The organism is Citrobacter sedlakii (assembly GCF_018128425.1).
Classification (GTDB): Bacteria; Pseudomonadota; Gammaproteobacteria; order Enterobacterales; family Enterobacteriaceae; genus Citrobacter_A; species Citrobacter_A sedlakii.
Map to the genome: position 1 here is coordinate 2,126,847 of NZ_CP071070.1, position 456,153 is coordinate 2,582,999.

438 protein-coding genes, 2 tRNA genes, 1 other RNA gene, 7 pseudogenes and 2 other annotated features (1 of these 450 cut by a window edge) are annotated in these 456,153 nt (G+C 54.5%); of the genes and pseudogenes, 225 read left to right on the top strand and 223 right to left on the bottom strand.

Annotated elements, in window-relative coordinates:
- Positions 1–223: 223 nt before the first annotated feature.
- The gene (gene tdk, locus JY391_RS10175) at positions 224–841 is read left to right on the top strand and encodes a thymidine kinase (protein ID WP_205612093.1); all 618 of its coding nucleotides are present in this window, start codon (positions 224–226) and stop codon (positions 839–841) included.
- A 129-nt stretch (positions 842–970) separates the two neighbouring features.
- Here the strand turns inward: tdk and adhE are convergent, their stop codons facing one another.
- Positions 971–3,646 (bottom strand): bifunctional acetaldehyde-CoA/alcohol dehydrogenase, encoded by a 2,676-nt coding sequence (gene adhE, locus JY391_RS10180; protein WP_211935676.1) that lies wholly within the window; start codon positions 3,644–3,646, stop codon positions 971–973.
- A 476-nt stretch (positions 3,647–4,122) separates the two neighbouring features.
- Between adhE and JY391_RS10185 the strand changes: the two genes are divergently transcribed.
- The 7 genes from JY391_RS10185 to JY391_RS10215 all read left to right on the top strand — a co-directional run bounded on the left by JY391_RS10185 (position 4,123) and on the right by JY391_RS10215 (position 12,024).
- Positions 4,123–4,770 (top strand): YchE family NAAT transporter, encoded by a 648-nt coding sequence (locus JY391_RS10185; protein ID WP_042283539.1) that lies wholly within the window; start codon positions 4,123–4,125, stop codon positions 4,768–4,770.
- A 750-nt stretch (positions 4,771–5,520) separates the two neighbouring features.
- Positions 5,521–7,149: an oligopeptide ABC transporter substrate-binding protein OppA gene (gene oppA / locus JY391_RS10190; RefSeq protein WP_200033375.1), complete on the top strand. Its 1,629-nt coding sequence runs from the start codon at positions 5,521–5,523 to the stop codon at positions 7,147–7,149.
- 119 nt (positions 7,150–7,268) lie between these two features.
- Positions 7,269–8,189, top strand: a complete 921-nt coding sequence (gene oppB, locus JY391_RS10195) for an oligopeptide ABC transporter permease OppB (RefSeq protein WP_042283529.1) — start codon at positions 7,269–7,271, stop codon at positions 8,187–8,189.
- Between the two features lie 14 nt (positions 8,190–8,203).
- Entirely contained in the window at positions 8,204–9,112 is a 909-nt protein-coding gene (gene oppC / locus JY391_RS10200) for an oligopeptide ABC transporter permease OppC (protein WP_060571308.1), read from the top strand.
- 11 nt (positions 9,113–9,123) lie between these two features.
- The gene (locus tag JY391_RS10205) at positions 9,124–10,137 is read left to right on the top strand and encodes an ABC transporter ATP-binding protein (protein ID WP_060571307.1); all 1,014 of its coding nucleotides are present in this window, start codon (positions 9,124–9,126) and stop codon (positions 10,135–10,137) included.
- On the top strand, positions 10,134–11,138 hold the full coding sequence (gene oppF / locus JY391_RS10210) for a murein tripeptide/oligopeptide ABC transporter ATP-binding protein OppF (RefSeq protein ID WP_042283516.1): 1,005 nt from the start codon (positions 10,134–10,136) through the stop codon (positions 11,136–11,138). Before JY391_RS10205 ends, oppF begins: the two co-directional genes overlap by 4 nt.
- Positions 11,139–11,187: 49 nt before the next feature.
- On the top strand, positions 11,188–12,024 hold the full coding sequence (locus tag JY391_RS10215) for an ion transporter (protein WP_211935677.1): 837 nt from the start codon (positions 11,188–11,190) through the stop codon (positions 12,022–12,024).
- A gap of 45 nt (positions 12,025–12,069) precedes the next feature.
- Here the strand turns inward: JY391_RS10215 and JY391_RS10220 are convergent, their stop codons facing one another.
- Together JY391_RS10220 and cls are read right to left on the bottom strand one after the other, a co-directional pair.
- Positions 12,070–12,399 (bottom strand): HI1450 family dsDNA-mimic protein, encoded by a 330-nt coding sequence (locus JY391_RS10220; protein WP_042283511.1) that lies wholly within the window; start codon positions 12,397–12,399, stop codon positions 12,070–12,072.
- A gap of 34 nt (positions 12,400–12,433) precedes the next feature.
- Entirely contained in the window at positions 12,434–13,894 is a 1,461-nt protein-coding gene (gene cls / locus JY391_RS10225) for a cardiolipin synthase (protein ID WP_042283506.1), read from the bottom strand.
- Between the two features lie 141 nt (positions 13,895–14,035).
- On the opposite strand from cls, the gene JY391_RS10230 reads away from it, so the two are divergent.
- Positions 14,036–14,209, top strand: coding sequence for a YciY family protein (locus JY391_RS10230; protein WP_131729057.1), 174 nt, complete (start codon positions 14,036–14,038; stop codon positions 14,207–14,209).
- A 40-nt stretch (positions 14,210–14,249) separates the two neighbouring features.
- On the opposite strand, the gene JY391_RS10235 is transcribed toward JY391_RS10230, so the two are convergent.
- Positions 14,250–14,546 (bottom strand): YciI family protein, encoded by a 297-nt coding sequence (locus JY391_RS10235; protein WP_211935678.1) that lies wholly within the window; start codon positions 14,544–14,546, stop codon positions 14,250–14,252.
- 250 nt (positions 14,547–14,796) lie between these two features.
- Here JY391_RS10235 and tonB point away from each other — a divergent pair, with 250 nt between their 5' ends.
- Positions 14,797–15,531, top strand: a complete 735-nt coding sequence (gene tonB, locus JY391_RS10240) for a TonB system transport protein TonB (RefSeq protein WP_181823258.1) — start codon at positions 14,797–14,799, stop codon at positions 15,529–15,531.
- A gap of 70 nt (positions 15,532–15,601) precedes the next feature.
- On the opposite strand, the gene yciA is transcribed toward tonB, so the two are convergent.
- The 5 genes and pseudogenes from yciA to JY391_RS10265 form a co-directional block, all read right to left on the bottom strand.
- Positions 15,602–16,003 carry an acyl-CoA thioester hydrolase YciA gene (gene yciA / locus JY391_RS10245; protein WP_042283498.1) on the bottom strand — a complete coding sequence of 134 codons (402 nt, stop codon included), beginning with the start codon at positions 16,001–16,003 and terminating at the stop codon, positions 15,602–15,604.
- A gap of 100 nt (positions 16,004–16,103) precedes the next feature.
- Positions 16,104–18,290, bottom strand: coding sequence for a TonB-dependent siderophore receptor (locus tag JY391_RS10250; protein ID WP_211935679.1), 2,187 nt, complete (start codon positions 18,288–18,290; stop codon positions 16,104–16,106).
- Positions 18,291–18,490: 200 nt separating this feature from the next.
- Positions 18,491–19,030, bottom strand: a complete 540-nt coding sequence (locus JY391_RS10255) for a septation protein A (RefSeq protein WP_042283489.1) — start codon at positions 19,028–19,030, stop codon at positions 18,491–18,493.
- A gap of 55 nt (positions 19,031–19,085) precedes the next feature.
- The gene (locus JY391_RS10260; protein WP_042283485.1) at positions 19,086–19,829 is read right to left on the bottom strand and encodes a YciC family protein; all 744 of its coding nucleotides are present in this window, start codon (positions 19,827–19,829) and stop codon (positions 19,086–19,088) included.
- Between the two features lie 28 nt (positions 19,830–19,857).
- A pseudogene (locus JY391_RS10265) lies at positions 19,858–19,935 on the bottom strand (YkgJ family cysteine cluster protein); the annotation flags it as partial.
- Between the two features lie 234 nt (positions 19,936–20,169).
- Between JY391_RS10265 and ompW the strand changes: the two are divergent.
- Entirely contained in the window at positions 20,170–20,808 is a 639-nt protein-coding gene (gene ompW / locus JY391_RS10270) for an outer membrane protein OmpW (protein ID WP_181823091.1), read from the top strand.
- 72 nt (positions 20,809–20,880) lie between these two features.
- On the opposite strand, the gene JY391_RS10275 is transcribed toward ompW, so the two are convergent.
- From JY391_RS10275 to trpL, 10 genes are all read right to left on the bottom strand, one after another.
- A complete protein-coding gene (locus JY391_RS10275; RefSeq protein WP_042283479.1) occupies positions 20,881–21,759 on the bottom strand; it encodes a manganese catalase family protein in 879 nt (292 codons plus the stop codon).
- A 19-nt stretch (positions 21,760–21,778) separates the two neighbouring features.
- The gene (locus JY391_RS10280) at positions 21,779–22,285 is read right to left on the bottom strand and encodes a ferritin-like domain-containing protein (protein WP_205612090.1); all 507 of its coding nucleotides are present in this window, start codon (positions 22,283–22,285) and stop codon (positions 21,779–21,781) included.
- Between the two features lie 60 nt (positions 22,286–22,345).
- A complete protein-coding gene (locus tag JY391_RS10285; RefSeq protein ID WP_211935680.1) occupies positions 22,346–22,846 on the bottom strand; it encodes a YciE/YciF ferroxidase family protein in 501 nt (166 codons plus the stop codon).
- Positions 22,847–22,929: 83 nt separating this feature from the next.
- Complete coding sequence (locus tag JY391_RS10290) at positions 22,930–23,112, bottom strand: con-10 family general stress protein (RefSeq protein WP_042283472.1); 183 nt, start codon at positions 23,110–23,112, stop codon at positions 22,930–22,932.
- Between the two features lie 568 nt (positions 23,113–23,680).
- Positions 23,681–24,487, bottom strand: coding sequence for a tryptophan synthase subunit alpha (trpA, locus tag JY391_RS10295; RefSeq protein ID WP_211935681.1), 807 nt, complete (start codon positions 24,485–24,487; stop codon positions 23,681–23,683).
- The gene (gene trpB / locus JY391_RS10300; protein WP_211935682.1) at positions 24,487–25,680 is read right to left on the bottom strand and encodes a tryptophan synthase subunit beta; all 1,194 of its coding nucleotides are present in this window, start codon (positions 25,678–25,680) and stop codon (positions 24,487–24,489) included. Before trpB ends, trpA begins: the two co-directional genes overlap by 1 nt.
- Before the next feature lie 10 nt (positions 25,681–25,690).
- The gene (gene trpCF, locus JY391_RS10305; RefSeq protein WP_211935791.1) at positions 25,691–27,049 is read right to left on the bottom strand and encodes a bifunctional indole-3-glycerol-phosphate synthase TrpC/phosphoribosylanthranilate isomerase TrpF; all 1,359 of its coding nucleotides are present in this window, start codon (positions 27,047–27,049) and stop codon (positions 25,691–25,693) included.
- 3 nt (positions 27,050–27,052) lie between these two features.
- Positions 27,053–28,648, bottom strand: coding sequence for a bifunctional anthranilate synthase glutamate amidotransferase component TrpG/anthranilate phosphoribosyltransferase TrpD (gene trpD / locus JY391_RS10310; RefSeq protein WP_042283463.1), 1,596 nt, complete (start codon positions 28,646–28,648; stop codon positions 27,053–27,055).
- Positions 28,648–30,210, bottom strand: a complete 1,563-nt coding sequence (trpE, locus tag JY391_RS10315; RefSeq protein WP_211935683.1) for an anthranilate synthase component I — start codon at positions 30,208–30,210, stop codon at positions 28,648–28,650. The genes trpD and trpE overlap by 1 nt, the downstream gene beginning before the upstream one ends.
- Positions 30,211–30,233: 23 nt before the next feature.
- Positions 30,234–30,328: a sequence feature (Trp leader region), on the bottom strand.
- On the bottom strand, positions 30,305–30,349 hold the full coding sequence (gene trpL, locus JY391_RS23985) for a trp operon leader peptide (protein ID WP_120714939.1): 45 nt from the start codon (positions 30,347–30,349) through the stop codon (positions 30,305–30,307). It overlaps the preceding feature by 24 nt.
- Before the next feature lie 138 nt (positions 30,350–30,487).
- Between trpL and rnm the strand changes: the two genes are divergently transcribed.
- From rnm to rluB, 3 genes are all read left to right on the top strand, one after another.
- Positions 30,488–31,369 (top strand): RNase RNM, encoded by an 882-nt coding sequence (gene rnm, locus JY391_RS10325; protein ID WP_211935684.1) that lies wholly within the window; start codon positions 30,488–30,490, stop codon positions 31,367–31,369.
- Positions 31,366–31,986, top strand: a complete 621-nt coding sequence (locus tag JY391_RS10330) for an L-threonylcarbamoyladenylate synthase (protein ID WP_042283457.1) — start codon at positions 31,366–31,368, stop codon at positions 31,984–31,986. Before rnm ends, JY391_RS10330 begins: the two co-directional genes overlap by 4 nt.
- A 100-nt stretch (positions 31,987–32,086) precedes the next feature.
- Positions 32,087–32,962, top strand: a complete 876-nt coding sequence (gene rluB / locus JY391_RS10335; RefSeq protein WP_042283455.1) for a 23S rRNA pseudouridine(2605) synthase RluB — start codon at positions 32,087–32,089, stop codon at positions 32,960–32,962.
- 51 nt (positions 32,963–33,013) lie between these two features.
- Here the strand turns inward: rluB and cobO are convergent, their stop codons facing one another.
- Entirely contained in the window at positions 33,014–33,604 is a 591-nt protein-coding gene (gene cobO, locus JY391_RS10340) for a cob(I)yrinic acid a,c-diamide adenosyltransferase (RefSeq protein ID WP_211935685.1), read from the bottom strand.
- Entirely contained in the window at positions 33,601–34,362 is a 762-nt protein-coding gene (locus JY391_RS10345; RefSeq protein WP_060571297.1) for a YciK family oxidoreductase, read from the bottom strand. The genes cobO and JY391_RS10345 overlap by 4 nt, the downstream gene beginning before the upstream one ends.
- Before the next feature lie 214 nt (positions 34,363–34,576).
- Between JY391_RS10345 and sohB the strand changes: the two genes are divergently transcribed.
- Positions 34,577–35,623, top strand: coding sequence for a protease SohB (sohB, locus tag JY391_RS10350; protein ID WP_211935686.1), 1,047 nt, complete (start codon positions 34,577–34,579; stop codon positions 35,621–35,623).
- A gap of 76 nt (positions 35,624–35,699) precedes the next feature.
- On the opposite strand, the gene JY391_RS10355 is transcribed toward sohB, so the two are convergent.
- A complete protein-coding gene (locus JY391_RS10355; RefSeq protein WP_042283446.1) occupies positions 35,700–35,951 on the bottom strand; it encodes a YciN family protein in 252 nt (83 codons plus the stop codon).
- A gap of 395 nt (positions 35,952–36,346) precedes the next feature.
- On the opposite strand from JY391_RS10355, the gene topA reads away from it, so the two are divergent.
- From topA to acnA, 6 genes are all read left to right on the top strand, one after another.
- The gene (gene topA, locus JY391_RS10360; RefSeq protein WP_181823096.1) at positions 36,347–38,944 is read left to right on the top strand and encodes a type I DNA topoisomerase; all 2,598 of its coding nucleotides are present in this window, start codon (positions 36,347–36,349) and stop codon (positions 38,942–38,944) included.
- A 300-nt stretch (positions 38,945–39,244) separates the two neighbouring features.
- Positions 39,245–40,219: an HTH-type transcriptional regulator CysB gene (cysB, locus tag JY391_RS10365; protein ID WP_042283442.1), complete on the top strand. Its 975-nt coding sequence runs from the start codon at positions 39,245–39,247 to the stop codon at positions 40,217–40,219.
- Positions 40,220–40,543: 324 nt separating this feature from the next.
- A complete protein-coding gene (locus JY391_RS10370) occupies positions 40,544–40,684 on the top strand; it encodes a YmiA family putative membrane protein (protein ID WP_217997760.1) in 141 nt (46 codons plus the stop codon).
- Between the two features lie 2 nt (positions 40,685–40,686).
- Positions 40,687–40,857 (top strand): YciX family protein, encoded by a 171-nt coding sequence (locus tag JY391_RS24090; RefSeq protein ID WP_491536922.1) that lies wholly within the window; start codon positions 40,687–40,689, stop codon positions 40,855–40,857.
- A gap of 133 nt (positions 40,858–40,990) precedes the next feature.
- Positions 40,991–41,086 (top strand): small membrane protein YmiC, encoded by a 96-nt coding sequence (gene ymiC, locus JY391_RS10375; RefSeq protein WP_131729056.1) that lies wholly within the window; start codon positions 40,991–40,993, stop codon positions 41,084–41,086.
- Positions 41,087–41,311: 225 nt separating this feature from the next.
- A complete protein-coding gene (acnA, locus tag JY391_RS10380) occupies positions 41,312–43,987 on the top strand; it encodes an aconitate hydratase AcnA (RefSeq protein WP_211935687.1) in 2,676 nt (891 codons plus the stop codon).
- A gap of 85 nt (positions 43,988–44,072) precedes the next feature.
- Here acnA and ribA read toward each other — a convergent pair whose 3' ends face one another.
- Positions 44,073–44,663, bottom strand: coding sequence for a GTP cyclohydrolase II (gene ribA, locus JY391_RS10385; RefSeq protein ID WP_060571293.1), 591 nt, complete (start codon positions 44,661–44,663; stop codon positions 44,073–44,075).
- 196 nt (positions 44,664–44,859) lie between these two features.
- Here ribA and pgpB point away from each other — a divergent pair, with 196 nt between their 5' ends.
- The 5 genes from pgpB (at position 44,860) to yciH (ending at position 48,498) form a co-directional block, all read left to right on the top strand.
- A complete protein-coding gene (gene pgpB, locus JY391_RS10390; RefSeq protein WP_211935688.1) occupies positions 44,860–45,624 on the top strand; it encodes a phosphatidylglycerophosphatase B in 765 nt (254 codons plus the stop codon).
- 150 nt (positions 45,625–45,774) lie between these two features.
- Complete coding sequence (locus tag JY391_RS10395; protein WP_205612083.1) at positions 45,775–46,083, top strand: LapA family protein; 309 nt, start codon at positions 45,775–45,777, stop codon at positions 46,081–46,083.
- Positions 46,084–46,089: 6 nt separating this feature from the next.
- A complete protein-coding gene (lapB, locus tag JY391_RS10400) occupies positions 46,090–47,259 on the top strand; it encodes a lipopolysaccharide assembly protein LapB (RefSeq protein WP_042283429.1) in 1,170 nt (389 codons plus the stop codon).
- A 174-nt stretch (positions 47,260–47,433) separates the two neighbouring features.
- Positions 47,434–48,171 carry an orotidine-5'-phosphate decarboxylase gene (pyrF, locus tag JY391_RS10405; RefSeq protein WP_199957688.1) on the top strand — a complete coding sequence of 246 codons (738 nt, stop codon included), beginning with the start codon at positions 47,434–47,436 and terminating at the stop codon, positions 48,169–48,171.
- On the top strand, positions 48,172–48,498 hold the full coding sequence (gene yciH, locus JY391_RS10410) for a stress response translation initiation inhibitor YciH (protein ID WP_199957689.1): 327 nt from the start codon (positions 48,172–48,174) through the stop codon (positions 48,496–48,498).
- A gap of 120 nt (positions 48,499–48,618) precedes the next feature.
- Here the strand turns inward: yciH and osmB are convergent, their stop codons facing one another.
- The 17 genes and pseudogenes from osmB to pspF form a co-directional block, all read right to left on the bottom strand.
- A complete protein-coding gene (osmB, locus tag JY391_RS10415; protein ID WP_042283417.1) occupies positions 48,619–48,837 on the bottom strand; it encodes an osmotically-inducible lipoprotein OsmB in 219 nt (72 codons plus the stop codon).
- 259 nt (positions 48,838–49,096) lie between these two features.
- Complete coding sequence (gene yciT, locus JY391_RS10420; protein WP_042283414.1) at positions 49,097–49,843, bottom strand: DNA-binding transcriptional regulator YciT; 747 nt, start codon at positions 49,841–49,843, stop codon at positions 49,097–49,099.
- 95 nt (positions 49,844–49,938) lie between these two features.
- Entirely contained in the window at positions 49,939–50,121 is a 183-nt protein-coding gene (locus tag JY391_RS10425) for a YciZ family protein (protein WP_200033356.1), read from the bottom strand.
- Positions 50,122–50,265: 144 nt separating this feature from the next.
- Positions 50,266–52,257, bottom strand: a complete 1,992-nt coding sequence (pdeR, locus tag JY391_RS10430; protein WP_211935689.1) for a cyclic di-GMP phosphodiesterase — start codon at positions 52,255–52,257, stop codon at positions 50,266–50,268.
- Between the two features lie 257 nt (positions 52,258–52,514).
- On the bottom strand, positions 52,515–54,449 hold the full coding sequence (locus JY391_RS10435; protein ID WP_211935690.1) for an exoribonuclease II: 1,935 nt from the start codon (positions 54,447–54,449) through the stop codon (positions 52,515–52,517).
- Between the two features lie 89 nt (positions 54,450–54,538).
- Positions 54,539–55,690 carry a carboxymuconolactone decarboxylase family protein gene (locus tag JY391_RS10440; RefSeq protein WP_211935691.1) on the bottom strand — a complete coding sequence of 384 codons (1,152 nt, stop codon included), beginning with the start codon at positions 55,688–55,690 and terminating at the stop codon, positions 54,539–54,541.
- A gap of 197 nt (positions 55,691–55,887) precedes the next feature.
- Positions 55,888–56,676 (bottom strand): enoyl-ACP reductase FabI, encoded by a 789-nt coding sequence (fabI, locus tag JY391_RS10445; protein WP_042283398.1) that lies wholly within the window; start codon positions 56,674–56,676, stop codon positions 55,888–55,890.
- A 123-nt stretch (positions 56,677–56,799) separates the two neighbouring features.
- Positions 56,800–57,606, bottom strand: coding sequence for a peptide ABC transporter ATP-binding protein SapF (gene sapF, locus JY391_RS10450; RefSeq protein ID WP_042283394.1), 807 nt, complete (start codon positions 57,604–57,606; stop codon positions 56,800–56,802).
- A gap of 1 nt (position 57,607) precedes the next feature.
- Positions 57,608–58,600 carry a peptide ABC transporter ATP-binding protein SapD gene (sapD, locus tag JY391_RS10455; RefSeq protein ID WP_060571283.1) on the bottom strand — a complete coding sequence of 331 codons (993 nt, stop codon included), beginning with the start codon at positions 58,598–58,600 and terminating at the stop codon, positions 57,608–57,610.
- A complete protein-coding gene (gene sapC, locus JY391_RS10460; RefSeq protein ID WP_042283387.1) occupies positions 58,600–59,490 on the bottom strand; it encodes a peptide ABC transporter permease SapC in 891 nt (296 codons plus the stop codon). Before sapC ends, sapD begins: the two co-directional genes overlap by 1 nt.
- Positions 59,477–60,442, bottom strand: coding sequence for a peptide ABC transporter permease SapB (gene sapB / locus JY391_RS10465; RefSeq protein WP_042283384.1), 966 nt, complete (start codon positions 60,440–60,442; stop codon positions 59,477–59,479). Before sapB ends, sapC begins: the two co-directional genes overlap by 14 nt.
- On the bottom strand, positions 60,439–62,082 hold the full coding sequence (sapA, locus tag JY391_RS10470) for an ABC transporter substrate-binding protein SapA (protein ID WP_042283382.1): 1,644 nt from the start codon (positions 62,080–62,082) through the stop codon (positions 60,439–60,441). Before sapA ends, sapB begins: the two co-directional genes overlap by 4 nt.
- A 59-nt stretch (positions 62,083–62,141) precedes the next feature.
- Positions 62,142–62,381 (bottom strand): annotated as a pseudogene (locus JY391_RS23900) (site-specific integrase); the annotation flags it as partial.
- A 229-nt stretch (positions 62,382–62,610) separates the two neighbouring features.
- Positions 62,611–63,048 (bottom strand): hypothetical protein, encoded by a 438-nt coding sequence (locus JY391_RS10475; RefSeq protein ID WP_211935692.1) that lies wholly within the window; start codon positions 63,046–63,048, stop codon positions 62,611–62,613.
- Positions 63,045–63,401, bottom strand: a complete 357-nt coding sequence (locus JY391_RS10480; protein WP_211935693.1) for a tlde1 domain-containing protein — start codon at positions 63,399–63,401, stop codon at positions 63,045–63,047. The genes JY391_RS10475 and JY391_RS10480 overlap by 4 nt, the downstream gene beginning before the upstream one ends.
- 10 nt (positions 63,402–63,411) lie before the next feature.
- Positions 63,412–63,903, bottom strand: a complete 492-nt coding sequence (gene tssD / locus JY391_RS10485) for a type VI secretion system tube protein TssD (RefSeq protein WP_211935694.1) — start codon at positions 63,901–63,903, stop codon at positions 63,412–63,414.
- Between the two features lie 420 nt (positions 63,904–64,323).
- Positions 64,324–65,301, bottom strand: a complete 978-nt coding sequence (gene pspF, locus JY391_RS10490; protein ID WP_211935695.1) for a phage shock protein operon transcriptional activator — start codon at positions 65,299–65,301, stop codon at positions 64,324–64,326.
- A gap of 167 nt (positions 65,302–65,468) precedes the next feature.
- On the opposite strand from pspF, the gene pspA reads away from it, so the two are divergent.
- The 15 genes from pspA to JY391_RS10565 all read left to right on the top strand — a co-directional run bounded on the left by pspA (position 65,469) and on the right by JY391_RS10565 (position 79,895).
- Positions 65,469–66,137, top strand: a complete 669-nt coding sequence (gene pspA, locus JY391_RS10495) for a phage shock protein PspA (RefSeq protein WP_211935696.1) — start codon at positions 65,469–65,471, stop codon at positions 66,135–66,137.
- A gap of 54 nt (positions 66,138–66,191) precedes the next feature.
- On the top strand, positions 66,192–66,416 hold the full coding sequence (gene pspB, locus JY391_RS10500) for an envelope stress response membrane protein PspB (protein WP_042283359.1): 225 nt from the start codon (positions 66,192–66,194) through the stop codon (positions 66,414–66,416).
- Positions 66,416–66,775: an envelope stress response membrane protein PspC gene (pspC, locus tag JY391_RS10505; protein WP_060571274.1), complete on the top strand. Its 360-nt coding sequence runs from the start codon at positions 66,416–66,418 to the stop codon at positions 66,773–66,775. Before pspB ends, pspC begins: the two co-directional genes overlap by 1 nt.
- 20 nt (positions 66,776–66,795) lie before the next feature.
- On the top strand, positions 66,796–67,020 hold the full coding sequence (gene pspD / locus JY391_RS10510; protein WP_042283355.1) for a phage shock protein PspD: 225 nt from the start codon (positions 66,796–66,798) through the stop codon (positions 67,018–67,020).
- A 197-nt stretch (positions 67,021–67,217) separates the two neighbouring features.
- Positions 67,218–68,900 carry a sugar phosphorylase gene (locus JY391_RS10515; RefSeq protein ID WP_211935697.1) on the top strand — a complete coding sequence of 561 codons (1,683 nt, stop codon included), beginning with the start codon at positions 67,218–67,220 and terminating at the stop codon, positions 68,898–68,900.
- A 12-nt stretch (positions 68,901–68,912) separates the two neighbouring features.
- Positions 68,913–70,205: an ABC transporter substrate-binding protein gene (locus JY391_RS10520; RefSeq protein ID WP_042283349.1), complete on the top strand. Its 1,293-nt coding sequence runs from the start codon at positions 68,913–68,915 to the stop codon at positions 70,203–70,205.
- Between the two features lie 20 nt (positions 70,206–70,225).
- Positions 70,226–71,107, top strand: a complete 882-nt coding sequence (locus tag JY391_RS10525; protein ID WP_042283345.1) for a carbohydrate ABC transporter permease — start codon at positions 70,226–70,228, stop codon at positions 71,105–71,107.
- Positions 71,094–71,936 carry a carbohydrate ABC transporter permease gene (locus JY391_RS10530; RefSeq protein ID WP_211935698.1) on the top strand — a complete coding sequence of 281 codons (843 nt, stop codon included), beginning with the start codon at positions 71,094–71,096 and terminating at the stop codon, positions 71,934–71,936. Before JY391_RS10525 ends, JY391_RS10530 begins: the two co-directional genes overlap by 14 nt.
- A 30-nt stretch (positions 71,937–71,966) precedes the next feature.
- Entirely contained in the window at positions 71,967–73,019 is a 1,053-nt protein-coding gene (gene ycjQ / locus JY391_RS10535; protein ID WP_211935699.1) for a D-guloside 3-dehydrogenase, read from the top strand.
- Between the two features lie 17 nt (positions 73,020–73,036).
- Positions 73,037–73,825, top strand: coding sequence for a 3-dehydro-D-guloside 4-epimerase (ycjR, locus tag JY391_RS10540; protein ID WP_211935700.1), 789 nt, complete (start codon positions 73,037–73,039; stop codon positions 73,823–73,825).
- Positions 73,826–73,834: 9 nt separating this feature from the next.
- Entirely contained in the window at positions 73,835–74,890 is a 1,056-nt protein-coding gene (gene ycjS, locus JY391_RS10545) for a D-glucoside 3-dehydrogenase (RefSeq protein WP_211935701.1), read from the top strand.
- A complete protein-coding gene (locus JY391_RS10550) occupies positions 74,887–77,163 on the top strand; it encodes a glycoside hydrolase family 65 protein (RefSeq protein WP_211935702.1) in 2,277 nt (758 codons plus the stop codon). The genes ycjS and JY391_RS10550 overlap by 4 nt, the downstream gene beginning before the upstream one ends.
- On the top strand, positions 77,160–77,822 hold the full coding sequence (gene pgmB / locus JY391_RS10555) for a beta-phosphoglucomutase (RefSeq protein WP_042283331.1): 663 nt from the start codon (positions 77,160–77,162) through the stop codon (positions 77,820–77,822). Before JY391_RS10550 ends, pgmB begins: the two co-directional genes overlap by 4 nt.
- Positions 77,823–77,832: 10 nt before the next feature.
- Positions 77,833–78,912 carry an ABC transporter ATP-binding protein gene (locus JY391_RS10560; protein WP_181823116.1) on the top strand — a complete coding sequence of 360 codons (1,080 nt, stop codon included), beginning with the start codon at positions 77,833–77,835 and terminating at the stop codon, positions 78,910–78,912.
- 77 nt (positions 78,913–78,989) lie between these two features.
- A complete protein-coding gene (locus JY391_RS10565) occupies positions 78,990–79,895 on the top strand; it encodes an OmpG family monomeric porin (protein ID WP_211935703.1) in 906 nt (301 codons plus the stop codon).
- Between the two features lie 86 nt (positions 79,896–79,981).
- Here the strand turns inward: JY391_RS10565 and JY391_RS10570 are convergent, their stop codons facing one another.
- From JY391_RS10570 to JY391_RS10580, 3 genes are all read right to left on the bottom strand, one after another.
- Positions 79,982–80,992, bottom strand: a complete 1,011-nt coding sequence (locus tag JY391_RS10570) for a LacI family DNA-binding transcriptional regulator (protein ID WP_205612067.1) — start codon at positions 80,990–80,992, stop codon at positions 79,982–79,984.
- 110 nt (positions 80,993–81,102) lie between these two features.
- A complete protein-coding gene (locus JY391_RS10575; protein ID WP_200033452.1) occupies positions 81,103–81,336 on the bottom strand; it encodes a DUF1272 domain-containing protein in 234 nt (77 codons plus the stop codon).
- A 244-nt stretch (positions 81,337–81,580) separates the two neighbouring features.
- The gene (locus JY391_RS10580) at positions 81,581–82,297 is read right to left on the bottom strand and encodes a YebC/PmpR family DNA-binding transcriptional regulator (protein WP_042283320.1); all 717 of its coding nucleotides are present in this window, start codon (positions 82,295–82,297) and stop codon (positions 81,581–81,583) included.
- A 355-nt stretch (positions 82,298–82,652) separates the two neighbouring features.
- Between JY391_RS10580 and JY391_RS10585 the strand changes: the two genes are divergently transcribed.
- From JY391_RS10585 to tyrR, 3 genes are all read left to right on the top strand, one after another.
- Positions 82,653–84,050 (top strand): YcjX family GTP-binding protein, encoded by a 1,398-nt coding sequence (locus JY391_RS10585; protein ID WP_042284697.1) that lies wholly within the window; start codon positions 82,653–82,655, stop codon positions 84,048–84,050.
- The gene (locus JY391_RS10590) at positions 84,047–85,111 is read left to right on the top strand and encodes a YcjF family protein (RefSeq protein ID WP_181823119.1); all 1,065 of its coding nucleotides are present in this window, start codon (positions 84,047–84,049) and stop codon (positions 85,109–85,111) included. Before JY391_RS10585 ends, JY391_RS10590 begins: the two co-directional genes overlap by 4 nt.
- Before the next feature lie 147 nt (positions 85,112–85,258).
- Positions 85,259–86,800: a transcriptional regulator TyrR gene (gene tyrR / locus JY391_RS10595; RefSeq protein ID WP_060571265.1), complete on the top strand. Its 1,542-nt coding sequence runs from the start codon at positions 85,259–85,261 to the stop codon at positions 86,798–86,800.
- A 112-nt stretch (positions 86,801–86,912) separates the two neighbouring features.
- On the opposite strand, the gene tpx is transcribed toward tyrR, so the two are convergent.
- A complete protein-coding gene (gene tpx / locus JY391_RS10600) occupies positions 86,913–87,419 on the bottom strand; it encodes a thiol peroxidase (RefSeq protein ID WP_042283311.1) in 507 nt (168 codons plus the stop codon).
- Positions 87,420–87,540: 121 nt separating this feature from the next.
- Between tpx and ycjG the strand changes: the two genes are divergently transcribed.
- Positions 87,541–88,506, top strand: coding sequence for an L-Ala-D/L-Glu epimerase (gene ycjG / locus JY391_RS10605; RefSeq protein WP_042283308.1), 966 nt, complete (start codon positions 87,541–87,543; stop codon positions 88,504–88,506).
- Here ycjG and mpaA read toward each other — a convergent pair.
- On the bottom strand, positions 88,481–89,209 hold the full coding sequence (gene mpaA, locus JY391_RS10610) for a murein tripeptide amidase MpaA (RefSeq protein ID WP_211935704.1): 729 nt from the start codon (positions 89,207–89,209) through the stop codon (positions 88,481–88,483). The genes ycjG and mpaA overlap by 26 nt on opposite strands.
- Before the next feature lie 183 nt (positions 89,210–89,392).
- On the opposite strand from mpaA, the gene JY391_RS10615 reads away from it, so the two are divergent.
- Positions 89,393–91,006 carry a peptide ABC transporter substrate-binding protein gene (locus tag JY391_RS10615; RefSeq protein WP_181823122.1) on the top strand — a complete coding sequence of 538 codons (1,614 nt, stop codon included), beginning with the start codon at positions 89,393–89,395 and terminating at the stop codon, positions 91,004–91,006.
- A gap of 425 nt (positions 91,007–91,431) precedes the next feature.
- On the opposite strand, the gene JY391_RS10620 is transcribed toward JY391_RS10615, so the two are convergent.
- Positions 91,432–91,989, bottom strand: coding sequence for a LuxR C-terminal-related transcriptional regulator (locus tag JY391_RS10620; RefSeq protein WP_181823123.1), 558 nt, complete (start codon positions 91,987–91,989; stop codon positions 91,432–91,434).
- Positions 91,990–92,252: 263 nt separating this feature from the next.
- On the opposite strand from JY391_RS10620, the gene JY391_RS10625 reads away from it, so the two are divergent.
- Positions 92,253–92,513 carry a DUF2534 family protein gene (locus tag JY391_RS10625; RefSeq protein ID WP_042283301.1) on the top strand — a complete coding sequence of 87 codons (261 nt, stop codon included), beginning with the start codon at positions 92,253–92,255 and terminating at the stop codon, positions 92,511–92,513.
- A gap of 45 nt (positions 92,514–92,558) precedes the next feature.
- Here the strand turns inward: JY391_RS10625 and uspE are convergent, their stop codons facing one another.
- The 3 genes from uspE to ogt form a co-directional block, all read right to left on the bottom strand.
- A complete protein-coding gene (gene uspE, locus JY391_RS10630) occupies positions 92,559–93,509 on the bottom strand; it encodes a universal stress protein UspE (RefSeq protein ID WP_042283298.1) in 951 nt (316 codons plus the stop codon).
- 151 nt (positions 93,510–93,660) lie between these two features.
- Positions 93,661–94,413 (bottom strand): fumarate/nitrate reduction transcriptional regulator Fnr, encoded by a 753-nt coding sequence (gene fnr, locus JY391_RS10635; protein WP_060571260.1) that lies wholly within the window; start codon positions 94,411–94,413, stop codon positions 93,661–93,663.
- Positions 94,414–94,606: 193 nt separating this feature from the next.
- Complete coding sequence (gene ogt, locus JY391_RS10640; RefSeq protein WP_042283293.1) at positions 94,607–95,122, bottom strand: methylated-DNA--[protein]-cysteine S-methyltransferase; 516 nt, start codon at positions 95,120–95,122, stop codon at positions 94,607–94,609.
- Positions 95,123–95,543: 421 nt separating this feature from the next.
- On the opposite strand from ogt, the gene smrA reads away from it, so the two are divergent.
- Positions 95,544–96,107, top strand: a complete 564-nt coding sequence (gene smrA / locus JY391_RS10645) for a DNA endonuclease SmrA (protein ID WP_042283291.1) — start codon at positions 95,544–95,546, stop codon at positions 96,105–96,107.
- On the opposite strand, the gene JY391_RS10650 is transcribed toward smrA, so the two are convergent.
- On the bottom strand, positions 96,104–96,910 hold the full coding sequence (locus JY391_RS10650) for an IclR family transcriptional regulator domain-containing protein (protein WP_211935792.1): 807 nt from the start codon (positions 96,908–96,910) through the stop codon (positions 96,104–96,106). The genes smrA and JY391_RS10650 overlap by 4 nt on opposite strands.
- A 170-nt stretch (positions 96,911–97,080) precedes the next feature.
- On the opposite strand from JY391_RS10650, the gene JY391_RS10655 reads away from it, so the two are divergent.
- Genes JY391_RS10655 through pcaC form a run of 6 tightly spaced genes read left to right on the top strand, consistent with a single transcriptional unit; the run spans position 97,081 to position 102,143 of the window.
- Complete coding sequence (locus JY391_RS10655; RefSeq protein WP_042283288.1) at positions 97,081–97,770, top strand: 3-oxoacid CoA-transferase subunit A; 690 nt, start codon at positions 97,081–97,083, stop codon at positions 97,768–97,770.
- 9 nt (positions 97,771–97,779) lie between these two features.
- The gene (locus tag JY391_RS10660) at positions 97,780–98,436 is read left to right on the top strand and encodes a 3-oxoacid CoA-transferase subunit B (protein ID WP_042283286.1); all 657 of its coding nucleotides are present in this window, start codon (positions 97,780–97,782) and stop codon (positions 98,434–98,436) included.
- A gap of 9 nt (positions 98,437–98,445) precedes the next feature.
- Positions 98,446–99,648, top strand: a complete 1,203-nt coding sequence (pcaF, locus tag JY391_RS10665; protein WP_211935705.1) for a 3-oxoadipyl-CoA thiolase — start codon at positions 98,446–98,448, stop codon at positions 99,646–99,648.
- Positions 99,649–99,657: 9 nt separating this feature from the next.
- Positions 99,658–101,022 (top strand): 3-carboxy-cis,cis-muconate cycloisomerase, encoded by a 1,365-nt coding sequence (locus JY391_RS10670; RefSeq protein WP_211935706.1) that lies wholly within the window; start codon positions 99,658–99,660, stop codon positions 101,020–101,022.
- The gene (pcaD, locus tag JY391_RS10675) at positions 101,000–101,764 is read left to right on the top strand and encodes a 3-oxoadipate enol-lactonase (RefSeq protein WP_211935707.1); all 765 of its coding nucleotides are present in this window, start codon (positions 101,000–101,002) and stop codon (positions 101,762–101,764) included. Before JY391_RS10670 ends, pcaD begins: the two co-directional genes overlap by 23 nt.
- The gene (gene pcaC / locus JY391_RS10680) at positions 101,754–102,143 is read left to right on the top strand and encodes a 4-carboxymuconolactone decarboxylase (protein WP_060571255.1); all 390 of its coding nucleotides are present in this window, start codon (positions 101,754–101,756) and stop codon (positions 102,141–102,143) included. The genes pcaD and pcaC overlap by 11 nt, the downstream gene beginning before the upstream one ends.
- A gap of 43 nt (positions 102,144–102,186) precedes the next feature.
- Here the strand turns inward: pcaC and JY391_RS10685 are convergent, their stop codons facing one another.
- Positions 102,187–103,416, bottom strand: coding sequence for a sensor domain-containing diguanylate cyclase (locus JY391_RS10685; RefSeq protein ID WP_060571254.1), 1,230 nt, complete (start codon positions 103,414–103,416; stop codon positions 102,187–102,189).
- 959 nt (positions 103,417–104,375) lie between these two features.
- On the opposite strand from JY391_RS10685, the gene JY391_RS24060 reads away from it, so the two are divergent.
- The 4 genes from JY391_RS24060 (at position 104,376) to dbpA (ending at position 107,976) form a co-directional block, all read left to right on the top strand.
- Positions 104,376–105,044 carry a methyl-accepting chemotaxis protein gene (locus JY391_RS24060; RefSeq protein WP_445222984.1) on the top strand — a complete coding sequence of 223 codons (669 nt, stop codon included), beginning with the start codon at positions 104,376–104,378 and terminating at the stop codon, positions 105,042–105,044.
- Between the two features lie 89 nt (positions 105,045–105,133).
- A complete protein-coding gene (zntB, locus tag JY391_RS10695; protein ID WP_042283273.1) occupies positions 105,134–106,117 on the top strand; it encodes a zinc transporter ZntB in 984 nt (327 codons plus the stop codon).
- Between the two features lie 286 nt (positions 106,118–106,403).
- Positions 106,404–106,574 (top strand): proline-rich small protein YnaL, encoded by a 171-nt coding sequence (gene ynaL / locus JY391_RS23905; protein ID WP_373322593.1) that lies wholly within the window; start codon positions 106,404–106,406, stop codon positions 106,572–106,574.
- Between the two features lie 28 nt (positions 106,575–106,602).
- Positions 106,603–107,976, top strand: coding sequence for an ATP-dependent RNA helicase DbpA (dbpA, locus tag JY391_RS10700; RefSeq protein WP_211935709.1), 1,374 nt, complete (start codon positions 106,603–106,605; stop codon positions 107,974–107,976).
- Between the two features lie 67 nt (positions 107,977–108,043).
- Here dbpA and ttcA read toward each other — a convergent pair whose 3' ends face one another.
- From ttcA to nifJ, 4 genes are all read right to left on the bottom strand, one after another.
- Positions 108,044–108,979 carry a tRNA 2-thiocytidine(32) synthetase TtcA gene (gene ttcA, locus JY391_RS10705; RefSeq protein WP_042283261.1) on the bottom strand — a complete coding sequence of 312 codons (936 nt, stop codon included), beginning with the start codon at positions 108,977–108,979 and terminating at the stop codon, positions 108,044–108,046.
- A gap of 196 nt (positions 108,980–109,175) precedes the next feature.
- On the bottom strand, positions 109,176–109,610 hold the full coding sequence (uspF, locus tag JY391_RS10710; protein ID WP_042283257.1) for a universal stress protein UspF: 435 nt from the start codon (positions 109,608–109,610) through the stop codon (positions 109,176–109,178).
- A gap of 203 nt (positions 109,611–109,813) precedes the next feature.
- Positions 109,814–110,929, bottom strand: a complete 1,116-nt coding sequence (gene ompC / locus JY391_RS10715) for a porin OmpC (protein WP_042283255.1) — start codon at positions 110,927–110,929, stop codon at positions 109,814–109,816.
- Positions 110,930–111,291: 362 nt separating this feature from the next.
- Positions 111,292–114,816, bottom strand: a complete 3,525-nt coding sequence (gene nifJ / locus JY391_RS10720; RefSeq protein WP_211935710.1) for a pyruvate:ferredoxin (flavodoxin) oxidoreductase — start codon at positions 114,814–114,816, stop codon at positions 111,292–111,294.
- A gap of 602 nt (positions 114,817–115,418) precedes the next feature.
- Between nifJ and JY391_RS10725 the strand changes: the two genes are divergently transcribed.
- Positions 115,419–115,946, top strand: a complete 528-nt coding sequence (locus tag JY391_RS10725) for a C40 family peptidase (RefSeq protein ID WP_211935711.1) — start codon at positions 115,419–115,421, stop codon at positions 115,944–115,946.
- Between the two features lie 154 nt (positions 115,947–116,100).
- Entirely contained in the window at positions 116,101–116,373 is a 273-nt protein-coding gene (locus JY391_RS10730) for a putative hemolysin (protein WP_042283247.1), read from the top strand.
- A gap of 2 nt (positions 116,374–116,375) precedes the next feature.
- On the opposite strand, the gene hslJ is transcribed toward JY391_RS10730, so the two are convergent.
- The gene (hslJ, locus tag JY391_RS10735) at positions 116,376–116,798 is read right to left on the bottom strand and encodes a heat shock protein HslJ (RefSeq protein ID WP_042283246.1); all 423 of its coding nucleotides are present in this window, start codon (positions 116,796–116,798) and stop codon (positions 116,376–116,378) included.
- A 104-nt stretch (positions 116,799–116,902) separates the two neighbouring features.
- On the bottom strand, positions 116,903–117,892 hold the full coding sequence (locus tag JY391_RS10740) for a 2-hydroxyacid dehydrogenase (protein WP_042283245.1): 990 nt from the start codon (positions 117,890–117,892) through the stop codon (positions 116,903–116,905).
- A gap of 197 nt (positions 117,893–118,089) precedes the next feature.
- Here JY391_RS10740 and JY391_RS10745 point away from each other — a divergent pair, with 197 nt between their 5' ends.
- The 7 genes and pseudogenes from JY391_RS10745 to JY391_RS10775 all read left to right on the top strand — a co-directional run bounded on the left by JY391_RS10745 (position 118,090) and on the right by JY391_RS10775 (position 124,007).
- Positions 118,090–120,729, top strand: a complete 2,640-nt coding sequence (locus JY391_RS10745; protein WP_211935712.1) for a YdbH family protein — start codon at positions 118,090–118,092, stop codon at positions 120,727–120,729.
- Entirely contained in the window at positions 120,726–120,917 is a 192-nt protein-coding gene (locus tag JY391_RS10750) for a YnbE family lipoprotein (RefSeq protein ID WP_042283238.1), read from the top strand. Before JY391_RS10745 ends, JY391_RS10750 begins: the two co-directional genes overlap by 4 nt.
- A 7-nt stretch (positions 120,918–120,924) precedes the next feature.
- On the top strand, positions 120,925–121,248 hold the full coding sequence (locus tag JY391_RS10755; protein ID WP_042283235.1) for a YdbL family probable chaperone protein: 324 nt from the start codon (positions 120,925–120,927) through the stop codon (positions 121,246–121,248).
- A 101-nt stretch (positions 121,249–121,349) separates the two neighbouring features.
- Positions 121,350–121,955, top strand: coding sequence for a CDP-alcohol phosphatidyltransferase family protein (locus JY391_RS10760; RefSeq protein ID WP_181823136.1), 606 nt, complete (start codon positions 121,350–121,352; stop codon positions 121,953–121,955).
- Complete coding sequence (locus JY391_RS10765; protein WP_211935713.1) at positions 121,955–122,869, top strand: phosphatidate cytidylyltransferase; 915 nt, start codon at positions 121,955–121,957, stop codon at positions 122,867–122,869. The genes JY391_RS10760 and JY391_RS10765 overlap by 1 nt, the downstream gene beginning before the upstream one ends.
- A gap of 5 nt (positions 122,870–122,874) precedes the next feature.
- Entirely contained in the window at positions 122,875–123,486 is a 612-nt protein-coding gene (locus tag JY391_RS10770) for a lysophospholipid acyltransferase family protein (RefSeq protein ID WP_060571244.1), read from the top strand.
- Positions 123,487–123,594: 108 nt separating this feature from the next.
- Positions 123,595–124,007 (top strand): annotated as a pseudogene (locus tag JY391_RS10775) (GFA family protein).
- 30 nt (positions 124,008–124,037) lie between these two features.
- Here JY391_RS10775 and azoR read toward each other — a convergent pair.
- Positions 124,038–124,643, bottom strand: coding sequence for an FMN-dependent NADH-azoreductase (azoR, locus tag JY391_RS10780; protein WP_211935714.1), 606 nt, complete (start codon positions 124,641–124,643; stop codon positions 124,038–124,040).
- Between the two features lie 201 nt (positions 124,644–124,844).
- Between azoR and hrpA the strand changes: the two genes are divergently transcribed.
- Positions 124,845–128,747, top strand: a complete 3,903-nt coding sequence (gene hrpA / locus JY391_RS10785; RefSeq protein WP_211935715.1) for an ATP-dependent RNA helicase HrpA — start codon at positions 124,845–124,847, stop codon at positions 128,745–128,747.
- Between the two features lie 64 nt (positions 128,748–128,811).
- On the opposite strand, the gene JY391_RS10790 is transcribed toward hrpA, so the two are convergent.
- Positions 128,812–130,131, bottom strand: coding sequence for an MFS transporter (locus tag JY391_RS10790; protein WP_181823139.1), 1,320 nt, complete (start codon positions 130,129–130,131; stop codon positions 128,812–128,814).
- Between the two features lie 392 nt (positions 130,132–130,523).
- On the opposite strand from JY391_RS10790, the gene JY391_RS10795 reads away from it, so the two are divergent.
- Positions 130,524–131,318 carry a YdcF family protein gene (locus tag JY391_RS10795; protein ID WP_200033301.1) on the top strand — a complete coding sequence of 265 codons (795 nt, stop codon included), beginning with the start codon at positions 130,524–130,526 and terminating at the stop codon, positions 131,316–131,318.
- A 197-nt stretch (positions 131,319–131,515) separates the two neighbouring features.
- Positions 131,516–132,955 carry an aldehyde dehydrogenase gene (gene aldA / locus JY391_RS10800; protein ID WP_181823141.1) on the top strand — a complete coding sequence of 480 codons (1,440 nt, stop codon included), beginning with the start codon at positions 131,516–131,518 and terminating at the stop codon, positions 132,953–132,955.
- Positions 132,956–133,027: 72 nt separating this feature from the next.
- On the opposite strand, the gene gap is transcribed toward aldA, so the two are convergent.
- On the bottom strand, positions 133,028–134,029 hold the full coding sequence (gene gap, locus JY391_RS10805) for a type I glyceraldehyde-3-phosphate dehydrogenase (RefSeq protein ID WP_042283212.1): 1,002 nt from the start codon (positions 134,027–134,029) through the stop codon (positions 133,028–133,030).
- 189 nt (positions 134,030–134,218) lie between these two features.
- Between gap and cybB the strand changes: the two genes are divergently transcribed.
- From cybB to JY391_RS10825, 4 genes are all read left to right on the top strand, one after another.
- Positions 134,219–134,749: a cytochrome b561 gene (cybB, locus tag JY391_RS10810; RefSeq protein WP_060571241.1), complete on the top strand. Its 531-nt coding sequence runs from the start codon at positions 134,219–134,221 to the stop codon at positions 134,747–134,749.
- 194 nt (positions 134,750–134,943) lie between these two features.
- Positions 134,944–135,219, top strand: coding sequence for a metal/formaldehyde-sensitive transcriptional repressor (locus tag JY391_RS10815; RefSeq protein WP_003833178.1), 276 nt, complete (start codon positions 134,944–134,946; stop codon positions 135,217–135,219).
- Between the two features lie 33 nt (positions 135,220–135,252).
- Positions 135,253–136,371, top strand: a complete 1,119-nt coding sequence (locus tag JY391_RS10820) for an S-(hydroxymethyl)glutathione dehydrogenase/class III alcohol dehydrogenase (protein ID WP_060571240.1) — start codon at positions 135,253–135,255, stop codon at positions 136,369–136,371.
- A gap of 166 nt (positions 136,372–136,537) precedes the next feature.
- Positions 136,538–138,226: a methyl-accepting chemotaxis protein gene (locus JY391_RS10825; protein ID WP_229264101.1), complete on the top strand. Its 1,689-nt coding sequence runs from the start codon at positions 136,538–136,540 to the stop codon at positions 138,224–138,226.
- A gap of 62 nt (positions 138,227–138,288) precedes the next feature.
- Here the strand turns inward: JY391_RS10825 and JY391_RS10830 are convergent, their stop codons facing one another.
- Positions 138,289–139,212, bottom strand: coding sequence for a LysR substrate-binding domain-containing protein (locus tag JY391_RS10830; RefSeq protein WP_211935716.1), 924 nt, complete (start codon positions 139,210–139,212; stop codon positions 138,289–138,291).
- 125 nt (positions 139,213–139,337) lie between these two features.
- On the opposite strand from JY391_RS10830, the gene JY391_RS10835 reads away from it, so the two are divergent.
- Positions 139,338–140,231, top strand: a complete 894-nt coding sequence (locus JY391_RS10835; RefSeq protein ID WP_211935717.1) for a manganese-dependent inorganic pyrophosphatase — start codon at positions 139,338–139,340, stop codon at positions 140,229–140,231.
- Between the two features lie 42 nt (positions 140,232–140,273).
- On the opposite strand, the gene pcaG is transcribed toward JY391_RS10835, so the two are convergent.
- Complete coding sequence (gene pcaG / locus JY391_RS10840; RefSeq protein ID WP_060571236.1) at positions 140,274–140,894, bottom strand: protocatechuate 3,4-dioxygenase subunit alpha; 621 nt, start codon at positions 140,892–140,894, stop codon at positions 140,274–140,276.
- A complete protein-coding gene (pcaH, locus tag JY391_RS10845; protein WP_211935718.1) occupies positions 140,891–141,631 on the bottom strand; it encodes a protocatechuate 3,4-dioxygenase subunit beta in 741 nt (246 codons plus the stop codon). Before pcaH ends, pcaG begins: the two co-directional genes overlap by 4 nt.
- 237 nt (positions 141,632–141,868) lie before the next feature.
- Between pcaH and hglS the strand changes: the two genes are divergently transcribed.
- From hglS to rimL, 5 genes are all read left to right on the top strand, one after another.
- The gene (gene hglS, locus JY391_RS10850; protein ID WP_211935719.1) at positions 141,869–143,212 is read left to right on the top strand and encodes a 2-oxoadipate dioxygenase/decarboxylase HglS; all 1,344 of its coding nucleotides are present in this window, start codon (positions 141,869–141,871) and stop codon (positions 143,210–143,212) included.
- Between the two features lie 45 nt (positions 143,213–143,257).
- Positions 143,258–144,766 carry a carboxylesterase/lipase family protein gene (locus JY391_RS10855; RefSeq protein WP_211935793.1) on the top strand — a complete coding sequence of 503 codons (1,509 nt, stop codon included), beginning with the start codon at positions 143,258–143,260 and terminating at the stop codon, positions 144,764–144,766.
- A 220-nt stretch (positions 144,767–144,986) separates the two neighbouring features.
- Entirely contained in the window at positions 144,987–146,642 is a 1,656-nt protein-coding gene (locus JY391_RS10860) for a glucan biosynthesis protein D (RefSeq protein WP_060571234.1), read from the top strand.
- Between the two features lie 161 nt (positions 146,643–146,803).
- On the top strand, positions 146,804–147,034 hold the full coding sequence (locus JY391_RS10865) for an HP1242/YdcH family protein (protein ID WP_042283183.1): 231 nt from the start codon (positions 146,804–146,806) through the stop codon (positions 147,032–147,034).
- 132 nt (positions 147,035–147,166) lie between these two features.
- A complete protein-coding gene (gene rimL, locus JY391_RS10870) occupies positions 147,167–147,712 on the top strand; it encodes a 50S ribosomal protein L7/L12-serine acetyltransferase (RefSeq protein ID WP_211935720.1) in 546 nt (181 codons plus the stop codon).
- Here rimL and ydcK read toward each other — a convergent pair.
- Positions 147,704–148,683 (bottom strand): annotated as a pseudogene (gene ydcK / locus JY391_RS10875) (YdcK family protein). The gene rimL and the pseudogene ydcK overlap by 9 nt on opposite strands.
- Positions 148,684–148,795: 112 nt before the next feature.
- Between ydcK and tehA the strand changes: the two are divergent.
- The 3 genes from tehA (at position 148,796) to JY391_RS10890 (ending at position 151,206) form a co-directional block, all read left to right on the top strand.
- Positions 148,796–149,800: a dicarboxylate transporter/tellurite-resistance protein TehA gene (tehA, locus tag JY391_RS10880; RefSeq protein WP_060571231.1), complete on the top strand. Its 1,005-nt coding sequence runs from the start codon at positions 148,796–148,798 to the stop codon at positions 149,798–149,800.
- Positions 149,797–150,393, top strand: coding sequence for a tellurite resistance methyltransferase TehB (gene tehB / locus JY391_RS10885; RefSeq protein ID WP_211935721.1), 597 nt, complete (start codon positions 149,797–149,799; stop codon positions 150,391–150,393). Before tehA ends, tehB begins: the two co-directional genes overlap by 4 nt.
- A 144-nt stretch (positions 150,394–150,537) precedes the next feature.
- Entirely contained in the window at positions 150,538–151,206 is a 669-nt protein-coding gene (locus tag JY391_RS10890; protein ID WP_042283170.1) for a DUF3313 domain-containing protein, read from the top strand.
- Between the two features lie 38 nt (positions 151,207–151,244).
- Here JY391_RS10890 and JY391_RS10895 read toward each other — a convergent pair whose 3' ends face one another.
- Positions 151,245–152,138, bottom strand: a complete 894-nt coding sequence (locus tag JY391_RS10895) for a DMT family transporter (RefSeq protein ID WP_042283167.1) — start codon at positions 152,136–152,138, stop codon at positions 151,245–151,247.
- A gap of 171 nt (positions 152,139–152,309) precedes the next feature.
- On the opposite strand from JY391_RS10895, the gene JY391_RS10900 reads away from it, so the two are divergent.
- Positions 152,310–153,185, top strand: a complete 876-nt coding sequence (locus tag JY391_RS10900) for an AraC family transcriptional regulator (RefSeq protein WP_211935722.1) — start codon at positions 152,310–152,312, stop codon at positions 153,183–153,185.
- On the opposite strand, the gene JY391_RS10905 is transcribed toward JY391_RS10900, so the two are convergent.
- Positions 153,162–154,328: a benzoate/H(+) symporter BenE family transporter gene (locus tag JY391_RS10905; RefSeq protein WP_211935723.1), complete on the bottom strand. Its 1,167-nt coding sequence runs from the start codon at positions 154,326–154,328 to the stop codon at positions 153,162–153,164. The two genes, JY391_RS10900 and JY391_RS10905, sit on opposite strands and share 24 nt — an antisense overlap.
- A 93-nt stretch (positions 154,329–154,421) precedes the next feature.
- On the opposite strand from JY391_RS10905, the gene JY391_RS10910 reads away from it, so the two are divergent.
- Both JY391_RS10910 and JY391_RS10915 read left to right on the top strand, forming a co-directional pair.
- On the top strand, positions 154,422–154,958 hold the full coding sequence (locus JY391_RS10910) for a helix-turn-helix domain-containing protein (protein WP_042283159.1): 537 nt from the start codon (positions 154,422–154,424) through the stop codon (positions 154,956–154,958).
- A gap of 78 nt (positions 154,959–155,036) precedes the next feature.
- Complete coding sequence (locus JY391_RS10915) at positions 155,037–156,998, top strand: peptidase U32 family protein (RefSeq protein WP_211935724.1); 1,962 nt, start codon at positions 155,037–155,039, stop codon at positions 156,996–156,998.
- A gap of 104 nt (positions 156,999–157,102) precedes the next feature.
- Here JY391_RS10915 and JY391_RS10920 read toward each other — a convergent pair whose 3' ends face one another.
- Genes JY391_RS10920 through JY391_RS10930 form a run of 3 tightly spaced genes read right to left on the bottom strand, consistent with a single transcriptional unit; the run spans position 157,103 to position 159,641 of the window.
- On the bottom strand, positions 157,103–157,231 hold the full coding sequence (locus JY391_RS10920) for a DUF2474 domain-containing protein (protein ID WP_001164804.1): 129 nt from the start codon (positions 157,229–157,231) through the stop codon (positions 157,103–157,105).
- Positions 157,231–158,241 carry a cytochrome d ubiquinol oxidase subunit II gene (gene cydB, locus JY391_RS10925; RefSeq protein WP_042283154.1) on the bottom strand — a complete coding sequence of 337 codons (1,011 nt, stop codon included), beginning with the start codon at positions 158,239–158,241 and terminating at the stop codon, positions 157,231–157,233. The genes JY391_RS10920 and cydB overlap by 1 nt, the downstream gene beginning before the upstream one ends.
- Positions 158,241–159,641: a cytochrome ubiquinol oxidase subunit I gene (locus JY391_RS10930; protein WP_211935725.1), complete on the bottom strand. Its 1,401-nt coding sequence runs from the start codon at positions 159,639–159,641 to the stop codon at positions 158,241–158,243. Before JY391_RS10930 ends, cydB begins: the two co-directional genes overlap by 1 nt.
- A gap of 168 nt (positions 159,642–159,809) precedes the next feature.
- On the opposite strand from JY391_RS10930, the gene JY391_RS10935 reads away from it, so the two are divergent.
- Together JY391_RS10935 and patD are read left to right on the top strand one after the other, a co-directional pair.
- Positions 159,810–161,219 carry an aminotransferase-like domain-containing protein gene (locus tag JY391_RS10935; RefSeq protein WP_181823152.1) on the top strand — a complete coding sequence of 470 codons (1,410 nt, stop codon included), beginning with the start codon at positions 159,810–159,812 and terminating at the stop codon, positions 161,217–161,219.
- A 309-nt stretch (positions 161,220–161,528) separates the two neighbouring features.
- Positions 161,529–162,956 carry an aminobutyraldehyde dehydrogenase gene (patD, locus tag JY391_RS10940; protein WP_042283146.1) on the top strand — a complete coding sequence of 476 codons (1,428 nt, stop codon included), beginning with the start codon at positions 161,529–161,531 and terminating at the stop codon, positions 162,954–162,956.
- A gap of 101 nt (positions 162,957–163,057) precedes the next feature.
- Here the strand turns inward: patD and yncL are convergent, their stop codons facing one another.
- A complete protein-coding gene (yncL, locus tag JY391_RS10945; RefSeq protein WP_072014929.1) occupies positions 163,058–163,153 on the bottom strand; it encodes a stress response membrane protein YncL in 96 nt (31 codons plus the stop codon).
- Between the two features lie 191 nt (positions 163,154–163,344).
- On the opposite strand from yncL, the pseudogene ortT reads away from it, so the two are divergent.
- Positions 163,345–163,519: pseudogene (gene ortT, locus JY391_RS10950) on the top strand (orphan toxin OrtT).
- A gap of 39 nt (positions 163,520–163,558) precedes the next feature.
- On the opposite strand, the gene JY391_RS10955 reads toward ortT, so the two are convergent.
- From JY391_RS10955 to JY391_RS10965, 3 genes are read right to left on the bottom strand one after another with little or no spacing between them, the layout of a single operon-like run.
- Complete coding sequence (locus tag JY391_RS10955; protein WP_211935726.1) at positions 163,559–165,712, bottom strand: virulence factor SrfC family protein; 2,154 nt, start codon at positions 165,710–165,712, stop codon at positions 163,559–163,561.
- Positions 165,709–168,690: a virulence factor SrfB gene (locus JY391_RS10960; RefSeq protein ID WP_211935727.1), complete on the bottom strand. Its 2,982-nt coding sequence runs from the start codon at positions 168,688–168,690 to the stop codon at positions 165,709–165,711. Before JY391_RS10960 ends, JY391_RS10955 begins: the two co-directional genes overlap by 4 nt.
- A gap of 4 nt (positions 168,691–168,694) precedes the next feature.
- Positions 168,695–169,993, bottom strand: a complete 1,299-nt coding sequence (locus tag JY391_RS10965; RefSeq protein ID WP_211935728.1) for an SrfA family protein — start codon at positions 169,991–169,993, stop codon at positions 168,695–168,697.
- Between the two features lie 225 nt (positions 169,994–170,218).
- Between JY391_RS10965 and JY391_RS10970 the strand changes: the two genes are divergently transcribed.
- Positions 170,219–170,452 (top strand): YdcY family protein, encoded by a 234-nt coding sequence (locus JY391_RS10970; RefSeq protein WP_060571221.1) that lies wholly within the window; start codon positions 170,219–170,221, stop codon positions 170,450–170,452.
- Positions 170,453–170,478: 26 nt separating this feature from the next.
- Here JY391_RS10970 and JY391_RS10975 read toward each other — a convergent pair whose 3' ends face one another.
- The gene (locus JY391_RS10975; RefSeq protein ID WP_211935729.1) at positions 170,479–170,928 is read right to left on the bottom strand and encodes a DMT family transporter; all 450 of its coding nucleotides are present in this window, start codon (positions 170,926–170,928) and stop codon (positions 170,479–170,481) included.
- The gene (locus JY391_RS10980; RefSeq protein ID WP_060571220.1) at positions 170,925–171,443 is read right to left on the bottom strand and encodes a GNAT family N-acetyltransferase; all 519 of its coding nucleotides are present in this window, start codon (positions 171,441–171,443) and stop codon (positions 170,925–170,927) included. Before JY391_RS10980 ends, JY391_RS10975 begins: the two co-directional genes overlap by 4 nt.
- A gap of 37 nt (positions 171,444–171,480) precedes the next feature.
- Between JY391_RS10980 and JY391_RS10985 the strand changes: the two genes are divergently transcribed.
- The 3 genes from JY391_RS10985 (at position 171,481) to JY391_RS10995 (ending at position 174,039) form a co-directional block, all read left to right on the top strand.
- Complete coding sequence (locus tag JY391_RS10985; RefSeq protein WP_211935730.1) at positions 171,481–172,056, top strand: helix-turn-helix domain-containing protein; 576 nt, start codon at positions 171,481–171,483, stop codon at positions 172,054–172,056.
- A gap of 57 nt (positions 172,057–172,113) precedes the next feature.
- Positions 172,114–173,151, top strand: a complete 1,038-nt coding sequence (gene curA, locus JY391_RS10990) for an NADPH-dependent curcumin/dihydrocurcumin reductase (RefSeq protein WP_060571219.1) — start codon at positions 172,114–172,116, stop codon at positions 173,149–173,151.
- Positions 173,152–173,373: 222 nt separating this feature from the next.
- Positions 173,374–174,039: a GntR family transcriptional regulator gene (locus JY391_RS10995; protein ID WP_042283124.1), complete on the top strand. Its 666-nt coding sequence runs from the start codon at positions 173,374–173,376 to the stop codon at positions 174,037–174,039.
- 56 nt (positions 174,040–174,095) lie between these two features.
- On the opposite strand, the gene pqqU is transcribed toward JY391_RS10995, so the two are convergent.
- Positions 174,096–176,216, bottom strand: a complete 2,121-nt coding sequence (gene pqqU, locus JY391_RS11000; RefSeq protein ID WP_211935731.1) for a TonB-dependent receptor PqqU — start codon at positions 176,214–176,216, stop codon at positions 174,096–174,098.
- Between the two features lie 264 nt (positions 176,217–176,480).
- Between pqqU and yncE the strand changes: the two genes are divergently transcribed.
- Together yncE and JY391_RS11010 are read left to right on the top strand one after the other, a co-directional pair.
- A complete protein-coding gene (yncE, locus tag JY391_RS11005; RefSeq protein WP_211935732.1) occupies positions 176,481–177,542 on the top strand; it encodes a 7-bladed beta-propeller protein YncE in 1,062 nt (353 codons plus the stop codon).
- A gap of 136 nt (positions 177,543–177,678) precedes the next feature.
- Positions 177,679–177,900, top strand: coding sequence for a YgdI/YgdR family lipoprotein (locus tag JY391_RS11010; RefSeq protein ID WP_042283117.1), 222 nt, complete (start codon positions 177,679–177,681; stop codon positions 177,898–177,900).
- Positions 177,901–177,957: 57 nt separating this feature from the next.
- Here the strand turns inward: JY391_RS11010 and ansP are convergent, their stop codons facing one another.
- Positions 177,958–179,400, bottom strand: coding sequence for an L-asparagine permease (gene ansP / locus JY391_RS11015; RefSeq protein WP_042283115.1), 1,443 nt, complete (start codon positions 179,398–179,400; stop codon positions 177,958–177,960).
- Positions 179,401–179,666: 266 nt separating this feature from the next.
- On the opposite strand from ansP, the gene JY391_RS11020 reads away from it, so the two are divergent.
- Positions 179,667–180,284: a glutathione S-transferase family protein gene (locus JY391_RS11020; protein WP_042283110.1), complete on the top strand. Its 618-nt coding sequence runs from the start codon at positions 179,667–179,669 to the stop codon at positions 180,282–180,284.
- A gap of 50 nt (positions 180,285–180,334) precedes the next feature.
- Here JY391_RS11020 and JY391_RS11025 read toward each other — a convergent pair whose 3' ends face one another.
- From JY391_RS11025 to JY391_RS11035, 3 genes and pseudogenes are all read right to left on the bottom strand, one after another.
- On the bottom strand, positions 180,335–182,311 hold the full coding sequence (locus tag JY391_RS11025; RefSeq protein WP_211935733.1) for an alkyl/aryl-sulfatase: 1,977 nt from the start codon (positions 182,309–182,311) through the stop codon (positions 180,335–180,337).
- A gap of 166 nt (positions 182,312–182,477) precedes the next feature.
- Positions 182,478–182,702 (bottom strand): annotated as a pseudogene (locus JY391_RS11030) (NUDIX hydrolase); the annotation flags it as partial.
- 105 nt (positions 182,703–182,807) lie between these two features.
- Positions 182,808–183,377 (bottom strand): flavin reductase family protein, encoded by a 570-nt coding sequence (locus JY391_RS11035; protein ID WP_042283101.1) that lies wholly within the window; start codon positions 183,375–183,377, stop codon positions 182,808–182,810.
- Between the two features lie 135 nt (positions 183,378–183,512).
- On the opposite strand from JY391_RS11035, the gene nhoA reads away from it, so the two are divergent.
- Positions 183,513–184,358 (top strand): N-hydroxyarylamine O-acetyltransferase, encoded by an 846-nt coding sequence (nhoA, locus tag JY391_RS11040; RefSeq protein WP_211935734.1) that lies wholly within the window; start codon positions 183,513–183,515, stop codon positions 184,356–184,358.
- Positions 184,359–184,398: 40 nt separating this feature from the next.
- On the opposite strand, the gene JY391_RS11045 is transcribed toward nhoA, so the two are convergent.
- From JY391_RS11045 to JY391_RS11080, 8 genes are all read right to left on the bottom strand, one after another.
- Positions 184,399–187,347: an autotransporter outer membrane beta-barrel domain-containing protein gene (locus JY391_RS11045; RefSeq protein WP_211935735.1), complete on the bottom strand. Its 2,949-nt coding sequence runs from the start codon at positions 187,345–187,347 to the stop codon at positions 184,399–184,401.
- Positions 187,348–187,685: 338 nt separating this feature from the next.
- On the bottom strand, positions 187,686–188,366 hold the full coding sequence (gene narI, locus JY391_RS11050) for a respiratory nitrate reductase subunit gamma (protein WP_042283097.1): 681 nt from the start codon (positions 188,364–188,366) through the stop codon (positions 187,686–187,688).
- On the bottom strand, positions 188,363–189,058 hold the full coding sequence (narW, locus tag JY391_RS11055; protein ID WP_211935736.1) for a nitrate reductase molybdenum cofactor assembly chaperone: 696 nt from the start codon (positions 189,056–189,058) through the stop codon (positions 188,363–188,365). Before narW ends, narI begins: the two co-directional genes overlap by 4 nt.
- The gene (gene narH, locus JY391_RS11060; protein WP_211935737.1) at positions 189,058–190,602 is read right to left on the bottom strand and encodes a nitrate reductase subunit beta; all 1,545 of its coding nucleotides are present in this window, start codon (positions 190,600–190,602) and stop codon (positions 189,058–189,060) included. The genes narW and narH overlap by 1 nt, the downstream gene beginning before the upstream one ends.
- On the bottom strand, positions 190,599–194,339 hold the full coding sequence (locus tag JY391_RS11065) for a nitrate reductase subunit alpha (RefSeq protein ID WP_211935738.1): 3,741 nt from the start codon (positions 194,337–194,339) through the stop codon (positions 190,599–190,601). The genes narH and JY391_RS11065 overlap by 4 nt, the downstream gene beginning before the upstream one ends.
- A 96-nt stretch (positions 194,340–194,435) precedes the next feature.
- Positions 194,436–195,824: a NarK family nitrate/nitrite MFS transporter gene (locus JY391_RS11070; protein ID WP_042283087.1), complete on the bottom strand. Its 1,389-nt coding sequence runs from the start codon at positions 195,822–195,824 to the stop codon at positions 194,436–194,438.
- Between the two features lie 226 nt (positions 195,825–196,050).
- Entirely contained in the window at positions 196,051–196,629 is a 579-nt protein-coding gene (locus JY391_RS11075) for a TetR family transcriptional regulator (protein WP_042283084.1), read from the bottom strand.
- 68 nt (positions 196,630–196,697) lie between these two features.
- Complete coding sequence (locus tag JY391_RS11080; RefSeq protein ID WP_042283082.1) at positions 196,698–197,495, bottom strand: IclR family transcriptional regulator domain-containing protein; 798 nt, start codon at positions 197,493–197,495, stop codon at positions 196,698–196,700.
- Between the two features lie 211 nt (positions 197,496–197,706).
- Here JY391_RS11080 and JY391_RS11085 point away from each other — a divergent pair, with 211 nt between their 5' ends.
- From JY391_RS11085 to JY391_RS11120, 8 genes are all read left to right on the top strand, one after another.
- Positions 197,707–198,879, top strand: a complete 1,173-nt coding sequence (locus tag JY391_RS11085; protein WP_167333849.1) for a muconate cycloisomerase family protein — start codon at positions 197,707–197,709, stop codon at positions 198,877–198,879.
- Positions 198,880–198,891: 12 nt separating this feature from the next.
- Positions 198,892–199,182 (top strand): muconolactone Delta-isomerase, encoded by a 291-nt coding sequence (gene catC / locus JY391_RS11090; RefSeq protein WP_042283075.1) that lies wholly within the window; start codon positions 198,892–198,894, stop codon positions 199,180–199,182.
- Positions 199,183–199,248: 66 nt separating this feature from the next.
- Complete coding sequence (gene catA, locus JY391_RS11095; protein WP_211935739.1) at positions 199,249–200,175, top strand: catechol 1,2-dioxygenase; 927 nt, start codon at positions 199,249–199,251, stop codon at positions 200,173–200,175.
- Positions 200,176–200,237: 62 nt separating this feature from the next.
- Positions 200,238–201,620, top strand: a complete 1,383-nt coding sequence (locus JY391_RS11100) for a Rieske 2Fe-2S domain-containing protein (protein WP_211935740.1) — start codon at positions 200,238–200,240, stop codon at positions 201,618–201,620.
- A complete protein-coding gene (benB, locus tag JY391_RS11105; RefSeq protein WP_211935741.1) occupies positions 201,620–202,105 on the top strand; it encodes a benzoate 1,2-dioxygenase small subunit in 486 nt (161 codons plus the stop codon). Before JY391_RS11100 ends, benB begins: the two co-directional genes overlap by 1 nt.
- Before the next feature lie 9 nt (positions 202,106–202,114).
- Positions 202,115–203,131, top strand: coding sequence for a benzoate 1,2-dioxygenase electron transfer component BenC (gene benC / locus JY391_RS11110; RefSeq protein WP_211935742.1), 1,017 nt, complete (start codon positions 202,115–202,117; stop codon positions 203,129–203,131).
- Between the two features lie 10 nt (positions 203,132–203,141).
- Entirely contained in the window at positions 203,142–203,915 is a 774-nt protein-coding gene (gene benD / locus JY391_RS11115) for a benzoate diol dehydrogenase BenD (protein WP_200033256.1), read from the top strand.
- 175 nt (positions 203,916–204,090) lie between these two features.
- Complete coding sequence (locus tag JY391_RS11120) at positions 204,091–205,578, top strand: MFS transporter (RefSeq protein WP_211935743.1); 1,488 nt, start codon at positions 204,091–204,093, stop codon at positions 205,576–205,578.
- Between the two features lies 1 nt (position 205,579).
- Here the strand turns inward: JY391_RS11120 and JY391_RS11125 are convergent, their stop codons facing one another.
- From JY391_RS11125 to yddG, 3 genes are all read right to left on the bottom strand, one after another.
- Positions 205,580–205,966 carry a GFA family protein gene (locus JY391_RS11125; protein WP_256380021.1) on the bottom strand — a complete coding sequence of 129 codons (387 nt, stop codon included), beginning with the start codon at positions 205,964–205,966 and terminating at the stop codon, positions 205,580–205,582.
- A 141-nt stretch (positions 205,967–206,107) separates the two neighbouring features.
- The gene (gene ompC, locus JY391_RS11130; RefSeq protein ID WP_211935744.1) at positions 206,108–207,208 is read right to left on the bottom strand and encodes a porin OmpC; all 1,101 of its coding nucleotides are present in this window, start codon (positions 207,206–207,208) and stop codon (positions 206,108–206,110) included.
- A 451-nt stretch (positions 207,209–207,659) separates the two neighbouring features.
- A complete protein-coding gene (gene yddG / locus JY391_RS11135) occupies positions 207,660–208,541 on the bottom strand; it encodes an aromatic amino acid efflux DMT transporter YddG (RefSeq protein WP_211935745.1) in 882 nt (293 codons plus the stop codon).
- A gap of 288 nt (positions 208,542–208,829) precedes the next feature.
- On the opposite strand from yddG, the gene fdnG reads away from it, so the two are divergent.
- The 3 genes from fdnG to fdnI are packed head-to-tail and all read left to right on the top strand — an operon-like array spanning position 208,830 to position 213,423.
- A complete protein-coding gene (fdnG, locus tag JY391_RS11140) occupies positions 208,830–211,877 on the top strand; it encodes a formate dehydrogenase-N subunit alpha (RefSeq protein WP_181823167.1) in 3,048 nt (1,015 codons plus the stop codon).
- Positions 211,878–211,889: 12 nt separating this feature from the next.
- Positions 211,890–212,774, top strand: a complete 885-nt coding sequence (fdxH, locus tag JY391_RS11145; protein WP_042283047.1) for a formate dehydrogenase subunit beta — start codon at positions 211,890–211,892, stop codon at positions 212,772–212,774.
- On the top strand, positions 212,767–213,423 hold the full coding sequence (fdnI, locus tag JY391_RS11150) for a formate dehydrogenase-N subunit gamma (RefSeq protein WP_060569780.1): 657 nt from the start codon (positions 212,767–212,769) through the stop codon (positions 213,421–213,423). Before fdxH ends, fdnI begins: the two co-directional genes overlap by 8 nt.
- A 111-nt stretch (positions 213,424–213,534) precedes the next feature.
- On the opposite strand, the gene maeA is transcribed toward fdnI, so the two are convergent.
- The 3 genes from maeA to bdm all read right to left on the bottom strand — a co-directional run bounded on the left by maeA (position 213,535) and on the right by bdm (position 215,843).
- Positions 213,535–215,232 (bottom strand): malate dehydrogenase, encoded by a 1,698-nt coding sequence (gene maeA / locus JY391_RS11155; protein WP_042283043.1) that lies wholly within the window; start codon positions 215,230–215,232, stop codon positions 213,535–213,537.
- A gap of 159 nt (positions 215,233–215,391) precedes the next feature.
- On the bottom strand, positions 215,392–215,535 hold the full coding sequence (sra, locus tag JY391_RS11160) for a stationary-phase-induced ribosome-associated protein (protein WP_042283041.1): 144 nt from the start codon (positions 215,533–215,535) through the stop codon (positions 215,392–215,394).
- A 92-nt stretch (positions 215,536–215,627) separates the two neighbouring features.
- Positions 215,628–215,843, bottom strand: coding sequence for a biofilm-dependent modulation protein (gene bdm, locus JY391_RS11165; protein ID WP_042283038.1), 216 nt, complete (start codon positions 215,841–215,843; stop codon positions 215,628–215,630).
- Between the two features lie 331 nt (positions 215,844–216,174).
- On the opposite strand from bdm, the gene osmC reads away from it, so the two are divergent.
- Positions 216,175–216,606: a peroxiredoxin OsmC gene (gene osmC, locus JY391_RS11170; protein ID WP_060569779.1), complete on the top strand. Its 432-nt coding sequence runs from the start codon at positions 216,175–216,177 to the stop codon at positions 216,604–216,606.
- 69 nt (positions 216,607–216,675) lie between these two features.
- On the opposite strand, the gene JY391_RS11175 is transcribed toward osmC, so the two are convergent.
- The 6 genes from JY391_RS11175 to JY391_RS11200 are packed head-to-tail and all read right to left on the bottom strand — an operon-like array spanning position 216,676 to position 222,381.
- Positions 216,676–217,437 (bottom strand): 3-hydroxybutyrate dehydrogenase, encoded by a 762-nt coding sequence (locus JY391_RS11175; protein ID WP_211935746.1) that lies wholly within the window; start codon positions 217,435–217,437, stop codon positions 216,676–216,678.
- Positions 217,438–217,447: 10 nt separating this feature from the next.
- On the bottom strand, positions 217,448–218,842 hold the full coding sequence (locus JY391_RS11180; RefSeq protein ID WP_211935747.1) for a GntP family permease: 1,395 nt from the start codon (positions 218,840–218,842) through the stop codon (positions 217,448–217,450).
- Positions 218,843–218,885: 43 nt separating this feature from the next.
- A complete protein-coding gene (locus JY391_RS11185; RefSeq protein ID WP_200033244.1) occupies positions 218,886–219,809 on the bottom strand; it encodes a 3-hydroxyacyl-CoA dehydrogenase family protein in 924 nt (307 codons plus the stop codon).
- Positions 219,799–221,004: an acetyl-CoA C-acetyltransferase gene (locus tag JY391_RS11190; protein WP_211935748.1), complete on the bottom strand. Its 1,206-nt coding sequence runs from the start codon at positions 221,002–221,004 to the stop codon at positions 219,799–219,801. Before JY391_RS11190 ends, JY391_RS11185 begins: the two co-directional genes overlap by 11 nt.
- Before the next feature lie 10 nt (positions 221,005–221,014).
- Positions 221,015–221,671, bottom strand: a complete 657-nt coding sequence (locus JY391_RS11195; RefSeq protein ID WP_042283025.1) for a CoA transferase subunit B — start codon at positions 221,669–221,671, stop codon at positions 221,015–221,017.
- A gap of 11 nt (positions 221,672–221,682) precedes the next feature.
- Positions 221,683–222,381 (bottom strand): CoA transferase subunit A, encoded by a 699-nt coding sequence (locus JY391_RS11200; RefSeq protein WP_060569776.1) that lies wholly within the window; start codon positions 222,379–222,381, stop codon positions 221,683–221,685.
- 142 nt (positions 222,382–222,523) lie between these two features.
- On the opposite strand from JY391_RS11200, the gene JY391_RS11205 reads away from it, so the two are divergent.
- The 3 genes from JY391_RS11205 to JY391_RS11215 all read left to right on the top strand — a co-directional run bounded on the left by JY391_RS11205 (position 222,524) and on the right by JY391_RS11215 (position 226,042).
- Entirely contained in the window at positions 222,524–223,411 is an 888-nt protein-coding gene (locus JY391_RS11205; RefSeq protein WP_042283020.1) for a LysR family transcriptional regulator, read from the top strand.
- A gap of 213 nt (positions 223,412–223,624) precedes the next feature.
- Positions 223,625–223,954, top strand: coding sequence for an acid-activated periplasmic chaperone HdeB (gene hdeB, locus JY391_RS11210; protein ID WP_042283018.1), 330 nt, complete (start codon positions 223,625–223,627; stop codon positions 223,952–223,954).
- A gap of 156 nt (positions 223,955–224,110) precedes the next feature.
- On the top strand, positions 224,111–226,042 hold the full coding sequence (locus JY391_RS11215) for a methyl-accepting chemotaxis protein (RefSeq protein ID WP_211935749.1): 1,932 nt from the start codon (positions 224,111–224,113) through the stop codon (positions 226,040–226,042).
- A 49-nt stretch (positions 226,043–226,091) separates the two neighbouring features.
- Here JY391_RS11215 and dosP read toward each other — a convergent pair whose 3' ends face one another.
- Together dosP and JY391_RS11225 are read right to left on the bottom strand one after the other, a co-directional pair.
- Positions 226,092–228,497, bottom strand: a complete 2,406-nt coding sequence (gene dosP, locus JY391_RS11220; RefSeq protein ID WP_211935750.1) for an oxygen-sensing cyclic-di-GMP phosphodiesterase DosP — start codon at positions 228,495–228,497, stop codon at positions 226,092–226,094.
- Between the two features lie 26 nt (positions 228,498–228,523).
- Entirely contained in the window at positions 228,524–229,906 is a 1,383-nt protein-coding gene (locus tag JY391_RS11225) for a diguanylate cyclase (protein ID WP_211935751.1), read from the bottom strand.
- Positions 229,907–230,485: 579 nt separating this feature from the next.
- On the opposite strand from JY391_RS11225, the gene treZ reads away from it, so the two are divergent.
- From treZ to JY391_RS11245, 4 genes are read left to right on the top strand one after another with little or no spacing between them, the layout of a single operon-like run.
- A complete protein-coding gene (gene treZ / locus JY391_RS11230) occupies positions 230,486–232,276 on the top strand; it encodes a malto-oligosyltrehalose trehalohydrolase (protein ID WP_211935752.1) in 1,791 nt (596 codons plus the stop codon).
- A complete protein-coding gene (treY, locus tag JY391_RS11235) occupies positions 232,273–234,843 on the top strand; it encodes a malto-oligosyltrehalose synthase (RefSeq protein ID WP_211935753.1) in 2,571 nt (856 codons plus the stop codon). The genes treZ and treY overlap by 4 nt, the downstream gene beginning before the upstream one ends.
- Positions 234,843–236,924: a glycogen debranching protein GlgX gene (glgX, locus tag JY391_RS11240; RefSeq protein ID WP_181823178.1), complete on the top strand. Its 2,082-nt coding sequence runs from the start codon at positions 234,843–234,845 to the stop codon at positions 236,922–236,924. The genes treY and glgX overlap by 1 nt, the downstream gene beginning before the upstream one ends.
- On the top strand, positions 236,925–237,716 hold the full coding sequence (locus JY391_RS11245) for an OBAP family protein (RefSeq protein ID WP_042282999.1): 792 nt from the start codon (positions 236,925–236,927) through the stop codon (positions 237,714–237,716). It begins immediately after the preceding gene.
- Positions 237,717–237,781: 65 nt separating this feature from the next.
- On the opposite strand, the gene JY391_RS11250 is transcribed toward JY391_RS11245, so the two are convergent.
- Genes JY391_RS11250 through ycgZ form a run of 3 tightly spaced genes read right to left on the bottom strand, consistent with a single transcriptional unit; the run spans position 237,782 to position 238,691 of the window.
- Entirely contained in the window at positions 237,782–238,048 is a 267-nt protein-coding gene (locus JY391_RS11250; protein ID WP_060569769.1) for a biofilm development regulator YmgB/AriR family protein, read from the bottom strand.
- Between the two features lie 46 nt (positions 238,049–238,094).
- Positions 238,095–238,400, bottom strand: a complete 306-nt coding sequence (locus tag JY391_RS11255; protein WP_042282994.1) for a hypothetical protein — start codon at positions 238,398–238,400, stop codon at positions 238,095–238,097.
- A 51-nt stretch (positions 238,401–238,451) separates the two neighbouring features.
- Positions 238,452–238,691: a regulatory protein YcgZ gene (gene ycgZ / locus JY391_RS11260; protein ID WP_042282993.1), complete on the bottom strand. Its 240-nt coding sequence runs from the start codon at positions 238,689–238,691 to the stop codon at positions 238,452–238,454.
- Positions 238,692–239,035: 344 nt separating this feature from the next.
- Here ycgZ and JY391_RS11265 point away from each other — a divergent pair, with 344 nt between their 5' ends.
- Both JY391_RS11265 and JY391_RS11270 read left to right on the top strand, forming a co-directional pair.
- A complete protein-coding gene (locus JY391_RS11265) occupies positions 239,036–240,253 on the top strand; it encodes a diguanylate phosphodiesterase (RefSeq protein ID WP_211935754.1) in 1,218 nt (405 codons plus the stop codon).
- A gap of 149 nt (positions 240,254–240,402) precedes the next feature.
- Positions 240,403–241,140: a MerR family transcriptional regulator gene (locus tag JY391_RS11270; protein ID WP_042282988.1), complete on the top strand. Its 738-nt coding sequence runs from the start codon at positions 240,403–240,405 to the stop codon at positions 241,138–241,140.
- Between the two features lie 4 nt (positions 241,141–241,144).
- Here JY391_RS11270 and JY391_RS11275 read toward each other — a convergent pair whose 3' ends face one another.
- Entirely contained in the window at positions 241,145–242,506 is a 1,362-nt protein-coding gene (locus JY391_RS11275) for a glycoside hydrolase family 10-like protein (RefSeq protein ID WP_211935755.1), read from the bottom strand.
- A gap of 261 nt (positions 242,507–242,767) precedes the next feature.
- Here JY391_RS11275 and JY391_RS11280 point away from each other — a divergent pair, with 261 nt between their 5' ends.
- Positions 242,768–243,100, top strand: coding sequence for a type II toxin-antitoxin system RelE/ParE family toxin (locus tag JY391_RS11280; RefSeq protein ID WP_058331501.1), 333 nt, complete (start codon positions 242,768–242,770; stop codon positions 243,098–243,100).
- The gene (locus tag JY391_RS11285; RefSeq protein ID WP_042282983.1) at positions 243,087–243,401 is read left to right on the top strand and encodes a hypothetical protein; all 315 of its coding nucleotides are present in this window, start codon (positions 243,087–243,089) and stop codon (positions 243,399–243,401) included. The genes JY391_RS11280 and JY391_RS11285 overlap by 14 nt, the downstream gene beginning before the upstream one ends.
- 452 nt (positions 243,402–243,853) lie before the next feature.
- On the opposite strand, the gene JY391_RS11290 is transcribed toward JY391_RS11285, so the two are convergent.
- On the bottom strand, positions 243,854–244,072 hold the full coding sequence (locus JY391_RS11290; RefSeq protein WP_211935756.1) for a hypothetical protein: 219 nt from the start codon (positions 244,070–244,072) through the stop codon (positions 243,854–243,856).
- Between the two features lie 114 nt (positions 244,073–244,186).
- Here JY391_RS11290 and tam point away from each other — a divergent pair, with 114 nt between their 5' ends.
- Complete coding sequence (gene tam / locus JY391_RS11295) at positions 244,187–244,945, top strand: trans-aconitate 2-methyltransferase (protein WP_181823184.1); 759 nt, start codon at positions 244,187–244,189, stop codon at positions 244,943–244,945.
- A gap of 43 nt (positions 244,946–244,988) precedes the next feature.
- Here the strand turns inward: tam and JY391_RS11300 are convergent, their stop codons facing one another.
- The 8 genes from JY391_RS11300 to sad form a co-directional block, all read right to left on the bottom strand.
- Positions 244,989–245,903, bottom strand: coding sequence for a bestrophin family protein (locus JY391_RS11300; protein WP_211935757.1), 915 nt, complete (start codon positions 245,901–245,903; stop codon positions 244,989–244,991).
- A gap of 211 nt (positions 245,904–246,114) precedes the next feature.
- On the bottom strand, positions 246,115–247,566 hold the full coding sequence (locus tag JY391_RS11305; RefSeq protein ID WP_211935758.1) for a tagaturonate reductase: 1,452 nt from the start codon (positions 247,564–247,566) through the stop codon (positions 246,115–246,117).
- 106 nt (positions 247,567–247,672) lie between these two features.
- Positions 247,673–248,200: a GNAT family N-acetyltransferase gene (locus tag JY391_RS11310; RefSeq protein ID WP_042282968.1), complete on the bottom strand. Its 528-nt coding sequence runs from the start codon at positions 248,198–248,200 to the stop codon at positions 247,673–247,675.
- Positions 248,201–248,285: 85 nt separating this feature from the next.
- The gene (locus tag JY391_RS11315) at positions 248,286–249,722 is read right to left on the bottom strand and encodes a GGDEF domain-containing protein (RefSeq protein ID WP_211935759.1); all 1,437 of its coding nucleotides are present in this window, start codon (positions 249,720–249,722) and stop codon (positions 248,286–248,288) included.
- A gap of 179 nt (positions 249,723–249,901) precedes the next feature.
- Positions 249,902–250,261, bottom strand: coding sequence for a DUF4186 domain-containing protein (locus JY391_RS11320; protein WP_042282964.1), 360 nt, complete (start codon positions 250,259–250,261; stop codon positions 249,902–249,904).
- Positions 250,261–251,187, bottom strand: a complete 927-nt coding sequence (glsB, locus tag JY391_RS11325; protein WP_042282961.1) for a glutaminase B — start codon at positions 251,185–251,187, stop codon at positions 250,261–250,263. The genes JY391_RS11320 and glsB overlap by 1 nt, the downstream gene beginning before the upstream one ends.
- Positions 251,188–251,250: 63 nt before the next feature.
- Positions 251,251–252,828: a methyl-accepting chemotaxis protein gene (locus JY391_RS11330; protein ID WP_211935760.1), complete on the bottom strand. Its 1,578-nt coding sequence runs from the start codon at positions 252,826–252,828 to the stop codon at positions 251,251–251,253.
- 148 nt (positions 252,829–252,976) lie between these two features.
- Complete coding sequence (gene sad / locus JY391_RS11335) at positions 252,977–254,365, bottom strand: succinate-semialdehyde dehydrogenase (protein WP_211934318.1); 1,389 nt, start codon at positions 254,363–254,365, stop codon at positions 252,977–252,979.
- A gap of 99 nt (positions 254,366–254,464) precedes the next feature.
- On the opposite strand from sad, the gene ptrR reads away from it, so the two are divergent.
- Complete coding sequence (gene ptrR / locus JY391_RS11340) at positions 254,465–255,334, top strand: putrescine utilization regulator PtrR (RefSeq protein ID WP_211934319.1); 870 nt, start codon at positions 254,465–254,467, stop codon at positions 255,332–255,334.
- On the opposite strand, the gene JY391_RS11345 is transcribed toward ptrR, so the two are convergent.
- Positions 255,331–256,119, bottom strand: coding sequence for a PhzF family phenazine biosynthesis protein (locus JY391_RS11345; RefSeq protein ID WP_211934320.1), 789 nt, complete (start codon positions 256,117–256,119; stop codon positions 255,331–255,333). The genes ptrR and JY391_RS11345 overlap by 4 nt on opposite strands.
- Before the next feature lie 194 nt (positions 256,120–256,313).
- Between JY391_RS11345 and JY391_RS11350 the strand changes: the two genes are divergently transcribed.
- Positions 256,314–257,510 (top strand): sugar transporter, encoded by a 1,197-nt coding sequence (locus tag JY391_RS11350; RefSeq protein ID WP_060569751.1) that lies wholly within the window; start codon positions 256,314–256,316, stop codon positions 257,508–257,510.
- A 56-nt stretch (positions 257,511–257,566) separates the two neighbouring features.
- Here the strand turns inward: JY391_RS11350 and JY391_RS11355 are convergent, their stop codons facing one another.
- Positions 257,567–258,232 carry a MarC family NAAT transporter gene (locus JY391_RS11355; protein WP_042282942.1) on the bottom strand — a complete coding sequence of 222 codons (666 nt, stop codon included), beginning with the start codon at positions 258,230–258,232 and terminating at the stop codon, positions 257,567–257,569.
- 257 nt (positions 258,233–258,489) lie between these two features.
- On the opposite strand from JY391_RS11355, the gene marR reads away from it, so the two are divergent.
- The 3 genes from marR to marB are packed head-to-tail and all read left to right on the top strand — an operon-like array spanning position 258,490 to position 259,576.
- Complete coding sequence (marR, locus tag JY391_RS11360; RefSeq protein ID WP_042282939.1) at positions 258,490–258,924, top strand: multiple antibiotic resistance transcriptional regulator MarR; 435 nt, start codon at positions 258,490–258,492, stop codon at positions 258,922–258,924.
- A 20-nt stretch (positions 258,925–258,944) separates the two neighbouring features.
- Entirely contained in the window at positions 258,945–259,325 is a 381-nt protein-coding gene (gene marA / locus JY391_RS11365; protein WP_148365360.1) for an MDR efflux pump AcrAB transcriptional activator MarA, read from the top strand.
- A 32-nt stretch (positions 259,326–259,357) separates the two neighbouring features.
- Positions 259,358–259,576: a multiple antibiotic resistance protein MarB gene (gene marB, locus JY391_RS11370; protein ID WP_042282936.1), complete on the top strand. Its 219-nt coding sequence runs from the start codon at positions 259,358–259,360 to the stop codon at positions 259,574–259,576.
- Positions 259,577–259,606: 30 nt separating this feature from the next.
- On the opposite strand, the gene JY391_RS11375 is transcribed toward marB, so the two are convergent.
- The gene (locus JY391_RS11375) at positions 259,607–260,218 is read right to left on the bottom strand and encodes a LuxR C-terminal-related transcriptional regulator (RefSeq protein WP_042282935.1); all 612 of its coding nucleotides are present in this window, start codon (positions 260,216–260,218) and stop codon (positions 259,607–259,609) included.
- A 328-nt stretch (positions 260,219–260,546) separates the two neighbouring features.
- On the opposite strand from JY391_RS11375, the gene JY391_RS11380 reads away from it, so the two are divergent.
- A complete protein-coding gene (locus JY391_RS11380; protein ID WP_211934321.1) occupies positions 260,547–264,674 on the top strand; it encodes an autotransporter outer membrane beta-barrel domain-containing protein in 4,128 nt (1,375 codons plus the stop codon).
- Between the two features lie 40 nt (positions 264,675–264,714).
- On the opposite strand, the gene eamA is transcribed toward JY391_RS11380, so the two are convergent.
- Entirely contained in the window at positions 264,715–265,614 is a 900-nt protein-coding gene (gene eamA / locus JY391_RS11385) for an O-acetylserine/cysteine exporter (protein ID WP_211934322.1), read from the bottom strand.
- Between the two features lie 205 nt (positions 265,615–265,819).
- Here eamA and ydeE point away from each other — a divergent pair, with 205 nt between their 5' ends.
- Positions 265,820–267,007 (top strand): efflux MFS transporter YdeE, encoded by a 1,188-nt coding sequence (gene ydeE / locus JY391_RS11390; RefSeq protein ID WP_211934323.1) that lies wholly within the window; start codon positions 265,820–265,822, stop codon positions 267,005–267,007.
- A 16-nt stretch (positions 267,008–267,023) separates the two neighbouring features.
- Here the strand turns inward: ydeE and urtE are convergent, their stop codons facing one another.
- The 6 genes from urtE to JY391_RS11420 all read right to left on the bottom strand — a co-directional run bounded on the left by urtE (position 267,024) and on the right by JY391_RS11420 (position 273,804).
- Positions 267,024–267,722, bottom strand: a complete 699-nt coding sequence (gene urtE / locus JY391_RS11395) for an urea ABC transporter ATP-binding subunit UrtE (RefSeq protein ID WP_211934324.1) — start codon at positions 267,720–267,722, stop codon at positions 267,024–267,026.
- Positions 267,723–267,731: 9 nt separating this feature from the next.
- Positions 267,732–268,529 carry an urea ABC transporter ATP-binding protein UrtD gene (gene urtD / locus JY391_RS11400; protein WP_042282931.1) on the bottom strand — a complete coding sequence of 266 codons (798 nt, stop codon included), beginning with the start codon at positions 268,527–268,529 and terminating at the stop codon, positions 267,732–267,734.
- Complete coding sequence (urtC, locus tag JY391_RS11405) at positions 268,529–269,602, bottom strand: urea ABC transporter permease subunit UrtC (RefSeq protein WP_211934325.1); 1,074 nt, start codon at positions 269,600–269,602, stop codon at positions 268,529–268,531. The genes urtD and urtC overlap by 1 nt, the downstream gene beginning before the upstream one ends.
- On the bottom strand, positions 269,602–271,176 hold the full coding sequence (gene urtB / locus JY391_RS11410; protein WP_211934326.1) for an urea ABC transporter permease subunit UrtB: 1,575 nt from the start codon (positions 271,174–271,176) through the stop codon (positions 269,602–269,604). The genes urtC and urtB overlap by 1 nt, the downstream gene beginning before the upstream one ends.
- A 45-nt stretch (positions 271,177–271,221) precedes the next feature.
- A complete protein-coding gene (gene urtA / locus JY391_RS11415; RefSeq protein WP_042282927.1) occupies positions 271,222–272,493 on the bottom strand; it encodes an urea ABC transporter substrate-binding protein in 1,272 nt (423 codons plus the stop codon).
- A gap of 207 nt (positions 272,494–272,700) precedes the next feature.
- Positions 272,701–273,804, bottom strand: coding sequence for a cobalamin-independent methionine synthase II family protein (locus tag JY391_RS11420; protein ID WP_042282925.1), 1,104 nt, complete (start codon positions 273,802–273,804; stop codon positions 272,701–272,703).
- 440 nt (positions 273,805–274,244) lie between these two features.
- Here JY391_RS11420 and mgtS point away from each other — a divergent pair, with 440 nt between their 5' ends.
- Together mgtS and JY391_RS24065 are read left to right on the top strand one after the other, a co-directional pair.
- Entirely contained in the window at positions 274,245–274,340 is a 96-nt protein-coding gene (mgtS, locus tag JY391_RS11425; protein ID WP_000901367.1) for a protein MgtS, read from the top strand.
- On the top strand, positions 274,340–274,450 hold the full coding sequence (locus JY391_RS24065; RefSeq protein ID WP_229264045.1) for a hypothetical protein: 111 nt from the start codon (positions 274,340–274,342) through the stop codon (positions 274,448–274,450). Before mgtS ends, JY391_RS24065 begins: the two co-directional genes overlap by 1 nt.
- Before the next feature lie 116 nt (positions 274,451–274,566).
- On the opposite strand, the gene JY391_RS11430 is transcribed toward JY391_RS24065, so the two are convergent.
- Both JY391_RS11430 and JY391_RS11435 read right to left on the bottom strand, forming a co-directional pair.
- Positions 274,567–275,664: a serine hydrolase domain-containing protein gene (locus JY391_RS11430; RefSeq protein ID WP_374197230.1), complete on the bottom strand. Its 1,098-nt coding sequence runs from the start codon at positions 275,662–275,664 to the stop codon at positions 274,567–274,569.
- A gap of 272 nt (positions 275,665–275,936) precedes the next feature.
- Positions 275,937–276,329, bottom strand: a complete 393-nt coding sequence (locus tag JY391_RS11435) for a YdeI family stress tolerance OB fold protein (protein ID WP_042282922.1) — start codon at positions 276,327–276,329, stop codon at positions 275,937–275,939.
- A 139-nt stretch (positions 276,330–276,468) separates the two neighbouring features.
- Here JY391_RS11435 and JY391_RS11440 point away from each other — a divergent pair, with 139 nt between their 5' ends.
- Genes JY391_RS11440 through JY391_RS11450 form a run of 3 tightly spaced genes read left to right on the top strand, consistent with a single transcriptional unit; the run spans position 276,469 to position 277,961 of the window.
- Positions 276,469–276,978, top strand: coding sequence for a hypothetical protein (locus JY391_RS11440; RefSeq protein WP_211934327.1), 510 nt, complete (start codon positions 276,469–276,471; stop codon positions 276,976–276,978).
- Between the two features lie 9 nt (positions 276,979–276,987).
- Entirely contained in the window at positions 276,988–277,440 is a 453-nt protein-coding gene (locus JY391_RS11445; protein WP_042282918.1) for a DUF421 domain-containing protein, read from the top strand.
- Positions 277,440–277,961, top strand: a complete 522-nt coding sequence (locus JY391_RS11450) for a 2-oxo-tetronate isomerase (RefSeq protein WP_042282916.1) — start codon at positions 277,440–277,442, stop codon at positions 277,959–277,961. The genes JY391_RS11445 and JY391_RS11450 overlap by 1 nt, the downstream gene beginning before the upstream one ends.
- 37 nt (positions 277,962–277,998) lie before the next feature.
- On the opposite strand, the gene dcp is transcribed toward JY391_RS11450, so the two are convergent.
- On the bottom strand, positions 277,999–280,041 hold the full coding sequence (dcp, locus tag JY391_RS11455) for a peptidyl-dipeptidase Dcp (RefSeq protein ID WP_211934328.1): 2,043 nt from the start codon (positions 280,039–280,041) through the stop codon (positions 277,999–278,001).
- 137 nt (positions 280,042–280,178) lie between these two features.
- On the opposite strand from dcp, the gene ydfG reads away from it, so the two are divergent.
- From ydfG to ydfZ, 3 genes are all read left to right on the top strand, one after another.
- Positions 280,179–280,925 carry a bifunctional NADP-dependent 3-hydroxy acid dehydrogenase/3-hydroxypropionate dehydrogenase YdfG gene (gene ydfG / locus JY391_RS11460; RefSeq protein ID WP_211934329.1) on the top strand — a complete coding sequence of 249 codons (747 nt, stop codon included), beginning with the start codon at positions 280,179–280,181 and terminating at the stop codon, positions 280,923–280,925.
- Between the two features lie 87 nt (positions 280,926–281,012).
- The gene (locus JY391_RS11465) at positions 281,013–281,699 is read left to right on the top strand and encodes a GntR family transcriptional regulator (RefSeq protein WP_181823206.1); all 687 of its coding nucleotides are present in this window, start codon (positions 281,013–281,015) and stop codon (positions 281,697–281,699) included.
- A 184-nt stretch (positions 281,700–281,883) separates the two neighbouring features.
- Complete coding sequence (ydfZ, locus tag JY391_RS11470; RefSeq protein ID WP_042282907.1) at positions 281,884–282,087, top strand: putative selenium delivery protein YdfZ; 204 nt, start codon at positions 281,884–281,886, stop codon at positions 282,085–282,087.
- A gap of 103 nt (positions 282,088–282,190) precedes the next feature.
- Here the strand turns inward: ydfZ and JY391_RS11475 are convergent, their stop codons facing one another.
- From JY391_RS11475 to JY391_RS11500, 6 genes are all read right to left on the bottom strand, one after another.
- Positions 282,191–283,657 (bottom strand): mannitol dehydrogenase family protein, encoded by a 1,467-nt coding sequence (locus JY391_RS11475; protein ID WP_211934330.1) that lies wholly within the window; start codon positions 283,655–283,657, stop codon positions 282,191–282,193.
- A gap of 187 nt (positions 283,658–283,844) precedes the next feature.
- Positions 283,845–285,182 carry an MFS transporter gene (locus tag JY391_RS11480; protein ID WP_042282902.1) on the bottom strand — a complete coding sequence of 446 codons (1,338 nt, stop codon included), beginning with the start codon at positions 285,180–285,182 and terminating at the stop codon, positions 283,845–283,847.
- A 57-nt stretch (positions 285,183–285,239) separates the two neighbouring features.
- Positions 285,240–286,454, bottom strand: a complete 1,215-nt coding sequence (rspA, locus tag JY391_RS11485) for a starvation-sensing protein RspA (protein WP_042282900.1) — start codon at positions 286,452–286,454, stop codon at positions 285,240–285,242.
- A gap of 180 nt (positions 286,455–286,634) precedes the next feature.
- Positions 286,635–288,008, bottom strand: coding sequence for an MFS transporter (locus JY391_RS11490; protein WP_042282898.1), 1,374 nt, complete (start codon positions 288,006–288,008; stop codon positions 286,635–286,637).
- Between the two features lie 75 nt (positions 288,009–288,083).
- Positions 288,084–289,103: a Zn-dependent oxidoreductase gene (locus JY391_RS11495; protein ID WP_211934331.1), complete on the bottom strand. Its 1,020-nt coding sequence runs from the start codon at positions 289,101–289,103 to the stop codon at positions 288,084–288,086.
- Positions 289,104–289,208: 105 nt separating this feature from the next.
- On the bottom strand, positions 289,209–289,535 hold the full coding sequence (locus JY391_RS11500) for a YnfA family protein (protein ID WP_205611989.1): 327 nt from the start codon (positions 289,533–289,535) through the stop codon (positions 289,209–289,211).
- A gap of 153 nt (positions 289,536–289,688) precedes the next feature.
- Between JY391_RS11500 and JY391_RS11505 the strand changes: the two genes are divergently transcribed.
- Together JY391_RS11505 and speG are read left to right on the top strand one after the other, a co-directional pair.
- Complete coding sequence (locus JY391_RS11505) at positions 289,689–290,030, top strand: DUF1283 family protein (protein WP_181823213.1); 342 nt, start codon at positions 289,689–289,691, stop codon at positions 290,028–290,030.
- Positions 290,031–290,063: 33 nt separating this feature from the next.
- Positions 290,064–290,624, top strand: coding sequence for a spermidine N1-acetyltransferase (gene speG, locus JY391_RS11510; RefSeq protein ID WP_042282890.1), 561 nt, complete (start codon positions 290,064–290,066; stop codon positions 290,622–290,624).
- A gap of 16 nt (positions 290,625–290,640) precedes the next feature.
- On the opposite strand, the gene JY391_RS11515 is transcribed toward speG, so the two are convergent.
- Complete coding sequence (locus tag JY391_RS11515) at positions 290,641–291,351, bottom strand: YnfC family lipoprotein (protein WP_374197220.1); 711 nt, start codon at positions 291,349–291,351, stop codon at positions 290,641–290,643.
- 106 nt (positions 291,352–291,457) lie between these two features.
- Here JY391_RS11515 and JY391_RS11520 point away from each other — a divergent pair, with 106 nt between their 5' ends.
- The 7 genes from JY391_RS11520 to clcB all read left to right on the top strand — a co-directional run bounded on the left by JY391_RS11520 (position 291,458) and on the right by clcB (position 297,671).
- A complete protein-coding gene (locus JY391_RS11520) occupies positions 291,458–291,763 on the top strand; it encodes a DUF1161 domain-containing protein (RefSeq protein ID WP_374197231.1) in 306 nt (101 codons plus the stop codon).
- Between the two features lie 138 nt (positions 291,764–291,901).
- On the top strand, positions 291,902–292,516 hold the full coding sequence (dmsD, locus tag JY391_RS11525; RefSeq protein ID WP_211934334.1) for a Tat proofreading chaperone DmsD: 615 nt from the start codon (positions 291,902–291,904) through the stop codon (positions 292,514–292,516).
- 303 nt (positions 292,517–292,819) lie between these two features.
- The gene (gene osmY / locus JY391_RS11530; protein ID WP_042282882.1) at positions 292,820–293,530 is read left to right on the top strand and encodes an osmoprotectant ABC transporter permease OsmY; all 711 of its coding nucleotides are present in this window, start codon (positions 292,820–292,822) and stop codon (positions 293,528–293,530) included.
- 28 nt (positions 293,531–293,558) lie between these two features.
- Positions 293,559–294,461 (top strand): osmoprotectant ABC transporter substrate-binding protein OsmX, encoded by a 903-nt coding sequence (osmX, locus tag JY391_RS11535; RefSeq protein WP_211934335.1) that lies wholly within the window; start codon positions 293,559–293,561, stop codon positions 294,459–294,461.
- Positions 294,462–294,470: 9 nt separating this feature from the next.
- Complete coding sequence (gene osmW, locus JY391_RS11540; protein ID WP_042282879.1) at positions 294,471–295,118, top strand: osmoprotectant ABC transporter permease OsmW; 648 nt, start codon at positions 294,471–294,473, stop codon at positions 295,116–295,118.
- Complete coding sequence (gene osmV / locus JY391_RS11545; protein WP_042282877.1) at positions 295,118–296,266, top strand: osmoprotectant ABC transporter ATP-binding protein OsmV; 1,149 nt, start codon at positions 295,118–295,120, stop codon at positions 296,264–296,266. Before osmW ends, osmV begins: the two co-directional genes overlap by 1 nt.
- A gap of 115 nt (positions 296,267–296,381) precedes the next feature.
- Complete coding sequence (gene clcB, locus JY391_RS11550; RefSeq protein WP_211934336.1) at positions 296,382–297,671, top strand: voltage-gated ClC-type chloride channel ClcB; 1,290 nt, start codon at positions 296,382–296,384, stop codon at positions 297,669–297,671.
- On the opposite strand, the gene bioD is transcribed toward clcB, so the two are convergent.
- The 3 genes from bioD to ynfL form a co-directional block, all read right to left on the bottom strand.
- Positions 297,627–298,322 (bottom strand): dethiobiotin synthase, encoded by a 696-nt coding sequence (gene bioD / locus JY391_RS11555; RefSeq protein ID WP_042282874.1) that lies wholly within the window; start codon positions 298,320–298,322, stop codon positions 297,627–297,629. The genes clcB and bioD overlap by 45 nt on opposite strands.
- A gap of 125 nt (positions 298,323–298,447) precedes the next feature.
- On the bottom strand, positions 298,448–299,668 hold the full coding sequence (gene mlc, locus JY391_RS11560; protein ID WP_042282872.1) for a sugar metabolism global transcriptional regulator Mlc: 1,221 nt from the start codon (positions 299,666–299,668) through the stop codon (positions 298,448–298,450).
- A gap of 128 nt (positions 299,669–299,796) precedes the next feature.
- A complete protein-coding gene (ynfL, locus tag JY391_RS11565) occupies positions 299,797–300,696 on the bottom strand; it encodes a multidrug efflux transcriptional activator YnfL/SxtR(Kp) (protein ID WP_060569727.1) in 900 nt (299 codons plus the stop codon).
- A gap of 121 nt (positions 300,697–300,817) precedes the next feature.
- On the opposite strand from ynfL, the gene ynfM reads away from it, so the two are divergent.
- From ynfM to JY391_RS11580, 4 genes are all read left to right on the top strand, one after another.
- Entirely contained in the window at positions 300,818–302,071 is a 1,254-nt protein-coding gene (gene ynfM, locus JY391_RS11570; RefSeq protein ID WP_211934337.1) for a multidrug efflux MFS transporter YnfM/SxtP(Kp), read from the top strand.
- Between the two features lie 145 nt (positions 302,072–302,216).
- A complete protein-coding gene (gene asr / locus JY391_RS11575; protein WP_148365357.1) occupies positions 302,217–302,465 on the top strand; it encodes an acid resistance repetitive basic protein Asr in 249 nt (82 codons plus the stop codon).
- An 89-nt stretch (positions 302,466–302,554) separates the two neighbouring features.
- Positions 302,555–302,635 (top strand): small membrane protein YdgU, encoded by an 81-nt coding sequence (gene ydgU / locus JY391_RS24095; RefSeq protein WP_455550473.1) that lies wholly within the window; start codon positions 302,555–302,557, stop codon positions 302,633–302,635.
- 100 nt (positions 302,636–302,735) lie between these two features.
- Entirely contained in the window at positions 302,736–303,557 is an 822-nt protein-coding gene (locus JY391_RS11580; protein ID WP_211934338.1) for a trypsin-like serine peptidase, read from the top strand.
- 35 nt (positions 303,558–303,592) lie between these two features.
- On the opposite strand, the gene mdtI is transcribed toward JY391_RS11580, so the two are convergent.
- From mdtI to JY391_RS24070, 3 genes are all read right to left on the bottom strand, one after another.
- Positions 303,593–303,922, bottom strand: coding sequence for a multidrug/spermidine efflux SMR transporter subunit MdtI (gene mdtI, locus JY391_RS11585; protein ID WP_042282862.1), 330 nt, complete (start codon positions 303,920–303,922; stop codon positions 303,593–303,595).
- Positions 303,909–304,274, bottom strand: coding sequence for a multidrug/spermidine efflux SMR transporter subunit MdtJ (gene mdtJ, locus JY391_RS11590; protein ID WP_120714877.1), 366 nt, complete (start codon positions 304,272–304,274; stop codon positions 303,909–303,911). The genes mdtI and mdtJ overlap by 14 nt, the downstream gene beginning before the upstream one ends.
- 108 nt (positions 304,275–304,382) lie before the next feature.
- Complete coding sequence (locus JY391_RS24070) at positions 304,383–304,553, bottom strand: protein YdgV (protein WP_080949895.1); 171 nt, start codon at positions 304,551–304,553, stop codon at positions 304,383–304,385.
- A 136-nt stretch (positions 304,554–304,689) separates the two neighbouring features.
- Here JY391_RS24070 and JY391_RS11595 point away from each other — a divergent pair, with 136 nt between their 5' ends.
- Complete coding sequence (locus tag JY391_RS11595; protein ID WP_181823221.1) at positions 304,690–305,724, top strand: AI-2E family transporter; 1,035 nt, start codon at positions 304,690–304,692, stop codon at positions 305,722–305,724.
- Positions 305,725–305,808: 84 nt separating this feature from the next.
- Here the strand turns inward: JY391_RS11595 and pntB are convergent, their stop codons facing one another.
- On the bottom strand, positions 305,809–307,197 hold the full coding sequence (gene pntB, locus JY391_RS11600) for a Re/Si-specific NAD(P)(+) transhydrogenase subunit beta (RefSeq protein ID WP_042282855.1): 1,389 nt from the start codon (positions 307,195–307,197) through the stop codon (positions 305,809–305,811).
- 10 nt (positions 307,198–307,207) lie between these two features.
- A complete protein-coding gene (gene pntA / locus JY391_RS11605) occupies positions 307,208–308,737 on the bottom strand; it encodes a Re/Si-specific NAD(P)(+) transhydrogenase subunit alpha (protein ID WP_211934339.1) in 1,530 nt (509 codons plus the stop codon).
- Between the two features lie 527 nt (positions 308,738–309,264).
- Here pntA and ydgH point away from each other — a divergent pair.
- The 3 genes from ydgH to folM all read left to right on the top strand — a co-directional run bounded on the left by ydgH (position 309,265) and on the right by folM (position 312,584).
- Complete coding sequence (gene ydgH / locus JY391_RS11610; protein ID WP_042282850.1) at positions 309,265–310,209, top strand: DUF1471 family protein YdgH; 945 nt, start codon at positions 309,265–309,267, stop codon at positions 310,207–310,209.
- A gap of 211 nt (positions 310,210–310,420) precedes the next feature.
- Positions 310,421–311,803 carry an amino acid permease gene (locus JY391_RS11615; protein ID WP_042282848.1) on the top strand — a complete coding sequence of 461 codons (1,383 nt, stop codon included), beginning with the start codon at positions 310,421–310,423 and terminating at the stop codon, positions 311,801–311,803.
- A 58-nt stretch (positions 311,804–311,861) separates the two neighbouring features.
- Positions 311,862–312,584, top strand: a complete 723-nt coding sequence (gene folM / locus JY391_RS11620; RefSeq protein ID WP_211934340.1) for a dihydromonapterin reductase — start codon at positions 311,862–311,864, stop codon at positions 312,582–312,584.
- Here the strand turns inward: folM and JY391_RS11625 are convergent.
- Positions 312,581–312,916, bottom strand: a complete 336-nt coding sequence (locus JY391_RS11625) for a GlpM family protein (protein ID WP_060569721.1) — start codon at positions 312,914–312,916, stop codon at positions 312,581–312,583. The genes folM and JY391_RS11625 overlap by 4 nt on opposite strands.
- A gap of 126 nt (positions 312,917–313,042) precedes the next feature.
- Here JY391_RS11625 and rstA point away from each other — a divergent pair, with 126 nt between their 5' ends.
- From rstA to tus, 3 genes are all read left to right on the top strand, one after another.
- Positions 313,043–313,777, top strand: coding sequence for a two-component system response regulator RstA (rstA, locus tag JY391_RS11630; RefSeq protein ID WP_211934341.1), 735 nt, complete (start codon positions 313,043–313,045; stop codon positions 313,775–313,777).
- Between the two features lie 12 nt (positions 313,778–313,789).
- The gene (gene rstB, locus JY391_RS11635; protein WP_211934342.1) at positions 313,790–315,091 is read left to right on the top strand and encodes a two-component system sensor histidine kinase RstB; all 1,302 of its coding nucleotides are present in this window, start codon (positions 313,790–313,792) and stop codon (positions 315,089–315,091) included.
- Between the two features lie 73 nt (positions 315,092–315,164).
- A complete protein-coding gene (gene tus, locus JY391_RS11640) occupies positions 315,165–316,094 on the top strand; it encodes a DNA replication terminus site-binding protein (RefSeq protein WP_199957305.1) in 930 nt (309 codons plus the stop codon).
- Here tus and fumC read toward each other — a convergent pair.
- The gene (gene fumC / locus JY391_RS11645; protein ID WP_200033164.1) at positions 316,091–317,494 is read right to left on the bottom strand and encodes a class II fumarate hydratase; all 1,404 of its coding nucleotides are present in this window, start codon (positions 317,492–317,494) and stop codon (positions 316,091–316,093) included. The genes tus and fumC overlap by 4 nt on opposite strands.
- Before the next feature lie 139 nt (positions 317,495–317,633).
- Entirely contained in the window at positions 317,634–319,280 is a 1,647-nt protein-coding gene (gene fumB / locus JY391_RS11650) for a class I fumarate hydratase (RefSeq protein ID WP_181821375.1), read from the bottom strand.
- 216 nt (positions 319,281–319,496) lie between these two features.
- On the opposite strand from fumB, the gene manA reads away from it, so the two are divergent.
- A complete protein-coding gene (gene manA, locus JY391_RS11655; RefSeq protein ID WP_211934343.1) occupies positions 319,497–320,672 on the top strand; it encodes a mannose-6-phosphate isomerase in 1,176 nt (391 codons plus the stop codon).
- Positions 320,673–320,773: 101 nt separating this feature from the next.
- Positions 320,774–322,282, top strand: a complete 1,509-nt coding sequence (locus JY391_RS11660) for a YdgA family protein (RefSeq protein WP_211934344.1) — start codon at positions 320,774–320,776, stop codon at positions 322,280–322,282.
- Between the two features lie 30 nt (positions 322,283–322,312).
- Here the strand turns inward: JY391_RS11660 and JY391_RS11665 are convergent, their stop codons facing one another.
- Positions 322,313–323,341 (bottom strand): Mal regulon transcriptional regulator MalI, encoded by a 1,029-nt coding sequence (locus tag JY391_RS11665; protein ID WP_181821378.1) that lies wholly within the window; start codon positions 323,339–323,341, stop codon positions 322,313–322,315.
- 177 nt (positions 323,342–323,518) lie between these two features.
- Here JY391_RS11665 and malX point away from each other — a divergent pair, with 177 nt between their 5' ends.
- The 3 genes from malX (at position 323,519) to add (ending at position 327,399) form a co-directional block, all read left to right on the top strand.
- The gene (malX, locus tag JY391_RS11670; RefSeq protein ID WP_042282825.1) at positions 323,519–325,111 is read left to right on the top strand and encodes a PTS maltose transporter subunit IICB; all 1,593 of its coding nucleotides are present in this window, start codon (positions 323,519–323,521) and stop codon (positions 325,109–325,111) included.
- Between the two features lie 10 nt (positions 325,112–325,121).
- On the top strand, positions 325,122–326,294 hold the full coding sequence (locus tag JY391_RS11675; RefSeq protein ID WP_211934345.1) for a MalY/PatB family protein: 1,173 nt from the start codon (positions 325,122–325,124) through the stop codon (positions 326,292–326,294).
- A gap of 103 nt (positions 326,295–326,397) precedes the next feature.
- Positions 326,398–327,399 carry an adenosine deaminase gene (gene add, locus JY391_RS11680; protein ID WP_199957312.1) on the top strand — a complete coding sequence of 334 codons (1,002 nt, stop codon included), beginning with the start codon at positions 326,398–326,400 and terminating at the stop codon, positions 327,397–327,399.
- An 87-nt stretch (positions 327,400–327,486) separates the two neighbouring features.
- On the opposite strand, the gene JY391_RS11685 is transcribed toward add, so the two are convergent.
- The gene (locus tag JY391_RS11685; RefSeq protein ID WP_042282820.1) at positions 327,487–328,527 is read right to left on the bottom strand and encodes an oxidoreductase; all 1,041 of its coding nucleotides are present in this window, start codon (positions 328,525–328,527) and stop codon (positions 327,487–327,489) included.
- Between the two features lie 241 nt (positions 328,528–328,768).
- Between JY391_RS11685 and blr the strand changes: the two genes are divergently transcribed.
- The 12 genes from blr (at position 328,769) to gstA (ending at position 339,132) form a co-directional block, all read left to right on the top strand.
- The gene (gene blr / locus JY391_RS11690; protein ID WP_042284684.1) at positions 328,769–328,894 is read left to right on the top strand and encodes a division septum protein Blr; all 126 of its coding nucleotides are present in this window, start codon (positions 328,769–328,771) and stop codon (positions 328,892–328,894) included.
- Positions 328,895–329,190: 296 nt separating this feature from the next.
- Positions 329,191–329,406 carry a transcription modulator YdgT gene (ydgT, locus tag JY391_RS11695; protein ID WP_042282818.1) on the top strand — a complete coding sequence of 72 codons (216 nt, stop codon included), beginning with the start codon at positions 329,191–329,193 and terminating at the stop codon, positions 329,404–329,406.
- Between the two features lie 78 nt (positions 329,407–329,484).
- Positions 329,485–329,925, top strand: a complete 441-nt coding sequence (locus JY391_RS11700) for a DUF2569 domain-containing protein (protein WP_042282816.1) — start codon at positions 329,485–329,487, stop codon at positions 329,923–329,925.
- A gap of 76 nt (positions 329,926–330,001) precedes the next feature.
- The gene (gene rsxA / locus JY391_RS11705) at positions 330,002–330,583 is read left to right on the top strand and encodes an electron transport complex subunit RsxA (RefSeq protein ID WP_042282814.1); all 582 of its coding nucleotides are present in this window, start codon (positions 330,002–330,004) and stop codon (positions 330,581–330,583) included.
- Complete coding sequence (gene rsxB / locus JY391_RS11710) at positions 330,583–331,161, top strand: electron transport complex subunit RsxB (protein ID WP_042282812.1); 579 nt, start codon at positions 330,583–330,585, stop codon at positions 331,159–331,161. The genes rsxA and rsxB overlap by 1 nt, the downstream gene beginning before the upstream one ends.
- Positions 331,154–333,292: an electron transport complex subunit RsxC gene (rsxC, locus tag JY391_RS11715; protein WP_211934346.1), complete on the top strand. Its 2,139-nt coding sequence runs from the start codon at positions 331,154–331,156 to the stop codon at positions 333,290–333,292. The genes rsxB and rsxC overlap by 8 nt, the downstream gene beginning before the upstream one ends.
- The gene (gene rsxD / locus JY391_RS11720) at positions 333,293–334,351 is read left to right on the top strand and encodes an electron transport complex subunit RsxD (RefSeq protein ID WP_060569708.1); all 1,059 of its coding nucleotides are present in this window, start codon (positions 333,293–333,295) and stop codon (positions 334,349–334,351) included.
- Positions 334,352–334,354: 3 nt separating this feature from the next.
- Positions 334,355–334,975, top strand: coding sequence for an electron transport complex subunit RsxG (rsxG, locus tag JY391_RS11725; protein ID WP_042282807.1), 621 nt, complete (start codon positions 334,355–334,357; stop codon positions 334,973–334,975).
- A 3-nt stretch (positions 334,976–334,978) separates the two neighbouring features.
- Complete coding sequence (locus tag JY391_RS11730) at positions 334,979–335,677, top strand: electron transport complex subunit E (RefSeq protein ID WP_042282805.1); 699 nt, start codon at positions 334,979–334,981, stop codon at positions 335,675–335,677.
- Positions 335,674–336,309 carry an endonuclease III gene (nth, locus tag JY391_RS11735; protein WP_211934347.1) on the top strand — a complete coding sequence of 212 codons (636 nt, stop codon included), beginning with the start codon at positions 335,674–335,676 and terminating at the stop codon, positions 336,307–336,309. The genes JY391_RS11730 and nth overlap by 4 nt, the downstream gene beginning before the upstream one ends.
- Positions 336,310–336,915: 606 nt before the next feature.
- Positions 336,916–338,421 (top strand): dipeptide/tripeptide permease DtpA, encoded by a 1,506-nt coding sequence (gene dtpA / locus JY391_RS11740; protein WP_042282802.1) that lies wholly within the window; start codon positions 336,916–336,918, stop codon positions 338,419–338,421.
- A gap of 105 nt (positions 338,422–338,526) precedes the next feature.
- Positions 338,527–339,132, top strand: coding sequence for a glutathione transferase GstA (gene gstA, locus JY391_RS11745; protein WP_200033149.1), 606 nt, complete (start codon positions 338,527–338,529; stop codon positions 339,130–339,132).
- A gap of 61 nt (positions 339,133–339,193) precedes the next feature.
- Here gstA and pdxY read toward each other — a convergent pair whose 3' ends face one another.
- The 5 genes from pdxY to anmK form a co-directional block, all read right to left on the bottom strand.
- On the bottom strand, positions 339,194–340,054 hold the full coding sequence (gene pdxY, locus JY391_RS11750) for a pyridoxal kinase PdxY (protein WP_211934348.1): 861 nt from the start codon (positions 340,052–340,054) through the stop codon (positions 339,194–339,196).
- Between the two features lie 66 nt (positions 340,055–340,120).
- Positions 340,121–341,395: a tyrosine--tRNA ligase gene (gene tyrS / locus JY391_RS11755; protein WP_042282796.1), complete on the bottom strand. Its 1,275-nt coding sequence runs from the start codon at positions 341,393–341,395 to the stop codon at positions 340,121–340,123.
- 125 nt (positions 341,396–341,520) lie between these two features.
- Entirely contained in the window at positions 341,521–342,177 is a 657-nt protein-coding gene (gene pdxH, locus JY391_RS11760; RefSeq protein ID WP_042282794.1) for a pyridoxamine 5'-phosphate oxidase, read from the bottom strand.
- A 58-nt stretch (positions 342,178–342,235) separates the two neighbouring features.
- A complete protein-coding gene (gene mliC / locus JY391_RS11765; protein WP_042282791.1) occupies positions 342,236–342,559 on the bottom strand; it encodes a C-type lysozyme inhibitor in 324 nt (107 codons plus the stop codon).
- 93 nt (positions 342,560–342,652) lie between these two features.
- Complete coding sequence (gene anmK, locus JY391_RS11770; protein ID WP_211934349.1) at positions 342,653–343,774, bottom strand: anhydro-N-acetylmuramic acid kinase; 1,122 nt, start codon at positions 343,772–343,774, stop codon at positions 342,653–342,655.
- A 269-nt stretch (positions 343,775–344,043) separates the two neighbouring features.
- Here anmK and slyB point away from each other — a divergent pair, with 269 nt between their 5' ends.
- Positions 344,044–344,511 (top strand): outer membrane lipoprotein SlyB, encoded by a 468-nt coding sequence (gene slyB, locus JY391_RS11775; RefSeq protein WP_042282788.1) that lies wholly within the window; start codon positions 344,044–344,046, stop codon positions 344,509–344,511.
- A 42-nt stretch (positions 344,512–344,553) separates the two neighbouring features.
- On the opposite strand, the gene slyA is transcribed toward slyB, so the two are convergent.
- The gene (gene slyA / locus JY391_RS11780) at positions 344,554–344,994 is read right to left on the bottom strand and encodes a transcriptional regulator SlyA (protein ID WP_082636795.1); all 441 of its coding nucleotides are present in this window, start codon (positions 344,992–344,994) and stop codon (positions 344,554–344,556) included.
- 194 nt (positions 344,995–345,188) lie between these two features.
- On the opposite strand from slyA, the gene JY391_RS11785 reads away from it, so the two are divergent.
- The 3 genes and pseudogenes from JY391_RS11785 to JY391_RS11795 all read left to right on the top strand — a co-directional run bounded on the left by JY391_RS11785 (position 345,189) and on the right by JY391_RS11795 (position 348,359).
- Entirely contained in the window at positions 345,189–345,425 is a 237-nt protein-coding gene (locus tag JY391_RS11785) for a DUF1656 domain-containing protein (RefSeq protein ID WP_120714876.1), read from the top strand.
- 2 nt (positions 345,426–345,427) lie between these two features.
- Positions 345,428–346,285, top strand: coding sequence for an efflux RND transporter periplasmic adaptor subunit (locus tag JY391_RS11790; protein WP_042282784.1), 858 nt, complete (start codon positions 345,428–345,430; stop codon positions 346,283–346,285).
- A pseudogene (locus JY391_RS11795) lies at positions 346,286–348,359 on the top strand (FUSC family protein). It abuts the gene before it with no gap.
- Here JY391_RS11795 and sodC read toward each other — a convergent pair.
- From sodC to JY391_RS11810, 3 genes are all read right to left on the bottom strand, one after another.
- A complete protein-coding gene (gene sodC, locus JY391_RS11800) occupies positions 348,302–348,823 on the bottom strand; it encodes a superoxide dismutase [Cu-Zn] SodC (RefSeq protein ID WP_211934351.1) in 522 nt (173 codons plus the stop codon). The pseudogene JY391_RS11795 and the gene sodC overlap by 58 nt on opposite strands.
- A gap of 79 nt (positions 348,824–348,902) precedes the next feature.
- A complete protein-coding gene (locus JY391_RS11805; protein WP_211934352.1) occupies positions 348,903–349,799 on the bottom strand; it encodes an aldo/keto reductase in 897 nt (298 codons plus the stop codon).
- A gap of 49 nt (positions 349,800–349,848) precedes the next feature.
- On the bottom strand, positions 349,849–350,088 hold the full coding sequence (locus JY391_RS11810; protein ID WP_042282778.1) for a DUF1289 domain-containing protein: 240 nt from the start codon (positions 350,086–350,088) through the stop codon (positions 349,849–349,851).
- Positions 350,089–350,190: 102 nt separating this feature from the next.
- Between JY391_RS11810 and JY391_RS11815 the strand changes: the two genes are divergently transcribed.
- The 4 genes from JY391_RS11815 (at position 350,191) to rnt (ending at position 353,198) form a co-directional block, all read left to right on the top strand.
- Positions 350,191–350,790: a TetR/AcrR family transcriptional regulator gene (locus JY391_RS11815; RefSeq protein WP_211934353.1), complete on the top strand. Its 600-nt coding sequence runs from the start codon at positions 350,191–350,193 to the stop codon at positions 350,788–350,790.
- A gap of 58 nt (positions 350,791–350,848) precedes the next feature.
- The gene (locus JY391_RS11820) at positions 350,849–351,946 is read left to right on the top strand and encodes an alkene reductase (protein ID WP_042282773.1); all 1,098 of its coding nucleotides are present in this window, start codon (positions 350,849–350,851) and stop codon (positions 351,944–351,946) included.
- A gap of 97 nt (positions 351,947–352,043) precedes the next feature.
- Positions 352,044–352,451: a lactoylglutathione lyase gene (gene gloA / locus JY391_RS11825; RefSeq protein WP_042282771.1), complete on the top strand. Its 408-nt coding sequence runs from the start codon at positions 352,044–352,046 to the stop codon at positions 352,449–352,451.
- A gap of 102 nt (positions 352,452–352,553) precedes the next feature.
- Positions 352,554–353,198, top strand: a complete 645-nt coding sequence (rnt, locus tag JY391_RS11830; RefSeq protein WP_042282769.1) for a ribonuclease T — start codon at positions 352,554–352,556, stop codon at positions 353,196–353,198.
- A gap of 106 nt (positions 353,199–353,304) precedes the next feature.
- Here rnt and grxD read toward each other — a convergent pair whose 3' ends face one another.
- Complete coding sequence (gene grxD, locus JY391_RS11835) at positions 353,305–353,652, bottom strand: monothiol glutaredoxin 4 (RefSeq protein WP_042282768.1); 348 nt, start codon at positions 353,650–353,652, stop codon at positions 353,305–353,307.
- Positions 353,653–353,986: 334 nt separating this feature from the next.
- Between grxD and JY391_RS11840 the strand changes: the two genes are divergently transcribed.
- Together JY391_RS11840 and sodB are read left to right on the top strand one after the other, a co-directional pair.
- Complete coding sequence (locus JY391_RS11840; RefSeq protein ID WP_060569698.1) at positions 353,987–354,817, top strand: C40 family peptidase; 831 nt, start codon at positions 353,987–353,989, stop codon at positions 354,815–354,817.
- A 125-nt stretch (positions 354,818–354,942) separates the two neighbouring features.
- On the top strand, positions 354,943–355,524 hold the full coding sequence (gene sodB / locus JY391_RS11845; protein ID WP_211934354.1) for a superoxide dismutase [Fe]: 582 nt from the start codon (positions 354,943–354,945) through the stop codon (positions 355,522–355,524).
- Between the two features lie 54 nt (positions 355,525–355,578).
- On the opposite strand, the gene JY391_RS11850 is transcribed toward sodB, so the two are convergent.
- Both JY391_RS11850 and cydH read right to left on the bottom strand, forming a co-directional pair.
- A complete protein-coding gene (locus tag JY391_RS11850) occupies positions 355,579–356,745 on the bottom strand; it encodes an MFS transporter (RefSeq protein ID WP_211934355.1) in 1,167 nt (388 codons plus the stop codon).
- A gap of 168 nt (positions 356,746–356,913) precedes the next feature.
- On the bottom strand, positions 356,914–357,003 hold the full coding sequence (cydH, locus tag JY391_RS11855; protein WP_086512609.1) for a cytochrome bd-I oxidase subunit CydH: 90 nt from the start codon (positions 357,001–357,003) through the stop codon (positions 356,914–356,916).
- Between the two features lie 294 nt (positions 357,004–357,297).
- Here cydH and purR point away from each other — a divergent pair, with 294 nt between their 5' ends.
- Entirely contained in the window at positions 357,298–358,323 is a 1,026-nt protein-coding gene (purR, locus tag JY391_RS11860; RefSeq protein ID WP_042282761.1) for an HTH-type transcriptional repressor PurR, read from the top strand.
- Here purR and punR read toward each other — a convergent pair.
- Positions 358,320–359,252: a DNA-binding transcriptional activator PunR gene (gene punR / locus JY391_RS11865; RefSeq protein WP_042282759.1), complete on the bottom strand. Its 933-nt coding sequence runs from the start codon at positions 359,250–359,252 to the stop codon at positions 358,320–358,322. The two genes, purR and punR, sit on opposite strands and share 4 nt — an antisense overlap.
- Before the next feature lie 123 nt (positions 359,253–359,375).
- Here punR and punC point away from each other — a divergent pair, with 123 nt between their 5' ends.
- Both punC and cfa read left to right on the top strand, forming a co-directional pair.
- On the top strand, positions 359,376–360,581 hold the full coding sequence (gene punC / locus JY391_RS11870) for a purine nucleoside transporter PunC (protein ID WP_211935795.1): 1,206 nt from the start codon (positions 359,376–359,378) through the stop codon (positions 360,579–360,581).
- 290 nt (positions 360,582–360,871) lie between these two features.
- Complete coding sequence (cfa, locus tag JY391_RS11875; protein ID WP_060569696.1) at positions 360,872–362,020, top strand: cyclopropane fatty acyl phospholipid synthase; 1,149 nt, start codon at positions 360,872–360,874, stop codon at positions 362,018–362,020.
- A gap of 37 nt (positions 362,021–362,057) precedes the next feature.
- Here cfa and JY391_RS11880 read toward each other — a convergent pair whose 3' ends face one another.
- The gene (locus JY391_RS11880) at positions 362,058–362,699 is read right to left on the bottom strand and encodes a riboflavin synthase subunit alpha (RefSeq protein WP_211934356.1); all 642 of its coding nucleotides are present in this window, start codon (positions 362,697–362,699) and stop codon (positions 362,058–362,060) included.
- A 216-nt stretch (positions 362,700–362,915) separates the two neighbouring features.
- Here JY391_RS11880 and mdtK point away from each other — a divergent pair, with 216 nt between their 5' ends.
- From mdtK to JY391_RS11895, 3 genes are all read left to right on the top strand, one after another.
- The gene (gene mdtK, locus JY391_RS11885) at positions 362,916–364,289 is read left to right on the top strand and encodes an MdtK family multidrug efflux MATE transporter (protein WP_042282755.1); all 1,374 of its coding nucleotides are present in this window, start codon (positions 362,916–362,918) and stop codon (positions 364,287–364,289) included.
- Between the two features lie 151 nt (positions 364,290–364,440).
- Positions 364,441–364,517: transfer RNA gene (locus JY391_RS11890), tRNA-Val, on the top strand.
- A gap of 14 nt (positions 364,518–364,531) precedes the next feature.
- Positions 364,532–364,608 (top strand) — tRNA-Val (locus JY391_RS11895).
- Positions 364,609–364,765: 157 nt separating this feature from the next.
- Here JY391_RS11895 and JY391_RS11900 read toward each other — a convergent pair.
- Both JY391_RS11900 and JY391_RS11905 read right to left on the bottom strand, forming a co-directional pair.
- Entirely contained in the window at positions 364,766–365,236 is a 471-nt protein-coding gene (locus tag JY391_RS11900; RefSeq protein WP_084588962.1) for an Hsp20 family protein, read from the bottom strand.
- A 228-nt stretch (positions 365,237–365,464) separates the two neighbouring features.
- Entirely contained in the window at positions 365,465–366,208 is a 744-nt protein-coding gene (locus JY391_RS11905) for a sulfite exporter TauE/SafE family protein (protein WP_211934357.1), read from the bottom strand.
- A 107-nt stretch (positions 366,209–366,315) separates the two neighbouring features.
- On the opposite strand from JY391_RS11905, the gene JY391_RS11910 reads away from it, so the two are divergent.
- The 4 genes from JY391_RS11910 (at position 366,316) to JY391_RS11925 (ending at position 369,974) form a co-directional block, all read left to right on the top strand.
- Positions 366,316–367,200, top strand: coding sequence for a LysR substrate-binding domain-containing protein (locus tag JY391_RS11910; RefSeq protein WP_211934358.1), 885 nt, complete (start codon positions 366,316–366,318; stop codon positions 367,198–367,200).
- Positions 367,201–367,367: 167 nt separating this feature from the next.
- Positions 367,368–368,486, top strand: a complete 1,119-nt coding sequence (locus JY391_RS11915; RefSeq protein WP_042282750.1) for a mechanosensitive ion channel family protein — start codon at positions 367,368–367,370, stop codon at positions 368,484–368,486.
- A 32-nt stretch (positions 368,487–368,518) separates the two neighbouring features.
- Positions 368,519–368,824 (top strand): monooxygenase, encoded by a 306-nt coding sequence (locus JY391_RS11920; protein ID WP_211934359.1) that lies wholly within the window; start codon positions 368,519–368,521, stop codon positions 368,822–368,824.
- 160 nt (positions 368,825–368,984) lie between these two features.
- On the top strand, positions 368,985–369,974 hold the full coding sequence (locus JY391_RS11925; RefSeq protein ID WP_211934360.1) for an SDR family oxidoreductase: 990 nt from the start codon (positions 368,985–368,987) through the stop codon (positions 369,972–369,974).
- Here the strand turns inward: JY391_RS11925 and JY391_RS11930 are convergent.
- Together JY391_RS11930 and JY391_RS11935 are read right to left on the bottom strand one after the other, a co-directional pair.
- On the bottom strand, positions 369,971–371,599 hold the full coding sequence (locus tag JY391_RS11930; protein WP_211934361.1) for an alpha-amylase family protein: 1,629 nt from the start codon (positions 371,597–371,599) through the stop codon (positions 369,971–369,973). The genes JY391_RS11925 and JY391_RS11930 overlap by 4 nt on opposite strands.
- A 47-nt stretch (positions 371,600–371,646) precedes the next feature.
- Complete coding sequence (locus tag JY391_RS11935; protein WP_042282742.1) at positions 371,647–372,438, bottom strand: MBL fold metallo-hydrolase; 792 nt, start codon at positions 372,436–372,438, stop codon at positions 371,647–371,649.
- A 44-nt stretch (positions 372,439–372,482) separates the two neighbouring features.
- Between JY391_RS11935 and JY391_RS11940 the strand changes: the two genes are divergently transcribed.
- On the top strand, positions 372,483–372,638 hold the full coding sequence (locus tag JY391_RS11940) for a hypothetical protein (RefSeq protein WP_211934362.1): 156 nt from the start codon (positions 372,483–372,485) through the stop codon (positions 372,636–372,638).
- 83 nt (positions 372,639–372,721) lie between these two features.
- On the top strand, positions 372,722–372,862 hold the full coding sequence (locus JY391_RS11945; protein ID WP_120714875.1) for a hypothetical protein: 141 nt from the start codon (positions 372,722–372,724) through the stop codon (positions 372,860–372,862).
- A 126-nt stretch (positions 372,863–372,988) separates the two neighbouring features.
- Here the strand turns inward: JY391_RS11945 and ydhT are convergent, their stop codons facing one another.
- From ydhT to JY391_RS11985, 8 genes are all read right to left on the bottom strand, one after another.
- Entirely contained in the window at positions 372,989–373,798 is an 810-nt protein-coding gene (gene ydhT / locus JY391_RS11950; RefSeq protein WP_042282740.1) for a protein YdhT, read from the bottom strand.
- A 3-nt stretch (positions 373,799–373,801) separates the two neighbouring features.
- A complete protein-coding gene (gene phsC / locus JY391_RS11955) occupies positions 373,802–374,587 on the bottom strand; it encodes a thiosulfate reductase cytochrome B subunit (RefSeq protein ID WP_042282738.1) in 786 nt (261 codons plus the stop codon).
- Positions 374,584–375,252, bottom strand: a complete 669-nt coding sequence (locus JY391_RS11960; RefSeq protein ID WP_072014927.1) for a 4Fe-4S dicluster domain-containing protein — start codon at positions 375,250–375,252, stop codon at positions 374,584–374,586. The genes phsC and JY391_RS11960 overlap by 4 nt, the downstream gene beginning before the upstream one ends.
- A 49-nt stretch (positions 375,253–375,301) precedes the next feature.
- Positions 375,302–375,949, bottom strand: a complete 648-nt coding sequence (locus JY391_RS11965) for a YdhW family putative oxidoreductase system protein (protein WP_211934363.1) — start codon at positions 375,947–375,949, stop codon at positions 375,302–375,304.
- A gap of 10 nt (positions 375,950–375,959) precedes the next feature.
- Positions 375,960–378,062 (bottom strand): aldehyde ferredoxin oxidoreductase, encoded by a 2,103-nt coding sequence (locus JY391_RS11970; protein ID WP_211934364.1) that lies wholly within the window; start codon positions 378,060–378,062, stop codon positions 375,960–375,962.
- A 20-nt stretch (positions 378,063–378,082) separates the two neighbouring features.
- On the bottom strand, positions 378,083–378,709 hold the full coding sequence (locus JY391_RS11975; RefSeq protein ID WP_060569687.1) for a ferredoxin-like protein: 627 nt from the start codon (positions 378,707–378,709) through the stop codon (positions 378,083–378,085).
- Between the two features lie 464 nt (positions 378,710–379,173).
- Positions 379,174–379,383, bottom strand: a complete 210-nt coding sequence (gene fumD / locus JY391_RS11980) for a fumarate hydratase FumD (RefSeq protein ID WP_042282732.1) — start codon at positions 379,381–379,383, stop codon at positions 379,174–379,176.
- 210 nt (positions 379,384–379,593) lie between these two features.
- Positions 379,594–379,794 (bottom strand): hypothetical protein, encoded by a 201-nt coding sequence (locus JY391_RS11985; RefSeq protein ID WP_211934365.1) that lies wholly within the window; start codon positions 379,792–379,794, stop codon positions 379,594–379,596.
- On the opposite strand from JY391_RS11985, the gene ynhH reads away from it, so the two are divergent.
- The 3 genes from ynhH (at position 379,768) to lpp (ending at position 381,928) form a co-directional block, all read left to right on the top strand.
- Complete coding sequence (gene ynhH, locus JY391_RS23885; protein ID WP_248316086.1) at positions 379,768–379,962, top strand: protein YnhH; 195 nt, start codon at positions 379,768–379,770, stop codon at positions 379,960–379,962. The two genes, JY391_RS11985 and ynhH, sit on opposite strands and share 27 nt — an antisense overlap.
- 7 nt (positions 379,963–379,969) lie before the next feature.
- Positions 379,970–381,382 carry a pyruvate kinase PykF gene (gene pykF / locus JY391_RS11990; RefSeq protein WP_042282731.1) on the top strand — a complete coding sequence of 471 codons (1,413 nt, stop codon included), beginning with the start codon at positions 379,970–379,972 and terminating at the stop codon, positions 381,380–381,382.
- Between the two features lie 309 nt (positions 381,383–381,691).
- Complete coding sequence (lpp, locus tag JY391_RS11995) at positions 381,692–381,928, top strand: murein lipoprotein Lpp (protein ID WP_001082307.1); 237 nt, start codon at positions 381,692–381,694, stop codon at positions 381,926–381,928.
- A gap of 68 nt (positions 381,929–381,996) precedes the next feature.
- On the opposite strand, the gene ldtE is transcribed toward lpp, so the two are convergent.
- The 8 genes from ldtE to JY391_RS12035 form a co-directional block, all read right to left on the bottom strand.
- Entirely contained in the window at positions 381,997–382,992 is a 996-nt protein-coding gene (gene ldtE / locus JY391_RS12000; RefSeq protein WP_211934366.1) for a L,D-transpeptidase LdtE, read from the bottom strand.
- 131 nt (positions 382,993–383,123) lie between these two features.
- Complete coding sequence (gene sufE, locus JY391_RS12005) at positions 383,124–383,540, bottom strand: cysteine desulfuration protein SufE (RefSeq protein ID WP_200033109.1); 417 nt, start codon at positions 383,538–383,540, stop codon at positions 383,124–383,126.
- A gap of 12 nt (positions 383,541–383,552) precedes the next feature.
- A complete protein-coding gene (sufS, locus tag JY391_RS12010) occupies positions 383,553–384,773 on the bottom strand; it encodes a cysteine desulfurase SufS (protein WP_211934367.1) in 1,221 nt (406 codons plus the stop codon).
- Positions 384,770–386,041, bottom strand: coding sequence for a Fe-S cluster assembly protein SufD (gene sufD / locus JY391_RS12015; protein WP_211934368.1), 1,272 nt, complete (start codon positions 386,039–386,041; stop codon positions 384,770–384,772). Before sufD ends, sufS begins: the two co-directional genes overlap by 4 nt.
- Positions 386,016–386,762, bottom strand: a complete 747-nt coding sequence (sufC, locus tag JY391_RS12020; protein ID WP_060569680.1) for a Fe-S cluster assembly ATPase SufC — start codon at positions 386,760–386,762, stop codon at positions 386,016–386,018. The genes sufD and sufC overlap by 26 nt, the downstream gene beginning before the upstream one ends.
- 9 nt (positions 386,763–386,771) lie before the next feature.
- Positions 386,772–388,259: a Fe-S cluster assembly protein SufB gene (sufB, locus tag JY391_RS12025; RefSeq protein WP_211934369.1), complete on the bottom strand. Its 1,488-nt coding sequence runs from the start codon at positions 388,257–388,259 to the stop codon at positions 386,772–386,774.
- 8 nt (positions 388,260–388,267) lie between these two features.
- Positions 388,268–388,636, bottom strand: a complete 369-nt coding sequence (gene sufA, locus JY391_RS12030) for a Fe-S cluster assembly scaffold SufA (protein ID WP_042282717.1) — start codon at positions 388,634–388,636, stop codon at positions 388,268–388,270.
- A 463-nt stretch (positions 388,637–389,099) separates the two neighbouring features.
- Positions 389,100–389,981, bottom strand: coding sequence for a LysR family transcriptional regulator (locus tag JY391_RS12035; RefSeq protein ID WP_229264046.1), 882 nt, complete (start codon positions 389,979–389,981; stop codon positions 389,100–389,102).
- Between the two features lie 122 nt (positions 389,982–390,103).
- Here JY391_RS12035 and JY391_RS12040 point away from each other — a divergent pair, with 122 nt between their 5' ends.
- Positions 390,104–390,952 (top strand): Vmh family MBL fold metallo-hydrolase, encoded by an 849-nt coding sequence (locus tag JY391_RS12040; RefSeq protein ID WP_211934370.1) that lies wholly within the window; start codon positions 390,104–390,106, stop codon positions 390,950–390,952.
- A 72-nt stretch (positions 390,953–391,024) separates the two neighbouring features.
- Here the strand turns inward: JY391_RS12040 and JY391_RS12045 are convergent, their stop codons facing one another.
- The 3 genes from JY391_RS12045 to ydiJ form a co-directional block, all read right to left on the bottom strand.
- On the bottom strand, positions 391,025–391,213 hold the full coding sequence (locus tag JY391_RS12045; protein ID WP_042282711.1) for a YdiH family protein: 189 nt from the start codon (positions 391,211–391,213) through the stop codon (positions 391,025–391,027).
- 99 nt (positions 391,214–391,312) lie between these two features.
- Positions 391,313–391,723, bottom strand: coding sequence for a 1,4-dihydroxy-2-naphthoyl-CoA hydrolase (gene menI / locus JY391_RS12050; RefSeq protein WP_060569676.1), 411 nt, complete (start codon positions 391,721–391,723; stop codon positions 391,313–391,315).
- A complete protein-coding gene (gene ydiJ, locus JY391_RS12055; RefSeq protein WP_211934371.1) occupies positions 391,720–394,776 on the bottom strand; it encodes a D-2-hydroxyglutarate dehydrogenase YdiJ in 3,057 nt (1,018 codons plus the stop codon). Before ydiJ ends, menI begins: the two co-directional genes overlap by 4 nt.
- A 213-nt stretch (positions 394,777–394,989) precedes the next feature.
- On the opposite strand from ydiJ, the gene ydiK reads away from it, so the two are divergent.
- Both ydiK and rprA read left to right on the top strand, forming a co-directional pair.
- Positions 394,990–396,102, top strand: a complete 1,113-nt coding sequence (ydiK, locus tag JY391_RS12060; RefSeq protein WP_205611953.1) for an AI-2E family transporter YdiK — start codon at positions 394,990–394,992, stop codon at positions 396,100–396,102.
- Between the two features lie 186 nt (positions 396,103–396,288).
- An RNA gene (rprA, locus tag JY391_RS12065) (antisense sRNA RprA) lies at positions 396,289–396,396 on the top strand.
- Here the strand turns inward: rprA and JY391_RS12070 are convergent.
- Entirely contained in the window at positions 396,393–398,762 is a 2,370-nt protein-coding gene (locus JY391_RS12070) for a glycoside hydrolase family 3 N-terminal domain-containing protein (protein WP_211934372.1), read from the bottom strand. The genes rprA and JY391_RS12070 overlap by 4 nt on opposite strands.
- A 6-nt stretch (positions 398,763–398,768) precedes the next feature.
- On the bottom strand, positions 398,769–398,987 hold the full coding sequence (locus JY391_RS12075) for a hypothetical protein (protein WP_211935840.1): 219 nt from the start codon (positions 398,985–398,987) through the stop codon (positions 398,769–398,771).
- Positions 398,988–399,278: 291 nt separating this feature from the next.
- Between JY391_RS12075 and aroD the strand changes: the two genes are divergently transcribed.
- Positions 399,279–400,037, top strand: a complete 759-nt coding sequence (aroD, locus tag JY391_RS12080; protein WP_211934373.1) for a type I 3-dehydroquinate dehydratase — start codon at positions 399,279–399,281, stop codon at positions 400,035–400,037.
- Positions 400,038–400,088: 51 nt separating this feature from the next.
- On the opposite strand, the gene ppsA is transcribed toward aroD, so the two are convergent.
- Positions 400,089–402,467: a phosphoenolpyruvate synthase gene (ppsA, locus tag JY391_RS12085; RefSeq protein ID WP_042287426.1), complete on the bottom strand. Its 2,379-nt coding sequence runs from the start codon at positions 402,465–402,467 to the stop codon at positions 400,089–400,091.
- A 335-nt stretch (positions 402,468–402,802) separates the two neighbouring features.
- Between ppsA and ppsR the strand changes: the two genes are divergently transcribed.
- From ppsR to hemP, 3 genes are all read left to right on the top strand, one after another.
- Positions 402,803–403,636, top strand: coding sequence for a posphoenolpyruvate synthetase regulatory kinase/phosphorylase PpsR (gene ppsR, locus JY391_RS12090; protein ID WP_060569670.1), 834 nt, complete (start codon positions 402,803–402,805; stop codon positions 403,634–403,636).
- Between the two features lie 155 nt (positions 403,637–403,791).
- Entirely contained in the window at positions 403,792–404,838 is a 1,047-nt protein-coding gene (aroH, locus tag JY391_RS12095; RefSeq protein ID WP_042287430.1) for a 3-deoxy-7-phosphoheptulonate synthase AroH, read from the top strand.
- A gap of 138 nt (positions 404,839–404,976) precedes the next feature.
- The gene (hemP, locus tag JY391_RS12100) at positions 404,977–405,168 is read left to right on the top strand and encodes a hemin uptake protein HemP (protein WP_199957342.1); all 192 of its coding nucleotides are present in this window, start codon (positions 404,977–404,979) and stop codon (positions 405,166–405,168) included.
- Between the two features lie 44 nt (positions 405,169–405,212).
- Here the strand turns inward: hemP and selO are convergent, their stop codons facing one another.
- From selO to thrS, 14 genes are all read right to left on the bottom strand, one after another.
- Positions 405,213–406,655 (bottom strand): protein adenylyltransferase SelO, encoded by a 1,443-nt coding sequence (selO, locus tag JY391_RS12105; protein ID WP_211934374.1) that lies wholly within the window; start codon positions 406,653–406,655, stop codon positions 405,213–405,215.
- A 61-nt stretch (positions 406,656–406,716) separates the two neighbouring features.
- Complete coding sequence (locus tag JY391_RS12110; RefSeq protein WP_211934375.1) at positions 406,717–407,430, bottom strand: EAL domain-containing protein; 714 nt, start codon at positions 407,428–407,430, stop codon at positions 406,717–406,719.
- A gap of 223 nt (positions 407,431–407,653) precedes the next feature.
- Positions 407,654–408,118, bottom strand: coding sequence for a C40 family peptidase (locus JY391_RS12115; protein WP_042287438.1), 465 nt, complete (start codon positions 408,116–408,118; stop codon positions 407,654–407,656).
- Positions 408,119–408,196: 78 nt separating this feature from the next.
- Complete coding sequence (btuD, locus tag JY391_RS12120) at positions 408,197–408,946, bottom strand: vitamin B12 ABC transporter ATP-binding protein BtuD (RefSeq protein ID WP_211934376.1); 750 nt, start codon at positions 408,944–408,946, stop codon at positions 408,197–408,199.
- The gene (locus JY391_RS12125; RefSeq protein WP_042287441.1) at positions 408,946–409,497 is read right to left on the bottom strand and encodes a glutathione peroxidase; all 552 of its coding nucleotides are present in this window, start codon (positions 409,495–409,497) and stop codon (positions 408,946–408,948) included. The genes btuD and JY391_RS12125 overlap by 1 nt, the downstream gene beginning before the upstream one ends.
- Positions 409,498–409,559: 62 nt before the next feature.
- The gene (gene btuC / locus JY391_RS12130; protein ID WP_211934377.1) at positions 409,560–410,540 is read right to left on the bottom strand and encodes a vitamin B12 ABC transporter permease BtuC; all 981 of its coding nucleotides are present in this window, start codon (positions 410,538–410,540) and stop codon (positions 409,560–409,562) included.
- A gap of 108 nt (positions 410,541–410,648) precedes the next feature.
- A complete protein-coding gene (gene ihfA, locus JY391_RS12135; RefSeq protein ID WP_001229265.1) occupies positions 410,649–410,948 on the bottom strand; it encodes an integration host factor subunit alpha in 300 nt (99 codons plus the stop codon).
- Positions 410,949–410,952: 4 nt separating this feature from the next.
- The gene (pheT, locus tag JY391_RS12140; protein ID WP_211934378.1) at positions 410,953–413,340 is read right to left on the bottom strand and encodes a phenylalanine--tRNA ligase subunit beta; all 2,388 of its coding nucleotides are present in this window, start codon (positions 413,338–413,340) and stop codon (positions 410,953–410,955) included.
- A 15-nt stretch (positions 413,341–413,355) separates the two neighbouring features.
- Positions 413,356–414,339: a phenylalanine--tRNA ligase subunit alpha gene (gene pheS, locus JY391_RS12145; protein WP_211934379.1), complete on the bottom strand. Its 984-nt coding sequence runs from the start codon at positions 414,337–414,339 to the stop codon at positions 413,356–413,358.
- 230 nt (positions 414,340–414,569) lie between these two features.
- Positions 414,570–414,693, bottom strand: a sequence feature (Phe leader region).
- A complete protein-coding gene (gene pheM / locus JY391_RS12150) occupies positions 414,644–414,688 on the bottom strand; it encodes a pheST operon leader peptide PheM (RefSeq protein ID WP_001386830.1) in 45 nt (14 codons plus the stop codon). Its footprint overlaps the feature before it by 45 nt.
- Positions 414,694–414,813: 120 nt before the next feature.
- Positions 414,814–415,170: a 50S ribosomal protein L20 gene (gene rplT, locus JY391_RS12155; RefSeq protein ID WP_000124849.1), complete on the bottom strand. Its 357-nt coding sequence runs from the start codon at positions 415,168–415,170 to the stop codon at positions 414,814–414,816.
- 117 nt (positions 415,171–415,287) lie between these two features.
- Positions 415,288–415,485, bottom strand: coding sequence for a 50S ribosomal protein L35 (gene rpmI / locus JY391_RS12160; protein WP_001124225.1), 198 nt, complete (start codon positions 415,483–415,485; stop codon positions 415,288–415,290).
- Positions 415,486–415,583: 98 nt separating this feature from the next.
- A complete protein-coding gene (gene infC / locus JY391_RS12165; RefSeq protein ID WP_042287453.1) occupies positions 415,584–416,126 on the bottom strand; it encodes a translation initiation factor IF-3 in 543 nt (180 codons plus the stop codon).
- Positions 416,127–416,129: 3 nt separating this feature from the next.
- A complete protein-coding gene (gene thrS / locus JY391_RS12170; RefSeq protein WP_042287456.1) occupies positions 416,130–418,058 on the bottom strand; it encodes a threonine--tRNA ligase in 1,929 nt (642 codons plus the stop codon).
- A gap of 302 nt (positions 418,059–418,360) precedes the next feature.
- Between thrS and yniD the strand changes: the two genes are divergently transcribed.
- Positions 418,361–418,471: a small membrane protein YniD gene (yniD, locus tag JY391_RS12175; protein ID WP_120714873.1), complete on the top strand. Its 111-nt coding sequence runs from the start codon at positions 418,361–418,363 to the stop codon at positions 418,469–418,471.
- Positions 418,472–418,615: 144 nt separating this feature from the next.
- Here yniD and JY391_RS12180 read toward each other — a convergent pair whose 3' ends face one another.
- Together JY391_RS12180 and JY391_RS12185 are read right to left on the bottom strand one after the other, a co-directional pair.
- Positions 418,616–418,849 (bottom strand): YdgH/BhsA/McbA family protein, encoded by a 234-nt coding sequence (locus JY391_RS12180; RefSeq protein ID WP_042287459.1) that lies wholly within the window; start codon positions 418,847–418,849, stop codon positions 418,616–418,618.
- A 264-nt stretch (positions 418,850–419,113) separates the two neighbouring features.
- Positions 419,114–419,872 carry a DUF481 domain-containing protein gene (locus JY391_RS12185; protein WP_042287461.1) on the bottom strand — a complete coding sequence of 253 codons (759 nt, stop codon included), beginning with the start codon at positions 419,870–419,872 and terminating at the stop codon, positions 419,114–419,116.
- Between the two features lie 287 nt (positions 419,873–420,159).
- On the opposite strand from JY391_RS12185, the gene pfkB reads away from it, so the two are divergent.
- The 3 genes from pfkB to JY391_RS12200 all read left to right on the top strand — a co-directional run bounded on the left by pfkB (position 420,160) and on the right by JY391_RS12200 (position 422,447).
- A complete protein-coding gene (gene pfkB / locus JY391_RS12190) occupies positions 420,160–421,092 on the top strand; it encodes a 6-phosphofructokinase II (RefSeq protein WP_042287463.1) in 933 nt (310 codons plus the stop codon).
- A 97-nt stretch (positions 421,093–421,189) separates the two neighbouring features.
- A complete protein-coding gene (gene ghoS, locus JY391_RS12195; RefSeq protein ID WP_211934380.1) occupies positions 421,190–421,498 on the top strand; it encodes a type V toxin-antitoxin system endoribonuclease antitoxin GhoS in 309 nt (102 codons plus the stop codon).
- An 88-nt stretch (positions 421,499–421,586) separates the two neighbouring features.
- The gene (locus tag JY391_RS12200) at positions 421,587–422,447 is read left to right on the top strand and encodes a fructosamine kinase family protein (RefSeq protein WP_060569663.1); all 861 of its coding nucleotides are present in this window, start codon (positions 421,587–421,589) and stop codon (positions 422,445–422,447) included.
- A 67-nt stretch (positions 422,448–422,514) separates the two neighbouring features.
- On the opposite strand, the gene JY391_RS12205 is transcribed toward JY391_RS12200, so the two are convergent.
- Complete coding sequence (locus tag JY391_RS12205; protein ID WP_060569662.1) at positions 422,515–423,051, bottom strand: YniB family protein; 537 nt, start codon at positions 423,049–423,051, stop codon at positions 422,515–422,517.
- A 126-nt stretch (positions 423,052–423,177) separates the two neighbouring features.
- On the opposite strand from JY391_RS12205, the gene hxpB reads away from it, so the two are divergent.
- The 4 genes from hxpB to tcyP all read left to right on the top strand — a co-directional run bounded on the left by hxpB (position 423,178) and on the right by tcyP (position 426,967).
- On the top strand, positions 423,178–423,846 hold the full coding sequence (hxpB, locus tag JY391_RS12210) for a hexitol phosphatase HxpB (RefSeq protein ID WP_181821422.1): 669 nt from the start codon (positions 423,178–423,180) through the stop codon (positions 423,844–423,846).
- Between the two features lie 150 nt (positions 423,847–423,996).
- Positions 423,997–424,758: a 2-dehydro-3-deoxy-D-gluconate 5-dehydrogenase KduD gene (gene kduD, locus JY391_RS12215; RefSeq protein ID WP_211934381.1), complete on the top strand. Its 762-nt coding sequence runs from the start codon at positions 423,997–423,999 to the stop codon at positions 424,756–424,758.
- Between the two features lie 95 nt (positions 424,759–424,853).
- Complete coding sequence (locus JY391_RS12220) at positions 424,854–425,441, top strand: metal-dependent hydrolase (protein ID WP_042287473.1); 588 nt, start codon at positions 424,854–424,856, stop codon at positions 425,439–425,441.
- A gap of 134 nt (positions 425,442–425,575) precedes the next feature.
- Positions 425,576–426,967, top strand: a complete 1,392-nt coding sequence (gene tcyP / locus JY391_RS12225) for a cystine/sulfocysteine:cation symporter (RefSeq protein ID WP_042287476.1) — start codon at positions 425,576–425,578, stop codon at positions 426,965–426,967.
- Between the two features lie 62 nt (positions 426,968–427,029).
- Here the strand turns inward: tcyP and cedA are convergent, their stop codons facing one another.
- The gene (cedA, locus tag JY391_RS12230) at positions 427,030–427,272 is read right to left on the bottom strand and encodes a cell division activator CedA (protein WP_042287478.1); all 243 of its coding nucleotides are present in this window, start codon (positions 427,270–427,272) and stop codon (positions 427,030–427,032) included.
- A 213-nt stretch (positions 427,273–427,485) separates the two neighbouring features.
- Between cedA and katE the strand changes: the two genes are divergently transcribed.
- Positions 427,486–429,744: a catalase HPII gene (katE, locus tag JY391_RS12235; protein ID WP_211934382.1), complete on the top strand. Its 2,259-nt coding sequence runs from the start codon at positions 427,486–427,488 to the stop codon at positions 429,742–429,744.
- 50 nt (positions 429,745–429,794) lie between these two features.
- Here katE and chbG read toward each other — a convergent pair whose 3' ends face one another.
- From chbG to osmE, 7 genes are all read right to left on the bottom strand, one after another.
- The gene (gene chbG, locus JY391_RS12240) at positions 429,795–430,553 is read right to left on the bottom strand and encodes a chitin disaccharide deacetylase (protein ID WP_211934383.1); all 759 of its coding nucleotides are present in this window, start codon (positions 430,551–430,553) and stop codon (positions 429,795–429,797) included.
- An 11-nt stretch (positions 430,554–430,564) separates the two neighbouring features.
- Positions 430,565–431,920, bottom strand: a complete 1,356-nt coding sequence (locus tag JY391_RS12245) for a 6-phospho-beta-glucosidase (RefSeq protein ID WP_042287485.1) — start codon at positions 431,918–431,920, stop codon at positions 430,565–430,567.
- A gap of 121 nt (positions 431,921–432,041) precedes the next feature.
- Positions 432,042–432,890, bottom strand: a complete 849-nt coding sequence (gene chbR, locus JY391_RS12250) for a transcriptional regulator ChbR (protein WP_082636792.1) — start codon at positions 432,888–432,890, stop codon at positions 432,042–432,044.
- Between the two features lie 7 nt (positions 432,891–432,897).
- Entirely contained in the window at positions 432,898–433,248 is a 351-nt protein-coding gene (gene chbA, locus JY391_RS12255; RefSeq protein ID WP_042287495.1) for a PTS N,N'-diacetylchitobiose transporter subunit IIA, read from the bottom strand.
- A gap of 52 nt (positions 433,249–433,300) precedes the next feature.
- Entirely contained in the window at positions 433,301–434,659 is a 1,359-nt protein-coding gene (chbC, locus tag JY391_RS12260; RefSeq protein ID WP_042287498.1) for a PTS N,N'-diacetylchitobiose transporter subunit IIC, read from the bottom strand.
- Positions 434,660–434,741: 82 nt separating this feature from the next.
- Positions 434,742–435,062: a PTS N,N'-diacetylchitobiose transporter subunit IIB gene (chbB, locus tag JY391_RS12265; protein ID WP_042287501.1), complete on the bottom strand. Its 321-nt coding sequence runs from the start codon at positions 435,060–435,062 to the stop codon at positions 434,742–434,744.
- Between the two features lie 298 nt (positions 435,063–435,360).
- Positions 435,361–435,702: an osmotically-inducible lipoprotein OsmE gene (gene osmE / locus JY391_RS12270; RefSeq protein ID WP_042287504.1), complete on the bottom strand. Its 342-nt coding sequence runs from the start codon at positions 435,700–435,702 to the stop codon at positions 435,361–435,363.
- Positions 435,703–435,921: 219 nt separating this feature from the next.
- Here osmE and nadE point away from each other — a divergent pair, with 219 nt between their 5' ends.
- Complete coding sequence (gene nadE, locus JY391_RS12275; RefSeq protein ID WP_205611942.1) at positions 435,922–436,749, top strand: NAD(+) synthase; 828 nt, start codon at positions 435,922–435,924, stop codon at positions 436,747–436,749.
- A 120-nt stretch (positions 436,750–436,869) separates the two neighbouring features.
- Positions 436,870–437,757, top strand: coding sequence for an excinuclease Cho (cho, locus tag JY391_RS12280; protein ID WP_211934384.1), 888 nt, complete (start codon positions 436,870–436,872; stop codon positions 437,755–437,757).
- A 113-nt stretch (positions 437,758–437,870) separates the two neighbouring features.
- On the opposite strand, the gene spy is transcribed toward cho, so the two are convergent.
- The 6 genes from spy to astC form a co-directional block, all read right to left on the bottom strand.
- Positions 437,871–438,356 carry an ATP-independent periplasmic protein-refolding chaperone Spy gene (spy, locus tag JY391_RS12285; protein ID WP_211934385.1) on the bottom strand — a complete coding sequence of 162 codons (486 nt, stop codon included), beginning with the start codon at positions 438,354–438,356 and terminating at the stop codon, positions 437,871–437,873.
- Positions 438,357–438,705: 349 nt separating this feature from the next.
- A complete protein-coding gene (gene astE / locus JY391_RS12290; protein ID WP_211934386.1) occupies positions 438,706–439,674 on the bottom strand; it encodes a succinylglutamate desuccinylase in 969 nt (322 codons plus the stop codon).
- Positions 439,667–441,010: an N-succinylarginine dihydrolase gene (gene astB, locus JY391_RS12295; protein ID WP_211934387.1), complete on the bottom strand. Its 1,344-nt coding sequence runs from the start codon at positions 441,008–441,010 to the stop codon at positions 439,667–439,669. The genes astE and astB overlap by 8 nt, the downstream gene beginning before the upstream one ends.
- The gene (gene astD, locus JY391_RS12300) at positions 441,007–442,485 is read right to left on the bottom strand and encodes a succinylglutamate-semialdehyde dehydrogenase (protein ID WP_211934388.1); all 1,479 of its coding nucleotides are present in this window, start codon (positions 442,483–442,485) and stop codon (positions 441,007–441,009) included. Before astD ends, astB begins: the two co-directional genes overlap by 4 nt.
- A complete protein-coding gene (gene astA, locus JY391_RS12305; RefSeq protein WP_042287518.1) occupies positions 442,482–443,516 on the bottom strand; it encodes an arginine N-succinyltransferase in 1,035 nt (344 codons plus the stop codon). Before astA ends, astD begins: the two co-directional genes overlap by 4 nt.
- Complete coding sequence (astC, locus tag JY391_RS12310) at positions 443,513–444,733, bottom strand: succinylornithine/acetylornithine transaminase (protein WP_211934389.1); 1,221 nt, start codon at positions 444,731–444,733, stop codon at positions 443,513–443,515. Before astC ends, astA begins: the two co-directional genes overlap by 4 nt.
- Positions 444,734–444,935: 202 nt before the next feature.
- Between astC and JY391_RS12315 the strand changes: the two genes are divergently transcribed.
- From JY391_RS12315 to JY391_RS12345, 7 genes are all read left to right on the top strand, one after another.
- Positions 444,936–445,073 (top strand): hypothetical protein, encoded by a 138-nt coding sequence (locus tag JY391_RS12315; protein ID WP_211934390.1) that lies wholly within the window; start codon positions 444,936–444,938, stop codon positions 445,071–445,073.
- Between the two features lie 103 nt (positions 445,074–445,176).
- The gene (gene xthA, locus JY391_RS12320; RefSeq protein WP_042287522.1) at positions 445,177–445,983 is read left to right on the top strand and encodes an exodeoxyribonuclease III; all 807 of its coding nucleotides are present in this window, start codon (positions 445,177–445,179) and stop codon (positions 445,981–445,983) included.
- A 9-nt stretch (positions 445,984–445,992) separates the two neighbouring features.
- Positions 445,993–446,667 (top strand): TVP38/TMEM64 family protein, encoded by a 675-nt coding sequence (locus tag JY391_RS12325; protein WP_211934391.1) that lies wholly within the window; start codon positions 445,993–445,995, stop codon positions 446,665–446,667.
- A gap of 2 nt (positions 446,668–446,669) precedes the next feature.
- The gene (locus tag JY391_RS12330; protein ID WP_211934392.1) at positions 446,670–447,833 is read left to right on the top strand and encodes an ABC transporter substrate-binding protein; all 1,164 of its coding nucleotides are present in this window, start codon (positions 446,670–446,672) and stop codon (positions 447,831–447,833) included.
- Entirely contained in the window at positions 447,806–449,341 is a 1,536-nt protein-coding gene (locus tag JY391_RS12335) for an ABC transporter permease family protein (RefSeq protein WP_211934393.1), read from the top strand. Before JY391_RS12330 ends, JY391_RS12335 begins: the two co-directional genes overlap by 28 nt.
- Positions 449,341–449,973 (top strand): ATP-binding cassette domain-containing protein, encoded by a 633-nt coding sequence (locus JY391_RS12340; protein ID WP_060569647.1) that lies wholly within the window; start codon positions 449,341–449,343, stop codon positions 449,971–449,973. Before JY391_RS12335 ends, JY391_RS12340 begins: the two co-directional genes overlap by 1 nt.
- 87 nt (positions 449,974–450,060) lie before the next feature.
- The gene (locus JY391_RS12345) at positions 450,061–451,368 is read left to right on the top strand and encodes a rhodanese-like domain-containing protein (protein WP_211934394.1); all 1,308 of its coding nucleotides are present in this window, start codon (positions 450,061–450,063) and stop codon (positions 451,366–451,368) included.
- Between the two features lie 42 nt (positions 451,369–451,410).
- On the opposite strand, the gene JY391_RS12350 is transcribed toward JY391_RS12345, so the two are convergent.
- Positions 451,411–452,034, bottom strand: coding sequence for a CDP-alcohol phosphatidyltransferase family protein (locus tag JY391_RS12350; protein ID WP_042287538.1), 624 nt, complete (start codon positions 452,032–452,034; stop codon positions 451,411–451,413).
- Positions 452,027–452,596, bottom strand: a complete 570-nt coding sequence (locus JY391_RS12355; protein ID WP_042287541.1) for a carboxymuconolactone decarboxylase family protein — start codon at positions 452,594–452,596, stop codon at positions 452,027–452,029. Before JY391_RS12355 ends, JY391_RS12350 begins: the two co-directional genes overlap by 8 nt.
- 75 nt (positions 452,597–452,671) lie before the next feature.
- Between JY391_RS12355 and JY391_RS12360 the strand changes: the two genes are divergently transcribed.
- On the top strand, positions 452,672–453,088 hold the full coding sequence (locus tag JY391_RS12360; RefSeq protein ID WP_042287735.1) for a pyrimidine (deoxy)nucleoside triphosphate diphosphatase: 417 nt from the start codon (positions 452,672–452,674) through the stop codon (positions 453,086–453,088).
- Here JY391_RS12360 and JY391_RS12365 read toward each other — a convergent pair.
- Positions 453,048–453,293: a YnjH family protein gene (locus JY391_RS12365; RefSeq protein ID WP_120714880.1), complete on the bottom strand. Its 246-nt coding sequence runs from the start codon at positions 453,291–453,293 to the stop codon at positions 453,048–453,050. The genes JY391_RS12360 and JY391_RS12365 overlap by 41 nt on opposite strands.
- Positions 453,294–453,552: 259 nt before the next feature.
- On the opposite strand from JY391_RS12365, the gene gdhA reads away from it, so the two are divergent.
- Positions 453,553–454,896, top strand: a complete 1,344-nt coding sequence (gdhA, locus tag JY391_RS12370) for an NADP-specific glutamate dehydrogenase (protein ID WP_211934395.1) — start codon at positions 453,553–453,555, stop codon at positions 454,894–454,896.
- 15 nt (positions 454,897–454,911) lie between these two features.
- Here the strand turns inward: gdhA and topB are convergent, their stop codons facing one another.
- Positions 454,912–456,153, bottom strand: partial view of a DNA topoisomerase III gene (gene topB / locus JY391_RS12375; protein WP_060569642.1) — the 3' portion only. 711 nt of this gene lie beyond the right edge of the window; only the last 1,242 of its 1,953 coding nucleotides appear in the window; the start codon falls outside the window, past its right edge — the gene reads right to left on this strand; its stop codon occupies positions 454,912–454,914.

The window sequence follows — 456,153 nt, forward strand, 5'->3', positions numbered from 1 at the left end:
TGATGTATATCGCGTCTGCAATATCGCAACAATGGGATTTGTCGCCTGATGTTTGTTCAATTGTTAATTCGTATTTTCCTTACGGTCGCCGTCGCAACGTGAACGCGCGGAAGGCGGAAGCGTGCATTCCGCCACCCGTTAACGCGCTATCCGGCGCTGAACAACGGGAAATTATGGTACACTCGGCCCCGTCTTTATTCACTCTGGTGAGGGTCTGTGGCCGATGGCGCAGCTATATTTCTACTATTCAGCAATGAATGCAGGTAAGTCGACTGCCTTACTGCAATCTTCCTACAATTATCAGGAACGTGGGATGCGCACCGTCGTATATACCGCGGAAATAGACGACCGTTTTGGCGCAGGAAAAGTCAGTTCGCGTATAGGGTTGTCATCTCCTGCCAAATTGTTTAATCAACAGTCATCTTTGTATGCAGAGATTGCCGCTGATAATGCGCGCGAGCCGATACACTGTGTGCTGGTTGATGAATGTCAGTTTTTAACTCGCCAGCAGGTTTATGAATTATCGGAAGTTGTTGACCAACTCGACATTCCGGTGCTGTGTTACGGCTTGCGCACCGATTTTCGCGGTGAACTGTTTACGGGCAGTCAGTATCTGCTTGCATGGTCAGATAAGCTGGTTGAATTAAAAACGATCTGCTTCTGTGGTCGTAAGGCGAGTAGGGTATTACGCCTTGACCAGGCAGGCAGACCGTATAATGAAGGGGAGCAGGTGGTGATTGGCGGCAATGAGCGCTATGTCTCCGTTTGCCGTAAGCATTATAAAGAGGCGCTGGAAGAAGGCTCTCTGACGGCGATACAGGAACGTCACTGTCACCGTTAAGCTGCCCGCAGAGGGCGACTGAGAAGCCCTGACGGCATTCTTGTGAGCATAGCGTGTGCAGTAGTGGATCAGCCATAAAAAAGCGGCCTCATTAGAGGCCGCTTTTAGTATGCTTTCGCAGAACCGCAATTAGGCGGATTTCTTCGCTTTTTTGTCAGCTTTTGGAGCCACAACGGCTTCAGCTTTTGCGGTTACGCCTTCGCTGAACTCACGACCGTAGTAGGTATCCAGCAGAATCTGTTTCAGCTCGGAGATCAGCGGGTAGCGCGGGTTAGCGCCGGTGCACTGGTCGTCGAAGGCATCTTCAGACAGCTTGTCAACGTGAGCCAGGAAGTCTGCTTCCTGAACGCCGGCTTCGCGGATAGACTTCGGAATACCCAGTTCAGCTTTCAGGCTTTCCAGCCAGGCCAACAGTTTCTCGATCTTCGCCGCAGTACGGTCGCCCGGTGCGCTCAGACCCAGATGGTCAGCGATTTCAGCATAACGACGACGCGCCTGCGGACGGTCGTACTGGCTGAATGCCGTCTGCTTGGTCGGGTTGTCGTTGGCGTTATAACGGATAACGTTGCTGATCAACAGGGCGTTCGCCAGACCGTGTGGAATGTGGAACTGGGAGCCCAGTTTGTGCGCCATGGAGTGGCACACGCCGAGGAAGGCGTTAGCAAACGCGATACCGGCAATGGTCGCGGCGCTATGTACGCGTTCACGGGCAACCGGGTTTTTCGAACCTTCGTTGTAAGACGCCGGCAGGTTTTCTTTCAGCAGTTTCAGCGCCTGAAGCGCCTGACCGTCAGAGAACTCAGACGCCAGCACGGATACGTAGGCTTCCAGGGCGTGAGTCACCGCATCCAGACCACCGAACGCACACAGTGACTTCGGCATATCCATCACCAGGTTAGCGTCGACAATCGCCATATCCGGCGTCAGCGCGTAGTCTGCCAGCGGATATTTCTGACCGGTCGCGTCGTCGGTTACCACCGCAAACGGCGTCACTTCTGAACCGGTACCGGACGTGGTGGTGACGGCGATCATTTTCGCTTTCACACCCATTTTCGGGAACTTATAGATACGTTTACGGATATCCATAAAGCGCAGCGCCAGTTCTTCGAAGTGGGTTTCCGGATGTTCGTACATCACCCACATGATTTTCGCCGCATCCATCGGGGAGCCGCCGCCCAGCGCGATGATCACGTCTGGTTTGAAGGAGTTGGCCAGTTCAGCGCCTTTACGTACAACGCTCAGGGTTGGGTCAGCTTCCACTTCAAAGAACACTTCGGTTTCAACGCCAGCCGCTTTCAGCACAGAAGTGATCTGGTCTGCATAGCCGTTGTTGAACAGGAAGCGGTCGGTCACGATGAGCGCACGTTTGTGGCCATCGGTAATCACTTCATCCAGCGCGATCGGCAGGGAGCCACGGCGGAAGTAGATAGATTTCGGAAGTTTGTGCCACAACATGTTTTCAGCTCGCTTAGCAACGGTTTTCTTGTTGATCAGGTGTTTTGGACCAACGTTTTCAGAGATGGAGTTACCACCCCATGAACCACAACCCAGCGTCAGGGACGGTGCGAGTTTAAAGTTGTACAGATCGCCGATACCGCCCTGAGAAGCCGGGGTGTTGATCAGGATACGGGCGGTTTTCATCATCTGACCGAAGTAAGCGACGCGTTCCGGCTGGTTGTCCTGGTCGGTGTACAGGCAGGAGGTATGACCGATACCGCCCATTGCCACCAGCTTCTCGGCTTTGTCCACCGCATCTTCGAAATCTTTCGCGCGGTACATTGCCAGGGTCGGGGACAGTTTTTCGTGTGCGAACGGCTCGCTTTCGTCAACCACTTTGACTTCGCCAATCAGGATTTTGGTGGTTGCCGGTACGGAGAAGCCTGCCAGTTCAGCGATTTTATACGCTGGCTGACCTACGATAGCGGCGTTCAGCGCGCCATTTTTCAGGATAACGTCCTGAACGGCTTTCAGCTCTTTGCCCTGCAGCATGTAGCCGCCGTGGCTGGCGAAGCGTTCGCGAACCGCATCATAAACAGAATCAACAACAACGACTGACTGCTCAGACGCACAGATAACGCCGTTATCAAAGGTTTTGGACATCAGCACGGACGCAACGGCACGTTTGATGTCGGCGGTTTCGTCGATAACAACAGGCGTGTTACCCGCGCCCACGCCGATGGCTGGTTTACCGGAGCTGTAGGCCGCTTTCACCATACCCGGACCGCCGGTCGCGAGGATCAGGTTGATGTCCGGGTGGTGCATCAGGGCGTTGGACAGCTCTACCGAAGGCTGGTCGATCCAGCCGATCAGATCTTTTGGCGCACCGGCAGCGATGGCCGCCTGCAGTACGATATCCGCCGCTTTGTTGGTGGCGTCTTTGGCACGCGGGTGCGGAGAGAAGATGATGGCGTTACGGGTCTTCAGGCTGATCAGCGATTTGAAGATAGCTGTGGAGGTTGGGTTAGTGGTCGGTACGATACCGCAGATGATACCGATCGGTTCAGCGATGGTAATCGTCCCGAAAGTGTCGTCTTCTGACAGCACACCGCAGGTCTTTTCATCTTTATAGGCATTGTAGATGTATTCGGAAGCAAAGTGGTTTTTGATCACTTTATCTTCAACGATACCCATGCCGGATTCGGCTACGGCCATTTTGGCGAGGGGGATACGGGCATCTGCGGCTGCCAGAGCGGCGGCGCGGAAGATTTTGTCGACCTGTTCTTGAGTGAAACTGGCATATTCACGCTGGGCTTTTTTGACGCGCTCGACGAGTGCGTTAAGTTCAGCGACATTAGTAACAGCCATAATGCTCTCCTGATAATGTTAAACTTTTTTAGTAAATCATCTGCGCGATACGTGAGTATAGACAGAGGGCATAAGTTTGTATAACAACCGAAAAATCAAATGGTTACTTAACGTCCAGTTCGCTCTGATTTACTAAAAGAGCTTATACGTCAGCGTCATCTAACTCTAACGCGTTACTTCCAGGTGGCGTAAGCAAGGTTACTCACTTCTGGGTAGCGATTACGTGATCCAGATCAAAATTTCGCAAAGCTGACACCTTTCAGCAGGGCATTTTAGCGCTAAACGTTAAGTGTTGATTAATTGTATAGGTGAATGCTCTTTAAGTTAGCATAATTAATACATATTAATAACACTCAGGAAAGGGAGCAATTTTGCGTGAAGCAGGTGAAAAGTGCTGTGAAAAGGCGTATCTTCAGCACGGTTTTTACCCTTTACTCTTTGATTAACTTTATACGGCTAACGCTGCGGAGCTAACCGTGACTCAAACGCTGTTTGATTTTCCTGTTTATTTTAAATTTTTCATAGGGTTATTTGCGTTAGTGAACCCAGTCGGGATTATCCCCGTCTTTATCAGCATGACCAGCTACCAGACGGCGGCGGCACGTAATAAGACCAACCTGACGGCGAACCTGTCCGTTGCCATCATTTTGTGGACCTCTTTGTTCCTTGGCGATGGCATTCTCCAGGTCTTTGGCATTTCTATCGACTCATTCCGTATTGCTGGCGGCATTCTGGTCGTGACCATCGCCATGTCGATGATCAGCGGTAAGCTGGGGGAAGATAAACAGAACAAACAGGAAAAATCAGAAACGGCGATTCGGGAAAGCGTGGGCGTAGTGCCGCTGGCGCTGCCGTTAATGGCGGGGCCGGGGGCGATCAGTTCCACTATCGTCTGGGGAACCCGCTACCATAGCCTGATGTATTTGTTTGGCTTCTTTATTGCCATTGCGCTCTTCGCGCTTTGCTGCTGGGGATTGTTTCGCATGGCGCCGTGGCTGGTGCGCGTCCTCGGGCAAACCGGAATTAACGTGATTACGCGTATTATGGGTCTGCTGCTCATGGCGTTGGGCATCGAATTTATCGTTACCGGTATTAAGGCGATATTCCCCGGTCTGTTAAGTTAATACCTTTCAAATGAAAGAATAGGCGGAGCATTAATGGCTCCGTTTTTCTCCCGTCATTATTTTCACTTTCCGTTGCGCTTGTACTGCAGTCGTTCGTCTGCGGTATAGATACCATTTATTTATTGCATTGATTTAGCAGAGATTCTCTACAAAAGGCTGGTGCACAAGGTGTAAATTTTTTCACATCACAATCCGGGACTTGATGAAGGATTATTGAAATGTTATTAGTTATTTCAATGACCTCTCAGATGAATGTGCTAAATAATAAACAATTGTTAATTTTTTGTGCATTTGAGTTCATGGGTGAAAGCGCAGGATGTCAAAATCAGTTAATTATAGATTACATGTTATTTAACAGTAAGTTATGCGTTAATTCGCGGTTTTGATGCGTTCTGTTGGGGCGGTTTTTTTTCTACAAAAGAGAATTGCTTAACAAATCTGTAAATTGTATTGGCGGACGAGAAACGCATTTGTTACTTTCCGACACTCTATTTCTCAGCAGAATGTGCGTTGATGAGAATTAATATCAACACGCTTTTTGCCCGAATACGGCGCGCGTTTCTGACAGGGTAAGCGCGCAAAAAGAATCGACGTAAGGCGGTCGTTCGAATCGCCAGAATAAATAAAGTCGGTGATAGCAGGCAGTAAAGCACCTGACAGCAGAAAGTCTCCGGGGCTGATCAGGGATCCTTAGCGGGATTAACAGGCTGGTAATAAAACCAGTAATTATAATGAGGGAGTACAAACACAATGACCAACACGAAAAAAAGTTTAGTGGCCGCAGGGGTTCTCTCTGCGCTCCTCGCCGGAAATGCGGCAATGGCTGCGGTCGTTCCCGCAGGCGTTCAGCTGGCGGAAAAGCAAACGCTGGTGCGCAATAATGGCTCGGAAGTTCAGTCTCTCGATCCGCATAAAATCGAAGGGGTACCGGAATCCAACATCAGCCGCGACCTGTTCGAAGGGCTGATAATAAGCGACGTAGAGGGCAAACCCTCTCCCGGCGTGGCGGAAAAGTGGGACAATAAAGACTTTAAAGTCTGGACGTTCCATCTGCGTAAAGATGCAAAATGGTCCGACGGCTCCCCAGTGACCGCTCAGGATTTCGTTTATAGCTGGCAGCGTCTGGCCGATCCCAACACCGCTTCGCCTTATGCCAGTTATCTGCAGTACGGACATATCGTGAATATTGACGATATCGTCGCCGGTAAAAAACCGGTGACCGATCTGGGCGTTAAAGCCCTCGACGATCATACTTTTGAAGTGACGCTGAGCGAGCCGGTGCCTTATTTCTATAAGCTGCTGGTGCACTCGTCCGTTTCTCCGGTACCGAAGGCGGTGGTTGAAAAATTCGGTGATAAGTGGACGCAGCCAGCGAATATAGTCAGTAACGGCGCTTACAAACTGAAGGACTGGGTGGTTAACGAGCGTATCGTCCTTGAGCGTAACCCCCAATACTGGGATAACGCCAAAACCGTTATTAATCAGGTCACCTACCTGCCGATCTCCTCAGAAGTCACTGATGTTAACCGCTACCGTAGCGGTGAAATCGACATGACCTACAACAACATGCCGATTGAACTGTTTCAGAAGCTGAAGAAAGAGATCCCGAACGAAGTACACGTTGACCCGTATTTGTGCACCTACTATTACGAAATCAATAACCAGAAAGCCCCGTTTACGGATGTGCGCGTGCGTACCGCGCTCAAGCTGGCGCTGGATCGCGATATCATCGTCAACAAAGTGAAAAACCAGGGTGACTTGCCAGCCTACAGCTTTACGCCGCCGTATACCGACGGGGCGAAACTGGTGGAGCCGGAATGGTTTGGCTGGACGCAGGAAAAACGTAACGAAGAAGCGAAAAAACTACTGGCTGAAGCCGGTTATACCGCCGATAAACCGCTGACCTTTAACTTGCTGTACAACACCTCCGATCTCCATAAGAAACTGGCCATTGCCGCCGCGTCTATCTGGAAGAAAAATTTAGGCGTCAACGTGAAACTGGAAAATCAGGAGTGGAAAACCTTCCTGGATACGCGTCATCAGGGGAATTATGACGTTTCCCGCGCCGCCTGGTGTGCGGATTACAACGAGCCGACCTCTTTCCTGAATATGGTGCTGTCTGACAGTTCGAACAACACCACGCATTATAAGAGCCCGGCGTTTGACAAGATCATTGCCGATACGCTGAATGCACAAGATGACGCGCAGCGTGCTGAACTTTATGCTCAAGCCGAGCAGCAGTTGGATAAAGACTCTGCAATAGTGCCGGTGTTCTATTATGTCAACGCTCGCCTGGTTAAACCGTGGGTAGGGGGTTACACCGGTAAAGACCCGATGGATAATATTCACGTTAAAGACTTGTATATTATCAAGCATTAATGGCAAAGGGTGGGGCAGAATAGCGTGCCCCACTGTGTCTTTTATCGTCGACTATTACTACCTCGCTGCACACGTTCAGCATGGCGAGGTATAAAGGCACACGCCAGAAGGTACGGGCAATGTTGAAATTTATCTTACGCCGCTGTCTGGAAGCGATTCCGACGCTATTTATTCTTATTACCATTTCGTTCTTTATGATGCGTCTGGCGCCGGGGAGTCCTTTCACCGGCGAGCGCGCATTGCCGGCAGAGGTGCTGGCGAATATCGAAGCGAAATATCATCTCAACGACCCCATCATGACCCAATATTTCAGCTATCTGAAACAACTGGCGCATGGGGATTTTGGTCCTTCATTTAAATACAAAGATTACACCGTTAACGATCTGGTGGCGTCGAGTTTCCCGGTTTCGGCGAAACTGGGCGCGGCGGCTTTCCTGTTAGCGGTGATCCTCGGCGTTAGCGCGGGCGTTATCGCGGCGCTTAAGCAAAATACGCGCTGGGATTACATGGTGATGGGGGTGGCAATGACCGGCGTCGTCATCCCGAGCTTTGTGGTCGCGCCGCTTCTGGTGATGATATTTGCCATCACGCTGCACTGGCTGCCGGGCGGCGGCTGGAATGGCGGGGCGCTGAAATTTATGATCCTGCCAATGGTTGCCTTATCGCTGGCCTATATCGCCAGCATCGCCCGTATTACCCGCGGTTCGATGATTGAAGTTCTGCACTCCAACTTCATTCGCACCGCACGGGCGAAAGGGCTGCCGATGCGACGCATCATTTTTCGCCATGCGCTGAAACCGGCGCTGTTACCGGTGCTTTCATACATGGGACCGGCCTTTGTCGGCATCATCACCGGCTCAATGGTCATCGAAACTATCTATGGACTGCCCGGCATCGGCCAGCTTTTTGTGAATGGCGCGCTGAACCGTGACTATTCGCTGGTGCTAAGCCTGACGATTCTGGTAGGGACGTTAACCATCGTATTCAATGCGATTGTCGATGTGCTGTATGCCGTGATCGACCCGAAAATCCGTTACTGAGACTGGAGCTCGCGATGATGTTAAGTAAGAAAAACAGCGAGGCGCTGGAGAATTTCAGTGAAAAGCTGGAGGTCGAAGGGCGCAGCCTGTGGCAGGATGCCCGCCGACGCTTCATGCATAACCGTGCGGCGGTTGCCAGTCTGGTTGTTCTGGTCATTATTGCCTTGTTCGTCACGCTGGCGCCAATGCTGTCATCGTTCACCTATTTTGATACCGACTGGGGAATGATGTCGAGCGCGCCGGACGTTGAGTCCGGACACTATTTCGGCACCGACTCGTCCGGTCGCGACCTGCTAGTGCGCGTGGCGATTGGCGGACGTATTTCTCTGATGGTGGGGATCGCCGCTGCGCTGGTGGCGGTGATTGTGGGGACGCTATACGGCTCGCTTTCCGGCTATCTCGGCGGCAAAGTGGATTCGGTGATGATGCGCCTGCTGGAAATCCTCAACTCCTTCCCGTTTATGTTCTTCGTGATCCTGCTGGTCACCTTCTTTGGACAAAATATCCTGCTGATTTTTGTGGCTATCGGCATGGTCTCCTGGCTGGACATGGCGCGTATCGTGCGCGGTCAGACGCTGAGCCTGAAGCGTAAAGAGTTTATCGAGGCCGCTCAGGTGGGTGGTGTTTCCACGACGAATATCGTTATCCGCCACATTGTGCCCAATGTGCTTGGGGTGGTGGTGGTCTACGCGTCGCTGCTGGTGCCAAGCATGATCCTGTTTGAATCTTTCCTCAGTTTCCTGGGATTGGGAACCCAGGAGCCGCTGAGCAGTTGGGGCGCGTTATTAAGCGACGGCGCGAACTCAATGGAAGTTTCGCCGTGGTTGCTGCTGTTTCCGGCAGGATTCCTGGTGGTGACGTTGTTTTGTTTTAACTTTATTGGCGATGGCTTGCGTGATGCCCTCGACCCGAAAGACCGTTAAGGAGCGCAGCCATGAGCGTAATTGAAACAGCAACCGCGCCGCTCGCGGAGCAACGGGCTAACGCACTGCTGGACGTACAGGATCTCCGCGTGACCTTCAGTACGCCGGACGGTGACGTCACTGCCGTAAACGATCTGAACTTTACCCTGCGTGCCGGGGAAACCTTAGGAATTGTCGGCGAGTCCGGCTCAGGCAAATCGCAGACCGCGTTTGCGCTGATGGGACTGCTGGCCCCCAATGGCCGGATTGGCGGATCGGCAAAGTTCAATGGTAGTGAGATCCTTAATCTACCCGAACGGGAACTGAACAGACTGCGCGCCGAGCAAATTTCGATGATCTTCCAGGACCCAATGACCTCGCTGAACCCTTATATGCGCGTTGGGGAGCAGCTAATGGAAGTGCTGATGCTGCATAAAGGAATGCGCAAAGCTGAGGCATTTGAAGAGTCGGTGCGAATGCTGGATGCCGTCAAAATGCCGGAAGCCCGCAAGCGCATGAGAATGTTTCCCCATGAGTTTTCTGGTGGCATGCGCCAGCGCGTCATGATCGCGATGGCGTTACTGTGTCGACCAAAACTGCTGATTGCCGATGAACCGACCACCGCGCTGGACGTGACCGTGCAGGCGCAAATCATGACCCTGCTCAATGATCTGAAGCGGGAGTTCAATACGGCAATCATTATGATTACCCACGATCTTGGCGTTGTGGCGGGTATTTGCGACAAAGTGCTGGTGATGTATGCGGGGCGCACTATGGAGTACGGCGCAGCGCGCGACGTCTTTTACCGTCCCGTTCATCCCTATTCCATCGGCTTGCTTAACGCGGTGCCGCGTCTGGATGGCGAAGGTGAAGAGATGTTAACGATTCCCGGCAATCCGCCAAACCTGTTGCGTTTGCCGAAAGGCTGCCCGTTTCAGCCGCGCTGTCCCTACGCGATGGAGATATGCAGCAGCGCGCCGCCGCTCGACGAGTTCAGCCCGGGTCGCCTGCGCGCCTGCTTTAAACCGGTGGAGGAGCTGGTATGAATGCTGTAGATGAAAAACGTAAAGTCCTCCTCGAAATTGCCGATCTGAAGGTTCATTTCGCGATTAAAGACGGCAAGCAGTGGTTCTGGCAGCCGTCAAAAACGCTGAAGGCGGTGGATGGCGTGACGCTGCGGCTGTACGAAGGTGAAACGCTGGGCGTCGTGGGTGAGTCAGGCTGTGGAAAATCGACCTTCGCAAGGGCGATTATTGGTCTCGTGAAAGCGACCGACGGCAAAGTGGCCTGGCTGGGAAAAGATCTGCTGGGTATGAAAGCGGAAGAGTGGCGCAACGTGCGCAGCGATATCCAGATGATTTTTCAGGATCCACTGGCGTCGCTGAACCCACGCATGACCATCGGAGAAATTATCGCTGAACCGCTGCGCACCTATCATCCGGCGCTACCGCGGCAGGACGTACGCGAACGGGTCAAGGCGATGATGATGAAAGTGGGGTTGCTGCCAAATCTCATCAACCGTTACCCGCACGAGTTTTCCGGCGGTCAGTGCCAGCGTATCGGTATTGCGCGTGCGCTGATCCTGGAGCCGAAGCTCATTATCTGCGACGAGCCGGTTTCGGCACTCGACGTCTCCATTCAGGCGCAGGTGGTGAATCTGCTGCAACAATTGCAGCGTGAAATGGGGTTGTCGCTGATATTTATCGCCCATGACCTGGCGGTGGTGAAGCATATCTCCGACCGCGTACTGGTGATGTATCTGGGGCATGCGGTAGAGCTGGGGACCTACGATGAGGTGTATCACAACCCGCTGCACCCCTATACTAAAGCGTTGATGTCTGCCGTGCCGATCCCCGATCCCGATCGGGAAAAAAACAAGACCATCCAACTGCTGGAAGGGGAATTGCCTTCGCCAATTAACCCGCCTTCCGGCTGTGTATTTCGCACCCGTTGCCCGATCGCCGGGCCGGAGTGCGCAAAAACACGCCCGGTGCTGGAAGGCAGTTTCCGACATGCTGTTTCCTGCCTGAAAGTAGACCCGTTATAATTGCCAGGGCTGATATCACGTCAGCCCTGCTTTTTATTGTGAGGTTACCGTGTCACTTTCTTTATCGTCGATTCGGCGTCGTATTTACCACACCTTATTTGATCTGAATACCCGCTCGGGGCGGCGCTTTGAAGGTCTGTGTGCGCTGTTTGCGCTGATCAGCGTGGTCATTATTTTTGTCGAATCGGGACTGGGAACCCAGTATCACCTGACCTATGACGAATGGCATCTTTTTGTCTGGCTGGAACTGTTCGTCACGCTCATTTTCACCGTCGAATATTTGCTGCGTCTGATCAGTTGGCCGAACCCGGCAAAATATGTGTTCAGTTTTTGGGGAATAATTGATTTAGCCACCATACTGCCGCTCTACGTTATGTGGCTATGGCCGGAGATCAGCCTGAATTATGTCTTTGCCTGGCGCGCCATGCGGGCGATCCGCGTATTGCGTATCTTAAAGCTGCTGCGCTTTATGCCTTCTTTGCGCGTATTCTGGCAGGCAATTGTCAGCGCGCGGCATCAGTTGATTCTGTTTTATTCTTTTATCGCCATCGTCATGATTATTTTCGGCACGCTGATGTATCTCATCGAGGGGCCGAAATACGGTTTTACTACGCTGAACGCTTCTGTCTACTGGGCGATAGTGACGGTCACCACCGTCGGATATGGCGATATCACGCCACATACGCCGCTTGGGCGGATTGTTGCCTCGTTGTTGATCCTGATTGGCTATTCGGTGATTGCTATCCCAACCGGCTTAATTACTACCCATATGAGTACCGCGTTTCAAAAGGATAATCAGCCGCGCAAGTGTCCGCACTGCCAGCAAAGCAAGCACGAAAACAGCGCGCGGTATTGCAACCACTGTGGCAGTAAATTACCGGAGTAAGGGAGGAACGCCGGAAAGCGGGCGGCTTTCCGGCATGACGGAGGGTTATTCGCGCCAGAGAATATGGCAGAGCTTATGGTCTTTTTCGCGACACAGGAGAACGCGGGCAAAAATATCGTTAATCTCGCCGTCTTCACTGTCGGCAAGCCCAATCACTACCTCGGCAAAGAAATCAGGATTCAGGTCGTAATCGACGTGTTCCTGCCAGTCTTCAGACGGATCAAACAATTCCGCTCCACCGCGTTCTTCGAACTGTAAATTGAACAGAATAATGTCTGCCGGGTCGAGATTATCGGCCGCCAGTTCGAGAAAAATATCGTAAGCCTGCTCAAGCGTTTCATCTTCAGTCAGGCGATTGTTCAGATCCATATCCATAATGACTACCTGTTTACCCACTATTGGGCACGTTTTACAGCAATGGACTGAAGAAGTAAAACAGTCGCTCGGCAATCCGCTGCCAGAGTGGGCGTTTTACCCACAAACGGGCATCCAGCAACCGCGAGCGGGAGATATAGTCGTCCTGCACCGCGGCGAGATCGCCGCCGAATCCGGCATCATCGATCACCAGCGTGATTTCGAAATTCAGCCACAGGCTGCGCATATCCAGATTGACCGTACCGACAAGACTCAGCTCACCGTCCACCAGGACGCTTTTGGTGTGTAACAGGCCGCCTTCGAACTGATAGATTTTGACGCCTGCCGCCAGCAGTTCGCTAAAGAACGCACGGCTGGCCCAGCCAACCAGCAGGGAATCGTTCTTGCGGGGAAGAATTATGCTGACGTCCACGCCGCGCTGGGCGGCGGTACAGATGGCGTGCAGCAAATCGTCGCTGGGCACGAAGTAGGGCGTCGTCATGATCAAATATTCACGCGCGGAATACGCGGCGGTCAGCAGCGCCTGATGAATCAGATCCTCCGGGAAGCCGGGGCCGGATGCAATGGTGTGGATCGTGTGACCGCTGGCCTGCTCGAAAGGCATAATATTGACGTCCGGCGGCGGGGGCAAAATGCGCTTGCCGGTTTCGATCTCCCAGTCGCAGGAGTAGACGATGCCCATCGCAGTCGCAACCGGACCTTCCATGCGCGCCATTAAGTCTACCCACTGGCCGACGCCGGCGTCTTGTTTGAAGTAGCGCGGATCCACCATATTCATGCTGCCGGTATAGGCAATGTAGTTGTCAATCATCACCATTTTACGGTGCTGACGCAGGTCCATGCGCCGCAGGAAGACGCGAAGCAGGTTAACCTTGAGCGCTTCAACCACTTCTATCCCGGCGTTACGCATCATCGCCGCCCATGGGCTGCGGAAGAACGCCACGCTGCCAGCAGAGTCGAGCATCAGACGGCAGTGAATGCCGCGGCGCGCGGCCGCCATCAGCGACTCCGCAACCTGATCGGCCATGCCGCCCGGCTGCCAGATATAAAACACCATCTCGATGTTATGCCGCGCCAGCTGGATGTCCCGGATCAGCGCCTGCATCACATCGTCGGTGTCGGTCAGCAACTGGAGCTGGTTGCCCTTGACGCCGGCAATGCCCTGGCGACGTTCGCAAAGTTTAAACAGCGAGGACGCCACGCTGCTGTTTTCTTCGGCGAAAATGTGTTTGCAGGATTTGAGATCGTTTAACCATTTGGCCGTGGAAGGCCACATTGCCCGCGCGCGTTCAGCACGACGTTTGCCTAAGTGAAGTTCTCCAACGGAAAGATAAGCGATGATCCCGACCAGCGGCAGTATATAAATGATCAGCAGCCAGGCCATGGCGGAAGGCACCGCGCGTCGTTTCATTAATATACGTAATGTTACACCGGCAATGAGCACCCAGTAGCCCAGAATGACCAGCCAACTCACCACCGTGTAGAAGGTTGTCATAGTTTAAAAATCCTTTTGAAAGCGCATTGTTAAGAGTTTACGCGTCAGGATTAATCTGGCAAATAAAAACGCGGGAAAAGCGCTAGCCTGCCTGGCGACGAGGCGTATAATGCAGACTCTTGCACTGTAAGAGTAAGTCACATGAAGCGGAGTAGAACGGAAGTGGGACGCTGGCGTATGCTGCGTCAGGCCAGTCGCCGAAAAGCGCGTTGGCTTGAAGGGCAGTCACGTCGCAATATGCGGATCCACTCAATCAGAAAGTGTATCCTCAACCATCAGCGTAACGCGCTGCTGTTTGCGATCCACAGCGTCTGAGCAACACGGGCACCGCCTGCGGTGCCCAAAGAACCGCGGTTTAAAACGTTTTCTTATAGGGCTTAACCGACACCTGGGCATACACCCCGGCGGCCACATACGGATCGGCTTCCGCCCACTTTTGCGCGTCTTCCAGTGAATCAAATTCTGCAATGACCGTTGAGCCGGTAAAACCCGCCGCACCCGGATCGTTGCTGTCGACCGCGGGCATTGGACCTGCGGTCAACAAACGACCTTCATCGCGAAGCAACTGCAGACGCGCCAGATGAGCAGGGCGGACGGAAAGGCGTTTTTCCAGCGAATCGGCGTGATCCTGAGCATAGATAATATAAAGCACGTATAAGGCTCCTTAATCAGAAACGTCATGGGACGTAAACAGGCAAATCGAGTGTGTAAATACGTTATTGGAAAGGTCACCTGACTGCAACGCAAAGATGTCAGCTTTGTTAAGGCCACAGCGATAGCAAGGATTTTTTCGCCAGAATTTGGTTTTTAAATGCCGCCGACCGTGATGCCTTATTGAATATGATTGCTATTTGCATTTAAAATTGAGGTCTGGTTTTTCAACTGAAACGATTATGACTTCAATGACCCTTGATTTACCTCGTCGCTTCCCCTGGCCGACGCTGCTCTCTGTTGCCATTCATGGCGCGCTGGTTGCGGGACTCTTATATACCTCGGTACATCAGGTTATTGAACTGCCCGCGCCTGCGCAGCCTATCTCCGTAACGATGGTCTCTCCGGCAGACCTGGAACCGCCTCAGGCGGTTCAGCCGCCGCCGCAACCGGTCGTTGAGCCTGAACCCGAGCCGGAACCTGAAATTACCCCCGAACCGCCAAAAGAAGCGCCGGTGGTGATCGAAAAACCGAAACCCAAGCCAAAGCCAAAACCGAAACCCAAACCGAAGCCGGTGAAAAAGGTCGAGGAACAGCCGAAACGGGACGTTAAGCCCGCAGAGCCGCGTCCGGCATCACCGTTTGACACTAACGCGTCTGCGCGTCCGACGACCCGTACCGCGGCGGCAACCAGCAAACCTGCCGTCGCCGTGCCGTCAGGACCGCGCGCCCTGCGCCGTAATCAGCCGCAGTATCCGGCGCGCGCGCAGGCGTTACGTATTGAAGGGCGGGTGAAGGTGAAATTTGATGTGACTGCAGACGGTCGGGTGGACAATGTGCAAATTCTTTCTGCCCAACCTGCCAATATGTTCGAGCGTGAAGTGAAGAATGCGATGCGCAGATGGCGCTACGAAGCGGGTAAACCCGGTTCCGGGCTGGTGGTCAATATTGTTTTCCGTCTGAACGGCACCACACAGATCGAGTAATGAATCGTATAAATCCGCAGCCGGAGGACAGTACACCGTCCTCCGGCACTGTTGAGGCAGGTTTCCGATATCAGTCCTGCACCGGCAGCGGGCGCGGCTTTCCGTCCGGATCAACCGCAACATAGATAAACAGCGCTTCGGTTGCTTTGTAGCGCTGGCCAATGGGCTCTGACGCCACTTTCTTCACCCAGACTTCAATATTAATACTCACCGAGGTGGTTCCGCGCTTCACGCAGCGCGCGTAACAGCACACGACATCGCCCACGGCTACCGGGCGCAGAAAGCTCATTCCTTCCACGCGGACGGTTACCACGCGGCCATGAGCAATCTCTTTCGCCTGAATCGCGCCGCCAATATCCATTTGTGACATCAGCCAGCCGCCAAAAATATCGCCATTGGCGTTTGTGTCGGCGGGCATGGCCAGTGTGCGTAAAACCAGTTCGCCCTGAGGGACGTTAGTTGTTGTTGTCATGGTAAAACCGAGTAGAGAGAAAAAATTCCAGCCGCGATGCTACTATGATTTTCGCATGGATAACAGAGGGGAAACGCCCGCGAGGCGGGCGTTGGAGAGATTAAAATGACATGGTGACGCCAGCGTAATATGCCCGGCCTGGTTCGTTGTAGGTCGACGCGCCGTCGTTTTCACGATAAATCTGCTTATCGAACAGGTTACTGATGCCCGCATTAAGTCGCAGATTCTTTGTCATCTGATAATTCGCGCCAATGCCGACAATCGCGTAGGCGCCGATTTCTTTATCCGACATTGCGCCGGTCTCGTTACGCGTTTCGGCGTACTCACGCGGTTTCTGACGGCCATACTGCGTCCACTGGAGGTTTGTCGAGAATTTATCGTTAACCTGCCAGTCCAGCATGGTATTGATCGTGTACTTAGGAATAACCGACAGTGGGTTACCGGTGTCCTTATTTTCCGATTTGATCATGTAGGTCGCATTGGTGCGCCAGCTCAGGGTGTCCGGCAGCAGCGGGATCACCACGTTACCTTCCAGACCTTCGACTATTGCTTTGCCGCCGTTTTCCCACTGCAGAATGTTGTTGCCGTTAGAGGCGTAGCCGATGATGTCCGTTCCCGAAACAATCTTATTTTTGTAGTCGTTACGGAACCAGGTTATGCCCGCATCCCAGCCGTCATAGTTAAATTCAAGACCGATCTCTTTATTGATGCTGATTTCCGGATCCAGGTCCGGGTTGCCCAGCAGGTAGCAACTGCCCGTGGCGATATTATTCGGGCAGCCGTTGCCGCGTGTGGACAGCAGATAGCCTTCGCTGGACTGATACAGGTTTGGCGCTTTGAAGACCCGCGCAATCCCGGCTTTTAGCTTAAACATGTCGCCAAGCTCCTGGGACATGTTCAGGCTGGGGCTCCAGTTACTGCCGAAGTCGTTGTGATAGTCAAAGCGGATCCCCGGGATGATGTCCGTTCCTGGGCGCGCCTGGATGTTATCTTCAAGATAAATACCGGTCAGGGTGGCGCTATTTTTCGTGCTACGGTCAGAAGCGTCGCCGGAGACATTGCCAATTTGCACGCCGGATGCGCTGGTCGCCTGCATCGATGCCGGATCGTTCAGTTCATCGCGGCTCCATTCGGCCCCAACGGTCAGGGTTTGATCGACCAGCCAGAAGACCGGAACGTTCAGTTCGCCGGAAGAACGATACGACTCCAGGCGGCTGGTGGAGTAATCGGTATTATTGATCATTCCCTCCACTTTCCCGGTCGAGCCTTCCTGCATCCGCGTATTATTGGTTTTTTCGTAATAGACGCCGAATTTTGACTGTCCCCAGTCCCAGATCCCGTTATGGGTTAAGCCCCATGACTGACGGTACATCCGGTTAGTTTCTTCACCGTATAGCGTGTTGACCAGACCATTAGGGCTGACGTTGCTGTTACTGTACTGGGTGTCGCCTGCGTAAATATTCCCCTGGCGGCTGTAGCTGTAGTCAAAATCGACAATCTGCTGCGGCGTCAGTTTCCAGGAGAGCAGGGCATTAATATCTTTGTTGCGTACCCCTTCACGTCCGGCGGCATAGGAGCCGTTTTGTTGGGTATTGATGTCCGCGGCGTCGGCGTCGGTTTTGTTAATGTTTCCGTACAGGCGCATCGTCAGTACATCGTCAATGAGCGGCCCACTCAGGTTGAAGTTTGCGCGCTTGGTCGCGCCTTCTTTATTGTTCTCGGGCTGGTTGGTATAGAGAGAAAGCGAGCCGTGCCAGTCGTTTGTTGGCTGTTTGGTGATGATATTCACCACGCCGCCAGCGGCGCCAGAGCCGTAGCGTGCCGCCGCCGGGCCGCGCAGAACCTCAATGCGCTCAACCATTTCCGCAGGCACCCAGTTGGTATCACCCCGGGTGTCCCGCTCGCCGCGCCAGCTATAGCGTACCGAGTTTCTGGACGTTACCGGTACGCCGTCAATCAAAATAAGGGTGTTTTCCGGACCCATACCGCGAATGTCTATCTGACGGTTATTGCCCCGGCTGCCGCTGGCGCTGTTACCCGTAAGGTTAACCCCCGGCATAGTGCGAATAATATCGGAGAGATCGTTAACGGGAGGGTGTTTTTCAATGTCTTTGGCGGTAATGACAGACACCCCTGGCTGCTGCTTAAGGGCTTCTTCGGCGGTGGCCTGAACGACCATGGTTTCACCGTCATTCATCGCGTCGTCTGCAGCGAACGCATTTCCACTCAATGCTGCGGCAATCAAGAGCGCCAGAGGGCGCGGAGAGCTTTTTATTATCGAAATCATCAACGGACATCCCTATTGTTAAAAACGCGATACGGAATATCAATGATAAGCATTCTCATTACAATATCGGGAAGGCAATCTCCACAATATCTTCATGATTCACCCAATTTATGGATCGATAACAAAGGAAAAGTGCAGAACAGGTGATACCGGGAGGGAAGAAAAAAAGCCAGGCTTTCAGGCCTGGCATCAAAAGCGGTTCAGGATTTGTCTTCCTGCGGCATATGGCGATAAATATAGACGCCGCTGAGCAGGGTAAAAATCAGCGTCAGCGCGGTCAGGCCAAACACTTTAAAGTTCACCCAGATATTTTGCGGTAGCCAGAACGCGATATAAATATTCGCGAGGCCGCACAGAATAAAGAACACCGCCCACGCGAGGTTGAGCTTCGACCACACTGCTTGCGGCAGCGTCAGTTCTTTACCCAACATGCGCTGAATCAGCGGTTTTTTCATTACCCACTGGCTGATAAGCAACGCGCTGGCAAACAGGCCATAAATGACCGTGACTTTCCACTTAATAAACTCATCGTTATGGAAGAAGATCGTCAGCCCACCAAACACGGCGACCAGAACAAAAGTAATCAGCGCCATTTTCTCTACCTTGCGGTAGCGAACCCAACTGTAGATAAGCACGATGGCCGTTGCCACAATCAGCGCGGAGGTGGCGGCATAGATGTCATAGACTTTGTAAAAAACAAAGAAGACCACCAGCGGTAAAAAATCGAGAAACTGCTTCATTGTTCATTTCCGTAATCAAAAGCGTCGGGCGAAAAGGCCTGCGACGCGTAAGGGGTTATTGGCGAATCAACATATACAAACGGAACAGGTAGATGAGCAATACGGCAGAGATCAGATTGCTCAACGTATTTGCGATCACCGCGCCAACGTTCGGGTCAAAGGCGGCAAAGCTCGATGCGAACAGCAACAGCAGCGTTTTTGCCAACAGCCAGCCGATGACGGCCGGGGCCACCAGTCGCATGTTCGCCCACGCCAGACGCATGCTGTTACGCATGGCCTCAAATATGCCCATCTTATCCTGCACCAGCATCACCGGGGCCAGAGCCAATACGATGGCCAGCAGAATGCCGGGCACCACAATCAGCATAATCCCCAGTTGCACCAGCAGCGTGGTCAGCAAAATCAGAATGAACAGCTTTGGCAGCACCGGCGCGCTGGCGCCAATAGCACGCAGCGCGCTCACGCGGTGGCCTGCGGAAATGAGCTGGATCATTAACAACACGCCACCGGCGAGGACGGCATTACCGATAAGGCCGGAGAACGTGGACGCCGCCGACGCACGCAGGAGGATCTGCTGCTGCTCTGGCGTCATATTTTGCACCAGCTCGAACAAGCCAGCGCTCCCGGCCAGATGATCCCCTTCACTCAACTGCGCGATTTGCGCATCGCTGGGTGAGAAGGCATGCCCTAATACCACCGTGATAAACGCGCACAGCAGCGAGATCAGCAGGATGGTTAAAAATTGATTACGGAAAAAATTCCCGGTGTCACGGTATACGGACTTCGCCGTGATAGACATGCACTCTCCTTGAGTTTTGCAGGTGTTATTAAGCGGGCAATTGTACCCTGGATAAAGGCGCAGTGGCAGCATCAACGGTTGTATGGAAAAGCATATCTTTGTAAAGCAGGAAGCAATAAACAGGCGCTGGCTTTGACGATTGCTCAAAAGATATTCACTTTATGAAAATATTTCAAATTTGATCTGAATGACAATAACCAGGATTTTGAATGCTACTTCTAAATTAATCTGGATCAATAAATGTTAAATTACACGACGTAATGTGATCCAGGTTAGATCACTTATTACTCCAATGTAGGTATATTCGTCACGCAGTTATAACCATAACGATGGAGCGGATATGAAAAAGTTAACAGTGGCGGCGTTGGCAGTAAGTACACTTCTCTCTGGCGGCGTCTATGCGCATGAAGCTGGCGAGTTTTTTATTCGGGCAGGCTCGGCGACGGTTCGCCCGACAGAAGGCGCAGACGGTACATTAGGCCATCTGGGCGGTTTTAATGTCAGTAACGATACCCAACTCGGCCTGACCTTTACCTATATGGCGACCGACAACATTGGTATTGAACTGCTTGGCGCGACGCCGTTCCGCCATAAAGTCGGAACCAAAGCAACCGGCGATATCGCGACCGTGCACCACCTACCGCCAACACTGATGGCGCAATGGTATTTTGGCGATTCCAGCAGCAAGCTGCGTCCTTATGTCGGGGTAGGCGTAAACTACACAACCTTCTTTGATAATGACGTCAATGAAAATGGGAAAAATACCGGGGTTTCCGATCTTAGCCTGAAAGATTCCTGGGGCGCGGCGGGGCAGGTTGGGATGGATTATCTCATCAACCGTGACTGGCTAATTAACATGTCCGTCTGGTATATGGACATCGATACTACCGCAGACTATAAGCTCGCCGGTGTCAAACAGCATGATGACATTCGTCTCGACCCGTGGGTATTTATGTTCTCCGCCGGTTATCGTTTCTGATGCCATAAAAAAGACCCCGTATTTACGGGGTCAATAAGGACATGACACACACGGAATTATTTCTTCACGCTATTACTGCTTTTCCTGCGGCTCGCCTTGACCGAGTTCTGCACCGGTGAGCGGGTCAGCCGACGGATCGGACTTGGTTCTTTCCGCCATCGCTTTTAACAGCGTTTGCTGCTGTTTCGTCAGTTTGACGGTAGCCAGACCGTCACCGCCGTCAACGGCTGGCATCGGTTCGGCAACATATTCAAAGTTCTCGTCACTGTTCCAGCTACCGCGCGGATCGTCGCCCTGAGACATGTTGTAGTACACGTTGGTGTACTGCTCGACAGGCGGCAATTTACCCGGCGGGAAGTTATTGCGAATTGAGTACAGCGCCTTTTCAAACGACAACTGGTGCGCAGCTTCACGGGTCATCAGAAACGCCAGCGCGTCTTTAACGCCGGGATCGTCTGTGACGTTAATCAGCCGCTCGTAAATAATTTTTGCCCGTGCTTCAGCGGCGATGTTGGATCGCAGATCGGCGGTCACTTCGCCGATTGTGTCGATATAAGCCGCTGTCCACGGCACGCCTGCGGAGTTGGTCAGGGCAGGGCCGCCGCCATAGAGCAGGGAAGTAATGTGGCTATCGTTGCCGTTAGCGGTAAGGGAACGATACAGCTCGGCTTCGTTTTCCGTACCTTCAGCCAGCGCGCCCTTTGCGCCTTTATTCAGCATGCCTACCAGAGAACCGATGATTTCCAGATGGCTCAGTTCCTCGGTCGCTATGTCCATCAGCATCTCTTTGCGTCCTGCATCATCATCACCCAGCCCTTGGGTAAAGTAACGACATGCAGCAGCCAGTTCGCCCTGAGGGCCGCCAAATTGCTCCAGCAAAAGATTTGCTAAACCAGGATTAGGCTCACTGACTCGCACCGTATATTGAAGTTGTTTAACGTGTCGAAACATTCTGCCTCCTGATAATAATTTATTTTTTCGCTTCTACGCCGTCTGCTTCAGAGCGCAGCAGGAATTGTTCTGTTGTGTCAGGAATATGTTTAATCAGCCAGTCAGCCATTTGTTTTTCCTCATTAAGGATGGATTCAATGGCAGGAACAGACGCGGTATCGCCTGCTTTTTGCGCAGCTGCGAGCAGGGAGGTATAGCAGGCAATTTCGAATTGCTCAAAAACGTAGCCGCTAATTGACCCTTTCACGATCTCGTCGGAAGGGAACATACCGCCGATAGATTGACCAAGCGCGGCCATTTTACTCATTGAATCTTTTATAACAGAACGGGAAATATTATTGCGGTCGAGAATACCTTCAAGAACCGTAATTTGATGCTTGGTTTCGCTAATATGTTGTTCAATTCTTGCACGCAAGTCAGGGTAATTATCGATGCGGCTCGCCATTGATTCGAGCATCGATTCGGCTTGTTTTTCCATAGCATGGGCGTCACGAAGCCAGTCATGATAATGTTCAATCGCATTCATTGGTTATGTCCTCAGAAAATAATTAAAAGCAGCGTGGGTTAAAAACAGGAAATAAAATTATCAGGATTTATTTCCGGCTTTTTTATTCACATTACCAATTGCTAAATCGGTAAGTTTTAAATCAGTGGCTTTTTCTTCTTCCAGCGTTTCTTTAAGCAGTTTGACGGCTTTGGTATAGCCCAGCTGTTCGGCAAGCGTTACCAGAGTGCCGTAGCTCGCAATTTCGTAGTGTTCAACTTTTTGCGCAGCAGCAATCAGGGCGGCGTCACGCACTTCGTTTTTCTCAGTGCTTTCAATGACCTCATTCGCTTCTTCAATCAGGCCTTCCATCGCCACGCACTTCATGCGCTTCACTTTAATACCGGCTTCAGATTCAACGACCTGATCGATACGCTCAATCTGACCCTGCGTTTCTTCAAGGTGAGCCTGAAACGCCTGGATTAATTTTTCGTTAGAGGCGGCTCTGGATAATTTCGACAGAGCACGAGTCAATTGTTTTTCTGCGCTGTAGGTGTCTGAAAGTAGATGGATAAAAACGTCTTCAAAAGTCTTCATATTCATTGGTATTCTCCTGAGATTAATACTGCGAGCCCGAAGACTCGCAGCATGCTTCGAGAAATCATGTTGTTGTGGAAACAATTAAATCATGATTTGTCGGATTTATTTCCGCCGTGGCTATTCTGGCCACCTTTTTTACCTGCTTCAGAAGCACGTTGCGGGTCATTTTTAAAATTCCCGCCGCTATGCTGACCGCCTTTGCGGCCTGCTTCTGATGCTTTTTCACGATCTTCGGCGAAATTTCCTGAACCACCACGATGTTCGGCCATGTTATTTCTCCTGTTTCGTTAATATATATAAATGTTAATTTGTGACCGTTGTCGTCACCCTTCTAAAATTAGTCGCTATCAGCAGATAGTCAAATTTAAGCGGCTGTTCTGGTTGCGGTGAAAATAATTTTGCTGCGATATTAATTATTTAATAGTAGCCCGTTAAAAATGAGTGGCTTAGCGACATATCGTTAACCTTTCAACTAATAACTTACGTTACCATAATGTGTGGTTATGTTAATGATAAACGTAATGCTGACATAAACTTACGTTAACTGCGGCAAACTGACGTTTAAGCGTTGACTGGGCTAAAGGCTTTAGGATTAATCCTGGCAAACCGTGGGTGTTCAAATTCCATGAAGGAAAATTTTCTATTGATGCAGATTTTTTGAGGGTGTAGGTCGTATAAACGCGGCTGTAGGCAGCAGACGGGAGGCGTAAACAACCAAAAAATCCTGCTATTACAGCAGACTGAAGGAAAAGTTATGGAAACCTATTCATGGCTTGAGTACGTTGACGTCACGCAACGGAGCTGGCCGCCAGCATGAATCTGGCGGCCTGCGATGTGTTAACGGCGGGTGGCCGCTTTCATATCGCTGACGAAGGTTTTTAGTTCGCTGAGCATCTGCTCAGGAGTGTCGATATTTTTCTCGATGATTTTTACAATCGCTGAACCCGATATCGCACCTGCCGCACCGGCGTCAATGGCGGCGGATACTTGTTCCGGCGCCGAGATACCGAAACCTTGCAGGGAAGGCGCTGCGTGATATTCCTTCAGCTTTTCAACCAGATGGTGCAATGGCAGCGCCGCCCGGTTCTCGGCCCCGGTCACCCCTGCGCGAGACACCAGGTAAGTGTAGGCGCGACCGTAGGAGGCAATCTGGCGCAGCAGGTCATCGTCCGCATTGGGCGGGCAGATGAAAATTGGCGCGACATTGTGGCGTAGCGCAGCCTGACGGAAGGGGGCGGATTCTTCCACCGGCACATCGGCAACCAGTACCGAATCCACGCCGACCTTTTCACACTGCGCGTAAAATTCATCAATGCCCTTACTGAATACCAGATTCGCGTACATAAGCAGACCAATGGGGATCGTTGGATGCTTAGCGCGAATGGCCGCCAGCATCTCAAAACACTGGCCTGGCGTAACGCCTGCGGCAAAAGCGCGCAGGGTAGCGCTCTGAATAGTCGGGCCATCGGCTAACGGATCGGAGAAAGGGATCCCCAGCTCCAGCGCGTCAGCGCCAGCCTCTATCAGGGCATCGATAATGCTGAGCGACTGTTCCACGCCGGGGTCGCCGAGAGTCACGAAGGGGACAAAGGCGCCTTCCTTGCGATCGTTCAGTTGTGCAAACAGCGTTTCGTAGCGTTCCATCAGATTTCCCCTCGCGCTTTCAGAATATCGTGTACCGTAAAGATGTCTTTGTCGCCGCGTCCGGAGAGGTTTACCACCAACAGTTGCTCTTTCTCCGGGTTCTCATGCATCATTTTCAGCGCATGGGCCAATGCGTGGGAGGATTCCAGCGCCGGGATAATCCCTTCATGACGGCACAGCGTTTTGAACGCATCCAGCGCTTCGTCGTCGGTAATCGACACATAATCGGCACGCCCGGTGCTGTTCAGATAAGCGTGCTGCGGCCCCACCGACGGGAAATCCAGACCCGCGGAAATTGAGTAAGACTCTTCGATCTGACCCTCTTCAGTCTGCATCATTGGCGCTTTCATACCGAAGTAAATCCCGACGCGGCCATGCTTAAGCGGGGCGCCATGTTCGCCTGTTTCTATCCCGTGACCGCCTGGTTCAACGCCAATCAACCCGACGCTGGTTTCATTAATAAAGTCAGCAAACATCCCGATAGCGTTGGAACCGCCACCGACGCAGGCAATAACGGCGTCCGGCAAACGTCCTTCTTTTTCAAGGATCTGCGCTTTGGTTTCTTCGCCGATCATGCGCTGGAATTCGCGTACAATGGTCGGGAAAGGATGCGGGCCTGCCGCAGTGCCGAGCATATAGTGGGCGGATTCGTAGCTGCCAGACCAGTCGCGCAGCGCCTCATTACAAGCATCTTTCAGCGTCGCGGAACCGCTGTGAACGGGAATGACCTCAGCACCCATCAGACGCATACGAAACACGTTGGGCGACTGGCGCTCAACGTCCTTCGCGCCCATGTAGATACGGCATTTCAGGCCGAGCAACGCGCTGGCCAGCGCCGACGCAACGCCATGCTGTCCGGCGCCGGTTTCCGCGATGATCTCGGTTTTGCCCATTCGCTTTGCCAGTAGCGCCTGGCCTAATACCTGGTTGGTTTTATGCGCGCCGCCGTGCAGCAAATCCTCGCGCTTCAGATACAGCGTGGTGCGGGTGCCCGCCGTAATGTTCTGGCACTTCGTCAGCGCGGTGGGACGACCCGCATAGTTTTTCAGCAGGTCGGTAAACTGGGCCTGAAACGCCGGGTCTTTCTGCGCGCTGACGAACGCCTCTTCCAGTTGGCGCAGCGCGGGCATCAGTATCTGCGGCACATACATGCCGCCAAATTCACCAAAATAGGGATTAAGTAATGTTGTCATGTCCTTTTCCTTAATATGCGCGCAGTGTCGAAAATACCGATGCCAGAAGGCGTGCATCTTTAATGCCCGGCTGTGACTCTACACCTGAATTGAAATCGAGACCGGCGCAGCCGGCTTTCGCGGCCTCGACGCAGTTATCTGCACCAAGCCCACCTGCTAACAGAACGTTATCCAGCGCCTGTCCCTGCAATAGCGACCAGTCGAAACGCTGGCCGCTGCCGCCCTGGCCGTTATCCAGCACGTATTTGTCGACAGACCGATAATCCCGCGCCGGGAGCGTTTCGCCAACGCTCAGCGCCTTCCAGATCTGCACCTGTGCAGGCAGCGCGGCGCGTAGCGCATCAACGTAAGCCTGGTCTTCGCCGCCATGCAACTGGACGGCAGCGAGCATCAGTCGACTCGCTTTGTCGCAAACGTCGGCGATTTCAGCGTTGCGGAACACGCCCACATACTGCAACGGCGCGGCGGCTTTCACCTGCTGTGCCTGTTCGTCGGTGACGAAGCGGGGAGAGGTAGGAACGAAAATCAGCCCGCCGTAGATCGCGCCCGACTCATAAGCCGTTTTCGCATCTTCCGGGCGCGTCAGCCCGCAGACTTTATTTTCCCCCAGCAGGACGCGACGCACAGCGGCGTTGAGATCGTCATATGCCATTAACGCAGAGCCAATCAGAAAACCGTTAGCAAAGTGGCTGAGCTCGCGGACCTGACCGTAGGTGTTGATACCCGATTCGCTGATGACCGTCACGCCGTGACCCAGTTTCGGCGCAAGCTGGCGGGTACGGTTTAAATCAATCGACAGATCGCGCAGATCGCGGTTATTAATGCCGACCACTTTCGCCCCGAGCGCAATGGCGCGCTCCAGCTCTTCTTCGTTGCTCACTTCCGTCAGCACCCCCATTTTCAGGCTGTGGGCGACGGCGGCAAGCTGGCGATACTGTTCATCATCGAGTACCGACAGCATCAGCAGGCAGGCGTCGGCCTGATAGTGGCGCGCAAGGTAGATCTGGTACGGATCGATGATAAAGTCTTTGCACAGAATCGGCTGCGGCGCGACCTGGCTGACGAGCGGCAGGAAATCGAAGCTGCCCTGGAAATATTTCTCGTCAGTGAGGACGGAAATCGCCGACGCATAGTGCCTGTACACATCGGCAATGCGCGCCGGATCAAAATCGTCGCGGATCATGCCCTTCGACGGAGAGGCCTTTTTACATTCCAGAATAAAGGCTGTGCGCGCCCCCTGTAACGCGTCGTAGAAATGACGCGTGCTCGGCTGGACATCCTGTTGGAATGTATCCAGCGGCTGTTGTTGTTTGCGGGCTTCTACCCAAATCGCCTTGTCTGCGACGATTTTCGCTAAAACGGTTTGCATCATTTACCCTCTTGCCGCCAGTGCGGTGACTCGGTCATAAGCGGAACCACTGCGCAGAACGTCCAGGACAGTTTGCGCATTAGCTTTCAGATCTTCTTCACCATGCAGTCGCATCAGCATCGCGACATTTGCGGCGACAGCAGCCTCGTGCGCGGCTTCGCCTTTACCTTGTAGCAAGCGTGTCAGAATGTCACGGTTTTCTTCCGGCGTCCCCCCCGCCAGTTGTTCCTGATGGTACGGCGTCAGGCCGAAGTCTTCCGCGGTGAGCTGATAACTTTTGATTTCGCCGTCATGGAGTTCCGCCACGATCGTCGGCGCATGCAGGGATACTTCGTCCATGCCGCCGCTGTGCACCACCGCCGCGCGCTGATAACCCAACACGCGCAGCGTTTCGGCGATCGGCAGCACCAGTTCCGCGCTGTAGACGCCGATCAGCGCCAGGGGCGGATGCGCCGGGTTAATCAGCGGGCCGAGCACGTTAAACAGCGTACGGGTTTTCAACTGCTGGCGTACCGGCATTGCATGGCGGAAACCGGTGTGGTATTTCGGCGCGAACAGAAAGCAGACACCGAGCTCGTCCAGCGCCTGACGCGATTTGTCGGCATTCATGTCGAGGTTGATGCCGAAGGCGGCCAGCAGATCCGACGACCCGGATTTACTGGATACGCTGCGGTTGCCGTGTTTAGCGACTTTCAGGCCACACGCCGCCGCGACAAACGCGCTGGCTGTAGAAATATTAATGCTGTTGCTACCGTCGCCGCCGGTCCCCACGATATCCGCGAACGGATAGTTCGGGCGTGGGAACGGGGCGGCGTTTTCCAGCAGGGCTGTGGCCGCGCCGGCAATCTCCAGCGGATGTTCGCCGCGAATTTTCATGCTGACCAGCGCCGCCGCCAGCTGTTCTGGTTTCAGTTCACCGCGGACGACCGCAGAGAAAAGCTGATGGCTTTCCTGCTGGCTCAGGGTTTGCGCCTGATACAGTTTTTCCAGAACAGGCTGCAGCGTATTGGTTGGCTCCAGCTTCTGTTGCGCCCAGGCCAGCGTTTGCTCGAGCAGCAACGCGCCCTGGGTGGTGAGGATCGACTCCGGGTGGAACTGAAAACCGCAGACCCGGTCAGCATCGTGACGGACCGCCATCACCATGCCGTTAAAATGCGCGTTAATGGTCAGCCCCGCCGGGACATTACTGCCCACCAGCGAATGGTAGCGCGCCACTGGCAGCGGGTTGCTCAGACCGGCAAACATTGCCTGCCCGTCGTGCTCAATGCTCGACGCTTTACCGTGAAGAATCTCACCGGCCTGACCGACATAGCCGCCGTAGGCTTCCACAATCGCCTGATGCCCAAGGCAGATGCCAATGATCGGCAGTTTACCGCGCAGACGCGTCAGCAGTTCTGGCATGCAGCCCGCTTCGCTCGGCGCACCCGGCCCCGGAGAGAGCATCAGCACCGGATTTTTCATGGTGGCGAGGCGGTCAATCAGGGTCTGAGCCGGGATATGGTTACGGTAAATCACTACGTTATGGCCGTTGGTACGCAGCTGATCTGCCAGGTTATAGGTAAATGAATCAATGTTATCGAGCAGCAGAATATCAGCCATCAGAACGTCTCCTGTGCGTGATGCGCGGTCGCGATGGCACGCAGAACCGCGCGCGCTTTATTACGGGTTTCATCGGCTTCAGACTGCGGAACCGAATCCAGCACGATGCCGGCACCCGTCTGCACGGTGGCGATCCCGTCTTCAACCAGGGCCGAACGAATCACGATGCAGGTATCCAGATCGCCGTGAGCCGTAAAATAGCCTACGGCGCCGCCGTAGCTGCCGCGTCGCTGTCCCTCGGCGTCGGCAATCAGCTGCATGGCCCGTACCTTCGGCGCGCCGCTCAGGGTGCCCATGTTCATACAGGCACGATAGGCATGCAGCACGTCGAGATCGCGGCGTAGCTCGCCGACGACGCGGGAAACCAGGTGCATCACGTATGAATAGCGATCGACTTTAGTCAGGTCGGCAACATAGCGGCTGCCCGGCGTACAAATGCGAGCGAGGTCATTACGCGCCAGATCCACCAGCATCAGGTGTTCGGAAAGCTCTTTATGATCGGTGCGCATTTCAAGCTCAATACGGCTGTCGAGGTCGCGGTCCAGCGAACCGTCGGCGCGACGGCCACGCGGACGTGTACCGGCAATCGGGTAAATTTCAATCTGACGACTGGTAGCGTCATATTTCAGTGAGCTTTCAGGTGAGGCGCCAAACAGGGTGAAATCATTGTCCTGCATAAAGAACATATACGGGCTGGGGTTGCTTTTCTTCAGCACGTAGTAGGCTGCCAGCGGCGACGGGCAGGGCAGCGAAAAACGACGGGAGGGCACGACCTGGAAAATTTCGCCAGCGCGAATGGCTTTTTGCATCGTGCGCACCACGGCGCCAAATTCTTCATCGCTCTGATTACACTCGCAGCGCATTTGCGCCACGGAGACCACCGGTAACGGCGGCGCGGGTTCGTTGAGCTGCTGGCTCAGATGCGCCAGACGCGCGTTAAGCCGCTGCCGTTCGTTGTCATCGCAGGTGAACAGGCTGGCCTGAATGCGGGTGCTCTTTTTCTGATGGTCGATCACCATTAATGTTTCCGCCAGATAGAAGCAGTAGTCCGGGCAGCGGTTATTTGCCTCAAGCTGCGGTAAATCTTCAAACCCCGCGACCAGATCGTAAGCAAAGAGGCCGCCGAAGAACATGGCTTCGCGTTCTTCTGCCGGAACGGTCACCAGCGTCTGCAGAATGCGAAACGCGTCAAAGACCGACAGTGAGCACAGCCTGGCGTCTTCATCGAGTAAGGGACTGACGGAAGGGAAGCGAAGCAGGCGGCCATCCGGCAGCGGGGCATTCTCCACGCCTGCGGGCAGGGCGGTATCCATCAGGTTCAGCAACGCGGCGCCGTTCGCGGATAACGCCTGTAACGTGACAGTGTCACCCATTGCGGTGATGCGTAGCGCGCTGTCAACCAGTAGCAGGCTTTTTAAATCGTTTTTGCTGTCAATATCCGCGGACTCCAGCAGCAGCGTCGCTGGCCGGTTGCCGCAAACCTGATGAAACAACGCCGTGGGGTTCTCGCGGTACGCGGCGTCGCAGGTAATCAGCTCAAGGGTAGGTTTTGATGTCTGCATTGTTGTTCTCATTAATTTTGCTCAAAAAAAAGCCCGCTTGCAGGCGGGCCGGGTATCTGGGTGCGGTTAGCATGCACAAGTACACTGCCCGAAGTCAGGAAGTGCGCCACCAACCGTGAAGAATGAAGCATGCTTGCATTGTGATACCCTTTTCTAAGTGAACTTTCGTACTAGTTAACTAGTTCGATGGCATATTGTCAATACCTGATTTCAGTTAATTTGCTGAAACCGTTATGATGCGCAGGCAAGTCCATTTATATGAAGACGGGAGTTCGCCTTGAGCGACACGAATTACGCAGTGATTTACGATCTGCACAGCCATACCACGGCGTCCGACGGACGATTGACGCCGGAAGAATTAGTCCACCGGGCTGTCGAGATGCGCGTTGGCACGCTGGCGATTACCGACCATGACACCACAGCCGCGATCCCGGCGGCAAGCGAAGAAATTTCACGATCAGCCCTGCCGCTGACCCTGATCCCCGGCGTTGAGATCTCCACGCTGTGGGAGAATCATGAGATCCATATTGTTGGCCTGAATATTGACATCGCCCACCCGGCGATGTGCGCGTTTCTGGCGGAACAAACCGAACGCCGTCAGCAGCGGGCAAAGCGCATTGCCGAGCGTCTGGAGAAAGCCCACATTCCCTGCGCATGGGAAGGGGCGCTGCGCCTTGCTGACGGTGGCGCGGTGACACGGGGGCATTTTGCCCGCTTCCTCGTGGAGTGCGGCAAAGCGACGACCATGGCCGATGTCTTCAAAAAGTATCTTGCGCGAGGGAAAACCGGATACGTTCCGCCGCAGTGGTGTACAATAGAACAAGCTATTGATGTCATTCATCATTCCGGCGGTAAGGCGGTGCTGGCTCATCCGGGGCGGTATAACCTTAGCGCCAAGTGGCTGAAAAGACTGATGGCGCATTTTGCTGGCCATCGCGGCGACGCGATGGAGGTTGCGCAATGCCAGCAGTCTCCCAACGAGCGAACGCAACTGGCCACCCTTGCCCGTCAGCATCAGCTATGGGCATCGCAAGGGTCTGATTTTCATCAGCCGTGCCCGTGGATAGAGCTGGGACGTAAGCTCTGGCTGCCGGCTGGCGTGGAAGGCGTCTGGCAGTTGTGGGAACAGCCACAGAACACCACAGTGAGGGAAGTATGAGTCAGTTTTTTTATATTCATCCTGATAACCCGCAGCAGCGCCTGATTAATCAGGCCGTTGAAATTGTCCGCAAAGGCGGGGTGATTGTTTATCCTACCGATTCCGGCTACGCGCTTGGTTGTAAAATTGAAGACAAAGGGGCGATGGAGCGCATTTGCCGAATTCGCCAGCTGCCGGACGGCCATAACTTTACTCTGATGTGTCGCGACCTGTCGGAATTGTCGACCTATTCGTTTGTCGATAACGTGGCGTTTCGCCTGATCAAGAACAACACGCCGGGGAACTACACCTTTATTCTGAAAGGAACGAAAGAGGTGCCGCGGCGCCTGCTGCAGGAAAAACGCAAAACCATCGGTTTGCGCGTGCCGTCGAACCCCATCGCACTTGAGCTGCTGGAGGCGCTCGGCGAGCCGATGCTCTCTACCTCGTTGATGCTGCCTGGCAGCGAATTTACCGAGTCCGATCCGGAAGAGATCAAAGACCGCCTCGAAAAACAGGTGGACCTGATTATTCACGGCGGTTATCTGGGACAGCAGCCGACCACGGTGATTGATTTAACCGACGATGCGCCCGTGGTGTTGCGTGAAGGGGTTGGAGACGTTAAACCTTTCTTATAAGGTCGCAAGTCTGTATACTACGCGGCCTTTAAATGGCGCTTAACGGCGCCGTTAATTCTCCTGTTCGACGCCTGTGAAGGCGACACCTGAAGGAAGCTCTATGAGCGAAAAGTTACAAAAAGTGCTGGCGCGCGCCGGCCACGGCTCTCGCCGTGAAATCGAATCCATTATCGAAGCAGGCCGCGTGAGTGTTGACGGCAAGATCGCGACGCTTGGCGATCGTGTTGACGTCACCCCGGGTTTGAAGATCCGTATCGATGGGCACCTGATTTCGGTAAAAGAGTCCGCGGAACAAATCTGCCGTGTGCTGGCTTACTACAAGCCGGAAGGCGAACTCTGTACCCGCAACGATCCGGAAGGGCGTCCGACCGTGTTCGACCGTTTACCCAAGCTGCGCGGCGCGCGCTGGATTGCGGTAGGACGACTGGACGTGAACACCTGCGGTTTGCTGCTGTTTACGACCGACGGTGAACTGGCGAACCGTTTGATGCACCCGAGCCGTGAAGTCGAGCGTGAATATGCGGTCCGCGTCTTTGGCCAGATCGATGACGCGAAAATTCGCGATCTCAGCCGCGGCGTTCAGTTGGAAGACGGTCCGGCAGCGTTCAAAACCATCAAGTTCAGCGGGGGCGAAGGCATTAACCAGTGGTATAACGTCACCCTGACTGAAGGACGCAACCGTGAAGTGCGCCGCCTGTGGGAAGCGGTGGGTGTGCAGGTAAGCCGTCTTATCCGCGTACGCTACGGCGATATTCCGCTGCCAAAAGGCCTGCCGCGTGGCGGCTGGACCGAGCTGGATCTGGCGCAAACAAACTATCTGCGTGAGCTGGTAGAACTGCCGCCGGAAACCACTTCAAAAGTGGCGGTAGAAAAAGACCGTCGTCGCATGAAGGCCAATCAGATTCGTCGTGCGGTGAAGCGTCATAGCCAAATGAGCGGCGGTCGTCGTTCAGGTGGACGGAACAATAACGGCTGATTGCCTGTCGCTATGCCGGAGGGCGTCTACGTCGCCTTCCGGTTCCTTTACCTAGTAATCAATACCCGTCTGAGCTTTGACGCCCGCTTCGAAGGCATGCTTCACCGGACGGAGTTCGCTGACGGTATCGGCCAGTTCGAGAATATCCCGATGACAGCCGCGCCCGGTAATGATCACCGTCTGCTGATGGGGTCGGTCATTCAGCGCCGTAATCACCTCATCCAGTGGTAGATAATCATAGGCCACCATATAGGTCAGCTCGTCGAGAACTACCATATCCAGCGTAGGGTCCGCCAGCATTCGCTTACCGTGTTCCCATACCGCCAGACAGGCGGCGGTATCTGATTCGCGGTTTTGCGTTTCCCAGGTAAACCCGGTCGCCATCACCTGAAACTCGACGCCATGAGGTTCAAGCAGGTTACGTTCGCCGTTCGGCCAGGTGCCTTTGATAAACTGTACGACGCCCACCTTTTTACCATGCCCGACGGCGCGGGTTGCCGTACCGAACGCGGCAGTGGTTTTCCCCTTACCATTACCGGTAAACACGATAATAATGCCGCGCTCTTCCTGCGCCTGGGCGACGCGGGCGTCAACTTTGTCTTTTACCCGCTGCTGGCGCTGCTGATAGCGTTCTTCACTCATTGCGCGATTCCTGGTTTACGGCCCGGTTGGGCGTCGAAGGTCATGCCGGTTTTACGACGGCTGTCGTCGCCCATCAGCCACAAATACAGCGGCATAATGTCGGCGGGAGTTTTGAGTTTTTGCGGATCTTCCGTCGGGAAAGCGCTGGCGCGCATGCCGGTGCGGGTACCGCCAGGATTGATGCAGTTAACGCGCAGGGAACGGTTTTGATATTCATCAGCCAGCACCTGCATCATCCCTTCGGTGGCGAATTTGGACGTGGCATAGGCCCCCCAGTTCGCTCGTCCCTGGCGGCCCACGCTGGAAGAGGTGAAAACCAGCGATCCGGAATCCGACTTGAGTAATAAAGGAAGCAACGCCTGGGTGAGCATAAACGTCGCGTTGACATTGACCTGCATAACCTGCTGCCAGACCTGTGGGTCCTGTTCGCTCATGGGACAGATGTCTCCCAACAATCCCGCGTTATGCAGCACACCATCCAGTCGCGGATACTGTCCGGCAATGCGCTGTGCAAGCTGGTGACAGTCTGCGGCGGTACAGGTTAACAGATCGAGCGTGAACCACTGCGGCTGGCTGCCCGTTTCAGTGGCAATCAGGCCTGCGACGTGGCGTAATTTCTCCTCATTGCGGCCAAGCAGGATAACGCTTGCGCCGAAACGGGCGTAGGTCAGGGCGGCTTCACGGCCAATGCCATCGCTGGCCCCGGTGACCAGAATAATGCGGCCCTGAAGAAGATCGTGTTTGGGTTGATAATGCATGGCTACTCCTCGGCGACATGCGTGGCCGCTCTGCTTCTCGTTGACTTTTCGGGTTTATGCCTGAATCTCCGCCATAATTCAATCAGCCTGGGGCGATAACGCCTTAAAATGAACACTTTGTCATACTTTTTTCCCTCGCGACATCCAACGAGACGACGCATGACGCCTGTTGTACACTGAGCCGAAGCAAAGTTATTTAACCAAGGTGGGTCGTGTGGAATTGTTGTCTGAATATGGGCTATTTCTTGCCAAAATCATCACCATTGTTGTTGCTGTCGCCGCTATTGCCGCCATTATTGTGAACGTTGCCCAGCGCAAACGTCAGCGTGGCGAATTGCGGGTGACCAATCTCAGCGAGCAGTATCAGGAGATGAGGGATGACCTGGCGATGGCGCTGCTCGACGGTCATCAGCAAAAGCTGTGGCATAAAGCGCAAAAGAAAAAGCGCAAGCAGGAAGCGAAAGCGGCAAAGGCGAGAGCAAAACAAGGCGAAACGCGGGACACCGACAAGCCGCGCGTCTGGGTGCTTGATTTCAAAGGCAGTATGGATGCTCACGAAGTTAACGCCTTGCGTGAAGAGGTGACGGCGGTGCTGGCAGTGGTAAAACCGCAGGATCAGGTGGTTTTGCGCCTGGAAAGCCCTGGCGGCGTGGTGCACGGCTACGGCCTGGCCGCGTCGCAATTACAGCGCTTGCGCGATAAAAACATCCCGTTGACGATTGCGGTCGACAAAGTGGCAGCAAGCGGCGGCTATATGATGGCCTGCGTGGCGGACAGGATCGTCTCTGCGCCGTTTGCCATCATAGGATCTATTGGGGTGGTCGCGCAGATCCCTAACTTCAACCGTTTTCTGAAAAGCAAAGACATTGATATTGAACTGCACACCGCGGGGCAATATAAGCGCACCCTGACGCTGTTAGGAGAAAACACCGAAGAAGGGCGACAGAAATTCCGTGAAGACTTAAACGAAACACACCAGTTGTTTAAGGTGTTTGTCCATCGTATGCGTCCGACTCTGGACATTGAACAGGTGGCCACCGGAGAGCACTGGTACGGTGAGCAGGCGCTGGAGAAGGGGCTTATTGATGAAATCAATACCAGCGATGACGTGATCCTGAACCTGATGGAAGGACGCGACGTGCTGTACGTGCGCTATCTGCAACGCAAAAAGCTAATGGACCGTTTCACCGGCAGCGCGGCGGAAAGCGCTGACCGCTTACTGATGCGCTGGTGGCAGCGCGGACAAAAACCTCTGATGTAAACATCCCGTACCGGCTGGCGCTGTTTCGCCCTGAATGGCGATATGCGCAGCGCCAACCGGTCGCACTGCGCCAGGGTTAATCAATCAGGTGATATTTCTCAGAAAGCACATGGGCCAGATGTTTAAACATATTAAACACGGCGGTGCTTTTCGGCGTCGGTAAGCCTTGTTCGTCTAAAAAATACTCCCCGCTGAAGACTAACACGCCATTTCGCTGCGTTACGCCGGTGGCTTCAATCCCCGCCAGCGTGTCCTCATGCTCACGAATGATTTTATTGGCTTCTTTCAGCAGCGTTTCGCGATCGATCGGTTGCGTCTCTTTATGCATTTTTTACTCCTTAAACAAGAACATTAGTCTACGCCGGGCGCCGCTTATGGGCAAATATTCGCTGATAAAGTCCAGGGTCTTGTCAACCTTCGCTGACTGGCGAGTTTTGGTTTTGCATGCTAATAAAGTTGCGTAACGAATTTTATCAGGTACAGTGTGACGCTTTCGTCAATCTGGCAACAGATTTGCTTGACATTCGACCGAAATTCCGTCGTGCTATAGCGCTTATGTGCGAAAAAACCTGTTAACTCAGTCACCTGACTATTTAGTGCACAGAGTCAGTACAAGGGGTTGATATCCGCAGACGCAGGGACCATATCCGTGTCTCGTCGCCAGTGGAAGGTGAATCAACGTGCGACGCATTCCTGGAAGAATCAAATTAGGTAAAGGTGAATATGGGTAAAGCTCTTGTCATCGTTGAGTCCCCGGCAAAAGCCAAAACGATCAACAAGTATCTGGGTAGTGACTACGTGGTTAAGTCCAGCGTGGGTCATATCCGTGATTTGCCGACCAGTGGCTCAGCAGCTAAAAAGAGCGCCGACTCTACCTCCACCAAAACGGCTAAGAAGCCTAAAAAGGATGAACGTGGCGCGCTCGTCAATCGCATGGGCGTTGACCCGTGGCACAACTGGGACGCGCATTACGAAGTGCTGCCTGGTAAAGAGAAGGTCGTCTCTGAATTAAAACAACTGGCTGAAAAAGCCGACCACATCTATCTCGCAACCGACCTTGACCGCGAAGGGGAAGCCATTGCCTGGCACCTGCGGGAAGTTATCGGTGGCGACGACGCGCGCTACAGTCGCGTGGTGTTTAACGAAATTACCAAAAATGCGATTCGTCAGGCGTTTGAGAAGCCCGGCGAACTGAATATCGATCGTGTTAACGCCCAGCAGGCGCGTCGCTTTATGGACCGCGTGGTGGGGTATATGGTGTCCCCGCTGTTGTGGAAAAAGATCGCCCGCGGCCTTTCTGCCGGTCGCGTACAGTCTGTCGCAGTGCGTCTGGTTGTCGAGCGTGAACGCGAAATCAAAGCGTTTGTTCCGGAAGAGTTCTGGGAGATCGACGCCAATACCAACACGCCATCCGGCGATGCGCTACCGTTACAGGTGACTCACCAGAGCGACAAACCATTCCGCCCGGTTAACCGTGAGCAGACGCATGCCGCGGTTAGCCTGCTGGAAAAAGCGCGTTATACCGTTCTCGAACGTGAAGACAAACCGACCAGCAGTAAACCCGGCGCGCCGTTTATCACCTCCACCCTGCAACAGGCGGCAAGTACCCGTCTGGGCTTTGGGGTGAAGAAAACCATGATGATGGCCCAGCGCCTGTATGAAGCCGGTTACATCACCTACATGCGTACTGACTCTACCAACCTGAGCCAGGACGCGGTGAACATGGTTCGCGGTTATATCAGCGACAACTTTGGCAACAAATATCTGCCTGAGAAACCGAATCAGTACGCCAGTAAAGAAAACTCACAGGAAGCGCATGAAGCGATTCGTCCTTCCGATGTGTCGGTTCTGGCCGACACGCTGAAGGATATGGAATCTGACGCGCAGAAGCTGTATCAGCTGATCTGGCGTCAGTTTGTCGCCTGTCAAATGACGCCAGCCCAGTATGATTCCACCACGCTGACCGTCGGCGCCGGTGACTTCCGCCTGAAAGCGCGTGGACGTATCCTGCGCTTCGACGGCTGGACAAAAGTGATGCCGGCGCTGCGTAAAGGTGATGAAGACCGTACGTTGCCAGCGGTGAACAAAGGTGACGAATTGTCTCTGGTTGAACTGGTTCCGGCACAGCATTTTACTAAGCCACCGGCCCGCTTTAGCGAAGCCTCGTTGGTTAAAGAGCTGGAAAAACGCGGTATTGGTCGTCCTTCTACGTATGCGTCAATCATTTCAACCATTCAGGATCGCGGCTATGTGCGCGTTGAAAACCGCCGTTTCTACGCGGAAAAAATGGGTGAAATCGTTACCGATCGTCTGGAAGAAAACTTCCGCGAACTGATGAACTACGACTTTACCGCGCAAATGGAAGACAGCCTGGATCAGGTGGCTAACCATGAAGCGGAATGGAAAGCGGTGCTGGACCACTTCTTCAGTGATTTTACTCAGCAGTTAGACAAAGCGGAGAAAGATCCGGAAGAAGGGGGTATGCGTCCGAACCAGATGGTGTTGACCAGCATCGACTGCCCGACCTGTGGCCGCAAAATGGGGATCCGTACGGCCAGTACTGGCGTGTTCCTCGGCTGCTCCGGTTACGCGCTGTCACCGAAAGAGCGCTGCAAAACGACCATTAACCTGGTGCCGGAAAACGAAGTGCTGAACGTGCTGGAAGGCGACGACGCGGAAACGAATGCGTTACGCGCCAAACGTCGCTGTAAGAAGTGCGGCACGGCGATGGACAGCTACCTGATCGATCCGAAGCGTAAGCTGCACGTCTGCGGTAATAACCCGACCTGCGACGGCTATGAGATTGAAGAGGGCGAGTTCCGCATCAAAGGCTATGACGGCCCGATCGTCGAGTGTGAGAAATGTGGTTCCGAAATGCACCTGAAGATGGGGCGTTTTGGTAAGTACATGGCTTGCACCAACGATGAGTGTAAGAATACGCGTAAAATTCTGCGTAATGGTGAAGTGGCGCCGCCGAAAGAAGATCCGGTTCCGCTGCCTGAACTACCGTGTGAAAAGTCGGATGCGTATTTTGTGTTGCGTGACGGCGCGGCCGGGGTTTTCCTTGCTGCCAATACGTTCCCGAAATCCCGCGAAACGCGCGCGCCGCTGGTGGAAGAGTTGTATCGTTTCCGCGATCGCCTGCCGGAAAAACTTCGCTATCTGGCCGACGCGCCGCAGCAGGATCCGGAAGGCAACAAAACGCTGGTACGCTTTAGCCGCAAAACCAGGCAGCAGTATGTTGCGGCGGAAAAAGACGGGAAGGCGACCGGCTGGTCTGCGTTCTTCGTTGACGGTAAATGGGTTGAAGGGAAGAAGTAATTCCCTGTTAATTGCCCGGTAGCGCTGCTGTTTACCGGGCCTGCAAGCGGGTCACGTTCCACAGGTCTGTTACGCAGCTGCGCAACGGATAAACCGCCTGGACAGCCATCTCTAACAGGGTCGTGTTTGCGACCCTGTTTTTTTATTCCTTTCTTATTAATTTTTCTTCCTGTCTATACACCAATGCTATAAATGATATAGTGGTTATAGTTAACGGCTTTTTTATTATTAAATCGTATTAGCAGTGCGTGTCGCTGCGTAAAGACGATGACCTGATGGCGCTAATCTGGATGGTTTAACATGAAATTACAGCAGCTTCGCTACATTGTTGAGGTGGTTAATCACAACCTGAACGTCTCTTCAACTGCGGAAGGACTTTATACTTCACAACCGGGTATCAGTAAGCAGGTGCGGATGCTGGAAGACGAGCTGGGCATCCAGATTTTTGCCCGTAGCGGCAAGCATCTGACCCAGGTGACGCCAGCGGGGCAGGAAATTATCCGCATCGCACGTGAAGTGCTCTCGAAGGTTGACGCCATCAAGTCGGTTGCCGGTGAACATACCTGGCCGGATAAAGGCTCGCTCTATATCGCCACCACCCATACCCAGGCACGCTACGCGCTACCCGGGGTGATAAAAGGGTTTATCGAGCGTTATCCACGCGTATCGCTGCATATGCATCAGGGATCGCCGACTCAGATTGCGGAAGCCGTCTCTAAAGGTAACGCCGATTTCGCCATCGCTACCGAAGCCCTCCATCTGTATGACGATCTGGTGATGCTGCCTTGCTATCACTGGAACCGTTCGATTGTGGTGACGCCTGAACACCCGCTGGCGAATAAAGCCTCGGTCTCGATTGAAGAGCTGGCGCAGTATCCGCTTGTCACCTATACCTTCGGCTTTACCGGACGCTCCGAGCTGGATACCGCATTTAACCGGGCGGGGCTGACGCCGCGGATCGTCTTTACTGCCACCGATGCCGACGTCATTAAAACCTACGTTCGTCTGGGGCTGGGCGTTGGGGTGATTGCCAGCATGGCGGTGGATCCGGTTTCCGACCCGGATCTCGTGCGCGTCGATGCGCATGATGTCTTTAGCCACAGCACGACAAAGATCGGTTTCCGTCGCAGCACCTTCCTGCGCAGTTACATGTATGATTTCATTCAACGCTTTGCGCCGCACCTGACGCGTGATGTCGTTGATACCGCGGTGGCATTACGTTCGAATGAAGAGATTGAAGCCATGTTTAAAGATATAAAGCTGCCGGAAAAGTAATCAAACGGGATATTGGTTTCGGGATTTTTTATCAGCAAGAAACAGCGAAAGTTTTAATTAAATCACATTTTTCTTTTATTCTTAATTTCGGGAATTATTAACCCTGGTATTGCCAGGGTTAATGCCTCATAAAGTAGTGTCTTATTACCCGCCCCGCAAACTTCGTATTTCAATTATTTATTTTTGATCAAAAGATTGATTTATTCACGACAAACGATTCGTAAATTCACTGGATTTTTGACTAAAGTTTGATTAGGATTTGTCTCATCTGATGATTAATTGTACCGATTGTTTGGTGCCAGAATGATAAGTGATGTCGATTGTATGAGGTTAGCAATGCCGTCTGAAAACCAGGAACCACGTCGGGACCCTGAACTGAAACGCAAAGCGTGGCTTGCGGTTTTTCTGGGCTCAGCGCTGTTCTGGCTGGTCGTCGGCCTGCTGATCTGGAACGCCTGGGGGTAAAGATGAGGGTTCGCGGACAGCAACACACGTCGCTACCGACATGTCAGCCTTGTGACAATACCCGGAAAAGCAAAAGTGTGCGTGTGAAGACAAGCCCTGAAAACTGGAAACTCACGCAACAGCAGCAGGCATTTATTGATTCCTTTGCTGAAGACGATAAACGAAAACAATAATCGACACCATTCTTAATTAGCGCGCAATTTTAAGCACGCTATTAACAGGCGCAATGCCTTTTCTTTTACACCACAGCAATAAGACGTTGAGAATGACTCAACATAACGTGTCAGATAAAAGTTGGTGTAGCCTATGCTTACTTCAAACATGAAATACTGGTCCTGGATGGGCGCATTTTCCGTATCGCTGCTCTTCTGGGCTGAACTGATCTGGATCGTTGCCCGTTAACGATAACGCCAGAGACGCTAAACGCTATCTGGCATCCCTGTTCGATCATGGCCATAAACCTCGCTGCGGCGAGGTTTTTGTTTTCTGCAACGTCGCCTCTCTGCAAGGTTTCTCCTCTTTTATCTATTTGGGTTGTTATCAAAACGTTACAGCTTGTTTGTGTTATCTTTAATATTCACCCTGAGGAGATTCAGGGCATCGCAACCCCGTCATAAAGGAGGAGCTATGTCGTCAACCCTACGAGAAGCCAGTAAGGACACGTTGCAGGCCAAAGACAAAACCTACCATTATTACAGTCTGCCGCTGGCTGCAAAATCACTGGGCGATATCACCCGTCTGCCCAAGTCGCTCAAAGTTTTGCTGGAAAACCTGCTGCGCTGGCAGGATGGTGATTCTGTTACCGAAGAAGATATCCAGGCGCTGGCAGGTTGGCTGAAAAATGCCCATGCTGACCGCGAAATTGCTTATCGTCCGGCGCGCGTGCTGATGCAGGATTTCACCGGCGTGCCCGCCGTCGTGGATCTCGCGGCAATGCGCGAAGCGGTTAAACGCCTTGGCGGCGATACCGCGAAAGTGAATCCGTTGTCACCTGTCGATCTGGTGATTGACCACTCCGTCACCGTTGACCATTTCGGCGACGATGACGCATTTGAAGAAAACGTGCGCCTTGAAATGGAGCGTAACCATGAACGCTATATATTCCTCAAGTGGGGGCAACAGGCGTTTAGTCGCTTCAGCGTGGTGCCGCCGGGAACGGGGATCTGCCATCAGGTGAACCTGGAGTATCTCGGCAAAGCGGTCTGGAGCGAGCTGCAAAACGGTGAATGGGTCGCTTATCCGGATACGCTGGTCGGTACGGATTCCCACACCACCATGATCAACGGTCTCGGCGTGCTCGGTTGGGGCGTCGGGGGTATCGAAGCCGAAGCCGCGATGCTCGGACAACCGGTGTCGATGCTGATCCCGGATGTCGTGGGCTTTAAGCTCACCGGCAAACTGCGTGAAGGGATCACGGCGACCGACCTGGTGTTAACCGTCACGCAGATGCTGCGTAAACACGGCGTGGTCGGTAAATTTGTCGAATTCTATGGCGACGGTCTGGATTCCCTGCCGCTGGCGGACCGCGCCACCATCGCCAACATGTCGCCAGAATATGGCGCCACCTGCGGCTTCTTCCCGATTGATGCCGTCACGCTTGACTACATGCGTCTGAGTGGTCGGACGGAAGATCAGGTTGAACTGGTAGAGAAATACGCCAGGGCGCAGGGCATGTGGCGTAATCCTGGCGACGAGCCGGTATTTACTAGCACGCTGGCGCTGGATATGAACGACGTGGAAGCCAGCCTTGCCGGGCCGAAACGGCCTCAGGATCGTGTCGCTCTCGGCGATGTTCCAAAAGCGTTTGCCGCCAGCAGCGAGCTGGAACTGAACACCGCGCAAAAAGACCGCAAGCCAGTCGAATATGTGCTGAACGGTCAGCAATATCAGTTACCGGACGGCGCGGTGGTCATTTCAGCGATCACTTCCTGTACTAACACTTCCAACCCGAGCGTGCTGATGGCCGCTGGCCTGTTGGCGAAAAAAGCGGTTACGCTGGGGTTGAAACGCCAGCCGTGGGTAAAAGCGTCGCTGGCGCCCGGGTCGAAAGTGGTGTCGGATTATCTGGCGAAGGCGAAACTGACGCCGTATCTGGACGAACTGGGTTTTAATCTGGTGGGGTACGGCTGTACGACCTGCATCGGTAACTCGGGGCCGCTGCCGGAGCCTATCGAAACGGCCATCAAGCAAGGCGATTTAACCGTAGGCGCTGTGCTTTCCGGCAACCGTAACTTTGAGGGGCGTATCCATCCGCTGGTGAAGACCAACTGGCTGGCCTCGCCGCCGCTGGTGGTGGCTTACGCATTGGCGGGCAATATGAATATCAATCTTGCTACCGATCCGCTGGGCCACGATCGCAAAGGCGATCCGGTGTATCTGAAAGATATCTGGCCGTCGGCGCAGGAAATCGCTCGTGCGGTGGAACTGGTGTCCTCGGAAATGTTCCGTAAAGAGTATGCGGAAGTGTTTGAAGGAACGGAAGAGTGGAAGGGGATCCCTGTCGAACGCTCTGACACCTACGGCTGGCAGGATGACTCTACCTATATCCGGCTCTCGCCCTTCTTTGACGAGATGCTGGCGGAACCGGCGCCGGTCACCGACATTCACGGCGCACGGATTCTGGCCATGCTCGGCGATTCCGTGACCACTGACCATATTTCCCCGGCGGGAAGCATTAAAGCGGACAGCCCGGCAGGCCGTTATCTGCAAAGCCATGGGGTTGAGCGGAAAGACTTCAACTCCTACGGATCGCGACGCGGAAACCATGAAGTGATGATGCGCGGCACGTTTGCCAATATTCGTATCCGCAATGAAATGGTGCCCGGCGTGGAAGGCGGAATGACGCGGCATCTGCCTGGAACGGATGTGATGTCTATCTATGATGCGGCGATGCTGTATCAAAAAGAGAACACGCCGTTGGCGGTGATTGCGGGTAAAGAGTATGGTTCCGGATCCAGCCGTGACTGGGCGGCGAAGGGGCCGCGTTTGCTGGGGATCCGCGTGGTGATCGCTGAGTCCTTCGAGCGAATTCACCGTTCTAACCTGATCGGGATGGGGATTCTGCCGCTGGAATTCCCGCAGGGCGTCACGCGTAAAACCCTGGGACTGACTGGGGAAGAGGCGATCGACATCGCGGATCTGCAGAACCTGAAACCGGGCGCCACGGTGCCAGTGACGCTCACGCGTCCGGACGGTAAACAAGAAGTCATACCGTGTCGCTGCCGTATCGATACCGCCACCGAGTTAACCTACTACCAAAACGACGGCATCTTGCATTATGTTATTCGTAACATGCTGATGTAAAAACTAAAAAGCCTGCATGTGACGTGCAGGCTTTTTCAATGTGCGTCACCAGCGGCTACCCGCAAGGCAGTGACAACGCATTGGGTTATTTATCCAACAAATGCCCCATCTTGGCAGCTTTGGTGTCCAGATAATGGGCATTATTCGGGTTACGCCCCACGATCAGCGGTACGCGTTCCACAATATTGATTCCCGCTTCGGTGAGGATTTCCACTTTCTTCGGGTTATTGGTGAGCAGACGAACCTCATCGACGCCAAGCAGCTTGAACATATCCGCACAAAGGGTGAAATCACGTTCGTCGGCGGCAAAGCCCAGCTGGTGGTTGGCTTCTACGGTGTCATAGCCCTGATCCTGCAGCGCATAGGCGCGAATTTTATTCAGCAAACCAATATTACGTCCTTCCTGACGGTGATAAAGGAGGATCCCACGGCCTTCTTCCGCAATATGCGCCAACGCCGCTTCCAGCTGGAAACCACAGTCGCAGCGCAGACTGAACAGAGCATCGCCTGTCAGGCATTCTGAATGGACACGCGCCAGAACCGGCGTCTGGCCTGAAATATCACCATACACTAACGCTACGTGATCGTGTCCGGTTGCCAGTTCTTCAAAACCCACCATCAGGAAATCGCCCCATGGGGTTGGCAGTTTGGCTTCTGCCACTCGTTTAAGCTGCATGTGTTTCTCCAGATAATGCTGGCACGTAATGGCGTGCCGTTGCCTGTTGGCTTATGCGTTTATTTTGCCATAAGGCGACGGCGTTCACCTAATCGCTGCCGTGTAATCGGGCGGGGAATGGCACAAATCTGTCAATTTTCCCGTACTGAGCTTTTTTCAGTTATGATTATGAAACTTATCGTTAAAAGAGGTGTTCATGCTGTCGATTGCAAAACGTACTGCAACTGGTGCGGGATTATTGCTGGTTATGCCCATCGCCGTATGGGTTTCTGGATGGCGCTGGCAGCCGGATCACGGTGGCGGGTGGTTGAAAACGCTGTACTGGATAACCGAAACGGTAACTCAACCCTGGGGAATCATCACGCACGTTATACTCTGCGCCTGGTTTCTGTGGTGCCTGCGTTTTCGTCTTAAGGCAGCGGTGATGCTCTTTGCTATTCTCGCAGCGGCGATCCTGGTGGGGCAGGGTGTTAAGTCGTGGGTTAAAGAGAAAGCCCAGGAGCCGCGTCCTTTCGTTATCTGGCTGGAAAAAACGCACAATATACCGGTCGATGAGTTCTACACTTTAAAACGTAAGGATCGTGGGAATCTGGTGAAGGAGCAGCTCGCGACGCAGGAGAATATTCCGCTGTTTTTGCGTCAGCACTGGCAAAAAGAGACCGGCTTCGCATTTCCTTCCGGACATACCATGTTTGCCGCAAGCTGGGCGCTGCTGGCTGTGGGCCTGTTGTGGCCGCGCAGACGTACCGTCACGATTGCGATACTGCTGGTCTGGGCAACAGGGGTAATGGGGAGTCGCCTGCTGTTGGGGATGCACTGGCCGCGTGATTTGGTGGTTGCAACGCTGATTTCATGGGCGCTGGTAACCGTCGCGACCTGGCTTGCGCAGCGGATTTGCGGCCCGCTTACGCCGCCGCCGGAAGAAGAGCAGGAGATTGCGCAACGTGAGCAGGAAAGCTGATCGCGGTTGAATTTCCGTCATTAGCCCTCAAATCCCTGTATGGCCTGACGCTTTTCCATTTCGCACACGCCGTGAAAATGGTAATTTAAAAGGCTAAATGCGAAACGTTGAACACGATTTATTCGCTTAAACCACATAACGGGAAGTAATGTGAAATATTTACTCATTTTCTTACTGGTGTTGGCGATTTTTGTTATCTCGGTAACATTAGGCGCGCAGAATGATCAGCAGGTGACGTTTAATTACCTGCTGGCGCAGGGGGAGTACCGTATCTCTACCTTGCTGGCTGTGTTGTTCGCCGCTGGTTTCGCTATCGGTTGGTTGGTCTGCGGCCTTTTCTGGCTGCGGGTTCGTGTTTCCTTAGCGCGCGCTGAACGTAAAATTAAACGCCTGGAAAACCAGCTTACGCCTGCCACTGACGTGGCGGTCGCGCCGGGTGCACCGGTCGTGAAGGAATAATCGTTTATGCTGGAGTTGTTGTTTCTGCTGTTGCCTGTCGCGGCCGTCTATGGCTGGTACATGGGCCGCAGAAGTGCGCAACAAACAAAACAGGAGGAGGCTAACCGTCTGTCTCGCGATTATGTCGCGGGGGTTAACTTCCTTCTGAGCAACCAACAGGATAAAGCGGTGGATCTGTTCCTCGATATGTTGAAAGAGGATACCGGCACCGTTGAAGCGCATCTCACCCTCGGGAACCTGTTCCGCTCTCGTGGCGAAGTCGACCGCGCTATTCGTATCCACCAGACGCTCATGGAAAGCGCCTCGCTGACCTATGAACAGCGCTTGCTGGCCGTTCAGCAGTTGGGCCGCGACTACATGGCCGCCGGGTTGTACGACCGGGCGGAGGATATGTTCAATCAGTTGACCGACGAAACGGATTTTCGTGTCAGCGCGCTGCAACAACTCCTGCAGATTTATCAGGCCACCAGCGACTGGCAGAAGGCAATCGATGTTGCAGAGCGTCTGGTGAAGCTGGGCAAAGATAAACAGCGGATCGAAATTGCCCATTTCTATTGTGAACTGGCGTTGCAGCAAATGGGCAGCGACGATATGGATCGGGCGATGGCGCTGTTGAAAAAGGGCGCCGCTGCGGACAAAAACAGCGCCAGGGTGTCTATCATGATGGGGCGCATCTGGATGGCGAAGGGCGACTACGCCAGGGCGGTGGAGTCACTCCAGCGGGTTATTGCGCAGGATAAAGAACTGGTCAGCGAAACGCTGGAAATGCTGCAGACATGCTACCAGCAACTAGGCAAAAATGACGAATGGGCGGAATTTTTGCGGCGCGCAGTCGAAGAAAACACCGGCGCTGCTGCCGAGCTGATGCTTGCCGATATTCTTGAAGCCCGGGAAGGTCATGATACCGCGCAGGTCTATATTACCCGTCAACTGCAGCGCCACCCGACGATGCGCGTTTTCCATAAGCTTATGGACTACCATCTTAATGAGGCGGAAGAGGGGCGCGCAAAAGAGAGCCTGATGGTGCTGCGCGACATGGTGGGCGAGCAGGTGCGCAGTAAGCCGCGCTACCGCTGTTCGAAGTGTGGGTTTACCGCGTATACGCTGTACTGGCACTGTCCATCCTGTCGCGCCTGGTCAACGATCAAGCCGATACGCGGCCTTGACGGTCTGTAATTATTAAAAAAAACCGACTTTAGTTACAACATACTTTTCTGCTTTTACTTGCCACTCCTCCGGCATCGCTGCGCTGAGGCGTTACAGAGGAGTAAAAGGCGTCTGTTAATTTCGCCTTTCGGCAGGTAGAATGCACGCCGTTTACCCATTTTCCCCCTCGCAAAAGGTCTGGTTATGACGGTTACTGCATCATCTACATCCCGCGCTGTTACTGATTCTCCCGTGGTTGTCGCTCTCGATTATAATAACCGTGACAAAGCCCTGGCATTTGTTGACCGTATCGATCCGCGCGACTGTCGCCTGAAGGTCGGTAAAGAAATGTTCACGCTGTTTGGCCCTCAGTTGGTTCGCGACCTTCAGCAGCGTGGCTTCGATATCTTCCTCGACCTGAAATTTCATGATATCCCGAACACCACCGCTCATGCGGTTGCCGCTGCGGCAGATCTGGGCGTGTGGATGGTAAACGTCCATGCGTCGGGCGGTGCGAGAATGATGACCGCCGCTCGCGAGGCGCTGTTGCCGTTGGGCAAAGATGCGCCATTGCTCATCGCCGTGACTGTGCTGACCAGTATGGAAGCCAGCGATCTGGCCGATATTGGCGTGACGCTGTCGCCCGCCGAGCACGCGGAGCGTCTGGCGGCGTTGACCCAGAAATGCGGTCTGGATGGCGTGGTGTGTTCCGCGCAGGAAGCGGTGCGCTTCAAACAGGCGTTTGGCGGCGCGTTTAAACTGGTCACGCCGGGGATTCGGCCGCAGGGTAGCGACGCAGGCGATCAGCGCCGCATTATGACGCCAGAACAGGCTTTAGCCGCAGGGGTGGATTTTATGGTCATCGGTCGTCCTGTTACTCAGTCCGCCGATCCGGCGCAGACATTAAAGGCGATCAATGCATCACTGAAGGCGGGGGAGTAAATGAACGATTCGAACAGCCGGCTGGTCTATTCAACAGACAGTGGGCGCATTACTGAGCCGAAAACCGCACCCGTACGGCCAAAAGGCGATGGCATTGTTCGTATCCAGCGCCAGACCAGTGGCCGGAAGGGCAAAGGGGTTTGTCTGATTACCGGCATTGATCTGGATGATGCAGCTCTGAACAAACTGGCCGCTGAGCTAAAGAAAAAGTGTGGCTGTGGCGGGGCGGTTAAAGAGGGCGTTATAGAAATTCAGGGCGACAAACGTGATTTAATTAAAACGCTGCTGGAAGCCAAAGGCATGAAGGTCAAACTGGCAGGCGGATAATGAAAAAGCCACGACAGAAATATCGTGGCTTTATAATTAATCGTTTACTAATGTGTAGCTCAGACCAGAAAAGATAATCGTATTATTATATCGAGCCGGTCAACCGTAGATATTTTACGATTATTTACCTACCTGATGGCCGATAACACCACCGACAGCGGCGCCGCCCAGCGTGCCCAGCGTGCTGCCATCAGTTAACACTGCGCCGCCTAATGCGCCGGCACCCGCACCGATAGCGGTGTTACGGTCACGTTTGGACCAGTTAGAGCAGGCGCTCAGAGACATTGCCAGAGTAATTGCCAGAACCGCGGCGGTCATTTTTTTGCTCGTTACTAACATAATACTTTCTCCTGAATTAACGATTCACGAAAGTTAGTTCTTTTTAACTATAGTTTACATATCCAGTCTTCGAAGAACATTCGTGAAACTTTATTGCGCAGGGTAATATCACGCAGGTGATAGTCACTTCCTGTTATATCGCTAATAATAATTTTACCTCGTCTGTCCGCAGGCAACAGGTAAATAGTCTTAATTCAGGTGTCGGAATTGTCTCAAGCGCAAATGATTTGCAGCGACAAATCATTTGCCCACCGATGCGCTAAGCCTCAACAATATTTACATGCAACCCTTTTTGTTCCATCAGCAGGCGATCGTCCCCGCTGATGCCGGAATCAGTGATGACCCGACTAAAGCGCTCAACGGGTCCCAGAGTATAGGGATGGACCACGCCGAATTTCGAACTGTCGGTCAGAACAATGGCTTCCGAGCCTTTTTCCAGTACTGCATTGACTACATCCGCACGCATCATATCGCGTCCGGTAAACCCGGTATCTGCCAGCCAGCCATCGATGCCGATAAACGCTTTACTGAAATGGACCTGCTGGATGAACTGGCGGGTCAGAGGGCCGACCATGCTTTCGCTTTTTTTCTGGTAAATGCCGCCAAGCAAAATAACCTCGCAAGGCGTCTCCTTTAACAGGTGAGCGATATAACTGCTTACCGTAATGATGGTGACATTTTTTTGCTCGGCCAGCGTTCTTGCTAACAGGGCATTACTGCTGCCGTTTTCAATAAATACCGTTTCGCCGGGATTTACCAGTGAAGCGGCAAACTCGGCAAGCTGACGCTTAAGGGTGAAGTTGGTCATCATTCTTGTTTCGACGTCTTCACTGTCCAGTGAAACCGCGAAGCCGTGGGCACGACGCAAATAGCTTTGCTTTTCCAGGGTATTGAGATCCTGGCGAATGGTCACTTCAGAAACACCGGTGATTTTTGCCAGTTCGGAAACGCTCATCTGGCCTTTATCGATCACCATCTGCAAAATCGATTGTTGTCGGGAATTCATAGTATTCGTTTTAATTGAGGTATGTATACCGGGGTTTAAAAACAGGCGGCGATGGCTCGCTCAGGTCGCCACCGCTTTCACAACGCGCGTAAAGGTCAGATCTCCCACGGCGCTTTGGGTTTGCCTGGCGATGACCCGGTTTCATCCTGCGCCAGGCTAAGTAATTCCGCTTTAAGTATTTCAAGATTGTGGATGGCGGAGTGGTAGTCGCCGGCGACCAGGATATCCAGCACGGTATCAATACGTTCGGCAACCCGTTTGGCGTCGATATCTGACATGGGGGATCCTTCGTGAGTAAGAGTATGGATTCAATGATGCAAAAAATGGCGACAAAAGAGAAGGGAAAATTACGCCGCGGCAGGATAACCGATATCAAGATATATTCTGCCATAACAGGCAGATACGGCGTGATTTCCTGCCGGTCAGCGCTGTGTTTTGTTGCGCCAGCGTTTGTACCAGCGTTCAAATGCCGCGGCGGGCATCGGCTTTGCAAATAAAAATCCTTGTCTTTCATTGATACCGTTTTTAGTCAGGAACGCGTCCTCTTTGGCGCTTTCCACCCCTTCGGCGATGACCTGAAGGTTGAGCGCCTGCGCCACGGCGACGATGGCGCGTACCATGGACTGGGAAGCGGTTTTTTTATGAATATCTCTGACGAACATGTGATCCAGCTTGATAGCGTCAATCGGAAAACGCGTCAGTTGTGAAAGCGACGAGTAGCCGGTACCGAAATCATCAAGATGAACCTGAGCGCCCAACTGGCTAAACTGCTCAATGACCGACAGGGCCAGCGTCTCGTTTTCAATCAGGCAGCTTTCCGTTAACTCAACGTCGATCGGGCAGTATTCGAAATTCAGCTCGTGTAAAACCTGTCTGAGGTCGGTGAAAATCGTCTGGTCGGCAAGCTGACGCGCCGAAATATTAACCGCCACGCGCAGGTGAATGCCTTTATCGCGCCATTTTGCCACCTGGCGCACCACATCGAGCAGCACCCACCGTCCAAGCGGTACAATCAGTCCCGACTCCTCGGCATAGGAGATAAACTCTCCTGGCGAAATCAAACCGCGCTCCGGCGACTGCCAGCGCACCAGCGCTTCAAGGCTGCGTACTTCACCGCGCCAGGTAATCTTTGGCTGATAATGGATCAGTAGCTGATCGTTTTCGAGCGCTTTGCGCAGATGCGTATCGAGCCAGAGGTATTCAAAGACCCGCTCATTCATTTCCGGTGAGAAGACGCAGAACTGACCGCGGCCGCCTTCTTTAGCTGTGTACATGGCGGTATCGGCATTGCGGATCAGACTGTCGCTGTCCTCGCCATGCAAGGGCGCCATCGCGATGCCCACGGAGCAGCCGGTATAGACCTCGATCAGACCGATGCGAAAGGGCTGGCGAAGGCGGGTCAGAATACGCGACGCGACGGCCTCAAGTGCCCCCTGAGAGGTGTGGGTGGCAAGCAGAATGAATTCGTCGCCGCCCAGCCGCGCCAGCAACTGGTTTTCTTCCATACAGCTCAGCAGAGCCAGGGAGACCGCCTGTAATAGCTGGTCGCCGAACATATGCCCATAAGCGTCGTTCACCTTTTTAAAATTATCCAGATCAAAATACACGATCCCGACCTGACCTGCGTGCGCATCCCCGACAGCGTCGTTGATCAGCTCATGGATGGCGTTGCGGTTAGGCAGTCCGGTGATAGTGTCAGTATTCGCCAGTACTCGCAGACGCTCCTGGGCGCGCCGCTCTTCGGTAATGTCGGTACCTGAACAAATGAGAAATATTTCATTCTTCCCGCTACCGCTATGGACGAACTTATTGCGAAATAAAAACAGACGCTGACCCTGGCGGGTTTTTACCCACCGTTCGACCTCATAAGAATTTCCGTTACGAAAAAAGCCGCTGATATTGCGTCGCGAAGCAGCGGCTTCACGGCGGCTCATAAACAGCCTGAAGACGCTCTGACCAATGACATCCTGCTCTTTAAGTCCGGTATATTCTTCGCACAGGCGGTTGAAGCGCTGAATATTGCCGCGGCTGTCAAGGATCACGATGACCGAATTCGCTTCTGAAACCACCTGTTCGGCGAAGGACAGCCCCTTAGCCAGATCGCGCGCGACGGAGGGCGTGTCATGCCAGGCTGAGGCACTGCCTGCCCACTCGTGCTTATTGATTTTCCGACCCACCAGATGTATCTGCACCTCGCTGCTCTCGAGGGGTAACGTAATCAACAGGCTGGACGTGATAACGGTCATTTCGCGAATTCGTGCGGCCTGCCCGGGAGCGAGCGCAAGCGCCTCATCATGTTCTGCGGCTTCGGTAAGTGATAAATGCAGTACGTCGGCATCATCTGACAAGCGCCAGTAAGGACAGTGTGTGCCCAGAAAACGATACAACGTCGCGGATTCCCGACTCTCTTTCATGTTGCGCACCATCCCGTTTGACCGCCCGAACTTCGCAATGGAAAGGTTAACAGCGATAAATACAGGGTTTACCGTCGCTGCAGATCTTGTTTTATCTATCTCTTCATTTGTAATTCAGAACCGGGAAAAAGCACAGGCGAGGTGGAAAATATATCCCGATAGCGTTGATCGCGTGGCACAGGAAAGGTGTTAAGAGGGGAAGGCGAAAACCAGCAAACGGCCTTTCTTATTCAGAAAGGCCGTGTGAAAACTCAGGGTCAGGCGGCCGGACGGGCGATGATGCTGCGCGTTTCCATCCGCACTTCGGCGATGGTCACATCGATCACGTCCGTGACTTTATACACGGTCTCGCCTTTAATCTGTACGGTGCCGTTTTCCTGGCTGCAAACCATTTCGTCGCGGACGGCATGGAGGAACGGCGCCGGAATAAAGGCAACCGCGCCGTTATCCACCAGACGAACGCGCATACCGCCACGGCTGACATCAATGATTTCAGCCGCAAAACGGATGTCCGTGCCGGCTTTGTCGTTCAGGAAACGGGCGTACAGCCAGTCGCCAACGTCGCGTTCCGCCATACGGTTCAGGCGACGGCGTTCCGCCATCTGCACGGTGGTGGTGTCGTGCGGACGGGCAATGGTTTCACCTTTAATGACCGCTTTCAGCAGGCGATGGTTGATCATATCGCCATACTTACGAATCGGCGAGGTCCAGGTCGCATACGCTTCAAGACCCAGACCAAAGTGCGGACCCGGCTCAATGCTGATTTCGGCGAAGGACTGGAAGCGACGAATGCGGCTGTCGAGGAAGCCGGACGGCTGTGCATCCAGTTCGCGACGCAGTTTGCAGAAACCTTCAAGGGTCAACACTTCTTGCGGATCGACATGGACGTCGTGATTTTTCAGCAGCGCCGACAGCGCTTCCGTATTCGCCGGATCAAAACCGGTATGCACGTTGTAAATGCCAAAGCCCAGTTTGTCACGCAGAACGCGGGCGGCGCATATATTGGCGGCGATCATCGCTTCTTCAACGATACGGTTGGCGATGCGGCGCGGCTCTGCCACGATATCCAGCACTTCACCTTTTTCACCCAGAATAAAGCGATAATCAGGACGGTCCTTGAAGACCAGCGCGTGGTGATGGCGCCACTCGCCGCGACGCAGACAAATTTGCTGCAGCAGACGAATTTGATGCGCGATATCGTCGCTTTCAGGCTGCCAGCTACCGGCGTTTTCCAGCCAGTCAGAGACGCTGTCATAGGCCAGTTTGGCTTTTGACTCGATGGTCGCCGCGAAGAAAACCATATCGTCTTCAAGGGCGCCATCCGCCGCAATGGTCATACGGCAGGCCAGCACAGGACGGACTTCGCGCGGACGCAACGAGCAGAGATCGTCAGAGAGTTCACGCGGTAGCATCGGGATGTTGAACCCTGGGAGATAGTTGGTAAACGCGCGTATTTTCGCAGCGTTATCCAGTTTGCTACCTTCAGCGATCCACGCGGTCGGGTCGGCAATCGCAACGGTCAGCTGTAATTTACCGTCAGCCAGTTCTTCGGCATACAGCGCGTCATCCATATCTTCGGTGCTGGCGCTGTCTATAGTGACGAAATTCAGGGCGGTCAGATCCTGACGCGTTAAGCCTTCGTCGAGCATTTCAGTGGCCACGCCGTCCGGGGCTTCTTTTTCCAGATTGTGGCGCGCCAGCGTTACCCACCACGGCACAAAGTGGTCATCTGCGTAGGTGATGTACTGGGTTAACTCGGCATAGAAGGTGCGATCGCCTTTTAACGGATGGCGGCGCATCTCGGCGACCGCCCAGTCACCTTCTTTAAAGTCATGCTCTACGCCACGCGCGGCGCGACAGGGGATAGCATCTTTCAGCAGCGGGTGATCCGGAACAATAGACAGGCGATCGTTTTTGCCCTGAACTTTTCCGACAAAGCGGGTCAGGAAGGGTTCAACCAGTTCTTCCGGCTCAGCGGACTCGCGATCTTTTTCGCTGTGGATCACCGCGACAATCCGGTCGCCATGCATCACTTTTTTCATCTGCGGCGGCGGGATGAAGTAACTTTTTTGCGCATCGACTTCCAGGAAGCCAAAGCCTTTTTCCGTGGCTTTTACCACCCCTTCAGCGCGCGGCGTCTGGGAATGCAGTTGCTGTTTAAGCTGCGCTAGCAGCGGGTTGTCCTGAAACATATTTGTCTATTTTCGTGGCCAAAAGAGCGGCTGACAGTTTTACGCGAAACTACCTGGTGCGGCAAGCGCTCTTTATCTCTTTGCCGAGGTTAATGTGTCTCACCCAACGCGATTTTCAGGCGATTCAGCCATCCGCATAAACCGCACCACCCCAACAGGTTGATAGCCTCAATGACGGACGCGCCGCGCTCGACGAGCGGGGTGAAATGTGCGGCGCTAAAGCGGTCTGGCGCGCGCGTCAGTAATTGTAGCGCCTGAGACAAGGGTCGCTCAATCGGATGTTGTCGCTCCCAGCGTTCAATCTCATGTTCGCTCTGGCGCAGCATGGTGAGAGTCTCTGGCGAGATGCGCGGCGGCAACGCCTGCTCATTGAAGCAGCTTGCGCTACCGTTTATCCTCGCGGCCAGCAGCGCCGCGAAGTTATGCTCTGCGGTATCCGCACGAAGCGAACTGAGCAGCAATTTGCCGAGCAGTGTCAGCAGTACCGGCTGGTGCGCCAGAGCAGGGGCGAGCATCTGTAGCGCGGGCTGTGGTCGATCATGCGACGGATATTCATCTTGCTCCGCGCTGGCGTAGCGCAGTTTCACCAGATCCGGGTTTGCGACCCACACGCTCTCTTCCCGCTGAAACAGGTCTTCAGCGGCAAAGGCCTGAGTATTGAGGCCGGGTATCCAGCGCACAGCCTGACCGGACCAGGCCTGAAAAATCGCCACCATGCGCGCCTGGAAACCGACAAAGCCAATGATCTGATTAAACAGGGCCACATCCCAGGCGGACAGGCCGACGTCGGCTAAATGCTGGCAGGCACGCTGGTCGATCACCGAAGGTGAGCAGCCGAGTTGACGCGCATACTGCGTGATCTGCGCCAGCCGATGATTGCTTTCACGCGACGAATCCGGACCCGGCAGCGGCGTCAGGCGCGCGGCGTAATGATTACATAGGCGTTGCACGCCACACGCCTGCGCCACGGTTAAGGCGGTGCTCATGCGTTCATAAGCGCTAAAGGTATGCAGGCGGGTAAGTGGAACGTGATCGGGAAACAGTTCGTTCGCCAACTGGCGGGCGGGTTGCAGCCAGGAGTGAAAAGAATGCAGCATCTCGTCGGGAATCGTCAAATCCAGCAAAAAGCGGTCTTCTACGTGAGCCGCTTCCGGCACCAGTGGCAAAACGTCCTGCGGCCAGGTGCTGGACTGGGTCTCATGATACCACTGGTTTTTGCCGTTGAATTGGCGTTGTTCCATGGGCGTTCCTTGGTCTGTATATGGCGACCCGGACACGTCGTGGCTACCTCACGCCGGATCGTTTTTGCTGCTTTATCCTGGCGTAAGCGGGGGAAGGGGAAAAAGATTGTTACGTGATAACAAAGATCAAAAAGGTATATTGCCGGGCAGAACGTTTTCATGGGCGGCAGAACGCCGCCCACAGGAAGGCTGAAAGCTTATTTCAGTTCCAGTTCGTTCATCGCGGCGATGCTGAAACCGCCGTCAACGTGAACGACTTCACCGGAGATACCACCGGACAGGTCGGAGCACAGGAATGCGGCGGAGTTACCGACATCTTCAATGGTGACGGTACGACGAATCGGGGTAACCGCTTCGCAATGCGCCAGCATTTTACGGAAGTCTTTAATGCCGGAAGCCGCCAGTGTACGAATCGGACCCGCAGAGATGGCGTTTACGCGCACGCCTTCCGGACCCATTGCATTCGCCATGTAACGCACGTTGGCTTCCAGAGAGGCTTTCGCCAGGCCCATCACGTTGTAGTTCGGGATCGCGCGCTCTGCGCCAAGGTAGGAAAGGGTCAGCAGGGCAGAACCCGGATTCAGCATAGCGCGGCACGCTTTCGCCATCGCCACGAAGCTGTAGGAGCTGATGTCATGGGCGATTTTGAAGCCTTCACGGGTTACCGCATTGACATAGTCGCCGTCCAACTGGTCGCCCGGAGCGAAACCGATGGAATGAACAAAACCGTCAAATTTCGGCCATGCTTTACCCAGTTCAGCGAACATGGCATTGATGCTTTCATCTTCTGCCACATCGCACTGCAGGACGATGTTCGAACCCAGTTGTGCGGCAAATTCTTCCACGCGGCCTTTCAGTTTGTCGTTCTGGTAGGTGAACGCCAGCTCAGCGCCTTCGCGATGCATCGCCTGAGCGATACCGTAGGCGATGGACAATTTGCTGGCAAGACCGGTGACCAGAATACGCTTACCGGAAAGAAAACCCATAGCTTAAATCCTTATGTTATTGTTGTGGCGCCCAGCCGCGTAAAGGGACGGGGCGTCGTTAAAACGCGGCGATTCTAACACGAGACGCCGGGAGAGTTAATCCGACCACTGCATGAAGCCGTTTTAGCGGTCTTTTCGCCACGCATCCGCGGTGAGCGCTTCGCCAAAATGACCGGCAATCAGTCGCTTTGTCAGGTCGTGGAGCGGTGAAGCCAGCACATCAGCGGTACTGCCGCGCTCCACCACTTCTCCCTGATGCATCACTAAAACCTGATCGCTGATGTGCTTCATCATGCCAAGATGCTGGGTGACGTAAATATAAGAGATACCCTGTTTCTCCTGCAATTCCAGCATCAGGTTTATTAACTGCGAGCGCATCGACATATCGAGCGACGCCAGCGCCTCATCGGCAATGATCACTTTCGGGCGTAATATCAGCGCGCGCGCCAGTCCCAGACGCTGCTTTTGCCCTGGCGCCAGCATGTGCGGGTAATAACTGACGTGATCGGGCAGCAGACCGACCATGCGCATGGTTTCAATGATCTGTTTACGCCGCTGTTCCGCCTCCAGATTCGTATTCAGACGCAGTGGGAAATCGAGAATTTGCGAAATCCGCTGACGCGGGTTAAGCGACGTTGACGGATCCTGGAAAATCATGCGGATGCGCTGGCTGCGAAACGAATAATCGCCGAATTTCAGCGGGTGATCGTCGATCAGCAGTTCGCCGCCGCTCGGCTCGACCATCCCCGCCAGCATTTTCGCCAGCGTCGACTTACCGGAACCGTTCTCGCCGATAATCGCCAGCGTCTGGCGTTCACGCAGGGTAAAACTGAGTGGTTTTACCGCTTCTACCGTCTGGCGACGAAACCAGCCGGTGCGGTAGCGAAAGGTTTTACTCAGGTTGCGCACTTCGAGCAGGGTCTCAACCATGTCACTCTCTCTCCATGTTCAGCGGAAAATGACAAGCGTAGAGATGGTTTTTCGCTCCGGTCAGACGCGGTGTTTCAATACATTCTCGCTGCGCATACGGGCAGCGCGGCCCCAGACGGCAGCCTATCGGTAATTGTTCCAGCAACGGAATCGCCCCGGGCATGGTGTTCAAACGACTTTTATGCGGCATCGCGCTGCCAAAGTCAGGAATGGCGCGGATCAGCGCCTGGGTGTAAGGATGATGGGGAATAGTCACCAGTTCTTTACTTGGCGCCGTTTCCACCGTCTGCCCACAATACAGCACGTTAATTCTGTCTGCCCACTGGCTGAGCATCTGCAGGTCATGGCTGATCAGCAAAATGGTGGTATTGCTGTTCTGGTTCAGACGCGTCAGCAGACGGAAAATTTGCGCCTGGGTGGTCGGCTCCATCGCGTTTGTCGGTTCGTCGGCAATCAGCAGGCGCGGCTGGTTAGCCAGCGCGATGGCAATCATGACCTTCTGACACTCGCCGTCGGTCAGCTCATACGGGAAGCTGCGCATGGCGTCTTTATGATCTTTGATCCCAACACGATGCAGCAGTTCAATGGCACGACGCTTTCGCCAGCCGACACGTTGCCACCAGCGGCCTTTATAGGTCCAGGCCGGAATATTTTGCATCAACTGCCGACCGACGCGTTCTGACGGATCCAGACACGACTGCGGCTCCTGAAAGATCATTGAGACGTTATGTCCCACCAGCTTGCGCCGTTCGCGCGGAGAGAGGCGCAGCAGGTCGATATCGTCGAAGCGCATACGATCAGCGGTCACGCGCCAGTTATCTTTGGCGACGCCGCAGATCGCTTTGGCGATCAGACTCTTACCGGAGCCAGATTCACCCACCAGACCGCGGATCTCGCCTTCACTTAAGGTCATGCTCACGCGGTCGACGGCTTTTACCCATTCATCTCCGGTTTTGAATTCAATGGTCAGGTTGCGGATATCCAGTAACGGCATTATTCGACCCCCGCAATAATCGCCCGGCGTACGCCGTCACCAAGCAGGTTGACCAACAGAACGCTAATCATGATCGCCGCGCCGGGCAGCATGACTGTCCACGGCGCAACGTAAATCAGCTCCAGCGCATCGCCAAGCATCGCGCCCCATTCAGGAGAGGGGAGTTGCGCGCCAAGGTCGAGAAAACCGAGCGCGGCAATATCCAGAATCGCCATCGACAACGCGCGGGTGATTTCCGTCACCAACCCGGCGGTGATATTAGGCAGTACGGCAAACCAGAGAATGTTCAGCGTGGATGCGCCATCGAGGCGGGCGGCAATAACGTACTCTTTTTCCAGTTCGTCGTGCACCATACTGTAAACCGAACGTACCATTCTGGGCAGCAACGCCAGCCAGACGGCAAACATGGCGTGAACCAGATGCGGTCCTGCAAACGCCACGACGATAATGGCCAGCAGCAGTGACGGAATCGACAACAGCGTATCAAGAATATGGTTCAGCACGGCGGAGCGCAGGCCGTGGGTCGCCCCCGCAATCACCCCCAGCAGCAGGCCGCAAAGCGTCGCCGCCACGGTAACGATAAACGCGCCGCCCACTGTCGGCGCCGCGCCGCTTAACAGGCGACTTAGCACGTCCCGTCCTAAATCGTCGGTGCCGAGGAAGAACGACACCTCGCCGTAGCGGGACCAGGACGGCGGCAACAGTTGATAGCCGAGGAATTGCTGGTCGATACCATACGGCGCAAACCAACCGCCAAAGACGCACAGCAGCGCCAGACCCGCACAGCCGTAGAGGCCAACCATCGCCGTGGCATCGCCATAAAATTTCCGCCACGCGGTGCGCAGCGTACCTGGCGGGCGCTTTTCGCTATAAACGCTATCGTAAGGCATACCATTCCTTATGTTTCAGAGGGTTAGCCATAGCACCCAAAATATCAGAAATCACGTTGACGATAATGACCAGCGATCCTATCACCATTACTCCTGCGGAGATCGCCGCGTAGTCCTGTTGGCGTATCGCATTAATCAGCCAGCGCCCGAGCCCCGGCCAGCTAAAGACCATCTCGGTAATCATTGCCAGCGTCAGCATGGTGGAAAACTGGAGGCCAAGGCGAGGAATCACCGGCGGCAGCGCATTGTGCAATACATGACGGCGCAAGATCGTGAAGCGGGAAAGACCGCGCGTGGCGGCGGCTTTGACGTAGTTCTGGTCGAATACCTCGATGGTGCTGATGCGCATTAAGCGGATCACTTCCGTGGTTGGCGCGACCGCCAGGGTTAACACCGGCAGCACCATATGGCGCAGCGCGCTCATGATCATCTCGTCGCGCCAGGGCGAATCAGAAATCCAGGCGTCGACAATCGCCAGCCCGGTGACGGGCTTCACTTCGTATAGCAGATCAAAACGACCAGATACCGGCAGCCAGCCGAGGGTCAGCGAAAAGAACAGCGTCAGCAACAGCGCCAGCCAGAAGACGGGAATGGAAAAGCCGAGCAGGGCGAGTGCGCTAATCAGTCGATCCTGCCATTTATTGCGCGTGATGCCCGCCAGCATCCCTACCGGGATCCCCACCATCAGCGCGAAGCCAAACGCCAGCGTACACAGCTCCATCGTGGCGGGAAACACCTCTTTAAGCTGTTCAGAGATCAGTTGTCCGTTAATGCTCGATACGCCAAAATCCCAGTGAAGAAGACCGCTGAACCAGAAGACCCACGCATTCCACAACGACGCGCCCTGAAGCGGCGCGTGTGGAGTAAAGTAGCTCAGGCTGAAGCCGATAAAGGTCAGGAAAAAAAGCGTGACCATCAGCAACAGGATGCGGCGTAAGGTGAAAATAATCATGGTTTACTCACCTCAACGGTTTTTTCACGCGAAACGCCCGCGAACGAGGCGTTGCCAAACGGACTCAGCACCAGCCCTTTAATATCGTACCGGTAGGCCTGCAGACGCAATGAAGAGGCCAGCGGCAGAATCGGCAGCTCTTTGGCGAGAATCGTTTGCGCCTCATCGTAGGCGTCAATGCGGGCGGAAAGCTGTTGCGATGACAGGGCCTTACGCAGTACCCGGTCAAACGTCGGATCACACCAGTGGGCGAAATTGGTTTGCGACTGGATTGCCGCACAGCTTAACAGCGGACGGAAAAAACTGTCCGGGTCGTTACTGTCGGTCGCCCAGCCGGACAATGTCAGATCATGATTCATGTCCATCAACCGCGCCTCCTGGAAACGCCCTTCAACCGGCACAATCACCACTTTCACGCCGACCTGCGCCATATCCGCCTGAATCAGTTCGGCGGTTTTCAGCGGGCTGGGGTTCCATGCCTGAGAGCTGGTCGGCACCCACAGATGCAGGGTGAGGTTTTCCAGCCCCAGCGCTTTCAACTGCTCGCGAGATTTCGCTGGATTGTATTCGGTAATTTTAGCCTCGTTGTCATAGGCCCACGAGGCGCGCGGCAAAATAGAAGCCGCCGTTTCCGCTGTGCCGTAATAAATTGACTGCATCAGACGTTGGTTATTGATCGACAACGCCAGCGCATGGCGGACCGCGGGGTTATTCAGCGGCGGTTTATCGGTATTAAACGCCAGATAGGCGATATTCATTCCCGGACGCAGGGTCAGCCGCAGACGGGGGTCATCGCGCAGAATTGTCAGTTGACTGGCGGCGGGCCAGGCCAACACATCACATTCGCCGGTGAGCAGCTTCGACAGGCGGCCAGTACCGCCGGACCCTAAATCCACGACCACCTGTGGCATCAACGGTTTGCCGCGCCAGAAACTGTCGTGCCGTTGCAGACGAATGAACTGGCCGGCGCGGTATTCCGACAGCTGAAACGGTCCGGTGCCGACCGGCTGCCTGTCGAGCAACTCCTGACGATCCTGCTTCGTTAACTGCGCCGCATATTCCGCGGACATCACCGACGCATAATGGGTAGCGAGGTGCCATAAAAACGAGGCGTCCGGCTGCGCCAGGCGAAACTCCACGGTATTACCGTCGATTTTGCGGACGCTCTGGACGTTATCCGCAAACTGCAGACTGTCGAAATAAGGAAAGTTGCCGCCGTTGACGTTATGCCATGGATGCTGGCGATCAAAAATGCGCTGAAAGGTAAACACCACGTCGTCGGCGTTCAGCTTACGGGTTGGCGTAAACCAGGCTGTTTTCTGAAAAGGGACGTCGCGGCGCAGATGAAAACGGTAGGTTGCGCCGTTATCCAGCACCTCCCAACGTTCCGCCAGCTCCGGCACCAGGCGATAGGTATAAGGATCGACGTCCAGCAGTCGGTCATATAACTGCGCGGCAAGCGTGTCGACGATCAGTCCACTGCTCGCTTTTTGAGGGTTGAAGGTGTTGACCTGCCCACTGACACAATAAACGAAGCCGCTGTCGCGGATATCTTCATGCGAAGGCGCTTCAGGCGCAGCAGCAGCCTGACCACGCAGGAGTCCAGCCATCACGATCAGAGACGATATAACCAGGCGCATAATTTTTAAGGGATTATATATAAAGTATCTATCTTACTAATATTTAATAACATTTGCTATTACCGTTTGTATTTTGGGGCATCATGGGGCAGACGTGTTGGCAATCGCGCGTTCAGCATCGCGACCTGATCAGCATTCATACCGGCTATCCATTTTGACTATACCTCATAAACCATCTTAGCATTCTCATGCCCCATATGACTCGCAATAAACGATAAGTAGGCTTTTGCAGACAGCAACCAACACGCGTAAGTATGCCGAGATTGATATGGCGGATGCCGCCGAATACCTGAACGCCTGGTTATGTCAAAATGGCGGCTTCGTTCGGGTTGAGAGAGACACCCAAACGCACCATACAGGAACTTTCTATTGAAACCTTTGCTCTGCAATGCGCGGTTAACGCAGAAACTGCCTGCGAAAGCCAGATTGCGGAACGTTCGACCCTCATGTCTGAAATAGCCTTGCGGGTCGGCAAAGGGTAAACATAAACGCGGAATTGACAGTAAAGCCCGGCCTGCCGGGCGATAATTATCTCCGCTGTCGCGCCTGATCACCTTTCCATTCTTCAAACGATGCCTCCAGTATCCAGAGGCACTGTGCACCTTCGATAGTCCTGAGTAGCGCACTACGCGTTCGCATATAAAAAACGTCAATTTCTTCAACGGTTCTTTCAGTTGGGACGGTGCAGACAAGATCGCTGCCAATCATGTGCGGCCAGTCACGTGCATCGATTTTTTGCAATGCCCGTAACGCGCCAGGTGTGTTTGATGTGAGCGCGCTTGCAAGGGCATCCTCCAGTTCCTGCGCCTGCTTTGCATTTGCCGTCGCTGCGAGTGATGCAATCTGCTCCAGACTTGCCGGTTCCCCGCTGGCAACACCACTTACGATTTTATCCCAATCGCTCCCTTTCGACAGCGCCGGAAATGAAAGACAGGCCGACAGTAGCAGAGCAAGCCGCAGTCTCATCGCACCACCTCTATACTTCCCCCGTCACGCAGAATATTTCGACGCGTTGAGAGCGACATAATAATGCAGCCCTCAGAGGCGAATCCTGCCGGACCGTGCTTGCGTTCGCCATGTATTCTGAATTCCGAACGCCCGAAATTTTCACCCGACGTTTGTTCAAGAATAATAGTGACCGGGCCTTTTGAATTAGAATGCCCCGTGATTTTATATGTCCCGCGAGGGAGTGGACCCAACCCCTTAACATGCTGACGATCCGGATTGTTTTTGTTTGTCAGCGCACCGGAATAGCCAGTCTCGATCAACTTCCCGTCCTTGTACATTTTCCCCGTGCTTTGCTCATATTTCCAACCCATATTTTTGCTCCTATGCGGTTTTCCTGTCATTCCAGCTATCCGAGTGAATAATATTTCCGTCAGCAAAGCGCCAGGTGATTTTCTCGTATAGCAATTCGACGAGTTCAATGTGATTATGTCTCTCATAATCAGGGCTTTTGACATCGAGCATCATCGGACAAACGCTCACAATCGTTACTCCCTCCATCAGGACTGAAAAATACTCGACCTCCTGTCCGGCATCGTTAATTTTATATAATTTAACCTCAGCGGATTTTAGCCGCTGACCTGTGGTAACGGCCTTGTAAAGATACGGGCTGGAAGAGTCTATTTCTTTATCAAAAGAAAACGGGGAATGAGCGCGCAAACCGGTCGCCTTACCAGTGTGTTTATCTGTAGGCTGCAAAACACCATGATTAAAGCCGATGATTTCGATACTTCCGTCACGATCCCTTACGTCTACCGAACCCTTAATATCCTCACCGCCATCGTCTTTCAGCCAGAGATAGGCTGGTATCGCCATTCTTAAAACTCCATTTCTACTGTTAAAAATAGTAATAAACACGTTATTATTCGAACGTGCAGCACACTAAATGCTATAGCTTTGACGTATAGCTTTTTGATATTCATATAAAAAATGTAAAACTTGAAATATATAAACCCTGGCGGATTGTTGTGCAAAATTGAGAGTTTCGAAGGGGGGATTGTGTGGGGGGGAAACGCGATTGGGGTAGGAAAAGGGGCACTAAAATGACTCGCATTGTCTTCGTGTTAATTATTATAACTCTATTTTTAATAATGAAATGTTGATTTCTAAGGGGCGTTAAATAATAATTTTTAAGGTTTTTAGATTCGATTTACAAAGTGTATCGCACTTCGGCCCGTCAGGTAAAAATGGCTGTGGGTAACTGACGCAAAACTGCGCAAATTCGCCGTGAAAACGCTAAATCTGATGCTTTTTAAGCAACGCGCGCAGCTGGTGGTAGGTCAGACCGAGCAGTTCAGCCGCCCGTTTCTGATTAAATTTCGCCTGCTGCAGGCTCTGTTGCAGCAGGTTTTTTTCCTGCTGTTGCTGATATTCGCGCAAATCCAGGGGCAGGGAGGGGACCGACGCGGGAGCGTCAGTCTGTGACGGGAGGCGGTTTTCCTCACGTTTGAACGGATCGAGAACGATCTCATCGAGCGGCGCGTCGCTGGTGCCATGACGGTATACAGAACGTTCAACGACGTTTTTTAATTCACGGATGTTGCCGGGCCAGGCGTAGGTCATCAGCGTTTCTCTGGCGCGGTCGGTGAAACCAGGGAATAACGGCAGGCGTATTTCACGGCACATCTGAATGGCAAAATGTTCCGCCATCAGCATGATATCGGCCTGCCGTTCGCGCAGAGGCGGCAATTGCACAACATCAAACGCCAGGCGATCCAGCAGGTCTGCGCGGAATGTGCCTTCTTTCACCATCGCCGGTAGGTCGGCGTTGGTCGCACAGACCAGCCGCACGTTCACCTGTAATGGCTGGCTGCCGCCGACCCGCTCCAGTTCACCGTATTCAATGACGCGGAGCAGCTTTTCCTGCACCAGCATCGGCGCGGTGGCGAGCTCATCGAGAAATAATGTCCCGCCATCGGCGCGTTCAAAGCGACCGGGATGCCGTTTTTGCGCCCCGGTAAATGCGCCAGCTTCGTGACCGAACAGTTCGCTGTCGAGCAAATTTTCATTGAGCGCGGCGCAATTGAGAGAAATAAACGGCCCCTGCCAACGGGAAGAGAGATAATGCAGGCGGTTAGCGATAAGCTCTTTACCGGTGCCGCGTTCACCGATGATCAGGACCGGTTTATCCAGTGGCGCCAGACGTGAAACCTGTTCGAGAACCTCGAGAAAACTGTTGGCCTCGCCTAAAAGATTGTCTTTGTATTCTGTCATGATGAATTTCGCCACTTGTTGGTGTATTTCACCACTTTACGCTGTTTTTGTGCCGAGGTAAAACTGTACGTTACTTGATATTTCAGTGAGTTAAAAAGTTGGCACGAGGATTGTATTACATATTCAGCAGGGCATCGCCCGACATCAAAAAATATGAGGACTGAATTATGGGTATTTTTTCTCGTTTTGCCGACATCGTGAACGCCAACATCAACGCGCTGCTTGAAAAAGCGGAAGATCCGCAGAAGCTGGTTCGCCTGATGATTCAGGAGATGGAAGACACACTGGTTGAAGTTCGTTCCAATTCCGCTCGCGCGCTGGCAGAAAAGAAACAGCTATCCCGCCGTATTGAGCAGGCCGCCGCGCAGCAGACCGAGTGGCAGGAAAAAGCGGAGCTGGCGCTGCGTAAAGATAAAGACGACCTGGCGCGTGCCGCGCTGATCGAAAAACAGAAGTTGACCGATCTGATCGTGACGCTCGAGCAGGAAGTGGCGCTGGTGGAAGATACTCTGACGCGCATGAAGAAAGAGATTGGCGAGCTGGAAAATAAACTCAGCGAAACCCGCGCCCGCCAGCAGGCGTTGATGTTGCGCCATCAGGCGGCCAGTTCTTCCCGCGATGTTCGCCGCCAGCTCGACAGCGGCAAGATCGATGAAGCGATGGCGCGCTTTGAATCTTTTGAACGTCGCATCGATCAAATGGAAGCTGAAGCGGAAAGCCACAGCTTTGGGAAGAAACCGACGCTGGACCAGCAGTTCGCTGACCTGAAAGCCGATGATGAGATCGGCGAGCAACTGGCGCAACTGAAAGCCAAAATGCAGCAAGACAAGCAATAATAATACCTGGCGGCGCCCGAACGCGCCGCCGCTCATCACCTGTAAGGAGTACACATGAGCGCGCTATTTCTGGCCATTCCGCTAACCATTTTCGTGCTGTTTGTGCTGCCGATTTGGTTATGGCTGCATTACAGCAACCGTTCCGGCCGCGGCGAACTCTCGCAGAGCGAGCAACAGCGTTTAGTCCAACTTACCGACGACGCCAGACGAATGCGTGAACGTATTCAGGCGCTGGAAGCGATTCTTGACGCGGAACATCCGAACTGGAGGGAACGTTAATGGGAGGCATTAACCTGAACAAAAAATTATGGCGCATCCCCCAACAAGGGATGGTACGCGGCGTGTGCGCGGGCATCGCGCAATACCTCGACGTGCCGGTGAAGCTGGTGCGCATTCTGGTGGTGCTGTCGATCTTTTTTGGTCTGGCATTCTTTACCCTGGTTGCCTACATCGTGCTGTCTTTTGTGCTTGATCCGATGCCGGACAACCTGGCCGCAGGCGAAAACCAGCCTACCAGCGGAGAACTGCTGGATGCGGTTGATAAAGAGCTGGCGGCGGGGGAGAAGCGCCTGCGTGAGATGGAGCGCTATGTCACCTCGGATACGTTTACGTTACGTAGCCGTTTCCGTCAGCTGTAATGAATTCAGTGAGGGCTAAGATGAATAATCGCTGGCAACGCGCCGGGCAAAAGGTGAAACCCGGTATGAAAATAGCAGGTAAGCTGGTACTTCTGACGGCGCTGCGTTACGGTCCGGCAGGTGTGGCGGGCTGGGCAGTGAAGTCCGTCGCCCGTCGTCCGCTGAAAATGTTGCTGGCGCTCGCGCTTGAACCCTTATTAAGCCGGATGGCTGCAAAAATATCAAAACGTTATTCCAAAAATTAATCCTGTCGATTACGGGCCGCCCGGTCCGTAACAAATAAATCACAATTTAAAAATTAATTTGCGGCAGCTCACAAATACGATTTTTGGGCTGCCAAAATGGTTTTTTTTCGCCGCGAAAACCCCGTGCCCTGCATTGACAGCTAATTTTACCGGGAGTAGTCTCTTGCGTCATGGGACCGCTACCACGGAAAAATCAAGTGAAGCACAAAATTCAGGAATGCCTCAGCTTTGTCTATGAAGATTCATGGACGCATCGTCATGATGAAATGCTCAACGCGCGAATAGAAAACGCGCGAAAGGTTATTACGAAAAAGCGTAAGCCACACTGGGATGAAAGTGATGTGGTGTTGATTACTTACGCCGACCAATTTCACAGTGAAAAAGAAAAACCACTGCCTACATTTAATCGGTTCTATTCCCGGTGGTTGGCGTCAATATTCTCCCATGTCCATCTGCTGCCCTTTTATCCCTGGTCTTCTGACGATGGTTTCTCGGTCATCGATTATTATAAGGTCGCCGAAGAAACAGGGGACTGGCAGGATATCGCGGCGTTAAATAAATCCTGTCAATTGATGTTTGATTTTGTCTGTAATCATATGTCGGCGAAAAGCGAATGGTTTGCACATTATTTACAGCAGACGCCGGGATTTGAACAATTCTTTATTGAAATGGATCCGCAGACCGATCTGAGCGCGGTCACGCGTCCGCGCGCATTACCGCTGCTGACGCCGTTTACTCTGAAAGATAATAGCGTGCGTCATTTATGGACCACCTTCAGCGAAGATCAGATCGACCTCAACTATGCCAATCCGGATGTATTGCTGGCGATGGTCGACGTGCTGCTGACTTACCTTGAACACGGGGCTGATTATGTGCGTCTCGACGCAGTAGGCTTTATGTGGAAAACGCCGGGCACAAGCTGCATTCATCTGGAAAAGACCCACCGGTTGATTAAGCTGTTTCGCGCTATCGCCGATGACGTCGCGCCTGGCACGGCAATTATCACGGAAACCAACGTTCCGCATAAAGACAACATTTCCTATCTGGGCAACGGGCTGGACGAAGCCCACATGGTCTATCAGTTTTCGCTGCCGCCGCTGGTTCTGCACGCCGTGCACCGCCAGGACACCCGCGCGCTCAGTCAGTGGGCGCAGTCGCTGACGCTGCCGTCACAGCAGACCACCTGGTTTAACTTCCTTGCCTCTCACGATGGCATTGGTCTGAATCCGCTACGCGGATTGCTGCCGGAAGACGATATTTTAGCGTTAGTCGCCGACCTGCAAAAACAAGGGGCGTTGGTTAACTGGAAGAATAACCCGGACGGTACGCGCAGCCCGTATGAAATCAATGTCACCTACATGGATGCGTTAAGTTCGCGCGACAGCAGCGATTCACAACGTCTGGCGAAATTTATGCTGGCTCATGCGTTGTTATTGACCTTTCCGGGTGTGCCGGCCATCTATATTCAAAGTATTCTCGGCTCACGTAATGATTACGAAGGCGTGGAAAAATTAGGTTATAACCGGGCGATTAACCGTAAGAAATATCAGCGCGAAGCGATTGAAAATGAATTAATGGCAGGGGATTCGCTGCGTCATCAGGTATATCAATCTTTATCGCGGCTGGTGAAGATTCGCCGAAATAATCACGCCTTCCATCCGGAAAGTGATTTTACTATTTGCAGTATTACGCCTGCGGTAATGAAAATCGTTCGCGCGGCGAATACCGACGAAAAAATCACGGCTTTATTTAACTTCAGTGATTGCATTCAGACCGTTGACGCGGGGGTAAACTCCGGCATCGATTTAATGACGGAAACCCTGGTTTCCGGCGAAACATTAACGCTGCAACCCTGGCAGGTTATGTGGATTAAAAAATAAAAGGAACATCTGATGCTTAAAACAAAAATTGTGCTGTTATCAGCACTGGTTTCCTGCGCCCTGATTTCAGGCTGTAAGGAAGATAAACCCGACCATGTGACGATTGAATTTATGCACTCGTCTGTCGAACAGGAGCGTCAGGCCGTTATTACTACGCTTATTGAACGGTTTGAAAAAGCGAATCCTGAGATCACCGTGAAGCAGGTTCCGGTGGAAGAAGACGCCTATAACACTAAGGTCATTACGCTTGCGAGAAGCGGTTCACTGCCGGAAGTGATCGAAACCAGCCATGACTACGCGAAAGTGATGGACAAAGAGCAGCTCATTGACCGGGAAGCGGTGACGAATGTCATCCAGACCGTGGGCGAAAATGCTTTTTATGACGGGGTGCTGCGGATTGTCCGCACCGAAGACGGCAGCGCGTGGACCGGGGTGCCGGTGAGCGCCTGGATCGGCGGCATCTGGTATCGCAAAGACGTGCTGGCTAACGCCGGACTCAACGAACCGAAAAACTGGCAGGATCTGCTGAATGTCGCCCAGACCCTGAACGATCCGGCGCATAAGAAATATGGCATCGCGTTGCCCACCGCGGAAAGCGTGCTGACTGAGCAGTCTTTCTCCCAGTTCGCGCTCTCAAATAAAGCGAATGTGTTTAACGCTGAGGGACACATCACGCTCAACACGCCGGAGATGACCCGCGCGCTGAGCTATTACCGCGATCTGGCAGCCAATACCATGCCAGGCTCCAACGACATCATGGAGGTGAAAGACGCTTTCATGAACGGCACCGCGCCAATGGCGATGTATTCGACGTATATCCTGCCAGCCATCATGAAGGAGGGCGATCCGCAGAACATCGGGTTTGTGGTGCCAACCGAAGAGACGTCGGCGGTTTACGGCATGTTGACTTCGCTGACCATTACCAGCGGCCAGAAAGAAGAAGAAACCGAAGCGGCCGAGAAATTTGTCGCGTTCATGGAACAAGCCGACAACATCGCCGACTGGGTGATGATGTCGCCGGGCGCGGCGCTGCCGGTGAACAAAGCGGTGGTGGGCACCAAAACCTGGCAGGACAACGGCGTCATCAAAGCGCTGGGCGAGCTGCCGGGGCAACTGATTGCGGAACTGCCGAACATTCAGGTGTTTGGCGCGGTAGGGGACAAAAACTTTACCCGTATGGGCGATGTGACGGGATCCGGTGTCGTCAGTTCGATGGTGCATAACGTGACAGTCGGCAAAGCTGATCTGTCCTCAACGCTTCAGGAAAGCCAGAAAAAACTGGATACCCTGATTGAGCAGCGTTAATGGCTAAGAGGAACGCAGTTATGACCCGATTATTTTCAGGTCGATCCGATATGCCTTTTGCGCTGCTGCTCTTGGCGCCCAGCCTGTTGCTGCTGGGCGGCCTGGTGGCCTGGCCGATGATATCGAACATCGAAATCAGCTTTTTGCGCTTGCCGCTAAACCCGCGCATCGACGCCACCTTTGTGGGGTTGAGCAACTACATTCGCATCCTTTCCGATCCCGGATTCTGGCATTCGCTGTGGATGACGGTGTGGTACACCGCGCTGGTGGTGGCAGGCAGTACCGTGCTCGGGCTGGGCGTGGCGATGTTCTTCAACCGTGAATTCCGCCTGCGCAAGACGGCGCGTTCACTGGTGATCCTCTCCTACGTGACGCCGTCGATTTCGCTGGTGTTCGCCTGGAAGTACATGTTCAACAACGGCTACGGCATTGTGAACTATCTCGGCGTGGATCTGCTGCATCTCTACGATCAGGCGCCGCTGTGGTTCGACAATCCCGGCAGCAGTTTCGTGCTGGTGGTGTTGTTCGCCATCTGGCGCTACTTCCCGTATGCGTTTATCTCGTTTCTGGCGATTTTGCAGACCATTGATAAGTCACTGTACGAAGCGGCGGAAATGGACGGCGCTAATGCCTGGCAACGTTTTCGCATTGTCACGCTGCCAGCGATTATGCCCGTACTGGCGACGGTGATTACGCTGCGCACCATCTGGATGTTCTACATGTTCGCCGACGTGTATCTGTTGACCACCAAGGTCGATATTCTCGGGGTCTATCTCTACAAAACGGCCTTTGCCTTTAATGACTTAGGGAAAGCGGCAGCGATCTCGGTGGTGCTTTTCATCATTATCTTCGCCGTCATTTTGCTGACCAGAAAACGGGTGAACCTCAATGGCAACAAATAAACGCAAACTCGGACGTGTCGTTTTTTACTGCGGCCTGATCGTCTTTCTTATTATCACGCTGTTTCCTTTTTTCGTGATGCTGATGACGTCGTTCAAAAGCGCGAAAGAGGCGATTTCGCTGCATCCGACGCTGCTGCCGCAGCAGTGGACGCTGGAACACTATGTCGACATTTTTAACCCGCTGATTTTTCCTTTTGTCGATTACTTCCGCAACAGCCTGGTGGTGTCGGTGGTGTCGTCGGTCGTGGCCGTGTTTCTGGGGACGCTGGGCGCGTATGCGCTCTCCCGCCTGCGCTTTAAAGGGCGGATGACCATCAACGCCAGCTTTTACACAGTGTACATGTTCTCCGGCATTTTGCTGGTGGTGCCGCTGTTCAAGATCATCACCGCGCTCGGGATTTACGACACCGAAATGGCGTTGATCGTCACAATGGTGACCCAGACCCTGCCGACCGCCGTGTTCATGCTGAAAAGCTACTTCGACACCATTCCGGATGAGATCGAAGAGGCGGCGATGATGGATGGGTTGAACCGTCTGCAAATTATTTTCCGTATTACCGTTCCGCTGGCGATGTCGGGGCTGGTGTCGGTCTTTGTCTACTGCTTCATGGTAGCGTGGAACGACTATCTGTTCGCCTCCATTTTCCTCTCCAGCGCCAGCAACTTCACGTTGCCGGTGGGACTGAACACCCTGTTCAGCACGCCAGATTACATCTGGGGACGCATGATGGCGGCGTCGCTGGTGACGGCACTGCCTGTCGTCAGTATGTATGCGCTTTCCGAACGTTTTATTAAGAGTGGTTTGACCGCTGGTGGCGTGAAGGGCTAAGGCGGCCAGTTTTTAATCAAGGAGTTGTAGATGAAAAAGTTAGTCGCAACAGCGCCGCGCGTGGCGGCACTGGTGGAATATGAAGACCGGGCTATTGAGGCTCATGAGGTGCGGATCCGCGTGCGCTTTGGCGCGCCGAAGCACGGTACGGAAGTGGTCGACTTTCGCGCCGCCAGCCCGTTTATTGACGAAGATTTCAACGGTGAGTGGCAGATGTTTATGCCGCGTCCGGAAGGCGCGCCGCGAGGTATCGAATTTGGCAAGTTCCAGCTTGGCAATATGATCGTTGGCGACATTATCGAATGCGGCAGCAGCGTCACCGACTATGCGGTGGGCGACAGCGTCTGCGGCTACGGTCCGTTGTCCGAAACGGTCATCATCAATGCAGTGAATAATTACAAGCTGCGTAAAATGCCGCAAGGCAGTTCGTGGAAAAACGCCGTGTGTTACGACCCGGCGCAGTTTGCGATGAGCGGCGTGCGCGATGCGAACGTGCGCGTGGGCGACTTTGTGGTGATCGTCGGGCTCGGCGCCATTGGTCAGATCGCGGTGCAACTGGCGAAAAAAGCGGGCGCGTCCGTGGTGATTGGCGTTGACCCGATCGCCCATCGTTGTGATATCGCCCGTCGTCATGGCGCCGATTTCTGCCTTAACCCAATCGGCACCGACGTGGGGATGGAGATCAAAAAGCTGACCGGTAAGCAGGGCGCTGATGTGATCATCGAAACCAGCGGTTATGCTGACGCGTTGCAGTCCGCGCTGCGCGGACTGGCCTACGGTGGCACTATCTCCTACGTCGCTTTCGCGAAACCATTCGCCGAAGGGTTCAACCTCGGTCGCGAAGCGCACTTCAACAACGCCAAAATCGTCTTCTCGCGCGCCTGTAGCGAACCGAATCCGGACTATCCGCGCTGGAGCCGTAAACGTATCGAAGAAACCTGCTGGGAACTGCTGATGAATGGGTATCTGAACTGCGAAGACCTGATCGACCCGGTGGTGACGTTCGCAGACAGCCCGGAAAGCTATATGCAGTACGTCGACAGACATCCGGAAAAGAGCATCAAAATGGGCGTGACGTTTTAAGGGACAGGACGACAAAAATGAAAATTGGAACGCAGAACCAGGCATTTTTTCCGGAAAACATTCTGGAGAAGTTTCGTTATATCAAAGAGATGGGCTTCGACGGCTTCGAAATCGACGGCAAATTACTGGTTAACCACCTCGACGAAGTCAAAGCGGCAATCAAAGAAACCGGCCTGCCGGTGACCACGGCCTGCGGCGGCTACGACGGCTGGATTGGCGACTTTATTGAAGAGCGTCGTCTGAACGGTCTTAAGCAGATTGAGCGCATTCTGGAAGCGCTGGCTGAAGTCGGCGGGCAAGGGATCATCGTCCCGGCAGCCTGGGGAATGTTCACCTTCCGTCTGCCGCCGATGACCTCGCCGCGCAGCCTGGAAGGCGACCGCAAAATGGTCAGCGATTCACTGCGTTATCTCGACAAAGTGGCAGAACGCACCGGGACGGTCGTTTATCTGGAGCCGCTTAACCGCTATCAGGATCACATGATCAACACGCTGGCGGATGCACGTCGTTACATCGTGGAGAACGACCTGAAGCACGTGCAGATCATCGGTGATTTCTACCACATGAATATTGAAGAAGACGATATGGCGAAGGCGCTGCACGATAACCGCGACCTGCTGGGGCACGTGCATATTGCTGACAACCACCGCTATCAACCGGGGACCGGCACGCTGAATTTCAAAATGCTGTTCGACCAACTGCGCGCGGATCAGTATCAGGGCTATGTGGTGTACGAAGGGCGCGTCCGGGCGGATAACCTGCCGGAAGCCTACCGTCAGTCTTTGGCCTGGTTGCGTACCTGCTAAGAGGTTTCCGTGAAAAGTGCAATGACAAGCTCCCCGCTGCGTGTGGCCATTATTGGCGCAGGACAGGTAGCGGATAAGGTTCATGCTTCGTACTACTGCACCCGCGAGGATCTGGAACTGGTGGCTGTCTGTGACAGCCGCCTGTCTCAGGCGCAATCGCTGGCAGAAAAATACGGTCATGCGCAGGTCTGGGACGAGCCGCAGCGCATGCTGCAAAGCGTAAAGCCGGATATCGTGAGTATCTGTTCGCCAAACCGTTTTCACTATGAACATACCATGATGGCGCTGGAAGCCGGGTGCCACGTGATGTGCGAAAAACCCCCGGCCATGACCCCGGAACAGGCGCTGGAAATGTGCAATACCGCGCGCCGGATGGGCAAAGTACTGGCGTATGATTTCCATCACCGTTTTGCTCTCGACACGCAACTGTTACGCGAGCAGGTGACGGCAGGCGTGCTCGGCGAAATTTATGTCACCAATGCCAGAGCGCTGCGCCGCTGCGGTGTGCCCGGCTGGGGCGTCTTTACGAATAAAGCGCTCCAGGGCGGCGGCCCGCTGATCGACCTTGGCGTACATATGCTGGATGCGGCAATGTACGTTCTGGGATTCCCGCTGGTGAAACGCGTTACCGCGCACAGCTTTCAGAAGATCGGCACTCGGAAAAATAACGGCCAGTTCGGCGAATGGGATCCCACGACCTATACCGTGGAAGATTCGCTGTTCGGCACCATTGAATTTCATAACGGCAGTATTCTGCGCCTCGAAACCTCTTTTGCACTGAATATTCCTGAACAATCAATAATGAATGTGAATTTTTGCGGCGATAAAGCAGGCGCAACGCTGTTCCCGGCGCAGGTCTACACCGATCACAACGGCGAACTGGCTATTCTGACGCAGCGGGAGCGCGCCGATGATCAACGCCATTATCGTAGTATGGAAGCTTTCGTGAACCACGTTCAGGGTGAACCGGTCACCATCGCCGACGCCGAGCAGGGCTTTGTGATCCAACAGCTGGTCGCGGCGCTGTATGAATCTGCCGAAACAGGGATGTGCGTTGAATTATGAGTAAACCAGTGATGTTATCCGATCCGGGTTTTTGCCCGCACAGCCTGAATAAATACGCCTCGCTGATGACGACAGGCAACGGTTATCTGGGGATCCGCGCCAGCCACGAAGAAGGCTACACGCAGCAGACGCGCGGGATGTATCTTGCCGGACTTTATCACCGGGCCGGCAAAGGGGAAATCAATGAACTGGTGAACCTGCCGGATGTGATTGGCGTCGACATTCAGCTCAACGGGGACATTTTCTCCCTGCTTAGCGGCACGATTGAAAGCTGGCGGCGCGAACTGGATGTTAGCTGTGGCGAGCTGACGCGCACACTGGTCTGGCGCGCGCCCGGCGGCGCGCGTTTCGCCATCGAGAGTCGCCGCTTCGCTTCCGTGACGCAACTGCCGCTGGTGGCGATGCAACTGTCCATCACGCCGCTGGACGCGGCGGCGACAGTATCTGTGTCCACCGGCATCGACGCCACTCAGACCAACCATGGCCGCCAGCATCTGGATGAAACGCAGGTGCGGGTGTTTGGCCAGCATCTTCTGCAAGGCATTTATTCCACCCAGGATGGCCGCAGCGATATTTCTGTCTCGACCTGGTGTCGCCTGCAGGGCGAGGTGCAGTCCTGTTTTACGGCGAAAGAGCGTCGCCTGTTGCAGCATAACACCGCGCAGGTCGCCCAGGGCGAACGGTTGACGCTGGAAAAGTTCACCTGGATTGAGTGGACCAGCAGTCGCAATCTGTCACTGGATACCTGGGCCCGCCAGGGACGACGCGCGCTGGAAAATTGCGCGCTGCAGGGTTATGAGGCCTTACTGACGGAGTCCGCCGCCAACTGGGGTGACTGGTGGCAGCGCTGTCGGGTCGAGGTCGCCAGCCATAACAATGCGGATCAGCGGGCGCTGGATTTTGCGCTCTATCATCTGCGAAGCATGACGCCAGCCCATGACGAGCGCAGCAGCATCGGTGCGAAAGGCATGACCGGCGAAGGCTACAAAGGCCATGTGTTCTGGGATACCGAAGTCTTTTTACTGCCGTTCCACCTGTTTACCGAGCCGGAAGTGGCGCGCAAGCTTCTGCGCTACCGCTGGCACAACCTGCCGGGCGCCCGTGAAAAAGCGCGGCGCAATGGCTGGCATGGCGCGCTGTTTCCCTGGGAGAGCGCCCGCAGCGGCGAAGAAGAGACACCGGAATACGCGGCCATTAACATCCGGACCGGGCTGCGTCAGAAGGTGGCTTCCGCGCTGGCGGAACATCACCTGGTCGCTGACATCGCATGGGCGGTGGTCGCTTACTGGCAGGCAACGGGCGATGACCAGTTTATGGCACGCGAAGGGCTGACGCTGCTCCAGGAAACAGCGCGGTTCTGGATGAGTCGTGCGACAGACGTCAACGGACGGCTGGAAATTCATGACGTGATTGGCCCGGATGAATATACCGAGCACGTCAACAACAACGCGTTCACCAACTACATGGCGCATTACAACGTCGCCCAGGCGCTGCGTTTTTCCCGCCGCTTTGGCTGCACGGATGAGGCGTTTCTTCATCGCGCCGCGCATTTTCTCGCGCACCTTTGGCTGCCGGAAGCTGGGGAGGACGGCGTACTGCCGCAGGATGACACCTTCCTGAGTAAGCCGGTCATCGATCTCACGACATATAAGGCGAAAGCGGGCAAGCAGACTATTCTGCTCGATTACTCGCGGGCGGAAGTCAACGAGATGCAGATCCTCAAGCAGGCTGATGTCGTGATGTTGACCTACATGCTTCCTGAGCGGTTTTCGACCGATGTCTGCCTGCGCAACCTGAACTTCTATGAACCGCGAACGATTCACGATTCCTCATTGAGCAAATCGATTCACGGTATTGTGTCCGCGCGCTGTGGCGATGCCGAACAAGGTTATCGTTTCTGGCGAGAAGGGACGCTAATCGATCTTGGTGACGATCCGCACAGCTGCGATGACGGCATTCATGCGGCGGCAACGGGAGCGATCTGGCTTGGTGCGATCCAGGGCTTCGCCGGATTAAGCGTACGCGAAGGCGAGTTGCACCTTAACCCTGCGTTACCAGACGCCTGGCGGCAACTGACCTTCCCACTTCGGTGGCAGGGAAGCGAACTGCGCATTTCGCTGTCGAGACAGGAAGCGCGTATCAGTAGCACTCGTCCGGTGACCCTATGGCTGAACGGGACGGCGCTGACCGTTAACGGTGAGCAGACCTGTTCCCTCGCTGGCTTTATTTTGCCCACCAATGGGACCGCTACCACACAAAAGGAGGGTGAATGAAACTACAGGCGATAGTGTTCGATCTCGATGGGGTGATCACCGACACCGCGCATCTGCATTTCCTTGCCTGGCAACAGGTCGCCGCAGACATTGGGATCGCGATCGACGAGGAATTTAACGACACCCTGAAAGGGATAAGCCGGGGGGAGTCATTGCTGCGTATTTTACGTCACGGCGGGAAAGAGGGGGAATTCAGCGAGCAGGCGCGCGAGGCGCTGGCGGCACGTAAGAATGCGCTTTACGTTCACTCTCTGCGCGATTTAACCGCCGATTCCATCCTGCCGGGGATCCGTGAACTGCTCGGCGAACTGCGCGCGCGACAGATAGCAATTGGCCTGGCGTCAGTCTCTCTGAACGCCCCCACCATTCTCAGGGCGCTGGAAATTGAACACTTTTTTGATTATTGCGCCGATGCCGGAAAAGTAGCCCGTTCCAAACCGGACCCGGCGATTTTCCTCGCCGCGTGTCAGGGACTGGGCATACCGCCGCAGGCCTGTATCGGAATCGAAGACGCACAGGCTGGAATCGATGCGATCAATGCCAGCGGCATGCGCTCGGTAGGCATTGGCTCGGGCTTGACGGGCGCAGGTTTGCTGCTTCCGGCGACAGACTCTCTGACGTGGCCGTGCTTATCGGCTTTCTGGCAACACGACAAGTAAAGGAATCACTATGGCACAGCTCTCGTTGCAACATATTCAGAAGATTTACGACAACCAGGTTCACGTAGTGAAAGATTTTAACCTGGAGATCGAAGACAAAGAGTTCATCGTTTTTGTCGGTCCGTCAGGCTGTGGTAAATCCACCACGCTGCGCATGATTGCCGGACTGGAAGAGATCAGCGCTGGCGATCTGCTGATCGACGGCAAACGGATGAACGATGTTCCGGCAAAATCGCGCAATATCGCGATGGTCTTTCAGAACTACGCGCTGTATCCGCATATGTCCGTGTACGACAACATGGCGTTTGGGCTGAAAATGCAGAAGATTGACCCGACTATTATTGATGAACGCGTCAACTGGGCGGCGCAGATCCTTGGCTTGCGGGACTATCTGAAGCGCAAACCGGGCGCGTTATCCGGCGGTCAGCGTCAGCGCGTAGCGTTAGGACGTGCTATTGTGCGTGAAGCCGGGGTGTTCCTGATGGATGAGCCCTTATCGAACCTCGATGCCAAACTGCGTGTGCAGATGCGCGCGGAAATCAGCAAGCTGCACCAGAAGCTGAACACCACCATGATCTACGTGACGCACGACCAGACGGAAGCGATGACCATGGCGACGCGTATCGTCATTATGAAAGACGGGATAGTACAGCAGGTGGGCGCGCCGAAAACGGTCTATAACCACCCGGCAAATATGTTTGTCGCGGGATTTATTGGCTCACCGGCAATGAATTTTATTCGCGGCGCGATCGACGGCAATCAGTTTGTAACCGAAACCCTGAAATTAACCATTCCGGAAGACAAATTACAGGGGCTGAGAGCAAAAGGCTACGAACATAAAGCGGTGGTGATGGGTATTCGTCCTGAGGATATTCATCCCGAGTCGCAACAGGAAAATAGCGTGGCGGCAAAAATAAGCGTCGCAGAACTGACCGGCGCGGAATTTATGCTGTACACCACCATTGGGGGGCACGAGTTGGTGGTCCGTGCCGGAGCGGTTAATGATTATCACGCAGGAGACAATATCACCATTCATTTTGATATGGCGAAATGCCATTTCTTTGACGCAGAAACTGAATTCGCTATTTAACGAGAAAACTTGCCGGGAGAACCTGTTCTCCTGGCTTTAGCTCATTTTATTTATCTGTATTTATACAAGGAATAATAATGAAAACCTTACTGTCCTCTACTGCGCTGCTGATGTGCGCAGGAATGGCCTGCGCGCAGGCTGCAGAAAATAATGACTGGCATTTTAATGTCGGCGCCATGTATGAAATCGAAAACGTCGAAGGCCAGGGTGAAGATATGGACGGGCTGGCTGAACCCTCCGTCTATTTCAACGCCGCCAACGGGCCGTGGAAAATCTCGCTGGCGTATTATCAGGAAGGGCCGGTTGATTACAGCGCGGGTAAGCGCGGCACCTGGTTTGACCGCCCGGAACTGGAAGTGCGTTATCAGTTTCTGGAAAGCGACGACGTCAATTTTGGTCTGACCGGCGGTTTCCGTAATTACGGCTATCACTACGTTAATGAACCGGGTAAAGACACCGCGAATATGCAGCGCTGGAAAGTGTCGCCGGACTGGGATGTTAAGATTAGCGATAACGTGCGCTTTGGCGGCTGGTTGTCCCTGTATCAGTTCGTTAATGATTTATCGACAACCGGTTATTCCGACAGCCGCGTCGAAACGGAGACGGGTTTTACATGGAATATTAACGAAACGTTCTCCCTGGTGACCAATTATTACCTTGAACGCGGTTTCAATATCGACAAGTCGCGGAACAACGGTGAATTCTCGACGCAGGAAATTCGCGCTTATCTACCGGTGGCATTAGGCAACACCACGCTGACGCCATATACCCGTATTGGTCTTGATCGCTGGAGCAACTGGGACTGGCAGGACGACATCGAACGCGAAGGTCATGATTTCAACCGCCTCGGTATGCTGTACGCCTATGATTTCCAGAATGGATTATCCATGACGCTGGAATATGCGTTTGAATGGCAGGATCACGATGAAGGCGAGCGGGATCATTTCCACTACGCCGGTGTCGGCGTGAATTACGCTTTCTAATTGTCAACGCACGGCCGGATGGCGGCGCAGCGCTGACAGGCGTTATGGATAACGCACTCACTCACGGGGCAGAATACGCCCCGTTTTTACGCCAGCGATCCCGCAAGAGCGATTTGGGTCGTGACGGTGATATGTTGCAGACCCTTTTTGCCGCGAATTAATTTAAACAGCAAAGCGCAACTTTCTTCCCCAAGTTCCTGCGTTGGCACATCAATTCCGCCCGGCGGCGGCGTCAGAATAAACGACAGCATTTCATTACTGTAGCCCACTACGGCGAGCTGCTGCGGAATGGCAATATTCAATTCCGCTGCCGCACGATAGAGGCTCATTAATTTCAGGCTGTCCGTGGCGAAGACGGCATCCGGTAATGTGCTCTGGCTCAGCAAGGCTCTGGCGGCGCATAGCGCGGATTCATGGGTGTAACCGCCGTCGATAATCCACTCATCGCGGATCGTCAACTGGTGTGCCTGAAGGCTGGACTTATAGCCATTCACCCGGTCAACGGAGACGTGATAATCCAGCGGCGCGTGCAGGCAGGCGATAAGCCGGTGGCCGCTGTTGATCAACGCATCGGTTAGCGCAATGCTGTCGCGGTAATTATCGGTATCGACAGAATAGACATGATCGTACTGACCCTCCACTTTGCCAATAACCACCACCGGAATATCATATTTATCCAGCCGCGCGAAAAAGGACTCATCCGCAGGTGAGCTGAGCATAATAATGCCCTTGATCATTTTCTGCTTAATTTTGCTCTCACATTTTTGCAGGTCGTCTTCACTGCTGCGTGACGTCTGCAAAATCACGTCGAAACCTTCTTCTTCGGCCTTGGCGGTAATGGCATGCAGCACTTCAGAGAAGAACGGATTTCCGGCGGTGGTTTTGGTGGAGCGGGTGGAAATGACCATAATGGCATCAAAGCCAGAGGAGGTCAGGGCGCGGGCCAGTTTGTTGGGCTGATACTGTAATTCGTCGATGGCGCGCAGGACTTTTTCACGCGCTTCGGGCGATATATTGGTTTGCTTATTAAGTACTCGGGAAACCGTCGACTTCGACACACCCGCAACGCGGGCAATATCATAAATAGTGGGCGACATAATTCAGGAACTCCATCAGAGAGTTAATGCCACCCATCTTATGGAGTTAGCCAGTCGTTGACAACATAACGTGTTGGATAATCAACAACCTGACCTGAAACAGGAAGGTTTTACGCCCGGTGTTTATGACGGCGCTGCGTTGAGGCCGGATATTGCAACAGGGCCGTTGCGGGACGTACCGGACGTCGAACCAATTCCCCCCCGCAGTTCGGGCAACTGCCGTGAAGCCGCTGAGTCACGCAATCACTGCAAAAGGTACATTCGAACGAACAGATAAAGGCTTCCGTTGATTCTGGCGGCAGATCGCGATCGCACCATTCGCAGTCAGGGCGAAGTTCGAGCATGGTGTTCTCCGGGTTAAGGGAAAAATCATCGAAAGTATAGATGACCCACAGCCCACGTAGAATAAAACCTGCCACTACACCAGGATCACCATGAAAAGGATACCACGATCTGTTTATAGCGTTTGCGGGCACCACCTTCTACATCGCTCCGATGCTTAGTGAAAAAGGTGCCTGCGCTGGATTTTGAGGGTTATTTTATAATCAACCACCCGGTTGGAAATGCTGCTGCCTAATTCATTTAGGATCAGAGATTTGCAACGTTATGATAAACTTTTTGAACATCATCGTCATCTTCAAGGGCATCAACAAGCCCTTCAAAAATTGCTAAATCTTCTGGTGAAAGTTCAATTTCTGATTGAGCGATCATTTCTAATGATGTTGTTGTGAATTCAGTGATTCCAGCCGCTTTTAACGCTGCAATGCCTTTGTGAAGGTCTGTGGATTCAGTATAAATAACGATATTTCCGTCTTCTTCGGTGACATCACGAACATCCACTTCAGCATCAAGCAAAATTTCAAAAATACGGTCAGGGTCTGTTCCTTTAAATACAATCACGCCAGTATTGTCAAACATATAACTGACAGAACCTGCCGCCCCGATATTCCCGCCATTTTTATTGAAAATTGTGCGGACATTCGCAATCGTACGATTAACATTTGACGTCAACGTTTCAGCGATAATCATTGAACCATTGGGTCCAAAGCCTTCATAACGTCCCTGGACGAACGTTTCATCTCCGCCACCTTTGGCTTTATCAATGGCTTTATCGATAACGTGTTTTGGAACCTGCGCTTGTTTTGCACGTTCAATAACGAATTTTAGAGATGAGTTTAATTCTGGGTCGGGTTCACCTTGTTTCGCTGCAGCATAGATTTCCACACCGAATTTTGCGTATACTTTAGACGTTGCACCGTCTTTAGCCGTTTTTTTTGCAACGATATTGGCCCATTTACGTCCCACTGGAATTCGCTCCTCGAAAATTTATTTACATTACTTGCAGATTAATAATCTGCGTTTTTTCTACCGTATTATATCATGATATGTAAATATTCGTCTATGAATATTCAAATATGCCGTGTATACGGAGTGTTACTTTTCTTTTGCCAACAGTAAATATGGTGTGAATATTATTTGATAATGTTCTTCTGAATGTTTTTTCTGTTCTTAATACTTGAGCCGTAATAAGAACAGATAAGACACGAACTGATACGAAGCCGACGCCCCGTCCACAGCCGCTTGATAATCAATAACCTGCCCCCATCATAACCGGTATACGTTATAATTTTTTCTGGCCTTCAGGCATAACGGGATGGCGATGAAGAGACTCACCAATGAACTCAATGCGCTGGTCAATCGCGGCGTCGACCGGCATTTACGCCTGGCGGTTACCGGACTGAGCCGGAGCGGAAAGACCGCGTTTATCACCGCGCTGGTTAACCAACTGCTCAACATTCATGCCGGGGCGCGTTTGCCCTTGCTCAGTGCGGTGCGTGAAGAACGCCTGCTTGGCGTAAAACGGGTGCCGCAGCGTGATTTCGGCATTCCGCGTTTCACCTACGATGAAGGGCTGGCGCAGCTGTATGGCGAGCCGCCGACCTGGCCGACGCCAACCCGTGGCGTCAGTGAAATTCGCCTCGCGCTGCGCTACAAATCCAATGACTCGTTACTGCGTCATTTCAAAGACACATCAACGCTGTATCTGGAAATTGTCGATTACCCGGGGGAGTGGCTGCTCGACTTGCCGATGCTGGCGCAGGATTACCTCAGTTGGTCGCGGCAAATGACCGGGCTGCTTCAGGGGCAGCGCGCAGAATGGTCGGCGACGTGGCGCAAGCTCAGCGAAGGGCTGGATCCCCTGGCGCAGGCCGATGAAAACCGGCTGGCGGAGATTGCCGCCGCCTGGACTGATTACCTTCACCAGTGCAAGCAGGAAGGGCTACATTTTATCCAGCCCGGCCGTTTCGTGCTGCCCGGTGATATGGCCGGCGCGCCAGCGTTGCAGTTTTTCCCGTGGCCGGACGTCGATGCCTGGGGAGAGTCAAAACTGGCGCAGGCGGATAAACACACCAACGCCGGCATGTTGCGCGAACGCTTTAATTACTACTGCGAAAAGGTCGTAAAGGGGTTTTATAAAAATCATTTCCTGCGTTTCGATCGCCAGATTGTCCTGGTTGATTGTCTGCAACCGCTGAACAGCGGACCACACGCATTCAATGATATGCGTCTGGCCTTAACGCAACTGATGCAAAGCTTCCATTACGGTCAACGTACGCTGTTCCGGCGGCTGTTTTCGCCGGTGATTGATAAGCTGCTGTTTGCGGCGACCAAAGCGGACCACGTGACACTCGACCAGCACGCCAATATGGTCTCGCTCCTGCAACAGCTGATTCAGGACGCCTGGCAGAACGCGGCCTTTGAGGGGATCAGCATGGACTGTCTGGGGCTGGCTTCCGTTCAGGCAACCACCAGCGGGCTGATTGACGTGAACGGCGAAAAAATCCCGGCCCTGCGGGGAAATCGCTTAAGCGATGGCGCGCCGCTGACTGTCTACCCGGGTGAGGTGCCCGCACGTCTGCCCGGGCAGGCTTTCTGGGACAGTCAGGGCTTTCAGTTTGAGGCGTTTCGTCCGCAAAAAATGGATGTCGACAAACCGCTGCCGCACATTCGCCTGGATGCCGCGCTGGAATTTTTAATAGGAGATAAATTGCGATGAGCGAGCCGTTAAAACCGCGTATCGATTTCGCCGGTCCGCTTGAGCCGGAGCAGGATCCGGTGTTCAGGGCGCAGCAGACGTTTAGTGAGGCGCAGGCGCAAAGCTTCGCTCCGGCTAACATCGACGAACCGCTGGAAGAAGAAGGGCAAGCCGAAGCGGTGATTGACGCAGCATTGCGCCCAAAACGCAGCCTGTGGCGCAAAATGGTCATGGGCGGGCTGGCGCTGTTTGGCGCCAGCGTCGTGGGCCAGGGTGTCCAGTGGACGCTCAATGCCTGGCAAACTCAGGACTGGGTGGCGCTGGGTGGGTGTGCTGCCGGCGCATTGATTATCGGCGCGGGCGTGGGTTCTGTGGCGACGGAATGGCGACGTCTGTGGCGCTTACGCCAGCGCGCCCACGAACGCGACGACGCCCGGGAACTGCTGCACAGCCACGGAACCGGGAAAGCCCGCGCGTTTTGTGAAAAGCTGGCGCGGCAGGCGGGAATCGATCAATCACATCCGGCGCTACAACGGTGGTACGCCTCGATACACGAGACCCAGAACGATCGTGAGATCGTCAGCCTGTATGCGCATCTGGTGCAACCGGTGCTGGATGCGCAGGCAAGACGTGAAATCAGCCGTTCGGCGGCGGAGTCTACGCTGATGATCGCCGTCAGTCCGCTGGCGCTGGTGGATATGGCGTTTATCGCCTGGCGTAACCTGCGGTTGATTAACCGTATCGCCGCGCTGTACGGCATTGAGTTGGGCTATTACAGCCGTTTGCGTCTGTTCCGTCTGGTCCTGCTGAACATCGCCTTTGCCGGCGCCAGCGAACTGGTGCGAGAAGTCGGTATGGACTGGATGTCGCAGGATCTTGCCGCCCGCTTATCCACGCGCGCTGCGCAGGGCATTGGCGCCGGACTGCTGACCGCGCGTCTGGGCATCAAAGCGATGGAACTTTGCCGCCCGCTGCCGTGGATGGAGGATGATAAACCGCGACTGGGCGATTTTCGTCGTCAGCTTATTGGGCAGGTGAAAGAGACCTTGCAGAAAAACGCCGCTGCCCGGGAAAAATCCTGACCAGACAGGCGTTGACCGCGTATCTTTACGCCGAAACGCCTGTTTTTCCATCATGCTGTCAATATTTGTTGACAGAATCCTTCCTGCTATCCGAATCCTGGCTTATCATCTTATTTAACGTTCTTTATTCAGGTGAAGGTTCTCCCCATGCGTCTGGAAGTCTTTTGTGAAGACCGTCTTGGTCTGACCCGTGAATTACTCGACCTGCTGGTGCTGCGCGGCATTGATTTACGCGGTATAGAGATAGATCCGATTGGGCGAATTTACCTCAATTTTGCCGAACTGGAGTTCAATCACTTCAGCAGCCTGATGGCGGAGATTCGCCGTATATCCGGCGTGACGGACGTGCGAACGGTGCCGTGGATGCCTTCTGAGCGAGAGCATCTGGCGCTGAGCGCGCTGCTTGAAGCCCTGCCGGAACCGGTTCTGTCGCTCGATCTGAAAAGCAAAATCGACATGGCGAACCCGGCAAGCTGTCAACTTTTTGCGCTCAACCTGGAGCGGATGCGCAATCATACCGCTGCCCAACTGATCAACGGTTTTAACTTTCAGCGCTGGCTGGAGGGAAATCCGCAAAATTCGCATAACGAGCACGTGGTCATTAACGGCCAGAATTTCCTGATGGAAATCACCCCGGTGTATCTGCAGGGCGAAGCCGAGCAGCAGATGCTGACCGGCGCGGTAGTGATGCTACGCTCGACCATCCGTATGGGCCGCCAGCTGCAAAACCTGGCGACGCAGGACGTCAGCGCCTTCAGCCAGATCATCGCCGTCAGCGCCAAAATGAAACATGTGGTAGAGCAGGCGCGTAAGCTGGCGACCCTCAGCGCGCCGCTACTGATTACCGGCGATACCGGTACGGGAAAAGATCTGTTTGCCTATGCTTGCCATCAGGCCAGCCCGCGTGCGGGGAAACCCTATCTGGCGCTCAACTGCGCGTCGATCCCCGAGGACGCCGTTGAAAGTGAGCTGTTTGGTCACGCGCCGGAAGGCAAAAAAGGCTTTTTCGAACAGGCGAACGGCGGTTCGGTGCTGCTTGACGAGATTGGCGAGATGTCGCCGCGGATGCAGACTAAACTGCTGCGCTTCCTGAACGACGGCACGTTCCGCCGTGTCGGAGAAGATCACGAAGTGCACGTTGACGTACGTGTGATCTGCGCTACCCAGAAAAACCTTGTTGAGCTGGTGCAGAAAGGGGTGTTCCGGGAAGATCTTTACTATCGTCTTAACGTGTTGACCCTGAATCTGCCGCCGCTGCGCGATTGCCCGCAGGACATCATGCCGTTGACCGAACTGTTCGTGGCGCGTTTTGCCGACGAGCAGGGCGTACCGCGTCCTAAACTCTCTGCCGACTTAAGCACAGTCCTGACCCGTTACGGTTGGCCGGGCAATGTGCGACAGCTTAAAAATGCCGTTTATCGCGCGCTGACCCAGCTTGAGGGTTATGAACTGCGGCCGCAGGATATTTTATTGCCAGATTACGACGCCTCCGCCGTGGCGGTAGGCGAAGACGCAATGGAAGGTTCGCTGGATGAAATCACCAGCCGCTTTGAGCGTTCGGTGTTAACCCAGCTTTATCGTAACTATCCGAGCACGCGCAAACTGGCAAAACGGTTGGGCGTGTCGCATACGGCTATCGCCAATAAGCTGCGGGAATATGGGCTGAGCCAGAAGAAGGGTGAAGAATAAAGGGGAAGGGGAATCGCTCTGGAAGGCCTGATTGCGTTATCCGCATCAGGCCTGTGGGGGCGCCGGTAGGCCGGATTAAGTATCAACCGCTATCCGGCGCACCCGTTGGCAATTATGCTTTCAGCACGTCCAGCGCCGCAGCATAATCAGGCTCGTGAGTGATTTCGTTTACCAGTTGGCTAAAAATCACGTTGTCGTTCTCATCAATCACCACCACGGCACGCGCAGCCAGGCCTTTCAGCGGGCCATCGGTGATTTCTACACCGTAGTTTTTCAGGAACTCAGGGTTGCGCAGGGTAGAAAGCGTAACAACGTTGCTCAGGCCTTCCGCGCCGCAGAAGCGAGACTGGGCGAACGGCAGGTCCGCAGACACGCACAGCACAACGGTATTCTCGATCTCGGTGGCCAGTTGGTTAAACTTACGTACCGATGCCGCGCAAACGCCGGTATCGATGCTCGGGAAAATGTTCAGCACTTTACGCTTGCCCGCATACTGGCTCAGCGCGACGTCGGACAGATCTTTTGCCACGAGGGTAAAAGGCTGCGCCTTGCTACCCGCTTGTGGAATGGCGTTGGCGACTGCAACCGGGTTGCCCTGGAAATGTACGGTTTGTGACATGGTTATCTTCCTGTTTACATATAGTTAACGTCGTAGCTAGTTTATGCCAACAGCCGATAACACGGCAAACGCTATTTCTGCGTAACGCACAAACGACCACGTTTTCGCATGAGGAGAAAAGATGAGAGCAGTAAAGGTATACGAGGAAGCCTGGCCGTTACACACTCCCTTTGTGATTGCCCGCGGCAGCCGAAGTGAAGCGCGGGTGGTGGTGGTTGAACTGGAAGAAAATGGCGTGAGAGGGATCGGGGAATGCACGCCGTATCCGCGCTACGGCGAAAGCGACGCGTCTGTCCTTGCGCAAATCATGAGTATCGTTCCGCAACTGGAAAAGGGACTGACCCGGCAAGCACTTCAGCAGGTGCTTCCTGCTGGCGCGGCGCGTAATGCCGTTGACTGCGCGTTATGGGATCTTAGCGCTCGCCAGCAGCAGCAAACGCTTGCCGACGCTGTCGGCGTCACGCTGGACGCGGAGATCACCACGGCGCAAACGGTGGTGATCGGTACGCCAGAACAGATGGCCGCCAGCGCGGCGGCACTGTGGGAAACGGGCGCGCGACTGTTAAAGGTGAAACTGGATGACAGGTTGATTAGCGAGCGGATGGTGGCGATTCGTTCGGCTGTGCCGGAGGCGACGCTTATTGTCGATGCCAATGAGTCCTGGCGTGCGGAAGGCCTGGCGGCGCGCTGCCAGCTGTTAGCGGATCTCGGTGTGGCCATGCTTGAACAGCCGCTCCCGGCCCAGGATGACGTTGCGCTGGAGAATTTTATCCATCCTTTACCCCTCTGTGCCGACGAGAGTTGCCATACCCGCAGCAGTCTCAAGGCGCTGCGCGGACGCTATGAAATGATCAACATAAAACTGGATAAAACCGGAGGGCTGACCGAGGCGCTGGCGCTGGCGACAGAGGCTCGCGCGCAGGGTTTTTCGCTGATGCTGGGCTGTATGCTCTGTACATCGCGGGCGATCGGCGCGGCGCTACCGCTCACGCCGCAGGTCACGTATGCCGATCTCGATGGCCCCACCTGGCTGGCCGTTGACGTGGAGCCGTCGCTGCACTTTACGACAGGACAATTGCATCTTTAGGGTGCCAGCGCAGCAGACTGGACATCGCCTGGAGGTAAATCTCGCTGGCCTCATCTGCTGAGATCGGCGGGAATTCCGCAGTGACGCAATGCAAATTCAGGTCCGCGCACCAACTGCCGAAAGACCCGGGCGTTTCATAGCCCACGCTGGTCACAAGCGGCAGGGAAAATGCCTCCGCCAGCCATTCCCCCAGCTCGCTGCTGGCAGGATCTTCAATACAGGCCAGCGGGTCGTGAAACGACACCACCCACGCGGGATGAATCTGATGAATGAGCTGGCAAAGCGCCTGCGTTTCCGGCTCTGAACCCGGATGGTCTCCCGTTAATAGCACCACATCGCGCTCAGGGGCGGCGCTGTTCCAGCGATAGACCGTTTCCCCGGCTTTCCAGTTCGCGGCGGGAAAATTGCGGTTCAGGTCGACGCCGTTGGCGTTGGCGCGCAGCCCTAACTGACAGCCGTCCGGATTCACCGCAAGGATCACATGATGGCGGCGCAGCGACGGCGTCAGCGTACGCAGCGCGCAGGAAAGGGCAACCACCGACGAATTTTCGTCACCGTGCGTTCCCGCAATGATTAAACCGCTTTCACGATCTGCCGCCGGAGCCGGAAACCAGATCAGCGGGGCCCCTAACAGCGATCGACCATAATGTTCAGTGCCGGGCGGAAATGCGCCGCGCTCGGCGCGTGGGCGGGTAACGGTCATAAGCGTCTCGGATTGCTGAGGATAGTCTTCGCAGTGTTGTGCAATTTTTGCCGATAATCAAATTGATTTCACGCGTCCGGATATTTGGTCGTGATATCAATTTTTTGCCGGAAGGTATTTGCATTTCCCTATGGCGAAACAAATAATTACGCCATTAATGATAAGCCGTTTTGAGGGAATCGTATGAAGCACTCTGTTGCAGTCACCTGTTGTGCGCTGATGGTAAGCAGCATCTCTTACTCCTGGGCTGCGGAGGTTCCCGGCGGTACGGTACTGGCAGAGAAACAGGAGCTGGTTCGCCATATCAAAGACGAACCGGCAACGCTCGATCCGGCGAAAGCAGTAGGGCTGCCGGAGATCCAGGTCATCCGCGATCTTTATGAAGGGCTGGTGAATCAGAACGAAAAGGGGGAAATCATCCCCGGCGTCGCCACTCAATGGAAAAGCAACGATAACCGCATCTGGACATTTACCCTGCGTGAGAACGCCCGCTGGGCTGACGGTACACCTGTCACCGCGCAGGATTTTGTCTACAGCTGGCAACGGCTGGTTGACCCGAAGACCCTTTCTCCTTTCGCATGGTTCGCGGCGCTGGCAGGCATCAACAACGCGCAGGCGATTATTGATGGCAACGCGACGCCGGACAAACTCGGCGTTAGCGCCGTGGATGCCCGTACGCTGAAAGTCCAGCTGGATAAACCGCTGCCGTGGTTCGCCAATCTGACGGCTAACTTTGCGTTTTATCCGGTGCAAAAAGCCAACGTCGAAAGTGGGAAGGACTGGACCAAACCGGGTCATCTTATCGGCAATGGCGCTTACGTGCTGAAGGACAGGGTGGTGAACGAAAAGCTGGTGGTCGTGCCGAATACGCAATACTGGGACAATGCGAAAACGGTCCTGCAAAAGGTCACTTTTCTGCCAATCAATCAGGAATCCGCCGCCACAAAACGCTATCTGGCAGGGGATATTGATATCACCGAGTCCTTTCCGAAAAACATGTATCAAAAGCTGCTTAAGGACATTCCCGGTCAGGTTTATACACCACCGCAGCTGGGGACCTACTATTACGCGTTCAATACACAAAAAGGCCCTACGGCGGATTCCCGCGTGCGTCTGGCGCTGAGCTTGACCATTGACCGTCGTATTATGGCCGGGAAAGTGTTAGGAACGGGCGAAAAACCGGCCTGGCGTTTCACGCCGGATGTCACCGCAGGCTTTACACCTGAGCCGTCGCCATTCGAACAAATGAGCCAGGAAGAGCTGAATGCGCAGGCGAAAACGCTGTTGCGCGCGGCGGGTTACGGACCGCAGAAGCCGCTCAAGCTGACGCTGTTGTATAACACCTCCGAAAATCATCAGAAGATTGCCATCGCAGTGGCCTCGATGTGGAAGAAAAATCTCGGCGTAGAGGTAAAATTGCAAAATCAGGAATGGAAAACCTATATCGACAGCCGCAACACCGGCAATTTTGACGTTATTCGCGCCTCCTGGGTTGGCGATTACAACGAACCGTCGACATTTTTGTCGCTGCTAACGTCGACCCATTCCGGCAATATTTCGCGCTTCAATAACCCGGCGTATGACAAAGTGCTTACCCAGGCCACGCTGGAAAATACGGCCCAGGCGCGTAACGCCGATTACAATGCGGCTGAAAAAATTCTTATGGAACAAGCGCCCATCGCCCCGATTTATCAGTACACCAACGGACGGCTGATCAAACCCTGGTTGAAGGGGTATCCGATCGCCAACCCTGAAGATGTGGCCTACAGCCGGACGATGTATATCGTGAAGCACTGAATGTAAACATGGCATTTCTGACTGGTCACACAGGGGCTATTAAGGTACCCGCCCCGGCAGGGAGATGCCATGCCAGTCGCGGCATGATTGTCCATGCCGCGCAACAGAGAATGGCGCAAGCGCTCGCACCTGTTTCTACAGACAGGTAACACAGTCGTGCAACGCGCCGCACTCCTTCATTATCAAATGAATCCGATTGCAGAGTTAACGATGCAAGAAAAATAATACCGTCGGCGCAAACAGAAGCGGTTTCCGTTAATCGCTCGCCAGCTAAGCGTAATAAACGTATCGTAAGAGCACAAAAGAATTACAGTTTAATAATGAATTTCATCGATTTTCAGGCGCGGACAAAAGAGGAAAAAAGGGGCGTTCATATTTGGATGACATGCAAGCACGCCTCAGTGAAAAATCACTGAGGCGGTATATTAATGATAGTGACACCAGTGCCTGACCAGACTCACTTTATTACGCAGTCCCATTTTGCGCATCGCCAGACTTTTATAGGTATAAACCGTTTTACTGTCCAGTTGCATTACGCCTGCGATTCCCCTGACGGAAATGCCGCTGATATACAGTGAAATGATCATGAATTCCTTCCAGTTGAGCATCCTTTGTGGCTCTTTGGGGCTTCTCACCTTGCACAAAGGGATAGCAATTTTTCTTTTACGTAACAGCAGAGATAGTCTGGCTTCAATGGTTACAAGGGGCATATTAATCTCACAATAGAACATCTTGCGATCGTCCACTTTCAGTGACAAAAAATTTAACAGTTGAGGATTGCCAATAATTAAAATACGTTCCGCATTACACGTGGTCAGCGCTTTCAGTTCTGATACGTCAATCCACGATTTTTCAAAGATGAAAACCGCTATACTGGCACCAGGATTTAACGCTTTTGAATTATGATTTATTATTTTTGCTACCAAATGCTCAACGGCTACTCGGGCGTAATGATCGTCGCCCTGAATAAAAATCTCCGCCATACCCAATCACCCATAGACATAAATAAGATTACATGTGAGACAACTTTAATGAAAAGTTCACCCCGATAGTGATTATTCTGGAGGGTAGAAAATAGGATAGCAATGCTTTAATTATCCAATTATGGACAGACTGTTTGTAACCAAACTGAATATTTGACAGGGATGTAATGTAAAGAGACGGAACATGACAGCAGACTTTAGCACAATGTCATGGTATTGTTACGCACAAGTAACGGAGCTTTCACTTACAGAAGGAGATCGTCATGATCATGAGAAAGCTTAAGACGGCGAGAGGAAAAAAATTCCTGCTTTGCCTGCTTGGCGTATTCATCATCGCTGCGACTGTCGTCACGCGTGCAACCATTGGCGGGGTGATTGAGCAGTACGACATACCGCTGGCGGACTGGACGACATCAATGTACGTCATCCAGTCATCGATGATTTGTGTCTACAGCCTGGTCTTTACGATTTTACTGGCGATACCGCTGGGGATTTACTTCCTCGGTGGGGATGACAAACCGTAAAAGAAAAGGCCCGACATTCGGGCCTTTCGCTTATTAATCTTATGGTTAATCGTCTTCGTCGTCGTCGAGTTCTACCGGAGTCTGATACTGGTCGGGTTTGATGACCAGCAGGTCACAGCGCAGATGATCGATAACCTGTTCCGCGGTATTGCCAAGAAACGCGGCGGAGATACCGGTACGCCCCACGGTGCCCAGCACCACAATCCCCGCCTGTAAATGTTCAGCCAGATCCGGGATCACCTCCTCCGGTAATCCTTTCTCTACGTGGGTGACTTTTTCATCGATACTGAATTTCTGGCGCAGAGACTTCATCGCCAACAGGTGCTGACCGCGAATCGCATCGTTATACACGCTGGGGTCGAACTCGGGCAGTTCAATAGCAATGTTGATGGGAGTGACCGGATAGGCGCCAACCAGATGCACTTCGGTATGGTTGACCTGCTCGGCCAGTTGCAGGGTTTCTTTAACCAGTTTCTCGTTCAGCGCATTGTGATAAGGTTCTTCGCTGGCAAGGTTCACCGCCACCAGCGCTTTCCCGCCTTCTGGCCACGGCTGGTCTTTGACCATCCATACCGGGCTCGGACATTTACGCAATAAATGCCAGTCGGTCGGCGTGAAGATCACCGCTTCCAGTTTATCGTGCTGGTGGGCCATTTTTAGCACCAGATCGTGTCCGCCGCTGATGACCTCCTGAATGATGGCTTCAAAGGGACGGTTGTGCCAGACCACTTTAATGTCAATCGGAACGCCTGCTTCGAGATAGTATTTCGCCTGTTCGCGGATCCATGCGGTCCGCTGGCTGATGACGCCCTGACGCATTGCCGTACGCTCGTCTGGCGACAGCAGGGTCGTCATTTCGTATGAAAAGTCATAGATCGGCAGGAAGGCTTTTATGGTGCCACCAATCCGTTGATGCAAATAAACCGCACGCCGTAACGCAGGTTGATCGTCCTGATTCGGATCGATAACCACCAGCATGTTTTGATACATAGCCATACAGGGTCTCCTTACAACTGTCACCGCAGTCTGTAACTAAAAGAGTAACCCAATAACGAGAAATGAAACAGGGAAGAACCTTCTGTCAGATCAATAAATCAGGAAAATTTAGCGATTCGACAGAAGGGTTTCTGGAGAAGTTGCGGAAAGATTAAGCGACGTTACGCGTGTGACCGGCAAGCACCGCCAGCGCCTCGCTGTTCTCGATGGTAATGTATTTGCCTTTTACTGCCAGCATGCCGCTTTTCTGGAAACGCCCCAGCAGACGGCTGATGGTTTCGACAGTCAGGCCGAGGTAGTTACCGATATCGCCGCGGGTCATGGTCAGACGAAACTCGCGCGGTGAGAAGCCACGCTGGGCAAAACGACGAGAAAGGTTATAGATAAATGCCGCCAGGCGCTCTTCCGCGTTTTTCTTTGACAGCAGCAGGATCATATCCTGGTCGCCTTTGATTTCGCCGCTCATCAGGCGCATCATCTGCTGACGCAGATTGGGCATTTTGCCTGACAGATCGTCCAGCGTCTCAAACGGGATTTCACAGACCATTGAGGTTTCCAGCGCCTGTGCAAAGCTTGGGTGATGGCCACTGCCGATAGCGTCGAAGCCAACCAGATCGCCCGCGAGGTGGAAGCCGGTAATCTGTTCGTCACCTTGTTCGGTAATGGTGTAGCTCTTGATCGTACCGGAACGAATGGCGTAGAGCGATTTCAGCTCATCACCTGCTTTAAACAGGGTTTGCCCTTTCTGGATCGGCTTTTTACGCTCGATAATATTATCAAGCTGATCAAGCTCATGCTCGTTAAGTGTGAACGGGATGCAAAGCTGGCTGATACTGCAATCCTGGCAATGGATAGCACAACCGCCAGACTGAATGCGCCGTATAATTCGCTTTTCCGGGATCATAGGTCTGCTCAAGCCGTAATTGATATTTGTCAATTTTAACATCTTTTTGGTGGGCACGTAAGTCTGAGCAGAGCGCAATAGCGGATAATTCCGGAAAGTGAGCGGAAAATATTTCTATCTTGTTGAAAAACCTCACCTTGAGTGAGGCATCTTTACGCAAAAGTGTGAGCAAGAAGGCACGAATTGCCTGGACTCAGAGTAACAAATAGCCTTCGTGACGCAGTAACCACTCTTTGCGCTGTACACCGCCAGCGTAGCCGGTCAGGGCGCCGTTTCGGCCAATGACGCGATGGCAAGGCACCACAATACTGATGGGATTCGAGCCATTGGCTGCGCCCACCGCGCGCGCCGCGCCGGGGCGACCAAGCTGTTCCGCCATCTGACCATAGTGCATCACCTGTCCTTTTGGAATAGTGCGTAACATCTGCCAGACGTCGCGCTGGAAGGGCGTTCCGCCGGTTGCGGTGGGGAGAGTGTCAATCACATCGATATTCCCGGCAAAATAGTCAGCCAGTTTATCGGCCAGCCCGCCGGGGTTTTTCGCCGGGATGCGGGAATACCCCCCGGCCCGATAATGAATATCCAGCAGTTGTTCCATACGGTCGCTATGCTGTTCCCATTCCACGGCGCGCAGGTGGAATTGTTCGTCGCAGAGGATCCACAATGGTCCCAGCGGGGTCGCAATTTTATCTTCCAGTAGTGTCAGCATTCGACGCCTCGTATCAGTACCGCTAATTAGCCGTCATCAATCTAGCATGGCGAACTTCCATGCCGCTATACCCCTGATTTGGGATAAAAAAAAGAGTCTGTCGACATCGCCAGACTCTACAGTACACACAGCAGTATTTCCTTAAGTAATCCCGGATGTTTTCCTGAATGCGGGTAATGACTTATAGCAAGAGCGGTGTTGGGGGTCCAGCCGGTATTAGTGATTGATTTTAAAAAATCATAAGTTAAATCAGATAGTTTAATTGCGGATAAACTGGGAGTGTATCACCCGTTAAAATTCTGCGCTGATAGCACGGACAAACAGGGATTCATCGTCGCTTACTGGAAACTTCTGTAAACCATTGTCGCTATTCAGGGGGACGGTTATGATAACGGTTGTCTTAAAAACGGGAGGATGAAGCATGAACCTTGACGACAAAGCGCTGTTTCTTGACGCCATGGAGGATGTCCAGCCTCTCAAACGTTGTACAGACGTTCACTGGCAGCCGGTGCGCAACGCGCGTAAGCCGCAGCGTATCGACACGCTGCAGCTTGATAATTTCCTCACCACCGGTTTTCTGGACATTGTCCCGCTGGCGCAACCGCTGGAATTTCGCCGCGAGGGGCTACAGCAGGGCGTGCTCGACAAACTGCGTGGCGGAAAATACGGTCAGCAGGCCAGCCTGAACTTATTGCGCCAGCCGGTGGAAGTCTGTCGCCAGCAATTGTTCCGCTTTATTCTCCAGTCTTTGCAGGATGGCTTACGTAATGTGCTCATCATTCACGGTAAAGGGCGGGACGATCACTCGCACGCGAATATCGTGCGCAGTTATGTGGCGCGCTGGCTGACCGAATTTGATGATGTGCAGGCGTACTGTACGGCGCTGCCGCATCACGGCGGCAGCGGTGCCTGTTACGTGGCGCTGCGTAAAACCGCACAGGCAAAACAGGAGAACTGGGAACGCCACGCCAAACGCAGCCGTTAATGTAGCAACAGCGACAGCTCCTGCGCGGCTTTTTGCAGTTCTGGCAGTACCCGGGTCCGCAGTTCCTCCGCGGAAACCTGTCCGGCATGGACGCCCACATTCAACGCTGCCTGTACCTGTCCCTGGGCGTTAGTTAACGGTACGGCAATTGACCGTAGTCCCATCTCCAGTTCCTGATCGTTAAGCGCGTAGCCCTGTTGCCGCACTTTTTTTAGCTCCGCGCGTAGGGCCGAAACAGAATCGACGGTTTGCGAGGTGTAGCGAATCATGGTGATTCTTCCCAGCATATCATTCAGTTTATCTTCCGAAAGGTGGCTTAACAGTACGCGGCCCATTGAGGTAGACCACGCGGGCAGGCGGCTGCCAATGTCCAGATCGATGGTCATGATCCGCGAACTGGAGGCGCGGGCAATATAGAGAATATCGTCGCCGTCCAGCGTGGCGATGGAGCAGGATTCATTGAGCATATCGCTCAGATGCTTGAGTACCGGCTGCGTGGCGCGCGCCAGGGGCGTCGAGGCGAGGTAAGCATGCCCCAGCGCCAGGATCCGGGGGCGCAGTTCAAAATTTTTACCGTCATCAGCATAGACAAACCCCAGTTTACCCAACGTATACAGACAGCGGCGTACCGCTGCGCGCGGAATGCCGGTCTTCTGGCTGATCTGCGATATCGACATCACCCGGCGCTGCGGCGTAAACGCCTGAATCACCTCCAGCCCGCGTGCCAGCGAGGCCATAAAATTCGGGTCGCCCTTAAACGGGTCGGCTTCGTTGCTCAGACGATCGTCCGGATGTTTTTCCACTGTTTTTCCCTCATTGTTCGCCATCGATCACATTCTTCGCACAAATATACACCTCGTTCGATTATCGCACCATATTTCGATTATCGCCCTTGCCTGGCTTCGTTAAGTGAGTCACATTTTGTGCGAACAACGCAAAAACGTGCGAAATACGCACAACAAGGAGCGACCAGATGATTGATAAGAGTGTGCCTTCGCTGGAGGAGGCCATTGCCGGGATCCCGGATGGCGCCACCATCATGATTGGTGGATTTGGTACGGCGGGGCAGCCCACCCGGCTAATTGACGCTCTGATAGACCAGGGGGCCCGGGATCTCACTATCATCAACAACAATGCGGGTAACGGCGAAGTGGGGCTCGCAGCGCTGCTGAAAGCGAAACGGGTGCGTAAAATGATCTGCTCTTTTCCGCGCCAGGTGGACTCGCAGATTTTTGACGGACTGTACCGTAACGGAGAGGTGACGCTGGAGCTGGTGCCGCAGGGGAATCTGGCGGCGCGGATCCAGGCAGCTGGTGCCGGAATTGGCGCAATTTATACCCCAACGGGCTATGGCACCCCGCTGGCGGAGGGTAAAGAAACCCGCTGCATTGATGGTAAAAACTATGTGCTTGAATATCCGATAAAAGCCGACTTCGCGCTGATTAAAGCGCACCGGGCTGACCGCTGGGGAAATCTGGTGTACCGCAAAGCGGCGCGGAATTTTGGACCGATCATGGCGACGGCCGCGCACACCACTATCGTCGAAGTGAATCAACTGGTTCCGCTGGGCGAACTCGATCCTGAACATATCATTACGCCGGGCATTTTTGTCCAGCGCGTATTTTCGCTGGAAAACCTGGCAGAAACAGCGCTGCGTGCCTGAGGAGGAAAAATGAAAAGATTATCACGGGATGAAATGGCGAAACGCGTGGCGCAGGATATTCCCGAAGGGGCTTACGTCAATCTTGGTATTGGCTTGCCTACGCGGATCGCCAACTACCTGCCCGCAGACAAAGAAATCTTCCTGCACAGCGAAAACGGTCTGCTCGGCATGGGACCGAAGCCCGCGGAGGGTGAGGAGGATCCCGAACTGATCAATGCCGGAAAAGAGTATGTCACCCTGCTGCAGGGCGGCTGTTATTTCCATCATGGCGATTCGTTCGCCATGATGCGCGGCGGTCACCTTGATATCTGCGTACTGGGGGCATATCAGGTTTCTGCATCAGGGGATCTCGCGAACTGGAGCACCGGCGCGCCCGATGCGATCCCGGCGGTAGGGGGGGCGATGGATCTGGCGATCGGCGCGCGTCAGGTGTTCGTGATGATGGATCACTTAACCCGCGAGGGAGAATGTAAGCTGGTAGAGCACTGTTCCTATCCGTTAACCGGAATGAGATGTGTCAGTCGTATTTACACCGATCTGGCGGTGATCGACATTACCGAAAAAGGTCCCGTGGCGCGGGAAATTTTCAACGGACTCTCATTTGAAGAGCTGCAGCGTATCACGCCGGTGACGCTGGGGTTTGAACAGCTGGCGCAAAGCGCATAAGGAACTAAGATGAATCAGGCATTTATCTGCGATGCGGTGCGCACGCCGTTTGGTCGCTTCGGCGGGACGCTGGCGAGCGTACGGGCGGACGATCTGGCGGCCATTCCGTTGAAAGCTCTGCTGGCGCGCCATCCGAATCTCGATCCGGCGGCGATTGATGATGTGATCTACGGCTGTGCGAATCAGGCAGGGGAAGATAACCGTAACGTGGCACGAATGGCGTTGCTGCTGGCGGGTTTGCCGGAAAGCGTGCCGGGCAGCACAGTGAACCGGCTTTGCGGCTCCAGTCTTGATGCGATAGGCGTTGCCGCGCGGGCGATCAAGAGCGGAGAGACGCAGCTGATGATTGCTGGCGGCGTCGAGAGCATGTCGCGCGCGCCGTTTGTTATGGGGAAGGCGGAAAGCGCCTTTAGCCGCAGCATGAAAATGGAAGATACCACCATTGGCTGGCGTTTTATCAATGCGCAAATGCAGGCGCGATATGGCGTGGATTCGATGCCAGTAACGGCAGAAAACGTCGCACAACAATTTGCCATTTCGCGAGCCGATCAGGATGCATTTGCCCTGCGCAGCCAGCAACGTACAGCGGCGGCTCAGGAGCAGGGGCTTTTTGACCGGGAGCTGGTTTCTGTGACAGTGTCACAACGAAAGGGCGAGCCGCGGATATTCAGCGCCGACGAACACCCACGCGCCACCTCGGCTGATGCGCTGGCAAAACTGAAGGGCGTCGTGCGGCCTGATGGCTCGGTGACGGCAGGCAATGCCTCCGGGGTTAATGATGGCGCTTGCGCGCTGCTTATCGCCAGCGAGCAGGCAATGGCGCAGCAGGGATTGCAGCCGCTGGCGCGCATTGTTGGCGTAGCGACGGCAGGCGTCGCGCCGCGTATTATGGGCTTTGGTCCCGCGCCCGCGGTACGTAAGGTGCTGGCGCTGACCGGATTAACGCTTGCACAAATGGACGTCATTGAGCTTAACGAAGCGTTTGCCGCTCAGGCGCTGGCGGTCATGCGCGATTTGGGTTTGCCTGATGAGGCCGCGCAGGTGAATCCGAATGGCGGCGCAATTGCGCTGGGGCATCCGCTGGGGGCATCCGGGGGAAGGCTGGCGATGGCCGCAGCGTATCAGCTACAGCGAACCGGTGGGCGTTATGGTCTCTGCACGATGTGTATCGGCGTTGGACAAGGCATCGCGCTGATAATCGAAAGGGTTTAAGGAGCAGAAATGCATTTGTTAACCCCGTTAATGCGCGGAACGGCGCTGACGGCAGAATTCTCAGAGCAGCAGGTGATCCAGGGGATGCTCGACTTTGAAGCCGCGCTGGCAAGGGCGCAGGCGGCTTGCGGCGTGATCCCTGTCGCCGCCGCCGGGCCGATCGTCCGTGCCTGTCGCGCAGAACGTATTGATGCGGACACGCTGGCAGAGTCGGCGCGCGCGGCGGGAAATCTGGCAATCCCCTTAGTCAAACAGTTAACCGCACAGGTAAAAGCCGATGATCCTGACGCGGCGCGCTACGTACATTGGGGCGCTACCAGTCAGGACGTTATTGACACCGGGATGGTGCTGCAACTGCGCGCGGCGCTGAACGCAACCCGTGCGCATCTCGCACGGTTAGTGGATACCGTTGCCAGCCAGACATCGCGTTATCAGCAAACCGTCATGCCGGGACGGACCTGGATGCAGCAGGCGTTGCCGGTGACGTGGGGTCTGAAACTTGCCGGAACGCTCGACGCGTTATTACGCTGGCAGGAGCGCTTACAGCAATTGCTTCCGCGTGTGCTGGTGGTCCAGTTCGGCGGCGCGGCGGGCACGCTGGCGTCGCTCAGGCAGGACGCGCTGCCGGTGGCGTCGCGTCTGGCGCAGGAGCTGGCCCTTACGCTGCCGGATACGCCCTGGCATACGCAGCGCGATCGTATGCTGGAAGTGGCCGCGTGGTATGCCGGGATCGGCGGAACGCTGGGCAAATTCGCTCAGGATTTCGCACTGCTGATGCAGACCGAAGTGGCGGAGGTGAACGAACCCGTCACCGCCGGACGTGGCGGTTCCTCCACCATGCCGCATAAGCGTAACCCGGTCAGCTGCGCCGCCATTCTGACCGCGATGCAACGAACGCCGGGGCTGATGGCAACCCTCTACAGCAGTCAGCTTCAACAACATGAACGGGCGCTCGGCGGCTGGCAGGCCGAATGGGAAGTCTTGCCGGAAATCATCATGCTTGTCGGTCACGCGATGCAGGAAACGCAACACTTGGTTGAAGGGATGCAGGTCTGCCCGCAAAAGATGCTTGAGAACCTGGAGATCACGCATGGCCTGATGATGGCGGAGTCGGTGACCCTGGCGCTCGCAGCGTTTGTCGGTAAACAAGAAGCGCATCATTTGATGGAAGATCTTTGCCATCGTGCAATCGAAAAGCGGTGTTCTCTGCTGTCGGTGTTGGTCGATGAACCACGCGTGACCGCGCATGTTGATAAATCTCGTTTAACAGCGCTGCTTGACCCGACGCAGGCCACTGGCAGCGCAGAACACTTTGTCCAGCGCGTACTTTCGCGCTATGAGGAGCGGCGGCATGGAACTGAACTTTCAGATTGAAGGGCCGGATAACGCCCCGGTGGTGGTGTTATCGAATTCACTGGGTACGACGCTGACCATGTGGGAACCACAGATGGCGGCGTTAACCGCGCATTACAGGGTGCTGCGTTACGACACGCATGGACACGGCGAAACGCGTAAACGGGGAGAAACGGACCTCGCGCGGCTCGGGCAGGATGTAATTGCGCTTCTGGACCATCTGGACATCCCGACAGCACATTTTTGCGGTATTTCAATGGGCGGGCTGACCGGTTTATGGCTCGCATGCCATCAGCCGCAACGAATGCGCAGTGTGACCGTGATAAACAGCGCGGCGCGGATAGGTAATGAAGCCGGCTGGCGCGACCGGGCGCAGCAGGTCCGCGCCAGCGGTCTCTCCGCGATTGCCGACAGCGCGCCTGAGCGCTGGTTTAGTCTGCCGTTTCGTCTGGCGTCAGCAGAGACCGTGGCCGACCTGTGTCAGCAGCTCGTAGAATCGTCCGCGCAAGGCTATGCCGCCTGTTGTGATGCGCTGGCGACCGCCGATATGCGTGATGAGATAGCCGACATTCAGCGCCCGGTTTTGCTTATTGCCGGAGATGACGATCCGGTGACCACCGTGGCCGATGCGCAGTATATGCACCAGCGCATTGCGGGTTCAACGATGGTCGTGGTGAAGGCGTCGCATTTATCCACGATTGAAGCGCCAGACGCGGTAAACGCGGCGCTGCTGTCATTCCTGGGAGGACAGAATGCAGGATGAAGACCGTTTTGAACAAGGCATGAAGGTGCGTCGCAGCGTACTGGGCGATGCGCATGTCGATCGCACCGTGAAAAACCTGACCTCGCTTAACGCCGATTTTCAGGATTTTATTACCCGCTATGCCTGGGGAGACATCTGGAGCCGTCCCGGGCTGGAACGCCATACGCGCAGCCTCATCACCATCGCGATGCTGATAGCGCTCAACCGGGAAGCGGAGTTGAAGATGCATTTGCATGCTGCTTTTAATAACGGGGCGACGCGAGAAGAACTGAAAGAACTGATCATGCATTCCGCGCTCTATTGTGGTCTACCTGCCGCCAACGCTACGCTGCATCTGGCGCAGCAGGTTTTCGATGAGCGTGATGCCGCCGGTCTGTAAGACACGCTGCCGGCGACCTGAAGCGTCGCCGGCAATGTCTCTGTCAGGCTGCGAGTACCCGATTGCGCCCTGCGTTTTTGGCCCGGTATAAGGCAGCATCAACGCGTTTAAACAGGTCATCAAGGCTTTCATTTGGTTCATGTTGCGCCACGCCAATACTGACCGTAAATCGCGGCAGGCCCAACAGCGTGAGCTTTGCCACCGACGCGCGAATCGCTTCCGCCAGTGAAAGCGCATCATCCAGCGGCGTGCGCGGCAACAGCAGAATAAACTCCTCGCCGCCCCAACGGAAAACCCGATCGCCCTGGCGCGCGCTCTGCTGAAGGCAGTTCGCCAGCGCGCAGAGTACTTCATCACCCTTTAAATGCCCGTACATATCGTTAATGCTCTTAAACCTGTCAGTATCAATGAGCAGGAGACTGTAATCCTGCGCCAGGGAAAATGGGGTTCTCTGTTCGGGGTCAGTCAGGAGATAAAGCTGGCGGCGATTAAGTAAACCGGTCAGCGCATCGTGTAATGCCGCATAGTGCAGCGCCTCTTCCAGCCGTTTTTGTTCGGTAATGTCGTGGACAATGCACAGCATCAAGCGATCGCCGTAGATTTCGATTGGCCCCGCATAGGTCTGGACATGACGGGGAGAGCCGTCCGCCATCTTGTGCACAAAATGTAATGGCTTATGGCCGCCGGGCAACCGGGCAATTTCATGCATGATGGGTAAGATTTGTCGTCCCAGCATATTAATTTCCCAGGTATGCTTTTGACACATCGCCTCAAGGCTGTAGCCGTAGAAATTGAGCGCCGCGAGATTGGCATCGACAATCAGTCCATCGCGCGAGGGATCAATCAGCAGAATAGGCGCCGTGTTGGTCAGAAAAAAACGGGCATAAAATCCCTGTTTCTTGCGCTGGTAGGCCAGTGAACGGCTCGCTTTTAACCCCTGAACGGTCGAGATATCTATCCCTTCAAACAGAATCACCTCGCGATCGTCAGGCAGTTGTCTTAACGAAAGACGGCACGAGAGGGTGCCCGGCGTATTGTCCCGGCTTACGGTCAGGATTTCGATAATATCCCGGCGGCTGCGTAAATCGGTGATGTAATCTGCGAGCTGGCGGTGCGCATGAACCGAATACGCGCCCTGACGCAGTTGATTGAAGTCATTTTCCGGCATAAACGCAGCGGCGGCGCGATTAGCAAACAACATTTCCCCCGTGAGCGGAAAGACGATCCAGACAGGAAGGGTCAATAAATCCAGAGCGTTAAAGTTGTGGGTCATTTTTATGGATCCTGTTTTTTAATCATGACATGTTGCGTAAGCGCAAAAAAAACAGAACAAGAAGCAAGCGTGGCGAGACGGCGGCAATAAGCGAGCCAGATAAGTGCGCAAGTTTTAATCTAGCAGGGTTTCACCTTTACGCATGAGGAAACGGCGTGGCAACGCCTAAAAAAAGCAGCGCTGAAATGGCCGTACGGGGATCGCTGTCTGCAGGCAAAAACAGAAGAGGAATAAAAAATAGTAAAAACTAAACAGTTAAGCGCTGATGAAATTATCTGCGCAGAGATATTGCGTGGCTTAAGTATAAAACAACGGAAAGGAGTAAATAGCAGATTGTCCGTGTTTTATGCGTCCTTACTGCAAATTAAGGTGGTGGGGGAATGGCGTTAAGTGAGATTATCCATCGCATATCGTAAATGTTGGCGCAATGTGAAAAGCAGATGAAAATAGTGTTTCCTGATGCTATATAACTATTTACCCGCAATGTATTTTCTCCCGGAACTGAAATGTTAAAAAACATGAGTGTCAGAACGTTTATTATTGGCTTCCTGGTAGGCGTTTTCCTGTTATTCAATATTGTTCATATACTTTTCTCATCAAATATCCGCTTGGTTGTTTTAACGAATGTGATCTCGCTGACAGCGTTATTGTTTTTATGGTGGTATATGACAATATATCTTGTCACGCCGATCAACACGGTTAAGCGAAGTATTGCCGAAGTCACCGCCGGAAATCTGGGGGTGATAATCCCTGCGTTTGGTAATAACTGTGCGGGAAGACTCATTCCCGGAATTAACAGCCTGTCGGGTAATATCGCGACGCTGGTGCGTGAGATCCGCCATTCTTCTCACACCGCGCTGTCGCTGTCTGAACAGCTCGCCGCCCGCAGTGCGGAACTTTCGGTGAAAACCGAGCAGCAGTCGTCCTCACTGATTCAGACCGCGGCCAGTATGGAAGAAATGGCGGCGAGCACCCGTAATAATGCTGATAACACCCGTCTGGCCAATCATCAGGCCGATACGTCAAAACAGTGCGCGTATCACGGTAGCGAATTAATGGCGCAGGTTTCACATAATATGGAATCCATCGCGCACTGCGCGCAGCAGATGACGGAAATCATTACGCTGATTGACGATATTGCTTTTCAGACCAATATTCTGGCGTTAAATGCTGCCGTAGAAGCGGCACGCGCGGGTGAACACGGAAAAGGATTTTCCGTGGTGGCGACAGAGGTCCGGAATCTGGCGCACCGAAGCGCAGAAGCGGCGAAAAATATAAAAATGCTGATTGAAGAAACCCATAAAAATGTTCGGCAGGGAGCGGAGGTGGTCAGCGAAACAGAAAAAAATATGCAGATCATCGTCCAGGGCGCAGGGCAATTAAGCCAGCTCATGCGTGAAATTTCTGCCACTACCGTGGAGCAGGAAAAAGGCATCAACCAGATATCGCAGGCCATGAGCGAACTGGAAAGTGTTACCCAGAGCAATGCGCTGATGGTAGAGGAATTAACGGGTTCTTCTGCAGTATTGAAACGGCAGGTGGTTGAGTTGCAGTCTAAGACGCAGCAGTTTCGTTTATCTGCCACCACTACGTCGGCGCAACAGCACGGGCAGCCCAGGTTTTCATGATAAATATCAGCATTATGGGATAACGAGAAGTTGCTTAACCTACGCCGATAGCTAGACTAACCAGAAAAGCGCGACGTAGGGGAGGCGAAATGGAAGCCATAAAAGGGTCGGAAGTGAGTGTGCCGGATGCGGTGTTTGCCTGGTTGCTGGATGGCAAAGGCGGGGTGAAGCCGCTGGAGGATAACGATCTTATCGACAGCGCGCATCCCTGCTGGTTACATCTTAACTATACGCACCCCGACAGCGCGCAGTGGCTGGCCACAACGCCGTTACTGCCAAACAATGTTCGGGACGCGCTGGCAGGGGAAAGCCTACGCCCACGCGTCAGCCGTCTGGGAGAAGGAACGCTCATAACCCTGCGCTGCATTAACGGCAGCACCGATGAACGTCCGGACCAACTGGTGGCGATGCGTCTGTATATGGATGAACGGCTGATTGTCTCCACCCGCCAGCGTAAAGTGCTGGCGCTGGATGACGTGGTGAGCGATCTGCAGGAAGGCACCGGTCCCGTTGACTGCGGCGGTTGGCTGGTGGACGTTTGTGATGCGTTAACCGACCATGCCAGCGAATTTATTGAACAGTTGCACGACAGGATCATCGACCTCGAAGACAACCTGCTCGATCAGCAAATACCGCCGCGGGGATTTCTTGCGCTGCTGCGTAAGCAACTGATTGTCATGCGACGCTACATGGCCCCCCAGCGTGACGTCTATGCGCGGCTCGCCAGCGAGCGTTTGCCGTGGATGAGCGATGATCAGCGGCGCCGGATGCAGGATATTGCTGACCGGCTGGGCCGCGGACTGGATGAGATCGACGCCTGTATCGCCCGTACCGGCGTAATGGCGGATGAGATCGCGCAGGTCATGCAAGAGTCACTGGCCCGTCGGACCTATACGATGTCGCTGATGGCAATGGTATTCTTGCCCAGCACCTTTCTGACCGGGCTATTTGGCGTCAATCTGGGGGGTATTCCTGGGGGAGAATGGCGTTTTGGTTTTTCGATCTTTTGCATTCTGTTAGTGGTTGTGATTGGTGGTGTTACTTTATGGTTGCATCGTAGTAAATGGTTGTAAAAACGGGGCTTTTAAGAGATTTCTTCTGCTAAAACGGCTTTAAAATTGAGCGAAGTCAATAAACATCGCGCCCGTTCGCGGCAATATCATTCTCGCAGGTGAATGCAACGTCAAGCGATGGGCGTTGCGCTCCATATTGTCTTACTTCCTTTTTTGAATTACTGCATAGCACAATTGATTCGTACGACGCCGACTTAAATAAGTCGGCTTTTTTTTGCCAGCAGGTTATCAACGACTACCCTAAAAGGGAGCCCACGATCTACCGGAGGCAAAAATGACTCGTCTGATGGTGTCCCTGAAACTGGAAATTCGTTTTTCCGACCCTGTACCGACCGATCCGGTTCCTGTTCCTGACCCGGTGCCGCGTCCGCAGCCCATGCCCGATCCACCGCCCGATGAAGAACCGATTAAATTGTCGCATCACAGGCGCAGATCTGCGAGGATACGCGCCTGCTGACTGTGAGTCGTTACCGCGAGATTAAATTGTGACCGCTTTTTCTACCCTGAACGTTCTGCCCGCCGCCCAGCTCGATAACCTCAACGAGTTGGGCTATTTGTCGATGACGCCTGTTCAGGCCGCCGCGCTACCGGCGATTCTGGCCGGGCAGGATGTTCGGGTTCAGGCCAAAACCGGCAGCGGTAAAACGGCGGCGTTTGGCCTTGGGCTTTTACAGCATATCGACGCCGCTCTGTTTAAAACCCAGTCGCTGGTGTTATGCCCGACGCGTGAACTGGCCGACCAGGTCGCGGGGGAATTGCGCCGTCTGGCACGCTTCCTGCCGAATACCAAGATATTGACCCTGTGCGGCGGCCAACCCTTTGGCGCGCAGCGCGACTCTCTCCAGCACGCGCCGCACATCATTGTGGCGACACCTGGACGGCTACTGGACCATCTGCAAAAAGGCACGGTTTCGCTGGATGCGCTTTCGACGCTGGTGATGGATGAAGCGGATCGGATGCTGGACATGGGGTTTAGCGACGCCATTGATGAGGTGATTCGCTTTGCCCCTGCGTCACGCCAGACGCTGCTGTTTTCGGCGACCTGGCCCGAGGCGATTGCCGCGATCAGCAGCCGCGTTCAGCGAAATCCGGTAACCATTGAGATCGATACGGTTGATGCGCTTCCGGCCATTGAACAGCAGTTCTTCGAAACGGCTCCCCAGGACAAAATTCCGCTGTTGCAAATAATACTCAGCCAGCATCAGCCAAAGTCTTGCGTGGTGTTCTGTAACACCAGGAAAGATTGTCAGGCGGTATGCGATGCGCTGAACGCAGCGGGGCAAAGCGCGCTGGCGCTGCATGGCGATCTGGAACAGCGGGATCGCGATCAGACGCTGGTGCGTTTTGCTAATGGCAGCACACGCGTGCTGGTCGCCACGGATGTGGCAGCGCGCGGGCTGGATATTAAGTCTCTGGAACTGGTCGTCAATTACGAGCTGGCGTGGGACCCGGAGGTCCATGTGCACCGTATTGGTCGAACGGCCCGCGCCGGGAATAGCGGTCTGGCGATCAGCTTTTGCGCGCCGGCAGAGGCGCAGCGAGCCAATATCCTTTCGGAAATGTTGCAGTTAACGCTGAACTGGCAGGATGCGCCAACGAACGTGACGCTAATGCCGCTCGAGGCGGATATGACCACGCTGTGCATTGACGGTGGGAAGAAAGCCAAAATGCGTCCTGGCGACGTGCTGGGCGCTTTAACTGGCGAGTTGGGACTGGACGGCGCGGACATTGGAAAAATTACCGTGCACCCGGCGCATGTCTACGTCGCGGTGCGTCAGGCGGTGGCGCATAAGGCGTGGAAGCAGTTACAGAACGGGAAAATTAAAGGGAAGTCCTGTCGGGTTCGCCTGTTGAAGTAAGCCCTTTGGCGTTAACGCCGGATACGGCAAAGCCGTTATCCGGCAGGGTAAAAGCGTCAAACGACGCTTACTTCACCTCAACCACATTCAACCGTAGCTCAGCAAGCTGATGTTCATCTTCTTCTGGCTGCCAGCCTACAGGCTGTAGCGGGATATCTTCGCGATCGAACGCCAGATCGCCACCGTCTACCACCTCTGCGCCGTGTCTGATCCCTTTGAAGTCAAACAGGTTAATGTCGCTCAGGTGAGACGGCACCACGTTCTGCATGGCGCTGAACATGGTCTCAATGCGACCCGGGTAGCGTTTATCCCAGTCGCGCAGCATGTCGGCAATCACCTGGCGCTGTAAGTTCGGCTGTGAACCACACAGGTTACAAGGAATGATAGGGAACGCTTTCGCCTCGGCAAAACGTTCAATATCTTTTTCCCGGCAGTAGGCCAGCGGACGGATCACGATATGTTTACCGTCGTCGCTCATCAGCTTTGGCGGCATGCCTTTCATCTTTCCGCCGTAGAACATGTTAAGAAACAGGGTTTGCAGAATATCGTCGCGATGGTGTCCAAGCGCAATCTTGGTGGCGCCCAGCTCCGTAGCGGTACGGTAAAGAATACCGCGGCGCAAACGTGAGCACAGGGAGCAGGTGGTTTTGCCTTCCGGAATTTTCTCTTTTACGATCCCGTAGGTGTTTTCCTCAACAATCTTGTACTCCACGCCGAGTTGCTCGAGGTATTCAGGCAGAATATGCTCAGGAAAACCGGGCTGTTTTTGATCGAGGTTCACCGCCACCAGCGAGAACTGGATCGGTGCGCTTTGTTGTAAATTGCGCAAAATCTCCAGCATGGTATAGCTGTCTTTGCCGCCTGAAAGACAAACCATGATGCGATCGCCGTCTTCAATCATGTTGAAATCGGCAATGGCTTCGCCCACGTTTCGGCGCAGACGCTTCTGTAATTTATTGATGTTGTACTGCTCTTTCTTACTCATTTCTTGATTTTGCGACATGTAATAGAGGCTCAATTCATTGTGTGGCATCAGAGGGGGCGACATCACGCCGAAGGATCCGCGGACGCTGTCTGATATAAAAACCGTGGAGCGTATGGTACGGATTAGCGAGAAAAATGTCAGCACATTTAACAGGCAAAACGCAGGGGGCAGGTAAGAGAAGAAAAAGCCCGCAGCGGGGTGCGGGCTGAAAGGATTAGCGAACCACCAGTACCGAACATTCAGCGTGACGCACGACAGCCGCCGCGTTCGACCCTAACAGGTAGGTGGTGATATCCGGACGGTGCGAGGCAATAATGACCATATCCGCCGGCAATTTCTTCGCCATTTCCAGAATCTTGTCTTTTGGCGAACCCTCAGCAATATGTACCTGGACTCTGTCCGCCGGGATATTGAACTGCTTTATCATCTCTTCCAACTGAGATTTGGCTTCAGCTTTCAGATCGTCCATGGCGGGCAACTCTGCGGAGTAGGCCAGGCCCAGCGATGCGTAATAAGGCAGTGACGGAATCACGGTCAGAAAATGCACCTGCGCATCGTCAATCCTTGCTTCGGCTTCAACGTGGGAAATCACCCGTTGAGTTAATTCTGAGTCTGAAATATCGATAGGTACCAGAATCGTTCTGCTCATAAAAACCTCCTGTTAATGTATCCATATAAAGTGTAACGCCTTTTAGCTCGGTAAGTATAACGACGACGGTCACATTTTGGCATCACATATTTATGATTTTAATTATATGATATGCATGTGTCAGCACAGCAAAGCGCGCAACAGAGAAGGACAGGGGGATTCAGCGCAGAGAATAGCCCGCCGTCGCCAGCGGGCTGAAGAGCTTAGAACTGGTAAACCAGACCCAGCGCTACAACGTCATCGGTGTTGATACCGTTGTTAGCATAGAAGTTGTCGTCTTCGTCCAGCAGGTTGATTTTATAATCAACATAGGTCGACATATTTTTATTGAAGTAGTAGGTCGCGCCGACGTCAGCGTATTTAACCAGATCTTTACTGGTGTCGTTACCCTGGCCGCTCAGGTCTTTACCTTTAGACATCAGGAAAGACACCGCCGGACGCAGGCCAAAGTCGAACTGGTACTGCGCAGTCACTTCCACGTTTTGCGTTTTGTTCGCTACGCCGTCATCGCCGTACGGGGTCATGTTGCGGGTTTCAGAATACATCGTCGCCAGGTAGATGTTGTTGGCATCGTATTTCAGACCCGCAGTCCAGGCATCCGCGTTTTCGCCGCCAGCCACTTTGCCGCCAGCGTTAACCTGCTCGTTGGTCCGGTCAGAGGTTGTGTAAGCAGCGCCAGCGCTGAAGCCCATGCCCATATCATAAGTCGTCGAAATACCGAAACCGTCGCCGTTGGAGTGTTGAAGATCGCGGCCGTTGTTATTGGTGCCTTCCTGACCGTTCTGGTTTTCGTTGTTGCCCTGATACTGAAGCGCAAAGTTCAGTCCGTTTACCAGGCCGAAGAAGTCCGTGTTACGGTAGGTTGCGACGCCGTTTGTACGACCAGTCATAAAGTTGTCAGCCTGGGTGTATGAGTCGCCGCCAAATTCCGGCAGCATATCGGTCCAGCCTTCCACATCGTACAGTACGCCATAGTTACGACCGTAGTCGAATGAACCGTAGTCGCCGAATTTTACGCCCGCGAATGCCAGACGGGTCCAGGAATTTGAACCTTCGCCTTCTGTAGTATTCGCCTGAACGTTATATTCCCACTGGCCGTAACCGGTCAGTTGGTCGTTAATTTGGGTTTCGCCTTTGAAGCCAACACGAACATACGTTTGATCGCCGTCAGACTTATTGTTGTCAGAGAAATAATGCAGACCATCTACTTTGCCATAGAGATCTAATTTATTGCCGTCTTTATTATAGACTTCAGCGGCATGCGCTGCGCCAGCGGCTAACAGGGCAGGGATTACGAGAGCCAGTACTTTTCTTTTCATCGAAATAATCCTTTCGTTTATTATTTACCTGTGACTCCCTCTTAAGGGGAGTAAAAGCATGCTAAAGGAGAAGTTCCGTAAAGAGATAAGTATGAATTGTTACGTCTTAAGTAAAACCTTAATTAAATAATTCTATGGTAACAGTAATAATTAGCGTGAATGTATTAACCAAAAATATATAAAATAAAAATTATACAAGTTAAATTTGATGCGATATTCTGCGCGGGTTATATGCCTTTATTGTCAAACTCTGCTTTTTGTTGGTCCATTGCGAAACGTACTGATTTACCAGCAAACATACTGACAAGCCCGAAACGATGTTCGGGCTTTTTTTTTATTTCCAGATGAATCCCGCCAGGCCGTTATTCACTGTTCGCTTTTTCTGCTTTCCCCGCCAGTTGCGCCAGGAAGTCATAGCGTTTTTGCAGGTCCGCGGCGGCATCTTTCCATAGTTGCTCCGCGACTTCGGGCTGCTGCGCATTAAGACGGCGGAAGCGCTGCTCGTTAAGCAGGGTTTCCGCCAGCGCATCTGACGGTGGACGAGAGTCAAGCGCCAGCGGCACTTTGCCTTCCTCCGCGCGACGCGGATCGAAACGATAGAGCGGCCAGAAGCCAGTCGCCGTCAGTTGACGCATCTGGTCGTGGCTCAGCGCCAGATCATAGCCGTGCTCTTCACATGGGCTGTAGGCAATGATCAGCGACGGTCCTGGATACGCCTCCGCTTCCTGTATGGCTTTCACCGTCTGGTTTAGCTGCGCCCCAAGCGAGATCTGCGCGACGTAAACGTGTCCATACATCATCATGCTGACGCCGAGATCTTTACGCGCCTTGCGCTTGCCGTGTTCGCCAAATTTTGTCACAGCCCCAAGCGGCGTGGCTTTTGACGCCTGGCCGCCGGTATTGGAATAACACTGCGTGTCCAGCACCAGAATGTTGACGTTTTCGGTCAGGCTCAGCACATGATCGAGACCGCCGAAGCCAATATCGTAAGCCCATCCGTCTCCGCCGATAAGCCAGATTGATTTCTCAACCAGCGCATCAGCATCGGCGACCAGCTCGCGCGCACCGTCGACATCTTGCAGATGCTGGCGCAGGGCGGCAACCTGTTCGCGGCGAACGTCCGGTGTCGCTTCGGCGTGCAATGCCTCGTAGAGCGCCGTTGGGATTTGTTCGGCAAACTGCGACAGCAGGCGCATCACCCGCACGCGATGCTGGTCGACCGTCAGACGGAATCCCAGACCGAATTCGGCGTTATCCTCAAACAGCGAGTTAGCCCATGCCGGGCCCCGTCCGTTCGCATCGGTGGTGTACGGCGTTGAAGGCAGGTTACCGCCGTAAATCGACGAGCACCCGGTGGCGTTGGCAATCAACATGCGATCGCCGTACAGCTGGGTCAGCAACTTGATATACGGCGTTTCGCCGCAGCCGGAACAGGCGCCGGAATATTCAAACAGCGGGGTGATCAACTGCGAAGTACGAATATCAATGCGTTCAAGTTTGCTGCGATCAATTTCTGGCAGAGCGAGGAAAAAGTCGTAGTTCACTTTTTCTTCTTCCACATGCTCAAGGCGGGACATCATATTAATCGCCTTGATTTCCGGGTTCTGGCGATCTTTCGCCGGGCACACCTCGACGCACAGGTTGCAGCCGGTGCAATCTTCCGGAGCGACCTGCAGCACATATTTCTGGCCACGCATATCACGAGATTTCACATCCAGCGAATGCAGACTGGCTGGGGCGTTCTCCATCTCCTGTGGCGACACGACTTTGGCGCGAATCGCCGAATGCGGGCAGGCGGCGACACAATGGTTACACTGAGTGCACAGTTCCTCTTTCCAGATTGGAATTTCTTCGGCTATATTGCGTTTTTCCCAGCGCGTGGTGCCCATCGGCCAGGTACCGTCCGGCGGTAAGGCAGATACCGGAAGCGCGTCACCGAGTCCGGCGAGCATCGCGGCGGTGACCGTTTTGACAAAGTCAGGGGCTGCGTCCGAAACGACCGGTGGACGGTGGGCGCTTTGCGGATTCACCGACTGTAGCGGCACTTCAACAACCGATTCGCGGGCCAGCGCCAGCGCCTGCCAGTTGCGCTCCACCAGATCCTGTCCTTTGCTGCTGTAGCTTTTGGCGATTGCGCCCTGAAGTTCAGCCAGCGCGCTGTCGCCAGGCAAAATGCGCGTCAGATGGAAAAAGGCCATCTGCATGACGGTGTTGATGCGTGCGGCCAGACCGCATTCGCGAGCGATTTTCGCGGCGTTAATGACGTAGAAACGTGCCTTTTTCTGGTTCAACACCGCCTGGACTTCCTGTGGCAAACGCGCCCAGACTTCATCGGCGTTATAGGGGGTATTGAGCAGGAAAATCCCGCCAGGCTTGAGACGTTCAGCCATCGGGTATTTGTCGATAAACTGCAACTGATGACAGCCAACAAAGTCGGCCTGCGAAACAAGGTAGGCGGAACGGATCGGCTGTTCGCTGACGCGAAGATGCGAAACCGTCAAACCTCCGGCCTTTTTCGAATCGTAGACGAAGTAACCCTGCGCGTACCAGGGGGTCGAGTTACCGATAATCTTGATGTTGTTTTTGGTCGCCGAGACGCTGCCGTCGCTGCCCAGTCCGTAAAACAGCGCTTCCAGCCGGGCGCTGGTGGGGAGGGTGTTTTCCGGTAACGGCAATGACAAATTGGTCACATCGTCGTAAATACCCACAGTAAAACGCGATTTTGGTTGCGTGCTGCTCAGTTCAGTGAAGACCGCCAGCACGCAGTCGGGGCCGAACTCTTTCGAAGAAAGGCCGTAGCGTCCGCCGATAACGCGCGGCAGTGTCTCACGCTCGCCGCGGTTAAAGGCTTCCGCCAGCGCGGTCATGACGTCCAGATACAACGGCTCTGCCTGGGATCCCGGCTCTTTGGTACGATCGAGTACGGCGACCGAACGTACCGACGCAGGCAGAGCGCGCAGCAGGTGTTGTGCGGAGAACGGGCGGAACAGACGTACTTTCAGCACGCCAACGTTTTCACCGCGCGTCAGCAGTTCGTCGACCACCTCTTCGCAGGTGCCGATACCCGACCCCATCAGGATAATCACGCGTTCAGCCTGTGGGTGACCGTAGTATTCAAAGGGGCGATATTGACGACCCGTCGCCGCGGCAAAATCATTCATCGCTTGCTCAACATGGTCGTAAACCGCGTTGTACCATGGGTTTGTCGCTTCGCGCGACTGGAAGTACGTATCCGGGTTTGCCGACGTGCCGCGAATCACCGGATGCTCCGGATTAAGCGCTCTGGCGCGATGGGCGTCGATTTCAGCCTGTGGCATCAGGTTCAGCAGCGTATCGTCAGCCAGCGGCACGATTTTGTTAATTTCATGCGAAGTACGAAAACCATCAAAAAAGTGAATAAAGGGCACCCGGCTTTTCAATGTGGCGATTTGGGCGATCAGCGCGAAGTCCTGCGCTTCCTGAACGCTGGCCGCGCACAGCATGGCGCAGCCGGTCTGGCGGACGGCCATTACGTCGGAATGATCGCCGAAAATAGACAGCGCATGTGTCGCCACGGTACGGGCGGCGACGTGCAGTACGAACGGAGTAAGCTGTCCCGCCAGTTTATACAACGTCGGGATCATCAATAGCAGACCCTGGGAGGACGTAAAGGAGGTCGACAGAGCCCCTGTTTGCAACGCACCGTGCACGGTAGCGATCGCGCCGCCTTCAGACTGCATTTCGACCACGCGCGGGGTATCTCCCCAGACGTTTTTAAGCCCGTTCCCCGCCCAGGCGTCCGCCTGTTCAGCCATTGTTGAACTGGGCGTTATGGGGTAGATGGCGATAACTTCACTGGTGCGGAACGCTACGGAGGCCACCGCGCCATTACCGTCAATTGTGATCATATGACACCCTTACATTGCGCAAATTGAAAGACGCTCTCTACAGCATGGCGTCCCGATAGTTATCTTTTCAGTATAGGACTTTCCTGTATTCCCTTGAAGTTATGCGGCTTTCGAGTGCACAAATTGACACACAGATCGCGAAATAAGATCGGAAATTTAATATTTATTTAACCCCGATGATGCCCACGTTTTTATTTTTCCGGGGGCAAGGTGTGCAATATATTTTTACGTTGTCATCAAAAAGTCGATTGTTTATTAACGTGGATTTAACAGCTTTATCTTATTTTTTAAGTGAGGTCCAAAACTGGACCGTAATTTTCTTTGAGAAATTTCTTAAGAAAATTATTATCCTTGCCGTTCTCCTGGGATATGACTGTTCTTAATAAGATGATTTAAGTTTGGCTTCAGGTCTGCTGTCTCTACACTGGGTGCAGAACGGGGCAGGAAAGCCTTGTTATTTTTTGCTGTTAGCACAGTGATAATAACCAGCCAGTTGCGGATACACGCAATTTAAACATATTATTTACACGTAATAACGTGAATCTTCTTTGTGCGCGAAAAAGTCAGGATGTGATAATGTAATTACTTGTTTTGATTAAATTATGATTCGTTTATTTTTGCTTGCTTTACTTATATCTACCTCATCATCGTCTTTTGCGTTTGTTAAAATTCAGGCTAAAGACTGGGGCTTCAATACCTTTTCTACGTTGTCTTATGCTGATAATTCCGTAAATCGGTCGTCAGCTCAGCGTAACAACAAACAGCTTAAACAACGCATTATGCGTGAATTCGCACAGTGGCAGGGTACACATTACCGCTGGGGCGGGGACAGCCGCCGTGGCATTGATTGCTCCGCCTTTACGCGTCGTATTATCGCCTCGACGATTCATAAACACTTGCCGCGGACTGCCCGTGAGCAAAGTCATATCGGTCGTCGGATACATCAGAATGAACTTAACATCGGTGATTTGGTATTTTTCGAAACGAAACCAAACGTCCATCATGTTGGGGTTTATATCGGAAATGATGCGTTTATCCATGCATCCAGTTCGGAAGGTGTGACGTTGTCACATCTTTCAAACCGATACTGGCAGTCGCGCTATGTGACCGCTCGTCGGGTGAGTGTTTAAAGCTCATGGGGCCGTGTGAGATCAAAAACCGCACGGATAACGCGATAAAATGCGGCTGCGGCGCATAAATGCGCGCGTTGACTCTCGACGCGACAGCTTCGCATGCCTATTATTAGTGCGGTTCGTTTGGCTTTCAGAAGATAAGGGGAGAGAAATGCGCGCAGCGTTTTGGGTAGGATGTGCCGCGTTATTATTGTCGGCGTGCAGCAGTGACAATGAACCTGTTCAGCAGGCGACGGCGGCGCATGTCGCTCCGGGGTTAAGAGCGGCGATGACCAGCTCCGGCGAGGCCAATTGCGCCATGATAGGGGGATCGCTCTCTGTCGCCCGTCAACTGGACGGTTCTGCCATTGGCATGTGCGCGCTTCCCAACGGCAAACGCTGTAGCGAACAATCCCTTGCCGCGGGAAGCTGTGGTAGTTATTGATACTACTGCATTAAGTCGGCCAGTTTATAGCTCAGAGTATGTTCCGCCGTCGCCAGCGTAAGCTGGTTAGCGGTCAGGTCTACCTGTGCACCCTTGCTGAGCATGGCGCTCAGCGTGGCGTCCAGTTGATTAAGTTGCGGGTCGGCGCACATCATCCGCGTCATTGCCAGATTTTTGGCTTTCAGCTCGCCATCTGACAGCGTGGCCTGACCGGTGAAGCGATTACACATCTTGCCTGAGATCGTCATCTTTTCACCGAAGCTCAGCTCGGGAGCCTGCTGGCTTGCCGCGATCGGTTTTCCGTCCACGCTTTCCAGCACGAAGCGATGATGCTGTAGCTGCTCGCGGCTGACAGACACTTTTCCATTACTCACACAACCTGCCATCAGCAGGCTCAGCGCAACCAGCGCGACTACCTTCTTCATATCAACTCTCTGAATCTTATCAATCAATAACAGAATAACGATCTTACCGAATATGGCTTTGGGGAAAATCTGAAAACCCCTCCCAAACGCGGGAGGGATAAGCGTTAAAACAGGGCGTTAGGGCACGATTCACCGTTCATTAACTGCTGCAAATTGTGCAACGTAGTTTCTGAAATGCTGGTCAGCGCTTCCGCCGTGAGGAAGGCCTGATGCCCGGTAAACAGGACGTTGTGGCAGGCGGAAAGCCGACGGAACACATCATCCTGAATGACGTCATTAGACTTATCTTCAAAAAACAAATCGCGTTCGTTCTCGTAAACATCCATACCCAGCGAACCAATTTTCTGATTTTTCAGCGCTTCAATAGCCGCCTGGGAGTCGATCAGCGCTCCACGACTGGTATTGATCACCATCACGCCATCCTTCATCTGGTCAAAGGCCGCGTGGTTAAGCAGATGATAGTTCTCTGGCGTTAATGGGCAGTGCAGGGAGATCACATCCGACTCGGCAAACAACGTGGCGAGATCGACATATTCCACCCCCAGCTCAAGCGCGGCGGCGCTCGGGTAGGGATCGAACGCCAGCAGTCGCATACCAAAACCTTTCAGGATGCGCAGAGCGGCAATGCCAATTTTACCGGTACCAATGATCCCGGCTGTTTTACCGTGCATAGTGAAACCGGTTAAGCCCTCGAGCGAGAAGTTAGCATCGCGGGTGCGTTGATAAGCGCGGTGAATGCGACGGTTCAGCGTCATCATCATACCGACGGCGTGTTCAGCGACGGCTTCCGGCGAATAGGCCGGCACGCGCACGACCTGTAAACCCAGCTCCTTTGCCGCGTCAAGATCGACGTTGTTGAAACCCGCGCAGCGCAGCGCGATGAACTTAACGCCTTGTTTCTTCAGCTCTTCAAGTACCGGTCGACTTCCGTCATCGTTTACGAAAATACAGACGGCCTCGCAGCCATGGGCGGTTTTCGCTGTCTTTTCCGTCAGCAAAAAGTCAAAAAATTCAAGATCAAAGCCAAAAGCCTCGTTAACCTGTTGCAGGTACTTCTTGTCGTACTGTTTAGTGCTGTATACGGCGAGTTTCATAAGACTTTCTCCAGTGATGTTGAATCACACGTATTGAATTCAAATTATTTTACAAAATATAAAAAAGTATTGAAAGTGATACATATAATGAATAATTCTAGAGCATCTATCCTTAAACTGGGCATGTTTCGGCAAACATGACACAATAGTGGCCTTATTCGGCTTAATTTAATGCTAAATCAGGATATTAACTGCCCATGAAGGGTAAATACAAAGCCGTTCTGGCGATCGCTTTGCTGGTTATCCTCATACCGCTGACGCTGGTGATGACGCTTGGGTGGTGGGTCCCAACGCTGGCGGGCATTTGGCTGCCGCTCGGGACGCGCATAGCCTTTGACCAAAGCCCACGCCTGACGCGTCAGGGCTTGCATATTCCTGAGATGACATATTTAGTCGGTGAATGTCCTTTGGCGCGCGTCACCCATGCGGACATTTCCCATCCCAGCCGCTGGCAGCTTACGATTAAAACCCTTCAGCTTGATTCCGCCTGCCTGGCTAAACTCCCGCAAAGCGAGTCGTCGCCCGCCGCGCCGCGCACCCTTGCCGAGTGGCAGGCGATGTTGCCGAATACCTGGGTCACTATCGACAATGTGGCGCTTTCTCCCTGGCAGGTATGGCAGGGAAAACTGAACCTTTCGCTTACCCCGTCGGTTCAACAAGTGCGCTATCAGGGGGAAAAGGTCACCCTTCGGGCGCAACTGCGCGGCCAGATGCTGTCCGTGAGTGAACTTGACGTGACGGCGTTTGAAGGGCAGCCGCCCGTCAGACTGGTTGGTGAATTCACGATGCCGCTGGTGCCGGATGGGCTGCCGACAAGCGGTCATAGCGTTGCGACGTTGACTCTGCCGCAGGCACCTTCGCTGGTGGATGCGGAACTGGAATGGCGTGACAATACGGGGCAACTGATCGTGATGGCGCGCGGACAGCATGAGCCGTTGCTCGACCTGCCGTGGACCCTTACGTCTCAGCAACTCTCCATCAGCGACGGCCGCTGGACGTGGCCGTATGAGGATTTTCCCTTAAGCGGGCGTCTGGGCATTAAGGTTGATAACTGGCAGGAGGGGACAGAAAGGGCGCTGATTAGCGGTCGCCTTAATGTCCTTACCCAGGGCGACGCGGGCAAAGGAAACGCGGTGCTGACCTTTGGCCCGGGCAAACTCAGCATGGATAATAGCGCGATGCCGCTTCAGTTAACCGGCGAAGCGAAGCAGGACGATTTGATTTTTTACGCCAGGCTACCCGCCCAACTGAGCGGAAGCCTGAGCGATCCGCAACTGGCCTTTGAGCCTGGCGCGCTGCTGCGTTCGCGCGGGCGGGTCATCGACTCGCTGGACATTGATGAGATTCGCTGGCCGCTGGCAGGGGTGACGGTGACGCAGCGCGGCGTGGACGGTCGTCTGCAGGCCATACTGCGCGCGCATGAAAATCAAATGGGTGACTTTGTGCTGCATCTCGACGGTCTGGCGAACGATTTCCTGCCGGATGCAGGGCGCTGGCAGTGGCGCTACTGGGGGAAGGGCCGTTTTACCCCTATGCATGCCGCCTGGGACGTGGCGGGAAAAGGGGAATGGCGCGATAAGGTCATCACCCTGACCGATCTCTCCACTGGCTTTAATCAGCTTCAATACGGCACCATGACGATCGACTCCCCGCGGCTGATACTCGACAAGCCGGTTCAGTGGGTGCGCGATGAAGCACAGCCGCGGTTTAGCGGCGCGCTCTCGCTCGACGCTGGCGAAACCCATTTTTCGGGCGGCAGCGTGTTGCCGCCGTCGACGCTCAAGTTCAGCGTTGACGGTAGCGATCCGACGTTGTTCCAGTTCAAAGGTGATTTACATGCCGGGGCGATTGGGCCGGTTCGGGTTAACGGACGCTGGGACGGCATTCGTCTGCGCGGACAGGCCTGGTGGCCGCAGCAGTCGCTAACGGTATTTCAACCTTTGGTGCCGCCAGACTGGAAAATGACTCTGCGCGAAGGCGAGCTCTACGCCCAGGTCGCGTTCTCTGCCGCGCCGGAACAAGGGTTTGAAGCGGGCGGCCACGGTGTGCTCAAAGGCGGCAGCGCATGGATGCCCGACAACCAGATTAACGGTGTGGATTTCGTGTTGCCATTCCGTTTTGGCAACGGTACGTGGCAACTGGGCACGCGCGGACCGGTTTCGCTGCGGATCGCCGAAGTGGTCAATCAGGTGACAGCTACCAATCTCAGCGCCGATCTGCAGGGCGCGTACCCCTGGCGTGAAGAGGATCCGCTGTTACTCACCGACGTCAGCGTCGACGTGCTGGGCGGTAAGGTGAGGATGCAGCAGTTGCGTATGCCGCAGCATGACCCGGCGTTGATTCGCGTGGAAAATATTTCGTCCAGCGAGCTGATAAGCGCGGTGAATCCCAAGCAATTTGCCCTGTCCGGCCCGGTCAGCGGCGCGCTCCCACTGTGGCTGAATAATGAAAAATGGATCATTAAAGACGGCTGGTTAACGAATCCGGGTCCAATGACCCTGCGCATCGACAAAGACACCGCCGATGCGGTGGTGAAGGATAATATGGCGGCGGGCGCGGCGATCAACTGGCTGCGTTACATGGAGATCGCCCATTCCTGGACCAAAATCAATTTAGACAATCTCGGCGTACTGACCATGCAGGCGGCCATCACCGGCAACAGTCGCGTAGAAGGTAAGACGGGGACGGTCAATCTCAACTACACCCACGAAGAAAACGTATTTGCGCTCTGGCGCAGTCTGCGCTTTGGCGACAACCTACAGGCATGGCTTGAACAGAACGCAACGCTGCCCCTGAAACACTGCCCGGAAGGCAAGGAATGTGAGGACTCCCAATGAAAATGATGACAGCCATGCTGGCGCTACTCCTGTCAGGGGTATTGACGGGCTGTACGCCGCGCATTGAAGTCGCGGCGCCAAAAGAGCCAATCACTATCAACATGAATGTCAGGATTGAGCATGAGATCCACATCAAAGTGGATAAAGACGTAGAAAGCCTGCTCAAATCACGTAGCGACTTGTTCTGAGGTTAGGATGAAACGAACATTACTTCTGACGACGCTGATTCTCAGCCTGCTGAGTGGAAATGCGCTGGCGCTGACCCTCAATGAGGCCAGAACGCAAGGACGGGTTGGGGAAACCCTGAATGGCTACCTCGTGGCGCTGAAAGAGGATGCCGAAACCCGGACGCTGGTGAAAGAGATCAACCAGGCGCGAAGCGTCAGCTACCAGCAACTTGCTGAAAGTCACAATATTCCGGTAGAAGAGGTCGCGAAAATGGCCGGGCAAAAGCTGGTTGAGCGCGCCCGTCCGGGCGAGTACGTGCAGGGAATCAACGGTAAGTGGCTGCGGAAATAACTGATAAATTCTGAAATGTTGTCTGATAGCAGGGGGCGATGGCGCATCAATCGATAAAGTCAGGCATTATTACGCGACTTTTTAATTATCAGGGAATGATAATGACCCTCTATCAAATTAAGCCCGCTTTTCAGGCACTTTTGCGTCCCCTCATGTTTTGGCTGCACCGACACCGCGTGACGGCTAATCATATTACCCTTGCCGCGATGGCGCTCTCATTCCTGACGGGCGGCGTGTTGGTGTGTTTCCCCCGTCTGGAACTGCTGGTCCTCCTGCCTGTCGTGCTCTTTGTGCGCATGGCGCTTAATGCGCTGGATGGCATGCTGGCGCGAGAGTGCAATCAGCAGTCAAGGCTGGGTGCGATTCTTAACGAAACCGGCGATGTCCTCTCCGACCTCGCGCTTTATCTGCCGTTTATGCTGATCCCGGACAGTAACCCAATGCTGGTTGTGGCGATGCTGTTCTGTGCGGCAATGACGGAATTTTGCGGCGTGCTGGCGCAAACCATTAACGGTGTGCGCAGCTACGCGGGTCCGTTAGGCAAAAGCGATCGCGCGCTGCTGTTTGGCTGCTGGGGACTGCTTTTGACGCTGTGGCCACAGCTGGCGACATGGAATAACGCCGTCTGGTGTGGCGCCATCCTTCTGCTGCTGTGGACGGCGGGTAATCGCTGTCGCAGCGCGTTGCGGGTCGAGGTGGCGAAGTGATGATGCTGGAGAAATCCCTGGCGGCGGTATTCGCGCTACTGTTGGCGGCGAGCGTGGTCAATGTGCTACTGGTTACGCTGCGTCCGGAGAAAGACTGGCGCGAATTAACGCTACGCATTCGCACATGGTGGGTCATCGTGGTGCTGTTTTCGCTGGCGATCCTGAGTCCTGCCTGGCTGGCGCTGACCTTTTTCGGGCTGGTCAGCTTTATGGCGTTGAAAGAGTTTCTGACCCTGGCGCCGTCCCGTCAGGCTGACCGTATGCCGCTGTTGTGGATGTTTATCGCTATTCCGGTTAACTACGGGTTTATCGGCAGTGGCTGGTACGGCATGTTTGTGGTGTTTATTCCGGTATATGTCTTTTTATTCCTTCCCGCGCGAATGGTGATCGCCGGCGACACGCAGGGCTTTTTGCGTACCGCTTCCCAACTGCACTGGAGTTTAATGACCACCGTGTTTGCGTTCAGCCATGTGGCTTTTCTGCTGGTGCTTCCTGCTGATGGCAAACAGACCGGCGCGCTACTGGTGCTGTTTCTGGTCGGTCTGACGGAATTTAACGACGTTGCGCAGTACATCTGGGGTAAGTCGTTCGGGCGCATTAAGGTCACGCCGACGGTCAGTCCGAATAAAACGCTGGCAGGATTGCTGGGCGGCGTGGCGACAACGGCATTGGTTGCCCTGTTGTTAGGGCCGTTACTGACACCAATGAGCGGGGCGATGGCGCTGCTTTCCGGGGTGATTATCGGCGTGACGGGGTTTTGTGGTGACGTGGTGATGTCGGCGATCAAACGGGATTGTGGCGTCAAAGACAGCGGCACTCTCTTGCCCGGACACGGTGGTATTCTCGACAGGCTGGACTCACTTATCTTCACTGCGCCGGTCTTCTTTCATTTCATCCGCTATTTTTACTTTTAACTACCATGACGCGACTACTTCGTACTCTGTTTACTCTTTGTGTTGTCTGGCCGGTCATTTGGCTATGGCTGGGGTTGCGTGTCCGGCACCGGGAACGTCTGCCGACACACGGTCCGGCGATTATTGTGGCGAATCACAACAGCCATATGGACGTGTTTGCGCTGCTTTCGCTGTTTTCATTACGTCGTCAGGGTCAGGTGCATCCGGTTGCCGCGGCGGATTATTTTCTGCGTAATAAGTGGATGGCCTGGTTTGCGCTGAATATTCTCAACATTATTCCGGTGATGCGTAAAGGCGGCGACGCTAACCCGTTGGCCCGTTGCGAACAGGCGCTACGAGAAGGCAAGACGCTGATTCTGTTTCCGGAAGGTACCCGCGGCGAGCCTGGAAAGCTGGCCCCGCTGAAGTCCGGGTTATGGCATCTGAGCCAGCGTTTTCCGGAGGTGCCGATTATTCCTGTCTGGCTGACCGGAACCGAACGGGTAATGGCGAAGGGCAACCGGATACCGCTGCCGCTGTTTATCGATGTGTCCATCGGCGGGGCGATGTATGCGGATCCCGACAAGCGCGCGTTCATGGATAATCTCCGGGCGCAGCTGTTGGCGCTTTCGCAATAAAGCAAATTGGCTGATAGCGCACCGTTTTGCGCTATCAGGCACGTTGTCTTGAGCGTTTGTTTCTATACTGTCCACTGCAACGGCGTTATCGACTCATTGCGGGACAACATGATGACAAAAAAATATTCTGCGCAGTGCCACTGCGGCGCGGTCACCTTTACCGTTCAGCTTAGCGACGGGTTTCACACCGTACGCCGCTGTAACTGTTCGTTTTGCCGGATGCGCGGCGCCGTGGTGGTTTCTGCGCCGCTCGACGGTATCGACGTCATCACCGGGCGCGATAAGCTCACGGAGTACCGGTTTAATACTGGCGAAGCGAAGCATTATTTTTGTTCAGTCTGCGGGATCTACACCTTTCACCAGCGCCGTTCCAGTCCGGATCAGTATGGCGTGAACGTGGCTTGTATTGAAGACGTCTCGCCTTTTGACTTTTCACCGGTGAGGTAACCGACGGGGTGAAGCATCCCAGTGATGGCGCGAGTCGCGGTGTGGTGGGGTATCTGAGTTATCAGCCAAAATGAACACCTCCCGCCGCAGCGGGAGGTGAGCGCTTACGCGGCTACCACGCTGTCGATAGCGGCTTTCGCGTCGGACTGCGCTTTTGATGCCACTTCCGGTCCGTAGGCGATTCCTTCGGCGAACACAAAGTTCACGTCGGTGATCCCAATGAATCCAAGGAACACTTTCAGGTATGGCGCGATCAGATCGGTCGGGGTATCTTTGTGAATACCGCCGCGGCTGGAGAGGATCACGGCGCGTTTACCGGTGACCAGACCTTCCGGCACTTTCTCGGTATAGCGGAACGTGACGCCAGCGCGTGCGATCAGATCGAAGTAGTTTTTCAGTTGTGTCGGGATGTTAAAGTTGTACATCGGGGCGGCAATGACGATTACGTCGTGGGCTTTCAGTTCAGCAATCAGCTCATCAGACAGCGCCAGCGCTTCCTGTTGACGCGGCGTCAGCGGCGCATCGCTCGGGCGCAGAGCGCCGACCAGTTCGCCATCCAGAACCGGAACAGGGTTTGCCGCCAGGTCGCGTACGGTTACGGCATCAGCGGGATGTTTTTCACGCCATTGTTCAACAAAATAATCAGACAACTGACCAGACTGAGAGTACCCTGCCAGAATACTGGATTTAAGAACTAATACCTTGCTCATGGGTGTTTCCTTATAGGTGTTTGAATGGGCTGTGCCCCGTTGCGTGTTGACACTTTATTCACAATCCTGCCACAGAGATAGCGCAATATATCGAAGCCTATGTTCGAATTTATTGAACGACACACAACATGCGCTGATGTGGTACTCTATACCTATCAATTTAAAGAGATTTAACCAGGCAGAGCACTGCCATCTAACCTTATGACAGAACAACAAAAATTAACCTTCCACCTCCTGCAACAGCAGTTAGATGCGTTGATGCTGCGCGATCGCCAGCGTTTTGCTCGCCGCCTCCACGGCGTGAAGAAGGTTAAAAATCCTGATGCACAACAGGCCATTTACCAGGAAATGGCGAAAGAGATCGAACAGGCAGCCGGTAAAGTCGTGCTACGCGAAGCGTCACGTCCGGCGATCGTGTATCCGGAAAACCTGCCGGTTAGCCAGAAAAAACAGGCCATTCTTGAAGCGGTTCGCGACCACCAGGTGGTGATTGTGGCCGGGGAAACCGGGTCGGGAAAAACCACCCAGCTACCGAAAATTTGCATGGAGTTGGGGCGCGGGGTTAAAGGGCTGATTGGCCATACGCAACCGCGCCGTCTGGCTGCGCGTACCGTGGCGAACCGTATTGCTGAAGAATTGCAAACGGAGCCGGGCGGTTGCATCGGTTATAAGGTGCGTTTCAACGACCACGTCAGCGATAACACGATGGTTAAGCTGATGACCGACGGTATTCTGCTGGCGGAAATCCAGCAGGATCGCCTGCTGATGCAGTACGACACCATCATTATCGATGAAGCGCACGAGCGCAGCCTGAACATCGATTTTCTGCTGGGGTATCTGAAAGAGCTGCTGCCCCGTCGCCCGGACCTGAAAGTTATCATTACTTCCGCGACTATCGATCCGGAGCGATTCTCAAAACATTTCAACAATGCGCCGATTATAGAGGTGTCAGGACGGACCTATCCGGTGGAAGTGCGCTATCGCCCGATTGTAGAAGAGGCGGACGATACCGAACGCGACCAGCTACAGGCTATTTTCGATGCGGTAGATGAACTGGGTCGTGAAAGCCCCGGCGATATTCTGATCTTTATGAGCGGTGAACGCGAAATCCGAGACACCGCCGACGCGCTTAACAAGCTCAATTTACGCCATACGGAAGTGCTGCCGCTGTACGCCCGGCTCTCCAATAGCGAACAGAACCGGGTGTTCCAGTCCCACAGCGGACGGCGCATTGTACTGGCGACCAACGTGGCGGAAACCTCGCTCACCGTGCCGGGTATTAAGTACGTCATTGACCCCGGCACCGCGCGCATTAGTCGTTACAGCTACCGTACAAAGGTACAACGTCTGCCTATCGAGCCGGTTTCTCAGGCTTCCGCTAACCAGCGTAAGGGGCGTTGCGGTCGCGTCTCGGAAGGGATCTGTATTCGTCTTTATTCCGAAGACGATTTCCTGTCGCGCCCGGAGTTTACCGATCCGGAGATTCTGCGTACCAATCTGGCGTCGGTTATTCTGCAAATGACCGCGCTGGGACTGGGCGATATCGCCGCGTTCCCCTTTGTCGAAGCGCCGGACAAGCGCAATATCCAGGACGGCGTGCGCCTGCTGGAAGAACTGGGCGCGATTACGACTGACGAACAGGCGAACGCCTATAAGCTAACGCCGCTGGGTCGCCAGCTCAGCCAGCTGCCGGTGGATCCGCGCCTGGCGCGCATGGTGCTGGAAGCGCAAAAACACGGCTGCGTGCGCGAGGCGATGATCATCACCTCCGCACTCTCCATTCAGGACCCGCGCGAAAGGCCAATGGACAAGCAGCAGGCGTCGGATGAAAAACATCGTCGTTTCCACGATAAAGAGTCCGATTTTCTGGCATTCGTAAACCTGTGGAATTATCTCGGCGAGCAGCAGAAGGCGCTGTCATCGAACCAGTTCCGCCGCCAGTGCCGAGTGGATTTTCTCAACTACCTGCGGGTGCGCGAGTGGCAGGATATTTACACCCAACTGCGTCAGGTGGTGAAAGAACTGGGCATTCCGGTCAATAGCGAACCGGCGGAATATCGTGAAATTCATATCGCGCTGCTTACCGGGCTGCTGTCGCATATCGGGATGAAGGATGCCGACAAGCAGGAATATACCGGCGCACGCAACGCGCGTTTCTCCATCTTCCCCGGCTCTGGCTTATTCAAGAAACCGCCGAAATGGACGATGGTGGCAGAACTGGTGGAAACCAGCCGTCTGTGGGGACGCATTGCTGCGCGAATCGATCCGGACTGGGTGGAGCCCGTTGCCCAGCACCTGATTAAACGTTCTTACAGTGAACCGCACTGGGAGCGGGCGCAGGGCGCAGTGATGGCGACTGAAAAGGTCACCCTGTACGGTTTACCGATTGTCGCCGCCCGCAAGGTGAACTACAGCCAGATCGATCCGGCGTTATGTCGCGAGCTGTTTATCCGCCACGCGCTGGTCGAAGGCGACTGGCAAACGCGGCACGCATTCTTCCGCGATAACCTGAAGCTGCGTGCTGAGGTCGAAGAGCTGGAGCATAAGTCACGCCGTCGCGATATTCTGGTGGATGACGAGACGCTGTTTGAGTTTTACGACCAGCGCATCAGCCACGATGTAATTTCCGCGCGTCATTTCGACAGTTGGTGGAAAAAGGTCAGCAGGGAAACGCCGGACCTGCTCAATTTTGAAAAGAGCATGCTGATCAAAGAGGGGGCGGAAAAGATCAGCAAGCTGGACTATCCCAACTTCTGGCATCAGGGCAATCTGAAGCTGCGCCTGAGCTACCAGTTTGAACCGGGCGCGGATGCCGACGGCGTGACTGTACATGTCCCGCTGCCGCTGCTGAACCAGGTGGACGAGAGCGGTTTTGAATGGCAGATCCCCGGTCTGCGCCGTGAGCTGGTGATTGCGCTGATCAAGTCGCTGCCGAAGCCAGTGCGGCGCAACTTTGTCCCTGCGCCAAATTATGCTGAGGCGTTTTTAGGCCGTGTAACCCCGCTCGAACTGCCGCTACTGGAGGCCCTTGAGCGTGAGCTGCGCCGCATGACCGGCGTGACGGTTGACCGCGAAGACTGGCACTGGGAACAGGTGCCCGATCATCTGAAAGTCACGTTCCGCGTTGTCGACGAGAAGAACAAAAAACTGCAGGAAGGACGTTCATTAACGGCGCTGAAAGAGGCGCTGAAGGGCAAGGTTCAGGAAACCTTGTCTGCCGTGGCGGACGACGGTATCGAACAGAGCGGCCTGCATATCTGGAGTTTCGGCCAGCTTCCGGAAAGCTACGAGCAGAAACGCGGCAATTATAAGGTCAAAGCCTGGCCAGCGTTGGTGGACGAGCGCGACAGTGTGGCGATCAAACTATTCGATAACCCGCTGGAACAGCGGCAGGCAATGTGGTCCGGCCTGCGGCGTTTGCTGCTGCTGAACATACCGTCGCCCATTAAGTACCTGCACGAGAAGCTGCCGAACAAAGCTAAGCTGGGTCTGTACTTCAACCCGTATGGGAAGGTGCTGGAACTGATAGACGACTGTATCTCCTGTGGCGTAGACAAATTGATCGACGCCAACGGCGGCCCGGTCTGGACAGAGGAAGGTTTTACCGCGTTACACGAAAAGGTGCGTGCCGAACTCAACGACACCGTGGTGGAGATAGCAAAGCAGGTTGAGCAGATCCTGACCGCCGTGTTTGCCATCAACAAGCGGTTGAAAGGGCGCGTGGACATGACGATGGCGCTGGGGCTGTCGGATATTAAAGCGCAAATGAGCGGGCTGGTGTATCGCGGCTTTGTCACCGGAAACGGCTTCAAACGTCTCGGCGACACGCTGCGCTATTTACAGGCGATCGAAAAACGGCTCGAGAAGCTGGCTGTCGATCCGCACCGCGACCGCGCCCAAATGCTGAAAGTAGAGAGCGTGCAGCAGGCGTGGCAGCAGTGGCTCAATAAATTGCCCCCTGCGCGACGTGAAGATGAAGATGTGAAGGCGATCCGCTGGATGATAGAGGAGCTGCGCGTCAGTTACTTCGCGCAGCAGCTCGGTACGCCTTATCCGATTTCAGATAAGCGTATTTTACAGGCGATGGAGCAGATAAACGGGTAATTGTTTGCACTGTGACGTGAACGTAGCGCCTCACCCGGCGAATACCGGGTGAGGCTTATGACTATTACAGTTCGTTCGGCTGAGCGTGAATAGCAGAAGACCGTTTTACCCGACTCGCAAAGAAGATGGCGGTAAGGGAGATAGCGACAGTGACGATCAAATACCACGCCACCGGCACCCAGTCGCCGTTATATTTCGCCAGCAGGCCCGTCGCGATAAGCGGGGCAGTGCCGCCAGCCAGTGCCGCGCCAATCTGGTAACCCAGGGTGATCCCGGTATAACGAACGTTAGCGCTGAAAATTTCAGAGCAGAGCGTGCCGAGAACCGCGGTGACGGGGGCCCAGAGAATGCCGAACATCACCACCGTCGCCAGTACGATTCCCCAGGTCGTGCCGGTATTGAGCAGTAGAAACCACGGCACGATAAACAGACCGAGCAGGCAGACGCTGACGGCATACATCCGTTTACGGCCCACTTTATCCGACAACAGGCCCATCAGCGGGATCATTACCGTAGCCACCAGCGCGCCAAGGGTAACGGCTTCCAGCGCTTGCGACTTTTGGTAGGTGAGCGTTGTCGTCGCGTAACTGACCACAAAGGTCGAAAAAATATAAAATGGCGCGGTTTCTACCACTTTGAGTCCTGCGGCGATCAGCACTTCACGCCAGTGATGGGTGAGCGTCTCGCGAAGCGGCGCTTTGGCGACCTGTCCGGATTGCTTCACTTTCTGAAAATCCGGCGTTTCGTCAATATCGCGGCGGATCCATAGCCCCAGCAGCACCAGTACGGAACTGAGCAGGAACGGGATGCGCCAGCCCCAGGAGAGGAAATCCTCTTCGCTGAACAGCGTCATTAACGACACGATAAACGTCGCCATCAGCATGCCGATGGTGACACCCGCCTGGGGAATACTGCCAAAAAAGCCTTTACGTTTTTCCGGCGCGTATTCATAGGCCAGCAGAAGCGCGCCGCCCCATTCACCACCTATCCCCATTCCCTGAATGATACGCATCAGAATCAACAAAATGGGCGCCCAGATACCAATCATCTCGTAGGTCGGCAACAGGCCAATCATCACCGTCGCGCCGCCCATCAGCGACAGCGTTAAGACCAGCGTTTTCTTACGGCCAATCCGGTCGCCGATATGGGCAAAGACGACACCACCGATCGGGCGAATGAAAAAGGTCAGAGAGAAAGACAGATACGAGAGGATCAGACCGATAACCGGGTCAACCATCGGAAAGAAAATCTTGTTAAACACCAGCGCGGCGGCGGTGCCATACAGGAAGTAATCGAACCACTCAATCGCACTGCCGGTCAGGCTGGCGATGAGGACTTTTTTGTTTTTCTTCAGAATGGCAGTGCTACTTTCATGCGTTGTCATTGACGTTAAACCTCAGCCAGAGAGTAGTAAAAAAGGTGACACCTGGCGGTGCGGAAGGTGCAACCTGAAACAGTCGGTTGGTTGTGAAATTGTTAATCAAACTAGGTAGGTTGGTTACATTTGACAAGGGGGAGGCGAAAGACATGCGCCAAAAATAAGGCAATTTACCAGGCGAATTTTCTGTGAGAGCAGAAGATATGACAGGGATGATTTATTAAACGGCTTAAAAACAGGATAATCGACAGGTGCAACCGATACGTTTTTAGACGTTTCTGGTTATTTCATGAATGTGACAAAAAAAGCGGCGAAATTTAACGCTTAACCTTTCAGAGAGATCTGCTGTTTATCCTGTCGGGCTGCGGTAGGCTGCTGAGAAAGAGGAGGAGCCCACTATGCGAACGTTCCTGAACATTTCCGACGCCTCCCTTGAGGCGATTAATACTGTAGGGCAGTGGCTGGCGCAGGATGACTTTCACGGCGGTGCGGCTTATCCGGCCGACTGCGTCGTGCTTGCCGGTAATGCCGTGATCCCCACCATTGATGCCGCCTGCCGCATCGCGAAAGAGCAATCTGTTCCGCTGTTGATTACCGGCGGGATCGGGCACTCAACGACCTTTCTGTATGCCGCCATTGCGCAGCATCCCCGTTACAATACGATTCGTACCACCGGACGCACCGAAGCGGCTATCCTTGCAGATATCGCACGCCAGTTCTGGCAGATCCCGGCGGATAAAATCTGGCTGGAAGAACGTTCCACTAACTGCGGTGAAAATGCCCGTTTTAGCGTCAGCCTGCTTACCGAGGTCACCGATCCCATCAATACGGCGATTGTGGTTCAGGACCCCACCATGCAGCGGCGCACTATTGCGACGTTTCGCCGGGTAACCCGTGACAACCCGGATGCGCCGCGTTGGTTAAGTCATCCTGGCTTCACACCGCTGCTTTGCCGGCATGACGACGGTCTTGCTTTTTCCAACATTGATGATCGCGTATGGACCATTGAGCGTTATTTAGCGCTGGTGGCGGGCGAAATACCACGCCTGCGTAACGACGAATCGGGCTACGGACCTTGCGGGCGCGACTTTATTGTTCACGTTGATTTTCCGGCGGACGTGGAAGCCGCATGGCAAACGCTGCACGACGATGAAGCACTCTATGCGGCCCTCACCGATCGCGCTTTGCGTTGAACCCTGCCCGTTTAGCCTTGTTTTCTCCCAAACGGGCATTTTTGCTGCCCTTGCCAGCGGCGTTCTTTGCCCCTGAGCGGCCTCTTTTATGAGGCCGCTCACATTATCAAAACACCAGTTGGAATACTGACGGCATGATTGATGTTTATTAACAACAATTTCACTTGTTAAAAACATTTCAATCACAGGAGTAGCGCATGTCAGTACCCGTACAACATCCTATGTATATCGACGGACAGTTTGTGACCTGGCACGGAGAAGCCTGGATTGATGTCATCAACCCGGCGACGGAAGAGGTGATTTCCCGTATCCCGGACGGGCGGGCGGAAGATGCGCGTAAAGCGATTGAGGCGGCAGAACGGGCGCAGATCGGTTGGGAAGCGCTGCCGGCCATTGAACGCGCAGGATGGTTACGCAAAATATCCGCTGGCATCCGCGAGCGAGCTAATGAGATCAGCGCGCTGATTGTTGCCGAGGGCGGCAAGATCCAACAACTGGCGGAGGTGGAAGTGTCATTTACCGCCGATTATCTTGACTATATGGCCGAGTGGGCGCGCCGCTACGAGGGCGAGATTCTGCAAAGCGATCGCCCCGGCGAGAATATATTGCTGTTTAAGCGCGCGCTGGGCGTGACCACCGGTATCCTGCCGTGGAATTTCCCGTTCTTCCTGATCGCGCGAAAACTGGCACCCGCGTTGCTCACGGGCAATACCATCGTGATCAAGCCGAGCGAGTTTACGCCGAATAATGCCATCGCTTTTGCGAAGATCGTCGATGATATTGGTTTGCCGCGCGGCGTCTTTAACCTTGTGCTCGGTCGTGGTGAAACAGTCGGACAGGAGCTGGCGGGGAATCCTAAGGTGGCGATGGTCAGCATGACCGGCAGCGTGACGGCGGGAGAAAAAATTATGGCCACCGCCGCGAAGAACATCACCAAAGTATGCCTTGAACTGGGGGGCAAAGCGCCAGCTATCGTTATGGACGATGCGGATCTGGCGCTGGCGGTGAAGGCGATTGTTGATTCTCGCGTCATTAATAGCGGGCAGGTCTGTAACTGTGCCGAGCGGGTGTATGTCCAGAAAGGCATTTACGATCGGTTTGTCACGCGTCTGGCTGACGCGATGAAAGCGGTTCAGTTTGGCAATCCCGCCGAGCGTAACGACATTGCGATGGGACCGTTGATTAATGCGGCTGCGCTGGAACGTGTGGCGCAAAAAGTGACGCGTGCGGTTGAAGAAGGCGCGAAAGTGGTGCTTGGGGGTAACGCGGTGGAAGGGAAAGGCTACTTCTATCCACCGACGCTGTTGGTGGATGTGCGCCAGGAGATGGCGATCATGCATGAAGAGACTTTTGGTCCGGTGCTGCCCGTCGTCGTCTTTGATACGCTGGATGACGCGCTGGCTATGGCGAACGACAGCGACTATGGCCTGACTTCGTCGATTTATACGCAGAATCTCAATGTGGCGATGAAAGCTATCAAGGGACTCAGGTTCGGCGAAACCTACATCAACCGTGAGAACTTTGAAGCCATGCAGGGTTTCCACGCGGGCTGGCGCAAGTCAGGTATCGGTGGCGCGGACGGTAAGCACGGACTGAACGAGTATCTGCAAACGCAGGTGGTTTATCTCCAGTCGTAGCGTAAAGGCCGGGGTATTCACAGCGCGGGCGAGCAGAAGAAAAAAGGGCGGAGGAGCCTCTCCGCCTTGTTGTTAAAGCGTAACGTATTTTTCCAGCGTACGAACGAGTTGGGTGACGAATCCGTACTCGTTATCATACCAGGCCACGGTTTTCACCAGTTGCAGATCGCCCACCTCAGTAATCTCTGTTTGAGTGGCGTCAAACACAGAGCCAAAGTGCGAGCCGATAACATCCGATGAGACGATTTCGTCGTCGGTGTAACCAAAAGATTCGTTGTTATCGGTGGCCTGTTTCAGTGCGTTGTTCACCTCTTCGGCGGTAACTTTTTTATTCAGAATGGAGACCAGTTCCGTAACGGAGCCCGTCTTCACCGGGACACGCTGAGCATGGCCCTTCAGCTTGCCACTCAGCGCCGGGATCACCAGACCAATGGCTTTCGCCGCGCCGGTGGTATGGGGGATAATGTTTTCCGCTGCCGCGCGGGAGGCGCGCAGATCTTTTCCTCGGGGACCATCGACCAGTGACTGGGTGCCGGTATAGGCGTGAATGGTGGTCATGGTGCCCACCTGAATGCCAAAGCTGTCGTGGAGCGCTTTAGCCATTGGCGCCAGACAGTTAGTTGTGCAGGATGCGACCGAGACAATCACATCGCTTGCCTGTAGCGTGTCATCGTTAACGTTATAGACGATGGTTTTCATGTCGCCAGCGGGGGCGGAAATCAGCACTTTTTTCGCCCCGGCATCAATGTGCGCCTGAGATTTCTCCTTCGAGGTGTAAAATCCGGTGCATTCAATGATAATTTCCGCGCCTTTGGCCTTCCATGGGATATTTTTCGCGTCTTTTTCCGCATACACGGCAATCTCTTTGCCATCGACAATCAGCGCATCCTCGGTGAAGTCAACGCTCCACGGGAAAGGACCATAGTTGGAATCATGCTTCAGCAAATAAGCGAGGATTTTCGGCGAGGTGAGATCGTTAATGGCGACGACATCGACGTCGCTTTTGACCTCCAGTAAACGACGCAGTACCAGACGACCAATACGACCAAAACCGTTAATGCCAATTTTACTCATGGTTTACTCCTGTCAGGATGTAGCAGTGCGGTCTCTTTTTCCTTTCCAGGCTTAGTTCACTCTGGCGGGATGAGCAATCGCACTTCTTGCCGTTAAGCCTAACTGACTGAAAAGCGATGAAGAAAAGTTAATGAATTTTTAACAAAAGCTCGCTATGTTGACGCTTTACGAATTTACTCAGGACGTATTATGGGCAATAAGTATTCAGGCCTGCAGATTGGAATTCACTGGCTGGTATTCTTACTGGTGATTGTGGCGTACTGCGCGATGGAGTTTCGTGGGCTTTTCCCTCGCAGCTACCGTCCGGTTATCAATATGGTGCATGTTTCATGTGGGATGAGCATACTGGCGCTGATGGTCGCGCGGCTCGTCGTTCGACTGAAATTCCCCGCGCCGCCGATTGAGCCAAAGCCTAAGCCGATGATGACCGGCCTGGCGCATCTTGGGCATCTGATCATTTACCTGTTGTTTATCGCGTTGCCGGTGATAGGCCTGATGATGATGTATAACCGCGGAAATCCGTGGTTCGCGTTTGGGATGGTGATGCCGCATGCGGCTCAGGCCAATGCAGATGCTGTGGCTATGCTAAAATCCTGGCATATTGTGCTGGCGAACCTGGGCTACCTGGTCATTGCGTTACACGCCGCCGCCGCGCTGATGCATCACTATATGTGGAAGGACAATACGTTGCTGCGCATGATGCCCCGTAAGCGGGGATAAAAACGGACGCTGATCGTCGAACGCGCGGGGTCTGGCGTGCGCTATGTAAGATGCTGGCTTTGATATTGTCTGCTGTACTTTTCGGCCCCGGTGGAGAAAAAGATCAACCGGGGCCTATGTCTTTCAGGGATCTCTTTATTTCAATGATGGCCTGTACCTGTTACTATACCCCCCTATAGTATGCAGGAGGGCCTATGCCGCATTCACCTGAAGATAAAAAACGGATCCTGACCCGCGTCAGGCGCATACGAGGGCAGGTTGATGCGCTCGAACGCGCGCTGGAGTCTGGCGAACCTTGTCTGGCTATTTTGCAACAGATTGCCGCTGTCCGCGGTGCGTCTAATGGTCTGATGGGCGAAATGGTTGAAATCCATCTCAAAGATGAACTGGTGAGTGGAGAAACCACGCCGGACCAACGTGCTGTGCGAATGGCGGAAATCGGTCACCTTCTTCGTGCTTATCTAAAATAAACACATCACCTCGCAATAATAGGGAAGAGAGATATGAAATCACGTGCAGCCGTTGCTTTTGGCCCTGGTCAACCGCTTAAAATTGTTGAAATTGACGTTGCGCCGCCCAAAAAAGGCGAAGTACTGGTGAAGATTACCCATACCGGGGTTTGCCATACCGATGCGTTTACCCTGTCCGGCGACGATCCGGAAGGCGTGTTCCCGGCCGTGCTCGGCCATGAAGGCGGCGGTGTGGTGGTCGAGGTGGGGGAAGGCGTCACCAGCCTGAAACCCGGCGATCACGTTATTCCGCTTTACACCGCAGAATGTGGCGAATGTAAATTCTGTAAATCCGGAAAAACCAACCTGTGCCAGGCTGTACGCGCCACGCAGGGTAAAGGTCTGATGCCGGATGGTACTACCCGTTTCTCTTATAAAGGCGAACCCATTTATCACTATATGGGCACCAGCACCTTCAGTGAATACACCGTGTGCGCCGAGATTTCGCTGGCGAAGGTGAATCCCCAGGCGCCGCTGGACAAAGTCTGCCTGTTGGGCTGTGGCGTGACCACCGGTATCGGTGCCGTCCACAACACGGCGAAGGTAAAAGAAGGCGATACCGTTGCGGTCTTTGGGCTTGGCGGAATTGGTCTGGCTGTCATTCAGGGGGCGGTTCAGGCGAAAGCCGGGCGCATTATTGCCGTTGACACGAATCCGGAGAAATTCACCCTGGCGGGCGAGTTGGGTGCGACCGACTTTATTAACCCGAAGGACTACGATAAACCGATCCAGGACGTGATTGTTGACCTGACCGACGGGGGGGTGGATTTCAGCTTTGAATGTATCGGTAATGTCGACGTCATGCGCGCCGCGCTGGAATGCTGCCACAAAGGCTGGGGCGAGAGCATCATTATTGGCGTAGCCGGTGCGGGTCAGGAGATCAAAACGCGTCCGTTCCAGCTGGTGACTGGCCGTGTCTGGCGCGGTTCCGCGTTTGGCGGTGTAAAAGGGCGTACGCAACTGCCCGGGATGGTAGAAGAGGCGATGGCGGGTAAGATCCAGCTGGATCCGTTTATTACGCACCGTCTGCCGCTGGAACAAATCAACGAGGCCTTTGACCTGATGCATAAAGGCAAATCGATTCGTACCGTTATCCATTTCGGCGATAAGTAATCCCTTTGCCAGCGGAGCCTCCGCTGGCATTTTTCCTTTCTTTAGCAAAAATGTTGTCAAAGTGTGACGAAGTCAGCGCTTTTTGCGATAAGTAAACCTTCCTGATTGCCGATGACTATCTAACGGGCGTGTATCACGCATAAATCCAATAAGAGAGTCGACGGTCATGGACAACACATCATCGATGCAAGCACCGCATAAGCTGGGCTTCCTGCATCAAATCAGGCTGGTTCCGCTGTTTTCCTCCATTCTCGGTGGCATCCTTTTACTTTTCGCGCTGAGCTCCGGCCTGGCCGGCTATTTTCTGATGCAGGCTGACCGCGATCAGCGCGACGTCACGGATGAAATTCAGGTGCGAATGGGGTTATCAAACAGTTCTAACCATCTGCGTACCGCGCGGATCAACATGATCCACGCCGGTGCGGCAAGCCGTATTGCCGAAATGGACGACATGAAAGCGAATATCGCGGCGGCGGAAAAGCGGATTAAACAGTCTGAAGATGGGTTTAATACCTATATGGCGCGGGCGGTGAAAACCCCTGCTGATGAAGCGCTGGATGGCGATCTGAACAGCAGTTTTCAGGCATACCTGGCCGGTCTGCAGCCTATGCTGAAATACGCCAAAAACGGCATGTTCGAAGCTATCATTAATCACGAAAGCGAACAGGCGCGGCAGCTTGACGCCAACTACAACAAAATCCTTCTGAAGGCCATTGAGATACGCACGGCGCGCGCTACACACTTAAGCGAGCAGGCGCATCAACGCACCCGTTTAGGGGTAATGTTTATGATTGGCGCCTTTGCGCTGGCGTTACTGCTGACGCTGATGACCTTTATCGTCCTGCGTCGCACCGTGATTCGTCCGTTACAACATGCCGCCCAGCGCATTGAGCAAATCGCGGCGGGCGATCTCACCATGCAGGATGAGCCGACAGGTCGCAGCGAGATTGGCCGTCTGAGCCGCCATTTGCAGCAGATGCATCGTTCGCTGGTAAACACCGTCGGCGCGGTGCGTCAGGGGGCAGAGGAAATCTATCGCGGCACGAGCGAGATCTCCGCAGGCAATACCGACTTGTCGTCGCGTACCGAGGAGCAGGCGGCGGCAATCGAACAGACCGCCGCCAGCATGGAACAACTGACCGCGACGGTAAAACAAAACGCCGACAATGCGCACCACGCCAGTAAACTGGCGGAAGACGCGTCTGGTAAAGCCAGCCGTGGCGGCCAGATGGTGTCCGGCGTCGTGCAGACAATGGGCAATATTTCCACCAGTTCGAAGAAGATTTCCGAAATTACCGCCGTGATTAACAGCATTGCGTTCCAGACGAATATCCTGGCGCTCAACGCGGCGGTTGAAGCCGCCCGCGCCGGTGAGCAGGGACGCGGGTTCGCCGTTGTCGCCAGCGAAGTGCGTACACTCGCCAGCCGTAGCGCCCAGGCGGCAAAAGAGATAGAAGGCTTGATCAGCGAATCGGTGCGTCTTATCGATCAGGGGTCTGGCGAAGTGGTGGCGGCGGGGAACACCATGACCGATATTGTCGACGCGGTGAAACGGGTGACCGATATCATGCTGGAGATTGCGGCGGCGTCGGATGAACAAAGTCGCGGCATCGTCCAGGTAAGCCAGGCGATTTCCGAGATGGATAAAGTCACTCAGCAGAATGCGTCACTGGTGGAAGAAGCTTCTGCCGCCGCCGCGTCACTGGAGGAGCAGGCCGCACGACTGACGGAAGCCGTAGGCGCGTTTCGTTTACAGAGCGGAAGCGGCGTCACGCGGACGATAACGGCCCGCCGCGCGCCGGAACCTGTTCCGACGCCGGTCACGGCTGGCACAGACAACTGGGAAACCTTCTGACGGTTATCAACCACGGGCCGGATAGGGCGCATTCACGCCGTCATCCGGCCCGGCGGTTGCATTTATAGCGGCATGGATTTACGAATCGCGCCTATCAGCGTTTGCGCGCCGGAAGAAAGCGGTGAGTCCACGCGGGTAAGAATACCAATGGGCTCGCCCGCGCCCTGGGTCGGCACCGGCAGGGAGACCAGTGTCGCCTGGCGCAGATCTTCTTTCACCGCCCCGGATGGCACAAACCACACGTAGTCGTAGTCGACGGTAAGCTGGCGCGACAGCGAGGCCGAAAGCGTTTCGATACAGCCGTTGGGCAACTTGCAGCCCTGGCTTTGCAACAGCGCTTCGGCGTTTTGCCGTGGCACGGTGCCTTTCGGCGACACCACCACGGGCCACTCCATGACCCGACTGAGAGTGACATTTTCCTGCAATAGCGGATGGCCGGGGCGGACAACCAGCTTTAATGACTCGAGAAACAGCAGTTCGTAATTCAGGCCGCTCATCAGTTCCGGATCGGACATCCGCCCAATGCCGATGTCAATCTCGCCGGATTTCAGTCCCGCCAGCAGCATAGTGTTATTCATGGTGGCCACCTGCAGGGTGGTCTCTTTTTGCTGTTGATGAAACGGGCCAATCACCGCAGGCAGGATACCCAGCGCAGCGGTGGGCAGCGCGCCGATTCTCACTACATCATTGTTTAGACCTTCTTTACGGTTTAGCGCCTGTCCGGCCGTATTGAGCGCATCAAGCACTTTTACCGCATGGGTCAGAAACTGCTCCCCCGGAAGGGTCAGTTGGGCGCCAAGTCGTCCGCGTTCAAACAGGCGGGTTCCGGTCAACTGCTCCAGCTCGTTCAGCGTTTTTGACAGCGCGGGCTGGCTGAGGTTAAGGGTTTCGGCTGCACGCCCCAGTGTTCCTTGTTGAGCGACAGCGACAAATGTATGAAGATGGCGCAATCGGATGCGCTGACTGAACAAACTATTTTTTTCCATAAGCGATGTTAAAAACAGAGCCGTGCCGGTGACAAGTAAAGTTGTTTGTTTTTGATAACTTGATTGCAAAATATAATTAACATTTAACTCATTTAAGTAACAGCGATTTCTCTGCGGAGGGGAAAATGATTCATGTCATAGGCCACCTTAATCCAGACAGCGATGCGATATGCTCGGCGTATATGACCGCGTGCTGGCTTCAGATGCGCGGCTTACCGGCCACGGCCTGGCGTCTCGGCGAACCGAATCGCGAAACCCGCTTTATCTTCGAACAGGCGGGGCTGGACATGCCGCCATTGTTGACCCTGCCGCTCACCGGGCTTGACGTCTGGCTGGTAGACTTTACGGAGCCATCACAAGGGCCGGAAACCCTTCAGTCCAGCAATGTTGTTGGCATTATTGACCATCACCGACTGGGCGGGCTAATGACCCGCCTGCCGCCGGAGGTGTGGATTAAACCGGTTGGTAGCAGCGCCACATTGCTGTGGCAGTTAATGACGCCACAGCACAGGGCGCAGGTCACTTCCGCGCAAGCGCAATTACTGCTGGGCGCCCTGTTAAGTGACACTGTCACGCTACGATCGCCCACGACCACTGACGACGATCGTCAGGCGGTAGCCGAACTGACGGAACAGGCAGGCGTGACGTTAAGCGCCTTTAGTGAGGGATTATTAAGCGCGAAAACCAGCGTGGAAGGCTTAACCGCCAGCGCGCTTCTGCAAAAGGATATCAAGCGCTTCACTCTTCATGGGTTACAGGTCAGCGTCGCGCAGATCGAGCTTTACTCTCTGGATCAGGTATCCGGCGTGCTGGAAGCCCTGCGAGGCGAGATGGCGGAATACGCTACCCGCAGCGGCGCGGATCTGGTGGCGCTGATGCTGACCGATATTAACGCCGGGCATTCGCAGCTGTGGTTTGCCGGTTCACATCAGCCGCCGCTGTCGCAGCCCGTGACGGTCGAGGGTATGCTGAGTCGTAAGAAACAGATGTTGCCCTGGCTGGAGAAGCATCTGGCCTGATACAAAACGTCAGCGGGCTGAAGCCCCAGCCCGCTGCTACCGTTAAACGTCAAAAAAGACCGTTTCTTTTTCGCCCTGCAGATGAATATCAAAGGTATAGACCGTCTCGTCGCCGCGCTGAACACGCCGGGCAATGAGCGTCTGGCGGCGAACTTCCCATTCGATCAGGTTTAGCACCGGGTCGCGCTGGTTCGCCTCAGGTTCATCGGCAAAGTACATCCGGGTGTGCAGGCCAATATTGATGCCCCGGGCGACAATCCACAGGTTAACGTGCGGCGCCATGACCCTGCCGTCACGCCCGACGACGCATCCCGGTTTGATGGTTTCAAAGCGCCAGACGCCGCTGTCGAAGTCGGAACAGGCGCGTCCCCAACCGCGGAAATCAGGGTCAAGTTTCTTATCTTCCTGATGGTCGGCTGGATGGTTATACCGTCCGTGGGCATTGGCCTGCCAGATTTCCAGCAGCACATCGCGCACCGGTGTGCCGGAACCGTCGATCACCCGGCCTTCAAGGGTAATACGCTCACCTTCGGTATGGCTGTTGGTCAGCGTGGCGCTGACGTTTTTCTCAAAGATATGAAAGCCTGCCGCGTCCGGCGCTAACCCAATATGCACATACGGTCCCGCCGTTTGTGAGGCGGTTTCCGGTAAATAATCTTTCATTGTGCGACCCCCTGAGTCCGGTTTTCAAACAGTGTGGCGCGCTGGCCTCGCAGCACCAGATCGAAACGGTACGCCAGACAGTCCAGCGGAACGGCGGCGTGGGTGTCCAGTTCAGCAATCAGGGTGCGAACAGCGTCGTCGTTGTTGAGGGTTCTGACAATGGGACACTGCCTGATAAGCGGGTCGCCTTCAAAATACATCTGGGTGATCAGACGCTGGGCGAAGGCATCGCCGGACAGTGAAAAATGAATATGCGAAGGACGCCAGTCGCTGGCCTGATTACGCCACGGATAGGGACCTGGTTTGATGGTGCGGAAAAAATAGTATCCGTTTTCATCGGTTAACACGCGTCCGCAGCCGCCAAAGTTGGGGTCGATAGGCGCGAGATACTGATCTTTCTTGTGGCGGTAGCGGCCACCCGCATTCGCCTGCCAGACTTCAACCAGCGTATTTTTCATCGGACGACCGAAGCCGTCACGAACATAGCCGTGGACAATAATACGTTCGCCAATCGGTAAACCGTCTTTGGCGTAATTCATGATCAGGTCGTTGTCCAGCGGACCCAGATCGCTATCGCTGAATACCGGACCGGTGATTTCAGATAATGAGTTTTGCAAAGAGATCAGCGCATTGCGCGGCGAACGCAGCACGCTGGTTTTGTAGCCAGGGGCAAAGGCCGGCGGATGGCTGTTGTAGTCGCGATGAATGACCTCGCGGGCGAAACGGTTATCTTGCATAGCGGGCTCCTGTACGGGTAAGAGAATTATTGTTTTCAGGTCGCCTGCCAGAGTTTCTGTAAATACAATGTTAATTAAAAGTGAATTTATGTCGATTATTACATAGCCGTGAGTTATAGAAGGGGGGGCGCAACGCGACGGGACGAGTTTCGGCGGGATCACACTTTGTAAATTCTTCCCCACGGAATGAACGGCCTTTTCTACACTCCAGGTAACATTCACTGGAGACATGACATTATGGCGAACAGCATCACGGCAGATGAGATTCGGGAACATTTTTCGCAAGCAATGTCAGCGATGTACCAGCAGGAAGTTCCGCAGTACGGCACGCTGCTCGAACTGGTCGCTGATGTCAATCTGGCGGTACTGGAAAATAACCCCACTTTGCACGAAAAACTGGCTAACGCCGACGAACTGGCCCGTCTGAACGTAGAACGGCACGGGGCGATACGCGTCGGTACGGCAGAGGAACTTTCCACGCTACGGCGTATGTTTGCGATCATGGGCATGTTTCCGGTCAGCTATTACGATCTTTCTCAGGCTGGCGTACCGGTGCATTCGACGGCGTTCCGGCCCGTCGATGACGCCTCGTTATCGCGAAACCCTTTCCGGGTCTTTACTTCGCTGCTTCGCCTGGAGCTGATTGAAAATGTGGCGTTACGTCAGCGCGCGGCGGAAATCCTCGCCCAACGTGATATTTTTACGCCGCGTTGCCGGGAACTGCTTGATGTCTGGGACAAGCAAAACGGTTTCGACACGGCACAGGCGCATGAGTTCGTCGAGGAAGCGCTGGAAACGTTCCGCTGGCACCGTCATGCTACCGTGGACGCGCAAACCTATCTGGCGCTGCATAATGAGCACCGGCTGATTGCCGACGTGGTCTGTTTTCCTGGCTGCCATATTAATCATCTCACGCCGCGCACGCTGGATATTGACCGTGTACAGGCGATGATGCCGGAATGCGGTATCGAACCCAAGATACTGATTGAAGGCCCGCCGCGTCGCGACGTGCCGATCCTGCTGCGCCAGACCAGCTTTAAAGCGCTGGAAGAACCCGTGTTGTTTGCTGGCGAAAAGCAGGGCACACATACCGCGCGCTTTGGCGAAATTGAGCAGCGTGGGGTGGCGCTGACCGTCAAAGGACGGCAGCTTTATGACGCGCTGCTCCAGCGCGCCGGGACCGGGAAAGACAATTTGACGCATCAATTGCATTTGCAGGAGGTGTTTAAAGCATTTCCCGACAGCGAATTCCTGTTGCGCCAGCAAGGGCTGGCCTGGTTTCGCTATCGACTGACGCCGACGGGCGAAGCACATCGTCATGCCATTCACCCTGGTGACGACCCGCAGCCCCACATTGAACGCGGTTGGGTGGCGGCGCAGCCCATTACCTACGAAGATTTTTTACCGGTCAGCGCAGCGGGCATTTTCCAGTCAAACCTGGGAAATGAAACCCAGGCGCGCCGTCATGGTAATGCCAGCCGCGACGCGTTTGAGCAGGCGCTGGGATGCCCGGTGTTGGACGAGTTTACGCTGTACCAGGAGGCGGAAGAGCGCAGTAAACGGCGTTGCGGCCTGCTTTAATCAAGGTATGCTGTAGGAATTTGCAATTACCGGGTAAACATGGACATGGTAAATCCCACTATTCCGCTGGCCGATACCGTACAGGGAAAACTGATCGGTGTCGTTGAGAAAGACATTCATATCTGGCGCGGTATTCCCTATGCCGCGCCGCCGGTCGGCGAACGGCGCTGGCGCGCGCCGCAGCCGGTCACTCCCTGGTCCGGTACGCGTCAGGCTGATACGTTTTCCCGTGCCAGCTGGCAGGACATCGAATACTGTAAAGCGCTGGGCGGCGGCGATCCGGGCGCGTTCTCCGAAGACTGTCTCTACCTTAACGTCTGGTCTCCTGCCGGGCGGCGCGCACCGCTGCCAGTGATGGTCTGGCTTCATGGCGGCGGCTATACCTTGGGCGCTGCAAGCCTTCCACCGTATGACGGCCTTGCGCTGGCGAAGCGCGAGGTTGTGGTCGTCACCGTCAATTACCGTCTGGGTCACCTGGGCTTTTTCGCTCATCCGGCGCTGGAAGGGGAAAGCGATGAGTGCGTGAATAATTTTGCGCTGCTCGATCAAATCGCCGCGCTGCGTTGGGTACAGGAAAATATCGCTGCGTTTGGCGGCGATCCGCAGAACGTGACGCTGTTTGGTGAATCCGCAGGCGCGCGCAGCGTACTTTCCCTGCTGGCGTCGCCTAAGGGCAACGGCCTGTTTCACAAAGCGATTGTGCAGAGCGGTTACACCTTACCGGATACGCCGCGCGAGATTGCCCTTGAAAACGGCATTGCGCTGGCGGGGCACTTCGGATTGCAAAACGCGACGGCTGAACAGCTGCGTGCGATTCCGGCAGAGGATTTCTGGCCGCTCGGCGCGCCGTACAAAATCGCCCCGACGCCGATCTCTGGCGACGCCGTGTTGCCCGAACCGATGCTGGATGTCTTTTTTGCGGCGAAGCAGCATCCGGTCCCACTGATGATCGGTTCCAACAGTGACGAAGCGAGTGTGATGGCCGTTTTCGGCGTCGATCTGGCTGAACAAATCCAGAAACTGCGCCGCGAACGCAGGCTGGGTCTCGGCCTGATTAAATTGCTCTATCCCGGCGTGAAAGGGGACGAAGAGTTGGGGCGTCAGGTGTGTCGCGACATGGCCTTTACCGCGCTCGGCTATGTGGTGATGCAGGCGCAGCAGCGGGTAGGAGAACCCTGCTGGCGCTACTGGTTCGATTATGTGGCGGAAGCCGAGCACGATACCTACGCCAACGGCGCGTGGCATGGCAACGAGGTGCCTTATGTGTTTGATACCCTCACGCTCGCCGAGCCTGCGCGAGACTACGTGAATGAAAACGATCTGGCCTTCGCCGCGCAGGTCGCCGACTACTGGGTCAACTTTGCCCGTCACGCCAGCCGTACCTGCGATACGCTTCACGGCCCGGTACGCTGGCCTGCCTGTATCAAAGGACGCGACCGGCTGCTGCGAATCGGCCTGAACAAGCGAGCGGGTTTCAAGGTTGAAAACCGGTTTATGCGCGCGCGTCTGGCGCTGTTTAAGCGAGTCATGACCCAACACGTCAGTCTTGACTAGCTTTGCAAAAGTTGAAGGTCGCGAGAAGCAAGTTTACATGGGAATCAGTCAGTTCCGATCGACAGAAAATATTTTACGTTTTGCTCAGATAATCAGCGGCCAACAATTGGATTATTAATGAAATTTGTCTAGAGTGAGCGGTCAGAATTATGCTTCCTCTTGCCGCTGTCGAGCGCCAGCGCGGGACCATTCACGAGACCAGAAGGACTGATTTTCAGGTATGAATCGCAGACGATTTATTAAAGGTTCAATGGCAATGGCCGCCGTGTGCGGTACCGGCGGTATTGCTTCACTCTTTACCCGCGCCGCATACGCGGCCGAATCAGATATCGCCGACGGGCAAACAGTGCGGTTTGATTATTCGGTGCTGCAATCCATGGCCCACGATCTCGCGCAGAAACCGTGGGGCGGCGCGCCACGCGCGTTGCCGGACACCCTGGCGAATCTGACGCCTCAGGCTTACAACAGCATTCAGTATGACGCCGCCCGGTCGCTGTGGAATAACGTCGAGGGCCGCCAACTGGATGCCCAGTTCTTCCATGTGGGGATGGGTTTCCGTCGCCGGGTGCGCATGTTCTCTGTCGACGCCGCCACGCATATGGCGCGTGAAATCCACTTCCGCCCGGAGCTGTTCAAATATAACGACGCGGGCGTGGACACTAAACAGCTTGAGGGCCAAACCGACCTCGGTTTTGCCGGTTTCCGCGTATTCAAAGCGCCCGAACTGGCGCGACGTGACGTCGTGTCATTCCTTGGCGCCAGCTATTTCCGCGCGGTGGACGATACCTATCAGTACGGCCTGTCTGCCCGTGGTCTGGCGATTGACACCTACACCGACACGAAAGAGGAGTTCCCGGACTTTACCGCTTTCTGGTTTGATACAGTGAAGCCGGGGGCCACCACGTTTACCGTGTATGCGCTGTTAGACAGCCCAAGCATTACCGGCGCCTATAAATTCGTGATCCACTGTGAGAAGAGCCAGGTGATCATGGACGTGGAAAATCGCCTGTACGCCCGCAAGGACATCAAACAACTGGGTATTGCGCCGATGACCAGCATGTTCAGCTGCGGCAATAACGAACGCCGCATGTGCGATACCATTCATCCGCAGATCCACGACTCTGACCGACTGGCGATGTGGCGCGGCAACGGCGAATGGATCTGTCGCCCGCTGAACAACCCGCAAAAATTGCAGTTTAACGCCTATACCGACAACAACCCGAAAGGCTTCGGTCTGCTGCAGCTGGATCGGGACTTTAGCCACTATCAGGACATTATGGGCTGGTACAACAAGCGTCCGAGCCTGTGGGTGGAGCCCCGTAACCAGTGGGGCAAGGGCACCATCGGGCTGATGGAGATCCCGACCACGGGCGAAACGCTGGATAACGTGGTCTGTTTCTGGCAGCCGGAAAAATCGATCAAGGCGGGAGATGAACTGACGTACAAATACCGACTGTACTGGAGCGCGCAGCCGCCGGTTCGTTCGCCGCTGGCGCGCGTGATGGCTACCCGTACCGGTATGGGCGGATTTCCGGAAGGCTGGGCGCCGGGCGAGCATTATCCGGAAAAATGGGCGCGTCGTTTTGCCATTGATTTCGTTGGCGGCGATCTGAAAGCTGCGGCGCCTAAAGGCATTGAGCCGGTGATTACGCTTTCCAGCGGCGAAGCGAAGCAGATTGAAATTCTCTACGTCGAACCATTCGACGGCTACCGCATCCAGTTTGACTGGTATCCTACCTCTGATTCGACCGAACCGGTGGATATGCGCATGTTCCTGCGTTGCCAGGGCGAGGCGATTAGCGAAACCTGGCTGTATCAGTATTTTCCTCCCGCGCCGGACAAGCGTCGCTATGTCGATGATCGCGTGATGCGTTGATCCTCGCGACGCCCTTTGCAAGGCAAGGGGCGTCAGCGTTTCCCCGAAATATCTGTACAAGAACTAAACACGATCCCGTTCGCATTTTTCCCTGACTCAAATGAGTAAGCTGAAGATGTGTATTTCTTATACACGCGTTTGTTCACTAACAGGGAGAGCGTATGTTTCCAGAATACAGAGATCTGATTTCCCGACTGAAAACCGAGAACCCTCGCTTTCTGTCTCTTTTCGAAAAGCACAATAACCTTGATCACGAAATAGCCAGGCTGGAAGGCGCCGATGGTCGGGGATACAATCTCGAAGTCGTTCGCCTTAAAAAACAGAAACTCCAGCTAAAGGACGATATGCTCAAAATCTTACAGAAAGAGAGTGCTAACGAGAGCCAGGTATAACCGCTCCCGTTCTCTGAAAAGGGCTTCCCACGCATCGGGAGGCCCTTCTTGTTTTGGCTAAGTGTTTGCATTACCGCTGAAAAATCTGCTAAACAGAACGCTGGGCGGCGGTACGGCAAAACAGGAGTCAATATGACAGAAACAATCAACGCGGGCGAGAACCTGCAACTGCAGGCGGTTGCGGAGCATCATATTGCGCCACTGCATCAGCTGGTACGCAAAAACAGCGCCTGGCTGCAGCAGTCGCTGAACTGGCCTGCGTCAGTGCGCGGGGAAGAAGACACGCGTAAAAGCGTGCAGGGGAATATCCTGTTGCATCAACGCGGCTATGCGAAAATGTACATGATTATGGCCGGCGATGAACTGGTGGGCGTGCTGTCGTTTAATCAGATTGAGCCATTAAATAAAGCGGCATATATCGGTTACTGGCTGGATGAGTCGCATCAGGGAAAAGGCACGATGTCACGCGCGCTTCAGGCGCTAATGCGCCACTACGCTGAGCGCGGCGAGGTGAGGCGCTTTGTGATTAAATGTCGGGTGGCCAATCACGCCAGTAATCAGGTTGCCCGGCGCAACGGCTTTGAACTGGAAGGCTGTCTGAAACAGGCTGAATACCTGAACGGTCGCTATGACGACGTGAACCTTTATGCCCGTATTATCAGCGCGTCATCAGACTGAGCCGACCAGCGGGGTGTGGGTGATATACTGCTCGCCGTGGTAGACTTTGGGGCCACGCAGATGAATGGCCTCATCGCCTGAAGCCTCGATAACGGTTGAACCGCCAATATCCACGTGATTTTCGATCACTACTTCGCCGTTAATACGCGCATCGCCCTCAACCAGCACGTGATCGTCAAGTAATATCGGGCCGCCGCACAGTCGCGCCTTTCCACCCACCATCACGTGATGTTTGAGCACGCAGTTGCCTTCTACCGTCGCCTGTTCGGCAACCTGCGAACTGTAGCGTAGAGTGGGGATCGCGTCTTCCTCGAAACCCGCGATGACGCGCGCGTGACCGTATACTTTGGCGCAATCACACAACCAGACGTTATTTTCAGCGTTGCCTTCAACAAGCGCGAAATCAAACACTTCGGCCCGGTGTTCGATAAACGCATGGGTGACAATGGCGTCCCCATAGATTTGCGCCTGATGTACAATCTGCGAATGAGCGACCATTGCACGATCGTAAATCTGTAAAAGTTGATCGCATTCGGTCGTCATTCCCCGCGCGGCAAAAATTTCTGACTGGTGCAGAATGCGTGCATCGCCGGACAACCGACACTCACCGCGTACGGTGGACGCCTGAACAGTGACGTTGTCACTTATTTCAGCGCCGTGGCTTATCTCCGCGTGGTCTATCCAGACATTATCGCCAATACGTGCGCCGTCGCGAATGACGCAGGGCTGGGTGATACGGGCGTTTCCGCTGATTTTAGCGCCAGAAAAAGCCAGCGAATTTTCATCGTAGATCCAGCACGTGCCTTCCTGAGACAATGCGCTTTCGTGATCGAGCCAGCCGCCGACATCGCCGGCTTTGACATCGTTGAAGTCAATCAGGGCGATAATCTGGCGCAAAAGGACATGCTGTTTCCGATCGTTTTCTGATAGCTGAAGGCGCGCGGGGTCTCATCAAGGCGGTATTTTTGCATACAAGGTATCCGTGGTTTCGCTCACTATAACCGTAGCAAATTTTACGCCGCTGGCTAAACGCAGAGAAATTACATAAAATGCATTTCAAATATACTTTATAAATTAAACAAAATGCGTAAAGAAAAAGCAGGTGATTGTGTTCTGAATTTGCCCGCCGGCTATTTTGGCATGGTGCTGGGGACTATTGGGATGGGCTTTGCCTGGCGCTATGCCAGTCATATTTGGGCCGTCAGCCACTGGATTGGCGACGCGCTGGTGATCCTGGCGATGGTGATATGGGGACTGCTGACGCTGGCATTTATGACCCGGCTGGTGCGTTTTCCGCACAGCGTGATTGCGGAAATTCGCCATCCGGTCATGAGCAGTTTTGTCAGCCTGTTTCCGGCGACCACAATGCTGGTCGCTATCGGGTTTGTTCCCTGGAGCCGGCCGCTGGCGGTGGCGCTGTTCAGCATAGGCGTGGTGATCCAACTGGCCTATGCCGCCTGGCAAACGGCGGGGCTGTGGCGCGGCGCACATCCACAGGAGGCCACCACGCCGGGGTTGTATCTGCCGACCGTCGCCAATAATTTTATCAGCGCGATGGCCTGCGGCGCGCTGGGCTATACCGATGCCGGACTGGTCTTTCTGGGCGCGGGGGTCTTTTCGTGGCTCAGCCTTGAGCCGGTGATCCTGCAGCGCCTGCGTAGCGCCGGAGAACTCCCCACCGTACTGCGGACATCTCTTGGCATTCAACTGGCGCCCGCGCTGGTGGCCTGTAGCGCCTGGCTTAGCGTTAACGGCGGCGAAAGCGATACGCTGGCGAAGATGCTGTTTGGCTATGGCCTGCTTCAGTTGCTTTTTATGCTGCGGCTGATGCCGTGGTATTTGTCACAACCCTTTAATGCCTCCTTCTGGAGTTTCTCGTTCGGCGTGTCAGCGCTGGCCACGACAGGGCTGCATCTCGGTCATGCCAGCGAGTCCGGTTTTTTCCACAGCCTCGCCGTGCCTTTATTCATCTTTACGAATGTTATTATTGCATTATTGCTGGTCCGTACGTTCGCGTTACTGGTGGAAGGTAAACTGCTTATCCGCACTGAACGTTCGGCGCTGTTAAAAACTGAGGATAAAAAATGACCCTTCGCGACGAACATTACTTTACTGAAAAATATGATTTAACCCGCACCCATTCTGAAGTGCTGGATGCTGTCAGGGTGGTTAAGCCGGGTAAAACGTTGGATTTGGGCTGCGGCAATGGCCGTAATAGTCTGTATCTGGCGGCGAACGGTTTTGATGTGACCGCATGGGATAAAAACCCGATGAGCATCAAGAATGTTGAGCGTATTAAAGCGGCCGAAGGGCTGGAGAATCTGCAAACCAACGTGGTGGATCTTAATGCTCTACGTTTTGACGGCGAGTACGATTTTATCCTCTCTACCGTGGTATTGATGTTCCTTGAGGCCAACACGATCCCGGGGCTCATCGCTAACATGCAGCGTTGTACTAAACCGGGTGGGTATGACCTGATCGTCGCGGCGATGGATACGGCAGACTATCCCTGCACCGTTGGTTTTCCGTTTGCCTTCAGGGAAGGGGAACTGCGCGACTACTACGCAGGTTGGGAGCAGCTGAAATACAATGAAGATGTCGGTGAGCTACATCGTACCGATGCGAACGGCAACCGGATTAAGCTGCGTTTTGCCACCCTGTTAGCTCGCAAAATGGCGTGATGCCGGAAGGACGAGTACGCCATTTATTTCTGGACAAAAAAAGGGTCGGTAAAGTGTGGTTTGCTTACCATTTTTAATGCAACATAAATGATTTCCCTTTGCTATTATTGCGCATGCATATGTGCACATTTAAGGGATCGTTTCATGCGTACTCGTACTTTTTTCAGCGTTGCTATGCTTGCAGGGTTACTGACTTTATCCGGTTGTGCGTCAAAAATCACACAACCGGAAAAATATTCTGGCTTTTTAAAGGATTACTCCAGCCTCGAGGAAACGACATCGGCATCAGGACAGCCGGTGCTGCGTTGGGTTGATCCTGACTATAATGCCGCCAATTACGACAGCGTTGTCTGGACGCCCATCACGTATTACCCGGTACCCAAGCCGAACACGCAGGTCGGTCAGAAGGTCCTCGACGAGTTGTTGAATTACACTAACACCAAAATGAAAGGCGCCATTGCGCAGCGTAAACCGCTGGTGACCACGCCTGGCCCGCGTAGCCTGATCTTCCGTGGCGCCATTACCGGTGTTGACGCCAGCAAAGAAGGGTTGCAGTTCTATGAAGTGGTGCCGGTTGCGCTGCTGGTTGCCGGAACGCAAATGGCGACGGGACACCGTACCATGGACACCCATCTCTACTTTGAAGGCGAGTTAATCGACGCGGCGACCAATAAGCCTGTTATTAAAGTGGTTCGCCAGGGCGAAGGGAAAGATCTGAACAACGAAAGTACGCCGATGGCGTTTGAAACGCTTAAGCAGGTCGTGGATAACATGGCCACCGACGCCACCATGTTTGAAGTTCGCCAGAAATAACGCCGTTCTTCTCGCGCCATCGCCCGATGGCGCTGTGACTACGCCAGCCGCCGACGCAAAAGCGCTGGCGGTTTTGCGAACATCACCAGATTGCCCAGTAAGATCAGCGCCAGCCCCACGACCGCATTCATCTGCCAGACATAGCCTTCGTAGAAAGTGGAGATCGACAGCGCGACCAGCGGAAACAGCAGCGTACTGTAAGCGGCGTTGCCGGGGCCGATACGCCCGACCAGGGTGAAATAAGCGCCAAAAGCAATCACCGAACCAAAAACCGCCAGATACAGCAGGGCGCCCAGGTAACTGACGGTCCACTGCGGCATAAAACTGTCGCCGCGCAACAGGGCGATGATGGCAATCAAAAGCGTGCCGTACAGCATTGCCCAACTGTTCGTGGTCATGATTTCCAGCCCGTTCTTTTGATGTCGCAGGCTGATCATATTACCGAGTGAAAAGCCGAAGGTGCCCAGTGCGCTAAGTCCAATTCCCCAGAGCAGTTCCTGGCTAAAGCCGCTGCCGACCAGATCCTGCCAGAACAGCGTCACGATCCCCGTCAGCCCCAGCGCGGCAGCGGCAAAGAAGCGAGCTGGCGGCTTTTGTGCGAAGAAAATAAAGCTGTTCACTGCGTTAAACAGCACCGCCATAGAGAAAATCACCGATTCCAGCCCCGTGTTGATCCACGCGGCGGCGGTATAAAAACACCAGAAGTTAAAACAAAAGACACATGCGCCCTGCAACAGACAGAACAGATGGTCGCGGGGCGTCAGTTTGCGCAGTTTGCCCCGCACCAGAAGAATGACCATCATCAGCGCCGTCGCTACGGCAAAACGCCAGAAGATAGACACCGGGGCGGCCACGGGCCCCTGTTGCAGATAAATGGCGATCCACGTCGTGCCCCAAATCATTACCACCAGACAGTACAACAATGCATTCATCACGTTTTACCTCTTATCAAACGATGACTCACTGTCACAAAGTTGCCGGGAATGCGCTTTCATCCCCTTGCGCACACTTGCAAAATCTTGCGCTTTTTTCCTTTGAGGGCATGGCAAGCGCGGCGACCTGCGATAGACTGAGGATCTGCTAAATGTTGTCGATATGGTGATATGTCCCGGTCCTACGATGCGTTTGAAAACCTGCGCAAACATAATGCTGTGCTGCATGAGTCAGTCGCGCTGCATTCTGGCGTCCAGCTGGCGGCCTGGTCGAACAAGCGCGATACCATTACGCAATATTGCGATCATCACACCCTCAGTCTGTACATTGAGGATGGCTATGAGAGTTATCACAAAACGTCCAGCGGCTGGGAAAACGGCGGCGGGCCGGATCGGTTTTGTCTGATGCCAAAAGAGAGCGAATCGACGTGGGATATTCGTGACGACTTATCCTTTGTGCATCTTTACTGCACCGATGCGCACCTGCGTGAAGTGGGCGAAAAAGTGTGGGACAAGAGTCCTTACCGTTTCACACTCGAAGAACGGTTATTTGGCAACGACCCGGGTATCACCGCCGTCTATCGCCAGTTTTTTCTCGGTAACGACTGGCAGCAGCCCGCCAATCACCTGACGCTGAGCGCGGCCTCGTCGCTGTTGATGACTCACTTGATCCAGCACTACAGCAACGTCCAGTGGCGCCTGCCTACCGTAACCGGCGGACTGGCGCCCGTGACGCTGCGCAATGTGCTGGCGTACATCGATGCCCATCTGGCGGAACCGCTGACACTTGCCGACTTAGCCCGCGAGGCGGCGCTCAGCGAATTTCATTTCGCCCGTATGTTTCGCCAGTCGATGAAAATGGCGCCGCATCAGTATGTGATGCAGCGACGCATGGCGCTGGCGAAGCAACTGGTGTGTCACACCCGTCAATCGTTAACCGACATTGCGCTGGCCTGCGGGTTCAGCTCTCCGAGCCATTTCAGCAACCGCTTTAAGCAGGTGACGGGGAAAACACCCTCGCAGCTACGCGCGGCGGGAGAAGGTTAACGTGGCGAAGCAGACACCACCCGCCATCAGCCCCCAGAATGCCGAGCCGATACCCCACAGCGTCACACCGCTGGCGGTGACCAGGAACGTGACGATAGCCGCATCGCGTTCCGCGTCATGGCTCAGCGCCTGATACAGACTGCCGGAGAGGGTGCTTAACAGCGCTAATCCTGCCAGCATCTGCACGCCGCTCACCGGTAGCGCCGCCATTATGCCGGTAATCGAACTGCCGAAAATCCCCGCCAGAAGATAAAACACCCCGGCTGACGCTGCCGCCAGCCAGCGCTTTGACGCATCCGGATGCGCATCCGGACTTTGACAGATTGCCGCTGTGATGGCGGCAATGCAGATGGAATACACGCCAAATGGCGATAACAGCAATGCCAGCAGGCCCGTCACCACGATCAGCGGTGAAACAGGCACGTCATAGCCGCTGGCCTTCATTGTCGCCACCCCAGGCGCATTCTGTGACGCCATTGTGACCAGAAATAGCGGTACCGCCACGCCTAACGCGTGCGCCAGAGAAAACGAAGGCGCAATAAACGTCGGTATAACCGGAGCGACGCTCAACGTACGGGTCACCACATCGCCCTCAAGCCATGCCACCAGTGCGCCCGCGAACAGTGCGGCAATGACGGCATAGCGCGGAGCAACTCGCTTTAACGTCAGCCAGGCCAGCAACATACTGCCGCACAGCATCAAATGGCCCTCCAGATTGGTGAAGGCCTGCAAACCAAAACGCAGCAGAATACCAGCCAGCATCGCGGCGGCGAGCGAGTGGGGGATAATCCTCATCATGCGCGCAAACAGACCTGTTATTCCGCAGATGACAATCAGCGCGTTGGCGACGATAAACACGCCAACCGCTTCCGTCAGCGTTACCCCCTGCAAGCCCGTGACCAACAGCGCCGCGCCAGGTGTAGACCATGCCGTCAATACCGGAGCGCGATACCACAGTGACAGGCCCAGCGTACTGACACCCATTGCGATGCCGAGCGCGGTCATCCAGCCGGCGATCTGTTCGGCGCTGGCGCCTGCGGCCACGGCGGCCTGCCAGATAATAGCCGCCGAGCTGGCATAGCCGATGAGGACCGCCACAAACCCTGACAGAAGCGTCGGTAGCGGAAGCGAGAAAGCGCGCATAGCAACCTCTTGTGCGTTATAACGGTCGCTTGAATCTACCATTTGAGCGTTATAGCGCACAAGTGGTAAGCTGATGTTTTTGGGAGAACGCGTATGGACAATCTCACACAGTATCTGGCGAGCACGCTGAAAACGTTGCGCACCCAGCGCGGCTGGAGCCTGTCGCGCCTGGCGGACGCGACAGGGGTGTCGAAAGCCATGCTTGGGCAGATCGAACGGAACGAATCCAGCCCGACCGTGGCGACCCTGTGGAAGATCGCCACCGGGCTGAATGTCCCGTTTTCTACGTTTATTTCACCGCCGGAATCGACGCCTTTGCCGACGTTTGATCCTCAGCAGCAGGAAATGGTGGTGACGCCGCTGTTTCCGTGGGATCCGGAACTTTGCTTCGACCATTTTTCCATTCTTCTGGCGCCCGGCGCGCTCAGCGAATCCACGCCGCACGAGGCGGGGGTAATTGAGCACGTCGTGGTGATCTATGGCGAGCTGGAGATGTGTATTAACGCGCAGTGGCGGACGATCAAAACCGGAGAAGGCGTTCGTTTTGCCGGTGACCACGCCCATGCCTATCGCAACACCAGCGCGCAAACAGTCCATTTTCATTCGCTGATTCATTACCCGCGCAGTTAAGCGGGAAAACTATTTCGCAATGCCGCGCTTCTGACTACAATAGCCGCCATTTTGCTGCTACTGGATAAAAACAACGCTATGCGCCAGCACCCACATCGCCTTGAATTGTTAAGCCCGGCACGTGACACCGCCATCGCCCGCGAAGCCATTTTACACGGCGCGGACGCCGTTTATATTGGCGGTCCCGGCTTCGGCGCGCGTCATAACGCCAGCAACAGCCTGAAAGATATCGCCGAACTGGTGCCGTTTGCCCATCGCTTTGGCGCGAAAATCTTTGTTACGCTGAACACCATTCTTCATGACGATGAGCTGGAACCCGCCCAGCGCCTGATTACCGATCTTTACCAGACCGGCGTCGACGCGCTGATTGTTCAGGATATGGGAATTCTTGAACTTGACATTCCGCCGATCGAACTGCATGCCAGCACGCAATGCGACATCCGTAGCGTCGAAAAAGCGAAATTTTTGGCTGACGTCGGTTTCACCCAGATTGTGCTGGCGCGCGAGCTGAGCCTTGCGCAAATTCAGGCGATTCATCAGGCGACCGATGCCACTCTCGAATTTTTCGTGCATGGCGCGCTCTGCGTCGCATATTCCGGCCAGTGTTATATTTCTCACGCCCAGACCGGACGTAGCGCCAACCGCGGCGACTGCTCCCAGGCGTGCCGTTTACCGTACACCCTGAAGGACGATCAGGGCCGGGTTGTGTCTTACGAGAAACATCTGCTGTCGATGAAAGACAACGATCAAACCGCTAACCTCGGCGCGTTAATTGATGCAGGTGTACGCTCCTTCAAAATTGAAGGGCGTTATAAGGACATGAGTTACGTAAAAAATATCACCGCCCACTATCGGCAAATGCTGGATGCGATCATTGAAGAGCGCAGCGATCTGGCGCGCGCGTCTTCCGGTCGCACCGAGCATTTCTTTATCCCGTCCACGGATAAAACGTTCCATCGCGGCAGCACCGATTACTTTGTCAATGCGCGCAAAGGCGATATTGGCGCCTTTGACTCACCAAAATTCATCGGCTTACCCGTTGGCGAAGTGCTGAAAGTGGCGAAAGATTACCTTGATGTTGAAGCCAGTGAACCACTGGCGAACGGCGATGGCCTGAACGTACTGATCAAACGTGAGGTGGTTGGTTTTCGTGCCAATACTGTCGAAAAAACCGGGGAAAACAGTTATCGCGTCTGGCCGAACGAGATGCCTGCCGACCTGCACAAAGTGCGCCCGCGACATCCACTGAACCGTAATCTCGATCATAACTGGCAGCAGGCGTTAACCAAAACCTCCAGCGAGCGGCGGGTAGCGGTGGATATCGAACTCGGCGGCTGGCAGGAACAGCTGATCCTGACGTTAACCAGCGAGGAAGGGGTAAGCGTGACGCACACGCTGGACGGTCAGTTTGACGACGCCAACAACGCTGAAAAAGCGCTGAGTAACCTCAAGGACGGGCTGGCGAAGCTGGGGCAGACGCTCTACTACGCGCGTGACATTCAGGTTAACCTACCCGGTGCGCTGTTTGTGCCAAACGGGCTGCTCAACGCGTTCCGTCGGGAAGCCATTGAGATGCTGGATAAGGCGCGACTTGCCCGCTACAAACGCGGCGTGCGCAAACCGGTCTCAGATCCCGCGCCGGTCTACCCGCAGACGCATCTGAGTTTTCTGGCAAACGTCTATAACCAGAAGGCGCGTGAGTTCTACCATCGTTATGGCGTACAGTTGATCGACGCGGCGTATGAAGCGCATGAAGAAAAGGGCGATGTGCCTGTGATGATCACCAAGCATTGCCTGCGTTTTGCCTTTAATCTGTGCCCGAAACAGGCGAAAGGTAACATCAAAAGCTGGAAAGCGACGCCAATGCAACTGGTCAACGGTGATGAGGTGCTGACGCTGAAATTTGACTGTCGCCCGTGTGAAATGCACGTTATCGGCAAGATTAAAAATCACATTCTTAAAATGCCGCTGCCGGGCAGCGTGGTGGGTTCCGTCAGTCCGGAAGATCTGATGAAAACGCTGCCGAAGCGTAAACCTTAATCCTTTGCGACATCAGCCCGGTGGCGTTTACCGGGCCTTTGTGTCGGTATTGATTTCCGCCGGTTAACGCCTGGCCCAAAGCCGACATCCGGCGAGGTGTCCGCTTAATGCGCTTTAAACCCCGCCGCGGTCATGAGCAGGCGAAAAAACATGCCCACCGCCGCCAGCGCCAGCACGCTGCCGCCCCAAAGGATGACCAGCCACATCAGGCGTTTCCAGAGAGAATGTTGCATCAGTGATACCCCTCGCCATGCTGCACTTTGCCGCGAAACACATAGTAACTCCAGAAGGTGTACACCAAAATCACCGGAATGATGAGCAGCGCACCGACCAGCATAAACCCCTGACTCTGGGCGGGGGCGGCTGCCTGCCAGAGGGTAACCGAAGGCGGAATAATGTGCGGCCAGATACTGATGCCCAGGCCGCTGAAACCAAGGAAGATTAGCCCGAGCGTCAGCACAAACGGAAACGTGTGGTTTTCCGGACGACCCAGTGTGCGCCATAACCAGACGCTGAACGCGATCACCAGCACCGGAACCGGCAGCAGATAACCCAGGTTGGGAAGCGTAAACCAACGGTCGGCGATCGCCGGATGCGCTAACGGTGTCCAGAGGCTGATTATCGCGATTGACAACAGCAGGGCCAGCAGCAGTTTTTTCGCGACGCTGCGCATTTTATCCTGCAGCGGATTTTCGCTTTTCATCACCAGCCAGGTTGCGCCTAAGAGCGCATAGGCAACGACCAGTCCGACGCCACAGAACAGAGTGAAGGGGGTTAACCAGTCGAACGGCCCGCCGCTGTAGCGGCGACCGGTCACAGGGAAACCGTTGATCACTGCGCCAACCACGATCCCCTGGGCGAAGGTAGCCAGAATCGACCCGCCGAGAAAAGCATGGTCCCAAAATGGGCGGTGGGCTGGCGTGGCCTTGAAGCGAAACTCGAAGGCCACGCCGCGAAAAATCAGTCCGATCAGCATCAGCGTCAACGGAATGGTCAGCGCATCGATAATAACCGCATAGGCCAGCGGGAAAGCCCCAAACAGCCCCGCGCCGCCCAGCACCAGCCAGGTTTCATTACCGTCCCACACCGGCGCGACGCTATTGACCATCACATCACGATCCTCTGCGTCTCGTGTGACAGGAAACAGAATGCCAATACCCAAATCGAATCCATCCATCACGATATACATTAGCGTGGCGAAGACGATGATCACAAACCAGATAACCGATAAATCAATACCCATTAGCGATGTGCCTCATGTTGAGAATCGAGGACGGCGGCGGAAAGCGGCCTGGCGGGTGTGCCCGGCGGCGGCGCGGAATCATCTTCCAGCGGGCCTTTGCGGATCAGGCGAATCATATAGCTGTAGCCGACGCCAAAAACTGAGCTGTAGACAACAAAGAAAGCGAGCAACGAAATGCTCATATGTAAATCGCCGTGGGCCGACACCGCGTCGGCAGTACGCTGTAAACCGTACACCACCCACGGCTGGCGTCCGACCTCAGTGGTCACCCAGCCCGCGAGAATGGCGATGAGCCCCGAGGGTCCCATCCATAGCGCAAAGCGCAGGAACGGGCGCGAGGTGTAGAGGCGCTGCCTGTAGCGCAGCCAGAGCGCACAGAGCCCCAGCAGGACCATTAACATGCCCAGGCCGGCCATGATGCGAAACGACCAGAACACGATCGTCGAGTGAGGGCGATCCTCTTTGGCGAATTCTTTTAGCGCCGGAACCTGTTTATCCAGACTGTGCGTCAGGATCAGGCTTCCCAGCGCCGGGATCGCCAGTCCATAGCGGGTGCGTTCCTGTTCCATATCCGGCCAGCCAAACAGCAGCAGCGGCGTCGGCTCACCCGGCGGGTTTTCCCAGTGACCTTCAATCGCGGCGATTTTGGCTGGCTGATGTTTCAGGGTGTTCAGCCCATGCATATCGCCGATTAACGCCTGCACCGGCGCGACAATAAGCGTCATCCACAACGCCATGGAAAACATCGTGCGAATGGCTGGCGTTGTGTTGCCGCGCAGCAGATGCCAGGCTGCCGAAGCGCCGACAAACAGCGCGCTACTGAGAAATGCGGCGACGGACATATGCAGCAGGCGGTAAGGGAACGAAGGATTGAAGATAACGGCGAACCAGTCCACGGGCACAACCTGGCCGTTGACGATCTCAAACCCCTGCGGCGTTTGCATCCAACTGTTAGACGCCAGGATCCAGAAGGTGGAAATGAGGGTGCCAAGCGCCACCATGCAGGTTGAGAAGAAATGCAAACCCGGACCGACTTTATTCCAGCCAAACAGCATCACCCCGAGGAATCCGGCTTCAAGGAAGAAAGCGGTCAGCACCTCATAGGTAAGCAACGGCCCGGTAATACTGCCTGCAAATTCCGAAAAGCCGCTCCAGTTGGTGCCGAACTGATAGGCCATCACCAGACCGGAAACCACGCCCATGCCGAAATTGACGGCGAATATTTTCGACCAGAAGTGGTACAACGAGCGCCAGACCGGATTTTTGCTTTTTAGCCAAAGGCCTTCCAGCACCGCCAGATAACTGGCAAGCCCAATGGTGATTGCCGGAAAGATAATGTGAAAAGAAACCGTAAAGGCGAACTGGATCCTTGCCAGGTGAAACGCATCAAGACCAAACATGCCTGACTCCGCACTAAAAATTGATTCAGCGCAATTCTAGGCGTGTGAAGCTATGAGGGGCAGAAACAGAACAGGCATATTTAACCATAACAGTTTGCAAATCGTTGTGAATTTTATTCACTGTTATACACTGCGAGGCTCACCTGCATTGACCGACGAGAAACCAGAATGAAAAAATACCAGCGTCTGGCTGAACAACTTTGCGAACAGATCGCCTCTGGCGTCTGGCAACCCGGCGATCGTCTGCCGTCTCTGCGCGAACAGGTCGCCAGCAGCGGCATGAGCTTCATGACCGTCGGACATGCTTACCAACTGCTGGAAAGTCAGGGGCGAATTATTGCGCGTCCGCAGTCCGGCTATTACGTCGCGCCACGCCCGATTCTCCAGCCGACCGTGCAGCCAGCCCAGGTGATGCGTGACGAGGCTGTCGACATCAATACCTCTATTTTTGAGATGTTACAGGCCAGCCGTGATGCCTCGGTCATGCCGTTCGCCTCGGCGTTTCCCGATCCGCGCCTGTTTCCGCTCCAGCAGCTTAACCGCTCGCTGGCGCAGGTGAGCAAAACCGCGACCGCCATGAGCGTGCTCGAAAATCTGCCGCCTGGCAACGCAGAGCTGCGTCATGCCATCGCCCGTCGCTATGCCCAGCAGGGCATAACCGTCTCGCCGGATGACATTGTCATCACCGCCGGTGCGTTAGAAGCGCTTAATCTGAGCTTACAGGCGGTCACCGAGCCCGGCGACTGGGTGATTGTGGAAAACCCCTGTTTCTATGGCGCGCTGCAAGCGCTGGAGCGATTACGGCTTAAAGCGCTGTCAGTGGCGACCGACGTGAAAGAGGGGATCGATCTCGCGGCGCTGGAACAGGCGTTACAGGATTATCCGGTAAAAGCGTGCTGGTTGATGACCAACAGTCAGAACCCGCTTGGCTTTACGCTTAGTCCGGCGAAAAAAGCGCGGCTAGTCGCGCTCCTTGACAAGCATAATGTGATGCTGATTGAAGATGACGTGTACAGCGAACTCTACTTTGGCCGCGAAAAACCATTACCCGCCAAAGCCTGGGATCGCAGCGACCGGATCCTGCACTGTTCTTCATTCTCGAAGTGTCTGGTTCCGGGCTTTCGCATTGGCTGGGTGGCTGCCGGCAAGCACGCCCGCACCATTCAGCGCCTTCAATTAATGAGCACGCTGTCGACCAGTTCGCCCATGCAGCTGGCGCTGGTCGATTACCTGTCTACCCGTCGCTATGACGCCCATCTTAGACGCTTGCGCCGTCAGCTTGCTGAGCGTAAACAACAGGCCTGGCAATCGCTGCTGCGTCACCTGCCTGCCGACGTGAAGATCCATCATAACAACAGCGGCTATTTTCTCTGGCTCGAACTGCCGGAATCAATGGATGCAGGAGAACTGACCGCGCAGGCGCTGGCGCACCAAATCAGTATCGCTCCCGGGAAAATGTTTTCCACCTCGGACACCTGGAAACGTTTTTTCCGCTTCAACACCGCCTGGCAGTGGGGGGAAAGAGAGGAGAGCGCCGTTAAACAACTCGGTCAGCTTATTCGCGAACAGCTGAAATAGCGCGTCGTAATGTGTAAAGCAGGTTCTGATTATCCATGAGCCTGCTTTTGCCTGTCATTCATAGGAAATATCAATACCCGTCAATTTTCCTTTTGCTCGCTAACGCCTTGTCTATATTAGGGAAGAGAGACTCTTTACCCTTGTCCGCGACGTAATGCGCGTTACGTCACATCCTGGTCAAATTTCTTCTCTCCGGGCGGTGGGCTTTCTGTGCGCCGACTATTCTCTGGAAAGAACAACATTCCGCGGTACGACTGTCGTGACAGCGTCGCCGGAAACGGTAAATAAACAATGACATGGGAAAATGCTATGCAACATCTCTTACTGATTAACGGCGAGCTGGTCTGCGGTGAAGGCGAGAGGCAGCCCGTCTATAATCCGGCGACGGGCAAGGTGCTTCTGGAAATAGCCGAAGCCTCTCCTGCGCAGGTTGACGCCGCCGTTCGCGCAGCCGACAGGGCGTTCAGCGAATGGGGACAAACGACGCCTAAAACGCGCAGTGAACGGTTGCTGGCGCTGGCTGACGCGATAGAGCAGAACGCGCAGGTTTTTGCCGAACTGGAATCCCGCAACTGTGGGAAACCGCTGCATTGCGCGCTCAACGATGAGATCCCGGCGATTGTGGATGTGTTCCGTTTCTTTGCCGGCGCCGCTCGTTGTCTCAACGGTATGGCTGCCGGGGAATATCTGGAAGGACACACCTCTATGATCCGGCGCGATCCGGTGGGTGTCGTCGCCTCAATTGCGCCGTGGAACTATCCTCTGATGATGGCCGCGTGGAAACTGGCGCCTGCGCTGGCAGCCGGTAACTGCGTGGTGATAAAACCCTCCGAAATCACGCCGCTGACCGCGCTGAAACTTGCCGAACTGGCCAAAGATATCTTCCCGGCGGGCGTGCTGAATGTGCTGTTTGGTCGTGGTAAAACGGTTGGCGATCTGCTGACCGGGCATAAAAAAGTGCGCATGGTGTCGTTAACCGGTTCGATTGCCACTGGCGAACACATTATCCGTCATACCGCGCCCGCCATTAAGCGTACACACATGGAACTGGGCGGCAAAGCGCCGGTTATCGTGTTTGATGATGCCGACATTGACGCCGTGGTCGAGGGCGTGCGTACGTTCGGCTTTTATAACGCCGGACAAGACTGTACCGCCGCCTGCCGAATCTATGCGCAAAAGGGGATCTATGACGCGCTGGTGGAAAAACTTGGGGCGGCGGTTGCCAGCCTGAAAACGGGGGCGCCGGAGGAAGACTCTACTGAACTGGGGCCACTGAGTTCACTGGCGCACCTTGAGCGGGTCGCAAAAGCGGTCGAACGTGCCAAAGCGCTTGGACACATTAAGGTGGTTACCGGCGGACAGAAGGTGGACGGTCCCGGCTATTATTTTGCGCCGACGCTGCTGGCGGGGGCAAAACAGGAGGACGAAATCGTGCAGCGGGAAGTCTTCGGCCCGGTAGTGAGCGTGACGCCGTTTGACGACGAGGAACAGGTGCTGACGTGGGCCAACGACTCGGAGTACGGTCTGGCCTCGTCGGTGTGGACACAGGATGTTGGGCGCGCGCACCGGGTCAGCGCCAGGCTCCAGTATGGCTGTACGTGGGTAAACACCCATTTTATGCTGGTCAGCGAAATGCCGCACGGTGGGCAGAAAATGTCAGGTTATGGGAAAGACATGTCACTGTATGGGCTGGAAGATTACACCGTTATTCGTCACGTCATGGTTAAACATTCATAGCCTTTATGATCAGTGCGGGATCGAACGGGGCGGGAAAAGATCGTACGTTGCAGGCAGAGAGAAAAATCTCTCTGCCAGTCTGCGCCGCAGGGATGTAGAAATTAAATAAACCAACCAAATCTCAATGAGATAAGCGTTACCAGTCCGACGGCAGCAAAAAGATTGATCACTACGACAGTTCTGCTTGAGACATTCATTTAGGCCACCCTGAGTTATTACCCCTTTGTGTATAGTTCGGGATCGCAAATTGCGCAATAGGACAACCCGGGGTTATTCATCGGCAGCGACAAAATCGGAACAGCGCCAGACCAGAGCGATAAAACTTGATGTACATCAAAAAAAAGAGCATATTGCGCGCGTTTCACTTCTCTGGCCGGATGTCCCGTCAATGTCTTTGTATCAAAAAATGCTCGTTTTTTATGCGGTGATGGCCGCGCTGACTTTTCTCATCACCTGGTTTTTATCGCACGATAAAAAACGTATCCGTTTTTTGAGCGCCTTTCTTGGTGGGAGCGACCTGGCCTATGAGCTTCCCGGTCGCATTGCTGTTTTCGCTGTTTTAACACGGCTGAACAGGAGGGCGGTGATGCACCTCCTGCCTGTTATTGTCCCCCATTCAACAGCGTGTTCAGCGCGTTTTTATCCTCTGGCGTCACTTCATGTGGATGGCTGAATCCATTGTTCTCCTGCGCGCGCGTATACAGCGCCACCAGCCAGTCATAGACGTAGCGGCTGGCGGCATGTACCGGCCGGTCGTTTAACGCTGTCAGGCGTGCCATAGGTGGACGTTTTGCCGCGCTGAAAATCGTCTCGCCTTTGGCCATTCGACTGGCAGGGCGTTCGCTTTCCTCAACGTCGGCATAACCGAGCCAGGCGACAAAGTTGGCGATGTTGGCGTGCAACTGCGCGCCGCAGTTCTCGTCCTGTTGCACAATTTGCTGTAACTGCTGCGCAAGCTGCAAGCGGTAGCTGGCGGCGATCAGTATTGCGACCACCTGCCTGAGCGTGGCGGGCTTCAGACCTAAACGTGTGGCATTGCTGTCGTCGCGGCTCCACTGGCGAAGATGGTTGATCCACAATTTGTGCGCCCGGTCGCCGGTATCATTACCCTCAACCGTTTGAGGCGCGTCCTGAACCTCCGCAAAAAGATCGACAGCGTCGTTGAACAGCCCGCTAACCTGTTCTTCCCTCGGCTGGCGTATCTGGAGCAGGCACTCAAACTGTTGCACCTCGGGAACAAGGCCATCCAGCAGATCGCCGTGATGTGCTGCCTGTTGCTGTAGTTCACGGACAACCGTCTCGGCGCTGGACAGGTTGTCAGGCAGCAGGCACAGCAGTTCACGCAGATACTGCCGATGCCGGGCATGAAGCGCCTCAATTCGTGCTTGCCGCTGGGGGAACGACGTGGCGTGGGACAGCCATTCGATCAATCGTTGCAGACTGTTTTTATCCAGCGCCTGAAGGGTGCCCCAGTGCTGACCGGGATTGCCCATCAGTTGCTGGACGGTTTCATCCAGATTCTCTCCGCTTACAAAGCGCGCGTCCTGCGGGGTGATCGCCCATACCACCCCCGGTAGCGCTGTGTCGCGCAAGGGTTGGGTTTCGTGGACCCAGTTCAGTAACCGCCTGGCGGTAGCGGGCGTTTGCGTGCGGTTAGCGGTGGCATTGCAGATGACTAACACATCAGGCTGTCGCTGCTGACGATAGTGCTCAAGCAGCCAGCCGAGTTTAGCCTGCCATAAGGGCTGTGGAGAGGTGACGGGCGCCAGCGGAATATCCAGCAGATCGACCTCGTCAAGTACGCCGTCCTCCACGCTCAGCACCAGCTCGCGGGTAAGCAGCGCAAGGGGATCTTGCGGCAGGCTCACGGCCGCCAGCAGCGCGCCTTCCACCACGGGATGCACCACCACGTCATTTTGCGCTTCCGGTGAGGCATGGGCTTCCTGGGTGATAAAACGCTCGGACGGTAAACCAAACTGATCGACCAGCAGGCTGAGCGGCGCAGCAACTTCGCCAGCGTTACCGGTCTGTTGCAGCACATGCGCCAGCGCCAGCCACTGCTGCGTTAGTTCAGGCTGTTCGCCCCACAGCAGCGACCAGATGCTGGCGCGGGTAGTGAGATCCACATACGGAAGCACAAGCGCGAACTGATGCCAGAGCGCATCGTCAATCTGTTGTTGAGAAGCCGGTCGGCACTGACGACAGAAGCGGGCGACGATGGCGACTTCCGCCGCCGTAACGCCGGGGACGGGATGACGCTGGCGCAGCGACCGCCATTTTTCGAGACGCGATTCAATCATCGCTTTTTCTGCCTGGCGGCATGCTGGCTGCGCGTGGGCCATCGTAATAAAGATTTGCACCAGTTCGGCTTCAGCGATCAGCCGCAGACGTAACGGCCACTCGTCATCGGGCGAACTGGCCTGCCGCGTAAAGCGTAGCGCCATGTTGGCGGCGGCATGGCCGGGGTTAATATGGCTGAAATAGTCGAAATAGCGGTCCGGCATCACCACATTCATCCTGCCGTTTCCACTGCTGCACAGGGCGGAAAGTAAATGGGCTTTCGCTGACTGGGAATAACCGTACAGCCCGATACAGGCGCGTGACTGTCGGGCGGTCTCCAGCGCAATCTCCTTGGCGTTCGCGGCGTGAAGCTGCGTCAACAGCGCGTCTGCTTCGGCATCCAGCGTGACGGCGTAGCGGCGGGTGCGCTCTACCCAGGCAATAGCGGCCTGAGAAAGGGTTAACGTTTTGCTCATTTCAGGTACACGCTCCCGCTGTCGATCCAGTAATGACTGCCGCTGTGTCGACGGTCAGCCAGGGTATTTAATTTTAAGGTCAGGGCATCCGCCGGAACGGGTGTGCCGTCCTGTAACCAGGCGTCGCTGAGGACAAACGATTCGGGACCGTTTTCTTTGCTGCCGCCGCGCAACTGAAGCCGCACGTTCAGCACACCGTCACCGGCAATATTTTTAGCCAGTTCGGTGGAGTTGATGCTCAGCGTATAGAGCGGCGTTGCGGGCCAGCGGCTGTTCGCCAGTTGGCGGAAACCGAGCGTCACGTTACCACGCAACGGAAAGTGGACGCGGGTATCCAGCTTTTCGCCGGGTTTATCCAGATCGATATCGCGATACCAGACATTTTCGTCGCGCAGGATGTTGACGGTGTTATCCAGCACGCCGAGATAGCGTACCGTTGACCAGGCGCCGATATCGGCTGCTTTAAAGTTAAAGCGCGGCAGACGCAGATCCAGCGCCAGACTGCACAACATCGCACCGACGGCGGCAGTGGATTTCGGGTTGCCGATCCGTCCCTGCTGGTTGAACGGATACCATTCATGCACCCGGTAGTTATCCATCCATACTATCCGGTTGACCGGAACAGGTTGAAGATGGCGGATCAGCGCCTGCACCGCAGGCAGACAGGCGGGCCTGCCGGTCACCAGCAGCACGTCGCAGCAATAGTGCGAAATGGCTTCGCACACCGCATGCAGCGGCGAGGTAAGGGTGAATTGCCCGGCCAGCATCGCCTCTTGCAGCTGGCTGAACTGCACCTGTAACGGCACGCTAAGCACATCGAACGCTGGCGTGCCGGGCGGCAGCGCATGGTCGACGGCCTGCTGAATGTAGTTCATGACGTTGCGGGTTGGGCGCTGAGGTAACAGCTCGCCAAAGGTGGCATGCACCCCGGCCAGCGGATCGTTGATGTCGCACTTTTCCCATGCGGAAAGCACCGCGTGCCCCAGCGGCATAAACAGCTGAAGCGCCGTTTGCTGGCGCAGCACCGCCTGGGTATCTATGCGCCCGGAATCGCCAAACAGCGTGGCGAGCAGGGCGGCGGCATCGGTGACGCCTGCCTGCTGCAGCCGGGTTTGCAGCGCCGGTAAGATGCATCTCTGAATGACATCCAGAAGCATGTCATCGCCTGCGACCTTAAATCCTTCGCGAAACAGCAGGCGCGGGGTGATTTTAACATTTGTACCGACGCCGTCGTCCAACTGATAGTGAACAATCGCCATGTCAGTGGTGCCGCCGCCAATATCAATCGAGGCAACGCGCAGCGCCCGGCCTTTGCTTTCGCCCGGCTCGGGCTGGCGGTCCGGACGCGCCATTGCGCGGAAAAAGGCTTCGCTACGTCCGGCGTAATGGGAGATTGCTTCGTTATATAGCCACACCAGTTGCCCGCAGCTGGCTTCGTCCCATTCCATCTGGATCTCAGGCACTGGCACCCGGCTTTTTTCCTGCTGTTTACGGCTGCTAAAGTCGTCGTCCTGCGGATGCCACCCCATGGCTTTCCAGACAAGGGCAATGGCTTCAAACATACGCTGGCGGAAGATCTCCCGCTCCTGCTTTGGCATTGCCGAGGGCAGGGTGAGGATCAGCGTACGCAACTGGCGCGGCGATGCGGGAAACCCCAGCCGCAGACGGGTCGCCACACTGTTGATCTGCCCCAGCGCCTGGGCGAGGATCTCGCAGAGCATATGGGTCATCAGGGTGCTGCGGCTGTACTGCGGGGAGAATACCGGCAGGCGTTCATCCTGCGGCAGCGCGTACAGCGGCTGGCCGTCGTCATTCATCAGATTCATCAGTGGAAAGGCGGTCGCGAGGGGTTCACGCTGGGTTTTGCTGTTCATCTGGCTGAAGCGCCAGTCGTGCAGTACCGGCGTTTCATCCCACAGGTAGCGGCGGGGACTGGAAATACCGCTATTGCCGTCGGTTCCGGTTCGTTGCATCGCCAGTTTACGCGCTTCGTCGCCAACCCTGACAATCGACGGCCAGATAAACGCGTCTTCGCGTCCGCTTTCGACGGAAAAATGCTGCTTGCCGAAGCGGGCTTCCGAGAACTCAAGGCGACTGGTGAACAGCGGATCGTTCAAAAACTGCGGCTCGCTCAGCGATCGCACCTGCAGTTCTGCCGTCTGGCGCAGTCCGTCGTTGGCATCGCCGTGATCCTCAATCAACACGCCGCAGGTGTGGGTATTGCCAACGTCAAGGATCAAATCGACCGGAATCGCGGGAGTGCTCAGCGTCTCTGTGACCAGCCTGACCTCTGGCACCGTTAGCTGTTCGCCGAGTAACGCCAGCAGATTCAGCCAGTGCGCCTGATATTCAAAACTGCGCAGCGCCTGATTGATGGCCTGTTCCGGACGGTTTTCCACCTGGCTGACATGATGCAAAAACACCTCGCGCAGCCAGCCATCAATCCACGTCTGATCGAGAAAATCAGCCACTTCGTCATCGCGCCAGGCCAGCGCAAAGCGGGTACCGTTCAGAACATCGTTTTCACTGGGGGCGAGCGCGGAGGGAGTCGCGTCGCTCAACTGACTGTCGAGCGCGAGCGTAACGCGGTGGGTATGACCTGCGCTGTCAGGTAAGGCGAGTTTGCGAACCTGCACGCGCGCCCAGTTATCCGGACCTTCAACAAAGGTGCGCGGCGGGTTAAAGCGCAGGAACGGCAGCGGTAGCCAGACGCCGTCCAGTACCGCAAGCGAATACTGTAGCGACTGTGTGCTTTCGGGTTTAACCACTTCTGGCTGCATTCCCGGACGCGCCGGCAGCGTGTAGCGACCGTTTACCAGATCGTAGTCCAGACGCAGCAGCGGGCCGTTAGCGGTTTTCCGCACAAAACGGCCATGATGTGCCGACTCCTGCGGCGTCAGGCCGAAGTCAAGAAACTGAACGCCGCTGTTTGCGATGAGCGTGACGCTCTGTTTGTAATCACACAAATTCACCAGCATAAGATCAGGCACCTATCTTTTTAAACGTCAACGGGATCTCCGCTTGCCCGTCGAAGCGGGCGGTACAGGCGGCGACGTCATTTGTCCCGGCTTTACAGGTGATTTCCGGCATCGGATAGCGAGAGCCATCGGCGCAGCGCGCATTTCCACGGCTTTTGATCATGAGCTCGCCGCTCTGATGCAGACCGGAAAAAAGCTCGGCGCGACAGACAATGCTGTCGCCATGCACCAGTCGCGCTGTCCCTTTGTTATTCTGGATCTGATAGCGCAACGAGGGCGCTTTCCCGGTCGCGGGGTCTTTCACCTCCATTACTACGCGCCAGCGACCGTTGAGAAAACGGGTCGTACCGGCCTTCACCTGATTAGCCTCCATGACCAGCGCGTCTTTCGGTATCGCAGCAATGACCACCGGCGCGTCGGCGGGCGGGGTCTTTTTCTCCTCCGGAATAACGTGCGCCTGCTGCAGCGGTAGCGTGGCGGTCAGTTCCGGCAGAGCAGGCATTGCGGGTTGCGGCGCACTGGCGCTTTCCGTCGCGACCGCGGGGGGTTGCGCGTGCCAGAGCAGCGGCGCGGCAAGCGCGGCAATGGTGACGGCGGCAACCGGCACGCTCCACAGCGGCAGTCGGCGCGCCGGTTTCGCGGACGCTTTTTCCTCCGCCACGATGGACGGCGCGACTGGCGGGCTGATGGTTTCAGAGACGGGCGGAGTTACCGGCACGACGGGGACTGACAGTAGCGGTTCATCCGCCTGGGGAAAAGCGTTCTCTGGCGCGGTTTCTTCTGCAGGGACGGGGTCAGCGTGAATGTCCGCTTCGGGCGAATCTTCGAGATACAGGCATGCCAGCACATCGTCACGCACGTTTTCGTTAAGGTTGATAAACCCCCAGAAGGTGATAACCGGTTTCCCATCCACCAGGAAGACGTGGTTTTCACCGGGAAATTGTACGGCTTTTTCGAGCAAGGAGCCGAAAAGCTGTAACGCCGTTTTTCCGGATTGCAGGCTCTTGCGGCTCAGGGCGGCGGCGCTGTCCAGCGTCGCGGAAAGCGTGCGGAGGGCGCGACGGCGCGCATCAACGTCAGCCGCTTTCCACGCAACGGCCTGGCCTTCTACAGGAGAATACCAGTCCACCCGGTCACCGCTGTCGTTAATTTGCGGAATGGCGAGACAATCGACCATCGCCAGTTGCTTTCGCAGCCGGAGTGTTTCACGAATTTGCAGCGCTGAATCAAAGACGGCCTGGCCGCCACCGCCGACGGCCTGATAGTCATCAAGATTGCCGCTGCGCAAGAGAGTTTTTGCCACGTTAGGGTCCTTAAGACTTTTTCACGCATCTACTTTACGGCGACATAACGCGAGCAAACGGTGGAAGAAAGGCATAAAGGGGCGAATTATCCCGCCATAGAGGGGTTGACGTTGTGAAAAAGACTTAAGGGAAACTGGCGGATATGCATTACGGATTAAATGCCGCAAGCGAACGGATTTCAGCGTATGATGAAGGTTTCATCAGTCTGTTGAAAAGGAGAAGCTATGTCGCACCTGGATGAGGTTAGCGCCCGCGTTGATGCCGCGATTGCGGAAAGCGTTATTGCCCAGATGAACACGCTGTTGATCGCCCTGAGCGACGATGGCGAATTAAGCCGCGAAGATCGTTACACCCAGCAGCAACGGTTGAGAACCGCCATCGCGCATCATGGCCGGCAGCATAAAGAAGACGCCGAAGCGCGCCGCGAGCAGTTGACAAAAGGCGGCACGATCCTGTGATGGGCCAGATGGCGGCAGGGCGGTCGTTAAAACGAACGTCTTGCCACCAGCCATGCGCCCACCACCAGCATCACCGCGCCACAAACCGGACCAATCAGCGCCCTCAGCGGTACCCCGTGGCTGCGCAGGAGGTCCAGCGCCAGTCCGCCGATAAGCTGACTGGCGACCAGCACGGCAATCGTGGTCGCCGCCCCCACATGCTGATAGCCGCTGATGCTGGCAAACACGAAAAACGAACCCAGCAGGCCAGGAATTAACGTCCACCAGCGAACGCTGGAGGCCAGTTCGCCAAATCCCGCCATACCCTGTCTAAACCACAATAGAATGACAAACAGCACGATGCCGACCAGCGAATTCAGCAGCATGGCGATCAAAATAGTGGAAGAGGTCTGGGTGATGCGCACCATCAGGGTGTTCTGCACCACCAGGCCGATACCCGCGGCGATCAGAAAGGCGAGCGTCAGCGATGTGTTCATCCGCGCGCGTCCGGTTGCAGACGATCGTCAAGCTGAAGCTGCATGAATGTCAGATCCAGCCAGCGGCCAAATTTGGTCCCTACCTGCGGCATTTGCGCGGTGATTTTGAACCCGAGCGTGCTATGAAGATGCAGCGAAGCCTGATTTTGCGACTCGATGCCCGCGACCATCACGTGCTTGCCGCAGGCGCGCGCTTCCTCAATCAAGCGGCTCAATAGCTGGCGTCCCACTCCTTTCCCCTGATGATCCGGGTGAACGTACACCGAATGTTCCACCGTGTGGCGAAATCCGTCAAAGTTGCGCCAGTCGCCAAAGGAGGCATACCCCGTCACCTTACCGTTCTCTTCAGCTACCAGCACCGGATACCCCAGCAACTGACGCGCTTCGAACCAGGCCATGCGGTTATCGGCGTCTACGGTTTGATCGTTCCAGATCGCCGCCGTGTGTAATACGGCGTGGTTGTAGATCGCTGCGATATCCCCGCAATCCTCTTTGCTCGCGAATCGAATAAGCATCTTGAACCTCAGGAAATGTTCACTATAGTATTACGATATGAATACTATTGAAGACAGCATAAATCAACGCATCAGTGCAAGAATTCGCATTGAGCGAGAATCCCGCGGCTGGTCGCTGACTGAACTGGCTGAACGCGCGGGCGTTTCACGGGCGATGATCCATAAAATCGAACGTGCGGAAAGCAGCCCGACGGCGACGCTGCTCGGCAGGCTTTCCGGCGCCTTTGGCATCAGTATGTCAACGCTGATTGCGCGCGCCGAAATGCAGGAAGGCAAACTGCTGCGTGCGGAGGATCAACCCGTCTGGCACGATCCGCAGAGCCAGTATTTGCGCCGCCACGTTTCGCCACACAGCGACTTGCCTCTCGATCTGGTGCAAATTGAGCTTCCCGCAGGAAGTGATATCCCGATGCCCGCCTCAGCCTATGTACAGGCGCGGCAGTTGATCTGGCTTCAGCACGGGGAACTGGTGTTCGTTGAGGGTGAAACCCGCCACGAGATGAAAGCGGGCGATTGTCTTGAGCTGGGGCCGCCCAATGATTGCCGTTTTATCAATGAAACAGCGCAAACCTGCGTTTACCTCGTTGTGCGTTTAAACCTCGCGGGACGTTAAAGACAGGCGCGGCCTGCTACTATTGATGGATTCATGCCAAACGCTGAGGAGAACATCATGGGTCAACAAGAACACCGTAATCGTCGCTGGGTTTTAGCCTCCCGACCCCATGGCGCGCCCGTGGCGGACAATTTCCGTCTTGAAGAGGATGAGGTCGCCACCCCGGGAGAAGGCCAGGTTTTGTTGCGCACGGTTTACCTTTCCCTCGATCCGTATATGCGCGGACGAATGAGCGACGAACCGTCGTACGCGCCGCCGGTCGCGCTGGGTGAGGTCATGGTCGGCGGAACGGTGAGCCGCGTCGTGTCGTCAAACCATCCAGACTACAAGCCTGGTGAATGGGTACTGAGCTACAGCGGCTGGCAGGATTATGATATTTCCGACGGCGCGGGGCTGGTAAAGCTCGGCAACGATCCTGAACAGCCATCCTGGGCGCTCGGCGTATTGGGGATGCCCGGTTTTACCGCTTACATGGGCTTGCTGGATATAGGTCAGCCGAAAGAGGGTGAAACGCTGGTGGTTGCCGCCGCAACCGGTCCAGTCGGGGCGACGGTGGGGCAGATTGGCAAGATCAAAGGCTGCCGTGTGGTCGGCGTTGCCGGCGGCGCGGAAAAATGTCGTCATGCCACTGAAGTGCTGGGTTTTGACGTTTGTCTGGACCACCATGCGGATGACTTTGCAGAGCAACTGGCAAATGCCTGTCCACAGGGGATTGATGTCTATTATGAAAACGTCGGCGGTAAAGTCTTCGACGCTGTACTTCCGTTGTTGAATACCTGCGCGCGGATCCCGCTTTGCGGTCTGGTCAGCGGCTATAACGCGACAGAACTCCCCGCCGGTCCGGACAGACTGCCGCTGCTGATGGCGACGATACTGAAGAAACGCATTCGTCTGCAGGGTTTTATCATTGCGCAGGATTATGGTCACCGTATTCATGAGTTCCAACAGCAGATGGGACGTTGGGTTAAAGAAGGTAAGATTCATTACCGTGAACAGGTGACGGAAGGACTGGAAAACGCCCCAGAGGTCTTCATCGGTCTGTTGAGTGGTAAAAACTTTGGCAAAGTCGTGATTCGCGTCGCGGAAGATGACTGACAAACATGGCGGCCCTGGCCGCCATAAAAAAATGGGCAGTTTTTAAATTTCCGGCTTTAATTAAATCACCGCGTGCAAGGCAAATTAAATTGCCAGGGCCGTTAAAATAACGCGGGTAAATGATCACGGTTGTCGTTTTATTTTTTCACCAGGCGAAATCTTAAACAATTAAATCTTTCAGGTTTAATTGCGATTGGCTATATGATGAGGTGAAGAAATAGAATGCCTGGTACGGAAAAGTCGCAGCACATCAGTCTGACAACACACGTTGAAAGAGGATTAAAAGATCGATTAAGTCTGGGCGAGCTGAAGCCTGGCGCCAGATTAATTACCAAAAATATTGCTGAGGAGTTGGGGATCAGTATCACGCCGGTGCGTGAGGCGCTGTTACGTCTGGTGTCTGCCAGCGCGTTAACCATTGCGCCCGCGCAAGCCTTCATGGTGCCGGAAATCAATATGGCGCGATTCGCGGAAATCATCCGTATTCGCTGTGAACTGGAAGGGATGGCGGTTATGGAAGCCACGGGGCGGATTACGCCGGAACGGATGGAACTCCTGGAGGCGCTGCTTGCGACGTATCAGCAGGCGCATGAAAGAGGCTCGGTAGCCGAGCGACTGCGGGCAAACCGGGCGTTACGCTTCAAAATTTATCACTTCGCCAACATGCCGACGCTGTGCGAAATGATCGAACAGCTGTGGGTACAAATGGGGCCAAGCCTGCATTTTCTCTATGATCTGGAAAAAGAGGGCGCGTATCCACACAGTGTCGATCATTACCATCAATTATTTAAGGTTATTGCCCAAGGAAATAAAGAGGCCAGCCGCGACTGTTTAATCGACATCATCAATAAAAATGTCGCCATCGTTAAACGACAATACCTTAATTAAGTACTGCTTAAATTTAGCGGGGAATCTCCCCGCTATGACTACCCTTATTACGCAGGTTATTCAAAACGCCATGCGAGGTTAACACCCACGCCGAAATTTCGCCCCGGAGCAGGTTCGTAGTATCTGCCGTTCGATTCATTCACAATGACCGAGCCAACATACGCTTTGTCAAAGAGGTTGTCGACGCGCCCGAACACATCCACCGTCAGATTACTGTAGTTGATTTTATATCCGGTATTCAGCCCTACGACAGTATAAGAGGGCGCTTTGGCGGTGTTTTCATCGTCAGCCATAATATCCCCCATGTAGCGGGCATCAGCCCCGGCATACCATCCTTCATCCGGCACATAACCCAGGGACGCAAAACCCATGTTGCGGGCGATCCCCGGCATCCTGTTACCGTTGCAGTTCTGGTCGTTGCAGACGTTGCTACGGTAGGTGGCGTCCAGCCAGGTCCAGGAGGCGTTGACGCGCCAGTTTTCGCCAAAACGCTGATCCCACCCCAGTTCTACCCCCTGACGCCGGGTCTTGCCCGCATTCTTATACGTTGTCCGACCGCCGCTGCTGGAATCCACCACCAGTTCGTCGTCCGTGTCGGTCTGGAACAGCGCCGCCGTCAGCAGTCCGTTGCCGATACGGGTTTTGCTGCCAATTTCTATCGTATCGTTAGTGGAAGGTTTAAGATCGAAATTCATCCCGCTTTGCCCATCCGCACGGTAGGAAAGCTCGTTTATGGTCGGCGTTTCAAAACCACGGCCCGCTGCCAGATAGAGGTTCCAGGCGTCCGTCACGGCATACTTCAGCGATCCGGCTGGCAACCATTTATGATAGCTGGCATCGCCGCTGTCGTCGCCGTTGCCCGGCGTCACGTAGTGATCGTTAGAGTCGAACCAGACCGAACTGTAGCGCACGCCTGCATCAAGGGAGAGTTTGTCGGTCAGTTGCCACTGCGTCTGCAGATAGGGGTCGACGTTCCACATCAGGTTGCGCTCGTCCCGGCGGCGCTCGCCTTTTTGGCCGTACTCCGGTACGCCGTCAGTGAGACGGTAATTTGTGTAGCCCTTACGGTTCTCACTCATATTTTCGTAGTTCAGTCCGGCAGTAAACGTCATGGGCACAATCAGTTCCCCACGGTGCGTCCAGCGGCTGTCGATGCCCTGGTAATGACGCTGCAGCGAGATAACGCCGCCCGCATGGGACGGTCTGAGCTGAGGGGCCATCGGGATCGACTGATACTGGGTGGTTTCACGCTGCCCGGCATACATCATCACGCTCATGTCGTCCTGGGCGCTAAGCTGACGTTCATAGCGCAGTCCGGCCTGCGTCTGCTTGATGGTTTTACGCGTGTGATACTGCTCCGCGCGCGGCGACTGTTGCGGGTTATCGCGCCATTCGGCTTCGGTCAGGCCGCCGGGATCGTCAGCTTTAATATCGACGCTGTTAAAAATCAGACTCAGCTTGCTTGCCTCGTCGAGACGCACGCCCAGTTTCGCATTGGCGAGATTCTTTTGCGCGCCGCTACGATCGCGGTAGCCGTGGGTAGTAAAACGGGTCGTCGACACCGTGTAGTCCACATCGCCAGCCTGGGTGCCGTCACCCAACGCGCCGGTCGCTTTTAACCCGTAGCGCCAACTGCCGTAACTTCCATAATAGCTGCTTGCCTCGATGGTCGGCGGCTGTTGTCCGGTTTGTGTCGTCACGTTCATGACCCCGCCGGAAGCATTGCCGTAAAGCGCGGAGAAGGGACCGCGCAGTACTTCAACGTTTTGCACGCTGCTGAGATCGATATTTGACGTCTGCCCCTGGCCGTCCGGCATCGTTGCCGGGATGCCGTCAACATACAATCGAATGCCGCGCACGCCATAAGTTGAACGCGACCCAAAGCCACGGATAGAAAGCTGAAGGTCCTGAGCATAGTTTTGTCGGTTCTGCACCTGCAGGCCCGGCACGCGGGTCAGGGATTCGGAAAGATTGATGCGCGGCGCCGCCCGGCGCATATCTTCGCCCTCGACCACGCTGACGGCGGCGGGGGTATCCAGTTCAGAAACGGCCTGGGGTGAGGCGCTGACGATCAGCGTTTGTTCATCGGCTTCGCTGTCCGCTGCGGCCAGCGGAGAGAACACGAGTGGAAAGAGCAGAGCGGGAACTGCGGTATATCGTATGGAAATAATCTTCATGAAAAAAGGCCAGTTAAAGTGAACGTACCCATAGGTATGTAAGTTACATGTTAATTCGTTTGTAAAATTTTGAAAATTTTAACGGCACAATGCGTTAAGAATTAATGGAGAAATTAAGAAGATTGTAGACAGGATGCGAAGAAGTGCTCCACTTTCTGACAAATAATGATTACCATTCCCATTTATAAAAGAGAGCAAAACCATGATCTTGCTCAGCGAAGCGATGTGAAGCAGCAAAATAGCGATATATCAAAGGGAGTCGTCATGCATTTTCGTCATCAGTTTTCCCCGCGCCTGCGTGGTGCTTTACTGTTAGGTTCACTGCTGGTTGCCTCATCGTTCGGCACTCAGGCGGCAGAAGAGATGCTGCGTAAAGGCGTGGGCAAGGGCGCTTACGAAGTGGCCTACAGCCAACAGGAAAACGCGCTGTGGCTCGCCACCTCGCAAAGTCGCAAGCTGGATAAAGGCGGTATTGTTTATCGTCTCGATCCGGTCACGCTGGACGTGACGCAGATCATTCACAACGATCTCAAACCGTTTGGCGCCACCATTAATAACGCGACCCAGACGCTGTGGTTTGGTAACACGGTGAATAGCGCGGTCACTGCCATCGATGCGAAGACCAGCGAAGTGAAAGGACGACTGGTGCTGGACGCCCGCAAACGCTCCGAAGATGTCCGTCCGCTGCAGCCGCGTGAGCTGGTTGCCGATGAAGCAACGAATACGGTGTATATCAGCGGGATTGGCAAAGAGAGTGCGATTTGGGTGGTGGACGGCGAAAAGATCGCCCTGAAAGCGACCATTGAAAACACCGGTAAAATGAGCACGGGTCTGGCTATCGACAGCGGCGCGAAGCGTCTTTACACCACCAATGCGGATGGCGAGCTGATCACCATCGATACCGCCACGAACAACATCATCAGCCGTAAGAAACTGCTTGATGACGGTAAAGAGCACTTCTTTATTAATCTGAGCCTGGACACCGCCGGTCACCGCGCGTTTATTACCGACTCGAAAGCGGCGGAAGTGCTGGTTGTTGATACCCGCAACGGCAACGTTCTGGCGAAAGTCGCTGCGCCGGAATCGCTGGCCGTGCTGTTTAACCCGGCGCGTAATGAAGCCTACGTCACCCACCGCCAGGCCGGTAAAGTGAGCGTGATTGACGCGAAAAGCTACAAGGTAGTGAAAACCTTCGATACGCCGACCTTCCCGAACAGTCTGGCGCTGTCGGCAGACGGCAAGACCCTGTACGTGAGTGTGAAGCAGAAGTCGACACGCGAAAAAGAAGCCACGCAGCCAGACGACGTGATTCGTATTGCGCTGTAAACCCGCAGGAGGGGGAAACCCCTCCATTCACGTTCCCATACCCGCCGATACGCCTCGTTACATCCCGCTGATAGCCTGAATAAGCCCAGGGAATTACACTGTCCCGCTTCGGTTAAATGAATCACTTGGGAATGCTATGAAAAAGCCACTGTTCTGCCTTTGCGCTGGCGTGATGCTGTTCGCGCTGGCAGGTTGCTCCACGAATTACGTTATGACTACCAAAAGCGGGCAAACCATCGTCACGCAGGGAAAACCGCAGCTTGATAAAGAGACGGGAATGACCCGCTATACCGATCAGGACGGGAATGCACGGGAAATCAACAGGAATGACGTGGCGCAGCTTATCGAAGCGGATTAGTCGACGCCGTTGAAAAGCAGGCCTGATCGGCGTCGTCGGTCAGGCCTTTGTCATTTTTTATGGCGCAGTGCGATGGATTTCCGCAACGCGTTTACGAACGCCAAACCAACCAGCAACCAGCAGAATGGCGATCAGCGGCAGGGAAGCGATGGTATAGGTGCCGTTCGGATAGTCAAACGCCATCAGCACCAGTACGCTTAACAGGAAAAGCAGCGTCAGCCAGGAGGTGAACGGCGCGCCCGGCAGCTTGAAGCTGACATCGGCGGCTTTGCCCTCTTTGATTGCCTTGCGCAGGCGCAACTGGCACACCACAATGAATCCCCACGACGCAATAATGCCCAGCGAGGCGAAGTTGAGGACGATCTCAAAAACCTGGGAAGGCACCAGATAGTTGAGGAAGACGCCCACAACATACACCGCCAGCGTCGCCATAATGCCCGCCCAGGGCACATGCTGGCGGCTCATCTTACTCATAAATTTCGGGGCGGAGCCGCCCATCGCCATTGAGCGCAGAATCCGTCCGGTGCAGTACAGGCCGGAGTTCAGACTGGAGAGTGCGGCGGTCAACACCACAATGTTCATGATGCTGCCAATATAGGGCACGCCAAGTTTTGAGAAGAACGTGACGAACGGGCTTTGACCGGCCTGGTAGGCATTCCACGGCAGCAGCAGAACCAGCAGCACCACGGAACCCACGTAGAACAGGCCAATACGCCAGATCACGCTGTTAATGGCTTTAGGCACCATGGTCTGCGGATCTTTACACTCACCGGCGGCGGTGCCGACCAGTTCGATAGAAGCAAACGCAAAGACGACACCCTGCACCAGAACCAGCGCGGGCAGCAGGCCGTGAGGGAAGAATCCGCCGTTATCGGTGATCAAATGAAAACCGGTGGCGTTGCCGTCCAGCGGTTTGCCGGACCCCAGAAAGACCGTGCCCACCACCAGAAAGATCACAATTGCCAGCACTTTCACCAGCGCGAACCAGAACTCCATTTCGGCAAACCATTTTACGCCAATCATGTTCATGGTGCCGACGATGGCCAGCGCGCCGAGAGCAAAGACCCATTGCGGTACGTCGCCAAACGCACCCCAGTAGTGCATATACAGGGCCACGGCGGTGATATCGACAATTCCCGTCATCGCCCAGTTGACGAAATACATCCACCCGGCCACATAAGCGGCTTTTTCACCGAGAAATTCGCGGGCATAAGAGACAAAGCTGCCGCTGGAAGGGCGATGGAGAACCAGTTCGCCCAGCGCGCGAAGGATAAAGAACGAGAAAATCCCGCAAACGAGATAAACCAGCGCCAGCGCCGGACCGGCCATTTGCAGGCGTGCGCCCGCGCCTAAAAATAACCCGGTGCCAATGGCGCCGCCAATGGCGATCATCTGAACCTGACGGTTGCCCATTGCTTTGTGATAGCCTTCCTCATGAGCATTCAACCAGCGTCGCTTCGCCGCGTGCTGCGCCGACGCCGTGGTGTCTTGTGTATTCATTCCGTTTCCTGTTACCTGTCTAAGTGAGAATACTGTTGTCGCGACAGCCGCCGCGACGCGGTTAATTTTTCCCGTCATTCTGTGTACGGATAAAACCACCGGCGAAGCATCCTACCTGCAAATAATAAACGGCGCAAAATATACGAATACGAATGGTCAGTGTGCGTAATAAATAAGCAATGCGCACCTGCAACGCGCCGGATCGGGTTACGGGCGGCATCTGCCAGGTTACTCTACACTTACTCTTTTAACCGGGTGGAGGCAGTATGATTAAGATCTACGGCGCGCCGGGCTGGGGTTCGGCGATCAGTGAGCTGATGCTTACGCTGGCGGACATTCCCTATCAGTTCGTTGATGTCAGCGGATTTGACCGCGACGGGCCGCAGCGCGATTTACTGTTAAAGCTGAATCCGCTGTGTCAGGTGCCGACGCTAACGCTGGAAAACGGCGAGGTAATGAGCGAAACGGCGGCCATCGCGCTTATGGTCCTCGACCGCCGTCCCGAACTGGCTCCCCCTGTTGGCAGTGCGGAACGACAGCAGTTTCAACGTTTGCTGATCTGGCTGGTCGCTAACGTCTATCCGACCTATACCTTTGCCGATTACCCTGAACGCTGGTCGCCGCAAGCGCCAGAAGCGCTGAAAAAAAACGTTATCGAATACCGTAAATCGCTCTATCTGTGGCTAAATGACCAGCTCAGCGCTGAGCCGTATGCGTTTGGCGAGCAGTTAACCCTGCTGGACTGCTACCTCTGCGTGATGCGCACATGGGGACCGGGACACGACTGGTTTCAGGACAACACGCCCAATATCAGCGCGATAGCGGATGCGGTTTGCCAGTTACCGACGTTACGTCAGGTGCTTAAGCGCAATGAAATTGTATAAGTGCGGAAACGGAGAAAGCGATGCCCGGCAGTGAGCCGGGCATACGCTGATTACGGGGTGACAATATTGAACCAGAATTCGAACTTATCCATATAGCCGAGCAGTTCGTTGAGTTTTTCCGCATTGCCGGTGATTTTTACGTCACCTTTGTCCGTGGCCTCTTTCAGCGTTTCCTCTTTTAGCACAATGCGATTCAGTGCGTCGCGCGACAGGTTAATCGTCGCGTCTGCCTGCGGATCTTCAACGTTTGCGGTATGGTTCAGGACGCCGTTTTCCAGCTCCACTTTGTATTTCCCGCCGTCTTCCCCAAAGTCAATATTAAGCACTGCTTTCGCATCCGCCGCCTTTTCACCGTTGATGTGAACCGCGAGATAATCAAAGAACATTTCCGGGGTCATTGCCCGCACGGTATCCGGGCTGGCGGTGTTAGGCGTAGGCATTTTTTGCACGCCATTACGCAACTCCTGTGCGCCAGTCAGATAAAAGTTACGCCACGGCCCCGATTCCGCCTGGTAACCCAACTGTTCGAGCGCGTCCGCCTCCAGGTTCCTTGCCGCCTGATTATTCGGATCGGCAAAGACCACTTTGCTTACCACTTGCGCAACCCAACGGTAATTCCCCTGATCGTAATCCTGCTTCGCTTTTTGCAGGATGGCATCCGCGCCGCCCATGTATTCGACAAATTTCTTCGCCGCTTCTTCCGGCGGCAGCTCGTCAAGGGTAGCCGGATTGCCATCAAACCAGCCGAGATAGAGCACATAAGTGGCTTTGACGTCGTGGCTGACGGAACCATAGTAGCCGCGGTTCGCCCAGGTGTTGGCAAGCGACGGCGGCAGTGTAAAGTTAGCGGCGATCTCGTCGCGGGTGAGCCCCTGATTCGCCATGCGCAGGGTCTGGTCGTTGATATAGCGGTACAGGTCGCGCTGGCTCTTCAGCAGCTTCACGACATTGTCGTTACCCCATGTCGGCCAGTGATGCTGGGCGAGGATAATTTCGGCTTTATCACCCCATAAATTGAGCGCTTCATTAATGTATTTTGACCACGGCAACGGCTGGCGAATTTTGGCGCCGCGCAAAGAATACGTGTTATGCAGCGTGTGGGTGACATCCTCGGCGGTCTCGATGATTTTCTTCTCTTCGATATACCACAACATTTCGGAAGGGGCTTCAGAGCCTGGCGCCATCATGAAATCGTAGGTCAGGCCGTCAATCACCTCTTTTTGCCCTGTTTTGGTGATGTAGTGGGTCGGGGCGATCAACGTGACGGTACCGGCAGACGTCGTGGTGCCCAGTCCCGCGCCTACCTGGCCTTTGACGTCAGGCTTTAGCAGGTTGCCGTACATATAACTGGCCCGGCGGCTCATCACATTACCAGCCATGATATTTTCCGACACCGCTTCTTCCATAAAACCTGCGGGCGCGTAGATTTTCACTTTGCCGGACTTCACATCCGCTTCATCCACCACGCCGCGCACGCCGCCATAGTGGTCAACGTGGCTGTGGGTATAAATGACGGCCACAACCGGTTTGTTCCCGCGATTTTTATAGTACAAATCCATGCCGACCTTTGCCGTTTCCGCTGAAACCAGCGGGTCAACAACGGTAATACCTTCTTTTCCTTCGATAATCGTCATATTGGACAGATCGAGGTTGCGGATCTGATACACCCCGTCAGTCACTTCAAACAGGCCGCTAATGTTAATCAGTTGCGCCTGACGCCAGAGGCTTGGGTTGACTGAATCCGGCGCTTTATCGCCTTCTTTAATAAACGCGTACTGTTGGGGGTTCCAGATCACATTGCCTTGTTCACCCTTGATTACCTCCTGCGGTATCGGGGCGATAAAGCCCTTATGTGCATCGGTAAAGTCTGTGTTATCCGAGAAGGGCAGTTGATTATAAAGCGCGTTATTGGCCTGTTGGGTGGCGGCTGTGGCGTCTTTCGGCGCTTCGACAGCCAGAAGGGGCAGGGAATATGACATCAGCATCCCAGCGAGGATGAAGCCTCTGGCGATGGTATTGAGTTGCATTGAATAACCTCTCTTTAGAATGGCGGATAGGCTTTTAGGTATGTCATGCACAACGGAGGGTTGGCGTGGAAATTTGAGGTAATGCAACATTAACTATAGTGGGCTTCGCAAGGACGGCAAGGCGGTGCAGATACCGGCAGGTGTTTGATATCTGCACAATTTATCATCAGGCCTGCGGAATAGCCTCCAGAGTGGTGTAGACGTTCAGTCCCAGTTGACGGGCGATCTCGATATCTTTATCCGCGCCTCGGGAAGCGCCGGGAATACGATAAATGGCGTTACAGCGGGTGATCAACCGATGTGCGACCGGATAGAGCATCGCTTCGCTGATATCATCGCCCAGCGAGGTTGAACCCGCCGCTTTCTCCAGCGGCAAGGCGAGCCATTCGCCATTGGCGATGTGTCGTTGATCAACACCGTCGTGGTGGAAGGTAACACCGATAACGGCTGGATCACCGCCATGCGGGCGAAAGGCGTGACGGTAATAAAGGCGTAATTAGCCCGCAGTGACGCGTTTACCGCTGGTTACAAACGTACCCGCGCCGAGGTGGTGCAGGGTATTACGTTTATCGTCATCGAACTGCCAGCGGCCTTCCGTGAACGCCCGCGCATCCGCAGCGGCAGAAACCACTTCACCAAACAGAGTATCGTATTTTTCCTGGGCGGCGGTGGCGGGAAGCAGGCGGCATTCCATCCACGCAAGGCATTTTTCTTCGACTAACGGCAGGCCAAGCACCGGGCCGTTTACCACCGGAATACCATAACAGTTGAACTTGTCCTCGTCGCGCCCGGAAACGCTGCCGACAGCCCATGTCCAGTTGGTCGCCGCTACGCCGGGTATGACGATGCCGAACAGGCCGCTGCGCTCAATCAGCTCGCGTGACCAGGTTGATTTATCCACCACTATCGCGATACGAGGCGGCTCAAATTCAACCGGCATTGACCAGGCGGCGGCCATGATATTGCGTCTTGCGCTGGCGTCGTCGCGACTGGTGATCAACACCGTGGGACCGTGATTAAGCAGGCGGCTGGCGTGGCGTAATTCGACAGGGCGGAATCGACTCATCGGGTTGTCTCGCAAAGTGTTTTCTGAGTATTAATGATAAGTGGCCGGGCGCCAATTTGCACAATAAGTGACGTCTCTTTCGGGATCCATCGTTTATACTCTTTCGCACCTTACCGGATCACCGCAGGAACCCCGATGACCCCCATCCTGAATGCCTACTTCGCCCGCCTGAACTGGTCCGGGCCGACCGACGTCACCCTTGAGACGCTACGGGCGCTGCACTTACAGCATAACTGTACTATTCCTTTTGAAAACCTGGACGTTCTGCTGCCGCGCGAAATGCAACTGGACGAGCAGTCGCTGGCGGAGAAACTGATCGGCGCCCGCCGTGGCGGCTACTGTTTTGAGCAAAATGGCGTATTCGAGCGGGTCTTACGCGAACTGGGGTTTACCGTTCGCAGCTTGCTGGGGCGGGTTGTGCTGTCGAATCCGCCGAGCCTGCCGCCGCGAACCCATCGTCTGCTGTTAGTCGAAGTGGACGGCGAAGCGTGGATCGCGGATGTTGGTTTTGGCGGACAGACGCTGACTGCGCCGATTCGCCTGCTTGCGGACATCCCACAGCAGACGCCGCATGGTGAGTACCGACTGTTGCAGGAAGGCGAAGACTGGATTTTGCAATTCCGTCATCACACGCACTGGCAGTCGATGTACCGTTTCGATCTGGTTATTCAGCATCAGAGCGATTATGTGATGGGCAACTTCTGGTCCGCGCACTGGCCGCAGTCGCATTTTCGCCATCATTTGCTGATGTGCCGTCATTTGCCTGATGGCGGCAAGCTGACGCTCACCAATTTCCACTTTACCCATTATGAACACGGGCACGCGGTTGAGCAGATTCACTGTCCGGACGTCGCGTCACTGTATGACTTACTCCAGGATCGTTTTGGGCTCGGGGTAGACGATGCAAAGCATGGGATCAGTGAAGCTGAACTGGCAAGGGTGATGGCGGCGTTTGATACACATCCGGAGGCGGGGAAGTAAGTCACAGGCCCGGAAGCATTGCGCCACCGGGCCGTATTTATCAGAACGACGCTTTAATGCCGAGCATCGCCGAGGTGTCGCTGTAGCCTTTATCACCGACCTGCTGGGCGATGTTGCCCCACAGGGAGACGTTCTTCGTCAGCTGGCCTTCCACACCGGCCTTCAGCTCGCCGATATTGCGGGTGCCGTCCAGATCCACGTTGTCACCGTTCATCGACACGCCGAACTCTTTACTGTTGTGGATCCAGTTCGCTTCGACAAACGGCTGGAAGGTGCGGTCTTTGCCGTCATCCAGTTTGTTGTGGCCCTTGCCGAACAGACGCACGCCGACGCGGGTCTGCACGTTACCGTCGCCGTGGCCTTCCACGCGGGTGCCGTTGGCTTCGCGGTGTTCGTCCGCCTTCACGCCCATCCAGGTGACCTGCGCTTTCGGCTGGATGTACAGCGCGTTACGCTCGCTGATGTCCGCCAGTTTCCAGGTGTAGCCGGATTCCACCGACGCGGTGAAGCCTTTTGAGTCGTACTCTTCGGATTCGACGCCGCGACCGGAAATGGTGTTGTCAAACCAGCTGTACTGCGCCCAGGTATCGACATACGCGCCTTCGTGGGTGGCGTTGTCCTGCAGCCAGGTGCCGTACAGACCGACGCTGTAACCGTTGATGCGGCTGTCGGCGCGGTTGCCGTTACGCTGGTTTTCCGCCCGTGCCTTCTGGTTGGCGTAGCCCGCCATCAGACCAAGGTGGAAACGGTCGGTGTTGTCGGAAGACCACTGGGCGATGTCGCCGCCAAGCTGCATCACATAGCGGTTGGCCTGCATATCCAGCTGGCCGCTGCTGTCTTTCTGCCGGGTGTGACCACCTACGTTGCGCAGCCACAGGCTGGTCACCGCTTTCTCACCGGTCAGGGCGTCGACGTAGTGGGTTTCGCCCAGGCGGTCGTGCAGACGGGTGTTAAACATCGTGTTCGCCGCCTGCAGGTTCATGCCGTACAGACCCGCCTCCGGACGCACCGCGTTTTCGCGCGGGGTTGGGGAAGGCTCTACCGGATCAACAGGCGCCAGCGGCTCTTGCGGCTCTGGTTGCGGTTCTGTCGATAGCGCGCTGGTCAGATACCAGTTCTTGTCGTTCTGGCCTTCACCACGCGCCAGGGTGTAGTCATAGGCACCCGCCACGATACGTCCGTTTTGGGTAAACACGCCGTCAGAATTACCCGCCACACTGATCAGTTCGATACCGTTCGTTGTCAGGCCGCCTGCGCCGCCCGCGTTCAGCACCGTCACGTTCGTGTTACCGGAGGTATTGCCCTGCACAACCAGCTTGTCGGTGGGTGATGCATCATCGCCCAGTTGGGTGTTCATCACGAGATTACCGTTATTACCGGCGTAATCACCGTTCACCGTCAGGGTTTTGAACGTTGCCGCGTCGCGGGTCAGCGTGCGGGAGGCGGTGTCGCCAGGCATGAAATTCAGCGTGGCGTCGTTCAGGGTCAGCGTGGTCAGTGTAGAGTTGGCAACCATATCCCAGCGGCTGTTGCTACCATTCAGTTCCATATTGATGGAACCTTGTTCTTCAATAGCCGTGTCGCCATAAATGTAGGAGTTATCGCCAGACACAATGTTAATCGCATGGTCGCCGCGGACCAGCATTTTACCCCATGCAACCAGCTTATTATTGTTAGTGATATCCGTTGAACCCCAGCGTCCATAAATGGAGTACAGCGTATCGGCGACAGACTCATAGGCGTTCCGATCACCTAAAATGACATCGCCAGTAAACAGGGCGTCCGCCTGATAAAGCAGATATGACTCTTTACCCCCCTTAGAGGTAATGGCGATGTTGCCGACGATCGTATCGGCGTCCCATTGCACGATACCGTCATCCTGATTCACGTTGGCGCTAAAAAAGCCCCACAGCGTTGCCTTATCATTGCCGGATAACGTTATTTTCGCATCGTTGATACGATGCGTAGCCGTCTCAGCGGGATCGTCACCCCACAAATAAATACCGCGGACAATATCATTTCCCGAGCTATCAATATCAATTTTATTGATAATCAGATCGGTATGTTTACCGTTGCCGCCGAGGTATGTCAGGCCATCAGCGTAGCCTTCCTCGGTGGTGCTTTTAATTTTGATACTGACATCGTTGAAAACACGCTTACCGCTCAGGGAGGAACTGGTGAACGAGTCGAAAATAAGAATGCCTGTGACATCAGAGTAGCGGTCAGTTGAATTACTGGTTAACTGAATATCCGTATGTCCGGCCAACTCCAGGTCGGTATATGTGCGAATCCCTTCCAGATAAAAGGTGGGGGAGACAATATTAATGGTGGTGTTACCGGTGACGGTGACTTTCCCGCCCCATAAAGCCATGCCGGTATCGGTTGAGTCGCCAGATTCACGGATGCCGGGACGGGTATACGCGATATCAATATTCTCGGCGTTTAAAATCCCCTGCGATCCGGCGCTGATACCGCCGCCTCTGATGGTGGTCAGGCCTTTCAGGTCGGCCCGGGCATTATCGCCAACGTACAGCCCGTCCGATTCTTCGCCGTCATTCATGTTAATGAAGGTGTAATTTTCGGCGGTCAGTTTGCCGGTGCCGTACAGGGCAATACCATCGGAAGTCGAATAGGTCCCATTCGTGCGCGGGTCGAAGTTAAGGGTAAAATGATTACCCAGATTTATTTCACCGGCTTTAAGATAAGCGAACCAGACGTTTTGGGAACCTGTTGCGTTAACTACGCCGGTACTGTTCATTGTGATATTGTCGGCGAAATCAACGCGACCATCAGCAACGTTAATATCAATTCTTGAGATTTCATCCCCATTGGTGATATTCACCGTGCGTTGGTCGCTGGGCGTGCTGGCGTCGAGAGTATATTTTACTGGCGCGGAAAAAGCAGAAAAGGTTGTAGTGGCTAATAATGCACTTAATAATAAAGCAATTTTTTTGGGTTTAATTTGGGGTGATAAGGCAGGTATCTTCATAGATAAATTCCAGTATCCTTGAGTAATGCGTAGATAAGACACCAGTCCTGGCGTCTGTTATTTATTTCATAGAAAGAAAGGTAGAACGGCAGGAAAATTGTCTAATTCTGCTTAAGCGAAGGCAAATGAAATGATTTTAACTCGTCACCAGCATTAATGGCTCGGGCGGGCGCCGAGTGCTGGTCAGAGATGCGGTATTTAAAGTATTTAAGAGAATTTTAAACTGTGGCACGCAAATCTTCGTCATTTCTTAAATACAGCGCCGCCGTGTTAAGGAAACAGAGAATGATACTTAAGGAAATAAACCCGGCAGGCGAGGCGCTACCGGGCGAAAAAACTTATCGGCGAGAACGGACTATCTGGTATCGGCGGGTAAAATATTCAAACGGCGCGCTCCAGACGTGTACCAGACGGGTGAACGGGAACAGCAGAAAAATGGTCATCCCCAACACCAGATGGACGCGGAAAACAAAGGCAACGCCATTAAGCATTTCTGACGAGCCGCCACGGAAGGTGACAATACTCTGTGCCCAGCCAACCAGCTTCATCATTTCACTGCCGTCAGGATATTGGGCTGAAAACGGAATAGTACTCAGCCCAAGCAGGCACTGGATCAGCAGGATGCTCATGATGATAATGTCAGGCGTGGTCGAGGTGGCGCGGACGCGCTGGTTGGTGAGACGACGCCAGAGCAAACCAGCGCCGCCAATGAGCGTCAGTACACCGCACACGCCGCCGAGAACCATCGCCATTTGCTGTTTGACCGCGATCGGCAAAAACCAGGCGTACATCCAGTGCGGTGTCAACATGCCGAAAAGATGGCCGAAGAAAATGCCGAGTATGCCGATGTGGAACAGGTTCGACCAGACCACCATGCCGCGCTTATCCAGCATCTGGCTGGACGAGGCGCGCCAGGTGTACTGACCATAATCATACCGCAGCCAACTACCGAGAAAAAAAACGGTCGCGCAGATGTAAGGGTAGATATCGTAAAAAAAGACGTTCAGGTACTGTATCATTTCGGGCCTCCCGCACTGACGTCGACGTACTGCGGCGCCACGTCCTGGCTAAAGCGTCGTTGATATTGCTGTAACGGTGAGCTGTCACAGGCTGTGGCGTTATCTTCAATAAACTTCACCTGTTCTTCTTCCCAGACGGCATCGAGCGCCTGGCAAGTGTCATCACGGCTTTCTTGCGTTACCTGTGGCGTGACACTGTCACTTGAAAGCGGGCTTCCGGCGAGGCTCAGCAGGGCATCGAACAATTGATACCACGGGGCGCCGCGCTGTTTCAGCCTCCCTCCCAGTAACGCCAGAATCGGCGCGACGTTTTGCAGACCTTCGCGCGCGTCGGCTTCCGACAAAATGCTGAGATATTCGAGATACAGCGGCAAATGGTCGGGAAGTTCGCGACAGTCGAGTTGCAGACCCACTTTCTCGTACTGGGTCATCAGATCGACCATCGCCTGGCCGCGATCGCGGGACTCGGCGTGGACATGTTCAAACAGCAGCAGCGACGTGGCGCGGCCCCGGTCAAAGACCTCACACCATTCGGCCTGCTTATCCAGCAGCGGGGCGTTGAGCATGTCGGTGGCGAAGCCGTTGAGCGCAGGCGCGTCGTGACGCACCATCGCCAGCACTTCGTCTTTGCATTCCCAGAGAAACTCATCCGGGTATTCCATCAACAGACCGATCGCTTTGAGGATTTGCATTATTCTCCCTCCGCTTTATCACGCACTTCGGTGATGTTGATGGCGTCAATGCGGCTACTGTTGAACAGGTTGAACTTGGTGTCGGAACCGTGGCAGCCGTCGCCAAAGGTAAAGCCGCAGCCGTTGCGCTCGGGGAAGGCGTCGCGCGCCATCTCGCGATGGCTGGTCGGGATCACGAAACGGTCTTCGTAGTTGGCGATCGCCAGATAGCGATACATCTCCTCGACCTGTTCGACGCTCAGGCCCACTTCCTCAATGGCGCGGGTATCCGTCACGCCTTCCACTGTTTGCGAACGCATGTAATGACGCATGGCCATCATGCGCTTCAGGGCGCGCAGCACCGGGCCGGTATCGCCTGCGCTGAGCATATTCGCAAGGTACTGCACCGGAATGCGCAGGCTTTCGATCGCCGGAAGTACGCCATTTGACGGCGGCAGCCCTCCGGCGTCGGCGTAAGACTGAATCGGCGACAGCGGCGGGACGTACCAGACCATCGGCAAGGTGCGGTATTCCGGATGCAGCGGCAACGCCAGTTTCCAGTCCATCGCCATTTTATAGACAGGGGAACGCTGCGCCGCGTCGATCACGTTCTGCGGAATACCCTGTTTCAAGGCCTCTTCAATCACCGCCGGGTCGTTCGGGTTCAGGAACACGTCGCACTGACGCTCATACAGATCGGTTTCATGCTCGGTGCTGGCGGCTTCTTCGATGCGGTCTGCGTCATACAGCAACACGCCGAGGTAGCGAATGCGCCCAACACAGGTTTCAGAACACACGGTTGGCTGCCCGGACTCAATGCGCGGATAGCAGAAGATGCATTTCTCAGACTTGCCGCTCTTCCAGTTGAAGTAGATTTTTTTGTACGGGCAGCCGCTAATGCACAGACGCCAGCCGCGGCACTTGTCCTGGTCGATCAGCACGATGCCGTCTTCTTCACGCTTATAGATCGCGCCGCTCGGGCAAGTGGCGACGCAGCTTGGGTTCAGACAATGTTCGCAAAGGCGGGGCAGATACATCATGAAGGTGTTTTCAAACTGCCCGTACATTTCCTTCTGGATCTTGTCGAAGTTACGGTCACGGGCGCGCTTTTCAAACTCGCCGCCAAGCAGTTCTTCCCAGTTTGGCCCCCAGATAATTTTGTCCATCCGCTTACCGTCAATCAACGAGCGCGGGCGGGCGGTCGGCTGGTGTTTACCCTCCGGCGCGCTGTGCAGGTGCTGATAGTCAAAAGTAAAGGGCTCATAGTAGTCGTCTATCTGCGGCACAACCGGGTTTGCGAAGATTTTGGTGATGACGCCCATTTTTCCGCCCATGCGCGGACGTATTTTACCGTTCACGTCGCGAACCCAGCCGCCTTGCCACTCCTCCTGGTCTTCCCAGTTTTTCAGATACCCGATACCCGGTTTGGTTTCGACGTTGTTAAACCATGCGTATTCCATCCCTTCACGTCCGGTCCAGACGTTTTTACAGGTGACAGAGCAGGTGTGGCAGCCAATGCATTTATCGAGGTTAAGCACCATCCCAACCTGTGAGCGTATTTTCATTTTTTCGCCTCCTGTACCTGATTGCGACCTTCATCATCCAGCCAGTCGATATTTTTCATTTTTCGAATCATGATGAACTCGTCGCGGTTAGAGCCGACGGTGCCATAGTAGTTAAAGCCATAGGCCAGTTGAGCGTAGCCGCCGATCATGTGTGTGGGTTTCGGACAGACGCGGGTTACCGAGTTATGAATACCGCCACGCATCCCGGTAATTTCTGACCCCGGAATATTCATGATGCGTTCTTGGGCGTGATACATCATGGTCATCCCCGGCGGTACACGCTGGCTGACCACCGCGCGAGCGGTCAGTGCGCCGTTGGCGTTGAAGGCTTCAATCCAGTCGTTGTCTTCAATGCCCAGCTCGCGGGCGTCGGTTTCGCTGATCCAGACAATCGGTCCCCCACGTGACAGCGTCAGCATGAGCAGGTTTTCGCTATACGTAGAGTGGATGCCCCATTTCTGATGGGGCGTCAGGAAGTTGAGCGCTTTTTCCGGGAAGCCGTTGGGCGGGATCTCGCGCATTTCGCTGACGCTGCGGGTGTCTATCGGCGGTCGATAGGCGACAAGGCTTTCACCGAATGCGCGCATCCACTGATGATCCTGATACAACTGCTGGCGGCCAGAAAGGGTGCGCCAGGGGATCAGTTCGTGGACGTTGGTGTAACCCGCGTTATAAGAGACATGTTCGCTTTCCAGACCGGACCAGGTGGGGCTGGAGATGATTTTGCGCGGCTGCGCCTGAATATCACGAAAACGGATCTTCTCATCTTCTTTATTCAGCGCCAGATGAGTATGTTCGCGCCCGGTCATCGCGCCGAGCGCTTCCCACGCTTTCACCGCCACCTGACCGTTGGTTTCCGGCGCCAGCGCAAGGATCACTTCGGACGCGTCCAGCGCGGTGTCGATCCGCGGTCGGCCTTTAGCCGGGCCTTCGCGCTTGGTATAGTTCAGTTTACCGAGGAATTCGACTTCCGCCTCGGTATTCCAGGTGATGCCCTTGCCGCCGTTGCCCAGTTTATCCATCAGCGGGCCGAGCGAGGTGAAGCGCTCGTAAGTGGCGGGGTAGTCGCGTTCCACGACCACCAGGTTGGGCGCGGTTTTGCCGGGGATCAGATCGCACTCGTTTTTGCGCCAGTCAAGGATATCAAACGGTTGCGACAATTCTGCCGGGGAGTCGTGCTGCAACGGCTGCAACACCACGTCGGTTTCCTGACCCAGATGGCCGACACACACTTCGGAAAAGACTTTAGCGATGCCCTTGTAGATCTCCCAGTCGCTGCGCGATTCCCACGCGGGATCCACCGCCGCCGACAGCGGGTGAATAAACGGGTGCATATCCGACGTGTTCATATCATCTTTTTCGTACCAGGTGGCGGTCGGCAACACGATATCGGAGAACAGGCAGGTGCTGGACATTCGAAAGTCGAGCGTGACCAGCAGATCCAGCTTGCCTTCAATGGCGGCAGACTGCCATTCCACTTCTTCCGGCTTAATCCCCTCGCTAGAGCCGAGCGCTTCACCCTGAATGCCGCTTTCGGTCCCGAGCAAATATTTGAGCATGTATTCATGCCCTTTGCCGGATGAGCCGAGGAGGTTCGAGCGCCAGACAAACAGGTTGCGCGGGTGGTTATTACCGCTGTCCGGCTGTTCGCAGGCAAAGCGGATATCGCCCGATTTCAGCGCCTGCACGGTGTAATCCACGGGTGACAGACCGGCTTTTTCCGCACGGGTTTTTAGCGTCAGCGGGTTAAGATTGAGCTGCGGCGCGGACGGCAGCCAGCCCATACGCTCAGCCCGCACGTTGAAGTCAATTAAATGGCCGGTAAATTTCGCCGGGTCGGCTAACGGTGAGAGAAGCTCCTGCGCAGTGAGCTTCTCATAACGCCACTGGCTGGCGTGATTATAGAAGAATGAGGTACTGTTCATCTGGCGCGGCGGACGGTTCCAGTCCAGCGCGAAGGCCAGCGGCAGCCAGCCAGTCTGCGGACGCAGTTTTTCCTGGCCGACGTAGTGCGCCCAGCCGCCGCCGCTTTGTCCGACACAGCCGCAGAACACGAGGATGTTGATCATTCCGCGGTAGTTCATGTCCATGTGATACCAGTGGTTAACGCCGGCACCGAGGATAATCATCGAACGCCCGTGGGTTTTATGCGCCGTATCGGCAAATTCGCGGGCAATGGTTTCAATATGGTAACGCGGTACGCCGGTGATCTGTTCCGCCCAGGCGGGCGTATAGGCTTTCACTTCCGCATAATCTTTCGCGCCGTACGCATCGTCCAGCCCACGATCGAGGCCGTAGTTGGCGAGCACCAGATCATAGACGCTTACCACCGGACAACTGCTGCCGTCAGCAAGCGTCAGGCGTTTCACTGGCAACTGACGGACCAACACCGGTTCCTGCTTCACGCTACGGAAATGCGGGTTTTCGTTCCCTCCGAAATAGGGGAACGCCACCCCCAGGACCTCGTCATGTTGACCGAGCAGCGACAGTGTCAGTTCGGTTTCGTGGCCTGCCGCCAGCGGCTCGAGGTTCCATTTGCCTTTTTCACCCCAGCGGAAGCCAATTGAGCCGTTGGGCGCAACTAACTCACCGACGCTGTTGTATGCCACGGTTTTCCATTCCGGATTGTTGGCTTCGCCGAGACCGCCGACCAAATCGGACGCACGCATCATGCGGCCCGGAACGAAGCTGCCATCCTCGCGCGCATCCAGCAAAACCAGCATCGGCATGTCGGTATAGCGGCGGCAATAGTTGAGGAAGTAGTCGCTGGGGTTATCGAGATGGAACTCTTTGAGAATGACGTGGCCCATCGCCATCGCCAGCGCGCTGTCGGTGCCTTGCTTCGGCGCCAGCCACTGGTCGCTCAGCTTGGCGACCTCCGAAAAGTCAGGCGTAATGGCAACGGTTTTCGTGCCTTTGTAGCGGACTTCGGTAAAGAAGTGGGCGTCCGGGGTTCGGGTCTGGGGGACGTTTGATCCCCAGGCAATGATGTAGCTGGAGTTGTACCAGTCGGCGGATTCCGGCACATCGGTCTGTTCGCCCCACGTCATGGGCGATGCAGGCGGCAGGTCGCAATACCAGTCATAGAAGCTCAGGCAGGTCCCGCCGAGCAGCGAGAGATAACGGGTTCCGGCGGCATAGGACACCATCGACATGGCCGGGATCGGCGAAAATCCGGCAACGCGGTCCGGACCGTAGGTTTTTATCGTCCAGACGTTGGCCGCCGCGATCAGTTGATTCAACTCTTTCCAGTTGGACCGGATAAATCCGCCACGCCCGCGCACCTGTTTGTAACTCATGCATTTCTGCGGGTCGTTCATGATCGATTCCCAGGCCAGTACCGGGTCGCTGCACTGGGTCAACGCTTCGCGCCACAGTTCGATCAGGCGCTTGCGCACTAACGGGTACTTCAGACGATTGGCACTGTATAAATACCACGAATAGCTGGCCCCGCGTGGGCAACCGCGCGGTTCGTGGTTGGGCAGATCCGGACGGGTACGCGGATAGTCGGTCTGCTGGACTTCCCAGGTGACCAGGCCGTTTTTCACATAAATTTTCCAGCTACAGGAGCCGGTACAGTTCACCCCGTGGGTGGAACGCACAATCTTGTCGAACTGCCAGCGTTGACGATAACTGTCTTCCCAGTCGCGGTTGGTGTGCATCACCTGACCGTGACCGTCAGCGAAGGTGTCGCCCTTAGATTTAAAATAGCGGAAGCGATCCAACAGCTTGCTCATGACATTTCTCCTGCTTCGATAATGTTGCCGTCGTTCTGCAAGCCGGAGGATGGGGCAAGCGCCTTCTCCGGCCTGATAACAGCGATGAATATGTTGTTATTGTTGTGTGGGTTTGCGGCGACCGTAGACCAGCCAGGTCACCAGTACGCAGACGATGTAGAACACCAGAAAAATTTTCATGGCGCCGACGGGGGAGCCGGTCATTGCCAGTGACGTACCAAAGGCTTTCGGGATAAAGAAGCCGCCGACCGCGCCAATGGCGGAAATAAAGCCCAATGCCGCCGCGGTATCGGTCACCGCTTCACGCTGCGCCTGCTCATCTGTGCCGCCGCGAAGTTTGACTTTGTAAAGGGTGAGCTGGCGGAAGATCACGGCAATCATCTGGAAGGTGGAGCCGCTGCCCAGGCCCGCCGTGAAAAATAGCCCCATAAAGACGAGGTAGAAGGCGATAAAACTTCCTGAACCTGTACCGGGCAATGTCAGGAACAGCAGCGCGGAAAACAGCGCCATAAAGATGAAGTTGATCAGCGTCACGCGAACGCCGCCGAACTTATCGGAAATCACACCGCCAGCAGAGCGCGCCAGTGCGCCGATAAACGGGCCGAAAAACGCCAGATTCAGAATGTCGACCTCCGGAAACTGCGTTTTGGACAGCATGGCAAAGCCTGCTGAAAAACCGATAAACGAGCCGAAGGTCGCCAGATACAGCAGGCTGAGCAGCCAAAGATGAAAACGCTTGAGCACCGGTAACTGCGAGGCGATGGAGGCTTTTGAACTGGCGATATCGTTGGTGCCCATCCAGGCGGCGACAGTGGCGATAGCCAGTAGCGGCACCCAGATCCACGCGGCATTCGCCAGGGAGAGCAGACTGCCGTCAGGCTGCGGAACGCCCTGCACGCCGAGGAAGGTGAAAAGGGGCAAGAAGATCACCAGCGGCGCGACCAACTGCATTACGCTCACCCCGAGGTTGCCCAACCCTCCGTTAACGCCCAGCGCGCTTCCCTGTTTCGCCTTTGGAAAAAAGAAGCTGATATTGCCCATGCTGGAAGCAAAGTTGGCCCCGGCAAATCCACAGAGCAGCGCAATAATAATAAACACCCCGAAAGGGGTATTCGGGTTCTGAACGGCAAAACCGAGCCAGACGCAGGGAATAATCAGGATCGCGGTGCTGAAAACTGTCCAGCGACGTCCGCCAAATATAGGCACCATAAAGGAGTAGGGGACGCGTAATATTGCGCCAGAGAGAGAGGGTAATGCCGTTAATAAAAACAGTTGATCGGTGGTGAAATTAAAACCAATTTTATTAAGATTGACCGCCACCGCGCTAAAAAGCATCCAGACACAGAAGGCAAGTAACAGACAAGCCACTGAAATCCAGAGATTTCGTCGTGCGATGTGTTTTCCTTTATTTTCCCAGAAAGCGGGATTTTCAGGCTTCCAGTCACTCAAGAGATAACGATTATTTTTCTCATTTTGTAGCGCAATATTGCCCCTCGCATGCACATGTCGTTCATAAAAAAATAAAAAAGCAGGCCAAAGGGCGCATAACGCACGCTGTGCATTCGCCCTTTTTAGAATTTATTGATGTTTTTAGGAATATTGATGAAAGGATAGATAGAAAACGCGCAACCGGGCGGCGCGAAGGGGAAGAAAAAGTTGCTTAAGTGTTACTAAATGTAAACAAAAGATGTACTGTTTTTACATCTACGGTTCAGGAAAACAGCTCCAGGCTGATCATACGATCCAGATGACGTTCAAAAGCGGGATCCGCCATTTCCTGAAGACCAAGCACATACATGCCATCCAGGCCGCACACCAGGGCAATCAAACGCCAGGCAATATCCGCAGGGCCATCTGCCGTCGAGAATTCCCCTTCTGCCAGTCCACCTTCAATAATGGCCGTGGTCTTTTCATGCCACATGCGCATAGTGAGCAGGTAGGCGCTTTTGATATCCGCGTCCTGGTCGGCAAGGATCTGCGCTTCACGCCAGAGTTTGATATAAGGTTCGAAACCGCCGTCGTCGCTGCCAAGCATAGCATGCAGGCGCGCGCGCCAGCTGGCATCTTCGCCCGGGACGTCTGCGTCAAGCAACGTACTGATAATGCGCACAAATGCTTGCGATTTCAGATCGCCGGCAGAGGTAAAGTGATGATGTACCTGACCAGCGGCGACTTTCGCCTCGGTGGCAATACGTCGGACCGTCATGGCTTTAAATCCGTCTTCCAGCCCCACGCGCATTGCCGCCTGCAAAATCACTTCACGACGCTCATCTTTATGCAGATAGCCCATATGTACCTGTATCTTCCCGAAAAATGGCAGTGTAACAAAAAGCTGGACGCCTGTTCAATTACGGCAGTTTATAGCTTAAGCGACAGCTCCATCGCAGCGCGACGCAAGGGCGCGAGGGCTTTTAGCTTTAGTGCGTCGGCGCTCATCGATGAAGCCGGTACGCCGACGTTTAACGCGGCGACAAGGGTGCCGCTACGCGAAAGCAGCGGTACCGCCAGCGAGCATAAGCCCACTTCGATCTGACGATCGGCGAGCGCGTACCCTTGCATCCGCACCCGTCTGATTTCATCGCGTAGCGCAGAACGATCGCAAAGGGTATACGGGGTATAACGCAGTAAACTTGCTCGTGACAGTGTCACCTCTAACTGCTCTTCCGGCAGCGCGCTTAGCAGTACCCGTCCCATTGACGTAGCCCACGCCGGTAAACGACTCCCGCGCCCGATATCGACGCTGAGCAAATTGTTCATGGCTGCCCGGGCGATGTAAAGCACGTTGTCGCCGTCCAGCGTGGCCGCAGAGCACGACTCGCCGAGCGTTCTGGCAAGATCATCTAATGCCGCCTGCGCCACTTTCGCCAGCGGCGTACCGGCCAGATAGGCATGGCCTACGGCCAGAACGCGCGGAAGCAGCTCATAGCTGCGGCCATCAGGCGTGTGCACCATGCCAAGTGCGGCGAGAGTGTACAGACAACGCCTGACCGCGGCGCGTGAAATCTGCGTCTTTTGACTGAGTTGTGAGATGGTCAGGCGCTGACGCTGCGGGGTGAAGGCGTTCAGTACCGCCAGACCGCGCGCCAGCGACAGCATGAAATTCGGGTCCGATGCGGCCTGTCGCGTGCCGATCGTCGGCTGATGTTCATCGCTCATTGAATTCCTCTCCGCTGCAATTCGAAGCCATAGCGCACTCACTATACCTCGCGTGCGGGGACGGAAGGCGGAATATCCCCGTTTTCCCACGGGGATCACATTATTAACTTCAATGTAACATTCGCGCCGATAATCGCACACCATTTCGATTATCGCCGTTGACCCACTTCCCGGCTGACCCCTATTGTCAAAAGCACCGTCACCGTTCGTTATTGATGACGATCGCAAAAGTTATGACACGCATTCTCAGGAAGAAATGATGAGCGCAACCGTTGAAGAGATTGAAAGCTGGCTGGTCGATGTTCCGACCATCCGCCCCCATAAATTATCAATGACCACGATGGGCTGTCAGAGTCTGGTTATCGTGCGTATCACCCGTTCGGACGGCATTCAGGGCCTGGGAGAGGCGACAACCATCGGCGGGCTGAGCTACGGCGTAGAGAGTCCGGAGGCAATCCAGTCTGCGATTAGCCATTATCTGACCCCGCTGCTCAAAGGTCAGCCCGCAGATAATCTCAATGTGCTGACGGCGCGGATGAACGCAGCCGTGAAGGGCAATACTTTTGCGAAATCGGCCCTCGAAACGGCGCTACTGGATGCGCAGGCAAAAGCGCTTGGGTTGCCCGTTTCTGCGCTACTGGGCGGCGCGCTGAATACTGCGCTGCCCGTACTCTGGACACTGGCAAGCGGGAATACCGCAAACGACATTGCCGAAGGGCAGCGACTGCTGGAGGAAGGTCGACACCAGGCGTTTAAGCTGAAAATTGGCGCCAATGCGCTTGATGACGATCTTGGCCACACGCGGGCCATTGTCGAGGCGCTTGGCGATCGCGCCAGCATTCGGGTAGATGTCAATCAGGCATGGGACGCGACCGTCGCCGCGAAAGGCTGTCGGGAACTGGCGGCGATGGGGGTCGATCTGATTGAGCAACCGGTCAGCGCGCAGGACAGCGCGGCGCTGGTACGCCTGAGTCAGCAAACTGACGCCGCCATTCTGGCCGATGAGTCCGTCGCCAGCCATTTTGACGGTTACCGTCTGGCACAGCAGGGGTTTAGCGGCGCCTGGGCGTTAAAAATCGCCAAAGCGGGTGGTCCCGCCAGCGTGTTGAAACTGGCGCACGTCGCGCAGGCTGCCGGAATCAGTTTGTATGGCGGCACCATGCTGGAAGGAACGATCGGCACTGTCGCGTCGCTGCACGCCTGGTCGACGTTGTCATTACCGTGGGGAACGGAGATGTTTGGGCCGCTGCTCCTGAAGGATGACATTGTCTGCGTACCGCTGTCTTTCGCGAATGGCCACGTGGCGCTGCCGCAAACGCCCGGACTGGGCGTGGAACTGGATGAGGATAAATTACGCTTTTATGCCCGCGCACAGCGGGAATAACAGGAGGTCAACATGCTATTTAAAGTGGAAATGACGGTCAATATTCCGTACGGACTGCCGGTTAAAGAACAAGAAGAGATGAAAGCCCGCGAAAAAGCGTATTCCCAACGGTTACAACGGGAAGGGAAATGGCGCCATATCTGGCGCGTCGCAGGGCTGTACGCCAATATCAGCGTTTTCGATGTTCAGGATGCTGAAGAATTACATCAAATACTTATGGGGTTGCCGCTTTATCCTTTCATGGAGATTCATGTGGAAGCGCTGTGTCGCCACCCGTCGTCGATTCATGACAGCGATAAATAATCCTTACGCCGAACGCCGGAAAACGTTCTGGTATGACCCTACAGAAAATAAGAAGCGAGAAACATTATGAGCCATTCATTTATCAACCAACACACTGTTCAGGATTTATTGCGTGAAAGCGCCGGATTAAACTCGACCGATGGAAACGAACGTTTTAAATCGATTATTCATCGCTTGCTCACGAATATCTGTACATTAATTGACGACTACAATGTGACGCAGGAAGAATTCTGGCATGCGGTGAATTATCTGCACGAACTTGGCGGTCGTAAGGAAGCGGCGTTATTGGCTGCCGGATTGGGTCTGGAGCACTTTCTTGATCTGCGCCAGGAAGCTATCGAAGCCAGCCAGTCATCCGAAACGGGAACCCCACGCACCATTGAAGGGCCACTGTATGTTGCAAACGCGCCGCTGGTTGACGGGCATGACCGGATGGATGACGGTCTGGACGACGGAGAAGTCATGTGGCTGTACGGTGAAGTAAAAGACGTGCAGGGACACCCCGTCGCAGGCGCGATCGTGGACATCTGGCACGCCAATACGCTCGGCAACTATTCATTTTTCGACCCCAGCCAGAGCGAATATAACCTGCGTCGCCGTATTCGCACCGACGCGGAAGGACGCTACAGCGTGCGGAGTATTTTGCCTTCCGGCTACGGTTGTCCTCCTGATGGCCCTACCCAGGCGTTACTCGATCGTCTGGGCCGCCACGGTAACCGACCTGCTCATATCCATTTCTTTGTCTCTGCGCCGGGCTTTAAGCACCTTACCAGCCAGATTAACCTTAATGGCGATCGCTACCTGTGGGACGATTTTGCGTTTGCCACTCGCGATGGTCTGATCGCCGATCCGGTGAAGGTTACCGATCCCGCATTAATTGCGCAGCGTCAACTGGCAGGAGAACATACCGAGGTGCGATTCGACTTTACGCTCTGCAAGGCGCAGCGCGCCGAAGAAGAACAGCGTATTACTCGCCTGCGCGCGCTGGAATAATTCACCGCCCAATAAAGATTCACTGAACGCTTAATCCTGAATGATGCAGGAGGACCAGACACATGCAAAAAACGCTCTCGGCATTAAAAGATAAAATTTCTCAGGCCTTAATTGTCGATCGGGAAAACCATATTTATCGCTGTCATCGCTCCATCTTTACCGATAGCCAATTATTTGATTTTGAAATGAAGCATATATTCGAAGGCAACTGGGTATTTCTGGCGCATGAAAGTCAGATCGCGCAACCCGGCGATTATTATACTCTGACGCTGGGCCGCCAGCCCGTTATTATTACGCGCGACAAGCAGCAGACCCTCCATGCGTTAATTAATAGCTGTGCGCACCGCGGGGCGATGTTATGCCGACGTAAAACCGGAAATAAAAACTCGTTTACCTGTCCGTTTCATGGCTGGACGTTCAGTAATAACGGCAAGCTGCTTAAGGCGAAAGATGAAAGTACCGGCGGGTATCCAGACTCTTTTAAGCAGGACGGATCGCATGATTTAAAAGCCCTGCCACGCTTTGCGTCTTATCGTGGATTTTTATTCGGTAGCCTCAATGACGAGGTACAACCGCTGGAGGAGTATCTTGGCGAGACACGGAAAATCATCGATCTGATTGTCGACCAGGCGCCGGAAGGGCTGGAAGTGCTGAAGGGGTCTTCCAGCTATGTCTACGAAGGGAACTGGAAGCTGGGAGCGGAAAACGGCGCCGACGGCTACCATGTCAGCGTCGTGCACTGGAACTATGCCTCGACGATGTCGCGACGCAACTATGAAGCGGACGGTACGCGCGCGGTGGACGCCAACGGCTGGTCAAAAAGCCTCGGTGGCGGCTATGGCTTTAAAAATGGCCACATGCTGCTCTGGACGCGCGCCATCAACCCGGAAGTGCGCCCGGTTTATGATCATCGGGCGCGGCTTCAGGCGACATTCGGAGAACGGCGAGCGGACCAGATGGTCAACGAAACCCGCAATTTATGCCTGTATCCCAACGTCTATCTGATGGATCAGTTTTCGACACAAATTCGCGTTATTCGTCCTCTGGCGGTAGACAAAACGGAAGTCACGATCTGGTGTTTCGCGCCAAAAGGGGAATCTGATCAAGCGCGGGCGCTACGTATTCGTCAATACGAGGATTTCTTTAATGTCAGCGGTATGGGAACCCCTGACGATCTCGAAGAGTTCAGCGCCTGCCAGCGTGGATACCTGGGGGAAAATCTGGCCTGGAGCGATCTGAGCCGCGGCGCGCTGCACTGGGTCGACGGTCCGGACGAGCACGCCCGTCACGCCGGTTTTACGCCACTGTTGAGCGGGGTGAAGTCCGAAGACGAGGCGCTGTATATCGCGCATCACCATCACTGGCAAAACGTGATGCTCGCGGCAGTCGAAAAAGAGCGGCAACGTTACGAGCAGTCGATCATCCAACGCGTGGAGGTAGTCTGATGTTAACCCTGGAACAGGTGCGTCAGTTTCTGTATTACGAAGCGCGGTTGCTGGATGATCGCCAGTGGGATGCGTGGCTGAACTGCTATAGCCCCGGCGTGGTGTTCTGGATGCCCGCGTGGGGAGATGATGATAAACCGACCCGCGATCCGCAGCGTGAAATCTCGCTTATTTATTACCCGAACCGCGAGGGGCTGGAAGATCGGGTGTATCGCATCAAAACGGAACGGTCCGGCGCCAGCACGCCGGAACCGCGTACCACCCATATGATCGCGAATGTCGAACTGTTGGGCGAAACGGCGGAAGGCCTGGCGGTGCGCTACAACTGGGTGACCTACAGCCACCGGTATCAGAATACCGATGCGTATTTTGGCACGACGCACTGCACGCTGATTGAAGAAAGCGGCGTCCCGCAAATTGTGCGTAAAACAGTACGGCTGAACAATGACTATATCCGTCAGGTGATTGACGTGTACCACATTTAAGAGGTGCTTATGAGTTTTACGATTGCCCTTAATTTTGAGGACGGCATCACCCGTTTTATTCAGTGCAACGCGGGCGAAAAGGTGCTTGATGCGGCTTACCGGCAGAAGGTTAATCTGCCAATGGATTGCTCAGATGGCGTCTGCGGCACCTGTAAATGTCATTGCGCCAGTGGGGAATATGCCCTCGGTGACGATTTTATCGAAGACGCTTTGAGCGACGATGAAGCCCAGGCAAGACAGGTACTGACCTGCCAGATGGTGCCGTGCAGCGACTGCGTGATCGATGTGCCCGTTGCCGCCGCGCAGTGTAAAACCGGGCTTACGACGCTAGACGCGACGGTACGGGCAGTGGACGCGCTGTCGGCTACGGCGTTTGAACTGGTGATAGACGCCGATGAACCGCTGGTATTTTTGCCGGGACAGTACGTCAATATTCAGGTTCCCGGCACGAACCAGGTGCGCGCCTATTCATTCAGTTCTCTGCCGGATAACCGCGAATGCCGGTTTTTGATCCGCAATGTGCCGGGCGGGCTGATGAGCCAGTGGCTGACCCAGCGCGCACGTTCCGGCGACCGTCTGACCCTCAGCGGCCCGATGGGCAGTTTTTATCTGCGCGGCGGCGAGCGTCCGTTGTTGATGCTGGCGGGCGGAACCGGGCTGGCGCCCATGCTCTCCATGTTGGAAGCGCTGGCGGCGCAGGGAAGTCAGCGTCCGGTGACGCTGTTGTATGGCGTGACTTATGACATTGATCTTGTCAAAACGGCCCGGCTGGAGGCATTTCGCGAGAGGCTGGTCAATTTCCACTGGCTACCGGTGGTTGCGGATGCCGACAGCGCCTGTCCGCAGCGGGGTTATGTCACCGCGTATCTCAATGACGCCCTGCTGAATCAGGGGGATGTGGATATTTACCTGTGCGGGCCGCCGCCGATGGTCAACGCGATCGCTGCTACGCTGCGGGAAAGGGGAATCGATCCCGCCGGATTCTGGTATGAGAAGTTTATCGCCAGTCAAAGCGCCGCGGCATAAGGAGAACCGGATGCGATTTCACACTAAAGTCGTCGCGATTACCGGCGCGGCGCAAGGGATCGGTCGCCAGACCGCAGAGCAGGCGGCAAAAGAGGGCGCAACGCTGTTACTGATCGATCGTTCCCGTCACGTTCATGAACTGGCTGCGACACTCACCGCTGAGGGCGTTCAGGTGCTGGCGCTGGAGGCCGATCTTGAGCAGTGGGAAAGTACCGAACAGGCCTTCGGAGCAGGCGTTGCACATTTTGGTCGTATAGACGTATTGATTAATAACGTCGGCGGGACGATCTGGGCGCGGCCTTTTGCCGACTATCAGCCAGAGCAGATCGAAAAGGAGATCCGCCGCTCTCTGTTTCCTACGCTGTGGGGCTGTCGTGCAGTGCTGCCGTGGATGCTGAAACAGGGGACTGGCAGCATTGTCAATGTGTCGTCCGTGGCGACATCTGGGGTGAATCGGGTGCCTTATTCGGCAGCGAAAGGCGGGGTCAATGCCTTAACCCGCTCCATTGCCATGGAATACAGCCACCAGGGGATCCGGATAAACGCCGTGGCGCCGGGAGGAACAGAGGCGCCAGAGCGTGTCACGCCGCGTAATACCGAAACGCCCACCGCGCAGGAAAAAATCTGGTATCAGCAGGTTGTGGATCAGACCCTGGACAGCAGCCTGATGCACCGCTATGGCACGCTTGAAGAACAGGCGCAGGCGATATTGTTTCTGGCAAGCGACCAGGCGAGCTATATCACCGGTGTGACCCTGCCGGTGGCCGGGGGCGACCTGGGCTGAGTTTATTCTCGCCATCCGGCTGGCTGGTCGGATGGCGCTTTTTTCCTGTCATGTTTTCCCTGATACCCACGAATTCAGATAATCACGGCGCTCAATAAAAAGTTGGACATATGTTCAATTTTCCGTAGGATCGGTAAATCTGGACGCGTGTCCAGTTTGTCTTAAGGGAAGCGTTATGTTTCGTCAGTGGTTAACATTAGTGATTATTGTGTTGGTCTACATTCCGGTTGCTATCGACGCGACGGTGCTGCATGTGGCCGCTCCCACGCTGAGTATGACGCTGGGCGCCAGCGGCAACGAGCTGCTGTGGATCATTGATATTTACTCGCTGGTGATGGCAGGGATGGTATTGCCGATGGGCGCGCTGGGCGATCGCATCGGTTTTAAACGTTTGCTGTTACTTGGCGGGGGCCTGTTTGGTCTGGCTTCGCTCGCTGCCGCATTCGCACACAGCGCCAGTTGGCTGATCGCCACGCGCGCCATTCTGGCGATCGGTGCGGCGATGATCGTTCCGGCAACGCTTGCCGGGATCCGCGCGACCTTCAGCGACGCACGCCATCGTAATATGGCGCTGGGCGTCTGGGCGGCGGTAGGTTCCGGCGGTGCTGCGTTCGGGCCGCTGGTGGGGGGAATACTGCTGGAGCACTTTTATTGGGGCTCGGTATTTTTGATCAACGTGCCTGTCGTACTGGTTGTGCTGACCCTTACCGCGCGCTATGTGCCGCGTCAGACGGGATGCCGCGATCAGTCATTGAATTTGGGGCACGCCATCATGCTGATTATGGCCATCTTACTGCTGGTTTACAGCGCGAAGACCGCATTGAAAGGGCATATCGCCATTGGCGCAATTGCCTTAACCGTCATTAGCGGCGCGCTGCTGCTGATACAGTTTATCCGTATCCAGCTTGCGGCCTCGCGTCCGATGATCGACCTGCGGCTGTTTACGCATCGCATCATTTTAAGCGGCGTGGTGATGGCGATGACCGCCATGATCACGTTGGTCGGTTTTGAGCTATTAATGGCGCAGGAATTGCAGTTTGTGCATGGCTTAACACCGTATCAGGCGGGGCTGTTCATGTTACCTGTCATGCTTGCCAGCGGCTTCAGCGGCCCCATCGCCGGTATGTTGGTGTCCCGATTTGGACTACGCAGCGTGGCGACGGGGGGGATGGCATTGAGTGCGCTGAGTTTTTATGGCCTGGCGATGACTGATTTCAGCACACAGCAACTGCAGGCTTGGGCACTGATGGCGCTGCTGGGATTTAGCGCTGCCAGCGCGCTGCTGGCGTCAACGGCAGCCATTATGGCCGCGGCGCCGGGCGAGAAAGCGGCAGCGGCAGGGGCGATAGAGACGATGGCCTATGAGCTGGGCGCTGGACTGGGCATCGCCATTTTCGGTCTGTTGCTGAGCCGTAGTTTTTCTGCCTCGATTAGCTTGCCGGAAGGGCTGAACGCCGAAGAAATGACCCGCGCATCGTCGTCGATGGGGGAAGCGGTGCAACTGGCGCAGACGCTGCCTGACGCGCTGGGAGAACACATTATTGATGCCGCGAAACAGGCGTTTACCTGGTCACACAGCGTGGCGCTAAGCAGCGCCGGCAGTATGCTGATTCTGCTGGCGGTGGGGATGTGGTTTAGCCTCGCAAACGTCAACCGCGACTAGTTTAGTGGGTTAACTGGCACAGGCTGTCCAGCGCTTCGACCTCTTTGCCGCTTAACCGGGCGTACTGTCCGGTCAGCCGCCAGAACGCGGGTTGGGTTTCGGTGTAGATTTCAGCGGCGAGGATCAAACGACGGCGATCGCCTTCGTTCAGTTCAAGCAGCGTCCAGGGGATAAAATAGCGCAGCGTATCGGTGAGCTTAAACCACAGCGGACAGCCGCAGCCGGAACAGAAGTAGCGTTCCCCCCGCGAGGAGGAGGTAAAAAAGGCCGGTTCAGGCGCGTCGGGATCCATCATCGGATGACCGCTGGCCTCCAGGTACATTGCAATGCCGCCTGACCATTTCTGGCACAGCGTGCAGTGACAGGCGTAAACATCGAGCGATTCGATATCAACGGTAAAATGGCTCTGCCCACAGAGACAACGTCCTGTATAGGTTTGCACGGCATACTCCTTATGACCGGTTTATGCATCGGTAAAAAAAGCCAGCCCGACGTGGGCTGGCTTCTATACCGCTCAATTCTAAATGAATTAGAACTGGTAGGTCAGACCCACAGCAACGATGTTGTCAGTACCTACACCAGCCGCGTCAGTAAAGTTACTGTCATCGATCAGGTTGATTTTGTAATCAACGTAGGTGGACATGTTTTTGTTGAAGTAGTAGGTTGCGCCAACGTCAATGTATTCCACTAAGTCCTGGTCACCATAACGGCCCAAGTCTTTACCTTTGGATTTCAGGTAAGCGATGGACGGACGCAGGCCAAAGTCGAACTGATACTGAGCAACCACTTCGAAGTTCTGCGCGCGGTTTGCGATGTGATCGTTACCGAACACAGTCATGTTACGGGTTTCAGAGTAGGTGGTTGCCAGATAGATGTTGTTCGCATCGTACTTCAGACCCGCGGCCCAGATTTCAGCGTTTTCACCGGAAGCATTCAGTTCGTTATCGCCGTATACGACCTGGCTGTCGGTACGGTCAGATTTCGCGTAGGCAGCGCTTACGCCAAAGCCTTCATATTCATAGCTGGAAGAAATACCGAAACCGTCACCGTTAGATCTCACGATGTCGGCGCTCTTCGGGTTGGAAGTGTCGGCTCTGTCATTTTTACCCTGATACTGAGCAGCGAAGTTCAGACCTTCAACCAGACCGAAGAAGTCGGTATTACGGTAGGTTGCAACGCCAGTGGTACGGGCAGCCATAAAGTTATCAGTCAGAGTCCAGGTGTCACCACCGAACTCAGGCAGAACGTCGGTCCATGCGCCAACGTCATACGCGACGCCGTAGTTACGGCCATAGTCGAAAGAACCGTAGTCACCAAATTTCAGACCGGCAAACGCCAGACGGGTTTTGTTGCCTTTCGTGCCTTCAGTTTCTGCGTTGTTACCTTTGAATTCATATTCCCACTGGCCGAAACCGGTCAGTTGGTCATTGATTTGTGTTTCACCTTTGAAACCCAGACGTGCGTAAGTTTTGTCGCCATCATCGCCGTTATTGTCAGAGAAGTAGTGCAGAGCGGTAACTTTGCCGTACAGATCCAGTTTGTTGCCGTCTTTGTTATACACTTCTGCTGCATTAACAACGCCTGCTGCCAACAGGCTGGTCACTGCCACTGCGACTAATTTAAGTTTCATTTTAGATAATCCTTATAATTTTCTTAATGTGTTTCCTAAACCATTGCTAAACGAGGCTTCTCATCAATGGCAAGCTATTTTTAAATTACGCAGTAGCACCAATTCAATAATAAGTTTCATCTTATTACTGGATATTTACAGATGTGTGATCCAGATCTCCTTAATATCCTGAAATAAATTAGTTACAAATGGGATTAGGCTTAAGTGAAATATTTATTAGGCTAACAATGTGCGATGAAGTGGTTATTTTGCGGTAAATTACGCAGGCTAACAATATCGAGCTAAATGAATTTGGCAGGCAGGAATTTAATAGTTAAGCATCATTTTAGTATCATTAATTTAACAGAGTACTAAATTCGAGGAAATATTTTGGTTTAATCTTAATAAAGACTAAACCAAATTCAAAAAGGTTGCCAGACAGAGAAAAAGCGGTCGCCAGTTGTGATTAAGGTCACGCCTGGCGGGTCGCCCACCAGCACAGCAACGACCCCACACAGACCATCACCGCGCCTTGCCAAAAAGAGAAAGAGAGCGGAGCACTCAGCAGTACGGCTGCGAGCGCAGAGGAAAGCACCGGCGTGAAATAGGAGCCCACCGCCATAATGGTGACATTTCCGTGCAGAATTCCCACGTTCCAGGCGGCATAAGCAAAACCTAACGTCAGGGCGGCGGAAAACAGTTTTATCACTACCGGCGTGGTAAAGACCATCACAGGCTGCGGCGTCATAAAATAATGTGCCCATAAGCTCAACGCTGTGAGCAAAACAAAAACTGTAATGCCGTTAAAGCCACGTGCATATTTATTGGTCACTGTGCAGTAGGTTGCCCAGATAAACGCGCCGAGAAAGGCGAGAAAATAGCTCAGCGGACTGGTTGTGACATTGTTGATAATTTCGGCAGGATTCAGTCCATTCTCACCGCCCAGTACCCAGCAGACGCCGACCAATGCCAGCAGTAATCCGGGAACAATCACCCAGTTGGTTTTTTGTCCGTTAAATAAAATGGCGAACAAAATAGTCAGGCTGGGCCACAAATAATTGACCATGCCGACTTCAATCGCCTGATGACGTGACGCCGCATAGCCAAGCGAAAGCGCAAGGCAAATTTCATAACTGACAAACAGAACGCTACCGGCAATCAAATAGCGCACAGGAAAACGGCGAATGTTGGGAAAACCGACGGTAAAAATCAGCAGCAACCCGCTGAGGGAATAGATTGCCGCCGCGCCACCCACTGGCCCCAGCCCTTCACTTACGCCGCGAATCAACCCCACCATTGTGCTCCACAGCACGATCGCGATAAGTCCAATGAGCGTTGCTTTTTGTCTTGTCATTCTGTTTGCCGCTTCCCTAACCCTGCAAAAAAATAAGCTGAAATATATAGCACTTTTTTAGCGGAGGATGCCAGGTCAATGCGCAGGCGGGTTACCACTAAGGTGGTATATAAAACCGGCAAAAGGCACTATTTAGTAGCGGAAGCGTTTCGTTATTGATTTGACGCAATATGCGTAAGGTTATTGCTGTTAGTTTCCTCGCGGAAGTTTATACGCGACATTTTTCACCCTGCTTTCGAGCAGGAAGAAAGATGGCGGGTATCTCACTCTGGAAAAAAGAGGAAAGCAATGGACGTCAGCCGCAGAAAGTTTTTTAAAATCTGCGCGGGCGGTATGGCCGGAACCACAGTGGCAGCGCTGGGATTCACCCCAAAAATGGCACTGGCTCAGGCGCGAAATTATAAGCTATTGCGCGCGAAAGAGATCCGAAACACCTGCACATACTGTTCCGTGGGTTGCGGGCTATTAATGTATAGCCTGGGGGATGGAGCTAAAAACGCGAAGGAAGCGATTTATCACATTGAGGGGGACCCGGATCATCCGGTAAGCCGTGGTGCGCTGTGTCCAAAAGGCGCAGGCCTGCTGGATTATGTTCACAGTGAGAACCGTCTGCGCTATCCGGAATACCGTGCGCCGGGTTCCGATAAATGGCAACGCATCAGTTGGGATGAAGCGTTTACCCGCATTGCAAAACTGATGAAAGCTGACCGCGACGCCAACTTTATTGAAAAGAACGAGCAGGGCGTTACGGTTAACCGTTGGCTTTCAACAGGGATGCTGTGCGCCTCAGCCGCCAGTAATGAAACCGGCATGCTGACGCAGAAGTTTGTGCGCTCGCTCGGCATGCTGGCTGTCGACAACCAGGCGCGCGTCTGACACGGACCAACGGTAGCAAGTCTTGCTCCAACATTTGGTCGCGGTGCGATGACCAACCACTGGGTCGATATTAAAAACGCTAACGTCGTGATGGTGATGGGCGGTAACGCCGCTGAAGCCCATCCGGTGGGATTCCGCTGGGCGATGGAAGCGAAAAACAACAATGACGCCACGCTGATTGTTGTTGACCCACGCTTTACGCGTACAGCCTCGGTAGCGGATATTTACGCGCCGATTCGTTCCGGTACGGACATTACGTTCCTGTCCGGCGTGTTGCTGTACCTGATCGAAAATAACAAAATCAACGCGGAGTACGTTAAGCATTACACCAACGCCAGCCTGCTGGTGCGTGATGATTTTGCTTTTGAAGACGGACTGTTCAGCGGTTACGACGCGCAAAAACGGCAGTACGATAAGTCGTCCTGGAACTACCAGTTCGATGAAAACGGCTATGCCAGACGCGACGACACGCTGACGCATCCGCGCTGCGTATGGAACCTGTTGAAACAGCATGTTTCCCGCTATACGCCGGACGTGGTGGAAAACATCTGCGGTACGCCGAAAGCTGACTTCCTGAAGGTCTGTGAAGTGCTGGCTTCCACCAGTGCCGCCGACAGAACCACCACGTTCCTGTACGCGCTGGGCTGGACGCAGCATACCGTCGGCGCACAGAACATCCGTACGATGGCGATGATTCAGCTGCTGCTCGGCAACATGGGGATGGCAGGCGGCGGGGTTAACGCCCTGCGCGGTCACTCCAACATTCAGGGCTTAACCGATCTCGGTCTGCTGTCTACCAGCCTGCCTGGCTATCTGACGCTGCCGTCCGAAAAGCACGGCGACTGGCAGAGCTGGCTTGACGCCAACACGCCTAAAGCGACCCAGGCCGATCAGGTGAACTACTGGAGCAACTATCCGAAGTTTGCCGTCAGTCTGATGAAAGCATTCTATGGCGACGACGCGCAAAAAGAGAATAGCTGGGGCTTCGACTGGTTGCCGAAGTGGGACCAGGCTTATGACGTCATAAAATATTTCAATATGATGGATAGCGGAAAAGTCACCGGCTACATTTGCCAGGGCTTTAACCCGGTTGCGTCCTTCCCGGACAAAAACAAAGTGGTCCGCAGCCTGAGCAAGCTGAAGTACATGGTGGTGATCGATCCGCTGGTGACCGAAACCTCGACTTTCTGGCAGAACCACGGCGAGTCGAACGACGTCGATCCGGCAGCGATTCAGACTGAAGTGTTCCGTTTGCCATCCACCTGCTTTGCGGAAGAAGATGGTTCGATTGCCAACTCCGGTCGCTGGCTGCAGTGGCACTGGAAAGGGCAGGACGCGCCGGGTGAAGCGCGTAACGACGGCGAAATTCTGGCGGGTATTTACCACCGTCTGCGCGAGATGTATCGCACAGAAGGCGGTAAAGGCGCAGAACCGCTGCTCAAAATGCGCTGGAGCTACAAACAGCCGGATCATCCGGAATCGGAAGAAGTGGCGAAAGAGAACAACGGTTACGCGCTGGCCGATCTCTATGACGCCAACGGCGCGCTGATTGCGAAGAAAGGGCAACTGTTGAGCAGTTTCGCGCAGTTGCGTGACGACGGCACCACGTCTTCCTCCTGCTGGATCTACACCGGTAGCTGGACCGAGCAGGGCAACCAGATGGCCAACCGCGATAACGCCGATCCGTCCGGGTTGGGTAATACGTTGGGCTGGGCATGGGCGTGGCCGCTGAACCGCCGCGTACTGTATAACCGCGCATCGGCGGACATCAACGGTAAACCGTGGGATCCGAAGCGAATGCTGATCCAGTGGAACGGGACGAAGTGGACGGGGAACGATATCCCGGACTTCAACACCGCGCCGCCGGGAAGCAAAACCGGTCCGTTCATTATGCAGCCGGAGGGCGTTGGGCGTCTGTTCGCGCTGGATAAACTGGCGGAAGGGCCGTTCCCGGAACACTACGAGCCAATGGAAACGCCGCTGGGGACCAACCCGCTGCATCCGAACGTGGTTTCCAGCCCGGTGGTTCGCATCTATGAAGACGACGTACTGCGCTTAGGCAAGAAGGATAAATTCCCGTATGTGGGAACAACCTATCGTCTGACCGAACACTTCCACACCTGGACCAAACACGCGCTGCTGAATGCCATCGCGCAGCCGGAACAGTTCGTGGAGATCAGCGAAACGCTGGCGGCGGCCAAAGGCATCGCCAATGGCGATCGCGTTACGGTGAGCAGCAAGCGTGGGTTTATCCGTGCGGTAGCGGTTGTTACCCGCCGCCTGCGTACGCTGAACGTGAACGGTCAGCAGGTTGAAACCGTTGGGATCCCGCTGCACTGGGGCTTTGAAGGGGTGGCGCGTAAAGGTTATATCGCCAATACCCTGACGCCAAACGTCGGTGATTCAAACTCGCAAACGCCGGAATACAAAGCGTTTTTAGTTAACATCGAGAAGGCGTAAGGGGGCTAGCATATGTCTTTGGAAACGCAGGACATTATCAAACAGTCCGCAACCAACTCCATCACGCCGCCCCCACGGGCGCGTGATTACAAGGCTGAAGTCGCCAAGCTCATTGATGTCTCCTCCTGCGTAGGCTGTAAAGCCTGCCAGGTGGCGTGTTCAGAGTGGAACGACATTCGTGATGAGGTGGGCCATTGCGTCGGTGTGTACGACAACCCCGCCGATCTCAGCGCCAAGTCGTGGACGGTGATGCGCTTTAGCGAAACCGAGCAGAACGGCAAACTGGAATGGCTGATCCGCAAAGACGGCTGTATGCACTGTGAAGATCCGGGCTGTCTGAAGGCGTGCCCGTCTGCCGGCGCCATCATCCAGTACGCCAACGGGATCGTCGATTTCCAGTCAGAGCACTGCATCGGCTGTGGCTACTGCATCGCCGGGTGTCCATTTAATGTGCCGCGCCTCAATAAAGAGGATAACCGCGTCTATAAATGTACGCTTTGCGTCGATCGGGTGAGCGTGGGTCAGGAACCGGCCTGTGTGAAAACCTGTCCGACCGGGGCAATCCACTTCGGCACCAAGAAAGAGATGCTGGAGCTGGGCGAGCAGCGCGTCGAGAAGCTGAAAGCGCGCGGCTATGAACACGCAGGCGTCTACAATCCGCAGGGCGTCGGCGGGACGCACGTAATGTACGTGCTGCACCACGCGAACCAGCCGGAGCTGTATCATGGTCTGCCGAATGAGCCGAAGGTCGACACCTCAATCAATCTGTGGAAAGGGGCGCTGAAACCGTTAGCCGCCGCTGGCTTTATCGCCACCTTTGCCGGGCTTATCTATCACTACATTGGTATTGGCCCGAACAAAGAAGTGGACGATGACGAGGAGGAGCATCATGAGTAAGTCGAAAATGATTGTGCGCACGAAGTTTATCGACCGCGCCTGTCACTGGACGGTGGTCATTTGCTTCTTCCTGGTGGCGCTGTCGGGGATTTCGTTTTTCTTTCCGACCCTGCAATGGCTGACGCAGACCTTCGGGACGCCGCAGATGGGACGCATTCTGCACCCGTTCTTCGGCGTGGCGATCTTTATCGCCCTGATGTTCATGTTTGTGCGGTTTGTCCACCACAACATACCGGATAAGAAAGACATTCCGTGGCTGAAAAACATTGTGGAAGTGCTGAAAGGTAACGAACACAAAGTGGCGGATGTCGGCAAATACAACGCCGGGCAGAAGATGATGTTCTGGTCGATCATGAGCATGATTTTTGTGCTGCTGGTCACCGGCGTGATCATCTGGCGCCCGTACTTCGCGCAGTATTTCCCGATGCAGGTAGTGCGTTACAGTCTGCTGATCCATGCCGCTGCCGGCATTATCCTGATGCACGCGATCCTTATCCATATGTATATGGCATTTTGGGTGAAAGGGTCGATCAAGGGGATGATTGAAGGAAAGGTGAGTCGTCGCTGGGCGAAGAAACACCATCCGCGCTGGTATCGCCAGATCGAGAAAGCCGAAGCGAAAAAAGAGAGTGAGGAAGGGTTACGTTAATCCCCTCATAGTCCAACAGGCGTGACTGCGGTCGCGCCTTTTTTTATCTGTAGAAAATTTCTGAAGGCAAAAGCGTAAGCCCGGTAAGCGCAAGCGCCACCGGGCAAAACATCAGATAGAGGTGCGGCGATAGTCGCGGTATTCCGCGCGCCAGAAATTGTCGTCGATAGCCTGTTGCAGCGCTTCGGCAGAGGTTTTCACCGCCACGCCTTGCTGCTGCGCCATTTTGCCGACAGCAAAAGCGATGGCGCGGGATACCGTCTGGATATCTTTGAGTTCCGGCAGCACCAGACCTTCACCGTTAAGCACCAGCGGCGAGTACTGCGCCAACGTCTCGCTGGCCGACATCAGCATTTCATCGGTAATACGCGACGCGCCTGAGGCGATAACCCCCAGACCAATGCCCGGGAAGATATAAGCGTTGTTGCACTGGGCGATAGGGAAGACTTTATCTTTCCAGACGACCGGCGCGAACGGACTGCCGGTCGCGACCAGCGCGTTACCTTCGGTCCACGTAATGATGTCCTGCGGCGTGGCTTCCACCCGTGAAGTCGGGTTTGACAGCGGCATGACGATGGGGCGCGGACAGTGCTTGTGCATCTCGCGAATGATCTCTTCGGTAAACAGACCGGTTTGCCCGGAGACGCCAATCAGAATATCCGGTTTAACGTTACGCACCACATCCAGCAGCGACAGCACTTCACTGTCGGTGTCCCACGTCTTCAGATTCTCACGCTTCTGCACCAGTTTGGTCTGGAAGGAGAGCAGGTTCGGCATCTGATCGGTAAGCAGACCAAAACGATCCACCATAAACACTTTCTGCCGCGCGGCTTCTTCGCTAAGGCCTTCGCGCTGGGTCTGGGCAATGATCTGCTCGGCAATGCCGCAACCGGCGGAGCCTGCGCCGAGGAAGACGATTTTCTGTTCGCTGAGCTGGCTGCCTGCCGCACGGCTGGCGGCAATCAGCGTCCCGACGGTCACCGCCGCAGTACCCTGAATGTCGTCGTTAAAGGAACATATTTCATTACGATAGCGGTTCAGCAGCGGCATTGCGTTTTTCTGCGCGAAATCCTCAAACTGCAACAGCACATCCGGCCAGCGGTGCTTAACGGCCTGGATGAATTCGTCGACAAATTCATAATAGTCATCGTCGGTGATGCGCGGGTTACGCCAGCCCATATACAGCGGATCGTTGAGCAACTGCGGGTTGTTGGTACCCACATCAAGCACGACAGGCAGGGTATACGCCGGACTGATGCCGCCGCAGGCGGTGTACAGCGACAGCTTACCGATAGGAATGCCCATCCCTCCGATCCCCTGGTCACCCAGGCCCAGAATCCGCTCGCCGTCGGTCACCACAATGACTTTGATATTGTGGTTTGGTACGTTTTGCAGGATGTCGTCCATGTTGTGACGGTTCTGGTACGAGATAAAAACGCCGCGGGCGCGACGGTAAATCTCGGAAAAGCGTTCACATGCCGCGCCGACTGTCGGGGTATAAATAACCGGCATCATCTCATCAAGATGATTGTTTACCAGACGGTAGAATAGGGTTTCGTTGGTATCCTGAATGTTGCGCAGGTAGATGTGCTTGTCGATTTCGGTTTTGAATCCCTGATACTGGATCCACGCGCGTTCAGCCTGTTCTTCGATCGTCTCGACCACTTCCGGCAGTAACCCCAGCAGGTTGAAGTTACGACGTTCTTCCATGCTGAAAGCACTCCCTTTATTTAACAGGGGGAATTCCAGCAGTACCGGGCCAGCGTAAGGAATATAAAGGGAACGCATTTTTTTGCTTTTGGTTTCCATGTCACTCACTCTTTTTTGAATTTCCGTCCCTGGCTCCTTTTATAATACTGTGCCGTTCAACCAGGGCATCGGACACCGAGTATAAAGCATCATGCCCCCTGGAAACAAAAACACCATCGCTTTTGCGATGGTGTTTATCATCAGATTCTGACTACGCGGTTACTTTTTGCTATCCGGACGACGCTTTCTGCCGGTAGGGTTGTTCACCACGCTGGACGTGTCGCCTTCCGTCACCAGTTTGCGCTGATTGGAAATTTTATGGTCCAGTCCAAGAATATGACGGGCCTGACGGTTCGATTTCATTTTAACTCCTCAATCCTGTTCCAAGTTTTAAGGACAAATTCGCCAATGCGAAAGAAACGTAACCCCTTAGGTTGCGGTATCAGCATAGCACCTTATGCAGAAGCGTGCTGGCCGCTGACCACATAATTGATCGTTTGCTGGTAGATGTCACTGAGGATGTCATTGTCGGTGGCTTCCACCCATTTGGTCAGTTCCATTAAAATGTCATCTTCGGTGACAGCGCCATGTTCTGCGCGGAGACCTTGCTCAATAGCATGAACCAAAGCCGGTTGTGCGTTTGAGGTATTTGCTGAGTAATAAGTAAACATAGGATGCCTCCGTGTCGGTGTATTTATAAGTACGGCTCGCAGAAATTTAATTCACATTCAGAATGGCAAATATTTTTATCGCTGTAGCTCAGAAAAGTCCTGGAAGATAATAAAACTATTTTAACTCTCTGATTTGTCGGTATTTAAAAGGTTTTTAATTCGCGTTCATCACGCTTTAATATATATTTAATATGCCTGTAAATATAATCTATAGGGTATTGAGGCAAGCGTTATTTTTCATTTTAATCGTATTCTGAATTTTATTGAATAGTCCATCAGACCTGCCAGCCATGGTCTATACTTGCATTTTTGAGCCAACAGGAGAGCAGCAATGACAATCCATAAAAAAGGTCAGGCACACTGGGAAGGCGACATTAAACGTGGAAAAGGCACTGTTTCTACCGAAAGCGGTGTCCTGAATCAACAGCCTTATGGCTTCAATACCCGTTTTGAAGGCGAAAAGGGCACGAATCCGGAGGAGCTGATTGGCGCGGCGCATGCGGCGTGCTTTTCTATGGCGCTTTCGTTGATGCTGGGTGAAGCGGGCTTTACGCCGGAGGCGATTGATACCACTGCCGATGTGTCACTGGACAAAGTGGATAACGGGTTTGCAATTACCAAAATCGCGTTGCACAGCGAAGTGCGCGTGCCAGGGATTGATGCGGAAACTTTTGACGGCATTATCCAGAAAGCCAAAGCGGGATGCCCGGTATCTCAGGTGCTGAAAGCGGAAATCACCCTCGATTATCAGCTGAAAGCCTGATAAGCCCTGTGACCGGGTGACGGGGCGTCACCCGGTAAACAAAACGTCTCCGGGCGACGCCAAACCGCATTACTGCGCCACCCACCCTCCATCCATATTCCACGCCGCGCCGCGAACCTGGGCCGCGCCTTCGGAACACAAAAACAGAACCAGTTCCCCTAATTGCTCAGGTGTGACAAACGCCCGCGAGGGTTGTTTTTCCGCTAATAACGCTTCCCGCGCGTCACTGGGGTCTGCGCCTTCCGCGATGCGTTTGTCGATCTGCTGTTGTACCAGCGGAGTCAGCACCCATCCTGGACAGAGCGCGTTACAGGTTATGCCGGTCTGCGCGGTTTCCAGAGCGGTGGTCTTTGTGAACCCCACCACGCCGTGCTTGGCCGCGACGTAGGCCGCTTTGTCTTTTGAGGCCACCAGCCCATGCACCGAGGCGATATTGATGATGCGGCCCCAGTTTTGGGCGCGCATAGAGGGTAACGCCAGACGCGTGGTGTGAAAAACCGAGGAGAGGTTAATGGCGAGAAACGCATTCCACTTCTCGACGGGAAAATGTTCAATCGGCGAGACGTGCTGGATCCCGGCGTTGTTAATCAGGATATCCACGCCGCCGAATTCCCGTTCGGCGTAGCGCATCATCTCTTCAATTTGTCCGGCATCGCTGAGATCTGCGCCGTGGTAGCCCGCGCTGACGCCACAGGCGTCTTTGGCGGCCTCAACGTCACCAAAGCCGTTCAGGATAATCCGCGCGCCGGCTTTTGCCAGGCTCTGCGCAATGCCCAACCCGATGCCGCTGGTGGAGCCGGTAATCAGCGCCGTTTTTCCGTTCAAAGTCATCGCATTCTCCTCAGACAATTCCGGTGGTATAGAACACACCAATCACAAACAGTACCGCCAGGCTTTTGATGATCGTAATAGCGAATATCCCGCCGTAGGCCTGACGGTGGCTCAGCCCGGTAATGGCGAGCAGGGTAATGACCGCGCCATTGTGCGGCAGGGTGTCCATTCCGCCGCTGGCCATTGACGCCACGCGGTGAAGCACTTCCAGCGGAATGTTGGCGGCGTTTGCCGCCGCAATAAAGGTATCTGACATCGCCGCCAGCGCAATACTCATCCCGCCGGAAGCGGAACCGGTGATCCCGGCGAGGGTGGTGATGCTGATTGCCTCATTCAACAGCGGATCGGGGATAGCCGCCAGCGCGTTAGACAGCACCAGAAAACCGGGAAGGGCGGCGATCACCGCGCCAAAACCGTATTCGGACGCGGTGTTCATGGCCGCCAGGATCGCGCCGCCTACTGCGGTTCGGCTGCCTTCCGCCAGACGCCCCTGTATATTGCGATAGCCGAAAATCACCACCATCAGGATCCCTGAGACCAGCGCCGCCTCAACGGCCCAGATGGCGGTTATCTTGCTGATTTCGGTCGTCACCGGCGTAGCCAGTCCGGGCAGGTCAAGCTGGTGAGTGCTGCCGTACCAGACCGGGATCCAGCGGGTAAACAGCAGATTGAGCACGCCCACCAGGATCAGCGGTGAAATGGCGACGAAGGGATTGGGCAAATTGATATTGTCCGGTGTTTCCGGTTCGTTTTGCAGCTCGGTACCATAACCTTCATTCCTGGCTAACGCTTTTCGCCGCTGGCGTTCAAGGTACAAAAGCCCGACAAAAATGATGAACAGCGAGCCGATCAACCCAAGCCACGGCGCGGCCCAGGCATTGGTGCCAAAAAAGCTGGTCGGAATGATGTTCTGGATCTGCGGCGTTCCCGGCAGCGCGTCCATGGTGAAAGAGAATGCGCCCAGCGCCACCGTCGCGGGGATCAGTCGCTTGGGTATCTGGCTCTGGCGAAACAGTTCGGCGGCAAAAGGATACACGGCGAAAGCCACCACAAACAGCGACACGCCGCCGTAGGTCAGCAGGGCGCAGACCAGCACAATCACCGGGATCGCATGACGCCGTCCAAGCAGATTGATCGCCGCGGCAACGATTGAACGCGAAAAACCGGACAGTTCAATCAGCTTGCCAAACACCGCCCCCAGTAAGAAAACGGGGAAATACAGCTTTACAAAGCCAACCATCTTTTCCATAAACAGGCCCGTAAAGGCAGGGCCGACAGCGGCAGGCTCGGTCAGTAAGACCGCCCCTATTGCCGCGATAGGCGCAAACAGGATAACGCTGTAACCGCGATAGGCTGCCAGCATCAGCAGACCCAACGCGGCCAGGGCAATTAACACACTCATCATGACTCCTCGGTATCGTTGTTATAGTGGGGTACAGAAAGAGAAGTTACGGTTTCAGGGCAAAACGCAGCTGATGCCGTCTGCGTTCGCGGATACTGTCTTTTCGCGTCTCGTCCCAACGGTAAAACCCCTGGCCGCTGCGCATCCCGGTGTCACCGTTGGCGACGATGTCCGCGACCAGCGACATCATGTCGCTGCCGCTGGCCAGTTCCGGCAGCAGATGGCGGCAGATATCCTGAACGGTGTTGAGTCCGGTCATGTCCGCCGCTTCCAGCGGGCCGACCATGCCATAACGTCGACCCAATGAGGCGCGCATCACCCGATCCACCACGTCCGGGCTGGCGATGCCGCTTTTGACGATATGCAGCGCTTCGCGCAACAGCGCAAACTGCAGACGGTTGCCGACAAAGCCCGGCGCGGCGCGATCGAGGATCACGGCTTCCAGTTGCATACCGCTTAGCAGCGCCTGAACCTCCTGCATATACCGTGGCGCAGTTGCGCTGCCCGGTACAATCTCAACCAGCGGGATAAAATGCGGCGGATGCCAGAAGTGGGCGATCAATAAGCGCTGTGGATGGCGAAGCTTTTCCGCCAGCGCGTCCGGCGGCAACCCGCTGGTGTTGCTGGCGATGATGGCCTGCGGATCGATAACCTGCTCCAGCTGCGCATACAGCGCGTGCTTAAGTTCAAGGCGCTCGGGAATGGCTTCGATCAGCAGCGATGAAGCGGCAATATCGGCAAGCGATGTGGTCCCCTGCAGCCGGGACAGGACAGTGGCTTTATCTGCCGCGGAAAACTGCCCGGCCGCGATCAATTCCTCCAGGATCTCGCCAGCAACGGACGTTATTTCCGCAGTACGTGCTCTGTCGGTGTCGTACAGCCAAATCTCATGCCCGAAACGGGCAAAATGGCAGGCGATACCTACGCCCATCAGCCCTGCGCCCAGGACAGCGAAACGGTTAGTTTGCATGGCGATTACCTCTGGTGCGTTCCACCGCCAGCGCCACACCCTGACCACCGCCGACGCACAAGGTTGCGAGTCCTTTGTCGACGTTGCGTCGCGCCATCTCGTGCAGCAGTGTGACCAGAATGCGGCAGCCGGACGCGCCAATCGGATGACCGAGCGCGATAGCGCCGCCGTTAACGTTAACTTTGCTTTCGTCCCAGTCGAGTGCCTGACCGACCGCCAGCGCCTGTGCGGCAAAGGCCTCGTTCGCTTCGATCAGATCGACTTGCGCCAGCGTCCAGCCCGCGCGTTGCAGGCATTGCTGCGAGGCTTCAACAGGACCGATCCCCATGACCGCCGGATCGACGCCAGAAACGGCGTAGCCAGCAATGCGCGCCAGCGCCGGTAAATTCAGCGCCGCGGCGCGGCTGGCGCTCATCAGCATCACGGCGGCGGCGCCATCGTTAATCGACGAGGCGTTCCCGGCGGTAACCGTCCCGTCTCCCGGACGAAAGGCCGGTTTTAATTGGGCCAGTTTCTCAGCCTGTGTGTCCGCACGCGGCTGTTCGTCTCGCTCAACCCGTCGCGGCGGTTTCTTACCCTGCGGAACGTTTAGCGGTGTGATTTCGGCGCTAAAGTAACCAGCCTCGAGCGCCAGCGTCGCTTTTCGCTGTGAGCGAAGGGCAAACGCATCCTGTTGCTCACGGCTAATGACAAACCTCACTGCCAGATTCTCGGCAGTGATGCCCATGTGGTAGTCATTAAACGCGTCCCAAAGGCCGTCATGTACCACGCTGTCCTTCATGCTGGCGTGGCCGAGGCGCAGACCCGTCCGTGCGCCGTCCAGAAGGTAGGGGGCGTTGCTCATACTTTCCTGTCCGCCTGCAATAACAATCTCCGCATCACCGCAGCGAATGGCCTGAGCCGCTTGCAGCACCGCTTTTAATCCCGATCCACAAACCAGATTCAGCGTCACCGCCGGCGTCGTGACCGGCAGTCCGGCGCGGAGGGCTGTTTGCCGCGCCGGGTTTTGTCCACAGCCTGCGGTCAGTACCTGCCCGAAAATAACTTCGTCGATCGCATCGGCTGGCAGGGCGGTTTTCTCCAGCAATGCGCGAATGACGCACGCGCCGAGTTCTACCGCCGGAAGCGGGGCTAAAGCGCCGTGAAAGCTGCCAATGGGCGTGCGGGTGGCCGCAACGATAACAACATCCTGCATGGTCATCTCCTCAGGTGAACTGCATTTCAGGCACGTTTTCCGCCACAACCAGCTTGCCAGCGGTTTTCGCGACGATCTCCTCGACGCTCACGCCTGGCGCACGTTCGCGCAGGATGAAGCGGCCATCGGCAATGTCCAGCAGCGCCAGGTCGGTGAGGACACGTTTGATACAACTCACGCCGGTGAGCGGTAATGTGCAGGCCGGAAGCAGCTTGGATTCGCCGCTTTTAGACGCGTGGGTCATGACCACGATGATGTTTTCCGCCCCCGCGACCAGATCCATCGCGCCGCCCATCCCTTTCACCATCTTGCCGGGGATCATCCACGAGGCGATGTTGCCGTTAACGTCAACTTCAAACGCGCCCAGCACGGTCAGGTCAACGTGTCCGCCGCGGATCATGGCGAACGACTGCGCTGAGTCGAAAATCGCCGCGCCCTTGCGTGCGGTGACGGTCTGTTTTCCGGCGTTGATCATATCGGCATCCAGTTCGTCCTCCGTCGGGAACGCCCCCATTCCCAGCAGTCCATTTTCCGATTGCAGCATCACGTCCATGCCCTCGGGGATGTAGTTGGCGACAAGGGTGGGGATGCCAATCCCCAGGTTGACGTAATAGCCGTCGCGCAGTTCCCGGGCGACGCGCATAGCCATTTGTTCGCGGGTTAACATGTTCTGTCTCCTTAGCGGCGTAATGTGCGTTGCTCAATGCGTTTTTCGAAATGGCCCTGAATCAGGCGATCGACGAAGATGCCAGGGGTATGAATAGCGGCAGGATCCAGTTCGCCAGGGGGGACGATTTCTTCGACTTCGACGACTGTGATGCGTCCGGCGGCAGCCATTAGCGGATTGAAATTCTGCGCGGTATGGCGATAGATAACGTTACCGTACCAGTCGGCCTTCCAGCCTTTAACCAGCGCGAAATCACCGGTAATCGCGCGTTCCATAATGTACGGGCGACCGTTGAACTCCCGCACTTCTTTACCCTCGGCCACTGGCGTACCGTAACCGGTGGCGGTGAAGAAAGCAGGGATCCCCGCGCCGCCTGCGCGTAACTGTTCCGCAAGCGTGCCCTGGGGCGTCAGCGTCGCTTCCAGTTCGCCGCTCAGTACCTGTTGTTCAAAGAGGGCGTTTTCACCGACATAAGAGGCCACCACTTTGCGTACCTGGCGTGTTTCCAGCAGTACGCCCAGACCGAAGCCATCGACGCCGCAATTGTTTGACACCACTGTCAGTCCCTGAACCCCGCGACGGCGAACCTCGGCAATCAGGTTTTCCGGTATACCACAGAGTCCAAAGCCGCCCGCCAGCAGCGTCATGTTGTCGGTGATCCCGTCCAGCGCCTCTTGATACGTAGCGACGCGTTTATCCAGTCCAGACATATCATTGCCCCTCCAGTTGTCCTTGCCGACATCATTAGGGGCGGAAAATGATTTGTTAATTTTAAATTTGTGACTCACTCATTTGGTTTTTTTATCAATTTGATGTTAATTAAATGTATTCAAACAGTTAATGGGGCGCAAAATGAGAATGAGCATCAAACAGTTACGCGCATTTTTAGCGGTAGCTCACACTCTGAATTTCGCCCACGCCAGCGAACGGCTGAATATATCCCAGCCCGCGCTAAGTTTGACGATCAAAGGTCTGGAGGAATCGCTGGGGGGACCATTACTGTTGCGAACCACGCGGAGAGTCACGCTGACCCAGGAAGGGGAAACGTTGCTGACGATGGCGCGTCAGCTTATTGCCGACTGGGATAACACTGAAGAAGCCATGCGCCAGCGCTTTACACTCCAGCGGGGAAAAGTGTCGGTAGCGGCGATGCCGTCCTTTGCGGCGAACGTCCTGCCGCCGGTGCTGAAAGCCTTTCGTGACCGCTACGCCGGGATCAACGTTACCGTTCATGATGTGATCAATGAACAGGTGATTGAAATGGTGAGTGAAGGGCGGGTGGAAATGGGGATTGCCTTCGAACCGGATTATTCCGGGCATCTGCACTTTACCCCGCTCGGTCTGGACCGCTTTGTGGCGATAGTCCCGCCGGATTCCCGTCTCGCGACGCGGGAACGGCTTTGCTGGCGCGAGCTGTTGAGCCTGGATTTTATCGCTCTCCAGCGTCCTTCGGCTGTGCGTCTGATGCTGGAAGAACAACTGGCGCAAAGCGGCCGCCCGCTGGAGGTGGCGCTGGAAAGTCATCAACTGGTTACCGTGGGGCGTCTGGTGGCAAACGGCCTCGGCGGTAGCGCGGTGCCCGCGCTCTGCCGTACGCAGATGACCGAGCTTGGCGCGGTGTGCCTGGAACTGGACGGTCCGGTGATCGAACGCAGAGTGGGCGTGCTGCGATCGGCCCATCATAAGCTCTCTACCGCCGCCCAGGCATTGTTAGATACGTTGAAGAAGGCATATAGTTAAGCGTCAGGTTAGTCCCGGTTGCCCGGCGGGGTAGTTCACGGAGAGCCGCCTCTTTGCAAACAGCAGGATTAGCATCCAAAAATATAAAAAATAGCCATAACATCAGAGCGCATATTTATTTCATGTTCGTGAAGGGTATTATTTCTTTCGTTCTACATTAACGGTTTAAGCGCGCATGTAGAGATTATTGATCTCATAAATGGAGTAAGAATAATGAACACATTTTCCTTCGCGACAGCAGGTATTTTAGCGGCAGCGCTGTTAACCAGTCTCAGCGTCAATGCGGCGACCAGTAACACAAAAACAGACGTTACCCCCAGGGGGATGAGCTGCCAGGAGTTTGTTGACCTGAACCCGCAAACCATGGCGCCCGTAGCTTTCTGGGTATTGAACGAAGATGAAGATTTTAAAGGCGGGGATTACGTGACCTTTGACGAAACCGTTACCACGGCGGTGCCGCTTGCTGTCGAAATATGCAAAAAACATCCTCAGAGCGAATTAACAAAAATCAAAGACGAAATCAAAAAAGAATTAAGCAAATAAATCTAAGTCGTTATTTAAACCCAGCCAGAGTGCTGGGTTTTGTTATTTGTGACAACGTCACATATCAATCATCTTCATCCCGGAAATAAATAATAAAGCTCTTCTCCGGCGTGCCGATACTGAATACAAATTAGCCTGAATGATAAGGAAGTTTGTATGGACTGGTATCCGTCACGTATTTCCACGCGCCTGACGCTCGGCGGGATCGTGCTGCTGATTGTTACGACGCTGGTGATTGTGGTGATTATGCTCTGGCGAGGTCAGCCTCGCGTTGTGGAGATTAACACTGCGCTAATAGAGCAGACAGGACATGGCCTGACGCGCCAGCTCAGTACCGTCCTGTCACGGGTAGAGGGGGAAACTGTCAGCCTGGCGCGTCTGGCAGAGGTCTTGCCCAATGATGAAACACTGTATCGCACCGTTGCTCCGCAGTTACTGGGCATCGACAGCGACAGCATTATTACCGGAGGCGGTATCTGGCCGGAGCCGAACGCTTTTACGCCTGGCCTGGAGCGACGCAGTTTTTTCTGGGCGCGTAATACCGATAATAAGCTGGTGTATTCGGATGAATATAACGCTGCTACCGGTAATGGTTACCATAACGAAAGCTGGTATCAACAGGCGAAAGGACGGTCTGCGGAAAACTGCCTGTGGTCTGACGTTTATCAGGACGCCATTTCCGGGATTAACATGGTGACCTGCAGTGTGCCTTATCTGCTGTCGGGTCAGTTCGCCGGGGTTGCCACCACGGATATACGCCTTGATAACGTCGCCCGCTTTATGCAGAAAGAGGGCGGTCACACCGGTGGTTACGCCTTTGTGGTGGATAAGCAGGGGCAGATCCTCTATTTCCCACCAATCGAGCAGCAACAATTTAAAACCGTCAGTGAGCTGGTCAACGCCTCGCCATGGCTCGCGCCTGTCGCCAGCCAGTTACGCACGCTCAGCGTAGCGAAGACCAGCACTGCGTCCGTCGCGCTGGAGCACGACGGCATTCTGAACGCCGCTTCGCGGGTCATGCTGTTTCCAATGGCGGATACCGGCTGGGTGGTCGGACTGGTTACGCCAGAAGCACGTATTGTCGGGCTGGCAAAGGAAATGATGCGTGACGTTCTGGTGGTATTGATCCCGCTGATGGCGTTGCTGCTGTTGGGCGCGTGGCTGCTGGTGCGCCGGTTGATTGCCCGTCTGGATGATACCCGCAAAGCGCTGGATGATATTGCGCAAGGGGAAGGCGATCTTACGCGTCGTCTGGCGGTAAAAGGTAAAGACGAGATTTCGGCTATCGCTGAAGCCTTTAATCTCTTTGTCGATAAAATCGCCGCAATCCTGGTCACGGTACGCGGAAGCAGCGAAGTGGTCGCCAGTACAGCCACAAGCCTCGCTGACAGCAACACCGAACTGTCCACCCGCGTCACGCAACAGGCGGCGGCGCTGGAAGAGAGCGCTGCCGCAATGGAGCAGCTTAACGCCACGGTACAGCAGAATGCCGCCAATACCGCACTGGCGGATGAGCTTTCGGAAAATACCGCGCAGACCGCCAACCGCTGTGGCGATGTGATGCACGAGGTGATTTCCACTATGGATAACGTCAGCGCGTCGTCCGGGCGGATGGTAGAAATTGTGTCGGTAATCGACAGTATCGCTTTCCAGACCAATATTCTGGCGCTCAATGCGGCGGTGGAAGCGGCGAGAGCCGGGGATGCGGGACGGGGCTTCGCCGTCGTTGCCTCGGAAGTTCGCACGCTGGCACAGCGTAGCGCAACGGCGGCTCAGGAGATCAAAGCCCTGATAGACGAGTCGGTTTCACATGTTGACAGCAGCAGCCAGCAAATCCATCACGCGGGAGATCGGCTACAGGAGCTGGTGGGGCACGTCCGTCAGGTTCGTCAGTTGATGGGCGAAATTCGTGTGGCCGGGGAAGAACAGCGTAAGGGCGTGGCGGAGGTGACGCTGGCGGTGACCGAAATGGACGGAACCGTGCAGCAAAACGCGTCGCTGATTGACGATGCCGCCGCGCGTACTCAAATCCTGAAAGCCGAGGCGGATCAACTGGCGAAGCAGGTCTCTTCTTTTACGCTGCCTTAAGTCTGTGGCAGTGCTTTAGGCCCGGCGGAAAACGTGCCGCCGGGTCGCATCAGAGGCTGACGGGAAGCGTACTGTTCATCCACCCTGGGATCTCCTCTGCCGCAACCGGACGCGAGAAGTAATATCCCTGAATCACTGGGCATCTGACCGAACGTAAAAATTCAAACTGTTCTTTGGTTTCCACCCCTTCCGCGATCACCACCAGATTTAAACTTTGTCCGATACGGGTAATGGCTTCCAGCAGCGACTGGATCCGTGTTTCCGTCAGGCAGCGGTCAACAAACGATTTATCAATTTTCAGCTCGGTCACGGGCAGACTGACCAACCGTGACAGACCGGAAAAGCCGGTGCCAAAATCATCGACCGACAGCCCAACGCCCATATCACGTAGCACCGTGATGCGTTTGAGGATCTCTTCATCCTGCTCCATCATCATGCTTTCCGTGATTTCCACCGTCAGCTGTTCGCCCGGTATGGCGAATTCCAGCATCGCTTCCGACACCTGGTTGGGCAATTGATTGCTGCGAAAATGCAGGGCCGAGAGGTTAACCGATAAGGTGGGAATGATCAGCGACTGCGCGCGCCATTCGGCCAACTGACGGCAGGCTTCCCGAACCACCCAGCGTCCGATGTTTTCGATTTCCCCAATTTCTTCCGCCAGCGGAATAAAGCGGCCTGGAGGAACATTACCGTGCTTCGGATCGCTCCAGCGGGCCAGCGCCTCGAAACCGTAAAGCTCACCGGTTTCGGCGAAAATCTGCGGCTGATAGACCAGACGCAGATGGTTGTTGGCAATGGCGCTTTTTAACGCTGCGCCCATCCGCAGGCGTTCTCTAACCGCGCGGTTCATCTCCGGGTCAAAGAATTGCCAGCCGTTACCGCCTGCCTTGCGGATAAAGTCCATCGCATTGTGCGCCGTCGACAGCAGGTAATCACGGTTTTTACCCGCTTCATAGCTGATGCCAATACTAAACGTCAACGGGAAGGGCTTATCGTCAAACAGCGTCGCTTCATTACCAATGCTAATAAGCTCGTCGGCGAAGTGCGTAATGTTGCTCATTTCACTGTCATGGCTGACCAGCACAAACTGGGTGCCTTCAATTCGGCTGAGGTACTGATCGGGTCTTAGCCGTTCACGGATCTTATTGATGATCTGCAATAGCACCTGGTCGGCCACGGCGTAGCCCAGGCTGTCTATCACGTCCTGGAAATGATCCACGCCTATCAGAAAAACCACCGGCGAGCGCTGAGGCTCTTCGCGGGTGGTTTCATCGAGATAAGCATGCAGATGGTTACGATTAGGCAGACCGGTGAACGGGTCAAACTGCAGCAAATGCTCAATCTGCTGTCGGCTTTTTTCCTGCTCAAGCGCCAGCGCGGCCAGATGCTGGCTGATATCGGCAACCCGCTGGATGAAGGCGCTGGTCTCTTTTCCTTTAACGGTTTTAATTAACAGCGTACCGGCGGGAGAGCCGTCGCGCTGGCGGATCGTCAGCGACCAGACGTCGAGGTTTTTGCGCGCCGCTTTTCCAGAAGATGACGCCCAGAAATGCCGGGCGCCATCTTTTAGCGCATACAGCGAGACGTGGGTGTCTCTGAGAACGGCTTCAATATTGCGGCAGATGATTTCTCCCATTTCCTGGAACGGCGGGCTGGCGCACATCGCCGCAAGAATATTGCCTTCCAGTTGGCGAATTTGCCGTTCTTCCGTGACGTCAGAGAAGGTCATCACCAGATTGGGCAGATCGGTTTCTTTGCCATATACCGGGCTGATGGAAGCTTTGATCCAGATTTCCTCGCCGGAACGGGTAATGACCAGGAACTCGTCCTGGTCGCGGGTGGTTTTCCAGAGCAACTGTTGCAGCCGCAGACGATTATCTGACGGCGTTTCGGGAATGTGGAGCAGGCTGTCCGGCAACTGGCCTGACGCCTCCTGAATGTTGTATCCGAACATTTCGCTGAAGGCGCGATTGCACTGGACGATGCGCCGCTCATGGTCAAGAACGATAACGGGACGATCAAGGTGGTCGACGGCTAACAGCAGCAGACGCGTTTGCTCCTTTTGTTCCATTTCGACGCTGGCGTCACGGGCAAACGCCAGATAAAAGATCCGGCCCTCCACGCTAATTTTCGACAGCGCAAAGCGGGTCCACACTTTGCTGCCGTCTTTGCGTTCCAGCAGCAGTTCCCGGCTCATGCCGACGACGCGCGGCTGCCCGCCTTCGCGGTTATGGCGAATATAGTCCGGATGCACCGCGCGCAAATCCCGGGGAATAAGCATCGAAATGCCTTTCCCGAGCACTTCATCACGGCTGTACCCCCACAGCTTTTCCGCCGCCGGATTAAAAAACAGCACTTCGTCGTTGTCGTTGATCAGCACGGCGCCCATCATGCTTTGCTCAAGCGCGGGAATGAAAATGCTGTCTCCGGTGCTTTTAACGTCAGTTAGCTTCATGTGTTACCTCTGCGTCCGGAAAACACTCAGGCGCCTGGTTTCCAGAGTTCAACACGGTTTCTGCCGTGCCTTTTCGCAATGTATAACGCCTCGTCAGCAATCTGAATTAAGCGTTCATAATCGGGGTGGCCGTTAAACATCGCCGCGCCAATGGAAAGCGAAAGCGGGATCGCTTCACCATCGGGAGACTTAATTTTGGTTTTCTCAACGCGGCTGCGAATACGCTCCGCGATGCGCAGGGTATCGGTCTGGGTGGCTTCGGTCAGCACAATAATAAATTCATCGCCGCCGTAGCGAAAAACATAGTCACTGCTGCGCACGTTGTCGTAGAAGGCCTGGGAAACGCGCCGCAGGATCTCGTCACCGGTATTGTGTCCCCAGGTGTCATTAATCTCTTTAAATTTATCCACATCAATAATCAGAATGGAAAGCGGCGTTCCGGCACGGTTGGCGTGGGCGATTTCGCGTTTAAAAATGGTGGGCAGAAACCGGCGATTGAGTAGCTTCGTCAATACATCCATTCCCACTTCATGGCGCGAAACTTCTTCAAACAGTTCGCGAAGCAGAGTGATGATTTGCGAAACGGTATTGCGGATTTGCAGAAGGAACTTTACCCGCGAGGCTTTATTGTTCAGCGCTTTTGCGGTTCCCCGGGTTTGATGAAACAGGCCGTCAAAATCCTGGATCAGTCGGGAAATATGGCCCACTTCAGCGATGCCGCTAAAATAGTGACGCCCTTTATGGTTAAACCACAACCCAAAATCCGCCTGACTCAACGGCAGACTGTTGCCAAAGTCGGCGTCGAGCATAATTTTATAGATAATATCCATTTCCCAGGCGAGCAGTGAGGCAATCTGGCGCTCTTTTTCTTCTTCGGCATTTTCCAGCAGGGAAAAAATACGATAGTTTTCATCTTCTTTTGCCGCGCTGCTTTCGCTAAAAGAGAAGGCCCGGGACATGACTTCCATCGCCAGATCGATGCTGTTAATAGAAAAATGGTAGATCAGGAGTTTCTCAGTCGCCTCATGGTGACTGTCTATGATGATCGGGTAGAGCAATTTTTTCAGAACCCGAAAACCCATTTCCACCAGTTCGACGGGAATCCCGATTCGGGCATGAACTTCAGCGACCGTATGTTGCACTTTGATTAACTCATCAACGTCACCGCTAGTGCAGGAGAGCACATCGACAATCCACTTTTCCAGCGCGTGTTTTAGCTGCCGCTCCACCTGTTCATTACTTAAAAATTCTTCAGCATGTGGGTCGGCAAGCACAATACGATAAAACTCGATGCTCAGGGTGTGCGCGTGGTGAATCGCAATCTCAGAAGCCAGTTTACGAATATGCGGATCCGTTTGTTCAATCAACGCGACCCATTCGTCTTTCATTCTTTTAAGATACATCTCCATCAGGCAGATCCTTACGGTCGTTCGCGAAAGACACGGGACAGGCGTCTTCGCAGTTTTATGGATAGTAGATCGAATTAAATAATACGTCACACCTGTAATGTAGCATCATCATATGAAAGAAAGAGTGTCATGACTTAAGGGATATTTTTATACAAATTTGCAGGCAAAGCCTGAAAATCCGGCGTTATCACCATAAGCAATAAAAAGCCCGTTCTTTTAGTCTGTTTTTAGATGAATAACCTTTTTGCGCCTGCGTGAATAAAAGAGAAAATGAAAACCAAAAGCCATCATGGTTTATACGTATTTATTTTAGTCTATTCTTCGCGTATTGATTTCAGGAAATAACGTTCGTCATTATTCATTGAAAGAAATATCAAACACCTGCGTAAACCCCGTTTATCGATCCGCTTTTCAGGGGGGCGCGAGTCAGAAAAAGCGCTTCATACGTGACACTGTCACCTCGCAATCGTCAGAGCTGGTCTATGCTTGTTCTGCGTATGCTGTTTCATACAGCAACGGTAGGGGTATTTGCTGCATAAAACTCACCCGAGGATGAAACGGGTCTAATGGGGCGACAGTATGAGTTCAAAATCCTTTATCAGAAGTTGGGGGTGTGAATTTGTGGCCGCGGATGTCGTTCGCTTTCGCATTTGGGCGACGAGTCAGGAAAAGATGTATCTCCGTATTCACGATCGAAACCACGAAATGACGGCCAGCGGAGAGGGATGGTTTGAGTGCCAGGTTAACGGCGTCAAGGCGGGAACGCCTTATCAGTTTGTATTGAACGACGGGACGGCAATTCCCGATCCGGCCTCGCGTGCGCAGTGTGACGATGTGAACGGCGCGTCGCGCGTCGTCAATCCCGAGGCCTATTGCTGGCAACACACTGACTGGCAGGGATGTCGCTGGGAAGAAGCGGTGTTCTATGAGCTGCATCTCGGCGCCTTTACGCCTGAAGGGACATTCCAGGCGGCAATCGCCAGACTTCCGTATCTCGCGGAACTTGGCGTTACCGTCATTGAACTGATGCCGGTTTCGCAGTTTGGCGGTCAACGCGGCTGGGGTTATGACGGCACGTTGCTGTATGCGCCGCATTCCGCCTACGGTTCACCAGACGATTTTAAAGCCTTTGTTGATGCCGCACACGGTTACGGTTTGTCGGTGGTTCTTGATATCGTGCTCAACCACTTTGGGCCGGAAGGTAACTATTTGCCGCTGTTATCTGAGAACTTTTTCGACGCCGCGCGCATGACGCCGTGGGGTAACGGCATCGCCTATGAAAACGACGCGGTACGCCGCTATATTGCTGACGCGCCGCTGTACTGGCTGGTGGAGTATCAGCTTGACGGATTGCGCTTTGACGCCATCGATCAGATCAAAGATGACGCGCAACCGCATCTGCTGGTAGAGATAGCCGAACGTATCCGTCGTGAGATTAGCGACCGGCCGATACATCTCACCACCGAAGACAACCGTAATGTCTTGTTTTTACATCCGCGTTCTGAAGATGGCGCGACGCCACTCTTTTCCGGTGAGTGGAACGACGATTTCCATAACGCCATTCACGTTATGGCGACCGGGGAAAATCACGGGTATTACGCCGACTTCGCCACTCAGCCCGAACGCTATGTTGCCCGCGCACTGAGCGAAGGGTTCGCCTGGCAAGGGGAAATGTCCGCCGTTAGCGGAGAAGCGCGCGGCGTTAGCAGCCGACAGCAGCCACCGACTACCTTTGTCGATTTTATTCAGAATCACGATCAGATCGGTAACCGTGCGCAGGGCGAACGGCTGATTACGCTGGCGGGAGCCGAGAAAACACGGGTACTGCTTGCCACGCTCCTGATGTCGCCACATATTCCGCTGCTGTTTATGGGCGAGGAATACGGCGAAACGCATCCCTTTTTATTTTTTACGGATTTCCATGGCGATCTTGCGCGCGCGGTGCGTGAAGGCAGGGCGAAGGAATTTGCCGGACACGCCGGACATGAAGGCGAAAACGTACCGGATCCCAATGCGCCTGAGACGTTCCAGCGCGCGAAACTCGACTGGCAAAAAATGCAGCATGAAGAAGGAAAAGCGTGGCTGACCTTCACCCGGGATCTGTTGAGCAGACGCCGGCGCGTTATCGTTCCGCTGCTGAAAACCGCACGCGGCGGTGAAGGCGAAGTGGTGCAGACTGCCCCCGGTTTTGTTGCTGTGCGCTGGCGTTTCCCGACAGGCGTTTTGTCGCTGGCGTTCAATATTGGCGATGTGCCAGTGGTGCTGCCGGAAATGCCGGGGAAAACGGTTTTCGCCTGGCCGGAAGCCCGCGAGCGTCTTAATCCAAATGCCATTGTCGTCCGATTCGCACAGGGAGAAACCTTACCATGATCCCTTCATCGACCTACCGAATTCAGTTTCGCAACGGCATGACTTTTGACGCCGTTAGCGAACGGATACCGTACCTGAAAAAGCTCGGGATCAGCCATTTGTATGCCTCGCCAATCTTTACGGCGACAGCGGGCTCGACCCACGGTTATGACGTCACAGACTGTAATGAGATCGATCCTTCCATCGGCGGGCGGGAAGGATTTGATCGCATGGTGCAAGCGCTTCACGCTGCGCAAATGGGGTTGATCCTCGATATCGTCCCTAACCATATGGCCAGTTCGCTGGAAAATCGCTGGTGGCGTGACGTTATTGAACATGGAGAGAAAAGCGCTTACGCCAGCCATTTCGATATCGACTGGTCACAGCGACTGACATTACCGTTTCTTGGCGACACCTTTGAGAAAGTCCTGGAAAAAGGGGAGATTAGCATCAAAGCGGATCCGCAGACGGGTAAACCGACACTGGCCTATTATGACGCCTTTTACCCGCTGGATCCGTCAACCTGGCAGGGAAATGAAGCGGATGTGCTGTCGATGACCGATAAACAGGCCATTGCAGACTTGCACCAACGGCAACCCTGGCGGTTGATGTCCTGGCGCGAGGCCGCGACAAATCTGAGCTATCGCCGTTTCTTTGAAGTCACTGGACTGGTTGGCGTTCGCGTGGAGGACGATCGGGTATTTGATGACACCCATCAACTGATCCTTGAACTGGTGGCAAACGGCGCTGTGGACGGATTGCGTATCGACCATATTGACGGCCTTGCCGATCCGCAGGCCTATCTTCAGCGTTTACGTCAAAAGGTCGGTGAGGCGTGCTATATCACCGTTGAAAAAATTCTTGCCCGCGGGGAGGAATTACCGCAGGAATGGCCGATTTCGGGTACCACCGGCTATGAGTTTATTGCGGCTCTGGCCGAAGTACTGGTGGACGATCGTGCGCTGGGCGATCTCCGACGCGTCTGGCAGGATGCAGTCGGTCAGCAGGTGGATATGCGCGCTGAACTGCGTAAGGCGCGGGTCCTGATGATAGAGCGTAATTTTGCCGGCGAATTTGCCCGCTTGTTGAAACTGGCAAGCGAACTGGCCCGTCAACAGCGCGTCGATATTGATGACGAGACGCTGCGCGGCGCGCTGCGAGAACTGCTGATTGCCTTTCCGGTGTACAGAACGTATGGCACCGCGCAGGGATTCAGCACGGCGGATCGCGAGCTGCTGCGACGTGTCACCGCACAGCTGAGCGCCAGTGAGTTTGCCCCGGACGCTCAGGCGCTTGGTTTTCTCTCTCGGTTGTTGGTCGGTGCCGATGACGCCTGCCTGACCACCACGGCGGCGACCTTCCGCACGCGCTTCCAGCAGCTCACCGGCCCGCTAATGGCCAAATCGGTAGAGGACACGCTGTTCTTTCGCCAGAACATGGATCTGGCGCTAAATGAAGTTGGCGCAGAGCCCGTTCAACGCTTTTTCTCGCTCACGCGCTTTCATCAGGAGATGCAGTCCCGTATGCGGCTACAGCCGGATGCGCTGTCCAGCACGTCGACTCACGACACCAAACGCGGCGAAGACGCCCGCGCCCGGTTATACACGTTGACCGAGGCGCCGACGCGTTGGGCGGAGCATCTGGCGCGATGGCGGCAAATGAACCAGACCCATGTCCGGTTTCTCAATGACGGCACCGCGCCCAAAGCGGCGGATACCTGGATGCTCTATCAGGCGCTGGCGGGGGTATGGCCCGCGGTATTCCGTCCGGATGACGCGAACGGTTTGCAGGCGCTTGAGGAGCGATTCCTTGAATTTGTGGAAAAAGCGCTACGCGAAGCCAAGCTGCGGACGGACTGGGTGGATACTAACGAGGCCTACGAAACGGCGGTTCTGGATTATGCCCGGCATATGCTGTCACCAGAAAACACGCTGTTTTTGCAGGATTTTCACGCTGCGTTGCAGCCGTTTATTCGTGCCGGATTGGTGAATAGCCTGACCCAGACGTTAATTAAACTGACCGCCCCCGGCGTACCGGATATCTACCAGGGCAGCGAGGCGCTCAATTTCAGTCTGGTTGACCCGGATAATCGTCGCCTGCCGGACTTTGCCCTGTTGGCCCGCCAGCTCACACAGGCAGACAGCCGCGTATTTACGCAGGAAGCGTGTTGGATGAATGGTCAGGTGAATCAGTATGTGACCGCCGTCCTGCTGCATCTGCGACAAAGGTTTCCCACGCTGTTTCGCAAGGGCGACTATCTGCCGCTCGACGCCGAGGGGGACAACGCGGAGCACGTCATTGCTTATGCCAGAGCAGATGAAAAAAACGCGCTGGTGGTGGTGGCGCCACGCTGGGTATTCCATCGCATAGAGGGCGAACTCTCCTCTGCTGGCGGCACGCTGTGGGCAGACACCCGTATCGCGTTGCCCGCACGGCTGGCGAATCGTCAGTATGAAGACGTCTTTCATCACGAGACGGTCGATGTCGGCGCCACGCTTGACGTCGCGCAACTCCCCGGTCATCCACTTATTGCTGTTTTACGCGAACACCCGTCTGAACAGACGGGTGCAGAAAGGGAAAATGGATAATGGCAAAAGCAAAAGGTAAACAATTTGATATCACAGCAGGGCACAGCCAGCAGTTAGGGGCAAACTACGACGGACAGGGGGTTAATTTTGCGCTTTTCTCCGCCCATGCCGAGCGCGTAGAACTGTGCCTGTATGACCCGAGCGGACAAAACGAAATTGCCCGCCTGACCTTACCGGAATTTACGCATGAGATCTGGCACGGCTACGTGCCGGGTCTGGAACCCGGGGCGCTGTACGGCTATCGGGTTCACGGGCCTTTTGATCCGGAGAACGGGCACCGTTTCAATCCCCATAAATTGTTGATAGACCCTTATGCCCGGGAACTGGTGGGGGATATCGCCTGGAATGAGGCGCATTTCGCTTACGATCTGGAAAGCGAAGAAAAGGATCTTAGCTTTGACACCCGCGACAGCGCCCCGTTTACGCCAAAATGTAAGGTTGTCGACCCGAATGCGTTCGACTGGCAGGATCACCGTCGCCCGGATATTCCCTGGCCCAGCGCCATTGTCTATGAAACTCACGTCAAAGGTTTCACCTGGCTGAATCCCGCGATACCGCAAGAATTGCGCGGCACGTTTGAAGGAATGGGCCATGCGGCAAGCGTGGATTACATTAAAAGTCTTGGCATTACCTCCGTCGAACTGCTGCCGGTTCACTGGTTTCCGGACGATCAGCATCTGCTGGACAAAGGTCTGAAAAACTTCTGGGGATATAACACGCTGGGCTTTTTCGCTCCGGCGACGCGCTACTACGGTCCGCGCGGCATACAGGGCTTTCGCGACATGGTGCGCGCCTATCATGATGCGGGTATCGAGGTCATTCTGGATGTGGTGTATAACCACACCGCGGAAGGTAACGAGCTGGGGCCGACGCTGTCATTTAAGGGTATTGATAACTTCTCCTATTACCGCACGCTGGCGGATCAGCATCGTTATTATATTAATGACACGGGGACGGGGAATACCGTTAATACCTCTCATCCCCGCGTGCTGCAGATGGTGATGGACTCGCTGCGCTATTGGGCGGAAGCGATGCACGTTGATGGTTTCCGTTTTGATCTCGGGACGATCCTCGGTCGCGAACCGGAGGGTTTTGATCAGCGCGGCGGCTTCTTTGACGCGATGATGCAGGATCCGGTGCTGTCGAAACTCAAGCTGATCGGTGAACCCTGGGACATTGGGCCGGGCGGGTATCAGGTAGGCGGTTTCCCGCCAGGGTGGGGAGAATGGAATGATAAATACCGCGATACGGTGCGCGAATACTGGAAGGGCGACAACGTTTCTACCGATTTTGCCGCACGCCTGCTTGGCTCCGGCGATCTCTATGACCTGCGAGGGCGGCGGCCATGGGCGAGCGTCAATTTTGTTACCGCGCATGACGGTTTCACCCTGAACGATCTGGTGTCCTATAACGAGAAGCACAACGAGGCGAATGGCGAGGACAATAACGACGGACATAACGATAACCGGTCATGCAATTATGGCGCGGAAGGTCCCACGGATGATGCCGTCATTAACGCCACGCGCGAACAGCAAAAGCGTAATTTCCTCGCCACGCTGCTGCTGTCCCACGGTACGCCGATGCTGCTGGCCGGTGATGAGTTTGGCCGCAGCCAGAACGGGAATAACAACGGCTACTGCCAGGACAGCGACATTTCCTGGGTCCACTGGGAGAATTTACCGGAGTCGGCGCAACAATTGCGGGAATTTACGCGCCACCTTATTGAACTGCGGAAACAGCAGCCGTTGCTGCGTCGGGAAAACTGGCGCGATGGCATGGTTATCCAGTGGTTTAATGCCGGGGGCGGGCTACAGCAGCCGGAACAGTGGGATGAAGGCTCCACGCTCGGCGTGTATATCGGTCGTCCCGATCTCGAGACCGAAGACGGGATCTGGCACGAGGTTCTGCTTCTGTTGAATCCCTTCGAATGTAGCGTGCCGTTCAGCATCCCGCAAACGGGGGATGGCGGTTGGGTATTGGAACTGAATACGGCTAATGACCCTGAACAGGGACTGATTATCGAAAATGAAACGGATTATGAACTTGCCGGACGCAGCATCGCATTATTCAGGAGGCCATAAGTGAAAAAAGGGTTATGCATTGCAGCATCGGTTGCGTTATTAACGGCCTGCGGGGCGAACACAACCCCGCCGAAGACGCCGATACCCGGAAAAGAAACGTCTGCAAGCCTGCGTACGCTGGAAGCCGGGGCGGAAGTGATACAGTCCCGGCCGCCGATCGAGGCCATCAGCGCCTATCTGGATGGCTTCCATTTCTACAGTGGCGATAAAAATGGCCAGATGGAAGCGCATCATTATGTCACTGTACTTAATGATGAAGTGATGCAGGCGGTGATCTACGACGGGAATACCAAAGACGCGCGTCTGATGGGCGTTGAATACATCATTAGCGAGCGGTTATTCAATACGCTGCCGCCAGAGGAAAAAAAACTCTGGCACAGCCATCAGTATGAAGTGAAGTCCGGCAGCCTGGTGGCGCCGGGTCTTCCCGCCGTCGCGGACAAAGCGTTGATGAGCAAAATCGTCAACACCTACGGCAAAACCTGGCATACATGGCATACCGATCGCGATAAAACGCTTCCAATGGGGATCCCCGCGTTGATGATGGGCTTTACCGGCGACGGGCAGTTGGACCCGGCGCTATTAGCCGATCGGGACCGTCGACTGGGTATCAATACGCAAGAAATTAAACAACAGCGGCGGGATATTGTGGCGCATCCGGTAGCACAAGGCGCCAACGCCTGGGAGAAAGGGCAAGTGATACAGTTAAAAAGGGTCAGCGGCGCGGGGGAGCATGGTCATGGCATGACGCGCTCTTTTGGTAAGGCTGAGCAAAATCAACAAAAGCCGTAATGTTCACAGCCCATCCTGCAACGGGACAGCGTGTCAGGATGGGCCAGAAAGACAGAGGGTAAACCTTAAATATCATCCATGGTGTAGCCAACGACAATTTCCAGTGTTTTCCGTAACACATCAGCCTGTACCACGCTGTCCGTAGTTTCCAGCGCCTGGACCAGCCATAAAATAATCGCTTTATTGGTGATATGCCCATCAGAAGCCATAATGCTGCTGATAGCGGTCGCCAGTACCGCTGACTCCTCGGCAAGACGGTCGCCTGCGTTGCGGAAAAATTCGGACATTGCTGTATCTGGAAGAACTGCGTAAAAATCGGTCTGCTTAAGCATCGCTTGTCTCATGTGCTTTCACCGTTAAGTTGTAAAATGGCGTTGGTTAGTGCATTTTTTTTGTGCTGTCTGACTGGCGACTGCCAAACAGCTCAAGCACGTTGCCCCGTCGTCCTGCATGTGAATCTGGTCGGCGCGCGCGTTGACGCTTTCTGGCCGCCATGGCGGTGACTTCAGTAATGACGCTTTGTATGGCCTCTTGTCGTTTACTGTCTCCCGCGTTGGCCTTCATATTTCCCAGCGTCACGATCAGTGCCTGGGTGCTAATGGGACCATGGCTTTTCAGCAGCGTTAATACCGCTTCACCGATGATTTCATCCGTCAGTCGTTCATATTCTTCACTTCTGTTCATAACCGCATCTCTGGTTGCCAACGCTGACACTGGCGTTGGCGTGAACCTCCACTAACGATCAAACAGCAGACCAATCAGCGTGTGATAGTGGTGTTCCTCCGCTTCGCTATTCGCTTTTTCAAGGCGGCTCAGCAATTTAGTACAAAGCGACTTCCTGTTCAGGCTCTTGCCGTCGGTGAGGATTTCCACCACAAGTTGACCCAGGGTTTCCTGCTGAGTCGGCAGGCTAGCTTTATTGAAGTACTGGGCAATCGCATTCGCTGAATCGGACATGTTGATGTTGTGATGCATGTGTGACTCCCATTTGTTTCAATAATCTACAAAGTTGTAATTTAAGTTATACAAATATAGAAAATGTGTACATATGATGCGTACAAAATAGCATGCTAATTTTTAGCTTTTTGTGCTAACCGTTTAAAATCAATAAATTAAAATTAATAATTTACAATTTGTGTCATCAATAGCTGTACAACATTTTTAGGCGGGAATTGGGTAAATTATGCCAATATTTAGACAATAGAAATGTAACATTTTCCTTTGTGAACATATTGTTAGCGTAAAGTGAGTTTTCTGGAGACGGGAAGGCACGGTTCTGGTAGGGTATTTATGTTCCCTCCTATATATCTGGACTCATCATGCTCACAACGGTTATCTACCGTAGTCATATTTGCGACACTTTTTCCCTGATCTCTCTTGAAAAAATGGTGGCAGCAGCAAAGGTAAAAAACGAACAGGCCAACGTCACCGGGATCCTGTTGTTTAACGGAAAACATTTTTTTCAACTGCTTGAAGGGCCAGAGGAGGGCGTTCAGCAGATCTATCAACACATCATCAACGATGAGAGACATCATAATCTGGTAGAGTTATTGCGTGACTACGGGCCGTCACGCCGCTTTGGTAAAGTGGGAATGGAGCTTTTCGACCTGCGCGAATTTGCCAGAAATGACGTTTTGCAACACGTACTCGATAAAGGTACCACCCGGTATCAATTGGCGTTTAACGACCGACCGCTGAAATTCTTTCGCACTTTTATAGAGGCGACCGAAAAGGAAAATTATTTTGCCATTCCACCGGCAAATACCTGGGAATTTATTGCCGAAGGTGTAAGCAGGGAAAAGAGTGTGCAAGAAGATACCCACGCAGAATGTTGCTTTGCCTTTCAACCATTAATCGATCCTTTCGCCCGGGAGATTGTCGCGCTGGAAGCCTTGCTGCGAACGCCAGACGGACAGGGGCCAGAACGTTATTTCGCCGGGCTTAGCGGGACGGCGCTTTACGAAGCGGATCTGCACAGTAAAACGCAGGCCTTTGCGCTGGCGGGCAGGCTGAATTTGCAGCGATATTCACTGTCGGTGAATGTGTTGCCTATGACGCTGGTCAACATTCCCCACGCGGTACAAACGTTGCTGGACGCCATTGAGCGTTCCGGCCTGGTGCCGGAACAAGTGACGGTTGAATTCACAGAACGCGAAGTGATCTCGGGGCTTGAGCAATTTACCGCCTCTGTCAGACTACTCAAAAGCGCCGGAATTAGCGTGGCGATTGACCACTTTGGCGCCGGGTCTGCGGGCTTGTTATTGCTGTCGCAGTTCCAGCCGGATCGCATAAAAATTAACCGGGAGCTCATTATGGATGTCCACAAAAGCGGGCCCCGGCAGGCCATTGTACAAGCGATCGTCAAATGCTGCTCGTCGCTGGAAATAGCGATTTCTGCGGTTGGCGTTGAAAAGGCGGAAGAGTGGATGTGGCTGGAATCAGCCGGTATCAGTCAGTTCCAGGGCTATCTGTTCGCCCGTCCATCTTTAGGAGGTGTCTCGCCGATTGCCTGGCCGGAAAGGGCTGCCGATCTTTAATGCCAGGTTAAAAAATTGTTGCCCCATCTTACTGAGAATTGGGAATAAATTCACAAATCCCTGCTTGTACAGGAAAATTTGATTTGTACAGCGCAGGGGGTTTGGTTAACTTATACATGGAAGTACAGCTTTGCAGTAAGAGGGATGCTATGGCTTTTTACAGTATTGGTGATGTGGCCGAACGATGCGGAATCAACCCGGTTACGTTGCGTGCCTGGCAAAGACGCTATGGATTATTAAAACCTCAGCGCAGCGAAGGCGGTCACCGTCAGTTCGACGAAGATGACATCAGACGTATCGAAGAGATTAAACGCTGGATCAAAAGCGGCGTGCCGGTGAGTAAGGTTAAAGCGCTGATTGAAGGCAGCCAGACTGCGCAACACGACGGCTGGTTATCGCTTCAGGAAGAGATGATGGTCACGCTGCGTCGTGTCAGTCCCGACAAACTGCGCGTACGCATTGATGAACTGGGCGCCAGCTATCCGGTTGATGATGTGATCGATCATATTTTTGTTCCGATGCGTCAACGACTTAATCTTGAGCAGGCTACCGCACGCGTCATGGGCAGTCTGCTGGATGGGGTGCTGATCGACTATGCGATCACGCGCCTGAATGCCTTACGCGCTCAGGCTGATAAAGAGGCTTATCTGCTGTCATGGGAGTGTGAAGACCGGACACGTCTTTGGCTGGAAGGCTGGCGTTTGTCGCAGCAGGGCTGGAATATTCACGTGCTGCCGGAGCCGCTGGAATCGCCGCGCCCGGAAATGTTCCCCGGTCAGGATATTTTCGTCTGGATTGGGAAAGCGCCCACCACGCGCCAGCAAGAACAACTGGCGAGCTGGCGAGAGCAGGGGTATAGCATTGCCCTGCATTCATCGCCGTCCTGAATCGCTACATCTTTTCTTTATTTGACGGGTGACCACTCAGGTTTGCCCAACGCTGTCGTAAATAATGAACGGCCTGCTGCGTTTGCGGCTGATTAAGGTTGTTTTCCCTGAACAGTATTGTGCCGTTGATTTGCGGAACCGAGTCGTTCAGGTCGAGCTGTTTTTTCAGTTCCGGCACGCCGCCGTTTACCGTCCAGTCCGGCTCTTTACGCGAGGGTTCGCCCACCTTATACAACGCCACGCCAATATAAAGTCGGGTTTTCGTAGGCTTCACCACATCCGCCCACCATTTGGCGAGCACATCATAGCGCGCGGCGTCGCGAGAGAAGGGCCAGTACAGCTGCGGCGCGATGTAGTCCAGCAAACCTTGCTGTACCCAACGGCGCGTGTCCGCGTAAGACTCATCATACGCCGCGGCGCCCCGGGTGTCTGAACCGGCGGGATCGTGTGAGCGGTTACGCCAGACCCCTGCCGGACTCACTCCAAATTCTACGTCCGGGTTAATGTGTCGGAGGGTGCGCGACACCAGTTCAATTAACTGCTGCGTATTGTGCCGTCGCCAGTCAGCCTTGGTATGAAACCCTTCACCGTAGCGCCTGAAGGTCACGCTGTCATTAAGCGCAGATCCCGGTGATTCAGCATAGAAATAGTCGTCGAACTGAACGCCATCAACCGGGTATTTTTTCACGACCTCCGCCACAATACTGGTTATCCAGTCGCGAACCTCCGGGATCCCCGGGTCAAGAACATAGCGGTCGCCAGCTGTACGGATCCAGTCACGGTGAAGGACAAAAACGCTTGCGGGCTGCAGTGACACGGTGCGGTTCAGTTCGGCAACCGTAGAAGGTCGGGTATTAACCGAGACGCGATACGGATTGAACCATGCGTGAACCCGCATCCCACGCTTATGCGCTTCGTCAAGCATAAACTGCAGCGGATCGTAACCGGGGTCCTGGCCAATTTTTCCGGTAAGCATGTCTGACCAGGGCAATATCGCTGAGGGCCAAAGCGCGGTACCGTCAGGTTTTACCTGAAAAAATACGGTATTGATGCCGAGCCGCTGTAAATTATCGAGCTTATCGGTTAGCGCTTTTTGCTGCATGGCGATACGCGAACGCGCGTCGCTGACAGTGACTGACGCGACGGGAGGCCAGTCGAGACGGGAAACCGTCGCCAGCCAGACGCCGCGAACGGGTTCGTTCAACTTTTGTTGTTTCACGGGTGAAGCAGGCGTTGCTGATGGCGGCGTTACCAGCGAGGCGGGCGGTGTAGAAGAGCAGCTAGCCAGCAGAAGCGCCGACGCGATTGCAGCCGTGTAAGTCCTGAGACGAAATAAAGGAAGAAAACGAGGAGAACTGATATCCATATACGTCCGTTGCCGGTTAGCGCGAAAGTGAAATTATTGTGGTCTGATTCGAGGGTAAGTCAAGATAACGGCGCGAATGATTTGATAGGTGAGGCGGGAACGAGGCTTTGACGGGATCTTAAAAGTTTTTTAACGGTATTTGTTGTATAGCCATTATCATTGCCATTGCTTTTCTGCCCGTGTTAGCGCATGGGCTTTTTTTACCCCACTTGCCATGTGGTAACGAATTCGTTACCATCAATCAAATACGGAGGGGTATCAATGGATATCAAGTATTACACGGACGAGAACGACGTCAGCCCGCTTGAAAAATGGCTGGCTAAAAACCGCGCCGCAATTCCAAAAGTTTTTACGGCGGTTGAGCGATTACGGAGCGGGAACACATCGTCAGTGAAATGGTTATCTGGCCGACCGGGTATCGGTGAATACAGGATAAACTGGGGCGCCGGTTTGCGTGTGTATCTGATGCAGGACGGCGACGAAATTGTCATTTTACTGTGTGCCGGTTTCAAGGATCGGCAAAATAACGATCTCGACGCCGCCGAAAAATACCGCGCTGACTATCTGAGGAGTAAAAAACATGGCCGCGCATGACATCGAAAAAATGTGGGAAAACCTGCTTAAAGAGGATATCGGGTCGCGTGTTCAGATTATCCAGGAGATACACGAATTAATACTGTCCGGTGAAATCGAAGTCGCCAAAGGTATGCTGCGCACGCTGATTAAGGTCACGTGCGGTTATCCTGCGATTTCTGACGAGGTCGGCAGAAATTCCAAATCAATTATGCGCATGTTGTCGCCTGATGTGGATCCGGGTGTTAAAGCGTTTATGGCCGTTGTCAGAGCAGCCGAACGTCAGTCAGAGAAAGCAGCGGCCCAGGGGAAAATCCACTGAGTCGAAACGCGACGCAACGAACCGGTCACAATGGCCGGTTTTTTTACGCCTGCGCGGTGTGCTGCGTGAAATCCTGTGCAGGATAACGGGGGCAAATCTGCAGAATTCGCGCAGCGTCACGACAGGGAAGGGATCAAACGGGTTGCAATGTCATTACCATTTGCGCAGTGCTATACATCACAAAGCAATGTAGTAATACATGTGTAGAGTTTTTTTGACGAACACCAATCCAAGCGCGTTAACACGTATTTTAATAGGTTCTGATTGATTTAACATAATATACATTATGCGCACCAATGTTTTGTTAGCTCAATACTAGCGTCTATATGTGGGTCATTTCCTACCAGGTCGATAACTCACTTTTCCTGATGAGGAGTTTCTGTGGCTATACATGACGCCGGGGAATTCATCATGAAAGAAATTTCTCGTAGATACTTTTCGCTTCAGGACGTTCAGAAGCGACGTTCCTGTCTGCTTAGGGCTGCCAGCACACTAACAGCCTCTGGGATAACGTCCGCTGGCGTATTTCCATAGCCGATAACCAACCCTGCGGCGGCATCGTTGCTGACGCTGTATGAAGAAAAGGCCTGAACGCCTATGCCATGCTGACGTGCGAGTGAGACAATTTTCTTATCGTCGGTGCCAGGTGCAAGCAAAAGCGTCAGATGCATACCTGATTTCCCGCCAAGCACTTATTACAGAATGAAGGGCTGACAATTTCAGATAAAGGTCCAGGGTTTAAGTGTAGGAACAAACATCAATCACTCATCTACAGGAGACTGCCAATGTCCGACTGGAGTCCTTCGCTCTATATGCAATATGGTGCCGAACGTTCGCGGCCTGCGGCAGAGCTGTTGACGAGAGTAACGCATGAGCACGTCCAGTCAGTTGTCGATTTGGGATGTGGACCGGGCAATAGCACCGCTCTACTCCGCCATCGCTGGCCAGATGCCGTGATCGTTGGCGTGGATAGCTCACCATCGATGCTGAACGAAGCGCGAAAAGCGTTGCCGGATTGTCATTTTATCGAAGCCGATATTCGCGACTTTCATGCTGCCACAGCGCCTGATGTGCTGTATGCCAACGCTTCGCTTCAGTGGATCGACGATCACTACACGCTGTTCCCCCGCCTCGTTTCTTTGCTTAATTCACATGGCGTCCTGGCCGTGCAAATGCCCGATAATACGCTGGAGCCGTCGCATGTTCTGATGCGCGAAGTGGCTTATGAGCAAAATTATCCCAACCGCGGACGCGAGCCGCTTCCTGGCGTTCACGCTTATTACGATATCCTAAGCGAAGCCGGTTGCGAGGTGGATATCTGGCGCACAACCTACTACCACCAAATGCCATCCCATCAGGCGATAATCGACTGGGTCAGTGCGACCGGGCTGCGGCCCTGGTTACAGGATCTTAATGAGCCAGCGCAAAAACGCTATCTTGCCCGCTATCACGCGCTGTTACAGGAGCAGTACCCGCTTCAGGAAGATGGGCAGATACTGCTGGCATTCCCACGATTGTTCATGGTCGCCCGTCGCCTGACATAACGATCGGCGCGCGCCGCGTTTAACAACGATACAGCCAGGAAGGTTATGTCAGTTGATAGTGCTTGTCCGGAACGTGCTTCGCCGGAATGGCTGTTTCATTGTTCATTTGAAGCAGATCGATCTCGATGGCATTACAGATAGCATCAAGCGGCAAGTCGTTGTTTTCCGTACCGAACGGATCTTCCAGTTCTTCCGCCAGCGCATCCAGGGAGATAAAGGTATAGGAGATCAGTACCGAGATAAACGGCGTCATGTAATGCAGGTCAACAACCAGCGCAAACGGCAGCATGATGCAAAACAGGTACACCGTGCGGTGCAGGATCAACGTATACGCAAATGGCACCGGCGTATTGGCGATTCTCTCGCATCCTGCCAGCACCGCTGACATATCGTTTAACCGATTGTTTAAACTGTGAAATAATATATCAGACAAACGCCCGTCGCGCCGACGAACAGCCAGCCACTCCCCCATCAGCAGCAGAATGCGGTTTGCCGGAGAGTGCGCGGCGAAGACCTGTTTCAGATCTTCCGCGTTGAGGTATTTCGCCAGAGGTTCAGCCTGCGGTTTTCGCCGCAGCGTCATGCGCAAACAATGGGCAAAGGCAATTTGCAGGCGAACAAATTCTCCAGACTGCGTGTCGTCCGGGAGCGTGGTTTTGACTTCCCGCAACAGCGACCGTGAGGCAATCATTAACTGTCCCCACAGTTTTCTCGCTTCGACATAACGTGCGTAGCAGGCATTGTTGCGAAACCCTAAAAATATCGCGATGGCCACACCAAGGATGCTGAACGGCGCAAGCGTGAACTTGATACCGAGCATGGTGTACCACGGAAGCATGATGATAACAGCGATGGAAAGCAGGAAATTCAGCAGTAAACGGGAAGAGATTTTAGCTAAAACGGAGCCATGCCAGACGAATATCAGGCGTAGCCAATGCTGTTGAGGACGAACAATCATGACGGTTTTCAGAAAAGAAGCGAATCCCGTTATTAAACGTGATCTGGATCAAACTTACAACTTTCTTGAAACGGGCCCTGATATATCTGTCAGACTGTTAACGGCTCAGGAGTCACAGATCGACAGGTATAAAAATAGATTGTATGTTGTAACTAATGATCATATACAATAAACCCGGCCTTCGCCGGGTCAATCTTATCGCACACTTATTTTAGCATAGCGGTTTTACCGCTTCGCGCATGCCTTTGCTCAGGATGTTGTCGAGATCGCTGGTCACCTGCTCCACCAGTCCTGGGACATTGGTCAGGTCCTGCTCCCAGTGTTCCTCTGCGGCCAGAACGGCGCTAACCAGTTGCTGCGTACTCAGTTGGCGATCGCCATGCTGGCTCCAGAGCTGCTGGAAACGGGTGATCCAGTGCGCGTCATCCTGCACCGGATACGCTTCACCGCTACGTTCCCCGCGGTAGAAGGCAATCAGCGCGGCTAAAGCAAACGTCAAACGCGCCGGTAATTTACCGTTAGCCCTCTGCCCTGCCAGCAGTTGCGGAAGAATGCGGGTGCGGAATTTCGTCATGCCGTTCAGAGCGATCGACAGTAACTGATGCTTAATGTACGGGTTACGGAAACGTCCGGTGACCGCGCTGGCGAACGATTCCAGTTCATCACGCGGCAAATCAAGCACAGGAATGATTTCCTGATAGACAGCCTTTTCCACAAAAGCGCAGATATCGCTATCATTCATCGCCTCGCCGACCGTATCCAGACCCGCCTGGAACGCGACCGGAACCAGCGCGGTGTGCGCGCCGTTCAGAATGGCTACCTTACGCTCTTTATAAGGCTTGATATCATCGACGATTAAAACATTCAGCGGGTATTTGTCGAGGCGTAGCTCGGAAGCCAGGGTCTTCGGTCCCTGGATAACAAACAGGTAGAAATGCTCGGCGGTATCCAGGAAGCCATCGTGATAACCCAGTTCTGCTTCCAGTTGTGCCACTTCATCTCGTGGGTAACCCGTCACAATACGGTCCACCAGCGTCGAGCAAAACACATTAGCCTCATCCAGCCAGGTAACAAAGGCCGCCGGCAGTGACCATTCCTGCGCATAGCGCAGCACCAGTTCACGCAGCGCGTCGCCGTTATAGTCGATCAGCTCACAAGGAATAATAATCCAGCCTTTATCCTGCGCGCCGTTGAAATGACTAAAGCGCTCAAACAACAGGCGCGTCAGCTTCGCCGGATAGCTCACCGCCGGGGCATCATCGAACTTATCGCCCGCATGGTAGCTGATGCCCGCTTCGGTGGTGTTAGAGAAGACAAAACGTATGTCCGGGTTGTGCGCCAGCTTCAGGAACGCATCGTACTCACCATAAACACTGATCTCACGGTTCACTGAACGAATCAAACGCGCATCGCTGACGGCCTCGCCCTGCTCATTCAAGCCGCGAATGATTGTTGTATAAAGCCCATCCTGCGTGCTGAGCGATGGCGGGAAAGCGCTGTCGATGGGACGTACAATCACCACACCGGCGTTCAGATCGGTATGTTCATTGAGCAGATCGATCTGCCAGTCAACAAAGGCGCGCAGAAAGTTACCTTCACCAAACTGAATGATGCGTTCAGGATAGTGGGCACCGGGAAAATCGCTACGGTTTAGAGTTTTCACAATGGGTTCCCTTTCGATTAGTCATACAACCTGATTAAATTGGTAGAACAGGTTAGCAAAACTTTACGCCAGTAAAACCCCGTTTTGATCAAGTGATAGCGATAAATCAAAGCGCTTTGTAGAAAACTGTGGTGCCGGTCAGCGTTCCATCAGGCATCAACGCATAATCAGGTATCACACCCGCTTTTTGCCACCCGCACGAGTGGTAGAACAACTCGGCGTCGCTACCGGTGGCGGTGTCCAGGACCAGTTGTGTTTTACGCTGTTCCCGTGCGCACGTTTCAAGCGCCTGCATCAGATGGCGGGCCAGTCCCTGCCGCCGCGCCGAAGAGTGAACGAGCAGTTTAGCGACATCAGCCCTGTGAGGCTGGTTTTCGGGTTGCCGGGTAATAAGCTGCACGGTGCCGACAATCACGCCCTGCTGATTTTCAATAACGAGAACCTGTCGCTCGCCTCTGCCCACGCTTTGGGCGACATCGTTCCAGAAAACATTCGCTTTTTGACGATCGAAGGGGGAAAGAAAACTGACCGACGCGCCGCGATTGACGCAGTCAGTCAGAAGATCACTGAGTTCATCCTGTCGCGCGAGAAGCGTCTCAGCGCTCAATAACATACAGGGGGGTAATGGCATTATAAGGGCTCCTTGAGTAGACCTTGATACCATGCACTTAACATTGTGATAACACAACATGCCGGTCATAGCAGTTTGTTATGACGTCTTACGCCAGATCGCTTTCCGACAGTATCGCCAGGTCAGCCTGGCGAGCGCTGGTACGATTACGCCCCTCTCTCTTCGAGCGGTACAGACACTCATCCGCTTCCACCATCAGCGTGTTGAAAAGCTCCGTCAGCGTGCGTCCTGCCACCCTACCGTTCCCCAGACCAATACTGACCGTCAGATAGACGCTTTGCTGTTGCCAGTTGAAAGGTTGTAGCGCTACGGCTTTACGGAGAGTTTCAGCGATACGCATTCCTTCTTCAGGATGCAGTGTCGGCATGACCACAGCAAATTCTTCGCCGCCCATGCGGGCAATGAGTCCTTTGCCGCCAACAATTTTTTGCAGTTGCTGAGCAAACACCCGCAGCACCCGATCGCCACATTCATGGCCGTGGCTGTCATTGATGCTCTTGAAGAAATCGATGTCCAGAAGCATAACGGTAAAATGCTGCGTTGCTGGCGCATCCTGCCGCTTCAGCGCCTCGTAAAGGCCCGAGCGCGAGTAAACCTGAGTCAGAAAATCAAAATCGGCGCGTAAAGAAACCTGCTTCATCAGGGAATTAATTGCCGCTACGCTAACTGAAACCATAATGGGGCAAATGGCCATGGTGGCAATCCCCAGCCTCGCGGAAAACATTTGCGGGATCGAGAATGGCGACGCAACGGCGATATCGATAATTGAATTTGCCACCAGCACGATTTCCACCGCACCGGTAATAAAAGTTAACAGACAGGTCACCTGAGGCGTATAGCGTACGGCGCACCAGATAAGCGCAGGAAGGGGAAACGCAAGGCTCCCTGCTCCGCCAATGATCACCGAGGCCAACACCGAGACGATCAGCGCGATAACCGGCATCATCTGTTCCGGCTTGAAGCGTGTAACGACGCCCGGCATGCCGAGAGTCAACATACAGGGGATAATTAACACGCCCGTTGAAAATTGCTCGCTAAACCAGTCAGCAAACAACGGCCAGAAAGAAAGACGATCAATGCCTACCGAGCCTGTCGCGCCTACCAGGGCACAGATCAATGCGGCGATCAGGCAGTAATTAAATAAGCGTAAAGCGCTAATCGGCTGATATTTATTTTTCCCCAGTCGTTTATCACGAATGACCAGTTGGGCGACAATAACAATAAACACCATATTGGAGAGATTAATTACCAACGACACCCAACCCCATTGCGTGGTGAGCGCATCATAGCCAAGCATCGCAACATAACTTACCGCGTAATAATGCAGTCGGTTTAACCAGACGAAGCGAGCAAAAATCCCGGCCAGTACGCCATTTAGCGGCCAGAACAGCGACAGTTCATGAATCAGGCGCAGCTCTGCGCCGATAAAATAGAACAGTGTGGTGAACGCAAATACCGTGACCGCATTACGCAGTGGACGATCTTCCTGAAACAGGCGGAAAGAAGGAATGGGAAGTGATTGCATTAACTCTCTGTCCATATAACTGCCGGGGCAATTATCTCTGCGGCGTAATGGTAATATTTTGAGAATAGCATGAATTATTCTCAAAGGTAGTCATTACCGGCGGCGTTAACCTGTTATTTTCCCGGCTGGAATAAAATAAACCCTGGCAATTTCACGGTTTTACACTACGCCGTTAATTATCAGGTTTTATTCATTTGAATAACCAGCCAGTGATGAATAACCGCAACAATATAACGTTGTTGCTCTTCAGTCAGCGCGTCGCCTTGCGGGATCGCATGCCATTTAGCAAGACAGCCGCGACAGCAGGTCGCCGTGGCATGCTGGGCAATAAAAACGGGATGGCCGCGCATCGGGGTTTGTTTGCCGTCGTTCAGCGGAATGGCGGGCGCAAGTCGTTTTGCCACAAAGTCTGCGGCGTGCTGGTCAATAACCTCTGCGCCTTTATCCCAGCAGTACTGCCGCTCTTTCGGCCCGAGACGAAAACGGGAGCGAAACGTTGAACGGGAAAGTCGTGCAAACAGGGAATCAAATGTATTCATCAGTACACCGAACGACCTAACCGCTTTGTCAGTTGCTCCAGCGCGGCGATGCCCGCCAGCGAATTACCGGTCGGGTCCAGCTCAGGACTCCAGACGGCTATTGCCATTTCGTGGGGAACGATCGCCACGATCCCGCCGCCGACGCCCGACTTCGCCGGTAGACCGACGCGCCAGGCAAATTCGCCGGCGTTCTGATACATTCCACTGGTCGCCATCAGCGCATTGATCTGCCGGGCCTGTAAAGGCGTCACCACCGGTTCATCAAGGTGAAACGCCTTTCCCTGATTTGCAAGAAAGACAAAGGTCCGCGCGAGCTCAACGCAATTCATCTTTAGCGCGCAGTAATGGAAGTAATTTTGCAGCACCGTCGTGACGTCATGATGGAAGTTGCCGAAGGACTTCATCAGCCAGGCGATAGCGGCGTTACGGGCGGAATGCTCGAATTCAGAACGAGCGACCACCGTATCGTAACCGACGTCCGAAACGCCGCTCAGCGCACGGACAATTTCCAGCATGCGCTGACGCGGCGCGCTCAGCCGCCCCTGTAACATATCGCAGACCACCAGCGCGCCCGCGTTGATAAACGGATTGCGCGGGATCCCCTGCTCCATCTCCAGTTGCACCAGCGAGTTAAACGGCGAACCGGAAGGATCTTTTCCGACTCGCTGCCAGATCTCATCTTCCGCATAGTGGCGCATCGCGACCACCAGACTGAGCACCTTAGAGATAGATTGAATCGAAAAGCGTTCAGTCGCGTCCCCCGCCTGCCAGCGCTGACCGTCAACGGTACAAATCGCAATGCCCAGCCGGGCGCCGTCAACGGAGGCGAGCGCAGGGATGTAGTCAGCCACTTTTCCCTGGCCGATCAGTGGACGAACCTCAGCCAGAATGGTCTCTAAAATTGAATTGTCCAGGGCGATTGCCACCGTCTGCTCCTTGCCTGCCAGTCAGAAAAGGCCTGGGAGTATAGCAGAGCGAAATGTGTCACGTCAGGCCGGAAGGCGAAATCGCGCCACGGCGTTGATCAACTGATGTGACTCCGCATGCAATTGCTGTGAGGATGCCGACGCGGTATCCACCAGCTCCCGCGTATCGCTCGCCGCCCGGTTAAGCGCCTGCAACTGACGCGTCATCTCATGAATGCGGCTACCCTGATGCAGCGTGGCGGTAGAAATATCCTTTAACGACGCGCCCAGGTTATCCACCAGAGCCATCACCTGCTGAAGGTTTTTTTCCAGATGGTTTACCGCATCGGAACCCTCTTCAATCCCCTCCAGCGAATGATGGATCAGCGCCTGGATATCCTGCGTTGACTGACTGCTCTTACGCGCCAGCAACCCCACTTCCCTGGCGACGACCGCAAAGCCTCGCCCCTGCTCCCCGGCATGTGCCGCCTCAATTGCCGCATTCAGCGCCAGAATATTGGTCTGGAACGCAACGTTATCGATAAGCGCGACAATCCCGCGCATTTCTGACGAGCGATCGACAATCGCCTGCATCGAACGGTTGACCGTATCCATCATTCTGTCGCCGCCGGCAGCAATCGTCCGCGCGTCTTCCGCGCGCTGATTTGCCCGCTGCGCGATCCCGCTGTTATCTTCAACGTGATTTTCCAGTACAGACACCTGCGCCGTGACGTTGTTCAGTTCTTCGCTTTGCCGGGCGGACTGCTGGTACAGCCGCTGATTGTTCTGCGCCAGTCGATCGATGTTATCCGCCATTGCCGCCGTCGCATCGCTCACCTGTTGAACAAGCTCGCGCAGTCCCTGCTGCATTGCGCCAATACGTTTCGAAAGCTGTGACACTTCACGATTAAACTGCGGCACCGCGGGTACCGTCAAAGAAAGATCGCCTGCCGCCAGAATATTAATATGCCCAATAAGCTGACGCAGCGGCGTTATAACCCAACGTGACATTCCCCACCACACGGCCACCGCAATCACCAGCAGCATGACAGGCAGCGCCCAGAACAGGCGCTGAAGGTTAAGCAAGCGATCAAGCAACTGCTGGCGTCCTTGCTCCCTCGCCTGTGCGTTAACCTTTTGCACCCGGCTATAGTTCTCATTGAAATCGGCCTGGAATGCCTGTACCGGCACCGCAAAGAAGGCATCAATCGATTGTGTTTCGCTTAATCCTTCCACCTGCTCCGCTATCCCGCCGCTGAAGCGCTGATAGCTTTCCACCAGACCGGTATCCGCACGCGGATCCATCTTTCGCCAGGCGTCCCACGCCGCGCCGGACTGCTGAAGCGCCAGCCTTGCCTCATCAATAAGCGCTTGCCAGCTTCCTTCTGAGCCTGTCGCGGCATCCTGCATAAAGTACACTCCCGCGCGGTTAAGCAGGTCGCTTGCCGTCAGCAATGCGATACGCGACGCCTCCAGCGTTGCCTGCTGGCGTAGCGCCAGTTGATTGTGCTGTTCGTTCTCCCGCGCCTGACTGACGGAAAATGACAGCATCAGCGTGGAGGTCACCTGCAGCACGCTGAATAGCGCAATAATGCAAAAAATGCCGGTAAGCAGGCCAAACTGACGGCGGACAACACGGCGTAAAATTTGAGTTAAGTTCATAATATTCTTCAGTATCAACACGTTACACGCGAGTCTACGAAGCGTAAATGACAAAACTATGGCAGAAATATGACAGGTCGAATTGGATTACGCAGACGCCGGGTAGGCAGTGCTACCCGGCTGAGACAGGTTAGCTAACGCAGCGGGATTAAACGCGGTTCTTCCACACCGTCTGGACGTTGCAAAACTCATGCAGGCCAAAGTGAGAAAGCTCGCGACCAAAACCGCTCTTTTTCACACCTCCAAACGCCACGCGGGCATCGCTGGCGCTGAAGCCATTAATAAAGACGCCGCCGCATTCAAGGCGAGCGGCCATTTCCCTGGCGCGAACCTCATCCGCCGTAAAAAGGGTCGCAGACAGGCCAAAATCGCTATCATTGGCCAGTTCCAGCGCGTGTTCAGCATTTTTCGCTACGGTAATGGCGGCAACCGGCCCGAACAATTCCTCACGGAACGCGGTCATTTCAGGCGTGACGTTAGCCAACACCGTCACCGGGTAATAACTCCCCTTTCCGGCCATTTTCTCACCACCCAGCAGCAGTTGTGCCCCCTGCGCAAGCGTGGCCTGTACTTGCTCATGCAACTCGTCACGCAGATCGAAACGCGCCATCGGGCCAAGATCGTTGTGCTCGTCAAGCGGATTCCCCATTTTCAGCGCCGCGGCAGCGGCCACAAAACGTTCGGTAAACGTATCGGCAATCCCTTCTTCGATAATAAAACGTTTCGCTGCCGCGCAAACCTGCCCGGTATTCTGGTAACGTCCGGCCACCGCCGCTTTCACCGCCAAATCCAGATCGGCGTCGTTAAGGACAATAAACGGATCCGAACCGCCCAGTTCAAGCACACATTTTTTCAGCGCCGCCCCGGCCTGAGCGCCGATTGCCGCGCCAGCGCGAACGCTTCCCGTGACGGTCACAGCGGCAATTCGTCGGTCCTGGATGACAGCGCTGACGCCAGCGTTATCGGCGTTCAACCAGCCATAAACGCCCGTCGGGATCTCCGCTTCCGCAAACACTTGTGCGATGATTTGCGCGCAGCCCGTCACGCATGGCGCGGGTTTTAACAGGTAGCCATTCCCCGCCAGCAAAATCGGCACCGCCCCGCGCAGCACCTGCCAGAGCGGAAAGTTCCAGGGCATCACCGCCAGAATGGTGCCGAGCGGTCGGTACTCAATCACCGCCTGCTGATTTTCCACCAGCGTCGGCTCGGTCGCCAACATCGCCGGACCGTGCTCTGCATACCAGTCGCAAAGCGCCGCTGACTTAGCGACTTCGGCGCGCGCCTGTTTAACAGGTTTGCCCATTTCACGGGTAATGCACTGTGCCATTTCTTCACCATGGACACGCAGCGCCTGACCGAGATCACGCAGCTTTTGCGCGCGAAACGCCACACTGGTGCGCTTCCATGTCGCGAAGCCCTGCTCAGCAAGCGATAAAGCCCGCTCGATATCGTGCTGGCTGGCCCACGGTAACGCGGACAGCTGTTCGCCAGTATCGGGATTAACAGAAATGGCATGTGTTGCAGATGAAATCGTCACAGGGTTTCTCCATTGTTGGTTTTATCATCATCATGGACGCGTTTACTCTTTCCTTAAAATGAATAATATTGAGCAGGGTATTCACAAAATGAGAAAACTATGGACCTGACGCAACTGGAAATGTTTAACGCAGTGGCCGAAACGGGCAGTATCACGCAGGCTGCAGCCAGGGTGCATCGCGTGCCGTCGAACCTGACCACCCGGATACGCCAGCTTGAAGCCGATCTTGGCGTCGATCTGTTTATTCGCGAAAACCAGCGCCTGCGCCTTTCTCCCGCCGGGCATAACTTTTTGCGCTACAGTCAGCAGATCCTGGCGCTGGTCGACGAGGCGCGAATGGTAGTGGCAGGCGATGAACCGCAGGGCCTTTTTACCCTCGGTTCGCTGGAAAGCACCGCCGCGGTACGCATTCCGGCGACGCTGGCGGAATTTAACCAGCGTTACCCTAAAATTCAGTTCTCGCTGGCGACCGGCCCTTCCGGAAAAATGCTTGACGGCGTACTGGAAGGTCACCTTAACGCCGCGTTTATTGACGGTCCCGTTCCCCACCCGGGACTGGAAGGCATTCCTGTGTATAAGGAAGAAATGATGGTGGTCGCGCCACACGGTCATCCGCCGGTATCGCGCGCCAGCGATGTCAATGGAAGCAACCTGTTCGCCTTCCGCGCCAACTGCTCGTACCGTCGGCATTTCGAAAGCTGGTTTCACGACGACCAGGCCATGCCGGGCACAATCCATGAAATGGAGTCATATCACGGCATGCTGGCCTGCGTGATCGCCGGTGCAGGGATTGCGCTGATCCCCCGCAGTATGCTGGAAAGTATGCCCGGTCATCACCAGGTGGAGGCATGGCCGTTGCCAGAAGAGTGGCGGTGGCTTACCACCTGGCTGATATGGCGGCGCGGCGCCATGACGCGCCAGCTGGAGGCGTTCATCACGCTCCTGAAAGGGACATCAACGCAGGGTTAACCCGTTATAATCTTACCCGTTAAATACGTTCTCGCCTTCCCGCCCATCAGTACCCGATCGTTTCGCCACTCGCAGCGCACGTCGCCGCCGCGAGCGGAGACCTGACGGGCGAGCATTTGCGTTTTATTGAGCTTTGCGCCCCAGTACGGAATGAGCATCGTATGCGCAGAGCCCGTGACCGGATCTTCCCATACCGCCTCGCCAGGGGAGAAAAAGCGACTCACAAAATCATATTCGCCGTCACCTGCCGCGGTTACCGAGACTTTATGTTCGCCGGGTCGCATTGCGCCAATCGCCGGGGTGAGCGACTCCACCTGTTGACGGCTTGCCAGCTCAATCATCCAGGCGCGTCCTCTGCGGGCGTGGAGATACTGTTCTATCCCCAGCGCGCGAAGCATTTCCGGCGGCGGCGTCTGTTCTTCTGTCGCGCCAGCGGGAAAGTCCAGTGTTAACCATTCGTCGCAACGCTCCACCGTCAGACGACCGGAAAGCGTATCAAAATGAAGTCTACTATCAGGATAATTAAGGTGACTGAAAATGACATGCGCGCTGGCAAGCGTGGCATGGCCGCAAAGATTAACCTCATTACGGGTGGTAAACCAGCGCAGGGAAAAACCGCTTTGCTGGCGGATGATAAAGGCGGTTTCCGATTGATTATGCTGCTGCGCCATCTTCTGCAGGATGGCGTCAGGCAGCCAGTCATCAAGCAGACAAACTGCCGCGGCATTGCCCCCGAATGCGCTATCGCTGAACGCATCAACCAGATAAAAATCAATCTCTTTCATGCCTTTGCCCCGTCCGTCTTTGTTTTCTTGCAAAGTGGCATAAATCCAGAATATTCACAAGCGTCGATCTCTTTAATGTGACAACGTCACTTATCCAGTAAAAGGAGATCTGAATCACAAAATGATTGTCTTTTCGCCAATAAACGTTTTAAGATCGCCTTCTCATCCTTTCGCAACTAACCCGACTCATTTCTATGACAACTCACACTGTTTCCCGCAAGGTCGCGTGGCTACGGGTAGTTACGCTTGCCATTGCAGCGTTTATTTTTAATACCACGGAATTCGTCCCTGTCGGCCTGCTGTCTGATATCGCGCAGAGCTTTCATATGCAGACCGCCCAGGTCGGGATTATGTTGACCATCTACGCATGGGTCGTGGCGCTGATGTCGCTGCCGTTCATGCTGCTGACCAGCCAGGTTGAACGACGTAAGCTGTTGATTGGTTTGTTCGTGTTGTTTATTGCCAGCCATGTCCTGTCGTTTCTGGCGTGGAATTTCACCGTGCTGGTGCTTAGCCGTATCGGTATCGCCTTTGCGCATGCGATCTTCTGGTCGATTACCGCCTCACTGGCGATCCGTCTGGCCCCCGCCGGGAAGCGCGCGCAAGCGCTGAGCTTAATCGCCACCGGCACCGCGCTGGCGATGGTGCTTGGCCTGCCGATCGGACGCATTGTCGGTCAGTATTTTGGCTGGCGTACCACATTTTTCGCAATCGGTATGGGCGCGTTGATCACCCTCGTTTGTTTGATAAAACTGTTGCCGACATTACCCAGTGAACATTCCGGCTCGTTAAAAAGCCTGCCGCTGTTATTTCGCCGGCCGGCGCTGGTGAGCCTTTATCTACTGACCGTTGTCGTGGTAACCGCTCATTATACCGCTTACAGTTACATTGAACCGTTTGTTCAGACCGTCGCCGGGTTGAGCGCCAATTTCGCTACCGTGCTGCTGTTGGTGCTGGGCGGAGCAGGCATTATTGGCAGCGTCGTGTTTGGTAAGCTAGGCAACCAGCACGCGTCGGCGCTGATTAGCGTCGCCATCCTGTTGCTGACGGTATGTCTCTTGCTGCTGTTGCCTGCGGCGGGCAGCGAAATGCATCTCGCCGTTCTGAGTATTTTCTGGGGGATTGCCATTATGGTGATTGGTCTCGGGATGCAGGTAAAAGTGCTGGCGCTGGCGCCCGATGCCACCGACGTGGCGATGGCGTTATTCTCTGGCATCTTCAATATCGGCATTGGCGCTGGCGCGCTGCTGGGCAATCAGGTAAGCCTGCACGGGTCAATGTCGTCTGTGGGCTATGTCGGCGCCGTCCCGGCACTGGCCGCGCTGATTTGGTCGATCATCATCTTTCGGAAATGGCCTGTCTCGCTGGAAGAACAACCTCAGCATAGCTGATAAAGCGTGAATCCGTCCTGACCGGAAGGACCGACCAGGACGGTATGACGTGCGCATTAGGGGTAGGTTTTAATAATTTCCAGAACGCCGTTAATAATAAACTGCACGCCCATACAAACCAGCAAAAAGCCCATCAGGCGGGAAATCGCTTCAATACCGCCCTTACCCACCAGACGCATAATGGCACCGGAACTGCGCAGACAGCCCCAGAGGATCACGGCGACGGCGGCAAAGATAATGGGCGGCGCAACGGTAATCACCCAGTCCGGGAAATCGGCGCCGTGGCGTACCGTGGATGCCGAACTGATGATCATCGCAATCGTTCCCGGACCTGCAGTGCTCGGCATTGCCAGCGGCACAAAGGCGATGTTAGCGGTGGGCTCATCAACAAGCTCTTCCGACTTACTTTTCGCTTCCGGCGATTCATGCGCCTTCTGCTGCGGAAACAGCATCCGAAAACCAATAAACGCCACAATTAACCCACCGGCAATACGCAGACCGGGAATGGAGATGCCAAACGTATTCATCACCAGTTGACCGGCATAGTAGGCCACCATCATGATGGCAAACACATAAACCGAGGCCATCAGTGACTGGCGGTTGCGCTCTGCGCTGTTCATGTTTCCGGCGAGGCCAAGAAATAACGCTACGGTCGTTAACGGATTCGCCAGCGGTAGAATCACCACCAGCCCCAGTCCTATCGCTTTAAACAACTCCATCATAATGGCTTCAGTTCCTGTTTCGATCGTCTGGCGGCAAGTATAAGTGGAAACCCGTCTCCTTCGCCATTCCGCGGCTGTAAGCATTCATGAGCGTCAAAAACTCATAATGTCTAATTATCATTAACATATTCGAATGTGATGCAGATCACGCAAAACGGCTTTTAGCAAATCGTGTGATCGGCCAATTCATTCGTTTGACTTATAGTTGCCTGGGCAATATTATCTGCCGTAACTAAATACTTGCCAGGGCAACCATTGTGAAAAGCACCAGTGACTTATTCAACGACATCATTCCGCTGGGTCGCTTGATCTATATGGTTAATCAGAAAAAAGATCGCCTGCTGAACGAGTACCTCTCGCCGCTGGATATCACGGCATCGCAGTTTAAGGTGCTTTGCTCGATTCGCTGCGCAGGTTGTATCACCCCGGTTGAGTTGAAAAAAGTGCTGTCCGTCGATCTTGGCGCGCTAACGCGAATGCTCGACCGTCTGGTCTGTAAAGGCTGGGTCGACCGACACCCTAACCCGAATGACAAGCGCGGCGTGTTGGTCACACTGACCGAACACGGCGCGGCAATATGTGAGCAATGTCATCAATTAGTAGGGCAAGACCTGCACCAGGAATTAACAAAAAACCTAACGGCTGACGAAGTGGCAACGCTTGAGTATTTGCTCAAGAAAGTTCTGCCGTAAAAACAAAAAGAGGTATGACGATGTCCAGACGCAATACTGACGCTATCACCATTCATAGCATTTTGGACTGGATCGAAGATAACCTGGAATCGCCGCTCTCACTGGAAAAAGTGTCTGAGCGTTCAGGTTACTCCAAATGGCACCTGCAGCGGATGTTTAAAAAAGAGACCGGCCATTCGTTAGGTCAGTACATCCGCAGCCGTAAGATGACGGAAATAGCGCAGAAATTAAAGGAAAGTAACGAGCCGATTTTATACCTGGCCGAACGTTACGGTTTCGAGTCGCAGCAAACACTGACCCGGACCTTCAAAAACTATTTCGACGTTCCGCCGCATAAATACCGTATTACCAATATGCACGGGGAATCACGGTATCTGCACCCGCTAAACCATTGTAGCTAAAATCGCCTGTAAACGACGTAATCGAGGAAATCATGAAACTGTTGTCTTCTGTAATGCTGGCCCTGCTGCTGGTTATTTCCGGCCAGAGCGTTGCAGAGCAACCCGCCCAGCTTTCGACATCAGATAATCGCGACACGATGCTGATTCCAACCGCTCAGGAACAGTCACCGTTCGATCTGAACCATATGGGCACGGGAAGCGACAAGTCTGACGAACTGGGCGTGCCTTATTACAACCGGCACCGACTCTGATTCGTCTTGCCCCGCCTGCGCGGGGCTTTTTTAGTCCTTCTCCTCAATCTTGTGATACAGTCCAGCCAGATTCTCCACCGCGAATTTTTTGTAGATATTCCTGCGATGATGGCAAACGGTCTTTTCGCTCAGATTAAACTGTCGCGAAATTTCTTTATTCTTCTTACCAAACATGATGTAAGGCAGCAGACTCACCTCTTTTTGTGACAGCTGGGCTTCCTTTTCCAGATGATACAATTTCATGTTTTTGGTAATGACGATTTTTTGATTTCCTTCTTTAAAATTCTCCAGAAAACTGCTGATTTTTTTGATCACAGCCTTACAGTCGATACTGAATTCCGAGATTGAATTGATAATAATATTATCAATGGTGCTTTCGTAGCACCGCTCACGGGTAATCAATACGATATAACTCTCAGGATAGTGAGATTTAAAATCGAACAATTCACTCAACAGTTGGGTATTGCTTTCGCCATAGTCCACAATAATGGCTTTGATCTTAGCAATACTTTTTTTGTGAATCTCGCGAATATGATTAACATAGCGGACTTCTGAAAATGAATGATGCTCTCTTCTGATTTCTTCAATAATATAGCCAAATCCTTTCTTAAAGTATCCACACGATGTGATAACAACAATCACGTTTCCATTCCTTTGACATGGTTTTTATAAAACTATTTACAGCATATTTTAAATGGCCCGCAAATCAGAAGGCTCCCGGCAGTATAAGATAATTCTTAATCCCGGAGTAACAAAATGTGCTACCACGCACAGTTTTGGTGATAAATTTAATTTTAAGCACCATATAAAACAAAGTGTTATGCACATATTAGGATTTTTCTTAAGTCGTAATCTGACGTCCTATATCACTCATTCTCGTCGTTTGCTAAATTTCGAAATGTAACTAAGGGTAAATAGTTTCCTGGTTCACTACTTTTCAAGATTCCTCAGCAACTGGATGGCAAATATTATGGAAAATAAATTAAGCCTTACCCCTCTGGCTAAAAGTATTAGCCTGATTGTCGGCAGTAGCATGGTGCTTTTTGCCGCGCCCGCAGCTGCTGATTGCACAACATACACGGACGGGATCTGTAATTTGAAAGAATTTCAGATGACCTCAACGGCGAGTCCAACACCGACTGCCTGGTATTTTACGCTGCCTACCCAGGATGCGGCCATCAATGCCCAGGCACGAACACAAAACGTCTATTTTGCCAGCGGTACATCGTCGCGTAGCGCAAACGACATTCAGCATCTGGTCGTCGATGGCGCAAATTTAAGCGGTTATTACATTAACGCCAGTAAAAATGGTACAGCGGGGATTCACCTGGTAAATAACGCTACCGTTGACTGGCTGGAAGCAGGCGGGAGTTTTACACATAAAACTAACACTATCATCACGGTGGATAAATCCACATTGAATGGCGCTAATGCGAACACGGATTATGACAAGACGCAGAAAGCGCCCCAGCGCAGTAAATATTACGCCCGCGGTTCGGCGATCTACCTCTCGTATTACGATACCGGCGATAACACCATCGACATCCGCAACGGCGGTGTGCTGAATGGCCGGATCCTGACCGGTAGCGCAGGAAAAAATAGTATTTCGGTCAGCGACAGTGCGATTAACAAAGGCAATATCAACGTCGCCTACGCGAAAGACGATATCACCACTGCCGTAGATAACAGTGCGATCGATACCCGCGATGCAGCAATAGCTAATGAAAATGCGATTCTTATTTCCGGCGGCAATACCAATAAAACCAACAGCGTCACGCTGAAAAATAAAAGCCAGCTAACCGGCTCGCTGAAAATTGCCGCGACCGGCGGTCTGAATACGGTGACGGTTGATGACAGCACCCTAAAGGCCACCACTGCCGCAAATGCTATTGATATCGCCAAAGGTAAGACCCTCGACCTGACGCTGGCAAACAGCCAGGTGACAGGCATAACCGCACTGGCCGCCAGCGACCGTCTCAACGCAGCGCTGACGGCCAGTCAGATGACCGGCGATCTGCTGTTGAACACGGCTACAACCACTTCCGTCGGTCTGGTGGGCTCCGTGTTGACCGGTTCTGTTAACGCCAGCGCGCTTAGCGGCGAAGTGGATCTGCTGCTTAAAGACAGCCAGATCTCAGGCGACGTGACGTTAAAAGACGGGGATATTGTGCGTGGCAATGTGATTCTCGATAACGCCCAGGTCGGCGGACAGCTATATGGAAACGCCAACAGCACCCTGACGCTCATGGAATCGATGACTCAACTGCAGGGCGATAACTTCAGCCGCTTCGGTAAACTCAATGTGCGCGCCACCACCACCCTCGGCGGCGGTTTTAGCGACAATAACGTTGGAACCCTGCTGGAGGTTACAGGTGGCGTGATTAACGCGCCTGTGGCTCTCTCTGCTGGCAAACTGATTTTTAACCAGGCCAGACTGATTGCCGATTCCCTCTCTTTGCGCGACAGCGCGTCGCTGGAGTTGACCCCAAACAGCCAGCTGGAAACACACTCCAGCCAACTGTTCAGTACTGTCGCCAACGTTGATGGCGCAACGCAGTTTAATGAGACCGGCAATCGCTTGACCCTGAGCGAGAGTACCCTGACCCTGACTGACGACACCTACCAACTTGCGTGGCTGAAGTCGGTTAACCAGTTGCTTGGCAGTCAGTCCGGCGCCTCGCTTGTCATGACCGGGCAACTGATAAATAACGACACCGTCACCGGCGAAGCGACAGTGACTGACGCCGCCACCGCCGGCGCAGTTCTCGCGAACGTCGACGTCGTGGCGGACAAGAACCGGGTCGTTGTCGGTAGCACACAGGCGATATCAGACCAGGAGATCGCTGTCGCCAATAGCTTTGGCGCCGCCAGTCTGCGTCTTGAAGGCGCAGGCGATGCTTCCGTCGCTATCGTTGGTGGGAAGTCGTTAACCCTGACCGGCGCATCTGGCGGCTCGCTGATCAGCGTGGCGGGTAATCCCGACGCGGAGGTTAACGTTGACGTGGAAAGCGGAAGCCTGAATCTTGGAACGCTGGCCACCGCGAATACCACTGATTACCTTCGTGGACAGCTGAATATTGGTCAGGATGGCGCGCTGAACGTGGTGTCCGGCGATCATACGGTCACCAGCGCCGCCGCGTCGGGGATCGTCAGCCAGGGGGAAATCAGTATCGGGAATCAGGCTGTACTGCACGCGAACGTCGAGCTGGTCGGCAGCGGCGCAATGGCCGTTGACGGTACTCTCGACGCCGGGAAACTTATCACCACCGCCGACGCTGACGCCCTCAGCCAGGCGAAAATCTTTGTCGGTCACGATGCAGCTGCGGGCAAATTAATTGCCAGCGAGGTGGATCTCCACGGCGCCAGCGTTTTCATCGACCCTCAATGGCAACAGAACGCCACCATCGACACGGCGTCTCAGGCCGCGTTTGGCGGGGAGAACGTTAACGGTCGTCTGACGGTCGGGCAAAACGCGTTGCTGGTGCTGGGCGACACCCGCCTGCAACCGGCGATCGATGACTTCGCCAGCACCGGGCTGGCATGGTCGCCAACCGGCGTCACCGCAGCGCTGGCTGTCGCAACGCCGCAAACCCTCATCGCCTCTCAGGGGGGAATACGGGTGGACGGTTCGCTCAGCCAGCCGTCCTCTGACTATGCCGCAACGCTGAACCGGGCGCAGTTTGGCGAACAGTCACTGCTGATGGTGAACAGCGAAAGCACAACGCGCGGTAACGCCGCGTTGAACGCCACCGACGGCAACCTGGACGTGGCCTCCTCAGCGCAATTGTATGTTAAAGACGCCAAAGCGAATCAGAACTATACGATTGCGCACGGTTTCAGCAACATTGAGATCGCCGGTTCTGGCTGGCAGGACAATAACCTGATCCTCAATAAACTGCTGAGCGCGAAGACCACCTGGCAGGAAGGCGATGTGATTGTCACCACAGTCGCAAAAGCGGCCCAGGACGTACTGCCCGGCGTGGTGACAACACATGCGCTGGATACCATGATCGCTCAGGGCATCAACGACACGCAAAGTGGCGCTGCGGGATTGCGCTTCCTTTCACAGGCGGTAGAAAGCCCGCAGATTGGCGTCCAGGAGGTGGTAAACACCGTTAACAGCGCCGCGCAACTGGCCGTCGCCGCAGGGGTTCAGGCCACGACGCTGGCAACCGGACTTGCCGCTTCCCGGACGATACAGCAACGCATGTCGCTGGCCCATCCTGAATTCGCCGCCGGAGACGGTACCGTCTGGGTCCAGGCCCTCTACGGCAACCAGCGGGCGCGCGACTTTTCTGCCGGACAGGCGGACTATGGCTTTGATACCGACTACTACGGCGTGATGCTTGGCGGTGAAGGGTCCTGGGACTCCGCGATTGGACCAATGCGCACCGGGATCGCCGCTCATGCCGGTCGTGGTAACACTGATTCTTCCGGCGACTTCAACACCACGCATAACGACTTCGATTTCTGGGGCGTTTCGCTGTACCAGAACTGGCGTCGTGATGCGGTTAACGTCACCGCGGATATCGGCTTTAGCGCGAACAGTAACGATATCGAACAGGATCTGCCCGGCTGGATGAATCAGGGGCGCAAACTGAATGGCGATGTAGACTCACAGTTGCTGACCGCAGGCTTAACCGCCGAGTACCGCGTTGAAAATCAGGTTGTGGATGTCATTCCTTATGCAGGCGTACGTTACAACCAGCTTAAAACCAAAGGCTTTACCACCCGGAACGCGAATCATGAAGCGGTCTTTAAAACGGACGAAGAAACCCAGAACATCTGGCAGTTCCCGGCGGGGGTAAAATTGAGTAAAACCTTCGCCCTGGATTCAGGATGGGATCTGTCCACCCAGGCGGATGTCGCGGTCATCACCCGTGCAGGCGATACCCATTCTGACACCCGGATCCGTGCCCAGGGCATCAGCGCGACAGACGCCATTACGGCGAACATCACTGATAAAACCGCCTTTGCCGGACAGTTAGGCATGACGCTGCATAAAGGCGATATGGCCTGGGGCGTGGGTTACGGCGCCAATGTGTCTGACCATAGCAGCGATCAGAAAGTGATGGTCAGTTGGCAACTGATGTTCTGACCGGTAAGCCGTATGGAAACATGCGGCTTTTCTGCGTCTGCTATCCCCTGACCTGCGCGATATTGCGCCAGCGAAAACCAAACACGTTAATGTAGAGTCCCGCCATAATCAGCACCGCGCCCAGGCATTGCAGTCCGCTTAACGTCTCGTCAAGCAATACCGCGGCGCTCGCCAGGCCAACCACCGGCACCAACAGCGACAGCGGCGCCACGCGCCAGGTTTCATAACGCCCAAGCAGCGTGCCCCAAATACCGTAACCCACAATAGTGGCGACAAACGCCAGGTAGACCAGCGACAGGATCGTCGTCAGGTCAATGTCGACGAGGCTCTGGATCATGTTGGGCGCGCCATCAAGAAGTAATGACGAGACAAAGAATGGCATAATCGGAATGAGCGCGCTCCATACCACCAGTGACATCACTGGCGGTCGTGACGCATGCTGCATAATCTTTTTATTAAAGATATTGCCGCAGGCCCAGCAAAAGGCTGCCGCCAGCGTCAGCATAAAGCCGAACAGCGCCACGTGTTGACCGTTGAGGCTGGCTTCAATCAGCACCAGCACGCCGAATACAGCAAGCGCGATCCCGGCGATTTGCCTGCCCTGTAAACGCTCGCCAAAAGCAAACGCGCCGAGCACGATGGTGAAAAAGGCCTGTGCCTGCAGCACCAGAGACGCCAGCCCGGCAGGCATACCAAAATGGATGGCGCAAAACAGAAACGCGAACTGGCCGAAGCTAATCGTCAGACCGTATCCCAGCAGCAGCGTGAGCGGAATGTTAGGCCGCGCAACAAAGAAGATAGCAGGGAAAGCCACCAGCAAGAAGCGTAACCCCGCCAGCATCAACGGCGGCATATTGTGCAGACCCACTTTGATCACCACAAAGTTAAGTCCCCAGACCACCACGACCAGTAACGCTAACAGTCCGTCTTTTCGCGACATACCACCGCCCTGAAATATTAAATTTTTGTAAACAAGTTAAAGTAACGTAAAACATTAGCACGCAACAGATCATTAATTCTGGTAGGGATAACAGTGCACGATCGAACAATTTATCCGCTATACATCACATTTTTGCCGTGCTATTCCTTAAAAGTCATTGAGCACAAAAATATAACGAAACGAGAACCCACTGTCGGGCATAGACATGAACAAAACGCTAAGACGATCCACCCTGGCTTTACTTGCTTCTTCCCTGTTACTGACGATTGGTCGCGGCGCAACGCTGCCCTTCATGACCATCTATTTGAATCGCCAGTATCATCTGAGCGTGGACGTGATCGGCTATGCCATGACCATTGCGTTAACCATCGGCGTTATCTTTAGCCTCGGTTTTGGCATTCTGGCGGATAAGTTCGACAAAAAGCGCTACATGCTGCTGGCAATCTCCGCCTTTGCCTTCGGTTTTATCGCTATACCGCTGGTACATAACGTGGTGCTGGTCGTGCTGCTGTTCGCGCTAATTAACTGCGCTTACTCAGTGTTTGCTACCGTTCTGAAGGCCTGGTTTGCCGATAACCTGTCACCCGCCGCGAAGGCGAAGATTTTCTCGCTTAATTACACGGTACTGAACATCGGCTGGACCGTCGGGCCGCCGCTCGGCACCTTACTGGTGATGCAAAGCATTAATCTGCCCTTTTGGCTTGCCGCAATCTGTTCCGCCTTCCCGCTGGTGTTTATACAGCTTTTGGTTAACCGTTCGACCGCGCGCGCTGAGGCAGATACCCGCGTGGCCTGGTCGCCGTCTGTACTGCTCCAGGATAAAGCCTTGTTCTGGTTTACGCTGTCAGCGTTTCTCGCGTCATTCGTCAGCGGCGCATTCGCGTCCTGTATCTCTCAGTACGTCATGGTGGTCGCAGACGGCGATTTTGCGGAGAACGTGGTGGCTGTCGTCCTGCCCGTTAACGCGACGGTGGTTGTCGGTTTGCAATATGCCGTTGGCCGCCGACTGACGCCTGGCAATATTCGCCCCCTGATGGCTTTCGGGACCGTCTGCTTTGTCATCGGTCTCGCCGGTTTCATGATCGCCGGCGAAAGTCTCTTGCTTTGGGGGATCGCCGCCGCAATCTTCACCCTTGGCGAAGTCATTTATGCGCCGGGCGAATATATGCTGATCGATAACATCGCGCCGTCGGGCATGAAGGCCAGCTATTTTTCTGCGCAATCGTTGGGCTGGCTCGGGGCGGCGGTCAACCCCCTCGCCAGCGGCGTGATCCTAACAGCCTTCCCCGCCTGGACGCTGTTTGCTGTGCTGATGGTGGCGATCGTCATCGCCTGGGCGCTGATGCTGAAAGGCATGCGCGCCGGACCATGGGGCCAGCCTGCGCTGTGTTAATCACCTGCGGGCGGTATCAGATAGCGACCAGCCCGCGCACCCCCTCCGTTTCCATGTTTTCTCCGCGCCCGCGCTGAATAATACTGCCCCGCGACATCAGCAAATACTGGTCCGCCAGTTCGGCGGCAAAGTCATAAAACTGTTCGACCAGCAGTATCGCCATATCACCACGGCACGCGAGCTGGCTGATGACCTGACCGATCTCTTTTATCACCGAAGGCTGGATACCTTCCGTGGGCTCATCGAGGATCAACAATTGTGGACGACTCGCCAGCGCGCGTCCGAGTGCCAGCTGCTGCTGCTGTCCGCCGGAGAGATCGCCCCCCCGGCGATGCTTCATCTCATGCAGAACCGGAAAAAGCGCATAGATATCCTCCGGTACCGTTCTCGCCTCGCGCCCTGAAAAGCGGGAAATTCCCAGTAACAGATTCTCTTCCACCGTGAGGCGCGGGAAGATCTCTCGCCCCTGCGGCACATAGGCCACGCCCGCCTGCACCCGCTGATGCGGCTTGCGATGAGTGATGTTTTTTTCCTGCCAGGTGACTGTACCGGTGCGCGCCGGGATCAGCCCCATCAGGCATTTCAGCAGCGTCGTTTTACCCACGCCGTTGCGCCCCAGCAGACAGGTCACTTCGCCGATTTTCGCCTCGAAGGACACGCCGCGCAGGATATGGCTTCCACCGTAGTATTGATTCAGTTCATTTACCTGTAGCATTTGCGTTCCTTAGCGTCCGAGATACACATCAATGACCTGTTCATTGGCCTGCACGTCGCGCAGACTGCCTTCCGCCAGAACGCGTCCCTGATGCAGCACCGTGACGCGATCGGCAATGGTTTCGACAAAGCCCATATCGTGTTCCACCACCATCAATGAATGTTTTCCCGCCAGCGTCCGGAACAGTTCCGCGGTGTACTCCGTTTCCGCATCGGTCATCCCTGCCGCGGGTTCGTCGAGTAATAGCAGGTGCGGCTCCTGTACCAGCAACATGCCAATCTCCAGAAATTGCTTTTGTCCATGAGAGAGCCGCCCGGCGTGACGCCCGCGTTCAGTCCGTAACCGCAATAGCCCGAGCATTTCATCGATCCGATCATGTTGTTCGCTGTTTAGCGTGGCGCGCAACGACGCCCACACCGATTTATCGCTTTTCATCGCCAGCGCCAGATTGTCCGCCACCGTCAGAGCTTCAAACACCGTGGGTTTCTGAAACTTGCGGCCAATACCCTGGCGGGCAATGGCGATGGGATCCAGCGTCGTCAGATCCGTCGACTGGTCATACAACGCTTTTCCGCTTTGGGGCCGCGTTTTACCGGTAATTACGTCCATAAGCGTGGTTTTTCCTGCGCCGTTGGGGCCGATAATGCAGCGCAGTTCTCCTACGCCAATGTTCAGGGTGAGATCGGTTAGCGCCTTAAAGCCATCAAAGCTGACGTTGATGTTTTCCAGCTGTAATACCGGGTCGGTTTGCTGGCGATAGCGATCGCCCGGTACCTGGCGGGTGAAAAGCCCTTCGTCTGGCTGCATTATTTTTCTCCTTTACGAAACAGGCCAATCACGCCGCGCGGTAAAAACAAGGTGACAACAATGAAAATTAACCCGAGAAACAGCTGCCAGTATTCCGGCATGATGACGGTGAACAGGCTTTTCGCCCCGTTAACCAGTACCGCGCCAGTCACCGGCCCAATCAGCGAACCGCGTCCACCCAGCGCAACCCAAATGGCGGCCTCAATGGAGTTGGTTGGCGACATTTCGCTGGGGTTAATGATGCCGACCTGTGGCACGTAGAGCGCACCGGCCAACCCGCAAAGCACAGCGGAAAGCGTCCAGACCAGCAGCTTGAAGCCCTTCGGATCATAACCGCAATACATCAGCCGATTTTCTGCGTCGCGAACGGCGGTCAGGATGCGCCCAAATTTACTCCGCGCCAGCGCGAATCCCAGCCACAGCGACAACACCAGCAGAAGCACCGTCGCCAGAAACAGCCCAATTCGCGTGCTGGTGGCGGTGATCGGCAGTCCCAACAGGGTCGTGAAGCCAGTAAAACCGTTGTTGCCGCCAAAGCCGGTTTCGTTACGAAAGAACAGCAGCATCCCGGCGAAGGTCAACGCCTGCGTCATGATCGAAAAATAGACGCCTTTGATCTTCGATCGAAACGCAAAGTAACCAAAGATGAGCGCCAGCACGCCCGGCGCCAGCACCACCAGCGCCAGTGCCCAGGCAAAATGTTGCGTTCCCCACCAGAACCACGGCAGCTCGGTCCAGGAAAGAAAAGACATAAACGCCGGTAACCCCTCCCCGGCGGCCTGGCGCATCAGGTACATCCCCATCGCGTACCCGCCCAACGCAAAGAAAATTCCGTGTCCGAGCGACAGCATACCGGCATAGCCCCAGACAAGATCCAACGCCACCGCCACAATCGCATAGCAGAGGATTTTGCCGGCAAGCGTAAGCGTCCAGACGGATATCGCCAGCGGGTGGTCGGCAGGCAGTAGCGCCAGAAACGGCAGCGTCACCAGCATCAGCAGGACAAGCGAACCTGTCACGAGGCTGGCGCGCGGCGCTTTGCGCGCCAGCGTTAAGGACATTGGCATAGTCATTAGTCAGCCACCCTCCCTTTTAAGGCAAACAATCCCTGGGGTCGCTTCTGGATAAACAGAATGATCAACATCAGAATGACGATCTTCCCGAGCACCGCCCCCATCTGCGGTTCAAGGATCTTATTAAATACCCCGAGGCCAAACGCCGCCGCCACGCTGCCAGCAAGCTGACCAACGCCGCCCAGCACCACCACGAGAAAGGAGTCGATGATGTAGCCTTGCCCCAGCTCAGGCCCGACATTACCAAGCTGCGACAACGCCACGCCGCCCAGTCCGGCAATGCCCGACCCCAGACCAAACGCCAGCATATCCACCCTGCCCGTCGGGACGCCGCAGCAGGCCGCCATGCTGCGGTTTTGCGTCACCGCCCGCACCCGTAACCCCAGCCGCGTTTTAGCGAGCAGCAGCCAGGTAAAGACCACCACCAGCAGCGCAAAGCCAAACACCACTATCCGGTTCCACGGCAGTACGAGGTTCGCATACACCTGCACGCCGCCGGACAGCCAGGCCGGATTCGCCACTTCCAGGTTCTGTGCGCCAAAGGTCATGCGCACCAGTTGGATTAGCATCAGGCTAATACCCCAGGTCGCCAGCAATGTCTCCAGCGGACGACCATAAAGATGGCGGATCACCCCGCGTTCGAGAATCATTCCCACGCTGGCGGTGAACAGAAAGGCTACCGGTAACGCGACGAGCGGATACATCGCCAGCCACTGCGGCATGAACTGCGCCATCAGGTGTTGCACCATCCACGTACAGTAAGCCCCAAGCATCAGCATTTCACCGTGCGCCATATTGATTACCCCGAGCAGGCCATAGGTTATCGCCAGGCCGAGGGCCGCCAGCAGTAACACCGAACCTAATGACAATCCCATAAACGCCTGCCCGAGCAGTTCGCCTGTCGCCATACGATGCTGAATCCGCGTCACGCTCTCAGTTGCCGCTTCACGTACGCTGGCGTCAGGCTCGTGCGCATGGTCGGTAAAGGGTTGCAGACGCGCCTGCATTTCCGGATCGCTGGAATCGCCGAGCAGCGTAATGGCCTGACGACGAACGTCCGCGGAAGGACTGGTCAGTTGTAAACTCGCCAGCGCGCCGGTCAGACGCGATGTCACAACGGGATCGCTTTCTGCGGCCAGACGCTGCTGGATAAGCGGCAGCATGGCAGGCTGCGCGCCGCGTTGTAGCGCCGTGGCGGCGGCGCGCCTTTCTGTGACACTGTCACTTATAAGTTGATGCGTGGCCAGCGCGCCAGCCACCAAATTACGCAACCGGTTAGTCAAGCGCAGCTTTTTAAGTGTGCCGGTTGGCGTACTGGCTGCGCCCAGCGTCGTCAACTGTGTCCCGTTTTGCGTGAAAGCCCGTTTTTTGCTGTCAAGCAGCACACTTTCCTTGCTTAATGCCGCCAGCAACGGCAGCCGCTGCGGTTCAGGCGACGCCGTCCACTGCTCCAGCAACTGCGCCTGTTGGTTGCGGCTGGCGGCGACAAACGTGTCGGCATCGCTGGCCTGAACCAACCACGGCATCAACCCCAGCGCCAGCACGACACCGTGAATAAAGCTCATGGCTTTCATGTCCTGTTCTCCCGTTATCCTGCCCTCCCGCCGGAGGGCGTCGTCTCAGTTACTCGCCGTTTTCACCGGCTGCTCTGATTTTTTATCGTTACCGGCAATGAAGGGACTCCATGGCTGGGCGCGGACCGGTTCTTCAGTCTGCCACACCACATTAAACTGACCGTTGCCTTCGATTTCGCCGATCATCACGGGCTTATGCAGATGATGGTTGGCGGCATCCATCGTCAGGGTAAAGCCTGAAGGCGCCTGGAAGGATTGTCCTGCCATCGCCGCACGGACCTTATCAACATCGGTCGTTCCGGCCTTCTCAACCGCCTGCGCCCACATGTGCAGGCCGACGTACGTGGCCTCCATCGGATCGTTTGTAACGACCGTCCCGGCGTTCGGTAAATTGTGCGCTTTCGCGTAGGCGCGGTAGTCGGCGACAAACTTCTGGTTTACAGGGTTATCGACGGACTCAAAATAGTTCCAGGCGGCAAGGTTGCCGACCAGCGGCCTGGCATCGATACCGCGCAGTTCTTCTTCACCAACCGAGAACGCCACAACCGGTACATCGGTCGCTTTCAGCCCCTGATTAGCCAGTTCTTTATAGAACGGTACGTTTGAGTCGCCGTTAATGGTGGAGACCACCGCCGTTTTGCCGCCAGCGGAGAATTTTTTGATGTTGGCAACGATAGTCTGGTAATCGCTGTGACCAAACGGGGTGTAAATCTCTTCGATATCTTTATCTGCCACCCCTTTTGAATGCAGGAAAGCGCGCAGGATCTTGTTGGTGGTACGCGGATATACGTAGTCGGTACCGAGCAGAAAGAAGCGTTTAGCGCTACCGCCATCTTCACTCAGCAGATACTCGACGGCGGGAATAGCCTGTTGGTTAGGCGCGGCGCCGGTGTAAAAAACATTCGGCGACATCTCTTCGCCTTCGTACTGTACCGGATAAAATAGCAGGCCGTTGAGTTCTTCAAACACCGGTAACACTGACTTTCGGGAAACGGAGGTCCAGCAGCCAAACACGACCGCCACCTTATCCTGGCTCAGCAACTGCCGCGCTTTTTCGGCAAACAGCGGCCAGTTGGACGCCGGGTCGACCACCACCGGTTCCAGTTTTTTCCCTAATACCCCGCCTTTTGCGTTGATTTCCTCAATCGTCATCAGCGCAACGTCTTTCAACGGGGTTTCCGATATCGCCATAGTGCCGGAAAGCGAATGCATAATGCCGATTTTAATGGTGTCGGCGGCCTGGACGCTGAAGCTAAGCCCCATGGCAACCACCGAGGCAGAGAGGGCAAAAGCTTTAAGTAATGTACGACGCTGCATAGTTTCACTCCTGAAAAGAAAGATGCTGTGCGATCCGACAAACAAAACGGCGCAAAAATGACGTTCAGGAGGAATAAGGCAAAAAAGATGCCAGAACGGCGAAGGAGAAAAAAACGCGCCGAGTGGCGCGATATAAAGGGGTAATGAACCACAATGGCACAGCGCTGCATTACGAGCGTGCAGCGTCGTGCTCAGTCATGAAGCAATTTACCAGACCTGCCGGGCAATTTCGGTGATTAGTTTAATTTTGCTCCATTGTTGGGCTTCCGTCAGCGTATTTCCTTCTTCAGTCGAGGCGAAACCACACTGCGGACTCAGGCAGATTTGCGCCTTGTCGACATAATGTGCGGCTTCCTCAAGGCGCGCTTTCACCCCTTGCGGATTTTCCAGTTCGCCGTGTTTGGTCGTGATCAGCCCCAGCACGACCTGCTGATGGCCAGGGCGAATAAAGCGCAGCGGCGCGAAGTCACCGGAGCGATCATTATCGTATTCAAGGAAAAACGCATCCACATTCACGCTGCCAAACAGGATCTCAGCGACCGGCTCGTAGCCTCCTTCCGAAATCCAGGTAGACCGGAAATTACCGCGACAGACATGCAAGCCAATCGTCATATCAGCGGGCTTATCACGCAACGCGCGATTAATTACGTCGGCATAGATGCGCGCCAGGGCGTCCGGATCGTCTCCCCGCTCACGGATCTGTTGGCGCTGCGCATCGGAACATAAGTAAGCCCATACGGTATCGTCCAGTTGCAGGTAGCGGCACCCGGCAGCATAAAATGCGTGAATAGCATCACGCCAGGTGGACGCGAGATCGTCGAAATAAGCATCGAGGTGTGGATACACCGTCGCGTCAATGTCCTTACGCCCGCCACGGAAGTGCAATACGCTGGGGCTGGGGAGGGTCATTTTCGGCTGCGCATTGCCGCTGATGCTTTTCAGATAGCGAAAATCCTCCAGCATCGGATGATCGCCGAACGCCAGCTTCCCGGTGACGCGAACGCCGTGGGCTTTAGTCTGAACGCCGTTGAACTGAATACCTTGCGCTGCGTCGTAACGCTCTACGCCCTGCAGTCCGTCAAAGAAATCAAAATGCCACCAGGCACGACGAAATTCCCCGTCCGTCACAACGTGCAGGCCGCAGGCGCACTGTTGCTCTACCACGTGACGTATCGCTTCATCTTCAACCGCGCGCAACTGACTGGCGCTTAACGCCCCGCGGGAATACTGTTGGCGAGCCTGTTTAATTTCATCCGGGCGTAAAAAGCTCCCAACGACTTCTGCACGAAACGGGGCCTGTTGTCTTTGCATGCGATCTCCTTTGTCATCCGGCAATGATTACCGGAGGTGATAGTTTCTTATTTGAACATTAAGACTTCTGGATGGCTATACGTCCAAACTGACATACCACAGGCCGTCGGGCAAACGAGAAAAATTCATGCCCGTTGAAATTAATTCAGGTTGCCGCCGGGGGAAAGCTAAAGCGCAGGTTACGTTCGCCCATCCGGAAGTGCCGCCTGTCATTCTTTTCACTGCCAGTCCTATGTTGCCCACAGCAACGCCGCGTGATTGCGCCACCCTTTTCGACATGCTTATGTCGACCCTCTCTCGCAATATCGTTAAAAATTTACTTTTATCGGGAAATAATCACCTAATTCAGCTTTTGTTTAGATTAGAGCTGCTAATATCTCTGTCATCAACCGAAATTAAGGTAAGCGAGGAAACACACAATCAAATAAACGGAGGCAAACATGCTGGGAAATATGAACGTATTTATGGCAGTTCTGGGAATTATCTTGTTTTCCGGATTTCTCGCCGCGTACTTCAGCCACAAATGGGATGACTAATGAACGGAGATAGTCCTGCACCGCGAAGGCCCCTTGTCGCATTACAGCACAAGGGGCCACTTTTTTATCTGTCGCCAGTAAAAAAAAAACCGCCGGATAACCGACGGTGAATGCTTGCATGGATAGATTGTTTTTACTCTTTTCGTTGTCGTGCGATTCCTTGCTCAACAACGAATCACAGCCAACTTACCACGCCTTTTCTCAATGGAAGTTAAACGGCGAAGATTTACCCGTCCGCCGGTCGCGTTTCTAATTTTGTCAAAATGGCGTGTCCAAAGTAATTACTCCAGTTGAAGCTGTTTTGCAAAACCACCACTGCATTTTGATTTTTATTGTCGTAGCCAATATAGCTCGAATAGCCGCCAATATAACCAACCTGATAGGTAATGGTACGGTCAGGTAACGTATCACTCACCCATGCAATGTTTGCCGCCTCTTTTTCCTGAGCGAAATAAACGCGCGAAACCTCGGCGAACGCCGCGCTGAGCGCGACGGGTTGACCTGGGGCAAAGTGGGCGCGAGCATAGGTCGCCAGATCGCGGGCGCTGCTGTACAAACTTGCCGCCCCCACCATATTGTTTTTAAACACCCAGTCCGGCGTCAGATGACCACGCGATATAAACTTTGGCTGATCGCCTGCGTGACCGAGGGCGCGATATGGGTATGCCTGAAGCTGCTCCGGAATGAAACTGCTTTTATTCATCGCCAGCGGCTGAAACAGTAGCCGGTTTGCCAGCGACTGGATGGTCTCCCCGGTTTTACGTTGCACACTGTAGCCCAGTAAGGCATAGCCAATATTCGAATACTGCGGTATTCGCGCGTCCGGCGCGCTGAAATCGGCGAGATAACGTAGCATATCGTCACTGTCCAGCTGCGTATAAAAGTTTTCGCCGGTGCTGAAATAGCGCAACACGTTTTCCAGCGTCAACAGATCGATAGGTTGTCTGGGTAAGCCCGACGTGTGGGTCGCCAGCTGTAACAACGTGATCTTTTTCGCATCGTCACTGAGCGGCGTGTTAACGGGTAAAAGCTGTTCCAGCGTGTCGTCCCAGCTAAACACGCCCTGTTGGACCAGCATGGTTAACACTTCTGCCGTTACCCCTTTACTAAGCGAACCCAGCGCAAACAAGGTGTCTGGTGTAATGGGATATCGATGACGCGCGTCGGTAACACCATAACAGTGAAATTCTACCGGCCCGTTATGCTGGATCACCGCGACAACCATGCCGGATACCTGCTTTTCCTGCATGTATCGGGTCACCATTGGGTCGATGCCGCGCGCATAATAGCCCACCACGGCCTGCGCGCTTTTTTGCGCAGGCATATCCATCTGAGAAAGCGTACTGTTTCCGCAGGCAGACATTAAAAAGATCGAAGCGAGGATCAGCGGCTTGCCCGGATTCATCGTCAACCCGCCGCCTGTACAGTCATCGTATGCCATGGCGATGACGAAACAGAGAGCATGAGGGAAGAAAAAGCGGACATAGTGAGGACGGGCTCCAGAAAAAGAAGCCCGCATTGTACATCAGTCACCTGACGTATTGAATGTCAGCGTTGTCTTAATCCTTGACCTCCGCCGACATGACTAAGCGTGTTCTATTTTTGGAGACGGGTTACCCGCACGACCGGCGGCGTCGACTTTTTGTCCAGGCTGCCATTAATATTGATCATCTGGTCCGGCTGCACTTCACGTCCATCAAATACAGACGCAGGGATCACCGTATCGATTTGCCCCGATTTGTCGCGGAACACGTAGGTATCATTGCCTTTTTTGTCGATCAGATTGCCTCGCAGAGAGACCGTAGCCCCATCATGCATCGTTTTAGCAAATTCAATCGTCATTTTTTTAGCATCCTCCGCTCCCCGATAGCCATCTTCAATCGCGTGAGGCGGTGGCGGCGCAGCATCTTTTTTTAACCCACCTTCATCAGCCGCTAACGCGTAAGGCATTATAAGAACACTCGTTAATACGATAATGTTAAATTTCATTTTTTCCCCTTTCGGCGTTCGGTTTGACTTATTAAGTCTGGTTGCTATTTTTAAATTTTACAAATTAGCGTCCTGCTGAGGAGTAGATTGGTGTGAAATCAAGCAGGTACGGCAACCTCAATTTACAGGCAGGTAGACTATGCCCGGTTCTGACGATACCAAACACCCTATTCCGTTTGTTGAAGAAAGTCGTAAGGCGCTTAACTTTGAAGATAAATTCAGACGAATCGGCTTTACATGTTTGCTGTTAATAATTATCGCGGCATTAAGCGGTTTATTTTCCAGCGGTTACTTTAGCAGCGGCAAACTCGTCGCCGATAACCCAAAGTTGCAGGTGGAATATGAAAAATTCGGACGTCTGATGAAAGATGACACGCTCAAAATTAGCTTGCCTTCCCCGCCTTCCGGCCCCCTTACGCTGCAATTAGGCAAGGATTTTACCGCTTCCTTCCAGATAGAAACCATCACCCCTGAGCCAGACAGCATGCGCAACGTCAACCATCAACTGGTCATGGAGTACGCATCAACACCAAACGCGGAGACCACCGTCTGGCTAACGGTTAAACCGCTCCGACCCGGCTTTTTTCAGACCACTCTTTCGGCCAATTCCGGGGCGGAAAAAGTGATTTCTCAATTCGTTTATCCGTAGGAGACGCGTATGGACATGGTTCTCAGAGCGATCGCCATCTACCTGATTTTGCTGATCGTCATTAAAATTGCCGGTAGACGGACGCTCATGCAAATGACGAGTTTTGATCTGATCCTGTTGTTGATAATCAGCGAAGCGACACAACAGGCTTTACTGGGAGAAGATTTTTCCGTTACCGGCGCCATGCTAACCATTATCACCCTTGTGGTGGTTGATATTTTGTTTGGCTATCTGAAAAAGAAAATACCCGGCGCAGAAAATCTTATTGATGGCGCGCCCGTTATTCTGGTAGCACACGGTGCCGCTAATCAGACAAAATTGCAGAAAGTCAGCGTGTCGTGTGACGATATTATGCTCGCCGCACGTCAGAATCATGGCATTCTGGAAATGAAGGAAATTAAATATGCCATACTGGAAAGAAACGGACAAATTTCTATTATTCCAGAGACTGAAAAATCATGATGCCAATACCGACAAATAAAATTATTACGCTGCAAAATACCCAGACTGTCGCCGCCCTGACAAACCGCCTCGGCACGTTGCTCAGTCAACGACAATTACGCCTGACAACAGCGGAATCCTGTACCGGCGGGAAGCTGGGGTCGGCGCTCTGCGCAGCCGAGGATACGCCGACATTTTACGGCGTCGGCTTTATCACCTTTACCGATGAAGCGAAAACAAGGATCCTCGGCGTGGCGGAACGCACGCTGGAAATACATACTGCCGTCAGTGAGGCGGTCGTGGCGGAGATGGCGACGGGCGCGCGCGAACACGCCGATGTTGATATCAGTATCGCGATAAGCGGCTACGGCGGCCCGGAAGGCGGTGACGACGGAACGCCTGCGGGCACCGTCTGGTTTGCCTGGGATATAGACGGCGCGGTTTACACCGTTGTGCAACAATTTAGCGGGGAGTGCGAAGAGGTGCTGGATCAGGCCGTTCGTTTTGCTCTTGCCCAGTTGCTGCGTCTGCTTGAGGATTAAAAATGAGCGGTGCCCTCTGACGGGCACCTCCTGTTGGTTACGCCAACCCGCGATGTTTCAGCATCGGCGTGATGGTGGGTTCACTTCCCCGCCAGGCCGGATAAAGGCGGTCGAGGTCTTCACTGTTACCGCGTGAGAGAATCGCGTCACGAAAACGTTGCCCGTTCTCGCGCGTTAACCCGCCCTGCTCCTCAAACCATTGATAGCCGTCATCTGCCAGCATTTGCGTCCATAAATAGGCGTAATACCCTGCGGCATAGCCGCCGCCGAAAATATGGGCAAAATAACTGCTGCGATAGCGCGGGGGAACGGCAGGCAGGGCGAGATCCTCTGCAGCCAGCAACTGCGCTTCAAAATCGCCGACGTCCTGCGCGTCGCATGCGCCGGGTAAACTGTGCCACCCCATATCCAGCAGTGCGGCGCTGAGCAGTTCGGTCATGTCATAACCTTTGTTGAACAGGCTTGCCCTGCGCATTTTCTCCTGTAACGCTTCGGGCATTTTTTCCCCGCTGGCGTAATGGCGGGCGAAACGCGCAAACACTCCGGGATGGCTTGCCCAGTGCTCGTTAATTTGCGACGGAAACTCCACAAAATCACGCGGCGTATTCGTACCAGACAGCGTGGCGTAGCGTTGTGTGGGGAACAGACCGTGAAGCGTATGGCCAAACTCATGGAATAAGGTGATGACATCATCCCAAAAGAGCAGCGCGGGTTGTCCTGCGGCTGGTTTCTGATAATTACAGACATTGTAGATGACCGGGCGGCTATCAGTGAGCGTTGATTGCTCGACAAAATTGCCCATCCATGCCCCGCCGCTTTTCGAATCGCGCGTGAAGAAATCACCGTAAAACAGCGCCAGCCCGACGCCGTCATGGTCGAAGATTTCCCAGACGCGGACATCCGGGTGATACACCGGAATATCAAAGCGTTCAACAAACGTAATGCCAAAGAGTTGGTTCGCCGTCCAGAACACCCCTTCGTGAAGTACCGTGTTGAGTTCGAAGTACGGCTTAAGCTGAGACTCATCGAGGTCGTATTTCGCACGCCGGACCTGCTCGGCATAATACGTCCAGTCCCAGGCCTCGGCGGTAAACCCGCCCTGTTCCTCGTCGATGACCTTCTGAATATCAGCCTGTTCATTCTGCGCGCGTTGACGCGCCGCCGGGACAATGGCGCGCATGAAAGCCAGCGCCGATTCCGGCGTTTTTGCCATTTGATCGGCGATTTTCCACGATGCGTAATCCGCAAACCCTAACAGTTTCGCCTGGGCGGCGCGAAGGCAGACCAGCCGCTGAATGATCGTCCGCGTATCGTTTTCATCTCCCTTCTCAGCCCGCTGCCATCCGGCGGTAAATAAATTCTGCCGTGTCTGACGGTCACGTAACGCGCTGAGCGCCGGTTGCTGCGTCGTGTTCAACAGAGGGATCAGCCAGCCTTCATTCAGCCCTTTCTCCTGAGCCGCGTCGCGGGCAGCAGCGATTTCAACGTCGCTCAACCCATCGAGCTGGTGTGCATAATCCACCACCAGACCGCCGGACTTATTGGCCGCCAGCAGTCGTTGGTTAAACTGACTGGTCAGGGTCGCCGCCTCGGTATTGAGGGCTTTGAGCTGCGCCTTGTCTGAATCGCTGAGCCTTGCGCCCGCGAGGACAAAACGCTGATGGAGCACCTCAAGCAGCCGTCGCGACTCGCTATCCAGTTGCAGCGAGGCGCGCTGCTGCCAGAGGCTGTCGACGCGAGAAAACAGCGCTGCGTTCAGCCAGATATCATTCGCCAGCTCTGCCAGTTCAGATGAAAACGCTTCGTCCAGCCGCTGTAATTCTTCGTTGGTGTGCGCGGAGGTCATGGCGAAGAAGACGCTGGTTACCCGGCTTAGCAACTCGCCGCTTTTCTCCAGCGCCACGACCGTATTGTCAAAGTCTGGCGCGGCATCGTTTTCAATAATGGCGGCAATTTCAGCGCGCTTCTGGCGCAGTCCTTCGTCAAAGGCCGGGCGATAATGCGCGATTTCTATCTGATCAAATTGGGGTGCCTGATACGGTAGCAGGCTCGGTTTGAAGAACGGATTCGTTAACGACATCTTTCACTCCTGAAAACGATTTGTTCACTAGAGTAGGCTTCCGTGGAAAAGACCGCAATCCTGTTAACGAGCATTACCCGCCAGCGTTGATCGCGTGCTATGGTAGTACGACGTAAAAAGCGTTGAGGAACAGTGAGATGATCGTTTTAGTAACCGGAGCAACCGCAGGTTTTGGTGAATGTATTACACGTCGTTTTGTTGAGAATGGGCATAAAGTGATTGCCACTGGCCGTCGCCAGGAACGCCTGCTGGAGCTAAAAGAGTCGCTGGGCGAAAGCGTCCTGACTGCGCAACTGGACGTGCGCAACCGCGCGGCCATCGAGGAAATGCTGGCGTCGCTGCCTGCGCAATGGCGTGAGATCGATCTGCTGGTCAACAATGCCGGGCTGGCGCTGGGGATGGAACCAGCGCACAACGCCAGCGTTGAAGACTGGGAAACCATGATCGACACCAACAATAAAGGCCTGGTTTATATGACCCGCGCGGTCCTGCCAGGCATGGTTGAACGCAATCGCGGACATATCATTAATATCGGCTCCACCGCCGGGAGCTGGCCGTATGCCGGAGGCAACGTTTACGGGGCGACTAAAGCCTTCGTTCGTCAGTTCAGCCTGAATCTGCGCACCGATCTGCACGGCACCGCCGTCCGCGTGACCGACATCGAACCGGGTCTGGTCGGCGGCACAGAGTTTTCTAACGTGCGCTTTAAGGGCGACGATCAGAAAGCGGGGAAAACGTATGAAAATACCACCGCCCTGACACCGGAAGATGTAACGGAAGCGGTCTGGTGGGTGGCGACGTTACCTGCTCACGTCAACATCAATACGGTAGAAATGATGCCCGTCACCCAGTCCTTCGCCGGACTGAGCGTACATCGCGGCTAATTTCTTCTCCCGGCCTGCGGGCCGGGTATAGCTCATCACAAAAAAGTGGTAGAATTTGTGGGTTAACTTTCTAAAAAGTAAGAGCGAATGACCGTCGAAACGCAACTCAACCCTACACAGCCCGTAAATCAGCAGATTTATCGCATTCTTCGTCGTGATATCGTGCACTGCCTGATCGCGCCAGGCACGCCGTTATCAGAAAAAGAGGTCTCGGTTCGCTTTGATGTGTCACGCCAGCCGGTACGCGAAGCCTTCATTAAACTCGCGGAAAACGGATTGATCCAGATCCGTCCCCAGCGCGGCAGCTACGTCAATAAGATCTCTTTATCACAGGTACGAAACGGCTGCTTTGTTCGTCAGGCCATTGAGTGTGCGGTCGCGCGTCGCGCGGCAGCGATGATGACCGACAGCCAGTGCTATCAGCTTGAGCAGAATCTCAACCAGCAGCGCATCGCCATTGAGCGTAAGCAGCTCAATGATTTCTTTGAACTGGACGATGACTTTCATCAGAAACTGGCGCTGATTGCCGACTGCCAGCTGGCCTGGGACACCATCGAAAACATCAAGGCGACTATTGACCGCGTGCGCTACATGAGCCTCGATCACGTTTCGCCGCCGGAGATGTTGCTTCGTCAGCATCTGGATATTTTTGCGGCGCTGGAGAAGCATGACGCCGATGCGGTCGAAAAAGCGATGACGCAGCATTTGCAGGAAATTGGCGAGTCGGTGCAGTTGATTCGTCAGGAAAACAGCGACTGGTTTACTGAAGAATAATTCCTCTCCCTCACCCTCCAGGGGTGAGGTTTCACATTTACACCGCTGCACGTCTGCATCAAAAAAGATGTGAGCTTGATCAAAAACAAAAAAACTCCGGACTGATGAGCGTATTTATATAGCGCCCGTTACGTGGGACCAGAGCCCACGGGCTTTGACGGTAAGTTAGAAAGGAGAAAACACCATGATGACATACGATCGTAACCGTAACGCAATCACCACCGGCAGCCGCGTCATGATCAGCGGTACCGGCGTCACCGGTCGCATTAAAGCTATCGCGACAGAGGGTCTGGACGCCGCGCAAATCCGTCGCGAAAAAACCGTGGAAGTGGAAGGTTGTGAAGGTAAGTTTGCGCCCGTCGAACTGATTCGTCTTGGCATGAACTGATGGTGTGAATGCCAGATGGCGTTTCACTTTTCCGGCCTGGTCTGAGTTTGGCTGAAAATCCCAGGTCGGATAAACAAAGCGCCATCCGGCAACCGCGTTGCTGTTACTTCAGATTTGCAGCATAGCGAGCCACGGTTTTTTTCGCCCCTTCCGCCAGCAGGGCCTGGTAGGCTTCTTTCACCGCGTTGGTGAACAACGCCACGTGTGGCAGTTCTTTTCCGAAGATCGCCTCAATCCCTAACAGGGCTTCAACGCGGCTTTCCCCTTCCGCACTGCTTTGCACCGCCTGTTGAATCACCGGCAGTAACGGATCGTTGACTTCAATCGCCTTCCCCTGTTCGTCCACACCGCCGACATAGCGCATCCAGCCCGCCACGCCCAGCGCCAGCAGGTCGAAACGGCTATTATGGGCCAGGTGCCAACGCACCGAGTCCAGCATACGCTGCGGCAGCTTCTGACTACCATCCATCGCGATCTGCCAGGTACGGTGGCGTAGCGCCGGATTGCTGTAGCGCTCAATGAGCAGATCGGCGTAGCGCGTCAGATCAACCCCCTGCACTTTTAGCGTTGGCGCCTGCTCATTGAGCATCAGCCCGCGGGCCGCAATGCGGTAATGTTCATCCTCCATGCAGTCGTTAATGTGCTGATAGCCCGCCAGATACCCCAGGTAAGCGAGGAAAGAGTGGCTACCGTTCAACATACGCAGCTTCATTTCTTCAAACGGGATAACGTCAGCAACCAGTTCAGCGCCTGCTTTTTCCCATTGTGGACGCCCGGCGACGAAATTGTCTTCAATCACCCACTGACGGAACGGCTCACACGCGACACCCGCCGGATCGCGCACGCCGGTCAGTTGTTCGATTTTATCCAGCGTTTCGGTGGTCACTGCCGGAACAATGCGGTCAACCATGGTTGACGGGAACGTCACGTGTTGCGCGATCCATTCTGCCAGCTCCGCATCAACCGCGCGGGCATAGGCCGTGACCACGTTTCGCATGACGTGTCCGTTCTCCGGCATATTGTCGCAGGACATAACGGTGAAGGCGGGCAGCCCTGCCGCTTTGCGTCGCGCCAGCGCTTCAACCACCACGCCCGGTGCAGTTTTAGGCTGGTGAGGATTCCGGAGATCGGCTGCGATCATTGGATGATCCAGCATTAACTGCCCGGTGGCGGGAGAATGGCAATACCCTTTTTCGGTGATGGTCAGTGAAACAATCGCCACCTGGGGTTCGCACATTGCCGCGAGCACCGCTTCCAGTCCATCCACCTGGGCATGCAGCGCGTTCTTCACAACGCCAACCACTCTTGCCGTCCAGGCATCGGCAGACATTTCCGCCACGGTGTACAGGTTATCCTGCTGTTTCAAATCGGCAATTTGCTGCTCGCCGCCGATCAGGTTCACTTCACAGTATCCCCAGTCGCTGTTGTGCTCAGCCGCCAGGATGTCGGTATAAACGCCCTGGTGCGCACGATGGAACGCGCCAAAGCCGAGATGAACGATACGGGAAATCAACGTGTTGCGATCGTAGCCAGGTAACGTCGCTTTTGCCGTTAAGAGCTTGTTTTGCATTGTATGACCTATTTGGAATGAAATCAGGACCGTTTCAGAGTAACGCCTGTATGGTTGTATGTTTTGATTTGAATTAAGCTTTCGCTAATTGGTATAACATCATTTTTAAGTTATGTGACAACATGCGAGATGCGCTGACAAACCGTCTTAAGGCCGCCGTTACGCGGCCTTTCACGTTCCATGCGGCTTAACCGTGTTTATGCCAGTCCTGATATTCATGTTTCAGACGTTGGGGAGCCGTTTCCGGCATCATGAGCAGACCTATCACCGATACAATGCCGAGTACAATGACGTAACTGGCCAGTCCGTAATAATGTCCACCTGTCATCTGCAGGATCTTAACCGCCACCAGTCCCAGTACGCCGCTGCCGATCAGTGACCCTAACTGCCAGATGAGTGCGATACCGCTACAGCGAATATGCGTCGGGAATAATTCGGGGAAAAATGACGCCTGAGGGGCATAACACATGCTGTGACCAAAGCTAATGACAACAATCATCACTAACTGCGTTAACCAAAAGTTATCCTGATTAATCGCCAGGAAGAACGGAATAATCATTACGACCTGAATCAGTGCGCCGATGATATAAACCGGTTTGCGGCCAATCTTGTCACACAGCGCCCCCATCAGCGGAATAGCTAACACTTCCAACACCACTGCCACAATCATCGTTTCCATCAGGATGTTGGCATCCAGATTATTGGCTTTACCGTAGGCCAGAACGATCACCGTAAACATCGCAAAGGTACAGGCTTCAATTAACTTTGCGCACACCCCTTTGACCACAATACCAGGAAAATCCCGGATAACCTCAACCAATGGACGTGATTCCTCCGCCTTAGTTTCACGAATCTGCGCAAAGACGGGGGACTCATCAATCTTCAGACGGATGAACAGGCCGACGATAACCAACAGGAGACTCAACAAGAATGGGATACGCCAGCCGTAATCCATCATAGCTTCTGGCGATAATGTCGCGTTCAGTAAGGCAAAAAGCGCCATCGGTAACAGAAATCCAACCGGCGCGCCAATCTGGACCCAACTGGCGAAGAAGCCGCGGCGTTTGGGTTCCGCGTATTCCGCGGTCATCAATACCGCACCGGCCTGCTCGCCTCCCACGCCGAATCCCTGTAGAACGCGGATGAAAATCAGCAATACAGGAGCCCATACGCCAATTTTTTCATAGGTCGGCAATAATCCAATACAAAACGTCCCCAGTCCCACAATCAAAATCGTAATGACGAGCGCTTTTTTACGCCCTACTTTATCGCCAATGTGACCAAAAACGATACCGCCCAGCGGCCTTGCTAAAAAACCGACGGCATAGGTGGCGAATGCGGCCAGCGTACTGATTAACGGATCGTCGCTGGGGAAGAAAAGATGCCCAAAAAACAGGACAGCAGCGGTGCCATAAGCAAAAAAATCATAATATTCCGCAGCGGTACCAATTGCTGAAGCGGAAGCAACACGACGGACCACAGGTTTGCTATCAACATTATTTTTAATATCAACCGAACTAACCATACATGTTTACCTTCGTTGGATCAGAGGTGAGCAACTTCCTTGTCGTTTAGGTTTACTTTACCAGTTCCACAATGTGCCATCTTCCAGTCGGGCGACCGGCAGATAAGCGGGGTCATAGGGATATTTCGCCGCCAGCTTTTCGTCGAACTCAATGCCCAGTCCCGGTTTGTCGCCCGGGTGCATATAACCGTTGTCAAAACGCCAGTTATGCGGGAAAACGTCCAGCATTTGCTCTGAATAGCCCATGTATTCCTGAACGCCGAAGTTGGGCACCCAGAGATCAAAGTGCAGCGCCGCAGCCATGCACACCGGAGAGAGATCGGACGGCCCGTGGGAGCCCGTGCGAACCTGATAAAGCGACGCGAAATCGGCGATGCGGCGCATTCCGGTAATGCCGCCTGCATGGGTGATGGTGGTGCGGATATAGTCGATCAACTGTTCTTCTATCAGTTGCTTGCAGTCCCAGATACTGTTAAAGACTTCACCGACAGCGATCGGCGTAACGGTATGTTGTCGAATCAGGCGGAAGCATTCCTGGTTTTCCGCAGGCGTCGGGTCTTCCATCCAGAACAGACGATAATCTTCGATGCTCTTTCCAAAACGCGCCGCTTCAATCGGCGTTAAGCGATGATGCATGTCATGCAGTAAGTGTTCATTGAATCCGAACTTGTCGCGAACGGCTGCAAACAGCTTCGGTGTGAAGTCGAGGTATTTCTCGGTAGACCAGAGCTGTTCTTCCGGCCACTGTCCCTTGGTTGCGGGTTCGTAGGCCAGCCCTTTCCCTTTGGACATACCGTAAGTGGTTTTCATCCCCGGTACGCCGCACTGCACGCGAATCGCTTTAAAGCCCATCTCTTTATGGCGAGCGTAATCTTCCAGCACATCGTCAACGGTATGTCCGGTGGTGTGGCAATATACCATCACCCCTTCGCGGGACGCGCCGCCGAGCAATTGATACAGCGGCATGTTTGCCGCTTTGGCTTTGATGTCCCAGAGCGCCATGTCGACAGCAGAGATGGCAGACATCGTTACCGGGCCGCGACGCCAGTAAGCCCCCTTGTAAAAAAACTGCCAGATATCTTCGATACGGTGCGCATCGCGACCGATTAACTGTGGGCAGAGATGATCTTTCAGGTACGACGCGACAGAAAGCTCGCGTCCATTCAGCGTGGCATCGCCCAGTCCGGTGATACCGTCTTCGGTGGTTATTTTCAGCGTGACAAAGTTACGTCCCGGACAGGTGACAAAAACCTCAGCCCCTACAATCTTCATTTTTCTTCCTACCTCTATGTGGTGATATTAAGAATTTACGTCTAACGCATACTACCATACAAGTATAACAAACCTGATTCTCCACTGAGATCACAAAAATCAGCGTCCACTGATGTGGGGGTTTGTGCCGATGCGTAAAAAAAGCGGTCCGTGAATACGTAACCGCTTTGAACGCAGGGGTTAAATGCGGCTGGCGCTGGGCAGCCTCTGTTTACTGCCTGTAACCTCTGCCGCATCCTCAGGAATACGCAGATCGCGATCGCAGACTTCCGGCATCAGCAGTGCGGAAATGAGGCCTATCAGGGAATAAATGACGATCATCACCAGGATCGGCAGCCAGTTGCCGGTCATGTTGCAGAAAATGCCCGCCAGTACCGGACCGAATCCCACCGCGACCAGTCCCCCGGCCTCCTTCGATATCGCCATGCGGGTGAAGCGGTTACGTGAGCCGAAGATCTCCGCCATGGTGATATTTTCAAGTGCAAACAGACCAAGCACCGCAAAGTTATGAATGACAATCAGCGCCGTCATGATGATCCCGGGGCTGTACGTTTTATCCACGACAATCGACAGCATCGGGTAAGCAAGAATGATGGCCGAGATGTTTAACAAAATGTAGGGTAAACGGCGACCGTATTTGTCTGACAGCCAGCCCAGAAGCGGAATAGTGATAAAACCGATAATCGAGCTTATCATCAGCGCATCCGTGGGTATCGATTTGTTGAATAACAGCGTCTGGACGAGATAACCGGCAAGAAACGTCTGGATCAATCCCGAGTTACCGGCTTGCCCAAAACGTAACCCCGTTGCCAGCCAGAACGATTTACTGGAAAACATCGCGCCCAGAGAAACATCTGCTGCCGTCGGCGCTGCGGTGGTTTCACCTTCGTTGACCTGCTCAAACACCGGACTTTCTTTCAGGTTCAGACGCAGCCATATGGCGAAGATCATGACCACTACGCTTGCGAGGAACGGAATACGCCATCCCCAGGCCAGCAACGCTTCACGGTCAAGAGCGAAAAACATCACCGCCCAGATCGCCGTGGCGCTTAACGTACCGCAGTTGGTGCCCATCGCCACCAGAGATGAAATGATTCCGCGTTTCCCTTTCGGCGCGTATTCCGCCAACATGGTTCCGGCGCCAGAAATTTCCGCCCCAGCGCCTAGTCCCTGAATAATACGTAAAGTGACTAACAGCACTGGCGCAAAAATTCCGATTTGCGCGTAAGTCGGCAAAACGCCAATTAAGGTGGTGCAGATGCCCATCATGGTGATGGTGATAAAGAGCACTTTTTTGCGCCCTATTCTGTCGCCCATCTTGCCGAATATAAAAGCGCCGACGATACGAGCGATATACCCTGCGCCGTAGGTGCCCATCGCCAGAATAAGCGCCATAGCCGCGGATTGTTCCGGGAAAAATATCTCATGAAACACCAGCGCGGCGCCAAGAGAATATAACTGGAAATCCATAAATTCCAGGGCAGTGCCTAACCAACCTGAAACGGCGGCGCGCACCAGATCCTGCGTACTTCTTTCATGTTTTAATGTATTCATATTAGCTATCTCTGAAAAGGAGATGCGTACCACAAAATACCCGACGAATCGGGCATTTACCGCATTGTTCGTCTGTTATGCAGAAAAGGTCAGTAATACTTTGCAGCACTGACGCTGATCTTTTTCGAATATCTCAAGGGCGTCGGTAATATGGTAATAGTCAAACTGATGAGTAATTAACTTTTCAGGATCGATAAATCCCTTTTCCATCCATTCGATGACGGTGGGAAATTTGTGCGCATTCAGTCGCGATGAAAAAATAGAAAGCTCTTTACCGGTAATGCCTTGCTGCGTAATCACGCACGGGTCGCTGGAAAAACCCATTAACACGATACGCGCCGCAGGTGAGGCAAGGCCAATGGCTTCCGGGAGAATGGCTGGATGACAGGCCGCGTCAACAATCAGGGTCGGCTTGATTCCTTTTTCTTCGAGCCAGGATTGCAGTGTAAGCTCGCTATTATTCAGGATCACATCAGCGCCGCATGTTTTTGCCATCGCCAGACGTTCTTCAATGCGATCGGCCACAATCACGGTGCCAACGTTATAAACACCTTTTAACGCCTGTAAAGTGGTTAACCCCATCGGACCGGCGCCGTAAATGAGCGCAATATCATTTTCTGTCGGCTCAACCTGTCCGGTAACATTTGCGGCAATCGTAAAAGGTTCAACCATCACGGCGTGACGATCGGGGATCGTCTCCGGAATAACGTAGGCATTCCTGGCTGGCGCAGTCACATATTCACTAAAACCGCCGTCCCGGTGCACGCCTAATACCACTAATGACGTGCAAACATTGGGTTTGCCAATTGAGCAGGGATAGCATTCCCCGCAGTTAATAACCGGATCCAGCGCCACACGTTCACCAATACGGCGGGTATCTACGCCCTCGCCCACTTTATCTATCACACCAAAAACTTCGTGACCGATAACGCGTGGATATTTCGCAAACGGATTATGACCGCGATAAATATGACTGTCCGATCCGCATATTCCGGCGAGTTTAACCCGAACGCGAACGTCTCCTTTTCGCGGTTCGGGTAATTCCCGTTGTTCAATCACCAGATTATTGGGTTGCTGAATAACGACACTTTCCATGCGCTTTCCTTACATCAAATTAGTGATGCAAGAAATTTATTCATTCCCGAACTACCATACAAGCATGGTGATCAAAAAACCGACGGGCGATCACAAAAAAGCGATCTATGTCCGTCCCCATCCCGCAACAATGATCAGCATGCCACACAGCGCAACGACGGCCCCTGTCCAGTCATAAAGACTAAGTTTAACGCCGTCCACTATGCGTAACCATACGAGCGCAGTACATACGTAGACGCCGCCGTAGGCGGCATATACGCGTCCGCTGGCAGCCGGATGGAGCGTCAACAGCCAGACAAACAGGGCCAGAGCAATGCCAGCGGGAACCAACAGCCAGATCGTTGCCCCGCGTTTTAGCCAGAGCCAGGGTAAAAAGCAGCCGACGATTTCACACAACGCCGTGGCAATAAAAAGAAGTGTCGTTTTGATCATGGTTGTCGTTTATTGAGCTGAGGTTAAATCATGATACGCGATAATCGTCGTCGCTTATCCATGACCTTCAGGCGGGTATGCCCTGCGCCGTGATTAGTGTAGAATTTGCCTGCAAGTGATGATTTTATACCCCACTCATGAAAGGAATTTGCCATGAACATTACACTTAGCAAGCGTCTGGGCCTGACGGCAATGCTGCTGCTTGGTGCTGTCGTGTATACCGCGTCTGCTCAGGCTGAGACCAGCAGGCTGGTGATCGAGTCCGGCGACAGCGCGCTGAGCCGTCAGCAAGCGACAATGCAAAAAGAACAATGGAATGACACGCGCAATCTGCGCCAGAAAGTGAATAAACGCGCTGAAAAAGAGTGGGACAAAGCAGATGCCGCTTTTGATAACCGCGACAGCTGTGAGCAAAGCGCTAATCTCAATGCGTACTGGGAACCGAATACCCTGCGCTGTCTGGACCGCCGTACAGGCCGGGTTATCGCGCCTTAATGTCGTGATGCGAAAAGACGCTAAGGAATCGGTATGACAAGCGCCCTCAGTGTAAAGTTGCGCCCGCTGGAGCGTGAAGATTTACGTTTCGTCCATCAACTCGACAATAACGCCAGCGTAATGCGTTACTGGTTCGAAGAACCTTACGAGGCATTCGTTGAGTTGTCGGATCTCTACGACAAGCACATTCACGATCAAAGTGAACGCCGGTTTGTCGTGGAGTGCGATGGCCAGAAAGCCGGACTGGTTGAACTGGTGGAGATTAACCACGTCCACCGCAGAGCCGAGTTTCAGATCATTATTTCCCCGGAATTTCAGGGTAAAGGACTTGCCTCACGCGCGGCCAGGCTGGCGATGGACTACGGATTTACCGTACTTAACCTGTATAAACTGTATTTAATCGTTGATAAAGAAAATGAAAAAGCGATTCATATCTACCGTAAGCTGGGCTTTATGGTGGAAGGCGAGCTAATCCATGAGTTTTTCATCAACGGCGAATACCGCAACACCATACGAATGTGTATTTTCCAGCATCAGTATCTCACGGAACTGAAAACGTCCGCACCCGCCATGTTGAAACCGACCGCGCAGTAAACGCTGCGCGGCAGCGTCAGTAATAATCAATGGTATTTTTAATGGTGTAGTTATGCTCAACGGCAGGCTTGACGCTTTGATCGATAATCACCAGCGTGCAATCTGTAGGATTGGCGTGACTGTCGTAGTCGCAGGTCTGCTTCACATTGCCTAACGGGCGATCGTTCAGCAGACTTACTGCCGTATAGTCGAGCTTCTTACGCGGGTCCGATGAAGGTTTCGCTTCCACCGATAATGTCTGATCTTTCGTCACGGTGGTTTTACCCAGTGGATACCCTTCGGAATCATAGCGATAATGTACTTTCATCTCTTTGCCAACGGCGGTGACAATAAACCCATTGTCATCGGTGTCCCAGACCACACCCGCAGAGGGCAGCTCCGCTAGCTGGCATTTCCCTTGCAGGCGCACCCGCTTTTCCAGCGTTTCCGCGTCGCGGTAATAGTTAGCATCCAGAACAAGGGCAACGGCGGTATTATTTTCCAGGTCGTGCAACTCCAGCGTATCAAAGCAGCCTTCCTCAGAAAGCGAGCCATTTACCCGTTTCGCCACTTCGCCCTTTTCATTGAGTAATGTCTGGCTGAAGTCTTTCACCGGGCCCCGCAGCGGGTCAAAGTCGAACTCATTTGAGAAGCTGGCCATTTCAGGCGTAAAAGAAAGCGGCAGCGTGTTATTGTCGCATCCTGCCAGCACAAGGCCGCAAAGCAAAAAAAAGCACTGTTTTTTCACACATTCCCCGTCAACCATGGATGATTCCCAATCATATTAGCAAATACAGTTATTTACACTAAGGGTGCTATGCTTATTTTAGCGCATCTCATAAAAGGAGCAGATGATGAAAGTCACCCGAGGAATACTGACGTGTTTATTGTTGAGCGCGTCCCCGCTGGTTTTTGCGGTTCCGAACTCGTGCGAACGCGTTAAAAGCGATATTGAACAGCGCATCATTAATAACGGCGTGCCGGAAGCGAATTTTACGCTCAGCATTGTGCCAAACGATCAGGCTGACCAGCCGGATTCCCAGGTCGTCGGACATTGCGCCAACGACACCCACAAAATTCTGTATACCCGCACCAGCAGCGGCAATGCACCGGCAAATACTGCGCCTTCGCAGGATGGCACCAGCGCCGAACCGCAATAATGCGACCCGATGTTACCCGCCTTTCCCGGTGGGTAACGTCCTTTTGATTTGGATTAATACCCGCCGCGCCTGAACAGGTACACTCTCGCCCACTGATGCACGCATCGTGCAATACACCTGCATTGTTGGATACTGTTAATGACTGAATTTACGCAACGTGACGATTTCGCCATGACGGCGCGGGTACTGGGCGCGCTGTTTTACTATGCGCCGGACAGCAATGAGGCCGCGCCGCTGGTCGCATTATTAAAAACAGATGAGTGGCAGGCCCAGTGGCCGCTGCCCGCGCATAAGCTTGCGCCTCTCGGTCAGTTGCTTCAGCGCGACGCGGAAGAAACGCTGGCGCAGGCATGGCAGCGTCTGTTTGTCGGACCTTACGCGCTGCCTTCGCCACCGTGGGGATCCGTCTGGCTGGATCGTGAAAATGTGCTATTTGGTGATTCCACGCTGGCCCTGCGCCAGTGGATGCGCGACAACGGGATTCACTTTGCGATGCAGCAAAATGAACCGGAAGATCATTTTGGCGCCTTGTTGCTTCTCGCCGCCTGGCTGGCAGAAAACGGGCGCCATACGCAGTGCGCCGAACTGCTGGCGTGGCATCTGTTGCCATGGTCGTCGCGCTTTCTCGATGTTTTTATCGACAATGCCGGACATCCGTTTTACCAGGCCGTCGGCGAGCTGGCGCGTCTGACCCTTGCCGACTGGCAGTCGACGCTGATCGTACCGGTGGCCGTGAAAAAACTGTATCGGTGAGCATAAATCCTCACTTTACGCTGGCCGGAAAGCAGAAGGATGGCGCTTCCGGCCTAACACAATTGTGACAACGTCACTTTTTATTGCCGCTTTTAAGACAATTCTTTACAGAGCGAACCACCCGTTGCGCCATAAGGCCTGATCCCCCTTACAGATCAGCAGCCTGGTTCACTTTTTACGCCGTCTGACTGGCGGCCTTCTCCCCCTGTTGCTATAGCTCAAAACACCCTGCCGATACATGGCATAACAACACGCAGCGGCAACCCGCTGCCATAACGCATGCAAACAGGGAGACACACCGCAATGCACACTTCCGCGTTAAAACGCGTCGCCGCCTTCACTTTCGCCATTATCATTGTGCTGGCGCTGGTGGTCTGGGGAGTCGGCCTCGACACGCTCCAGGCCCGACAGGTCGATCTGCTGTATCTCGGTAAACAGCACCTGTTTTTAGTGTTCAGTTCAATGTTTTTGGCTCTGCTGGTGGGGATCCCGAGCGGCATTTTACTGAGTCGTCCAGCCGCCAAAGGCATTGCCGAATACGTCATGCAGATCTTTAATGTCGGCAACACCCTGCCTCCGCTGGCTGTGCTGGCGCTCGCCATGGTGATTATCGGCATCGGCGATATACCGGCGATCGTCGCGCTGTTCCTGGCTTCGCTGTTGCCCATCGTTCGTAACACCTACGCGGGCCTCTGCTCCGTCCCGGCCTCGCTGATTGAAGCAGCGAACGGCATTGGCATGACCAAATGGCAGCGGTTGTGGCAGGTGGAATTGCCGAACGCATGGCCGGTCATGCTTTCAGGGATCCGGATCGCCACGGCCATTAACGTCGGTACCGCCCCGCTGGCCTTTCTGATTGGCGCCAGCAGCTACGGCGAGCTGATCTTCCCCGGTATTTACCTGAACGACTTCCCGACGCTTATTCTGGGCGCGACCGCCACGGCGCTTTTCGCCCTGATCCTTGACAGCCTGCTCGCATGGCTTGGCCGGGCCCTGAGTCCGCACACGGCATGAAGACAATGATAAGAACATGGAGCGCTAAATGAAGATTAAAAGACACCTGTTGGGCTGGCTTGCCTGTGTGCTGATTTTCAGCGCGCAGGCGCAAGCCGCCCCGATCGTCCTCGCCACAAAAGGCTTTACCGAGCAGCACATTCTGTCGGCGATGACGGTGCTGTATCTGCAAAAGAAAGGCTTTCAGGTTGAGCCTCGTACCAATATTGCGGCCGTGATTTCGCGTAACGCCATGGTCAACAACCAGATTGATGTGACCTGGGAATATACCGGCACTTCGCTGATCATTTTCAACCGTATCGATAAACGGATGACGCCGCAGGAGTCCTACGACACGGTGAAGCGGTTGGATGCAAAGAAAGGTCTGGTCTGGCTGAAACCCGCCGATATGAATAATACCTACGCCTTTGCCATGCAGCGCAAACGCGCCGAGGCGGAAAACATCACCACGATGTCCCAAATGGTGGCGAAAATTGACCACATTCGCCAGACCGATCCGGATAAAAACTGGCTACTGGGCCTCGACCTTGAATTTGCCGGTCGTAGCGACGGTATGAAACCTTTACAGCAGGCTTACCAGATGAATCTGGACCGCCCACAGATCCGCCAGATGGATCCTGGTCTTGTCTATAACGCCGTTCGCGATGGTTTTGTTGACGCAGGCCTGGTGTATACCACCGATGGGCGAGTAAAAGGGTTCGATCTGAAAGTTCTGGAAGACGACAAAGGCTTTTTCCCCAGCTACGCGGTCACCCCGGTGGTGCGCAAACCGATTCTTGATGCCAACCCGGGACTGGAAGAGGCGCTGAATACCCTTTCCGCTCTACTGAACAACGACGTAATAAGTACGCTCAATGCGAAAGTGGATATCGATCATCAGTCGCCTCAGCAGGTCGCGCGTGAATTCCTGCAACAGAAAAAGCTGCTGTAAGGAGCCAATATGGACACGATTCATTTCATGATTGATAACGCGGGCTATCTCGCCAGCCTTACCTTCCAGCATTTATGGCTGGTGCTGTTGGCCGTCGGCCTGGCAATAGTGATTGGCGTACCGCTGGGCGTGCTGATTGTTCGCCACAAATGGCTGGCCACGCCGGTGCTCAGCTTCGCGACCCTGATGCTCACCATCCCGTCTATTGCGCTGTTTGGCTTAATGATCCCGCTCTTTTCGCTGATCGGTCAGGGAATCGGCGCGTTACCCGCCGTTACCGCGGTATTCCTCTATTCATTGCTGCCAATCGTGCGCAATACCCATACGGCGCTGGACAGTCTGCCGCCGGGGCTGCGTGAGGCCGGTCGCGGTATCGGCATGACCTTCTGGCAGCGCCTGCGCTGGGTTGAAATTCCGATGGCGCTACCGGTGATATTTGGCGGTATTCGCACCGCGGTGGTCATGAACATCGGCGTAATGGCGATCGCCGCCGTGATTGGCGCGGGCGGTCTGGGTTTACTGTTATTAAACGGTATCGGCGGCAGCGATATTCGCATGTTGATCGCCGGTGCGTTGTTGATTTGTATTTTAGCGATTGTGCTGGACTGGCTACTGCATCGCCTGCAGGTCGTTCTGACACCAAAGGGGATTCGATAATGATAAAACTGGAAAACCTCACCAAACAATTTTCCCAGAAGAAGGGCCAACCGCTGAAGGCGGTAGATAACGTTAATCTGAACGTTCCGGAAGGCGAAATGTGCGTTCTGCTGGGGCCGTCAGGCTGTGGCAAAACCACCACGCTGAAAATGATCAACCGCCTGATCACGCCCAGCAGCGGTAATATCCTGATCAACGGCGAAGACACCAGCGGAATGGATACTGTCACCTTGCGCCGCAATATTGGCTACGTGATCCAGCAAATCGGCCTGTTCCCGAACATGACGATTGAAGAGAACATCACCGTGGTGCCGAGGATGCTGGGCTGGGACAAGGCCCGCTGTCAACGACGCGCGGAGGAGTTAATGGATATGGTGGCAATGGATGCGAAGAAATTCCTCCACCGCTATCCAAAAGAGATGTCCGGGGGGCAGCAGCAGCGTATCGGCGTGATCCGCGCGCTGGCAGCCGATCCGCCGGTACTGCTGATGGATGAACCGTTTGGCGCCGTTGACCCCATTAACCGGGAAGTGATCCAAAACCAGTTTCTGGAAATGCAGCGCGCGTTGAAAAAGACCGTTATGCTGGTGAGTCATGATATTGATGAAGCCCTGAAGCTCGGCGATCGGATCGCGGTTTTTCGGCAGGGGCGAATCGTCCAGTGCGCCAGCCCGGATGAACTGCTGGCGAAGCCGGCTAACGAGTTTGTCGGCTCGTTTGTCGGCCAGGACAGAACGCTTAAACGTCTGCTGTTGGTTTCAGCGGGGGATGTCACCGATCAGCAGCCGACGTTGACGGCGCGTCCTACTACCCCGCTGCAGGAGGCCTTTGCCATCATGGACGATAACGATATTCGCGCGATCACCGTGGTGGATGCCGACGGAAAACCCGTGGGCTTCGTTAAGCGCCGGGAAGCGCGGAACGCCACCGGGGTCTGTTCGGATATCATTCATCCCTTCCGCATCACCGGAAAGGCGGAAGATAACCTGCGTATCGTGCTTTCGCGTCTGTACGAGAGTAACACCAGTTGGATGCCCATTGTCGATGAAGACGGCCGCTACAACGGTGAAATTTCCCAGGACTATATTGCCGATTACCTGAGTTCGGGACGCACCCGCCGGGCGTTGAACATCCACGACAGTCATTAACCGCGTAACCTGACAGAGGGTTGCTGATCAGGCAACCCCTTTTCGCACTCACGGCTTTTGCTTCTGTGCCCTTTTCCCCGCAAAATAGACGGTTTCAGACTTCCTGTAACCGTTTATGCATCGTCTTCATGCCTGGCCCGATCTACGCGCCATGTTTCGCCGTCTGTGCTTTGCCGCCCTCGTCGGCATCTTCGCCGCGCTGGCGGTCGCCTGCTTCCGTCATGCGATGCTATTGCTGGAATGGGTATTTCTCAGCAATGACAGCGGCAGTCTGGTCAACGCCGCGACGGGTCTGTCGCCCTGGCGACGCGTCCTGACGCCAGCGTTGGGAGGACTGGCGGCCGGTTTGCTGCTGTGGGGATGGCAAAAGCGCAGCCAGTTGCGGCCGCACGCGCCCACTGACTATATGGAAGCCCTGCAAACCGACGGTCGGTTTGATTATGGCGCGAGCTTAATCAAATCCCTGGCTTCGCTACTGGTGGTCGCCAGCGGTAGCGCGATTGGTCGTGAAGGGGCGATGATTTTGTTGGCCGCGCTGGCGGCCTCCTGCTTTGCCCGCCGGTTCGCGCCTCAGCACGAGTGGAAATTGTGGATCGCCTGCGGCGCGGCGGCAGGTATGGCCAGCGCGTATCACGCCCCGCTGGCGGGCAGCCTGTTTATTGCGGAAGTCCTGTTTGGTACCTTGATGCTGGCGTCGCTCGGTCCGGTCGTTGTTTCCGCCGTGGTAGCGCTGCTGATCACCCATGCGCTGAACGGGGGTAACGATGTGCTCTACACGGTTCATCTGTCGCGGTCGCTGCATCTTACCGAGTACGGACTGATCGTCAGCACAGGCCTGCTTGCCGGTCTTTGCGGTCCCCTGTTGATGGGGTTGATGTCTGCCAGCCACCGCGCATTTCTTCTGCTCAAACTGTCACCGCCGTGGCAGCTGGCGCTGGGCGGGCTCATCGTCGGCTTACTTTCCCTGCTCACGCCAACGGTATGGGGCAACGGCTACAGCGTGGTGCAGTCATTTCTGCTTTCGCCGCCGCTGATGGCGGTTGTCATGGGAATTTTTCTCTGCAAGCTGCTCGCGGTGCTGGCCAGCAGCGGTTCCGGCGCGCCTGGCGGCGTATTCACCCCGACGCTGTTTATCGGCCTGGCCGTAGGGATGTGTGTTGGACGCCTTTGGGGAATGTGGCTTCCCGGTTCCGACGAACTGGCGGTCTTGTTAGGCTTAACGGGAATGGCGACGCTGCTGGCAGCGACAACGCATGCGCCCGTAATGTCGGCGCTGATGATTTGTGAAATGACCGGAGAGTATCGACTGCTCCCCGGCTTGTTGATAGCCTGTGTACTGGCCTCGGTGCTGTCGCGAACCTTACGCCACGACTCGATCTACCGCCAGCACGCTGCCCAGCATTGACAGGCGAATGTACTGACCCAGTTCGCGCTGCTCAGCGCGCGGCAGATAAGGCAGTTCGCCAATCAGCGGCGCGGGCAGTTTTTTGCTCAGCACGTCGATAATTTCGGCGTAGTGCGCGAGGCCCGGGTTGATGCGGTTTGCGACCCAGCCGATCAGCGGTAAGCCGTCATTGGCGATCGCCTGGGCTGTCAGCAGCGCATGGTTGATACACCCTTCCTGAATGCCCACCACCATCAGTACCGGAAGCTGTTCCTGAACCACCCATTCGGAGAGCGGGCGCAGATCGTTCATCAGGCTGCGCCAGCCGCCGGTGCCTTCTACCACAACGTGATCGACCTTTTCAGTCAGGCTGGCCAGCCCGTCAGAAATCAGGGTGTAATTGATGGGACAACTGTGGGCGACGCTGCTTTCATCTTCGCTCAGCGCGATGGGATTCACCGCTTCATAGGGCAAGTCCAGCGTAGAGACGCTCTGCAGCACCAACGCGTCTTTATTGCGCAGACCGTCCGGGGTCTCTTTGCTGCCCTTGGCGACAGGCTTATAGCCAGCCACGCTTTTACCACCCGACGCTAACGCTTGTAGTAATGCGCGGGAAACCACCGTCTTCCCAACAGAAGTGTCTGTACCTGTAATAAAGAAACGCTTCAGCATCACTAACTCCACCGTTATGCTTCGAAAATATAAGCCAGGAAAATAATACAGTAGAGAAAGTCTAAGGTATGCCAGAATCGCTCAGCTTGCGTTAGCGCAAATTTTGGTAGATCAAATCAAAAATGTTAACCCTGTAATAGACGAATCAGTAAAGAACCGTTATACATCGCGTCTTTTACCAGTGCGGCGCCGGCCATGGTGCCCTGATTAGAAAACTGCGTACTCTCGACAACCATATTTTTGCTGTAGGCGGGTAGCGCCTGCTGCCGAATGCTGTCTGCGATGGCCGGAAACAGCACATCAGCGGCTTTGCTCAGCGGCGAGCCAATCAGTATTTTTTGCGGGTTAAATAAATTCACCATGATCGCCAGAATGCGCCCCACATGGGCCCCGACGCCCGCGATAATATCTTTTGCCAGTAGATCGCCCTGTAGCGCGGCCTGACACAGTGAATCCACGGTGAGCGGCTGCCCGTGCAGCGTGGAACTCATCGACTGCCCCAGACGAAGCTGGGCCAGCTCAAGTACGCTCTCGATACTGGCGATGGTTTCCAGACAACCGTGGTTGCCGCAGTAGCAACGTTTACCGTAAGGGTCGACCTGCGTGTGCCCGATCTCCACCAGGCTACTGCTCCCTGCGTGTAGCAAATGCCCGTCGGTGATGACCCCTGCGCCAACGTTATGGTCAATGACCACCTGAATCACATCGCGCGCGCCGCGAGACGCGCCAAACAGGGCTTCCGCCATCGTCCATGCGCTGATGTCATGCTGAATGTACACCGGCACTCCGGTGTGCTGTTCAAGCGCTTCCCCCAGCGGCATCTCTTTCACATCTTCATAAAAGGGCATCCGGTGCACGATACCGTTTTCGGTATCGATAATGCCGGGCAGAGTAATGGCGATAGAGGTCAGGCGTTCGAGCAACTGCTGATGACGGATGAAAAACTGGTCGATCAACGTGATGATACGTTCGAGTAACGGCTGTTCGTCGTCCAGCGGCAGTTCCAGACACTCTTCGACGACCAGCTTACTGCTGAGATCGCGTAATGCGAGAAAGATTTCGCCCCGGCTGATACGCAGAGATAAATAGTGCCAGGCCTCGGTCTCCACCACCAGCCCTACCGCGGGTCGGCCCCGGCTTCCGGCCTCTTTGATTTCCAGTTCCTGAACCAAATGCGCTTCCAGCATTTCACGGACAATTTTGGTGATACTGGCTGGCGCAAGCTGCGCGAGACGAGAAAGGTCGATACGCGATACCGGCCCCAGTTGATCAATCAGGCGATAAACCGCGCCCGCATTGGTCTGCTTTATTTGATCGATGTGCCCAGGCTGACTATCAGCAACCACCTCTGACTCCCTTTATTTTCGCGCTCCGAAATAATCTGTAGGCTATGGTGAAGTACTTCAATACGCAACGTCAACTTTTTACTTAGCCGTGTGATTTACCGCACATTTTTAGCCGTTATTAAATTAATTTAAGCGCTTCTCACTGCCTGAAGTAACTGCTGGCGAAAACGGATCGCTGCCTGACTGTGTTCACGGTGGCGGGACCAAACCAGCCACATTTCGGAAACGGCATCTTCTTCCGCCAGCGGCACCCAGCACATTTCATTAAGCTGCACCTTTTTGAACGACGCCGGAAGAATGGAGACGCCTAAACCTGCGGCAACAAGGCCGATGATAGTCATCGCTTCCCCCACCTCCTGCGTAATGACCGGGGACAGATTATAACGGCGCATTAACCCGAGAATGTCGTCATAAAGGCCGGTGCCAACATGCGGGTCGAAAAAGACAAACGGCTCTTTTGCCAGTTCCGCTAATGTCACCACGGGCTTTTGCGCCAGTCGGTGCGCGCGCGGAATCATGGCCATCAATGGTTCATGCAAGATCACTTCGTATTGTAACGTTTCCGGTAGCGGCGTGTTGCGCATGAGCCCCAACTCCAGCGCCCCTTCGCCAAGCGGCGTGAGCTGCTCGCGAGTATTCATCTCCCGGGTCTGAAGGTGCACGTCAGGATAATGCTGGCGGAACAGGGACAGCGTATCGGAGACGGCGCGGATAAACGGCGCAGAGGAGGTAAAGCCTATGCGTAACTCCCCCGCTTCTCCCTGATGGAGCCGCGCCGCGCGAGCGGCGGCATCGTCCACTTGCGCAAGGATCTGACGGCAGTCTGCGAGGAATTGCTTGCCCGCCGCGGTCAGCGCCACGCTGCGATTGGTACGCGCCAACAGTCGGGCGCCAACATGCTGTTCCAGCATCTGAATTTGCTGACTTAGCGGCGGCTGCGAAATATTCAGACGGGCGGCGGCGCGTCCAAAATGAAGTTCTTCTGCAACAGCCACGAAATAGCGCAGATGACGTAACTCAATATTCATATCTTTAACATATTATTTGAGATAATTAATATATTAGACAGAATATTGAGATTTTCCTACCCTGATCGTCAGGGTTGCGCCCGTCCCTTTTCGTCACGGGGCTATTGAGCAAGGATTTCAAGTGAGTCGTACAACTACGGTCAGTGACGCGTCGGCAGGCGACATTGAACCACAGCGCATTTCTCAGCCGGTTCAGTTTATCAAACGGGGGACATCCTCCTTCATGCGCGTCACGCTGGCGCTGTTCTCGGCAGGTCTGGCGACCTTTGCCCTGCTTTATTGCGTACAGCCTATTCTTCCCGTGCTCTCTCACGAATTTGGCGTGTCGCCTGCAAGTAGCAGTATTTCACTGTCGATCTCTACCGGAATGCTGGCCGTTGGACTCCTGTTTACCGGTCCATTGTCAGACGCGATTGGCCGTAAGCCGGTAATGGTTACCGCCCTGCTACTGGCCTCCTGCTGTACGTTGCTGTCAACCCTGATGACAAGCTGGCACGGCATTCTGATCATGCGTGCGCTGATTGGTCTTTCGCTCAGCGGCGTGGCGGCGGTTGGGATGACCTATCTGAGCGAAGAGATTCACCCCAGTTTTGTCGCTTTTTCCATGGGGCTCTATATCAGCGGAAACTCCATCGGTGGAATGAGTGGGCGCTTGATCAGCGGTGTGGTAACAGACTTTTTCAGTTGGCGTATTGCGCTGGCCGCGATTGGCTGTTTCGCCCTCGCGTCAGCCCTGATGTTCTGGAAAATCCTGCCGGAATCGCGCCATTTCCGCCCGACCTCTTTACGGCCTAAGACGCTGTTTATCAACTTTCGCCTGCACTGGCGTGACCGCGGACTGCCGCTGCTGTTCGCGGAAGGCTTTTTGTTGATGGGATCCTTTGTCACCCTGTTTAACTATATTGGCTATCGGCTGATGCTGTCCCCCTGGGAACTGAGTCAGGCGGTGGTCGGCCTGCTGTCGGTCGCCTACCTGACCGGCACCTGGAGTTCGCCGAAGGCGGGCGCCATGACCGTCCGCTACGGGCGAGGTCCGGTCATGGTGGTTTCTATGGGCGTAATGCTGGTTGGCCTGTTGATGACCCTCTTCAGTTCACTCTGGTTGATTTTCACCGGTATGCTGCTCTTTTCCGCTGGATTTTTCGCCGCCCACTCAGTGGCAAGCAGTTGGATCGGTCCGCGCGCCCGCCGCGCAAAAGGTCAGGCGTCGTCTCTGTATCTGTTCAGCTACTATGTAGGATCAAGCATCGCCGGGACGCTGGGCGGCGTATTCTGGCACAACTACGGCTGGAACGGCGTCGGTGGGTTTATCGCTATTATGCTGGTGCTGGCGATTGTTGTCGGTCTGCGCCTGCATCGCCGTCTGCACGTTTGACCTGGTAGAATTATTTCGGTTGGCGCTGTACATAGGGTTACACGCCGATACCAATGACTCACGGACGTCCTCGATTATCAGCGATAAAGTATTTTCAACGGCCCCGCAGTGGGGTTGAATGAAAAACCAAATCGAGGGTATGAAAATGAAAAACGTATTAGCTCTGGTTGTTGCCGCTGCTATGGGTCTGTCTTCCGCCGCGTTTGCGGCAGAGACGGCAACCTCTCCCGCTCCGGCAACGCAAAGCGCCCCGGCGAAAACCACTCATACTAAAAAGCATCACAAAGCGGCCCCACAGAAAGCGCCAGAGCAAAAAGCGCAAGCGGCTAAAAAGCACAGCAAAAAAACCGCCACGCATCAAGCCGCTAAACCGGCTGCCCAGCCTGCAGCATAATTCCCGTTAAAACGTCGGCGCGCCCCTTTGCGCTAACGTATGCTGGCGCTGGACGCCCTGTTCAGCGCCTTTCTTCGGAGGGCTTCAGCGTGGGTCGTTATCGTTTTGAGGTCATTCTTATTTCATTAATTTTCTGCGCGCTTATCGCTATCCGCTTCTGGTTCGCCTGATCGTAGTTCGCTGATTTTCCTCTCACTTCTCCGTCGTTACGTCTATAGTATTTACTGAGGGTTTTCTTTTAATAATCATAATTACCCACCAGAGTGTGATATGCGTAAAACCGTTGCTGTATTACTGGGCTCGTTTTGTTTTACATCGGGTATGGCGTATGCGGACAAACCTGACGCGCAAGCCGATACCAGTGAAGTCAAAACGCTATTTTTCGGTCAGGACGATCGTGTTCCGGTTGAGGATCCAACCGATGCGCCGTGGGATGCGATTGGCCAACTCGAAACCGCCAGCGGCAATCTTTGCACCGCCACGCTTATCTCGCCACACCTGGCGCTCACTGCCGGACATTGTTTATTAACCCCGCCCAGAGGCACACCGGATAAAGCCGTCGTGCTGCGTTTTGTGTCCAAAAAAGGGATTTGGCGTTACGAAATTCACGGGATTGAAGGTCGGGTTGATCCGGGGCTGGGTAAGCGTCTGAAAGCCGATGGCGATGGCTGGATTGTCCCCCCTGCCGCGGCATCATGGGATTTTGGACTGATCGTACTGCGTTATCCCCCCTCTGGCATCACGCCATTACCTTTATTCGACGGGGATAAAGACGCCCTGACCGCAGCGCTGAAAGATGCCGGACGTAAAGTCACCCAGTCAGGCTACCCGGAAGATCATCTCAACACGCTTTATTCCCATCAGGACTGTATCGTCACCGGCTGGGCGCAAAAGGCGGTGTTGTCGCATCAGTGTGATACCCTTCCCGGTGACAGCGGTTCTCCGCTGATGCTTAAAACGGCGACGGGCTGGCAGCTCATTGGCGTACAGAGTTCAGCCCCTGCGGCCAAAGACCGCTGGCGGGCCGATAATCGCGCCATTTCGGTGACCGGCTTTCGCGATAAGCTGGATGCGCTGGCTGAACAGCCATAAGACAACGCCGCCCGCGCGAGGCGGGCGGCAGAACTTCAGGCAAGTTTAATCATCACCATACCGACCAGCAGTAGCGCAACGCCAATCCATCCTTTAGGGTTCAAACGTTGACCAAACAGAATCCAACCGGCAGCCAGCGTCGCGGCGATACCAAAACCGCCCCACAGCGCGTAGGCTACCGACAGGTCAATGCCCTTTACCGCCTGGGAGAGCGCGCTAAACGCCGCTAATACGGCGGCCAGCGACAGAATGCCGTAGAATTTACGCCGGAAACCGTCAGAGAATTTTAAAAAGACGTTAGCCATAATTTCCAGCACGATCGCCACGGCCAGCCACGCGGCATGAACCCATTCAAACTGCTGCATGGTTCACCTCCTTCGTCGTGCGGCGTGGCTTACGGGTGCCGGATTTAATCAGCACAATCCCCAGCACCAGCATCGTCAACCCCGCAATTTTCATCGCCGGGAGCGCTTCGTCAAATAGCAGCACGCTGAACAGCGTAATAAACAAAATGCCAATACCTTCCCACAGCGCATAGGCGACGCCGAGGGCGATTTTTTTTACGGCAAATGAGAGGAAAATATATGACAACGTAATCATCACCAGCATCAAAATAAATCCGCCGTTGCCATCGCTAACACTTGCCCATTTCATCGACAGCGTCCCGGTAATTTCTGCCACAATGGCCAGGCCTAATAAAATCCAGTAAAACATGATGCTTCTCCTGCTTGAGAATATAATCCATTGGGCTTGCTGAAGGCAGCAAACCTGAAAATAAAAACAGTCAGCTCAGCGCATGACGCGAGCGTAAGCAGAAGAAAGGGACTAAAGCGCGTTGCGCCAGTGCTGCTCACCGGCAAGCAGGAAAGAAGAAGACGTGCGTAAAAGAGTCTGGGTAGAAAAAAACGTCCTGAACATATTGTCCATAATATTACAATTATCCGCAGTGTTGCTTCTCGTCATCGCGGATGATAATTGTCCTCGGTAGTTGAACACGCCTGATTTGTACCACAGCCTAAGAATTAGCTCAAAACCTTTTCACTTCTTTACCCTCCCCGTTTGATTTCTGCCAGGACGACGCGACAGAAATCACATTATTATATCCGGCAAGACAAAAATTTCAGGAAAACGCATGGCTAAGCCAATCATTACGCTGAACGGTTTAAAGATCGTTATTATGCTCGGCATGCTGGTGATCATTCTTACCGGCATTCGCTTCGCGGCGGATATTATCGTCCCGTTTATTCTGGCGATATTTCTTGCTGTGGTACTCAATCCGCTGGTTCAGCGGATGGTAAAACTGCGCGTTCCGCGCGTGATGGCCATTTCAATACTGGTGTTAATCATCGTGATGGCGATGGTGCTGCTACTGGCTTATCTTGGAACCTCATTAAACGAACTGGCGCGCACATTGCCGCAGTATCGTTCCTCGCTGGTCGTTCCGCTAAAAAATCTCGAACCCTGGCTGGTTCGTTTAGGCATTGGCGTTTCCGTTGATGAACTGGTGAAGTATATCGATCCGAATGCGGCGATGACGCTGGTGACCAATCTGCTGGCGCAGTTGTCCAATGCCATGTCGTCGATTTTTCTGCTTCTGCTGACGGTGGTATTTATGCTGCTGGAGGTTCCGCAACTGCCCACAAAATTCCAGCAGATAATGACCCGCCCGGTGGAAGGCATGGCGGCAATACAGCGCGCGATTGACAGCGTGTCGCATTATCTTGTGCTTAAAACCGCCATCAGCATCGTCACTGGCTTAGTGGTGTGGGCAATGCTGGCAGCGCTTGAGGTGCGTTTCGCGTTCGTCTGGGGACTGCTGGCGTTTGCGCTAAACTATATTCCCAATATCGGTTCCGTGCTGGCAGCGATCCCGCCAATCGCGCAGGTATTGGTGTTTGGCGGTCTGTACGACGCGCTGGTCGTACTGGCGGGGTATCTGATGATTAACCTCGTGTTTGGTAACATTCTGGAACCCCGCATTATGGGTCGGGGACTTGGTCTATCGACGCTGGTGGTATTTCTGTCGTTGATTTTCTGGGGCTGGCTTTTGGGCCCGGTAGGCATGCTGCTTTCAGTGCCGCTGACGATTATCGTGAAGATTGCCCTTGAACAAACCGTTGCCGGACAAAGCATCGCCATTCTGCTTAGCGATGTGAATAAAGCGTAAACCAGTAAAAGAAAACGGCCTCCGCAGAGGCCGTCAGGAGATCGGTGGGCCTGATAAACACAGTGGCATCAGGCGCCCCATATCTTAAAGCGCTTTCAGAATCGCATCCACGCTGGCTTTGGCATCGCCAAACAACATATGGGTGTTCTCTTTGAAGAACAGCGGATTCTGTACGCCTGCATAACCGGTGTTCATTGAGCGTTTAAAGACGATAACGTTCTGCGCTTTCCAGACTTCCAGTACCGGCATGCCGGCAATTGGGCTGCCCGGATCGTCCTGCGCCGCCGGGTTGACGGTGTCGTTAGCGCCAATCACCAACACGGTGTCGGTATCGGAGAAATCATCGTTGATTTCATCCATTTCCAGCACGATGTCATAAGGCACTTTGGCTTCGGCCAGCAGAACGTTCATATGGCCAGGCAAACGTCCGGCGACCGGATGGATACCGAAACGGACCTTGATGCCGCGTGCCCGCAGCTTCTCAGTGATTTCCGCCACTGGATATTGCGCCTGCGCCACCGCCATACCGTAGCCGGGGGTGATGATCACGGTGTGCGAGTTTTTCAGCATTTCTGCGGTGTCTTCCGCGCTGATCTCACGGTGCTCGCCGACTTCTTCGTCGCCACCAGATGACGAACCATCGGTGCCGAAACCGCCTGCAATGACGCTAATGAACGAACGGTTCATCGCCTTACACATAATATATGACAGTATCGCACCGGAAGAACCAACCAGCGCCCCGGTCACAATCAGCAGATCGTTGCTCAGCATGAAGCCCGCCGCCGCCGCCGCCCAGCCCGAATAGGAGTTCAGCATTGAAACGACGACCGGCATATCCGCGCCGCCGATGGAGGCCACCAGATGCCAGCCAAACGCCAGGGCGATGATGGTCATCACCAGCAGCGCCAGCACCTGCAAACCGACGCTCTCGGTACGGACAAAAACGAGCAGTAACAGGAAAGACACGACCAGCGCCGCGAGGTTCATTTTATGCCGGTTCGGCAGCATCAGCGGTTTAGAAGAGATCTTCCCGCGCAGCTTACCAAACGCGACAACGGACCCGGTAAATGTCACCGCGCCGATAAAGATACCCAGGAACACCTCCGTCAAATGGATGTTCACCAGAACCGGATCCAGGCCCGCTTCGTGATACAGATAACTGTTAAAGCCGACCAGCACCGCAGCCAGGCCAACAAAGCTATGCAGAATCGCCACCAGCTCGGGCATTTCGGTCATTTCGACTTTCTTCGCCAGACGAATACCAATCGCGCCACCGATGATCATCGCCACCAGGATCCAGGCGACGTTGCCGGTATCGGGGCCGAAGATAGTGGCAATCAGCGCAATCGCCATCCCGGCGATACCGAAGTTATTTCCCTGTTGGGACGTTTCATGTTTTGAAAGCCCCGCCAGGCTGAAAATAAACAGGATCGCGGCAACAATGTATGCAGCTGTAACTAATCCTCCAGACATGTGTTACCCCTTAGTTTTTCCGGAACATTTTCAGCATGCGCTGAGTCACGGTGAAGCCACCGAAAATATTAATGCTGGCAATCAGCACCGCGATAAAGCTGAGGAAGCTCACCCAGCCGCCCTGGCCAATTTGCAACAGCGCGCCCACCACGATGATCCCGGAAATAGCGTTGGTCACGGACATGAGCGGAGTATGCAGCGCGTGGGAGACATTCCACACGACGTAGTAACCCACCACACAGGAGAGCGCGAATACGGTAAAGTGACCGAGGAACTCTTTTGGCGCGACATCAGCCAGCCAACCGAACAGAATAATCGCCAGCGCCATCAGCGCATATTTACGCCACGGCGACGCCGGTTTCTCCGGCTCTTTCACTTCCGGTGCGGCTTTGACCGCGGCTTTAGGTTGAGCGGAAACCTGAATCGGCGGCGCAGGCCAGGTAATTTCCCCGTCACGCACGACCGTCACGCCGCGCACCACAACGTCGTCGAAATCGACATTGATCGTGCCGTCTTTTTCCTTGCAAAGCAGCTTCAGCAGGTTAACCAGGTTGGTGCCGTACAGCTGAGAGGACTGCGTCGGCAGACGCCCTGGCAGGTCGGTGTAGCCAATAATCTTCACGCCATTCGGGGTGGTGACCACCTCATTTGCAACGGTGTACTCGCAATTGCCGCCATTTTGCGCCGCGAGATCCACTATCACGCTGCCCGCCTTCATTGAATCAACCATTTCACGGGTGATCAGCTTCGGCGCGGGTTTGCCGGGGATCAGCGCGGTGGTAACAATGATGTCCACCTCTTTCGCCTGCGCGGCGAACAGCGCCATTTCGGCTTTAATAAACGCTTCGGACATCACTTTGGCATAGCCGTCGCCGCTGCCCGCTTCCTCTTTAAAATCCAGCTCGAGGAATTCCGCGCCCATACTCTGGACCTGTTCTTTCACTTCCGGACGGGTATCGAAAGCGCGGACAATCGCCCCCAGGCTGTTCGCCGCGCCAATCGCGGCCAGCCCCGCCACCCCGGCGCCGATCACCATCACTTTGGCCGGCGGGACTTTCCCTGCGGCCGTAATCTGACCAGTAAAGAAACGACCAAACTCGTGGGCCGCCTCAACGATCGCGCGATAACCCGCAATGTTCGCCATCGAGCTTAACGCATCAAGCGACTGGGCGCGTGAAATGCGCGGCACCGAATCCATCGCCATGACCGTCACATTACGCTCGGCAAGCTTCTGCATTAACTCCGGATTTTGCGCCGGCCAGATAAAGCTCACCAGCATGGTGCCCGGGTTGAGTAACGCAATTTCATCGTCCTGCGGCGCGTTGACCTTCAGAATCACCTCGGATTGCCAGACTGCGCTGCTATCCACAATGTCAGCGCCCGCGTCAGCAAAAGCCTTATCGTCAAAACTTGCCAGTCCACCCGCGCCGCTCTCTACCGCGACGGTGAAACCCAGCTTCAGCAGCTGTTCCACCGTCTTCGGCGTGGCTGCGACTCGGGTTTCATTGGTAAACCGTTCTCTTGGTATGCCAATTCGCATAATGTTCCCTTCCATCGTTATTTTTGATGATGGTTTGTCAGTGATCGTGAAGTTGCGCACGCAATTTCACGCGGGAGGTAAAGTCTTACCCCGGCTCAATAAAACAGTAACAAACTCCATATAACGTACTGAAAATAGCGCCTGTGATCTAGCGCCAAAAATCAGTATTTGTTAGGTAATCTGCAAAATATGAACGATTCAGCCCTCTGACCGGGATAATGACCTTCAAATCCTTGCCAAACGCCCATAATTCGCTCAAGCGAAGCGGCAAAACATGATTTAGCGCCATTGCAGATCAATTAATTAACATTAAATTAACTTATGAAATTCTGTCTGTTCATTAGTTTAGGCCGCGAAGCGCCCATTTTTTCGACATATCACATTTTGTTATCGGCCTTGTGACCGCATTCGTTATGTTGATTGAAAAATGACGCAGACATTCACCAGGTTTAAATGCAATAATCAGCCACGTTTCTAGTCAATAACAATACCAGTACCTGGTTTGCGCAAGGCGAAGGATTATTTTTATGAAGCTTAAGAACACTCTCCTGGCGTCCGCACTGCTCTCTGCGACGGCTTTTTCTGCGAACGCAGCAACGGAACTGACGCCGGAGCAAGCGGCTGCACTGAAACCTTATGACCGCGTTGTCGTCACGGGCCGTTTTAACGCGATTGGCGATGCGGTCAAAGCCGTCAATCGCCGCGCGGATAAAGAAGGCGCCGCCTCTTTTTATGTGGTAGACACCTCCGATTTTGGTAACAGCGGCAACTGGCGCGTTGTGGCCGACCTTTACAAAGCCGACGCGGAAAAAGCGGAAGACAGCAAAAATCGCGTAATTAACGGTGTAGTGGAGTTACCGAAAGCTCAGGCTGTTCTGCTGGAACCGTACGATACCGTAACGGTCCAGGGCTTCTACCGCAGCCAGCCGGAAGTGAATGACGCCATAACCAAAGCGGCGAAAGAAAAAGGCGCCTACTCCTTCTATATCGTGCGTCAGGTTGATGCGAACCAGGGCGGCAACCAGCGTATTACCGCGTTTATTTATAAAGAAGATGCGAAAAAACGTATCGTTCAGAGCCCGGACGCCATCCCGGCCGATTCTGATGCTGGACGCGCAGCGCTGGCCGCAGGCGGCGCCGCCGCGAAGAACGTTGAGATCCCGGGCGTAGCCACCACCGCATCGCCGAGCGCGGAAGTAGGCCGCTTCTTTGAAACCCAGTCAACCAAAGGTGGACGTTACACCGTCACACTTTCGGATGGTACCAAAGTCGAAGAACTGAACAAGGCCACTGCGGCAATGATGGTGCCGTTTGACAGCATCAAGTTCACCGGTAACTACAGCAACATGACGGAAGTCTCTTATCAGGTCGCGAAGCGTGCGGCGAAGAAAGGCGCCAAGTATTATCACATCACCCGCCAGTGGCAGGAACGTGGTAATAATATGACCATCAGCGCCGATCTGTATAAGTAAGTTCCTACAGGCCCGGTACGCGAAAGCGCTGCCGGGCAAGAGTGATTAACACCATCAGGCCGACTTTTCGCACAATCAGTCACAAATCTTTCCGCGAACATTGCATACAGCCCCTTCTCTCCGTAAAATCCCGCGCCTTAGTGGCTTTCACCATTTTTATGCGTTTTGCCATAATAATTATTCTCCACCGTTCCTTTGAAACTGGATAATCATGGAAAAAAAACTGGGACTGAGCGCGCTCACTGCGCTGGTTTTAAGCTCGATGCTTGGCGCTGGTGTGTTCAGTCTGCCGCAAAACATGGCCGCTGTTGCCAGCCCGTCAGCTCTGCTGATTGGCTGGGCTATAACCGGCGCGGGTATTTTACTGCTGGCGTTCGCCATGCTGATTCTGACCCGTATCCGTCCCGACCTGGATGGCGGCATCTTCACCTATGCCCGCGAAGGCTTCGGTGAGCTGATCGGTTTTTGCTCCGCCTGGGGTTACTGGCTTTGCGCCGTTATCGCGAACGTTTCTTATCTTGTTATCGTGTTTTCAGCGCTCAGTTTCTTCACTGACACCCCCGCACTTCGCCTGTTTGGCGATGGCAATACCTGGCAGTCGATCGTCGGCGCCTCGGTTCTGCTGTGGGTGGTCCATTTTCTGGTGCTGCGCGGAGTACAGACCGCCGCGAGCATCAACCTGGTAGCGACGCTTGCCAAGCTGTTGCCGCTGGGGTTATTCGTCGTGTTGGCGATAATGGCGTTCCGTCTGGATACGTTTAACCTCGACTTCACCGGCATAGCGCTGGGCGTTCCTGTCTGGGAACAGGTGAAGAACACCATGTTGATTACCCTCTGGGTCTTTATCGGCGTAGAAGGCGCGGTGGTGGTGTCAGCCCGCGCCCGCAACAAACAGGACGTCGGTCGCGCCACGCTACTGGCGGTACTTGCTGCGCTTAGCGTTTATCTGCTGGTCACCCTGCTCTCGCTGGGCGTGGTTGCGCGACCAGATCTGGCCGAAATGCGTAACCCGTCGATGGCGGGTCTGATGGTGCAGATGATGGGACCGTGGGGCGAAATTATTATTGCCGCCGGGTTGATTGTTTCTGTCTGCGGCGCGTACCTCAGCTGGACGATTATGGCCGCCGAAGTGCCGTTCCTGGCCTCGACCCATAAAGCGTTTCCACGTATTTTCGCGCGCCAGAATGCCCAGGGCGCGCCGTCGGCGTCGCTGTGGCTGACTAACATCTGCGTTCAGGTGTGTCTGGTGCTGATCTGGCTCACAGGTTCCGACTACAACACCCTGCTGACCATTGCATCAGAAATGATTCTGGTGCCCTATTTTCTGGTTGGCGCGTTCCTGCTGAAAATCGCAACGCGTCCCCTGCACCAGGCCGTGGGTGTCGGAGCCTGCATTTATGGCTTATGGTTATTGTATGCGTCGGGCCCGATGCACCTGCTGCTTTCCGTGGTTCTGTATGCGCCGGGTCTGTTGGTGTTCCTGTACGCGCGTAAAACGCATACACATGATACTGTTCTGAATCGTCAGGAACTGATTTTGATTGGACTGCTGCTGGTTGCCGCGGTTCCGGCGACCTGGCTGTTGGTGGGGTAATTGTCATCCCATCGTTTAACGCGAATTGCCTGGCTTGCAGGCGCATAAGGAGCTTTCGATGGGAAACAAACACCCTTTGCCGATTCTGATCACCGGGGGCGGACGCCGCATTGGACTGGCCATCGCCTGGCATTTTATTCATCAGCAACAGCCGGTAATCGTCAGCTATCGTACCCCTTATCCGGCGATTGACGGACTGGCGAAAGCGGGCGCACTCTGTATTCAGGCCGATTTTTCCACCAATGAAGGCGTGTTAGCTTTTGCTGACAACGTGAAAGAAAGCGCCCCTGGGTTACGGGCAATCGTGCATAACGCCAGCGCATGGATGGCGGAAAAACCCGGTACGCCCCTGACCGACGTGCTGGCATGCATGCTACAGATCCACGTCAATGCGCCCTATCTGCTCAACCACGCTCTTGAAGGCATGCTGCGCGGTCACGGTCATGCCGCCAGCGACATTATTCATTTCACCGATTACGTGGTGGAGCGCGGCAGCGATAAACATATCGCCTATGCCGCCAGTAAAGCCGCGCTGGACAACATGACCCGCTCCTTTGCCCGCAAACTGGCTCCGGAAGTAAAAGTGAACGCTATCGCCCCCTCGCTCATTTTATTTAATGAGGGCGACGACGTGGAATACCGACAGCAGGCGCTGAATAAATCGTTAATGAAAACGGCGCCAGGTGAAAAAGAGGTGATCGATTTAATCGATTATCTGCTGACCAGTTGCTTCGTGACTGGCCGCAGTTTCGCCGTCGACGGCGGCCGCCATTTGCGTTAGTGCAGCCTGACCCAGCAAAAAATCAGCAGCCAGGCACTCAGGCACCAGCAAATAACCGCCCCGCCGAGCGCCATCGGTAGCTTCATCACCCCGGTGAAATACCAGAGCGACAGAAGATACACGAAATAGGGAATGATCGACCACATACTGAATATGATGGTGGTTCTTAACGCTTCGATACCGCGCTCGCTGGCGACGATGTAATGCGCGATCAACGCGAAAGTGGGGAATAGCGGAATTAACCCTGCAATATAATAATTTTTCGTTTTTGCCAGTAAGCCGATCACCACCACTACCAGCGCGCCGAGAGCGGCTTTTATTACGAGTCCCATTGCCTTGCCTTAACACATCAATAACATCGGCTGTTAGCATAACGGAAGCGCTTCCGTTTAGGAAAGATTAATGGAAGGCGGCGGCGCCGCGGTGTATGTTGGCGTTTTTAGTCTGGCAATAATGGCATGAACACAATTGTATTTGTCGAAGACGATCCTGAGGTTGGCGCGCTCATCGCAGCTTATCTGGCAAAACACGATTTTGACGTAGTGGTTGAGCCGCGCGGTGATAAGGCAGAAGCGCGTATTCTGGAAGTGCAGCCCGATCTGGTCCTGCTGGACATCATGCTTCCCGGCAAAGACGGTATGACGTTATGTCGTGATATTCAGGGGCGCTGGCAGGGACCGATTGTGCTGCTTACCTCTCTCGACAGCGATATGAATCACATCCTTGCGCTGGAAATGGGCGCCTGCGACTACATACTGAAAACGACGCCCCCTGCCGTGCTACTCGCCCGCCTGCGCCTGCATTTACGTCAAAGCGAACACGCCACTCTGGCGAAAGGCATTCAGAGCGGCGGCGCGACGCCGTACAACCCTTTACGCTTTGGCTCGCTGAGCGTCGATCCGATTAACCGTTCAGTGTCGCTGGGCGGCGAACAGGTCTCCCTTTCCACCGCCGATTTCGAACTGTTATGGGAACTGGCGACCCATGCCGGACAGATTATGGATCGCGACGCGCTGCTGAAAAATTTGCGCGGAGTCAGCTACGACGGACTGGATCGTAGCGTGGACGTCGCAATTTCACGTCTGCGTAAAAAGTTGCGTGATAACGCCACGGAACCCTATCGCATAAAAACCGTGCGAAACAAAGGTTACTTGTTTGCGCCCCATGCCTGGGATGATGAAACCGCATACTGAGTGGAGAATGGAATGAAAAAACTCTTTGTGCAGTTTTATCTCCTGCTGTTTGTCTGCTTTCTGGTGATGACCCTGCTGGTTGGCCTGGTCTACAAATTCACCGCCGAGCGCGCCGGAAGGCAGTCGCTGGATGATTTGATGAAAAGCTCACTGTACCTGATGCGCAGCGAACTGCGGGAGATCCCGCCCCGTGACTGGGGTAAGACCATCAAACAGATGGATCTCAATCTCTCCTTCGACTTACGCGTTGAACCGCTGACCCACTTCCGGCTGGACGCGTCCTCAATGGAGCGCCTTCGCAGCGGCGACATTATTGCGCTGGACGATCAGTACACCTTTATTCAGCGTATTCCGCGCAGCCACTACGTTCTGGCCGTCGGTCCGGTGCCCTATCTCTACTACCTGCATCAGATGCGCCTGCTGGACATCGCGCTGATGGCGATCATCGCCATTTCACTCGCCCTGCCGGTGTTTATCTGGATGCGTCCTCACTGGCAGGACATGCTGCGACTTGAAGCTGCGGCTCAGCGTTTCGGTAAAGGTCATCTGGGCGAGCGACTGAATTTCAACAGCGGTTCCAGCTTTGAGCGGCTGGGCATTGCTTTTAACCAGATGGCTGACAACATCACTGCGCTGATCGCCAGTAAAAAACAGCTGATTGACGGTATTGCCCATGAACTGCGCACGCCGTTGGTGCGTCTTCGCTATCGGCTGGAGATGAGCGAAAACCTCAGCCACCAGGAGTCGCTGGCGCTTAATCGTGACATCGGGCAGCTTGAGTCGCTGATCGAGGAGCTATTAACTTATGCCCGTCTCGACAGGCCGCAAAATGAACTGCACCTTAGCGAACCGGACCTCCCGGCGTGGATCACGTCCCACATTGAAGACGTACAGAGCGTCACTCCGGAACGCACGCTAACCCTCTCACAGGTCGTTCGCGGGCACTACGGCGCACTGGATATGCGTCTGCTGGAGCGCGTTCTGGATAACTTACTCAACAACGCACTGCGTTACTGCAAAACGACCGTTGAAATTAGCCTGCTGCGGGACGGACACCTCGCGACGTTGATTGTCGAGGATGACGGCCCAGGCATCGCGCCCGATGCCCGGCAAAAGGTGTTCGAACCTTTTGTGCGCCTGGACCCCAGCCGCGATCGCGCCACCGGTGGATGCGGTCTTGGGCTCGCCATTGTCCACTCCATCGCTATTGCGATGGGGGGGACGGTGAGCTGCGGCGTGAGCCACCTTGGCGGCGCGCAATTTCGTTTTAGCTGGCCTCTCCGGTCCCCCATCGCGCAAGAATCCCTTGCCTGACGACGACCGCACTGTAGCCGCCGACGAAAAGTTGTGCTATAAAAAAGTATGTTGTAACTAATGAGAATCGATCATGGCACGCTACGATCTTGTCGACCGACTGAACAGCACGTTTCGTCAGATGGAGCAGGCGCTCGCGGCGCTGACGGAAGCGCTCAGCCAGCAACCCCTGACGATTGCCCGCGTTTTTTCCCTGCCGGAGATCAGTAAAGAAGATGAGCATAACCCGCTGGAGACCATTGCGGTCAAACAGCATCTGGGTAAAGAAGCGCTGTCGCTGGCGTTAGCGCATTATCGCCACCTGTTCATTCAGCAGCAGTCGGAGAAGCGCAGCAGCAAAGCGGCGGTTCGTCTGCCCGGCGTGATCTGCTTTCGGGTGGATAACGCCAGTCAGCAGGCGTTACAGCGTCAGGTTGAACAGATAAACCAGTTGAAAACCACCTTCGAATATATCGTTACCGTGGAGTCAGGCTTACCCTCTGCAGCGCGATTTGAATGGGTGCATCGTCATTTACCCGGGTTGATCACGCTCAATGCCTACCGCGCGTTGACGGTGATTAACGATCCGGCGACGCTGCGCTTCGGCTGGGCGAATAAACATATCATCAAGAATCTCACCCGCGACGAGGTACTGGCCCAGCTTGAAAAAAGCCTCAACACCCCACGTAGCGTACATCCCTGGACCCGCGAGGAGTGGCAGGCAAAGCTGGAGCGAGAATACCAGGATATCGCCGCGCTACCGCAGCGGGCGAAATTGAAAATTAAGCGTCCGGTCAAGGTCCAGCCCATCGCCAGGGTCTGGTATAAAGGGAAACAGAAGCAGGTGCAACACGCCTGCCCGACCCCGCTGATTGCGTTAATCAGCACGGATAACGGCGCGGGTGTGCCAGACATCGGCGAACTGCTGAATTACGATGCCGATAACGTTCAGCACCGTTTTAAACCCCAGGCGCAGCCGCTACGGTTGATGATTCCCCGGCTGCACCTGTACGTGGCGGATTAACGGCCCGGCTTCATGCTGCCGACCATCTGCTCTGGCCGCACCCAGCGATCAAACTCCTCTTCACTGAGGTGGCCCAGCGCCAGAGCGGCGGCTTTCAGCGTCAGCCCCTCTTTGTGCGCTTTTTTGGCGATCTCTGCCGCTTTATCATAACCGATGTGGGTATTCAGCGCGGTGACCAGCATCAGCGACTCGTTAAGCAACTGGTTGATGCGCTCGCGGTTCGGTTCAATCCCTGTCGCGCAATGGGCGTTAAAGCTTTCCATGCCGTCGGCCAGCAGACGCACAGATTGCAGGAAATTATGAATCACCATCGGGCGATAAACGTTGAGTTCGAAGTTTCCCGACGCCCCTCCCATGTTGATTGCCACATCGTTGCCCATCACCTGGCAGCACAGCATCGTCAACGCTTCACATTGTGTCGGGTTAACCTTGCCCGGCATGATCGAACTGCCCGGTTCGTTTTCCGGGATAGCGATTTCACCAATGCCGCAGCGCGGACCGGAAGCCAGCCAGCGCACATCATTGGCGATTTTCATCAGTGAGGCCGCCAGCCCTTTCAGCGCGCCGTGAGCGTGTACCAGCGCATCACAGGTGGCAAGCGCTTCAAACTTATTGGGTGCGGTAACAAACGGCGCCTGGGTTATCACCGCCAGTTCATCGGCCACGCGACGCGCATATTCAGGATGGGTATTCAGACCTGTACCAACGGCGGTGCCGCCAAGCGCCAGTTCCGCCACGTGCGACAGGCTGGCCTCCAGGTGTTTATGGTTATGCTCAAGCATTGCCACCCAGCCGGAGATTTCCTGACCGAGCGTCAGCGGCGTGGCGTCCTGTAGGTGGGTACGACCAATTTTGACTATGTCGGCGAAGGCGTGGGATTTCTCGCGCAGGGTCTGAGTTAATATCGTCAGTTGCGGAATAAGTTGCTTACGTAACGCCAGCAGCGCAGCCACATGCATGGCCGTCGGGAAAACGTCATTTGAGCTTTGGCTCTTGTTGACGTCATCATTGGGATGCACTTTGCGATCCATTCCGCGCACCCCGCCCAACAGCTCGCTTGCCCGGTTCGCCAGTACTTCATTCATATTCATATTACTTTGCGTACCGGAACCGGTCTGCCAGATAGCCAGCGGAAACTCATCGGCATGTTTGTCTGCCAGCACTTCGTCGGCGGCCTGCATAATGGCAGAGGCCTTCTCCGGCGAGAGCAGCCCTAAATCCTCGTTAACCTTTGCCGCTGCACGCTTAGTGAGCGCCAGCGCGTGGATCAGCGCGACGGGCATTTTTTCGGTCGAAATACGAAAATGCTCCAGTGAACGTTGGGTTTGCGCGCCCCACAGTTTATCTGCCGGGACATCAATTGCACCCATCGAATCTTTCTCGCGGCGTACCGTTACCATTACCTTCTCCTTACTTAATGCGTTGATGAGGTTATGTTCGACATTGCCCACTTGCTTGCGGTCTTATGAGTATTAACGATGACGTAACCGTCGTTTGGTGGTTCGTGCGAAAAAAAACCGCCCCGTAGGGCGGCTGACGTTATTTCACGCAGCGTGCGCACTGCGACGTCTGAATCTGCTGGAAAAAGTCATTTCCTTTATCATCCACCAGGATAAAGGCCGGGAAATCTTCCACTTCGATCTTCCAGATCGCTTCCATGCCCAGTTCCGGGTATTCCACACATTCGAGGCTCTTGATGCTGCCCTGTGCCAGCACCGCCGCCGGGCCGCCAATACTGCCGAGGTAGAAACCGCCGTGCTTGTGACAGGCATCGGTGACCTGCTGGCTGCGGTTCCCCTTCGCCAGCATTATCATGCTGCCGCCAGCGGCCTGAAGCTGATCGACGTAAGAATCCATCCGACCTGCGGTAGTTGGGCCGAGCGAGCCCGATGCGTACCCTTCCGGCGTTTTCGCCGGACCGGCGTAATAGATGGGATGATCTTTCACATACTGCGGCAGGCCTTCGCCCCGATCCAGACGCTCTTTCAGTTTGGCATGGGCGATATCACGCCCCACAATAATGGTTCCGTTCAGAGACAGACGCGTGGAAACCGGGTACTGCGACAGTTGCGCCAGTATATCTTTCATCGGGCGGTTCAGGTCAACGCGCACCGCTTCCCCTTCGCCTGCTTTGCGCAGCGCCTCGGGAATATATTTACCCGGATTATGCTCCAGCTTTTCGATCCAGATCCCATCGCGGTTAATCTTCGCCTTGATGTTACGGTCCGCGGAACAGGAAACCCCCATCCCCACCGGACAGGACGCCCCGTGACGCGGCAGACGAATCACCCGGATATCATGAGCGAAATATTTGCCCCCGAACTGCGCGCCCAGCCCCAGATTTTGCGCTTCCACCAGCAGCTCTTTTTCCAGCTCAACGTCGCGGAAAGCCTGACCGTGTTCATTTCCTTCCGTTGGCAGCGCGTCATAATATTTCGCAGAGGCCAGTTTGACGGTTTTCAGGTTTGCTTCGGCAGACGTGCCGCCAATAACAAACGCGATGTGGTATGGCGGGCAGGCCGCGGTGCCCAGCGTGCGCATTTTATCGACCAGATAATTTTTCAGTTTCCCCGGGGTCAGCAGCGCTTTGGTTTCCTGATACAGATACGTTTTATTCGCCGATCCCCCGCCCTTGGCGATACAGAGAAATTTATACTCATCGCCATCCACGCTATAAAGGTCAATCTGCGCTGGCAGGTTGGTGCCGGTATTCACTTCTTTATACATGTCCAGCGCGGCATTCTGCGAGTAGCGCAGGTTATCTTCGATATAGGTGTTATACACCCCGCGCGCCAGCGCAGCCTCATCGCCGCCGCCAGTCCACACGCGTTGCCCTTTTTTGCCGACAATAATCGCTGTACCGGTGTCCTGGCAGGTCGGCAAAATGCCTTTCGCGGCGATGTCGGAGTTACGCAGAAACTGCAGCGCAACGTACTTGTCGTTTTCGCTGGCTTGTGGGTCAAGCAGAATATCGGCGACCTGCTGCTGATGCGCCGGGCGCAGCATGAACGAGGCGTCGTGGAAGGCCTGGCGCGCCAACAGCGTGAGCGCCTGTGGCGCGACTTTCAGGATCTCTTGTCCTTCAAATTCGGCCACGGAAACGTGTTCACTGGTCAGCAGATAGTATTCGGTATCATCCTTTTTAAGGGGAAAAGGATCCTGATAGAAGAAGGGTTTGTTTGACATTGATCTCTCACTTACTGCTCGGTCTGATTATCTTAGGCTTCAGGGCAGATGTTCCTTTGCCCTCGTTAAAAGCGAGTTACACTATCCTACACATTTTTTTAACAAAAACTGAGACAAGTACGACTTTTTGCGTGCACAGGTTACATCCCGCGGGTTTCTTGGTTTAATAACCGCATTCATTTCCACCTCATTTTAAAATTGAAACAGGGCATTGAAATGCAAAAACTTATCAACTCGGTGCAGAACTATGCGTGGGGCAGTAAAACGGCGCTGACGGAGCTTTACGGCATGGCTAACCCGCAGCAGCAGCCGATGGCGGAGCTGTGGATGGGCGCGCACCCAAAAAGCAGCTCTCAGGTGGTTGATGCTAACGGCCAAACCGTGTCGCTACGTGACGTTATCGAAAAGCATAAATCCACCCTGCTGGGCAATGCGGTTGCTGAGCGTTTTGGAGAGCTGCCCTTCCTGTTTAAAGTCCTTTGCGCCGCACAACCGCTGTCCATTCAGGTACATCCGAACAAACGTAATTCTGAGACAGGCTTTGCCCGGGAAAATGCCGCCGGGATCCCGCTGGATGCCGCCGAGCGCAACTACAAGGATCCGAACCATAAGCCAGAGCTGGTTTTTGCCCTGACGCCGTTCCTGGCGATGAACGCATTTCGCGAGTTCTCTGAGATCGTCTCCCTGCTGCAACCGGTCGCTGGCGCTCACACCGCTATTGCGCATTTTCTGGAAAACCCCAATGCTGAACGGCTGAGTGAACTGTTCGCCGGTCTGCTGAATATGCAGGGGGAAGAAAAATCCCGCGCGCTGGCGATTCTGAAAGCCGCCCTGGAAAATCAGCAAGGCGAACCGTGGCAGACGATTCGTCTTATCGCCGAGTTTTACCCGGATGACAGCGGCCTGTTTTCGCCACTGCTGTTAAACGTGGTGAAACTGAATCCGGGAGAAGCCATGTTCCTGTTCGCTGAAACGCCGCATGCCTATCTGCAGGGTGTGGCGCTGGAAGTGATGGCCAATTCCGATAACGTTTTGCGCGCCGGACTGACGCCAAAATATATCGATATTCCGGAACTGGTCGCCAACGTCAGATTCGACGCTAAGCCAGCCAACCAGTTGTTAACAACGCCGGAGAAAAACGGTGCGGAACTGGACTTCCCGATTCCGGTAGATGATTTCGCCTTCTCGTTGCACGACCTGTCCGCGCAGGAAACGCCCGTCGCGCAGCAAAGCGCGGCGATTCTGTTCTGCGTGGAAGGCGAAGCTGTGCTCAGCAAAGGCGAGCAGCGTCTGGTGTTGACGCCCGGCGAGTCTGCGTTCATCAGCGCTGCGGAGTCGCCGATCATGGCCAGTGGCGTGGGCCGTTTAGCGCGGGTCTACAACAAGTTCTAGCAACTTACTGAATTTTTTAACAACTCTTGCTAAGCTAGTAAGAGGTCTTTGCGTTCTCCAGGCGGCCCGGGCTGCCTGGTTTCATTTTATGGATAAACAATATGAAAAAATCGCTGGTAGCTGCGAGTGTCATCGTCGCACTCGGTATCGTCTGGACGGGCGGTGCATGGTACACAGGTAAGAAGCTGGAAACCCATCTTTCTGAGATGGTCAGTCAGGCCAATGAGCAAATTAAGCGCAGCGCGCCGCAGGCGAATGTGGAACTTGGCTATCAAAACTATCAGCGCGGCGTGTTCAGCAGCCAGCTGCAACTGGTGCTTAAGCCGGTTGCCGGCAAAGAAAATCCGTGGCTGAAAGCGGGCCAGAGCGTGGTTTTCAATGAGTCTGTCGATCATGGTCCTTTCCCCTTCGCGCAGTTAAAAACCCTGAATCTCATCCCGTCAATGGCCTCGGTGAAAACCACCCTGCAAAATAACGAGGTCAGCAAGCCGCTGTTTGATCTCGCCAAAGGTGAAGCCCCCTTTGAGATCAACTCCCGTATAAGCTACAGCGGCGATACGCGTTCGGTGATGGCGGTGAAGCCGCTGAATTACGAGAATGAGACCGATAAAGTTGCCTTTAGCGGCGGCGAGTTCATCTTCAACGCCGACAAAGAAGGCAAAGAGGTGTCGCTTTCCGGTGAAGCGCAGAGTGGTCTGGTGAACGCAGTAAACGAATATGGTCAGAAGGTTCAGTTCACCTTTAACAATCTTAGGACCGAAGGTTCCAGCAGCCTCGCGAGCTTCGGCGAGCGCGTTGGCGATCAGAAACTGACCCTCGATAAAATGGCGATCTCTGTAGAAGGCAAAGAGATGGCGCTGCTCGAAGGTATGGAAATTAACGGCAAAACCGATCTGGTCAACGACGGCAAAACCATTAACAGCCAGCTGGATTATTCGCTTAACAGCCTGAAAGTGCAGAATCAGGATCTGGGTAGCGGTAAGCTGACGCTGAAAGTGGGCCAGATAGACGGCGAAGCATGGCATCAGTTTAGCCAGCAGTATAATGCGCAAACCCAGGCGCTGTTGACACAGCCGGATATCGCAGATAACCCGGAACTCTATCAGCAAAAAGTGACCGAGGCGTTCTTCAGCGCCCTGCCGCTGCTGATGAAAGGTGAACCGGTGGTGACGGTCGCGCCGCTGAGCTGGAAAAACGCAAAAGGTGAAACCACCTTCAACCTGTCCCTGTTCCTGAAAGACCCGGCAACCGCGCAGGGCGAGCCGAAGACGCTGGCCGATGAAGTCGACCGTTCGGTTAAGTCACTTGACGGCAAATTAGCCATCCCCATGGATATGGCCGTTGAGTTCATGACGCAGATTGCCAAACTGGAAGGTTACCAGCAGGAGCAGGCGGAAAAACTGGCTACGCAGCAGGTCAAAGGTCTGTCAGCCATGGGGCAGATGTTCCGCGTGACCACCCAGGAAGACAACACCATTGGCAGCAGCCTGCAGTACGCTAACGGCCAGGTGACGCTGAACGGGAATAAAATGCCGCTGGAAGAATTTGTCGGCTTGTTCGGGATGGCGTCATTGCCGGTGCCAGACGCACCGACGCAGCCGCAGCCGTAAGGCCCCCTCTGAACCCCTCGTCTGAGGGGTTTATTTTTGTATCACCAGCCGCGCCGATAACGTCTGGTTACGGGTGTGTCCGTCATCATGGCCGATGCGTTGCAGTATGCGTTCCGCCAGGGTATACCCCATTTCGCGCGCCGGCGTTGTGGCCCAGACAATAGGCAAATCATCCAGCGCGTTTTCCGGAACGTCGGCAAACGCCCCCAGTGAAATCTGCTGTTCAAAGTAACGATCGACGCCGACCTCGCCGCTCTGGCGTCCGGCGCGCATCAGGCCAAACCACGCGCCCATGGCGATCACTTCGTTATAACAGACCACAGCGCTGATGGTCGGATTTCGTCGTAGCAACGTGGTGATGGCCTCAGCCGCCTGTTTTTGGCTGGTGGCGCACTCCAGCACCCAGTCACTGTGAAACGGCAGACCATATTTCAACAGCGTGGCGCAGTAGCCGCCCACGCGTTCGGCCCGGGTCAAAGAGGAGCTTTGCCCGCCTAACCAGGCAATACGCTGATGGCCGTGGCGGATGAGATGCTCCGTCAGCAACTGTGCCGCCTGCATGTTGTCGGGGCGCACGGTATCCACGTCGTCGGGATAGCTGGCGCGGGAGGCAAACACCACGGGAATGCCCTTTTCTTCCGCCATCACGCGTAGCGTCTCACTGCTCCCCGCAGCGCCGGCGATGATCACCCCATCGACACCCTGATTCAGTAACATCGTAAAACGCTGTTCCAGCTGTTCGCCGTCATGTCCGCCATGCAGCAGAAAGACCATCCGTCCCTGCGACTCCAGCGCTTCGGTCAAGCCCGCGGTGAGCTCCGCGTAAAACCGGGCGGATAAATCACGAACGATCAGCCCAACAACGCCGCTCTGTCCTCCCCGCAGCGCGGAAGCCTGACGGTTGCGCACAAAGCCCAGTTCTTCGATCGCCGCATTGACGCGCTCGCCGGTGGCGGTTGAAATACGTCCTTTACCGCTGAGCACCAGCGAAACCGTACTGACCGACACCCCCGCCGCCAGCGCCACATCGTGGATAGTGATTTTTTTGGCTATAGCCATGGAAACAACAAACTCCCCTGCTAACGTGACAGATAAAACGTTTTATCAATCACTTATATTTATACGCCCTATTATCCTTCGATAATGTGATTTGCGCCGCACTAAAATAAGGTAAAACGTTTTATCTTTCCGCTCAAATTTACCCGTTACCGATGGATTTTCACAAGGAGTCGTTAGATGACGGCAAAAACAGCACCCAAAATCACGTTATGGGAATTTTTCCAGCAGTTGGGCAAAACCTTCATGCTGCCCGTCGCTTTACTGTCGTTTTGCGGCATTATGCTGGGCATCGGCAGTTCGTTAAGCAGCCACGATGTGCTTACCCTGCTTCCGGCGCTGGGCAATCCGGTCCTGCAGGCGATCTTCACCTGGATGAGTAAAGTCGGCTCATTCGCCTTTAGCTTCCTGCCGGTCATGTTCTGCATCGCGATTCCTTTAGGTCTGGCGCGCGAAAACAAAGGCGTCGCCGCGTTCGCCGGCTTTGTCGGCTATGCGGTGATGAACCTTGCGGTTAACTTCTGGCTAACCGCAAAAGGCATTCTGCCCGCCACCGACCCGGCGGTGCTGAAAGCCAATAACATCCAGAATATCCTCGGGATCCCGTCCATCGACACCGGGATCCTCGGCGCGGTCATCGCCGGTATTATCGTCTGGATGCTGCACGAACGTTTTCACAATATTCGTCTGCCGGATGCGCTGGCATTCTTCGGCGGGACCCGCTTTGTGCCGATTATCTCTTCCGTGGTTATGGGCCTGGTGGGTCTGGTCATTCCACTGGTTTGGCCGGTATTTGCGATGGGCATCAGCGGACTCGGTCATATGATTAACAGCGCGGGCGACTTTGGCCCCATGTTGTTTGGTACCGGCGAACGTCTGCTGTTACCGTTTGGTTTGCATCACATTCTGGTTGCGCTGATTCGCTTTACCGACGCAGGCGGTACCCAGGAAGTGTGCGGCCATACGGTGAGCGGCGCCCTGACTATCTTCCAGGCGCAGTTGAGCTGCCCTACCACACAGGGGTTCTCTGAAAGCGCAACCCGCTTTCTCTCACAGGGTAAAATGCCCGCGTTCCTCGGTGGCTTACCGGGAGCTGCATTAGCGATGTATCACTGCGCCCGGCCTGAAAATCGCCATAAAATTAAAGGACTGTTGATTTCTGGCCTGATCGCGTGCGTCGTGGGCGGCACCACAGAGCCGCTGGAATTTTTATTCCTGTTCGTTGCGCCGGTACTGTATGTGATTCACGCGTTACTGACGGGTCTGGGTTTCACCATTATGTCGGTGCTGGGCGTGACCATCGGCAACACTGACGGCAATATTATCGATTTTGTCGTGTTTGGTATTCTGCACGGTCTGTCGACCAAGTGGTATCTGGTGCCAGTGGTAGCCGCTATCTGGTTCGCGGTGTACTACGTCATTTTCCGCTTCGCCATCACCCGCTTTAATCTGAAAACGCCGGGTCGCGACAGTGACATCGCCAGCACGATAGAAAAAGCCGTTGCCGGCGCGCCGGGTAAATCGGGCTATAATGTGCCAGCCATTCTGGCGGCGCTGGGCGGTGCCGATAATATCGTCAGCCTCGATAACTGCATTACCCGCCTGCGTCTGTCGGTGAAGGATATGTCGCTTGTGAACGTCCAGGCGCTCAAGGACAACCGCGCCATTGGGGTGGTTCAGTTGAATCAGCATAATTTGCAGGTGGTCATTGGTCCGCAGGTTCAGTCGGTGAAAGACGAAATGGCGGGTCTGATGAATACCGTTCAGGCATAAGGGCTACGCTATGTTCGATTTTTCAACCGTTGTTGACAGGCATGGAACCTGGTGCACCCAATGGGATTACGTTGCCGACCGTTTTGGTTCTGCCGATCTGCTGCCGTTTACCATTTCCGATATGGATTTCGCGACGGCGCCCTGTATCCTGGAGGCGCTGCACCAGCGCCTCACTCACGGCGTACTGGGCTACAGCCGCTGGCAAAATGATGCGTTTCTCGGCGCCATCGCCTCCTGGTTCGATCAACGACACAACACCGAGATCGACACCGGTTCGCTGGTGTATGGCCCCTCGGTGATCTATATGGTGTCGGAATTAATTCGCCAGTGGTCCGCGCCGGGTGACGGCGTGGTTGTCCATACGCCTGCCTATGACGCTTTTTACAAAGCTATAGAGGGCAATCAGCGCACCGTGATTCCCGTCGCCCTGGAAAACCCCCGTGCGGGATGGATCTGCGATCGGGATAAACTGGAAGCGGCGCTGGCGCGACCGGAGAGTAAAATTCTGTTGCTGTGCAGCCCGCACAACCCGACCGGTAAAGTCTGGACGCGCGGTGAACTGGAGATCTTGGCGGCGCTGTGCGAGCGCCACGGCGTTCGGGTTATTTCCGATGAAATTCATATGGACATGGTGTGGGGAGAACAGCCGCACATTCCCTGGTGCAACGTGGCGAGCGGCAACTGGGCGCTGTTTACCTCCGGCTCGAAGAGCTTCAATATTCCGGCGCTTACTGGCGCGTATGGCCTGATACAAGATGAACAGAGCCGCACTCGTTATCTCAATGCGCTAAAAGGTCGCGATGGTCTGTCGTCGCCTGCCGTCCTGGCGCTGACCGCGCACATCGCAGCCTACGAGCAAGGCGCGCCCTGGCTGGATGCGCTTCGCGGTTACCTGAAGGATAATTTGCGTTATGTTGCCGATACGCTTAACGGCGCCTTTCCGGAACTGGCCTGGCAACCGCCGCAGTCAACGTATCTGGCGTGGATCGATCTGCGTTCGCTGAAGATTGATGATCATGCGTTGCAGTCTGCGCTTATTCATCAGCAAAAAATCGCCATTATGCCCGGCTTTACCTATGGCGATGAGGGTCGCGGCTTTGTGCGTTTAAATGCCGGTTGCCCGCGTTCGAAACTTGAACAAGGCGTCTCCGGTCTGATAAAGGCGATTCGTTCCGTCCGCTAACGCACCGTTGCGCAATGAAATTAATCATTGCGCAACATAGCTTTTCACCGGGATTTGTTTTTATAATAGCGCGCACTTTTCTATTCAAATAATGAGTGCGACCATGATTGATACTTCCCTGCCGTTAACTGACATTCATCGCCACCTGGATGGCAACATCCGCGCCCAGACCATCCTCGACCTTGGTCGCCAGTTCAATTTGACGCTTCCAGCCCAGACGCTCGACACGTTGATCCCTCATGTTCAGGTGACCGCGACGGAACCCGATCTGGTCAGTTTCCTCTCTAAGCTGGACTGGGGAGTCAAAGTATTAGGCTCCCTGGAGGCCTGCCGCCGCGTGGCGTTCGAGAACATTGAAGATGCCGCCCGAAATGGCCTGCACTACGTTGAACTGCGATTTTCTCCGGGTTATATGGCCATGACGCATAACCTCCCGATCGCGGGCGTGGTGGAAGCGGTCATCGCGGGTGTACGCGAAGGTTGCGAAGCCTTCGGCGTGTCGGCGCGTTTGATTGGCATCATGAGCCGCACTTTTGGCGAAGCCGCCTGTTTGCAAGAGCTCGAGGCGCTTCTGGCGCACCGCGATCAGATCACCGCGCTGGATCTCGCCGGAGATGAACTGGGCTTTCCGGGCAGTTTGTTCCTGTCGCATTTTAACCGGGCCCGTGACGCCGGGTGGCGCATTACCGTTCATGCGGGAGAAGCCGCGGGCCCGGAAAGCATCTGGCAGGCAATTCGTGAGCTGGGCGCAGAGCGCATCGGACACGGCGTGAAAGCCGTTGAGGATCCTGCGTTGATGGACTTTCTTGCGGAGCAGCGCATCGGAATTGAGTCCTGCCTGACATCAAATATACAGACCAGCACCGTGGCATCGCTGGCGGCGCATCCGCTGAAAACTTTCCTTGAGCACGGCGTACTGGCCAGTCTGAACACCGACGATCCGGCAGTACAGGGCGTAGATATTATTCATGAATATACCGTCGCGGCGCCGGCCGCGGGTCTGACGCGCGAACAGATTCGCCAGGCGCAGATCAACGGTCTGGAAATCGCTTTTCTGAGTGCGCAGGAAAAACAGGCGCTGCGCGAAAAAGTGGCGGCAGCGTAAAGGACGGTGCCGGATGGCGGTGATGCCTTATCCGGCCTACTGCATAAGCCTGCCCGGCGGGCGATAGCGCCGCCGGGCAGATAGATCTTACGTCAGACTCAGCGTCGAACGGTGTTTAGCCGACTCAATACCAAGCTCAATCAATTCCATAATCTGAATCGCCTGGCTTGCAGGTACCGGGTTTTCTCCATTACCGTTCAGCGCGTCGCGGATCCCGGCGTAATACGCCGGATAATTCCCCGGAACGGTCAGCCAGGTCTCTTCGACGCGCGTTTCGCCTTCCACGCGGGTAAGCACGCCGTCGCGCATGTCGTAGCCCCAGTCTTCCTGTGGCAGACGCTCGCCGTTTTTCAGCCGCTCTTCCTGCGGGTCAAGGCCATATTTCACATAGCTCCCCCGCGAACCGTGTACGATATAGCGCGCCGATTCCGCTGCCGCCAGCATCGTTCCATGCAAAATCACCCGGCGCTGGGGATAAGAGAGCGTGGCGTGAAAATAGTCGGTTGACTGCGCCCCCGGACGCAGTTGCGCCAGATCGACGGTCATACTGACCGGCAGACCAAACAGGTTGATTGCCTGATCCAGCAGATGCGGCGCCAGATCGTACCAGATACCGCTACCTGGCCCGCCCTGTTCGCGCCAGCGATCGCGGACCTGCGGGCGGAAGCGGTCAAAGTGAGACTCAAAATAGGCCACTTCCCCCAGCACGCCCTCTGACAGCATCGCTTTCAGGGTCAGAAAATCGCTGTCCCAACGGCGGTTATGAAAGACGGAAAGCACCCGTCCAAAGCTGCGCGCCAACGCATCCAGTTCGCGAGCTTGTGACAGTGTCACGGTAAAAGGCTTATCAACCACCACATGCTTACCGGCTTCCAGTGCGGCTTTCGCCAGCGGGAAATGGGTGTCGTTAGGGGTGGGAATGACAATCAGGTCAATATTGGGGTCGTTAAACAAATGCTTTGGCTCAGAGACAACGGCCACGGCAGGCCAGTCCGCCTTCACCTTGGCTGCATCGCTGCTGGAAATGACGGCCAGTTCCAGACCGGGTGTACCATCAATTAACGGCGCGTGGAACGTCTTGCTGGCGTATCCATAGCCAATCAATCCTACGCGGATATTGTCACTCATCATGTTGCCTCTCGTTTCAGTCTGTGACCATTTCACACTATCCATAATCGTCTAACAATAGTTTACTTCGCCCCGCAGCAGAAAGGCGAAGAGTTAACTTAAGTCAAACAACCGTCATTTAAGCGCCGTCCGGGGTAATAAAGTGACTGAAACCGTTCCCGAAACCCTTGCTGGCTTAACTTTCGCTAAGTAAAATTCGCCGTCTGTGTTTAAGGATAAATCAAAGCAAATGTCGTCAGTGATCAATCGTATTATCGAATTAACGGGTTGGGTGGTTCTTGCATTTTCCGTGGTGCTGCTGGGCGTGGCTAATCATATTGATAATTACCAGCCGCCAGAGCAAACCGCAGTCGTTCAGAAAAAATGATGCTCTCCCGCCAGGCGGCTTGCGTCGTCTGGCGTTCAGCAACGGGCTTTTAAATACAGAAAAGGCTGAAAAAGTATCTGAAAAAGGTAAATCTGCCGCTTACCGCGCCTGCGCATATTGCCAGTTTCAATGAAGCAGGATAACCTTCTGGCCAGTGCCGTCTGGCACGGCTTTAGCTGTTAAGAAAACACTTATTTTGCATTGGTATCCCGGGCGAGCTGGTCAGGGATCGTTTGTTTATTTTTTTTACGTTCGCAACTCAATAGGCATTATTTTTATATTAGGGATCCCTGTTTATGACCGTTCAGGATTATTTATTAAAATTCCGCAAAATTAGTTCACTTGAAAGTCTGGAAAAGTTGTTTGACCATCTCCATTACACGCTTACCGACGATCGGGACATCATCAATATGTATCGCGCTGCCGATCACCGTCGCGCGGAACTGGTATCCGGCGGTCGCCTGTTTGATGTGGGTCAGGTGCCAAAGTCCGTCTGGCGTTACGTCCAATAAGAAAGTAGCGCTTGCCAGCAAAAGCTTTATAATAACCGCCCCAAAAAGAACGGTACGTCTGGCAATTCCGGAGATTTTATGACCACAACCCCGGCACAACGCATTGGAGGCTGGTTACTTGGCCCACTGGCCTGGCTTTTAGTCGCGTTGTTAAGTGCTTCACTGGCCCTTTTTCTTTACGCTACGGCGCTCGCAACGCCGCAAACGTTCAGAATGTTGTCAGAACAAAGCGGGGGCAATCTGGTTTTATGGGGCGTTTCTTTTCTTACCGCGATCGCCATGTGGTATTACACCCTGTGGTTGACGATTGCTTTCTTTAAGCGCAGACGTTGTGTGCCAAAGCACTATATTGTCTGGTTGCTGGTGTCGGTTTTGCTGGCGATCAAATCCTTTGCCTTTTCGCCCGTGCCCGATGCTCTTGCCGTGCGTCAACTGCTGTTTCCGCTGTTGGCGGCAGCACTGCTGGTGCCCTATTTCAAACGCTCTGCGCGCGTGAAATCGACTTTCGTGAACCCGTAATAACCATACAGTTAACCTGTTGTCGCCTGCTGTAGATTGTCAGATAATAGGCGGCTTTTTTATTTCAGGCCGAAATATGACTGATTACCTGCTGCTGTTTATCGGAACTGTGCTGGTCAATAACTTTGTACTGGTGAAGTTTCTGGGGCTTTGTCCGTTTATGGGGGTGTCCAAAAAACTGGAAACCGCCATGGGGATGGGCCTCGCAACGACGTTCGTGATGACCCTGGCCTCGATCTGCGCATGGCTGATTGATACCTGGATCCTGATTCCGCTCAATCTGATTTATCTGCGCACGCTGGCCTTTATTCTGGTTATCGCGGTTGTTGTACAGTTCACCGAAATGGTGGTGCGTAAGACCAGCCCGGCGCTTTATCGCCTGTTGGGGATTTTCTTACCGTTGATCACCACCAACTGTGCAGTACTGGGCGTCGCGCTGCTGAATATCAACCTTGGTCACACTTTTTTACAGTCGGCGCTGTACGGATTTTCCGCCGCCGTCGGTTTTTCGTTGGTCATGGTGCTGTTTGCCGCCATTCGCGAGCGCCTCGCCGTGGCGGATGTCCCTGCCCCCTTTCGCGGTAACGCGATTGCGTTGATCACGGCAGGGCTAATGTCTCTGGCCTTTATGGGCTTTAGTGGTTTGGTGAAGTTGTAATGAATGCTTTCTGGATTGCCGTTGCCGCCTTGAGCCTGCTGGGCCTGGTGTTCGGCGCCATTCTGGGCTATGCCTCCCGCCGCTATGCGGTGGAAGATGATCCGGTCGTCGAAAAAATTGATGAAATTTTACCGCAAAGCCAGTGTGGGCAGTGCGGTTACCCCGGCTGTCGTCCCTACGCGGAAGCTATCGGTAGCCAGGGTGAGAAAATCAACCGCTGTGCGCCCGGCGGCGAAGCGGTGATGCTTAAAATCGCTGAACTGTTGAATGTCGATCCGCAGCCGATAGACGGCGATGAACAGGCCATTGCGCCTGTGCGTATGCTGGCCGTAATTGATGAAGCCAACTGTATCGGCTGCACGAAGTGCATTCAGGCCTGCCCTGTTGACGCGATTGTCGGTGCGACGCGCGCCATGCACACGGTGATGAGCGATCTCTGTACCGGCTGCAATCTCTGCGTCGATCCTTGCCCGACACAGTGTATCGAACTGCGCCCGGTCGCCGAGACGCCTGACAGTTGGAAGTGGGATTTAAACACGATCCCCGTGCGCATTATCCCCGTGGAACAACATGCTTAAGTTATTCTCTGCTTTCAGAAAAAATAAGATCTGGGATTTCGATGGCGGTATTCATCCGCCAGAAATGAAATCGCAGTCCAACGGAACGCCGCTGCGTCAGGTCCCCCTGGCGCAGCGCTTCGTTATTCCCCTAAAACAGCACATTGGCGCCGAGGGCGAACTGTGCGTTGCTGTCGGTGAGCACGTATTGCGGGGACAGCCGTTAACCCGTGGGCGCGGAAAAATGCTGCCGGTACATGCGCCCACCTCCGGTACGATAGCGGCAATTGCCCCGCACTCCACCGCCCATCCCTCTGCCCTCGCTGAACTGAGCGTGATCATCGATGCCGACGGCGAAGACCGCTGGATTGAGCGTGATGGTTGGTCGGATTACACCTCGCATAGTCGCGAAGAATTAATCACCCGCATCCACCAGTATGGCGTTGCGGGTCTTGGCGGCGCGGGCTTCCCAACCGGCGTAAAACTGCAGGGCGGCGGCGATAAAATCGAAACGCTGATCGTCAACGCGGCGGAATGTGAACCTTACATTACCGCTGACGATCGCCTGATGCAGGACTGTGCCGCGCAGGTCGTCGAGGGGATCCGCATCCTTGCGCATATCCTCCAGCCACGCGAGGTTCTGATTGGTATTGAAGATAACAAACCGCAGGCCATTTCGATGTTGCGCGCCGTGTTGGCCGACGCTCATGACATCTCCCTGCGCGTGATCCCCACTAAATATCCCTCAGGCGGCGCGAAACAACTTACCCAGATCCTGACCGGCAAACAGGTGCCCCACGGCGGTCGTTCTTCCGATATCGGCGTGCTGATGCAAAACGTCGGTACCGCCTATGCCGTTAAACGTGCGGTAATTGATGGTGAACCCATTACCGAACGCGTGGTGACGCTGACAGGCGAAGCCGTCAGTCGCCCCGGCAACGTCTGGGCGCGACTGGGTACGCCGGTGCGTCATCTTCTGAACGACGCGGGATTCTGCCCTTCAGCCGATCAAATGGTGATCATGGGCGGCCCGCTAATGGGCTTCACTCTGCCCTGGCTCGATGTGCCGGTGGTCAAAATCACTAACTGTCTGCTGGCGCCTTCCGCAACCGAAATGGGCGAACCCCAGGAAGAAAAAGGCTGTATTCGCTGCAGCGCCTGTGCGGACGCCTGCCCGGCCGATCTACTGCCGCAACAGCTTTACTGGTTCAGTAAAGGGCAGCAGCATGATAAAGCCACCGCGCACAACATTGCTGACTGCATTGAATGCGGCGCCTGCGCATGGGTATGCCCGAGCAATATTCCCCTGGTGCAATATTTCCGTCAGGAAAAAGCCGAACTGAACGCCATAAGCCAGGAAGAAAAACGGGCGGCGGAAGCCAAAGCGCGATTTGAAGCACGTCAGGCGCGTCTGGAACGCGAAAAAGCGGCACGCCTTGAGCGCCATAAAAAAGCGGCGGTCCAGCCAGCGGCGAAAGACCAGGACGCCATCACTGCAGCCCTTGCGCGAGTGAAACAAAAACAAGCTCAGGCAACTCAGCCGGTTATCATCCAGGCCGGGGAAAAACCGGATAACAGCGCGGTCATTGCCGCCCGGGAAGCGCGTAAGGCTCAGGCGCGCGCAAAACAGGCGGAAAATAGTGTCACCACGGATACCGACCCGCGTAAAGCGGCGGTCGAAGCCGCTATTGCCCGCGCGAAAGCGCGTAAGCTGACACAGCAGGCCACGGACGAACAGGCCGCGCCCGCCGAACCGGTGGACCCGCGTAAAGCGGCGGTTGAGGCTGCCATTGCCCGCGCGAAAGCGCGTAAGCTGGCGCAGCAGGCAACGGACGAACAGGCCGCGCCTGCCGAGCCGGTGGACCCGCGTCAAGCGGCGGTTGAAGCCGCCATTGCCCGCGCGAAAGCGCGTAAGCTGACACAGCAGGCAACGGACGAACAGGCCGCGCCCGCCGAACCGGTCGATCCGCGTAAAGCGGCGGTTGAAGCCGCCATTGCCCGCGCGAAAGCGCGTAAGCTGGCGCAGCAGGCAACAGACCAACAGGCCGCGCCCGCCGAACCGGTCGATCCGCGTAAAGCGGCGGTTGAAGCCGCCATTGCCCGCGCGAAAGCGAAAAAAGCCGCTCAGCAGCAGGTTGTCAACGAGGAATAAATGGTATTCAGAATCGCAAGTTCTCCTTACACGCATAACCAGCGTCAGACATCACGCATTATGCTGCTGGTTTTACTCGCCGCCGTACCGGGTATTGCCGCACAGCTGTGGTTTTTTGGCTGGGGCACGCTTTTTCAGATTGTGCTTGCAGGCATCAGCGCCGTTCTCGCAGAAGCCGCGGTGCTCAGACTGCGTAAACAGCCGGTTCTGTCCGTTTTAAAAGACAATTCCGCTGTGTTGACCGGATTGCTGTTGGCCGTCAGTATTCCGCCGCTGGCCCCCTGGTGGATGGGGGTTCTCGGTACCGTTTTCGCCGTGATTATCGCCAAACAGCTGTATGGCGGCCTGGGTCAGAATCCGTTTAACCCGGCAATGATTGGCTACGTTGTCCTGCTCATCTCCTTCCCCGTTCAGATGACAAGCTGGCTACCGCCACATGAGATTGCCGCGCTATCGCCAGGCCTGATGGATGCGCTTCAGGTGATCCTGACCGGTCATACCGCCAGCGGTAACGATATGAATAGCTTGCGGATGGGCATTGACGGGATCAGTCAGGCCACGCCGCTGGATACCTTTAAAACTGCGCTGCATGCGGGGCGCTCTGTTGACCAGATCCAGCAATACCCTATTTACCGCGGCGCGTTTGCGGGTGTGGGCTGGCAGTGGGTCAATCTGGCGTGGCTGGCTGGCGGTGTCTGGTTGCTGTGGAAAAAAGCGATTCGCTGGCATATTCCGGTCAGCTTTCTGCTCTCGTTAAGTGTCTGCGCAACGCTGGGCTGGTTTTTCGCCCCCGACGCCCTGGCCTCACCGTCAATCCACCTGCTTTCCGGTGCGACCATGCTCGGCGCGTTCTTTATTTTGACCGATCCGGTAACGGCCTCGACCACAAATCGGGGTCGTCTGGTGTTCGGCGCGCTTGCGGGGCTGCTGGTTTGGCTCATCCGCAGCTTTGGCGGTTATCCGGATGGCGTAGCCTTCGCCGTGCTGCTGGCGAATATTACGGTTCCGCTGATCGATTATTACACCCGTCCGCGGGTGTATGGCCATCGCAAAGGATAATCCATGCTGAAAACGATTCGTAAACATGGCATCACGCTGGCGCTGTTTGCAGCAGGCTCAACCGGACTGACCGCCGCCATCAATATGATGACCAAAACGACCATCGACGAGCAGGCCGCTCTCCAGCAAAAAGCGCTTTTTGATCAGGTGCTGCCCGCCGATCGCTATAACAATCAGCTACAGAACCGTTGTTTCATCGTTAGCGCCCCGGCGCTGGGGAAAGGCGAGCACCGCGTTTATATCGCCGAGAAAAACGGCACTCCCGTCGCGGCGGTAATGGAAGCGACGGCGCCTGATGGTTACTCCGGCGCGATTCAACTGCTGGTTGGCGCAGACTTCAACGGCACGGTTTTAGGCACGCGGGTTACCGAACATCACGAAACGCCAGGGCTGGGCGATAAAATCGAACGGCGCTTGTCAGACTGGATCACGCATTTCAGCGGTAAATCGATCCAGGGCGCAAACGACAGTCGCTGGGCAGTAAAAAAAGATGGCGGCGACTTTGACCAGTTTACTGGCGCGACCATTACGCCTCGCGCAGTGGTTAACGCCGTGAAGCGCGCTGGACTTTATGCACAAACGTTGCCCGCGCAACTTTCACACCTTCCCGCCTGTGGAGAATAGACCATGAGCGAAATCAAAGACGTTATTGTCCAGGGGTTATGGAAAAACAACTCCGCGCTGGTTCAGCTGTTGGGCTTATGCCCTCTGCTGGCGGTGACCTCAACGGCAACCAATGCGTTGGGCCTGGGACTTGCCACTACACTGGTGCTGACGCTCACCAACCTGACCGTTTCAGCGTTACGCCGCTGGACGCCAGCGGAAATTCGTATCCCGATTTATGTCATGATCATCGCGTCGGTGGTGAGCGCCGTGCAGATGCTGATCAACGCCTATGCCTATGGTCTATACCAGTCGTTAGGCATCTTTATTCCGCTTATCGTGACCAACTGCATCGTGGTGGGCCGCGCGGAAGCTTTTGCGGCGAAGAAAGGACCGGCGCTTTCGGCGCTTGACGGTTTCGCTATCGGCATGGGCGCCACTGGCGCGATGTTCGTGTTGGGGTCACTGCGTGAGATCCTCGGTAACGGCACCCTGTTTGACGGCGCGGACAGCCTGCTGGGAAGCTGGGCGAAAGTGCTGCGGATTGAAATTTTCCACACCGATTCCCCTTTCCTGCTGGCGATGTTGCCGCCGGGCGCCTTCATTGGGCTTGGCCTGATGCTGGCAGTGAAATACCTTATTGACGAGAAAATGAAAAAACGCCGCGCCAGCGTGGCGGTCGCAACGGAACTGCCCTCTGGCGAAACAGGGAATGCCTCATGAACAAAACGAAACGGCTGGAAATTTTAACCCGCTTGCGTGACAACAATCCGCACCCGACAACGGAACTGAACTTCAATTCGCCTTTTGAACTGTTGATCGCGGTCCTGCTGTCGGCCCAGGCCACCGACGTGAGCGTTAATAAAGCCACCGCGAAGCTTTACCCGGTCGCCAATACCCCTGCCGCCATGCTCGCGCTTGGCGTGGAGGGCGTTAAGTCATACATCAAGACAATCGGCTTGTTTAACAGCAAGGCCGAAAACGTCATCAAAACCTGCCGTATCTTGCTGGAAAAACATCAGGGTGAAGTACCCGAAGATCGCGCTTCGCTGGAAGCTCTGCCGGGCGTTGGTCGCAAGACCGCTAACGTCGTGCTTAACACCGCATTTGGCTGGCCCACCATCGCCGTAGATACGCATATTTTCCGCGTCTGTAACCGAACCCAGTTCGCGCCAGGTAAAAACGTTGAGCAGGTAGAAGAAAAGCTGCTGAAAGTGGTTCCCGCAGAGTTTAAAGTTGACTGCCATCACTGGCTGATTCTGCATGGCCGCTACACCTGCATTGCGCGTAAACCGCGCTGCGGCTCCTGCATTATTGAAGATCTTTGCGAATACAAAGACAAAGTCGACTTTTGACCGACCGGGGCGTCAGCCCGCCCCGTCATAACCCTTTGTTATCCTCTCCATGTCCGGTTCGTTGCCGACAATCCTATCGCCTGACATCCAGACCCTAATGGAATATGCGGGTGTTTAAACACTTATCCAGGTTAATCATTTTTTTGATAGCAAAAATTTCTATCCAATTGTGATCGCGATCAAACTGATAACCCTATGTAAATTATTTTATTCATTCTGGTTAAATTCAGCTGCAAATGCCCCGCTCAAAACTTTTATTGACAATACAATACACTGGCTATTTTTCAGATATTGGCCTATATCACTGCCTTAATCGTCAAATAGCAGAACATATTGCCACCGGTCCCTTTCACGCCCTCTTCATTAGCGTAAAAATCTGCCTTTTTACGATTAAAGAAATTTAACGCTGGATAACATTTCTTATGCCCGTTGAATTCACCACTTCAGATATATGTAACAGATTATTACAAAGGACTTGTCTGAAAGTGCAAGATAGTGAACATTACTTGCCGTTTCCCCTCCCACTATAACAATTTCACGGCTGCGTAAGACGCATCACGTGACAGAACACCCCCGTTAATATGGGATGTAAAAAAAGAGGTATAAGTGTCTACTGCAAACAATAAACCAACGGAAAGCGTCAGTCTGAACGCTTTCAAACAACCGAAAGCGTTCTATCTCATCTTCTCGATTGAGCTCTGGGAGCGTTTTGGTTATTACGGCCTGCAAGGGATCATGGCCGTTTACCTGGTTAAACAACTGGGTATGTCTGAAGCGGATTCTATCACCCTGTTCTCCTCCTTTAGCGCCCTGGTTTACGGTCTGGTCGCCATTGGTGGTTGGTTAGGGGATAAAGTACTGGGCACCAAGCGCGTGATTATGCTTGGTGCGATCGTGTTGGCTATTGGTTATGCGCTGGTCGCCTGGTCCGGTCACGATGCCGGGATCGTTTATATGGGGATGGCAGCCATTGCAGTGGGTAACGGCTTGTTTAAAGCCAACCCGTCTTCCCTGCTGTCTACCTGCTATGCCAAAGATGACCCGCGTCTTGATGGCGCATTTACCATGTACTACATGTCCGTCAACATCGGTTCATTCTTCTCCATGCTGGCGACACCATGGCTGGCTGCGCGTTACGGCTGGAGCACCGCGTTTGCACTGAGCGTTGTCGGTATGCTGATCACCGTTGTTAACTTCGCCTTCTGCCAGCGCTGGGTGAAAAACTACGGTTCGAAACCTGACTTCGAGCCTGTCAACTATCGCAACCTGCTGCTGACCATTGTTGGCGTTGTCGCGCTGATCGCCGTTGCGACCTGGCTGCTTCACAACCAGGAAATCGCGCGCATGGCGCTGGGCGTGATCGCCCTCGGTATCGTGATTATTTTTGCGAAAGAAGCCTTTTCCATGCAGGGCGCGGCACGCCGCAAAATGATTGTCGCCTTCATTCTGATGCTGGAAGCGATCATCTTCTTCGTTCTGTACAGCCAGATGCCAACCTCGCTGAACTTCTTCGCGATCCGTAACGTTGAGCACTCCATTCTGGGTATCGCGTTCGAGCCGGAACAGTATCAGGCGCTGAACCCGTTCTGGATCATCATCGGTAGCCCGATCCTCGCCGCTATCTATAACAAAATGGGCGACACCCTGCCGATGCCGATGAAATTCGCGCTGGGTATGGTGCTCTGCTCCGGTGCGTTCCTCGTGCTGCCGCTGGGTGCGAAATTCGCCACCGACGCAGGCATCGTCTCCGTTAACTGGCTGATTATTTGCTACGGCCTGCAAAGTATCGGTGAACTGATGATCTCCGGTCTGGGTCTGGCGATGGTGGCGCAACTGGTTCCGCAGCGTCTGATGGGCTTCATCATGGGGAGCTGGTTCCTGACGACCGCTGGCGCGAATATCATCGGCGGTTACGTCGCGAACATGATGGCTGTACCAGAAAACGTTACCGACCCGCTGATGTCTCTCGAAGTATACGGTCGCGTCTTCCTGCAGATTGGTGTGGCTACCGCCGTTATCGCAGCGCTGATGCTGCTTACTGCGCCGAAGCTGAACCGCATGACCCTGGACGACAACAACGACCAGAAAGCGTCTAAAACCGCTACCGCGTAAGACGTTGGGAAACACAAACGAGAGCCGCTAACTTTGCGTTAGCGGCTTTTTTTTTGTTCGCTCTCGCACTAGGATACGGTAAACCTCAGTTGAAAGGAGTAACCGATGAAACTGTTCTATAAGCCAGGCGCCTGTTCTCTTGCTTCCCATATTACCCTTCGCGAGAGCGGCAAAGATTTCACCCTTGAAGGGGTGGACTTGATGAAAAAGCGGCTGGAAAACGGCGATGACTTTTTCGCGGTTAACCCAAAAGGGCAAGTTCCGGCGCTATTGCTTGACGATGGCACTTTGCTGACGGAAGGCGTGGCGATCATGCAGTATCTCGCAGACAGCGTGCCGGATCGCCAACTGCTGGCGCCGGTGGGCAGTATTTCACGTTATAAAACGCTGGAATGGCTTAACTATATCGCTACTGAGCTGCACAAAGGCTTCACCCCGCTGTTTCGCCCGGATACGCCAGAAGAGTACAAACCCGCCGTCCGCGCTTTGCTGGAGAAAAAACTGCAATACGTCGATGAATCACTCAAAGAGGGTCAGTGGATTTGCGGTCAGCGTTTTACCATTGCCGACGCTTATCTTTTTACCGTATTGCGTTGGGCAAGTGCGGTGAAGCTGAATATGGCGAGCTTAAGCCATATTGCAGGGTATATGCAGCGAGCGGCAGAACGTCCGGCCATTGCCGCGGCGCTTAAGGCGGAAGGGTTGAAATAGCCGGACTGGCTGTGTAGCCGGGTATCGCTAACGCTTACCCGGCCTACGTTACGACAACCGCTTATAAGCGGGTCGCGCTGAAATAGTGCTCTGGTCTGGCGATACGATCCTGCGCCGCCACCACCTGCAGTTCATATTCCTGCATTTCCCGGGTCGCGATCATAATCTCATACACCGCCGCGGTGACATGTTCCAGCGCCTGCTGAAGGGTTGCTCCCTGCAACAGTTTTACCAACAGCAAACCACTGGTGACGTCGCCAACCCCCACCGGTTGGCGCGTGCCGAAATCGACCAACGGACGGCTGATGTGCCAGGCTTCTTCTGCCGTTACCAGCAGCATTTCAAAACGCTCCATGCTGAAGCCTGCGCGCGCCAGATGTTTCACCAGGACAATCTGTGGACCCTGCGCGATTAACTCACGGGCTGCCGTGACAGCGTCTTCTACGCTGTTCACCGCATGTTCGCACAGGATTTCCAGCTCAATCAGGTTAGGCGCAATGATGTCGCTTGCGGGAAGCGCATGACGAACGTGAAACTCAGCGACGCCTGGCGCCACGATGCAGCCCTTTTCCGGGTGTCCCATGACCGGGTCGCAAAAATATTTTGCCGCCGGATTCGCCGCTTTCACCTGGCGGACGATCCCCAGAATATGCTCACCTTGCTCCGCAGATCCCAGATAACCGCTCAGCACTGCATCACAGCGCTTGAGCTGATCGATATCGGCGATACCCTGCACAATTTCGCTCAGATGCGACGGTGGCATAACACACCCCGTCCATTTGCCGTACTGCGTGTGATTAGAGAATTGTACCGTATTGAGGGGCCAGACGTTGGCGCCGAGGCGGCGCATTGGGAACTCCGCAGCGCTGTTGCCAGCATGTCCAAAAACCACATGGGACTGGATGGCGAGGATATTCTTCATTTTTTGCTTACCACAACCCTGAAAAAAGAAAGGGGCGTAGTTTCCCACGCCCCTGCTGACTTATTGTTACTTCCAGCACACCAGACAGTAATTCTTCTTGCCGCGACGCAGCAGCGTGTAGCGGCCATACAGACGATCGCTTTCCGCGAAGACATACTCCGGATCGGACTGCTTTGCGCCGTTAATGGTGATCGCGTTCGAGGCGATAGTTTTACGCGCCTGACCGCGAGAAGGCTGCAGCTCGGCATCCACCAGCGCCTGCATCAGATCCGCGCCCTTTTCCATCTCAACCATCGGAACGCCGTCCTGCGCAAGCTGTTCGAAGTCCGCTTCGCTCAGATCGCTCAGCGTCCCGTTGAACAGGCTCTCTGTGATGCGTTTCGCCGCCACCAGACCTTCTTCACCGTGGACCAGACGCGTCACCTGCTCAGCCAGCACGTACTGGGCGCGAGGCGCTTTGCCGCTGTTTTTGTCTTCTTCTTCCAGCGCGTTGATCTCTTCGATATCCATAAAGGTGAAGAATTTCAGGAAGCGATACACATCGGCATCGGCGGTGTTGATCCAGAACTGGTAGAATTTGTAAGGACTGGTTTTCTTCGGATCCAGCCACACTGCGCCGCCTTCGGTTTTACCAAACTTGGTGCCATCGGCTTTGGTGATCAGCGGAACGGTCAGCCCGAACACCTGGTTCTGATGCAGACGACGGGTCAGGTCGATACCGGAAGTAATGTTGCCCCACTGGTCCGAACCGCCAATTTGCAGCGTCACGCCGTGAAGTTTATTCAGGCAGGCAAAATCGTAACCTTGCAGAAGATTGTAGGAGAACTCGGTAAACGAGATACCCTGATCGTCACGATTCAGGCGCTGCTTCACCGCTTCTTTGTTGATCATCTGGTTAACGGAGAAATGCTTACCGATATCGCGCAGGAAGGTCAGCACGTTCATGTTGCCGAACCAGTCATAGTTGTTCGCTGCGATGGCGGAATTGTCGCCGCAGTCGAAATCGAGGAACGGCGCAACCTGTTTACGGATTTTGTCTACCCACTCCTGAACGGTGTCTTCCGTGTTCAGTTTACGCTCGGCGGCTTTGAAGCTCGGGTCGCCAATCAGACCCGTTGCGCCGCCAACCAGCGCGACGGGCTTATGACCAGCCTGCTGGAAGCGTTTCAGGCATAACAAGGGAACCAGATGCCCCAAATGCAAGCTGTCAGCGGTAGGATCGAAGCCGCAATAGAGCGCGATCGGGCCTTGCGCCAGTCGCTCTGCTAACGCTTCCTCGTCCGTCACCTGGGCTACCAGCCCCCGCTCTTGCAATTGTTTAATCAAGTTACTGCTTGCCATCAAAATCTCCATGTATAAAACGACTGCACCTTTGCCGGTACACGACTTTTCGCCAGACGCGAAAGCTCTATAGAATAAAGCGCCGGGGCACGCAGCGCTAGCGCTTAAAACAACATTTTCGGGGTTTACGGGGCGAGCCGATCAATTTTCCACGCGTTATTTTCCCGCTGATAGAGAAAGCGATCATGCAGACGGTGCTCACCACCCTGCCAAAACTCCATTTGCTCGATGCTGATGCGGAATCCGCCCCAGAAGCTGGGCAGCGGTACGTCGCCCTGTTGGAACTTCTGTTTCAGCTCAAGGAATTTGCTTTCGAGGATCCCGCGTGCGGAAATTCGGCTGGACTGCTTAGAGACCCAGGCGCCTATCTGGCTGTCTCGCGGACGGCTGTGGAAATACTTGATCACTTCGAGCGTCGACAACCGTTCTGCCTGACCGATAACCATCACCTGACGTTCCAGCATATGCCACGGGAACAGCAGGCTGACGCGCGGATTATTTTCAATTTGATGCGCTTTACGGCTTCCGAGGTTGGTGTAAAAGACCAACCCTTTTTCGTCATAGTGCTTGAGGAGGACGATACGCTGGTACGGTTGGCCATTTTCATCGACCGTGGCGACGACCATCGCAGTGGGATCGGCCAGTCTGGCTTCACATGCCTGAGCCAGCCAGCGTTCGAAAAGGGTTAATGGTTCAGCGGGGAGATCGTGGCGACGCAGGCCACCTTTTGTGTATTCACGGCGCAGGTGCGCGATTTGCTGCAATTCGTCGTTATCAGACATGGTGTTCGCTACGGATTGTCAGTGGGTGGCGCTATTGTGCGCCGCCCTGTTGAAAATCTCAACGCTTCGGGTTTTGTAACTGACAGTTATTCAACACGATGCGGTCGCGCTTATAAACGGTGGCGCTGTCGCCCTTCGACCAGAAAACATAAATGCCGTCGGTGTACCGCGCGCCGGAGGCTGATACGCCCTGCTTGAGAGTCAGCAGCTTATTATCATAAATAAAGCTAACGTCCTGGCGGGTGTTATTCGATTTTACGGTTAGTGGTTTTTCGTCGCACTGGTATTCCAGCGTGTCCGTTTGCATCCGCTCGACAAACTGGTTATAGACGCTGCAGCCTGACAGCATAAGCGGAAGGCAGAGGAGTAAGAGTTTTTTCATAGCCGTATCCTGAAGACTTTCCTGGTCATGGAGGGTGAAAATACCCTCCCTAATGTTCCGATTGTAACGTCAGACGCCGCCAGAAAAATTCAGTTAACTCTGAGTTCGCGGGTTAGCCGGAAAAATCCCGCCCAGCACACTCGCTTCGCGCGCGCCGGTCACCGACGGTAAATTACCCGGCAGTCCGGCTACCGTTCGCCACGCCAGCCAGGCGAAAGCCAACGCTTCCATATCATCACCGCTGACGCCCGCGGTATCGGTGGTGGTCACTTCCGTTCCCGGCAGTAACGCAGCCAACCTCGCCATCAGCAGCGGGTTGCGGCTTCCTCCGCCACACACCATCAGACGGTCGCAACCCCCGTTCAGCAACACTTGTTCAGAAATTGTCACCGCGGTCAGCTCGGTAAGCGTCGCCTGTACGTCCTGCGCTTTCACGCCGGGAAAGGCCGCCAGTTGACGTTCGATCCAGCCATAGTTGAAATACTCCCGCCCGGTACTTTTCGGCGCAGGCAGCGCGAACCACGGATCGCTGAGCATCGCCTGCAGCAGAGGAATGATTACCGTTCCGCCGCGCGCCCATTCAGCATCTTTATCATATGGCTTCGCACACTGCCGCCAGATCCAGGCATCCATCAGCATATTGCCGGGCCCGGTGTCATGCCCGCGCACCGGCTGATCCGGTATCAACAGCGAGAGATTGGCGATTCCGCCGATATTGAGCACCATTCGCCGCTCCGTCGGATGCGCCAGCAGCGCCTGGTGAAAAGCAGGGACCAGCGGCGCGCCCTGTCCGCCCAGCGCGATATCCCGACGGCGAAAATCGCCCACCACCGTGATACCGGTGCGCGCCACAATCTGGTTGTTATCGCCTATCTGCATCGTATGCGGGAATGCGCCCGTCGGCTCATGCCATACCGTTTGCCCGTGACAGCCAATCGCCACAATGTCCTGAGGGCGAAGCTTTTCCTGAGCAAGCAGTCCGTTAACCGCGTCAGCGAAGAGTTGGCCAAGTTGCACATCAAGCTGGCCTAACCGGGAAAGGGTCAGGGGCTGTCCCTCGCAAATGTCGAGAATCGCGTGTTTAAGCGCGACGGGCATCGGCCAGCTCACGCTCGCCTGTTGCGCCACCATTGTGTCATCTATCGTCGCCAGTACCACGTCAACACCATCGAGGCTGGTGCCTGACATCACGCCAATATAGCGGCCCGATTTCATACCTGTTCCTTATTAAGCCTGACTTTGCGTCACACTCCATCATAAACCCGCGTGCAATGCTACGCTTCATTAACGTTTTGTTCCGAAATTCCGTATAGCGTCCTGTTTAATAAACTGACTGAATAGTTCGTTTAAAGTTGGTTAACGAGCCTGTTATTATGATTTCTGTTTAGTCTGGACAGAATATGTGACCTCAAACGCACAAATGCCATATAATTGAACCATGGGAGATGCCTGGATGGCGTTTCATGGTGAACAGGAGATTTTAAATGATTAAACGTGTGCTGATCGTTTCACTGGCTGGCCTGTCCTTAGTGGGCTGTGCTAACACCGATAGCCTTTCAGGTGATGTGTATACCGCTTCGGAAGCAAAACAAGTGCAGAACGTCACTTACGGTACCATCGTAAACGTTCGTCCGGTTCAGATTCAGGCGGGTAACGATGAAAACGTGATCGGTGCGATCGGGGGTGCGGTTCTCGGTGGTTTCCTGGGTAACACCGTTGGCGGTGGTACGGGCCGTTCACTGGCTACCGCAGCAGGCGCAGTCGCCGGCGGCGTCGCAGGCCAGAGCGTTCAGGGTGCGATGAATAAAACCCAGGGCGTGGAACTGGAAATCCGTAAGGATGATGGAAATACCATCATGGTCGTACAGAAACAGGGTAACACCCGTTTCTCTGCGGGTCAGCGCGTGGTGCTGGCAAGCAACGGTCGTCAGGTTACCGTCTCTCCGCGCTAAACGAATTACGTGTGGTCAGGGCTGGCCACACGTCTCCCCACCTCAGTCTCGCGACTGTAACTCGATAATATTGCGCTCAAGTCGGGCGATGAGTTTAATCAGCAGATCAATTTCCTGCGTTGAAATCCCTTCCAGAATTTCACCACGCGTTTTGTTGATGACCGCTTCCATGTCGGCAATCAGCGGTTCAGCCTTTTCAGTCAGCTTGATACGTTTTGCCCGGCGATCGCTGGCGCACGTCTGTCGTGAAATCAGGCCTTTTTCTTCGAGCTGATCCAGCGTACGTACCAGTGATGGCTGTTCAATGCCGATCGCTTTTGCCAATTGAATCTGTGATTGATCGGGCGGCAATTGGTGAATATTATGCAGCGTTACCCAGTGTGTCTGCGTCAACTCCAGAGGCTTAAGACGGTGGTCTATCAAAGCACGCCAAATGCGCACCAACCGTGCCAGATCAGAACCTAATGGCGATTCCAATTTCATCTCCTTATAATTAGCTTGCTAAGATATTATACTGATTTTAGAATAGTGTGCAGCATTTGCATTCCTAAAACAAATGTATTGCTGCATTTGCTTACGTGTTGACATATTTTTCAGACATTACGCGAAAAAAGCGCGTTCTGAGGTTTTTTTTGCTAAACCTGTAGTAACGCGACCTGACGCAAAGGATTTTTGCTGTGACCATCGCACTTAATGCAACGGGAATGCCCTTACAAGACATGGTGATTGGCGCATCCATTTATTTCCCTCCCCTTTTCAAAGCCTTTGCGCTGGGCTTTATCCTGTGGCTGTTCATTCATCGCCTTCTGCGCGACCGTCTCTATTCCGGCGAATACTGGCATCCTTTGTTGCTGGATCTCTCTCTTTTTGCCCTGTGCGTTTGCGCTGGCCTGTTATTGTTGGTGGTGTTCTGATTATGTCACTCAAAACGTTAAAATATTTTTCGACGATCGTCATCGCCACTGCCGCGGTGCTCGCCGGTTGGTGGATGTGGAATTATTACATGCAGTCTCCCTGGACGCGTGACGGTAAAGTCAGAGCCGAACAGGTCAGCGTTACCCCGCAGGTATCCGGGGCGATCGTCGACCTGAAAGTGAAAGATAACCAGTTTGTTCACGCCGGCGACCTGCTGTTCAGCATCGACAAAACACCTTTTCATATCGCAGAGCTCAATGCGCAAGCTCAACTGGCAAAAGCACAGTCCGATCTGGCTAAAGCCAATAACGAAGCCAACCGCCGTCGCCATTTAACCCGTAATGTAATCTCCGCCGAGGAGCTTGACACGGCTAACCTGAATGTCAAAGCCATGCAAGCAAGCGTTGGCGTCGCCCAGGCAACGCTGAAACAGGCCCAGTGGCAGCTCAGTCAGACGGAAGTACGCGCCCCGGTTTCCGGCTGGATCACCAACCTTTCCACCCGAACGGGGGATTTCGCCGCCACCGGACAGCCGCTGTTTGCGCTGGTCGACAGCCACTCTTTTTACGTGATGGGGTATTTTGAAGAGACCAAATTACGCCACATTCGTCCTGGCGCGCCTGCGCAAATAACGCTTTATAGCGGCAACGTAAAGTTACAGGGTCACGTTTCCAGTATCGGTCGTGCCATTTACGACCAGAGCGTGGAAAGTGATTCAGGTCTGGTGCCAGACATTAAACCCAATGTGCCCTGGGTTCGGCTGGCGCAGCGGGTGCCAGTGCGGATTGAATTTAACGCATTGCCGAAAGACCTGACGCTTGTCTCTGGCACCACCTGCAGTGTGGCGATTGGGCAGTAAATGACGCTCCCTCGTCTCTCCCTGCGCAATACGCCATGGCTGAAAGCCACCGCCGGACAATGGCGCTATGCGCTGCGTAACACCCTTGCCATGTGCCTGGCGCTGACCTTTGCCTATTACCTGAATCTCGATGAACCCTACTGGGCGATGACCTCCGCTGCGGTTGTCAGCTTCCCGACCGTGGGCGGCGTGATCAGTAAAAGCCTGGGCCGTATCGCGGGGAGCCTGCTTGGCGCTACCGCTGCGCTGATTCTCGCCGGACACACCCTTAATGAACCGTGGCTTTTTCTGCTTAGCATGGCGGCGTGGATCGGCTTTTGTACCTGGGCCTGCGCGTATTTCAGCAATAATGTCGCTTACGCCTTTCAACTGGCGGGCTACACGGCGGCGATTATCGCCTTTCCAATGGTAAACATTGTCGAAATAACCCAACTGTGGGATATCGCCCAGGCGCGAGTCTGCGAAGTGATTGTCGGGATTTTATGCGGCGGCATGATGATGATGATCCTGCCCAGTACCTCAGACGGCACCGCCCTGTTGACGGCGCTGAAGAAGATGCATGCGCGCCTGCTGGAACATGCGAGTTTGCTGTGGCAACCGGACACAACCGATGCCATTCGCGCCGCTCACGAAGGGGTGATCGGGCAAATACTGACGATGAACTTATTGCGTATCCAGGCGTTCTGGAGCCATTACCGCTTTCGTCGACAGAACGCGCTGCTTAATGCCCTGCTGCACCAGCAACTGCGTCTCACCAGCGTCATCTCCAGCCTGCGAAGAATGTTGCTGAACTGGCCCAATCCGCCCGCCAATAGCCGGGAGATTATTGAGGCGCTACTGCTCGCCCTGGCCCGACCGCAAACTGACAGCTATACCGTTGCCAGGATCTTTGCCCCGCTTGCACCGCCAGATAGATCAGATTTTCGTCACGTCGCCTTCTGGCAGCGGCTGCGCTATTTTTGCCGTCTTTATCTGCAAAGCAGCCGCCAGCTACGGCTACTGGAAACAGACACGCTACAGGCGCACATCAGCATCCCGCGGGTCCCAGCCCTTGCGCGCCATACTGACAGCGCGGAGGCTATCTGGAGCGGCCTGCGCACCTTCGCTACGCTAATGGCTATCGGCGCGTGGAGTATCGGCGCGCAGTGGGAATCGGGCTCGGGGGCGCTCACGCTGGCCGCCATCAGTTGTGTGCTCTATTCGGTAGTGGCGACACCGTTTAAATCGCTGTCGCTACTGATGCGTACGCTGGTGTTACTGTCGTTGTTCAGCTTTGTGGTGAAGTTTGGTTTGATGGTCCAGATCAGCGATCTCTGGCAATTTTTGCTGTTCCTGTTTCCGTTACTCGTCACCATGCAACTGTTCAAACTGCAAATGCCAAAGCTGGCGGGCCTGTGGGGACAATTGATTGTATTTATGGGCTCATTTATCGCGGTGACGAACCCGCCCGTTTATGACTTTGCCGATTTCCTTAACGATAATACGGCCAAAATTGTTGGCGTCGCCCTGTCATGGCTGGCATTCGCCATTCTGCGTCCCGGTTCTGATGCGCGTAAAAGCCGGCGGCATATCCGCGCGCTGCGTCGCGATTTTGTCGATCAGTTAAGCCGTCGCCCCTCACTCAGCGAACATGAGTTTGAGTCGCTGACTTATCACCACGTCAGCCAGTTAAGCAACAGCCAGGACGCGCTGGCGAGGCGCTGGCTTCTGCGATGGGGAGTGGTGTTACTGAACTGTTCACACGTTGTCTGGCAGCTGCGCGCCTGGGAATCGCGTTCCGATCCGCTGTCGCGGGTGAGAGATATCTGTATCGCTTTGTTGCGTGACGTGATGAGCGAGCGCGGCGTACAACAGCGGCCGCTGGCGGCGTCCCTGGCGGAACTGCTGCGCATCTGCGAAACGCTTTCGCGTCACCCGCAGCCTGCCGCGCAGGAACTGGCCGCTCTTCTCTGGCGGCTACACTGCTCGCTGTCACAACTCGAGCAGGCGCCGCCAGAAGGAACGCTGACAACCTGATTATTTAATGACACCACAGGCAAACCGTGCCCCGCCGCCGCCCAACGGTTTTGGCTGATCGGACATATTATCGCCGCCAACGTGGATCATCAGCGCCTTATCTTTGATTTCATTGAGGGATTTCAGGCGTGATGCGGTCACAGGAATAACGGCTTTCCCTTCGTTGTTGACCACCAGTACGGGCAAGTCGCCTAAATGCCCTTCACCGTCTGGCCCGGCGTGCTTGCCGGTTTGGTGGGGGTCGAAGTGCCCGCCCGCGGCTTCTGCGGCAGATGCTTTACCGTCTTTCATCGCCGGTTCGCAACTGCCATTCGCGTGAATGTGAAAACCATGCTCGCCCGGCGGCAACGCTTTCAGATCCGGCGTAAACTCCAGCCCTTTATCGGTTTCATTAATGGTCACCTCACCGATGGATTGCCCAATACCTTGTGCGGTGACCAGATTCATTTCCACTTTCTCACTGGCGGCCTGCGCCCCGGTACAGGCTAACAGGGTTAACACGGCCAGACTTAATCGTTTCATAGGACCTCCGTTTTGGGTGCATTTGGCTTAAGTGTAAACCAGAGACGCAATTTTGAACGGAAAATCCAATATTTAGCGATTACGGCACGTCATACCCGAGCGCGGCTTTACGAATACGGAACCATTGCTGACGGCTCATGTTCAGCGACGCCGATCCCACGGCGGCCCTGACGCGCTCAATTTTGCCGGAACCGATAATCGGCAGCGGCTGCGATGGCAAACGAAGCACCCAGGCGTACACGACCTGCTCAATCGTCTCTGCGTTTAGCTCCTCCGCCACTACCGCCAGCTCATTACGTAGCGGCTGAAACGCATCGTCGTTAAATAAACGACCGCCGCCGAGGCACGACCATGCCATCGGACGAATACGCAGTTGCTGAAGTTGATCGAGCGTGCCATCCAGCAGCAGCGGCTGATGCACCGGAGAAATCTCCACCTGATTCGTTGCCAGCGTGAACGGTAAACGGGACTGCAGCAGCGTAAACAGCGCGGGAGTAAAGTTTGACACGCCAAAGTGACGTACTTTTCCGCTCTGGTGCAGATGCTGGAAGGCTTCTGCCACCTCGTCGGCGTCCATCAGCGGATCGGGACGATGAATCAGCAGCAGATCCAGACGATCGGTGGCCAGATTGACCAGCGACTGCTCGGCACTCTTCACGATATGGTCACGATCGGTGATGTAGTGACCGAGGGCGTTTTCTGCCCGCGCGGTGGTGGCGATACCGCATTTTGTGACAATCTCCATTTGCTCGCGCAGATGCGGCGCCAGCTTCAGCGCGTCACCAAAGGCCGCCTCGCACTGGTAGCCGCCATAAATATCCGCGTGGTCGACGGTGGTGATACCCAGTTCCAGGTGCTGCTCGATAAAGCTTACTCGCTCCTGGGGGGACATGTTCCAGTCCATCAGTCGCCAGTAGCCCATCACAAAGCGGGAAAAGGTCGGGCCTTGCGGCGCAATTGTCGTACGCTGAACCATAACTGCTTCCTCGTGAAATAAAGTGTTCCGAGTATATACAATTCGTCGGTTAAAAGAGTGAAGGCTGTTGCGGTTCTTCAGGCTCTGCGGGTTTGTTTGCGCGCAATTTACGCAGCAGGCGCTGGCGGCACAGCCTCAGCACGTCCTGCTTCTGGGCGTCACTCATTTTCTGCCAGTTGAAGCGTTCGTCACGGCTGCGAAAACAGCCGCGACAAAATCCCCTCTCGTCGGACTGACAGATGCCGCGACACGGACTCTGGACGGGAAAAAATTCTAACTGCTCTGCCACATCCCCTCCTCATCTTTCGCCTGTACACACTATTGAAGACGGAAACCTGCTATCTGGCAACCCGGCTTGCATTAGACCGACTGGTCTATTACACTCTGCCCTATGAACAAGCATACTGAATGCGATACCCGCGAACACTTACTGGCCACCGGCGAGCGTCTGTGCATGCAGCGCGGATTTACCGGGATGGGCCTTAGCGAACTGTTGAAGACCGCCGAAGTGCCAAAGGGCTCGTTTTACCACTATTTTCGCTCCAAGGAAGCTTTTGGCGTCGCGATGCTGGAGCGCCATTTTGCCGCTTATCATCAGCGATTAACGGAGCACTTTACTACGGGCGCCGGAAATTACCGTGACCGCATTCTGGCTTACTATCAGGAAACGCTGAATCAGTTTCGTCAGCAGGGAACCATCAGTGGTTGTCTGACGGTAAAACTGTCCGCTGAGGTGTGCGATCTGTCTGAAGACATGCGTTCCGCGATGGACAAAGGCGCGAGCAATATTATCGCCATTCTTGCCCATGCGCTGGAAAAGGGTCGCGAAAGCCGTTGTCTGACATTTCCCGGCGAGCCGTTACAGCAGGCGCAAATCCTTTACGCGCTCTGGTTGGGCGCGAATTTACAGGCCAAGATTTCGCGCAGCGCCATGCCGCTCGAAAACGCGCTGGCGCATGTGCGACGTATCATTACAACGCCTGAGGGTTAACAGGCGTTTTTATTTACTCAATCACTAGACGACCGGTCTATTCATCACTGGAGCCATTATGTCCTCTGAAAAACTGTTTACCCCACTGAAGGTGGGTGCGATCACCGCAGCTAACCGTGTATTCATGGCCCCGCTGACGCGTCTGCGCAGCATTGAGCCTGGCGACATCCCGACTCCGTTAATGGCAGAATATTACCGCCAGCGCGCCAGCGCCGGTCTCATCATCAGCGAAGCGACGCAAATTTCCGCCCAGGCGAAAGGCTATGCGGGCGCGCCGGGTCTGCACAGCGACGAGCAGATTGCCGCGTGGAAAAAAATTACTGCCGGCGTTCATGCAGAAAACGGGCATATTGCCGTACAGCTGTGGCACACCGGGCGCATTTCCCATGCCAGCCTGCAACCAGGAGGGCAGCCGCCGGTTTCCGCTTCCGCGCTCAGCGCCGGGACGCGCACCTCTCTACGTGACGAAAACGGCAATGCGATCCGCGTTGACACCTCCATGCCGCGCGCGCTGGAAACCCATGAAATCCCGGGTATCGTGAATGATTTCCGCCAGGCCATCGCCAATGCCCGCGAAGCCGGTTTCGATCTCGTTGAGTTGCACTCCGCCCACGGATATCTGCTGCATCAGTTCCTTTCACCTTCCTCTAACCACCGTACCGACCAGTACGGCGGCAGCGTTGAAAATCGCGCGCGTCTGGTTCTTGAGGTAGTGGATGCGGGGATTCAGGAATGGGGCGCTGACCGTATTGGTATTCGCATCTCCCCTATCGGTACTTTCCAGAACGTGGACAATGGCCCCAACGAAGAAGCAGATGCGCTGTATCTGATCGAAGAACTGGGTAAACGTGGCATCGCTTATCTGCATATGTCCGAGCCGGACTGGGCAGGCGGCGCGTCTTATACTGAAGCCTTCCGCGAAAAAGTACGCGCGCGTTTCCAGGGGCCCATCGTTGGCGCTGGCGCATACACCCGTGAAAAAGCGGAAACCCTCATTGAAAAAGGCCTGATCGACGCGGTTGCGTTCGGTCGCGATTACATTGCCAACCCGGATCTGGTCACCCGACTGCAACGTAAAGCCGAGCTAAACCCGCAGCGCAGCGAGAGTTTCTACGGTGGCGGCGCGGAAGGTTATACCGATTACCCGACGCTGTGATCCCGCCTGCGGCATTCCTCCATTGATAGCGGCGCGAAAACGCCGCTATACTAAAACAACATTTTGAATGTATTGACCATTTTTAAGGGGATAAACAATGCGTTTACTTCATACCATGCTGCGCGTCGGCGATTTGCAGCGTTCTATCGACTTTTACACTAACGTTTTAGGCATGAAACTGCTGCGTACCAGCGAAAACCCGGAGTACAAATATTCTCTGGCATTTGTCGGCTACGGTGAAGAGAGTGACGAAGCGGTGATCGAACTGACGTATAACTGGGGTGTCGATCGCTATGAACTGGGGACTGCCTATGGTCACATTGCGCTGAGCGTTGATAACGCAGCGGAAGCCTGCGAGCGGATTCGCCAGAACGGCGGTAATGTCACGCGTGAAGCGGGTCCGGTAAAAGGCGGCACCACCGTGATTGCGTTTGTTGAAGATCCGGACGGTTACAAAATCGAACTGATCGAAGAAAAAGACGCCGGTCGCGGTCTGGGTAATTAATCCCTTCCGGGCGCGGTTTCTCTGCGCCCGCAGTTTTACTGCAATGAACGCCTTTTTTTGGCATACTACGCGCTGCATTTTTTCTGTATTTAAGAGACCCCGATGTCCGATAACGCTCAACTTACCGGTCTGTGCGACCGTTTTCGCGGTTTTTACCCTGTCGTCATTGATGTTGAAACGGCCGGGTTTAATGCCAGAACCGATGCGCTGCTTGAAATTGCCGCCATCACGTTGAAAATGGATGAACAGGGCTGGCTGATGCCGGACACTACGCTGCATTTCCATGTCGAACCGTTCGAAGGCGCGAATTTGCAGCCCGAAGCGCTGGCGTTTAACGGCATCGACCCCAGCAACCCGCTGCGTGGCGCGGTGAGTGAATATGACGCCCTGCACGCCATTTTTAAAATGGTGCGGAAAGGAATTAAAGACAGCGGCTGTAACCGCGCGATCATGGTGGCGCATAACGCTACGTTCGATCACAGCTTTATGATGGCGGCGGCCGAGCGCGCCTCGCTAAAGCGCAACCCTTTTCATCCGTTTGTCACTTTCGACACTGCCGCCCTCAGCGGACTGGCGCTAGGCCAAACGGTTCTGTCGAAAGCCTGTCTGGCGGCAGGTATGGAGTTTGACGGCACGCAGGCTCATTCGGCGCTTTACGACACGGAACGTACGGCAGTGCTGTTTTGTGAAATCGTCAACCGCTGGAAACGACTGGGCGGCTGGCCGCTGGCCATGCCCGAGGCTTAACGCCGTACGTAAAAAAGCGACCTTTCGGTCGCTTTTTTAGTGAGTGCCGGATGGCCGCGCGTTGGCGACTTCTCCAGCCTGTCACCTCAATCCCGCAGGCGTCACCTTACTCGGTATCTGATTCTTCAGACTTGTACTTCGCCGCGGTCTCTTTGATCAGTTGCTGCAATTCGCCACGCTGATACATTTCGATCAGGATGTCGCAGCCGCCAACCAGTTCGCCATCAACCCACAACTGCGGGAAGGTTGGCCAGTTAGCATACTTCGGCAGTTCGGCGCGGATATCCGGGTTCTGCAAAATATCGACATAAGCAAAACGCTCACCACAGGCAGAAAGCGCCTGCACAGCCTGGGCAGAGAACCCGCAGCTTGGCAGTTTTGGCGAACCTTTCATATACAGCAGGATTGGGTTTTCAGCGATCTGGCGCTGAATTTTTTCGATAGTGGTGCTCATTGTCTTGCTTCCTTAACTTCTTTTACGGCAGTCGTCTGACATTGTAACGGCTCAGGCCGACATCGGAAAATAACATTTTCATTACGCTTTACTATTTTATCGTCTGAAGCCTTAAGTTGCATTGCAAATCACTGTTCAGGCCGCCCTTTTCACCCAATTGTCTATTGAATAAGCAAATTTACCTTTGGTTGCTGCTTTTTTTGGCACTTATGCGCGGAAAACTTTTTTTAACAATAAAAGCTATTAACTTTCTTCAATTCTATAGATTAGAATCATCAGGTTTTGTAAATCACATGCAGGCATGATTGCGCCTGCCTTAACCGAGGAATGCTCAGTGGCGCGGATTAACCGACTCTCCATCACGCTCTGTGCTTTACTATTTACAACGATTTCCTTTATGTCCGTGGCCCAGGCTTCCCGGCAGGCCAGGACAACGTCTGACATTTCTCACAGCAAGAAAACCGCAGACAAGAAAAAAAACACCGCAACAGCGAAAAAGACCACGAAAAATTCCCAACGCACCGCAAAAAAAACAACCGCTAAAAACGCAGTGAAAACGGCATCGGCCAGCAAAAAACGTGTAACCCCCTCCAGCAAAACCTCCCGAACGACCAGTCGCCGCACAAAATCTGGCGTTTCGAAGACAGCCGTCGTGAGCTGGACGGAAAAATGCACGCCACGAAAAGGCCGCAAGCCACACTGCGTGAAGGTGAAAAGCGCAGCGGCCAGCACCCTTGCGGACGCGCATAAGTTAAAAGTCCAAAAAGCCACCAGTACAGCAATGAATAAACTGATGAGCCAGATTGGTAAACCCTACCGCTGGGGCGGTACATCGCCGCGTACTGGCTTCGACTGTAGCGGTCTGGTCTATTACGCCTATAAGGATTTGGTTAAATTCCGCATACCCCGCACGGCAAACGAGATGTATCACCTGCGTGATGCGGCGCCGATCGAACGGGGTGAGCTGAAAAATGGCGATCTGGTGTTCTTCCGTACCCAGGGTCGCGGCACAGCCGATCACGTTGGCGTCTACGTCGGTAACGGCAAATTTATTCAGTCGCCACGCAGCGGTCAGGAAATCCAAATCACCTCTCTTAGCGAAGACTACTGGCAGCGCCATTATGTCGGCGCCCGCCGGGTGATGACGCCGAAAACCATTCGCTAAAACTTTACCCTGTTGTTACACAACAGGGTAAGTTCTTCTTTTGCCACACCTTTCAATTTGCTACCCTATCCTTACGTACAATAAGGTTATTGTGCGAATCAATATTAATAATAAGGAGAGAAGCAATGTCGTTCGAATTACCTGCATTACCGTATGCCAAAGATGCGCTTGCGCCGCATATTTCCGCTGAAACGCTGGAATACCACTATGGCAAACACCATCAGACCTATGTGACAAACCTGAATAACCTGATCAAAGGCACCGCATTTGAAGGCAAATCGCTGGAAGAGATTGTGCGGAGCTCTGAGGGGGGCGTGTTTAACAACGCCGCTCAGGTCTGGAACCACACCTTCTACTGGAATTGCCTGGCGCCGAATGCCGGTGGGGAACCCACGGGTGAACTGGCTGACGCTATCGCCGCCGCGTTTGGCAGCTTCGCCGACTTCAAGGCCCAGTTTACCGATGCCGCGATCAAGAACTTCGGCTCCGGCTGGACCTGGCTGGTTAAAGACAAAGACGGCAAGCTGGCTATCGTGTCCACGTCTAACGCGGGGACGCCGCTCACCACAGACGCCACGCCGTTAATGACCGTCGACGTATGGGAACACGCCTATTACATTGACTATCGTAACGCGCGTCCGGGTTATCTGGAAAACTTCTGGGCGCTGGTTAACTGGGCGTTTGTGGCGAAAAACTTTGCCGCATAACTGAAAAATGCCCGACAGCACATTCGTGCGTCGGGCATTAAAGAGTTTGCCGTTTTAGCTGGCGACGCACTCTGTCTGCGGCTGTTTTCTGGCGGAAATAAACACCAGCAGTAGCGCCAGCCCCGCCACGATCGCCCCCATAACCGGAACAAAAGCGTAGCCCAGACCGCCGGAAATGACCGCCCCGCCCGCGGCAGCGCCCAGCGCATTACCCAGGTTGAAAGCGCCAATATTCACTGACGAAGAAAGGCCCGGCGCCTCGTGCGCCACACGCATCACTCGCATTTGCAGTGGAGGCACCACCGCGAAGGTCGCCGCTCCCCAGACCACCATAGCGATCGCTGCCCCCAGCGCATTTTGTGCCAGAAAGGGGATCGCCAGCATAATCACCATCAGAAGCAACAGAAAACCTTTCAGGGTGCCATTCACCGAACGGTCAGCCAGTTTTCCGCCAAAATAATTACCGATGGAAAACCCAACGCCAATCAGCACCAGCATACCGGTGACAAACGCTGGCGAGGCATGCGTAATGCTGTGCAATACGGGCGCGATGTAGGTATACAGCGTAAACATCGCCCCAGCCCCCAGAACAGTGGTTAATAACGCCATCAACACCTGCGGACGCATCAGCACCGCCAGCTCCTTTTTTACCTCCGGACGCGTTCCAGCGCTGCCCTTCGGCAAGGAGAAGAACAGGCTCGCCATCGCGATAACGCCCAGCCCAGCGGTCGCCATAAACGACATTCGCCAGCCGATAGTTTCACCGAGCCAGGTGGCAGCCGGAACACCGCCGATGTTGGCGATTGTCAGTCCCATAAACATTGTTGCCACCGCGCTGGCCTGCTTATGCTTTGGCACCACGCTTGCCGCCACGACGGAGCCCAGCCCAAAAAAGGCGCCGTGGTTCAGACTGGTCAGAACGCGAGACAGCATCAGGGTGGTGTAATCAGGAGAGATAGCGGAAAGCACATTGCCCACGGTGAAAATGGCCATCAGAAAGATCAACGCATTGCGACGTCCGCGATGTGAAAGCAGTAGCGTCATTAATGGCGCGCCGACCATCACCCCAATGGCATAAGCGCTGATCAGCATTCCTGCGGCGGGAATCGTCACATCAACGCCGCGAGCGATGACCGGCAATAATCCCATGGGAGAAAATTCAGTGGTGCCGATCCCGAACGCGCCTATGGCCAACGCCAGTAAAGGGTAATTTATTTTCATACGGTAATGACTCCGCCTGTTCGCGCTTAAACGCGGTGGACAAGAAAAGCCAAAAGCATGACATCAATCACAAAAAAAGAGAAGTTAACAAATTTACAAAAGACTTTTGCATTTTTGATAACAATTGGCGAAGGGAATGTGAGGGAGCGACACTCCCTCAGCGGTAAATCAGTGCAGTGCTGCGGTTAAACCACCTGCCACGATCAGAGCCAGAACAATAAACGTGGTCACTAATGAAAATTTCAGATCGGTGCTCATCAACTTTTCTCCTTTTTATTCCCACACAAAAAGTGATATAGCGCATTTTTACACACTTGAAAGCAAAAATCTCCCACGATTTAGGGTGATATCTGTTTTTAACACTTCCCCTTTTCGTTAAGATCAGCCAAAATTCGACGCTTACTTGTTTAGCGTACCGGCCATTGACCCCTTCCTGACGTTCCGTGTCGTTTTCCCGGCGTGCCGCAACCCTGATGTTGCGATCAGGGTGTGTAAAGGCAAACGTTTACTTAGCGTATTTTACTGTTCAGGTTGGGTCTGGAGTGAGATGTAATGGCAACAATTAAAGATGTAGCGAAACGAGCAAACGTTTCCACTACAACCGTATCACACGTTATTAACAAAACGCGTTTTGTTGCAGAAGAAACGCGTAACGCGGTGTGGGCGGCAATCAAAGAATTGCACTATTCCCCCAGCGCCGTCGCCCGAAGCCTGAAGGTCAACCATACCAAGTCCATCGGCCTGTTGGCGACCAGCAGCGAAGCCGCCTACTTTGCCGAAATTATAGAAGCCGTTGAAAAAAACTGTTTCCAGAAGGGTTATACCCTCATCCTCGGCAACGCGTGGAATAACCTGGAAAAACAGCGCGCCTATCTGTCGATGATGGCGCAAAAACGCGTGGATGGCCTGTTGGTCATGTGTTCTGAATATCCGGAACCTCTGCTTTCTATGCTCGAAGAATACCGTCATATTCCCATGGTAGTGATGGACTGGGGCGAAGCCAAAGCCGATTTCACGGACACGGTGATCGATAACGCCTTTGAAGGCGGCTATATGGCAGGCCGATACCTGGTGGAGCGCGGACATCGTGAAATCGGCGTGATTCCCGGTCCGTTGGAGCGGAACACCGGCGCAGGCCGTCTGGCTGGCTTTATGAAAGCGATGGAAGAAGCGCTGATCAACGTGCCGGAAAACTGGATTGTGCAGGGCGATTTTGAGCCGGAGTCCGGCTACCGCGCAATGCAGCAAATCCTGTCGCAGTCACACCGTCCGACAGCGGTATTCTGCGGCGGCGACATCATGGCGATGGGCGCGCTCTGTGCTGCCGATGAAATGGGTCTGCGCGTCCCGCAGGATGTCTCGCTGATCGGTTATGACAACGTGCGAAACGCGCGCTTCTTTACGCCAGCGTTAACCACTATTCATCAGCCGAAGGATTCTCTGGGTGAAACGGCGTTTAATATGCTGTTAGACCGTATCGTCAATAAGCGCGAGGAGTCCCAGTCGATCGAAGTCCACCCGCGACTGATTGAACGTCGCTCTGTTGCGGACGGCCCGTTCCGCGACTACCGCCGTTAAGTCGCGCCTGCGGGAGTCTCATCAGGCTCCCGCAGCCACTCTCTGTTCAGTGTTTCACTGTCTCCCAGATACTCCAGCAGCCACGCCAGCGCCGGCGAGGTATCGTTTTGTTGCCAGGTAAGACAGCAGGCGGCATCCGGGAAAGGATTTTCCAGCTCCAGCGCAACCCACTGCCCCGTGTTAAGACGAGGTTTGGCAAAATGCGTCGGCACCATGCCAATACACAATCCAGCGCTGATACAGGTTGCGGAAGAGTCCCAGTCCGGCACGACCATACGGCGTTGATTATCCAGTAACCATGTGACGCGTTTGGGCAGGTTTCGGGAGGTATCCTCCAGCACCAGCGACGGCCAGTTTCGCAACGTGTCGTCGCTCAACGGCCCCATTATGCTCGCCAGCGGATGGGAACGCGCCACCACGCAACTCCAGCTCAACATTCCCATATCGCGAAAGGCATAGCGACCGCCCACCGGAATAGCGCGCGTCGCGCCAATGGCCAACTCCACCCGACCATCGGACAACGCGTCCCAGACGCCGTTGAAAACTTCCTGAAAAACCAGCAGCTCTACATCATCAAAATGACGGTAAAAGTCGACGACCATCTGGCGGGTCCGTTCCGGACGCACGATATTATCCACCGCAACAGGCAACTGCCCGCGCCAGCCATTGGCGATTTGCTGACACTGTTGCCGGGTGTCCTGCATTTTTTTGATAACAGAACGCCCTTCTTTTAAAAACCAGGCCCCGGCGGGCGTCAGCACCACGTCACGGTGGCGGCGTTCAAACAGTGGGACCGCCAACCACTCTTCCAGTTGCCGTACCGTGTAGCTGACCGCAGAAGGCACCCGGTGCAATTCCTGAGCCGCTGAACTGAAGCTGCCGTTACGCGCAACGGCGTCGACGACTTCCAGCGCATATTCTGACCACATAATCTGCCTGCAAAATTTTTGAATGCAATAACCAAATATTACCGTTTCACAAGGAGAAAGACACTCCCTACACTCTGCGCGAAGATTATTCATTAAAATAAGAGAACAACTATGCAAGCAGCGATGCAACCTGGAAAAGGGTTTTTAGTCTGGCTGGCGGGACTGAGCGTACTGGGCTTTCTGGCCACCGACATGTATCTCCCCGCTTTCGCCGCCATTCAATCCGACCTGCAAACGCCCGCGTCGGCGGTCAGCGCCAGCCTCAGCCTGTTTTTAGCGGGTTTTGCCGTCGCGCAACTGCTGTGGGGACCGCTTTCAGACCGCTATGGACGCAAACCGATCCTGCTGTCAGGTTTAGCCATTTTTGCCCTCGGCAGCCTGGGGATGCTGTGGGTAGAAAGCGCCGCCGCACTGCTGGTTTTACGCTTTGTGCAGGCGGTAGGCGTCTGCGCCGCAACGGTGATCTGGCAGGCGCTGGTTACGGACTATTATCCTTCGCAGAAGATTAACCGCATTTTTGCGACCATAATGCCGTTAGTGGGCCTTTCCCCTGCGCTGGCGCCCTTGCTAGGTAGTTGGATCCTGACCCATTTTTCCTGGCAGGCGATTTTCGCCACCCTGTTCGCGATTACCCTGGTGTTGATGCTGCCCGCTCTGCGCCTGAAACCGACTCAAAACGCCCGTAAGGATGGCCAGGATAAGCTGACGTTCGCGACGCTGCTGCGTACCCGGGCTTATCGTGGCAATGTGCTGATCTACGCGGCCTGCTCTGCCAGCTTCTTTGCCTGGCTCACCGGTTCGCCGTTTATCCTGAGCGAAATGGGCTATAGTCCGGCGGTCATTGGCCTGAGCTATGTGCCGCAGACCATCGCCTTTCTGGTTGGCGGTTATGGGTGTCGCGCAGCGCTGCAAAAATGGCAGGGGCAGCAGCTTCTTCCCTGGCTGCTGGTGCTCTACGCGCTAAGCGTTGTCGCCACCTGGGGCGTGGGTTTTCTGAATCACGTCTCGCTGACGGAAGTGCTGATCCCCTTCTGCGTCATGGCGATTGCGAACGGCGCGATCTACCCGATAGTCGTGGCCCAGGCGTTACGTCCGTTTCCCCAGGCGACGGGGCGCGCTGCGGCATTGCAGAATACGCTTCAGTTGGGATTATGCTTCCTGGCAAGTCTGGTGGTTTCGTGGTTAATCAGCACCCCACTTCTCACCACCACCAGCGTTATGCTGGCCACCGTTGTGCTGGCGGCATTGGGTTACAAAATGCAGGCGCAGGCGGGTATTGTGGAACGTCAGCAGGACAATCCGGAGATGGCCCACGGCGAATCCCATTGATAACGCTAATATATTTTATTCGTTAGGAAGCTAACAATTTTTGGTTGTATCATCGGTTTTTGAGGCCTATACTAAATTTCGGTTGTTAAAAATACGATAATAATTATGTGTTAACGGGAACCGGAGCGTTCCCGCTTCACCATGGATGGCCTTTTCGGCAAGGGTTTCTCCCTTCCTCTGTTCTACGTCGGATTATAGACTCGCGGAATATTTCCGTGAGATTTCTCACAAAGCCAAAAAGCGTCTACGCTGTTTTAAGGTTCTGATCACCGACCAGTGATGGAGAAGCTATGAGTTCATCGTGTATAGAAGAAGTTAACGTACCGGATGACGACTGGTACCGTATCACCAACGAATTATTAAGCCGCGCAGGCATAGCCATCAACGGTCCAGCCCCCGCTGATATCCGCGTCAATAACCCCCGTTTTTTTAAACGCGTATTACAGCAGGGCTCGCTCGGTTTGGGCGAAAGCTATATGGATGGCTGGTGGGAATGCGATCGCCTGGACATGTTTTTTAGCAAAGTCCTTCGCGCCGGACTGGAAAATCAACTCCCCCATCATTTCAAAGATACTCTCCGCATCGCTGGCGCTCGCCTGTTTAATTTACAAAGCAAAAAACGCGCCTGGATTGTCGGCAAAGAGCACTACGATCTGGGTAATGATCTGTTTAGTCGAATGCTCGATCCATATATGCAATATTCCTGCGGATACTGGAAAGAAGCCGGAACGCTTGAGGCGGCGCAACAAGCCAAACTCCAACTGATTTGTGAAAAGCTGCAATTACGTCCCGGCATGCGCGTGCTGGATATCGGCTGCGGTTGGGGCGGTCTGGCGCAATATATGGCGACCCACTTCGGCGTCAGCGTGGTCGGCGTGACGATTTCCGCTGAGCAGCAAAAAATGGCGCAGGCGCGCTGTACCGGACTCGATGTCACCATCCTGCTTGAGGACTATCGTGATTTACGCGATCAGTTTGACCGCATTGTCTCGGTTGGGATGTTTGAACACGTCGGCCCGAAAAATTACAACACCTATTTCGAGGTGGTGGATCGGAATTTAAAACCGGACGGCATTTTTCTGCTGCATACCATCGGTTCGAAAAAAACCGACAATAACGTCGACCCGTGGATCAATAAGTATATTTTCCCGAACGGTTGTCTGCCTTCGGTTCGCCAGATCGCGAACGCCAGTGAGTCGCGCTTTGTGATGGAAGACTGGCATAACTTTGGCGCGGACTATGACACAACCCTCATGGCATGGTATGAGCGATTCCTCGCGGCATGGCCTGATATTGCCGATAACTACAGCGAGCGCTTCAAACGGATGTTCAGCTATTATCTGAATGCCTGTGCGGGCGCGTTCCGCGCGCGGGATATTCAGCTGTGGCAGGTCGTGTTCTCACGCGGAGTAGAAAACGGTTTGCGGGTGGCCCGTTAAGTACCAAGCCCCTGTTCTGCTACAGGGGCTTAACGGGTTACGCTTCGCTTGTCGACCGGACTGTCGCCGCTTCCCGCGCCGCCAGTACCCGTTCTACCGTATCAACCACCGCCTGGGTTTGCGGGTCAATTTCGATATTCACCCGCGCGCCCAGCTTTTTCTTGCCAAGCGTTGTGCGCGCAATCGTTTCCGGAATCAGGTGAACGCAAAAGCGCGTCGCGGTCACTTCGCCTACCGTCAGACTGATCCCGTCAATGCCAATAAATCCTTTGTAGAGGATATATTTCATTAAGGTCGGATCCTGAACTTTAAACCAAATCTGGCGATTATTTTCTGAGGTCAAAATCTTAGAAACCTCTGCCGTGGTCATGATATGACCCGACATCAAATGACCGCCAATTTCATCGCTGAATTTCGCCGCACGTTCAACGTTTACCCGATCCCCCGCTTTCAGCTCGCCAAGATTGGTAATACGCAACGTCTCTTTCATCAGATCAAAACTGATGTGGCTGCCGTTAATGTCGGTCACGGTCAGACAACAGCCGTTATGCGCGACCGACGCGCCCGTCTCCAGCCCGTCCAGCATGTATTCAGGTAATTCCACGACATGGGTGCGAAAGTTTGGTTTTTCATCAACAGACACCACTCTGGCGGTGCCCTGCACAATACCCGTAAACATAACTGCAACTCCCAAATTCAGTTCAACCGTTTCTGCCTGCCACAATAGCAGTTGGAAAATCAGGTTGCCAGCGAAGCGCCCCCCGCGCCTGTTTTTTCACTGGAGAAATATCCATTCCTCGCTACAATAGACTGAAATTTCCCCGCATCTTCTTCTTGCTGCCCTTGCTGGCGGCTTTTTTAGTCTCTCTTATAACAACAAAATATAGGTGTTCACGTGCAGAAGTATATTAGCGAAGCGCGTCAGTTATTGGCTCTGGCAATACCGGTGATTCTTGCGCAAATCGCCCAAACCGCAATGGGTTTTGTGGATACCGTCATGGCGGGAGGCTACAGCGCTACCGACATGGCGGCAGTGGCGATTGGTACCTCCATCTGGTTGCCGGCCATTTTATTTGGCCATGGACTGCTGCTGGCGCTAACGCCGGTTATCGCGCAGCTTAACGGCTCAGGCCGACGCGAGCGCATCGCCCATCAGGTCCGTCAGGGTTTCTGGCTGGCAGGCTTTGTCTCGGTTGCCATTATGATTGTGCTGTGGAACGCCGGATACATTATCCGCGCCATGCATAACATCGATCCTGCGCTGGCGGATAAAGCCGTCGGCTATCTCCGCGCGCTGCTGTGGGGCGCACCGGGGTATCTGTTCTTTCAGGTGGCGCGTAACCAGTGCGAAGGTCTGGCAAAAACCAAACCGGGGATGGTGATGGGATTTATCGGCCTGTTGGTCAACATTCCGGTGAACTATGTGTTTATTTATGGCCATTTCGGGATGCCCGAACTGGGCGGCGTCGGTTGTGGCGTGGCGACGGCGGCCGTTTACTGGGTGATGTTTGTCGCCATGATTTCGTGGGTTAAACACGCTCGCTCCATGCGCGACATTCGTAACGCCGAACGCTTCAGTAAACCCGATGGCGTAGTGATGAAACGCCTGGTACAACTGGGATTGCCCATCGCGTTGGCCTTATTTTTCGAAGTGACGTTGTTTGCGGTCGTGGCGCTGCTGGTGTCCCCCCTGGGCATTGTCGACGTGGCAGGCCATCAGATTGCGCTCAACTTCAGTTCGCTGATGTTCGTGCTACCGATGTCGCTTGCGGCAGCGGTTACCATTCGTGTGGGCTATCGTCTGGGGCAAGGTTCGACCCTGGATGCGCAAACCGCGGCGCGTACCGGGATCGGTGTGGGCGTTTGCATGGCCTGCATCACCGCCATTTTCACCGTATCGCTGCGTGAGCAGATCGCCCTGCTGTATAACGATAATCCTGAGGTGGTGACACTGGCTGCCCAACTGATGCTGCTGGCGGCAATCTACCAGATTTCTGACTCTATTCAGGTGATCGGCAGCGGCATCCTGCGTGGTTACAAAGACACGCGTTCGATTTTCTATATCACGTTTGTCGCTTACTGGGTTCTGGGTCTACCCAGCGGTTACATCCTTGCGCTGACCGATCTGGTGGTGGACCGTATGGGTCCTGCGGGATTCTGGATGGGCTTTATTATCGGTCTGACGTCAGCCGCCATTATGATGATGTTGCGTATGCGCTTCCTGCAGCGTCAGCCCTCGACGGTTATTCTTCAGCGCGCTGCGCGTTAAATCTGCAATAGCCGCCTTCTGGCGGCTATTCTCTCGTCACTTTGCGCACTTCCTCCGCAATCGAGCGAAAACCGAAAGAAAATAACCCTTTCCCTCTTGCCTCATTCCATCTCTGCCGCTAATATTCGTCCCCGTTGTCACCTACAACGTTGCGTTCATAGCTCAGTTGGTTAGAGCACCACCTTGACATGGTGGGGGTCGTTGGTTCGAGTCCAATTGAACGCACCATCTTTCTGTACAGTGCGTCCGTAGCTCAGTTGGTTAGAGCACCACCTTGACATGGTGGGGGTCGGTGGTTCGAGTCCACTCGGACGCACCATTCAGCTATCTCTCTGTTATTCCCGTTACTTTCTCTCTTTTTCTTTCTTTACGCTCACTCTGTTTTTCTCCTCACGCTTCCGTGTCGCGTTAGCATCAGACCGCATTGATGAAAAACGCCCGACATGCGCCGGGCGTAAAACAACGTCAGTTAACGATTACGGCTTATGTTCAAGCACCGGGTTCGCGTTTATGGCGATACGCTGAGGTTTCTCCTCTTCCGGTATATCCTGTAGCAACGCGATTGTCAGCAAACCGTTTTCCAGCGACGCGCCGGTGACGTTGACATGCTCCGGCAGGCTGTAGCTGGCGCGGAAGTCGCTGCGGCTGATCCCCCGGTGAATCCATCCCTCTTCGCCGTGTTCTGTTTTCTCCTCTTCACGTTTACCGCTGATATTCAGCTGACCGCCGACGGTTTCAATTTCCAGCTCGCTCTCTTTCCAGCCCGGCACGCTGAGGGTGAGCTCATAGCGGTTATCCTCCAGCCGCCGGATATTGTACGAAGGCGTGGAGGGCAACGGCGTGCTGCCGGTTAGTTGGCTGAAAAGGCGATCGATGCGGTTAAAGCGGTCCGCAAACAGAGAGTCGGAGAGATCGTGTAATACGGGAAACGTTCTGAGCGTCATCATGTACCTCCTGAACAGTAAAGAAAATATTCAAAAAGTTCATGTCTTACGGGCAGGTGTTGTTTACCCTCACCCATTTTTCATATATGTCCGTAGCGTTGATTTTCAATACGACAAAGCGGAATTTTGCGATCTCCATCACGCTACCGGTTTCTTACTCGCCACTTCGCTGAAAAGCAGTCTCTCCGTCGAATAAACCGTCAGATTTACTGGAATATCCGTTCTGACGGATCACGCAAGTAGCGGACGTGAGATCATCTCCAACCCCAGCACTGTCAGAAACAGCAAGAAACATAGCCTGAACAGCCGCAGGCCGATCCGTGCCCGAATTTTTTGTCCCAGCCACATTCCAAGGAGAGCGGGGATAATCGCCATCCCCGACAGGGACAATTGCCTGACATGAAAAGCATCATGCAGATACAGACCTGCAGCTAGCGCAATCGTCGAGACGGTAAACGAGAGGCCCAACGCCTGAACCAACTCATCACGCCCGAAACGCAGCGACTGAAGCCATGGCACGGCGGGCATGACAAAGACACCGGTGGCGCCGGTGACAAAGCCAGTGACCAGTCCCATGACAGGCGACAACCGACGTTCTAACCGCGCTGAGACGTGCATTACAGGACGGCATAGCGCATAACTGGCGTAAATGATAAGCGCGACGCCCAGGCCAACGCCTGCCCACAGCGGCGGAATACTGACCAGCAGAAACGACCCCACAACCGTGCCGATAACGATAAACATCATCATCAGCCAGAGACGCCGGAATACCTCTTGTAAGGAAGGCCCCGAAAACAATTGCCAGAGATTCGTCACCAGCGAAGGGATAACCAGAAGCGCCGCCGCTTCAGCCAGCGGCATAACCGTACCAAGCAGACCCATCGCCACCGTCGGCAACCCCATGCCAGTCATACCTTTGACCCAGCCTGCGGCAATAAATATCAGGAAACAATACAAATAAAGGGGTTCATTCATCTTGCTGGCCCACATTGTTGAACAGAGCGGCATTGGAACATCTGGCCGGAGCCGCCACAATGCGGTATTTTCCTCGGCAACTACGGAAAAACCGAAGGCGGAAATAAATGCGTTTTGATCTGGCCGACCTGCAATTGTTTATCTGTATCGTGGATGCCGGCAGCATCACCGGCGGGGCCTCTGCAGCCAACCTGGCACTGGCGTCCGCCAGCGAACGACTCCGAAAAATGGAAGGAAACTCTGGAATGCCCTTGTTGCTGCGTCATCCGCGCGGGATCTCATTAACGACAGCAGGAGAGGCAGTGGAACGCCATGCCCGCATCATCCTTGAGCAACATCGGCGGTTGCGCGAGGAAATGGTCGCCCTTGCAGCGGGTCATCAGGAGACGCTTCGGCTTTATGCTAACAGCTCAGCGCTGACCACATTTCTGCCGGGTAAACTCGCCGCCTGGCTGGCCTCCCATCCGGGGATACATATCGAAACCGAAGAACGCGCCAGCACCGATATTGTCAGCAGCTTACTGTCAGGTGAGGCAGATGTCGGCATTGTTTCAGACGCCGTGGCCGCTGGCATGCTCAAACGGGAGCCCGTCGCGGAGGATCCGCTCGTGCTGATCGTCCCGCTAACGCATCCGCTTGCGGGTAAGGAGGCGCTTTTTTTCGTGGATATTATTGCGGCGCCAATGGTGGCGCTTTATTCCACCCGTGCCCTGCAACGCCATATTGAACAAAACGCAGCACATGCTGGCCTGGCGCTTAATATCCGCATTCGGTTGAATCACTATGAGGGATTATGCGAGATGGTGGCACACGGCACCGGCGTGGCGATTCTTCCCGCCGTCATCGCCGCGCGTTATCAGAGCCGCTATCCTTTTGCGATCGTTGCGCTACGTGATGGCTGGGCGTTGCGCAGGCTGTGTCTGTGCTACCGAAACGACGTCGTCTTTAGCCCCGCCATACGATCCTTATTCGACTGTCTGAGACAGCACTAACGGCAGTTTCATAACAGCCGCCGCGTCCTGCTTCCCCCCGCGGGCGGTGTTCAGCAGGCTTACCATCTTTCAGTAAATTCTGTTAACAGGCGAATTGCCCGGGGATCCGTGCCACCCGGTCTATGCTGTCTATACTTTACCGTTAACGTTTTGTTATGGGAGGTAAGATGGAGTATCTGGCACGGCTTAACGTCGTTACTGTACTAATGTCAGCGACATTCTGGATCAATCTTGGCATCGTTTTCGTTGTCACCTTAATCACCTACTGGCTCATCAACTGGCTGCTGAATTTCATTTACAGAACCATTGAGCGTCGCGATCACAAGGAGATTAAGCATCCGGGGTTACGGGTGATCGTGTTTGACATGTTAAAGCGAACCAGCAAATTGCTGATTTTCTTTGCCGCATTCCTGTTCAGTTTGCGCTTCGTCGCCCTCCCCGATCGGCTGTTTGCAAGCCTGAGCCACGCATGGTTTCTCGTGATCGCCATTCAAATCGCCATCTGGCTGGATCAGGGGGTACAGTCGTGGATGCGCCATCTGCTACACGCGCCCGGTACGCATAAAAATCCGGTCACCCTGGTTATTCTTGGGATGATTCTGCGCGTGGTTGTCTGGTCCATGATGCTGCTGTCGATTCTGGCAAACGCTGGGGTGGATATTACCGCGCTGGTAGCAAGTCTCGGGGTTGGCGGTATCGCCATCGCGCTGGCGGTGCAGACCGTTCTCAGCGACGTCTTCGCCTCGCTATCGATTGGTTTTGATAAGCCTTTCGAGATTGGCGACTTCGTGGTGTTCAATGACGTCGCAGGGACAATTGAGCATATTGGCCTGAAAACAACGCGTATCCGCAGCCTCAGCGGCGAGCAGATTGTTTGCGCCAACGCGCAACTGCTGCAGCAAACCATTCACAACTACAAGCGCATGCAAACGCGCCGCATTGTTTTTACCTTTGGCGTCGCCACCTCCACGCCGCCTGAAAAGCTGCGCCTGATTGGCGATACGGTAAAAAAAATCATTGAAGATGTCGGCGAAACGAAATTCGACCGCGCGCATTTCCTCGCCTTTAATCAGGATCGCCTGACCTTTGAAGTCGTGCATATTGTAAACACAGCCGACTACAACAAATATATGGATATACAGCAGGAGATTAATATTCGTATTATTGAAGCGCTGAATGAGCTAGAGGTGGAGCTGGCGTTGCCAAGTCTGGTGGTACGATCGCCGGTACAGGTCGCAGGCTCGGACAATCCTCTTCACGTTGAGCATTTGCAGGCTGAGAAATAGCGTTATGATGGTCTTTTCAAAAGGAGAGTACGATGGCCAAATTATTACAGCTTCACTTTGCGTTTAACGGCCCGTTCGGGCAGGAAATGACGGAACAACTGCGCGGACTGGCCGAATCCATTAACCAGGAACCCGGCTTTATCTGGAAAGTATGGACTGAAAGTGAACAAAATAAAGAGGCTGGCGGCATCTACCTTTTTGAAAGCGAAGAGACCGCCCTCGCGTATCTGGAAAAGCATAGCGCGCGTTTAAAGAATCTTGGTGTCCATGAAGTCATCGCCAAAGTCTTTGATGTTAACGTGCCGCTAAGCCAGTTAAACCACAGCAACGTGGCGTAAATGACGCATCCAGAGGGGGCTATGCCCCCTTTCTTCTCTTTCCTGTGCATTTTCCTTTCCGTCCTTTAAACCTCGCATCAGATAGACAGACAGCCAACCAGGCACTACATGTTAAGTCATGTCTGTCGCCACTGGCGCGTTTTGCGGATGAGAGGTGTGTATGTCTGTTGTGGTTATTACCGGAGGTAGCGCCGGAGCAGGAAAAGCAATCTCTGTGCGTTTCGCACAGGCTGGATATGACGTTGCGGTGATAGCCAGAGATGACGAAGGTCTTCAGGAAACCTGTGAGGAGTGCGAAAAATATGGCGTGAAAACGCTGGGTATTAGCGTCGATGTCTCCAAAGCCAATGCCACTCACGACGCAGCGGAAATGATTGAAAGTCGGCTGGGCGCCATTGATGTGTGGGTTAACAGCGCCATGACAACGGTACTGTCACCGTTTCGGGAAATCACCCCCGCAGAGTTTCAGCGCGTCACCGAAGTGACCTATCTGGGCTTCGTTAATGGTACCCGCGCGGCGCTGGCGATGATGGCGCCGCGAGACAGAGGCATTATCATCCAGGTCGGTTCCGCGTTAGCCTACCGCTCGATTCCCCTTCAGTCTGCTTACTGTGGCGCCAAAGCGGCCATCCGCGGCTTTACTGACGCCGTACGCACTGAACTGATGCATGAGCACAGCAAGGTGCATATCACGATGGTACAAATGCCGGGAATGAATACCCCGCAGTTTGGCTGGTCGCGCAACAAAATGGACGCGGCGATGCAACCTGTGCCACCGGTGTACCAGCCCGAAGTCGCCGCAGAAGCGGTATTTAGCGTGGTGAAACGTCCGGTTCGCGAACTGTGGGTTGGGAAAAGTACCGTACAGTCAATCGTCGGCCAGTTTTTCTTTCCCCGCTGGCTCGACCGGCTGATGGTAAAGAAAGCCTGGGAAGGCCAGCTTACCGATGATCCCAGTCCCCATGACAGTGCGGACATTCTCTACACGCCCCGACGGGGTAATCATCCCACTCACGGTGAATTCAGCGAAGGCGCAAAAACACGCGCGTTCACCCTGTCATCTGACTTCCCCGGTAAGTTCGCCGCAGGCGCCGCGCTGACCACCCTTGCGCTGGTGATCGGGCTGATAGCGCGGCGTAAAAAACGCTAATCGCGCCGACGGGAAAACCAGCGGTAGCCGTAGCCGTTCAGGAGGAGCGGCACGGCCTTCCCGCCCCGAAGCGTATCGTCATACCCCTTGTCTGCCAGGCAGGCTTCCCAGTAGCCGTCCGCAATGTCTCTTAGCGCTGCCTTAACCGGCTTTTCGCTGAAATTGGCCAGCGCCAGAACATCACGCTGCTCGCCACGATAAAGAATGGCGAACACGGCCTCCTGTTTGAGCGGAATAATCTTCCACGGCGCCTGACAAATTTCATGCAGTTCCGCCCGAATATTCACCATATGACGCACCCGGTGCAACAAAGAATGGCGGCTTAGCTGCGACCGCTCTACGTTGACTTTTTTATAGCGCCACGGGCCGGACGCGATCGGTTGTCTGAATAAGCGCGACGTATCCGCAGTGGAAAATCCGCCATTTTTATCTGCCGACCACTGCATCGGCGTTCTGACCGAATAGCGCTCTTTCAGGCTAAGATCGTCACCCATTCCGATTTCATCACCGTAGCGGATCACCGGTACACCAGGCAGCGACAACAGCACCGCGTGACAAAACGCCAGCCGTTCGATATTCCCTGACAGCATCGGCGCCAGCCGTCTGCGTAACCCTCGCTGGTAAACATACATATCCTCGTCAGGGGCAAACGCGTCCAGCACCTTTTGCTTATTTACCTCGCCGATCCCCTCGAGATCCAGCTCATCGTGATTTCGCAGCCAGTTTGCAAAGCAGCAGCCATCCGGTGGCACAATCATCTTACTGAGCGCCCCGGCAAGCGGCAGTGCTTTTTTCTCCGCCAGGCTGACATAAAAATATTTATTCACCCAAAAGTTCAGCGCAATATGCAGCCGATCGTTTTTGCCGAAGTAGTTGCGATACGCTTGCGGGGCAACATCAACTTCGCCCAGCAGGATCGCTTCCGGATTCACGCTTTCTATCAGCCCGCGCAACTGCTCAAGGATCCAGTACCCCTTTTTGTCGTTACCGCCTCCGGCCTGTTTGGTTAAGTGAGAGGCCGCGTCGAGGCGAAAACCAGACACGCCAATCTTCAGCCAGAAGCGCACGATATTTTCGATTTCGTGGATAACCGCCTTTGAGGTGAGATTGAGATCGGGCTCATGACGATAGAACATATGCCGGTAGAATTGTTGAGCCTGTTCATCCCAGCGCCAGACGGATTCCTCCACGCCTGGAAACATGGGCGGATCGTCTTTTTCCGGGGGGGTATCGGCCCACAAATAAAAGTCCCGATAGAACGAATCGGGACTGCGTCTGGCCTCCTGAAACCACATGTGTTCAGAAGAGGTATGCTGAATCACCAGTTCGATGATCACATGCAGGCCCAGCGCCCGGGCCTGTTCGATAAACTCAATCACATCAGCAATCACCCCAAAACGAGGATCCGGTTGCAGATGGTCTGCGATATCGTAGCCTTCATCGCGAAACGGCGTAAGGTAAAACGGCGTGATCCAGATGGCTGTCGCGCCAAGACTACGGATGTAATGCAGCTTTTCAGCGATCCCGGCAATATCGCCGAAGCCATCGCCATTCGCATCATAAAAGAGTGAAGTATCGACTTGATAGATCACCGCCTGGCTGTACCACTTCTGTTTTTTCTTCATAAGCTCGCTCCCAACGCGTGCTGGCAATGTTGCAAAAACGTCTGGTGTTATTGCAGACAGGAGAGATATTTCTCTGCCGAGCGCAGCACAATCTCATGCGCATGAGCCGTAATGTCCTGACCTTCAAACGCGCCGTACAGCTGTTCAAATGAAACGTCTTGCAGTCGCCGGGCAATCGCCGCGACACAAGCTGCGGACAGCGGCAGCATGTTGGGGTAGCTCCACATAAAGGAGACGGCGTTCGCGCCGGGTGTGACCTGAAGAATATCGCCTGCAAGGATCGTTCCGGCGCCCTCCCGCCAGTGCAGGACGGTGCCGCCTGCAAAATGGCCGCCGAGCCGCAGCAGCGTCACGGACGGCAGCACGTCGAGAGTGTCGCCTTCCCATCGCTGTATAAACGGGCTGTCGCGCATGATCCAACGCCGATCGTCGGCATGAAGATAAACCGGGGCGTTAAACTCTGCCGCCCAGTCCTGCATGGTGGTGTAGTAGTGCGGATGCGAAATGGCGATGGCGCGCAGACCGCCCAGGGCGGCAATCAACGTCCGGGTCGCCGGATCGAGATTGGCGATACAATCCCAAAGGATATTCCCCGCGGGCGTTCTGAGCAGAAACGCCCGCTGGTTTATCGCAAATGAGGGAACCGTTTTGAGGGTAAAAAGCGACGGTGTGACCTGACGCCATTTGTTGGCGTGGCTGGACACCAGCGCGTCAAAATCCGTCCACTCCTGCCCTGATACCGGCACATACTGCCGTTCATCATCACAAACAGGACAGCGCGCTACGTTACGCTGGCTGTCGTCATACGATGTGCCGCAGGCTTTACACAGTATAATCATCTTCACTCCCGTTCCGGTTTGAACAAAAGTAAGTATGGCAGAGGATGCGCGAAGGAATAGCAATCGTCCGGTATCGTTACGTCCGCACTTTACACCGTGGCGGCATTACCGCTTACGCGGAAATCGGTGCGGCGATGGCGAAAACCGTCTCGTCCCCGGCAGGCCGCGTTTGCCGCCGTCTCTATTTCTTCGATCGTTAACATCGCAGATTTTGCACATGCAACCCCCGGCATTCTTGTCCTATACTGGTCGCACCTCAAAAATGAAATCATGCAGGTGAGTAATGGAAATTGATCTCGACAATTTGGTGTTTGACGGACTGGATGAAGCACAAACGCGCAACGCGGAACGTCTGGAAGATGCGGACAAAAAAGCAGAATCGGTGATCGCCGATGATGACTGCGGCGATGCGTGCAAAATCTGACATAAAAAACGACGTAATATCATCAGGGTCGGAAAACGCCCGAAAGTAACACGGTTGTGTCGGATAGCAGCGTAACGTGCTATCCGACCAACATCCTGCTGCATCAGCATATCTGTCAGGAGTGACTCAACACTCAACAAACTGATGCGTATCGTCGAGACGGTATTTCACCCCTGCCCGAATTCCTTTTTCACCTTCCACGGCCACCGCAAAACGCATTCGCTCACCGTCATGATAAGCCAACGCCGCACACCCGCCTGGCCCAAGCACGATGGCGTCGACCACGCCTGTACTGGCTATCACGGCGTTGTCGCCGTTGCAGATAATGTGTACATTGTCGCCACTGTTGGCAATTCTGGCGCTGGCGCCGAAGCTGACGATCTGCGTGAGATCGCCATTGCTGGCAATATGGCTTCTCTCTCCCACCGCGCTGACCCGAACGCGCATCCCGCTACTGGCGATACGCGTGCCGTTACCTGCGCTGCTAATTCGCGTGGAGTTTCCCGCGGCTGCGATTCTGGCGCGATCGCCCGAACTGCTGATATGACTGTTATAGCCCATGCTGCCAAGCCGCACACAGTCGCCCGCACTGGCGATCTGCGCCGCGTAACCCACACTGGCGATTTTCATGTTATCGTCCGCGCATCCCAGACGGGCGTTATCCGCGGCGTTGGCAATCTGCCGACCACTCGTTACGACGTCAGGCAGCATCGGTGAGGACATGGCGAAAATATCCTGCCGGACAAAGTTTTCTTCGTCTATCCAGCGTGACCAGGCGTACTCCACCAGGCTGTTTGCCCAGTCGATATACCCGTCACGGCTTAACGCACGATGTACGTCAGCATAACTGCCGCCTTCCGGAAAACGCCGCAGGAACCAGCGGTACATCACTTTTCCAACCCGCCAGTTGCGTAAATCCTCTCGCGTCACAATCATCGGTTAATGCCGGTGATAGCCATCGACCATGCAACGGAATGTCTCCCCGGGCGTTCGTCCTGTGGTGCATAGATACAGATGTCCAAAGATAAAAAACAGGCTAACGATGGCCAGCGCGAAATGCGCCTGAAGCAGCCAATAGCGTACGCCGGGAAGGACATCCCCTGTGGCCTGTGGATACAGCGAAAGAAGACCGCTCAATAACAGCAGCGGCAGCAAGCCGTACATCACCCCGACATAAGCTGCCTGCTGTAACGGGTTAAACTTCGCCCGTGGCGTAGCCGGAAACGGGTGCGCATCTCCTTGTAAAATACCGTACAGATAAAAACGGGTTTGTTTCTTCGCTCTCGCCAACCAGCCATGCGGCTGAATGAGATAATGATGACCATTGCCGCCCAGGGCGTTAATCAACACAAAGCCCACCCAGCATGCCAGTAGCATAAATCCACAGATTTCATGTACCGCCAACACGCTTTTAGTCACCAACGGACTGACCAGCGAAAAGTGGTTAATGAGCCCACTGGCAAGCAAAAGGATAAACAATAACGCGTTAGACCAGTGCCACAAGCGCACCGCTTTTGAATACAAATAAACTTTCTCGCCATGCGCGGCCGCGACCTTGCGAACGGCGCGAAAACGAAGCCAGGCGTGCAGCCCCAGCACCAGCCACATCACTACCAGCAACACGCCCGCTATAACCAGCCAGACTGGCCAGTACTCCGGGGAAAACAGCGGCACGTAGCTCGCCAGTTGGGCGTGAAATTGTTCGGCACTCTGCGACGCGTTCATACATTTTCCTTCTTAATCAAATGTTGACCGAACCGACGATAAAGATGAGGCTCGCCTGCGCCAGGAAGCTGATACTGATAATATTTATTGTCCTGCAGCCAGCGCTGGATTTCAGGGCTATCTTCGCGTCCAAAGAGCAGTGCATGTTCCGGACAAGACGAGACGCAGATGGGCGGGAACCCTTTCGCCAGTCGCGACTCTGCGCAAAAATCGCATTTATCCGCCACTTTGGTGTGAGGATTCAGATAGCGCACCTGGTACGGACAGGCGCCAATACAATAGCTGCAACCAATACAGCGTGACGCATTTACGCGAACAATCCCCTGCTCATCACGCCAGGACGCGCCGGTTGGGCAGACGTCAATGCACGGCGCCTCGTCGCAGTGCTGACAAGACTGGCGGAAAAAATGATACAGGGTTTCGTTTTCATCCTCGGTGACAGGGATGTGCGCGATCGATAAGCGGCTTCCCTGCGCAGGAACATGATTGGTTTTGCGACAGGCGCGGGCGCAAATGTTACAACCGTTGCAGCGCGTTTCGTCGTGGATCATGACATAGCGCGCCGTTCCGCCTTGTGTCGTATTCGCCAGCAGCGACTGGCCCGGTCCGCTGAAAAAAATGACCGTCCCCATGCCAAGCACAAATTTTCGTCGAGTGAAGGACATCTTGTTATCCTCTAATGCGGTGGTCGCCCTCGCCACGCTATCCATGAATTCAGGGATTCTGAAACCGTTCAACTTCCAGCCATTCGCACAACCCATAGGCTTTGCCATAACGCATATAGCGCTCGCTAAAGAGATACGGAACGCCGTTGGATGACGTCACCGGGCGAATATCGGCATAGTCGGGATGTGTTTCGATCGCCGCCAGCGCGGCGGCGATCTGCGCAGACTCGAAGTGGTAAGGCGACTGTTCCAGCATAGCGACCTTGTACGGGCGCGGATACGTCTGACATTCAAAACGCACCGCCTGAGCGATTGCCCGACAAAGATCCTTTTCCAGCACCTGCACACACATGTCGGCATAGTTGGCGCTCATGCTGTCCGTTGAGTAGAAATAAACCTCCTGGGCGCCGTGCACACACGCGATATCCGCGCCCACCTCCCCTTCAACGAGAGCGGCCAATAATGGCGCAAGCTCGGCTTCTTCCATCGAATACGGCGGCTGTAGAAACAGTGCGCGCGCCACAAGCTGTCCTGCCGCCGTATGCTGGCGAATAAAATCAGCCATTATCTCTGCGGGGCTTGCCGGTTCAACAGGCGCACTATCCGCGTCATGCAAACGTAGCGCCTGCAGCCACTGCCGTTTTTCGAGATCCACGTCCGTCGTCGCTTCCGCGCCGACTTCCTCCAGATTGCTCATAAGGCTTTCCTTACGCTGGCAGCAAATTCTGCGCGGCCAGGTCAGCCGCCACGTCATCCAGTCCAAGCCGAATCAACGTGTCACGCGTTGGGCAACCCAGTTCAGGATCCCAGCCCATTTCCTGATAAAACAGGGTCAGCGACTCGCGCATATCGTCTCGATCCATCTTATCGGTGCCTTCAGTAAAGACCGGAATAGCCGGGTCTTTGTCGAATACCCATGAACAAATAAGATCGTGTTCGTTGCGCATATCTTTGGTCTGCATCAGTTTCACCGTGTATGCCCGATGCAACGTAAAGATACGTTCAGCGGCCAGATCGAGGCTTGCCTGGGTGGTTTCGTCACCGGTTACCGCCTGAAAGAATTTCGCTTCCAGATCCAGATCGCCCCGGTAGTTGCGGCTTTTCAGCGGCGATACCGTCATCGGCCAGACCCAGTTACAGAGCGTGACAGCGTTATGAAGACAGACTTTCAGCAGGGTCCATTTGGCGTAACGGATTTTAGCCGGGTTAATCGGCGTATAATTTTTGGTTTCGTCGTAAGCATCTTCAGAGCCAAACAGCTCTGCCGCCACCTCTCGCTGAAGTTTCAACGGCAAACCGGAGCCAATAAAATTAATGTGCGTATGGGTCATGCAGTCGCGGTTGAACATGCAATTAGTAATCGCCCCGACCTGCGCGGAGGCTTCGTTAGCGTGATGTACCGGATACCCAAACGGGGACCACAGTTTGTTTTTCGCATAGCCCCAATATTCCTCGCCCAGTTGCCAACGCTCTGCGATGGCATATGAACCATCCGCGAGATGACTGAGTTCGCCGACACGGTGAGCCAGACGATAATAAAAATCCTTGATGAAATGAGGATCGCCCGCCTCCAGTTGATCCCACGGAATTGACGCATATTCTTCGGCGGGTAATACGCGTTTAAAGACCCCTTTGCTGTAGCAGTAAGTAAAATCACGGTGCAGCTGGCCGTAGTTGCACCAGATACCGTAGTCATCGAACAGGTTCAGGCCAATAAGATTACCGATGACGCGCCCATCGTCTTTGTCCTCAAAATCCTTCGGTCCGTTCGGAAAAATGGTGGTGTGCACAAAGTTTGCCACGCAGGTGTTGCCGCCGGTGCTCGGTACGCCGAAATCTTTCACCCGGGGAATATTCATCTGCGTCATGCAGCGGATCGGACAGGAGTGACAGCCGCTCATTTTGACGGTGTACTTTTCTGCGGCCGGACCCAGATCGAAGACGGATTTGTAGGTACGGAAACCGACGGTATTTTGATTCCCCGGGGGAATTTCGCCTGTCTCGATAGGCCCGCCTTCGGCGGCCCCCCAGTAAAGCCCCTTTCTCGCCGTCCAGCGCGAGGCAGGAGAAGAATATTCCGCCCACGCTTGCGGAGTGCTTGGTACAACGTGGTTGTTATTCGCGCCAATCAGTTCCGTCATCATATAATCGTTCAGACGTTTCATCTCTTTGCGATCGGCGATATTTACGCCTTTTGTGCCCTCAACCGCAATGGCTTTCAGGTTCTTCGATCCCATGATCGCCCCGGTTCCGGCGCCGCCGCTATGGTTGCGGCTGTTGAGCATGCAAGAGAGCGGAACGAGGTTTTCACCTGCCTGACCAATTGCCGCCACGCAGGTTTCCGCGGAGGTCATGCGGCAAATTTCTTCGGTGGTCGCGCGAGTGCCTTTCCCCCATAAAAAATCGGCTTTCTCGATCGTCACCTTTTCGTCTTTGATATTAATCCACACAGGAGACGGTGCCTTGCCCTCGATAATAATGGCGTCATAACCGGCAAATTTCATTTGCGCCGCAAAAAAGCCCCCCATATGGGCATCAACAACCAAATTTCCCTTAGTGAATGTGGAAAGCGATGTAATATTCACGCGAGAGCTACAGGGCGCTCCGGAACCGGTTAACGGTCCCGTCGCAAATACCAGTTTATTACTTTCGTCAAAAGGCTTCGTACCCGGAGGCACTTCGTCATACATTATCTTATAGCCGAAGCCCATTCCGCCGATGAATTTTTTAAATTTACTGGAATCTTCAAGGGTAATATCGCCTGTAGTAAGATTGACCCGTAAAATATTACCTGTCCAACCGTTAGCCATAATGTTTTCCTTTGTAAGACTCAAACAGTAATATCTTTCCACTCAATGATTTTTAATGCCCCGGTCGGGCAGGCATTGGCGCATTCACCGCATAAAATGCATTTTGACGATTTTTTCGTTTCGCTATTGACGGTGGCCATCATCCAGGGACAAGCGGTGGTGCAAGCGCTACAGCCAATACAACGTCGATGATCAACAGCAATGCAGCCGTCTTTCTGCTGCCAGGTGATCGCCCCGACAGGACAAACATTCATGCATTGTGGATCTTTACATTGGCGACAGGTATCCGGTGTATAGTTCAGATCGCCATACAGGCCGCCGCCGGAACCGACACCCTCATCACCGAAGAAATAATTCCGGTGAATTTTGATGCGGGAAAAGAAGGTCCCTACCGCGCCATCGTTATAATTGGTGCAGGAGATTTCACAGCGGTGACAGCCGGTACAACGCGCACGCTGCGTCACCAGTACTCCTTTCGGCGTGTTAATCAACCCGACGGTGCCGCTGTCCACATCTTCCTGCTTACAGCCAAAAAGCGACAGCAGCGCTGGGGCAATGGTTAGCCCCGCCAGACCTTTTCCCGTCAAACGCAAGAATTCCAGCCGCGTTAAACCTGGATTTAATATTGGACGATCAACCTGGTTCATTAATTTCGCATCCTCTTCGTAAACGCAGTGTTGACAACCGTAACCAGGCCAATTTCTCATACGTCAAACAGCGCCCTGACGTTGTCTCCCACAGCTGAAGTTCCTGCCATAACCGAATCGAATAAATGACATAATTTAACGCAAACTTACTAATCCTTTAGGGTTAGGCGAAATAAATAATGGGTTTATTCGGTATGTATAACTTTGATCGTTATCAACTAAATTGGGGAAGGGAAATAATAAAAAAGAAGTGATATTTATTCTCATTTAGATGAGATGAAGCGGCATTTCATTAATTTCAAATTAATTGTGAAGCTGTTCCCAATATTAACCCTGACAGTCAAAAATAGCGTTATGCTCAGTTTAAACGTTGACGCATTATATTATTGACATTCGATACAGTATTGCAGCTTAAAATTTCCAGTAATTTTGATAAGGGATGCCGCCATCCCTTATTATATGGATTATCCTGCCAGCGCGTTGATTACCGTTTCCATAGCCCGTTTTTCCAGTTCAGAGCGTTGAATACGCTGATTAGCCAGTGAGGTACGTAAAACACCGGCGATGACAATATGCTTCGGTTCTTGACCCAGATCGCGCATTTCCAGCACCACTTTTCCCACGACTCTGCACATCTCCCGGTACAGCTCATCATCTTTTGTCAGGTTTCCCATTTTTGTCTCTCCGTTGCAGGCTACTTGCTTACAGCATATAACACCTGACGAATGAAGACAAAAAGCTAAAGAAAATCAATTAACTAACTGGAGCGCTATTCCGGCATCCGCCAGGGTCTGCTCACCGACGATGGGCTGACGGATGCTGTGTCCGGGAATAAATTGAAATGAATAAAAAAGAATTTGGTTATAACCAGGAAGAATATCTCATTATTGCGCAACTGAACCATAAATTGCGCGAATGATTTTGGGCAATACGTTTCCTTTAAATACAGTTTGTTGTGAAACTGCCCAGATGTATTTTGAAACGCTGTTTTCATTTTCCTTTTTGGAAAAAAACAGCGTATAATGCGCGCCAACTGTCTCTTGAATGGTTTCAGCACATTGGCCTGTAAAACTCAGCGTACACAAAACGTCCCTTTCCGTTGGGCTGAAACACAAGCACACATTCCTCTGCACGCTTTTTCGATGTCACCTATCCTTAGAGCGAGGCATCACCACTTTCGTAATACCGGTTTCGCTTCCTGGCGGTGCGCGCCGGAAGCCAGCTTCCCATATCCTTCTCAACTTAAAGACTAAGACTGTCATGAAAAAGACGAAAATTGTTTGCACCATCGGCCCGAAAACCGAATCTGAAGAGATGTTAACCAAAATGCTGGACGCGGGCATGAACGTCATGCGTCTGAACTTCTCTCACGGTGATTATGCAGAACACGGTCAGCGTATCCAGAACCTGCGCAACGTCATGAGTAAAACCGGCAAGAAAGCCGCGATTTTGCTGGATACCAAAGGTCCGGAAATCCGTACCATCAAGCTGGAAGGCGGCAACGACGTGTCCCTGAAAGCAGGCCAGACCTTCACTTTTACCACCGACAAATCCGTTGTGGGTAACAGCGAAATCGTCGCTGTAACTTATGAAGGTTTCACCGCTGACCTCGCCGTCGGCAACACCGTACTGGTCGACGACGGTCTGATCGGCATGGAAGTGACCGCCATCGAAGGCAACAAAGTGATTTGTAAAGTGCTGAACAACGGCGACCTGGGCGAGAACAAAGGCGTAAACCTGCCGGGCGTCTCTATCGCCCTGCCAGCCCTGGCGGAAAAAGATAAACAGGATCTGATCTTCGGCTGCGAGCAAGGCGTTGACTTCGTTGCCGCATCCTTTATCCGTAAGCGCTCTGACGTGGTTGAGATTCGTGAGCACCTGAAAGCGCACGGCGGCGAAAACATCCAGATCATCTCCAAAATTGAAAACCAGGAAGGCCTGAACAACTTCGACGAAATCCTCGAAGCGTCCGACGGCATCATGGTTGCCCGTGGCGACCTTGGCGTAGAAATCCCGGTCGAAGAAGTGATCTTCGCGCAGAAGATGATGATCGAAAAATGTATCCGCGCGCGTAAAGTGGTGATCACCGCGACGCAAATGCTCGACTCCATGATCAAAAACCCCCGCCCAACCCGCGCAGAAGCTGGCGACGTGGCGAACGCCATCCTCGACGGAACCGATGCCGTCATGCTGTCCGGCGAATCCGCGAAAGGCAAATATCCGCTGGAAGCGGTCTCTATCATGGCGACCATCTGCGAGCGTACCGACCGCGTGATGACCAGCCGTCTGGACTTCAACAACGACAGCCGTAAGCTGCGCATCACTGAAGCCGTGTGCCGTGGTGCTGTTGAAACCGCTGAAAAACTGGAAGCGCCGCTGATCGTGGTCGCGACCCAGGGCGGTAAATCTGCACGCGCCGTGCGTAAGTACTTCCCGGATGCGACCATCCTGGCGCTGACTACCAATGAAGTGACCGCACGTCAGTTAGTGCTCAGTAAAGGCGTTGTGCCGCAACTGGTCAAAGAAATCAATTCTACGGATGATTTCTACCGCCTGGGTAAAGAAGTTGCCCAACAGAGCGGTCTGGCACAGAAAGGCGACGTGGTCGTGATGGTTTCTGGCGCGCTGGTTCCGAGCGGCACCACTAACACCGCCTCTGTTCACGTGCTGTAATAATTCCTGTGTGAATTAATTGGTTTAAAAAAGCGCCCTCGGGGCGCTTTTTTTATTTCATCAATAGCCGCTATTAATAAAAAAGCAAATCGGATTTCACTATCTAACTGCCGATTATCTAAGACGAATCCGATGGAAGCAGCCTGTTTTCCCTCAGTTTTTTAGATACATTCCGACATTTCGATGCTTCTTTGAGCGAACGATCAAAAATAAGCATCTTCTCATCAAAAAAATATTCTCAACCTAAAAAACTTTGTGTAATACTTGTAACGCTACATGGAGATTAACTCAATCTAGAGGGTATTAATAATGAATCGTACTAAACTGGTACTGGGCGCGGTAATCCTGGGTTCTACTCTGCTGGCTGGTTGCTCCAGCAACGCTAAAATCGATCAGCTGTCTTCTGACGTTCAGACTCTGAACGCTAAAGTTGACCAGCTGAGCAACGACGTGAACGCAATGCGTTCCGACGTTCAGGCTGCTAAAGACGACGCAGCTCGCGCTAACCAGCGTCTGGACAACCAGGCTACTAAATACCGTAAGTAATAGTACCTGCGTAATAAAAATGGCGCACATTGTGCGCCATTTTTTTTGCCCTTCGTTTGCCTTTCCTGCTACTGCGTTTGCGTTTCTTGCGTTACCCCACCATTCTGCGCTGACTGTACCACGGGGGTTGCCGCCACCGCTGGCGTCTGTCCGGAAGAAACGGCTACCGGATACCCGGCGCGCCGGTACAATGCTTTGTCCACCAGCGTGTTGTCGACCTCTTTCATCGCTTTGAACTGGGTGAAACCGGCAGGCAGAACATACGGCATGGTCTGCACATTCTGTTCCTCTTCCGGCGACAGCGGTCGGTGAACTTCAACATACCGCATACCGTTCGGCTCAACGGCGTATTTCACCGGCTCGTTGATGACCTTAACCGGCGTTCCGGATCGTACCGAAGCGAACAGCGCTTTAATGTCTGGCGCATTCATACGAATACAGCCGGAGCTGACGCGCAGCCCGACGCTGTCCGGCTGGCTGGTGCCATGGATAAGGTATTCACCGTTGCCATGCGCCAGACGCAGCGCAAAACGTCCAAGCGGGTTATTCGGCCCGGCAGGGACGACCGCAGGCAGGGTTATTCCCCGCTCAAGAGAGCGCTTGCGGATGCCCGCTGTCGGCGTCCACGTCGGGTTCGGTATTTTCTGCCCTACCCGCGTTTCCATCACCGGCGTTTCCAGCCCCTCCAGACCAATACCGATAGGATAGACCTGCACGATATTTTCCCCCGGCGGGTAATAGTACAGACGTAGCTCTGCGAGATTCACGATGATCCCTTCACGCGGCGCGTCGGGCAACAGCATTTGCGACGGGATAGTGATTAACGTACCGGGTTTCGGCACCGGAGCGATGGTATTGTTAGCCTCCAGAATGAGCATCGCGGCGGTATCAAAGCGACGGGCGATGGCCTGGAGATTTTTATCCCCCGCCTGCACCGTATACGTTTGATTCTGACCAATGAGACGACTTCCTGCCGGCGGCAGTGGATAATCCACCGCCCAGGCAGCCTGTAAAGCACTGTAAGCGCCGATAAGCATAAGTGTTAATAAAGACGCGCGTTTCATATGTCACCCCCCTGGCGTTGATGCCGGACGGCAGTGAATGCCGCATCCGGACTACGAGGCTCGCGAACCTGCAAGCCTGACAAGACGCACCTGCGTCCTGTCAGGTATTTTACAGCGTGCGTCTGTTAAGTTTAGCTAAGAGTTGCAGCTTTGGTGCGAATCGCGCGGATCATCGCTTCAAGCCCCTGGGAGCGGGACGGGGTGAGATGTTGGGTGAGCGCCATTTTTTCGAACCACGGGCGGACATCAAAATTAACAATATCCTGCGGCGTCATCTGGTGATACAAAATAAACACCACCGCAATCAGCCCCTTTACGATGGCCGCATCGCTGTCGCCCTCAAGCTCAATCATTCCCTGCCCGTTCTGGCGCATCACAATCCAGACCTGGCTCTGACAGCCCTCAATTTTATTATCAGCAACGCGATCGTTTTCAGACAGCATCGGTAGTCGCTGACCCAGCTCGATAATATACAGGTACTTTTCTTCCCAGTTCGCGCAACGTTGAAAATTACGTAATAACTTCTCTTTATCCGGCAACGCGGCCATAGTGCCTCCCTGTTATCCCAGTAAGCGATGAATACGCTGCAGCCCGGTCACCAGACGATCCACTTCTTCATGGGTGTTATACATTGCCAGTGACGCGCGACACATCGCCGGAACCTGATAAAACGCCATCAGCGGCATAGCGCAATGGTGTCCGGTACGGACAGCAATACCGTAGTTATCAAGGAAACTACCGACATCATAGGCGTGATGGTGACCGAGATTAAACGCGATCACGCCAAGCCGGTTATGCGGGCCGTACAGCGTTAGGTCAGGCACCGCCGCCAGTTGCGCCAGCGCGTAATGCATCAAATTCTGTTCGTACTCGCCGATGTTTTCCAGCCCCAGCGCTGAGACATATTCCAGCGCGGCGCCCAGGCCGATAATTCCTCCGGTATTCGGCGTACCCGCCTCAAAACGCCACGGCGCTTTCGTCCAGGTGGTGCCCTGGGTCAGGCTGACCGTAGCGATCATTGAGCCGCCCCCTTCCCACGGCGGCATCGCCTGCAGGATGACGTCTTTTACGTACAGTACGCCGATACCGGTCGGGCCGTACAGTTTATGCGCGGAAAAAACGTAGAAGTCGCAGTCCAGCGCCTGAACATCGACCGGGTGGTGCATGACCGCCTGCGCGCCGTCCACCAGGACTTTAGCCCCGTACTGATGGGCCAGCGCGGTGATTTCAGCGATCGGATTCTCGGTGCCTAACACGTTCGAAACATGGGTAATGGCCAGCAGGCGGGTTTTCTCGTCCAACAGCGATGGCAGACTTTCAAGCTGGAGCGTTCCGTCGGTATTGAGCGGAATTACCCGCAGCTCAGCCCCCACGCGTGCGCATAGCATCTGCCAGGGCACAATATTAGCGTGGTGCTCCATTTCGCTGATAATGATGTTATCGCCACGGTGAACGTTTTCCGGCCCCCAACTGTTGGCCACCAGATTGATGCCTTCCGTGGTGCCGCGAACGAACACCAGTTCCTCCGCTGAGCGGGCGTTAATAAACAGCGACGCCAGTTTGCGAACGTTCTCCATTCGTTCCGTCGCCTGGGCGCTCAGAGTATGAATACCGCGATGCACCGCCGCATAGCCATGGCGGTAGAATTCCGCCTCCGCGTCGATAACCTGACTGGGCTTCTGCGCGCTGGCGGCGCTATCAAGGTACGCCAGCGGCAGACCGTTGACTTCTCGCGTAAGCACGGGAAAATCCGCACGCACGTTGTCGATAGAAAATGTCATGCTCTGCCTCCCGGCAGGCGCTGGCCGATTCGCGCCAGAACCTGTTGCTTCAGCGCCTCGTCGCCGATGGCTTCCGTCAGTTCAGCGGCAAAGGCATAGAGAATCATCTGCTGGGCGTCCTGCTGGCCGATCCCGCGCGAGCGCAGATAGAACATCTGTTCATCGTCAATGCGCCCCACCGTCGCGCCATGGCTACACTTCACGTCGTCGGCGTAAATCTCAAGCTGCGGTTTGGTATCCACCTCGGCGAGTTTACCCAGCAGCAGGTTATTGTTGGTCATCTGACCGTCGGTTTTGATCGCGTATGGGGCAACGTTAATCAGACCGTTGAAGACCGCGCGCCCTTTATCGCTGACAATGGTTTTATGCAGCTGACGGCTGTTGCAATAGCCTTTGTTGTGCTCAAGCCAGGTGCGGGTATCACAGACTTCATTTTTCACCGGCATCGCGAGGCTGTTGATTCGCAGCGTCGTGTTCTCACCGTTCAGCCGGGTGCTGGTGTTATGACGCAGTACCGCATCCCCCAGCAGAAAACTGTGGCTGTGCGCCGAGGCGTCCGCCGCCATTGAAATATCATTATGGGCGAAGTGATGGCTTAACGGATTTTCAAACGCCAGCTTCACGTGATGCAGATGCGCGTTGGCTGCCACATTCATTGTCAGACGCGCGCCGGTAAAGTGTCGCGCGTCATTGAGGCTCACGTAATGTTCAATGACCGTTGCTTCTGCCCCTTCCGCCAGTTCCAGATGATGACGATAATGAGCGGTGTTCACCTCATCGTCGCCCACGCCCTGCGTAATGTGCATCAATAGCAGCGGCTTGTCAGGACGCTGATTACGCTTAACGTGGATATGGGTTACGCTGTGCGCCAGGCTTTCGGTGAGATGCAGAAACACCTCCGGCTGCACCGCGTCAGGCAGCGTCTGGCGCTCATCGTTGATCGCAACGTCAAAGCCGCTATTTTCACAGCTGTCGCTCAGCGTCGGACTGAATTTCCCATCAACAAAAACCAGACGCAGCGCATCAATTTGTAGCGCCAACGCATCCCGCTGCGCCGTCCCAATGTCCGCGAAGCGGCTGACGAACTGGCTGTTGATTAATCCTTCCAGCGGCGTGTATTTCCAGTTTTCATGTTTCCGCGTCGGCAGGCCCAGTCGCAGTAATTGCTGTAAGTGCTGTTGCGCCTGGGTGGAACGCGACTCGCCCTCGGCTTCAAACAGATGATGCCACTGCTGCAACGCATTACTGCTGTTCGGTAAGCCAGCCATATCCCTGCTCCTCCAGTTGTTTGACCAGGGTGAAATCGCCAGACTTCACAATCCGCCCCTGATACAGGACGTGGACAAAATCAGGTTTGATATAGTCAAGGATGCGCTGATAGTGCGTAACGATGATGAATGCGCGCTTGCCGTCCCGCAGGGAATTCACGCCATCGGCGACGATTTTCAGGGCATCAATATCCAGCCCGGAATCCGACTCATCCAGAATACACAGCTCCGGCTCCAGCACCGCCATTTGCAGAATGTCGTTGCGTTTTTTCTCGCCGCCGGAAAAACCCACGTTGACCGAGCGGGTCAACAGATCTTCCGGCATTTTCAGCAGCGCGATTTTCTCTTCCATCAGGTCCTGAAAATCAAAACGGTCCAGCGTCTCCTGGCCGCGATAGCTGCGCACCGCGTTAAGCGCCGTTTGCAGGAAAAACTGATTGCTGACGCCGGGAATTTCCACCGGGTACTGAAAGGCCATGAAAATGCCTTCACCGGCTCTCTCTTCCGGCGCCAGCGCCAGCAGATCTTTACCTTTAAACGCGACAGAACCGCCGATTACCTCATAATCTTCGCGTCCTGCCAGCGTCGCGGAAAGCGTGCTTTTACCGGAACCGTTCGGTCCCATGATCGCGTGCACTTCGCCGGGACGAACCTCAAGGTTCAGCCCACGCAGGATCGCTTTATCTTCGACACTGACCTGTAAATCTTTAATATTTAACATGATACTTCCTTAACCGACGCTGTGTTCAAGGCTAATAGCTAATAGTTTTTGTGCTTCGACGGCAAACTCCAGCGGCAATTCGGAGAACACGTCTTTACAGAAGCCGTTGACGATCATCGAGATCGCATCTTCTTCGCTGATACCGCGCTGCAGGCAGTAGAACAGCTGATCTTCACCGATACGCGAAGTTGTCGCTTCGTGCTCGAGCTGGGCGCTGTTATTACGGCATTCGACGTACGGGAAAGTATGCGCCCCGCAATCCGCGCCGATCAGCATTGAATCGCACTGGGTAAAGTTGCGGGCATTGGTCGCCGTCGGCATGATTTTCACCAGCCCACGATAGCTGTTCTGGCTGTGCCCGGCGGAGATCCCTTTCGAAATGATGGTCGAGCGGGTATTTTTACCGATATGGATCATTTTGGTGCCGGTATCGGCCTGCTGGTGCCCGCTGGTCAACGCCACGGAATAAAACTCGCCAATCGAGTTGTCGCCACGCAGAATACAGCTCGGGTATTTCCAGGTGATCGCCGAGCCGGTTTCCGACTGGGTCCACGACATTTTGCTGTTTTCCCCTTCGCACAACGCGCGTTTGGTAACGAAGTTGAGGATCCCGCCGGTATTGTTATCACCCGGGAACCAGTTCTGCACCGTGGAATACTTCACTTCGGCGTCTTTATGGATGATCACTTCCACGACTGCGGCGTGCAGCTGATAGCTGTCGCGCACCGGTGCTGAACATCCCTCGATATAGCTGACGTAGCTGCCCTCATCCGCCACAAGAATGGTGCGTTCAAATTGCCCGGTTTTTTCCGCGTTAATGCGAAAATAGGTGGAAAGCTCCATGGGGCAACGTACGCCCTTCGGCACATAAATGAAGGTACCGTCTGACGCCACGGCGGCGTTTAGCGCGGCAAAAAAGTTATCGTTCGCGGGGACTACCGTACCAAGGTATTTCTTCACCAGTTCCGGGTGATCATGGATCGCCTCGCCGAAAGAACAAAAAATAATGCCTTGTTCCGCCAGCTTTTCCCGGTAGGTGGTGGCGACTGAAACGGAGTCAAAAATAGCGTCGACCGCCACTTCCCGCCCTTCGCGCACAGGCACGCCAAGCTGCTCAAACGCGGCCTCCACCTCTTTACTGAGGAACGCGTTGGCGCCCGTTTGCTGAACCGCTCCCGGCTGTGATGCGCAGGTGTCGTCGCAGTGACCGCATGACGGCGCAGAGTAATAGCTGTAATCCTGATAATTCAGCCTATCGTAGTGGGCTTTCAGCCAGTGCGGTTCAGCCATTTCTACCCATGCCCGGTAGGCATTGAGGCGAAAGGCCAGCATCCACTCTGGTTCGTTACGTTTTGCAGAAATCGCGCGCACCACGTCTTCGTTAATTCCTTTCGCCAGCTCATCAGTTTGTAACTGGGTAAAGAAACCTTCTTTGTAGTTCAGCGGGCCGCCGGTCCAGGTTTTGACATCGTCAGTTGCTTCAGTATTACGAGACATAGTACCGCCTATACCCCAAAGCTTTCGCCACAGCCGCATTCGTTCTGGGCTTTCGGGTTATGAAATTTGAATAACTGGTTTAATCCTTCCCGGACATAATCGACTTCCGTCCCGTCGATAAACGGCATCGCCTGAAGCGGGACGTAAAGTTTCGCGCCCTCGTATTCGAACAGCAGATCGTCCTTTTCAGGCTCACTGACCGTATCCAGCACGTAACCAAAGCCAGCGCAGCCGGTCTGTTTAACGCCCAGGCGCACGCCCAGCATTCCCGGCTGTTTGGCCACCAGTTCGCGAATATGCGCGGCCGCCGAAGGGGTTAGCGTTAATCCGCGCCAGGCAAAATCGTCTGGGTTAAATGTTCCTGAATGCAATTCCATAGAATGACCTCGCGTAATGAGCCATCAGGCTATAACACCATGTTAGTGATAATGATTATCACTTCAACCCCTCAACAGCAGGGGCATTCCCCTTAATCACCCTTTTTAACGGCTTTTATTAAGCATAGACCTTGCTACGCGGGTTATAAGTCAGGGTGAGTTTTTTGCAATTGTTTGAAAAATAAAGCGTTCAGAAAAAATCATCGACCAGGGTGGTCAAAAAAGGAAAGATGTATAGAAAATGTCTATTTCACGGATAGGCAGTGGCGCGTGATTGTCGTAAAGAAAAAAACCCTTAAGGCTGTTCATCACAGCCTTAAGGGTTCCCGCCCCATCCGGCGCTTATCTCCGGCACTCGCAATGGCTTAGCTCTTGAAGGGGCTTTAAGAATATTCTCATATCGTCAGCGATCAGTTTTAACACTAATTGCGATCCGCGCATTTTGTATGGCGGATCAATTTCTTCAGTTTACTGAGAGTATGTCTTTCACCGCGTCCAGCAGCAGTCGTAGCCCCGCCGACTGGTGCGCGCGGGAAAGATACAAGCCGTACACCGGCAAAGGCCGGGGTTTATGCCCGGGCAGCAAAGGCACCAGCGCACCGCTTGTTAACCCTTCTCGCGCCTCTTTTTCCGGTATCAACGCCACGCCCATTCCTGCCAACGCCGCCTCGCCTAAAAGCGAGGAAATCCCGGCGCTGAGGTTACCTTTTATCGCGACCGAAACCGCCTCACCGCGGGCATCAAGAAAGCGCCAGGATTTCCCGGCAAACCCGCTGTAATAAAGGCAGTTATGACGGGTAAGGTCGTCCGGTGTTTGTGGCGTACCATGTTGCTTCAGATAAGCAGGCGATGCGCAAAGCACTGATTCACAGTTGCCAAGACGACGAGCGATAGTACCCGGCTCCGGCGCGTCGGTAATACGAATAGCGAGATCGATTCGTTCCCCAACCAGACTCACGGGCTGGTTATTAATCTCGACTTCAATCCGCAGATCCGGGTAGCGGGTTAAAAATGCTGGCAGTACCGGCGCAAGAATATGCATCGCCGTAAAATGGGCACAGGCGACACGCAAGGTTCCGGAAGGCATACCTCCCGCCGCAACCGCGCCAATGCCCTGAGAAAGCTGCGCCAACGTGCGGGTCTTTAGCAGGACCTCTTCGCCAGCAGGCGTGATGGTGAGCCTGCGTGAAGAACGGTGGATCAGTCGTGCGCCAGCCCATTTTTCCATTTCCTCAAGATAGCGGCTGACCATCGGTCTGGAAAGTCCGAGCGCTCGCGCCGCGGCGCTCATACTGCCTAAATCACAGATGTGATTAAATACCGTCGCCGCCATCACTCTGTCCACTTTACCTCCATCCGATCGTTTTATGAAACTCAGCATGTCCTGTTTAAGGAATTCTAACAGATCGGGATTGACTTAAAATGCGTAGCCTTAAGACAACACTTCATCTGCAAAAGGTTACTGTCATGAAAATAAAAACCCTGACGGCACTGACGCTGCTCGCTTCACCGGTCTTTGCCGCCCCACTGCATCTTGAGGTGTATAACCCTCAGGAGAACGCCATTTTCCCGGTCTCTTCCACGCTGGTATCCGGACCAACGGAAGCCATTTTGTTTGATGCGCAGTTCAGCACTAAAGATGGCGAAAAATTACTTAAGATGATTCAGGCCAGCGGTAAGTCACTGAAAGCCGTGGTCATTACCTCGGGCGATCCGGACTTTTACTTCGGTCTTGAGCCGATTGTGAAAGCCTATCCTCAGGTAAAAGTGCTGGCGACGCCTGAAGTGGTCAAACATATTCAGGAAACAAAAGACGCAAAGCTGCAATACTGGGGACCGCAGATGAAGGACGGCGTGCCGAAAACCATCACCGTACCGCAGGTCACTACCGGGACGCGTTTTCACATTGACGGAGAAACACTGGAACTTCGCCATCCTGGCAACTATGCGGCTTATGTCTGGATCCCGGCAAATCGGGCGATTCTGGGCGGTACCGGCGTCGCGTCCGGGATCCACGTCTGGACCGCTGACACTCAATCTGAAAAGCAACGTACGGCCTGGCGCGACGTGCTGAGCGAAATGCGCAGCCTGCAGCCGACTCAGGTGATCCCGGGTCATTACCTCGGCGCACGACCCGCCGGTGATACGGCGATCCGCTTTACCCAAAATTATCTGCAAACGTTTGAACACGCGCTGGAGGCGAAAAAAGGGTCAGCTTACGTTATCGAAACCGTAAAGGCCGCGTGGCCCGGGCTGGCAGATGAAAGCTCGCTGGCATTGAGCGCAAAGGTGAACAGTGGTGAAATGACGTGGTAATGGCGTTTATTCGTCGACAAAAAATAACCCCGACCAGAGGCCGGGGCATTCTCTATGAGGTGCATCGCTGAATCAATGAACGCCAAGGCGCCAGGCAAAATAGATCTCTTCCTTCAGTTCAGTCGAAGAAAGCGTCAGTAAATCGGCAAACTCCAGCTCAAGCTGTTTCAGTCTTTTAAGGTATTGGGCTGGTGAGAGCTCGGTTTTATCACGACGTAAAAATTCAATTGCCAGTTGGGCCGGGTCTAATTGGCTAGTCATATCATCCTCGCTTATGGTCAAAACATGCACATTGTATCACTTTCCGCTGCGCAAATAATGACCAAAAGCAATATAGATCACATTTTTTTGGTGACAACGTCACACAATAGCCGTCGTTAAGCGTGATGTGCAGCATAAACGCTGCTGCTCATCATAGATATCGATTTGCCAGACCTGATGGCGTGAACCGGTGTGTATCGCCCTACAGACCCCTTTCACGCGCCCTTCCCGCGCCGAACGAACATGGTTGGCGTTAATTTCCAGTCCGACCACTTTTTGTTCGCCCTCAGTGCAGAGATACCCGGCGACGGAGCCGATGCTTTCGGCCAGCACGACAGACGCGCCGCCGTGCAGCAGACCAAACGGCTGCTTTGTTCGGCCGTCAACAGGCATAGAGGCTTCAAGCGTATCCGCGCCGATCTTTTCAAAGCGAATGTCCAGTAACCCAACCATGTTGCCCTCGCCCATTGCGTTGAGCGCGTCGAGTGTGACGTCACGTTTCCAGATCATCCCATTATCTCCAGTAGTGCCTGTACAGGATGGCGTACGCCCGTGCCTTCCACCCGCTTCACCTGGCTGCGGCAGGAATACCCCGTCGCCAGGCAGCGGTTACGGGGCAGTCGCTCCATCGCCTGATGCCAGGACAGTTCATAAATCCCCAGGGAACTGGCATGATTCTTAGCCTCATGCCCGTAAGTTCCGGCCATACCGCAGCAGCCGACGCTGACATTTTCCAGTTTCGCGCCAAAGCGAGCAAAAATTGACGCCCACTGCGCAGGCGCGCCGGGAAGCGCGGTGACCTCGGTACAGTGGCCAAAGAAGTACCACGGCTCGCCGCTGATTTCTCCCATAGCCTTCGGGGCCAGCGCTGTCGCCAGCCACTCGTTGGCCAGCTGTACGTGAAAATCACCGCGCTGCTCGCCGAGCGCGAGCGTATATTCATCGCGGTAGCAAAGCACCAACGCCGGATCGACCCCCACCATCGGCATCCCCAGTTGCGCCACACGGTTTAAAAACTCAGAGGTCTTTTTAGCCGTTTTCGCAAAACGGGTCAGGAAGCCTTTAATATGTTGTGCCTTACCGTTTGGCGAAAACGGCAGCAGTACCGGCTGGAAACCTAACTTTTCGATCAGGCGTACAAAATCCGCCACAACCCGAGCGTCGTAGTAACTGGTGAACGGATCCTGCACCACCAGCACTGTATTCGCTTTTTGCGTATCGCTAAGCGCCTCAAGCTGCTCAAGCGTCATGTTGGCCGAACGGTGTCCTACCATTTGCTGCTGCAACGACGGCGTCGACAGTAGCGGCAGATCCACCATGCCGATGTGTTTTGCCGACAGCTTGCGCACCAGCGGCTGGTTAATAAAGAAGTTGAAGGTCTTTGGCGCGCGCGCCATCAGCGGCGCATAGGTTTCTACTGTCGCCACCAGATGATCGCGCAGCGGACGTAAGTAGCGCGTATGGTAAAGCTGCAGGAAACGCGAACGGAATTCCGGTACGTCAATTTTGATCGGACACTGGGTCGAACAGGCTTTACAGGCCAGGCAGCCGGACATCGCCTCTTTGACTTCATGCGAGAAATCATATTCGCCCTTACCCGCGTGCCAGGTATTACGGGTCCGGGCGATCAGCGAGCGTAAGCTGGGACGTTTATTCGCCAGCGCAGTTTCGAGGCGCACCGGATCAACACCGCGATCCGCCAGCAAACGCAGCCACTCACGCACCAGGGTCGCTCGCCCTTTCGGTGAATGGATACGGTTGAGACTGATTTTCATCGACGGACACATCGGGCTTTTCGCATCGAAGTTAAAGCACAGTCCGTTTCCGTTGCACTCCATCGCCCCACGCCAGGTTTGACGCACCGCCAGCGGGATCTGCCGGTCATACGTGCCGCGCTTGAAGGCGTCCACTTTCATCATCGGCGCGTCCACGCCTTCCGGCGGACAGATTTTCCCCGGATTCAGGCGGTTCTGCGGATCAAATACCGCCTTCACTTTACGCAGTTCCGCATACAGCGCGTCGCCAAAAAACGCCGGACTGTACTCGGCGCGAAACCCTTTGCCGTGCTCACCCCAGAGCAGGCCGCCATACTTCGCCGTCAGCGCCACCACTTCATCGGAGATTTGCTTCATCAGTACTTCCTGCTGCGGATCGCACATGTCCAGCGCCGGACGCACATGCAGAACGCCCGCGTCTACGTGGCCAAACATGCCGTAGCTCAGACCGTGACCGTCGAGCAAGGCGCGAAACTCGGCAATGTAATCGGCAAGATGCTCCGGCGGTACGCAGGTATCTTCGGCAAATGGGATGGGTTTCGCCGCCCCTTTCGCGTTGCCCAGCAGACCCACCGCTTTTTTGCGCATCGCATAAATACGCTCTACGCCCGCCAGATCGGCGCAAAGCTGCCAGCCAATCACCCCGGCTTCTCCATGGGCGATTAATCCGTCCAGCCGCTCACACAGTGCCGCCACCTGGCCGTCAATTAGCGCTTCGTCGTCACCGGCGAATTCAACGATGTTCAGGCCAAGCATCTCTTTGTCCGGCACATCGGTGATTAATTCGCTTACCGAATGCCAGACGATATCTTCCCGTGCCAGGTTCAGCACTTTCGAGTCGACGGTTTCGACGGAAAGCGCTCTTGCCTCTACCATAAACGGCGCATTGCGCAGCGCGGAGTCAAAAGAGTCGTATTTGACGTTCACCAGTCGACGAACCTTCGGCAACGGCGTAATGTCCAACCGGGCTTCGGTAATAAAGGCCAGCGTCCCTTCCGAACCGGTGAGAATTCGGGTCAGATCGAACTCGGTCATGTCGTCGTTAAAAACATGCCGTAAGTCGTAGCCGGTAAGAAAGCGGTTCAGTTTGGGGAAGTTATCCATGATAAGCTGGCGATTGTCGCGGCAGCGTTCAAGGACCGTGCGATAGATACGTCCAATGGTGGTATGACTTTCCCCCAACGTTTCCGCCAGCGCTACCGGCAGCGGCTGCGTGTCGAGAATATCGCCGCCCAGCAGCACAGCGCGTACGCCCAGAACGTGATCGGAGGTTTTTCCGTAGACCAGCGATCCTTGTCCGGAGGCATCGGTATTGATCATCCCGCCAAGGGTGGCCCGGTTGCTGGTTGAAAGCTCCGGAGCAAAGAAATAGCCGTACGGCTTGAGGACCTGGTTCAGTTGGTCTTTAATCACCCCCGCTTCGACCCGCACCCAACCTTCTTCCGGATTGATTTCAATGATCCGGCTCATGTAGCGGGACATGTCCACGATAATGCCCTGGTTCAACGCCTGCCCGTTGGTTCCGGTACCGCCGCCGCGCGGGGTAAACACCAGCGAGGTGAAACGCGGTTCGGCGGCCACTCGGGCTATCAGCGCCACATCCGCCGTTGAACGCGGGAAAACGACGGCATCGGGAAGAAGTTGATAAATACTGTTATCTGTCGACATCGTCAGACGATCGGCGTAGCTCGTTGCCGTATCGCCAGTAAACCCTTGTTGCTCCAGCTCTTGCAAAAAATTGAGCACCAGTTGAACGACGCCAGGTGCCTGAGAAATTTGTGGAATCATTATTCTGACCCTTTCCTGCGGTCTGTATTGTGAGGTTATCGTTTGCCTTGGTTGATTCATTTGTTGTATCACATTTTTTTCTTATACGCTCAACAGAAATACTGGCAGAATCCGCCTGTTAAAACGCGCTGAAACTGCGCATGATTATGTGATGCGTTTCGCGTGTTCACGTCGCGTCAACGTTCTGACGCACTACAAAGGTGAAAAGAGTTTATGGTCAATGTTCGTCAGCCCAGGGATATCGCGCAGGTGCTGCTGTCGGTGCTGTTCCTTGCCATCATGATTGTGGCGTGTCTCTGGATTGTTCAACCTTTTATTCTGGGCTTTGCCTGGGCCGGTACGATTGTTATCGCCACCTGGCCGGTTTTACTACGCTTGCAAAAATTACTCTGGGGCCGCCGTTCTCTGGCGGTGCTGGTCATGACGCTTTTACTGGTGTTGTTATTCGTCATTCCTGTCGCACTTCTGGTGAACAGTATCGTCGATGGTAGCGGCCCGCTGATCCACGCCATAACCGGTGGCGACATGACGTTGCCGGATCTCGCCTGGTTGAACAGCATTCCGCTGGTTGGCGCAAAACTGTATGCCGGGTGGCATAACCTGCTGGAGATGGGCGGCGCGGCGATCATGGCGAAGGTACGTCCTTATATTGGCGCAACGACCACCTGGTTTGTCGGACAAGCGGCGCACATCGGCCGTTTTATGATGCATTGCGGACTGATGCTGTTGTTCAGCGCCCTGCTGTACTGGCGGGGTGAACAGGTGGCGTTGGGTATTCGTCATTTCGCCTGCCGTCTGGCAGCCAAACGCGGCGACGCGGCCGTGCTGCTCGCCGCACAAGCGATCCGCGCGGTGGCGCTGGGCGTGGTGGTCACCGCTCTGGTTCAGGCGGTGCTGGGCGGGATTGGCCTGGCGATTTCCGGCGTACCGTATGCGACGTTGCTGACGGTGGTGATGATCCTCTCCTGCCTCGTCCAGCTTGGCCCGCTTCCGGTATTGATTCCGGCCATTATCTGGCTTTACTGGAGCGGCGACACCACCTGGGGAACCGTACTGTTGGTATGGAGCTGCGTGGTAGGTACGCTTGATAACGTCATCCGCCCTGTGCTGATTCGTATGGGCGCGGATTTACCGCTTATTCTGATCCTTTCTGGCGTTATTGGCGGCCTGATCGCCTTCGGCATGATTGGCCTGTTTATCGGCCCGGTTCTGCTGGCGGTTACCTGGCGACTGTTCTCCGCGTGGGTACATGAAGCGCCACCGCCAACGGATGAGCCAGAAGAAATTCTCGAAGAACTGGCGGAGATTGACGATCTCAACAAGTAACTCTCTTTCGGGCGACAGATGTCGCCCGAATGTTTAGCATTGCTTATTAATAGGCTGCTGAATTTTTCACATCCCCCCTATTACGGCTTCCGCTCTCCGGGTTTCTGTCGCAAATTCTTTACAGTTTTTAAACTATTGAGACGAATCTGATCGACGCTAAAACGTCGCATGCCCTACTATTAGCTCACGGTTATAGATCAACACATTGATTTATAAGCATGGAAATCCCCTGAGTGAAACAACGAATTGCTGTGTGTAGTCTTTGCCCATCTCCCACGATGGGCTTTTTTTTAACCATGATTCACTTCACACCGGCTCAGCATCCGCCAGTTCTCTGGCATGACTCGCGTTTCGCCCGAGACGTTCACCGTCGCGCTTTCCCAGATCCTGGCGGAGGAATTGCCGATCATCAGCTCAAACTCGCCTGGCTCGACCACACGTTTGCCGTCCCTGCGGGTAAAATTGAGCATATCGACAGGCACATAAAAGGTTAGCGTCGCCCGTGCGCCAGCATCCAGTTCTATGCGCTGAAAGGCTTTCAGTTCTTTTATCGGCCTGACCATGGAAGCCGCTTGGTCGCGAACGTAGAGTTGTACCACCTCGCTTCCCCTGTGTATCCCATCGTTGCTTGCAGTGACCGCAATCGCGATTTCGCCATCCATCCCCACCGCCGGTGTCAACAGAGTGACGGCTTCACTGGAAAACTCGCTCCAGCCCTTACCATAGCCAAAGGGATAGCGGGAACCAAAATGAAAGGCAAACGGTGTTCCGCCACTTTTCAACTTGTGATTGTAATAATATGGCATAGCGCCCGCGCTTTTCGGCACGCTCACCACCAGTCTTCCCTGTGGTTCAGCGCGTCCGGTCAACACGTCGGCGATGGCCCATCCCCCTTCCTGACCCGGCGCCCAGGCCATTAGCAATGCAGCGATCTTATCCTCCAGCCCCTGCAGGTTGTAAGGTCTGCCACCGGTCATCACGACCACCACGGGTTTTCCGGTCGCCACCAGCGCCTCGAGCAACTGCTGCTGAACACCGGGCAGAGTAAGACTATCAGTATCGGACCCTTCACCTACCGTGCCGCTCTGAAACAGGCCAGCCAGATCGCCAACGCAGGCAATCACCACTTCACTCCGTTGTGCCGCGCTCACTGCGTCTGGAATAAGGGACGTGTCGAACGAAACGGGCGAGGCCTGCATTGGCTTACCGCTGCTGTCGCCCGGAAATACGGGGGCGCCTGCCAGCCGTTTTTCAATGATATGACACCCTTTGGCATACAGCACAGCGTCTTCACCGTAATAGCAACGCAGCGCGGCAAGGGGTGTGGTCACCTGCGCGGTCTTATCCATCTCATCGCTAATGATCAGATGCACCGGGAAGCTGTAGCCGCTGAGCAACGCCAGCGGGTCGTCTGCCGTTGGGCCCACTACCGCAATTCGCGGCTGCCCCTGCAACGGCAGGATGCCGTTATTTTCCAGCAGGGTCAGCGAACGGGTTGCCACTTCCCGGGCAATCTGGCGCGTCCCTGCGGACTGTAACGCAAGCGCCGTTTCATCAGCATAAGGCTGTTCAAACAGGCCCAGGCGGAATTTTTCCGTCAGAATGCGCGAAACGATTTCATCAATTTTCGCCATACCGATCAGTCCCCGTTCAACCGCCTCCGCCAGATGGCGGGCGCAGTCGTCTTTTGGCAGCTCCACATCCAGTCCGGCATTAAAGGCCAGCGCCGCCGATTCCGCCGCATCGTGAGAAACGCCATGATGCTGATGCAATAAACTTACGCCGCCATAATCCGCCACGATAATGCCGTCAAATCCCCATTGCTCACGTAGCAGCGTGGTAAGCAAAAAAGCGTCGCTGTGACCGGGTTGATTATCAATGTCATGGTAGGCGGGCATCACAGAGCCTGCATTGGTCAGCTTCACGGCCATTTCGAAGGGAAGCAGGAACGTATCGTTCAGTTCACAGAAGCCCAAATGTACCGGCGCATGGTTACGGGCCCCTTCGCTGAAGGAGTGACCGACATAATGCTTCAGAGTGGCTAACAGATCGCGCTTTTCGCCCTGTAACCCTGCGACATACGCGCAGCCCATCACGCCAACCAGCCAGGGATCTTCGCCAAAAGTCTCTTCGGTTCTTCCCCACCGCACATCGCGTGAAACATCCAGAACCGGCGCCAGTCCTTGTCGGCAGCCGGTCGCGCGCGCTTCAAGGCCGATCTGCCGGGCCGCGCGCCTCACCAGTTCGGGATCCCACGTCGATCCGTAATTGAGCGACGAAGGAAACAGTGTGGCGCCCTTACACAGCAATCCAACCAGACACTCTTCATGAAACAACGCCGGAATACCCAGCCGCGTTTCTTCTACAAGCATTTTCTGTAAGCGGTTTGCGGCGCGTACCCCCGTTTTCGCGTCAACAATATGCGTACCCAGTGGACGCGTTATCTGCCCGACGCCGATCTTCAGTCGCTCATTCAACGCCGCCTGTTTACTCACACCGGCAAACTCATCGCTCATATCGCTACGCTCCTGATGATGGCCCTCCTCCGACAGCACCAGCCAGTAAGCGTGCATCTGGGCAAATTTTTCTTCCGGCGTCATACGTCCCAGCAGGTCGGCGACACGCGCCTGTACCGGGCGATTTGCATCCTTATAGATCATCCAGGTTTACTCCTGTATCGCGTTATTCAGAGCGGGAGAGGACAGACTCTCCCCTGCGTTGTTGAGGTCGCGCTTCCGCGCCAGTTCGCGCGCAACGCGATCGGCGGTTTGGCTGTTGAGTTTGTAAAATATCAGTAACAGCGCCATTCCCAGGAGCGCACTGGCCATATCGCCAAGACCGTAATCGATTTTATCGCGGGCAGAGAGAACAGAGGTTATTGTCATTGTTGTGCCTTAATGTCAGAAAATACCCCATTAACCAGGAATATCATTAACACTGCCGAACACGTTGCAGAATTCAGTATTGGAGGGAGAAGAAAAGGTCACAATTGCGGAAATAAACAGCGTTATTACGTTATTTGGTTAATGTGAGCTGCCGCACTACAGCGCCGAAAGCGCGACGCTTTCTTCCTTTTTCCTTCGCGATAGCGAATAATCATTAGCGCCTTTATCGCACGACGGGCGAAGGGGCTGTGGCCTGGCGGATCGGGTTCCGTAATTGATAAAAGGTATTTAATGAAAACCGTAACCGTAAAAAACCTTGTGATTGGCGAAGGAATGCCGAAAATTATCGTGTCGCTGATGGGCAAAGATATCGACAGCGTGCGTTCCGAGGCGCAGGCCTATCGCGACGCGCAGTTTGATATCCTCGAGTGGCGCGCCGACCATTTTACAGCCATCACCGAAAAAAACGCGGTTCTTGACGCGCTCAGCGCTATCCGTGACGCGCTTCCGGACACGCCGCTGCTGTGTACCTTCCGCAGCGCGCAAGAAGGCGGTGAGCAGGCGATCTCTACCGAAGCGTATGTCGCACTGAACCAGACTTTCATAGACAGTGGGCGCGTGGATATGATTGACGTGGAACTGTTCACTGGCGATGCCCAGGTACAACGCCTGGTCACCCATGCCCATGCGCGAGATATACGGGTGGTGATGTCTAATCATGATTTTAATAAGACGCCCGCCGCTGAAGAGATTATCCAGCGTTTACGCAAAATGCAGGCGCTGGGCGCCGACATTGCCAAAATCGCCGTGATGCCGCAAAGCACGCGGGATGTATTGACACTGCTCAGTGCGACGCTGGAGATGCACGAACGCTATGCAGATCGGCCTTTGATTACGATGTCGATGGCAAAAGACGGTGTGATTTCACGTCTGGCGGGAGAAACGTTTGGATCCGCCGCGACGTTTGGCGCGGTGAAAAAAGCCTCGGCGCCGGGGCAGATTTCGGTGCATGACCTGCGCACCGCGTTAACCATTTTGCACAATGCCTGAGCAGACATTGCGCCTGTTACGGATGGCGGCGAACCGCCATCCGACTTCCGTTTACTTCTTCAGTTCGGCCAGACTCAGCCAGGTCTGAACGACGGTGTCCGGGTTCAGCGACAGGCTGTCGATCCCTTCTTCCATCAGCCAGGCAGCAAAGTCCTCATGGTCGGACGGTCCCTGACCGCAAATGCCGACGTATTTACCCTGCTTCTTCGCTGCGCGAATCGCCATCGACAGCAGTGCTTTCACCGCGTCGTTACGCTCATCAAACAGCTCAGACACCACCCCGGAGTCACGATCCAGACCCAGCGCCAGCTGCGTCATATCGTTTGAACCGATGGAGAAGCCGTCAAAGTATTGCAGGAACTGCTCTGCCAACAGGGCGTTGGAAGGGATCTCGCACATCATGATGATCTTAAGCCCGTTCTCGCCGCGCTTCAGTCCCTGACGTTCCAGCTCCTCCACTACCGCTTTCGCCTGTTCAACGGTCCGGACGAACGGAATCATGATCTCAACGTTGGTCAATCCCATGTCGTTACGTACGCGTTTCACCGCTTCACATTCCAGCGCGAAGCAGTCACGGAAACTATCCGACACGTAACGGCCTGCGCCGCGGAAGCCCAGCATCGGGTTCTCTTCATCCGGCTCATAGCGCTCGCCGCCGACCAGGTTCGCGTATTCGTTAGACTTAAAGTCCGACAGGCGCACGATGACGCGCTTCGGATAAAACGCCGCCCCCAGCGTGGCGATGCCTTCCGTCAGGCGGCCCACGTAGAATTCACGCGGGGAATCGAAGCCCTTCATCATCCCGCGGATTTCGTTCTGAAGCGCGGCGTCCTGATCGTCAAACTCCAGCAACGCGCGGGGATGCACGCCAATCATGCGGTTAATGATAAATTCCAGACGCGCAAGGCCAACGCCTTCGTTGGGCAGGCAGGCGAAGTCAAAAGCGCGATCCGGGTTACCCACGTTCATCATCACCTTCAGCGGCAGATCTGGCATCGTATCGACGCTGGAACTTTTCACGCTGAAGTCGAGCAAATCAGCATACACATAGCCGGTGTCGCCTTCAGCGCAGGAAACAGTCACCTTTTCGTCATCCTTCATGCGCTCGGTAGCATCACCGCATCCAACGACCGCCGGGATCCCCAGTTCGCGGGCAATGATCGCCGCGTGACAGGTTCGACCGCCGCGGTTGGTAACAATAGCCGCGGCTTTTTTCATGATCGGTTCCCAGTCCGGGTCGGTCATGTCGGTGACCAGCACGTCGCCGGGCTGGATGCGGTTCATCTCACTGATGTCATGGATGACTTTCACTGTACCCGCACCGATGCGGTGACCAATGGCGCGGCCTTCGGCGATGATTTTGCCCTGCGCGTGAAGCGTGTAGCGCTCCATCACCTGACCGCGGGAGCGTACAGTTTCCGGGCGCGCCTGTACGATAAACAGCTTGCCGGTGTGACCGTCTTTCGCCCACTCGATGTCCATCGGACGACCATAGTGTTTCTCGATCTGCACCGCCTGCTTCGCCAGTTCCTGTACTTCCTCATTCGTCAGAGAGAAAACGTCACGCTGTTCCTGCGGCACATCCTCGATAGTGACCTGCTTGCCATGCTCCTGAGTCGGCGCATAGATCATGCGAATTTTTTTCGAGCCCATGGTACGGCGCACAATCGCCGGGCGGTTTGCCGCCAGCGTCGGTTTATGCACGTAGAATTCATCCGGGTTCACCGCGCCCTGCACCACCATCTCGCCAAGGCCCCAGGCGGAAGTGATGAACACCACCTGATCGAATCCGGATTCAGTATCAATGGAGAACATTACCCCGGACGAAGCGAGATCGGAACGCACCATGCGCTGAACGCCCGCAGAGAGCGCCACGCCACGGTGGTCATACCCCTGATGGACGCGATATGAAATTGCGCGATCGTTAAACAGCGAAGCAAAGACGTGCTTCACCGCCACCAGTACTGCATCAAAGCCCTGGACGTTGAGGAAGGTTTCCTGCTGGCCGGCAAACGAGGCGTCCGGCATATCTTCCGCCGTCGCCGAGGAGCGCACGGCAAAAGAAGCCTGGTCGTCATCCGCAGAAAGCTGTGCGTAAGCATCGCGGATGGCGTTTTCCAGCTCTGGCTGGAAAGGAGTGTCGATAATCCACTGGCGGATCTGCGTACCTGCCTTCGCCAGCGCGGAGACATCATCAATATCCGTTTTATCCAGCAGTTCATAAATGCGCTGGTTTACACCGCTTTGGTCGAGAAACTGATTAAACGCATCGGCGGTTGTGGCAAAACCATTCGGCACGGAAACACCCATACCGGAAAGGTTAGTAATCATTTCACCCAGGGAGGCATTTTTGCCCCCAACTCTGTCTACATCATTCATGCCGAGTTGGTTATACCAAAGCACCAGCGGTGACGAGCCATTGTTGGACATCGAACAATCCTTTTGTGATAAATGAACGAGTATAGGAAACGCTTAACTGCATATTTATCTTTGCATACTTAACCGGATGAAAAAAACGGTGAATCGTTCAAGCAAATATATTTTTTATTTTTTCGGACAGTTTACCCGTTTGCGCAAACCCGCGTATGACATGGGATCTCCACAGAAATTGTCGGTATAAACATCCGTTCCATAAAATGAAATGCGCTTTTCATAAAATATAAAAATAGCATTTCATTTTATAATTCGGGCGCAATTTCCTACGCTTTAGGATAATTTTAATTTATGCTTTCAGAGAATTATCGCTGCTATTCAGGAAGGACAAAATGGATAATGCTGTAGATCGTCATGTCTTTTATATATCCGATGGAACGGCGATCACCGCCGAAGTGTTAGGCCATGCGGTGATGTCACAATTCCCGGTCACGATTAGCAGCATTACGCTGCCGTTTGTTGAAAATGAAAGCCGCGCTCGCGCGGTGAAAGATCAAATCGACGCGATTTTCCAGCAAACGGGCGTGCGGCCACTGGTGTTTTATTCCATCGTATTACCCGAAATTCGCGCCATCATTCTGCAAAGTGAAGGCTTTTGCCAGGACATTGTGCAGGCGCTGGTTGCGCCGCTACAGCAGGAGATGAAGCTCGATCCCACGCCGATTGCCCATCGTACTCATGGGCTGAATCCTGGCAACCTGAACAAGTACGACGCGCGCATCGCAGCGATTGATTACACCCTCGCCCACGATGACGGTATTTCGTTGCGCAACCTCGATCAGGCACAGGTGATTCTGCTCGGCGTCTCCCGCTGTGGTAAAACGCCGACGAGTCTTTATCTGGCGATGCAGTTTGGTATCCGCGCGGCAAACTACCCCTTTATTGCTGACGATATGGATAATCTGGTGTTGCCCGCATCGCTGAAACCCCTTCAGCATAAGCTGTTCGGCCTGACGATTGAGCCTGAGCGTCTGGCGGCGATTCGCGAAGAGCGCCGTGAGAACAGCCGCTATGCCTCACTGCGCCAGTGCCGCATGGAGGTTGCCGAAGTGGAAGCTCTTTACCGTAAGAACCACATCCCCTGCCTGAACAGTACCAACTACTCGGTAGAAGAAATTGCCACCAAGATCCTTGATATTATGGGGCTGAATCGCCGCATGTACTAATAAACTAGTTCACTGGTTTTGTTTTTTTGCTATGATGCCGTTCTGCTTGCGGGGTGTGACACACCTCGCACTTGAATTCGGCAGAGATTGGTTTAAGGTTGTGCCCATCACTTCCCGGCCCCTGCCGTAGAAGCACTCCATTTCTGAGAAAAGTCATGAACAGAACCGATGAACTGCGTACCGCGCGGATAGACAGTCTGGTAACGCCCGCTGAACTTGCGCACCGGCATCCCGTTTCCGCCGCCGTCGCCCGTCACGTTACCGACGCCCGCCGCCGGATTGAAAAAATTTTGAATGGCGAAGATCGCCGCCTGCTGGCCATTGTCGGTCCCTGCTCGATCCACGATCTTGACGCCGCCATGGAATATGCCACCCGCTTGCAGACGTTGCGTGACAAGCATCAGGCGCGTCTGGAAATCGTCATGCGCACCTATTTTGAAAAACCACGCACCGTCGTGGGCTGGAAGGGTCTGATTTCCGATCCCGACCTCAACGGTAGCTACCGTGTGAATCACGGCCTTGAGCTGGCGCGCAAGCTGCTGCTCCAGGTGAATGAGCTGGGCGTCCCCACCGCCACGGAATTTCTGGATATGGTGACCGGACAATTTATTGCCGACCTGATTAGCTGGGGGGCGATCGGCGCGCGAACCACAGAAAGCCAGATCCACCGCGAGATGGCCTCGGCGCTCTCCTGCCCGGTGGGCTTTAAAAATGGCACTGACGGCAATACGCGGATCGCGGTGGACGCTATTCGCGCCTCCCGCGCCAGCCATATGTTCCTGTCACCGGATAAAACCGGTCAGATGACCATTTATCAGACCAGCGGCAACCCGTACGGCCATATCATCATGCGTGGCGGGAAGAAGCCGAACTATCACGCGGACGATATCGCCGCCGCCTGCGATACGCTACATGAATTCGACCTGCCCGAACATCTGGTCGTCGATTTCAGCCACGGTAACTGTCAGAAACAGCATCGTCGTCAATTGGACGTTTGCGATGATGTTTGCCAACAGATCCGTAATGGCTCTACGGCCATCGCCGGGATTATGGCGGAAAGTTTCTTGCGTGAAGGCACACAAAAAATCGTCAGCGGACAGCCGCTGGTTTACGGTCAGTCAATTACCGATCCCTGCCTGAACTGGGAAGATACCGAACGGCTGCTCGATAAACTCGCCTCGGCGGTAGACAGCCGCTTCTGACCCCCCTTGCCCATTCCCCCCGGAATGGGCGCTTGCTCGCATTTTTTCGCTCCTCCCCTGATTTATCACTTGTCGTCGCCGGGTATATTATTGATAATAATAATCATTGTTACATTAATTATTATTAATTCACGCGCAATGTCATCTATGGATACCTTTGACTCTTCTCACCCTAAGGAAAGAGAAAGCATCGCCCCTTCTCACACGCCGCTTCGCAAAATCAGTAGCCAGAACCTGCTGGGAGAAGACGGTAAAGTTATCATTGATCATAATGGACAAGAGTACTTGCTGCGCAAAACGCAGGCGGGGAAATTATTACTGACCAAGTAATGGCAAACGCCCGACACGTTTTGCGTATACGGGCGATTTAGCCGTTAGCTGGAACAACTGATCTCCAGTCGCCGTCCCCAGTCCGGCGGGCGGTGGGTATAGTCGTCGTTACGGTCGTTGAAAGGATGGCGCAGTACGTGATGTAAACGATGCAGTTCGTCCATCTCCCCCTTTTCTGCCGCGTCGATGGCCCGCTGCGCGAGCCAGTTACGCAACACGACAGCGGGATTCACGCTCTGCATCGACGCCTGGCGGGTGGCATCATCTACGCCGTCTAGTTGCAGACGTGTTCGGTAACGCGTGTACCAGGCGTCGAACGCGTCACGATCGATAAACTCATCGCGCAGCGGTGAAGCGACACTCCGCTGTTCGGTGACGCTTAACATACGGAACGTTCGGCTGTAATCGCTTTTTTCACGCGCCATCAGTCCAAACAACGCATTCAACAGCTCGTTATCTTCTTTCTGTTCACTCAAAAAGCCGAGCTTCTGACGCATCCGCTGACCATAGCGCGTTAACAATGCCTGCTGATAGGTATCCAGCGCCTCATTCAGCGCATCAACGCGAATAAACGGCGACAGGCTCTGGGCGAGGCGCTGGAGGTTCCACAGACCCACCGCAGGCTGATTGTCAAAGCGGTAACGCCCCTGGTGATCGGAATGGTTACAGATAAACCCCGGGTCGTAATCATCCAGAAAACCGAACGGACCATAATCCATCGTCAGTCCCAGAATCGACATGTTATCGGTATTCATCACACCATGCGCAAAGCCAACTGTTTGCCAGTCGGCGATAAGCGTCGCGGTACGGCTCACCACATCCCGGAACCAGAGGACATATTTGTCGTTCTCGTCACGCAGATGCGGCCAATAATGACGAATGGCGAAGTCGGCAAGTTGCTGAACCTTTTCTGGCTCACGGCGATAATAAAAATGTTCAAAATGGCCGAAGCGCATATGACTTTGCGCCACACGTACCAGCATTGCGCCAGCTTCCACCGTCTCGCGATAAACCGGTGTGTCGCTGGTGACGATGGTGAGCGCCCGGGTAGTTGGAATGCCCAAATAGTGCATCGCTTCGCTGGCGAGGCTTTCACGAATGGTTGAGCGCAGCACTGCACGCCCGTCGCCCATACGTGAATACGGCGTCAGGCCCGCCCCCTTAAGATGCCAGTCCACGGTGCTGCCATCGGCGAGTAACTGTTCGCCAAGCAGAATGCCACGCCCGTCGCCGAGCTGCCCGGCCCATACGCCGAACTGATGGCCACTGTACACCTGCGCCAGCGGCGACATACCGGGCAGCAACGTCTCGCCCCCCCATACGCCTGCGGGAGGGTCGGTACTGAACAGCGCAGCAGGAATATTCAGCTGTTGGGCCAGGGCGTCGTTATGCCATATCAGCCGGGAATGGGTCAGCGGCGTCGGAGAAAGTGCGGTATACGTTGCCGGCAATTCATCATGCCAGCGGGCTGTAAAAGACAGGGTCATAGGGCCTCCTGTCTGTAGTGTAGTCGGTTAGCGCCATCCTAAACACCAGCAAACCGAGGGGTTATCCCTGAATTAAGCGGGTCACCTGATCCGCCGTGACGGCAGGCCACAGCGCGCCCTGCATCCCACCGAAACCAAAAGGCGTGATGCGTGTCAGCAGTTCCTCGCTATCGATCCCGGCTATCAACAAAGAGTCGCAATAAGGCGAAATTTGCGTCACGATTGCCCGCATAAAGGGGTCAAATGAAAGGCTCATTGCGCGTCGCTGCACAAAACCACGGTCAAGGGCGACACGTTTAAATAATCCCTCAAATATGGCTTTCGGCGAACTCTCCCCGGCGCCAAAGTTGGCAAGTACCAGGGGGAAACGTTCGGCCAGGGCGGCAAGCGCCGGATCCGCTTTCCCTGCCGCGAGTGCGGGAAAACTTTCATTAAGGGTGAGTTCAATAAATGAAAAACGTTTGATGGCCTGCAACCGTGACGTATTGATTAATAATAACGGTACGATTGCCGGGGTGATATTAATCCATGCGATCAGTTTATGCTGAATAAAAAAGTGTTGGCAGGTTTCCAGTAGCGCCAGTTTTTCTGCAAATAACTGGCACTGTTCGTCAGGCGAAAGTCGCGGTAATACCAGTTCTGTCGGAAAGCGCACCTTGCCGTCATCGCTGACAAAGTTCGCGGTCACTTCCAGACCGATAAGTTTTCGTTGTACATTTCGGGCGGGGAGAAAATAAAGTTCAGAATGATAAATATTATCCAGCGTGACGTCCATCAGGTCCGCCCCTCAGTCAGGGAGTGATACGGCAACCTGATACAAAGGACGTGAACGCACGTCTTTTCTGCTGCTAACGGGGAAACGTTCATCATGTCCTTTTTACCCGGAATCCGGTTCCTTTGTATTCGGCTAGCGATATTATATACGCTAATTCAGTTTTATTCTTTTTTCTGTAATAACCGGAGAGTATACCGTTAATGACAGCCAAGCATTAACGACGTCAGATTCGTCGCGCTTGCCAAAAGTTTTTTCGCCAATAGACATTATCCAACGATGATCGCATCACGCCACGGCTGGTGGAAGCATGAATAAACTGACCGTCGGTATCGTAAATACCCACATGCAACCCGCTGTCCCCTGAACCGGTTTTAAAAAAGACGAGGTCACCTGGCAGCAGGTCGTCTTTATCAATTTTGGTGCCGATTTTGGCCTGTTGCCGCGTATCGCGCGGCAGCTGTAGCGCGAATTGATCGCGCATCGTCATGAGGACAAATCCGGAACAATCGACGCCGCGACGGCTCATCCCGCCATAACGATACGGCGTACCGCGCCACGTCCGAAGCTGATCGTTTAGCCCGGCTATCACGGTTATGGAGTCTGAAAGCCGGGCGTTTGGCGGCGGCGCCCGGTGGCTACTGCATCCTGCCAGAACCAGTGCTGTAAAAAGAAGAAACCAGAAACGCATTCAGGACGAATCCTCTGTTTTTTTATTCTTGTACCAATTTAGCGGGTATTTGCCCCGTTTTTCAAGACGCCGTGTCGTTTACGTCGTGGAAATAAGCATTCGGTGGCCCTCAATGTCCAGACGGCGGAAATTCAGACCGTAAGCGCGCGCCAGATTCGCCGGGGTCATGACCTCATCGCGCGGTCCGCTGGCGAGCAGTCTCCCTCCCTTAAGCAACCAGGCTCGATGCGCATGACGCAGCGTATGATTGAGATCGTGGCTGCTCATCACAATAGCGATGCCCTGCGCGCACAGGGCGCTCAGAATACGATCCAGCGCATTCTGCTGCGCGACGTCAAGACTGTTCATGGGCTCGTCCAGCAGCAGCAATTGTCCCTGCGGATTGGTTTCCGGGGCAATTTGCAGGATAACCGCGGCCAGACGTACGCGCTGCCATTCCCCGCCCGAAAGCTGATTCGCATTCCGTCCGAGCTTATCTTCCAGCCCCAGCGACGCCGCCACCTGATGAAGCTGATGAGTATACGATTTGTCAGCCTGATGCAGCGTCAGAAAATGCCATACCGGCATTGCAAAAGGAGGATTCTGCTGCTGCGCCAGATATGCCCGATGGCGCGCCAGCCTGTTCGCGGGCCAGGACGCCAGCGCTTCGCCGCCAAAGTTGATATGACCTGAGCCGGTGGTAAGTCCCGCCATACGCGCCAGCAATGTACTTTTTCCGGCGCCATTTGGCCCCACAAGGTGAAGGATCTCCCCGGCGCGAACTTCGGCACTCAGTGGGCCAAGCCGGGTGGTGTCGGCGACATCCTGTAGCTGCATCAGTGAAGACATTATTTTGCCAGTGCGATTTTGATACTTTCCATTACGATAGGATCTTCAGGCGTCATATCAGGTGAAAAACGCTGGACCACCTTTCCATCCCTGCCCACGAGAAATTTTTCGAAATTCCATAAAATATCGTCCGGATAAAGCGGCGCGCGTCCTTTGCTTGCCATGCGCTCATAGAAGCCGCTGTTTTCCGGGGCTACTGCGGTTGGCGCAGCGGCAATCAGTTTCTGATACAGGGGATGCCGCCCTTCTCCGTTAACCTCAATTTTACTGAACATCGGAAACGTCACGCCCCATGTCGCGGCACACCAGGTTTTGATCTCTTGTTCGCTGCCTGGCTCCTGGCCGAGAAACTGATTGCACGGGAATCCCAGCACCAGAAACCCCCGGTCAGCCCAGGCTTTCTGAATATTCTCCAGTTGCTCGTACTGCGGCGTCAGCCCGCATTTAGAGGCCACGTTGACCACCAGCAGCACATTACCGGCATATTTCTCCAACGAGATTACGTCCCCATCAATCGTCGTGACTTCAGTATTCAGAATCGAGTCTTGCATAGCGTCTCCAGAAAGTGAGTGATTTCAATGCCAGCTTTTAAGCATAGTTCGTCATGCAAGGTCTATCGTCCAGCTTTCAACAGTAACCAGATAAAGACCGGCGCGCCAAGCGTGGCGGTGACGACGCCGATAGGCAGCTCGGCGGAAGCCAGCGCCAGACGCGCAACCACATCGGCCAGCAATAGCGCAATGGCGCCCGCCAGCGCGCAACCGGGCAGAAGCACGCGATGATCGGTTAATCCGCATAACCGTAAAATATGCGGGATCACCAGGCCAATAAAACCAATCGCCCCTGCCAGCGCGACGCTCACGCCAACCATCCAGCCTGTCGCCACCACCAGCAGATTACGCCAAAACCACAGCGGTAATCCCAATTGGCGGGCCGAGATTTCGCCCAGCGCCAGCATATTCATAGGCTGTGACTGACAGCAGATCCAGAGCAGAACCGGCACCAGCGCCAGCATCAGCCATGACTGTCCCCAGTCCACGCCGCCAAATCCCCCCATAATCCAGTACATCAACTGGCGAAGATCAAAAGAGGTTGAAAAATAGATGGCCCAGGTCATCAGGGCGCTGCAGATAATTCCCAGCGCGACCCCGGCAAGCAGCAGGCGGCTGGTGGAGAGATGGCGGCGAGCAAAGCGCAGGAGAATCAGTGTGATGATCAGTGCCCCGGCAATGGCGCAAAGACCTAACGACCACTGCGGCAACGTTCCCTGACCCAACAGAACAGCTGCAATCAGTCCAACGCCAGCGCCATTCGACACGCCCAGCAATCCGGGCTCCGCAAGAGGGTTTTCGAATAAAGCCTGCATCACCGCGCCGGAGAGCGCCAGCGCAGCGCCCACCAACAGCACCGCCAGGGTACGCGGCAGACGGATCTGCCAGACAAACAGTTCACCACGCGGGGTCAGCCAGTCAGCAGGCCAAATCCACTGTTCTCCCGCACACAGGCTTAAAAGCAGCGCCAGTACCATCAGTACTGTAAGACTCAGGAGCCAGCGTACATTCTGTCGCTGTTGTTGACGGGCAAAAGTCAGCATGTTTTCCATTCAGCTGCAAAGGATGTGATTGATTCTACGGTGCCGTGCGAGGACAGAAAAGAAAAAAGGCCGCATTGCGGCCTTTTTTGTTATTTAAGACGGTTCTGATCACTCGTCTTTGGGCGAAGCGTTTTCAACCCGGCTCTTTAACTTCTGTCCGGGTCTGAAGGTCACCACGCGCCTTGCTGTAATGGGAATATCTTCACCCGTTTTCGGGTTACGTCCCGGACGTTGATTCTTATCACGCAGATCGAAATTACCAAAACCAGAGAGTTTTACCTGCTCACCGTTTTCCAGAGCACGACGGATCTCTTCGAAAAACAGTTCGACCAGTTCTTTGGCATCCCGCTTGCTAAGCCCAAGCTTATCAAACAGATATTCTGACATTTCAGCTTTTGTAAGCGCCATAGGTTCAATCCCTCAATGATGCCTGGAATCGCTCTTTTAATGCCTCTACACATTTGGCGACGGTAGCGGCAATCTCCTCTTCTTCGAGTGTACGGCTGGTATCCTGAAGGATCAGGCTAATGGCGAGGCTCTTATACCCCTCCGCAACACCCTTACCACGGTACACGTCAAATAAGTTTACGCCAACTACCTGATTTACGCCAACTTTCTTACATTCGGATAAAACATCTGCAGCGGGAACGTTTTCTGCGACCACCACGGCGATGTCGCGGCGGTTTGCCGGGAAGCGAGAAATCTCACGCGCCTGAGGCACCACGCGGTCTGCAAGCTTGTTCCACTCCAGTTCAAACACCAGCGTACGCCCGTTGAGATCGAGCTTACGCTCCAGCTCCGGATGAACAACGCCAATGAAACCAATGCGTCCACCTTTCAGATAAATCGCTGCAGACTGTCCCGGATGCAGCGCCGGATTCGCTTCGGCTTTGAACTGCACATCGCCGAGCTTACCGGTGAGATCCAGCACGGCTTCCAGATCGCCTTTCAAATCATAGAAATCAACGGTCTCTTTTGCCAGGTTCCAGTGTTCATCGTAACGGTTGCCGCAGATAACGCCAGCCAGCATCAGGTCCTGTCGAATCCCAAGGTTCGCCTGGGTGTCCGGCACGAAGCGCAGACCGCTTTCAAAGATGCGCACGCGGTTCTGCTGACGATTCTGGTTATACACTACCGTAGCTAACAGCCCGGTCCACAGCGACAGACGCATCGCGGACATGTCGACAGAAATGGGGCTTGGCAGCAGCAACGCTTCTTCAGCCGGGTGAATCAACTGTTGTACTTTTGGATCCACAAAGCTGTAGGTAATAACTTCCTGATAGCCTTTGTCGTTGAGCAACGTTTTCACGCGTTTAAGCGACAAATCCGCTTCACGGTGCGTTCCCATGATCAGACCAGCCTGAACCGGTTCGTCAGGAATATTGTTGTAGCCGTACACGCGTGCGACTTCTTCTACCAGATCTTCTTCGATCTCCATGTCGAAGCGCCAGCTCGGCGCAACGGCCTGCCACTCGCCCTCGCCTTCGGTTACTTCGCAACCGAGACGACGCAGAATATCGCTGACCTGTTCGTCAGCAATATGATGGCCAATCAGGCGATCCAGCTTGCTCCGGCGCAGAGTGATCGTGGCGCGCTTCGGCAGCGTCGCATCGTTCGTCACGTCAATAACCGGACCAGCCTCACCGCCGCAAATGTCGATCAGCAGGCGGGTCGCACGCTCCATCGCTTTATACTGCAAAGCCGGATCGACGCCGCGCTCATAGCGATGAGAGGCATCGGTGTGCAGGCCATGACGACGCGCGCGGCCAGTGATCGACAGCGGGCTGAAGAAAGCACATTCCAGCAGCACATTTTGCGTTTCATCGTTCACGCCGGAATGCTCGCCGCCGAAAATACCGCCCATAGCCAAGGCTTTATGGTGGTCGGCAATAACCAGCGTGTCCGCGCTCAGCGTCGCTTCGGTCCCGTCCAGCAGCACCAGGGTTTCGCCTTCTTTCGCCATCCGGACAACAATGCCGCCTTCAATGCGATCTTTGTCGAAAGCATGCATTGGCTGGCCCAGTTCGAGCAGCACATAGTTAGTGACGTCAACCACCGCGTCGATGGAGCGAATACCACAACGACGCAGTTTTTCCTTCATCCACAGCGGCGTAGGCGCTTTAACGTTGATACCTTTCACCACTCGACCCAGATAGCGCGGGCATGCGTCGGCCGCTTCTACGGTAATCGGCAGTACATCGCTGACGGTCGCCGCCACCGGAGCAATTTCAGGCTCAACCAACGGGGCTTTATTCAGTACCGCCACGTCGCGGGCGACGCCAATGATGCCTAAACAGTCGGCACGGTTGGGCGTTACGCTAATTTCGATGGTGTTATCATCGAGTTTCAGGTATTCGCGAATATCGGTTCCGATCGGCGCATCTGCGGGCAGTTCGATAATGCCGCTATGGTCGTCGGAAATGCCCAGTTCAGAGAATGAACACAGCATCCCTTCGGACGGTTCGCCACGCAGTTTTGCCGCTTTAATTTTGAAGTCGCCCGGCAGCACCGCGCCAATTGTCGCGACCGCCACTTTGAGCCCCTGACGGCAGTTTGGCGCCCCGCATACAATATCCAGCAGACGATCGCCGCCCACGTTCACTTTTGTTACGCGCAGTTTGTCTGCATTCGGGTGCTGGCCGCACTCAACCACTTCACCAACAACCACGCTGTTAAACGCGCCAGCCACCGCTTCAACACCGTCAACTTCCAGGCCGGCCATGGTGATTTGATTCGACAGCGCGTCGCTGTCGATTGCCGGGTTAACCCACTCGCGTAACCACAGTTCACTGAATTTCATTATGTTGTCCTGCCCTTATTTAAACTGTTTGAGGAAACGCAGATCGTTTTCGAAGAAGGCGCGTAAGTCGGTGACACCGTAACGCAGCATGGTCAGACGTTCCATCCCCATGCCAAACGCGAAACCGGAATAGATTTCCGGGTCGATACCGACATTGCGCAGCACGTTCGGATGCACCATGCCGCAGCCCAGGACTTCCAGCCATTTGCCGTTTTTGCCCATCACGTCAACTTCGGCGGAAGGCTCGGTGAACGGAAAATAGGACGGGCGGAAGCGAATTTGCAGATCTTCTTCAAAGAAGTTACGCAGGAAGTCGTGCAGCGTCCCTTTCAGGTTGGTAAAGTTGATGTTGGTATCGACAATCAGGCCTTCCATCTGATGGAACATCGGGGTGTGGGTCTGATCGTAGTCGTTACGATACACACGGCCTGGCGCGATAATACGGATCGGCGGCTGCTGCTCTTTCATGGTGCGAATCTGCACGCCGGAGGTCTGGGTGCGCAGTAAACGGGTGGCATCAAACCAGAACGTATCGTGGTCAGCACGCGCCGGGTGGTGGCCCGGAATATTCAGGGCGTCAAAGTTATGATAGTCATCTTCAATCTCGGGCCCCGTCGCCACCGTAAAACCCAGCTCGCCAAAGAAACTTTCGATACGGTCGATGGTACGGGTTACCGGATGCAGGCCGCCATTTTCGATACGACGACCGGGCAGCGACACGTCAATCGTTTCTGCCGCCAGACGCGCATTCAGCGCCGCATTTTCCAGATCCGACTTGCGCGCGTTCAGCGCCTGCTGCACCTGCTCTTTCGCTTCGTTAATAACCGCACCGGCTGCAGGACGCTCCTCAGGAGGCAGTTCACGCAGGGTCGTCATTTGAAGGGTCAGGTGCCCTTTTTTGCCCAAATATTCGACGCGTACATTGTCTAACGCGGCAACATCTGACGCCTGGTTAATGGCTGCCTTCGCACTGGCAACCAGCTCTGCGAGATGTGACATGGTTTTCCTCATTATGTGGCGATAATCATAAGTCGCTCGTCTATACGCAAAATCATTCAGGTTGTATCACAAAACACGTAAGTGTTTTAACAGCGCTTGCGCTGCCCCCACAGGGCGAGGCTGCAAGCCGAGTCACGCGGCAAGAGAGCGAATCCTCAGAAGCGTACATCAGTACGTGCCTGGGGTGAGCGAATGCAGCCAACACAACGACAACTTGAAGGATAAAGCGTATAAAAAAAGCCTCCACCAGGGAGGCTTTATGCGCTGTTTTTCGTTTCTTCTTTCACGCGCTAGCCTCCTGGAATCAGGTGCTAAAGTAAAAAAAGAAGCGGAAAATAGCAGCATTCATGCTTGCGTTACCTTGTAGGGTAAAAACCGGAGAACCTTTATTGAAAAGGGTTACGGATGAATTGTCAACTCATTGACGACATTACAAATAAAAGAGAGGGAGCCAGGCTCCCTCTTTTCACTGGCTTATGCCAGAGCTGCTTTCGCTTTTTCAACCAGCGCGCTGAACGCTACTTTGTCGAATACGGCGATGTCAGCCAGGATCTTACGGTCGATTTCAACAGAGGCTTTTTTCAGGCCGTTGATGAATTTGCTGTAAGAAATACCGTTCTGACGTGCTGCTGCGTTGATACGCGCAATCCACAGTTGACGGAACTGACGCTTACGCTGACGACGGTCACGGTAAGCGTACTGACCTGCTTTGATAACAGCCTGGAAGGCAACGCGGTATACGCGAGAACGCGCACCGTAGTAGCCTTTCGCTTGTTTCAAAATTTTCTTGTGACGTGCACGTGCAATTACACCACGTTTTACGCGAGCCATGTTGCTCTCCTGTATCTATTCTGATTTGCCCTTTACCGCTGTCAACCCAGGACCTGAATTGCCTGGCGTTGAAGCGCGTCGATTGGGCGTAAAAAAGTTAAAAAAATCGTTAACGGCTTATGCGTACGGCAGGCACGCGATAACCAGGCCCAGATCGCCTTTGGAAACCATGGCTTTCGGACGCAGGTGACGTTTACGTTTGGTCGCTTTTTTGGTCAGAATGTGACGCAGGTTAGCGTGCTTGTGCTTAAAGCCACCTTTACCGGTTTTTTTGAAGCGCTTAGCAGCACCGCGTACGGTCTTAATTTTTGGCATCTTAATAACTTCCACTTCGCATTGTTAATTAAACGAAACGTAGGGCGAACAAAATCTGTGAAGCCCGAAGGCTTCACAGAAATGGTTACTTGAAGGCCTTACTGTTTCTTCTTAGGAGCGAGCACCATAATCATCTGGCGGCCTTCGATCTTCGATGGGAAGGATTCGACCACTGCCAGTTCTTGCAAATCGTCTTTCACGCGATTAAGCACTTCCATACCGATTTGCTGGTGGGCCATCTCACGACCGCGGAAACGCAGCGTGATTTTGGCCTTATCGCCATCTTCGAGAAAGCGAATCAGGCTGCGGAGTTTTACCTGATAGTCACCTTCATCAGTACCAGGGCGGAATTTAATTTCCTTCACCTGGATAACTTTCTGCTTCTTCTTCTGTTCCTTAGAAGACTTACTCTTTTCATAAAGGAACTTGCCGTAGTCCATGATACGACAAACTGGCGGTTCGGCGTTAGGGCTGATTTCAACTAAATCTACTCCAGCCTCTTCAGCCTTTTCGATCGCTTCTCTCAGACTCACAATTCCCAGTTGCTCACCTTCCAGACCTGTTAAGCGAACTTCCTGGGCGCGAATCTCGCCATTGATACGATTCGGACGTGCCGTTTGAACTCGTTTTCCGCCTTTAATACCTTATTCCTCCAGTTGTTGAAGACTGCGGCTGCGAATCTCTTGTTGCAGCTTCTCGATCACTTCATTTACGTCCAGGCTGCCCAGGTCTTTACCACGGCGGGTGCGAACGGCCACTTTGCCAGCTTCCACCTCTTTGTCACCGCAGACCAACATATAAGGGACACGACGTAAAGTGTGCTCGCGGATTTTAAAGCCAATCTTCTCATTTCTCAAGTCTGCTTTTACACGAATGCCCGCATTTTGTAGTTTCTGCGTCAATTCGTTAACGTATTCAGACTGCGAATCGGTGATGTTCATCACCACGACCTGAACCGGCGCCAACCAGGTCGGGAAGAAGCCAGCGAACTCTTCGGTCAGGATACCGATGAAACGTTCCATTGACCCAAGAATGGCGCGGTGAATCATCACCGGCACTTTACGCTCGTTGTCTTCGCCGACATAGGACGCGCTCAGACGGGACGGCAGTGAGAAGTCCAGCTGTACAGTTCCGCACTGCCACGCACGATCGAGGCAGTCGTACAAAGTAAACTCAATTTTCGGACCGTAGAAGGCGCCTTCACCCAGTTGATACTCAAACGGGATGTTGTTTTCTTCCAGCGCCACCGCCAGGTCCGCCTCAGCACGATCCCACATTTCGTCGCTGCCGATACGTTTTTCAGGACGAGTGGAAAGTTTGACAACGATCTTCTCGAAGCCAAACGTGCTGTACATATCGTAGACCATACGAATACAGGCGTTAACTTCATCGCGGATCTGCTCTTCGGTACAGAAGATGTGCGCATCATCCTGCGTAAAACCACGCACACGCATCAGACCATGCAGCGCGCCTGACGGTTCGTTACGATGGCAGCTACCGAATTCCGCCATACGCAGTGGCAGATCGCGGTAGGACTTCAGGCCCTGGTTAAAGATCTGCACGTGCCCCGGGCAGTTCATCGGCTTGATGCAGTATTCACGGTTCTCAGACGAGGTCGTGAACATCGCATCTTTATAGTTTTCCCAGTGCCCGGTTTTTTCCCACAGCACGCGGTCCATCATAAACGGACCTTTCACTTCCTGATACTGGTACTCTTTCAGCTTGGAGCGGACGAAAACTTCCAGTTCACGGAAGATGGTCCAGCCGTCGTTATGCCAGAACACCATGCCCGGCGCCTCTTCCTGCATATGGTAGAGGTCGAGCTGCTTACCGATTTTACGATGGTCGCGTTTCGCCGCTTCTTCCAGACGTTGCAGGTACGCATTAAGGGCTTTTTTATCTGCCCATGCGGTACCGTAAATACGCTGCAGCATCTTGTTGTCGCTGTCGCCACGCCAGTATGCGCCCGCGGTTTTCATCAGTTTAAAGTGATGGCAGAAACGCATATTCGGCACGTGCGGACCGCGGCACATATCAATATATTCTTCATGATGATACAGGCCAGGCTGATCGTCATGAGCAATGTTCTCATCAAGAATAGAGACTTTGTACGGCTCGCCGCGTTTCACAAAGGTTTCGCGCGCTTCGTGCCAGCTCACTTTTTTCTTGATGACGTCGTAGTTTTTCTCCGCAAGCTCGTGCATCCGCTTCTCGAGCGCGTCGACATCTTCCTGGGTCAGGGTGCGGTCAAGATCAACGTCATAGTAGAAACCATTGTCGACAACCGGGCCAATCGCCATTTTGGTATTTGGCCAGAGTTGTTTGATCGCATGGCCCAGCAGGTGCGCGCAGGAGTGACGAATGATCTCCAGCCCTTCTTCATCTTTCGCGGTGATGATAGACAGCGAAGCGTCATTTTCGATCAGATCGGAAGCATCCACCAGTTCACCGTTAACACGGCCAGCGATGGTAGCTTTTGCCAGACCCGGACCGATATCCAGGGCAACATCCATGGGGCTTACAGCGTGGTCGTAATGGCGTTGACTGCCATCAGGAAGAGTAATAACAGGCATGTTATGTCCTTATTTGCAGTGGTGACCCATACGCAAGATCACATACAAAGTTTCGATATTTAAAATTACCAAAAAGTAATGGGCTGATTCCCGCTTCACTCTGCGAAATATGTCACGGGTCACCGGAATGGCGACACTGGGCCTACACCCGCTTTTTGATAACACCGTCTGACAGTGTACACGGCATTGCCTGCCGTTCAAAGTCGCAATCACCCTGCCTGGTATGACGTAAATCAATTCACTGAAGCGCAGCAAGTTTTGTTACACTGCCACCACGAACAAAGACAGACAGGACATGAATGATGCCAACGCAACGCTTCGCAAAAAAACACTGGAAAATGGTGGTGGTGCTTATTGCCATTTGTGGCGCCATGCTTCTTCTGCGCTGGGCGGCAATGATTTGGGGTGAGTGACGGGCGACTTGTTTCAGACTGGCCACGCTGCGAGACACTTAGAATAATTTACGTTTCATCACGAAAATAAAAAAACCGGTACATCAGGATCCGGTTTTTATAAAGAAAAATAACGAGTAGAACACACGTTGCGGTAATGAAATATTAAGACCATTCACCCGCAACCAACGTATGCACATTAAACGCATCATTCATGCTTTGCCCCGTAGACTGCGAACCCGGTGCGATATTCGAGCCGGCTTCTACGTCAGACGCCTGGGTAATGCCCACGCGCGAGGTGTTGTCTGCGTGCGTTGCTGTCACAGGTTCGGCAGCGAAAGCGCCGAAAGAGAGTGCGGAAAGCACGATCGCCGCACTGGCTGTTTTGATATTATTCATATTGTTTTATCTCTTACTTGAATTAAAACCTGGTATTAAAGGCAATAATCTGCCTGTATCGCTAAGTGTAGATCTGGATCACACTTTTGCCTAGTCAAAATAATTAACAATTCGTGTCAAATAAATTGTATAAAGCAAGGATGTGATAAAGATGGAGAAAATATGAAGAAATGAAAATTTCGAAAAAAATAAAACTCCGGTTGAAAAATAATAATACGGTAGCGCAATTTTAAACGCCAGACTGCATAACAGCCTGGCGGAGTATTACATCTTGTATCCGAGCGATACGGTCGTGCGGCGATCCGTATGCTCCGGTGCTGTTGCTGGCGGTTCGGAGTTCCAGGTAACGTTATACGCCACCTTCAGACCAAAGTGTTCGTTGATGGCGACGTTGAGCGCCGTTTCAGAGTTCAGCGTAGTGTCCTCCGCACCGAACACCGACACACCCTGAGTGAATTTGGTGGTATCGGTCATCTGCCATGCATAAGCGCCTGACGCGTAACCCAGCGGCTGTGTCTCGGTGGTGCCATCGGTGTGCTCGTCGTATCGAACGCCCGGACCGAATTCGAAACGGAAGCTGTGTACGGGGCCATTCAGGAACTGCCGTCCGTAACCGGCGGTGAGCACATCACGTTCGCGATAGCCGTTATAACGATCCGTCAGCCAACTGGCCTGACCAAAGAGATAATCGTAGTCGCTTAAGTTAAAACGGCTACGCCCGCCAACGGCATATTTTTCTGAAGAACGCTCATCGTTAGAAGAGGTATTGCTTGCGTTGCCCCACAGCGACCAGGCGGTGGTTTGCCCGTACCATGTCATCGTTGTGTCCGCCGTTAAGGACGAACTTTTGGTATTACCCGACTGCGCCAGATAGCCAGCGTTGAGGTTACCTTCGAAGGGTTTCTTCGCACTTGAGGGATCGTCCATGACAGTAAAAACGGAATCATCGGCAGCTGCATACATTGACGCAAACACGCCACCCGCCAGCAGAAACGCAGCGGGAACTGTCTTTAAAAGCTTCATTTATAAAGAGTCCGTACAACAAAAAAAGAGACCGTTACGGTCCCGGAAACTTTCAGAGGGATCAATGACAAACGCCTCAGGAAAGGTAACAAATTATAAAAAGGCTCGAATAACATAGCAATGAATTCTTATTTCATTTTTTGAATAAGAGAGTTCCCAAAGCATTAAATTGTTTATATATCTTTAAGGCAAACAAATTTAATAAAGAGCCAATAAATCAGCTTGTTATTGACTTCACTTTATGCCTGTTCGGTGCCAGACTGAAATAAGCCTAACAGGAGGAAAAGATGGTACGTATCTACACGTTAACACTTGCGCCCTCTCTCGATAGCGCAACGATCACGCCGCAGATCTATCCCGAAGGGAAGCTTCGCTGTACGGCGCCCGTTTTTGAGCCTGGCGGCGGCGGCATTAATGTCGCCCGCGCCATTGCCCATCTGGGCGGCACCGCTACCGCCATTTTCCCGGCAGGCGGCGCAACTGGCGAACACCTGGTATCGCTGCTGGCTGACGAACAGGTTCCAGTGTCGACCGTCGACGCCAAAGACTGGACCCGGCAAAACCTTCATGTTCATGTTGAATCCAGCGGTGAACAGTATCGCTTTGTGATGCCCGGCGCGGCACTGAATGACGATGAGTTTCGCCAGCTTGAAGAGCAGGTTCTGGAGATAGAATCCGGCGCGATCCTCGTTATTAGCGGCAGTTTGCCGCCAGGGGTGAGCGTGGACAAGCTGACTCAGCTTATTACCGCAGCCCAAAAACAGGGCATTCGCTGCATTATTGATAGCTCCGGCGAGGCGCTGACCGCGGCGCTGGCGATCGGCAATATCGAGCTGGTAAAGCCCAATCAGAAGGAACTGAGCGCGCTGGTTAACCGTGAGCTGACCCAACCCGATGACGTGCGTAAAGCGGCGGAAGAGATCGTTCGTAACGGTAAAGCCCGTCGCGTCGTCGTTTCTCTTGGTCCTCAGGGGGCGCTGGGCGTGGACGGTAAAAGCTGCGTGCAGGTCGTTCCACCGCCGGTAAAAAGCCAGAGCACCGTTGGCGCAGGCGACAGCATGGTGGGCGCCATGACCCTAAAACTGGCGGAAGACGCTTCGCTGGAGGATATGGTGCGCTTTGGCGTCGCGGCAGGTAGCGCGGCGACAATCAATCAGGGAACGCGGTTGTGTTCTCATGAGGACACACAAAAAATCTACGCCTGGCTCTCACAAGCCTGATGCCCTCCCCCTCGTCCAGAGGGGGATGCGTTACACCTGTCGGCATCCGCATTCACCGACTATGCTAAAAAAGCATGTATTTACAAAGAGGTGTCAAATGGCCAGTGGGGATATCACCCGGTACATCGTTACCGTCAAGTTTCATGAAGATTCATTAACCGAAATCAACGAGCTTAACAACCATTTCACCCGCGCGGGTTTTCTGCTCACGCTAACCGACGAAGACGGCAATGTGCATGAACTGGGCACAAACACGTTTGGTTTGATCAGCGCGCAAAGCCCGGATGAGGTAAAAGCTCTCGCGACCGGACTGGCAGAAAGCGCGTTAAACAAAACGCCCGATATCACAATAATGACCTGGGACGAATGGCAGAACGGGGAAAAATCTTCGCCATTAGCCCGTTAACGCGTCCACGTTGTGCGTTAGTTCGTGTTTTTTCACCGCATTATTGCGCTAACCTTATGATCTGGCAGACAACATGGGGAGAGACATCATGTGGCAGGCTATCAGTCGTCTTTTAAGCGAGCAACTCGGTGAAGGCGAAATCGAACTGCGTAACGAACTGCCTGGCGGAGAAATTCATGCCGCATGGCATGTGCGCTATGCCGGACGTGATTTCTTCGTTAAATGTGATGAACGGGAAGTGCTTCCTGACTTCACCGCCGAAGCCGATCAACTGGAACTGTTATCACGCAGCCATACTGTCACCGTACCAGAAGTCTGGGCGGTGGGAGCCGATCGGGATTACAGTTTCCTGGTGATGGATTATCTCCCTCCCCGTCCGCTGGACGCGCACAATGCGTTTATTCTGGGGCAGCAGTTGGCCCATCTTCATGAATGGAGCGATCAGCCGCAGTTTGGTCTGGATTTTGACAACGCCCTTTCCACTACGCCGCAGCCCAACGCCTGGCAACGACGCTGGTCGACCTTTTTTGCAGAGCAGCGCATCGGCTGGCAACTGGAATTAGCCGCCGAAAAAGGCATTGCCTTCGGTAATATCGACGCCATCGTGGAACATATTCAGCAACGTTTGTCATCGCATCAGCCCCAGCCCTCTTTACTGCATGGCGATTTGTGGTCCGGCAACTGCGCGCTGGGGCCGGACGGCCCGTACATTTTCGATCCTGCCTGCTACTGGGGAGACCGCGAGTGCGATCTGGCGATGCTGCCGCTACATACGGAACAACCGCCGCAAATTTATGATGGCTATCAGTCGGTCTCGCCGCTGCCGCTCGATTTTCTCGACAGGCAGCCGGTTTATCAACTGTACACGCTGCTTAACCGTGCCAGACTGTTTGGCGGTCAGCATCTGGTAACGGCACAAAAGGCGCTGGACCAGATTTTAGCGGCCTGACATTCATTCCCGGCGACACTGCGCAGCCCTGCCGGACAGGCGTAAACCGCCATCCGGCAGAGCTGTTTTATAAAAAGCCGAGCAGAGAAAAAAAGACGTAGCCAAGCGCGATAATAATCACCGGCAGGATATAGAGCGGGAAAATCTGCAGAAAAATGGTGTGGTGCGGTACGACAATGCGCGACTCGATTTGCTCGCGGGTTAGACCTTCACTGCCCTTCGCTTTTTCCAGAATAAGTTGATCCTCAACGCCCTCACGCAGAAAACGGGCCTGGCGGCTCATTCTGGCCCCCGAATCCTGCATTGCCAGCCCCACGAAAATCAGAATAAAAATCAACCAGAACATAATGTTCAGGCTATTCTGGAAATCAGGCGTCGGCGAGTTGTACCAGAACAGATTAAGAAACGGGGTGTTCACCCGCATCATGTCTATCATGACATGGGTAAAATCGAGCATGACGGCATTAATGCCTTCCTGCTTTTCGCTATGCGCATACATAAATTTCAGCGCGGAAATCAAAGTAGAAAGTAATGCTGGTATAAAAATCACCCATCCCAGGATCCGTTTTAGCACCGCTATGCGTCCCGCTTGTTGATACGTCATGAGCTCCCCTTGATAAAGACGCGTCGTTTTGGCTTAAGTCTACCCGCTGATGACTGTTTTCGCTCGATCTTTAAAGACGCTATGATTATTCTCTGACCCCTGAACGCTCTATAAGGAGAGGTGGTAATGACAATTCCGCGTCAAATTCTTGCGGCAATATTCGATATGGATGGCTTGCTGATTAACTCCGAACCACTATGGGATCGGGCTGAACTGGACGTGCTGGCAAGTGTAGGCGTAGATATCACCCGCCGCCATGAACTTCCCGATACGCTTGGACTGCGCATCGACATGGTGGTTGATCTTTGGTTCGCCCAGCAACCCTGGAACGGCCCGAGCCGTCAGGAGGTGACTGAGCGCATTATTCGCCGCGCAATCACGCTGGTCGAAGAGACGCGCCCGCTGCTCCCCGGCGTAAAAGAAGCCGTGGCGCTGTGTAAAGAACAGGGGCTGCTCGTGGGTCTGGCATCGGCATCGCCGCTGCACATGCTGGAGAAAGTGCTGACCATGTTTGACCTGCGCGACAGCTTCGACGCCCTCGCCTCGGCGGAAAAACTGCCTTACAGTAAGCCACATCCGCAGGTCTATCTCGACTGTGCGGCAAAACTGGGGGTGGATCCGCTTACCTGTGTCGCGCTGGAAGACTCCGTCAACGGCATGGTGGCCTCTAAGGCGGCGCGAATGCGCTCCATTGTCGTGCCTGCAAAAGAGGACCAACACGACCCACGTTTCGCGCTTGCCAACGTTAAGCTGACCTCACTGACTGAACTTACCGCCGCCGATCTGCGCGGTTGATCACGCACGGGCAGTGTCAGGCATTGCCCGTTTCCCCCATCCCACCAACAAAAATAAAACATTGTTTCATTTTGTATTGTGTTCTGTGTCTTCCTCTTCTATCCTTTTCTGCGGGCAAATAACGAATAACAGCGGGTCGCCGAGGTCACTATGATTTTGAATGCGTTTTCTCTTACAGGTAAAGTCGCTCTTGTTACCGGTTGCGATACCGGACTTGGCCAGGGAATGACCGTCGCGCTTGCCGAAGCGGGCTGCGACATCATCGGGGTGAACCGTAAAATACCCCATGACACCGCCGCCAAAGTCGCGGCGACCGGTCGCCGTTTTTTCGCTATTCAGGCCGATCTCAGTCAGCAAGACCCTCTTGCGGATATCGTCGCGCAAGCCGTCGGCCAGTTTGGTCGTCTCGACATTCTGGTGAATAACGCCGGCATCATTCGCCGCGAAGACGTGCTCAATTTCAGCGAAAAAGACTGGGATGACGTGGTGAATCTGAACCTGAAATCCGTCTTCTTTCTCTCGCAGGCCGTAGCCCGCCAGTTTATTGCCCAGGGTGATGGCGGAAAAATCATTAATATCGCGTCAATGCTGTCGTTTCAGGGCGGGATCCGCGTTCCCTCATACACCGCGTCAAAGAGCGGCATCCTCGGGATAACCCGGCTGCTGGCGAATGAATGGGCGCAATATGGGATAAACGTCAATGCCATTGCTCCCGGCTATATGGCGACCAATAACACGCAGCAGCTGCGTGAAGACGCAGAGCGCAACAAAGAGATTGTCGATCGCATCCCCGCCGGACGTTGGGGTACGCCGGAGGACCTGCAAGGCCCGGTGGTTTTCCTCGCGTCTCGAGCCTCGGATTACGTCAATGGCTACACACTGGCGGTGGATGGCGGTTGGTTAGCGCGTTAATCGCGCAATATTGACAAAGAGTTACAACGTCACCACTTCCGCCTACTGTATAAAAATCCTATACTGTACGAATTAACAGTTTATTGGGTTGTATCATGACGGCGGAAGGTCACCTTCTCTTTTCTATTGCCTGCGCGGTGTTCGCCAAGAACGCCGAGTTGACGCCCGTGCTTGCACAGGGCGACTGGTGGCATATCGTTCCTTCCGCCATCCTGACCTGTCTGCTGCCGGATATCGATCACCCGAAGTCGTTTCTCGGGCAACGGCTGAAGTGGATTTCAAAACCGATCGCCCGGGCGTTCGGGCATCGCGGGTTCACGCACAGCCTGCTCGCCGTCTTTGCCTTGCTGGCGACGTTCTATCTGAAAGTGCCAGAGACCTGGATCATTCCGGCGGATGCCTTACAGGGTATGGTTCTCGGCTATCTGAGCCATATTCTCGCCGACATGCTCACCCCGGCAGGCGTTCCACTGCTCTGGCCGTGTCGCTGGCGTTTCCGGTTACCGATCCTCGTCCCGCAGAAAGGGAATCAACTGGAGCGTTTTCTCTGCATGGCACTGTTTGCCTGGGCGGTGTGGATGCCCCAGTCGTTGCCCCAGAACAGTGCGGTACGCTGGTCATCCGACATGATCAATACGCTGCAAATGCAGTTCAACCGCTTTATAAAACATCAGATCGATTAGTAAATCAGCGAAATTGTCATTTTTGGCATAAACAATTCCATTTGAATATAAGAGCCGGTTCACACTTCTGCTACTCTTGCGCCAACAGGCTCGCTCCAGATAGCGAGACGAATAATAAAATCAGGAGAACGGGGATGAATTTTCCATTAATCGCGAACATCGTGGTGTTCGTCATTCTGCTGTTTGCGCTGGCGCAAACCCGTCATAAACAGTGGAGTCTGGCAAAGAAAGTACTGGTTGGTCTGGTCATGGGTGTGGTCTTTGGCCTCGCCCTCCATACTGTTTATGGTTCTGACAGCCAGGTACTCAAAGATTCCGTACAGTGGTTCAACATTGTCGGTAATGGCTATGTACAACTGCTGCAAATGATCGTGATGCCGCTGGTGTTCGCCTCTATTTTGAGTGCGGTAGCCCGCCTGCACAACGCTTCACAGTTGGGAAAAATCAGCTTCCTGACCATCGGCACGCTGCTGTTTACTACGCTTATCGCCGCACTGGTGGGTGTGCTGGTGACCAACCTTTTCGGCCTCACCGCAGAAGGGCTGGTGCAGGGCGGCGCCGAAACGGCGCGCCTTAACGCTATCGAAACCAACTATGCCGGAAAAGTCGCAGACCTCAGCGTCCCGCAGTTGGTGCTGTCGTTTGTACCGAAAAACCCGTTTGCCGATCTGACTGGCGCGAATCCGACCTCTATCATTAGCGTCGTGATCTTCGCTGCGTTCCTCGGCGTGGCTGCGCTTAAGCTGCTAAAAGATGACGCGCCTAAAGGCGAGCGCGTATTAACCGCTATCGACACCCTGCAAAGCTGGGTAATGAAGCTGGTCCGCCTGGTGATGCAGTTAACCCCTTACGGCGTACTGGCGTTGATGACCAAAGTCGTGGCGGGCTCCAACCTGCAGGACATCATTAAGCTGGGCAGTTTTGTGGTGGCCTCCTATCTGGGGCTGGCGATAATGTTTGTTGTCCACGGCGCGCTGCTGGGCGTTAATGGCGTCAGCCCGTTGAAATACTTCCGTAAGGTCTGGCCGGTGCTCACTTTCGCTTTCACCAGTCGCTCCAGCGCCGCGTCTATTCCGCTGAATGTTGAAGCGCAAACCCGTCGTCTCGGCGTGCCGGAATCCATCGCCAGCTTCGCCGCCTCGTTTGGCGCGACCATTGGTCAGAATGGCTGTGCCGGTCTGTATCCGGCTATGCTGGCGGTGATGGTCGCCCCGACGGTAGGTATTAACCCGCTCGATCCGGTCTGGATTGCCACGCTGGTTGGCATTGTCACCGTCAGCTCCGCTGGTGTGGCGGGAGTTGGTGGCGGCGCAACTTTCGCCGCACTGATTGTTCTGCCCGCAATGGGCCTGCCAGTCACGCTGGTGGCGCTGCTGATCTCCGTTGAGCCGCTGATCGACATGGGTCGTACCGCGCTGAACGTGAGCGGCTCCATGACCGCTGGTACGCTGACCAGCCAGTGGCTGAAACAAACCGATAAAACCATTCTGGACAGTGAAGAAGACGCCGAACTGGCGCATCGCTAAGCGAAAAAACGCCCTTCTTTAACGATAATAACCGCCTTTCGGGGCGGTTTTTTTATGGCGCATTAGTCAGCGATTTCATTTTCCTGCCGTACCTGGTTTGCCCAGCGTTGAGCGGACTCCGGTACGGTAAAGGCGGGCGATCGCTGGAACGACTCACCCAGTAAGACAAACGCGACATATTTTCCACGCAAAATCCACACGTCACGAAACGCTTCCATTTTTATCGCATGTTCAGGCGGCGCGGGTTCCACTCGCGGGACATAGCTAATAACCGGGCGATTTTGTTGGCGTAGAGGTTTCATCATTAATTGCTTCACTAAGACCGATGCTAAAAATCAGAAAAGAACTATCTTAGCCGATTTTTCCCCTGCCCGTCCTGCTCTGCACGTGCGCTTTGCGCGTCGGCTCGCCGTAACCATGCCGTGGTCTTCCGATAGAATCTCCGTGGTGGTCTATAGTTAGTGGGGTTTTAACAAATAAAACGGTCTTTTCAGCCATGAAAAATGGAGACGAGTTCAATGTCGCATAATGAGAAAAATCCCCATCCTCATCAGTCCCCTGTCCACGACACCCGTGAATCGCAGCCGGGACTTGACTCTCTGGCGCCTGAGGACGGCTCGCATCGCCCGTCCCCGGAACCCACTCCGCCGGGCGCACAGCCAACAGCCCCCGGCAGCCTGAAAGCGCCGGAGACCGGAAATGAAAAGCTGAACGATCTCGGAAGCGTGCGTAAAGGCAGCGAAAATTTCGCGCTCACCACCAATCAGGGCGTGCGTATCGCCGATGATCAGAACTCCTTACGCGCCGGTAGCCGCGGTCCTACGCTGCTCGAAGATTTTATCCTGCGCGAAAAAATCACCCACTTTGACCATGAACGTATTCCGGAACGTATTGTTCACGCGCGTGGGTCCGCGGCGCACGGCTACTTTCAGCCCTATAAAAACCTGAGCGATATCACCAAAGCCGCTTTCCTTTCCGATCCGGACAAAATCACGCCAGTATTTGTGCGCTTCTCCACGGTACAGGGTGGCGCTGGCTCAGCGGACACCGTACGTGACATCCGTGGATTCGCCACCAAGTTTTATACTGAAGAAGGCATTTTCGACCTGGTGGGCAATAACACCCCCATTTTCTTTATACAGGACGCGCATAAGTTCCCGGATTTCGTCCACGCCGTTAAGCCCGAACCGCACTGGGCGATTCCGCAAGGCCAAAGTGCCCATGACACGTTCTGGGACTATGTTTCGCTACAGCCTGAAACACTGCACAACGTCATGTGGGCGATGTCGGATCGCGGCATCCCGCGGAGCTATCGCACCATGGAAGGTTTCGGTATTCATACCTTCCGACTGATTAACGCCGAAGGGAAAGCGACGTTTGTACGCTTCCACTGGAAACCGCTGGCGGGCAAGGCTTCGCTGGTATGGGACGAAGCGCAGAAACTCACCGGTCGCGACCCGGACTTCCATCGCCGCGAACTGTGGGAAGCTATCGAAGCCGGTGATTTCCCGGAATATGAATTAGGATTCCAGCTAATTCCGGAAGAAGACGAATTCAAATTCGACTTCGACCTGCTGGACCCAACCAAGCTTATCCCGGAAGAGCTGGTACCGGTGCAGCGCGTAGGGAAAATGGTGCTGAACCGTAATCCGGACAACTTCTTTGCCGAAAACGAGCAGGCCGCGTTCCACCCGGGCCATATCGTTCCCGGTATTGATTTCACAAACGATCCGCTGCTGCAGGGCCGACTGTTCTCGTATACCGACACACAAATCAGCCGCCTCGGCGGGCCTAACTTCCATGAAATCCCTATCAACCGTCCAACCTGCCCGTATCACAACTTCCAGCGTGACGGTATGCACCGGATGGGCATCGATACTAACCCGGCTAACTATGAGCCCAATTCGATCAACGACAACTGGCCGCGTGAAACGCCGCCAGCGCCTAAGCGGGGAGGTTTCGAGTCTTATCAGGAGCGCGTTGAAGGCAACAAAGTACGCGAACGTAGCCCATCCTTTGGCGAATATTACGCTCACCCGCGCCTGTTCTGGTTGAGCCAGACGCCGGTTGAGCAGTTGCATATCGTCGATGCCTTCAGCTTTGAGCTCAGTAAAGTGGTTCGCGCTTATATACGCGAACGGGTTGTGGATCAACTGGCGCATATTGACATAACGCTGGCGCAAGCAGTGGCGAAGAATCTGGGCATTGAACTGACGCCGGAACAAACGCAAATCGCCCCGCCGCCGGACGTCAACGGACTGAAGAAAGATCCATCGCTGAGTCTTTATGCGATCCCCGACGGTGATATTAAAGGCCGCGTGGTGGGGATTTTACTGAACGGTAAGGTTAAATCCGCCGACCTGCTGGCTATCCTGCAAGCGCTGAAAGCAAAAGGCGTTCATGCGAAACTGCTTTACTCACGCATGGGTGAAGTGGTGGCCGACGACGGTTCTACTCTGACCATTGCCGCCACCTTCGCTGGCGCGCCATCCCTTACCGTCGATGCCGTCATTGTGCCGTGCGGCGATATCGCGGATATCGAAAACAGTGGCGACGCCCGTTACTATCTGCTCGAAGCCTATAAACACCTCAAGCCTATCGCTCTGGCGGGCGATGCACGACGCTTTAAAGCTGTGCTGAATGTCGACAGTCAGGGGGAAGAAGGTCTTGTCGAAGCAGACAACGTGGACGGTCAGTTTATGGACGCATTGTTTACGCTGATGGCCGCGCACCGCGTGTGGTCACGAACCGGTAAAGTGCCGCTAATCCCGGCGTAATCAATAAGTAAAAAATGCGGCGCATTATGTATGCGCCGCAAACTCAGGCACTACACATCAAGAAAACTGCCCAGACGGTAGCCGCGTTCCATAATCGCCTTCCTCAGCGACGGGGACGTCAGTACCTCCAGTTCAGTCAGGCGGGGATAACAGTAGGCGCTTTGACGAATCACATTGTCGATAAACGCCGGATGACACATCACTTCCAGTGAAGCCTCCCCACGCGCCGCAGAGGCGTCCAGAACGTGCAGAAACAACGCTTCGGAAATCGCTTCACCGTAAAACTCGCTGCTAAACCCTTGCGAACTTCGCAACGTTGCCGGCAGGTCCGCGGCATTAAACACCGGCTGGCGGTCGATACGCAGCGCCACTCCCCGTTCGGCGGCAAAACGCGCGACGACAGGAAAAATTTGCGGGAACATATGCACGTGATGATGGCTGTCCAGATGCGTAGGCTCCCGCCCAAACAGATCAATAAAACGCTGATACTGACACTCCAGTTCGCGGGCGATTTCATCCAGCGGCAGCGTATCCTCTTCCGCCATCTGCCAGATCCATTTCCCCAGACGCCCTTCCCGGGTCAGCCCTGGCATCCGGGTTAACGGGGCGCCGAGCGTCAGAACAAAGTGCATCCCGACGGCCAGCGACGGATGTTCGCGGCTTAACTGCGCCGCATGCTCAATGGCCTCGCCGTTCACCAGCGCCGTGGTGGAAGTCACCACCCCATGGCGACAGGCCTCAATGATGCCGTAGTTTTGTCCTTTGCTCAGGCCAAAATCGTCCGCATTGACAATCAGTACGCGTTCCATAGTCAACCTCTTTAGTGTTGTGCGCCTTTCAGTTTTTCAATACAGCCAGCAAAGTTAGGCAACCACTTTTCATGCGCCAGGATCAGCTCACGCGCCAGGGTCTCCGCATCGCGATCCGAATGGACCAGCGGGCTGAGGTTAAGCGCCAGCAGCACGTCGTTAAACTCACCGCTCAATGCTGCCTTGCTGGCCGCCACTTCAAAGCCCTTGATGGTATAGATAAGCCCCAGCACTTTTTCGTCAAAATGGGTGATTCGCGGATGCGGCTTCGCGCCGTCGCGGCCCAGCGTACAGGTCATTTCCACCGCCCAGTCCGCCGGAATGTTATCAACGTGCCCGTGATGCGGAACGTTGACATAATGCTCAGTCTGTTTGTCGTTGAAAATGGCGTTAATCACTTCGCACGCAGCATCAGAGTAGTAAGCGCCGCCGCGCTGCTCCAGCTCTTTCGGCTTCACGTTCAGCTCCGGATTTTTGTACAGATCAAACAGCTGTTTCTCAACTTTCTGCACTACCTGCGCGCGCGCGCCGCCCTTGTAGTATTCGCCCATTTCAATGGCCAGCATCTCTTTCTGCTTGAAGTAATACAGCAGATACGAGCACGGCAGCAGATTCAATGAGCGAATCAGACCTTCACTGAACGGCAGATCAAAAATGTTCTTCACGCCGGACGCTTTAAGCTGACCGGAAGCGACGCCATCCAGCAGTTCAGCAAAGCGCGACTCCCCGTTGACGAACACATCTTTGATGAACACCATGTGGTTCAGGCCAAACAGATCGATAGACAGCGCATCGCTCTCTTTCAGTCCCAGCACATCGCCGATGAACATTTTCATGCCGACAGGAATGTTGCACACCCCAATGAAGCGCTTAAAGTTGGTGTGGCGATACACCGCTTCGGTCACCATACCCGCCGGGTTAGTGAAGTTAATGACCCACGCATTCGGGCAAAGTTCTTCCACATCCTTAATGATGTCAAAAATCACCGGAATGGTGCGCAGGCCCTTAAACAGACCGCCTGCGCCATTGGTTTCTTGTCCCAGGTATCCCTGGCTCAGCGGAATGCGTTCATCCAGCTCGCGGGCTTTCAATTGTCCGACGCGCAACTGGGTGGTTACAAAGTCTGCGTCTTTCAGCGCTTCGCGGCGATCGAGGGTTTTAAAGACCTTCATCGGCACCCCCGCTTTCTCAACCATGCGCTGACACAGGCGGTAGATGATATCCAGCTTCTCTTCGCCGCCTTCCACGTCAACCAGCCACAATTCAGAGACCGGCAGCTCATGATAGCGCTTAATAAAGCCTTCGAGTAATTCTGGGGTGTAGCTGCTCCCGCCACCAATAGTGACGACTTTTAATTTCTGGCTCATAATTTCTCCCTTCAGTGTCAGACACTGGCGTGAATTATGCTCGGCCCTTTTTTCAGGTGTAACGCGGGGGTCCCGCGTTAATATTGGGCAAGCTTTAAAATCAGGTTATTGAATAAAGTTTTTACTGATTATATTGCGTCAGTTTTTTTCGATAGCTGTTTGGCGTAAACGACGTCATTTTTTTAAACGTTTTAATAAACAAACTTGGGCTACTGTATCCGGCCTCGTAGGCGATATCGGTTACGGAGTAGTTCGTCATCTCCAGCTGTTTTTTGGCAAAGTTAATACGAATTTCGTTAATTAACTGCATCGGCGTTTTTCGATAATAACGCTGCGTCGCTCGCGTCAGGTATTCCTGGGATTTTGCGGACAGGGAAACCATATTTTCCAGCGCGTTTTCACCAAACTGCTCTTTATTGTGCATGGTTTCGACAGTGGCTTTTAACCACTGCGGAATATCATCCAGCACCTGTTCCTCACGATAATGACGCAGGCGGTTGATAATGTAGAAGGTGACCACTTCCACAAATTCCTCCAGCCCGGTATCTCGAAAGTTGAGCGAGGCAATCACTGTTTCGACATAGGTTAAAAATGCGCTGTTGGTGCGATAGACCTGCGATGCCACAAAACAGTACGGCATGAGCGGGCTATAGTGCTGTTCAAAAAAACGTTTGCTGATGCCGACGTTAAGAATACGCGTGGCGCCGAACTCGTAAAAACTCTGGTGATGAGAACCCAGCGGGACAAACACAAAGTCCCCCCGCTCCAGCAGCACACGCTTACCATTAATCTCCTGGTAATAGCGGCCGGTGAGCACCAGCGTAAACTCATAGTAGTCGTGCTGATGCAAGCCGCAGGCGCTCTCTGTCTTGTTATAGATAAAGACGTGGAAATTTTTGCCATTAAACAGTTGCTGTTCGCGGGCAACGGTGATTTCCGGTACGGTAGCGGTAGCCTGCAGTTGCATCATCAACTCCTTACTTGCTCAGCTTCTCGTGAAGCTCTATCAATTCTGACACCAGTTCGCGCGCCAGCATTGAGGTCATCAGGTGATCCTGCGCATGCACCAGAACCAGACTGACTTTCATTTTACCTTCACCCTGATCGCCTTCAATCAGTTTCGTTTGCACCAGATGGGCTTCATTCAGCGCCATGCGCGACTGTTCCATCATCGTCTTCGCCGCCGCAAAGTCGCCCTGCTTTGCCTGCTTCAACGCTGCGTAGGCCAGGCTGCGCGCCTGTCCGGAGTTGATGATGAGCCCCATCACCACTTCTTCAAGCTCTTCAGCCTCGGTTTGCGCATCGGTAATGCTATCAAGATCCATCATAAATCATTCCTCTTTGACGACCCGGCATGCGTAACCACATGCCGGTTAAAATTTAGAATTTCAGGGCGTTGGCGATGTCTTCTTCGCTTTCTTCTTCATCAATGACGTTCTGCGCTTTGTTAGCCACCACAACAAACGGCAGGTAAATCAACGTCGCCACACCCAGGTTGAACAAGGCCACCAGCAGCGCAGCGACGCTGCCGTTGGTGTTAAAGAAGGCGCCCAGGCCGGTGGGCATGGTCCACGGCGCGATGTTGGTAATCGGCGGGATAATGCCCAGGTAGTACGCCACCAGCGTAATCGCGGCAAGAATCGGTTGTACCAGAATGAACGGGATAAACATCACCGGGTTCATGATAATCGGCAGACCAAACAGAATCGGTTCGTTAATCTGGAAGATGCCTGACGGCAGCGCGAGTTTGGCGACCTGACGATAATCGGCGCGACGAGACGCGATGAAGATAGCAATGATCAGGCCAAGCGTTGCGCCACTGCCGCCGAGGAAAATATAGGAGTCCAGCATCGGTTTTGCCCAGATGTGGAAGGTCTTGCCGGCGGCCAGCGCGGCGTCAACGGAACCGTACTGCTGGTAAATAGCGATGTTCTCTAGCGCCCATGGGGTCATGATGCCGCTGTCCAGCGCGGTCAACGCCAGGGAGCCGTGAATACCGAAGAACCACAGCAGCGGAACGAAGATAACATAAGCCCAACCCACCACGCTGCCCAGCGACGCCAGCGGCGTAGAAATGGTATCCATAATGATCTGGTGGAAGTTCGTTCCCCAGGTGGTCAGCGCCCAGGCGATGATCCCCATGATAGAGAGGATAATAAAACCTGGAATTAATGCGGAGAATGAGCGGGAGACAGATGCTGGTACGCTATCGGGTAATTTGATCACCCAGTTACGGCGGACAATGAATGTGAACATTTCCGCAACCACCAAACCGATAATAATACCGGAAATGATATTCGCGCCGCCCAGCCAGTTTGCGCCCACCGCATAGGCTTCACCGACGCTATAGGGCGTAACGGTCATAAATGCCGCGACGGATAATAAGCCGGCTGCCAGGGCGTCGACTTTACGTTCTTCTGCCAGCGCCATACCGATAAAGAACGGCGCCATCAGGGACATAATGCCTAACGTACCGTTGTAGACGTTCCCACCGATGCCTTTCAGACTATTGAGATTCTCAATGGTAGACGCATCCAGCCGAATGCCGAGGGAATAAAAAAACGACCCCTCCCCAAAGCTCAGGAAAACGTTATTAATTAATACAAACATGGCCCCAGCGAGGGTCAACGGCATTAAACGAATAAAACCATTTTTGATTGCATTAACGTGTGGCTGCTTTCCTATTTTTACAGCAAAAGGAAGGAGTACCTTTTCAAGTGAAGCAATGACGTTACTCATAGAAAAATACCCTTAAAAACCGCAATGTGACATTGCGGTATATGTAAATGAAATAACTCTTTGACGGGAAAAAATTAAAATATTAATTCGCAGCGGCTTTTTTAATTGCTGCAACCGCAGCTTTAAGCACGCCTAAACCATCGACTTTGCCATACAGCAGCGAGTCAATCACTTCTACAGGTTTGTCAGGTAACAAACGCTGAATTTCGGGCAACATATAAGCAATTTGCGGTCCTAATAATACGACATCTGCCGCCGGGCCTTTTTCTCCGGCAAGGGTTTCCGGGAATGCTTCAATAATAACCGGTACTTCGTATTTCTCAGCCTGTGCGCGCATTTTCGACACCAGTAAAGAGGTAGACATGCCCGCAGAGCAAAACAGATAAATGTGTTTCTTTTCCATAAAACGTTCCTCAAGTGCGATTATCTGTTAACCAGACACGCCGCAAGTCTCAAACCTGCATCCATGCACTGGACAACTTGCGTAATCGAAAGACTTATTTCTGTGTCTGAAATGAGTATACGGTATCGGACCCGCGGATGGTATTTCCTTGACCAACTAAATTGTCTCTCATTGACCTGACGTTATGACCCCCTTCACATTTCAGGCAAATAATTCGCTTCAATAATTAAGATCATGCCGCTACAAAAAAACCGGCGCAATGGCCGGTTCTTCGTGCTGTTCAGGCTTTAGACAGTCATTACTGCTTCGGAGCCTGGGGGTCGGTGTCATACTCGGCGCAGGTTTGATAGCCAGAGTTAATGACATGCCCGGTATCGTCAAGGGCGACGAAATAGGTTTCAGCTTTACCATCACGTTGACCCAGAATGTAGGTCTGGCAGGTACCGCGAGCATGGATCATGCTGACTTCAGAAGAAGGTTTACCGGCAATCTGTTCAACCTGTGAACGGCTCATGCCTTTTTTCACGTCTTTTACTACCGGCTGAACGAATTGGTCTTTTGTACGATCGTAAGCCGTACAGCCTGCCAGCATAGTCAATACCGCCGCTGCGCTCAGAATTCCTGCTACGTTCTTGTTCATTTTCCGTCCTCTTGTTTTTCAGCGTGTTAAGTAAGCCTGGAATACATCTCCACTTTTTTCAAGCGACCACTCCACACGAAGTTGGTTTCGGATGATTCTAATAAGTCACCAGGATGTCGTTTTAAACGCCACACGGCCCGCCCCGACTTGTCGTTTGCGCGACAAAGGGTTAGCTTTATTACAGACTGCTTTTTTTATTTCATATTGGGGAGGGGTTACATGTCTCTGCAACAAGAGATCATCCAGGCGCTGGGCGCAAAGCCGCACATTAATCCAGAAGAAGAAATTCGCCGCAGCGTGGATTTTCTGAAAGCGTATCTGCAACGCTATTCCTTCCTGAAAAGCCTGGTGCTGGGAATCAGCGGCGGGCAAGACTCCACGCTGGCAGGAAAACTCTGTCAGATGGCGATCAGCGAACTGCGCGAAGAAACAGGTAATGACGCGCTGCAATTTATTGCAGTCCGCCTGCCTTTCGGGGTGCAGTTCGACGAGCAGGACTGCCAGGACGCGCTTGCCTTTATCCAGCCGGATCGTGTGTTGACGGTCAACATAAAGGGCGCGGTGCTGGCGAGTGAACAGGCGTTGCGCGACGCGGGGATTGAACTGAGCGATTTTGTGCGCGGTAACGAAAAAGCCCGCGAACGTATGAAGGCACAGTACAGTATCGCCGGAATGACCAGCGGAGTCGTGGTAGGTACCGACCATGCGGCGGAAGCTATTACTGGCTTCTTTACGAAATATGGCGACGGCGGCACCGACATTAATCCCCTGTTCCGCCTGAACAAACGTCAGGGCAAACAGTTGCTGGCCGCGTTAGGCTGCCCGGAACATCTTTACAAGAAAGCCCCGACCGCCGACCTGGAAGACGATCGCCCTTCTTTGCCGGATGAAGCCGCGCTCGGCGTCAGCTACGACAATATTGATGACTATCTGGAAGGCAAAGCCGTCGATCCCGCCGTTGCCAATATCATTGAAGGCTGGTACCTGAAGACGGAACATAAACGCCGTCCGCCCATCACGGTGTTTGACGATTTCTGGAAACAGTGATTTTACCTGGCCGGATAATGACGCCACGCGCGCTGTCCGGCCAGCCTCCACAAAATCGCCTCTTTTTTACTCTCCGCTGCGCTGCTATACTGGATGAATAACCAGCATCCGGAGTTAACCGTGGTACGGCGTCAATCAGCCCCTCGTCCAGAATTTGAAGCAGCAGCAATTTACAAATACCCCGAACATCTGCGCCCTTTCCTTGATGCGTTGCCCAGCGTACCCGGCGTGTATCTGTTCCATGGCGACAGCGACGCCATGCCTCTGTACATAGGCAAAAGCGTGAATATTCGCAGCCGGGTACTGTCACATCTGCGCACCGCCGATGAAGCCGCCATGCTGCGTCAGTCCCGACGCATTAGCTGGATCTGCACCGCAGGAGAAATCGGCGCGCTGCTGCTGGAAGCCCGGCTTATTAAAGAACAGCAGCCGTTGTTTAACAAACGACTCCGGCGCAACCGCCAACTCTGCGCCCTCCAGCTTCGCGGGCAAAACGTTGACGTCGTTTATGCGCGCGACGTCGACTTTTCACACGCGGCCAACCTGTTTGGTCTTTTTGCCAATCGTCGCGCCGCGTTGCAGGCCTTACAGACCCTCGCTGATGAACAAAAGCTGTGTTATGGACTGCTCGGTCTTGAGCCGCTGAGTCGCGGTCGCGCCTGTTTTCGCTCAGCGCTAAAGCGCTGCGCGGGGGCCTGTTGCGGCAAAGAAAGCCCTGACCAGCATGCGACCCGCCTGCTGGATTCGTTGGAAAAACTGCGTGTTGTATGCTGGCCGTGGAAAAACGCTATTGCGCTCAAAGAGAGCCGACCGGGGATGACGCAGTACCACATTATTAATAACTGGCTTTGGCTGGGCGCGGTTGACTCTCTGGATAACGTGTCGACGCTGGTACAAACGCCGGCAGGCTTTGATCATGATGGCTACAAAATTCTCTGCAAGCCCTTGATTTCCGGTACCTGCGAGATCATCGACCTCAGCCTGGATGCTTTAATGAACAGCAGGTAACTGGCGTCAGGGTGGAATGGCCTACTGCGGTAAAAAAAACCGCCGGGCCTGTCCATCGCCTCATGGGAGAGGATGAACAAGACCGGCGGTTTTCGGATCCGTTTGCTCAGCGATTACTCAGCAGGTACGGGCATTTTACCGTCTCGCGCCGGACGTTCTGTCAGACGCTTCTCAAAATTGGCATTAAACTGCTTTTTCTGTTCCGGGGTCAGAATGTTATAGATCTTATTCTGTGTTTCCATGTGCGCCAGCATGTTGGCTTTACGCTGCTCTTCCATTTTTGCGATCTGCGCTTCAGCTTTGGCTTTATCGAAGCTGTCGCTGGCAATGATCGCGTGCATTGCGCGGCGCTCATCTAAGGACGGGCGTTTCATGTCGGCGCGTTTCTCTTTCATGATGTCGCGAATCTGCTGCTTTTGCGAATCGGTCAGATTCAGGTCTTTGAACATCATGTCATGATGCGGACCAAATTTGCCTTTATGGTGCATCATGGGTTTTGCATCCGCTGGCGCGGCGGCGGTGGTTTCGGCTGCGTGAGCCAGGTTAGCAGCGCCCAGAGCCAGGGTAGAAGCAACAAACAGTGCAGTTAATTTACGCATATTCTTTATCCTTCCTTTCAGTTATTTTTTACGGCTTTCTTAACTCTTACCAACAAGAGCCGTGCCGTGTTGACGAGATTAACTTTAGCGGCTTTATCGTCAATTAGTCAGAGTATCGGTAAAACAATGAAAGTATAAAAAACAACTTTTCGCCAATTGTGGAGAAAAAAAGAAATTATGGCGAAGAATAGCAAGGAAAAATGACAAGTGGATGATTTTGCAGGAAATATGAAGGACTATAACTCAGCAATGATGAATAATAAAGCAATTTGCCAGGAATAATCCGTAATATTTCACAGACGCACGATATAATAAGAACCGCAGGCAAAGAGAGCCTGCGGTAAATAGGTCAGTTGATTTTTTCCAGCATCAGTCCGGCGCGTAAACCGGGTGCGACGGCAGGGTTGGGAAAAAGAACGTACTCAACTTCGTGGCGTACAATAACGCGCTCGGCGCCGTCTTCGGCTAACAGTGTGCCTTTTTGAAACGGTGTAAAGTTCAGCGTCTGACGGTCAATATGCAGCACAAATGCTTCGCTGCGTCGCGTAATTTGTGATACTACACGATAGCGAACCGGCTGCGCGCCGCTGCGCTTTCCTCCCTTCCCGGCCAGCAGAGCGGACAACGCGTCTGCGGTAGGCGCAAACTGGCGTAGATCGTTTTGCCCGAACGGTAATGCCTTTCCCAGCTCCAGCGTGCAGGAAAGCGCGCCGAAATGCGCTGCGCTAAAATGCGTAAACGTACCGCCTGGTGTTTGATGAAAGACCAGCGCCTCAAGCCCGGCGGCGCCGAGCCAGTCGAGAAAACCGTCATCCCACGGAATCGGACGCTGCGGCAACACGCCAAACCGCAGATGATGAGAACCACGGATGGCGGTATGAAGATCGAGATGCCAGCGGGTCGGGGTTGCTTCCCGACACCAGAAATCCTCCAGGCATCGTTCCAGTTGCCGCGCGCGTAGCGTTTCACCACTTTCTTCAAACTGCTGCCAGCGCCCGCCAAACATCCGGTTCATATCACTGTGACAGTAGCGCTTGCCCTCTGCCAGCGCCTGCGGGTTGCCCAGAATCAGCAACAGCCGCCAGCGCAGAGGGATCTCACCCGCCATTAATCTCGTCAGCAGCGCGCTAAGCATTTCCACCGGCGCCGTTTCATTACCGTGAATACCGGCCGAAATCACTAACGCCCGATCGGTCGCCTCTTCCGGGATCAGTTCAAGGATGCCCGGCGCCGTCTGACGCCAGTGAAAGCCCGGGCCTTTCCCTTCAGAGACCTCCGGTATCACGCCTGCCAGGGTAACAGCAAGGAAATCATCCATGTCGCTCTCCTGCCTGCTGAAACGGATAGACAGAACCAAGTTTCAGCAACTGCGTCAGGGTGTCCAGCGCTTCGCGACCTTCCCGCAGCAACTGCGGGTCCGCCAGGTCTGCGGCGGTCAGCCGATCGCGATAGTAACGATCCACCCAGTCGTTGAGGGCGGAAAACAGGGTGTCGTTCATCATCACCGCGGGATTCACCGCCCGCAACTCCTCATCGGTCAACACGACCCGCAGGCGCAGACACGCAGGACCGCCGCCGTTGGACATACTTTCACGCAGGTCAAACACACGCATATCGCGAATCGGGTTGTCGCCTTCCAGCAGGTTTGTCAGATAACGCCATACCCCCGCATGTTCACGACACTCCTGCGGCAGCACCAGCATCATCGAGCCATCTTCACGGCTCAGCAGTTGGCTGTTAAACAAATAGGTGGCAACCGCATCGGAAACAGATACCTCTGACGCAGGCACCACGACAGGCGTAAAACCCGGCACGCGGGCGCGCAGTTGGTCCAGTACCTGATCCTGGCTGGCGAAAGCCTGCTCATGGCAAAACAGCACTTGCCGATTCGACACCGCAATAACGTCGTTATGGAAAACACCGAGATCAATCACATCAGGATGCTGCTGGGCAAAAATGCACTGCCGCGGATTAACCTGATTCAGCCGCGCGACCGCCTCGCTGGCCTCACGGGTCTGGCGCGCCGGATAATGAGAAGGCCGGGTCTGATTGCCCTCTTCACGCCCGTACACAAACAGCTGGATGCCAGGATCGCCATAGTTAGCCCCCAGACGACTGTGATTCGCCGCGCCTTCATCGCCAAGCATCGCCACCTGCGGCAGCGCCGTGTGAAGCGAAAAATAACGATCGTCGTGAAAAATGGCTCGCAGCAGCGCTTCGGTCGTCGGAGCCTCCAGCGATCGGTGAAACTTATTGTTGAGGTTTGCCACCGTCAGATGAACTTTACCATCCAGAGTATCAGCAGACGGTGCGACCGTGGCCGCATTGGCGACCCACATCGGCGACGCTGAACTGACGCTGGAAAGCCACTGCGGCGCGTGCCGGGCCACCTTTGCGAGGATCTGCTCATCGCTACCGCTAAACCCGAGCTGGCGCAGCGCCGGAATAAATGGCCGTTCATGCGGCGGGATCACTGCCTGCGGGTACCCGGCATCGGCCAGCGCTTTCATTTTCTGCAATCCTTGCTTTGCGGCCAGGCGCGGATTCGATACCTGAAAGCGGTGCTGCGTGGACGCCACGTTACCAAACGACAACCCGGCATAATGGTGCGTCAGCCCCACCAGCCCGTCAAAATTGACCTCGCGCGCGTTCATAATCCTTCCTCACGAGAGAAATCAAGCCCGGGACTCAGGACGCCCGGTAGCGTCAATGTCGGTGATTCGAGGCTCGCCATCGGCCAGGCGCAGTAATCCGCGGCGTACCACGCGCTGGCGCGATGGTTACCGGATGCCCCCACTCCGCCAAACGGCGCGGTGCTCGCGGCTCCGGTCAGTGGTTTATTCCAGTTGACGATCCCCGCGCGCGCTTCCAGAAGCAACTGGTCAAACTGTGCACGATCGGGCGAGATAAGTCCGCACGACAGGCCAAAGCGGGTCTGGTTCGCCAGCGCTATCGCGTCCTCAAAACGGTCATAACGCCAGACGCCCAACAGCGGGCCAAACACTTCGTCGTCGGGCACATTTGCCACATCGGTCAATTCCACGATCCCTGGCGACAGCAGCGACGTGCCTTCCTCAATCAGACGCGGCGTGAGCAGCGTCTTACCGCCAAGCGCCGCCAGACGCTGCCAGGCCGTGTAGACGTGCTTCGCCGCCTGTGCTGAAATCAGCCCGCCGAAAAAAGGCTGCGGCTCAGCGTCCCAGCGCCCCGGCTGTAACCGCTGACTCACCTCGACCAGCCGCGCAAGAAAGGCATCGCCCTGCGCCCCTTTTTTGACCAGTAAACGGCGCGCGCAGGTGCAGCGCTGTCCGGCAGTAATAAACGCCGACTGTAAAGTCAGGTGCACGGCGGCGTCGATATCTGCCGGGTTTTCGACGATCAACGGGTTATTTCCCCCCATTTCCAGCGCGAGAATTTTTTCCGGCTGTCCGGCAAGCTGGCGGTGCAGTTGATAACCCGTATTCGCGCTACCGGTAAACAGCAGACCATCCAGATCGTCCTGCGCGCTCAGCGCTTGTCCCGTTTCGCGACCGCCCTGAAGCAGATTCACGACGCCGGGGGGCAATCCGGCCTGCTGCCAGAGTTTGATTACGGCTTCACCGGTCCGCGGCGTGAGTTCACTGGGTTTAAAAAGCACCGTATTGCCAGCCAGCAGCGCCGGGACGATATGGCCATTCGGCAGATGCCCGGGGAAATTGTAGGGGCCAAACACCGCCAGCACGCCATGCGGACGATGACGCAGCGTCGCTGCGCCGTCCGGCAACGCACTCTGCTGCTCTCCGGTACGAGCGTGGTACGCGTTGATCGAAATGGCGATTTTATTGATCATCGCCGTCACTTCCGTGGCCGCTTCCCACCGCGGCTTACCCGTTTCGCGGGCGATAATCGCGGTGAGCTGCGTTTTATTGTTTTCCAGCAGCCCGCCAAACGCCTCTACAATCGCCTGACGCTCGCTAAAAGGACGTTTTGCCCATGCCGGAAACGCCGCGCGGGCAGCGCGAACGGCCTGCAACACCTGATCGGCATCCGCGTCGTGACCTTCCCAAAGCACGTCCCCCTTCACCGGATCGCGTTTTACCCGACGCTCCCCCTGACCGCTCAGCCAGTCACCATCAATCCATAACGTCATACCGTTTTCTCCTCAGCGCAAAGACGGACAAAGCGCACGCTTTCCCCCGCCTGACATTTCAGGGCATCCAGTTGTGCTGCCGTGAGCACCAACCGCTGCGTATCCGGGTCCGCGCGCACCAGCATGACGCGGAAGTTCTGGTAATTCTCATTAGCCACCAGGCAGGCCGGATAATCCCCAGGGGCAGGCTGTCCTTCGACAACCTCCACCAGCCGACTTTTACGAATGGCGCGTACCCGGTCGATGTCACACTCGAGTGTCGGCCCGCCATCGAAAATATCGATGTAGTTACGGTAGCGAAATCCCTCTTTTTCCAGCACCGCGCGGGCAGGCGCCGTCTGCGGATGGACCTGACCTATCACCGCCTGCGCCTCATGGCTGAGAAAATGGGTATAAATAGGATGTTTGGGCATAAGTTCCGCGATAAACGCTTTTTGCCCGGTACCGCACAGGAAATCCGCGCGGCTAAATTCCATTGAGAAAAAGCGCTTGCCCAGGCTTTCCCAGAACGGAGAGTAGCCGTTCTCATCAATGACGCCGCGCATTTCCGCAACCACCTTTTCATTAAACCTGTCGCGAAACGCCGCCATAAACATAAAGCGCGATTTTGACAGCAGATAACCGTTGCCTTCTTTACGCCAGTCCGGATCGAGAAATAGCGTACACAACTCGCTGCTGCCGGTGTGGTCATTACTGAGAAACAGCGTCGGCAGCGCGTTATAGACGTTCAGCTCTTTCGAGGCATGCACCAGCGTCCCTACACGGTAGTTGTACCACGGGTCATTCAGCCCGACCGCCACCTCGATGGCGCAAATCCCGCCCACCTCCCCGGTTTCGCTGTCTTCCAGTACAAACACGAACCCTTGTTCACTTTTCGGCAGTTCTCCCCGCCAGGTCTTAATTGAGCGATCGATGCGCGCTGCCAGCGTCGCTTCATTCGCCGGTAACGACGTCAGGCCGCCGCCGGTTTTACCGGCAAGCTGCATCAGCGCAGCGACATCCCCCTGTTCAGCAGGACGGATTACTCTCATGAGGAACCTCCAGCCTTGATCTGTGCGCAGGCCTGCGCGAAGCGATCCAGCCCAGTGGTCATTTCTTCTTCGGTGACGTTCAGCGCAGGGGCGAAACGTACCACGTTAGCCCCGGCAATCAGCACCATCACGCCCGCTTTCGCCGCTTCCAGCGCTATCTGTTTGGCTTGACCGGCATACCCGGCGTTCAGCACGCAGCCAATCAGCAGACCCAGACCGCGAATTTCGCTAAACAGGCCGGTATGCTGGTTAATGGCGTTCAGGCGCTCAACAAACCCGTCGTGGCGCTGTTTGACGCCGTTCAGCATCGCCGGGGTATTCACAATGTCCAGCAATTTCCCGGCGACTGCGGTCGCCAGCGGATTGCCGCCGTAAGTGGTTCCGTGCGTACCGACGGTCATCACGCTGGCGCAGGCCTCACGTGCCAGCAGCGCGCCGATGGGGAATCCGCCGCCGAGCGCTTTCGCCGTGGTCAGCAGATCGGGCGTAACGCCGTAATGCATATAGGCGTACAGCTCACCGGTGCGACCGACGCCGGTCTGGACTTCGTCAAAAATCAACAGCGCGTTGTGACGATCGCACAGCTCACGCAAGCCCTGCAGGAACGCAGGCGTGGCGGGCAACACCCCGCCTTCGCCCTGCATCGGCTCAACGATCACCGCGCAGGTGGTGTCGTCGATCAGGGTGCTGGCGGAGTTAATGTCGTTATATACCGCGTGGCGGATATCCGGCGGCAGCGGCGCAAAGTCCTGAGAATAGGCCGGTTGCCCGCCAGCACTGACGGTAAACAACGTGCGGCCATGAAAAGCATTTTTGAACGCCACAATGCCGCTCTTCTCGCTGCCGTAGCGATCGTGGGCGTATTTTCGCGCCAGCTTCAGCGCCGCTTCATTAGCTTCCGCCCCGGAGTTACAAAAGAAAACGCGATCGGCAAAGGTGGCGTCGATGAGTTTTTTCGCCAGCCGCAGCGCCGGTTCGTTAGTGTAACCATTACCGGTGTGCCAGAATTTGCCAGCTTGTTCATTTAGCGCTTCTCGCAGTTCCGGGTGCGCATGACCAAGGGCATTGACCGCAATCCCCCCGGCGAAATCGATATAATCTTTACCCTGCTGATCCCACAAGCGTGAACCTTCGCCACGTACCGGAATAAAAGGCGCCGGGGCATAAACGGGCATCATCCATTCATCAAAATTTTCACGCGTAATTGACTGAGACATAGCAACCTCAATGGTAAATAAAAAGTTATTTATATGTTAATAAATAGTGTGTTTGCGCTGTAAATGTAGATTGCAGGCTTCATGCCAGCCAGCGAAAAAATGCATAAACGGGATGGAGAAACACAAAATCAATGGGTTATAGCCTGTCGATATTCACTTTTACTGCATAAAAAGTGAATATGTTTGCTGGAAAGGTGAATAAATGGATGAAAATCCGCAATATTATGCACATACCAAATATAATTCTGGAAATGTGATCGTCTGCGAAATTTACCGGAAATTGCTGCGCCATTCTGGCGCAATGCGCCCTGAAAGCGGGCAAATGTTGCACCATCGTTAACACCATTCGCATTCATTGCAGGAATCTGGCGACAAGTGGCAGTCAGCCAACGTAAATTCTGCTACCATCCTTGCACTATTCACCCAGCAAAGTGGCAGCGACTATGAAATTTGTCTCTTTTAATATCAACGGCCTGCGCGCCAGACCTCATCAACTGGAAGCCATTGTCGAAAAACACCAACCTGACGTTATCGGCCTTCAGGAGACAAAAGTTCACGATGACATGTTTCCGCTTGAGGACGTGGCGAAACTCGGCTACAACGTGTTTTATCATGGTCAGAAAGGCCATTACGGCGTGGCGCTACTGACAAAAGAGACGCCTGTCGCCGTCCGTCGCGGATTCCCTGGCGACGGTGAAGAAGCGCAGCGCCGCATTATCATGGCGGAACTCCCCTCGCCTCTGGGCAACGTGACGGTGATTAACGGCTATTTTCCGCAGGGTGAAAGCCGCGACCACCCCGTCAAATTTCCGGCGAAAGAACGGTTCTATCAAAACCTGCAGCAGTATCTCGACACTGAACTGAAGCGCGATAATCCGGTATTGATCATGGGCGACATGAACATCAGCCCGACCGATCTGGACATCGGTATCGGCGAAGAAAACCGTAAGCGCTGGCTGCGCACCGGAAAATGTTCGTTCCTGCCGGAAGAGCGTGAATGGATGGGACGTTTGCTGAACTGGGGACTGGTGGACACCTTCCGCCACGCGCACCCGGAAACGGTGGATCGGTTCTCATGGTTTGATTACCGTTCAAAAGGCTTTGATGACAACCGCGGCCTGCGCATCGATCTGCTACTGGCAAGCCAGCCGCTGGCGGAACGTTGCGTCGAAACCGGCATCGACTACGATATCCGCAGTATGGAAAAACCCTCCGATCACGCGCCGGTGTGGGCGAAGTTTCACGTTTGATAGAGACCGGTGAACAGCCGAAAATACCTGTTAGCGGGTATCCTTGTCCTTTTCATAGCCGGGTTGATGTGGCTCACGCCCCCCGGCTTTCTCACGCTTGATACGCTCAGGCGCAACCACGCTCTGCTGGTGGACTGGCAGCGCCAGTGGCCGTTGCTTTGCGCGACGCTCTATTTCCTGCTCTATACCGCCGTAGCAGCCCTGTCTGTACCCGGCGCGGCGCTGTTAACCCTGCTCGGCGGCGCGTTGTTTGGTCTGTGGCAAGGGACGCTGTTGGTCTCCTTTGCCTCGACGCTGGGCGCCACGCTCGCTATGCTCACCAGCCGTTATCTGCTGCGTGACTGGGTATCGCACCGTTTTTCCCGCCAGATGATGCCGGTGAATCGCGGGATCGCGCGCGACGGCGTCGGCTATCTCTTTGCGCTGCGCCTGATGCCGTTGTTCCCGTTCGTGGTGGTGAATCTGCTGGCGGGAGTCACATCCATTAGCGTGCGCCGCTACTGGTGGGTCAGCCAACTGGGAATGCTGCCCGCCACGTTGGTGTATCTCAATGCCGGCAGGCAACTGGGTCAACTGACATCCATGCGTGACATTATCTCACCCGCTATGCTGGCCGCGTTTGCGCTGCTCGGACTTTTACCGTTGGCCTCGCGCTGGCTGGCAACACGTTTTTTTCAGGAGTAACTATGCGTTGGGGATGCGTTATTGCAGGCCTGCTGTTAAGCGCTCAGGTTCATGCCGCTGACAGCTGGCAGCAGGTTAAAGAAGAAGCCAAAGGCCAGACAGTCTGGTTTAACGCCTGGGGTGGCGATCCGGCGATCAACCGGTATCTGGACTGGGTCAGCGGTGAAATGAAAACGCATTACGCTATTGACCTGAAAATCGTCCGTCTGGCCGACGCTGCGGACGCGGTAAAACGTATTCAGACCGAAGCCGCCGCCGGGCGGAAAGACGGCGGTTCGGTAGATCTCTTGTGGGTAAACGGCGAAAATTTCCGCACGCTGAAAGAAGCGGGACTGCTGCAAACTCAGTGGGCGGAGACGCTGCCTAACTGGCGTTATGTCGATACGCAAAAGCCGGTGCGGGAAGATTTCTCCGTGCCTACCGACGGTGCGGAATCGCCCTGGGGCGGCGCACAGCTCACCTTTATTGCGGATCGAAACGTCACGCCGCAGCCGCCGCAAAGTCCGCAGGCGCTACTGGCGTTCGCCAAAGCCCACCCGGGTACCGTAAGCTATCCGCGTCCGCCGGACTTCACCGGTACGGCATTTCTCGAACAGTTACTCATCTCGCTGACCCGCACGCCGACAGCGCTAACCGTTGCGCCCGATTCCGCCCGTTTTGCGGAGGTAACCGCGCCATTGTGGCGCTATCTCGACGCGTTGCACCCGTATCTGTGGCGTCAGGGGAAAGACTTTCCCGCTTCGCCGGCGCGCATGGATGCGTTGCTGAACAGCGGTACGCTGCGCCTGTCGCTGACCTTTAACCCGGCCCACGCGCAGCAAAAAGTCGCCAATGGCGAACTGCCAGACAGCAGCTACAGCTTTGGCTTTTCTGATGGCATGATTGGCAACGTTCATTTTGTGACGATTCCCGCCAACGCCCGTGCCGAAGCAGGTGCGAAGGTGGTGGCAAACTTCCTGCTCTCGCCGCAGGCGCAACTGCGGAAAGCTGACCCGGCAGTCTGGGGCGATCCTTCGGTACTGGACCCGCAAACGCTGCCTGTTGCCGAACGAGAAGCGCTGGCTGCGCGCTCGCCGGGCGGCCTGCCTGCCGTGTTACCTGAACCTCACGCCGCCTGGATCAACGCCCTGGAGCAGGAATGGCTGCGCCGTTACGGTACGCGCTAACGCTGCTGGCCTGGCTGTGCATGCTGGTTGTCTACGCGCCATTAGTGCCCGCCAGCGTACTGCTGATCTCCCCGGCCCTGTCATTCGCGCACTGGCAGGCGCTGTTTGCCGATCCGCAGTTACCGCAAGCGCTGCTGGCCACCGTGGTTTCCACCATCGTCGCCGCCGTCGGCGCGCTGTTCATCGCGCTGGCGATCGTCGTGTCGCTCTGGCCAGGCGACCGATGGCGCAGCCTGGCCGGTCGACTGCCGTGGCTGCTGGCCATCCCTCACGTCGCCTTTGCCAGCGCAACGCTCCTGCTGTTTGCCGAAGGCGGTTTACTCTGGCGCGCACTGCCGGCGTTCACGCCGCCGATGGACAGCTATGGCATTGGACTGGGGGTCACGCTTGCAGTGAAAGAGAGCGCTTTTGTACTGTGGATTTTGACGGTCCTGCTGAGCGAAACACGTCTCAGCGGTCAGGTCATTATCCTCGACTCACTGGGCTACAACCGTTACCAGGCGATGCGTTGGTTGATCCTTCCCTCAATTGCCCCGGCACTGGGCGTGGTGATGCTGGCAGTGGTCGCGTGGACGCTTTCGGCAGTAGACGTCGCGATGATTCTTGGCCCTGGTAACCCGCCCACGCTGGCCGTACTAAGCTGGCAATGGCTAAGCCAGGGCGACAGCGACCAACAGAGTAAAGGGGCATTGGCCAGCCTGCTGCTGGTCATGTTACTCGCCCTCTTTGCGTTGGTTGGGTATCTGATCTGGCGTATCTGGCGGCGAACATTGCCCTCCGTCAACGGTCTGCGTCAGCCTCACGTTCCGGCCCTGAGCGGAAAGGCGCTGTCGCGCGCACTGCCGCTGACGGGATTCGTGTGCGCGCTTTTGTTGGCTGTGCTCGCGCGAGATGCCACGCCCGACGTCGACGCGTTGCTCAACAGCCTGCAAATAGGCGCGCTCGCCAGCGTACTGGCGCTGGTTATGTTACTGCTCTGGCTGGAATGGGGGCCACGGCACAGGCATCGTTGGGTCTGGTTACCGATCCTGCTGCCCGCGCTACCGTTGGTGGTCGGTCAGTATGCTGTCGCACTGCGTACCGGGCAGGACGGACAGTTTTCCACCCTCATCTGGGGCCACCTGCTGTGGGTTACGCCATGGATGCTTTTCGTACTGCAACCGACCTGGCGGCGCATCGACCCACGATTGATTCTGGTGGCGCAAACGCTGGGCTGGTCGCCAGTAAAAATTTTCTGCTACCTGAAATGCCCGCTGATGCTGCGCCCGGCGCTGATTGCGCTGGCGGTCGGTTTTTCTGTGAGCATTGCGCAATATATGCCGACGCTGTGGCTGGGCGCAGGGCGCTTTCCGACCCTGACGACAGAAGCCGTTGCCCTCAGTAGCGGCGGCAGCACCAGCATCCTGGCGGCGCAGGCGCTGTGGCAACTGTTGTTACCGTTGCTGGTGTTTATGCTGACTGCCGGCATCTCAACCTGGGTCGGTCGTGCCCGTCAAGGAATGCGATAATGCTAACTGTTCGTCATCTTTCTCTGTACCTGAAACAGACCCCGTTGTTCGGCCCATTAACGTTTGAGGCGGCAAAAGGTGACATTGTCACGTTAATGGGCCCTTCCGGCTGCGGAAAATCCTCGCTGTTGGCCTGGCTGGTTGGTGCGCTGTCACTGCCGCTGACGGCTTCTGGCGAACTGTGGCTGGACGATCGGCGACTGGATCGGCTGCCCACCGCCGCGCGGCAGGTGGGTATATTATTTCAGGATGCCTTGCTGTTCGATCACTTCACTGTAGGACAGAACCTGCTGCTGGCGCTCCCGGCTGCCGTGAAAGGCGCGGCGCGCGAACAGGCGGTACAACATGCGCTGGAACGCGCGGGAATGGCGGGATTCGCGTCACGCGATCCGGCGACGCTCTCCGGTGGCCAGCGTGGCCGGGTGGCGCTGCTCCGCGCCCTGCTGGCACAGCCACGGGCGCTACTGTTAGATGAACCGTTCGCGCGTCTTGACGCCGACCGGCGCGCTGATTTTCGCCAATGGGTCTTTGAAGAGGTCCGCCGCCTGAAGATTCCCGTGGTTCAGGTCACCCACGACCCGGAAGATGTGCCGGCCGGCGGACAGATTTTGCGGCTGACCAGCGCCGTATAAATATGCGCGCATCCTGTGTTAACGCAAAGTTTTTCGCCTCCAGGAAGCAGAAAATGTCGCCCTCTTATCTCAACGTCGGGCAATTCGATGAAACGTGTTTCTCAACTGACCGCGCTGGCAATGGCTTTAGGGCTGGCTTGCGCTTCCTCCTGGGCAGCTGATATGACGCAGGCGCTCACTTTCCACCAGCTCATGCAGAAAAATGGCATCGCCATTGACACCCGCCCCAGCGCTTTTTATAACGGCTGGCCGCAGAGCGTCAACGGCCCTTCCGGCCATGAACCATCGGCACTGAATCTCTCCGCCAGTTGGCTCGACGCCATGAGCGATGAACAGATCGAGGCGTGGATCCAACAACATCACCTTAGCGCCAACACCCCGGTCGCGCTCTATGGCAGTGAAACGGCGATTCAGGCGGTGAAAAACCGACTGGAAAAAGCCGGTCTAAACCCGGTTTCTACGCTCACCGACGCGCTTCAGGATCCCGCTCGCCTCCAGCGGCTGGCGCATTTTGAACAACTGGTGTACCCGCAGTGGCTGCACGAACTGCAACAAGGCAACGCGGTCGCCGCTAAACCTGCCGGTGACTGGAAAGTGATCGAAGCCGCCTGGGGCGCGCCGAAGCGTTATCTTATCAGCCATATTCCGGGCGCGGGCTATATCGATACCAACGAAGTGGAAAGCGAGCCGCTGTGGAATAAAGTCCCCGATGCCGATCTTAAGGCGATGCTGGCCAGACACGGTCTTCGTCACGACACGACGGTGATTCTCTACGGGCGCGATGTCTATGCCGCCGCCCGCGTGGCGCAAATTCTGCTCTACGCCGGGGTGAAGGACGTTCGCCTGCTCGACGGCGGCTGGCAGAGCTGGTCTGACGCCGGGCTACCGGTGGAACGCGGGATGCCAGCGAAAGTCAAACCCGCGCCGGATTTCGGCGTGACTATTCCGGCGCAGCCACAGCTGATGATCGACACGCAGCAGGCGCGTGGACTGCTGCACAGGCAGGACGCCTCGCTGGTCAGCATTCGCTCCTGGCCGGAATTTATCGGCGCCACCAGCGGGTATAGCTACATTAAGCCAAAAGGCGAAATTGCCGGCGCGCGCTGGGGTCATGCGGGCAGCGACTCCACGCATATGGAGGATTTCCATAACCCGGACGGCACTATGCGCAGCGCAGACGACATTGCCGCAATGTGGAAGCAGTGGAACATTCTGCCGGATCAACAGATCGCTTTTTATTGCGGCACCGGCTGGCGCGCTTCGGAAACGTTTATGTACGCCCGGGCGATGGGGTGGCAGAACGTGTCGGTGTACGACGGCGGCTGGTATGAATGGAGCAGCGATCCGAAAAACCCGGTTGCCCGTGGCGAACGGGGTCCGCAAAGCAGCCTGTAACCGCAAATGGCCGGATGCGCGCATGGCCCATCCGGCGCAACCTTATTTCTGACGCTGAATCGCTTTCAGGGTCTGGTATCCACTCCAGATTCTGGTGAACGTGGTCAACCAGCAGAGCGCGCCAAAGATCCACGCCAACGGCGCAAAACAGGCCGGAAACAGACAGCACAGCACAAAAAGCAACAGGGTTTCCGTCCCTTCCGTTAGCCCGCCCAGATAATAAAACGATTTATGCGCGTAACCGGGATTATCGATATTGTGTTTCGCCGCGAGGGCGGCAAAGGCAAGAAAACTGCTGCCGGTGCCAATAAAAGCAAACAGCAGCCAGCCGCCCGCCAGCGCGTTTTGCTCCGGCTGTGCGAGGATAAAACCAAACGGCACCAGCGCGTAAAACAGAAAATCGAGCGAAATATCGAGAAATCCTCCCGCGTCGGTCAGTCCCCTGCGCCGGGCCAGCGCGCCGTCCAGCCCATCCAGCAGTCTGTTCAGCACGATGGCGACCAGCGCCGCAAAATACCATCCCAGCGCGAGAAACGGCAGCGCCAGTACGCCGATGGCAAAGCCAAACAGCGTTACGCCGTCCGCTGACACCCCTGGTTTGTCGAGCAGCCCGGCGCAACGGTGCAAAAACGGTTTGCAGCGCGGATGCAGATGACGGTCAAGCACGCGGCGCTCCTTTCAGGCTGTCACACAATCCCTGTGAAGGGATATCCAGCGCGGCGTTAAAGCGCGCCGAAAGATTCTGAAACGCCAGCAGCGCGGTCATTTCGCTAATCACCTCGTCTGTAAAATGCGCCGTCATTTGCGCCTTTAGCGCGTCATCAACCTTCGGCGGCGTCGCGGTGACGGCTTCAGCGTAGGCCAGCGCCACGCGCTCCTCCTCGCTAAACAGCGCGGACGTCTGCCAGTTTGCCACCGCCAGCACTTTATCCATCGCGCCACAGCGTTCCGCCAATCTCAGGCTGTTCGCATCAACGCAAAATGCGCAGTGACATATCTGAGAAACGCGGGTCATCAACAGCGCGCGCATGTCCGGCGTCAGCCGCGCCCGTTTGCGCTCCAGAAAACCGACAAACAGCGCCACCAGCCAGAACAGAAACGGCATCCGCCCCCACCAGCGCGTCGGGTGCAGTACCTCACCGTAATGTTTTTTCTGGGTTTGAACCAGCGGCTTAAGCGGTAGAGGTAAACGGGTCAGCGGCTTAACCCACGATTGCGGATCGTTCAAGGGAAACTCCTGGGACTTCAGGTCAAACAAAGATAACGATAGTATGTCACTTTATCCCGTTAGACATTGATGAATATGATGAAAACCCTCGACGTTGTCGCCGCCATTATCGAGCGTGATGGCAAAATATTGCTCGCCCAGCGCCCTGCCCATGCGGATCAACCTGGGTTATGGGAGTTTGCGGGTGGAAAAGTCGAACCTGGCGAAACACAGCCGCAGGCGCTTGCCCGTGAGTTACAGGAAGAACTGGGTATCTGCGCCACTGTCGGAGCCTATGTTGCCAGCCATCAGCGTGAAGTTTCGGGCCGCATCATTCACCTGCATGCCTGGCATGTTCCGGCATTCAGCGGCGCGTTAACCGCCCATGCGCATCAGCGGTTGGTATGGTGCGAGCCGCACGTCGCACAGGAATATCCGCTTGCTCCCGCCGATATCCCCCTGCTCAAGGCGTTTATGCTTTTACGCGACGCCAGACCAGCGGATTCGTGCTGATCGTTTTTTCATCGCGCTGACACTGCAACAGCACACCTTCCACTTTAATCACCGCGCCCTCCGAATAATACTGATCCTGATAAATGCAGCACTGTAGACAGGGCTGCACACGTTGGCCACCCGTACTGAACACCTCCGGCGGCACGTTGACCTCGACCTGCGGGTGAGAGATCGGGTTAGCTGTCGCGGAAAAAGCGAGGGTCATCACGGCGGCGGCGAGGGCGAAAGCGCGCATAGAAATTCCTTATTATTGCGGGACTGTTCTCACTATAACGGTCTTTCATGGCGAAAACTTTAATCCCGCCCGTCATCGCTTTTTGTTATGACCCACGCCCGGTTATTAATTTGCTTAGCGGCACCATTTTTTTCTTGCTTCCCGTCACATTCCTGGTGGTATAGTCAAAAACTGCAAATACATATTCATTAAAAACACAATTACAATCGTTTAAATATAAGGTTTATCTATGGATCAGACACGCTCTCTGGAATCATTCCTCAACCATGTACAAAAGCGCGACCCGAATCAAACCGAGTTCGCGCAGGCCGTTCGCGAAGTGATGACCACCCTGTGGCCTTTCCTTGAGCAAAATCCCCGTTACCGTGAAATGTCGTTGCTTGAACGTTTGGTTGAGCCAGAGCGTGTGATTCAGTTCCGCGTAGTGTGGCTCGACGATCGTAATCAGGTGCAGGTCAACCGTGCCTGGCGCGTCCAGTTTAACTCAGCGATCGGCCCCTATAAGGGCGGCATGCGTTTCCACCCGTCCGTTAACCTCTCGATCCTTAAGTTCCTCGGCTTCGAGCAAACCTTTAAAAACGCGCTGACTACCCTGCCAATGGGCGGGGGTAAAGGCGGCAGCGACTTCGATCCAAAAGGCAAAAGCGAAGGCGAAGTGATGCGTTTCTGCCAGGCGCTAATGACCGAACTGTATCGCCATTTGGGTCCGGACACCGACGTGCCGGCGGGTGATATCGGCGTCGGGGGTCGTGAAGTGGGCTTTATGGCCGGGATGATGCGCAAGCTGTCCAATAACAGCGCCTGTGTGTTTACAGGTAAAGGTCTTTCGTTCGGCGGCAGTCTTATCCGCCCGGAAGCCACCGGTTACGGCCTGGTCTATTTCACTGAAGCGATGCTTAAACGTCATGGTCTGGGCTTTGAAGGTATGCGCGTGGCGGTGTCCGGTTCCGGCAACGTGGCGCAATATGCGATTGAAAAAGCGATGGAGTTTGGCGCCCGCGTCGTCACCGCCTCTGACTCCAGCGGTACAGTGGTTGACGAAAGCGGCTTTAGCAAAGAAAAGCTGGCGCGCCTGTGCGAAATCAAAGCAAATCGTGACAGCCGCCTGTCCGAATATGCCAAAGAGTTTGGCCTGACCTGGCTGGAAGGTAAACAACCGTGGTCAGTCCCGGTGGATATCGCCCTGCCTTGCGCGACGCAGAACGAGCTGGATGTCGACGCCGCGCGCATGCTGATTGCCAACGGCGTGAAGGCGGTCGCCGAAGGGGCCAACATGCCGACCACCATCGAAGCGACCGATCTGTTCCTGGATGCGGGCGTACTGTTTGCTCCGGGTAAGGCGGCAAACGCTGGCGGCGTGGCGACCTCCGGTCTGGAGATGGCGCAGAACGCCGCGCGCATGAGCTGGAAAGCGGAAAAAGTGGATGCGCGCCTGCACCACATTATGCTGGATATTCACCACGCCTGCGTGGAGTACGGCGGTGAAAGCAAGCAGACTAACTACGTGCGCGGCGCGAATATCGCGGGCTTCGTGAAAGTCGCCGACGCGATGTTTGGTCAGGGAGTGATTTAATTCTTCCCCAACGAACTAGATGCCTGCCTCTGCTGATGGCGGGCTTTTTTTCGCCGCTCGCTTACGCGGCGCACCCTTTTTCTTCTCGCTGCTACCGCCGCCGCTACCCGGCGCGACGATCCCGCGGAAGCGACGCACCGGCGTGGACTTCGCCTGGTCGATCAATTGGTACAACGTACCGATTAACGGCTGCATAAAATCCTGATAGCGGCACTGTTTTTCACTGATTTGCGTCAGAATAGACTCCCAGTGCGCCGTCATGTCCGGACGGGTCGCCATCTCCGGCAGCGAATGGAACAGCGCCTTTCCGGCGTCAGTGGAGTGAATATAGCGCCCTTTCTTGGTGAGGAAACCGCGCTTAAACAAAAGCTCAATGATCCCCGCGCGGGTCGCTTCCGTACCCAATCCGTCGGTGGCGCGGAGGATCTTTTTCAGATCTTTGTCCTGCACAAAGCGGGCAATCCCCGTCATCGCCGACAGCAGCGTGGCATCGGTAAAGTGGCGCGGCGGCTGGGTCTGACGTTCAACCACTTCGCCCTTCTCGCACAGCAGTTCGTCGTCTTTCGCCACGACCGGCAGCGGCGTCCCGTCGTTTTCTTCGTCTCGCTCTTTGTTACCAAGCAACGTGCGCCAGCCCGCTTCCGCCAGAAACCGCGCTTTGGCGACAAATTTGCCTTTAGCGATGTCGAGTTCGATCACACACTTACGGAAAACGGCGTCCGGGCAGAACTGCATTAAGTACTGGCGCGCGATCAGGCTATACACCTTCGCTTCATTGTCGGTAAGGTTAATCGACGCACTGCGCGCGGTAGGAATAATGGCGTGATGCGCATCAACCTTTTTATCATCCCAGCAGCGGTTGCGGGTATCAGGGTCAATGACCGGCTGCGGTAACAGATCCGGCGCATGTACGCCGATGGCGTTCATCACCGCATGGCGTCCGGCAAAGTGTTCTTCCGGCAGATAACGGCAGTCAGAACGCGGATAGGTGATCAACTTGTGGGTTTCATACAGCTTCTGACAGATATCAAGCACGTTTTGCGCGCTCAGGCCAAAGCGCTTTGCCGCCTCAATCTGTAACGCAGAAAGCGAAAACGGCAGCGGCGCGGATTCCGATTCCCGTTTATCGTTATAGCTGGTGACAATGGCCGGTTGACCGTTTATCCGGTTCACCACATGCTCCGCCAGCGGGCGATGCAGTAAGCGCCCTTCTTCATCCTGATATGGCTCGCAGGCGTCGCTCGGCTGCCAGATGGC

Excerpts from the sequence above, each read along its gene's own strand:
- astB (WP_211934387.1), bottom strand. The coding sequence starts at position 441,010 with ATGAACGCGCGCGAGGTCAATTTTGACGGGCTGGTGGGGCTGACGCAC.
- osmB (WP_042283417.1), bottom strand. The coding sequence starts at position 48,837 with ATGTTAGTAACGAGCAAAAAAATGACCGCCGCGGTTCTGGCAATTACT.
- JY391_RS12365 (WP_120714880.1), bottom strand. The coding sequence starts at position 453,293 with ATGACCCTCGCTTTTTCCGCGACAGCTAACCCGATCTCTCACCCGCAG.
- JY391_RS10835 (WP_211935717.1), top strand. The coding sequence starts at position 139,338 with ATGATTCATGTCATAGGCCACCTTAATCCAGACAGCGATGCGATATGC.
- uspF (WP_042283257.1), bottom strand. The coding sequence starts at position 109,610 with ATGAGCAGAACGATTCTGGTACCTATCGATATTTCAGACTCAGAATTA.
- grxD (WP_042282768.1), bottom strand. The coding sequence starts at position 353,652 with ATGAGCACCACTATCGAAAAAATTCAGCGCCAGATCGCTGAAAACCCA.
- rstB (WP_211934342.1), top strand. The coding sequence starts at position 313,790 with ATGAAAAAACTCTTTGTGCAGTTTTATCTCCTGCTGTTTGTCTGCTTT.
- JY391_RS10530 (WP_211935698.1), top strand. The coding sequence starts at position 71,094 with ATGGCAACAAATAAACGCAAACTCGGACGTGTCGTTTTTTACTGCGGC.
- gloA (WP_042282771.1), top strand. The coding sequence starts at position 352,044 with ATGCGTTTACTTCATACCATGCTGCGCGTCGGCGATTTGCAGCGTTCT.
- rstA (WP_211934341.1), top strand. The coding sequence starts at position 313,043 with ATGAACACAATTGTATTTGTCGAAGACGATCCTGAGGTTGGCGCGCTC.
- yniD (WP_120714873.1), top strand. The coding sequence starts at position 418,361 with ATGCCAACGCAACGCTTCGCAAAAAAACACTGGAAAATGGTGGTGGTG.
- JY391_RS10935 (WP_181823152.1), top strand. The coding sequence starts at position 159,810 with ATGAAAAAATACCAGCGTCTGGCTGAACAACTTTGCGAACAGATCGCC.
- uspE (WP_042283298.1), bottom strand. The coding sequence starts at position 93,509 with ATGGCTATGTATCAAAACATGCTGGTGGTTATCGATCCGAATCAGGAC.
- osmW (WP_042282879.1), top strand. The coding sequence starts at position 294,471 with ATGGACACGATTCATTTCATGATTGATAACGCGGGCTATCTCGCCAGC.
- hrpA (WP_211935715.1), top strand. The coding sequence starts at position 124,845 with ATGACAGAACAACAAAAATTAACCTTCCACCTCCTGCAACAGCAGTTA.
- pheT (WP_211934378.1), bottom strand. The coding sequence starts at position 413,340 with ATGAAATTCAGTGAACTGTGGTTACGCGAGTGGGTTAACCCGGCAATC.
- mgtS (WP_000901367.1), top strand. The coding sequence starts at position 274,245 with ATGCTGGGAAATATGAACGTATTTATGGCAGTTCTGGGAATTATCTTG.
- cedA (WP_042287478.1), bottom strand. The coding sequence starts at position 427,272 with ATGATGAAACCTCTACGCCAACAAAATCGCCCGGTTATTAGCTATGTC.
- tpx (WP_042283311.1), bottom strand. The coding sequence starts at position 87,419 with ATGTCACAAACCGTACATTTCCAGGGCAACCCGGTTGCAGTCGCCAAC.
- pheS (WP_211934379.1), bottom strand. The coding sequence starts at position 414,339 with ATGTCACATCTCGCAGAGCTGGTTGCCAGTGCGAAGGCAGCCATTAAC.
- JY391_RS12125 (WP_042287441.1), bottom strand. The coding sequence starts at position 409,497 with ATGCAAGACTCGATTCTGAATACTGAAGTCACGACGATTGATGGGGAC.
- JY391_RS10745 (WP_211935712.1), top strand. The coding sequence starts at position 118,090 with ATGAAGGGTAAATACAAAGCCGTTCTGGCGATCGCTTTGCTGGTTATC.
- JY391_RS11595 (WP_181823221.1), top strand. The coding sequence starts at position 304,690 with ATGGCTAAGCCAATCATTACGCTGAACGGTTTAAAGATCGTTATTATG.
- astE (WP_211934386.1), bottom strand. The coding sequence starts at position 439,674 with ATGGATGATTTCCTTGCTGTTACCCTGGCAGGCGTGATACCGGAGGTC.
- JY391_RS10970 (WP_060571221.1), top strand. The coding sequence starts at position 170,219 with ATGTCGCACCTGGATGAGGTTAGCGCCCGCGTTGATGCCGCGATTGCG.
- purR (WP_042282761.1), top strand. The coding sequence starts at position 357,298 with ATGGCAACAATTAAAGATGTAGCGAAACGAGCAAACGTTTCCACTACA.
- JY391_RS11035 (WP_042283101.1), bottom strand. The coding sequence starts at position 183,377 with ATGAGTCGATTCCGCCCTGTCGAATTACGCCACGCCAGCCGCCTGCTT.
- tonB (WP_181823258.1), top strand. The coding sequence starts at position 14,797 with ATGACCCTTGATTTACCTCGTCGCTTCCCCTGGCCGACGCTGCTCTCT.
- JY391_RS10655 (WP_042283288.1), top strand. The coding sequence starts at position 97,081 with ATGATTGATAAGAGTGTGCCTTCGCTGGAGGAGGCCATTGCCGGGATC.
- JY391_RS11120 (WP_211935743.1), top strand. The coding sequence starts at position 204,091 with ATGTTTCGTCAGTGGTTAACATTAGTGATTATTGTGTTGGTCTACATT.
- JY391_RS11930 (WP_211934361.1), bottom strand. The coding sequence starts at position 371,599 with ATGAAGAAAAAACAGAAGTGGTACAGCCAGGCGGTGATCTATCAAGTC.
- JY391_RS10575 (WP_200033452.1), bottom strand. The coding sequence starts at position 81,336 with ATGCTCGAACTTCGCCCTGACTGCGAATGGTGCGATCGCGATCTGCCG.
- JY391_RS11820 (WP_042282773.1), top strand. The coding sequence starts at position 350,849 with ATGTCCTCTGAAAAACTGTTTACCCCACTGAAGGTGGGTGCGATCACC.
- tcyP (WP_042287476.1), top strand. The coding sequence starts at position 425,576 with ATGAATTTTCCATTAATCGCGAACATCGTGGTGTTCGTCATTCTGCTG.
- ymiC (WP_131729056.1), top strand. The coding sequence starts at position 40,991 with ATGCTTACTTCAAACATGAAATACTGGTCCTGGATGGGCGCATTTTCC.
- rluB (WP_042283455.1), top strand. The coding sequence starts at position 32,087 with ATGAGCGAAAAGTTACAAAAAGTGCTGGCGCGCGCCGGCCACGGCTCT.
- JY391_RS10205 (WP_060571307.1), top strand. The coding sequence starts at position 9,124 with ATGAGCGTAATTGAAACAGCAACCGCGCCGCTCGCGGAGCAACGGGCT.
- ihfA (WP_001229265.1), bottom strand. The coding sequence starts at position 410,948 with ATGGCGCTTACAAAAGCTGAAATGTCAGAATATCTGTTTGATAAGCTT.
- pspB (WP_042283359.1), top strand. The coding sequence starts at position 66,192 with ATGAGCGCGCTATTTCTGGCCATTCCGCTAACCATTTTCGTGCTGTTT.
- JY391_RS10930 (WP_211935725.1), bottom strand. The coding sequence starts at position 159,641 with ATGTTTGGTCTTGATGCGTTTCACCTGGCAAGGATCCAGTTCGCCTTT.
- dcp (WP_211934328.1), bottom strand. The coding sequence starts at position 280,041 with ATGTCGTTAACGAATCCGTTCTTCAAACCGAGCCTGCTACCGTATCAG.
- astD (WP_211934388.1), bottom strand. The coding sequence starts at position 442,485 with ATGACGTTATGGATTGATGGTGACTGGCTGAGCGGTCAGGGGGAGCGT.
- sufD (WP_211934368.1), bottom strand. The coding sequence starts at position 386,041 with ATGGCTGGCTTACCGAACAGCAGTAATGCGTTGCAGCAGTGGCATCAT.
- JY391_RS10730 (WP_042283247.1), top strand. The coding sequence starts at position 116,101 with ATGCGCGCAGCGTTTTGGGTAGGATGTGCCGCGTTATTATTGTCGGCG.
- JY391_RS11020 (WP_042283110.1), top strand. The coding sequence starts at position 179,667 with ATGATTAAGATCTACGGCGCGCCGGGCTGGGGTTCGGCGATCAGTGAG.
- JY391_RS12110 (WP_211934375.1), bottom strand. The coding sequence starts at position 407,430 with ATGGACGTCACGCTGGATAATATTTATCATTCTGAACTTTATTTTCTC.
- urtC (WP_211934325.1), bottom strand. The coding sequence starts at position 269,602 with ATGACTATGCCAATGTCCTTAACGCTGGCGCGCAAAGCGCCGCGCGCC.
- JY391_RS11190 (WP_211935748.1), bottom strand. The coding sequence starts at position 221,004 with ATGCAGGATGTTGTTATCGTTGCGGCCACCCGCACGCCCATTGGCAGC.
- JY391_RS11315 (WP_211935759.1), bottom strand. The coding sequence starts at position 249,722 with ATGCAATCACTTCCCATTCCTTCTTTCCGCCTGTTTCAGGAAGATCGT.
- pgpB (WP_211935688.1), top strand. The coding sequence starts at position 44,860 with ATGCTGTCGATTGCAAAACGTACTGCAACTGGTGCGGGATTATTGCTG.
- JY391_RS10440 (WP_211935691.1), bottom strand. The coding sequence starts at position 55,690 with ATGGAACAACGCCAATTCAACGGCAAAAACCAGTGGTATCATGAGACC.
- JY391_RS11180 (WP_211935747.1), bottom strand. The coding sequence starts at position 218,842 with ATGATGAGTGTGTTAATTGCCCTGGCCGCGTTGGGTCTGCTGATGCTG.
- ydhT (WP_042282740.1), bottom strand. The coding sequence starts at position 373,798 with ATGATTGTGACGCGAGAGGATTTACGCAACTGGCGGGTTGGAAAAGTG.
- JY391_RS10815 (WP_003833178.1), top strand. The coding sequence starts at position 134,944 with ATGCCGCATTCACCTGAAGATAAAAAACGGATCCTGACCCGCGTCAGG.
- tehB (WP_211935721.1), top strand. The coding sequence starts at position 149,797 with ATGACCCTTCGCGACGAACATTACTTTACTGAAAAATATGATTTAACC.
- JY391_RS10565 (WP_211935703.1), top strand. The coding sequence starts at position 78,990 with ATGAAAACCTTACTGTCCTCTACTGCGCTGCTGATGTGCGCAGGAATG.
- JY391_RS11200 (WP_060569776.1), bottom strand. The coding sequence starts at position 222,381 with ATGTCTGGACTGGATAAACGCGTCGCTACGTATCAAGAGGCGCTGGAC.
- JY391_RS10740 (WP_042283245.1), bottom strand. The coding sequence starts at position 117,892 with ATGAAACTCGCCGTATACAGCACTAAACAGTACGACAAGAAGTACCTG.
- treY (WP_211935753.1), top strand. The coding sequence starts at position 232,273 with ATGATCCCTTCATCGACCTACCGAATTCAGTTTCGCAACGGCATGACT.
- trpA (WP_211935681.1), bottom strand. The coding sequence starts at position 24,487 with ATGGAACGCTACGAAACGCTGTTTGCACAACTGAACGATCGCAAGGAA.
- JY391_RS10255 (WP_042283489.1), bottom strand. The coding sequence starts at position 19,030 with ATGAAGCAGTTTCTCGATTTTTTACCGCTGGTGGTCTTCTTTGTTTTT.
- JY391_RS11350 (WP_060569751.1), top strand. The coding sequence starts at position 256,314 with ATGACAACTCACACTGTTTCCCGCAAGGTCGCGTGGCTACGGGTAGTT.
- JY391_RS11580 (WP_211934338.1), top strand. The coding sequence starts at position 302,736 with ATGCGTAAAACCGTTGCTGTATTACTGGGCTCGTTTTGTTTTACATCG.
- ldtE (WP_211934366.1), bottom strand. The coding sequence starts at position 382,992 with ATGAAACGCGCGTCTTTATTAACACTTATGCTTATCGGCGCTTACAGT.
- JY391_RS11480 (WP_042282902.1), bottom strand. The coding sequence starts at position 285,182 with ATGGTTAGTTCGGTTGATATTAAAAATAATGTTGATAGCAAACCTGTG.
- cls (WP_042283506.1), bottom strand. The coding sequence starts at position 13,894 with ATGACAACCTTCTACACGGTGGTGAGTTGGCTGGTCATTCTGGGCTAC.
- anmK (WP_211934349.1), bottom strand. The coding sequence starts at position 343,774 with ATGAAATCGGGCCGCTATATTGGCGTGATGTCAGGCACCAGCCTCGAT.
- JY391_RS11960 (WP_072014927.1), bottom strand. The coding sequence starts at position 375,252 with ATGTCCTTCACTCGACGAAAATTTGTGCTTGGCATGGGGACGGTCATT.
- JY391_RS12075 (WP_211935840.1), bottom strand. The coding sequence starts at position 398,987 with ATGACAATAACCTCTGTTCTCTCTGCCCGCGATAAAATCGATTACGGT.
- urtE (WP_211934324.1), bottom strand. The coding sequence starts at position 267,722 with ATGCTACAGGTAAATGAACTGAATCAATACTACGGTGGAAGCCATATC.
- trpD (WP_042283463.1), bottom strand. The coding sequence starts at position 28,648 with ATGGCTGATATTCTGCTGCTCGATAACATTGATTCATTTACCTATAAC.
- ompC (WP_042283255.1), bottom strand. The coding sequence starts at position 110,929 with ATGAAAAGAAAAGTACTGGCTCTCGTAATCCCTGCCCTGTTAGCCGCT.
- JY391_RS11280 (WP_058331501.1), top strand. The coding sequence starts at position 242,768 with ATGGATATCAAGTATTACACGGACGAGAACGACGTCAGCCCGCTTGAA.
- chbG (WP_211934383.1), bottom strand. The coding sequence starts at position 430,553 with ATGGAACGCGTACTGATTGTCAATGCGGACGATTTTGGCCTGAGCAAA.
- JY391_RS10670 (WP_211935706.1), top strand. The coding sequence starts at position 99,658 with ATGCATTTGTTAACCCCGTTAATGCGCGGAACGGCGCTGACGGCAGAA.
- cybB (WP_060571241.1), top strand. The coding sequence starts at position 134,219 with ATGGGCAATAAGTATTCAGGCCTGCAGATTGGAATTCACTGGCTGGTA.
- JY391_RS11205 (WP_042283020.1), top strand. The coding sequence starts at position 222,524 with ATGAGAATGAGCATCAAACAGTTACGCGCATTTTTAGCGGTAGCTCAC.
- ptrR (WP_211934319.1), top strand. The coding sequence starts at position 254,465 with ATGGACCTGACGCAACTGGAAATGTTTAACGCAGTGGCCGAAACGGGC.
- JY391_RS10820 (WP_060571240.1), top strand. The coding sequence starts at position 135,253 with ATGAAATCACGTGCAGCCGTTGCTTTTGGCCCTGGTCAACCGCTTAAA.
- JY391_RS12245 (WP_042287485.1), bottom strand. The coding sequence starts at position 431,920 with ATGAGCCAGAAATTAAAAGTCGTCACTATTGGTGGCGGGAGCAGCTAC.
- marA (WP_148365360.1), top strand. The coding sequence starts at position 258,945 with ATGTCCAGACGCAATACTGACGCTATCACCATTCATAGCATTTTGGAC.
- ogt (WP_042283293.1), bottom strand. The coding sequence starts at position 95,122 with ATGCTGACACTACTGGAAGATAAAATTGCGACCCCGCTGGGACCATTG.
- JY391_RS11255 (WP_042282994.1), bottom strand. The coding sequence starts at position 238,400 with ATGAACAGAAGTGAAGAATATGAACGACTGACGGATGAAATCATCGGT.
- pcaC (WP_060571255.1), top strand. The coding sequence starts at position 101,754 with ATGCAGGATGAAGACCGTTTTGAACAAGGCATGAAGGTGCGTCGCAGC.
- urtD (WP_042282931.1), bottom strand. The coding sequence starts at position 268,529 with ATGCAGCCAGACGAAGGGCTTTTCACCCGCCAGGTACCGGGCGATCGC.
- JY391_RS11195 (WP_042283025.1), bottom strand. The coding sequence starts at position 221,671 with ATGTTAACCCGCGAACAAATGGCTATGCGCGTCGCCCGGGAACTGCGC.
- ynfL (WP_060569727.1), bottom strand. The coding sequence starts at position 300,696 with ATGAATATTGAGTTACGTCATCTGCGCTATTTCGTGGCTGTTGCAGAA.
- JY391_RS11080 (WP_042283082.1), bottom strand. The coding sequence starts at position 197,495 with ATGAGCGATGAACATCAGCCGACGATCGGCACGCGACAGGCCGCATCG.
- pcaD (WP_211935707.1), top strand. The coding sequence starts at position 101,000 with ATGGAACTGAACTTTCAGATTGAAGGGCCGGATAACGCCCCGGTGGTG.
- JY391_RS10920 (WP_001164804.1), bottom strand. The coding sequence starts at position 157,231 with ATGCAACATTCTCTCTGGAAACGCCTGATGTGGCTGGTCATCCTTTGG.
- JY391_RS11275 (WP_211935755.1), bottom strand. The coding sequence starts at position 242,506 with ATGGATATCAGTTCTCCTCGTTTTCTTCCTTTATTTCGTCTCAGGACT.
- hglS (WP_211935719.1), top strand. The coding sequence starts at position 141,869 with ATGGCGAACAGCATCACGGCAGATGAGATTCGGGAACATTTTTCGCAA.
- cysB (WP_042283442.1), top strand. The coding sequence starts at position 39,245 with ATGAAATTACAGCAGCTTCGCTACATTGTTGAGGTGGTTAATCACAAC.
- JY391_RS10865 (WP_042283183.1), top strand. The coding sequence starts at position 146,804 with ATGTTTCCAGAATACAGAGATCTGATTTCCCGACTGAAAACCGAGAAC.
- nadE (WP_205611942.1), top strand. The coding sequence starts at position 435,922 with ATGTCTCTGCAACAAGAGATCATCCAGGCGCTGGGCGCAAAGCCGCAC.
- JY391_RS10860 (WP_060571234.1), top strand. The coding sequence starts at position 144,987 with ATGAATCGCAGACGATTTATTAAAGGTTCAATGGCAATGGCCGCCGTG.
- JY391_RS10345 (WP_060571297.1), bottom strand. The coding sequence starts at position 34,362 with ATGCATTATCAACCCAAACACGATCTTCTTCAGGGCCGCATTATTCTG.
- JY391_RS11320 (WP_042282964.1), bottom strand. The coding sequence starts at position 250,261 with ATGAATACATTTGATTCCCTGTTTGCACGACTTTCCCGTTCAACGTTT.
- pcaG (WP_060571236.1), bottom strand. The coding sequence starts at position 140,894 with ATGAAAGATTATTTACCGGAAACCGCCTCACAAACGGCGGGACCGTAT.
- tdk (WP_205612093.1), top strand. The coding sequence starts at position 224 with ATGGCGCAGCTATATTTCTACTATTCAGCAATGAATGCAGGTAAGTCG.
- JY391_RS11215 (WP_211935749.1), top strand. The coding sequence starts at position 224,111 with ATGGACTGGTATCCGTCACGTATTTCCACGCGCCTGACGCTCGGCGGG.
- narH (WP_211935737.1), bottom strand. The coding sequence starts at position 190,602 with ATGAAAATACGCTCACAGGTTGGGATGGTGCTTAACCTCGATAAATGC.
- smrA (WP_042283291.1), top strand. The coding sequence starts at position 95,544 with ATGAACCTTGACGACAAAGCGCTGTTTCTTGACGCCATGGAGGATGTC.
- pdxY (WP_211934348.1), bottom strand. The coding sequence starts at position 340,054 with ATGAAGAATATCCTCGCCATCCAGTCCCATGTGGTTTTTGGACATGCT.
- adhE (WP_211935676.1), bottom strand. The coding sequence starts at position 3,646 with ATGGCTGTTACTAATGTCGCTGAACTTAACGCACTCGTCGAGCGCGTC.
- JY391_RS12345 (WP_211934394.1), top strand. The coding sequence starts at position 450,061 with ATGAAACGTGTTTCTCAACTGACCGCGCTGGCAATGGCTTTAGGGCTG.
- oppA (WP_200033375.1), top strand. The coding sequence starts at position 5,521 with ATGACCAACACGAAAAAAAGTTTAGTGGCCGCAGGGGTTCTCTCTGCG.
- JY391_RS11100 (WP_211935740.1), top strand. The coding sequence starts at position 200,238 with ATGCAAAAAACGCTCTCGGCATTAAAAGATAAAATTTCTCAGGCCTTA.
- JY391_RS10370 (WP_217997760.1), top strand. The coding sequence starts at position 40,544 with ATGAGGTTAGCAATGCCGTCTGAAAACCAGGAACCACGTCGGGACCCT.
- sapC (WP_042283387.1), bottom strand. The coding sequence starts at position 59,490 with ATGCCTTACGATAGCGTTTATAGCGAAAAGCGCCCGCCAGGTACGCTG.
- nifJ (WP_211935710.1), bottom strand. The coding sequence starts at position 114,816 with ATGATCACAATTGACGGTAATGGCGCGGTGGCCTCCGTAGCGTTCCGC.
- JY391_RS11495 (WP_211934331.1), bottom strand. The coding sequence starts at position 289,103 with ATGGAAAGTGTCGTTATTCAGCAACCCAATAATCTGGTGATTGAACAA.
- fdnI (WP_060569780.1), top strand. The coding sequence starts at position 212,767 with ATGAGTAAGTCGAAAATGATTGTGCGCACGAAGTTTATCGACCGCGCC.
- JY391_RS11045 (WP_211935735.1), bottom strand. The coding sequence starts at position 187,347 with ATGAAGATACCTGCCTTATCACCCCAAATTAAACCCAAAAAAATTGCT.
- JY391_RS10890 (WP_042283170.1), top strand. The coding sequence starts at position 150,538 with ATGCGTACTCGTACTTTTTTCAGCGTTGCTATGCTTGCAGGGTTACTG.
- JY391_RS12360 (WP_042287735.1), top strand. The coding sequence starts at position 452,672 with ATGATGAAAACCCTCGACGTTGTCGCCGCCATTATCGAGCGTGATGGC.
- JY391_RS11465 (WP_181823206.1), top strand. The coding sequence starts at position 281,013 with ATGACCGTCGAAACGCAACTCAACCCTACACAGCCCGTAAATCAGCAG.
- rsxG (WP_042282807.1), top strand. The coding sequence starts at position 334,355 with ATGCTGAAAACGATTCGTAAACATGGCATCACGCTGGCGCTGTTTGCA.
- JY391_RS11270 (WP_042282988.1), top strand. The coding sequence starts at position 240,403 with ATGGCTTTTTACAGTATTGGTGATGTGGCCGAACGATGCGGAATCAAC.
- JY391_RS10955 (WP_211935726.1), bottom strand. The coding sequence starts at position 165,712 with ATGAGCAAAACGTTAACCCTTTCTCAGGCCGCTATTGCCTGGGTAGAG.
- kduD (WP_211934381.1), top strand. The coding sequence starts at position 423,997 with ATGATTTTGAATGCGTTTTCTCTTACAGGTAAAGTCGCTCTTGTTACC.
- pyrF (WP_199957688.1), top strand. The coding sequence starts at position 47,434 with ATGACGGTTACTGCATCATCTACATCCCGCGCTGTTACTGATTCTCCC.
- mliC (WP_042282791.1), bottom strand. The coding sequence starts at position 342,559 with ATGAAAAAACTCTTACTCCTCTGCCTTCCGCTTATGCTGTCAGGCTGC.
- JY391_RS11065 (WP_211935738.1), bottom strand. The coding sequence starts at position 194,339 with ATGAGCAAGCTGTTGGATCGCTTCCGCTATTTTAAATCTAAGGGCGAC.
- pdeR (WP_211935689.1), bottom strand. The coding sequence starts at position 52,257 with ATGAAAGAGAGTCGGGAATCCGCGACGTTGTATCGTTTTCTGGGCACA.
- chbC (WP_042287498.1), bottom strand. The coding sequence starts at position 434,659 with ATGAGTAACGTCATTGCTTCACTTGAAAAGGTACTCCTTCCTTTTGCT.
- add (WP_199957312.1), top strand. The coding sequence starts at position 326,398 with ATGATTGATACTTCCCTGCCGTTAACTGACATTCATCGCCACCTGGAT.
- pntA (WP_211934339.1), bottom strand. The coding sequence starts at position 308,737 with ATGCGAATTGGCATACCAAGAGAACGGTTTACCAATGAAACCCGAGTC.
- sufE (WP_200033109.1), bottom strand. The coding sequence starts at position 383,540 with ATGGCCGCGTTGCCGGATAAAGAGAAGTTATTACGTAATTTTCAACGT.
- dmsD (WP_211934334.1), top strand. The coding sequence starts at position 291,902 with ATGACTGAATTTACGCAACGTGACGATTTCGCCATGACGGCGCGGGTA.
- sufS (WP_211934367.1), bottom strand. The coding sequence starts at position 384,773 with ATGACATTTTCTATCGACAACGTGCGTGCGGATTTTCCCGTGCTTACG.
- JY391_RS11345 (WP_211934320.1), bottom strand. The coding sequence starts at position 256,119 with ATGAAAGAGATTGATTTTTATCTGGTTGATGCGTTCAGCGATAGCGCA.
- malX (WP_042282825.1), top strand. The coding sequence starts at position 323,519 with ATGACGGCAAAAACAGCACCCAAAATCACGTTATGGGAATTTTTCCAG.
- btuC (WP_211934377.1), bottom strand. The coding sequence starts at position 410,540 with ATGCTGACTTTTGCCCGTCAACAACAGCGACAGAATGTACGCTGGCTC.
- ycjR (WP_211935700.1), top strand. The coding sequence starts at position 73,037 with ATGAAAATTGGAACGCAGAACCAGGCATTTTTTCCGGAAAACATTCTG.
- JY391_RS11505 (WP_181823213.1), top strand. The coding sequence starts at position 289,689 with ATGAACATTACACTTAGCAAGCGTCTGGGCCTGACGGCAATGCTGCTG.
- ycgZ (WP_042282993.1), bottom strand. The coding sequence starts at position 238,691 with ATGCATCACAACATCAACATGTCCGATTCAGCGAATGCGATTGCCCAG.
- JY391_RS10290 (WP_042283472.1), bottom strand. The coding sequence starts at position 23,112 with ATGGCCGAACATCGTGGTGGTTCAGGAAATTTCGCCGAAGATCGTGAA.
- cydB (WP_042283154.1), bottom strand. The coding sequence starts at position 158,241 with ATGGGTATTGATTTATCGGTTATCTGGTTTGTGATCATCGTCTTCGCC.
- rsxD (WP_060569708.1), top strand. The coding sequence starts at position 333,293 with ATGGTATTCAGAATCGCAAGTTCTCCTTACACGCATAACCAGCGTCAG.
- JY391_RS10995 (WP_042283124.1), top strand. The coding sequence starts at position 173,374 with ATGCCTGGTACGGAAAAGTCGCAGCACATCAGTCTGACAACACACGTT.
- tssD (WP_211935694.1), bottom strand. The coding sequence starts at position 63,903 with ATGGCGATACCAGCCTATCTCTGGCTGAAAGACGATGGCGGTGAGGAT.
- hxpB (WP_181821422.1), top strand. The coding sequence starts at position 423,178 with ATGACAATTCCGCGTCAAATTCTTGCGGCAATATTCGATATGGATGGC.
- lpp (WP_001082307.1), top strand. The coding sequence starts at position 381,692 with ATGAATCGTACTAAACTGGTACTGGGCGCGGTAATCCTGGGTTCTACT.
- fnr (WP_060571260.1), bottom strand. The coding sequence starts at position 94,413 with ATGATCCCGGAAAAGCGAATTATACGGCGCATTCAGTCTGGCGGTTGT.
- JY391_RS10480 (WP_211935693.1), bottom strand. The coding sequence starts at position 63,401 with ATGGGTTGGAAATATGAGCAAAGCACGGGGAAAATGTACAAGGACGGG.
- JY391_RS11940 (WP_211934362.1), top strand. The coding sequence starts at position 372,483 with ATGCGCGAAGGAATAGCAATCGTCCGGTATCGTTACGTCCGCACTTTA.
- osmE (WP_042287504.1), bottom strand. The coding sequence starts at position 435,702 with ATGAACAAGAACGTAGCAGGAATTCTGAGCGCAGCGGCGGTATTGACT.
- sodC (WP_211934351.1), bottom strand. The coding sequence starts at position 348,823 with ATGAAACGATTAAGTCTGGCCGTGTTAACCCTGTTAGCCTGTACCGGG.
- JY391_RS11355 (WP_042282942.1), bottom strand. The coding sequence starts at position 258,232 with ATGATGGAGTTGTTTAAAGCGATAGGACTGGGGCTGGTGGTGATTCTA.
- JY391_RS12335 (WP_211934393.1), top strand. The coding sequence starts at position 447,806 with ATGGCTGCGCCGTTACGGTACGCGCTAACGCTGCTGGCCTGGCTGTGC.
- JY391_RS10825 (WP_229264101.1), top strand. The coding sequence starts at position 136,538 with ATGGACAACACATCATCGATGCAAGCACCGCATAAGCTGGGCTTCCTG.
- sufC (WP_060569680.1), bottom strand. The coding sequence starts at position 386,762 with ATGTTAAATATTAAAGATTTACAGGTCAGTGTCGAAGATAAAGCGATC.
- JY391_RS10765 (WP_211935713.1), top strand. The coding sequence starts at position 121,955 with ATGATGCTGGAGAAATCCCTGGCGGCGGTATTCGCGCTACTGTTGGCG.
- JY391_RS11685 (WP_042282820.1), bottom strand. The coding sequence starts at position 328,527 with ATGAGTGACAATATCCGCGTAGGATTGATTGGCTATGGATACGCCAGC.
- JY391_RS11625 (WP_060569721.1), bottom strand. The coding sequence starts at position 312,916 with ATGGGACTCGTAATAAAAGCCGCTCTCGGCGCGCTGGTAGTGGTGGTG.
- JY391_RS10475 (WP_211935692.1), bottom strand. The coding sequence starts at position 63,048 with ATGAGACTGCGGCTTGCTCTGCTACTGTCGGCCTGTCTTTCATTTCCG.
- eamA (WP_211934322.1), bottom strand. The coding sequence starts at position 265,614 with ATGTCGCGAAAAGACGGACTGTTAGCGTTACTGGTCGTGGTGGTCTGG.
- benD (WP_200033256.1), top strand. The coding sequence starts at position 203,142 with ATGCGATTTCACACTAAAGTCGTCGCGATTACCGGCGCGGCGCAAGGG.
- yciA (WP_042283498.1), bottom strand. The coding sequence starts at position 16,003 with ATGACAACAACAACTAACGTCCCTCAGGGCGAACTGGTTTTACGCACA.
- tyrS (WP_042282796.1), bottom strand. The coding sequence starts at position 341,395 with ATGGCAAGCAGTAACTTGATTAAACAATTGCAAGAGCGGGGGCTGGTA.
- JY391_RS10900 (WP_211935722.1), top strand. The coding sequence starts at position 152,310 with ATGTCCCGGTCCTACGATGCGTTTGAAAACCTGCGCAAACATAATGCT.
- JY391_RS11850 (WP_211934355.1), bottom strand. The coding sequence starts at position 356,745 with ATGAAAATAAATTACCCTTTACTGGCGTTGGCCATAGGCGCGTTCGGG.
- rplT (WP_000124849.1), bottom strand. The coding sequence starts at position 415,170 with ATGGCTCGCGTAAAACGTGGTGTAATTGCACGTGCACGTCACAAGAAA.
- mpaA (WP_211935704.1), bottom strand. The coding sequence starts at position 89,209 with ATGACCGTTACCCGCCCACGCGCCGAGCGCGGCGCATTTCCGCCCGGC.
- JY391_RS11290 (WP_211935756.1), bottom strand. The coding sequence starts at position 244,072 with ATGCATCTGACGCTTTTGCTTGCACCTGGCACCGACGATAAGAAAATT.
- dosP (WP_211935750.1), bottom strand. The coding sequence starts at position 228,497 with ATGAAGCTAACTGACGTTAAAAGCACCGGAGACAGCATTTTCATTCCC.
- fumD (WP_042282732.1), bottom strand. The coding sequence starts at position 379,383 with ATGGGAAACCTGACAAAAGATGATGAGCTGTACCGGGAGATGTGCAGA.
- JY391_RS10275 (WP_042283479.1), bottom strand. The coding sequence starts at position 21,759 with ATGTTTCGACACGTTAAACAACTTCAATATACGGTGCGAGTCAGTGAG.
- ppsA (WP_042287426.1), bottom strand. The coding sequence starts at position 402,467 with ATGTCCAACAATGGCTCGTCACCGCTGGTGCTTTGGTATAACCAACTC.
- JY391_RS11935 (WP_042282742.1), bottom strand. The coding sequence starts at position 372,438 with ATGATTATACTGTGTAAAGCCTGCGGCACATCGTATGACGACAGCCAG.
- ompC (WP_211935744.1), bottom strand. The coding sequence starts at position 207,208 with ATGAAACTTAAATTAGTCGCAGTGGCAGTGACCAGCCTGTTGGCAGCA.
- sufA (WP_042282717.1), bottom strand. The coding sequence starts at position 388,636 with ATGGAATTGCATTCAGGAACATTTAACCCAGACGATTTTGCCTGGCGC.
- spy (WP_211934385.1), bottom strand. The coding sequence starts at position 438,356 with ATGCGTAAATTAACTGCACTGTTTGTTGCTTCTACCCTGGCTCTGGGC.
- menI (WP_060569676.1), bottom strand. The coding sequence starts at position 391,723 with ATGATCTGGAAACGTGACGTCACACTCGACGCGCTCAACGCAATGGGC.
- ycjQ (WP_211935699.1), top strand. The coding sequence starts at position 71,967 with ATGAAAAAGTTAGTCGCAACAGCGCCGCGCGTGGCGGCACTGGTGGAA.
- sodB (WP_211934354.1), top strand. The coding sequence starts at position 354,943 with ATGTCGTTCGAATTACCTGCATTACCGTATGCCAAAGATGCGCTTGCG.
- JY391_RS11700 (WP_042282816.1), top strand. The coding sequence starts at position 329,485 with ATGACCACAACCCCGGCACAACGCATTGGAGGCTGGTTACTTGGCCCA.
- JY391_RS11790 (WP_042282784.1), top strand. The coding sequence starts at position 345,428 with ATGTCACTCAAAACGTTAAAATATTTTTCGACGATCGTCATCGCCACT.
- JY391_RS10960 (WP_211935727.1), bottom strand. The coding sequence starts at position 168,690 with ATGCTGGTGAATTTGTGTGATTACAAACAGAGCGTCACGCTCATCGCA.
- narI (WP_042283097.1), bottom strand. The coding sequence starts at position 188,366 with ATGATACAGTACCTGAACGTCTTTTTTTACGATATCTACCCTTACATC.
- bdm (WP_042283038.1), bottom strand. The coding sequence starts at position 215,843 with ATGTTTACTTATTACTCAGCAAATACCTCAAACGCACAACCGGCTTTG.
- JY391_RS11300 (WP_211935757.1), bottom strand. The coding sequence starts at position 245,903 with ATGATTGTTCGTCCTCAACAGCATTGGCTACGCCTGATATTCGTCTGG.
- JY391_RS10725 (WP_211935711.1), top strand. The coding sequence starts at position 115,419 with ATGATTCGTTTATTTTTGCTTGCTTTACTTATATCTACCTCATCATCG.
- asr (WP_148365357.1), top strand. The coding sequence starts at position 302,217 with ATGAAAAACGTATTAGCTCTGGTTGTTGCCGCTGCTATGGGTCTGTCT.
- folM (WP_211934340.1), top strand. The coding sequence starts at position 311,862 with ATGGGAAACAAACACCCTTTGCCGATTCTGATCACCGGGGGCGGACGC.
- JY391_RS11905 (WP_211934357.1), bottom strand. The coding sequence starts at position 366,208 with ATGAATGAACCCCTTTATTTGTATTGTTTCCTGATATTTATTGCCGCA.
- JY391_RS10760 (WP_181823136.1), top strand. The coding sequence starts at position 121,350 with ATGACCCTCTATCAAATTAAGCCCGCTTTTCAGGCACTTTTGCGTCCC.
- JY391_RS10355 (WP_042283446.1), bottom strand. The coding sequence starts at position 35,951 with ATGCATAAAGAGACGCAACCGATCGATCGCGAAACGCTGCTGAAAGAA.
- osmX (WP_211934335.1), top strand. The coding sequence starts at position 293,559 with ATGAAGATTAAAAGACACCTGTTGGGCTGGCTTGCCTGTGTGCTGATT.
- sufB (WP_211934369.1), bottom strand. The coding sequence starts at position 388,259 with ATGTCTCGTAATACTGAAGCAACTGACGATGTCAAAACCTGGACCGGC.
- slyB (WP_042282788.1), top strand. The coding sequence starts at position 344,044 with ATGATTAAACGTGTGCTGATCGTTTCACTGGCTGGCCTGTCCTTAGTG.
- aroH (WP_042287430.1), top strand. The coding sequence starts at position 403,792 with ATGAACAGAACCGATGAACTGCGTACCGCGCGGATAGACAGTCTGGTA.
- ydgH (WP_042282850.1), top strand. The coding sequence starts at position 309,265 with ATGAAGCTTAAGAACACTCTCCTGGCGTCCGCACTGCTCTCTGCGACG.
- chbB (WP_042287501.1), bottom strand. The coding sequence starts at position 435,062 with ATGGAAAAGAAACACATTTATCTGTTTTGCTCTGCGGGCATGTCTACC.
- JY391_RS10520 (WP_042283349.1), top strand. The coding sequence starts at position 68,913 with ATGCTTAAAACAAAAATTGTGCTGTTATCAGCACTGGTTTCCTGCGCC.
- JY391_RS10590 (WP_181823119.1), top strand. The coding sequence starts at position 84,047 with ATGAGCGAGCCGTTAAAACCGCGTATCGATTTCGCCGGTCCGCTTGAG.
- acnA (WP_211935687.1), top strand. The coding sequence starts at position 41,312 with ATGTCGTCAACCCTACGAGAAGCCAGTAAGGACACGTTGCAGGCCAAA.
- ydeE (WP_211934323.1), top strand. The coding sequence starts at position 265,820 with ATGAACAAAACGCTAAGACGATCCACCCTGGCTTTACTTGCTTCTTCC.
- pdxH (WP_042282794.1), bottom strand. The coding sequence starts at position 342,177 with ATGTCTGATAACGACGAATTGCAGCAAATCGCGCACCTGCGCCGTGAA.
- ynaL (WP_373322593.1), top strand. The coding sequence starts at position 106,404 with ATGGTGTCCCTGAAACTGGAAATTCGTTTTTCCGACCCTGTACCGACC.
- JY391_RS10615 (WP_181823122.1), top strand. The coding sequence starts at position 89,393 with ATGAAGCACTCTGTTGCAGTCACCTGTTGTGCGCTGATGGTAAGCAGC.
- pfkB (WP_042287463.1), top strand. The coding sequence starts at position 420,160 with ATGGTACGTATCTACACGTTAACACTTGCGCCCTCTCTCGATAGCGCA.
- JY391_RS24065 (WP_229264045.1), top strand. The coding sequence starts at position 274,340 with ATGAACGGAGATAGTCCTGCACCGCGAAGGCCCCTTGTCGCATTACAG.
- yncE (WP_211935732.1), top strand. The coding sequence starts at position 176,481 with ATGCATTTTCGTCATCAGTTTTCCCCGCGCCTGCGTGGTGCTTTACTG.
- JY391_RS11660 (WP_211934344.1), top strand. The coding sequence starts at position 320,774 with ATGAAAAAATCGCTGGTAGCTGCGAGTGTCATCGTCGCACTCGGTATC.
- JY391_RS11175 (WP_211935746.1), bottom strand. The coding sequence starts at position 217,437 with ATGACTTTGAACGGAAAAACGGCGCTGATTACCGGCTCCACCAGCGGC.
- JY391_RS10625 (WP_042283301.1), top strand. The coding sequence starts at position 92,253 with ATGATCATGAGAAAGCTTAAGACGGCGAGAGGAAAAAAATTCCTGCTT.
- JY391_RS10905 (WP_211935723.1), bottom strand. The coding sequence starts at position 154,328 with ATGCGCGCTTTCTCGCTTCCGCTACCGACGCTTCTGTCAGGGTTTGTG.
- narW (WP_211935736.1), bottom strand. The coding sequence starts at position 189,058 with ATGCAAATCCTCAAAGCGATCGGTCTGTTGATGGAATACCCGGATGAG.
- benC (WP_211935742.1), top strand. The coding sequence starts at position 202,115 with ATGAGTTTTACGATTGCCCTTAATTTTGAGGACGGCATCACCCGTTTT.
- treZ (WP_211935752.1), top strand. The coding sequence starts at position 230,486 with ATGAGTTCAAAATCCTTTATCAGAAGTTGGGGGTGTGAATTTGTGGCC.
- rsxB (WP_042282812.1), top strand. The coding sequence starts at position 330,583 with ATGAATGCTTTCTGGATTGCCGTTGCCGCCTTGAGCCTGCTGGGCCTG.
- fumB (WP_181821375.1), bottom strand. The coding sequence starts at position 319,280 with ATGTCAAACAAACCCTTCTTCTATCAGGATCCTTTTCCCCTTAAAAAG.
- ydiK (WP_205611953.1), top strand. The coding sequence starts at position 394,990 with ATGGTCAATGTTCGTCAGCCCAGGGATATCGCGCAGGTGCTGCTGTCG.
- catA (WP_211935739.1), top strand. The coding sequence starts at position 199,249 with ATGAGCCATTCATTTATCAACCAACACACTGTTCAGGATTTATTGCGT.
- rspA (WP_042282900.1), bottom strand. The coding sequence starts at position 286,454 with ATGAAGATTGTAGGGGCTGAGGTTTTTGTCACCTGTCCGGGACGTAAC.
- JY391_RS10620 (WP_181823123.1), bottom strand. The coding sequence starts at position 91,989 with ATGGCGGAGATTTTTATTCAGGGCGACGATCATTACGCCCGAGTAGCC.
- topA (WP_181823096.1), top strand. The coding sequence starts at position 36,347 with ATGGGTAAAGCTCTTGTCATCGTTGAGTCCCCGGCAAAAGCCAAAACG.
- gap (WP_042283212.1), bottom strand. The coding sequence starts at position 134,029 with ATGAGTAAAATTGGCATTAACGGTTTTGGTCGTATTGGTCGTCTGGTA.
- ydfZ (WP_042282907.1), top strand. The coding sequence starts at position 281,884 with ATGATGACATACGATCGTAACCGTAACGCAATCACCACCGGCAGCCGC.
- tehA (WP_060571231.1), top strand. The coding sequence starts at position 148,796 with ATGCGTAAAGAAAAAGCAGGTGATTGTGTTCTGAATTTGCCCGCCGGC.
- sra (WP_042283041.1), bottom strand. The coding sequence starts at position 215,535 with ATGAAATCGAACCGTCAGGCCCGTCATATTCTTGGACTGGACCATAAA.
- zntB (WP_042283273.1), top strand. The coding sequence starts at position 105,134 with ATGGAAGCCATAAAAGGGTCGGAAGTGAGTGTGCCGGATGCGGTGTTT.
- JY391_RS11970 (WP_211934364.1), bottom strand. The coding sequence starts at position 378,062 with ATGGCTAACGGTTGGACAGGTAATATTTTACGGGTCAATCTTACTACA.
- fabI (WP_042283398.1), bottom strand. The coding sequence starts at position 56,676 with ATGGGTTTTCTTTCCGGTAAGCGTATTCTGGTCACCGGTCTTGCCAGC.
- trpB (WP_211935682.1), bottom strand. The coding sequence starts at position 25,680 with ATGACAACATTACTTAATCCCTATTTTGGTGAATTTGGCGGCATGTAT.
- JY391_RS12180 (WP_042287459.1), bottom strand. The coding sequence starts at position 418,849 with ATGAATAATATCAAAACAGCCAGTGCGGCGATCGTGCTTTCCGCACTC.
- astA (WP_042287518.1), bottom strand. The coding sequence starts at position 443,516 with ATGAGAGTAATCCGTCCTGCTGAACAGGGGGATGTCGCTGCGCTGATG.
- JY391_RS11910 (WP_211934358.1), top strand. The coding sequence starts at position 366,316 with ATGCGTTTTGATCTGGCCGACCTGCAATTGTTTATCTGTATCGTGGAT.
- ydiJ (WP_211934371.1), bottom strand. The coding sequence starts at position 394,776 with ATGATTCCACAAATTTCTCAGGCACCTGGCGTCGTTCAACTGGTGCTC.
- pspF (WP_211935695.1), bottom strand. The coding sequence starts at position 65,301 with ATGACAGAATACAAAGACAATCTTTTAGGCGAGGCCAACAGTTTTCTC.
- JY391_RS11075 (WP_042283084.1), bottom strand. The coding sequence starts at position 196,629 with ATGGGCTATCTGCATAAAGATGAGCGTCGTGAAGTGATTTTGCAGGCG.
- chbR (WP_082636792.1), bottom strand. The coding sequence starts at position 432,890 with ATGATGCAACTGCAGGCTACCGCTACCGTACCGGAAATCACCGTTGCC.
- gdhA (WP_211934395.1), top strand. The coding sequence starts at position 453,553 with ATGGATCAGACACGCTCTCTGGAATCATTCCTCAACCATGTACAAAAG.
- JY391_RS11965 (WP_211934363.1), bottom strand. The coding sequence starts at position 375,949 with ATGAGCAATCTGGAGGAAGTCGGCGCGGAAGCGACGACGGACGTGGAT.
- urtA (WP_042282927.1), bottom strand. The coding sequence starts at position 272,493 with ATGCAGCGTCGTACATTACTTAAAGCTTTTGCCCTCTCTGCCTCGGTG.
- yncL (WP_072014929.1), bottom strand. The coding sequence starts at position 163,153 with ATGAATGTCTCAAGCAGAACTGTCGTAGTGATCAATCTTTTTGCTGCC.
- JY391_RS11285 (WP_042282983.1), top strand. The coding sequence starts at position 243,087 with ATGGCCGCGCATGACATCGAAAAAATGTGGGAAAACCTGCTTAAAGAG.
- JY391_RS10795 (WP_200033301.1), top strand. The coding sequence starts at position 130,524 with ATGCGAACGTTCCTGAACATTTCCGACGCCTCCCTTGAGGCGATTAAT.
- mdtI (WP_042282862.1), bottom strand. The coding sequence starts at position 303,922 with ATGCAGCAGTTTGAATGGGTTCATGCCGCGTGGCTGGCCGTGGCGATC.
- curA (WP_060571219.1), top strand. The coding sequence starts at position 172,114 with ATGGGTCAACAAGAACACCGTAATCGTCGCTGGGTTTTAGCCTCCCGA.
- ansP (WP_042283115.1), bottom strand. The coding sequence starts at position 179,400 with ATGAATACACAAGACACCACGGCGTCGGCGCAGCACGCGGCGAAGCGA.
- JY391_RS11440 (WP_211934327.1), top strand. The coding sequence starts at position 276,469 with ATGCCCGGTTCTGACGATACCAAACACCCTATTCCGTTTGTTGAAGAA.
- JY391_RS12315 (WP_211934390.1), top strand. The coding sequence starts at position 444,936 with ATGGATGAAAATCCGCAATATTATGCACATACCAAATATAATTCTGGA.
- JY391_RS12185 (WP_042287461.1), bottom strand. The coding sequence starts at position 419,872 with ATGAAGCTTTTAAAGACAGTTCCCGCTGCGTTTCTGCTGGCGGGTGGC.
- JY391_RS11975 (WP_060569687.1), bottom strand. The coding sequence starts at position 378,709 with ATGAACCAGGTTGATCGTCCAATATTAAATCCAGGTTTAACGCGGCTG.
- bioD (WP_042282874.1), bottom strand. The coding sequence starts at position 298,322 with ATGCTGAAGCGTTTCTTTATTACAGGTACAGACACTTCTGTTGGGAAG.
- pcaF (WP_211935705.1), top strand. The coding sequence starts at position 98,446 with ATGAATCAGGCATTTATCTGCGATGCGGTGCGCACGCCGTTTGGTCGC.
- JY391_RS10910 (WP_042283159.1), top strand. The coding sequence starts at position 154,422 with ATGGACAATCTCACACAGTATCTGGCGAGCACGCTGAAAACGTTGCGC.
- JY391_RS10285 (WP_211935680.1), bottom strand. The coding sequence starts at position 22,846 with ATGAATATGAAGACTTTTGAAGACGTTTTTATCCATCTACTTTCAGAC.
- oppC (WP_060571308.1), top strand. The coding sequence starts at position 8,204 with ATGATGTTAAGTAAGAAAAACAGCGAGGCGCTGGAGAATTTCAGTGAA.
- osmV (WP_042282877.1), top strand. The coding sequence starts at position 295,118 with ATGATAAAACTGGAAAACCTCACCAAACAATTTTCCCAGAAGAAGGGC.
- sapB (WP_042283384.1), bottom strand. The coding sequence starts at position 60,442 with ATGATTATTTTCACCTTACGCCGCATCCTGTTGCTGATGGTCACGCTT.
- fdxH (WP_042283047.1), top strand. The coding sequence starts at position 211,890 with ATGTCTTTGGAAACGCAGGACATTATCAAACAGTCCGCAACCAACTCC.
- JY391_RS11925 (WP_211934360.1), top strand. The coding sequence starts at position 368,985 with ATGTCTGTTGTGGTTATTACCGGAGGTAGCGCCGGAGCAGGAAAAGCA.
- JY391_RS11900 (WP_084588962.1), bottom strand. The coding sequence starts at position 365,236 with ATGATGACGCTCAGAACGTTTCCCGTATTACACGATCTCTCCGACTCT.
- JY391_RS10750 (WP_042283238.1), top strand. The coding sequence starts at position 120,726 with ATGAAAATGATGACAGCCATGCTGGCGCTACTCCTGTCAGGGGTATTG.
- osmC (WP_060569779.1), top strand. The coding sequence starts at position 216,175 with ATGACAATCCATAAAAAAGGTCAGGCACACTGGGAAGGCGACATTAAA.
- JY391_RS10685 (WP_060571254.1), bottom strand. The coding sequence starts at position 103,416 with ATGACCCACAACTTTAACGCTCTGGATTTATTGACCCTTCCTGTCTGG.
- JY391_RS24090 (WP_491536922.1), top strand. The coding sequence starts at position 40,687 with ATGAGGGTTCGCGGACAGCAACACACGTCGCTACCGACATGTCAGCCT.
- JY391_RS11420 (WP_042282925.1), bottom strand. The coding sequence starts at position 273,804 with ATGCAAAGACAACAGGCCCCGTTTCGTGCAGAAGTCGTTGGGAGCTTT.
- JY391_RS11615 (WP_042282848.1), top strand. The coding sequence starts at position 310,421 with ATGGAAAAAAAACTGGGACTGAGCGCGCTCACTGCGCTGGTTTTAAGC.
- manA (WP_211934343.1), top strand. The coding sequence starts at position 319,497 with ATGCAAAAACTTATCAACTCGGTGCAGAACTATGCGTGGGGCAGTAAA.
- ydgT (WP_042282818.1), top strand. The coding sequence starts at position 329,191 with ATGACCGTTCAGGATTATTTATTAAAATTCCGCAAAATTAGTTCACTT.
- tam (WP_181823184.1), top strand. The coding sequence starts at position 244,187 with ATGTCCGACTGGAGTCCTTCGCTCTATATGCAATATGGTGCCGAACGT.
- cobO (WP_211935685.1), bottom strand. The coding sequence starts at position 33,604 with ATGAGTGAAGAACGCTATCAGCAGCGCCAGCAGCGGGTAAAAGACAAA.
- JY391_RS11265 (WP_211935754.1), top strand. The coding sequence starts at position 239,036 with ATGCTCACAACGGTTATCTACCGTAGTCATATTTGCGACACTTTTTCC.
- JY391_RS11185 (WP_200033244.1), bottom strand. The coding sequence starts at position 219,809 with ATGCAAACTAACCGTTTCGCTGTCCTGGGCGCAGGGCTGATGGGCGTA.
- JY391_RS10570 (WP_205612067.1), bottom strand. The coding sequence starts at position 80,992 with ATGTCGCCCACTATTTATGATATTGCCCGCGTTGCGGGTGTGTCGAAG.
- fumC (WP_200033164.1), bottom strand. The coding sequence starts at position 317,494 with ATGGTAACGGTACGCCGCGAGAAAGATTCGATGGGTGCAATTGATGTC.
- JY391_RS10855 (WP_211935793.1), top strand. The coding sequence starts at position 143,258 with ATGGTAAATCCCACTATTCCGCTGGCCGATACCGTACAGGGAAAACTG.
- pspC (WP_060571274.1), top strand. The coding sequence starts at position 66,416 with ATGGGAGGCATTAACCTGAACAAAAAATTATGGCGCATCCCCCAACAA.
- JY391_RS11880 (WP_211934356.1), bottom strand. The coding sequence starts at position 362,699 with ATGTTTACGGGTATTGTGCAGGGCACCGCCAGAGTGGTGTCTGTTGAT.
- ydfG (WP_211934329.1), top strand. The coding sequence starts at position 280,179 with ATGATCGTTTTAGTAACCGGAGCAACCGCAGGTTTTGGTGAATGTATT.
- JY391_RS10985 (WP_211935730.1), top strand. The coding sequence starts at position 171,481 with ATGAATACTATTGAAGACAGCATAAATCAACGCATCAGTGCAAGAATT.
- yciT (WP_042283414.1), bottom strand. The coding sequence starts at position 49,843 with ATGAATTCCCGACAACAATCGATTTTGCAGATGGTGATCGATAAAGGC.
- JY391_RS10550 (WP_211935702.1), top strand. The coding sequence starts at position 74,887 with ATGAGTAAACCAGTGATGTTATCCGATCCGGGTTTTTGCCCGCACAGC.
- JY391_RS12070 (WP_211934372.1), bottom strand. The coding sequence starts at position 398,762 with ATGATCTATAAGGATGCAAATCGCCCGGTACAGGCGCGTGTCGCCGAC.
- phsC (WP_042282738.1), bottom strand. The coding sequence starts at position 374,587 with ATGAACGCGTCGCAGAGTGCCGAACAATTTCACGCCCAACTGGCGAGC.
- JY391_RS11025 (WP_211935733.1), bottom strand. The coding sequence starts at position 182,311 with ATGCAACTCAATACCATCGCCAGAGGCTTCATCCTCGCTGGGATGCTG.
- sapF (WP_042283394.1), bottom strand. The coding sequence starts at position 57,606 with ATGGTTGAGACCCTGCTCGAAGTGCGCAACCTGAGTAAAACCTTTCGC.
- JY391_RS10425 (WP_200033356.1), bottom strand. The coding sequence starts at position 50,121 with ATGTCAGATATCGACGCCAAACGGGTTGCCGAACGTATTGATACCGTG.
- rpmI (WP_001124225.1), bottom strand. The coding sequence starts at position 415,485 with ATGCCAAAAATTAAGACCGTACGCGGTGCTGCTAAGCGCTTCAAAAAA.
- tus (WP_199957305.1), top strand. The coding sequence starts at position 315,165 with ATGGCACGCTACGATCTTGTCGACCGACTGAACAGCACGTTTCGTCAG.
- JY391_RS11520 (WP_374197231.1), top strand. The coding sequence starts at position 291,458 with ATGAAAGTCACCCGAGGAATACTGACGTGTTTATTGTTGAGCGCGTCC.
- JY391_RS10790 (WP_181823139.1), bottom strand. The coding sequence starts at position 130,131 with ATGACAACGCATGAAAGTAGCACTGCCATTCTGAAGAAAAACAAAAAA.
- ribA (WP_060571293.1), bottom strand. The coding sequence starts at position 44,663 with ATGCAGCTTAAACGAGTGGCAGAAGCCAAACTGCCAACCCCATGGGGC.
- JY391_RS11805 (WP_211934352.1), bottom strand. The coding sequence starts at position 349,799 with ATGGTTCAGCGTACGACAATTGCGCCGCAAGGCCCGACCTTTTCCCGC.
- cfa (WP_060569696.1), top strand. The coding sequence starts at position 360,872 with ATGAGTTCATCGTGTATAGAAGAAGTTAACGTACCGGATGACGACTGG.
- oppF (WP_042283516.1), top strand. The coding sequence starts at position 10,134 with ATGAATGCTGTAGATGAAAAACGTAAAGTCCTCCTCGAAATTGCCGAT.
- JY391_RS11920 (WP_211934359.1), top strand. The coding sequence starts at position 368,519 with ATGGCCAAATTATTACAGCTTCACTTTGCGTTTAACGGCCCGTTCGGG.
- yddG (WP_211935745.1), bottom strand. The coding sequence starts at position 208,541 with ATGACAAGACAAAAAGCAACGCTCATTGGACTTATCGCGATCGTGCTG.
- JY391_RS11915 (WP_042282750.1), top strand. The coding sequence starts at position 367,368 with ATGGAGTATCTGGCACGGCTTAACGTCGTTACTGTACTAATGTCAGCG.
- gstA (WP_200033149.1), top strand. The coding sequence starts at position 338,527 with ATGAAACTGTTCTATAAGCCAGGCGCCTGTTCTCTTGCTTCCCATATT.
- JY391_RS11010 (WP_042283117.1), top strand. The coding sequence starts at position 177,679 with ATGAAAAAGCCACTGTTCTGCCTTTGCGCTGGCGTGATGCTGTTCGCG.
- rsxA (WP_042282814.1), top strand. The coding sequence starts at position 330,002 with ATGACTGATTACCTGCTGCTGTTTATCGGAACTGTGCTGGTCAATAAC.
- JY391_RS12040 (WP_211934370.1), top strand. The coding sequence starts at position 390,104 with ATGAAAATAAAAACCCTGACGGCACTGACGCTGCTCGCTTCACCGGTC.
- JY391_RS12115 (WP_042287438.1), bottom strand. The coding sequence starts at position 408,118 with ATGCGTTTCTGGTTTCTTCTTTTTACAGCACTGGTTCTGGCAGGATGC.
- oppB (WP_042283529.1), top strand. The coding sequence starts at position 7,269 with ATGTTGAAATTTATCTTACGCCGCTGTCTGGAAGCGATTCCGACGCTA.
- JY391_RS11945 (WP_120714875.1), top strand. The coding sequence starts at position 372,722 with ATGGAAATTGATCTCGACAATTTGGTGTTTGACGGACTGGATGAAGCA.
- osmY (WP_042282882.1), top strand. The coding sequence starts at position 292,820 with ATGCACACTTCCGCGTTAAAACGCGTCGCCGCCTTCACTTTCGCCATT.
- JY391_RS10895 (WP_042283167.1), bottom strand. The coding sequence starts at position 152,138 with ATGAATGCATTGTTGTACTGTCTGGTGGTAATGATTTGGGGCACGACG.
- pntB (WP_042282855.1), bottom strand. The coding sequence starts at position 307,197 with ATGTCTGGAGGATTAGTTACAGCTGCATACATTGTTGCCGCGATCCTG.
- rnt (WP_042282769.1), top strand. The coding sequence starts at position 352,554 with ATGTCCGATAACGCTCAACTTACCGGTCTGTGCGACCGTTTTCGCGGT.
- rimL (WP_211935720.1), top strand. The coding sequence starts at position 147,167 with ATGACAGAAACAATCAACGCGGGCGAGAACCTGCAACTGCAGGCGGTT.
- JY391_RS12205 (WP_060569662.1), bottom strand. The coding sequence starts at position 423,051 with ATGACGTATCAACAAGCGGGACGCATAGCGGTGCTAAAACGGATCCTG.
- cydH (WP_086512609.1), bottom strand. The coding sequence starts at position 357,003 with ATGAGCACCGATCTGAAATTTTCATTAGTGACCACGTTTATTGTTCTG.
- JY391_RS10280 (WP_205612090.1), bottom strand. The coding sequence starts at position 22,285 with ATGAATGCGATTGAACATTATCATGACTGGCTTCGTGACGCCCATGCT.
- btuD (WP_211934376.1), bottom strand. The coding sequence starts at position 408,946 with ATGTCTTCACTGATGCAGCTACAGGATGTCGCCGACACCACCCGGCTT.
- JY391_RS11445 (WP_042282918.1), top strand. The coding sequence starts at position 276,988 with ATGGACATGGTTCTCAGAGCGATCGCCATCTACCTGATTTTGCTGATC.
- speG (WP_042282890.1), top strand. The coding sequence starts at position 290,064 with ATGACAAGCGCCCTCAGTGTAAAGTTGCGCCCGCTGGAGCGTGAAGAT.
- glgX (WP_181823178.1), top strand. The coding sequence starts at position 234,843 with ATGGCAAAAGCAAAAGGTAAACAATTTGATATCACAGCAGGGCACAGC.
- urtB (WP_211934326.1), bottom strand. The coding sequence starts at position 271,176 with ATGAAAGCCATGAGCTTTATTCACGGTGTCGTGCTGGCGCTGGGGTTG.
- pcaH (WP_211935718.1), bottom strand. The coding sequence starts at position 141,631 with ATGCAAGATAACCGTTTCGCCCGCGAGGTCATTCATCGCGACTACAAC.
- clcB (WP_211934336.1), top strand. The coding sequence starts at position 296,382 with ATGCATCGTCTTCATGCCTGGCCCGATCTACGCGCCATGTTTCGCCGT.
- JY391_RS10915 (WP_211935724.1), top strand. The coding sequence starts at position 155,037 with ATGCGCCAGCACCCACATCGCCTTGAATTGTTAAGCCCGGCACGTGAC.
- ompW (WP_181823091.1), top strand. The coding sequence starts at position 20,170 with ATGAAAAAGTTAACAGTGGCGGCGTTGGCAGTAAGTACACTTCTCTCT.
- JY391_RS11665 (WP_181821378.1), bottom strand. The coding sequence starts at position 323,341 with ATGGCTATAGCCAAAAAAATCACTATCCACGATGTGGCGCTGGCGGCG.
- patD (WP_042283146.1), top strand. The coding sequence starts at position 161,529 with ATGCAACATCTCTTACTGATTAACGGCGAGCTGGTCTGCGGTGAAGGC.
- xthA (WP_042287522.1), top strand. The coding sequence starts at position 445,177 with ATGAAATTTGTCTCTTTTAATATCAACGGCCTGCGCGCCAGACCTCAT.
- pqqU (WP_211935731.1), bottom strand. The coding sequence starts at position 176,216 with ATGAAGATTATTTCCATACGATATACCGCAGTTCCCGCTCTGCTCTTT.
- maeA (WP_042283043.1), bottom strand. The coding sequence starts at position 215,232 with ATGGAAACCAAAAGCAAAAAAATGCGTTCCCTTTATATTCCTTACGCT.
- hslJ (WP_042283246.1), bottom strand. The coding sequence starts at position 116,798 with ATGAAGAAGGTAGTCGCGCTGGTTGCGCTGAGCCTGCTGATGGCAGGT.
- ycjG (WP_042283308.1), top strand. The coding sequence starts at position 87,541 with ATGAGAGCAGTAAAGGTATACGAGGAAGCCTGGCCGTTACACACTCCC.
- JY391_RS11380 (WP_211934321.1), top strand. The coding sequence starts at position 260,547 with ATGGAAAATAAATTAAGCCTTACCCCTCTGGCTAAAAGTATTAGCCTG.
- JY391_RS10585 (WP_042284697.1), top strand. The coding sequence starts at position 82,653 with ATGAAGAGACTCACCAATGAACTCAATGCGCTGGTCAATCGCGGCGTC.
- JY391_RS10250 (WP_211935679.1), bottom strand. The coding sequence starts at position 18,290 with ATGATTTCGATAATAAAAAGCTCTCCGCGCCCTCTGGCGCTCTTGATT.
- JY391_RS12220 (WP_042287473.1), top strand. The coding sequence starts at position 424,854 with ATGACGGCGGAAGGTCACCTTCTCTTTTCTATTGCCTGCGCGGTGTTC.
- JY391_RS10435 (WP_211935690.1), bottom strand. The coding sequence starts at position 54,449 with ATGTTTCAGGACAACCCGCTGCTAGCGCAGCTTAAACAGCAACTGCAT.
- JY391_RS10560 (WP_181823116.1), top strand. The coding sequence starts at position 77,833 with ATGGCACAGCTCTCGTTGCAACATATTCAGAAGATTTACGACAACCAG.
- JY391_RS10830 (WP_211935716.1), bottom strand. The coding sequence starts at position 139,212 with ATGGAAAAAAATAGTTTGTTCAGTCAGCGCATCCGATTGCGCCATCTT.
- JY391_RS11450 (WP_042282916.1), top strand. The coding sequence starts at position 277,440 with ATGCCAATACCGACAAATAAAATTATTACGCTGCAAAATACCCAGACT.
- JY391_RS12330 (WP_211934392.1), top strand. The coding sequence starts at position 446,670 with ATGCGTTGGGGATGCGTTATTGCAGGCCTGCTGTTAAGCGCTCAGGTT.
- JY391_RS11330 (WP_211935760.1), bottom strand. The coding sequence starts at position 252,828 with ATGAACTTAACTCAAATTTTACGCCGTGTTGTCCGCCGTCAGTTTGGC.
- selO (WP_211934374.1), bottom strand. The coding sequence starts at position 406,655 with ATGACCCTGTCTTTTACAGCCCGCTGGCATGATGAATTGCCGGCAACG.
- JY391_RS11435 (WP_042282922.1), bottom strand. The coding sequence starts at position 276,329 with ATGAAATTTAACATTATCGTATTAACGAGTGTTCTTATAATGCCTTAC.
- JY391_RS10660 (WP_042283286.1), top strand. The coding sequence starts at position 97,780 with ATGAAAAGATTATCACGGGATGAAATGGCGAAACGCGTGGCGCAGGAT.
- katE (WP_211934382.1), top strand. The coding sequence starts at position 427,486 with ATGTCGCATAATGAGAAAAATCCCCATCCTCATCAGTCCCCTGTCCAC.
- JY391_RS11475 (WP_211934330.1), bottom strand. The coding sequence starts at position 283,657 with ATGCAAAACAAGCTCTTAACGGCAAAAGCGACGTTACCTGGCTACGAT.
- azoR (WP_211935714.1), bottom strand. The coding sequence starts at position 124,643 with ATGAGCAAGGTATTAGTTCTTAAATCCAGTATTCTGGCAGGGTACTCT.
- trpCF (WP_211935791.1), bottom strand. The coding sequence starts at position 27,049 with ATGCAAACCGTTTTAGCGAAAATCGTCGCAGACAAGGCGATTTGGGTA.
- JY391_RS10770 (WP_060571244.1), top strand. The coding sequence starts at position 122,875 with ATGACGCGACTACTTCGTACTCTGTTTACTCTTTGTGTTGTCTGGCCG.
- sapA (WP_042283382.1), bottom strand. The coding sequence starts at position 62,082 with ATGCGCCTGGTTATATCGTCTCTGATCGTGATGGCTGGACTCCTGCGT.
- nth (WP_211934347.1), top strand. The coding sequence starts at position 335,674 with ATGAACAAAACGAAACGGCTGGAAATTTTAACCCGCTTGCGTGACAAC.
- JY391_RS11815 (WP_211934353.1), top strand. The coding sequence starts at position 350,191 with ATGAACAAGCATACTGAATGCGATACCCGCGAACACTTACTGGCCACC.
- JY391_RS12200 (WP_060569663.1), top strand. The coding sequence starts at position 421,587 with ATGTGGCAGGCTATCAGTCGTCTTTTAAGCGAGCAACTCGGTGAAGGC.
- catC (WP_042283075.1), top strand. The coding sequence starts at position 198,892 with ATGCTATTTAAAGTGGAAATGACGGTCAATATTCCGTACGGACTGCCG.
- pspD (WP_042283355.1), top strand. The coding sequence starts at position 66,796 with ATGAATAATCGCTGGCAACGCGCCGGGCAAAAGGTGAAACCCGGTATG.
- JY391_RS10330 (WP_042283457.1), top strand. The coding sequence starts at position 31,366 with ATGAGTCAGTTTTTTTATATTCATCCTGATAACCCGCAGCAGCGCCTG.
- chbA (WP_042287495.1), bottom strand. The coding sequence starts at position 433,248 with ATGATGGATCTTGATAGCATTACCGATGCGCAAACCGAGGCTGAAGAG.
- punC (WP_211935795.1), top strand. The coding sequence starts at position 359,376 with ATGCAACCTGGAAAAGGGTTTTTAGTCTGGCTGGCGGGACTGAGCGTA.
- JY391_RS11675 (WP_211934345.1), top strand. The coding sequence starts at position 325,122 with ATGTTCGATTTTTCAACCGTTGTTGACAGGCATGGAACCTGGTGCACC.
- JY391_RS12340 (WP_060569647.1), top strand. The coding sequence starts at position 449,341 with ATGCTAACTGTTCGTCATCTTTCTCTGTACCTGAAACAGACCCCGTTG.
- JY391_RS24060 (WP_445222984.1), top strand. The coding sequence starts at position 104,376 with ATGGCGGCGAGCACCCGTAATAATGCTGATAACACCCGTCTGGCCAAT.
- ttcA (WP_042283261.1), bottom strand. The coding sequence starts at position 108,979 with ATGTCGCAAAATCAAGAAATGAGTAAGAAAGAGCAGTACAACATCAAT.
- JY391_RS10755 (WP_042283235.1), top strand. The coding sequence starts at position 120,925 with ATGAAACGAACATTACTTCTGACGACGCTGATTCTCAGCCTGCTGAGT.
- JY391_RS11730 (WP_042282805.1), top strand. The coding sequence starts at position 334,979 with ATGAGCGAAATCAAAGACGTTATTGTCCAGGGGTTATGGAAAAACAAC.
- yciH (WP_199957689.1), top strand. The coding sequence starts at position 48,172 with ATGAACGATTCGAACAGCCGGCTGGTCTATTCAACAGACAGTGGGCGC.
- pykF (WP_042282731.1), top strand. The coding sequence starts at position 379,970 with ATGAAAAAGACGAAAATTGTTTGCACCATCGGCCCGAAAACCGAATCT.
- tyrR (WP_060571265.1), top strand. The coding sequence starts at position 85,259 with ATGCGTCTGGAAGTCTTTTGTGAAGACCGTCTTGGTCTGACCCGTGAA.
- aldA (WP_181823141.1), top strand. The coding sequence starts at position 131,516 with ATGTCAGTACCCGTACAACATCCTATGTATATCGACGGACAGTTTGTG.
- nhoA (WP_211935734.1), top strand. The coding sequence starts at position 183,513 with ATGACCCCCATCCTGAATGCCTACTTCGCCCGCCTGAACTGGTCCGGG.
- JY391_RS10260 (WP_042283485.1), bottom strand. The coding sequence starts at position 19,829 with ATGTCTATCACGGCGAAGTCCGTATACCGTGACACCGGGAATTTTTTC.
- slyA (WP_082636795.1), bottom strand. The coding sequence starts at position 344,994 with ATGAAATTGGAATCGCCATTAGGTTCTGATCTGGCACGGTTGGTGCGC.
- astC (WP_211934389.1), bottom strand. The coding sequence starts at position 444,733 with ATGTCTCAGTCAATTACGCGTGAAAATTTTGATGAATGGATGATGCCC.
- sapD (WP_060571283.1), bottom strand. The coding sequence starts at position 58,600 with ATGCCGTTACTGGATATCCGCAACCTGACCATTGAATTCAAAACCGGA.
- JY391_RS10220 (WP_042283511.1), bottom strand. The coding sequence starts at position 12,399 with ATGGATATGGATCTGAACAATCGCCTGACTGAAGATGAAACGCTTGAG.
- pgmB (WP_042283331.1), top strand. The coding sequence starts at position 77,160 with ATGAAACTACAGGCGATAGTGTTCGATCTCGATGGGGTGATCACCGAC.
- hdeB (WP_042283018.1), top strand. The coding sequence starts at position 223,625 with ATGAACACATTTTCCTTCGCGACAGCAGGTATTTTAGCGGCAGCGCTG.
- aroD (WP_211934373.1), top strand. The coding sequence starts at position 399,279 with ATGAAAACCGTAACCGTAAAAAACCTTGTGATTGGCGAAGGAATGCCG.
- punR (WP_042282759.1), bottom strand. The coding sequence starts at position 359,252 with ATGTGGTCAGAATATGCGCTGGAAGTCGTCGACGCCGTTGCGCGTAAC.
- hemP (WP_199957342.1), top strand. The coding sequence starts at position 404,977 with ATGTCATCTATGGATACCTTTGACTCTTCTCACCCTAAGGAAAGAGAA.
- JY391_RS11490 (WP_042282898.1), bottom strand. The coding sequence starts at position 288,008 with ATGAATACATTAAAACATGAAAGAAGTACGCAGGATCTGGTGCGCGCC.
- JY391_RS11225 (WP_211935751.1), bottom strand. The coding sequence starts at position 229,906 with ATGGAGATGTATCTTAAAAGAATGAAAGACGAATGGGTCGCGTTGATT.
- ppsR (WP_060569670.1), top strand. The coding sequence starts at position 402,803 with ATGGATAATGCTGTAGATCGTCATGTCTTTTATATATCCGATGGAACG.
- JY391_RS10525 (WP_042283345.1), top strand. The coding sequence starts at position 70,226 with ATGACCCGATTATTTTCAGGTCGATCCGATATGCCTTTTGCGCTGCTG.
- benB (WP_211935741.1), top strand. The coding sequence starts at position 201,620 with ATGTTAACCCTGGAACAGGTGCGTCAGTTTCTGTATTACGAAGCGCGG.
- ghoS (WP_211934380.1), top strand. The coding sequence starts at position 421,190 with ATGGCCAGTGGGGATATCACCCGGTACATCGTTACCGTCAAGTTTCAT.
- thrS (WP_042287456.1), bottom strand. The coding sequence starts at position 418,058 with ATGCCTGTTATTACTCTTCCTGATGGCAGTCAACGCCATTACGACCAC.
- JY391_RS11500 (WP_205611989.1), bottom strand. The coding sequence starts at position 289,535 with ATGATCAAAACGACACTTCTTTTTATTGCCACGGCGTTGTGTGAAATC.
- JY391_RS10980 (WP_060571220.1), bottom strand. The coding sequence starts at position 171,443 with ATGCTTATTCGATTCGCGAGCAAAGAGGATTGCGGGGATATCGCAGCG.
- marB (WP_042282936.1), top strand. The coding sequence starts at position 259,358 with ATGAAACTGTTGTCTTCTGTAATGCTGGCCCTGCTGCTGGTTATTTCC.
- rsxC (WP_211934346.1), top strand. The coding sequence starts at position 331,154 with ATGCTTAAGTTATTCTCTGCTTTCAGAAAAAATAAGATCTGGGATTTC.
- JY391_RS11250 (WP_060569769.1), bottom strand. The coding sequence starts at position 238,048 with ATGCTTAAGCAGACCGATTTTTACGCAGTTCTTCCAGATACAGCAATG.
- pspA (WP_211935696.1), top strand. The coding sequence starts at position 65,469 with ATGGGTATTTTTTCTCGTTTTGCCGACATCGTGAACGCCAACATCAAC.
- JY391_RS11430 (WP_374197230.1), bottom strand. The coding sequence starts at position 275,664 with ATGCCTGCGCAAAAAAGCGCGCAGGCCGTGGTGGGCTATTATGCGCGC.
- JY391_RS10975 (WP_211935729.1), bottom strand. The coding sequence starts at position 170,928 with ATGAACACATCGCTGACGCTCGCCTTTCTGATCGCCGCGGGTATCGGC.
- JY391_RS10230 (WP_131729057.1), top strand. The coding sequence starts at position 14,036 with ATGAAGCGGAGTAGAACGGAAGTGGGACGCTGGCGTATGCTGCGTCAG.
- lapB (WP_042283429.1), top strand. The coding sequence starts at position 46,090 with ATGCTGGAGTTGTTGTTTCTGCTGTTGCCTGTCGCGGCCGTCTATGGC.
- trpE (WP_211935683.1), bottom strand. The coding sequence starts at position 30,210 with ATGCAGACATCAAAACCTACCCTTGAGCTGATTACCTGCGACGCCGCG.
- JY391_RS12045 (WP_042282711.1), bottom strand. The coding sequence starts at position 391,213 with ATGACTAGCCAATTAGACCCGGCCCAACTGGCAATTGAATTTTTACGT.